The following is a 461373-nucleotide window of genomic DNA, read 5'->3' on the forward strand; positions in this document are numbered from 1 at the left end:
CACGAACGACGACTGTGTAGTTTCCATGTTTGGCTATGCGGGGTGTTACGGTCTGGTTCCTGCCCGTTAATGATCCGGAAGATCGATGGAAGGATTTTGACGGGAGAAAAACCGAGATAGATAAAGCGGCCATCATCGTAAGCGAAATCCGGTGCAATGGACGTTGAACCGGCTGCGACTCGCTTGGTATAGAGCCAGTTACGCGGCGTGGTTGACTGCTCAAATGCCGTTTCTATCTGCTGCTTTTCCTGTGTTTCACGCAGGAGTTTCAGACGCGCTGCGCTGGCTGCCTCTGATCGCCTGCGCTCGACATCCGGATAGCGAAAACGAATAATAAAGGCCTGTGAAGGCGAGTCATTCTCCAGTACGTTCAGTTCCAGACTGTAATCGCGGCTTCGATGTCACGACAAAGAGATTGGTTCTCCACTCGCTCGCCGTTGGCAGAAACACTTTATTGACGTTGTTGCCGTTATCATCGGTTACCGCTGGTGATAGGGTTTGGGCTGATACCGACCCGGTTATCGCTTTTGTGACTTCCCAGCCCTTAGGAAACCCCGCCTGCGCGTCGATGACTTCTTCATCGTCATCAAACAGGAGTGTGGTGAGGTAGCCGGGCGGGTGTTGACGATAGTCGCATTTTGGCTGTTATAGGTGACATTCTGCATTCGGCTGTCATACGTGCTGCTGCGCGGTATCGCCGCGCTCCAGGCTGTGGATGACATCAGAAGGAGACACAAGATCACGGTTGTTTTCAGCATTATTCGCCCTTAGTTCTTTATCGCGTTGATAGCTGGTCACGATGAACCCAGCGGGTTCACTTCTCGCTGGCTGTCTGTGAGTTGTTTGCGGGGGAGATAGCGATAAGTCAGTCGGATATTCCAGACATCTGTTTTAACCGAGTTATCGACAATGCGGCGGATAGTCCGTTTAATGCGTAGAGTCGCCAGATGGTCAGGTGCTGTAGCAGTCGCGGTGAACGTTGGAAATAATGTCAATAGACACGACATATTCCGCTTTATTGAAAATGATATCGGGTGCCTGATTGCTGTTAAAACCGTCGAGATAATCCCGGTTCACGCTGTCGCTATTGAATAACTGCACATCGTCGTAATCGCGCTGGAGAGCAAAATAGTTATAGCCCTCGCGGAGCCTGACATAATGCGCCCGCTAACGCCTGAGCCAGTGCTTTCTCTGCGGAAATACTCTGCTCTTTAATCCGGGTCATATATTCATAACGTCCGGTCTGTTTATCCACCGACCATAATTCGATTTCGGTGGTTTTCAGCGGTAGCAGAATAATCAGTGCGGTGATCGCCATTGCGGCCAGAGCAAACCCTATGGCCGCTATTCGCCACGCCATCTTTTTTTCCCGTTCATCCTTTTCCAGCAGGACAGATTCAAAGGCGCGGGATGACGCAATGATGCTTTCTGTTTCAGACATGCTTTGTCAGCTCCTGAATAATCGCGGGAGAATTAACCGGTTGGGGATCGCCAGATACTGGCGGGAGATCGTGCTGACGCTGTGCGCAGCCCATGAGGACGCATAGCATCAGAAAGATGAGGCTGGATTTCATATTGATTCCTGTGTTTGTCGAAGACAGAAATGCCGTACCGGCGGCGGTTGCCACGGCACGCGGTGGAGAGACTGCGTTAGGAGGAGATTAGCGGTTACGCTGTTGGTTGAAACGCTTCATGCTATCGATAGACGCCGCACGTTTTTGCCATGCGGATAGGGCTTTGCTGGTGCCTGCGGCGATAAGTGAACCTGTTGCAGTAGCGGCGCTGACGCCCGCTTTTGTCGCAAGTCGCGCACCTGTCGCACCGGCTTTCATGACCGGTTTCGCTACGTCAGAAGATGGTTTCGCCAGCCCACGTAGGCCGCCCATAGCGGCACCCTGTAGTGCTGCTTGAACGGCAACGCCACCTAATGCATTCGCGATTTTGGCTGAAAACCAGATAATGACGCCGGAAATAACACCCGCAACGCAGCACTGAACACCCAGTGTGATGATATTGGCGCTATCTGCAAAGTTAACCGCTTTATCTAATAAGCCATTGAGATAATTAATGACAATCCTGATGGATAACGCGGAAAACATAATCGTCAGGATCACCGTGAAGATAATTTTCAGCCAGTTGTTAAACATTGGAATAAGGAATCCATACAGCAGGCAGAAAATAAATAACGGTGCAGTGGTGGTCATTAATACAATGATAATTCCGGCTAACAGGTTAACTGCCGAACCAAATAGCAGAGTGACGATTGCACCTCCCCAGACCAGCAGTTGGGCAATACCGCCGTTGAGTTTTACATAGGTGGAATCATCCTGTTGATAAAGCTTTTGTCCTATCGTTTGCGCTTTCGCCCAGACGGTATCCAGTAACACCCAGACATTGTCATCACCGCTGACGCCGTCAGTTAATCCGTTAATGGAAGAAATGGCTAAATCCAGCCAGCCATCGAGATTTAAAACGAATGTCATGATTAATAACATTCGCCCGACATCCCATATGACATCTTCTACAGGCGTTTGGAGTTTTCCAGCCAGGGTTTGATAACCCCGATACGTGACAAATAACGTGAAGGAACTGACGGCGATAACGCTTACCATATCGCCGTACACGGAGGTTTGTCCCCGTAGTACGGCATGTAAACCGTCAGTGATCGTGTTGTTCATTCCAACAAACATACCACCTGACATAGATGACCCCTTTAATTCAAATCGGGAACCTTGGCATTTCCTGACGGAGTTCAAATCGCGCTTCTCGTGCATTTTTGCAATCTTGGGAGTCATCACCGGATGATTCACACGCTTTATATCGCTGGTTCATTTCATCCGGATGTTCTTTGTACCACTGCGTTGATTTTGGGTTGTCACACCCCGCCAGAAATAATGAGCTTAAAATAATCGGAAAAATGCAAAGTGACGTTTTCATTCTTACCCTCTCAATAATTAAAGTCAGGAATCGGAGCGGCGAGTTGTTGTTCATTGAATGCTTTTTGCCGCTGTAGAGTCAACATCGCGGCACGCTGTTCAGCCTGCTTGACTGACATTTCCCATTGGCTGGTTAATGCATTCAATTGTACGCTTTTGGCTGCCACCGCGTTAGCCAAGTCCTGTGACTCTTTCGAGTCTTTGGCGTTGGCTATGCGGTCGGATAAGTCTGATATATCGTTTAATGTGCTATTAATCTTGTTTTGGACATCGCTGGTATTCTCAATTGAGACTGCCTGATTGAGGACAAGTTGTTTGCAACTTTCAAGATAACGTTGCGATGAACTGGACTGATTACAAATATCAAACGAGTGATATTTGTTATATAGGCGCTGAAGGTCAGAAGAATAATAACCGTTTGAGTTGGTCAGCAGGTCATCCAGTGAAATACTATTTTTACGGAGATGTTCGATATCGTTTTTTAGGTTTTTAGCATCGATGAGAAATCCCTGAATATTTCGTATACCTGTTGCGGTCGCTAATTGCTGCTTATAGGCATCAAGCTCGCTTTTATAATGGGTGACTGTGTCCTGCCATTGCTGGAGTTTCTGTACCCATTGGTTAATCGACTCGGTATTACTGGCGGCATCAAATACCGGGATACCGGCGCTTATCGCTGGTGTAGACATCAATAGCGATAACGCCAGACACATCTTTCTGGTTTGCATGGTGATGACCTCCAAGGTGAATATCAGATAGCGTTGTTAAGGAACGTTTCTTTCCAGTCTTGAGGGGACATGCCTTCCTGATAAATAGCATCAAATATTTTCAGGTTGTCTTCACTGCCGCTCAGGATTTTGGTGATGTTCCCGAGGCCCGATAAATCCATCCTTGCCATGGCGACAAACGGGCGCGTTTCACCAGCACGTAGTGGTGTTTTCAGGACAACCATATAATGCTCGCCGGGATCAAGGCTGCGAACCATGTCGTAAACGCTTTCAGGGACTTTCATTTTCTCCACGTAATCCACATGGTTGGCTTTGGGGTTAGCGAGAAAGATTTGCGTGCTGCACTGCTCAATGATCGCCGGAGCGATGGGATACCTGACGATTTCATCGGGTGACTGGGTGGCGGGGATAAAAATGCCGTTCAGTTTGCGGATCACCTTGAGCATATTGAGGGAGAATTTAGAAAACTCGACATCCGCCAGCCATTTCCAGAACTCATCCATGAACATCACCAGTCGGCGACCATCCAACAAGCTGGTAACGCGGTACAGCAGGTAAAAGGTGATCGGCCCGCGAATGTCGTCATCATCCAGGAATTCCGTGCCGTCGATACCAAAATTATCAATATTGCTGATGTTGAACGTGTCCTCCTCGTTATCGAACACCCAGCCGAATTCACCACCCTGCGCCCACTGTTTTAGTCGTATACGCAGGCCGTTAGTTCGTGCCTCTTTGGTCGGTGGTTCGGGCAACACTTCCAGCAATCGGGTAATACCATAGCGGCGATATTCCGGCGGATAGTCCAGCATGATGGTGTCCACCGCAGTGCTGATACGCTCTTCATCGCGGGGATCGAGTGGCTTACTGTCACGACGGCACAGCATCCGGATCAGCCGCTTGATAAAGCTGATATTCCGCCGGGTAGGCGGAAGTGAGAACGGGTTAAATCCGGTAGGGATACCGGTCCGGATTCGGAAGTAACGACCTCCCATCTGGCGGATCGACATCTCTGCCGCTCTGTCTTTATCAAAGTAAACGGTGGTCAGCCGTTTGATGGTGGCAGAGGCGGAAAATGTTGCCGGATTGCGGTACTTCTGCGTCAACTGTTTCATCATCGTCATCAGCAGGGTCTTTCCTGAACCGGTTTTACCGATGATGGCAGTATTCCCCGGCGTTTTCTCATTGAAGTCATTCCGTCCTGCCTGACTGTCATGCACGTTCAGATAATAACCGCCACCACCGGGAGATTTCAGGATGGCGATAGCCTCACCCCACGGATTGCCATTACGCTTGTGAGGATGAAAGTTATGCAGACTCCCCATATCTGCGTAGTTCTGGCTACTGACCACCACCAGACGCGGTCGCAGCGAGTAGACGCCGGGGAGTTGAGCCAGATAGGCGGCAGGTAACGACAGCGTGGACAGGGATGTCATGATGCCGAGGTCGTTAAAAGGCTGGGCCAGCGCATTGGTCTCCTTTACCACCTGATCGGCGCTGGCGGACGAGACCAGAAGGGAGAAGTGATACTTGCCACAAGACACATGCCCGGACTGGAGCAGATCGCGTAAGACGATTAATTCTTCACGCTGTGAAATGGCGTCATCGTCGGTTGCGTTCAGCCGTTTTTCCGCCAGTCGGATATGATTTTGCGCTTCATCCCGTGCCATACAGGTAAAAGACTGCGTCAGTACATACTCGCTTTCGGCATACAGCAGCGCATCCAGCAGGCCGGTATAGGTTTCCGGTGAATAGTCTTTAATTTCCAGACTGCGGAAGAAGCGGGAACCGCCGACCATTTGACATTCGGCGGTATCGGTAGTGAAGAATACATCCGGCGTGCTGAGTGTGTGATAAAACGGTGTATGCGTTACCGCTACATTCTGCCATTTTCCCGTCATCAGGCGATGGTAGAAAGCCAATTGCGAAGAGTAAACCCGACCTTTCTCCTCATAGAGGCCCAATGGCATTGCCACATAACGCGACAGGGCGGTGTGGATAGCTTCATGGTGCTCCAGCATCCCTTTCAGAGCATCATCCAGCGCCGCTTTCCTTTTTCCGGCGGGCTGCGTCTTCATGATTTTTTTCTCCAGTGTGGAGAATGGGACATAACAGACGGTAAAAAATAGTCGGTGTCGCCAAAGCGGTTTCTCTTTTAGTGGCTGGTAATAGTGTTCAGTAACTTCATCCGAAAAGGGGATGACCGAACTGGCCTCAAAGCCATCCTGATATTGCTCCCGTATGCGGTGAATATAGAAGGTGATCGGTAGCCCTTCATACGAGCGGATCAGGTTGTTAAGGTGGCTTGTCAGCAGTGTCAGATGATGTTCATCCTCACATTCAAACACAGTACCGCCCAATTCCCAGCTAGCGACTAAATCACCGGCGCGATTTCTTATGATGTGAGGGTGAATGTGCGAAGAGTAAGGAATGTATTTATCCAGCGTGATGCGCTTGTTTAATTTCATCTTAGCGGTAAACTCCGAAACATCGACGGCGTCATAGTGGCTTGCCAACATGGCACTGGCACCGAAATGGCGATTGGTGGCAAATCGCCCACGGGTTTTAAAGGCCAGCCACAGCAGTCCGAAATAATGAATATCCGTTCGGGCTTTTGCCTTCATTTCCAGCCAGGCAGGGATTAATAACAAGGCAAGGTAATAGCTGGTGTAAACCGACAGCAGGACGATAGCCCCGCTGACGATCACGAACGGGACGAGAGGGATACCCATAATGGCGGCAGGGCGGGTCAGCGCTTTGTTCAGGGTGGTCATCGGTTCCCCCTAGGATGCCCAATAGGCACCAAAGCCCGATGCACCGACGATCAGGATGGCTCCGATAATGACGTTGCGCATGTCATGCAAACTTTTACCGTCAAACAGCACCTTGTAGCCCACCCACATGGTTGCCAGCGTGATCGTGACGGCGGCCAGCCCGAGCAAACCGGTGGAGGTATTATTCAGCGTATCGTTGGCTTTATTAAATCCGCTCCCGGCTGCCAGCGTTTGGGTCGATATCAACAGGGAAGAAAACGCAGGCCGGTATTTACGTTTTTGCATCGTCATTTCTCCTCATTAATTACAGGTAGGGACACATCGCCGCGAAGGATGGCGTTGGGATAGTGCAAGGAGGTCAAAATCGGTGTGGTTTTATCGGTAAGCTCACCGCGTAGGACGGTGATTGGATAATGAATCTCTGAATTGGATTGGCTGGTGGTACTGTGCTGGAGATCTTCCCGCGTTGACGGGACCACATAGCCAATACGTTGGATATAGCTGGTTTGGTTAAAGGCAGATTCTGGCTGCTGACCCGCATCGAAATTACCGGAATAGTAACAACTGAGTGCTCTTCTCAGCGTACCACCGCGTTGGTAGCAGTCGGTGAGGATGCGCTCAAAAATGGATAGATTGGTGCAGGGGTCTAACAAGTCATGGGCGGTCACGCCGTAATGGCGGAAATTGGTACTGGTGATTTGCATCAGCCCAACCGAATAGCGGCGACCTTTTTCCTTTACCCGGTTGATGATGTTGACGGCAGCTTGCTTGCTGGTGGGCTGATGAGAAATGACACCTACGCTGCCGGGTGTTCTCTCTTTCTTTGGCACAATCTCAGCGACGGCATAAGGATTAAAGCTGGATTCTACTTTTGCCATATCAGACGCGGTGGAGGGGTGAATAGTAGCGGCACACTGCATGACCGCCGCCATAAAAGCAGTGGGTGAAAGCATGGTTGCCTCGGTAACAAGTCTAGCCACATGTAGCCATCAGACTGTCGGTGGCAGGGGAAAGGTGCGTGAAGATTGAGTGTTAATCTTGCTGGGGGGCTTGCGGTATGTCGCTATCGTCTCTCGGTTCCAGGAGCACCAACTTACCGGAGACAGCAATACCGGGTGTCAGTACGATGTTCAATCCAGGTTTGCCGTTATGAGCGAACGCTACGCCGACCTTTGTCCAGTACGTGTTTTTCTCTCCGTTAGAATTGGGCTGGTTTTCCTGCGTGACAAATACGTGATAGGTAGGTTTTCTCATTCTATTTCCTTTAATAAAAAGTCATGGTGAATTAACTCAATTGATCACATCCCGATTCTGCATTCCGGTTTCAACGGGTCAGCGAGAACATTCAGCGGCACCCTGAATTGTGGTTGCGTGACAGCCCGACTCATATTTTGAAAGAGCAATACTCGGCCCGGACGAATAAACGTCCATAAAGCTCACCAGTAGAAGGTGACGCGATTAGCGTGCGATATCAGCGTTAGGATGAGAATGAGAAAATCAAAAAGGGAATGAGAGAGAAAATATTTCGCGTGCTAATTATTTATAATGAATGAGTTTTGTTGGATTTGCTTTGATACTATTATAGTTTATGATTATACCTAATCTGACAGAAAATCTTGTGCTGGAAAAGATATTAAATCGTTATTTAGATAGGATCTTAGAAAGGTGCTGCATATTATGCTAAATAACAACACGCTAGAATAATTTGGCAGTATCGAATTACAAAAGGATATATTGAATGTCATCTAAACCTCAAGAGAATATTATCAATTTAAAAGCAAAGGTTGTAAAAACATTTCAAGATAATATTAATTATTCAAATCCTAATCAAGCCGTGAATCAAGCAGATTCTCTGGATGCTTTATCAAAGGACCTATATGCTGACTCCAAACGTTTCATTTATGAACTATTACAAAATGCTGATGACTCCGCTGTTGATGGCAAATCCGTTAATGTATGGATAAAAATTATAGAAAATAATTTAATTGTTGCGCATTCTGGAAAACCGTTTGATGAAAGAGATATCCAAGGTATTTGTAATATTAATAATGGTACAAAAAAATCTGATATTACAAAAACTGGTTATAAAGGAATAGGCTTTAAATCTGTTTTTGGGCAGTCACAGAAAGTAATTGTCTTTACTAATAATGAGTATTTTAAATTTGATGTCAATTATAAACACAACTGGCAGTGGGAAGAATCCTCACAGGATAAATGGGAAAAAGAAAATGATAGAAAATTTCAATATCCTTGGCAGATTATTCCAATTTATCTTCAGTCAAACGAGATAGAGACAAACATACATGAGTATCTTCGGTCTATTAAAGCTACCGTTGCAACAGTTATTGAGTTAAAAAATGATAAAGACATCATAGATTCTCTTCAAGAACTTTCTCAAAAAACAAATATGTATCTTTTTCTTAAAAACATTTCTAATATTATTTTTGACACAGAACGAAGTGTGAATGTTTCGATAGAAAGGAATGCTAATGGTAAAGTTCACTTAGGGTGTAATAATAATTGTCAATCTACTTGGTTATCAAAAACCTTTGAAATTTCTCTTCCTGAAGATATTAAAAATTCTCTATCTTATGACCAAAATATTCCTGATAAATTTAAGTATATTGAAAAAGTAGATCTTACGTTATCTGCACAAGTAAAAGATGGCTCTATTGTTAAACTACATCGTACAGACAAACTATTATATTCTTATTTGCCAACAGATGAAACAAAATATGACTTCCCAGTTTTAGTGAATACAAGTTTTTTGACTACCGCAAATAGAGAGTCTCTTCATGCCAGTTCAGTATGGAACCAATGGTTGTTTACACAAATTGGCACTAAACTATTTGAGTGGATAGCCGAATTGGTTCAATCAGAATATCAATTTCAAGCGTATAACTTACTTCCAAATAAAATTATTAGCGATACTTTAGGTGAACAATTCAACAAAGCTATGGATATAGCTTTGCAAACAATTTCTTTTGTAACTGTCAAAAATGGAAAGTTAGTAAAAGTAAAAAACGCTATCGTAGATTTCACGTTTTTATCTGATAAGGATTTCGTTGGTGAAGAGCCAATCCAAAAATTATTAACGGCAGAAGATAAACATTTCACTACAAATACAGGGTTTGGAAAAAAACTTAAGGAGTTAGGAGCAACAACTTTTGAATGGAAAAATGTGCCAGACTTACTTTCTTCATTTTTTTTTCAAAGTAATCATTCCTCTAAGAAGAATATTGAGTTAATAAATCATTTCCACTATTTAACTCATCTTGAAAAGTTCACTGATTTGAAGACAGAAGATATGAAAAATATATCTTTTATTCTCGATCATAAAAAGGAATTGTGTGTCCCTCAACAAATATCCTTTCCATCAACCGATGATAAGAAATGGAATGACAAAACAACTACTCTATCGTTTGTACATGAAGATGTACAAATATGGCTTCGTAATAAACCAGATATAAAAAACTGGCTAGAAAATTTAGGAGTAACCGAAAAAACAGATACAACTTATATTGAGCAAATCATTATTCCTAATATTGACACATATATTACGAGTGAAAATGCCATTTCAGCTATACAAGATTTGTTTCGTCTATATGAGAAAGGAGAACTTAAAAGAGATCTAATTGAACGATTGTCAATAATTAGATTGTTAACAAAAAGTGGTAATTTAAAACCAGCAAGTGAATGTCATTTATCTAATTTTTATGACCCTAGATTCGCAATGGAAGAAATTTTAGATTTAGATGTTTTTGTGAATAATTCATATTGTGTGGATGAAGGTAATCGAAGTGGCTGGAAACATTTTTTTAAAATGATGGGGGTAAAAGATGACACGGAAATTATATTTTACCCACAAAAAATAAATAAAAATGATTTCATTAATGCAGGATATCACTCAGCATATTTTTATGCTGATGATAAAAAGTTCAAACCATTCCAACGTATTTTTAGCTCTGATGCATTCAAGAATTTTATAACTATAAGCTACCTTGAGGCTATACAAGGCAATATAAAATTTTCATTTTTATTTTGGCGAGATTTTATATCAAATAATGAGCCATCTATAATTAGTAATCATGCTACTGCATTTTGGGGGCTTTATGGAATGCCAGGACAAATAAGCGGAAGCCCAGTTGTTAACTATATTCCATGGTATGTGAAAAATATTGCTTGCATTCCAGCAACTGATGGTCATTGCTATTCATCCCCCCATATTTTTTTAAATACTCAAGAAATTATAGATATAGGTGCTAATTACTTACCGATATTTCATGGTATAGAGCTTACCCCTGAATGGTGTGCTTTTTTTGAATTTAATATTAAGCTGGAATTAAAAGACTACTTAACTGTTTTAACTAAAATTTCGCAAGATACAGAAAGTGAGGGAGTAGTAAAAAAAGTAAACATCCAAAGAGTTAATCTTATTTATAAGAATATCCTGAATCAATGTCTAAATTGGGGAGGAAGTGAGATTAAAATAGTAAAAATATGGAGTGAGTCAAATAAATTATTAAATACCCACAATAAATTTACCGAATGTTATTCTTTAAAATATTTTATAGATGGTAATGAATCAATCTTTCAAGAGCAGTTTAGTTTTATCAATCTTGACGCTGAAAATCAGCAGCATCCTCATTTGGAAAAACTATTGAACTACTTAGGTATACAATTCTTAAGACAAAGTGATTTTGAGCTAATTCCAATAGATGAATCTAAATGTATTGAATTAGAAGAACATTTAACAAACATTTTTCCTTATTTTAGAATTTGGATTGAGCATGGTGTAAATAATAATATTGAGACATTAAGGGCGCTAGAAGACTTACGGCGAAATATCTATAAATTAAGTATCAATCATGCCACAGAACTAAAAATACAATATTCAGAGATAAATTTTACAAAAGATACAAATGTTCATTTTGATGGAGAAGAGGTGTATGTAACAAATCCTTGGTATTCAAATAGTGTTTTATTAACATTACCTACTCAATTATGTCGATTTTTAGGTTTGCAAGGGCATGATAAAAAATTGGATTTTTTACTTAGGTCTAAAATTGAGGAGATACAAAAATATTTTTCACAAGAAGATATCACTATCCCTGAAGAAATTTTAAGTCAACATGCGCATAAAAATAAAAACTTAATAAATCAAACAATTACCAGTATATCAGGAACCAAATCATCACTAGCAATACATGAAAAAGTATCTTCAGAATATCTCCATATGAGTAAAGCTGATTTAGAAAAATTTAGATATACAAAATCTATTATTTCTCGATCTATGGCAAGTATTCTTAGGTATCTTAGTGCTCATAACGATTATGATTGTACCAACCATTATGAAATTACTGATAGTATCATTGGCGGTATTAAAAAAAATGGGCATGAAATTGCAATAGTTGCTAGACCATCAGATAACAATCAAGTCATACTTTATGATGGATCAGAGTTTGATGTGTTATCACATGCTGATGCGGAGTTTTGGCATGAAGATGGCGAGACTCCACCTAGACAAATACGTATAGGACAATTAATTACACAACTAGATATAAATAGAATACCTATCAGAAAGGTAAATGTCTCTACAAACGATTTGACAGCATCATTGAAAGCTAAGTCTCAAGTTTTAGATTTTGATGTAATTCCATTTGTTCCAGCAAAAATGGCACGGGTAATCGCATCTTTTGCAAATACCGATGGAGGGAAAATCATATTTGGAATTAAAGAAATCACAACAGATTCAGTGGAAATAGTGGGGGTAAATATAAGAATTGATGTGGTAGGAATGGTTCAGAAAGCCATTTCAATGTTGTCACATATCCCAAGGATTAACTATGAGTGGGTGCATTCCGAAGGTAAAAATATATTTTTAATTGAAGTGGAAAAACAAAAAAATCATAATGTTCTATTGAATGATATGAAGTACATTAGAGCTGGGAGTGCGTCTATTTTAGAAAAAGGCGATACTAATAAAATAACCCTAAATCACCCTAATATTTTAAGAACTTTTGCCATCATAATATCTATCGAGAATTATGCCCAAAGAGGTGAAAAAACAATTTCACCAGTGAAATATGCAAATAATGATGCGCTAGCGTTCAAAGAGTTATTAATTAACAATATGAATGTGAAGGAGGAGGATATTTATTCATTCAACGATAGTCAGGCCTTGGGCGCTGATTTAAAGAATGGCTTGAAAGGAATATTTTTCCAACTAACAGAAAATGATCGTTTGGTTTTTTATTATGCAGGGCATGGATTTCATAATGGTATTACAAATTACTTAACTACCTATGATACTTATCCATCAAACTTATTGGACACAACGGTATCTTTACGTGAGGTTTTATTAGACCCTCTGAAGGACACATACTGTAAAAATGCCCTGATATTTATTGATTCTTGTGCAGAACACCTACAAAGAGACAGTCACAGAAACACTGTTTTTAATATGGATGATGAAGAGTTCATGTTAATAGCAAGTGAATTCCCTAGTTATAGTATTTTCCTTTCTTGCCAAACTGGAGAACGCTCATTTTCTTGTGATAAATTAGAACATGGGGTCTGGACATACCATTTAATTAAAGCTTTATCAGAGGAAGTTAAAAAGATAAATAACTGCACATTCATTACTGATAAATTATTACGAGACTATTTATCGAAACATGTCTCTGAATATGTGAGCGAACAGCTCAATCACAGCCAGAATCCAAAAGCTATTTTAGAATCAAGCTATGAAAATGTCATTATTTAGAATTTGAAAGTATGGAATTAATATGATCTGAACTCGTTTTCAATAAAGAGCGTAACGTCCGCTACTCGCCCACAGCGGACGACAGCTTCGTGTCAAAATTGGAGGTTGTTAACTTTGTTCTGTATTCTGTACAAATTTACTGTTGAGCTGGTTTTCATCGGCGTTTTTGTCGATGAGAATCAGCTCAGACGGAAATCACCAACAAGATAAATGCATATGCCACTTTTAATAATGGTAAAATTGAGAGGTTACGATGGTAAGGCTATGTTTTTTGAGTTTTTTTATTCAGTTTTTTCCCTTTTACAATGGGGATTTAATTATTAATTTTTGGTTCTAATGGCTTAAATTACTTTAAATTTTATTATGTCATAATATAAATAAGGAACTAGTGATGACATTAAAAGAAAAATTTGACGTCGATGATTTTGATCCGAAACTTGAAGCATTGGATTTATTGACCAGTTATTCATGTACTATGCAATTTCTTGAACATTTTCAAGATGCTATCTTTAATAAAGAAAAACAGACGTTATCCGTTAAGGACGTTTATATCGAATATCTTTTTTCACTTGGATTGATCAATACTGTAGATGATTTACCCAAGGTACTAACTGGCAGGAAAGATAACCCTAATGAACAACAAGCCATAAGAAATATAAAATATCCGCTTGGGCTTGGAGCCATAGCTGCCTATATGTGTTTAAACTTAGGTGTCGCCAAAGAAATAGTAGCTGATAAAATTCCTAATAAACGTTCATCTAAAATAAAGTCTGCTTGGTTTGTTGACGAGTTTGACATAATTATAGATGAAGGGGACGGAAATCCATCAGTAAGCAGGATAATAACACGTCTTCGAAACTCTATCAGCCATCATAATTTTAAGTTAAGAATACCAGATCACAAACTTAATGAACCGGATTTGAAAGACAAAATTGAAATTTATTTTTATGATACTGACGGAAAGTCTGGCAATGATTTCTATGCAATAGCATCATTTAAGACTGTCGAAAAAATCATTAAAAAAATACATCGTACAGAATACATATTTCATAATTGCCCTGTATTCAGTGAGGATGATTTGAACTCTGAAAATATCGTTAAATACGTCGAAAGTTGTTTCATTCATTTTAGCCGACCTTATTGTAAACAACGTCTTGAATTTAATGGGGTTAGAATGCTTGATCCATTAAAAGCATATGAATTAAAATCAAAATCGGGTTTTTTCGAAATGTCACATTCTGATGTGGTAATGTATAAAGTGTGTTTTTCTCTAAATGGAAAAAACTGTGATGATCTGTATATAGATATTCCTTATTTTAGTGAGGGTAATTCAGAATCATTAACAATTGAAGGTGAATTATGCTCATTGGGCGAATATCCCATGGAATGGATTTTGAATGATATAAGGTCTCCGCTTTGTCGATTAGATAAAAAAATAAGAGATATGATTAAATGTATTATTCATGATCATATATGATATGTAGACATTGAGAGCATGAATGTAGGTGCTCTCGTTTTAGTTTAATGATCTGTCGAGGCTTCCGGCGTTTTGAACTATATTTAGCCAGCAATTATAAGTAATAATGGCAGTAGTTTTCAAGTTAGTCTTTTGCCGCTTAAAATACGAATAGTGACTTATTCGGATAATAAAAAAACGCGCAGAGAAGATAACTTCTCTGCGCGAATGTCATTTTGTTATCATAGCTGACGGCGCTCAAGAATAGTCTGGCATTCCGTACAGGTTGTCACGCCCGGCAGAGTTTCTCTCCGCTTCTCGGGAATAGGTTCACCACACAAACGACAGTAATGTAATGAGGGTGTAGTTGCTGGCTTGAAACGGTTCTGTTCAATCATCTCTTCCAGACGTTGCTCATTAAATTCTTGATCGCGATCGATCTCATCTGGCATGCGATGTCCTCCTGTTCAGTGCTTCTTTCTCACAAAGGGTGATACGGTTCCAGACGGCGGTCAGGGAAAGCCCTTTCTCGCGGGAAGACAATGATTCAGTAACCTGCATGATTGCTTCCAGTGCGTCAGGTGTATCAAGGTTTTCAGTGCGTTTCTTTTGCCATGACAGCCAAATTTCTGCATCAATGGCTTCATCTGGGATAGGTGTTCGGCCATAAGGGATGGTGACACCCAGCAACCGGCGACGAGCGCAGACTTCATTCGAGGTGAGGCCAAAAAAATGATTAAGGAGTGCAATAGATCCTCCCAATCTGACGGCGCGATTTATCTGCTGCTGGCGTTGCGCTTCCTGGTGGGACAGCATCAGGATCTGTTGTAGAACGTCGTGACGGACAGTGATCGACATAAACTGTGCGGATGCCCGGCTGACGATAAACAGTTCGTCGAGGGATAGCTGATTGAGGGCATTCAATTCGTCGAATGTGAATCCTAACGTTTCACAATAACGAAAATTACCTTCCTTGAGTGCGGCAAGGGCGTTTGTTAATACCGCGTAATTCAGTGAGGGGAACATAATGCTATATCTCCCTTCAGCGCGTTAAGCGGTTAGCTAATTTGAAGTTAATCCATTCGTCAATTTCAGATTCAAGCCAAGCCACACTGGCAGGTCCAATCTTTATTGAAGAGGGAAAGGCTCCTTCTTTCATGTACAGGTAGATTTGCGAGCGTTTCAGGCCGGTTTTTACTTCCACTTGTTTCAGACGTAATAACTGATGCGATGTCATAAATACCTCCAGTGCAGAAATGGGATATGCCCGGAGATGACAAAAAAACACAGTGAGGAAAGGAGTGAAAGTTGAAGAGCCCGTATTACGGACACCACAATCCTTAATACGGGTTTTAGATTGAAGCGTGTAATGTCATTTTAATTAGGGGCCTAAACGGACGTCGGTGAACCACGTTCAAGCGCCGTCTTTAACGTATCGCCGCTGAATCGGTCGGTCATGCCTTCGTCTGATGCCCATTGTTCAAAGATGGACAGAAGCTTATAAGGTTGCCTAATTAATGGGCTGATAGCTTCATTGTTTTTACAGGCAAGCCAGAACAGTCTGGATAATGGAGTGGATATACGTGTCGAGGAGGGGGGAGAGGTATCGTTTTTGGCGGGCATATTAATTAATTTCTCAAGTTCGGCATGTTTGATGACAAAACAGGCATCCTTTGGCAAATCATGAATCGGAAAATATTCTCTATGGCTATACTGCTTTGTTTTCTGGTATGGGATTTTTTCAGTAATATGTGATGCGATATTTTTAGGAAGTCTCATGATTTGCTGTTTTATCCTTTCTCGATACCTGATTTTCTCAAATATTTGAAAGTGATCGTCGCCGATATTGACAGTAAGACCATAGTTAACGTGATTTTCTCCGATTACAGGTAGTGGAATACCCAGAGATCCCGCTAACAAACGTTGAACCAGTACATATTCATAGCCGATAAGCGTTGTATCAATCACTTGTTGAGTGGGGTAAGTATATTTCCCCTCGGTGGTGACGATTAAGTTTCTGTTATTGATAAAACAGTTTTTTTCGAGAATGCATAGCTGGTTAATCAAATGATTGCCTATAGGCTTAAGTTTTTCCTTAGCATTTGATGTTTTGATTCTTCGTAAGATGACTGGAGATTGGAAGTAGATCGAAAGGTTGATGTCACCATATAAGGCATGGCGATAAATATCAGCTTCTGTTAACGGTGAGTTTCTTATCTGAGTCGCTATCGCAATAGCTTCTGGTATCGTAATCCAGTTAAATGCATCACTTTTGGTATTGAACATCCTATTTTTCATTATCATGATTCATCTCCTTTATATGAAAATGATATATGCATAGGTGTCTAACATTCCCTTATGCAGCCATGACGTATAGATAGGATTCTAAAAATGAGGAATAGGATTAATGAGAGGTTGTTATTATAACGATGATGTTATTAATCGCTTTTCGCTGGTGGTCACAAAAATGTTCCAACTGGGACGCTATCAGCAGACGGGTCAACTTCCTCATGTCGATTTTTTTTCTGTGTGTTGCTGGTTTTATTCAGAGCAATACGGCCAAAGCTCCGCATCAAAAAGGAATGAAAATATCCTGATTCAGGGCATATCAATTGGTTCGAAGTAACTAACGAACCAATTGATGATGCGGAATGATTGAATCGAGTGGAGACCAGAATGTTATTCCCTGATTGTTGGCGATTAAGCCCAGCAAGTGATCTAATTGTTTTTATGACGAATTTCTCGCGCAATGCGTTGCCCTTGTGAATCGAAATAACGATTCGGCCAGATTTCACTCGCTGGAATGCCCAGTGCGTCGGCGATCAGTCGTTCACCTTTCGGCCAGGGTCGGTTTAGTGCATTTGCAAGCGTTGATGAACTAAGACCCGCCTCACGTGATACGGCTGCTAACGTCGTCTTTCGTTTGCGCAGGGCTGCAATGATATCGGCAGGATGCCAGTCCATTCGTTGTTTCTGTTGTTCAATGTTCATACTTCCTCCTCTTGGATTGAAACTTTACTTCTTCCAGTAAACTATATCTTTATTATGGTGTAAAAAACAATCAAAAATAAAGATAAAATTTATTTAGGAAAGAAATGCTTTAAGAAGGGCTTACCGAGAGAAGCGATAATCAGTCTATGTTGATCAGTACCGTGGATAACACCGTGATTGGTAAGCGATTAAGACTAGCCCGAGTGAATAAGGGATTAAAGCAGACAGAGCTCGGCTGTCTAGCTGGTCTGGATGAGGAAACAGCAAGCTCTCGTGTGAGCCAATATGAAAGAGAAATCAGTGCGCCAGATTTTGGGTTGGTTTCTCGGTTTGCTACAGTGCTGGATGTTCCTGAAGCGTATTTCTATGCTGTCGATGACGATCTCGCCACCTTGATCTTACAGTATCACCGTTTCAAGAAAGCCAACCCAAACTCCACGCTGCTCATCACACCTCAGTAAGGTTGGTGCCCTAATGCATCTGGTGTTCAATTCCTGTGCATTTACCCTTCTAAATTTAATTATTCCTACTCTCAATGAATTAAATCTTTATTTTTGGGTTTAAAATAACCAAAAATAAATTTTAAATTTACTAGGTGAAGAACCACTTTAAGAGAGGCATAGCGGGAACGGCGATAATCGGCTTATGTTAATCTGCGAAGCAGGTAATGCCGTGATTGGTAAACGATTAAGACTGGCGCGAGTGAATGCAGGATTAAAACAGGTCGAGCTCGGTTGTCTCGCTGGGCTGGATGAAGAGACGTCGAGTTCCCGCGTAAGCCAATATGAAAGGGAAGTCAGTTCGCCGGATTTTGGTCTGGTTTGCCGTTTTGCGGCGGTGCTGGATGTGCCGGAAGCCTATTTTTATGCTGTCGATGAAGATCTCGCAACGCTAATCTTGCAGTACCATCGTTATAAGAAAAGTAACCCTAATTCTACGTTGTTGATTACCCCGCAATAGACCCTTCATTCCTGTATCCGGCCTGAGTAATTTCCTGACGTTTCTAGATTTTTTGTGAAATGCTGAGGGAAAAAACTTCTCGCAGTCCGAAAAGCAGATCCTTTGATCAGGATCTGCTCTTAAGGGTGTTATCGATCAGGCAGCTCCAGCTGTCTTATGTTTTTGAGCATAAATGTATGGCGCAACATATCCTTCTCGATTGGTATCCAGATAATCCGACCACCATTGCATCATTGCTTTACGGGCATCGAGATATTCAGCTTTATGGATGTAAGCCGCTCGAACGCTATTGCGTTCCTGATGGCTCATTTGACGTTCAACGGCATCCTGCGACCATAGGCCAGACTCCATTAGCGCACTACAGGCCATAGCTCTGAATCCGTGGCCACAGATTTCATCTTTTGTGTCATAACCCATCAAGCGCAGCGCCTTGTTGACCGTGTTTTCGCACATTGGTTTATACGGATTATGGTCACCGGGGAATATCAGCTCCTGATGCCCGGATATTTCCCGTATCTGTTTCAGAATAGCGATGGACTGACGGGAGAGGGGAACGATATGCGGCGTGCGCATTTTCGCCCCACGCCCAGAGTAGCGGACACCGGGGATGGCTTCGCGGGTGGCTGGAATGGTCCAGATTTTGTTTCTGAAATCGATCTCAGACCAACGGGCAAAGCGCAATTCGCTGGAACGGATGAACAGGTGCAGGGTGAGTGAGACTGCCAAACGGGTTAATTCTCTCCCTTGCTTGTAGTCCTCAATGCTAGTCAACAGCTCTGGCAGTCGTTCCAATGGAAGGGCAGGGTAGTGGCGTTTAACGGGAGGGGCGATTATCCCGTCCAGATTTGCCGCCGGGTTGTGCTCTATCAACTCCTGATGCACGGCATGACGCATGATGTTGCACATATGCTGTCGGGTTCGTGCCGCCACTTCCAGCAAACCTTTTTTCTCAATCCCTTTCAGCAGGTTGATGAAGTGGCGAGTTTTCAGTTCTGTGACTGGCAAGTGTCCAATTATCGGGAAGATATGGTTGTTCATGCTAGCAAGCAGACGGATGGCATGATTTTCTGACCATGTTCGGTTGCTTTTATGCCAGCTCAATGCCACGGTCTTGAAACTCTTTGCAGGAGAACGAGCTGCTTTTTCAGCGGCACGTTGCTGAGCTGGGTTGATATTTTGCGCCAGTAGTTTACGGAGTTCATCACGCTTCTGGCGTGCTTCTGACAGACTGATTAACGGATAAGCGCCCAACGCTATGCGGGTCTCTTTGCCAAAAAAATAGTATCTGAAGTACCAGAGACGCGAACCAGTAGGTTTAACGTGAAGATATAGGCCGTGTGAATCGGATAGTTTTATGGGGGTAACAGGTGGTTTTAAGTTGCGGATTTTTGAGTCGTTAAGGGACATATGCGGGTCACTCCATTATCGAACCGGAAAGACCCCAAATCTGACCACCAAATTCTCCCGATGCGGAGGGTAAACTGAAAATACATCGGGAAGACTTTTCACGCTAACCTATTGAATCTAAATCGTATAAGGATTCGCAAAGAGGCATGAAAACAAGAATTTGGCTCCTCTGACTGGACTCGAACCAGTGACATACGGATTAACAGTCCGCCGTTCTACCGACTGAACTACAGAGGAATCGTGTGAACGGGGCGCATGATATCCGCCACCCGCGGTACTGTCAACGGCAAAATCAGCTTTATCGTCTGACTGTTTAGGCTGTGTACAATTCGCTGTTTTTTTATGGGTTAGTAAATGGATGGCGCGCGGTAATGGGTACTGCTTTGCCAGTTTTTTAGACGGGTGAGCGGATCCTGCCGATAGAACTTTTGGAAGCAGCGGTACAGATCGGGGAAACGCGCGTCGAGAAGTTCGGGGGCGCTGAAGAAGTATTCCGACAGCACCGCAAAGCATTCTGCCGGATCGTGGACGGCGTAGGGATCCATGCTGGCGGCATCTTCGCCCACCAAATCGATTTCTTCCTGCATGGCATCCATCGCGCCGTGCAGATGCTGTTCCCACGCAGCAATCTCACGCAGAGGGATAAGGGGAACGCCCGTCGCTTCGCCGCTGCTGCGGATGTCCAGTTTGTGCGCGACTTCATGAATGATGAGGTTGAAACCGGAGAGGTCGAAGGAATCCTGCACTTCCTGCCAGTTGAGGACAATCGGCCCCTGATCCCAGCTTTGGCCGGATTGCACCATTTTCCCCTTATGCACGAGCCCGATGTCATCCTGCCACTCTTCCTCAACAATAAACGGGCCGGGGTAAATCAGAACTTCATGGAAGCCATCCAGCGCATCCATTCCCAGCGACAGCACCGGCAGGGAAAACAGCAGGGCGATGCGCTGCTGCATAATGTCCGTCAACACCAGCTCCTGCAACGGAATCAGACGCTTTTGCTTCAGAAACTGATCGGCAAGGGCGACCAACTGCTGGCGCTCTTCGTCGCTCAACGGCGCGAGAAGCGGGATGGACATCGCAGCGTGCCAGTGTTCAAGCGTCTGCACCTGAGGTTGAGTGTTTTTCCACGGCCATTTAATCATTGTTATTGCTCGTTCAGTCGTCACTTGAATTTAAAGGCGAGGGCGGGTGCTGTTAACATGCCGTAAAAGTAGGCATCATGGCAACTGCTAAACGGAGAGACGTTGGAGCGGCTGAACGGGCCAGTCTCGAAAACTGGAGTCGGGCAACGCTACCGGGGTGTAAATCCCCCGTCTCTCCACCGCTATTCAAACACTTACCTCGCATTGAGTCTGTGACGCTTTCCACACTTGGCAGTGGCTTAAAGCGGACAGCTCAAATCCCCTTCTTCACAACGTAGCATGCTTTTAAATTCTTCCACGCGCTCGGCGGTTTTCTGCGTCAGGCACTGGGAATACACCATGCCATGCACCGATCCTCCGGTTGTTGGGAAGGTCTGAAACTCACAGTCAGCGTCGCGGTACGCGATCCATTTTCTCTGTGCTGACTTGAGCAACGCCTTGTGTTCTTCAATCACCAGGCGTTTTACGACATCCTGATACAGCCGATTAAGTTCACCATCCACTTTTTTATATTCATTAGCCGCACACTGGCTCATCTCCAACTGTGTGTTGGCGTTGCCACAATCTGCGGCAGTGGCTTGAGTGATAGGCAGTAGCGCAAAAAGAGCAATGGCTCGCTTTTTCATGATTGATCCTTTGTAAGTTGGCACTCTGCATTCAGGTGCACATGTGATGGGGGAACGGCTCTGCAAAGATTACTCTCAATCATCTCGTCCCGTACTGACAAATCCCATGTGCTGAACTACTTTCATAAGGAATCATCACGTTACGGAGGTTGATATGGGATTTTGGCGTATTGTACTGACTATTCTCCTGCCACCGTTGGGCGTGTTACTGGGGAAAGGCATCGGTGGGGCATTTATTCTGAATATTATTCTGACGCTGTTAGGTTATTTTCCTGGGTTGGTGCATGCGTTTTGGGTGCAGACGAAAGATGATGGCATTTAGTGGCTGAAAAGCCTGTTTGACGATGTAGGATGAAATAACGGGGGAGACATAGTGCTCCCCGTTACCTTTCTATTGATGGCGCGCTATTACGCGGCGCTCACTACCTGATTACGCCCTTGCTGTTTTGCCTGATAGAGCGCGATATCGGCGCGGTTAATCAGCGTATTTAGCGTTTCGCCCGCCCTATATTCAGCGACGCCGCAGCTGGCTGTTACCTGAATTATTCCTTCACGGTAGGGAATATGCGTGATCTCAATACTCTGACGTAGGGCCTCTGCGCGCTGCTGTGCGGCGTTGATATCGCAATCGTCGAGCAAAATGACGAACTCTTCTCCTCCCCAACGGCAGGATTGATCGCTGGAACGGGTATTGGCCGATAGGATGGCGGAAATCTCTTTTAAAACCAGATCGCCGACGTTGTGGCCGTACTTGTCATTAATTTTCTTAAAGTGGTCAATATCAATCAGAATAATGGAGAGCGACTTGTGCTGTAAGGCATTTTTCGTCCCAAGACGGCGAAATAAATAATCAAACGCCTGACGGTTCATGAGGCCCGTTAATTTATCGGTCGTCGCCATCTGTTCCAGACGGCGTTGATATCCGCCAATCGTCAACCACAGCAGAAACAGAAAAAGGACGCTGACAAACGTGCTGATGCCCAGATTTTTTAGCAATGTGGTGAACAGCCGTTTTTCACTGGGGTGACTGGTTTGCTCAACCATCAAATACCAGCCGAATTCAGGGATTAAACGGGTGTTGAGGAAAATATGTTCTCCGTTTGACTGATATGCGTAAGCGCCGCCGGGGGAGGTTAAAATCGTGGTCGCGATCCGGTTCAGTCCTTCCTGTTCTTGAATTTTTAGCGAGCGCGCGTAACTTTCTCCATGTAGCGTAATGTTGCCTTCTTTATCAATGAAATAGATTGTCCGATTATAGCGTTGTTCGTATTTTTCAATCAGGTGTTTAACGCGATCAACGGGTATGCCTACGCCGGTAATACCAATGAAATTGTTTTCATAATCCATGACCTTATGGTTGATGAAGATGTCCAGACGCGTGCGCTCTTCAGGATCGACGCGGAGATCGACAACGTAAGGCATGTCATCCGATAGCGCTTTGTGCTGGAAATACCATTGATCGTCAGGGGACGATTCCGAGACGGTTTTCAGGATGCGCTGCTGATCGTAATAGAGCCCGGTTTTATCAGAAATGAAAAAAGAAAATACGGTGTTGAAGCGGCGATCGATCTCTTTCAGATAGCGGAACAGGGCCTGCGGATCGCTTTCGTCTTTTAGTACCCAGTCGCGTAAAAAGGTATCGTGCGCCATTAGCGACGAAATAAAGATCGGTTTTAACAAGTCCTGCTGGATTTCCGAATAAACGTTATCACTGGTCAGCGGCAGGGTATTTTCTTCGATTTCTTCTTCCAGTGATTCTCTAGCCACTTCATAGCTGGTCCAGCTGATAACCAGAAAGGCGGTGAGCAGCATGGAGCCGAGTATTATGATTGCGCGTGTTTTGTCTAGCCAGCGGGCGTTATTGATGAATCCAGTCTGCAAAATAATATCCCCAGAGAGTTATTGCCGAGATAGGTGAATAAGCTTCTGTTTTTACGTAAAAATAGTGCTGCAACGTTTTACTGGAATGACGGTATGGCACAGCGGGTAAAGGAATCGCTGACTTATTGGATTCAGTATAGTGGTTCCTGTGCGGAAGTATTAGCGGCAGATTGCTGGAACGTAATGTTTTGTATTTAATTGTGGGCTTGTTAAAGCTCTCTTGTTGGTTTGATTATCCCTATGGTTAGATTTAATCAAACGATAACGTTGTGTGGATGACCATGAGCCATTATTCAGCAGCGAAGGAATCAGGCCCAACAGCGCTTTTATTGATTAATAAACATGCGCGGAATGGCGATTCCTCAGCACGCTATGTGAAAGAATTGTTACAGCAAAGCCAGATCAGCATCGTCGAACCGGATGAAAAAGAGACGGGTTCATGCAGCGATATTATACGTGCGTATGCGGGTCGGGTGGATTTTGTCATTATCGGCGGTGGCGATGGCACGCTGAATTCTGCCGCACCCGGCCTGGTGGATACTGGCTTGCCGCTGGGCGTGCTGCCATTAGGGACGGCGAATGACTTTGCCCGTACGGTGGGGATCCCCCGAGAGATTCGGCAGGCCGTGCAGGTTATCGCTAGCGGGCAGCGGCGCGCCGTTGATTTGGGTGAGGTCAACGGGCATCTGTTCTTCAACGTTTCCAGTATTGGGTTTTCTGCGGCATTGGCGCGCGGGCTGTCGGCGAAATCCAAAAAGCGTTGGGGAACGTTAGGCTATGCGCTGGCGGCCTTCAAGCTTTTGAAGCAAAGCCGTCCTTTCCGTGTCGAGATTGAGCATGACGGCATCAAAGAGCGGGTGAGAACCGTACAGGTGTCGGTGGGAAACGGGCGTTTCTACGGCGGCGGCATGGCGGTGGCAGACAGTGCCGCGCCTGATGATGGTCGGCTGGATGTGTATAGCCTGGAGGTGTCCCACTGGTGGGAAATGGTGGCGCTGATTCCCTTTATCCGCAAGGGAACGCACGGTCGCTGGCGCAAAGTCCGCGCCTTTTCCGCCAGACAACTGACGTTACATACTTCGAAGCCGCACGACATCAATGCCGATGGCGAGCTGATTGGTAAAACGCCAGCGGTATTCGGGATCAGAGAAAAGGCGATTCAGGTTTTCGCGCCACCGCGTTGATGCCGTAAATAGGGTCGAAAACCAACAGGGACACTATGCGGTGTCCCTGTTGGTTTAGAATGACTCAGCGGATTACTTAAATACGCGGAAACGCTCTTCAAAGGAAATATAGGTTTTCTCACCGGCTGGCTGCTCGATTGAGCCAAATGGCATTTGAGCACGCAGTTTCCAACTGGCTGGCAGATTCCACTGTGCTTTAACATCATCATCGATCAGCGGATTATAGTGCTGGAGGGAGGCACCAATTTTTTCCTGCGCCAGCGTAGACCACACGGCAAACTGAGCAATACCGGTTGAATGTTCAGACCAGACCGGGAAGTTATCGGCATAAAGCGCGAATTTTTCCTGTAGCGCTTCAATCACGGCGGTGTCTTCAAAGAACAGGACGGTACCTGCGCCAGCGGCAAAGGAAGCCAGTTTATTTTCTGTCGGGGCAAAAGCGTCCGCTGGTACAATTTTTTTCAACTGCTGCTTAACAATATCCCACAGTTTGTGATGCTGCTCGCCGAACAGAATCACAACGCGTGAGCTTTGTGAATTAAAAGAGGAGGGGCTTTCATTAACGGCTTCGGTAATGAGGGCGGTAACCTGATCTTCTGATATCGGTAATGTATTGCCGATGGCATAGATTGAACGACGGGCCTTGATTGACTGCAAAAAAGCATTACTCATGGTGTGTTCCTCAGTTTACGTGATGATTCGCCTTGATAATGTGTCACTGATTTTCGCCGTATTCAATGGCTTATCGTGCCGGATGCCAATCTTTCCTTTGTCAGCCCGCTCCGCCGCAGACGTCGCAGTGCGGGTTTTTTGGCAGCATCATTTCGCGAAATTGCAGCGTCATCGCATCGAACATCAGCAGTCGACCTGTCGCTAGCCTGCCGTAACCGGTCAGCAGCTTAATGGCTTCTATCGCCTGCAAACTGCCGATGGTGCCCACCAGCGGCGACATCACGCCGGCCTCGACGCAGGTCAGCGCATTAGCACCGAACAGACGGCTGAGACAATGATAGCAAGGTTCATCGGGTTGATAGGTAAAGACGCTGATTTGGCCTTCCATTCGAATTGCCGCCCCGGAGATCAGCGGCTTCTTGAGCTGAAAGCCAATGCGGTTTAGGCGGTTGCGAATGGCGACATTGTCGGTACAGTCCAGCACGGCATCGTGTTTGCTGACCAGTTCGCTCAACACCTCGTCATCGAGATCGCCATCAACCGTATCGAGCGAAAGATGGGGATTCATATCGGATAACGTCAGACGCGCGGATTCGACCTTCGCCATCCCGATACGGGCATCACGGTGCAGAATTTGACGCTGTAGGTTAGACAGAGAGACGGTGTCAAAATCCAGCAGCGTTAAATGGCCAACGCCTGCCGCGGCCAGATACTGCGCGGCGGCACAGCCTAGCCCACCCAGTCCGACAATCAGCAGGCGTGATGCCTTCAGCTTTTCCTGTCCGTCGAAATCAAAGCCGCGCAGCACAATCTGTCGGTTGTAGCGCAGCATCTCTTCATCGCTCAGTTCCGGCAACATGCTCAGTGCCCCAGCAGTGCGTTGAAGGGCTCGATTTCAACCCATTCGCCAGCGGCGACGCGACCGCGATCTTGCTCCAGTACGATGAAGCAGTTACCGAGGCTGAACGAGCTGAAAACGTGTGACCCCTGATGCCCGGTGGTTCTGACCTCCAGCTCGCCCTGGGCGTTGCGGCTGAAAGTACCGCGCTGAAAATCGGTGCGCCCCGGCGTCTTTTTCAGTGCGCTGGTGGTTTTGACACGAACCCGTGGCGGTAAGCGCCATTGCGTATAGCCAGACAGGCGAGCCAGCAGTGGCTGAACCAGTTGATAGAACGTTAGCGCAGCAGAAACCGGATTCCCCGGCAGGCCGCAGAACCAGGCGTGTTGCAATTTGCCAAAAGCGAAGGGCTTACCGGGTTTGATCGCCAGCTTCCAGAAATGGATATCGCCCAGCTCATCCAGCATTTGTTTGGTGTAATCCGCTTCGCCAACGGAAACGCCGCCGCTGCTAATCACCAGATCGGCAAGCTGGTCAGCCTCATGGAACGCGGCGCGCAGCGCTGCCGGATCGTCGCGGATAATTCCCAGGTCATGAACCTCGCAACCGATCTGTTCCAGCATCAAACGGACGGCGAAACGGTTGGTGTCGTAAATCTGACCGTCTGCCAGCGGTTCGCCAACGGGTTGCAGCTCATCACCGGTTGAAAACACCGCGACTTTCAGGCGGCGCACCACGTCAATTTGCGCAATCCCCAATGACGCCAGCAGCGGCAGCTCCGCGGCGCCTAGCTTGCAGCCTGCAGGTAACACGCTGGCTCCAGCCTGAATATCTTCTCCCGCCAGACGAATATTTTGGCCGGGCTTTACCTCATGCGGAAAGCGGATGCCGTCCTCGCTGACTTCAGTTTGTTCCTGCATGATGACGGCGTCGGCTCCTGCAGGAATCGGCGCGCCAGTCATGATGCGAATGCAGGTTCCAGCAGGCCATTCGCCGCTGAAGGGCGCCCCCGCAAAGGCTTTGCCGGCCAGCGGCAGCATTGTTGAAGCGGACAAATCGGCGCAGCGTACGGCATAGCCATCCATCGCAGAATTGGCGAAAGGTGGGACGTTAATCGGGGAGGCGATGGCATGGGCGGTAATCCGTCCTGCGGCGTCGAACAGGGATACGCACTCTGTCTCGGTAAGGGAAGGGGCCTGAGAAAACATGTTTTCCAGAGCTTGTTCAAGAGTCAGTAAACCTGCGTTAACGCTTTCCATCTTCACTCCACAGCTTGTTTTATCAATACGACTGATTTCATTAATATGATTTATTTCATCAGTAAGAATTGTGTTCCGGCAACGCGCCATTCATAGGCGAAAACCCGTTTCCTATGCCAGTATTAATTATGTCAGAGTTCGTAACTTGGGTGAATGTACGCAGGTCAAGGAATAGGGCTTTTATACCCGTCATACTTCAAGTTGCATGTGCGTTGGCTGCACTCAAATACTCGGCCCGTCGTGGGCCTCGCCCTGAAGGGCCGCTGCAAGCAGCGTTCAAATCTGCTCCCGGCAGATTTGTCACCCGAATCACTTACCTGAGTAAGCTCATCGGGATGCCTTCTCTTGCCGCCTGCCTGAAACTCGAATTATTTAGGGTATAGCGTGTGACTCGTCAGGCATCAAACGGCAAGGACGGGGGCGAAAGCGTCACTTTTTCCCACAAGTCGAACCATTTCGGGCAAAAGTGGGCGGGTTTGCAGGACATATTGCCCCTGATGGCGTTTCTTTATGACAATTAACTTAATGTTATAAAAAGAAATTTTTCACTGTGCCGATTTCAGTTTCCGCTTTACATCATACCTTGTGCTAAATATAGTCGAAAATCGCTGATAATTTGTCCCTGACCGCGTTGCGCTGATTCCAGCCGCATTTATATGGAGATTCGCCGTTCATGTCGCCCACACAGGATCATTATGCCTCGCTGTCTTCCCCGGTTCCGGGGCTGATTTTGCCTGAAAAACGGGTGGTGGAGGTGCGCAACCTGAGCGTCTATTTTGAGCAGCAGGGACAGCGGACAGATGCGGTGCGTAATTTGACGTTCTCTGTCGATCGGGGCGAGACGCTGGCTATCGTCGGAGAATCGGGATCGGGTAAGTCGGTAACGTCGCTGGCGCTGATGCGGCTGGTTGAACATGCGGGCGGCGTGATTCATCAGGGCGATATGCTATTTCGCCGTCGCGATGGGCAGGTGCTGGATCTCCGCGGTGCCCGTCAGCGTGCGATGCGCGCATTGCGTGGGGCGGATCTGGCGATGATTTTCCAGGAGCCGATGACGTCGCTGAATCCGGTTTTTCCCGTCGGCGAACAGATTGCCGAGTCGATTCGTTTACATCAGGGGATGGACAGACGCGCCGCGCGAGCAGAAACCTTGCGTATGCTGGATCTGGTCAGAATACCGGAAGCGCGCAACGTGCTGGATCGCTATCCCCACCAACTGTCTGGCGGCATGCGCCAGCGGGTGATGATTGCGATGGCGCTCTCCTGCAAGCCGTCGCTGCTGATTGCCGATGAACCGACGACCGCGCTGGATGTCACCATTCAGGCGCAAATTCTGCAGCTTATTCGTGTGCTACAGCGTGAAATGGAAATGGCCGTGATTTTCATCACCCATGACATGGGTGTGGTGGCGGAAATGGCTGAGCGCGTACTGGTTATGCACCGTGGGGAAAGCGTCGAAGCGGGGAGCGTTGGGCAGATCTTTACTGCACCGCAGCATCTGTATACTCAGGGGCTGTTGGCGGCGGTACCGGCGTTAGGGTCTATGCGCGGTCAACCGTTCCCGGAAAAATTTCCGCTGCTGGATCAACTCTCGGGGCGTATTGCGGACAACGTATCGCAGGATACCGTTCCCGCGCAGTCAGAACCGATCTTACAGGTTAGCAATCTGGTGACGCGTTTTCCCATTCGAAGTGGTTTATTGAACCGCGTAACCCGACAAGTGCATGCGGTGGAAAACGTCAGCTTCGATCTCTGGCCGGGGGAAACGCTCTCGCTGGTTGGCGAATCGGGGTGCGGCAAATCCACCACCAGCCGTGCGTTGCTCCAGCTAGTTGAAAGCCAGAAGGGCGAAATTACCTTTAACGGTCAACGAATCCATCAGTTGAAAGGGGCTGCGTTACAGCACCTGCGGCGTGATATTCAGCTAATTTTTCAGGATCCCTATGCGTCGCTGGATCCTCGCTTGACGGTCGGTTTCTCGATTATGGAACCGCTGCTGGTGCACAACATTTGCCGTCGGCAGGAAGCGGAAAAGCGCGTTGAGTGGCTGTTGTCGCGCGTAGGGCTGGAGCCAGAATACGCCCGCCGCTATCCGCATGAATTTTCCGGCGGCCAGCGTCAGCGTATTTGCATTGCCAGAGCGCTGGCGCTGAACCCGAAAGTGGTCATTGCGGATGAAGCGGTATCCGCGTTGGACGTGTCGATTCAGGCACAAATCATCAACCTGATGCTGGAACTGCAACGTGAATTCGGCATCGCGTTTTTGTTTATTTCACATGATATGGCGGTGGTTGAGCGTATTAGCCATCGCGTGGCGGTGATGTACATGGGGCAGATTGTCGAGATTGGCTCGCGGCAAGATGTCTTCGAGCGGCCTCGGCACCCTTATACCCGCAAGCTGATGTCGGCAGTACCGGTTGCCGATCCCTCACGCCGCCAGCGTGAGCAGGTGCTGCTGGTTGATGAAATACCTAGCCCGATTCGGGCGCTTGGCGACGAGCCGATCACAGCGCCTCTGGTTCAGGTCGGTGAGCGGCACTTTGTTGCGAACCATCCAATAGCCGGCGCGTATTGACAGGGATTCACAAGGAGAACGTAGCATGAGCGTAATGACGATAAAGCGGCGCTGGTTAGTGGCCGCAGGCGTAACCGCTGCTATGGCAGCTTCACCCGTCTGGGCAGCCAAAGATGCGGTTATCGCCGTGGGTTCCACGTTTACCAGCCTGGACCCGTATGATGCCAACGATTCGCTGTCGCAGACGGTGGCGAAGTCCTTCTATCAGGGGCTCTTTGGCTTCGATAAAGAGATGAAGCTGGTGAACGTCTTGGCGGACAGCTATGACGTGAGCCCCGATGGTCTGACGTATACCGTCAAGCTGCATCCGGGGGTCAAATTTCACGATGGAACGGCGTTCAACGCCGCCGCCGTGAAAGTGAATCTGGATCGCGCCAGTAACCCCGACAATCGCCTGAAGCGATATAACCTGTTCAAGATGATCGAAAAAACCGAGGCGGTTGACGATCTAACGGTGAAAATTACACTGAAGACGCCGTTCTCGGCGTTCGTTAACAATCTGGCGCATCCTGCGGCGGTGATGATCTCGCCGGCAGCGTTAAAGCAGTACGGCAAGGACATTGGTTTCCATCCAGTCGGCACTGGCCCGTACCGTTTTGTGACCTGGAATCAGACCGATTTTGTCAAAGTCGAGAAATTCAACGGCTACTGGAAGGCCGGGCTGCCGAAGCTGGACAGCATTACCTGGCGTCCGGTGGTGGATAACAATACGCGTGCGGCGCTGCTGCAAACTGGTGAAGCGCAGTTCGCTTATCCGATACCGTTCGAGCAGGCCAAGGTGCTGGAGAAAAATGACAAGCTGGCGCTGGTGGCGTCGCCGTCGATTCTGCACCGCTACATCAGTATGAATGTCACGCAGAAGCCGTTCGATAACCCGAAAGTGCGCGAGGCGTTGAATTACGCGATCAACAAAGAGGCGCTAATTAAAGTGGCGTTTTCCGGCTATGCGACGCCAGCCGAAGGGCCACTGCCGAGCAGCATTGATTATTCAGTAAAATATCACCCGTGGCCTTACGATCCGGCCAAAGCGCGCGAGCTGCTAAAAGAAGCGGGCTACCCGAACGGCTTCACCACTACGCTCTGGTCATCGCATAACCACAGTACGGCGCAGAAAGTCTTGCAGTTCACGCAGCAGCAGCTGGCACAGGTCGGCGTGAAAGTGCAGGTGACTGCAATGGATGCAGGACAGCGCGCGGCGGAAGTGGAAGGCAAGGGCGTGAAGGAAACGGGCGTTCGCCTGTTCTACACCGGCTGGTCGGCCTCAACGGGTGAAGCCGACTGGGCACTGTCGCCGCTGTTTGCCACGGCTTCCTGGCCACCCGCGCAGTTCAACACGGCGTTTTACAGCAATCCGCAAGTCGATGCGGATCTGGCGAATGCGCTGAAAACGACGGATCGGACGGAAAAGCAGAAGCTGTACAAAGATGCACAGGACAAAATCTGGGCAGATGCGCCGTGGATTTTCCTGGCGACAGAGCGTCTGGTGTCGGCGAACAGCAAAAAACTGACCGGGTTCTACGTGATGCCGGATACCTTATTCAGTTTTGAGGATGCCGATCTCGCGGAGTAATCCGCCGCAAAAGAATGACCAGGGAGTCGGGTGGCCGTAAGGCTGCCCGCAGTGGTCAACACACGTTCACTGATAGGGAGTCCGGCGCATGTCTGTGGAACACTGTTCATGCTGAATTATTTTATTAAACGACTACTGGGACTGATTCCCACGCTCCTGATTGTGATGGTGCTGGTGTTCCTGTTCGTTCATCTGTTACCCGGCGATCCGGCGCGTTTAGCTGCCGGACGGGAAGCGGATGCTGCCGTTATTGAGATGGTCCGGCAGGATTTGGGGTTGGATAAACCGCTGCCGCACCAGTTCTGGCACTTCTTTACCAATATCCTGCAAGGGGATTTTGGTACGTCGATCGTCTCGAAACGCCCAGTTACCGAAGAGATTGCCATGCGCTTTATGCCGACGTTTTGGCTGACGGTGTGCAGCATGGTGTGGGCCGTAATTTTTGGCATGGCGATTGGTATCGTGTCCGCCGTGTGGCGCAACGGCTGGCCGGATAGAATCGGGATGACGCTGGCCGTCTCCGGTCTCTCTTTCCCTGCGTTTGCGCTCGGCATGCTGTTAATGCAGGTCTTTTCTGTTGAACTGGGGTGGCTGCCAACGGTGGGGGCAGACACCTGGCTGCACTATATTTTGCCCTCGTTGACGCTGGGTGCAGCGGTCGCAGCAGTGATGGCGCGGTTTACCCGAGCGTCGTTTGTTGATGTCTTGCAAGAAGATTATATGCGTACGGCGCGGGCAAAGGGCGTGCGCGAATCGCTGGTGGTGGTGAAACACGGGCTGCGCAATGCGCTGATTCCGGTGGTTACGATGATGGGGCTGCAATTTGGTTTCTTGCTCGGCGGTTCAATCGTCGTCGAGAAGGTCTTCAACTGGCCGGGGCTAGGACGGCTGCTGGTGGATGCGGTGGAGATGCGCGACTATCCGGTGATTCAGGCCGAGGTATTGCTGTTCTCGCTGGAGTTTATTCTGATCAATCTGCTGGTGGATATGCTGTATGCCGCGATTAACCCAGCCATTCGTTATAAATAAGGAAAGGGAATGAGACACTGGCGACGTAACGCTATGCTGGCGACGCTCCCTGTCATTAGGGATAAATCGGTTCGTACGCCGTGGCGTGAATTCTGGCGGCGCTTTCTTCGGCAGCATGTCGCTGTCATTGCAGGCGTGTTTGTGCTACTGCTGATTGCGATCGCGTTTCTGGCACCGTACCTGATGCCCTATGATGCCGAGAACTATTTCGATTATGAGCGCCTGAATGAAGGCCCATCGGCGGCACACTGGCTGGGGGTGGATTCATTAGGACGTGATATTTTCAGTCGGATCCTGATGGGGACGCGTATCTCGCTGGCGGCGGGCATTCTCTCGGTGCTGGTTGGGATGATTATCGGCACGACACTCGGTCTGGTGGCGGGCTACTACGAAGGGTGGGCGGACAGGATCATCATGCGCCTATGCGATGTGCTGTTTGCCTTCCCTGGTATCCTGCTGGCGATTGCCGTTGTGGCGATTATGGGCAGTGGGATGGCGAATGTGATTGTCGCCGTCGCGATTTTCAGCATTCCGGCTTTCGCCCGTCTGGTGCGCGGCAATACGCTCGTGCTAAAGCAGCTTACCTACATTGAATCGGCCCGCAGTATCGGAGCCAGCGACCGGACGATCCTCTTTCGGCATATTTTGCCCGGTTCGGTGTCTTCTATCGTGGTGTTTTTCTCGATGCGCATTGGGATGTCGATCATCACGGCAGCCAGCCTGTCATTTTTAGGGCTGGGCGCGCAGCCGCCGATGCCGGAGTGGGGAGCGATGCTGAACGAAGCGCGGTCGGATATGGTGATTGCCCCGCACGTCGCGATCTTCCCTAGTCTGGCGATCTTTCTGACAGTTCTGGCGTTTAATTTACTGGGTGACGGTTTGCGCGATGCGCTCGACCCGAAATTGAAAAGCTGAATAAAAAGCAGTGATAAAAAAAGCGCGGCAAATGCCGCGCTTTTTAGCAGTCAGACAGTTAGAACGAGGTACGTTTGTAGCTGCGGTACTGCGGTTGCCAGAAGTTATGGTCAATCGCCTTCTGCAACGCATCGGCTGAGGTCACCACGGCTGCGCCCTGCAACTGTGCGGCTTTACCCACATCCAGTGCAATACGCTTGGACACCTGCTGGATATCGGACAGATCCGGCAGCAGCGCGCCTTCACCGTTATTTGCCAGCGGCGAGCAGTCAGCCAGCGCACGGCTAGCGGCCATCAACATACCGTCAGTGATACGTTTGGCACCCGACGCCAGTACACCTAACCCGATACCCGGGAAAATGTAGGAGTTGTTGCACTGGGCGATAGGGAAGATTTTGCCCTGATAGTTAACCGGAGCAAACGGGCTACCGGTTGCGACCAGCGCTGAGCCTTCTGTCCAGCGAATGATATCTTCTGGACGGGCTTCAACGCGGGATGTCGGGTTAGACAGTGGCATCACGATAGGACGCGCGCAGTGCTTGTGCATTTCACGGATGATTTCTTCCGTGAACAGACCCGGCTGGCCGGATACACCGATCAGGATGGTCGGCTTGGCATTGCGTACCACTTCCAGCAGTGAAATTGCATCGCTGTTGCAATCCCAATCAGCCAGCAGTTCACTTTTCTGCACCAGCTTGCTCTGGAAATCGAGCAGGTTCGGCAGTTTGTCCGTCAGCAGACCGAAGCGGTCAACCATGAAGACGCGTGAGCGTGCTTCTTCTTCACTCAGCCCTTCAGACTTCATCTGCGCGACGATTTGCTCAGCAATACCACAGCCTGCGGAGCCCGCACCCAGGAAGGTCACGGTCTGATCGCGTAGCTGAGTACCTGCCGCACGGCTGGCGGCAATCAGGCTGCCAATCGCAACGGCGGCGGTGCCCTGAATGTCATCGTTAAAGCTACAGATCTCATCACGATAGCGGTTCAGCAGCGGTGTCGCATTTTTCTGCGCGAAGTCTTCAAACTGCAGCAGCACGTTAGGCCAGCGGCGTTTAACGGCCTGAATGAATTCGTCAACAAATTCATAGTATTCGTCGTCGGTGATACGCGGGTGGCGCCAGCCCATGTACAGCGGATCGTTCAGGCGCTGCGGGTTGTTGGTGCCGACATCTAGAACGACAGGCAGAGTGTAGGCTGGGCTGATACCGCCACACGCGGTGTACAGCGACAGCTTACCGATTGGAATCCCCATGCCGCCGATACCCTGGTCGCCCAGACCCAGAATACGTTCACCGTCGGTCACAACGATGACTTTTACATTCTGCTTGGTGGCGTTTTGCAGCATATCGTCGATATGCGCGCGGTTAGGGTAGGAGATAAACAGGCCGCGTGCGCGACGATAGATATCGGAGAAGTGTTCACAGGCTTCGCCAACGGTCGGGGTGTAGATGATCGGCATCATCTCACTGAGGTGACCGTCCAGCAGGCGGTAGAACAGCGTCTCGTTGGTGTCCTGAATGTTGCGCAGGTACACGTGTTTTTCAATATCGTGTTTGAATTCCTGATACTGACGCCAGGCGCGTTCTGCCTGTTCTTCGATAGTTTCGACGGCTTCAGGCAGCAGACCATGCAGGTTAAAGTTAGCGCGTTCTTCTTCGGTAAACGCGCTGCCTTTATTCAGCAGGGGAAATTCAAGCAAGATTGGGCCAGCGTAGGGAATATGGAGAGGACGTTTGCTTTCGTATTCTAATTCCATGACTTTTTACTCTCGGATAACAGAAAAAACTCAGGTGTTGTCGATAAAAACTGTTGAGGATCTTAAATTACCCAGAAAATATGTACAGGAATTGTTAATTTAAATAGTTACAGATGGCTTGCATCTTAGTCAAAATGCAGGCTTTATCGATTCACCTCTCGTTTCTCACACTTCCCTTTGCTGAAATTCTGCGCTTATCCGCACCGCTACCCCTCAAGAAAATGATGTTCAACGTCTGTGCAACCCAACTCAGCCAGCATAATTTGCGAAATAGCCCAATGGCTCACAACGGCATCGCGACGCTCAACGATAGCACCACGTTTAATTGTGCACAGGTCTTCGCCTGCGAGATTCACCAGGTTTAACGCGGTTTGCAAAGGTGGCAGGCTTGGGTTGAACGCCGCATTCTCTGCATAGCGTCCGGTATAGATGTTGCCATTTGATGTTTCCAGTGCAATACCGCTGATAGCATTACTGTAGGGGGCATGGCTACGGTTGGCGGCATCCAGAGCCAGACGTGCAAGCACGCCCACATTGTGTAAGGTGGCGCCGTGGTTGACGTCATCCATCAGCAAGGTATCGATGTGCAGATCGACGGGGCCAAAGGAATCTGGCAGATAGTGGCTGAGCATGGCAGGTTGGCGACCCGGCAGTTGAATGCGTAGCGACGCGGCATTACGCAATTCATTCATAAACTGACGACAGTGGCCGCATGGCGTGTAGTTCACGGTCACGGCCCGCAACCCACGTTCATTGCGCATCCAGGCGTGGCTGACAGCGCTTTGTTCTGCATGCACCGTTTGCTGCAACTGAACCGCGCTGAACTCCATGTTGGCACCAAAATAGAAATTGCCACTGAGTCCTTGCGCAATTGCGCCAACCTGAAAATTCGAGATCGGCGCTTGTGCGCAGGCTGCTGCCAGTGGCAATAGCGCAAAGGCCAACGCGTCGGCGTCTAGCTGGCTGGCTTCGCAGACGGCATTCACGTCGTCTGCGGTGAGCATGGCGGCGAAATCGGGTTTATCGATCAAGGGACCGATCGCGGCTTGCAGGCTGGCAGGTAATTGCTGGAAGGCGTTTTCAAATCGTGGATGCATATCGGCGTACTCTTTTTACCCGTCAATGACGTCATGTTAGGTAGCAGAGTAACAATAAATTGTGATCAAAATCTCTTTGTTGAATGAAAGGAATGCAAATTAACTGTTAAATGCGAGATGTATCTCAATTTTATGGCGGGGCGGTGCGAGGCACGCACCATCCCCCGCTAGATTCAGCCAGCGACGTGCAAGAGTAGAGGGAAGATGAGCGGCGCAATTAGCGACGTGATGATCCCGCAGATGACCAGCGCCAGCGAACTGAATGCGCCTTCCTGATAATCAACTTCCGCACAGCGCGCCGTACCGAGTGCGTGTGAGGCGGTGCCCATCGACAGCCCGCGCGCGGCTTTGGTTTTGATACCGATGCGGTTGAACACACTGTGGCCTAAGACTGCGCCGAGAATACCGACAAAAATCACGCAGACGGCGCTGATAGCCGGAATCCCGCCAATCGAGCTGGCGACGGCCATCGCAATTGGGGTGGTGACGGATTTAGGCAGCACCGAGGCGGCGATTTCTGGCGATGCCCCCATCCACAGCGCTACCAGCGTGCCGGAGATAATGGCAGTCAGGCTACCGATGAAGCACACGCTGATGATCGACTTCCAGCGCGCGCGAATTTGGTGCAACTGTTCATAAAGCGGAAACGCCAGCGCGACCACAGCCGGTTGAAGCAGATCGTTAAGGACTTTACTGCCCTGAAAATAGTGCTCGTAGGGAATCTTCAATACCAGCAGCAGCGGAATAATAATCGCCATCGACACCAGCAGCGGGTTCAACAAGGAAATCCGGGTCAGCACGGCCAGTTTACGCGCGGCGAAAAAGACAATCAGAGTGAGGGGCAGCGACCACCACAAATAGCTGAACATTATTTATTATCCTTCGGCGGCGTACGATCGCCAGCCACGGCTCGTTCACGCTGCATTATCTGGGTACTGAAACCCACAACCAACATCACAATAAAGGTACTGATCAGGCAGGAAACTACGATAGGGCCAAACTGTTGGCTGACCAGATCGTAATAACTCATCACGCCGACGCCGATTGGGACGAACAGCAGCGCCATGTGACGAATAAGCAGGTGGCAACCCGGTTTTACCCACTGCGCGGGCAGAATTTGCGAGGCGAGAAGGATGAACAAGACCAGCATACCGATGATACTGCCGGGGATAGTGAACGGAAGTAACGCGGATACCGCATTGCCTGCCAGCAGGCAGAGATAGATCAATGCGAAAGCGCGTAAATACTGCCAGCACACGATGAACGTATTACGCATGGGACATTCCTGATTAGCTGAGGGTGCTATCATAACGCTAATGGAATTTACGTGCCACAGATCACGAATTACGCCAGGCAGGGCGAGTAGGTCTTAAGAATGAGTGGCGCGAGTTCAGGCTGAACATGAAACGAGAAGCGGATAAGATAAATTTGGTTCAACCCCCCGCGTGTATGGATTGGGGGGGGGAACCAGAAGGATATAGACGCGTTATTTTATGTCTACGCCCCACTTGGTGATGTCAATCTGTCCATCACCGCCAAAGATCTCGGTACCGAACTGAACGCTGCTGATATATTTTGTATTACTCATCCATTTCTTGGTTCCCACTAGATAGTTGGTGAAATGGCGAATATTGAGTGATGCGCTGTTGGTATTAGAGGTACGGACAAAGGAAAAGACGTTCCACCCTTTGCCATTACCCGCATTGATCCAACCTTTGAATACATTCCAGCTACTGCCTCCAAGGAAAACGGTTTCAATATAATCACCGGCTGGGCCTGCATTGGTATTATTTAGCCAGATCATTAATTCATCGGTAGGCGTAGAATCCCAATTGGCTTTATCGGTGGTGTGGAACCATATGTCATAAGCGGCATTATACGTGCCGGTAGATTTGATGGAATAAGTGACGTTGCTGGTAATGCCTTTATTACTGGATAATTTTATCGGCAATCCACTATTTTCCGTATAACCCGCCGTCCAGTGCCAGCCGCTCACCAGTGATGGATAGGCTTTAACGCTGTGGCTAGTGCTTGGCCAGTGCCAGTTCCATCCCATGCTGGTTGGGCTATTATAGAAAACAGTTTGCCGCCATCCTTTTACTTCATCTTTTCCCCAGACGTTATTGAATACATAATATTTATTATTTTCAAAATAGAGTTTGTCAGCATCCTTTGAAGAGCTGGCAGCAGAAACTGTTAATGGTGAGAGTAATAAGGCAGATAAGAGTACGGGTAGCAATGTGCGGAAAGTTCGCTGTGATTGGGTATTCGTAATAAGCATAATAAAGCTCCTTTTACTATATGCTTGGGGTATTTCACTCTGAAATCTAGCATGTGCTCAGTCAGTGTACATATCTAATTAAATATAAATCGTGGTGTACTTAACAGTTATTGTTTTTTATGTGCCATCAGCATAATTCAATTCATCACTCATGGATAAAATGAAAATCTTATTCATGGAATAATTATAAGAACGGTAATGAATAGTGATAATACGAAGTAAAATCAAGAGCCGTGGTTTTGAGGCACACAGGATCGTGCGCCTTAGGTTGCCGATTATTTAAATAGCTGTTCGTCACGAATAGCGGCGCAGACGGCGTCGGTCAGCTTACGCAGTTCATCAGGCTGAATGATAAACGGCGGCATCAGATAAATAAGTCGGCCAAAGGGGCGAATCCACACGCCGCACTCGACGAAGAAACGCTGTAGCCGCGCCATATTAACCGGGCGCTGTGTTTCTACCACGCCGATAGCGCCCAGTACGCGAACATTCGCCACCAGCGGCGAATCCGCACAAGGTTGCAGCGCTTCTCGCAGCTGTCGTTCAATCTGTTTGACCTGCTCCTGCCAGCGGTTCTCCGCTAGCAGCGATAAACTGGCATTAGCTGCCGCGCAGGCGAGCGGATTGCCCATAAATGTGGGGCCGTGCATAAAGCAGCCCGCCGCGCCGTTGCTGATGGTTTCCGCAACTGTCCGAGTGGTCAGCGTGGCGGAGAGCGTCATATAACCGCCGGTAAGCGCTTTCCCCAGACACATAATATCGGGTGAAATCCCCGCATGTTCGCAGGCAAACAGTTTGCCGGTGCGGCCAAATCCGGTCGCGATCTCATCGGCAATCAGCAAGATCCCCCATTGATTGCACAGTTCCCGAACCCGACGCAGATAGGCCGGATGATAAAAGCGCATGCCGCCCGCGCCTTGCACGATGGGTTCCAGAATCACGGCTGCGATCTCATGGGCGTGCGCTGACAGCATCGACTGGAGCGGCGCGATATCCGCTTCCTGCCAGTCGTCGGTAAAACCGCCTTCGTTGATCGCGGCGCATGACGGCGCATCGATAAACAGGTGAGTCGGCAGATAGCCCTGATACAGACTGTGCATCGAATTTTGCGGATCGCACACGGACATCGCACCGAAAGTGTCGCCGTGATAGCCATGACGCAGGGTGAGAAAGCGCTGACGGGTTTCACCGCGTGCTTGCCAATATTGCAGCGCCATTTTCATCGCCACTTCAACGGCCACTGAGCCGGAATCCGCCAGAAACACGCATTCCAGCTCATTCGGCGTAATGTCCACCAGTTGGCGGCACAGCGCTACCGCCGCCGGATGGGTGATCCCGCCAAACATCACGTGCGACATCTGGCTAAGCTGAGTCTGCACGGCCTGATTGATCGTCGGATGGTTGTAACCGTGAATCGCTGCCCACCACGATGACATACCATCAATCAGGCGACGTCCGTCATCCAACTGAAGTTCGACGCCGCTGGCTGATACGACCGGATAGCAGGGCAGCGGTTCGGTCATTGAGGTGTAGGGATGCCAAATGTGGCGCTGGTCAAAAGCAATGTCTTCCGGGCTCATGATGATCTTTCGTAAACCAAAATGGATTCTATTTGGTTGACAGTATATCGGGTTAATTTACACTGGCGAAACGTTTTTAGTTTGGAGATGCCGACATGGCTGACCGCATGTACTGGACGCTTGAGCAAGCGCAAGACTTATTTAATAAACCCTTTCTGGAACTGATGTTTGAAGCGCAGCAGATCCACCGTCAGCATTTTGATCCCCGTCAGGTGCAGGTGAGTACATTACTGTCGATCAAAACCGGTTCCTGTCCTGAGGACTGTAAGTATTGTCCGCAAAGCTCCCGCTACCGTACCGGGATTGATACTGAACGCCTGATGCAGGTTGAACAGGTGCTGGAGTCGGCCCGTCAGGCAAAAGCCGCAGGATCGACGCGCTTTTGTATGGGAGCGGCGTGGAAAAACCCGCACGAGCGTGACATGCCGTATCTGGAACAGATGGTGCAAGGCGTGAAAGCGATGGGAATGGAAACCTGCATGACGCTGGGGACGCTGCACAACGATCAGGCCGAGCGTCTGGCCTCTGCCGGATTGGATTTCTATAACCATAACCTCGATACCTCACCAGAATTTTACGGCAGCATCATCACGACCCGCACCTATCAGGAGCGTCTGGATACGCTGGATAAAGTGCGTGGCGCGGGCATTAAAGTCTGCTCGGGTGGCATCGTTGGGTTGGGGGAAACCGTGCGCGACCGCGCCGGGTTGCTGGTGCAACTTGCTAACCTGCCGACGCCGCCGGAAAGCGTGCCGATCAACATGCTGGTGAAAGTGAAAGGTACGCCGCTGGCGGATAACGATGATGTCGATCCGTTTGATTTTATTCGGACTATTGCCGTCGCGCGCATCATGATGCCAGCCTCCTATGTGCGCCTGTCCGCCGGACGCGAGCAGATGAGTGAGCAAACGCAGGCAATGTGTTTTATGGCGGGGGCGAACTCTATTTTCTACGGCTGCAAACTGCTTACCACGCCAAACCCGAAAGAAGACAAAGATCTGGCGCTGTTCCTCAAATTAGGTCTGAATCCGCAGCAGACGGGGACTGAATACGGGGATAACCAACAGCAACAGCGGTTGGCGGAACAGCTGATTAACGCCGATAGCGAGCAATTTTATAATGCTGCGGTATAACCTCCAGCCTGCAAACCGTCGGGCAAGGCGTATTGCATCATGAGCTGGCAGCAACGTATTGACGCCGCGCTGGTACAACGCCAGCGCGATGATGCCTACCGTGTGCGGCGGGTGAATCAAGGCGGTAGCGGGCGCTGGCTGATGCAGGGCGACCGCTGCTACCTGAATTTTTCCAGCAACGACTATCTGGGGCTGAGTCACCACGCGGAGATCGTGCGCGCCTGGCAGCAGGGCGCTGAGCAATACGGTATTGGCAGCGGCGGTTCCGGGCATGTGACGGGATATACCGATGCCCATGCCGCGCTGGAAAATCAGCTTGCCGACTGGCTGGGCTACCCGCGTGCGCTGCTGTTTATTTCTGGCTATGCCGCGAATCAGGCGGTGGTGGCTGCGCTGGCACAGGCGGAAGACCGTATTTTTGCCGATAAACTCAGCCATGCTTCACTGCTGGAAGCGGCTGCACAGTCACCCGCGACGCTGCGTCGTTTTAAACACAATCAGGTCGATAGCCTGCAAGCGCTGCTGGAAAAACCGACGGACGGCCAGACGCTGGTGGTGACCGAAGGCGTTTTCAGCATGGATGGCGATACCGCACCGCTGCCGGAGTTGCAAGCTCAGTGTCGAGCGCACGATGCCTGGCTGATGGTAGACGATGCACACGGGATTGGCGTGCTGGGAGATGAAGGTCGCGGCAGCTGTTGGCAGCAGGGCGTTAAACCCGAACTGCTGATTGTCACGTTTGGCAAGGCGTTCGGGGTGAGCGGCGCGGCGGTACTGTGCGCGGAACCGCTGGCCGAGTATTTCCTGCAATTCGCTCGTCATTTGATTTACAGCACCTCGATGCCTGCCGCACAGGCCTGTGCGCTGAGTACGGCAGTTAAGTGTGTCCAACAGGGCGACGCGCGGCGTGATGCGCTACGACGTAATATCGCCCAGTTTCGCGCGGGTTTTTCTAACTCCACCTATCAACTGATGGATTCACAGAGTGCGATTCAGCCGCTAATTGTCGGTGAGAACGCGCGGGCAATGGCCCTGATGAGTCATTTGCGTGAACAGGGCGTGTGGGTCAGTGCGATGCGTCCGCCGACAGTGCCCGTCGGCAGCGCGCGTCTGCGCATTACGCTAACGGCGGAACATCAGCCGGAAGATATCAGTCGCTTGCTTACGGTATTGCACCATGCTGACAGAAAACTATAACAAGCAGGCGATTGCGCAGGCGTTTGGACGTGCGGCGGGGTGTTACGATCGCTTTGCCGAGCTGCAACGTACCAGCGGAGAACGTCTGTTGGCATTGATGCCGCCGCACAGTGGCCTACAGGTGCTGGATGCAGGGTGCGGAACCGGGCATTTTAGCCGCCACTGGCGTCAGGCTGGTCACTATGTGACCGCGCTGGATTTATCGGTAGACATGCTGGCGTATGCCCGTGAACTGGACGCAGCAGACTGCTATCAGGAAGGGGATATTGAAAACCTGCCGCTGGCGGATGGCTGTGTGGATATCAGCTATAGCAATCTGGCTGTGCAGTGGTGCGACTCGTTACCGCGTGCGCTGGCCGAGCTGTATCGGGTTACGCGGCCGGGGGGCGTGATTGCGTTTGCGACGCTGGCGGACGGCTCCTTAAGCGAACTGTCACAGGCGTGGCAGCGATTGGACGGCACGCAGCGGACGAATCGCTTTCTGCCGCTCTCCGCTATCGACGCGGCCTGTCAGCCTTACCGGCATCATTTAGTTCAAGAACGTGAAGTCTGCTTTTTTCCCGATGTATTGACGTTGATGAAATCGCTGAAGGGGATTGGTGCGACCTGGCTGCACGAAGGGCGTACGCCGGGGCTATTGAGCCGGGCACGTTTGGCGGCATTGTCTGCCCATTATCCGCAAGAACAGGGCGGCTACCCGCTCAGCTATCAACTGGTTTATGGAGTGATTTATCGTGATTGAGCGCTGGTTTGTGACGGGCACGGATACCGAAGTTGGGAAAACGGTCGCGAGTACGGCGCTACTTCAGGCAGCGAATCAGGCTGGATACCGCACCGCAGGCTATAAACCCGTGGCGTCCGGCTGTGAAATGACGGCCGATGGCATTCGCAACAGCGATGCGCTGGCGCTTCAGGCCAATAGCAGCGTTCGACTGGAGTATCAGGCGGTGAACCCGCTGGCGTTTATGGAACCGACGTCACCGCACATTATCAGCGCGGTGGAGCAGCGGCCTATCCATCTCCCTGCGTTGTCCGCAGGGCTGCGGGCATTAGAAACACAGGCGGACTGGCTGCTTGTCGAAGGCGCTGGCGGGTGGTTTACACCGCTGTCGTCGCAGGATACGTTTGCTGACTGGGTGGTACAGGAACAGCTTCCCGTGATTTTGGTGGTCGGCATTAAGCTAGGTTGTATCAACCACGCGATGTTAACGGCTCACGCCATTCAACATGCGGGCCTGCGACTTGGCGGCTGGATTGCTAATGACATCACGCCACCCGGAAAATGGCACCAGCCGTATCTGCAAACGTTGCAACAGTGCCTGCCCGCGCCGATGCTGGGCGAAATTCCTTATGTATCGGATCTTCAGCGGCATGATTTGGGGCAGTACATTGATATTGGGTTATTAGCGGAGTAATCATTTTTGCTAACCTTCGCCTGCGTTTAATCATGCATCGATTTTTGTTGTTTTTACTGACATCTGTTTTATGAGTATAAAACCTACATTTTCATGCCGATTAATAGCTAAAACCTTCTTGAGTTTTCCCCTGACTCCCCGCCATGCCTGAATTGCTGCGATTTAGCCCTCTGCTGTTTTTAGTCTTTTTCCGTCTAATACTTATGCGATAAATCACAGAAAGAGTGTGAAGAAAATCCATATCAGGAGGAATCGCGAATGAAGCGGGTATTTCTCTAACTCAGTGCTGATGCGGGGTTGTGGGAGTTATCCACCATTTCTGTGGATAACTATGTGTATTATGGATAGACAACGTGTCCCAACCGAGAGCTGGCGCGGGTTGTCGCCAGGTTGGCGCTATTCTCCACGGTTTTTCTAATCTATTTATTATCATATGCTTAAGTAAAATCAAGCGTCTTGAACATCAATGAGGCGTAGTTGCATAAATTAACGTCATCGGGCATCCCTGCATGTTACATTTCTACCAAATCTGGGGATAAATGATGATGATTTTATCTGGTAGATTGAATGTGAATGTGCTAGCAAATTCATTTGTTGATTAATCATCCAATCCAGCGATAATTCCCTTGATGCTGTTTTTATATCCAGTATCATTGCGGTGGCGAATTTCGTCATTGGCATTCAAAATAAAGCATCGCGTGTCATACCTGTCTGTGTCGTCGCTGTCAGGGTGATAACGGTACGATGAGGGATGACGATGACACCTCGCTGCCGTGCCTGAAATCGTCAGTCTGTGCCTTTTACCTGCCTCCGAGCATCCATCCACGAACGTCGCATTGCGCGATGGGTAATAACGATAAGTAGCGTGCTTAACGATGAGTAAAGTATTTACACTGAATTCCGACTTTAAACCGGCAGGCGATCAGCCTGAGGCCATTCGTCGTTTAAAAGAGGGCCTGGAAGACGGGTTAGCGCACCAAACGCTGCTCGGGGTAACAGGTTCAGGTAAGACGTTCACGATCGCCAACGTGATTGCCGACCTCAATCGGCCGACGATGATGTTGGCACCGAATAAAACGCTGGCAGCTCAGCTGTATGGCGAAATGAAAGAATTCTTTCCTGATAATGCCGTCGAGTACTTCGTTTCGTACTACGACTATTATCAGCCTGAAGCCTACGTTCCAAGCTCGGATACCTTCATCGAAAAAGACGCGTCGGTTAACGAACATATCGAACAGATGCGTCTTTCCGCGACAAAAGCGCTGCTGGAGCGGCGCGATGTGATCGTCGTGGCCTCGGTATCCGCGATCTACGGCCTGGGCGATCCCGATCTCTATCTGAAAATGATGCTGCATCTGACGCAGGGGATGCTGATTGACCAGCGCGCTATTTTGCGACGTCTGGCGGAATTACAGTATGCCCGCAACGATCAGGCGTTTCAGCGCGGTACGTTCCGCGTGCGTGGTGAGGTGATCGATATCTTCCCTGCAGAATCTGACGAAATCGCGCTGCGGGTTGAACTGTTCGATGAGGAAGTCGAGCGGCTGTCGCTGTTTGACCCGCTGACGGGTCACGTCCTCCAGACGGTGCCGCGCTATACCATCTATCCGAAAACGCACTACGTCACGCCACGTGAGCGTATTTTGCAGGCGATGGAAGACATCAAGGTTGAACTGGCCGACCGTAAAAAGGTGCTGCTGGCCAATGACAAACTGGTGGAAGAGCAGCGGCTGAGTCAGCGCACGCAGTTTGATCTGGAGATGATGAACGAACTGGGTTACTGCTCCGGTATCGAAAACTACTCGCGCTACCTTTCCGGTCGCGGTCCCGGTGAGCCGCCACCGACGCTGTTTGACTATCTGCCTGCGGACGGGCTGCTGGTCATCGATGAATCCCACGTCACCGTTCCTCAGATCGGCGGGATGTATCGCGGCGACCGCGCGCGTAAAGAGACGCTGGTCGAATACGGTTTCCGGCTGCCTTCGGCGCTGGATAACCGACCGATGAAATTTGAAGAATTTGAAGCGCTGGCTCCACAGACGATCTACGTGTCTGCGACGCCGGGTAACTATGAATTGGAAAAATCGGGTGGTGAAGTGATCGATCAGGTGGTGCGTCCCACCGGATTGCTCGATCCCATCATCGAAGTGCGGCCTGTCGCAACACAGGTTGACGATTTGCTTTCCGAAATTCGTCTGCGAGCCGCGATTAACGAACGGGTATTGGTCACCACGCTGACCAAGCGAATGGCGGAAGACCTGACGGAGTATCTGGAAGAACACGGCGAGCGGGTACGTTACCTGCACTCGGATATCGATACTGTCGAGCGTGTGGAAATCATCCGCGATTTACGCCTTGGCGAGTTCGACGTGCTGGTGGGCATCAACCTGCTGCGTGAAGGTCTGGATATGCCTGAAGTGTCGCTGGTGGCGATTCTGGATGCCGATAAAGAGGGCTTCCTGCGCTCTGAACGTTCCCTGATCCAGACGATTGGCCGTGCGGCACGTAACCTGCGCGGCAAAGCTATTCTCTACGGCGACAAGATTACGGCATCAATGGCGAAAGCGATTGGTGAAACGGAGCGTCGCCGCGAGAAGCAGGAAGCCTACAACACCGAGCACGGCATTGTGCCGCAGGGAATCAATAAGAAGATTTCCGATATCCTGCAGTTGGGGCAGCCGACGAACAAAGGCAAAGGGCGTGGCAATCGTAAAGCCGCAGAGCCAGCAGCACGCTATGAACTTATGACGCCGAAGGCGCTGGAACTGAAAATCCGCGAGTTGGAAAGCAAGATGTTGACGCACGCGCAGAACCTTGAATTTGAAGAGGCAGCCGCGCTACGTGATGAAGTACAAGCACTGCGCGCACAATTTATCGCGGTATCTTAACGATGCAAACACTCACTGAGGATCAATGATGGATCAGACTATACCGGGTGTAGAAGTGCTGTTTGTAGCGGGTTTCGGACCGATCGTGAAATCCCTTTCTGCCAGCCATGCGCTCTATGTTGATACGCTGAAGTTGCCGCTGAAGCCCGTTGCGGAAGGGAGTGACTATCTGGTGAGCGATGAGATGGAGGGCGTGAAGCATTTCGCGCTCTGGCCGCTGTCACAGGCTAGCGAGTCCTGTTTCGGACACGAAAGTTGGCCTACGGATCTTCCTGAACCGCAAAGCTGGCTGGAGTTCGAAGTGGCTGACATGGTGGAAGCGACCAGCACGCTGAAAGCGCAAGGATATGTGTTGTTGGTGGAAAACCGTCTTGAGCCTTGGGGACAGCAGGTCACGCGTTTCCTGAGTCCCGAAGGCATTCTGATTGGCGTGACTTATACGCCGTGGCTACGGGATTGACGGGATGTGTAACGTCACCTTTTGCTCTACGAGAAAATGTGTTGGGGAAAACACGACGGTTGCGAATGAAATTTGTGAACCGCTGGTTTTTGCAGCAGAACGAGGTCTTTTTGTCGGATGATTGATCGGGAATTCATCAAAAATAACGCTAAGACATTCATTATTGTGGTGGTAGCGCTGTCCGGTTGGACGCTGTACAACTATCAGCAAAAATTACAGTTTGAAGATTATCGCAATGAACAACTGAATCAGATTCGTGAAAGAGAGCTGGTACTTGTGAAACAAACGTCGGTTGTGGACTTTCGCGAACAGCAGTTGGCCGCACGCGAAGCTGGAGTAAACCAGCAAATTCAACAGCTCACCGAGCGTGAAGGACTGCTCGACCAACGCGCGCAAGGTATCGAACTTTCGGCCAAATCACTGGAGCCTGAACTGAGAATCAACAAAGTGCGTGATGAGCTTTCCGCATTGATGAGTAAATTTTCCGATTTGGGTGTGAATCTCTCATATCTCCCGCCTTGCAATGACGCCGATATGTTGAAGCGTCATTTTCAGGCTAAAGCTATTCTCAATGAGATTGGCAGTCGTGCTCAGGCTGCAAAGATATACGAAGAATACCGTCCTTTCATCAGTATGAATACCCCAACGTTGGGAAGTATAGAACGCTGCCAAAGTCCGACTGCCACGTTAGGTCGTTAGCCCAACAGCTGTAGCGCACGATCGATGGCCTGGCGCAGTAACTCACGGTCGTGATGGTGAGGAACATCTTCTGCGGCCAGCGCCTGCTGCACGACCAGTCGGTCGCCAATCTGGCTGATATCGACTTTTGGACCGACAATCGCAGCATCAACCACGGGTTTCCCTACCTTGTGCTCAATCCAAGATAGCTTCTCCACCAGCGTCAGGCGGGCCGCGGGGTTACTCTGCTCATTGCCCAGATTACCGATGTACACCATGGGGGCGGGCGTGCGGCGGAGCGCCTGTGTCAGATCATCCAGCAGCAACAGCGGCATCAGGCTGGTCAGAAAGCTGCCGGGGCCAATCAAAATCAGGTCAGCCTTTGCGATGGCATCAATCGCCTCGCGTGTGGCCTGCACCGTCGGGTACAGCATCAAATCTTGTGGCAAGGCTGCCAACTGATCGATCTCGACTTCACCATAAACGGGGTTGCCCTGTTCATCAATTGCCATTAAATCGACAGGATGCTCGGACATCGGAATTAAAAAAGCGTCCACTTTGAGCAGGTTGCGAATCAGGTTAATGGCTTCCAGCGGTCGCACGCTCAGGTGGTCGAGCGCTTTTAGCATCAGGTTACCCAGGTTGTGTCCGGCAAGTTCCCCGTTACCGTTAAATCGATACTCAAACATCGCAGATGCCACGCTGGGCGTCGTAATGAGTTGATTCAGGCAGTTGCGGGTATCGCCCCAGGCAATGCCGCCTTCAGAGCGACGGATGCGGCCAGTCGAGCCGCCGTTATCTGTCGTCGTGACAATGCCGGTTAGCCGTGAACCCAGGGAAGAGAGCGAAGACATCACACGACCTAAACCGTGTCCACCTCCGAGTGCGACAACCCTGTCGAGGTCGGCCAACGTGCGATTGCGCATAGAAAACCTTATGAATAAGCCAGAGGAATATGAAAAACGTGTGACAATCGCCGCTAAGGTAGCTGATTTCACCTTAAAACGCGAAAAATCCTCACGCAGGCATGACCTGAGACAATTTCTGCCGCGTATTTTTCCGTATGCTGTACACCATAAGATATTGAAAATTCGCTATATATTTAATTATATACCGATTTTGAGAGTGGTTGACTGGGCTTTTTCGCAGTAGACTGCTTAATGAAATCACGATTCCTGACCGGTTATCTCGCTGCTGTTTAACGGATAACTGAGTGGAATCAAACTCCTAGCCTTGGTGCCTAAGTGATGCGCGTAGTGCGCGTGATACGGTGCCCTGGCCGTGGCCTTCGCGGTCACCAGGGTGCGAGGCAGAAATGCCTGCATCTCCCGAATTTGGAAAGGTGTTTATGGTGAGTCAACTGACTGATGCGTTTGCGCGCAAGTTCTACTATTTGCGTCTGTCTATCACAGACGTCTGCAATTTTCGCTGTACCTACTGTCTGCCAGATGGTTATCAGGCCAATGGCACTAATCCACATCGCTTTTTATCACTCGATGAAATTCGTCGCGTCAGCCGCGCCTTTGCCGAATTAGGGACGGAAAAAGTCCGCCTCACCGGTGGCGAACCGTCTTTGCGCCGTGACTTTGTCGATATCATCGCCGCCATTCGTGAAAACCCCGCGATTCGTACGCTGGCGGTCACGACTAACGGCTATCGCCTTGCGCGGGATGCCGCACAGTGGCGTGACGCGGGGCTAACAGCGCTGAACGTGAGCGTGGACAGTCTGGATGCACGCCAGTTTCATGCGATTACCGGGCAAGACAAATTCCGCCAGGTAATGGACGGCATCGACGCCGCCTTTGACTGCGGTTTTGCCAAAGTCAAAGTTAACACGGTGCTGATGCGTGATGTGAACGCGGGCAGCCTGCAAACCTTTCTCGACTGGATTAAACACCGCCCGATTCAACTACGCTTTATTGAGCTGATGGAAACCGGAGAAGGAGGCGATCTGTTTCGCCGCCACCACGTTTCCGGCGAGGTGATCCGCCAGCAACTACTGCAACAAGGCTGGCAACAACAACAACGTGCACGCAGCGACGGCCCCGCGCAGGTGTTCAGCCATCCTGACTATCAGGGCGAAATCGGGCTGATTATGCCGTATGAGAAAGATTTCTGTCTGAGCTGTAACCGTCTTCGAGTCTCGGCCATAGGCAATCTTCACCTGTGTCTCTTTGGCGAACAGGGTATCCCATTGCGCGATTTACTGGCCGACGATCGTCACCTCGATGATTTGAAAATGCGTATCTCGGGTGGATTATCGACGAAGAAGCAGACCCATTTCCTGCATGAAGGGAATAGCGGCATCACGCAAAACCTGTCATTTATCGGCGGTTAATCCCCGACATCACTGATTCTTAAAGGAGCCTGACATGAGCAAAGTCAGCAGCGAATTTGTTTCTCTCAATCTTGCGGTTCTGACCGTTTCCGAACGCCGTACGGCGGAAGATGACACTTCCGGCGACTATCTGCGCGAAGCGGCGCAGTCTGCGGGGCACCGCATCGTCGACAGCGCCATCGTGAAAGAGAACCTGTACCAGATTCGGGCACGGGTCTCGGCGTGGATTGCCAGCGACGAGGTGCAGGGTATTTTGATTAATGGCGGGACGGGCTTTACCGCAGGGGATGTGGTACCGGAAGCCATTGCCGTCTTGTTCGATCGGGAAATTGAAGGTTTCGGCGAGCTGTTTCGCATGGTGTCGTACGAAGATATTGGTACGGCGACGCTGCAATCCCGTGCGCTTGCCGGTCTGGCTAACCAGACGGTGATTTTCGCCATGCCGGGCTCAACTCGCGCCTGTCGTACCGCATGGGAACGCATCATTCAGGAACAGCTGGATGCGCGCCAGAAGCCGTGCAATTTTTACCCGCACGTGAAAAAATCCTCTTAACGGTAAGCCTTATTCATTATGTCATCATCTAAGCCACAATTGACCCACATTAACGCCGCTGGTGAAGCCGCGATGGTGGATGTGTCCGCCAAAGTTGAAACCGTGCGCGAAGCCCGCGCGGAAGCCTTCGTTGAAATGGCACCGCAGACGCTGGCAATGATTATTGCCGGCAGCCACCACAAGGGCGATGTGTTCGCCACCGCACGCATCGCTGGGATTCAGGCGGCGAAACGCACCTGGGAACTGATTCCGCTTTGTCATCCGCTGCTGCTGAGCAAAGTTGCTGTCGAGCTGGAAGCGCAGCCGGAGCACAATCGGGTTCGCATTGAGTCCGTGTGTCGTCTGACGGGGAAAACCGGCGTAGAGATGGAAGCACTGACGGCGGCCTCCGTCGCTGCGCTGACCATCTATGACATGTGCAAGGCCGTGCAGAAAGACATGGTGATTGGTCCGGTGCGTCTGCTAGCGAAAAGCGGCGGCAAATCGGGCGACTTTACGGCGGAGGGAGCATGATCAAGATTCTGTTTTTTGCACAAGTCCGTGAACTGATCGAGACAGACAGCCTGTCGCTGCCTGCCGAGTATGCCACCGTAGAAGACGTCCGGCAGGCGCTATGCCAACGCGGCGCACGCTGGGCGCTGGCGCTGGAGTCTGGCAAATTGCTGGCTGCGGTGAATCAGTCGCTGGTTGAGCTTACGCACCCGCTACAGGATGGCGATGAAGTGGCGTTTTTCCCACCGGTAACGGGAGGTTGATCGTGGCAGAGACGCGTATTCGGGTCGGTGAAGAGAACTTCAATGTAGGTGATGAATATCAGTGGCTGGCACAGTGTGATGAAGACGGCGCGGTCGTGACGTTCACCGGTAAGGTGCGTAACCACAATCTGGCGAAAGACGTCAGCGCGTTGACGCTGGAACACTATCCCGGCATGACGGAAAAGGCGCTGGCGGAGATTGTCGAACTGGCTCGCGAGCGCTGGGAACTGCCGCGTGTAAGCGTGATTCATCGGGTGGGCGCACTCTATCCGGGCGATGAAATTGTATTCGTTGGCGTCAGTGCCGCTCACCGCAGTGCGGCGTTTGATGCCGCCCAATTTATTATGGATTACCTGAAAACCCGCGCGCCATTCTGGAAGCGAGAAGCGACGCCGGAAGGCGAACGCTGGGTGGAATCACGCGACAGTGATAAGCAGGCCGCGCAGCGCTGGTAGTCCATTTCTGTGTTAGGATAAAAGGATGCGGGGAAGGCGTCTTTCGTGTCGCTTCCTCAAACGGGCGGTTTGCGCCGCGTTAATCAGATAACTTTTATGCAAAGGTAACATCATGGACAGATATCCACGCTCGGGTTCAATCGTTGAACGCTCGCAGTCTGGTCTTCAGGCCTATATGGCACAGGTTTATGGCTGGATGACCTGTGGCCTGCTGCTGACGGCATTTGTTTCCTGGTACGCGGCGAATACGCCCGCCGTACTGAATTTTGTTTTCTCCAGCCAGATCACCTTCTTCGGCCTGATCATCGCCCAACTGGGGCTGGTCTTTGTGATTTCCGGTATGGTACAGCGCCTGAGCGGTGCGGTCGCCACGTCGCTGTTTATGCTCTATTCGGCACTCACAGGTCTGACGCTCTCTAGCATTTTCATTATGTACTCCGGTGAATCCATCGCCAGCACCTTTGTCATTACGGCGGGGATGTTCGGGGCGATGAGCCTGTACGGCTACACCACGAAGCGTGATTTGAGCGGCTTTGGCAGCATGCTGTTTATGGCGCTGATCGGGATTGTGCTGGCCTCGCTGGTGAACCTGTGGCTGAAAAGCGAAGCGCTGATGTGGGCCGTGACCTATATCGGCGTGGTGGTGTTTGTCGGTCTGACCGCGTATGACACCCAGAAGCTGAAGAATATCGGCGAGCAGTTGTCCGTTGATGACAAAGATAGCTTCCGTAAATACTCCATCGTGGGTGCGTTGACCCTGTACCTCGACTTCATCAACCTGTTCCTGATGTTGCTGCGTATTTTTGGTAATCGTCGTTAATTCTTGCTCATTTATCTGGCGCGCTTTTCCGCGCCAGATAGCTTCCTGCCTATCTTTTCCCCTTATCTGCTATTACGCAATATTCCGCCTGAAAATCGCGTAGGCTGCCGAGCCGGTGGTCAGCGTGATGATAAACAGCGGCCATAAACTGCCCCAGATAATGCTGAAATCCGCATCCTTAAGGTAAATCTGTTTGGTGATGTCGGTGAAGTGACGAATCGGGTTAACCCAGGTGAGGTGCTGCAACCAGATCGGCATGTTCTCAACCGGCGACACATAGCCGGAAAGCAGAATCGCGGGCATCAGGAAGACGAACACGCCGATAAACGCCTGCTGCTGCGTTGAGCAGAGTGAGGAAATCAGCAGACCGAAGCCCACCAGCGACAGGCCGTAGATGAGCATCGTGGTGTAAAACAGCAGCAGCGATCCGGCGAAAGGAATATGGAAAATCAGTATGCCTGCCAGCAGCACGATCGTGGCCTGAAACGTGGCGACAATCAGCGCGGGCACGGCTTTGCCAATAAATATCTGGCTGGTGGACAGCGGCGAAACCAGCAGCTGTTCCAGCGTACCCTGTTCCCGTTCGCGGGCCACGGAGAGCGCCGTAACAATCAGCACACCGATAGTGGCGATCATGGCAATCAACGACGGCACGACAAACCATTTGTAGTCCAGATTCGGGTTATACCAGTGACGTACCACCAGCTCGCTGTTGTTTGGATTGGAAGAGCTCTGATTCGCGCCGCTTTGAACCGGCCTGGCCGCCAGCAACTCCAACTGATAATCCCGTACGATGTGCTGTACATCGTTGGCGGCAATCTGTGCGCTATTTGAGCGTCTGCCGTCGAGAATAAGCTGGAGCGACGTGCTGTTCCCGCTGGCGATATCACGCGAGAACTGCGGCGGGAAGCGCAGAATGAGAAGCGCGTGCTGATTATCCAGCGTCGACGCGACGTCCTGCGGGCTATGCAGCATTAGCTCGTGAGAAAAGGATTTCGCTTTGGCAAAGCGCTGCGTCAGTTCTATCGCATGGGGGCCGTTGTCTTCGCTGTAAATCGCAATGGTCGCGTTGGTTACGTCGAGCGTCGCGGCGAAAGGAAACAGGGAAACCTGAAGGATAACGGGCAGCACCAGAATGGAGCGCGTTTGCGGATCGCGCAGCAGCGATTGCAGCTCCTTAATAATCAACGTCCACAGACGATGCAGCATAGTCGCCCCCTAATCCAGCCTGCGCCGGGTTTGCCAGGCCGTCAGGCCAATAAAGACCAGCGCGGAGAGAATGAGAAACAGCAGGTTAGTCATCAGTACCGTACCGATATTCCCCGCGAGAAACAGCGTTTGCAGCGTGCTGACAAAATAGCGCGCCGGGATGATGTACGACACGCCGCGGACAAATTCCGGCATGCTGTCGATTTCAAAAATAAAGCCGGACAGCATGATGGCAGGCAGAAATGCTGCATTCAGCGCCACCATCGCGGCGTTGAACTGGTTGCGGGTGAGGGTAGAGATCAGTAGCCCCATGCCCAGCGTGCTGGCAAGAAACAGGCTGCTAATAACAAACAGCAAAATCAGCGAGCCGCGATAGGGCACCTGCATGATGAATGTTGAGACCAGAATACACAGCGTCATGGCGATCATCCCAAGAAAGTAATAAGGGATGAGTTTGGACAGCAGCAGCTCGGCACGGGTGACCTGCGTAGAAAGCAGCGCCTCCATCGTCCCGCGCTCCCACTCACGGGCAATCACCAGCGAGGTGAGGATCGCGCCAATCACCGTCATGATGATGGTTATCGCGCCGGGAATGATGAAATGCTGACTGATGGCGGCGGGATTAAACCAGTAGCGCGATTGCACCTCGATAAGCTGCTCGAACGTCTCGCCGCGATCTTCCGCCCGCTGCTGTTGCCACAGCAGCCAGATGCCTTCTGCGTATCCCTGCACAAAATTCGCCGTGTTGGGTTCGCTGCCGTCGGTGATTACCTGGATCGGTGCGCGATCGCCCGGCCGCGCCAGCCGTTCAGCAAAGTCGGTGGGGATGACGATCAGGCCGCGAATGCTGCCGGCCTGCATCTGTTGGATCAGGTACTGACGATTATTGCTGATGGTCGGTTCGATAAACGGCGACGCCGCGAAGGTATTCGCCAGATCGCGCGCGTCTTCGCTCTGCTGCTCCATCAGGATACCGACGTGCAGGCGGCTGGAATCCAGATTGATGCCGTAGCCGAAGATAAACAGCAACAGCAGCGGAATGACGAACGCAATCAGCCCGCTACTAGGGTCGCGCAGAATTTGGCGGGTTTCTTTCAGGCACAGCGCCCGCAGGCGACGCGTAGAGAAATGCGTGCTGCCGTGCTGGCTCGTTTTATCCTGCTCTGGCCTATTCTGTTCAACCATGTTCCGCCTCCCCGTCGTACGCCTGAATCAGCGCAATAAACGCCTCCTCCATCGTCGGTGATGGCGCCTGTGCACTGGCCGCCTGCTGCTTCAGTTCGTCCGGCGTGCCGCTGGCGATCAGCTTGCCGCGATACACCAGCCCGATGCGATCGCAATATTCGGCTTCGTCCATGAAGTGTGTGGTGACCATCACCGTGACGCCGCGGTTGACCATACCGTTGATATGTATCCAGAACTCGCGCCGGGTTAGCGGATCGACGCCGGAGGTCGGTTCGTCGAGAAACAGAATGTCGGGTTCATGCATCAGTGCACAGGCCAGCGCCAGCCGTTGTTTGAACCCCAAGGGCAGGGCGTCCGGCGTTTGGCGATAAATGGGGTGGAAATTGAAGGCGTCGGTCATTCCGGCCATTTTATCGCGCTGCGCCTTGCCCTTGAGTCCATAGACGCCGGAGAAAAATCGCAGGTTCTGTTCGACGGTCAGGTTACCGTAGAGCGAGAACTTTTGTGCCATGTAACCCAAATGCTGGCGAGCTTTGCCGGAGCTGGTTTTCAGATCCATGTCGAGCACCAGCGCTTTGCCGTCAGTCGGTACCAGTAGGCCGCACATCATCTTGAACGTGGTCGATTTTCCCGCGCCGTTTGGGCCGAGCAGGCCGAAGATTTCTCCTCGCTTCACCTGAAAGCTAACGTGATCGGTTGCCGAGAAATCACCAAATTTTTTCGTCAGCCCTCGGGCTTCAATCACTGTTTCGCCACCGCTCACGTCAATCTGCGGCATGATGCTTGCCAGCGACGAATCACTGGCCGGGCCACCACCCAGCAGGTCGATAAAGGCATCTTCAAAGCGCGGATCGGTGTCGTGCAGACAATCCGCTTCCAGATGTAAGGCAGAGAGCAACGATGCCCGATCCGCATCGGGTTTTAGCATCAACCGAACGTATTGCCCCTGAATCACCCCATCGCTGACCTGTGGCAGACGCAACGCTTCCTGTAATACGTCCCGATGTCGGCGATCGCCCGTATCAATCAGGATGCAGCGTCCGGCCATGCGTGCGGTCAAATCGCGCGGCGCGCCGCGATACAGCAGTTCGCCTTCGTTCAGCAGCAACACATCCCGACACTGTTCCGCCTCATCAAGATAAGACGTACTCCACAGGATCAACATGCCGTCGTCGGCCAATTCGTGCACCATGTGCCACAGTTCACGGCGAGAGATCGGGTCGACGCCCACGCCCGGTTCATCCAGCAGGAGCACCTTAGGTTGCCCCAGCAATGTACAGGCCAACCCCAGCTTCTGTTTCATGCCACCGGACAGTTTACCCGCCAGCCTGTCGGTAAAGCGGGTCAAATCGGTAAATGACAGCAGGCGCTCGAACGTTTCTCTGCGCACTTCGCCAGTGATACCTCGCAGGTCGGCATACAGCGTCAGGTTTTCCATCACCGTCAGATCTTCATACAGGCCGAATTTTTGCGGCATGTAGCCCAAAATGGCATGCAGTTGACGATCTTCCTGGATGGGATCCAGATTCGCCACGCGCAGTGTTCCGTGACTGGGCGTTAATAATCCGGCCAGCATACGCAGCAGGGTGGTTTTACCCGCGCCGTCGGGGCCAACCAGCCCGGTAACCGCACCACTGTGTATCTCGGCGGTGAGGCTGGCGAGCGCGGGTTTCTCCTGACCAGGAAAGCGTTTTTCCAGCCCGTCCAACGCGATCTGCGCGGGAGAGTTAATCATGGCGAACGGGCTCGTGAGCGCGACTGGCATCCTCAGTGCGAGCATCGTCAAAACGCAGCGTGACCGGCATCCCTTGCCGTAATCCGTCATCGGGATCGTTAACGACAATGCGCAGGCGGTAAACTAAATCGGTGCGGAGATCTTCCGTTTCGACGCTTTTCGGTGTGAATTCGGCACTCGGTGAGACAAAACCGACTTTGCCACGATAGGGCTGATTGGGGCGACCGTCGGTGTAAATCAGCATCTGGCTACCGGGCACGACGCGGCCAAGATCTTTCTCGCTTACGTAGGCGCGTACCCAAACCGGGCGAGTGAGTGAAAGGGTGAAAACGGTACTGCCCGATGCCAGCATACTGCCTTTTTCGGCGGCGCGAGTGAGGATCACGCCGGGAGACGGTGCCAGCAGTTCGGCATCCTGTTTATTCAGTTCCGCCTGAGCCAGTCCGGCTTCGGCCTGTGCCACCGCCGCCTGCGCGGCGGCAATTTCCTGCGGTCGGTTACCGTTTTCGAACTGACTCAGTTTGTCTTTCGCTGCCTGTAGTGTTGCAAGCGCCTGATTACGTGACGTTCTGGCATCGTCGAGCATGTTGGCGGAAATGGCGCGTTTGTCCCACAGCCCCTGCTGACGCTGGTAGAAGCTGTTGGCGTAATCATAGGCCGCCTGACTCTGGACAACCTGAGATCGCACCTGCGCGATCTCTTCCTGTCGGTAGCCTTCTTGCGCCAGTTGAAGCTGTGCCTGCGCGCTGGCGAGGTTCGCCTGTGCCTGATGTTGTGCGTTCAGATAAGGTGCGGCGTCGAGCGTTGCCAGCGGTTGACCTGCCTGCACGGCATCGCCCTCATCAACGTTCAGCTCGGCCACTCTGCCGCCGACGCGGAAGGCCAAATTGACAGTGCGGATATCGACATTGCCGTAGAGCGTTAGCGGTTTTTCCTGCTGTTGTTGGTGGTGATAAAAACCATAACCGGCACCGAGCAGGATAAGAACGAGGGCCGCGAACGCCAGTTTTCTCTTGTTCATCACACATAGTTCCTTGTTTATCAGCGGTAGCGATCCCGCATGCCGTTCAGAGGATGCCTCATCTCTTATTTCTGGAAGCTATTAATCATATGACGGGTTAGAGGTATTTATGGTGATGTAGAGTGATCTAGTTCACAAAAATGCATTGCATTTGGTCGATATTTTCGCCTAATTCTGCTTATATCTGGCCTAACCTTTTTATTTTGTTAAAGAAATGGCAAGAACTCGAAAGAATTGTAATTTATTCTATTGAATGATAATAATTGTTATTAGCAATTACATATGTATTGGTACTGACATAGTGATCTGACAGCACCGATCGCGGCGTACAGAATGAAATACTCTGCGTTCTATGCCTGAACCGATCATAACCCGCCAAGATGTTTCGCGTGAGACGAAGCATTTTGGCGTTTTTTTGTCTGCGTCGGGGGGATGGGGTTTCGGATGAGAGCCTCGTCACAGGCGGTAACTTTTATTGACGGTTGGATACATAACCAAAGGGGAAGGACAGTGAACCAGATGCGCACTTTACTCGCATTGATGCCATGCGTGCTGATTGCTCCGGCGTATGCACAGGATGACACGACTAAAAAGGATGAGGCGAGCGGTGATGAGATGGTGATTACCGCCTCACGCTCGAATATCCAGCAGCAGAAAGCGCCGCAGGTGGTCACGGTGATTACCAAAGAGCAAATCGAGCAGCAGATGCAGGTCACTTCTGACTCGTCACAAATTCTAAGCAACTTGCTGCCTTCGTTCTCCCCCAGCCGTCAAAAAATGAGCGGCAGTGGTGAAACCTTCCGCGGTCGTGCCGCTCTGGTGATGATCGACGGCATTCCTCAGTCCAACCCGTTACGTCCGACCGGGCGTGAGATGCACACGATAGACTACTCGATGGTCGAGCGCATCGAAGTCATCCACGGCGCGAATGCCACCAACGGCATGGGTGCGACGGGGGGAGTGATTAATATCATTACTCGTCGACCGGAAAATGGCTCATTTAATCAGCACGTCAACGTGCAAACCACGATCCCGACGGAAAAGATTCGCGGTGAGACCGCCAGCTATAAAACCACCTATCGGGTCGATGGGCGTGAAGACTATCTCGACTACCTGTTCGCGATTGGCTATGAGAATCAGGGGCTGTATCTGGACGGCAACAATCGGCCTGTCGGTGTAGATAATACCCAGGGCGATACCATGGATTCCCGCGCTTACGACTTATTAGCAAAAGTCGGCTACTGGCTGGATGACTATCAGCGTATTCAACTGAGCGTGAACCGCTATAACATTAAAAATGAGAATAACTATCTGAGCGTGGATGGTATCCGTAGCCAGGGGATCCCGACGACGTCAGTACGGGGTACACCACGGGGTGAAGCACCCCATAACAGCATATGGACGACCGGCTTTACTTACGAAAACCATGATCTTGCAGGAATGAAACTGTCCGCGCTGGTATTTAATCAGCGCTATGAGGCGCTATTCGGCGCAACGAACTCGAATACGTTTCAAGACCCTGCGATAGCGCCCAGAGGGACGCTGTATGAGCAATCTCGATCCGTTGCTAACAAATATGGCACTAAATTGGCGCTGACTAAAGACGACTTGCTGGATGACACGCTGAAAGTTACGGTGGGTTTCGATACGCTGTACGATAAGGGCAAACAGGATCTCTACCTGACCAAACGTACCTATGTGCCTGAGATGGAATACACCAACTATTCACCGTTTATTCAGGCTGAATATCAACTGTTGGATCGTGTCACGCTGCATGCGGGCGTACGCCATGAAATCGCCAAGCTTCAGGTCGGTGACTATCAAACGCTGGCGTCCAACAATAGCGTGATGGTACAAGGCGGTAGCCCTAAATTTAATGAAACGTTGTATAACGCGGGTATCGTCTATGCGGCAACGGATTCGCTGAGTTTGTTTGCCAACTACTCAGAAGGGTTTGGTATGCCGGATGTGGGGCGTGCGCTGCGTTCCATCAGGCGTTCAGGTGTTAGTCTGAAAAACTTTGACGGCTTTAAGCCGATTGTGACAAATAACGTAGAGACGGGGTTCCGTTTTAAGCGGGATAAGTTTGATTTTGAAGCCAGCTATTATGAGTCCAAATCGAAACTGGGCGAAAACGTGACGGAGAGCGGTGGCGTATTTTTGTCCGAACGCCAGCGCACTCAGATTCGCGGTGTTGAAGTGATCGCGGGCTATCAGATCAACGAGCAGCACAAAGTGAATGCTTCCTATGCGCACAGCGAAGGAAAGTTTGACAGTAATAAAGATGGCAAAGTGGATAAAAAATTCAACGGCCTGAATATTGCACCTGATCGTCTGATCACCAGTTGGTCGGCGAATTGGAACGATAAATGGAGTTCGTTCGTGCAGGCGAATTACGCCTTTGGCCGCAGTTTTGACGATGCGGGTATGGCGTTTGATGGTTACCTGTTGATGGATGCTGCCGTGGGGTACAAGCTGCCGTATGGTCGCCTCAATGTGGCGGTGGCGAACCTGCTGGATAAACAGTACATCACCTACTATTCGCAGGCGGGGCTTGTTAATGATACGCGCTATTTCTCCGGGCGCGGACGTACGGTAACACTGGGTTATTCGGTTGATTTCTAAGCTTAACCGATTTAATTTCGTCCTCAATTCAGCAACACGGCAGCGTTTTACGCTGGCCGTGTTGTTGTCTTTTCTGCTGGTGACGTTAGTGCAGGCGGCAGAATCACCGCGTCAGATTCGGCATGCGCTGGGCGTGACCACCGTGGACGGGACGCCGCTGCGTATCGTGACGCTGTTTCAGGGTGCGACGGATTCCGCCGTGGCGCTGGGAATCAAGCCGGTTGGTGTGGTGGAGTCGTGGACGGAGAAGCCGATTTATCGCTACCTCCGCCCCGCCTTGCAGGGCGTAACGCTGGTCGGACTGGAAACGCAGCCCAGTCTGGAAACCATCGCGCTACTCAAGCCCGATCTCATCGTAGCGTCTACGTTTCGGCATGAGAAAATCTACGGCCTGCTGTCGCAGATCGCACCGACGATTGCGCTGGATAAGGTGTCTGAGTTTAAAGAGACCGTTCAAATGATGGGCATAGCGCTGAACAGGGAAGATAAGGCGAACGAGATTTTATCTCACTGGAACCAGCGCGTGGATGCGCTGCGTGACCGTCTGAAAGCCCGATTTGGCACACGCTGGCCGCTCAGCGTCTCTATTCTCGAATTCCGTGAAGATCATATGCGCAGCTATCTGCCTGCCAGCTTTGCCGGATCGGTACTGTCGGAAATCGGTTTTGTCTGGTCGCGACCGGAAAGCTATACGTCAGGCGTGATGCAAAAGCTCACTAGCAAAGAGAGTATTCCGGTGGTGGATGCCGATCTGTTCTTTGTTTTGCTGCGTTCAGACAAACCGGCGGTGGCAAAGAACTATCGCGACTGGCAGGTTCACCCGCTCTGGCAGCGACTGCATGCGCCTCAGCAGCAACAGGTGTATCCGGTGGATAACGTGGCCTGGAGCCTGTCCGGCGGTATTTTGGGTGCGAATCAGATGCTGGACGATATCGAACAACAGTTTGCTGGCAAGACAGAGTCTGCTGATAAAAAAAGCGATATCGCAGAGGAGAGTCATACGCGATGAGACAAGGCATCGTGACAGCAGCGGGTGTCGTATTGCTGCTGCTGAGTATCGTCGCCAGCCTGATGCTGGGGCAAACCACCATTTCGTTGGGAGCCGTGTTCAATTCACTGTTCCATTACGATCCGCAGCAGATCGATCACATACTGGTGCTAACGACACGCCTGTCGCGGACGGTGATTGCCATCGTCGTCGGTGCCAGCCTTGCCGTTGCAGGAGCCTTAATGCAGGCGCTGACGCGTAACCCGCTGGCCTCGCCGGGGATATTCGGTATTAACGCGGGAGCCATGTTTGCCATCGTGCTGCTGTCTTCGGTGTTTACCTTTTCCTCGCAGATCGCGCTGGCATGGACGGCCTATCTGGGTGCTGCTGTGGCTGGCGTCATGGTGTATGTGCTGGGAACGCTGGGTAACGCCCGTTCCAGCCACTTACGCATTGTGCTGGCCGGTGCCGCGATTAGCGCGCTGTTTATTTCGTTTACGCAGGCGCTGCTAGTAATCAATCAAGATGGGCTGGACAGCATGCTGTTCTGGCTGGCCGGTTCGGTGTCTGGCCGCAGCCTGTCGATGCTGTTACCGCTCCTGCCGTACTTTGCTATCGCGCTATTCCTCGCGCTGCTGCTGGCGCGTCACCTGAATATTCTGGTAGCGGGTGACGAGATCGCCAAAGGGCTGGGGCAGCGAACGGCGCTGGTGCGTGCGTTGTCCGGGCTATGTGTCATCGGGCTGGCGGGTGGCGCGGTGGCAATCGCCGGAAATATCGGTTTTGTCGGGCTGATCGTACCGCATATTGTGCGTCGCGTGCTGTCTGCCGATCACCGCTGGCTGTTGCCCGGCTGTGCGATTTTCGGCGCCACGCTGCTGCTGTTGGCTGATGTCGCCTCGCGTCTGCTGATTGTGCCGCAGGAAGTGCCGGTTGGTGCGATGACCGCGCTGCTGGGCGCGCCTTTCTTCATTTATCTGGCGAGAAGGGGGATGCGGCATGGGTAAGGTGTATACCGTGCGCGTAGGAATGGTCTCGCGCCAGATTGATCGCCGCACGTCAGCAGTGGCGCTGTCGCTCCTGCTGATACTGTTAGCCGTCGTGTTCCTGTCGCTGTCGCTGGGTGAGGTAGTGCTATCTCCCGCGCAGGTGATGTTGGCGCTGTTGGGAAAAGCAGACAGCGGTGTGCATTTTATCGTCAATGACCTGCGTTTACCGCGCGCGCTGCTGGCGCTGTTGGTGGGCGGCGCGCTGGCGATATCCGGCCTGATCCTGCAAAGCATTGTGCGCAATCCGCTGGCCTCGCCGGATATTCTTGGGATTACCAGTGGCGCCTCAGCGGCGGCGGTATTCTTCCTCTCGTTTCTGGCGACGGCGATAAGCCAGCGTTGGTTGCCGCTGGCGGCAATGGGCGGGGCGTGGGTGACGGCGATCGCCATTTATCTGCTGGCCTGGAAGCAGGGCGCATCGCCGCTGCGGCTGGTACTGGTTGGCGTTGGGCTGTCCGCCATTATGGGCGCGGCGGTCACGATGATGCTGGTGTTTAGTCCGATAGGCACCACGCTGACGGCTTATGTGTGGCTGACGGGCAGTATTTATGGCGCGCAGTGGCAGCATGTGTCTGAGCTGGCGGGCTGGTTGCTGCTTGGTGCACCGTTTCTGGTGGGGCTGGCGAGACACGTTAACGTGCATGAGTTGGATGATGCGCTGGCCTGCGGCGTTGGGCAATCTGTTGGACGTATCCGACTCGCGCTGCTGACGCTGAGCGTCGCGCTGGCTGGGGCTGCCATTGCCTATGCAGGTGCGATGGCCTTTGTCGGCCTGCTGGCCCCGCATATCGCGAAAAAGTTGGCGAGCCGGTCATTCCCCGGATTGGCGCTGGTGTCGGCACTGACGGGCGGCTTATTGGTGATGGTGGCCGATTTGATTGGCCGCACGGCGTTCTTACCGCTGGATCTGCCTGCCGGTATTTTTATCTCCGTGCTCGGGACGCCTTTCTTTATCTATTTATTGCTTCGGCAACGTTATTGAGATTGCAAGATTATGCCAGAGAATGTGCAGCCAACACACGTCCCCCCACCTGACCGCGAGGCGATTGCCAGCCAGTCGCTGACGCTGAGTTACGAAAAACAGGTCGTGATTGATGCGCTGGATATCACGCTGCCAGCTCAGAAAATTTCGGTGCTGGTGGGCAGTAACGGCTGTGGCAAGAGCACGTTACTGAAGTCGTTTGCCCGCCTGCTGAAACCCACGAGCGGGACGATTATTGTTAACGGGGAGGATATTCATCGGCAATCCACCGTTGAGGTGGCGAAGTCACTGGCGATTCTTCCGCAAACGCCGACCGCGCCGGAAGGCCTGACGGTCTATCAACTGGTGAAGATGGGGCGCTATCCGCATCAGTCATGGTTGAAGCAGTGGTCGGCCACGGATGAAGAAAAAGTGCTTCAGGCGTTGCGCAGCACCGGCGTACTGGCGTTAAAGGATCGCGCAGTGGATTCGCTGTCCGGCGGGCAGCGCCAACGCGTCTGGATCGCGATGACGCTGGCACAGGATACCGATATCGTCCTGCTGGATGAACCGACGACCTATCTCGATCTGGCGCATCAGATGGAGGTGCTGGATTTGCTGCGGGAACTGAACACGCAGCAGCACAAAACCATCGTGATGGTGCTGCATGATCTGAATCTGGCGTGTCGCTATGCCCATCACATGGTGGCCGTACACAACCGGACGGTATTTGCGCAGGGCAACCCGCGTGACATTCTCACGGAAGCCACGGTAAAGAGGGTGTTTAACCTGAACTGTCGCATCATTGACGATCCGTTCTTCGGTACGCCGCTGTGTATTCCGTTTGGACGTGGAGCGGCGGAGACTGCGGCCGATGTCGGCTAATCGCCTGACGGCACCGCAGTGGGCGATGCTCTCCGGCACGCTGCAATTAACGGATGCTGCACAGCGAGCAGGGCAGGAGAGTTGCCCGAGCCGTAGGGTGTTGGATCCTGAGTATTGCCGCTGGCTTCTGGAAACGCTGACGCCGCCGCTGCTGTCGCCATCAATCAAGATTACCGCTTCGCTGCTGGCGAAGCGGATTGGTTTCTTAACCACGGCCGCCAGCCTGTACGCCATGTCGGTGTATAACAAAGGGCTGAACATGACGCTGGATAACAGCGTGCTGGAATTCGGACACGCTCGTCTGTGGACATCGACCATGCCGCTTTACGATCTCACCGTCTCCCATCCGGAATTGGGACAACGAGACGTGTGGCGCGATAGCCTGTTCGACACGCTGTTTGCTCAACACCTGTCGCCGATCCTGCATACGCTATCGACGGTGTCGGGCGCGCCGCTGCGCATTCTGTGGGAAAACGTCGCGGTACGGGTATTTTCATTATACGAACAGCGCATTGAGTGGGACGATCCGGCGGCGGAGTGCTCGCCGGGAATGACGCTGGCACAGCAGGTGCAGCAGGACTTTGATGCTTTGCTGGCTGCGCCCGGCGAACGTTTCGGCTGTGATGGTAATCCGCTGAAACCGTTCTTTCGTGCGAAAACGCGGGTTCCCGTCGCGGGGCGTTCGGTGAGCTTTCGTGACGTGCGCTTTCGCCGCACCTGCTGTTTTTATTACAAGGCATCGCAGCCGCAGGAATACTGCCAAAATTGTCCATTACTGCGCCCCGCTAAAAAAACGTAGGGAACGTTTTTCAACGTCGCTTGCGACGGCCCGTAGGGGGGCGAGCAGGAAGCTCGCCATAAAAAAACGGGCTGACACAGATAAAAATCCTCTCGTAGTTATGCCCTAAATAATTCGAGTTGCAGGCAGGCGGCAAGCGCACGAATCCCCAGGAGCTTACACCAGTAAGTGACTGGGGTGAGTAAGAGAAGCCAACGCACATGCAGCTTGAAGTATGACGGGGATAGAATCTCTGCTACAATCGTCGGCAGTCATGCACCGTAGTTGTGCTCGTTCACCGTGGTTGTTGCGTATGTCGTTGTTACGTGAAGTGTTACGTAAGTTGTTACGTAAATAGTGGCCCAGCAAACCCGTCTTACTGACCCTCTGAAAACTACACCGGCTGCTGTCCGGTCAGAGCGGATCTGGAGTTGTTCTTTTTATGTCATTTGATTCTCTCGGCCTGAGTGCCGATATTCTGCGCGCGATTGACGAGCAGGGTTATCGCGATCCTACTCCTGTTCAGCGTCAGGCGATTCCTGTCGTGCTGGAAGGGCGCGATTTAATGGCCAGCGCACAAACTGGTACGGGTAAAACAGCGGGCTTTACGCTGCCGTTATTACAATTGCTGACCAGCCGTGAAGCTCAGCACAAAGGGAAAGGCCGCCGTCCGGTACGTGCGCTGATCCTGACGCCAACCCGTGAGTTGGCTGCGCAGATTGATGAAAATGTGAAGGCGTATAGCAAGTATCTGAGCCTGCGTTCACTGGTCGTATTTGGTGGGGTGAGCATTAACCCACAGATGATGAAACTGCGTGGTGGCGTAGATATTCTGGTGGCAACGCCGGGGCGTCTGCTCGATCTGGAACATCAGCGTGCCGTTGACCTGTCACAGGTTGAAATTCTGGTGCTGGATGAAGCGGACCGTATGCTGGATATGGGCTTCATTCACGACATTCGCCGAGTGCTGGCGAAGCTGCCTGCTAAACGTCAAAACCTGCTGTTCTCCGCGACCTTCTCTGATGAGATCAAAGCGCTGGCGAACAAGCTGCTGACTAATCCCGCCTCGGTTGAAGTCGTGCGTCGTAATACGCCGTCTGAACTGGTTACACAGCACGTGCATTTTGTTGATAAGCGCCGCAAGCGTGAACTGTTGTCGCAGCTGATTGGTGAAAATAACTGGCAGCAGGTGCTGGTCTTTACCCGCACCAAGCACGGCGCTAACCATCTGGCTGAACTGCTGGAAAAAGACGGCATTACCGCCGCCGCTATCCACGGTAATAAAAGTCAGGGGGCGCGTACGCGTGCACTGGCAAACTTTAAAGACGGCAGCATTCGCGTGCTGGTGGCGACGGATATCGCCGCGCGTGGTCTGGATATCGACCAACTGCCGCACGTGGTGAACTATGAGCTGCCAAACGTGCCGGAAGATTACGTTCACCGTATCGGTCGTACCGGTCGTGCGGAAGCGACGGGCGAAGCGCTGTCGCTGGTCTGTGTGGATGAGCACAAACTGCTGCGCGACATCGAGCGTCTGTTGAAGCGTGAGATTCCACGTATCGCTATCGAAGGCTACGAGCCGGATCCGTCCATCAAGGCCGAACCGATTGTGAATGGTCGTCAGGGCAACCGTGGCGGCGGCGGTGCGCGTAACGCCTCTCCTCGCGCACAGTCTGGTGCACCACGCGGTCAGGGCGAACGCCGTCCGGCCGACGGCAATCGTCAGCCGCGTAAAGCGGGCGGTAATAGCGATAGTCCGTGGGGTTCTGGCGGAAAAGGGAATGGCGGCAAGAGTAGTGGCGAAGGCCAACGCCGCGCGCCGCGTCCGCAAAACCGCAGTAAGCCAGCGGACAAGTAAAATAGAGAGGGAGCCCAGCGGCTCCCTTTTTTTATCGCGTTATTTCGCCGTGGCAGGCTGCGCGGTCGGATGGCGTGGACGATAGAACATCACCGCGTTGCCCGCCAGAATCAGCAGCAGGCCGATAAGCGCGTTGGGCCGCCACTGGTAGTCTTCAAATAGTGTCGAAATCGACAGTGCCACCAGCGGAAAGAGCAGCGTGGTATACGCCGCCTGACTGGCACCGATGCGACCGATCAGGCTGAAGTAGGCACCGAAGCCGATGACTGAACCAAAGATAGCCAGATAGAACAGGGAACCCAGATAGCTGGCGCTGTACTCCGGTGCGAAGCTATACCCCTGAATCAGGCTGAACAACCCCATCCACAGCGCACCATATCCCATGCCCCAGCCGTTGGTCGTCAGTATGTCACGGCCTTGTCGCTGGTGCTGGGCGCTAATCATATTGCCGAGCGAGAAGCAGTAGGTGCCCAGAATGCTCAATCCCACGCCCCACAGCAAATAGGGCTGCGCGTCGATTTGCATCAGGTCATGCCAGAACAGCGCGACGATGCCGATCAGCCCGAGCGGTGTGGCGATCGCCACGTTACGTGTTAACGGCTGGCCGAAGAAAATACGGCTATTAAAGGCGTTAAACAGTACCGCCATCGAAAAAATGATGGATTCCAATCCGCTCGAAATCCAGGCGATGGCGTGGTAAAAACAGAGAAAGTTGACGCCGAATACGCATAGCCCTTGTACCATACACAGCAAGTGAGCGCGTGACGAAAGTGGACGCAGACGGCGCGTCAGGGCCAGAAACGTTAGCAAGATGGCCGATGCCAGCGCAAAGCGCCAGAAAACGGAGATTTCGGCAGCGACCTCGCCGTGTTGCAGGCTAATCGCGATCCAGGTCGTGCCCCAAATCAGGACGACAGAAAAATAGAGTAAGGTATTCATTGAGTGATTCCGCATGAGTGCATAGCGGCAGTATGGCGCGTGCGTTTGTCGCGGGCTTTCAGCACCTTGCGGTGAATAACAGAATCTTGCGGTTAAGTGAAAAACGGAGGCAGTAATGCATCGTTATAAAGCGTTCGATACCATGCTGCATCATAAAACCGAGCTGCGCGACACCGTCGAGCTGACCTCCGGCGTGCGGCTGGCCGCATGGTTTAACCGCCACGATCGCGTCACGATGGAAAACACTGAACACCATACGCTCAGCCTTTATACCGCCGGTGGCTATGAGAGCTATCATAAAACAGCGGATGGCTGGCATAACGGCGGTGGGCCGGATCGTTTCTGCCTGATGCCGAAACAAAGCTCGTCGACCTGGGACATTCGTGGCGACCTCGATTTTGTGCACCTGTATTTTGACGATACGCACTTGCGGCAACTGGCCGAGCAAACCTGGGATCGCAGTCCGGCATCAATCTGCACGGAAGAGCGGATATTTGGTAGCGATCCGTTGATTACCTCGCTGTATCGGCAATTTCTGCTCAGCAATCGCTGGGACGACTCGGCGAACCAGCTTGTGCTGAGTAGCGCCGCAACGCTGTTGATGATTCAAGTGCTGCGTGGCTACACCCAGTTGCAGTGGGAACTGCCGACGGTGCGCGGCGGACTGGCGCCCTCGGTACTGCAGCGCAGCAAGATGCAAATTGAGGCACATCTCGATCAGCCGCTGACGCTACAGACGCTGGCGGCGGAAGCGGGGCTTAGCGAGTTTCACTTTGCACGCATGTTTCGCCAGAGTGTGGGAATGGCACCGCATCAGTATGTGCTGAAACAGCGGCTGGCCCGTGCGGAAGCGCTTGTGCGCCACGGTACGCAGCCGATCACGGACATTGCGCTGGCCTGCGGGTTCAGTTCCGCCAGCCACCTAAGCCACCAATTCAAAAAAGAATATGGTTTGACACCGTCGGCGCTGAGGCTGGCGCAGAAATAGGCCGGAAAAAGTAGGCGGGTAAACAGTCAGTGAGGCGTTATGGATGCGGACGAATGTCCGCCTCACGCTTTTCTGGACGCGATTATTTCGCCGCCAGCAGGCATAAATTTAGCGCCACTTCATACGATTTCACAAATGACGGCACGGGTAAAAACTCAAAGCGCGAATGGAAATTGTGCGCACCGGTAAAGAAGTTCGGCGTCAGCAATCCTTTGGCGGATAGCGCCGCGCCGTCCGTGCCGCCGCGCATTGGCGTTACTTTGGGTTCAATGCCCAGCGTGTCCAGTGCGGCAAACAGCAGGTCGATCGCGCGGCGATCGTCGGTGATGGCGTTGCTGATATTGCTGTAGATATCGGTGAGGGTATAGGTCACGCTGCCAGTCGGGTACTGCGCGGCTATCTTCTCTGCGATTGTGGCAATCTGCTGCTTCCGCTGTTCAAACGTGGCTAAATCAAAATCGCGGATAGACGCTTTGAGCTTCGCTTCATTGGCGTTCGCCGTCAGGTCGTTAAACCAGACATAGCCCTCGCGTCCCTCTGTGTGCTCTGGCGTCTGCTGGCGATCGAACTGGCTGATAAAGTCATGTGCCATGAGCAACGGATTAACCAGCACGCCTTTCGCCGACATCGGGTGCGCGGGCACACCGGTAAAGCGAATTTCTGCGGAAGCCGCATTGAAGTTCTCATACACCACTTCACCCAGCTCGCAGCAGTCGATGGTGTAGGCAAAATCAACATCGAAGCGTTTGAGATCGAGCGCTTTCGCCCCACGCAGCCCAATTTCTTCATCCGGCACGAAGGCTACCACGATATCGCCGTGCGGCGTCGCGTCGGTCAGATTTTCCATCAGCGTCATCACCACGGTAACGGCGGCCTTGTTGTCCGCGCCGAGTACGCTGGTGCCGTCGCTAAAAATAATGTCCTGCCCAACATACGGCAGAATTTCCGGGTGTTCCGCCGTGCGTAGCCAGATGTTCTGTTCGGCATTCAGACACAGATCTTCACCGGTAAAACGCAGCGTTTGCGGGTGAATATGCGGCGACAGGCCGACGTCAACCGTATCGATATGCGTAATAAAACCGATGCGCGGTGCGGACGGACAGTTACCCGGTTTCACGGCCGTCACGGTGGCGTGCTCATCAATCACCACATCCTGTAGGCCCAGCGCTCTCAGCTCATCCGCCAGCAATCGCGCTATCTCATGCTGTTCCGGTGTGCTGGGCAGCGTTGTCGAACTGGCATCGCTTTGGCTGGTGACGGCGAGGTAACGGTAAAAACGCGTGCTGAGCTGGTGAGCCAGACTGTCTGTCATAACGAATCCTTTTTATTCAGTAATAGCTATGATTGTTATCCTAACGTAGAAATTATTTCATTTGAGGGTTTTATTTGTCATTTTATCGTCATGATTTTTATAACGGTGTGGTGGAACACAAATAACAAGCGAGGACTGGAATGAAAAAAGCAGGAATAAAATTGACTCTGGCAGCGTTGACGCTGGCGGTCGCTTCCGCGGCCTCGGCGAATACGCTGGTGTACTGCTCTGAAGGATCGCCGGAAAACTTTAACCCACAGCTTTACACCTCCGGCACCAGCGTGGATGCCAGCGCCGTGCCGATTTATAACCGTCTGGTGGATTTCAAAGTGGGCACCACGGAGCTGGTGCCGAGTCTGGCAGAGCGCTGGGACATCAGCGCCGATGGGCGAGTCTATACCTTCCATTTGCGCAAGGGTGTGAAATTCCAGAGCAATAAATACTTCAAACCTTCGCGTGATTTTACCGCCGACGACGTTATTTTCTCCTTCATGCGGCAAAAAGATCCGCAGCACCCTTACCACAGCGTCTCGAAAGGAACTTATGCCAATTTTGAAAGCTTGTCCTTTGGCTCGTTGATTCAGAGCATTGAGAAAGTGGATGACCACACGGTACGCTTTACGCTCTCTCATGCGGAAGCCCCGTTTCTGGCCGATTTAGCCTGGTATTTCGCGTCTATTCTCTCTGCGGAATATGCCGATGCGATGCTTAAAGCCGGGACGCCGGAGCGCGTGGACATGGAGCCGATTGGCACCGGGCCTTTTGAATTAGCGCAGTATCAGAAAGATTCCCGCATTCTGTTTAAGGCATTTCCAGCCTATTGGGAAGGCAAGGCCAAGCTGGATCGGCTGATTTTCACCATCACACCGGATGCCTCCGTGCGGTACGCCAAACTGGAGAAGAATGAGTGTCAGGTGATGCCGTTCCCTAATCCCGCCGACCTACCGCGTATGAAAGAAAACAAGGACATCGTGCTGATGCAAAAGGCCGGACTGAACACCGGCTTCCTGTCGTTCAATACCCAGAAAGCACCGACGGACAATGTGAAAGTGCGGCAGGCGTTAACGATGGCGATTAACAAGCCGGCGATTATCGAAGCCGTTTTCCAGGGAACCGGAACGGCGGCGAAAAACCTGCTGCCGCCGGGCGTCTGGAGCGCCGACAGTGACCTGAAAGACTATGACTACGATCCTGAAAAGGCGAAGGCGTTACTGAAAGAAGCCGGCTTGGCGGAAGGCACCACTATCGAACTGTGGGCGATGCCGGTACAGCGTCCGTACAATCCGAATGCTCGCCGCATGTCGGAGATGATTCAGGCGGACTGGGCGAAAGTCGGTGTGCAGGCCAAAATTGTCACCTTCGAGTGGGGCGAATACCTGAAAAGGGTGAAAGGCGGTGAGCATCAGGCGGCATTGATGGGTTGGACAACGGCAACGGGCGATCCTGATAACTTCTTCGGGCCGCTCTTTACCTGTACGGCGGCTAACGGTGGCTCCAACTCGGCGAAATGGTGTTATGCGCCGTTTGATAAAATCATTATCGAAGCGCGCGCTTCACAGGATCACGAGCAGCGTATTGCTTTGTACAAGCAGGCGCAGCAGATGATGCACGATCAGGCTCCGGCCGTCATGATTGTGCATTCCACCATATTTGAACCCGTGCGTAAGGAAGTGACCGGGTATGAGGTCGACCCGTTCGGTAAGCATATTTTCTATCAGGTAGACGTGAAGAAGTAAGATGCAGTAAAAATGGCACGCCGCACGGCGTGCCTGACTCTGGCGTAGCGTTATTCGGTTTCATCACCGTAATACAGCTTACCGATGCGGATAATATCGCGCCCCTGTGATTTGCGATGCTTATTGGAATCGCGCAGGGAATAAATGCAGCCGCAATACTCCTGCTGATAGAAACGTTCGCGTTTGCTGATTTCGATCATGCGCGACGAGCCGCCGCCCTTGCGCCAGTTGTAATCCCAGTAGGTGATGCCGGGATATTTCTGCGCAGCGTTCTGTCCGCATTCGGTAATCTGTTGCATGTTTTTCCAGCGTGAAATCCCCAGTGAACTGGAAATAACGCTAAAGCCGTTTTCTGCGGCGTACAGCGCTGTGCGCTCGAAGCGCATATCAAAACACATGGTGCAGCGAATGCCGCGTTCCGGTTCCCATTCCATGCCTTTAGCGCGCTCGAACCAGTTATCCGTATCGTAATCCGCATCGATGAAAGGCACGTTATGCTGTTCGGCGAAACGGATATTTTCCTCTTTGCGGATCAGGTATTCACGCTGGGGGTGGATATTGGGGTTATAAAAGAAAATGGTGTAATCAATGCCAGAAGCGGTGATGGCTTCCATGACTTCACCTGAGCAGGGCGCGCAGCAGGAATGCAGCAGCAGTTTGTCTGCGCTGTTGGGCAGTGAAAGCTGCGGGCGTTTAAATTCTGCGGTTTTGACATTCGACATAAAAAGTAGCCACTTCGTTGTAGTCCGTAAGGACGGTGTCGGTACAAATTCGTCACGAATTATTGATGATATGTTCACAAGAGGCAACCTCATGGACTGCCCAGCGTTATCTTTCCCGTTGCGTTCCCCGTACAATACCCCCTAAGATTGCCTGCTTTTTTTGGCCTGAATGGCTGTGATTAACGATCAAATGGTTACCGAGTAGCGTTATGCGTGTTCTGCTTGCCCCGATGGAAGGGGTTCTCGACTCATTAGTGCGAGAACTGCTGACTGAAGTAAATGATTACGACCTGTGCATCACCGAATTTTTACGCGTGGTGGATCAGTGTCTGCCGGTTAAATCCTTTTATCGCCTTTGCCCGGAGTTACACCATGCCAGCCGCACGCCGTCTGGTACGCTGGTGCGCGTACAGCTGCTGGGACAATATCCGCAGTGGCTGGCGGAAAATGCGGCGCGGGCGGTAGAACTGGGCTCATATGGTGTCGATCTCAACTGCGGTTGCCCGTCGAAGCTGGTGAACGGCAGCGGGGGCGGGGCGACGCTGTTGAAAGATCCCGAGCTGATTTATCAGGGCGCAAAAGCGATGCGTGAGGCGGTGCCTGCGCATTTGCCGGTCACGGTGAAAATCCGACTGGGCTGGGATTCCGGCGCTCGCCAGTTTGAGATTGCTGACGCGGTGCAGCAGGCAGGAGCGACTGAACTGGCCGTGCATGGCCGCACGAAGGAAGATGGTTATAAAGCCGAGTGCATTAACTGGCTGGCAATAGGGGAAATCCGCCAGCGATTGCGGATCCCGGTGATTGCCAATGGCGAAATCTGGGACTGGCAGAGCGCACAGGACTGTATGGCGACGACGGGCTGCGACGCGATGATGATTGGGCGGGGCGCGCTGAATGTGCCGAACCTGAGCCGCGTGATTAAGTATAACGAACCGCGTATGCCGTGGCCGGAGGTCATGCTGCTGCTACAAAAGTATGTGCAGTTGGAAAAGCAGGGCGACACGGGACTGTATCACGTCGCGCGGATCAAACAGTGGCTCGGCTATTTGCGTAAAGAGTACGACGACGCCACCGAGTTATTCAGCGAGATCCGCACGTTGAAGACCTCAGCAGATATTGCCCGTGTGATTGGTGAGCCATAAGTGCTCACCGCTTCCTTACGCGTTATTTCCCTCTCTTCTTTTTCCTCTCTCTATTTTCTGACAATAGCTGTTCAGATTTAACGCACCTCATCACTCTCCTGCTGGCCTGTACTTTACTTTACGAATCGGTTGGCGGTATAACACTCCATCTATCTGGAAGTTTAGACGTCTATAATGAAAGGTCATCATGGAACAACACGCATCAGGCACCGAAGGGCAGTTTAAGCGCACCATGAAAGCTCGCCATTTGGTGATGCTTTCGCTCGGTGGCGTCATCGGCACCGGTCTGTTTTTTAATACGGGCTACATTATTTCCACGACAGGAGCGGCCGGGACGCTATTGGCGTATCTGATCGGCGCGCTGGTGGTGTATCTGGTGATGCTGAGTCTGGGTGAGCTGTCCGTCGCGATGCCGGAAACCGGGGCGTTTCATGTGTATGCGTCCCGCTATCTCAGCCCGGCAACGGGCTATACCGTGGCGTGGCTGTATTGGCTGACGTGGACGGTTGCACTGGGCTCCAGCCTGACCGCTGCCGGTTTTTGCATGCAGTATTGGTTCCCGCAGGTGCCAGTCTGGACCTGGTGTTTGCTGTTTTGTGTGCTGATCTATCTGCTGAATATCGTGTCGTCCCGTTTCTTTGCCGAAGGGGAATTCTGGTTCTCTATCGTTAAAGTCGTCACGATTCTCGCTTTTATCGTGCTCGGCGCTGGCGCGATGTTTGGCTTTATTCCGATGCAGGACGGTTCACCTGCGCCGTTCTTCCAGAACATTACCGCGTCTGGCTGGTTCCCACACGGCGGCCTGCCGATCCTGATGACAATGGTGGCGGTAAACTTCGCCTTCTCCGGTACGGAACTGATCGGCATCGCGGCGGGAGAAACCGAGAATCCGCAGAAGGTCGTGCCGATGGCGATTCGTACTACCGTTGCGCGACTGGTGATCTTCTTTCTGGGCACGGTGCTGGTACTGGCAGCGATCATTCCGATGGAAGAGGCCGGTATCGCGAAAAGCCCGTTTGTGCTGGTGTTTGAAAAGATTGGTATTCCTTACGCCGCCGACATTTTTAATTTCGTGATTTTGACGGCGATCCTGTCTGCCGCTAACTCGGGGCTGTATGCCTCGGGGCGTATGCTGTGGTCGCTGTCCAACGAAGGCACGCTGCCGCGCCGTTTTTCTCGTCTGACGCGTCGTGGCATTCCGCTTTTTGCTATTTCCGTCAGTATGCTAGGCGGGCTGTTGGCGCTGTTTTCCAGCGTGGTCGCGCCGGACACCGTTTATGTGGCGCTGTCCGCGATTTCTGGTTTTGCCGTAGTGGCGGTGTGGCTGAGCATCTGTGCCTCGCACTATATGTTCCGCCGTCACCATGTCCGCTCGGGAAAAACGCTTTCCGATCTGCAATATCGCGCCCCTTGGTTCCCCATCACGCCGATTCTTGGCTTCTTATTGTGCCTGCTGGCCTGCGTTGGGCTGGCGTTTGACCCAAGCCAGCGGATTGCACTGTGGTGTGGAATTCCGTTTGTCGCGCTGTGCTATGGTGCTTATTATTTCACGCAGTCAATGAAGAAACGTAGGTTAACGGGAGCGGAAGACATTGCGTAAAAATACGGTTACCGAAATGCTGGCGACGGCCTCAACGATTGTGTTGGACGGCGCGTTGGCGACCGAACTGGAAGCGCGCGGCTGTGATTTAACGGATCCGCTGTGGTCGGCGAAAGTGCTGGTTGAAAACCCGGCGCTGATTTATCAGGTGCATCTCGATTATTTTAAAGCCGGGGCACAGTGTGCGATTACCGCCAGTTATCAGGCGACGCCGCAAGGGTTTAAGGCGCGCGGGTATAGCGAAACGGAATCACTGGCGCTGATTGCCAAGAGCGTACAGCTGGCGGCGCAGGCGCGGGATGATTACCGTCGCGATAATCCGCAGGCTGGGACGCTACTGGTGGCGGGATCGGTGGGGCCGTACGGTGCCTATCTGGCAGATGGTTCGGAGTATCGCGGTGATTACCAATTGCCGCAGGCCGAGATGATGGCGTTTCATCGGCCGCGTATAGCGGCGCTGCATGAGGCAGGTGCCGATCTGCTGGCCTGCGAGACGCTGCCGTCTTTTGCTGAAATAGAGGCTTTGATTGCGTTACTGGCCGAGTTCCCTCAGGCGCAGGCCTGGTTCTCTTTCACCTTGCGTGACAGCGAGCACCTCAGCGACGGCACGTCATTGCGTACGGTGCTGGCGCGGGTCAACGCCTGTTCGCAGGTGGTCGCTGTGGGTATCAACTGCATCGCGCTGGAAAACGTGACGCCAGCGCTGAAGCATCTGTCCTCGCTGACGGATTTGCCGTTGGTGGTTTATCCCAATTCCGGCGAGCAGTATGATGCGGTAACGAAAACCTGGAGCAGCGCTCACGATGACGCCTGCTCGTTGACCGCGTATTTGCCCGAGTGGCAGGCAGCAGGCGCACGCCTGATTGGCGGCTGTTGCCGCACCACGCCCGCGGATATCGCTGGTATTGCACGCTGCTGTCAGCATGAGGGTCAGCACTAAATAAGAGGATGCCGTGATGGAAAATGATGTGGGTCTGCAACAGGCGTACTCGCTTGCCAGACAACGCGTAGCGCCGGAAGTCCCGGTAACGGTGCTGTACATTGGCGAACAGCAGACGACCATCGTCTGCGGGACGTCATCACAACCGTCGGTAACCCTGCAATTGACCATCGGTTTTGACAAAACGGCGGCGGCGTTTTTCAAGCATCTTCCCCCAACGCCAGACGAGATGGAGTGGGCGATCATGGCGGTAGAGGATGAAGTGACGCGCATTCGCCACGATATTCCCGCGGATTCCGTTCTGTTTTCTTTCGACCCTGCCTTGGTCACTATTGCACAGATTTCGGGAGTAGAAGAAGAGGAAGCAGGCTGGCGGTTGCCGCAAGATGACATGGAACGGACATTTAAACGTCTGGAGCGCGTCATGCAGGGGAGCCCGGCAACCTGGGAGGGGATTCCGCTAGAGAACGCTTTCTCCGCCCGATTGCTGATTTTGCGTGAATTTATGCACCATCACGGCTTCGATTCTGCACTGATTTTGCTATTACCTGCAGTTGCTGCCTGAAGAACTAGCGGTTTTTCCCTTCTCAGCTACTATTAACGGCGGTCAGCGTCCAGCAAGGATTCTGACCGCATTTTTTTCTGGGAAATCGCAAATAGCATTCATCTACAGATATTCGTCGTCAGGAAATTGCGATCGGGATATCTGACGTTGTAAGGTAATAACGCGGCATGATTATCAAGGTCATGCTTTCGCGGTACCAGGATGTGACAGGATGTGGGTGTTAATCAAGGAGGATGAGAGGACGGCCCTTGGGCCATATTATGTTACCTGTATGATCTATTTTGCGGATGACCGAATATTTATTATCTTGAATTTCCGTATGGCAGCGTAATAAAACGCTGTTTCGATATGGCGGGGAGTCAATGTTATTTCAGGGAATCCAGTGAGGGGAAAGAACATGGTTGAACATTTCACAGGGAAATATGAAGTTGAACTTAAATTTCGCATCGACGATATAGCCGTTTTCAGGAATACGCTTTTTAGCCTTCATCCCGAGGCTTTCGTCTTTGAAAATAAAGAACATGATGTTTATTACGATGATGCAGAGAAGCGCCTGCAACAGCAAAATATCAAAATGCTGGTGCGCCGCATGGAGCCATCGGGCATTAAACTTTGGATTGTGAAAGGGCCGGGCATCGATCGCTGTGAAGCGGTTAACGTTGAAGGCTTTGAAAAAACTGACAGCATGTTACAGACGTTGGGGTATCGACCTCTTTTTGAAATTCATAAAATCCGCAGCATCTACTTTTTAAACGCCTTCCATATTACGCTCGATTATATTGAATCACTGGGTTATTTCGTGGAAATATCAGTGATGACCGATGATGAGACCCAGTTGAAAGCACTCAGAGAACGGTGTATAGAGTGTGCGTTACGGCTTCAATTGCCATTGGATAATATTGAAACGAAATCTTATTATCAATTACTGGGTTTTAATTAATTGTTCTTTTCTGGTTATTGAATTGTTGTTTTTATTGTTCTATTTGCACACGGGGAAATGATGACGAAATCTATTTCGGCGGCGCTGGCTACGTTAGTGATGGCGTTCTCGCTGTCCGTTCATGGTAGCGATGTGGGGCACTATAAAGACGGTGCCTACATCGGTAAAGCGCAGGGGAAAGCGGCAGAAGTTGAGGTCACGGTCAGCATTAAAGACGGGAAGATCGCTAATGCGGAAGTGCTGAAGCATGGCGATACCGAAGCGATGATGCTGAGCGCGACGGATCAGATTGTGCCGGAGCTCATTGAGAAGCAGGACATTAACAAAGTGGATGCGGTAACGGGGGCAACGTTATCGAGCCAGGGCGTGATTAATGCGGTGAAACAGGCGCTGGAACAGGCCAAAGTCACGCCGTAGTCACACCGGTTTTTGGTTATCACCGTTGATGACGGCCTGAGTGATTAAGGAATCGTACTGCCGTGGAAAACCTGCTGATTATTCTGCGTCACACGCCTTATTGGGTGTGGATCGTTTTGGGTTATCTGATTTATGCCGGCGTAAAAGCCAGCCAGCCGCGGCAGCAATCGCTGGTACGGATGCTAGTTGTGCCGATGATTTTCATCGCGTGGGGCATCAGCGCGATTTTCCATACGCTGCAGCTCCCGCTTGCGGCCGCGGGCGGATTTCTACTGGCATTAATGATTGGGCTGGGCATCGGCTGGGCGTGGGGGAAGACATCGGGCATTTACTTGCCGGAGTCGCGCCATTTTCAACGCACCGGTTCGTGGTGGCCGTTGGCCTTAATGCTGCTGACGTTTTGTTCTCGCTTCTATTTTTCCGTCCAACTGGCTCGGTTTCCGGCGTTGGCACATGACCCGGCGTTCTGCCTGCTGTCCGGCGCGACGAGTGGGATTACCGCGGGGATATTCAGCGGCGTCAGCTTGCGTTTGTTCAACCACATGCGCAAAATAAGACCGTCTCTGACGTAACACGATAAAAAACAGTAGGTTGCTCAAACCGTCTGTCAACATTTGTCACAAAGCTTTTCTGCTGCATGAGTGCGCAGGGAAGGGCGGTAAATTATAATGCCGCTGCCCATCCCTTTCATTTAACAGAATACTGTTTAAGTTATTGAAGAATGACTAAAAATTTTAAGCTTTCTCTTTTTGGCCTGTTGGTGCTATCAACCCATGCTGTGATGTTGCCTCAGGCTGTGGCGAAAGCGCCGACGTACTCCGCTGGCACTGCGCATCAGGAAATTGCTTCCGGTAGCGCCATGGTGGTGGATCTGCGTGATAACCACATCCTTTATTCCAGCAATCCTGATGTGGTGGTGCCGATTGCTTCGGTGACGAAACTGATGACGGCGCTGGTGGTGCTGGATGCCAATCAACCGCTGGATGAAATTATCTCTGTCGATATCAGTCAGACGAAAGAAATGAAAGGGGTCTACTCACGCGTTCGTCTGAACAGTGAGATCAGCCGCCGCGACATGCTGCTACTGGCGCTGATGTCATCAGAAAACCGCGCGGCGGCCAGTCTGGCGCACCACTATCCGGGCGGCTATCAGGCGTTTATCCGCGCGATGAATGCCAAAGCCCGTGCGTTGGGGATGGCCCACACGCGCTATGTGGAGCCGACCGGGCTGTCCATCAATAATGTCTCGACTGCCCGCGATCTCACCAAGCTCTTGATTGCCAGCAAGCAATATCCGCTGCTGGGACAGCTTAGTACCACACAAGAGAAAACCGCGACGTTCTCCCACCCAGCGTACAGCCAGCCGTTCAGGAACACGAACCATCTGGTCTATAAAGCGGATTGGAGCATTCAGCTCACCAAAACCGGCTTCACGAATCAGGCAGGACACTGTCTGGTGATGCGTACGGTTATTAATCAGCGGCCTGTTGCGCTGGTGGTGTTGGATGCCTTCGGCAAATATACGCACTTTGCGGATGCTAACCGCCTGCGTAAGTGGATTGAAACCGGTAAGGTCAGCGAGGTGCCTGCCGCCGCGTTGAGCTATAAGAAACAAAAATCGCTGGCTTCCCGCCAACCGCAGAGCATGGCGAGTATCGAAACCGAATAATCAGTACTCCCCTTCCTAATGGTTTGGAAGGGGATATCTTTACGGTTGCCGAGCGAGCCACCGCCTGCGACGGGCTGTCACGCTTGAGCGCGAAAATCTTCTATCACTTCACCCGCTTTTTTCACTTCATCATCATGTGCAGCTTCACGCCAGGTTTTCGCTAATGCGTCCTGTAGCCAACGCTGCTGGCGGGATGATGATGCAAACGGAAGATGAGGAATGTGAATTATGCGTATCGTTTAGCATTATTCTTGCAGTTTTTATTAAATGAAACCTCAATAAATGCACTATATTACGCGCTGTGCATTTGAGTGCGTCGGTGCGGCAACCACTATCGGGAAGCCTTATTCGCTTAAGGCAGGAGAAGGTGTTTTTCGCCTTGTCAGAGAAGGGATGTGACCGTCGGAATCTTCAACCTGTCTTGTGCTTCAGCGCCTTATTCTGTTCTGCTCTGACGCCTGGATTGACTGGGTCTTTATAACGAATGAAATGGCTTACTTCACTGACTATAGCAATTGGACTTGCCTGTAATCCGGCGTTTGCGCAGGAGCTGACGTCTGCGCTGACCTCACTATCGCCTTCACATCAGCAACGTGATGCGTTTGTCACGGATCTGCTGAAAAAAATGACGCTGGAAGAGAAGATCGGCCAGCTCCGATTAATCAGCGTTGGGACGGATAACCCCAAAGAAGCCATTCGGGAAATGATCCGAAACGGCCAGGTTGGCGCGATTTTTAATACGGTGACCCGCCCGGACATCCGTGCGATGCAAGATCAGGTGATGCAACTCAGCCGCCTGAAGATTCCCCTGTTTTTTGCCTATGACGTGGTACACGGCCAGCGCACCATTTTCCCTATCGCACTGGGATTGGCCTCCAGTTGGGATATGGACGCGATTGCGAAAAGTGCGCGTGTAGCGGCGTATGAAGCTACGGAAGACGGCCTGAACATGACCTGGGCGCCGATGGTGGATATTACCCGCGATCCGCGCTGGGGTCGTGTGTCGGAAGGCTTCGGTGAAGATACCTGGTTGACCAGCAAAATTGCCGGTGTGGTAGTCAAATCCTTTCAGGGCGATGATGTAACCGCTCGCCACTCGCTGATGACCAGCGTAAAACATTACGCACTCTACGGTGCGGTGGAAGGCGGACGTGACTATAACACCGTGGACATGAGCCCTCAGCGCATGTTCCAGGACTATATGCCGCCTTACAAAGCGGCGATTGATGCGGGCAGCAGCGGCGTGATGGTCGCGCTGAACTCAATCAACGGTACTCCCGCGACCTCTAACAGCTGGTTGCTGAAAGACGTTCTACGCGATCAGTGGAATTTCAAAGGCATCACCATTACCGATCACGGCGCGATTAAAGAGCTGATTAAGCACGGTGTGGCCAGCGATCCGCGTGATGCATCGCGTCTGGCGGTTAAATCCGGTATCGGCATGAGCATGAGCGACGAGTATTTCGTACGCTATCTGCCTGAGCTGGTGAAAAGCGGCGCGGTGAGCGTGCAGGAGATTGACGATGCCTGCCGCCAGGTGCTGAACGTGAAATATGATATGGGGCTGTTTGAAGATCCGTATCGTCACTTGGGGCCAGTCGGTTCCGATCCGGTAGATACGAATGCGGAAAGTCGCTTACACCGTCTGGATGCGCGTGACGTGGCGCGTAAGAGTCTGGTGCTGTTGAAAAACCGCCTGCAAACGCTGCCGTTGAAGAAAGAAGGCACGATTGCCGTTGTGGGGCCATTGGCTGACAGCCAGCGCGATACGATGGGAAGCTGGTCTGCCGCGGGCGTCACGAAACAGACGATTACCGTTTATCAAGGGCTGAAGAATGCCGTCGGCGATAAAGCCACCATTCTCTATGCCAAAGGTGCCAACGTCAGTAATCACAAAGGCATTATCGACTTCCTGAATCAGTATGAAGATGCCGTTCAGGTGGATAAACGTCCGCCGCAGGTGATGATCGATGAAGCTGTAGCGGCAGCGAAGAAGGCGGATGTCGTGGTTGCAGTAGTCGGCGAAGCAGCCGGGATGGCGCATGAAGCGTCCAGCCGTTCGAACATCGAACTGCCGCAAGGTCAGCGCGACCTGATTGCCGCGCTGAAAGCCACGGGTAAGCCGCTGGTTCTGGTGCTGATGAACGGACGCCCTCTGGCTCTGGTGCGTGAAGATCAGCAGGCCGATGCGTTACTGGAAACCTGGTTCAGCGGTACGGAAGGGGGCAATGCGATCGCCGATGTGCTGTTTGGTGACTATAACCCGTCCGGCAAGCTGCCGATGTCCTTCCCACGTTCCGTCGGCCAGATCCCGATTTATTACAATCACCTGCCGTCAGGCCGTCCTTACACGCCGGAAAATCCAGGCAAATATACGTCTCACTACTACGATGAGGCCAACGGGCCGCTCTATCCGTTCGGTTACGGCCTGAGCTACACCACCTTCAGCGTGTCAGACGTACGTTTGTCCAGCCAGACCATGAAGCGTAACGGGACGATCAACGCCAGCGTAACGGTGAAAAACACCGGCAGTCGCGCAGGGGAAACGGTAGTACAGCTGTATCTTCATGATGTAGTGGCTTCTATCAGCCGTCCGCTGAAAGAGCTGCGTGGCTTTGAGAAAGTGATGCTACAGCCGGGAGAATCCCGCACGGTCACCTTCACGCTCGATCAGGACGCGCTGAAGTTCTACAATGCCCGCATGCAGCAGGTGGTGGAACCCGGCAAATTCGACGTGATGATTGGTCTGGATTCACAGCGTGTGAAGAGCGACAGCTTCACCCTGCTATAATGATGTTCAGCTCGCCGCCGAAAACTCCGGCGGCGAGACGGATTGTGATGACCGTAATACAGAATCATTGTCGGAGAATCAGGTCTTGCAGGAGAAGGGTATGCCGTTGACTGAAGTGGTGCTGGTTGATGAAAATGACAGGCCAACGGGCGTAATGGAAAAGCAGGAAGCGCATGTAAAAGGAGCATTACATCGTGCGATTACCGTCTATGTTTTCAACTCTCGCCAGCAGTTGTTGTTGCAGCAGCGTGCAGAGGAGAAATACCACAGCGGCGGTTTATGGAGTAATACCTGCTGTAGCCATCCTGCGCCCGGTGAAGAGACGTTGCAGGCAGCACATCGCCGCTTGTATGAAGAAATGGGGTTACGCTGTGCGCTGACGCCGATGTTCACGCTGACCTATCGTTTGCTGTTGGATAACGGGCTGATTGAGCATGAGCTGGGGCATGTGTATTTTGGCGTGACGGACGACGTCCCGCAGATGAATCCTGATGAAGTGTCGAGCTACGCCTACCAGTCAATAGACGAGGTTGCCCAGCAGATGGCGACGACGCCCGAACAGTTTACGGCCTGGTTCCAACTGACCTTCGCACGTATTCCTAAGTACTGGCAGACGTTTCAGTCTGAACAACCAAATTAAGTAAAGCGATGCTGATTGCCGCGTTTCCGTGCGGCACCGTTCGTGCAGTCGGCGGGCGCTATGGGTCGAAAGCCTCAGCCCGCGTGCTCGATAATAATGTAGCCCACGAGCATCATGCCGGACATGCCACCTAAGGCGAGAAAGGCAAAGAGACTGATAATGCCGATTTTTTGAAGAGTCATCAGGTTATCCTTTTGTTAATTGCCTCGAATTATAATGCCTTCCGCCCATGAAACAAGGCCGAAACGCTCCGCGCTTTTTAAATACACCGCATTAGCGAAATAAAAGCAGCACACCAAAAAACATCAGAATGACGCCGGCTCCGCGCTCAATCGGGTTCAGCCAGCGGGTTAAATGCTGCTGAATCAGCGGGCGAGCGATCAGCGCGGCGATCAACAAATCCCACACCAGCACGACAGAAAACATCCAGCTACCGCTGACGACTTGCTGCGTCGGTGTCACATGTTGCCCAAGAATACTGGTCATCAGGCTGATGTAGAACAGCATGTTTTTGGGGTTCAACAGCGCCGAGCCGAGCCCTAGCAGGATTTGTTTACGGAGCGTCGGGCAGCGATCGGACTGTTGTTCCGCCTGTAGCGATAGCACAGAACGGCTTTTCACTAACTGATAGCCCACCCAGAGCAGATAAGCCGCCCCGGCTAATTCGATGAGTCTAAACAGCGTGGGTGAATGTTGAATGCCTGCCCAGCCGATCGCCGCCAGCAGAATGTAAATGCCGTTGCCCAGCGCAATGCCCAGACAAATTCCCGCACTGCCGCGTAGTCGATAGCGAATGGCATAGGCTGTCAGCAGAAAGAAGTCCGGGCCGGGGCTCAGTAGCGCCACAAAATGCGCCAGCGCCAGAGCAGGAAAGTGGGTGGGGAAGAGCGAATCGGCGGAAAAAAGGGGATTGATAAACATGATATTTCTGACCTCGATAAATAATCGAGGTCAGTCTAGACAAGGTGTTCGGCTATTTATTGTCAAATATTGATCGCGCGTACTGACCCGGCGTCGCAGCAGTGTATTGCACAAACGTTTTGTGGAAATGGCTTTGATCGCAGAAGCCGCTTTGATAGCTGGCATCAACCAGCGGCGTGCCCTGTTTCAGCAGTGATTTAGCATACTCAATACGGGCATTATTCAGGAAGGCCATCGGTGTAATGCCGGTATCGTGACGAAACTGTCGCACGATGGTTTCACGTCGCAGGTTTAACTCCTCCGCCAGCGTTTCCAGCGAGGGTGATTCTTGCAAATTATTTAACAGACGCTCGCGTACGTGTCGCGTCGTAGTTTGCGAAGCGTGATGGGGTAAGGTGGGCAAACAGGACGGCACAGGCTGGCAATATTGTCGCCAAATGGGCTCCAGCATTGCTTTGAGCTGGTTATCTGCCGATGTAATGTCTCCCCGATACAGCAGATCAACCACGTGCTGATAACGTATAAAGAGTGCGGGATCGCGCAGAACAACACGGTTGCAATGCAAGGTCTCCGCCTGATAACCACAGTGAGCCGCGATCTGATCGAGACACCATTCGATATCCAGATAAAGCATGTGATAACTGCGCGTTTTTCCGGGAAGCGGGTTACAGCTGTGCGGTTGTTGAGGATCGATGAAGATCAGATCGCCAACCTGCAAGTGATGCACGTCGTTGCGGTAATGGCAAAGCGTTTCGCCGTGTTCTATCGCGCCAATCGAGAACTGTGCATGGCTGTGTGTTTTATAGGCGTGGCTGCTGTTGCGCGTGCTGCGGCTTTCAACATGCGGGAGTCGTGGCGAAAACCAGTACGATTGGTTAATGGCGTGGACTGAAGACATAATGTACCGCTCGCGATAAAGACCGTGTTTGATAAAAATACGTGTTTGATAAAAATAATGGTTTACCCTAATCGCTGAGCAGACGATTGTCGAGGTCAGAATTGTCGCGAACGTGATATCGGCTGACGTCGCCGGGCGTCTGTGGGACAATGGCAGCCAGATTACACAGATACAGAGTATGCATGACGCTGTCCCCCGCAATAAAATTGCAGATTGGCCAATGGTATAAGGCTCTGCAAGAGCAAATCCCGGATTTTATTTCCCGCGTTCCCCAGCGACAGATGATTGCCGAAGTGGCGAAAACGCTGGCGGGTGATTACCCGCGCCATTTGGCTATTGAAGCGCCAACTGGCGTCGGGAAAACGCTTTCTTACCTGATTCCGGGTATTGCGGTAGGGCGTGCGGAGGACAAAACGCTGGTGGTCAGCACCGCGAATGTGGCGTTGCAGGATCAGATTTACAGCAAAGATTTGCCGCTGTTGCAGAAGTTTATTCCCGAACTGACATTTACCGCTGCATTTGGCCGTCGTCGTTATATTTGCCCACGTAATCTGGCGATGCTGGCAACCGATCCCGATGCGCAGGGGGATTTACCGCTCTTTCTGGATGATGAGCTGATGTCCGCCAGCAAGGAGGAAAAACGTACCTGTGTACGGCTTGAGAAAGCGCTTCAAGGCCATGCCTGGGATGGGCTGCGCGATCATTATCAGGATTCAATTGACGATAGCCTGTGGCAGAAGCTGAGTACGGATAAAGCGAACTGTCTCGCGCATAACTGTCATTACTACCGCGAGTGCCCGTTCTTCACCGCACGGCGTGAGATCGAACAGGCCGATGTTGTCGTCACCAACCATGCGCTGGTGATGGCGGCGATGGAAAGCGAATCGGTGCTGCCTCCTCCTAAAAATCTCCTGCTGGTGCTCGACGAAGGACACCACATTCCCGACGTTGCCCGCGATACGCTGGAGATGTCTGGTGATATTCATCCTGCGTATATGATGGCGCAACTGGAACAGCTGGTACAGCTTATCGGGCAATGTATGGCGCAGTTTGCGCCTAAATCACCGCCACGGCTAGCTAACAGCGAGCGGTTAACCAGCCATTGTGAAGAGATCCGCGAGTGCGTGCTGTCTTTCTCGCAAATGTGCGGGCTGTTCCTTCCGCATGACGGGCAGGAAACCGAGTACCGCTTTGCGATGGGAAAAATGCCGGATGAAATGCGTGAACTCTGCGTGCGATTGTTCAAATTGACCGACACGCTGCGGGCGCTGGCGGAGTATATGCTTAACGATCTCAGCGAGAAAACCGGCAAGCATGACGTGGTAAGGGTCTATCAGGCACTGCTGAAAATGAGCCGCCAGCAGGGCTACCTTGAGTCTATGAGTAAACTGTGGCGGCTGGCGGCGATGGAGAAGTCGTCAAACGCGCCGGTTTCCAAATGGATCACGCGAGAAATGCGTGATAACCAGCCGCATCTTCACCTGCACTGCGCGGGCATTCGCGTCTGCGATCAGCTTGAAAGGCTACTGTGGGGGAAGGTCTCGCACGTTGTGATGACCTCGGCAACGCTACGCTCGCTGAACAGTTTTGCACGGATACAGGAACTTTCTGGCCTGAGCGAGCAGGAAGGGGACACCTTCATCGCGCTGGATTCTCCGTTTAACCACCGCGAGCAGGGGCGTTTGGTAATACCTAAGATGCGTTATGAACCGCTGATGGAATCTGAAGCGCAGCATATTGCTGAAATGGCGCAATTTTTCCGAGCGGAACTAAAACAGGATAAGCATAAAGGGATGCTGATGCTGTTTGCCAGCCAGCGTGCCATGCAACTCTTTCTCACGCAGGTTACCGATTTGCGCCTGATGCTGCTGGTTCAGGGAGACAAGCCGCGCTACAGGTTGGTCGAACTGCATCGTCAGCGGGTACAGGAAGGCCAGACTAGCGTGCTGATTGGTTTGCAGTCGTTTGCGGAAGGATTGGATCTGAAAGGGGAGCTCCTTTCTCAGGTGCATATCCATAAAATCGCGTTTCCGCCTATCGACAGTCCGGTGATTCTGACGGAAGGCGAATGGTTAAAAAGCCTCAAACGGCATCCGTTCATCGTACAAAGTTTGCCCAGCGCCTCGTTTAATCTCATCCAGCAGGTTGGACGCCTTATTCGTAGCCATGACTGCTTTGGTGAAATCGTTATTTACGATCGGCGCCTGTTGACCAAAGGATATGGCGCACAGCTGCTGGCCGCGCTGCCCGTCTTCCCGATTGAACAACGGGACATGCCATAACAAATTCCTCTCTATCCGTCCCCCGAATAAGGGGGTAATTAGTCCCTATTTAGCGCTATATTTTTTTATTCTTATTTGTTAGATTTGTTTCGGAACAGCAAGGATGCCGTTAATACGTGTGACAAAGTATGTGATTACGTAGCGCGGTTTTTATCAACCAGGGACAGGTGTCATGATGAAAATTAACGCAGTGAATAAAACTTCCTTCCTGTTTAAAAACGAATGCCGCTTGGCATGCGTTCCTCTTGCTGTCCACATCAATACCAATAATAAAAACTAGTCACCGTGACCTTATTATTTATCATTTGATAATAACGAAAATAATTCGCGTTCTTTCTTAATTATTTCCTTATAGAGATAATTTTTATTTATATGCGTTTTTTGGATATAAATATTTTTAGTGAGCTTTATTTACCCAGGAGACGATTAGACCGCGGCTATGCGCGGTACATGCAATGCCTCGATTGCATGAAGGGATTTAGGATTCTGATCATCCCGATCAGACTTATGGAGAAGAAAAGATGGCTTTACGAGCTCAAGATAAGGATACCGCAGAATCGGCATTGCATGCAGCGGGAACGGGGTATAGCGATGTGTACGATCTGTATAATTACCATTCACGTGGCGATGGACAGCTTAATGGCAAACCCTCGTTCACAAGCGATCTGGCAGCCAAGGAAATTGTCCGCGACGGCCTGACCTGGAATGGCACGAACGTATTCGGTAAATCCGCTAATCTGACCTATTCGTTCTTACAGAACGTGCGGTCTATCCCTTCTGGCGATCAGGGCTTTGTGAAATTCAGCGCAGCCCAGGAACAACAAGCCAAACTGTCTCTGCAATCGTGGTCAGATGTCGCTAATATCACGTTTACTCAGGTTAGCCCTACCCAAAAAGCCACTATCACGTTCGGTAACTACACCCGTGATTCAAGTGGTCGGATGGACTACGATACTCAGGCTTACGCTTATATGCCGGGTAACCACTCGGCAGCGGGCAGCGCCTGGTTTAACTACAACTCCGACACGGTGCGTAATCCGGCAACGGAATACGGCAAACAGACGCTGACGCATGAAATCGGCCATGCGCTGGGCCTGAATCACCCTGGTGATTATAATGCGGGTGAAGGTAACCCGACCTACCGCGATGTGACCTACGCGGAAGATACGCGCCAGTTCAGTTTGATGAGCTACTGGAGTGAGCAAAACACCGGGGGCGATTTCCAGGGGCATTATGCTGCGGGTCCGCTGATCGATGACATCACGGCGATCCAATATCTGTACGGTGCAAACATGAACACGCGTACGGGTGATACGGTATACGGCTTCAACTCCAATACGGGTCGTGATTTCTATACCACCACCAGCAATAGCCAAAAACTGATTTTCTCCGTTTGGGATGCAGGTGGTAACGATACGTTTGATTTCTCTGGTTACAGGAACGATCAGCGTATCAACCTGAATGAAGGCGGGTTCTCTGATGTTGGCGGCCTGAAAGGTAACGTCTCTATCGCCCACGGCGTCACGATCGAAAATGCGATTGGCGGCTCCGGTAACGATATTATTATCGGCAACGACGCAAATAATATTCTGAACGGTGGTGCAGGCGATGACGTTATTTACGGCGGCGGCGGTGCAGATACGCTGACGGGCGGTGCGGGCAAAGATATTTTTGTCTATGCCAGCGCGAGCGACTCTTCCTATAAGAACGGCTATGACACCATCACGGATTTCCAACGCGGCATCGACAAAATCGATCTGTCAGCGTTGAATCAAAAAGGTGATTTGCAGTTCGTCAACACTTTCACCGGACTCGGTAATGAAGCGTTGCTTAACTGGGATGCAGAGAGCAATACCACCGATCTGTGGCTGAATTTTGCGGGTCAGACCACGCCAGACTTTGTTGTACACATTGTTGGTCAGCCTTCTGCGGCAACCGATTTTATCGTGTGATGTAGCAAGGACGGGGTAAACCCCGTCCTTTTCTGTTATCGACTTGGAGCCACTATGAAAAAGTTAATCATCGCGGCGTTGTTAAGTGCAATAAGCGGAGGATGTATGGCGAGTAGTTTGAAGTTGCCTTCAGCAAGTGAGCTCAGCGGTGTATGGCAATTGCGTGGCGGGGAACAGCAGTGCGAGGTCGTGCTGCACAATACGCCGTTAGTGGATAACACCTGGCGCTTTGAGGGTGATGCACCGTGTTTAAAAGCGCTGCTGCCGGATGTGCCTGCTGGATGGCGGCCGACGCCGGACGGTATCACGCTGACGAAAGAACAGGGCCAGTCCGTGGCGTTCTTTAGCAAGGAAAAAGAGGGCTATACGCTGATATTGCCTGATGGCAGTGCACGTACGTTGCATAAACAGCCCTGACAGGAGAGGCAAACGCAGTGAGTCAACTAGCAAATAAGGAACGTTCGTTGTTGAGTATACTGCGTCCTTTCCGGCGCAGCTTTTGGAGCATTGGGATTTTCAGCGCCATCGTTAATCTACTGATGCTGTCGCCTTCGATTTATATGCTTCAGGTTTACGATCGCGTACTGGCTTCGGGGAATGGCACCACGTTGCTGATGCTCACCCTGCTGATTGCCGGTCTGGGGATATTCATGGCGGCACTCGAATGGGTGCGAAGTCTGGTGGTCGTAAGGCTCGGTACCCGTATCGATTTACAACTGAATCAGCAGGTCTTCAATGCCGCATTTGAGCGCAATCTGGAGGCCGGCGAGGCCAAAGCCGGTCAGGCGCTGAACGATCTCACGCTACTGCGGCAGTTTATTACGGGCAACTCGCTGTTTGCCTTCTTCGATATTCCCTGGTTTCCCTTCTTTTTACTGGTGCTGTTCCTGATCCATCCGGTTCTCGGCTTTCTGGCGCTGGGAGGAACGGTGGTGCTGGTGCTGCTGGCATGGCTGAATCAGTATCTCACCACGTCGCCTTTAGAAGAGGCAAACCATGAAGCGCTACAGGCGACCCATCTTGCGGATACGCAACTGCGTAATGCCGAAGTCATTGAATCGATGGGGATGCTGCCTAATTTGCGCCGCCGTTGGCTGGGGCAACACTACCGTTTTATTACGCTGCAAAATCTGGCAAGTGAGCGAGCCGCGGTTGTTGGGGCCGCATCAAAACATGCGCGTATTTTTCTGCAATCGCTGATGCTCGGCGTGGGGGCCATGTTAGCGATTAAGGGCGAAATCACACCGGGGATGATGATTGCGGGGTCAATTCTTGTCGGGCGCGTGTTGAGCCCTATCGATCAGTTTATCGGTATTTGGAAGCCGCTGAGCAGCGCGCGGCAGGCCTGGTATCGACTCAGCCGTATCATGACGGCTTATCCGCCCAAAGCGAAGGCGATGGCGCTGCCTGCTCCGGTTGGCCAGCTTAGCGTCGAGAATGTGTTATTGCAGACGCCGCAAGGGGCATCGAGATTGCAGGATATCCATTTCTCGCTTCAGGCAGGCGAAACGCTGGCGATTCTGGGCGCATCGGGTTCAGGTAAATCTACGCTGGCACGTCTGCTGGTTGCGACGCAAACACCGACGCGTGGCAAGGTTCGACTGGACGGTGCCGATCTCAGTCAGGTAGATAAAACGGCGTTTGGCCCGGCAATGGGCTATCTGCCACAGGATGTGCAGCTCTTTAAAGGCACGCTGGCGGAGAATATTTCCCGCTTTGGCGAGCATGACGCGGAAAAGATTGTCGCAGCGGCGAAGCTGGCTGGCGTCCACGAAATGATTCTTAGCCAACCGCAGGGATATGACACGCCTCTTGGCGCTGATGGCAACGGGCTGTCGGGCGGGCAACGGCAGCGTATCGCTCTGGCGCGTGCGGTGTATGGCGATCCCTGCCTACTGGTACTCGATGAGCCGAATTCCAGCCTCGATAACGAAGGCGAAATGGCGCTGGCGCAGGCGATCTCACATCTTCAGAAGCGGGGAGCGACGGTGATACTGATTACGCATCGTCCCGCATTAACCACGCTGGCGCATAAAATTCTGGTGCTCAATCAGGGTAAGCAACAGCGCTTTGGGCCAGCGCGCGACATTCTGAACGAATTGCAGCCGCGTCGTGCCGCCAATCAAGCACAAATGACACCTGCCGCCGCTGTCCGGCCGTAACAGGGAATGACGAATACAGGGAAAGATATGTCCGCATCAGAAATAAGTGAAGAGAGTATGAACCAGACGGCGCGGCGCGATGAAAAACGTGCCGTGCGTTTGGGGTGGTTGCTGGTGCTCGCCGGGTTCGGTGGCTTTCTCCTGTGGGCACTGTTTGCACCGCTGGACAAAGGCGTCATGGTAAATGGCAGCGTCGTGATTTCCGGCAACCGCAAGGTTGTGCAGCACAATCAGGGCGGCATCGTCGATAAAATCCAGGTGAAAGACGGCGACAGGGTCGAGGCCGGTCAGATTCTGCTAACGCTGAATGAGGTCGATGCGCGCTCGGCGAGTGAAGGGCTGGATGGTCAGTACTTACAGCTGGTGGCGCGTGAAGGTCGGCTGCTTGCCGAGCAGCAGCGCCTGAGTGACATGGTGATGACGCCTCGCCTGCAACCGCTAGCGGAAAAGCCGGAGATGCACGTAATTACGGCATTGCAGCGTGATTTACTGCGCAGCCGTCAGCAATCACTCAAGCTTGAAGCGGAAGGAATGCGAACCAGCATTGCGGGGATGGAGGCATCGCTCAGCGCTCAGCGTCAGGTGATGTCCAGTAAGCAGAAACAGCGGGAGACGCTGGAACAGCAGCTGCAAGGGCTGCGCTCACTGGCGGCGGAAAACTATGTCCCGCGCAACAAAATGCTGGAGAACGAACGTCTGCTGGCGCAGCTTAACGGCGATATCGCCCAGTTGGCGGGGGATATTAATCGTACTCGTCGTGATATTGAACAACAAACGCTGCTGATCGCCCAGCGCCAGCAGGAATACGACAAGGAAGTGAACAGCGAGCTGGCGGACGTGCGGGCGCTGCTGAGTGATGTGGGTAGCAAGAAGGAAAAGGCCGATTTCAATCTGGCGAATATTCAGATGCGCGCGCCCGTTTCCGGCACGGTGGTCGGGCTGAAAGTGTTTACGGAAGGCGGTGTGATCGCGCCGGGTCAGACGCTTCTGGAGATTGTGCCGGACGATCAACCTGTTTTTGTGGATGCACGTCTGCCCGTTGAACTGGTGGATAAGGTGTGGCCGGGGCTACCCGTTGAGCTTCAGTTCGTCGCGTTTAACCAGAGCACGACACCGCGCGTGGCGGGAACGGTCGAGCTGCTGTCCGCCGACCGCTTGCTGGATGAGCGAGACGGTTCCCCTTATTACAGCCTGCGCGTTCAGGTGGATGAGGCTGGGAAACGTGCGCTGGAAGGGCTGGAAGTCAAGCCCGGTATGCCGGTTCAAGGGTTTGTTCGTACCGGAGAGCGGTCGTTCGTCAATTATCTCTTTAAGCCTTTAATGGATCGCCTGCATCTGGCATTAACGGAAGAATAATCATGCAAAGGATCGCGATAATCGTGCTGTTTGGGCTGCTTTCTTCGGGTGCCAACGCATTAGGGCTCCTTGATGCCTGGGAATTGGCGCTGCGTAACGACGCTCAGTTTCGTGCGGCGGGGTTTGAGCATGCGGCAGGTCAGGAAGAGGAGACGATTGGGCGTGCCAATCTGCTTCCCAATCTCCAGTATGGCTATAACGCGAACCGCAGCCATTCCAAAGTCACCCAAACGGATAGTTTCACGGGTAACACGCTAAAACGTAATTATGACAGCTATACGTCAACGCTATCGCTGCGCCAGCCGCTGCTGGACTATGCGGCCTGGGCGCGTTATCAGCAGGGTGTTGCCCGCACGCTGATGGCCGATCAGCGTTTTCGCGATCGCAGTCAGGATTTGATGGTGCGGTTATATCAAGCCTGGAGCAGCGCGCTGCTGGCGCAGGAAAAGCTGCAATTGCTGGATGCGCAGCAGCGGGCGTATCAGGAACAGCTGACGCTGAATAAACGCCTGCTGCTGGCGGGCGAAGGTACGCTAACGGATGTGCGGGAAACGGAGGCGCGTTTTACGCTGATTGAGGCACAGCGCATTGAGCAGCAGGACAATCTGGATGCCGCGATCACCGATCTGGAAAATATGACGGGGACGGCGCTGGATATCACGACGCTGTCTCCTCTGGCGCTTACTCAACTGCCGTCTGCGGAATCAGGCAAGCAGACACTGGCACAGTGGCGCGATCTTGCCGTGCAGCACAATGCCAAACTGGCGACTCAGCGTGAGGGGTTGGCGGTCAGCCGCTATGAAATCGAACGCAGCCGCGCCGGGCATTTACCTACGCTGTCGCTGGTAGCATCGTCGCGCAATAGCCGTTCGGAAAGTGAATACAACTACAATCAGAAATACGACACGCAGAGCGTCGGTTTGCAACTGAATGTCCCGCTTTACGCGGGTGGTTCTGTCTCCGCATCTATGCGACAGGCGGCAGCGGAATATCAGCAAAGTCAGGCTGAGCTGGACGATCAAACCAAGAAAACGCTGGCGGAATTGAAAAAGTACTACAACCTGTATAACAACGGGTCGGCGAAAATTAAGGCCTGGCAAATGACGGCCTCGTCGGCGCAAGAAGCGGTCAACGCCACGCGGTTGAGTGTTGCAGGCGGAGAACGTATCAATCTGGATATTTTGCTGGCCGAACAGGATTGGTATAACGCTCGACGAGAGCTGGCAGAAGCGAAATACAGCTGGCTTCAGGCATGGCTATTACTGCGCTATACCGCGGGTACGCTAAACGAGAAAGATATTCTGGAACTGGCGGCCTGGTTTCAGCCTGCAACATCGTCATTTGCCAACAACAGGGCCATTAGCCAATAACAAGACCAGCAGACACTAAAACAGATGATAAAAGTCATATACGGATAATCGGCTATGATTTTTATCAGCAGAGAAGTCTACTCACGTGTAACGTGAAGTATGAAGAGTAGAAAGGGGGGGACGAGTAGAAATGGTGCGATTTTGTGTGATATCGCGCCTCAGTAATACTTAAACTCCTTTAAAATCATAAAACCCTCTCATTTTAGATAATGGCCTCCATTCTTATCAGGAGGCTTTATCGTGAAAAAAATCAAAAAACCGCGTCTTACCGGCTGGATTGTGACATCCGCTTTTCTCTTTGCTGTTATCGGGCTGATTTCACCGCAGCAGCTTCCCGTCACCGTCTATAAGCTCTCGCTTATCTCACTCGCTGCGGTATTGGGTTATTGGCTGGATCGCTCGCTGTTTCCTAAAGCGCGCCCCGGTCTGTTCCTCGAACAAGGTGATGAACCTGTCCCGCGTGGGCGTTTCCCGGTTCGGGACGGTCACCACACCGTATTTGCCGCTGCGATGTTACGACGAGCGCTGATTGTGTCAGCCGTTTGCATCGGCGTAGCGATGGGGTTGTGATATGCGACACCTTCTCATCACGCTGCTTGTTAGCCCGATGCTTTTTAGCGCGATGGTCTGCGCCGACACGATCCCTCGTGCCGCGCAGGCGTACCGCAGTGATGTGATCCGCAGTGCACGGCTGGATTGGGGCATGAATGCCCCGATTGCTGACTTTGCGGCGCAGTTGCATCAGGAAAGCGGCTGGAATCCTCGGGCCGTTTCACCCGTCGGTGCGCAGGGGCTGGCGCAGTTTATGCCGACCACCGCCGACTGGTTTAGCGGCATCGTTCCTGAACTTCGTGCTAATCAACCGTTTAATCCCGCCTGGGCGATCCGTGCTCTAACGGGCTACGACCGCTGGCTGTGGACGCGAATCAGCGCCAGCAACGACTGCGAACGCATGGCAATGACCTTATCGTCCTACAACGGCGGGCTTGGTTGGTTACAGCGTGATAAGCAACGCGCGAAGATCGCTGAGAAGGACATACTTCGCTGGTTCGATCATGTGGAAACCGTCAATGCCGGACGCAGTGCCGCCAACTGGCGTGAAAATCGCCATTATCCCGACCGCATTTTGCATCAGTTGGCACCGCGGTATTTGAGCTGGGGGAGGGCGAGCTGTGTGGAATAGTCTGTTTCTCAATAGCCTGAAATCCTTTCTTTCCCCACGGGTGGTCTCCGTCCTGCTTGTCGTGGTGCTGCTACTCGCGGTCTATCTGACAGGTCGTCATCAGGGTTATCAACTGGCGCAGGCACTGGGGGATACCGAGCTGGCGAAACAGCAGGCGGCATTCAACTTGCTACAGCAGCAGCAGGCCGAAACCCAGAACCAGCTACTACGTGCGGCGGCGGAGCAATACCAGCAGCAGGTAGAGCGTGGGAATCAACTCGAACAGCGCTATGTCGCAGCGCGTCAAAAACTGGCGGCGGATAACGCCGCTCTGCAACGGAAAATCGACCATGTTACTCAGCAATACATTGACGAAAAAGGCAAAGTTCAGCCTGTGCAGTGCGTGTTTACTCGTGGCTTCGTGCAGCACTACAACGCCGCTTTCGGTCTGTCCGCCAATGGTGCCTCAGACATTACCACCGCTGCCGGCCGCACTGGCGCAGCGTCCGCTTTCGGCGCAACCGCTGACGCCGAATTACAGCCTTCAGGCGTCTTCCAGCGCGATATTCTCGCCAACATCAGCGACAACGGAGAGCGCTATCAAGCGCTGAGTGCGCAGGTTAACGCGCTGCTGGATTACATCGACGCGCTACAACGGGCAGGGGAGGTAACACGTGAAGATTGAAGTGGAATTCTGGTCGCTGGTCGGCCTGTTGTTGTCGTTTATGAGTTTCCTGTTTGCCGCCGGACGGATTCTGCTCACGCAGATTGAAAAGCGATTGAATGAGCGTTTTGCCGCCCTGGAAAATGCACGCCAGAAGAGCGAGCAAGGCTGGACGCGACTGGAGCGCGAGTTTCTGGAATTTCGTGCTGACTTACCGCTGATCTACGTGCGACGTGAGGATTACATCCGTGGTCAGACGGTCATCGAAGCCAAGCTGGATGCGCTTTATAACAAGCTGGAATTGGTGCAGCAGCGGTATTCGGGAGGCAATCATGGCTGATACGCAGCGTATCCGACAGGAATCAATGCGTTGGCATTTGCTTATCGCATTAAACAAAACGCGGCCTTACACCGCGAATGAAATGTTCCTGCTAGCGCTGATGCAGCGGCTGTATGCCGATGCCTCAGAGCCGGAGCTGCGTCATGCACTGGATTATCTGGCCGATCGCAAGATGGCGGTATTGACCAAAGCGGTGGGCGGCGTCTGGCTGGCGAATCTTACTCGCCTTGGTGTGGATGTCGTGGAATATGCGGTTGACGGTATGGTTGGCATCGCCCGGCCAGAAAAATATTGGGATCGGTAATCCCATTGCATTGGGTTCTCTTCTGTCTTTGCGCCAGCACGATTGTGCTGGCGTTTTTTTATCGAAAGAATTTTTATTTTTCAGCGTATTAGCCGTCTTTTTTCAAATAAATCACTTCGCTGTTTTTTCTAAAACAGATTAAAAGCCGCAGCCAACCATTATCCGGATACTAGCGCCATCAACACGATGTGCCACCAAAACAGTGCGCCATTAATACAGCGGGTGAACGGATATGAATACCAGACCAATTATCGATGCGGTGATAGCCCGCCTCCAGCAGCACTTACCTGCACGGCGGATTGCGTCCTGCCCAGAAAACATTCTGCTCGGCCCCGATCTCCTGACACCTGGCGATGTACTGGTGGGGTATCGCGGTTCCGAATTTTCTGCACCGGAAGATGCGGATTCTCCGGTTCAGACGCAGCGACCACAGCTGATGGTTGCCGTGCTGCTGCCGGCGCTGGATGGCGAAGACGGCGTGCTGGCCACGCTCGATATCGTCCGTCAGGCGCTGGGAGGATATCGACTGCCTGACTGTCATCGCGGTATTCGGCTAGTACGCGATCGCTACGTTGGTTACACCGAAGGACGCTGGCATTACGCCATCGATTGCACCACAGAAACCCTTTTTATCGAAGACCGCGAGCAGACGGATGGTCCGCTGCTTACCACGGTTAATTATGAGGAGAAAGACGCATGAAATACCGCTACACCGGCCCCGCCAGCGGCGTCACGCTGGCAGATGGTCAGGAAATTCTGCTTTGGCCCGCTCAGGTGACTGAACTGCCGGCAGATCATGAGTACGTGAAAACGCTGATCGCGCTGGGCTATTTGCTGCCTGTCGCGGATCAGGTTCTGGCTGATAGCGCAACGGAGGTGACCCTTGGCCGCTAATTATTTACATGGTGTAGAAACAATTGAAGTTGAAACCGGTGCTCGTCCGGTGAAAACCGTCAAATCTGCGGTGATTGGGCTGATTGGTACGGCGCCGCAGGGTGCGGTAAATGACGTTACGCTGTGCCTGTCCGAAAAAGACGCGGCACAGTTTGGCAGCCAGTTCGGCGGCTACACCATCCCGCAGGCGCTGGATGCGATTTACGATCATGGCGCGGGTACGGTTCTGGTTATCAACGTGCTGGATCCGGCGAAACACAAATCGTCTGTGAGCGCAGAAAAAGTCACCTTTGACAAAGCGACCGGTACGGCACAACTGGCGAACCGCGTGGTTGCCAAAGTGGTGCTGACGGCGGCGGAAGGCGGTCAGCCGTTTGTCGAAGGTCAGGACTATACGCTGGATGCACAAACCGGCGTACTGAAAAATCTGGGTAAAAACATCGATGTGACCGCTGTGGTCAGCGCGTCTTACGACTTTGCTGATGTGACGAAAGTGACTGCCGCTGACATCATCGGCAGCATCAACGCCGCGGGCAAACGCACCGGTATGAAGCTGCTGAATGATACCTACAACCTGTACGGCTTCTTTGCCAAGATTCTGATTTCGCCGGTGTTCTGTACGCAAAATAGCGTAACGACCGAGCTGATCGCGCTGGCCGATAAACTGGGCGCGATTGCCTATATCGATGCGCCAATCGGTACCACCTTTGCGCAGGCGCTGAGCGGCCGTGGCCCGGAAGGCACGATCAACTTCAATACCAGCTCTGAACGCGCTCGTCTGTGCTATCCGCATGTAAAAGTGTACGACGCGGAAACCAACAGCGAACGTCTGGAGCCGCTGTCGGCGCGTGCCGCAGGTCTGCGTGCCAAAGTCGATCTGGATAAAGGTTTCTGGTGGTCATCATCCAATCAGGAAATCAAAGGGATCACCGGCGTAGAGCGCCAGCTGTCCGCGATGATTGACGATCCGCAGAGTGAAGTGAACCTGCTGAACGAGCAGGGCATCAGCACCATTTTCAACAGCTACGGCTCCGGCCTGCGCCTGTGGGGCAATCGCACCGCGGCCTGGCCAACCGTGACGCACATGAAGAACTTTGAAAACGTGCGTCGTACTGGCGATGTGATTAACGAATCCATCCGCTATTTCAGCCAGCAGTACATCGACATGCCGATCAATCAGGCGCTGATCGATGCGCTGGTGGAATCCGTCAACGCCTACGGTCGCAAACTGATCGGTGACGGCGCGCTGCTGGGCTTCAAATGCTGGTTCGATGCTGCGCGTAACGAGCAAACCGAGCTGGCGGCAGGACACCTGTTGCTTAACTACAAATTCACTCCGCCGCCGCCGCTTGAGCGTCTGACCTTTGAGACGGAGATCACCTCGGAATACCTGGTAACGCTGGAGGGCACTAACTGATGGCCGGGAAAATTGAAGTAAACCGTATTACCAACGCCAACATTTACATCAACGGTACCAACCTGCTGGGGCGTGCGCAGGAAATCAAACTGCCGGATATCTCCATGATCATGCAGGAGCACAAGGCGCTGGGTATGGTCGGCAAGATCGAACTGCCTGCGGGCTTCGACAAGCTGGAAGGCGAGATCAAGTGGAACTCCTTCTACCGCGAAGCGATGCTGGCGGCGGCGAACCCTTACCAGTCACTGGCGCTACAGTGTCGTTCCAGTGTGGAACGTTATGGCTCTCAAGGCCGTATCGAAGAAGTGCCGCTGGTGACGCACATGACCATCATGTTCAAAAAGAATCCGCTGGGCACGTTCAAGCAGCACGAAAACCCGGATTTTAGCAGCGCGTTCAGTTGCACCTACATCAAGCAGGTGATGAACGGTGAAGACCTGCTGGAACTGGATTACCTGTCCAACATCTTCATGGTTGGCGGTGTGGATCAATTGAACAGCTACCGCGCCAATATCGGCGGTTAATTTATCTTCCAGGCCCGTGAGTGAGGCGGGCGTTTCTATCAATCAATGAGGTGACTATGTCAGCAAAAGTATTTGATATTATCGACTTGGAAAATAATATTCATTTTCAATGCCGCGAAGATGTCTACATTTTGGATGCTGCGGAAGAAGCGGGTTTTGATTTACCGTATTCGAGCCGTGCTGGCGCAGACCCATCATCGGTAGCACGTTTGATTTCTGGCCAAGTCGATCAAAGTGATGGTTCCTATTTAGATGACAACCAGAAAGCGGCCGGCTTCTTTCTGACGGATACCTCTTACCCGCTAAGCAATTGCGTTGTTCGCTTCTTTGCGGAAGATGAGCTGCATCATTAATTATCAATGTTCGCGTTATCGTAATGAAAGGGGCTTCGGCCCCTTTCTTATGCCTGCCGCTTTCGTTTTCTAATTCACTTTAAAATCGTTATTCCTTGCCGCACGCGATACTGCTCCCGACATTTACTAAGGAGCCGTTATGCACACTGAAACCTATTCTCTGCAATTCCCTTACACCACTTCCGCCGGTCAACGCGTGGAGTCCATTTCGCTCAAGCGTCTGAAAGTCAAAGACATCAAAGCGGTGAAAAAAATCAGCGATGACCCAAGCAACTGGGACGACGCGCTGCTGTCGCGTATGACCGGTCTGGTGCCGGAAGACATCGATGAGATGGACGCGCAGGACTACATGGCGCTGCAAAAACGATTTCAGCAGCTACTTGGGTTGGATAACGCAGCCGGCGCTGCTGTGGAAAGCGCAGGCCCTGCTGGCGAGGTGGTTTCACTTTCAGCCGAGTGAGATTGATGCGCTGGAACTGGACGACTTTGAACGCTGGCTGGATGAAGCCAGCGAACAGATAAAACGTGAGAACGGTGAGGAAGACTGATTACTGACAGGATTAATTAGGCCACCATCCACCCAACTCGGTCAGCGACAGGACGCTGGCCGTTTTCCTCCCTCACCACCTGTCTTCTTCTCCCGCTTATCACCCGTACTTTTCCTCGCTTTATCCCCGGTTTGTGATGGGGAAACCTAACTGGAGCGGCGCAAGCCGCCGTCTCCGATCCGCCCCGCAAGGGGTTTTTCTGAATGAGAGTGAACCGTGGATATGCTTTTAAACGGTGTCATGCTGGGCAGGGCGTTTGGCGCCACGCTGGATGACACAAAAAAATCGCTGCAGCCACTTAGCGATAAACTCAAACAAGCTGAGGAGTGGCAGCGTCTGTTTAATCAGTCGCTGGAGCGCTTTGGCAATGTCAGTTTGCGCAGCACACAGGTGACATCCCGACTGAGCCAGTCACTAAGTAAATTGGTAACCAATCAGGAACGGCTGGAGAGTATCCAGTCACGTCAGGAAACGCTACGTAGCCGTCGGGGTGAACTCGCCGAGGATTTTCAGACTAAGCGTGCACAGTTTGATTCTGTCATGAAGCCGATTGTGGCGTCGGTCACACGCTATGCTTCATTTGAGGCGCAGTTGCGTGACATCAGCGTTGCTCATGGGATATCGAGTGAGCAAGAAAAGTTGATGGGGCAGAAACTGCGTCAATCTTCTCAACAGGTGAACCAAACGCCAGATGCATTGCTCGGTAGTGCCGGGCAACTGCTTGCTTACGGTATGTCACCGGATCAGGCAACGGATGTTGCGGCAGTTTTAGGGAAAACGTCAACGGCCTCTGGCGCGGCGCTGTCCGATCTTACTGCACTTTCGGCCACATTAGATGACGTGTTTAACCTGAAAGGTGCTAAGGCGCTGGAGGAATCCTTCTCCCGCATGCTGGCGGGCACGAAACAGGGTTTCTCCATGGCGTCGATGACGCAATACGCGACTGCGCTAGCTCCAGGGTTTACGGCGATGGGGGCGACGGGCAATCAGGCGTTGAGTCAGTTGGTTTCCAGCCTGAGCGCGACAAAAGGCGCGGATACGGAGGCGAACACGGCTGCCCGGTTGGGAAGTTTCATGAATTCGGTGGGACGAACCGACATTGCCGATAGCTACTACAACGCGGGCGTAGATTATAACGCGTCATTAAAAAGCTACATGAAAGGTGGGTATTCACAGTACGACGCTGCGGTTCAGATTAGTAACCGATTCATCGACAGCAAAGGTAGTCAATTCCAGCAGCTATGGGATAAGGCCAGTAAAGCGGGCAACGTAGACGCACAGCAAAGTTTAATGCAGCGCTACGGATTGCAGGAGGTGTTCCGTACGCCAGAAGCTGTCAATCATGCGATGTCGATGAAGCAGAACTGGCAGAGCTATCAAGCGAACCAACAGCGGATGAACAGCCCAGCAGCCACGCAAACGCTGGATCTCGACTTCGCCCGGCAGAATGACACATTGACCGCACGCTGGAACCGAATGACAACGTCAGTGATGAATATTGCACTCAATGTGGGGGAAGCGCTGGTGCCAGTATTGATTTCCTTGAGTGACATACTGATTCCTATTCTGGATCAACTGGTGACCTGGACGGCGGCGAACCCTGAACTGGTTCGTGGGATCGTGATGGCCGTCGCCGGTTTCTTCGCGTTCAGAATGGCATTGAGCGGGGCGAAGCTGGGGATTACCACACTGCTATCGCCTTTACTGAGCGTTTGGGAAGGTATTTTGCAGGTTCAGCGTGGCTGGCAGTTGTTCAATGCGGGATTAAGAACGACCGGAGTGTTGCAAGGTATTGGGGGGATTTTGAGCCGGCTGGTTGGTGGAGTTGGAGCATTCGGACGTATGCTGCTGATGAATCCGATTGGCTTGGCAGTAACGGCAATTGTGGGGGCTGTTTACCTGATTTACCGATATTGGGAACCGATTAGTGCATTCTTTAAAAACCTCTGGTCGCAAGTCAGTCAGGCTTTTAATGCGGGATGGGAAGCACTCAATAATGCGGTATCCGGTGGTGTAGTGGGTATTACAGCGTTACTGCTCGACTGGTCACCATTTGGCGTGCTGTATTCCATCTTCGCTGATACCGTTAGCGAATTGGGTATTCAACTTCCCGGTAGTTTAAGTGAACTCGGTGGCGTGATTATTGATGCATTGGTTAAGGGACTGACTAGCGCTTTCCCCGAGTTAAAAAATGTCCTGAAAACGATCGACGAATTTATCCCTGATAGCGTTAAAGACTTTCTGGGTATTGGTTCGAAAACCGCGTCTATCGAAGCTAACAGCCAATCTGTGGCTGCCGGTGTTATGACCCCGCCAGTTCTGCAACCTACGTCGGTATCTGCGTTGTCGCTAGAACCAACACCGTCTATTGAATCACCTAAGGCTGAGAACACTGCGTCAACCCCGCAACAGCGTGTCGCACTGACACCAACTGTCGGTGGAGCAAAAGGTAAGTTAGTCAGCGCTGCCCCTTCTGAGCGTGTTCAGGTTGCTTTTTCTCCCACCATTTATCTCAACGGCCAGAAGGCAGCGCCAACGCCTGAAATGACGAAGACGCTGACGCTTAGCATGAATGAACTGGAAAATATGTTGAACAAGCTGCTCACTCAGCGTGAGCGCAGGGGGTACGCCTGATGTTTGCGGTATTAGGAAATATTGAATTTAAAGTGACCGCCTACTGGGACGGCTTTAATACGTCATTCGGTGCAGATTATGCCGAGCATGGCCGCATTGAAGGTAAACCCGGTCTGCAATTCATCGGTGCGAAGCTGGACGAGATTACTATTAGTCTGGTGTTTCACAAGCAGTACTGCACGCCGGATGTGGAATTGAAGCGGTTGACTGAGGCGATGCGGGCGCATCAGGCGATGGCGTTAGTCTTCGGCAATGGGGATTATCGCGGCTGGTTTGTGATTACGGCACTGACGTCGACAAGTGAACATACCGACGCGAAGGGCAACGTATTAGCCATGAATGCCTCGCTAACGCTGCGAGAATACATTGGCGATCCGAAAAATCCGCTCAAGCCGCCGGCGATACAGACGCCCGTTCCTAATGTTAGCGCCATCACCCAGGCGGTCCAGAAAGTGAGCAATTTTTCAGCTTCACTACGCACGGCTGTCACGTATGCCAAGAAGGCTCAATCAGCCGTTAAGGCGGTGAAAACCACCGTTCAGATTGTAAAACGGATGAAGAACAATCCCGAAACCGCGCTGTTGCAAATTCCCGGGCTACTAACGCAAGTCGGGAATGTATTGACGCCGTTAAGTGAGGTGGAACCGGCGTTTAAAAAAGCGGCAGAGGCTATTTCTGATGCAGCGGTTCAGGCAGAGAAGATGATGCCTGAAATTACAGCGGTTAATAAAGCGGCGAATGAAATGCTGAAGCAGGTCAAGCAAGTTGCCACCTTGTTGCAGGGCGTCGACAGCAAAAACGTTATCGAGAAGCTGGAAGCCATCAGTAAACATGTGGAGGCCGCGAGCGACACATTTAAAGGCGCTGAACCTGCGCTGAGCAAACTGACGGCGGAAATCGTGAAGAGGGTTGAAGCATATGCACCTTGAACATATCACTACACAGGGCGAACGCTGGGATACCTTGTCCTATCGGTATTACGGCGATCCGCTCGGCTATCCGCGGATTATTGCGGCTAACCCGCATATCCCCATCGTGCCGCTGTTGCCATCGGGTTTGGTGGTGCTGATTCCGATTATTGAACAGGCTGAGGCCAGTAAAGCGGAGGATACCCCACCATGGCTGCGTTAACGGAAGAACTAACTCTGCTCGCTCCTGCGATGTCGGAAGTACTGCAACCGGCGTTCACCCTGTGGTATCAGCAAAAAGACATCACCAATGATATCGCGCCGTATGTTACCAGCGTGACGTATACCGATAGCATCAAGAATGAGTCTGATTCGATTGAGGTCAGGCTCGATGATACCGATGGCCGCTGGATGGATAAATGGTATCCCGGTACGGGCGATACATTATCGCTCAAGCTCGGCTATCTCGGTGAAATGCTGTTTGACTGCGGCACTTTCTCGATTGATGAAATTGAGGTGAACTCACCGCCGAGCGAAGTGATGATTCGCGGCGTTGCGACATCGGTCAATCGTGCGTTGCGAACCAAATCAAACCGCGGTTTTGAAGATACGACGTTAGCCGCCATTGCGACGCGCATAGCGAAAAAACATCAGTTGATGCTGGTAGGGAAGATTCAAATCATCAAGATCGATCGTGTTACGCAATATGCTGAAACCGATGTCGCTTTTCTAAAGCGGCTCGCCAGTGAATATGGCTATGTCGTGAAAGTGGTCAGCGACCAGCTGATTTTTTCCCATCTGGCAACGCTGCGCAATCAGGCGTCTGTTCGGCAAATTAAGCCAACGGACGTCGCGCGTTTTTCACTGAGCGATACGATCAGCCACGTCTATAAAAACGCTAAGACGAAATATCAGAAAGGAAGTGAAAAGAAACTGATGGTTTATGAAGCCAACGGTGGCGCGAACAACGAAATGAAGTCTGCCGGTGCTGAGACCAGTGCGGATACGTTGAAAGTTAACGTGCGCGCGGCGGATGCTTCTGGAGCGAGGATGAAAACGGATGCCGCATTGGATGCGCACAACGAAAAGCAACAAAAGGGGTCGATGACGCTGATGGGCAGCCCGCAGTTGGCGGCGGGGAATAAAGTGGAACTGGTGTCGTTCGGCCAACTTTCTGGCCATTGGTTGATCGAATCGGCTCGCCATGCTCTGGAACGTGGCAGTGGTTATACCACGGAGATTGGGTTGATTCGCGGGCCGATTACGGTGGGCAAGCGGAAATCGGATGGTGGAAAAACACTGGTGACTTACCACCCGGATGGCAGCCAGACAACGCAGAAGGTTAAGAGCAAAAAGGATATAGGCTTATGAGTTTATCTCGTCGAATTGGCACGATAAGCGCGGTGGATGAGGCTCGCGTGATGGTGCGCGTTCGTCTACCAGAGTGCGACAATCTGCGTACGGCCTGGCTGCCGGTATTACAGCGCAATACGCAGAATAATAAGGATTATTGGTTGCCGGATATTGGCGAACAGGTCGAAGTTCTGCTGGACGGAAATGGCGAGGATGGCCTGGTGCTGGGGGCGATTTACTCTGCCGCCGATGTGCCAACGCTGGCAGATAAGTACAAAAGGGCGGTAACGTTCGCTGACGGCGCGCATATTGAATACGATCGCCAAACGCATACGTTAACGATCAACGGCGGTGTGCAGCATATTGCGATTAGCTGCGGTGCTGACGTGGTGGTTAACGCTCAGCGCGTCACTATTAATGCGCCAGAAACGACGGTGACGGGCAAGCTACTGGTGCAAGGGCAACTCACCTACGAGAGCGGGATGTCCGGTTCCGGCGGTGCCAGCCTCAGCGGTGATGTCAGTATCTCCGGCAACGTCAGCGCCAGTGGCAGCGTCATGGATGCTGGCGGCAACTCCAATCACCACTCGCACTAGCACGTTCTCTAAACCGCTTTAATATTTCTTCCTCCCACCGGGGGCGACAATAGCCCCCTATGAAAACTCAATCTGTTTTTTGGCAACCGGCACTGCAACGTTCTGGCGACATCGTCGAAGGAACGGCAGATATCATGCAGGCGATTCACATCATCCTGCGGACACCCTGCGGCAGCGACCCACATCGACCTGACTTTGGTAGCAATCTACATCTGTATCTCGATTATCCGATCGATCGTGCGATCCCGCATGTCGTCAGGGAATCGGTAGACGCGATCAAACGATGGGAACCTCGCTGCCAGCTACTGGCGGTTAAACCTTCTGTGAATGGGGCTCACCTGACGCTGCATGTTAGCTGGAAAACTGCTAACGGCGCGACACAGACCACGGAGTTGTTATGGCGCTGACAGAACCCAATTTTATTGAACGCGATGCGGCGAAGATTACCGCCGAAATGATCGCGAAATATGAAACTGATTCGGGGAAAACACTCTATCCGGCGCAGGCCGAACGCCTGCTGATTAACCTCTTTGCCTACCGGGAAACTTTATTGCGTAGTGCGGTCCAGGAAGCCGCCAAGCAGAACCTGGTTGCGTTTGCTCGTGCACCGATGCTGGATTACCTGGCAGAACTGGTCGGCGTCTACCGTTTGGCGGCGCAGCCGGCACGTGCAGAGCTTCGCTTTACTCCTGAAACACCGTTAGTCAGCGATCTGCTGATTCCTGCGGGCACCCGCGTTAGCGCGTCAGACAGCGTGATTTTCACCACCGACAGCGATGCACTGCTGAGAATGAACGGTAGCGGCGTCACCGTGTTGGCGACCTGTACCGAAAGTGGCGATGTGGGTAATGACTGGCTGCCTGCCCAGATCAGTACGCTGTTGGATGAGATTGGCGACAGCGATTTAAGCGTCATCAATATCACCAAAAGCAGCGGCGGTTCCGCCGAGGAAGATGACGATCGCCTGCGTGAACGTGTTCAGCTGGCACCGGAATCGTTCAGTACGGCGGGATCGAAGCTGGCGTATCGCTTCCATGCGATGCGGGCACACCAAAACATTGTCGATGTGGCGGTGATGTCGCCCGAACCGGGTGAAGTGGTGCTGTATCCGTTGCTCAGCACGGGGTTGCCGGACAGCAGCTTGCTCTCGCTGGTGGAAAGTTTTTGCTCCGACGAACAGGTGCGTCCACTGACGGATTTTGTTTCCGCCAAATCACCCACGCAGGTGGATTACGCCATCAGCGCCAAATTGACGCTGTTTAACGGCGAACAGGCTGGCGTCGTTCAGGCCGCCGCAGAAAAAGCGGTTCAGGCCTGGGTTGAAACCCGTACCGCCACGTTGGGGCGCGACATTGTCCCAAGCCAGATTATCGCCACGTTATCCATCCCCGGTGTGTATCAGGTGGAGCTCGTTTCGCCGTCATTGATGGTGCTTGATGACAGTGAATGGGCGAACTGTACGGGAATCAATGTCAGCGTCGTCGGGGTGTCGAATGGCTGATTCACTACAACTGTTGCCACCGCCATTGGCGGCTGACGCCAGCTTTCGTTCGCTGGCGGAGCTGGCCGACCGCTTTGATGACATCGATCTGAATGCTTTGCTGGTTTATCTGATCGATATCACTGAAGGCAGCGCCTTGCCCTGGTTGGCAGAGCAGTTCTCGTTGTTTGGCGACGGCTGGGAATTAGCGGAGTCGGATGACTCCAAACGTGCGCTGATCAAGGCCGCTATCGATCTGCATCGCAGTAAGGGTACGCCTTGGAGCATTAAAGAGATCATCCGCCGCTTCGGCTTCGGTGACAGTACGCTGATCGAGAACATTGGCCACCTGAGCTACGACGGCGAAGCCACCTACAACAACCTTTATGTGCACGGTGATAAAGCGGCGTGGGCGGTTTATCGCGTACTGCTAAAACAACCGATTACCAACGATCAGGTCAGAATGCTGCGCAATGCCATTGGGATGTTTGCCCCGGCAAGGTGCCACCTGGCCAGTATCGAATATTGGGAAGTGCCTATCCGCTACAACCGGACGGCAATATACGACAGTAACTACAATCATGGGAGCGCTTGAACATGGCGAATTTGTCAGAGAACCCACAATGGGTTGACGGCATTTACCAAATCGAAACGTCAGATCCGGTCGTGGGTGGACCGGACGGTGTTTCAAACCGGCAGGCTAAAGAGTTAGCTAGTCGTACCAGCTATTTGAAAAAAGAGCAGGAAAAAACGGGCAGCGATCTGGCGAAGCACACCGCCGCCGCCGATCCGCATACGCAATATGCACCGAAGGAGAATCCCACCTTTATCGGTACACCGAAAGCGCCAACGCCTGCAACCGACAGCAATAGTCAGCAGATCGCGACGACGGCATTTGTGCGTTCGGTCGGTGCGACGAAATTGGCTAAAGATCAAAACGGGGCAGATATTCAGGATAGAGAACTGTTTAACCGCAATCTGGGTTCATCGCGTGCATACAGTTCTTCTATCTCCATTGGAGGAAGCGCCGGTTTATGGACAACCGCTGAGTTTATTGGCTGGTTAGAAAGTAAGGGTGCCTTTGTTCACGCCTATTGGGTATGTCGTGGTTCGTGGTCATACGTCCACAATAAAATCATCTCTGACACTGAGTGTGGCCAAATACCACTGGCTGGTTCTGTTGTTGAGGTCATGGGGCAAAACGATGCCACGACAATCAGGATAACAACGCCTTCAACAACGCCAACTGGGCTTAGTGACTCAGCGAATGCACAATTCACCTATGTCTATAACGGTATTGATTATTCTCCAGGTTGGAGACGTGATTACAATACGAAGAATAAACCGACGGCGGCTGATGTTGGCGCGTTACCGGTGAATGCAGTGGCTCAGGCAGCGGCAAAACTCGCAACGCCCCGTACCATCAACGGCGTCCCGTTTGATGGCTCGGCCAATATTGCACTGACTCACGCAAACCTCGGTTTAACTGAAACTGTTAATCTTGCTGCTGGGGCGTTGGAAAAAGCCAAGAATGGCACGGATATTCCAGACAAAGTGGCATTTTACAACAACGTGACACTACGTGGCACATTAGTAGATGGTATGACGTTCGCCAACTGTGATAAAGCGGGTGATTATGTTGTTGCGATAAATGATCCCAATACAGTTTCTGACATGCCTGTTTATAAAGGGCAGAAATTATACGGATATGGTGTGCTTCATGTCTTTCAGCACGGTAATTTCGTAGGGCAAGAATATATCAATCATAACGGAGATTGCGCCTGGAGGCAGAAGTGGGATGATGGTATTAATGCGCCTTGGGTTATTGCACTCAGTTCGTCACGCATGCCGACAGCTGCTGATATGGGGGCTATAACAAAAACAGATGCTGATAATCATTATGTTCATCAGGGGTCATCAGGTGTTATCTATCAGGACAGTGATCTTGCATGGGATAGCCCTACTGGTGCGTATTTAAAAGATAATGGTACACATTCATCCCTAATTTGGCATATGGGTTTAAATACCGGCTCTGTATCAGCAGCCCAGTTTTATTTTGACTTTGCTAATGGCGGAATAAAATATCGAAGCTCTCGTGACAATAGTGGTTTTGAAAAACCGTGGGCGCGTATTTATACCGATCAGGATAAACCTACGGCTGCTGAGATTGGGGCATTATCTATCAATGAACTTGTTGGTATCCCTATGCCGTGGCCACAGGCAACAGCACCTTCTGGTTGGCTAAAGTGTAACGGACAAACATTTGATAAAAATATTTACCCACTTTTAGGGCAAACGTATCCGTCTGGGATATTACCCGATCTCCGCGGTGAGTTTATTCGCGGTTATGATGATGGCCGCAGTATTGATCTCGGCCGCCAACTACTTTCGCCTCAGGGCTTTACAGTACAGGGGCACACCCATCCGTCAGGGTCGTATAATCGAGGCAGTGGTACTCTGCTGTATACATCTGTCGGTATGCAGGCAGGGGGCGATAGGGTCTTCTCCGAAACTCGTGAAAACGAGAACGCAGGCACTGAAACTCGCCCCCGTAATATCGCATTTAACTACATCGTGAGAGCAGCATAATGAAAAATTATTCTATTGAAGTTAATTCAGCAAAAATGAATGAATCAGGTCTTAGTGTTCAGACAGGTTGGATTACTATTTATCAGGTTCATCCAGTAAGCCGAGAATATATTGGCGCTAATTATGAATATTTGCCTATTGGAGTAGGTGTGCCTGCTGGTAGTTATATTGACGTTCCAGAACTTCCTCAGGACGGTTTGGCTTTGAGGCGTAGCGCGGATGGAAAGCAGTGGGAGCATGTATCTGACTATCGCGGTCAGACTGTTTATAATACGGAAACCCGTCAACCTCATAAGGTTACGGATATGGGCGAATTGCAAGCCAATCAGACTTTATTGGTGCCGGCCTCTGAATTTGATAAATGGGTGGATGGACAATGGATAACCGATCTGGAAGCTCAACGCCAAGTATTAGTCGCAAATAAAAAAGTGGAACTTAATACCAGATTATCTCAAGCAAGTGAGCGCATTCAGGTACTCAGCGATGCCGTTGAGCTAAACCTGGCAACGGAAGAAGAAAAAAATGAGCTGAAAGCGTGGAAAACTTACCGCTTACAGCTCAGTCGAGTTGATGTTAACTCTCCAGAAGATATTTTTCCTGATATGCCGTCCTTAGCATAATTTAACTAACAGGTTCTTCAGGCCATTCAACGTCGGGGGCTTTTGATGTATCAAGACGCATCAGCAGCACCCGATATTTTTTCCATGCATTTAATGACTTTTTCTCCTCCTCATTTTCAATGCCTAAATCCAAGGCGCATTAATACCATCATCCCACTTCTGCCTCCAGGCGCAATCTCCGTTATGATTGATATATTCTTGCCCTACGAAATTACCGTGCTGAAAGACATGAAGCACACCATATCCGTATAATTTCTGCCCTTTATAAACAGGCATGTCAGAAACTGTATTGGGATCATTTATCGCAACAACATAATCACCCGCTTTATCACAGTTGGCGAAAGTCATACCATCTACACCGTGCCAGCGATGTTAGCGACAGGGGCCACGCGCCTTCAGGTGGCGAATGTCGTCGATGTATCAGAGAAAACCATCTATAAATACTTTCCCACGAGTAAGAGGAACGGTGTTCCTGTCACCGACTCACGTACATCGCGATAGCAATTTCCTTTGCGTCAGAATCACCAGAACCCCACCAAACATGTTATTTTCATTGATAAGTTCTTTACTGTGTCGCCGAAAATGAGAGGCCAGCATGGATTACACCAAAATTATTAAAGAAGTGGGGCGCGGGAAAAATCATGCGCGTGATGTCGATCAGGCAACGGCTTATGAACTTTATAGCGCGATGTTGCGCGGTGACGTGCCGGAGCTGGAGCTCGGTGGGTTGTTGATTGCATTTCGTATCAAAGGTGAATCCGAAGCCGAGATGCTGGGTTTTTATCAGGCGATGAATGAGCATGTGTTGCGCCTGACCCCGCCTGCGGGCTTTCCTATGCCCATCGTGCTTCCCAGTTATAACGGGGCGCGGAAGCAGGCAAACCTGACGCCACTGTTGGCGCTGCTGTTGGCAAAATTGGGTTTTCCGGTTGTGGTTCACGGCGTAAGCGACGATCCGACCCGCGTTACCAGTGCCGAAATTTTGCGTAATCTTGGCGTGACGATTGCGGAGAATGCCGAGCAGGCGCAGCAGGAGCTTGATAACGGCAGCCCGGTTTTTATCCCTGTCTCGACGCTGTGCCCGGCCATCGATCGCCAGTTACAACTGCGCTGGCGGATGGGGGTGCGTAATAGTAGCCACACGCTGGCTAAGGTGGCGACACCGTTTGGTGAAAGCGGCGCGCTGCGCGTTGCCAGCGTTTCCCATCCTGAATATGTTTCCCGCGTGGGGACGTTTTTTAATGACATCAACGGGCGCGCACTTCTGATGCACGGCACGGAAGGGGAGGTTTATGCCAACCCGCAGCGCTGCCCAGAAATTCATTTTATCCATCAGCAAAATACCAAAGTACTGCAGCTTCGGCAGGAGATCAGCGTCGCACCCGATGCATTGCCGATTGCGAAAGATGCTGCAACCACGGCGCGCTGGACGGTACAGTGCTTGACGGGTGAAATTGCCATCCCGCAAGCGATCCGTCTGCAACTGGCGTGCTGTCTGGTTGCTGCCGGCGAAGCGGCGACAATGGAACAGGCTGTCGCCACGATTAAGAAACGCCTTGGCTGATTGGTTTGCCGGAGCGGATTCGGACGCGGTTTACCGCGCCACTTCACGCAGCCAGGCGGCTGCCATTTGAAGAGAGAAGGAATAGTATGCAACAGGTAGCGGACTATTTTAACGCCTTGAATCGCGACTATCTTGCGGTTCATCAGGCGAAAGAAGAACTGTTTTGGCAACTGTATATGGGAACGGGCAACGATGACGTGTCCGAGCGTTTCTCTGCCGCAGAAAGTGCGTATAAGCGTTTTATTTCGCAGCCGCAACGTCTGGCTGAGCTAAGAACCCATCTTGCGACACTGGAAAACAGCCCGCGTGATGAGCAACAGCAGGCACTGTCGCATGGTTTGCAAGGCTGGTATCGGTTTTTCGATTGCAATGTGATAGAAGATCCGCAGGCTCAGGCGCTGATGGATGAGATTATCACCGCCGAAAGTGCGCTATACGCCAAGCGTAAATCCTATGAAATGACGCATCTGGATGCCAAAGGTGAGCGTGTTTCCGCCTCGCTAGGAGAACTGCTGACCAACCAGACGACCAATGATACCGAAGCCTATCGTCAAAGTTCCCAGCAGGCGCTGCGCGATCTCGAACAGTGGCTGTTGCAGAATGGCTTCCCTGAGCTGATTTCACTGCGTAACCGCTTTGCCCGTCAGATGGGCTACCGCAACTATTTTGACTATAAGGTCAACAAGACGGAGCGGATGACGCCGGAGCAGCTTTTTGCCATCCTCGATCCTTTTGAAGAACAGACGCGTGAAGCGAATACTCGCAGCCTGAAAAATCTGGCGGATGAAAAGGGCGAGGAGGCTCTGCAGCCGTGGAATATTCGCTATGCCAGCGCGGGCGATGTGACGCGTCAACTCGATCCCTATTTTCCTTTCTCTGCGTCGCTGGAGCGTTGGATCAACAGCTTTAAGCGTCTGCGTATTGGGTTTAACGGTGCAGAAATGCAGCTCGATTTGCTGGTGCGCAAAGGGAAATACGAGAACGGCTTTATGCATGGCCCGGTGCCGCCGTTTGTGCAGGAAGGAAATTGGGTTCCGGCACGGATTAATTTCACCAGTCTGGCAAAGCCGGATCAAATTGGCAGCGGTGCCAGTGGCATTAATACGCTGTTTCATGAAGGTGGGCACGCCGCGCATTTTGCCAATATTCGGCAGAACGCCCCCTGCTTTTCGCAGGAGTTCCCGCCAACCTCAATGGCGTATGCAGAAACGCAGTCCATGTTCTGCGACAGCCTGTTGGGTGATGCCGACTGGTTAAAACGCTATGCAAAGAATGCGCAGGGAGAGACGATTCCTGATGAGTTAATCCGTGCGGATATCAGCACGCAGCAGCCAATGCGAGCCTTTAGTGAGCGACACATCTTGCTGGTGCCGTATTTTGAGTGGCAACTCTATTCGTGGGACGACGAAGCGCGTACGCCAGAAGCGATGACGAAACTGGCGCGCGACACCGAACAGCGTATTTTGGGCATTAGTGGTAGCCCGCGCCCGACGCTGGCGATCCCTCATCTGCTGTCTATGGAGTCGGCGTGTTCTTATCAGGGATACCTGCTGGCATTGATGGCGGTGGAGCAGACGCGCAGCTATTTCCTGCAACGTGACGGTTACCTGACGGATAACCCGGCTATCGGCCCTGATTTGGCACAACACTATTGGCATCCGGGCAATAGCGTAAGTCATGACGATACGCTGCGTAGCCTAACCGGTGAAGGCTTCAACCCCGCTTATCTGGCGCAGGCCTGTAATCTGACGGTTGATGAAGCCTGGCAACAGGCGGAAGGGATGATGGCGAAGGCGGCGGGTCGTCCTCAGCCTGCTGCGGATTTCGATCTGTCTGCGCGTATTCGCGTGGTCGATGGTAGTCGCGTGCTGGCGGATAATGAACAGAGCGACGAGAAGATGTGCCAAGATTTTGCGGCGTTTATTGAACGAGAATATCCGCGTTCGCAGGCATAACGTTCGCTGACATCGCGAGTAAGAAAAAGGGGGCGAAAGCCCCCTTGTTGATCAAGATACGTGTTGCAGGAATTCACGCAGACGGTCGCTGGGTGGATTCGTAATCAGCGTTTCCGGGTCGCCATCTTCTGCGATGCGGCCTTTATCAATAAAGATCAGACGCGAAGCCACTTTATGAGCAAAGCCCACTTCGTGAGTGACGATGACCATCGTCATGCCTTCTTCGGCCAGATCTTTCATGACGGTCAGCACTTCATGACGCAGTTCCGGATCGAGTGCAGAGGTCGGCTCATCAAACAGCATTAGCTTCGGTTTAACCGCTAACGCGCGGGCGATGGCTACACGCTGCTGCTGACCACCGGAAAGCTCGGAAGGGTAGTGATGCGCGCGTTCTGACAGACCCACTTTCGCCAGCAATTCCAGTGCCAGCTTCTCGGCATCGGCTTTACTTGCGTCGCGAACCCGAATAGGGCCGAACGCGACGTTTTCCAACGCGGTAAGATGCGGGAACAGATAAAACTGCTGGAATACCATCCCGGCTTCCTGACGGATTAAACGCTCGTCAACGCGCGGATCGTTTACTTTAAGGCCATCAACAACCAACTCACCGCTGGTAATGTCTTCCAGCTTGTTGATGCAGCGCAGCAGCGTGGACTTACCCGAACCTGAAGGCCCGATGATGACCACAACTTCACCCTGACCGATGGTGAGATCAATATTGTGTAAGACCTGTGTCTTGCCAAAGTGTTTGGATACGTTTTTAAATTCAATCATATAATCTTAAGTCTTCTTTCCAGACGACGCAGAATAAAGCTGAGTACCAGCGTGATGCACAGGTAAATAATGGCAACCGCAGTCCAGATTTCCAGCGCACGGAAGTTGCCCGCGATGATTTCCTGACCTGAACGCGTGAGTTCAGCCACGCCGATGACAATAAACAGTGACGTATCTTTGATGCTGATAATCCACTGGTTGCCCAGCGGCGGGAGCATGCGGCGCAGGGCGAGTGGGGCAATCACATGGCGTAACGTCGCGCTGCGAGACAGCCCAAGCGCCAGACCCGCTTCACGGAAGCCGTTATGAATCGACAATACCGAGCCACGAGTGATTTCCGCGATGTAAGCACCAGAGTTAATCATAATGGTGACGACGGCAGCGGCAAAAGGGTCGATTCGTACAGATGTGAAAATCATCGGCAAGGCGAAGTAAATAAACATCACCTGCACAACAATCGGGGTGCCGCGAATAATTTCAATAAAAACGAGCGAAATGCGGCTGGAAAACCAGCCGCCGTAGGCGCGGGCAAAACCCGCGACCACGCCAATCACCAGGCCGCCAAGCAGACCCAGAACAGAAATCAACAACGTCATTTTTGCCCCTTCCATCAGGAGGGGCAGAGAAGGCCAAATGGCGCTCCAGTCAAACTGCATGGAATATCTCCAGATTAAATCGGCAATTACTTAGGTTCTACGCCAAACCACTTCTTGTAGATCTCAGCATAAGTGCCGTTTTCACGCAGTGTTTTCAGGGCGCCATTCACTTTTTCACGCAGCTCGTTGCTGCCTTTCGGGAACGCGATGCCGTATTGCTGGGCTTTAATGGAATCACCTACCGCTTTAAACTGGCCGTTGCCTGCGGTTTTGATGAAGTAGAGAATATTTGGCGTATCGTGCAGCACGGCGTCAGCACGGTTGGTGCCCAGTTCCATGTAGGCGTTGTCGATGTTCGGGAACTGGCGCAGATCTTTGGTTTTGATATTGGCTTTCGCGTAATCAACGGAGCCCGTGCCGCTCTTCACCGCAACGACTTTACCCGCTAAATCCTGCTCGCCTTTGATGTCGTTGTTGTCCGCTTTGACCATCACCAGCAGGCCGCTGTTGTAGTAGCCATCAGAGAAATCGATTGCTTTTTTACGCTCTTCAGTAATCGTAATGCCTGCCAGCGCCAGATCGATGTTACGCGTTTGCAGTGCGGGAATAATGCCGCCGAAGTCCATTGGCTTCAGGGTGTACTTCAGGTTGAGCTGTTTAGCGATAGCATCCCAGAGGTCGATGTCAAAACCGACGTACTTGTCGCCTTGTTTGAATTCAAAAGGGACGAAAGCGGTGTCTGTAGCGACAATCAGTTCTTTCTCAGCAGCATAGCTAGATACGCTCATCATCAGCGTCATTGCAGCCAAAGAGGCCTTAAGTAGTGATTTCATCAAACCCTTCCTATTAGCAGTTGTGGGAGCTTTTTGTTTTACAGGCGTTTTAAGCATAGTACATCGTACGAAAGTGAAACCTGAGCCAGTTACCCTGCGTTGTGCTTAACCTGTTGCTTTATATATTGCCCTGCCAGCGGTGAAATTTTCACCTCCGATTCGCTCAGGCAAGGCGCTGCTATGATTAACTGATTTACAGAAGGGAAACAACCGTTGATTAGCGTTATGGCCAATTAATACAGGCAAAAGCTAATTTTTTGAGCGTCTTAACGGATAAAATGCATGGTTTATGCGGGTGATGCCAGAAAAGAGGGCGGTTTGAGTCGGGAGACTGGCAGAAAAAAGGCTGCCTAAGCAGCCTTGAACGCGTACGCGGGATGATAACGCCGATTATTCGATGTTTGATTCGATGAACCACAGGAACTGATCCAGATCGCGTGAAGCGGCGGTTAGAATGTCCGCAGAGGCCTCATCTTCCGTTTTACCAATGGCTTTGCGTACGTTGTTGGCAACAATCGCATAGCGTTCGGCCAGTGCTTTCAGATGATCCTGAACGCTATGGATAGTGGTTGGGTAGCTTTTCAGTGAGGTTTGTTTACCCACGATTTGTACAGTACCCAGCGCGACACCGCCTATCTGCACCACGCGCTCGGCGATGGTATCCTGGTGGTCAATAATCGAGGTGCGGAAGCCATCCAGCATTTCATGAACGGCGATAAAGTTTGCGCCGCGCATGTTCCAGTGCGCCTGTTTGGTAATCAATGACAGGTCGATGAAATCAACAACCAGTTGGTTTAACAGCGTGATTGTCGAGGTCTTAACGCTATCGTCCAAATCATTACGAGTGTAAAGCAGTTCGGACGGTACTGATTTCACGAGTTTAGCGGTAGGCATAATAGTATCCTCTCTTTAATTATTGATAGTCTTGCTGTTCAATGTGGTTAATTATAGCAGTGATAAAAATTAATATTGAAAAGAATTACCTATCAAATGGATAGCTATAGCATAACGATGGTGTGGGTATTTGTAGTCAGGATTTATCTGATATCAATACTTTGGCTGTGATGATGTCAGGGTAATATTTTAATTACTACTGAAACATAATGTCATATATTGATAAATATCATCACTGGTTAGATGAAAATAGTTATTATTCTCCGCTATTTCTTAAATAGAATGGCAGTGTCATTTTCTTCTTAAAATATCGTGTGTACGAGTAAAAGGAGTCGTGGTGAATGAGAGTGAATATTATTGGCACCAGTGGAAGTGGCAAATCTACGCTTGCTCGTCGCTTATCTGAAAAGCTGGCTATTCCGTACGTTGAAATGGATGCATTATTTTGGTTGAAGGACTGGCAAGAACGGGCAGATGCCGATTTTTTTCAACGGCTTGAGAACGCTCTGGAGCCTGAAAGCTGGGTGCTGGATGGCAACTATAATCGAACGCGTGATATCAAATGGCGCGATGTTGATGTCGTGATTTGGGTCGATTACAGCTTTAGCCGTACGCTTTTTCAGGCAGTACGGCGTGCCGCTTTTCGGGCATGGAGTAAAGAGGAGCTCTGGAGCGGCACGGGTAATCAAGAGTCTTTTCTCCGCAGTTTCCTTAGTCGGGATTCAATTATCCTCTGGACAATAAAAACCTATTCAAGAAACCGGAAACGATATTTGGCGGATTTAGCCGATCCTCACTATCATCATATCCGTTTTATTACTTTGCGTTCTCCTCGGGAATGTGAAATTTTTCTGCAACATTTCCCTAAGGAAATACACATTCATTCGGCTTGAGTCGTTACTTTGGCTCCACCTGCAGGCTTTATTGTCAGCGTTGCGCCGATTGACGCGATGATAATAAAGATCAGCGCCATCCACTGTATGAACGATAAATGTTCGCCGAGAAAAAGAATCCCGGAGAGGGCGGCAATAGCGGGTTCCATACTCATCAGCGTGCTGAACGTTCTGGCGGGAAGACGGGTTAATGCCACCATTTCCAGAGAATAAGGAAGCGCGGTGGACAGAATGGCGACGGCAATACCGAGCGGGAGTATAGAGAGCGAAAACAGCGTGCTCTCGGCGTAATACGCACCAATAGGGCAGAAGATCAGCGCGGCAATGCAGGAGCCGATAGCGACAGTTCCCGGCCCGTGATTTGCTCCCGCTTTTTGCCCAAACAGAATATAAAGCGCCCAACAGGCACCTGCACCCACGGCGCAAGCTGCACCCGTTAAGTCAACATTACCGATATTGTGGCCCAGCGGCAACAAGAACCACAGCCCGGCAACGGCCAGAAAGACCCACAGAAAATCAATCGGTCTGCGTGAGGCTAACATAGCAACGGCAAGCGGGCCGGTGAATTCCAGTGCGACAGCAATGCCGAGTGGCACCGTTTGTAATGAGAGGTAGAACAGAAAGTTCATCCCGCCCAGTGTCATGCCATACACCAGCAGTGGCAGGCGGTTACTGCTAAAACGCATACGCCACGGTTTGAATATGAGGCACAGAATGATCGTACCAATTCCCAGACGCAATGCCGTTACGCCAGTGGCTCCAATGAGTGGAAACAGGCTTTTGGCCAGAGCTGCACCGCTTTGGATAGAAAGCATTGAGATAATGATGAGCAACACAGGTAAAAATGATGGCGAGCGATGGGAAAATAAGGTCATTCTTTTGGCCTTAAAACAGGTACAACGTTCCGTTGCTATTATATCCAATTGTAAACAATTTGTCTGGTATGAATTGACTTTTATTGACCTTTATTTACGCATCATTTAATTGGTACGTTTTTGTGCGATACAATGAGCATACAAACTGAGCGGGAAATTCAGAATTATCTGTTTTACTGCTGTGTGGTGAATTTATTTTTAATCTAACTGTCACAATAAAAAACCCAATATAATTAGTATGATATGTCGAGTCTGACAATATTTGTTACATCTAAAGTCTAATTGATAAATATTTATAGGGCGGCAAGTCCCGAACTTCTTTGTTATATTTACTCCGTTAGTTAGTCTTTCATAAAATAAATTCGAGGCTGTAAATATGAAAAAAATCGCGTGTCTTTCCGCTCTGGCTTGTGTATTAGCCGTTGGCGCAGGTTCTGCATTTGCTGGTCAAAGCACTGTAACTGCAGGCTATGCTCAGGGTGATGCTCAGGGCGTACAAAATAAAGTTAAAGGTTTTAACCTGAAATATCGTTATGAGCAAGATAATAACCCACTGGGCGTTATTAGCTCGTTCACCTACCTGGAAAAAAATGGTAGTGATGACGGTTTCTACAACAAAGGCCAGTACATGGGCTTCACTGCGGGTCCTGCTTACCGTCTGAATGACTGGGCAAGCCTGTACGGCGTTGTTGGTTTCAGCCATGGTAAAGTAACAAGCAACAACATCAATGGCCAGGATAACGCAAGCAACGACGATTACGGCTTCACTTACGGTGCAGGTGTTCAGTTCAACCCAATCCAAGACGTTGCTCTGGATGTGGGTTACGAACAAAGCCGTATCCGCAGTGTTGACGTTGGTGTCTGGGCTGTTGGCGTAGGTTACCGCTTCTAATCTAACCCTGTAGGGTTTTTACCCTCAGCGTTGGTGTTAGCTGTGTCGAAAGAATCCGCTCTTTTTAGGGCGGATTTTTTTATGGCTGTTTGTCAAACCTGTGTCGAGTTTCATCAGTCACTTTCCAGTCGGTTGATATCCGAATGCGCTTATCGGCATTGATCAAATTCATGCGGTATTGGTCTGCCATAAGATTTTATCTTGACGTTAAGATTCTTTATGTGAAGATAATGTTCATCAAGTCGTAGTGATTTACTCAAGCTATTGAGGTTATACATGGCAGTGACATCAACGGCCCGCACGCGGGCTTTTCTGTTCTTCACAATTATCCTGTTGGGGTTGAATTTACGTCCTGTTCTGGCGGGGATTGGCCCATTGCTGAATCAGATTCAGGCTGCAACGGGCCTGGATGACAGTATGGCGGGAATGTTAACTACGCTCCCGGTGTTCGCTATGGGGTGGTGTGCGTTATATGGCGGCCAGTTGCAGGCGCGTCTTGGTGAATATCGGGGAATCACGCTGGGCATTGTGGTCATTGCCTTGGCGTGTAGTGCCCGCTGGTGGCTGAATAGCGGTATTGCGCTGCTGGTTAGCGCTGCGCTTGCTGGAATCGGCATTGCCTTGATTCAGGCGCTGGTGCCATCGTTTATCAAGCTCCATTTTGGTCGCCATAGCAGTCTCCTCATGGGTTTTTACACGACGGCGATTATGACCGGTGCGGCGTTTGCGGCTTCATCGGTTTCTCCGCTGGCAAATACGTGGGGCTGGCAAAGTGCGCTGGCCTGCTGGGGAATTGTGGCGCTGGTGGCTGCGGTGGCCTGGCGGTGTATCCCTAAAGCGTATACCGCGAAGCAGGATGCGGTGGCCGTCGTAGCAACGCGCCGAAGCGGAATGGATTGGCTGCTGATGGTGTTCTTCGGCATTGGTACGGGTGCGTATACGCTGGTACTGGCATGGCTGCCGCCGTATTACATTCAATTGGGGTTAGATGCGACGCAAAGTGGTCTGATGCTGGGCGGATTAACGTTGACGGAAGTAATTTCCGGCCTGCTGGTATCAACGTTCATCAATCGTTTTCCCGATCGACGCAAGCTGCTGCTTCCTATCCTGACCGTGATGCTGGTGGGAATGATTGGGTTGATTGTGGCACCGCTGACGTTTACGTATCCCATCATTATCATGTTGGGCGTTGGCATTGGTGCGCTGTTCCCGCTATCGCTGATTGTGGCGTTGGATCAGGTGACCGAATCACATAAAACCGGTTCACTGATGGGCTTTGTGCAGGGCGGTGGCTACATCCTCGCCAGCCTGATGCCTTTGCTGGCCGGTTTCATTCGTCAGCATACGGCGGGTCTGGAACAGGCCTGGATGATCATGACTGTTGGTGTGGTCGTGTTGATTATCATGGCGACCCGTTTTGCTCCGGTGAAGAGCCCGAGTCGCTAAGCGGTTTGTTGTGTTGTCAGCGAGCGGAAACCCGCTCGCTATCATCAATTTGTTGGAGAGCGATAGCGCCATAGCCAGCGTCCGCTCATCAGGCGGCGGTAATAGAAGAACCCGCGTACAATCCAGTCAAAGAACATCCCCATCCACACGCCGATCACGCCAAAACCGAGCATCACGCCAAGGATATATCCCGCGATGACCCGACATCCCCACATGCCTGCCATTGCTACCCACATGGTGTAGCTGGCGTCTTTCGCGCCTTTTAGACCAGCAGGAAGCACCCAGGACGCCGCCCAGATCGGCATAAATAGTGCGTTGAGCCACAGGAGATGTTTTGCCACTTCGATAACTTCCGGCTCATTGGTGTAAAACGACGCCAAAAAGCTGGCACTGGGCACCGACAGGACGGCAAGGACGCACAGCCCGATATTGGACAGCCAGAAGATGTGCTTCAACTGGCGAGTGGACTGCATGATTTGGCCTTTCCCTAGCCGTGTACCAACGATAATGGTGGCAGCCGCACCGAGTGAATTACCGGGAAGGTTGATCAGCGTTGAGATGGAGAAAGCAATAAAGTTTCCGGCGATGACCTCGGTTCCCATATCTGCCACAAAACGCTGGGTAATCAGCTTGCCGATGTTAAACATCACGGATTCAATGCTGGCGGGAATACCGATACTGAGTACTTCATAGAGGATAGACAGGGTAAAAGGCGCAAAGTAAGACTTGAAGGGAATACGCAGCGCACCGTTAAAACCGTGCATCAGCGTAAGAATCACGAATACCGCGCCGATATAGCGCGAAATGGTAATACCAATGCCCGCGCCAACAAAGCCAAGACCATCCCAGGAAAATGCCCCGTAAATCAGCAGGCTACTGATGCCAATATTGAGAATGTTCATCCCAATGTTGATGACCATAGGCAACTTGGTATTGCCCGCGCCCCGCAACGCGCCGCAGCCTACCAACGCGATAGCGACAGCAGGATATCCCCATACCGTCCAGCGAAGGAACGTGAGGGCAAGTGCTTTAACCTGTACGTCGGCCTGTCCTGCGATCAGATCGATAATCGCTGAGCCGGCGAATTCAACCAGTGCGACCAACAGGAACGATGACAGAACCAGTAATGACATTGACTGACGAGCGGCCGATCGTGCCTGCTTTCTGTTGCGCTGTCCCAGACTGAACGCGACAACAACGGCGGTCCCTAATGCGACGGCGGTAAAGAACGCGATGATGACCATATTGAAGCTATCAGCCAGGCCGACGGCTGCCATGGCCTCTTTCCCTAGCCAACTGACCAGGAAGGTGCTGAAAACCCCCATCAACACGACGCAAAGGCCTTCAATAAAGATCGGGAAGGCGAGCGGTGAGATTTCTCTCCAGAAGAGAACGCGGTTGGAGTAACGCTTTTTATACCAGTCGGTATCTTTTAATTTTTTCATGAAACGATCTTGGCGGTATCTCAAGTTTCCCAGTCGGCACGGTAAATAGAGCCACAAGGTGGCTTGCAAATAGCATTATTTTTGCACAGTACTTATGCATACAGTGACTTATCCATACCGTTACTGATCCATTTTGTGCGATCGCGGCAGCATGGCTGTTTTTTAAAATAGCGTTTCTGTTTACAGAGTATCAGCCACTAAATCGATGTCCAGTCTGGATTGCTTTCTCCGCGTGGAAAGTTGTTGCACGTGCCCAGTATTTAATTTAGATTTTACTTAATTAGTTTCATCTAAACTAGTGGTGACACGCAAACAGTCAGCGATATCACCTTCCTTGCTGACTGAATACCTCGTTGAACGATGCATGATGACGGGTTTCAGCGGCTCAAAAAGAGGATTACGATCATGCCAACGCCACTTGCTATCTCACCCGCTCAGGCTCGTAAATTGTTAGATGAAGGTGCGGTGCTCATTGATATTCGCCAGCCGGAAGAATATGCCCGCGAGCATATCGCACAGGCAAGGTTGCACCCACTGAACTCCTCTGCCGGGTATGTCCTTCCTGATGATGGCAAAGAAGGACAGGTTGTGATTTTCCATTGTTTGTCTGGCATGCGCTCGGAACAGAATGCCGACTTGCTGGCGCAGGCGGTTTCACCCGCAACGGTATTTCTTCTGGAAGGGGGAATGACCGCATGGAAAAAGGCAGGATTTCCGACGGAAGTGAATCGTAAGCAACCGATTGAACTCATGCGGCAGGTTCAAATCGCCGCTGGCGTCCTTATTCTGGGAGGTGTATTACTGGGTTACAGCGTAAACAGCGCTTTCTTCCTGCTTTCTGGTTTTGTCGGAGCAGGGTTGCTGTTTGCAGGGATCACGGGTTTTTGTGGCATGGCAAGACTGTTGATGAAAATGCCCTGGAACCGTGGCGCCAAACGCTGATGTGCCGGCGGGATGGCTTGCCGGAAGAGTAAGCGGAGTGTTAACCGATAACGTTAAAAAATAGGGGCAGTAATATGGACATGAAAAGCATTCCGTTTGGTACGACTGACTGGTCGCAAATAGAGCCCACCGAACATCAGGGTGAGACAGGGATCGCCTACTGGCGAACACAGCGCTTTGATAATATTCGGGTTCGTATTGTTGAGTACACGCCAGGCTATCTGGCCGATCATTGGTGCTCAAAAGGGCATATTCTGCTGTGCCTTGAAGGTGAACTTCATACGGAATTAGATGATGGTCGTGTTTTTGTCCTCAAACCGGGAATGAGCTACCAGGTTGCGGATAACGCTGAAGCCCATCGTTCCTACACTGAGATCGGCGCTAAGCTGTTTGTTGTCGATTAATGCCAGGGGGCTACATCTCTCTGCTTCACCGTAGTACGGTCGCCATTTATAGGCGACCGGTTCACATATAACACTTGGCTTGATTACTTCTTCAGGATCTGTCCGACATCGATACGATTTCCATCCGGATCAGCGAAAACAAATGCTCGAATGCCATAATCTTTATCTTGGATGCCTTTAACGATCTTGGCACCAATTTCCTGACAAAGGGTAAATAAGGCATTAGCATCATCCACAAGAAGATGTGCGATAGGATAAGAGGCCGCTTTATGCTGTGGTTGAAGCGTCAAATGTAATTCAGCCTCTTCACGCTTTAATATCATAAAGCCAACTGGCTCCCCGTTTTCAAAAACCTTCTTAAAATTCAGTCCATTGATATAAAACTCTTGAGAAACCAAGATGTTTTTGACGGGTAACACGGTTGCTATACGACCAAATCTGACATCATGCTGCATGATCAACCTCGCGATTGACAATGAATCAAAAGCATAGCGTCAGACGGTGCCGAAGCTAAATGACTGGACGGTGCCAGATGCGTTACTAAGATTTACGGCCTATGTGAAATGGAAACGAATGCGCTGCTATGGCCAGCTCTTATTTATTAATGCTTCGTCATGTATGTAAAATCTGTTTTGGCAATAACCGACAGGCAGACCTAGTCAAAAAATGGGAATCTTAAAAAGTGTGTGGAACTAAAGCGGGCGTGCTTACAGTCCGAACTAACGTAGCGAGTAGCTTTCACCTCTTTCTTTAATAGGATTTTTTCTATCGAGCAGGTTCATTCGTACTTGCGTACTTGCCTCCAATAGAACTGGAATTGCCCGGTCAGAGCAGATAGTTAAGCGGGTTTGCGGAGAAAAATGTGGTAATGTTGAAATAAAAATGGTTAATTATGTATGAATGCTCGGTGCGTTTTTATACTACCCTACGTATTGTTAATATAATTGATAGTTTAGCTCTACCTCTTCTAATGCTTTCTTAAATTCAGAGTTTGATTTTAAATAATTTGATGAATGATAGTCCATGAATTGAGTACATATCATTATCAATCGCAGCAAAGAAAACTCTGTAAAGTTTATTAATGTCATAAAATGAGAGTGTCTATCCGTTGAGTTAAATCCATTATCATCACTTAATTTTTCAGATACAAGCTTTACAATTATATAAAAACTTCTGCTTATGTTAAATATTTGATCTTTTTCATCAAGGTTCTCTAGGAATTTTTTTATCATCATTTCACTATTGATATTAAGAGATCTGTATTTTTCTATTTCATCTTCAATAGTAATGACTGCATCAGTACCTTTCTTTTTGATAACTTCATCGTTTTCTATCATCTCAATTTGGAATAATGAAAAAGAAAGACTTTGTGAATTAATCATGTTGAAAAAATGAGATTCAAATGACTTTATTTTTTCTATTTTTTTTGTTTTTTCTAATTCATCTTTTAATATTTTATTTGAATCTATCTGAGTATTCAATGATCTAATAACTATAATGAAAGATAGGAAGCTTAATATTGGGTTCAATAACCCACCGACATAGTCACCTAGCTGTCCCCAAACAGCAGTATCATTAGAAATAGTATGTTCCAAAATTAAGTAAAAATTAGTAAAGTAAGCCCCAGCGACGGTTGCTGAGGCGATTGCAGCTATTAAGATGTACTTACGCATCATTGTATATGCCAGTTATCATGTATTTTATTATTTTTCCATCTTGAAGCTTAACTGGCTGAGCTTTCAGTTTAAGATAAACCCATGAATCACTTGATAACCCATTATTTTTATCTAGATTCTTAGAGAATATTTTTTTAGCTTCAAGTTTTACTTCTTTATATTTTACTAGAAAACCAAAGGCGATAGTTTCAGATGAACCTTTTATCAATAACCTTCCATTTCCTGTGTTAATGTTTAGACGACTTATGCCAGCGATGATGTCTTCTTGAGATTTACTTTCTTGTGCTTTAAATGTAAGTGCAGTATTTTTATTAAGTTGAGCTAGTTCTATTTGCTCGGTTGAGCTTTTTCTATATCTTATTTTTATACTATGGTCGAATTTAATTGCAATTTCGTGTGCATTTTCTAATGATGAAACTCGTAGTTGTCTTACCAATTCATCTGCTTTTTCACCAAGTCCATCGACTATTTTTTGTGCCTTGTTTGATAAATCTTCTGACTCAAGATATAGAGACTCATTTATAAAGTAAGATATGATTTCTGCAAAAGTAGATTTTCCTATCCTGTTAAATCTTTTCTTTAATACATCATCATAAAAATCAATGCTAAATATCTGTCCGTAGGAACCTTTGAAATTTTTCTTTAAATTTGTCCTAACATTGTCTTTATGAAGAAGTTTTTTAGGTACCTCTTCTTCAAGAACTGTTTCCGCTATAAAACGGGTGGAATCTGATACTCCTTGGAGAGTATCTAATCCTGATTTCATGTCGATAGATAGATCTTGAGAGTTTATAATGACGTCAAAATGAATAGACATGAAAATCCTTAGATAAGAGTCTAATAGAGTATTTATGGGAAAACACGGTATTTATAATATATGATGATAAAATATGAATGTTATCATACGTAATTTAACTGTTTTATCTTCTATGTCAATAGTTAAAAGAGAATAAAACTATCAATAATATTAGCCTGATATTAATTAGTTATATTTTCATTCATAGACAGTGATAAAACCTAGTGCCGCTTTGAGCAGTTTACGAAAAGACTCTGTTTTATCCGGCGTGTTTTCACCGAGCACCGAACCTACCGCCAGCACTGCATGTTCTGCGAGTTTTTTCTGGTTTAGTTTGTTACCCCATTTATAAACACCGCCGCTTTTACCTTCAAGCGGCTTCGATAAACCAGCGATAAGAAGCAATGCGGTATCACGGTTAGCAAATTCGCCCCAATTTTCTGGTAATGGAGTGTCTTTTTTGGGATCGGAAAAGCCATACTAGGGCGAATCATCGGAAAGTAATTGATTAGCCCACGGCCAGATATCAGCGGCAAGAAATGTGGCATCGTAGATCTGTGTATTGCGCTCGAATAGTGTCTACATCAATCTGTGTTGTCCAAGTATTGGACGTATCGCCTCACGCGCTGGTGTTGGACGCCCTGTTCGGTTTGATGATACCGAACTTTACCGCCTGAAAGATGGTTTGCAGATAGCTTTCTATTTCAGATTCTGGTAATAGGGGAAAGTCATCGGTACAATAGGTGATAGAGGTATTATCATCGCTGTTATCGGCCATGACGCTTGCCACCTGATGTGTAGTGACCTCGATCATTCCCCCCATATGTTTAGGTTGATGGCTTGCTCTTGTTCGCGCTGCTGTTGCTGGTGGAATTGAGGGTCGATGCCTTTACTTATCAGCGCCTTTTCCGCTTCACGCCGTTGTCGGGCTTCTACCAAAGAAACCGCAGGGAATGAACCAAAGCTGATTAAGGCACGTTTCTTCGTATCAGGGCGGTAATAATTAAAGTGCCAGATTTTAGAGCCGCTTGATTTCACCAGCAGATACAACCCATCTCCGTCCTGTAGCGTGTATTCCTTCTCGGCAGGTTTGGCGGCTTTGATCTCGGTATTGGTGAGTGGGGTAGTTATACGAGCCATCGTAGTTATACGCTTTTGTAGTTATATGGGGCGGTATAACTAAAATTTCCGGCTGTAAACGGGGTATCCCGATAGATAACAGGCAACAAAAAACCCGCAAACTCAGTGAGAATGCGGGTTTCTGTGGGGCACGAGAGAAGTTGAATTTATAGGTTAACTGATTGTTTATATTGATTTGATTGTGATTCTATTTTTTATCATATAACTAAACGTATAACTAAAACGAAAAGTCATCATGAGAAATAGCCTGCGCATGACTGTAGAGTTTCGTTTGATACTCTGATTTTTAGCGCTATCTGTGCTGTAAATTTAATTTTGCTTTACGACGCTCCAACACCATCATTTTTCGGGTGTGTTGCCATAAAATCCCATCTAGCAACATAAACTCACGCCACTCGGCTGTACCCAAAGAAAGCGATCTGTGCATCAACTCGCCAACACGTTCAGCAAGGAGTAGGTTTCTTACACGTAGCAATTGCAACGGCGTGAATTGCCCATTATCACCAGCCAATGGAAAGAATGCCTGGCGGCTGCGTTCCCCATGTTTCACTGCATTGGTGTTACCAATTGGAGCGCCCGCGCCGATACGTTTCCCGCCCCAGCCAGACGATCTTGATTGTTGGGTGTGTTTTTTGTCGTTTTTCATGGTTGCATGGCGGTTAGTCTGTGGATGTACGTTCGTTAAAGGTTGTCACCATTTTGACGGTAAACGTCTGTGCGTATGAAAGACGCGCAGAATCTGGATCATATTATCTTTCACGCGGTAGGGGATGATGTAGGGATAGTGCGTTAATACCAGCTCACGCGTTCCTGGCACACGGCCTGGCCTTCCCATTGCTGGCTGTTGCGGTAGTAATTCCGTTAATCTTCGGACTTCATCTACGAACTGGCTGGCAGCCTGTGGATCGTCTTGCGCGATATAGAGGTATTCGGCTTCCAAATTGGCCGCAGCTTTACGCAGCCATTTAATTTCCATGTCTTGCCGTTCCTAGCTTTTTAAATAGATTGTTCATCTCATCTGATGAGACAAAATCGCCTGCATCGGCTTCTTTAATGGCCTGCTCAATCTCTGCTATCTGCCAGGCTTCCCGCGCAAGATAATCTTCAATGGCTTGTCCAGCCAGAAAAGAGCGGGTACGCCCTGTAGCTTTAGCCAGTGCATCAAGTTGCGCGGTTGTTTCATCATTTAAGCGAACGGACATGACGCCCATATTCTCACCTCACTACGTTGTGTGTTTTGTATACATTGTAGTGAGCTGGGAAGAGAGAGGCAAGTGGCTACTCAGTGGTAGCCGGAATGTCGTTCTCTGCGCCAGTGTGAATTAATCGCTGATCGTCTGTTAAGAACGAGGATCGGAAGTTAGCAACTCCAACAACTACAGGACTAACATTGAGTTGTCTTACCCAATGGGGTGCAGGTCAGAAAGTCTATGGTAAATTTGGAGTAAAACCTGCCATACAGATTTGGTAGAACAAAAATAGATACTCAGGAGCCTATAGAATGCTAAACAGGCAAGTCAGGCAAATCTATCCTCAACAGGATAAAGATACCCAAACGGTGGTATTTAGTGATTATTCTCACTTTCCGAACATTGTTCTGCTTGGTGATCCTGGTGCTGGAAAAACGCACCTCTTCAAACAGTTTGCGACATTACAAGAGGCAAAATATCTGACAGTACGTCATTTCTTAAGTGGCGTACCGATTGATAATCAGAAAACGTTATTCATCGATGCATTAGATGAGAAGAGGAGTGCCAGTAACAGTAGTGATGTTGTAGATGACATCGTCCGTAGGCTTTTTTCCCAAACGCCACAAAATGTCAGAATTTCTTGTCGCTCTCAGGATTGGTTAGGCGAATCAGACTTGTCAGCATTTTTACCCTATTTTGAGCAGACGGGAGGCTATGTTGTTTTACATTTGCAGTCGCTCTCAAAAGAAGAGCAGACTGTGATTCTACAAGCTAATGGTGTAGAACACCCTAAAGCGTTTCTGGCTGAAGCAGAAAAACATGCCGCCAGCGAATTTCTTTACAACCCACAAAATCTGCTAATGCTGGCTGAAGCAGTTAAAGAAGGAAATTGGCCCCGTACAAGGTCTGAACTTTTCCACTCTGCGACACAGTTCCTTTTAACTGAACATAGCCAAGAGCATACGCGGCTAACTTCAGGAATTTATACCTGCGACGAATTAAAGTATCCTGCTGGATCAATTTGCGCGTTGTGCATATTGAGTGATGTTTCCGGGGTTTCTCTGCTTCCGAACGATATCCGACCAGAATACCCCAGTTACAGAACCATCTCGTTCTTCTCACATGAAATAATTAGAGCGGCGTTATCGAGGCGGGTTTTTTCTGCCGGAGATGAGCTTGAGACTGTTGGGTACAGCCACAGGACAATTGCTGAGTATTTAGCGGCAAAATGGTTAGCCGGGATCGTTGACAAAGGGCTACCCATGGGACGTTTGAGAAGTATGCTGGGATTTGAGGGATATCCGTCTTCAGAATTGAGAGGTTTACACGCATGGCTAGCGGTCTTTTTACCGCAATACGCCCAAGTCTTCATTGAAGCTGATCCTTACGGCGTTCTGACCTATGGCGATGCTGCTTCATTACCGACAGTGGAAAAACAAAATTTACTGGTGGCGTTGTCAAAACTTTCAGAACGTGATCCCTGGTTTAGAAATCACGGTCTCAATTCATATCTGAATGGCTTCGTGACAGTAGAAATGGAAACACTGTTGCGACAGATATTCCGCGATCCTCATTCGTCATTTTCTCTGCGGATGATCGTTTTGGAATCCTTATCGGTAACAACACCGATAGTCGCACTGAGTGATGACTTAATTAATATTGCAAAATCGAAGGATTCCTCGTATGCGGAAAAAGAGGAAGCAATAACGGCATTAATCCATTTTGGAGTGTCTGGTCAGAAATTTTCGGTACGTTTTTTTGCGGAATTAAAAGACAAAAATCACGATAGCATCCGGTTGCGTAACCATATTATTCAGTTGCTCTATCAAGATTACTTTGTACCGCAGGATATAGCACAATTGCTGGTTGATACATTAAATATAACCAACGAACGATTACCGATAGGATCATTATGGCGACTGAATGATATTGTACCGACAGCTGATCTGCTCGCTATCTTTGAGCATCTCGATCGGTACCACACCGCTCACAGTAATGACTGGTATTCTTCAGCTAAAAATCACTCTGAGATTGTGCATTTTCTGGAAGCTGGATTATTGCAGATACTAAGCGAGAAGAGTGGTTACAGCGCATCTCAGATATGGTTGTGCCTAAAAGTGTTCTATAGCTACTCCCATAATCACCACTATCGCAGTTATGACAATGTGCAGAAATCTATCGTTCAGGAGATAAAAAATCGTAGCTGGCAATATGAAGATATTATAGACGCCGCCATTATCTCATTTACACGCTATGATACTCGATACTTGTTCTTACATGAATTTTCTGAAAGCACCTTCCATCTTGTCCCTGATGAGCTTTTGCTGGCTCGTTTTATCCACTATTTATCCCATGCCCAAAGTGATTCAGAAAAAATCGAATGTATTTATCGACTGGCATTTGCAACTCTTTATCGTTGTGACACGCCCCCCCAAGATACGTTTGATTTTCTTTCTGCGTATTGCCATTCAAATGAGCAGTTACTTACTGTGTTTGACACTTCCATCATCTGCGAAATTGACGATTGGCGAATAAAGCAGAACCTCAGCCGAATAGAAAATAAGAAAAAACAGGAAGAGGTTCGTTGTGAAGATAGACTCAATTTTGAGTTATGTCGTCAAGAAATTGTGTCGGGCCAACATTTGGAGTGGCTCAAACATATTTCCTATATTTACTATTCAAAATACAGCGATGTTGATGACAAATTGACGCCAGTGCAGCGCTGTGCAGACATATTAGGTGCCGAAAACGTCACTGATGCGATATCCGGTCTTTTAGCGATTTTAAATCGTTCAGATCTGCCCACAATTGACGAGGTGAATTGTGCTTTGTTGAAGAGGGAGTATTACAAATGGTGGTATGCGGTACTGGCAGGAAGCGATGAGTTATTTAAAAAACATCCTGATGTTAAACAATGGAACGAAGATTTGTTAACATCGCTATTGGCGCTGGATGTGATATTAGCACTTTCCACCAAAGACAATAATGTTGTAAGTGATTATTCATTACCGTGGAAAAGGGATGTGATACTTAACAAAACAGCATTTTTCATCAAAACCTATTACCACATTATCAATTTCTGTATTAATAATCAGTTGCAAGATATCCGTGCACTTAACTATCTGTTAAATGATACCTACATTCCAATCGACTATGCCGTTCCTTTAGTTATGAGACTAGCTAAAGAGCACCCTGATGATGTTCTTCATTTACAAAACCTGATGGGGTGGTTGTTAGCGCATCCTGAGAGTCATGCAGAGTTGTTGCAGTTATCTGAGTTGATGATAGCGCAACCCTCAAAACTTAAAAAGCCAACTTATCAAATTTGGCTGGTATGTGCTTATTTATTCGCTCCAGACAAGTGTCAGGATCGATTTTTATCTGAATCAAAATCCACGGCGGAAATGATAGCGCTTATTCGTCAACTATCTGGTAAGGCGAAAAGAGGCCGTGGGAGTAGTGAGCAGCGTTTATCACTAACACAATTGGAAGCTATCATCACTGTCTCTGCTACTCATTTTCCTAATGCAGATCGAGTTGCAAGTAACGACTCTAACTCAGCAAACAATTGGGAGTATGCTGATTTTATCAAAAGATTGATTGATGACGTTTCTTCTTTTTCCTCATACGATGCCGGTGAAGTATTTGAACGTTTATTATTACTGCCAGAATGTACAAGTTATCGGAATTATCTCTTGCACGCTCAAAGTAACCAGAAGGTGCGGTATCGGGAATCACAGTTTCAACACACTAACTGGAAGCAAGCGTTGAATACGCTGAAAAATCAGACCCCAGCTAATGTAATGGATCTCTATGCGTTATTGTTAGATCATTTGCGGGATATCGCTAACCGAATTACTTATGAAAATACCGATATTTATAAACAGTTCTGGAATGAGAATGGCAATGGTCAAATTTTAGTGCCTAAGCCTGAAGAGAGCTGTCGGAATTTTTTTCTGGAGCTGCTTAGAGCACGACTCCATCCGTTACAAATAACCTGTGAGCCAGAAGGCCACATGGTTTCGGGTAAAAGGGCTGATATCATCATTTCACTTCCAGGAATAAAGATCCCCATTGAGATAAAGCGTGATTATCACCGGGACGTCTGGAGCGCGCTTAACGAGCAGCTGGACCAACTTTATACTACCAATCCCGATGCCGCAGGCTACGGCATCTATCTGGTCTTCTGGTTTGGTGCTTCTCGACCAAACGCTATCCCTCGCCCGGCGAAAGACACGCCACCCCCAGTAAACGCCACTACAATGGAGGACATTCTTAATGAAGCTGTGCCAATGGTTAAGCGAGACCGCCTGTCTGCGATAGTAATTGACGTATCAGGTGAGGCTAATTCGACTGTTGAAACGCAAAAATCATCTAAGTAAGGAAAGTGAATCATGATTACAAAAGAACTTGTAGATGAAAGTCTCAATATTCACCGACTGGTTGACTGTGGTGATTTTGACCTGGCATACCAGCAATCCGTTGTATTCCTGGAAAAACTGGGAAAAATAACGGTCAAGGGTGAAAATTATTTTATAGTGCTGGGGAATGTGGCTGGCGGTCTTGTTGATATTGGGCAAATGAGCAACCATAAAAATGCAGCAGAGCTTGGTTTTAAGCTGATGGATGATAACAAGGAAGCATTAGCACATGTACAAGGAGAGAGCCATTTTTATTATAATTATGGTAATGCCTTATCTAATAAGATAAGTGTCGATAATCCTCACGACCACACATTCCAGTCAATAGAAGAACTTGTTTCGTTAAAAAACATCTACTGGCGAGCCTTTAGATTCTCCTCACAAGAGAGCGAAGAGTTTCAGGCGGAACTGTCCGTTAATCTGGCCAATTCGCTAAGAAGCCAATTTAGGCTGAGTGAGGCACTGAGATATTATGATCTCACTAATCACAAGGGATTAGATATACCACAGTCTTGGGTCAATCGTTCTGCCGCGCTCATTGAGCTAAACCTTGTTTCATCTTCATACTCCATTAAGCAATTGAAGGAGATACGAAAAGGTTATATTAATGCATCTGTTTCCAAAAAAATCCCTCCACAATGGAAATCATTCTATCTTGGACGCATAGCACAAACAAACGATAAAATAGAAAAATGTATATCAGCAGACGGCGAAACGGACGAGCATGATGACATGCTCACGCAACAGGAGTTTGACGCATTGAGTGCATACAGGCAATTCTGCCTAATAAATCATCTGACGCTGTCCGAGCACGGTCTTTATTGCCCCTGTGTGGGGAGTGCCACCGATAATCTTGTCATCTCTTCTTCTGGTGTAACCGGTGATTTTATTATTCCAATGGAGATGGCGTTAAACCGCTTTAAATCGGAATTTTCACTTGCCCGCCATCTCTATTTTGAATACCTTTACCCTCAGGATACGGATGAAATTAAAGAAGAATGCCATTTTCTGGAGTTACATAATGACGAGATCTTAGGCATTGATATTGAGAAGATCAGAACGGCATTTCGTCTGTGTTTTGGTATTCTCGATAAGATTGCGGTATGTATCTGTGAACTTTACAAAGTTTATCCACCTGCAAAGAAGGGTGGGTTACAGAAAAATATCTATTTTCAAAGCTTCTGGCAGTTAGACGTTGATAACAGAAGACAACGGTTTGAAGATATAAAGTCACCTGGACTTTTAGCATTATACAGCATTGCTACTGACCTGAATAAAAATAAAGGTGGCGAATTGGCTTTTTATAAAGAGTGGCGCAATGGTCTAGAGCATAAATTTTTGGTGGTACACAAAAGTGATAAAGCAGAAGATCTTTACCAGTCTTATGAATTGATTAAAGATATTCTTTTTATCAAAGAGGATGAGTTTATTCATCATTTCGGTCAGTTGATTCAGATTACCCGTTCAGCAATATTTTCATTTGCCTTTGTGGTTAGACATGAAGGTGAGAAACAAAAAAAAGAGAATATTCCTTATATTACCAATGAACTACATATGAAAAAGTATTCGTCAGAACCTAAGTAAAAGGCAGCAAGCGAAGCACTATTTAAACCCTGCTGCAAAACTACCCATCCACTATTAGAGAATCTTTGGCACTCCAGCTTCCGCTTTTGGCACATAGCAGGCCGTCGAGTTTAGCCGATCTCTAGTAGTGTTTGACTCGGTCATAGATCGAAACCGTCCCCAATCTACCATTTTAAGCACATTCCCCATACCATATCCCGCCGTGCCGACTGCGCAAAAAACCTTAGCATTTCTATACATGCGTACCGACCAAAAAATTGATTTCAAATTGAATAAAATGAGGCGTGGCGCGGGTTTCAGCGAGGTACAAAGTTCGCACAGCAATGCGCACAACTGCGTACCATATTGCGCATTTTTCCGCACCCGCTCAGTGTCGTTTTGCGCACTTTCTTGCTGGCGATGGTTTAACCCATCATGATTTTTGTGTGCGCAAATTCTTATAGATAAGCAAAAGTGGGTCGGTTCGGTAGGTTCAGTCGGTTCACGTAATCAACTGATTGATAGATAGGGTAATTATTTTCAGAATTGAACCGACCTATGGGTAGGTTCACGCGGTGTGTAAGTCGGTTCATCAAGCCAGCCAGAAAAGGGGCGTTTGATTAGGTCGGTTCAAAATGGCTAAAGTCGGTTCAGGGTCGGTTCACTATTCAAATAAAAATAATGATAAATCAAAGCATTAAAATAATGAACCGACTGAACCTACCGAACCGACCCTATTTTACCTTACGTGTGATTTACTCTTCCTCGTCGTCGAGCGTCATGAGCACTACAAAGCGCGGCTGCTTGCCGTCAATCCGCAGTGATTTACGTGTGATGCCTTTGGCGGGTTTGTCCAGCATTCCAGCATCGGCCAGCACCTGCGCAAACGCTGTGGCATTGGCACCAGCGGCAATTTCGTTATTGAACACAGCGGGGAAGGTGTGAAATACCAGCGTATCGGCTCCTGGCTTTTTCACCCGATAACCTGCCAGATCTTTAATGGGTAAATCGCGTGGATCAGGGTTGGGGTGAGGTAAATAGCGGCTGTAGCCAAACTGGTGCAAAAAGGCGTCAGCCTGTTCTACCCAGGCTTTGGCTTCACGGTTGCCCATGCCAAATTCATTTACCCAAGCATAGAAGCTGTGTTGTAGCGCATCGTGGCATTCTTGCGCTGTCCAGCCGGTAAAAGAGGCTGAGAGCAACAAAGACGCTTCCAGTACGGCAAAACGTGACGCCACGCGTCGCACTTGTTCGCTTGCATCATCGGGCAAGAGTGACAACCAGCGCCGCTCTGTTTCACGATAGGTTGCCAGCGCATTTTCTTTCTGGCTGGCAAGGTGGGCGATCCATGCCCGACCGACCGCGCCATAATGGGCGTTGCTGGCATCGCGGATCGCGTCGGCATGGGCTTTGCCGTCCTGATAGCCATGAAATACCGTCGCTTTGGTGATCGGGACGTTCAGCAAGCGCACCAACTGACCGGCATTCACTCGCCCGCCATCAGCGCGAATATAGCTTTCCAGGTCGATCTCGCCGGTACTGAACGCCATTGCCCGCCAGCGTTTTAGCTCTCGGTTGCCGCCTTCTCTGGCTCCCTGAATCTTACCCACGCCGTTAAACAGCGTATAGGCGGCATCGGCCACGGCTTTACGATTGCTGCCTTGCCCGATTTCATCCAGTGGCATAAAACCGTCATTGTGAGCGGCGGCTTCGTTCACCAGCCCCAGCGCGGTGGAGTACCACGTGAGTTTAAGCGCATTAGGATCGCCATAGACGGAAGAGGCGATATTGCTAGTGGTGGTTTTGCCCGCAGAGGAACCGCCAAACAGGTGGACGCCGAACCCGTCCGCGTTTACTAGCCCGATAAGCGGTGCGGCAAAGGCGCAGGCGATCCCCAGCATCATGGAGGGATTACCCTGTGCCAATGCTGCGACGTTTTCGCGCCAGCTTTGCGCTGTTCCGCTGGTGGCATAACCTTTGGCCGCGCCCGATTTACCGTTGAACAAGACGGGAATGCTCGGCGTACCGATAACGGAACCGTCCGGCATCAGGTAAGCGCCATACTGCCAGCCGGTGGCGATGGCGATTGCCCAGCGACAACCCGAATGACTGCGACACAAGTGATCGGCCAGTATTGCCCGTAACCCGCCTTTGGCCGTGACTGCCAGCCCACCCGCACGTAATCGCGCCCAGCCTTCACGTTCGCCAATATCTCGCATTGGAATGGCTTCGGTGCGGGGTTGGTTCTCACCGCTTGGCGTCCAGCTTAAAACCAGATAACGTTCTGACTCATCCGATCCGATACCCGCTACCGTAATAGGGTCAGACAGCCAGCTCTCACGCTCGATAATGTCGCCGCTGTCATGGTCAGTCTTCGGCTCTACCCAATACAGCCCACCATGACGAATATCTGCGTAAGGTTTTAAGGGGGAAGCGGAAGACGGCTGCTGTTTTTGTCCAGGCTGATAAAGTGAAGCGGCAAAAGCCGATATCGATTCCGCCGCGCCATGTTGCTGGTAGTAATCATTCCAGTCTGCTTTTTCAGTTATCGGCGGGAGTGCCACCCAACCGTTTACCGCCAGTGCCGCTTTTTCAGCAGCGATTTTTCCGGTATTACTACCATCAGGTTTGTTGTCATTGTCCGCAGCAAGGATGATTTTGGCGTTCGGCCAGACAGCACGACAAGACCGCGCAACGTGGATCAGATTCCCACTATCTAATGCGCTGATAGCGACACCTTGCATCAGTAACGATGCCGTAATCGCTGTAGCGTAACCTTCGGCAATGATCACCGTGTCCGCGTGTTCGGGTAGGGTACTAACGGGAATGAATGCGCCTTTCTTGCGGCTACCGGCAATCAGCTTTTTCTCGCCATTAGGCTTGATTAGCTGTGCGCCAGTGGCGGTTCCGTCCATGTTTTGCAGCACCAGCAACAGGGAACCATCATTTAAGAGTAGTGAGGGGCGTTGCAGCCCCTTATTCAGTAGATAGTCAGATTGACCGGATACCGCCTTTGCCACCAGCGAATTTACTCGTTCGGTTATTATACGATGATCCGGCTTTTCACTGGCAGGGGTAATGACGGGCAACGGAAGCGCCAGCACCTTGGCGACCTGTTCCGCTGCTTGTCTCGCGCCACACTTATTCACTTTCATCACCAGATCTAGCCCGGTTCCTGCACCGCAGTGAGAACAAAAATAGGTTCCACGACCTTCTTTATCGTCAAAACGGTAGCGGGTATTCCCGCCACAGTTGGGGCATTCACTTTCCTGCCGATTGGTCGAGATGCCTAATCGCTGCAAAATCCCTTCCCAATGGCCGTTGGCTTTTGCCCGCACGTCTTGAATAAACGTGTTGCTCATGCGGCTTCATCCTCCTGCGCACGATGCAGCGCATCAAGCCGTTCGGCAAGAATGAACATCAGGATCTCTTTTGCCTGCGGCTCCCTTAATTCCACGATGGCATAAGCCAACGCACGGCACTGGTCGATCAGTTCTTCCTGTTCCAGCGGTGTGTTATCAAACATGACGCACCTCCTGGACGGGAAGGCGACCAGCAAAGAACAGAATAAAATCAGGCTCAAAATACTGACGAGCGGATCGCTCATTTGGGGCAACAATGGCTTTACGGTGCGGTTTTTCGTGCGGCGCTGTGCGGTAGACCGCCAGAAAGAGAAAGGTGAAATGAGGGTGAAACGGGGTAGGGGTAGCAACCATAGCGGTGGCCTCTTGTACGGGTTTGAAAACCCCACCACTCCGCTGCTAAACAGGGTGGTGGGACGTAACAGGGTTAGCAGACCGGCGTACAAGAAACCGGCGAGCCCGAAGGCTCCCCCATTACGCCCCACCATAATTTGGGCATAACATGGTTTACGGACGTAAAAAAACCGCATGAAACTAAAGCGGTCGTCCGCTTGTACATTCAGGCTGCTAAACCTGGTCGCCGATTTTGCGGCAACGGTGAAACGATAAGCCAGATGCCCCGCCAGCGTCAATACGTTTTGTCTTGGTTTTGCTAAGCGTTGCGCATTTTCCAGAGTGGTAGAAATAGACTCGCTATTGTGTATAAAAAGGGCTATTCCCTGATTTTGGGCGTAACAATGCCCGTTCCAGCCAGCGCCAGATTTTTGGAACATCATATTTTTTGATTCCGATATGCCGCTATCGCGGCAATAAAAATGGATGTGTCGGCTTATGCGGTTTCGGTTTGCTGGTCACGCTCGGCAATACGTTGCCTTAACCAGTCGCTAACTTCATCCTCGAACCAGCCTACGCGCCGTAAGCCAACCCGAAACCCTTTGGGAAATTCTCCGGCATTGATCATTTCCTGAAAGCTGCTGTCCGAGCTAACGCGCAGAATGGCTTTCACTTCTTTCTTTAACAGGATTTTTCTGTCTAACAGGTTCATACGTGCTTATCTCCAATGAAACCGGCGTTGCCCGGTCAGTGCAGATAGTTAAACGGTTTTGTGGGCTAAAGGGTGGTAGGCAATAAAGAGAGTTGGTAAGAGAGAAAATCAAATGAGGTAAAGCATTATGCGAGTTTGGTAACGGCCACCGTCTAACATGGCCGTTATTCTGTCACTGATGCAAATAAGGGCGTTAGCTAACGGGGATAGTCGCCAGTGCTTCCGCAATTAACTTACGGAAAGACTCTGTTTTATCCGGCGTGTTCTCACCAAGCACCGTACCCACTGCCAGCGCTGCATCTTCTGCGAGTTTTTTCTGGTTTAGTTTGTTACCCCATTTATAAACACCGCCGCTTTTACCTTCAAGCGCCTTCGATAAACCAGCGATAAGAAGCAACGCGGTATCACGGTTAGCGAATTCGCCCCAATTTTCTGGTAATGGCGTGTCTTTTTTGGGATCGGAAAAGCCATACCAGGGTGAATCATCGGAAAGTAATTGATTAGCCCACGGCCAGATATCAGCGGCAAGAAATGTGGCATCGTGGATCTGTGTATTGCGATCGATAGTGTCTACATCAATCTGCGTTGTCCAGACATTGGTCGTGTCCCCCCACGCGCTGGTATAAGACGCTCGGATAGGTTTAATGATACCGAATCTTACTGCTTGAAAGATGGTTTGCAGATAACTTTCTATTTCAGATTCTTGGTAATGGGGAACGGAGTCAGGCAGGTAGTCATCGGTACAATAAGTAATAGAAGTATTATCGCCGCTGTCACCAGCCATAACGCTTGCCACCTGATGTGCAGTGACCTCGATCATTCCCCTCATGTGTTTAGGTATTTTCAGCATAGTCCCTCGGCTGGTATATCAAATAGCACAGCCCCGATGTAAAGGGGCTGGTTAACGGTGTGGGTTTCTTTCGGTTTACACCGGATAAGTGCATTTTAGGAGGGCAACTAACAGGAATCAATAAATAACTGTATATAAATACAGTATTAACTATTGGCGATGCGTAATCCTCTGGCTCCTTCCGATGCCATCACTTTTCCTGTTGCGGCTGTTTCTACAAATTCGCCCCACCAGCACATCAATATCTTGCGTTGTTCCAGGTAGGTAGAGCGGTTATAGGCGCGGCGTACCTCGTTGGTGTCTACGTGGGCGAGGGCGGCTTCGATCACATCTGGCGGGAACCCTTCTTCATTGGCGGCGGTACTGAATATGGCGCGTAGGCCGTGGGATACCAGTACGCCTTTGTAACCCATACGGCGCAATGCGGCGTTAGCGGTTTGGCTGTTCATAGGCTGCTTCGGATCTTTACTGGATGGAAACAGATATTCTCGGTGTCCGCTGATGGGCTTCATGGCGTCCAGAATGGCTAATGCCTGAGGGGACAGGGGAATAATGTGATCACGGCGCATCTTCATACGGCCAGCGGGGATTGTCCAGGTGTTATCCGCAAGATTTATTTCACTCCAGCGGGTTTCAGCGGCTTCGGCAGGGCGGGTAACGGTCAGTAGCTGCCATTCAATCAATAAACGAGTTTGTAGCTCGATGCTGGCGACCGATAGCGTTTTCATCAAGCCAGGTAATGCCTCTGGCCGAATGGTCGGCATATGAGTTTTCACCGGCGTCTGAAATGCTTTGCGGATCTTGGCGGCGGGGTTTGCAGGAATCAGCCCGGAGTTAACCGCATAATCCATTACCTCATTAATTCGCTGGATTACCCGCTTGACGGTTTCCAGCTTGCCGCTGGCCTGTATCGGTTCCAGCGCGGTGATGAAGTGACGAGCGGTAAGCTGGGTGATCGGTAGGGTTCCGATGAACGGGAACATGTATTTTTCCAGCGAGCGCCAGATATCTTTAATGGTGTTCTCGGCTAACGGTTGAGACTTTTTTAATTCGTACCAGTCAGCGGAGACTTTCGCGAACGTGTTTAGGTTGATGGCTTGCTCTTGTTCGCGCTGCTGTTGCTGGTGGAATTGTGGATCGATGCCTTTGCTTATCAGCGCCTTTGCCACTTCACGCCGTTGTCGGGCTTCTGCCAAAGAAACCGCAGGGAATGAACCAAAGCTGATTAATGCACGTTTCTTTGTATCGGGGCGGTAATAGTTAAAACGCCAGATTTTAGAACCGCTCGGTTTCACCAGAAGATACAACCCATCTCCGTCCTGTAGCGTGTATTCCTTCTCGGCAGGTTTGGCGGCTTTGATCTCGGTATTGGTGAGTGGGGTAGTTATACGAGCCATCGTAGTTATACGCTTTTGTAGTTATATGGGACGGTATAACTAAGCGTATAACTAAACTTTCCGGCTGTAAACGGGGGATGCCGGTAGATAACAAGCAACAAAAAACCCGCAAACTCAGTGAGAATGCGGGTTTCTGTGGGGTTTCCGGTAGTAAACGATACTAACCGAATATGTATTTGGTCGGCACGAGAGGATTTGAACCTCCGACCCCCGACACCCCATGACGGTGCGCTACCAGGCTGCGCTACGTGCCGATGCTATGGGCATTTATACTACCTTTTCCTGACCTTATTGCAATAGCCGGATGGAACGACTGCTTTAGATTTAGGCAGTTAGTTGGCAATAAAGCGCCTTTCGTTCGTTAGTACCTGCAAGAGTAGGGCAAGCTGCGGTTTTTCATCATTCAACCGATTTCCCGCCATGTCGTAAGCCCGGTAGTTACCGTTGCTTTCCAAGACGATGAGCTGCTCCTGCGTTGTGATGAGCAGCGTGCCGCCGTTGCCGTTAATCAACCACGGGTAGCGCCGCTGGGCTGAGAACAGGTCTTCACCCTGCGAATAATCATCCGTGCTGTTTTTAACGTGGAGCAGGCGCTGCATCAGCGTGGTCATGACGTCTTTGTTGTCCGTCATTTTCGTAATGGTCTGCGCAGGCGTGTTCGGCCAGTGAACAATGAGTGGTGTTTGCCACTGGGTACGGGCAAAACGTGCCGCGTTGCTGGCATTCGCATTCTGGTTTTGCGCCGTTGTCACGATGACGACGGTGTTATCCAGAATGTTCTTTTCCTGCAAGGTCCGAATGATTTGCCCAATCTGGCGATCAACGTCCTGAATATTCATGCGGCCGTTAGGCTCAGCTCCTTTGCCATCTGCGGTTTTCGGTGCGCTGCTCAGTTCAACGTAAGAGAACCAGGGGGCTGGATTATTATCGCGGCTGAGCCATTCCTGCCATTGCGTGATGATGGCATCGCCGCTTTGCTGCTGCGGTGCAGGTAAGGAAAAATCAGCAAGCAGCGCCTGACGATAAAGTGGGCTGTTGAAGCCGTTCGCCGAAAATAGTCCGAACTGATAACCCTGCTGGCTTAATGCAGTGATCAAGGCAGAAGGTTTGCGCGCGCTCAGAATGCCGTCCATATAGGTCGTCGAGAGGCCGTAAAACAGGTTAAACAAGGCGGCGTCTGGCTGGGAGCCTGAATCGTAATGATCGCTGAAGCGCACGTTTTCTGCGGCGAAGCGCGACAGGTTCGGCATCCGATTTTGTATGGCATCGGGCTGCGTATCGTCGATCATCACCATCAGCAGGTTGTAGCCGCTGCCGCTATCGCGGAAGGTGATGTTACTGAGCGGATACTCCACCGTCATGGCTTCGGGATTACCCTGCTGTGTCAGCCGACGCTGATATTCCTGTGCATCCAGCAGACCATGTTTTTCCAGAAAACGACGTGCCGTCATCGGATAAGACAGCGGCAGATTGGCACGCTGCATGGTAATCGGGCGATAGAAATTCGCATCGGCCCAGATGTACATCAGATGCGACGCGAAGAACGCGGAGATGAAAACGCCCGCCAGCGGTTTGCCAAAATGGCGGCGGTTCAGGCTGCGGAGTTTTTGCCAGCACCAGGTGCCGAACAGCATTTCCGCCATGAAAATCAATGGAATGCCGATAAACATCCACTGCCAGTCGCGGGCAATCTCACCCTGTCCGGGGTTGACGACGAGTTCCCAAACGGTACTGTTGAGGTGCAGGTGAAAGCGTGTAAAGACCTCAACATCCACTAGCAGTATCGTCAGCCCGGCCGTTGCCAGCGCCGCAGACAGGAACCGCAGCAGGCGCTGCGACATCACAATAAACGTGAGCGGGAAGATGACCAGCAGATAGGCGGCGAAGACGATAAAGCTAAAATGTCCAAGCCAGCTAACCAGCGCGTAAAGTCGACCGAACAGGGACGTCGGCCAATCGGCAACAAACAGGTAGCGGCTACCCAGCCCCAAAGTGAGCAAAATGTTGAATAAGGCGAACCAGTGTCCCCAACTGATCATCTGGGAGACTTTTTCGCGGTAGCGCTGACGGTTGGTTACCATACGTTGGTCAAAACTTAGTGAGCTTTATCGGCTTTTTTAATTGAAGCCTGCAGGGCTTCAGCGAAAGAACGCGCCAGAACCTGACGTTGTGCAGGCGCGATGCTGGTGTTAATCAGGTTCGTCACCATGTTACCGAGCACCATCAAAGCAAGATCGGTTGGGGCGTGGTGCTTTTCCAGAACATTGACCATCTCAGAAAGCAGTTGTTCAACGTGTTCGTCACTATAACGGGATGATTGTGGCATAAAATGGCGTATCTCAAGCTGGTAAAGTCGCTTATCTTACCGTATAGGCTTATGCTTTTCTGCACTTTTATCATTAACGTACTTTTATCACTGGCATGCTTTTATCAATAAGTAGTGTAGACGCTTAGCGCGCGTACAGATGCAGAGTGCCAGCTTTAATGTGTTGCGGGCCGTTCGTATCAGTGTTTGAATACGCGCCTTGCCAAAAGGAGAGTTTATCATGAGTCTGGATATCGCCCAGATTGCCCTGCATCAGCTAATTAAACGTGACGAACAAACGCTGGAAATGGTGTTGCGTGATTCCCTGCTGTCGACCAATGCGGCAGTAGAAGAGATGATGGCTGAACTGCATCGCGTCTACAGCGCCAAGAGTAAAGCCTATGGGCTGTTTAATGAGCAAAGCGAGCTGGCGGATGCGCTGCGAGCTTGTCGCAAAGGGGATGAGGACTTTCTGAGTTTCTCACGCGCCGCGACAGGGCGTCTGCGTGATGAGCTGGCGAAGTACCCGTTTGCCGAAGGCGGTATCGTGTTGTTCTGCCAGTATCGTTATCTGGCGGTCGAGTATTTATTGATATCCGTGCTTAATAGCTGCAACAGCATGCGAGTTAATGAACAGCTGGATATCAGCACCACGCACTATCTGGATATCAACCATGCCGATATCGTCGCGCGTATTGATTTGACGGAATGGGAAACCAATCCAGAATCGACACGTTATCTGACGTTCCTTAAAGGCCGCGTTGGGCGCAAAGTCTCTGACTTCTTCATGGATTTTCTGGCCGCGTCAGAAGGGCTGGATACCAAAGCACAAAATCGTGGCCTGCTGAAAGCCGTTGATGAGTATTGTGAAGAAGCGCAATTGGATAAAAACGAGCGCCAGAATTATCGCCAGCAGGTGTATAGCTACTGCAATGAACAGTTGCAGTCCGGTGAGGAAATCGAGCTGGAGTCGCTGTCGCAGGAGCTGCCACCGCTGGGCGAGAAAACCTTTCAGCAGTTTTCAACCGAGCAAGGCTATGAGCTGGAAGAGAGCTTCCCAGCCGATCGTGGAACACTGCGTCAGTTGACCAAATTTGCGGGCAGCGGCGGCGGTATCAGTCTGAATTTTGATGCGCTATTGCTCGGCGAGCGAATTTTCTGGGATCCGGCGACGGATACGTTGACGATTAAAGGTACGCCACCGAACCTGCGCGATCAGTTACAGCGTCGGACAAGCAGCGGTAAGTCGTAGACATCGCACCAGAATACGTTGCCCTTTTTCCTACTTTAGGAAAAAGGGCAACGGCTGATAGCGGGTTGAAACGATAGAGATTAGAAATATTTAAGCCAGCGGATGTCTCTGCGGCGGGCTTTTAAGCGGGCAAACGCGCGAACTGGCGAAAATAACACGGCCATCAGCACCAGAGTGCACACCCACAATTGCCAGACGGCGGAAAAGCCGAACCATTCTCCCTGATTTTTCCCCCAGATCGCGACAGCGGTTAAATACATACCTTTTAAAACATACAGATGCAGTAGGTAGAAAAACATCGGTGCGGCACCGAAGCTCGCCAGTATAACGAGCCAGCGCTTTTGTTGCTGACGCTCGAATACGGCAAGCAGGCAAAGCCCGATGCTAAGCGTCAGGCAGAGAAACAGCAGCGATGGCGGGTATTTCGTGATGTTGAAATAACTCATGAGCGTTTGCGTGATGGTATCACCCTGCTGCCAGGGTTTTTCACCATACAGATTGATGCTACGCAGAACGAAGAACAGCGCTAGCGTGATCCCAGCCAGCGTGAGCAGGACTTTCTGGCGCTGAAGCGGAAATACCTCTTTTCGATATAGTGCCCCAGCGACGTAGCCAAGTGAAATGACGCCAATCCATGGCAATACCGGGTATGAAGTACGCATACGGAATGTGTCGCCGATGTCTATCCAACCGCGATCGTGCAAAATTGCCCAGGGAATAGACCAGATGGAGCCTGCGGAAGCCTGTAGAGAATCCAGCAGGTTATGTCCGCCCACGATAACGATGCCCAGAATGAAAACCAGCCCGGCAGGGAGCCAGATCAGCGCGCTGAGGGCAAGCATACTCATACCGATGGCCCAGATGACCTGTAGATAGATGACCTGCGGCGGGAACTGGAACGTCCACGCGAAGTTGATTAGCGTGAGCTCAAGGAGAATAAGAATTAAGCCGCGCTGGAACAGGAAGAGAGCGGTTTGTCGGCGATCTTGCACTTTTTGATGGTACAGCGCGGCAGAAAGCCCGGTTAAAAAGACAAACACGGGAGCACACAGGTGCGCCAGCGTGCGGTTGATGAATAGCATGGGATCGGTACTGGTTACATCAATCGGATCGGCGAGTTGCAGGTGTAGATAAAAGGTTTCCCGCACATGATCCAGTAGCATAAGTACCATAACCAGACCGCGCAGGGCATCGATAGCGATAAGTCGCTGTGAGATATCACGAGACATGTTCACATTCCTTTGTGAATGAGCAAATTTTTATAAAAAAAACGCCGCATAAGCGGCGTTCTTCTTTTCCGGCGTCCCGGAAAACAACTTCAGCGCAAACTAAACGCGAACGAAGTCGATGTGAGTCAGTTTTGGCTTGTAAACGTGACGTTGTACAGCCTGAACTTTAACTTTAACTTCTTTGCCATCGATAGACAGGATAACTGTTTCACCGTAGAAGCCTTCTTTCACTTCTTGGTTTTTTACTGAGTCGTGATCCAGTTCGATAGATACTGGTGCTTCTGAACCACCGTAAACGATGGCTGGGAATTTACCAGCTGAACGCAGGCGGCGGCTCGCACCCTTACCCTGACCTTGACGTGCTTCTGCTTTGATAGTAATCATTTTCTTCTCTACTTATATAAAGTAATCCTGCTACAGGCGACCCAGCAGCAGGTTGGGTTATTCAGCTTTTGCGAACAAAAGCGGGCTGAATTCTAGCGGAATATGGCTCCGCGGGCAAATGAATCCCAAAATTACTCGTCATACTTCAAGTTTCATGTGCGTTGGCAGCGTTCTGTCACCCGAATCACTTACCTGAGTAAGCTCATCGGGATTCCCTCACTTGCCGCCTGCCTGAAACTCGAATTATTTAGAGTATACATTAGCCGCGGAGCTCGTTGGCGCGACGAAAGCGTCCCTGATAATCAAAGAGCTTTTCGCGTATTTGCCAGAATTTTCCGTGTTTACGGGCGACGACAAAATCAGGTGCGCGTAATAATAGCTGCTGTGCGATGACGTCGGTGGCATTTTGCCAGTTAAACGGTGTTCCCGGCGCGCGTTGGTGAACACGTAAGAACTGTTGCAGGAAAACGTGGCGCTGAGCGGTAGTGTGCAGGCGAAAAAGCTCACTCACTTCGGCATCGTCTTCATCGTGGTAGGTAATTTTTAACCATTCACCTTTTGCGTCCTGCCCCTGCTCGAAACTCATGCCGCTACAGCGTAAAACCAGCGCATCTTTCAGTTTCAACGCCGCTTTCAGCATATCGTCAGGATCGACCAATACCTCGTCACACTGGTGGCAGCGCCGCGCCGCGATATCATTTTCCGCGCCGCAGTGCGGACAGACTTTAAACCGAAACCGGAAATCACACTGCTGGCGTTGGCCACTTTCTGCTATTTCCCAGCCCTGACAGCGGCGGCCATAGTGTTCGATGATGTCGCCGTCCGGGGTTGTTTTCCCCCAGAATAGATTGGCAAAGCCACATTCGGGGCAGAAGATCTGTACCGGCTGGCTGCCAGCATGCGGCTTGCTGTTGCCGACTTCTGGCGTATAGAGATCGTGTGGGTTGCCCGCATAATCCAGAATCAGGCAGTCCGTTTTCCCCGGATACAAACGTAAACCACGCCCGACGATTTGCTGATACAGGCTGACTGATTCTGTTGGCCGAAGGATAGCAATAAGGTCGACATGCGGGGCGTCAAACCCGGTCGTTAGCACCGCCACGTTGACCAGATACCGCAGCGACTGATGTTTAAAAGCGTCAATCAGCGCATCACGCTCGGCCGCTGGGGTATCGGCGCTAACCAGTGCAGCCTGTCCGGCCGGTAGCAAGGCCGTAATTTCTTTGGCATGTTCGACGGTAGACGCAAAAATCATCACGCCGCGCCGCGTTTGCGCATAATCGATGACCTGACTGATGATGTGCGGCGTAATTCGCTGCTGACGTTTGAGTTCGAGGTTCAGGTCGGCTTCGCTGAATAACCCGTTGCTGCGGGCGACGAGCTTACTGAAATCATATTGCACCACTGGCATATCCAGTCGGTCAGGCGGTACCAGAAAGCCATGCTTGATCATATAACGCAGCGGTAGCTCATAGATGCAGTCGCGGAACAAACTGCGCTCGTCGCCACGGATCATGCCGTGATAGTGATACTGATATATCCAGCCTTTACCAAGCCGATAGGGCGTCGCCGTTAAGCCGAGCAGCCGCAGCTGTGAGTTAGTCTTTTGCAGATGTTGGATGATTTGTTGATATTGGCTATTATCGTCGTCGCTAATGCGGTGGCATTCATCAATGATCAGCAGCGAGAAGGCACCATCGAACTGGTCGAGATTACGCGCGACGGACTGCACGCTGCCAAAGACCACCTTTCCCTGACTCTCTCGCTGCTGTAGCCCTGCCGCGAAGATATCCGCTTCCAAATCCAAGGCACGGTATTTGGCATGGTTTTGTGCGACCAGTTCCTTAACGTGCGCAAGCACCAGCACGCGGCCACGAGCAAGCCGCGCCAGTTCAGCGATAACCAGACTTTTCCCCGCACCGGTAGGCAAAACGATGACGGCCGGTTGGGTGTGACGGCGAAAATAGTCGAGTGTGGCGGAAACAGCCTCACGCTGGTAAGGCCGTAGTGTGAACGACATAACTAATGCTGGCAGATTTTACTGGCGCTGGTGGTAAAGCCTGCATCGTGAGGGATAAATTTCCCGCGTTCAGACAGAAACTGTACCAGCATTGAGGCCGTCATATTTTCGGCGGAACAGGTATGAAAACGCGCCTCGTTGCCGAAGCGGGCTTCTATCGTGCTAATCAGCTGTTCGGTGGTAAATGACTCACCGGATGCGAGCATCATTTGCAACACTTCATGACCGTGAATAGATGACATGGGGCTGTCCTTAAAATGTAAAAAATTGCCCTTATTATGCCTGTTGATAATACCTGGCGCGAGGGATAAGCAAGAGGCGTTCAAATTCAAGGTCGGCTAAAAAGAGCAACTTATGGGCCGTGAATTGCAGGACGAGTGAACAAACCCCCGTTATACTACCCCTTCACAATTTAGGGTCTCATGATGTGAGACAGGCAGTTATTTGAGATAGGTAGTGAGCTTTAATGCGATTGGACAAATTTTTATCCCAGCAGTTGGAAATTAGTCGTTCACTGGTGGCGCGCGAGCTCCACGCACAGCGTGTTACCGTTGATGGTGAAGTGGTAAAAAGCGGTGCGTTCAAGTTATCCCCCGAGCATAACGTTGAATTTGATGGTAATCCGTTGAAACAGCAGAACGGTCCACGTTATTTCATGTTGAATAAGCCTCAGGGCTACGTCTGTTCAACGGACGATCCCGATCATCCCACCATTTTGTATTTCATGGATGTCCCGGTGGCGTACAAACTGCACGCGGCGGGGCGTCTGGATATCGATACCACCGGACTGGTGCTGTTAACTGACGATGGACAATGGTCGCATCGCATTACCTCGCCTAAGCACCAGTGTGAAAAAACCTATCTGGTGACGCTGGAACAACCGCTGGCCGAGGACACCGCCGCACAATTTACGGCAGGTGTGCAACTACATAACGAGAAGAACCTCACCAAACCCGCTACGCTTGAGAAGATAACGGATTATGTCGTTCGACTGACGATTAGCGAAGGCCGCTATCATCAGGTCAAAAGGATGTTTGCGGCAGTGGGGAATCGGGTCGTTGAGCTGCATCGCGAACGTATCGGTGGCATCTATCTGGATAGCGAACTGGAACCGGGTGAATACCGGGAGTTAAGTGCTGAGGAGATCGCCAGCGTAAAATAATGCCGCATAGCATGACCTTTTTTCTAATCTGGAGTTATTAGTGCAATTACGCCGCTCTTCTCATTTCGGGCTGATTTTTATTCTCGGCCTGATTTCGATGCTAATGCCGTTAGCTATCGATATGTATTTACCTGCGTTGCCGACCATTGCTAACGAGTTTGGCGTGGGGGATGGGCATGTCCAAATGACGCTCAGTACCTATGTGCTGGGCTTTGCGATTGGCCAGATGTTCTATGGGCCAATGGCGGACAGTTTGGGACGTAAGCCAGTGATTCTCGGCGGTACGCTGGTTTTTGCGTTTGCAGGCGTGGCCTGTGCGCTGGCACAAACGGTAGAGCAGCTGATCTACATGCGTTTTCTGCACGGTGTCTCCGCTGCGGCTGCTGCGGTGGTGATTAATGCCCTGATGCGCGATATGTTCTCGCGGGATGATTTTTCTCGCATGATGTCGTTTGTCGTATTGGTAATGACCGTCGCGCCGCTCATTGCCCCTATTGCCGGTGGCTGGCTGCTGATGTGGTTTAGCTGGCATTCCATTTTCTGGACGATCTCTGGTGCGGCTTTTCTGGCGTCAGCGCTGATTTTCTTTTTTATCAAAGAAACCTTACCGCCCGCTAAGCGGCAGAAATTTCATCTGCGCACCACCATCGGGAATTTTGCCATCCTGTTCCGCCACAAGCGGGTATTCAGCTATATGGTGGCAAGCGGGCTTTCGTTTTGCGGCATGTTCTCCTTCCTGAGCGCCGGGCCGTTTGTGTATATCAATCTGTATGGCGTTTCTCCTCAGAATTTTGGTTACTACTTTGCTCTGAACGTCGTCTTTCTCTTTGTGGTCACGTTGTTTAACAGCCGCAATGTGCGACGGCTGGGCGCGATGGCGATGTTCCGCACGGGGCTGGTCATTCAGTTTGTGATGGGAATATGGCTGGTGGTCGTCTGCCTGTTCGATCTCGGATTCTTACCGCTGGTGTTTGGCGTGGCACTGTTTGTCGGCTGCATTGCGATGGTGGCGTCGAATGCGATGGCGGTGATTCTCGATGATTTCCCGCATATGGCAGGGACGGCCTCGTCGCTAGCGGGCACGTTGCGCTTCGGTCTGGGTGCGATTGTGGGCGTTATCCTATCGCTGGCCTCATTCAACAGCGCCTGGCCGATGGTGTTATCAATGGCACTTTGTTCGATTGGTGCCTTTCTGCTGTATCTGTACGCAACCCGTTCCCCCGCGTCCTGATTTTCCCTTCTTCTCAGATGCAGGAAAGATGTTTCTGCATCTGAGTCTGTTCTCTCTGATTCTTCCTTTTCCTTCTTAAGGCGATACCCAGGCATAGCTTTTTGTTTTGTTAATGTAAAATATTTGACCCAAAAGTGAACAAATGGGCTAAAAAGGGTTGAGATATTAAATGGAAAAGGTTACATATAGCCGGAAAAGAAGAAAGATTCGTGATCAATTTGGCATTAATAGTCCTTGCAATCAGATCTGTTAGCCACTACCGCGATATGAAAAAAGTGTGTTTGTTGTTTTTTTGTTCACTAAAAGTGGCAAAAAATGGTGTGAACACGCTACTATGATAAATATGTTACTATTTTGTGAATTATTATCTGAGGAAAACAGTAGTGGACAGTTTCCAACTTTCGGTAGTTCATCGTTTGCCGCAAAGTTATCGCTGGTTATCGGGTTTTACAGGTATCAATGTTGAACCGATTCCGCTGAGCGGCAGAGAAGAAGAGAATAACCTGATTGGCCTCAAGCTGTTGAGCCATGACGGCGATATTGCATGGAAAATCATGCACCAGTTGCATCAGTCTCTGTCTGAAATTCAGGTTGAATGCGCCGTTCTGGAATGGGAAGGCGAACCGTGCCTGTTTTTGCATCGCAATGATGAAAGCACGGCAATGTGCCGTCTGAAGAATGTTGGTGTCGCTATCGCTGAGTCCGTATCAGCACAATACCCCTTTTAAACCGCAGCGTCAGCAGACTGACGCTGCGGTATTCCCTCATTTATGCTGACTGCGTTTCCGCCGTATAGGATGAAAACTGTAGCAGTTCGCGTGTGTAATGTTCGGCAGGGTGCGCGAATACCTGTTTGCATTCGCCTTGTTCGACCACTTCGCCTTGTCGCAACACAATAACCTGATGGCACAGCGAACGGATAACCTGTAAATCATGGCTGATGAACAGGTAGGCGATTTTGTGCTTTTCCTGTAATGATTTCAGTAGCGCGAGAATTTGCGCCTGCACCGTTCTGTCCAGCGATGATGTGGGTTCATCAAGGATCAGCAGCTCCGGTTGCAGTATCAGGGCGCGAGCGATAGCGATACGCTGGCGCTGACCGCCGGAAAACTCGGAGGGATAGCGGTAGCGGGTCGTCGGATCCAGCCCAACTTCCTGCATCGCCTCAACCACACGCTGGTCGAGTGCCTCTTTGCTCAACTTATGATGGACGGTCAACCCCTCAGCAATAATTTGCTCTACATTCAGTCGCGGGTTCAGTGCGGAGTTCGGATCCTGAAAGACAACCTGAATCCGGTGGCGGAAAGGCAGCATTTGCTTACGGGTTAGCCCTTGCAGAGGCTGGCCGTCAAACCAGATATCGCCGCGTGATTGAATCAGGCGCAGCAGCGCGAGTCCGGTCGTGCTTTTTCCTGAACCGGATTCCCCCACCAGACCCAGACTTTCGCCGCGTCGTAAGGTGAAGTTGATATTGTTCACTACCTGCTTTTCGTCAACGGTACGGCGCAAAAGGCCGCGTTTGATGGGAAACGAAACGTGCAGTTTTTCCACCCGTAAAAGAGGTTCGCCATCATCTGTTACCGGAAGCGGCTCGCCCGACGGCTCGGCATCCAGTAATTGGCGCGTGTAGGGATGCTGCGGTGCGCTGAAAAGCTGCTGACAGCTATTATGTTCCACGGCCTGACCGGCTTTCATGACCGACACGTTATCTGCCAACTGGCGGACAATATTCAGGTTATGGGTGATGAACAGTAAGCTCATCCCCAGTTCCTGCTTCAGCTCGTTCAGCAATTTCAATATTTGTGCCTGAACGGTCACGTCCAATGCCGTTGTGGGTTCATCGGCAATCAGTAAATCCGGCTGTGTCAGCAGCGCCATCGCAATCATGACGCGCTGGCGTTCCCCTCCGGAAAGCTGGTGCGGGAAATCATTCAATCGACTCTTAGCCTGCCGAATGCCCACGCGATCCAGACAGGTGATGACTTCGCTGCGGGCTGCTTCGGTACGCATGCCACGGTGGAGCGAAAGCACTTCAATCAGCTGTTTCTCAATGCTTTGCAGGGGGTTAAGCGACACCATCGGTTCCTGAAAGATCATCGCGATCCGATTGCCGCGTATCTGACGCAGTGTTTTTTCATCAGCATGCAGCAGCGATTGCCCTGCGAAGCGGATATCCCCTTGCGGATAAACCACGGGCGGGGAGGGGAGCAAACGTAAAACCGACAGTGCGGTGACGCTTTTTCCCGAGCCTGATTCACCGACCAGCGCCAGCGTTTCACCCGCGTTCACCGCCAGTGAAAGCTGATCGACAACGCGCTGCTCCTGATCGCCTTTGCGGAAGGCAATGCTGAGATTATCTATCTGCAATAAAGGTGAACTGGACATATTAATGCGCCTTGCTGGGGTCAAAGGCGTCGCGCACCGCTTCGCCGATAAAAATGAGTAAGGAAAGCACGATGGAAAGTACCATAAACACGGTAATGCCCAGCCACGGTGCCTGAAGGTTATTTTTCCCTTCCAGCAATAAAGTGCCTAATGATGGCGAGCCCATCGGCAGACCAAAGCCGAGAAAATCCAGCGATGTCAGCGTGGTAATCGAGCCGCAAAGAATAAAGGGCAGGTAGGTCAGCGTAGCGACCATCGCGTTTGGCAGCATGCAGCGGAACATAATGGCGCGGTCACTGACCCCCATCGCCTGCGCGGCACGAATATAGTCAAAGTTGCGGGTACGCAGAAATTCCGCCCGCACCACGCCAACCAGACTCATCCAGCCGAAAAGGACGGTAATGCCTAATAGCCACCAGAAATCCGGCTGAATCACGCTGGACAGCAAGATAATCAGAAACAGCGTGGGCATGCCGGACCAGACTTCGATAAAGCGTTGCCCCCACAGATCGAGACGCCCACCGTAATAGCCTTGTGTCGCACCGACGGCGATACCAATCACGCTGGACAGGATCGTGAGCGCCAGACCGAACAGCAGTGAGATACGGAAGCCATACAGCACCTGCGCGACCACATCTTTCCCCTGGCTATCCGTGCCCAGCCAGTTCTGCCAATTTGGTGCAGAGGGGAAGGACGCTGTAGTGGCGTAGTTTATCGTGTCGTAACTGTAGTGAATCAGCGGCCAGATGGCCCAACCGTGGCTGTTGATACGTTCGGCGATATAAGGATCGCGGAAATCAGCGGTGGTATCCAACTGGCCGCCGAACGTCCTCTCGCTGTGGTCAATGAGTACCGGCGTATAGAGCTGGCCGTCATATTTCACCAACAGCGGTTTGTCGTTGGCGATCAATTCGGAAAACAGGCTGACAATAAACAGCACCATGAAAATCCACAGCGACCAGTAACCGCGACGATTACTTTTAAAGCGTGCCCAGCGCGCCTGATTAATCGGGCTTAAGCGGCTCATTGGCGTCCCTCAAAATCGATACGCGGATCCACCAGCGTATAGGTTATGTCACTGACGATATTCAGCAATAAGCCGATCAGCGTGAAGATATACAGCGTACCGAACATGACGGGGTAGTCACGTTGCAGCGTGGCGTCATAGCCCAGCAGGCCCAGTCCGTTGAGCGAGAACATCACCTCAATCAGTAGCGAACCGGTGAAAAACATACTGATAAACGTGGCGGGGAAGCCGGCAATCACCAGCAACATGGCATTACGGAATACGTGGCGGTAGAGAATGCTCTTTTCATCCAGCCCTTTAGCGCGCGCGGTAACAACGTACTGCTTACGAATCTCATCCATAAAGGAGTTCTTGGTGAGCATCGTTAGCGTAGCGAAACCGCCAATGACGGAAGCCAGAACCGGTAGGGCGATATGCCACAAGTAGTCGGTAATCTTGCTGTACCACGGCAGGGTATCAAAATTGCTGGAGACCAGCCCTCGAAGCGGGAACCAGTCCAGGTAACTGCCGCCCGCGAACAATACAATCAAAATGATCGCAAACAAAAACGCCGGAATGGCATAGCCGATAATGATTAACGTGCTACTCCAGGTATCGAACGGTGTGCCGTTCTTCACGGCTTTTTTGATGCCAAGAGGAATGGAAATTAGGTAGACGATCAGCGTACTCCACAGCCCCAGAGTAATCGAAACCGGCATGCTCTCCTTAATGAGTTGCATCACCGAAGAACCACGGAACAGGCTGTCGCCGAAGTCAAAGCGTACGTAATCCCACAGCAGTTTAAAATAACGTTCATGGATCGGCTTATCGAAGCCATAACGTTTGGTGATTTCTTCGATGACTTCCGGGTCGAGGCCACGTGAACCGCGATAAGCGTTCTCGATATTCGGTGCGCCGCTGGTGCCCGTGCGCGCCATGCCTGCATCCATTCCGCTATTGGCGGTATAACCGCTGCCGTGACCCATTTCGATTGCTGCGATAGCTTGATCGACTGGGCCGCCGGGAGCAATTTGTACAATGAAGAAATTAATCGTAATAATCGCCCATAAGGTTGGGATGATCAGCAGGAGGCGGCGTAACAGATATGTTCCCATTTCGATTCCTTAACGTCGCTCTGCCGGCAGCGTGGCTGCCTGTTGGGTATCGAACCACCAGCTATCGAAACCAAGCGAATAGGCTGGACGTTTAGCGGGCATGGCAAATTTGTTCCAATAGGCGAAACGGTCATGATTGGAATACCACATCGGAATCATAAACTGATTCCAGGTCAGCACCCTGTCGAGTGCGCGCCCGAGTGACTGTAGCGGCGCTTTTTGTCCTTGGTGCTTAACGATTTCCTCGATAAGCGAATCAATGGCGGGATCGCTGACGCCCGGTCTGTTATAGGTCGAGTCGATATACTGGGTACTCCAATAAATGGGTAAATCATCACTGGGGTAGAGAAATGCTCTGTAAACTGTGGCCGTCATATCGAAATCCCGTTTACGGATACGATTGTTGAACTGCGTACTGTCGATGTTACGTACGTTCATGGTGATGCCCAGTTTTTTCAGGCTCTGCTGAAAAGGCAGGACATATTGCGAGTTGCCGGCGCTTGGCAGCAATAGTTCAAACGTAAACGGCTGCCCGGTTTTGCGATTAACCAGCTTCTGATTTTTTAATTCCCAACCCGCGTCTTCCAGCAGTTTGAGGGCCTTAAGCCAGTTTTGTCGATCATACCCGCTGCCATCGGAAGAGGGCGGTTGGTAGCTGGGGCCAAAGACCTCGGTTGGTACTTTGTCCTTGAGCGGCGTGAGCCAGACCAATTCCTCTGCGTCAGGTTCACCTTTGGCGGCATACTCGGTGTTTTGGAAATAACTGTCAGTACGTTGATAAGCGTTGTAATACAGCGCCTTATTCATCCAGTTGAAGTCAAAGGCCAGTGCTAACGCCTGGCGTACACGACGATCCTGAAACAGCGGTCGTTGAATATTGAATGCCAGCCAGCGCGTATCCTGTGCGGATTGATTGACCTGATCCTGTTTGATGATATAGCCACGTGCAAAGTTGCCGCCTTGATATTGGGCTGCCCAGTTTTTTGGCGATCCTTCCTCGCGCAGGTCGAAAGCGCCAGCTTTAAAGGCTTCCAGTGCGACGCTGTCGTCCAGATAGTAGTCGTAGCGAATTTTATCGAAATTGTACTGGCCTTTATTGACCGGCAGATCGGCACCCCAGTAGTCTTTCACGCGAGAATAGGTGACATATTGTCCGGTACGATAGGCGGTGATGCGGTAAGGCCCACTGGCTGGGGGCGGATACGCTAACGGTTCATTGAATTTATGATTCTTCCAGAACTTCTCCGGCATTATTGGCAGCGTAAGCAAGCTGAACATGCGGTTTTTATCGGATACGGGAAAATCGAAACGCACAGTCAGCGGGGCAACGGCCTTGGCGGTGACATCTTTAAAATAGATGCGGAACTGCGGTACGCCCTGTGTCATAAACATATTGTAGGTGAACGCGACGTCAGCGGCGGTGATCGGTGAACCGTCATGAAAGCGGGCTTTGGGATTCATCTCGATTTCAATCCAGCGAAAATCCGCCGAATGGCGCGTCGTCAGGGCGACCAGCGGATAATAACTGCCGGACTCGTCATCAGACGTCGTGAAGAGCGAATCGTACAGGCGTTCGGTACGTGCCGCCGCTACGCCGCGTAGCGCATAACGATTGAAATTGTCAAAAGTACCCAGTGAGCTGAGGGTGATACTGCCGCCTTTCGGGGCATCTGGGTTAACGTAATCAAAATGGCTGAAGTTTTCGGCATATTTGGGCTCCCCCAAAAGTGCAAAACTGGTGCTGTTTTCAATCGTCTCGGCATGTGCCCCAAAATGGGCCGTGCAAAGCAATACGGCAGCGATAACGCGCTTTAACATCTGACGGTAATCTCCTGCGAGTGGACGTTATCTGGCTAGGCATCGTCTGATGCAGACATACCATACTGTTACGTCAACAATGCCGATTTCCTCGGCATAAAGTTCTTGAAATAATTAACATTCCCATCGGGAAGCTGCGTGTTTTCTTTTTATCATGAAATCAGGTGATAAACCTACCTTAATCACGGCCTGTTAATGTTTCAGGTTGTTGAACACGTCATATTTTGCGCAGTGTGCCGCAGAAGGGGAGGAACTCGGTGATATTCGGGGGAAAAGCAGGCATAAAAAAACGTAGGGAACGTTTTTCAACGTTGCGTAGCAACGGCCCGTAGGGTGATGGACAAGGATGTCCATCATAAAAAAACGCTGCTTATAGTGATAAGCAGCGTTGATGTCGTCTGGTTTCGTTGGCTAACAGCAAAGTTCTTTTACTAAAAAACAATATCACAGCAAGGGAGCGATATGGTTTAGCTGGTTTTTCCTTTGCTCAGGACACGGCGTCCTTCCTGATAACGCTTATTCCAGTAGTCTTCTGTCATTTTAGAAATAATGACACCACTGCTGGTTGACGCGTGGACGAACTGATCGTTGCCGAGATAAATGCCAACGTGGCGACCGGTCGAACCTGCACGGAACAGAACAAGATCGCCAACGCGCAGTTTACTACGCTGAATTTGCTGGCCCATCTCTTGCTGTTCATAGGTTGAACGCGGTAAATCCATACCAAACTGTTCGCGGAACGTGCGCTGAACGAAAGCTGAGCAGTCAATGCCACGGCGACTATCACCGCCTAAACGGTAACGAACACCTTTCCAACTGGCATATTGGTTAAGCAACTTAGACTTGATGTCCACGTTACGAACCAGTGCTTCAAATTCATCCTGAGAGGCTTGCAGTAAAAGACCATCTTTGTCATTAACTGCATGCATATCAGTTTGAGCTTTACTGTTGTATGCACTATTACTTCCACATGCGGAGAGCATCATTGCTACCGCAACGGCAGGCACTGCCCGCCAGATATATCTCAGAATCGGTTGAGACTTGACCATTATTGTTATGTTCCCTTGCTGTCCTTAACGATAAATATCGCTATGTAGTATCCCCATTTCAGTGGGGTATAAATGCCAAACGAAAACGAGACTCAGACTAAATCAGAGTTCCTTCTTAGCCAAACACTCATCGACGAAAGTGTGCCGGAATGCACATTATTTCTATTGTCGCCGGTAGTTCAGTATGCGCTAAAAAGCAAACCTGAACGAGACTACCGCAACAGCAGCAGGATTGCGAGAAGTTTTAACCATTTTATTTATAAGATTTAATGATGTGTTCAGCTAAAAAATGTCGATGTAAAAAATATGAAATCATAGGGATTATACTGTCGATTTTTTAGGCAATAGCCGATTTAACAGGGCAATAGCAGCATCGCTTGCTGGCGTTAATAACCACCAGCTTAGTCCGACCAGAACAACCGACAGAGAACCGACTGCAATATCGGTAAACCAATGTGCACCAATCATGATGCGAGGCAATGAGAAAATCACCATGATGGCCAGACCGATAGCGAAAGCGGTACGGGTAAAATAGCGCAGCATAAAAGCAGCAAAGATCATCAACATCATGCCGTGGTCGCCGGGGAAGCTGTCCGATGAAGCATCTTTGGTCGGAATACCGGTTAAGTCGGAAACGCGGTTGACGTCACTAAAATAGAGCGTTGGGCTGGCGTGTTGCACCGGTAATAAATGTCCTGCCTGGTTCAGCACGACGGCAGTTAACAGCATGATAAAACCGAGGATCAACAAACGGCGACGCTCTGTGGACGTCGCTTTTAGATAAAACGACAGATACAGCAATCCCATCGCAACGAGCGCACAGCCGTCAAAAGCGCGGTTATTGGTAATGGCAACCAGATGTAAAAACGTCGGGCTATCAACCAAGAGACGATTGAAATAGAAAAAGATATGGCTGTCGATCGTGAGCCAAAAACCATGATTTTCCGGTAGATACCAGGATAAAAACAGACCGATGCCCAACACATTGAGCACTAAAATAGAAGAAAAACGGGCAAATGACATAAGGCAAACTATCCAAGCAAAGACGAAAAAATTCCAGTTTAGTCTACGTTAGCTAAACGAGCCTTTAACAACGAGGCTTGTAACGTATTCCATTCTGCGGGTGTTTCATTAATGACTTCGATACGGCTATCAATCGGTGCCGCCGAGCGGGTTTCTATATGCAGATCGTGTCCCTGACGGTTCACGACGAGCGTCCCTTCCTTTATACGCATCACCCCTTTAACCCGACTCACGGGAGAAAGGCGGACCCAGTCCAGCAGGGCAGCGGTATCAAAAGCGGTTTCAGGTGCGAATATCCAGCCACAGGCGTGGTAGCCCTGTCCCTGATTGAGAGAGCGTCGCCAGGGTTGCCCACCCGGTAATTGCAGCGCGGCCAGGCCATTTTTTGGCTGATGCGCATGGTGATGTGCACCATCTGGAAGTTCGCGTATACGTTCTTGCGATGAAGGGGGACGCGGTTGGTCGAGCAACTGCCAGTCAACATTTCCCTGACTAGCCTCGATAATTTGTCGACCATCGCCGCTTGCCTGCTGCCACTGCTGCAAGGCCGCGAGATCGTCGGCGGTATAAGTATCACGCTTGTTAGCGATAATCATATCCGCGGCGGCAAGCTGATCGCGGAAGTTCTCATTTTCCGTGTAACGCGTTTCACTTAACTGGCGAGCATCCAGCAGACATAGCGTCGCCTGTAATGTCAGCCAGGGCTGATAGATATCACTTGTCAGCAAGGAGAGAATTTGTTTCGGGTGGCCGAGCCCCGTAGGTTCGATGAGCAGCCGATGGGGCTTCTTCTGTTGCAGCAGCATATTCAGGCCAACCTGCATCGGCAAGCCGTTTACGCAGCACATGCAGCCGCCGGGAATCTCTTTCAACACCGCACCGCTGTCCGCCAGTAGCGCACCGTCAATACCCACTTCGCCGAATTCATTGACCAGTACCGCCCAGACTTCGTCTTCAGGCTTTTGCGAAAGAAGATGACGAATCGTGGTGGTTTTTCCACTACCGAGAAACCCTGTGATCAAATTGACTTTCGTTAGCATGGCAGGCTCCTATGCGGGGAAGAGTTGACGTGTGCCGGATAGATCATCCGGCGACAAGTATTGTGCGGGAAGCACAAGGTAGAATGTTAGTCTGCGCGACCCATGTAGCGACGTTCTGGAATATGAATACGGATCTTTTCACCCGCGCTCAGATATTCTGGAACGGGGATAACCAGACCGGTGCTCATGGTCGCAGGTTTGTTGCGTGAACTGGCGGAGGCACCTTTAATGCCCGGTGCCGTCTCAACAATTTCCAGATCGACCGTTTGTGGCAGCTCCAGCGCGATGATTTGCCCGTCCCAGCTCAATACCTGAATCCCCGGCATACCGCCTTCAGGGATAAACAGCAGCTCTTCTTCTATTTGATCTTTTTTGAAGAGGTAAGGGGTGTAGTCCTCATCATCCATGAAGACGTACTCGTCGCCGTCAATATAGGAGAAAGTCACCGTGCGGCGCGTCAGCGTTATGGTATCGATAATGTCATCGCCTTTAAAACGCTCTTCCACTTTCAAACCCGTGCGGACATCAGAAAAACGCATTTTGTACAGCGTGCTGGCACCGCGGGCGCTGGGACTCTGGACGTCGATGTCCTTTACCAGCAATAACTTGTCGTTATAGTTAACGACCATTCCGCGTTTAATTTCGTTCGCTCTTGCCATAAAAATTACCTGCTATAAGGAGTGTGATTTTTGTGGCGACACGTTACTCGCGCCGAAGAGTTCAGGCAAGTATAAGATGAAAGGGCTGATATTGGTTTTTTACGACGGGACTGCTATCGTGGTGCTCTCTACTTCTTGTCAGCCCACCGGAGAGCTTGCTGATGGACTGTCGCCCCCATTGCGGTGCCTGTTGTACCGCACCATCGATTTCAACGCCGATGCCGGGTCTGCCGCATGGCAAGCCTGCAAACACACCCTGTATCCATCTCGATGAGGCGATGCGCTGCGGGCTGTTCCATTCTCCACTGCGGCCTGAGGTTTGCGCGGGGCTAAAGCCGCGCGCGGATATGTGTTTCAGCCATCGTGATGAGGCGATGATTTACCTGCTGAAACTGGAGGCCGACACCGCTCCTTAATGTGCAGCGATCAGGCGTCTTTGATGCGCCACATACAATAGATAGAGCCAGCGATCATCAGCAGCGCGAAGAAGAAGACGGCGTGATAGTTCCAGATTTCAGCAACAATCCCTGCCAGTGAACCAGAAATGATCCAGCCAACGCGCGTGGTATTGGTAAATAGCGTGGTTGCCGCTCCTGCCTGTCCGGGCATCAAGTCCTGAAAGTAAAGCATGCCGATCCCTGCCAGAATACCGATGAAAATAGCGTTCAATGCTTGTAACGCCAGCAGTGCTATTTCGCCATCAAGAACCAGCAAGCCGCCGAAGAACAGCAAACCGGAAGCAACCGCAAGCCGCATCAGGAAGCGTTTACCGAAGCGTTTGGCAACATAGCCAGCAATCAGCATCACCGGAATTTCCAGCCCGGCGGCAACGCCCATCATGATACCGGCCAGCTTTTCCGGCAGATGCAGCTCATGCACCAGATACAGCGGCATATTAATCAGGTAAATGCCGTTGCAGGTCCACATCAAGGTACAGGCTATGAATAGCAAGAGCGTGTCCCGGCGGTTGCGGCGCGGTGATTCCAGTGTGGAAGTGGTCTTTTCCACGGCTTTGGGCATGGAAGGCAGAAAGAGTTTGACCAGAATGCCGCACAAGATAAAGACGACCGCAGCGGTCAGGTACATCGTCGTGAAGCCGAATCCCAGTGCTAACGCAAAGGCGATAGGCGGGCCGACAACCCAGGCGAGAGAAATTTGTGCGCGGAGGATGGAGCTGAACATCGCCGCTTCACGCCCGGTTTTATCCGCATGCTCCCGCGCCAGCGCAAAAAGCTGTGGGTTCGCGGTCGAGCCAAAGCTGCTCAGCAACACGCCGATAAAGAGCAGAATAAAGTAGTTACGGTTCCATGCAAACAGCATGCAGGCGAGTGCGCCCAGTAAGCAGCAGACGAAGATCAGCGATTTGCGATCGCCCTGACGATCCGAGCGCGTGGCCAGCATTTGGCTGACGACAATCCCGATAACTGCGCTACCGGTATAAAACATCCCCACCAGGAAAGGACGAGCTTGTACTTCGCTGGAAAGAAAGAGGCTAAGCGTAGGAAGTTGCAGGGCACCGGCCGTTCCGGTCAGGAAGGCAATAACTAGAAATGCTGACGATGTCAGGTCGAGCGGACGTCGCGTTGTGTTTGCAGGAGTGAACATAAATTGATAGCGCTTGGAAAATAGGCAGAGGCTGTCGAGCGCGACATAGTACTCGGGTTTATAATGAAACAGAAATCTTGTTTCATTATTTTTCGTCAGCACAGCTTCAGCCATTGGGTGATTTTTGTTGGCGGGCTGCGCGTCATCCACGTTAAAATGTGCGTGATGTCAAAATTCTGTTACGTCAGCAGCGTAGAAAGCTTGCATAAATGGCGTAATAGAATGAGACTTTTGAAACGTTTCAGCGGAATTTTTTTTGAAACGCCCTAACAATCGACACATTTTTTTCTCATAAAAGCTGAAACGATTCAACTTTCAGCAAGAGAGGAGAGCCATGTTCCAGTTGTCACAGCAAGATATTCATTTGGGCGCAGCGGCCAGTAATAAGCAGGAAGCTATCCAGCTTGTTGCTTCAGCACTGACCGATGCCGGGTGCGTTAACGCAGGGTATGTCGACGGCATGCTACAGCGCGAACAGCAAACATCCACCTATTTGGGAAGCGGCATTGCTATCCCTCACGGCACCACCGATACCCGCGATCTGGTATTGAAGACCGGGGTTCAAGTATTTCAATTTCCTCAGGGTATTTCCTGGGGTGAAGATCAAACCGCCTACGTGGTATTGGGGATTGCAGCCCGTTCTGATGAACACCTTGCGTTGCTGCGTCAGCTGACCCACGTTCTGAGCGACGACCGCGTGGCGGCACGTTTGGCAAGCACAACGTCAGCAGAAGAACTGCGTAGCCTGCTGATGGGCGAGCAGCAACTGGCAGAGTTCCGCTTTGATACCTCGCTGATTGCGCTGGATGTGGCGACCGATAATCTATTGACGCTTCAGGCGCTGAACGCCGGTCGTCTTCAGCAGATCGGTGCAGCAGACGCCAGTTTCGTCAGCACCGCAGTCAGCAGCAAGCCTCTGAATCTGGGGCAAGGTGTGTGGTTCAGCGATAGCGCTGTCGGTAACCTCAGCAGCGCGGCTGCGGTGGCACGTCCGGCTACGCCTTTCAGCGTGGACGGCGAAAACGTGGCTTTACTGGTGACGGTAGCCGCGGCTGACGATCAGGCTTTTGCCCCGATCGATTATCTGAGCAACCTGCTGATTGCGCAAAAAGCGGAACGTCTGCTGACGGCTGACGCACCGACGCTGCTGGCACTCTTGACCAGCGACGTACCGGAAGAAAGCGAAGTGCTGACGGCAGAATTCACCATTCGCAACGAACACGGTTTGCATGCGCGTCCGGGAACGATGCTGGTGAACGTAATCAAGCAATTCAGCAGTGACATTACCGTCACCAATCTGGATGGCACAGGCAAACCGGCAAATGGCCGCAGCCTGATGAAGGTTGTCGCGCTGGGCGTGAAGAAAGGTCACAAACTGCGTTTCACCGCGAGCGGTAGTGATGCAGAACAAGCACTTGCCGCTATTGGCGACGCGATTACGTCTGGTTTGGGCGAGGGGGCAGCATGAGCAGGAGAGTAGCCACAATCACCCTGAATCCAGCTTATGACCTGGTTGGCTATTGCCCGGAAGTTGAGAAAGGCGAAGTCAATCTGGTTCAGACAGCAGGTCTGCACGCCGCAGGCAAAGGTATTAACGTTGCCAAGGTGCTGAAAGATCTCGGGATTGATGTCACGGTAGGTGGCTTTCTGGGTAAAGACAATCAGGATGGTTTTCAGCAATTGTTCAGCGAACTGGGCATTGCCAACCGTTTCCAGGTTGTGCCAGGACGTACGCGTATTAACGTCAAATTAACCGAAAAAGATGGCGACGTAACCGACTTCAACTTTTCCGGTTTTGAAGTGACCCAGCAGGACTGGCAGCGTTTCGTCAATGACTCGCTGAGCTGGCTGGGGCAGTTCGACATGGTCGCGGTGAGCGGCAGTCTGCCTGCTGGCGTCGATCCTGATGCCTTTACCGACTGGATGTCACGTCTGCGTACGCAGTGTCCTTGCATTATTTTCGACAGCAGCCGTGAAGCGCTGGTGGCGGGACTGAAAGCCTCTCCTTGGTTGGTGAAACCAAACCGCCGGGAGCTGGAGATATGGGCTGGGCGTAAATTACCTACGCTGGCTGATGTGGTGGATGCTGCCCACGCGCTGCGTGAGCAGGGTATCGCGCATGTTGTGATCTCACTGGGTGCGGAAGGCGCACTGTGGGTGAATGCATCGGGTGCATGGCTGGCAAAACCACCGGCTTGTGATGTGGTAAGTACGGTAGGTGCGGGCGACTCCATGGTTGGGGGGTTGATTTATGGCTTATTAATGCGTGAGTCCAGTGAGCACACTCTGCGTTTGGCTACGGCGGTTTCAGCGCTGGCTGTCAGCCAAAGCAATGTTGGTATTACCGATCGTCCTCAGTTGGCCGCAATGATGGCGCGTGTCGACCTCAAACCCTTTAACTGATACAGCAGGAGATAAACAATGAAAACGCTGCTGATTTTGGATAAATCACTGGGCCTGGCGAGAAGCCAACTGGTGAAGAACCTACTCGGCGCTGCCGCTGCGAAAGCAGGGGTGACGTTTACAGAACAGGTTAACGACGCTGAACTGGCGATCGTTCTGGGTGCATCCGCTGCGGCGGACAGCGCACTGAATGGCAAGCGAGTTTATGTCGGTGACATCGAACTGGCAGTTTCGCGGCCGGAAGCCTTTTTAGCGAAAGCGCAGGCTGAAGCCACGGTCTATCAGGCCGCAGCGTCAGCGCCTGTTCAGCAGCCCGCTGCTGCCAAGCGTATTGTGGCGATAACGGCGTGCCCGACGGGCGTCGCGCACACGTTTATGGCGGCAGAAGCGATTGAAAGCGAAGCGAAAAAACGCGGCTGGTGGGTCAAAGTGGAAACACGCGGCTCTGTTGGCGCGGGCAACGCGATTACTCCTGAAGAAGTTGAACAGGCCGATCTGGTGATCGTGGCTGCGGACATTGAAGTCGATCTGGCGAAATTCGCTGGTAAGAAGATGTATCGCACGTCGACCGGGCTGGCACTGAAGAAGACGGCGCAGGAGTTAGATAAAGCGCAGGCTGAAGCGAAAGTGTACCAGCCGTCCGGGCAGGCCAGCGCGGCAAGCGCGAGCGAGTCTGGTCAGAAGGGCGGAGCAGGCCCGTATCGTCACCTGTTGACCGGCGTGTCTTACATGCTGCCGATGGTTGTGGCAGGCGGTTTGTGTATCGCACTGTCGTTTGTCTTTGGTATTGAAGCCTTTAAACAGGAAGGTACGCTGGCAGCAGCGCTGATGAAGATCGGCGGCGGTTCTGCCTTTGCGCTGATGGTGCCAGTATTGGCGGGCTATATCGCGTTCTCCATTGCGGATCGTCCGGGCTTAACGCCAGGTCTGGTTGGCGGGATGTTGGCAGTGAGTACAGGAGCAGGCTTCCTCGGTGGGATCATTGCCGGTTTCTTGGCGGGTTATATTGCCAGAGCGATCAACAATAAACTGATTCTGCCGCAAAGTTTGACTGCGCTAAAACCGATCCTGATCATTCCGCTGTTCGCTACGTTGATCACCGGCCTTATCATGATTTACGTCGTTGGCACGCCAGTGGCGAAAATCCTGACTGGCCTGACCGGCTGGCTGCAATCCATGGGCACGGCGAATGCGGTGATTCTGGGCGCGATCCTGGGTGCGATGATGTGTACGGATATGGGGGGACCAGTTAACAAGGTCGCTTACGTCTTCGGTACTACCTTGCTCAGTAGCCAGATTTACGCGCCGATGGCCGCCGTCATGGCAGCCGGTATGGTGCCACCGTTGGCAATGGGTCTGGCAACCGTACTGGCAAGCAAAAAATTCAACCCGAGCGAGCGTGAAGGGGGCAAAGCGGCGTTTGTACTCGGCCTGTGCTTTATCTCCGAAGGGGCGATTCCTTACGCGGCGCGTGACCCGATGCGCGTTCTGCCTTGCTGCATCATCGGTGGAGCACTGACTGGTGCGCTTTCAATGGCGGTGGGCGCTAAGTTGATGGCACCACACGGCGGTCTGTTCGTGCTGTTGATTCCTGGCGCGATTACCCCGGTTATCGGCTACCTGTTAGCGATCATTGCGGGAACCGTCGTCGCTGGCGTGCTGTACGCACTGCTGAAACGCTCTGATGAACAGCTGGCGAAAGTTGCCTAAATTTGATCATCGTCGTGAATAAAAAGTAATGCCATAGCACAAGGATGTGGATGAGATAGCGCCAGTTGGTATTCGCCAACTGGCGCTTTTTTATGGGATAAAAACTAATTAGCGCTGTGCTTCAGACTTGAGCCAGGCGATTTCGTCGGCCCAGATATCGGGGTTGATCGTTTCCAGAATCATCGGAATGCCGTCAAAGCGGGCATCTTTCATGATATAGCTGAAAGCGGTTTTGCCGATATTGCCTTCTCCCAGACTATGGTGTCGGTCAACGCGGCTGGCGAACGTGCTTTTGGCATCATTCAAATGCATACCGCGCAGATAGTGAAATCCAACGATGCGATCGAATTCAGCGAAAGTGGCTTCACAATCGGCTTCTGTCCGCAGATCGTAGCCGCCAGCGAAGGCGTGACAGGTATCAATACAGACGCCGACGCGGCTTTTATCTTCTACGCCATCGATGATGGCCGCCAGATGCTCAAAGCGGAAACCCAAATTACTGCCTTGCCCGGCGGTGTTTTCAATCACCGCGGTGACGCCGTCCGTTTCCGCCAGCGCGATGTTGATGGACTCGGCGATACGTGCCAGACAGTCAGCTTCCTCGATCTGCTTTAGATGGCTGCCGGGATGAAAATTCAGGAGGCTTAGCCCAAGCTGTTGGCAACGGGACATTTCATCAATAAACGCGATGCGTGACTTCTCCAGCGCCTCGGCGTCCGGGTGACCCAGATTAATCAAATAGCTATCGTGGGGCAGAATCTGTGCTGACGTATACGCGTATTGCTCACAGGCGGCTTTAAAACGGTCGATGACCTCGGCGCTGAGCGGTGCAGCCTGCCATTGGCGCTGGTTCTTAGTAAATAATGCGAAAGCCGTCGCCTTTATCTCATGCGCGCGAATCACAGCCTGATCGACCCCGCCAGATGCGCTAACGTGCGCCCCGATGTATTTCATGTTGGTCTCCTTTGGTAACGGAGACATTATGGCATTGTCACGGCTCCGTCGGGCACGTTAATCGGACGTTAACAGGTAAATAATTTATCGTTAGCTGAATAAATGCTCGAAGAACAGATTGATTCCCGCACCGCCAACGACCAGCCAGAGAAACAGAACGAGTGCCAGAAGCAGCGGTTTTGCGCCGGCCTGACGGATGGCGCTGAATCGGGTTGTGAGCCCCAGCGCAACCATCGCCATGGTCAACAGCACATTATCGAGTTGTACCAACTGCGTGACGAGCGCAGGTGAAAGTAGCTGGAAGGAATTGAAGGCCGCGACGGCGATAAATCCCAGAGCAAACCACGGGAACATCAGTGGAATCGCGTCTTCCGCGTCACTTTTTTGCGTCGTTTTTTGCAGGTAAAACCCAAGAATGAGAAGGAAAGGGGCCAGCATCATCACGCGCAGCATCTTGCTGATGACGGCGATGTTTTCCGTCGCACCATCAACGGCATGTCCGGCGGCAACGACCTGAGCGACTTCGTGTATCGTTGAGCCGAAGTACAGACCGACGATCTGTGGCGTGACGTCAATCCAGTGATGTTCGAGATTGAGCTGATAGAGCCACGGATACAAAAACATCGCCGTCGTACCGAAAATCACCACGGTGGAAACGGAGACGGCAATCGCATTACTGGACGCTTTGACAACCGGTGCGGTTGCCATGATCGCCGCCGCACCGCAGATGCTGCTGCCAGCACCGATGAGCATCATGGTTTGATTGTCGAGTTTCAGCCAGCGCTTGCCTATCCAGCAGGCGAGTAAAAACGTCAGCGTGACGACGGTAAGATCGACCGCGACACCGGTAAAGCCAACGGCAGCAACCTGCTGAAAGCTGAGGCGAAAACCATAAAGTATGATGCCCCAGCGGAGTAAATGCTGTTTGGCCCACTGCACGCCCGGATCACACAGCGGATGAAGACGCGGATAAACGCTATTCCCGAGCACGATCCCAATCAGGATCGCCAATGTGAGCGAACCCGGTCCCCAGTGGGCGATTTTCGGAATATTTGCCAGCCAGAGGAGCAAAAAAGTCATTAAACTTACTAACAACAGGCCGGGCAATCGCGCTTTTGCTCCATCAGGCGGGTTATCGTGTGTAATGTCGCAGGAAGAGCCATGGTTGGTTGCCTATTCTGACCGTACCGAAAATTGAGAAGCCAGCTTATAATCCACGAGATTAAAAGAGAAATTGATTATATATTTATAACCTATAAGTATTTCAGATAAAGAGCGCACTATGCATATCACGTTACGTCAACTGGAAGTCTTTGCCGAAGTCCTGAAAAGTGGTTCAACGACACAGGCCTCCGTTGTGCTTGCCCTGTCTCAATCGGCTGTCAGCGCGGCTCTGGCGGATTTAGAAGGGCAGTTGGGTGTTCAGCTTTTCGACCGCGTGGGTAAACGTCTGGTGGTGAATGAGCATGGTCGCCTGCTGTATCCCAAGGCACTTGCACTGCTTGAACAGTCGATGGAAATTGAGCAACTGTTCCGGCGTGATAATGGCGCGCTGCGTGTGTATGCCAGCAGCACCATTGGCAACTATTTATTGCCTGCGATGATTGCCCGCTATCGTCATGATTACCCCGATATTCCGCTGGAACTGCATGTAGGCAATACCAAAGATGTGATCACACGTGTATCTGAATTCAGTGTCGATTTGGGTTTGATCGAAGGGCCTTGCCATCACCCTGATTTGATTACGCAGCCCTGGCTGGAAGATGAGTTGGTGGTGTTTTGCTCTCCCGAACATCCGCTCAGCCGAGGCGCTGTCTCATTAACCGCGCTGGCGGATGCGCACTGGATCCTGCGTGAACGTGGATCTGGCACGCGTGAAGTGCTGGATCACCTGCTGTTAACGCACCTGTCGCATTTTCATCTGGTGATGGAATTAGGGAATTCTGAGGCGATCAAACATGCGGTTCGCCACGGGATCGGCATCAGTTGCCTGTCGCGGCATGTCATTGCCGAGCAACTGGCATCAGGCTCGCTGGTGGAGCTGAAGGTGCCGCTACCTAAACTCACGCGGACGCTGTACCTGGTTCATCACCGACAGAAACATCTTTCAAATGTGCTGCAGCGTTTCCTGAGTTATTGCTGCGAAACGCCATAGCGAAAATATTTTCTGCTGCTAATAATCGGGCGCGAGTTATTAACCTCTCTTATAACTCGACGATCTTAACTATTCAGCACAACGCTATTTGCTACAATCCCGCCTCGATTTTTAGCACGAGCATGCAGGATAACAATGGCTCAGCACGATATTCAACAAACAACACAGGGCACACCGACCCTGCGCCGTGAACTGAAAGCACGGCATTTAACGATGATCGCCATTGGTGGATCGATTGGCACCGGGTTATTTGTCGCGTCTGGTGCGACGGTTTCACAAGCCGGTCCGGGCGGCGCACTTCTGTCTTATGCTCTGATTGGGCTGATGGTTTACTTCCTGATGACCAGCCTGGGCGAACTGGCGGCGTTCATGCCGGTTTCCGGTTCGTTCTCCAGCTACGGTTCCCGCTATGTAGAAGAAGGGTTCGGCTTCGCGCTGGGCTGGAACTACTGGTACAACTGGGCGGTGACCATCGCGGTCGATCTGGTGGCGGCGCAGTTGGTGATGGGATATTGGTTCCCCGATGTCTCCGGCTGGATCTGGAGCGCGTTGTTCCTTGCGCTGATGTTCCTGCTTAACTACATTTCCGTGAAAGGATTTGGCGAGGCGGAATACTGGTTCTCACTGATTAAAGTGGTCACGGTCGTCGTTTTCATTGCTGTTGGCGTGATGATGATTACGGGCATCATGAGCGGCGCGGAAAATGCCGGATTCCATAACTGGGAAATTGGTGATGCGCCGTTTGCTGGTGGTTTCTCTGCCATGATCGGTGTGGCGATGATCGTCGGCTTCTCTTTTCAGGGAACGGAATTGATCGGCGTGGCGGCGGGGGAATCTCAGGAACCAAGCAAAAACATTCCGCGTGCCATCCGTCAGGTTTTCTGGCGCATTCTGTTGTTCTACATCTTCGCAATTCTGATTATCAGCTTAATCATTCCGTATACCGATCCGAACCTGCTGCGTAATGATGTCAAAGACATTACGGTGAGCCCGTTCACGTTGGTGTTTGAGAACGCAGGCCTGCTGTCTGCGGCGGCGGTCATGAACGCGGTTATCCTGACGGCAGTGCTGTCGGCGGGTAACTCCGGGATGTACGCTTCTACGCGTATGCTGTTTACGCTGGCATCGGAAGGTAAAGCACCGCGCATTTTCGCCAGACTGTCAAAAGGCGGCGTGCCGCGTAATGCGCTGTACGCTACCACCGTGGTGGCGGCGCTGTGTTTCCTGTCTTCTTTATATGGTAACCAAACGGTTTACCTGTGGCTGCTGAATACCTCCGGTATGACAGGCTTTATTGCCTGGCTGGGCATCGCGATCAGCCATTACCGTTTCCGTCGTGGCTATGTTATGCAAGGTCACGATCTGAATCGCTTACCTTATTTATCAAGTTTCTTCCCGCTCGGACCGATCTTCGCGTTTGTGCTCTGTCTGATCATTACGCTGGGGCAGAACTATCAGGCGTTTCTGGAAGATAAAATCGACTGGTATGGCGTGACGGCAACGTACATCGGTATTCCGCTGTTCTTGCTGATTTGGTTCGGCTATAAGCTGTATCGTGGCACGCACTTCATCAAGTATCAGGATATGAAATACCCCGATCATAAAGACTAAATCGTAAGAACGCAGTTAACGGGCGACTCCCTGACGGGTGTCGCCTTTTTTATTGGTTTTTTCTGTCCTGCCATTACGCCCCACGTCTTTCTTTACTCTCGCATGTTGATTTAAATCAAATTTATTCACATTGATTTTTTAGGGGTATTTTACATTAACTCGATTTAATGATAGAAAGTGACGATTAATTTATTGTTTATTAATGGATTTATATTAATTTCGATTTATTTTTATTGCTTATGCAAATGATTTTAATTTTCATTTACAATTATTTCCCGATCATTACAATGTGTTCGACAAAAAAACTCACTGTAAATTATTCGCTCTGAGGACACAGACGCATGGCAATAAATATAAGAAAATCGGTGGCACTGGCACTTGCTACAACCGTATCTACACCCGTTATCGCCGCACAGGACGATACGCTGGTTGTAACGGCTTCTGGCTATGAACAAAAAATCACTGAGGCGGCAGCGAGTATTTCCGTTGTCAGTCAGGATGAACTGACGAAGCGTAAATATAACGACCTTGGCGAAGCGCTCAGCGACGTGGAAGGCGTGGATGTGCGTAGTTCAACGGGGAAAACGGGCGGTCTGGACATCAGCATTCGCGGTATGCCAAGTGACTACACGCTGATTCTGGTTGATGGTATTCGCCAGAATGGTTCATCGGATGTCACCCCGAACGGGTTTGGTACGATGAACACCAGCTTTATTCCCCCGTTGGCAGCGATCGAACGTATTGAAGTTATCCGCGGGCCGATGTCAACGCTATATGGCTCTGATGCGATGGGCGGTGTGGTCAATATCATCACCAAAAAAGCGTCGAAAGAGTGGGTTGGGAATATCACGCTGGATCATACCTTCCAGGAAGACAGAGACTATGGTGACGCTTCCAAGTTCTCGATTTATTCCAGCGGTGCGCTGATCGAAGACAAACTGGGACTCGCCCTGCGCGGTAATATTTTACGCCGTGATGCGTCAGAGGTAAGTTCATCCTCGACTGGACAGGAACTCAGTACGCGCGGCCCGAATCCAGTGAAGTCAGATAATTACCTCCTCGGTGGCAAACTATCCTGGCTGTTGGATAGCCGCAATACATTGTGGCTCGATGGTGAAGTATCCAATCAGAAATATGATAACAAACAAGAACAACTCGGTGCGCTGGGAGCGGGTGCCGCAACTCGGGGCGGCGGTTATGAAGATACACTGCGTTATGAGCGTCGCAAGATTACGCTGGGTAGCGATAATCAACTCGATTTTGGTACATGGAATTCAAGCTTGTCCTTCAACCAGACTGAAAATAAAGGACGTTTGATCCCTCGCTCTACGGTACCTGCGGGCTCAGCAACAGCAGGGCAAAAGCGCGAGCTTAAAAACACTAACTACATCCTTGATACGAAACTGGTGAGCCCGCTAGGAGAGAGTCATTTACTGACGTTGGGTGGGCAATACTGGAATGCCGTCATGAAAGACGGGATTGTGCTGGCGAATACGGGCGAAAAATTCGAACAGAATTCGTGGTCACTTTTTGCTGAAGATGAATGGCGTATCGTTGATTCACTCGCGCTAACGACAGGTGCTCGTTATGAACATCATGAAGCATTTGGTGGTCATGTGAGCCCGCGTGCCTATTTAGTGTGGAATGCGCTGGATGAATTAACGATCAAAGGTGGGGTAAGTACAGGCTACAAGACACCGTCATTGGCGCGGTTACATAACGGGATAAGTGGCGTAACGGGGCAAGGTACGCGCAATACGATTGGCAACCCAAATCTGAAGCCAGAAGAAAGCGTGAATACGGAACTGGGTGCGTACTATGAGCATTTTAGCGGTTTCTCTACTAACGCTACGCTGTTTCATAACCGCTTCCGTAATAAGATCGATGATTACGAAATTGATACAGTAACATCTAGCTATCGCAATATCGGTAAAGCTAACACACAAGGTTTGGAACTGGGGTCGACGATCCCGCTATGGTCGGATAACTGGACGCTGAATGTAAATTACACCTTTACTGACAGCGAGCAGAAAGGCGGAGAAAATCCCGGTGCTCGCTTGACCAATACGCCTAAGCACATGGCAAATGCCCGTTTAAACTGGAATGTGAACGAGCAATTGAGCACCTGGCTTAAGGCTGAATATCGGGGTAAAACAGCACGTTTCACCGAAAATTACGATCAGCTCAGCTCTGCAAACAAGGTCGTTCATGACAATCTTGGCTCGGATTTCAAATCGTTTACCGTCGTGAATCTGGGCGGATCGTATAAGATCTCTAAAGATGTAACATTGAACGGGTCAGTTAATAACCTGTTAGATAAAGACTTTACTAAAACCTATGTTTTCCCGGTTGGGACGGGTACCACGACGGCTGGCGATTACTTTACGTCAAGCCAGGTGACGTCTGGCTCCGTACTGCCGGGTCGTAACTACTGGATGTCAGTAAACATTAATTTCTGATAACCCTTCTTCCCCAAAACGGGTTTCAATCCGTTTTGGGGAGCTAACCTGTTACGCTCACAGATTCTTTCATCTACCTTTCCGATTCACGTCGTTTACGCAAATTCTGCCCATTTCTCACCGCACATTTATCCTTTCTATTTTGATTATGGCTTGCTGTTATATTTTTTGTGATATTTCTGAATATCGACGAGAACAATGTCGATGAATGAAATTCATTATATTAGGTATTGTTAATTGCTTTAATGCTGACTACGCTTCACGTTACGGAGTGATGGATTTCCGATGAGGCAGGAAGTGTAACGTCATTAATACGTTCGTTGTCTTGTGTCATACAGAGAATTTAATTCATTATTTTTGTATGAGAATACCTGTCGTGATTGCCGACTGCGGAGCCCTTGATATCTGCAAACGGAAATCAGTGTATGAATAGCAACCAGGGCACGATGATGTTAAAAATTACCTTTTTGGATAAAGGCTCACTGCCTGAAACCATTTTCCTGAAAAAGACGAGTTTTAGGCGTCCACAGTGCCGCCATGAATGGATTGAATATAACTATACCTCGCCCGATCACGTTATCGCCCGAGCAAAAGACACCCACGTTATCATCACGAATAAAGCCCTATTAACGCGAGACACCTTGGCCGCGTTACCCGCGTTGAAGCTGATTGCCGTAACGGCAACGGGTACCGACAATATCGATCTTGTTGCTGCCAAAGAACTGGGTATCACAGTCAAAAATGTACCGGGCTACTCGACGCAAGCTGTATCCGAGCACGTGATTGCCATGATTTTTGCGCTAAAGCACAGCCTGATGGCGTGGTATCGCGATCAACTGGGCGATCGCTGGGCCAGCCAGTCGCAATTTGCTTATTTTGATCATCCGGTCAAGGACATCGCTGGTGCTACGCTGGGCATCATCGGTGCGGGTACGATTGGGCGGGAAGTCGCACGTCTGGCGCAGGCGCTGGGGATGAAGGTGATTTTTGCCGAGCACCGGGGAGCTTCATCTTGTCGCGCTGGGTATCTGCCGTTTGAAGACGTTCTGCGGTTGGCGAATGTGATTTCACTCAACTGCCCGCTCAATGAGAGCACGCAGCATCTGATTAATGCGGAGACGCTCGCACTGTGTAAGCCTACCGCGTTTATTATTAACACCGCCAGAGGCGGGCTGATTGATGAGCACGCGCTGGCAGAGGCCTTGCAGCAGCGCGTCATTGCCGGTGCTGCGCTAGACTGCCTGACGCAGGAACCGCCAGCAAAAGACAATCCATTGATGGTCGCGGCGAAAACCTTGCCTAATCTTCTGATTACTCCGCATATCTCCTGGACATCCGCCTCATCGCTGCAATTACTGATGGAAAAGACGATTGAAAATATTGATGAGTATGCTCAGCAGAATGGATATAAATAACGTGTAGTTTGATTTCGCCGGGTATGAAGGAATATTACCCGGCAGAGGAATGATGATATTCATCAATTTTAATTGATTATCAAAATTGAACGTTTCATCGAATTGAATTTTCCCTGTCGATTATCTCTGTCGTTCTCGCTATATCGACAGGGAATGAAAACAGCGTACGTCGGACCTAAAGTGAGAACGTTATTATTTGTGATTATTCTGAACTACTCTTGATTGTATGAGCGAATATTTATTTCTTAATAATAACGGAAGGAAATAATAGCGCGAGTGCAGCGTTAGGTGTCGGCGGTAAAACGCCGCTTAATGAGGGAAGGCATTGGTGAGCTGTATTATGAATCCGCCCCGAATTCGGATGAATGGGGCGGAAGCGAGAAGGTACTGAAATGAGACGTTACTGAACGCGAGAGAGATTAGCGCTTCTGGATATACGTCATGGCGAGCGCGAGCGCCAGAACCAGACCTTTGATGATATCCATCGCGTAATAAGGCACGGAGAGCATCACCAGTCCATTCTGCAAGACGCCAAGAATAACGGCACCGAGCAGCGTACCCAGTGCGTTCGGCTTGCCGGATCCCGCCAGCGAGAAGCCGATGTAAGCCGCGGCAACGGCATCCATTAAATAGCCGCCCCCGGCATTGACCTGCGAAGAGCCTATGCGCGATGCCAGCAAGATGCCGCCCAGTGCCGCGAGTAGTGAAGAAAACACATACGCCTGTACCCGATAACGCGCTGTGCGAATACCCGCCAGTCGCGCGGCTTCTGGGTTACCGCCGATGGCATACATCCGGCGACCGTGCTTGGTAAGGGACAGATAAAGCTGTACCAGTACCGTTACCACCAGCATGATGACAACAATGACCGGTACCTGACCTAGCGTGGCAAAGAATTCAGGAATGACGCCTTCCGCCATTTCGCCGCTAGGCAGCACCATGTTTTGCGTGATGGAACCGCCATAGCTGTAGGTCATCGCCACGCCCTGAATGACGAACAGACTGGCGAGCGTTGCCAGCATATCGGGAATCTTCAGCACGACGATGAGGAAGGCGTTGAATAGCCCGACCAGCGTACACAGCAGCAGCGTCAGGACAATCGCCCCGGTGGTGCCGAATCCATGCCAGACGAAAAGTGAGATAACCAGCGCATTAGCCAGCGAGGCCGTTGACCCTACGGAAAGGTCAAACCCGCCAACGGACAGCGAAATGGAGACGCCAATGGCTATCACCGTGACAATGGCGATAGAACGCAGAATATTGATGATGTTATACGGGTCGAGAAAGTTCTCCGATGCCAGCCCGAAGAGGGCAATCAGCGCAACAACCGTGATCAGCATGCCCCACTTATAGAGAAACTCGAAAACGTGGTGACGGAAGGGGAGCGCCCCGTTAGATGAAAGTGGGTGACTCACGCGGGAGTTCCTCCAGTTGAATATAAAAGTAGGGTTTCTTCGTCAATCTCAGCGGCATTTAGCTCTGCGACAATGCGGCCATCCCATAACACGCAGATGCGATCGCAGAGTCCGACAAGTTCGGAGAACTCGCCCGACGCATAAATAATGCCTTTACCCTGACGGGCGAGGCCGTCAATCAGGGTGAACAAGTCCTGTTTGGCCTTGATATCTACGCCTTTGGTGGGTTCGTCAAAAATCAAAACCTGTGCTTCACTGCGCAGCCACTTGCCTATAGCCACTTTCTGCTGATTCCCACCCGACAGACGCGCCAGCTTTTGCGCCGGACCGGTGGTGCGAACCGCCAGCCGCTCAACGATCTGTTTTGCCCAGTTCAACGCCTTGCGACGGCTGAACAGTCCCCAGCGGGAAAAGCTATCGGTGGCGGTGATGCTGAGATTCATGGTGACGGATTCATCAATAAAAATGCCTTCTTTGCGCCGCTCTTCAGGAACCAGCGCCAGACCCTGTTCGACGGACCGGTGTGGCGAATGCGGTCGCCAGGGTTTACCACGATATTCTCCCTGCGCGATCTGGCTGGGTTCCGCGCCGAACAGCGCTTTGCATAGCTCGGTTTTCCCCGCACCAGCCAGCCCGGCAATGCCCAGAATTTCCCCTTTGCGCAGCGTGAGAGAAATATTGTGCAACAGCGTTTCGTCGTGCAAGCCGGTGACCTGAAGCAGCGTCTCTGCGGCAGGTGTCATTCGGCGCGGTGGGAAGATATCGTCAAGCCGATGCCCCAGCATTCTCTCTACGATAGCTTCACCGCTGAGTCCCTGCATCGCACCGCTGCTGACAAACTCGCCGTCACGCAGAACGGTCAACGTATCGCAGATTTCGCTCAGCTCATGAATACGGTGGGAAATAAACACGATCCCGATGCCATCGGCCTGTAAACGGCGTACCACCTCGAAGAGGCGCGCGCTTTCGGCCTGATCCAGCGGGGCGGTGGGTTCATCCAGAATCAGAAAGCGACATTCGTGAGATAACGCGCGAGCGAGCAGAATTTGCTGTTTCTCAGCGAGCGAGCAGGTATCCAGCCGTTGGCGAACATTGAGGTGAACGCCAAGCTGATCGAGTAGCGTCTGTGCCTGACGATAGATCTGTGGCCAACTCAGCAGATGTCCGTCCTGCGCCAGCGTATCCAGCATAATGTTTTCCGCCACGGACAGCGTGGGGACCAGCGCGACATCGACTTCCTGCTGCACCAGATGAATGCCGTATCGCTTGGCATCACGCGGGGAATGGACATCGACCTGCTTGCCATTAATCAGAATGTCGCCCTGATAGTGATCGTAAGCGCCCGATAAGATCGTCATTAGCGTGGATTTACCCGCGCCGTTTGCGCCAGTCAGGGCATGAATCGAACCACCTTCCAGTGTGAAATTAACCTGCTTGAGGGCGTGGAAACCAGAAAAGGAGATGGAAATGTTGTGCATTTCCAGTCGGCTTTGGGAGGTAGGAATCATGGTCGGTAACGCTCTTGGCGGTCAAGGTCATGAAATAACGGAAAAGAAAGGTAGCACATATCTCAGAGAATTTAATACAGCTTCAAGTGTTTGAGAGTTATTGGCTATGAACGAAAAGGCATAAATTAAATAAAAAAGTTCTTAAGCTGGCGCAAGCAAGTGAATAAGATGGGTTTATCAATAAGGTAGCGCAGCAGATTCATCTATCAGACAAACATAATATAGACCGTGTTCAAGAGAGGGCGCGGCGAGGAAGATTCAAACATGCACACAACGACAGTCCGCGTACAGGTTGGCCCTGCTAACTATTTCTCTTTCTCTGGCGCTATCGATAAGCTGCTGGAATTTTATCCACCGGACGTGCTGGAAAACGCGCTGTGGATCTACGGCGAGCGGGCGATTGCTGCGGCCCGACCGTATTTACCGGCTGAATTCGATGCGCCATCAGCCCGCCGCGTGCAATTTGGTGCGCATTGTAGCGAAGGGGAAGTCGCAAAACTGGTGGCGCAGGCGGGCGATGAATGTCAGGTCGTTATTGGCGTCGGCGGCGGGGCGGTGCTGGATACCGCGAAGGTCGCCGCGCGTCATATCGGTGTGCCGCTGGTGGCTATCCCGACCATTGCTGCGACCTGTGCGGCCTGGACGCCGTTGTCCGTGTGGTACAACGATGCCGGACAGGCGCTGCGCTTCGAGATTTTCACTGATGCTAACCATCTGGTGCTGGTGGAACCGCGGATTATGCTGGCGGCACCGGTGGAATACTTACTGGCTGGCGTCGGTGATACGCTGGCGAAGTGGTATGAAGCCGTCGTTCTCAGTCCTCAGCCGGAAACGCTGCCGCTTTCTGTTCGGCTAGGCTTACAGGCCGCGCTGGATATCCGCAATGTGTTGCTGCAACAAAGTGCTGCAGCGCTGGAAGCCGTCGAGCGTGGTGAACTGACGCAGGATTTTCTGGATGTTGTGGATGCGATCATTGCCGGTGGCGGCATGGTTGGCGGGTTGGGCGAACGCTATACCCGCGTGGCGGCGGCACATGCGGTGCATAACGGTTTAACGGTGTTGCCACAAACTGAACGCTTCCTGCATGGCACCAAGGTGGCTTATGGCATTCTGGTGCAAAGCGCTTTACTGGGCGATAGCGACACACTGCGCCAGTTGAAGGTAGCGTTTAAGGCGTTCGGTTTGCCGACCACACTTGCCGCACTGGACGTGGATATTCACGATCGCGCCGCGCTTCAGGCGGTTATTGCCCGCACCTTGCAGGTAGGGGAATCCATTCATTATCTGCCGTTGACGCTCAATGAAGACGTCCTGCTGGCGGCGTTTAACACCGTTGAGTCTATTGGGGAATAATCGGGTAGAAAGAGAAGGGCGGAGAGTATTCTCCGCCCTAAGGACTATTATTTATCTTTAAAAACTAGGGGTCTTTATCTTTAAAAATCAAGGCTCTTTATCTTCAAAAACTACTGCGTTTTCTCGTAGGGGAATGAATTTTTGATAAAGCTGGCGTAGTAACGGTACTTCGTCTTGCTTGCCATCAGCTCTTCATAAATCATGCGTGCTACGCCGCTGTAGAGATAGATGCTCCCATTTAGTAATTCGACTTCCAATTGGCTTTTTTCTGCATCATATCCAACTGAAAATAACTCTGTTGATGAAACTCGTTTTCTCTGCAAAATTAATCACTCCCAACGTATCAATGCCGCATCCTGACGGTATACCACCTTTTAGCTATAGCGTGTTATAGCTCGAAATATATCGGGGGTAAACAGCAGCATATCGTTATCAGTGCATGAATAATCAGTAAACGCTCACAGAATGCTTGCTCTGTCGTCCATTGGCCAGCTTTGTTTGTCGCTGTCGCTGAGGGGATATCCCGATTGGATTGTTAATCCTGAGCGAGAGCCCGCTGAAAAGCTGGCTGGCTTTCTATCCGATCAATGTATTGTTTGATATGCGGGTAGTGGCTGAAATCCAAACGCGTTTTCGCCAACACCAGTGGGACGGCCATTTGTATATCGGCACCGCTGAGCGACGCTCCCGCAAACCACTCTTGTTTACTCAAATGCTGTTCGATGAACTGAAGCTGTGTCGTCAGCCGCGGCACAATAAAGGCCTGCTCGATGCTTTGCACAATTTTGCGTGCAATGGGGCGGATGAAAAATGGCATTGGTGCGGATTCTGTTTTCGCCAAGACTAAACGCATTACTAGCAGCGGCATGAGTGAGCCTTCCGCAAAATGCAGCCAGAAGCGGTAATCCAGCAGTGCTTGTCCGCTCTGTGGGCGCAGCCTTCCGTTGCCGTAAGTCTCAATCAGGTATTCTACAATGGCGCCGGATTCGGCAATCGTGAGTTCGCCATCGGTAATCACCGGTGATTTCCCCAACGGGTGAATTTGTTTAAGTGATGCTGGGGCACTAAACGTTTTTGGGTCACGCGCGTAGCGAATGATTTCATAGTCAACGCCCAGCTCTTCCAACAGCCAGGTTACGCGGGTCGAACGGGATTTTTCGAGGTGATGAACGTGTATCATCAAGGTTTCCTTTTTTTCTTTTTTTATCCGTCATGTTGCACGCGGCAGGTGCGCTCATGTCTTTCAGGGGTTATGACGATGGACTCATTACAGGGAGAGAAAACGCGCTCAGGAGATTCCTGAGCGCGGCGCTCAACAAGGTAAGCATAGCACCATTAGTCGAAGCGCTATTCTTCCAATAACTATTCTTCCAATAAATAGCGGGCGTGGAAGCGCAGATGATCTTCGATGAAACTGGCGATGAAGAAATAACTGTGGTCATAGCCAGACTGTGTCCGCAGCGTCAGCGGCCAGTCATACTGGCTTGCCAGTTCTTCCAGTTTCGCCGGTTGCAGCTGATCGGGAAGGAACTGATCGCAATCGCCCTGATCGACCAGCATGGGAAGCTTCTTCTGGCTATTTGCCAGCAAATGGCAGCTGTCATACTGCAACCACTGCGTTTCATCCTCGCCGAGGTAGGCGGTCAGCGCCTTGCGTCCCCAGGGGACCTGACTTGGGTTAACGATCGGGGCGAACGCCGACGCAGACTGGAATTGGTCCGGGTTGCGTAGCGCCAGCATCAGCGCGCCGTGGCCGCCCATCGAATGCCCACTGATGGACTGACGGCGATTCACATTAAAATGTTGCTGGACTAACGCCGGCAATTCACTGCTGATGTAGTCATACATCCGATAGTGTGCCGCCCAGGGAGCCTGCGTGGCATTCACGTAGAATCCCGCCCCCTGACCCAGATCGTATCCCGCGTCGTCTGCTACGCCATCGCCTCGCGGGCTGGTGTCCGGCATAACCAGCACCAGACCCAGCTCGGAGGCAACGCGCTGCGCACCGGCTTTTGTCGTAAAGTTTTCGTCGTTGCAGGTTAACCCAGACAGCCAGTAAAGCACGGGCGGCGGTGTGTCATCCTGTGTCGGTGGCAGATAAATGCTGAACGTCATTGCGGTGTTCAGCGTTTCTGACACATGGCGGTAGCGCTGTTGCCAACCGCCAAACATACGGTGTTCTTCCAGCAGTTCCAGTGATGAGATCATCGCTGTACAGCCTCCTTTATTCTGTTCCTGACAGTATCGTAATTAACCGAAATGAATCACAGAGCGAATCGATTTACCTTCGTGCATTAAATCGAATGCCGTGTTGATCTCGTCCAGCCCCATGGTGTGGGTGATGAAATCATTCAGCGGGAATTCACCTTTCAGGTAACGATCGACAATGCCTGGCAGCTCGCTACGGCCTTTCACGCCACCGAAAGCAGAACCGCGCCATACGCGACCGGTCACCAGTTGGAACGGACGAGTGGCGATTTCTTCACCTGCACCGGCCACGCCGATGATGATGGATTCACCCCAGCCTTTATGACAGCACTCTAGTGCGGAACGCATGACATTGACGTTACCGATACACTCGAAGGAGAAGTCCACGCCGCCATCGGTCAATTCAACGATGACGTCCTGAATCGGTTTATCGTAATCTTTCGGGTTGATCAGATCGGTAGCACCCAGTTTACGTGCCAGATCGAATTTGCTGGTGTTGAGATCGACACCGATGATGCGTCCGGCACCTGCCATTTGCGCACCGATAATCGCCGACAGACCAATGCCGCCGAGGCCGAAAATCGCAACGGTATCGCCCGCTTTCACTTTTGCGGTATTCAGCACGGCACCCATACCTGTAGTGACGCCACAGCCCAGCAGGCAAACTTCTTCCAGTGGTGCTTCTTTATTCACTTTCGCCAGCGAAATTTCAGGCACAACGGTGTGCTCTGCGAAGGTTGAAGTGCCCATGTAATGGAAAATCGGCTGGCCGTTTTTGGAGAAACGGGTTGTGCCGTCCGGCATCAGGCCTTTACCCTGCGTGGAACGAATAGCCTGACACAGGTTGGTTTTACCGGAGCGGCAGAATTTACATTCGCCACATTCTGGGGTGTAAAGCGGAATAACGTGATCGCCAACGGCAACGCTGGTCACGCCTTCCCCGATGGCTTCGACAATCCCGCCGCCTTCATGGCCAAGAATCGCCGGGAACACGCCTTCAGGATCTTTGCCGGACAGCGTGTAGGCATCCGTGTGGCATACGCCGGTTGCGACGATGCGCACCAATACTTCACCTTTCTGCGGTGGCATCAGATCCACTTCTTCAACCGACAGGGGCTGGTTGGGACCCCAGGCGATAGCGGCACGGGTTTTAATCATTTGCATGGTGGAGGCTCCTAATGGCATTCCGTTATGGGTGGTAAATTGAATGACAGGACGTAGCATTGCTCACGGTATCGTCCTGTCTTGAAAATGGCTGCTCAGGGAAATTAATGGGTTCATTCCGACTGAGCGGGTGGTTCAATGATGCTGCCCTGTTCAATAATGAGTTTTTTAAGCGCCTCGACATTCGGGCCGAAGGCGTCGCGTCGCCAGACAAGCCAGGTAGACGCGGCGGCGATGTCGGACGGTAATTCATGCACCTGAACGCGTGTGCCTGCGGGCAGCGATTCAAGAACGGCATACGGGAGCATGGCGAGTCCGGCACCGCTGGCGACACAGGCAAGCATGGCATGGTATGAGTGGATTTCCATGATCGTGCCAGGTACTACGCCATCCTGCTGGAACCAGCTCTCAAGGCGTTTTCTATAGGAACAGCTGGGACGGAAGGCAAACAGCGTATCGTTGCAGGCATCCCGCGCATGGGTGATCGGCGCGTGCGCAGGGTCAGATATCAGCACTAACCGTTCCGTAAAACACGAACACCCATTCAGCTCATCGTAGACGACGGGGCCATCGACTAACGCTGCCGCTAATGTTCCCGCGCGCACGCGCTCAATGATTTCCCCCGATGTACCGGTATTCAGGGACAGCGAAACATTGGGGTAACGCTGATGATAAGCCGCTAATAGCGGAGGCAAACGGGTTGCCGCGGTACTTTCCATCGAACCGAGCGCGAAATTACCGGCAGGTTCCCCCGTGCGCGTCATGCTGATCGCTTCCTCACTAAGCGCCAGAATGCGCTGTGCATAGCATAAGAAATTGTGGCCAATAGGGGACAGGCGCAGGCGCTGCTTCTCACGGATAAACAGATCGGTGCCCAGCTCTTGTTCCAACTGGCGCAGTCGCGTGGTCAGATTTGAGGGTACCCGATGAAGCTGCTCTGCGGCGCGCGCGCGACGGAGCCCGTTTCGGCGACGAGACAGAACATGCGGAGCTGGGTCAAATCCATATCTTTCTCTTTTCGTAATGAACTTGTGAGTGATTATTCATTTTTTGTGAAGTGTAGCGGCAAGTGGTGCATTTCGCAACTGGCTTACGCCACACTGATGCGAACGCAACGTAAACCCAGTGTGGTGAAATGTGCTCTGAATGATAAAAATGACGGACGTAATTATCATCAGGATTAATAGTGGAGAGATGACAAAGAGAAGAAAGCGATAAAATGATCGCGGCCGGAATTAATAGCACCCAATCAACTATTACCCCGAATAGGGCATATTTTCTAATGAATAGGGCAGAATGAAAAAATAAGAATAATCACAGAAAAATAAAACCGTATTTTATCCTGACGCAATATCGGAAGCGCGAAAATAAATAGATAATTAAAATAAACAGTTAAATGTGAAGATAAATTGTTGTATCAGAGCAATAGCCAGAAACTATCGCAATTCTTCATTTTTATCGCATTTGTTGATGTAAAGGCGTAAAGTGCCCGCCTACAGTGCCGATAAAGTTAATGTATAATAGGAATGCTTTATCATTATTGTAAGGAAGTGTGTCTTTTTGTCATTAAAGGAAAATAACTCTAACTAATGAGAGCCTCTGCTCTTCATTAAATGACGTAACACCCGGCGTATTTCCAATTAAAAATGTGCGGCTATCTTGCAGAAAGCGCAGAGGAAAATCGCCAGATAATTTATAGGAGTCTTCTGTGAATTTTTTAAAAAATATCACCATCAGGGCAATGCTTTTAACAATATTGGGTCTGTTTCTGATTGTATGGGGAGGGGCATCTTTCTTTACCACCACCTCATTAAGCAGTATGACCAAACTATTGGAGTCCAGCGAAACTCAGCGTAAAAACGTAGAGATGCTGGTAAAAGGCAATGACCAGTATTTTCGTACGGTTACTCGCCTTTTACGCTCCATGGATTTCCAGCAAACGGGCGAAACGGCGGAAGCAGAAAAAGTATTTACGGCAGCTACTACCGCGTTTAAAAACACGTCAGATCAACTCGCTGCGTTTAAAGCCGCTGGGCATGTCGGCGTCGATAAAGAAACGGCAGACAGTATGATCGCCGCGTGGACCCAGCTATTGGATAACGGGTTGACGCCGATGCTGAATGCCGCGCGTGAGAATCGTCAAGAGGAGTTCCGTCAGCTTTTCCGTAAAACCTACCCGCCGCTGAGCGTGGCGTTTGGCGCGAATATGGATAAATACCAGAGCGCGATTATTTCGTCGTCAGAGCGGTCAATGAACGAGGTCTACGACCTGGTTGGCTGGAGTAACCATATTCTGCTGGGTGCGGCGGTTATTGGGCTGCTCATCCTGCTGTTGACGGACCGCTATCTGGTGAACTATCTGGTCAAGCCATTGAATATGATTAAAAGCTATTTCCAGGTGCTGGCCGCCGGGCAGCTTGGTCACCCACTTGAAGAGTTTGGCCGCAACTGTGCTGGACAGTTGATTCCTTATCTAAAAGAGATGCAGGGTAGTCTGGTTAATACCGTTTCCATCATCCGTGACAGTTCTGCATCGATTCATCAGGGCTCAAGCGAAATCAAAAGCGGTAACAACGATCTGTCCGCACGTACCGAGCAGCAGGCTGCCGCACTGGAGCAGACCGCGGCCAGTATGGAAGAGCTGAGCGCTACGGTGAAACAGAATGCCGACAACGTCCATCAGGCGACCAAGCTGGCGCAGGACGCTTCTGTTGCGGCGAAGAAAGGTGGGGACGTCACGGCTGATGTGATGGCGACGATGGCAAGTATTACGACAAGTTCGAAGAAAATTGCCGACATCACCAGCGTCATTAACGGTATTGCCTTCCAGACCAATATTCTGGCGTTGAACGCGGCGGTAGAAGCTGCCAGAGCTGGTGAACAAGGCCGCGGCTTTGCGGTGGTAGCGGGTGAAGTTCGCAATCTGGCGCAGCGCAGTGCGCAGGCGGCGAAAGAAATTGAAAGCCTGATTACGGAATCGGTTGAACGTATCAACGTGGGTTCGAATCAGGTTACACAAACCGGTGAAGCGATGGATTCCATCATTTCCGCGATTACCCGTGTGAACGATCTGATGGGAGAAATTGCCTCGGCGTCGGATGAGCAGAGCCGTGGTATTACGCAGATTGGTCAGGCTGTTACTGAGATGGATGGCGTCACACAGCAGAACGCCTCTCTGGTACAGGAATCAGCCGCCGCTGCGGCATCACTGGAAGATCAGGCACGTCAGTTAACTGAGGCAGTATCGGTATTCCAGCTGTCGGCCGCTGATGCCCCTCGGCGTTCTCAGCAGCGTTTGGCGGAAGCGCCAGCAGCGCAGAAACCGATGTTATTAGCCGCCGCTGGTGGTAAGAAAGGTAACGCTAACGATAACTGGGAAACCTTCTGATAACCCCACAACACGCGGCGTCAGGGCGCTGACCGCCGCAAAAGTCAGGTGATTTATCGTTAAAAGCACTGGGATATCCTCCCGGTGCTTTTTTGTTTATCACTGACTTTTTTGTTTATCACTGAATAGTTACGACGGAATAGGCGTTTTTTTGTGCAGATGATTCGACCTTGTTACTGCACATGGGTACATTCGCCACGCTTGATAACTTGAATCTATTTCAACAATCATGACATACAATCGCTGGATAATCGTGACTCTCTCAACTAGAGTGTTGACGGCGCTAGGGTCTGATCAGGGCCGTGCGATAGGCATAGTTACACCTGCAGGAGAATAATAATGTCATCACTAAGTAAAGAAGCCGTTATGGTGCACGAAGCGCTACTGGCACGTGGTCTGGAAACGCCGCTGCGTGGGGCGTTGTTGGATCGGGATACGCGTAAGCAACGTATTGCCGAACATATGACGGAAATTATGAATTTGCTGAGCCTCGATCTGAGCGATGACAGCCTGGCTGAAACACCGACGCGTATCGCCAAAATGTACGTTGATGAAATATTCTCCGGTTTGGACTACGCCAACTTCCCCAAAATCACCATCATTGAAAACAAAATGAAGGTCGATGAGATGGTTACCGTACGGGATATCACGCTGACCAGCACCTGTGAACACCATTTCGTGACGATCGATGGGAAAGCGACGGTGGCGTATATTCCGAAAGATGGCGTCATTGGCTTGTCGAAGCTCAACCGAATCGTCCAGTTTTTCTCTCAGCGCCCTCAGGTGCAGGAACGATTAACGCAGCAGATTCTGATTGCGCTACAAACGCTGTTGGGAACCAACAACGTTGCGGTCTCGATTGATGCGGTGCACTACTGCGTGAAGGCGCGCGGCATTCGTGATGCGACCAGTGCCACGACCACAACATCGCTCGGTGGTCTGTTTAAATCCAGCCAAAATACGCGTCAGGAATTCTTACGCGCGGTACGTCACCACAATTAAGCCTTCTTATTGACGATGATGAAGAAAATGCGCTTTGTCATCGTCAAATCAGTAAGCATCTTCGCTTTTTCTCTGTATCTGCATACAATCGCTACTTCGATGATTTGAAAATGTAATTTGTATGCCTTCTCACTCTATACCGTCACCTCATTCGCCACCCTCGCGGATCGTTGCGCTGGATTTTGCCCGCGGCATCGCCATTTTAGGCATTTTACTGCTGAATATTACGGCGTTTGGTTTACCGCATGCGGCCTACCTGAATCCCGCCTGGCAAGGGGAACCCACGCTGTCTGATGTCTTAACCTGGGCGGCGATGGATTTGCTTGCGCAGGCGAAATTTCTGACGCTGTTTTCTCTTCTTTTTGGCGCAGGATTACAACTGCTGCTGTCGCGGGGAAAACGCTGGGTACATGCACGCCTGTTCTGGTTGATGATCATCGGTCTGATTCATGCCATTTTCCTGTGGGATGGCGATATTTTACTCGACTATGCGCTGATTGGACTGGTGTGTTACGGCATGATTCGTCATGCGGAAAGCAGCCGGTTGCTAATGCGGACGGGGGCGGTTCTGTATGTGGTGGGCATTGGCGTACTTTTTGTGTTGAGCCAGATTCTGAGCCTGCAACCGGGACGATTTTGGCTGCCGGGTATGGCCGATGTCGCCTATGAATCTTACTGGCGGGCGTTAGGTGGGCCGGAAGCGTGGGGAAATCGCGTCGATCTGCTAACGGAAAGTCTGTTGTCGCTGGGCGTGCAGTACGGCTGGCTGCTGGCGGGGTCGATGCTATTGGGGGCTGGGTTAATGCGCAGCGGCTGGCTGAAAGGTGAATTCAGCACGGCACACTATCGTAAAGTTGCACTGTGGCTGATTCCGCTGGGTGTGGTGATTAACAGCGTTGGCGTAGTGGGGCAGTGGCTAGTGGACTGGGAATATCGCTGGAGTGGGCTGTTATTGCAGATTCCGCGCGAGCTGAGTTCACCTTTGCAGGCGATAGGGTATCTGGCGCTGTGTTACGGCTTTTGGGCCACACTGTGTCAATCGCGCATAACCTACTGGATTACAGATGTCGGGCGTATGGCGTTAACCAATTATTTGCTGCAAACGCTAATTTGCGTCGCGTTGTTTAATCAGCTTGGCCTGTTTATGGCGTTCAGCCGTCTGCAACTGCTGGCACTGGTTCCCGCTATTTGGATCGTCAATCTGGTGTTCTCTCACTACTGGCTGCGCTATTTTCGTCAGGGGCCGCTTGAATGGTTATGGCGTACGCTCACCAATGCGATAGGAAAAACGGCGTAGAGAAAGACGCTACGGCGCGGCCTGCTCGTGGTGAGGTTCGGATTCAGGCTCGGTTTTTGCCGGTTGCTCCGGTTTAACCTGATGCGCTGGCGCAGGAAGCACCTGTTCCGGCAAGACGGCAGGGTAATCTGGGGCATCCTCTGGGATGGTATGTTCAGCGGGAATCGGCACCTGCGGCCCTAAAAAACGCGGTTCACGTTTCAGGATATACAGATCGAACAGCGCGCCCAAACGAGCACCAAATTCACGAACCCGCACGGTCATCATGTTTTTCGGTGAGGGCACGGCGTAACACTGTGCCTGAATACCCAGGTGCAGCGCGATGAATAGCGCACGCTCACAGTGGAAACGCTGGGTTATGATGGTGAAATCGTTGGTATCAAACACTTTGCGCGTTCTGACGATGGAGTCCAGCGTACGGAACCCCGCATAGTCCAGCACGATGTCCGAAGGTGGAACGCCTGCGGCGATCAAATCGCGACGCATCGTCATCGGTTCATTGTAACTTTGTAGCGCGTTATCACCGCTTAATAGCAGATAGCTGACTTTACCGCTGTTGTAAGCGTTAATCGTCCCTTGCATGCGGAACAGGTAATACTGATTGATTACGCCGGTACGGTAGTATTTCGCGGTACCTAATACGACGCCGACCTGACGTTTCGGCAAGGTCTGCAGCTCATCGTAAATAAACGGCGCGGTTTTCCAGCTGATCCAACGATCGAGGGCAAAAGCAGAGAGCAGCAGCACGCCAATGAGGGCTAACAAACCGAATGTCAGGCGTTTCCACATGCTTATGCCTCAGGTAAGGCGAGTAGACTAATCATGCCCCAAGGCTACTTTACCTGACAGGGGGACGCAAGACGAAGGCGAGGAACGGGCGGTTTATTGATTGAATTTTCAGCGTTCGGGACGAGATGGCATAAAAATAAAACGCCAGCCTTTCGAGCTGAAAAGCTGGCGTGACAAGAGTATTAAACTCGGCTACCCCACAGATCGTACTCGTCTGCGTGTTCGACTTTCACTTTAACGATGTCACCGACTTTCACGCCAGTTTCGCCGTTCAGGTAAACCGCGCCGTCAATCTCAGGGGCATCGGCCATGCTGCGACCAATCGCGCCTTCTTCGTCGATTTCATCGATCAGCACCAGCACTTCACGGCCAATTTTATCCTGCAAACGCTGGGTAGAAATCGCCTGCTGAAGCTGCATGAAGCGGTGGAAACGCTCTTCTTTGATCTCTTCCGGCACCTGATCCGGCAAGGCATTTGCCGATGCGCCTTCGACTGGGCTGAATTTAAAGCAGCCCACGCGGTCAAGCTTGGCTTCTGTCAGGAAGTCGAGCAGCATCTGGAAATCTTCTTCCGTTTCGCCGGGGAAGCCGACAATAAAGGTAGAACGCAGCGTTAAATCCGGGCAGATTTCGCGCCAGCGCTTAATGCGCTCCAGCGTTCTTTCTACTGCGCCAGGGCGTTTCATCAGCTTGAGAATTTTCGGGCTGGCGTGCTGGAGCGGAATGTCCAGATAAGGCAGGATTTTGCCTTCCGCCATTAATGGGATCACATCGTCTACGTGCGGATACGGGTAGACATAGTGCAGGCGCACCCACACGCCGAGCGATGCCAGTTGCTCACACAGGCTGACCATGCTGGTTTTGACCGGTTGCCCGTTCCAAAAGCCAGTACGTTGCTTCACATCTGCGCCGTACGCTGAGGTATCCTGAGAAATCACCAGCAGCTCTTTTACTCCGGCATCGACCAGACGTTTTGCTTCATCCAACACCGAGCCGATTGGACGGCTGTCCAAATCGCCACGCATAGAAGGGATGATGCAGAACGTACAGCGGTGGTTACAGCCTTCTGAAATTTTCAGATAGGCATAATGGCGTGGCGTGAGTTTGACTCCCTGCTCGGGAACTAAACTGGTAAACGGGTTATGCGTCGGTTTAGGGACGTATTGATGTACGTGCGACAGCACCTGCTCATAGCTGTGCGGACCGGTAATTTCCAGAACCTTGGGATGCACTTCGCGTATTTGATTTTCTTTGGCACCCAAACAGCCTGTTACGATAACTTTACCGTTCTCATTCAGCGCTTCGCCGATAGCTTCCAGCGACTCTTGTACGGCGCTGTCAATAAAACCACAGGTATTGACGATCACCAGCTCAGCGTCGTCATAACGTGGGACGACCTGATAACCTTCAGTACGCAGTTCGGTCAGAATCCTCTCGGAGTCGACGAGGTTTTTCGGGCAACCGAGGGAAACAAAGCCGATACGTGGTTGTTGCATATTATTCGCTCACAAAATAAACAGAAAATAAAAACCGGAGGATTCTACACCATAGTTGATTATCCTTATAGTCAGTGGTGTAAAACTCAGCATTTTATCGCTGTGAAGATGACGTTTTTAATGAGCGATTTCTTCAATAAATGTAAACCTTGCCACGTTTTTTTGCACAAACACGGCCTGCCGCCTAAATTTACAGGACTTTTGTTGGATGGAGACAACGCTATGCCTTATCGCCTGATGCCTCGCAATTCTGCTTCATACACCCTGTTACGACGATTTTCTGCTGCGCCACATTGGCTGCTGCTTAGCGCAACGCTTCTGTTTTCCAGCCAGCTCTTAGCGGCGGAACCGAAAGTGACGGAATTGCAGGATAAGCTGGATCACCCGTGGTCATTAGCGTTTTTGCCGGAAGATCAGGGAATTCTGATTACGGAACGCGCCGGGAATTTGCGCTTATGGAAAGCGGGCAGCGCGCTGTCTGCGCCGATAGCCGGCGTACCGAAGGTCTTTGCTAAATCACAGGGCGGATTGCTGGAAGTCGCGCTATCACCGGATTTTGCGCAGAATCGACGCATCTACCTGAGCTTTGCCGAAGAAGGGAGCGAGGGTAAAGCGGGGACCGCTGTCGGCTATGGCAAACTTTCCGAGGATAATAAGCGGTTAGAGAATTTCACGGTCTTCTTCCGTCAGGAACCGAAGCTGTCGACGGGTAACCACTTCGGCGGCAAGCTGGCCTTTGATCGACAAGGGCATCTGTTTATCGCACTGGGCGAAAACAACGAACGCCCGACAGCACAAGATCTGGATAAATTACAGGGCAAAATTGTTCGTCTGACCGCGGAGGGTAAAGTACCGTCCGATAACCCGTTTGTGAACACACCTAACGCACGGCCGGAAATCTGGTCTTACGGACATCGCAACCCGCAGGGATTGGCGATTAATCCGTGGTCTGGCGTGCTGTGGGAAAATGAACATGGCCCGAAAGGCGGCGATGAAATTAACATTCCCAAAGCGGGCGAAAATTACGGCTGGCCGATTGCAACGCATGGCATTAACTATTCTGGGCTGAAGATTCCAGAAGCGAAAGGAAAAGAGATTGCCGGTATGGTGAATCCCGATTTCTATTGGGAGAAGTCACCGGGCATCAGCGGAATGGCCTTCTATAACAGCGATCGTTTCCCGCAGTGGAAAAACTCAGTCTTTATCGGCGCGCTGGCAGAGAAGAACCTGATTCGGTTGACGCTTGATGGCGACAAAGTCGCGTCCCAAGAACGCTTGCTGGGCGACCGCGGTGAACGTATCCGCGACGTAAGACTGGGGCCAGACGGCTACCTCTATCTGCTGACCGATCACGACAATGGCAAATTGCTGAAAGTCGGGCTGGAGTAATAAATCAGGCACCTTACGGTGCCTGCTTGACTTAAGACAGCGGAATCATGACGTGCTTTTGATATGCCGGGCGTTCGGTGAGTTGCTGATACCAGCGTTCCAGATGAGGATGCGACTGTTGTTCAATCGGCATATTCAGCCAGCCGTAAGCAATACAGCCTAGCGGAATATCGCCAATGCCGAATTGATCGCCGGATAGCCAAGGCTGATTAGCCAGCACGGTATCCACAATATCGAACAAACGTTCGCATTCGGCGATGCCTTTCTGTACCAATGCGGTATCGCGTTTTTCCGGTGGCGTACGCACGATATTAATGAACACTGGCCCGAAGGAGAAGGCGAGAGAGGTTGCCCAGTCCATCCATTTTTCGGCACTGGCGCGCTTGCCCGGATCGGCAAGATACAGCGAATCCTGACCGTACTGTGCCGCCAGATAACGTACGATGGTATTCGATTCCCACAGCACCAGATCGTCGTCACGTAAACAGGGGATGAGGCCATTAGGATTCATCGCCAGATAGTCGGCTTCATGGTTAAGACCAAATTGTCCGCCTGCCACAATATGCTGATAAGGCAGCGCAAGTTCTTCCGCACACCACAGGACTTTCTTTACGTTGGTCGAGTTATCACGACCCCAAATCGTTATCATAGTTGCCCCCTTTCTTCGTGAAGCCTGCCCCGGTTATCCGCGACAGTCGATGAGAAATAATGATATGCCTTTTTAGTCTTTATGATTTAACTCGTCATTCTTAATAATGACAGCAAGTTACATTCAGACAGGAAAGTTACACAATGACATTGACGCATTCTGTTCGCGCCGCGCTGGGCATCACACTGCTTGCCGCCGGTATGCAACTGGCGCTGGCCAGCAGCGATCCACAAACGATCACGTTTGGCGTAGCACCCGGGCCGTATGGCGACATGGTGAATCTGGCCATCAAACCTGAGCTGGTGAAAAAAGGCTACAAGGTCGTCGTGCGTGAATTCAGCGATTACGTTCAGCCCAATCTGGCGCTGGCCAACGGCAGCATTGATGCCAACCTCTTCCAGCATACGCTGTATCTGGAAAAATTCGCCGCCGATAAAGGGTTAAAAATTTCCCCACTGATTACCGTACCGACAGCCAGCATGGGCTTCTACTCGAAGAAAATCAAATCGCTGGATGAGCTGAAAAAAGGAGACGTGGTCACGCTCTCTAACGATGCCACTAATCTGGCGCGCGGTCTGCGTTTCCTGCAATCGATAGGGTTGGTTACGATCAAAGCCGATATCGATCCGACCAAAGCATCTGAGAAGGATATTCTTGAAAACCCGCGCGGCTTGGTCTTCAAACCGATGGAAGCTGCGCAGTTACCCCGCACGCTGGATAGCGTGACGGCATCGCTGGTGAACGGTAATTTTGCGCTGGCGTCCGGAATGAAACTGTCATCGGCTATCAAGCTGGAAACGCTGGATGAGAACCTGAAAAATATTATTGCTGTGCGTACCGACGATCTCGATAAGCCATTTGTTAAAGATACCAAAGCGATTGTGGAATCACCGGCGTATGCTGCGGTGATCAACGATCCGGCGTTGATGTATAGCCAGTTCCAGAAACCAGAGTGGATGCAGGCGAAAACGCCAGCGCCCACACAGTAAGTTTTAGGCTACATAGAATATCTTTTGGCCGGTCTATGACCGGCTTTCTTCTTTTCCGCTCAGGCCAGGAGTTTGCGGATAATGATTCAGCTAGAAGGGGTAAGCGTTGACTTCTCACAAGGGAAGCAACCAGAAAACCGCGCGGTAGACAGCGTGACGTTGCACATCCAACGGGGCGAGGTCTACGGGATTGTCGGCACTAGCGGCGCGGGGAAAAGCACGCTGCTGAGGACCATTAATCTCTTGCAGCGACCGACTGCGGGTCGCGTGCTCGTCAATGGCGTGCTCATCAGCGAATTAGCGGGGCAGCCGCTGCGAGAACAGCGCCAGAAGATCGGCATGATCTTTCAGCATTTCAACCTGATGCAGACGCGTACCGTGGCGGAAAACGTGGCGTTCAGCCTGAAAGCCGCTGGGAAATCCAGCGCGGCTATCGCGGCGCGCGTGCCGGAAATCCTGAACGTGGTAGGGCTGGCGGATAAAGCGTCGTCTTATCCGACGCAGCTCAGCGGCGGTCAGAAACAGCGTGTAGGTATCGCCAGAGCCATTGCCAACGAGCCCGAAGTGTTGCTGTGCGATGAGCCAACGTCGGCGCTCGATCTGGAAACCTCAGCCGCTATTCTGGCGCTGTTGAAAGAGATTAACGAGACTCTGGGCATTACTATCGTGCTGATTTCTCATGAGATGAGCGTGATTAAGGCCGTCTGCGATCGCGTGGCGGTAATGACGGGTGGGCGGGTTGTAGAAGAGGGGGATGTTTTCGATATCTTTGCGACGCCACAGCACGCATTTACGCGTCAACTGGTATCCCACACGCTCGATCTTGCATTGCCGCCTCGCTTGTTGGTGGATTTACAGGGCACATTACTGAAGATTCTGTTCGTTGGCGAATCGGCGGAGCAACCCGTGCTGTCGGACGTGGCGACGCGTTTTGGCGTGTCCGTTAACATTCTGCACGGCAAGATCGAATACATTGGTAATCGTGCGCTAGGCATCCTCGTCGCGCTACTAGCTCATCCATCCGACCCCGAAAAAGTGACTGAAGCCGTAGAACATATTCAGGTAAGAACAGCGAACGTGGAGGTGCTACATGGCTGATTTATGGATCGATCTGGTTGCGGCGTTTGGCGAAACGTTCCAGATGGTGGGGATCTCCACGCTGCTCGCCGTGATTGGCGGTTTACCGCTGGGGCTGCTCATTTACGTCACTGACAGGAACCTGTTCTGGCAAAACCGCGCCGTTTATCTGTTTGGCACGGTGCTGGTGAATATTATCCGTTCTATTCCTTTCGTGATTCTGTTGGTCTTGCTGCTACCGCTGACGCAGCTTCTCTTAGGCAATACGATTGGGCCTGTAGCGGCCGCGGTGCCGATGTCGGTCGCCGCGATCGCGTTTTATGCGCGTTTGGTGGATAGCGCGCTGCGTGAAATCGACCCCGGTATCGTGGAAGCGGCCGAAGCATTTGGAGCCAGCCCGATGCGTATTATTGGCACGGTGCTGCTGCCAGAGGCGAAAGCGGGACTATTGCGTGGCCTGACGATCACGCTAGTGAGCCTTATTGGCTATTCGGCGATGGCGGGTATTGTCGGCGGCGGTGGAGTGGGGGATTTGGCGATCCGCTTCGGCTATTACCGCTATGAAACCGAGGTGATGGTGATTACGGTTATTGCGCTGGTTATTCTGGTACAGGTGGTACAGACGTTGGGTGACTGGCTGTCAAAACGTGCTGATAAGCGCGAACGCCGCTAAGGGGATGTCCATCACTGGCACGGGGGAGGCTACGCAGCCACGTCCCTCGTGCTATCCGTTATTTTTCTGGTAGTCCTGCTGTCTGCATTTTCAGACATTCCTTAATTCCCCTAAGTCCTTTTTTTATCTGCGTTTTTTTAGAAGCTTTCATTTCTTTGACTATCTTTACAGAATGAACGGTTTTCATCCCAGAGATGACGCGTTACCTTTATATGTTGCTAAAGTTTTCAAAACATATTGAAAATTAAGAATTTTTAACGACTGATGGATATCGCGGCGAACTCATGAAAACAACTCCTTTTCTGACCAGACTCACGTCTTTCTCTGTAGGTACGGTATTGCTTGTTGGTTTAGTGCCATTCACCTATGCGGAACAGTTGCCAGCGGTACCGCAGATTGATGCTAAAGCCTATATCCTGATCGATCACCACAGCGGTAAAGTGCTGGCGGAAAGCAATGCTGATGAGCGTCTTGACCCTGCCAGCCTGACAAAGATTATGGCGAGCTATGTGATTGGGCAGGCGATCAAATCCGGTAAAATTCGTCCGACGGATGAAGTGACCGTCGGAAAAGATGCCTGGGCAACCGGTAATCCGGCGTTGCGTGGCTCGTCGCTGATGTTCCTTAAGCCGGGCGACCGTATCCCCGTTTCTGAGTTAAATAAAGGCATTGTCATTCAGTCCGGCAATGATGCCAGCATCGCGCTGGCGGATTACGTCGCGGGTAGTCAGGATGCGTTCGTTAGCCTGATGAACAATTATGCGAAGGCACTTAACCTGACCAATACGAATTTTCGGACCGTGCACGGTCTCGATGCGCCAGGGCAGTACAGCACCGCACGTGATATGGCGCTGTTAGGGCAGGCGCTGATTCGCGATGTGCCGGAAGAATACGCGTTGCACAAGGAAAAAGAGTTCACCTTCAATAATATTCGCCAGCCTAACCGCAACCGTCTGCTGTGGAGCACTAACCTGAATGTGGACGGTGTGAAAACCGGCCACACCAGCGGGGCAGGACACAATCTGGTGGCCTCGGCCACCGAAGGCAATATGCGCCTGATTTCCGTGGTGCTGGGCGCGCAAACGGATGCCATTCGCTTCCGTGAAAGTGAGAAACTGCTCACCTGGGGCTTCCGCTTTTTTGAAACGGTAACGCCTATCAAGACGGATGCGCCTTTTACTACGCAGCGGGTCTGGTTTGGTACTGAGAAAGAGGCGCGACTCGGCGTCGCACAGGATGCTGCACTGACCATTCCGAAAGGGCAAATGAAAAACCTGAAGGCCAGTTTTACGCTAAATCAGCCGCAGCTTTCCGCACCACTGACCAAAAATCAGGTTGTCGGCACTATCGACTTCCAACTGGACGGTAAGAGCGTCGGGCAACGCGAACTGGTCGCGATGGATGATATCCCTGAGGCTGGTTTCTTTAGCCGCCTCTGGGATACGGTGATGATGAAGGTGCAGCAGTGGTTCGGTGGGCTATTCAGCTAAGAGTCTATCCCATTAGGGCTATTTTATTTGCCATTTTGAACCTGGGCAGTGCTCAAAATCCTCACGTACTACGTGTACGCTCCGGTTTTTGCGCGCTGTCCGTGTCCAAACTGGCTGCACCAATAACGCCTACTCGGACAGACTCTAATTTCCAGGGTGGATTAACTGAATACTGTTATTGGAAAAATAGCGTAAATAGGCGTCGCTAGGGGCGCTGTCGGAAATGACGGTGTCAAACAGCGTCATCGGGCCAATGCAGGCGCGTTTAATCTGACCGAACTTGCTGCTGTCCGCCACTAGAATGATTCGCTGTGCGGTTGCCATCGCGCGTTGCTTCATGCCCAGTTCGGCAAAGTTAAAGCAGGTGGCTCCCGCGCTCAGTTCGATACCCGCCGCAGAGATAAAGGCTTTGTTCGGACAGACGTTGTCCAGCTCGCTTCGCTGGCTGAGCGGGGTAAAAATCGCGTTATCTGGATGGTATTCCCCGCCGCACAAAATCACTCTGCACGCCTTTTTTTCCTGTAGTGCTAAAAAGGTGTTCAGGGAATAACAAATCGCGGTAAAGGGCAACTCATCAGAAATGGCATCAATGATGAAAGGAATTGTGGTGCCACAGTCGAAAAAAACGGTATCGTTTTCTTCCACCAGATAGGCAGCTGCAGTACCGATAGCCTGCTTCTCTCTTACGTGCTTGGTCTGCTGGTCGGAGACAAAATAGTTCGTGACACCGTTATTCTTCAGGTCGCTAACCACGTAGCCGCCGAGCAGCATGACGCTGGTGGGATCGGCATTCAGATCGCGGCGCACGGTCATCTCGGACACGCCGAGTAGCTGTGCGGCGTCTTTAAGATGGAGTTTATCGGTTTTCTTTAATGCCTGAGCCAGTCTGCCGATGCGTTCGTCGCGCCGCGTTTCCATAAAATTCCCTGCTAGTAAGCTATTTTTGTTGTTAGTAGTTTCCTGCTGCGGCAGCTTCACCTGAAACGATAGCGACGCCTGAACTGGTGCCGATACGCGTGGCGCCTGCTTCAATCATGCGTTGTGCCGTTTGGCGATCGCGAACCGCGCCGGATGCTTTGACACCCATTTCGCTACCGACGGTGTTACGCATCAGTCGAACGTGTTCTTCACGTGCGCCGCCGGTGCTGAAACCAGTAGACGTTTTGACGAACGCGACATCCAACTGACGACACATTTCACACACCAGGACAATCTGTTCGTCGTCAAGCAGACAGGTTTCCAATATTACCTTCAACGGTATAGCGGCGCAAACCTCACGCACGGCCTGAATATCCGCCTGAACGGCGGCAATTTTCCCGCTTTTCAACCAGCCGACATTAATCACCATGTCGATCTCCTGAGCACCGGCATCAATTGCCGCTTTTGCTTCAAAAGCCTTACTGGCAGTCAGGCCTGCTCCGAGAGGAAAACCGATAACAGAGCATACCTGCACGTCCGTGCCTTTCAGCTTTTCGGCGACTAAGGGAACGTAACCTGAATTCACACAAACGGCATAAAAACGGTGTGCTACCGCTTCATCACACAGCGTGATGATTTGCTGTTCGGTGGCATTGGCGGCCAGCAGTGTGTGGTCGATATAGCGTGCGTAGTCAGTCATGGTAAATCCTCGGTGGTATCGATAAAAAATCAGATGGTGCGATTATGACACTCAATGATTGAAATGTCACAAAAATAACAAAAAAATTAATTTATGTTATTTTTATAACAAAAAATGAAGTGAATGTGATAACAGATGCATGAAGAGTAAGAAGATGAGGTGTTTTGGCTAACGTAGAGCGGAAAAGAAAACGCCCATCGTTCTTGAACCTGAAAGGCGGGAACGATGGGCTCCTCAATAAGGGGAATCAAAGAAAAGCAGTGGCACTTATTCAGACTGTAGGGCAAAGAAAAAGTTCTGGCTTTGAGAAAATAATATTGACGATTTTTTACACTTTCTCAGCCAGGCAGTTCAGGCCAGATAACCACGATCAGTGAACCTGCTAAGGTGAGTAGCACGTTAGCGATAGCATAGGTACCTGCATAGCCGAGCGCAGGGATGTTACTGCGTGCTGTATCGCTGATAATTTCCATCGCGGGGGCGCAGGTTCGCGCCCCCATCATGGCACCAAACAGCAGCGCACGGTTCATTTTCAACACATACGCACCAAACAGAAAGCAAATCACCACCGGCAGCAGGCTAACGATCAGCCCTGAAACCAGCATCTGAATACCAACCTCGCCCAGGCTGCTGTTGATGGTGCTACCTGCACTCAGGCCAACGCCAGCCATAAAAACCATCAGACCGAATTCTTTGACCATGTTAAGCGCGCCTTGCGGAATATAGCCGAAGGTCGGATGGTTGGCGCGCAGGAACCCCAGCATGATACCGGCGAACAATAATCCAGCCGCGTTACCGATGCCAAAGGTGAAGTTGCTGAATTGGATGGTGATCAGCCCGACCATCACGCCGATGACGAAAAAGGCGCAGAAGGCCAGTAGGTCTGTGACCTGGCTATGAATAGAAATGAAGCCGATTCTGTCAGCAATGCTTTTTACCCGGCGGGCGTCACCGCTGACCTGCAAGACATCGCCTTTATTCAGCACGACGTTATCGTCAATCGGCATTTCAATTTGGCTACGGACAATACGGTTGAGGAAACAACCGTGATCGGTCAGCTTCAATTGGCTCAGGCGTTTGCCGACGGCATTGTGGTTCTTGACGACAATCTCTTCCGTTACGATGCGCATATCCAGCAAATCGCGGTCGAAAACTTCCTTGCCATCGCGGAAATTGGAGTTCAGGCGAGAATGGGCGTCTGGATAGCCGACCAGCGCGATCTCATCGCCGATTTGCAAGACGGCGTCACCATCCGGGTTAGCCAAAATCCCGTTGCGTCGGATGCGCTCGATGTAACAGCCAGTCTGGCGATAAATCCCCAGCTCACGCAGATTCTTGCCATCTGCCCAGTCAACCAATTCCGGCCCGACGCGATAGGCGCGAATCACTGGCAGGTACACTTTTCTCTGGCTGTCTGGGTCTAATCCACGCTCGCGTGCAATCTGCTGAGCGCTGGTAGGCAAATCCTGATGCTGGAGTTTGGGCAGGTAGCGTGCGCCAAAAATGAGGCTGACCAGCCCGACCAGATACGTCAGCGCATAGCCCAAACTCAGATGATCTTGCTCGATACCGAGCTGATTACCCAAGCTGGCAGTGTTACGCAGCGTGTCGCCCGCACCGACCAGCACCGGCGTTGAAGTCATGGACCCGGCCAGCATCCCTGCCGTCAGGCCAATTCCCCAACCAAAGAATTTGCCTAAGCCTAACGCCAGTAACATAGCACTGCCGACCATCACCAGCGCCAGCATGAAATAATTCTTTCCGTCGCGGAAGAAGATAGAAAAGAAATTTGGCCCAGCTTCCACGCCCACGCAAAAAATAAATAACATAAAGCCGAGGCTCAGCGCTTCGGTATTAATCGAAAAATGCTGTTGGCCGAGTAATAAAGAAACAACTAAAACTCCAATAGAATTACCGAGTTGTACTGGCCCGAGGCGCAATTTCCCCAGGCAGAGTCCTAATGAAAGAACCACGAATAAAAGTAGAATGTAATTCCCATTTAACAAATCAGCGACGTTTATATTCATGGAATGTAACTTGTTGTTTACCAGTAAGTTCTTGATGTTATTCATTATAGCGGCTAGATTTAGCCATGAAATGCATGAATTCCCGTGACGGTATCAATATGCGTCAGCTGAAAGGAATCAGCCTCGTTCAGTATAATTTATCCGATAAAAATTGTTCAGTGTAATTATTGTTTAATTTAATGATTGTGGTGCCGCTGCTGAAGAAATGCGTTGGGTTGTCATCTTTTTCTGTGGACAGCCTGCGTGTCGAATAAATCGTAGCGAAACCGCATGTTTTTCATATCGGGGAATAGATACACCAATCATTTTTACCATGCCGCATATTTTCGGTATCTGGTTGATGCAGGTTGGGAGGCATATTGAGTGAGGGCGATTTATGGCAAGAAATAAAGGCTGGGTTGGTGCGACCTGCTGTTTTTTATTGTTCACCGTCGTGTTTCTGAGTCAAAAGATTGAGGTATCAGAGGTTGCGGTGGGTGATGGGCTGCGCGGTAGCCCAGGAATGTTGCTTTTTCTGCTGCCCGGTATGGTGGCCTGTTTTCTTTCCGCGCGCGGTCGCTTGCGTTACCCGCTGTTTGGCGCGCTCGCGGCAATGCCCGTGTGTTTGCTGATGCTCCACCTGTGGAATACGCCCATGCGCTCTTTCTGGCAGGAGCTGGCCTACGTAATGAGTGCCGTCTTTTGGTGCGTGCTGGGTGCAATGGGCGTGCTGTGTTTGCGTAGCCTTTATCGGCGCTATCTTCGCTGACGGACGCGGTTTCGAACCCATAAAAAAGCGCGGACTGTCGCCGCGCTATTGTTTTGTCAGTTCGATGATCTAGGTGTTCTGTCAGTGTGATGATTATGACTGGAACAGAGCCAGATGCTCTTTAGCATAGGCTTCAAAATCGGTGCAGCCGCCGATGTGTTTTTCATCCAGGAAAATCTGCGGTACGGTTTCAACCGGCTTTCCTACCGTCTTGGACAAATCTTCTTTCGAAATGCCTTCTGCGTGAATGTCTACATAGCGGAAGCTGAAGTCATCACGTTGCTCGGCCAATTTCTCTGCCAGTTCTTTCGCACGTACACAATAAGGGCAAGCGGGGCGCCCGAAAATTACAGCGAACATGTAAACTCCTTTGTAAAATTAGAAAAATGTTCTCATTCTTGAAACGGATAGCGTGACGCCTATTACAGACAAGGTCACTGCTAAAAATGTTACGGTTAATGAGGTTACTGCGAATTGCGCTACTATACCGAAATTTATCAACACTATGCCCGTATTCATTGATGAAAAAAAGTAGTCATTACCTGTTACAACGATTTGCTGAAGCTATTAGGTGGTGGGGTAATGCAGATTCCGCCCGAGCTACGATATAATTTCGTCATACTTCAAGCTGCTTATGAGATGTACTTTACCGACTGAAGGATGCCAGTGTGACACCAACGATTGATTTGCTACAGCGCCACCGTTCTATTCGCGCGTTTACGTCTCAGGCCATAACGGATGAGCAACGCCACGCTATCATTACCGCCGCACAAAGTGCGTCCAGCTCCAGCTTTTTACAATGCAGCTCAATTATCCGTATCACCGACCCTGCGGTGCGTGAAACGCTCGTTCACTATACTGGCGAGCAAGGTTATGTGGCGCAGGCGGCAGAATTTTGGGTCTTTTGTGCCGATTTCCATCGGCATGTGGCGATCTTCCCACAGGCAGAAACCGGGCTGGCTGAGCAATTGCTGATTGGCTGCGTCGATACCGCGCTCATGGCGCAGAATGCACTGATTGCCGCCGAGTCGCTGGGGTTGGGTGGGGTATTTATCGGCGGGATCCGCAACCGCATCGCTGACGTGACGCAGTTGTTGCAACTGCCAACGTTAGTTCTGCCGTTGTTTGGTCTGTGTCTGGGGCATCCAGACGCGGAACCCATGCTGAAACCGCGCATGCCAACCGCGATGATGCTGCATGAAAATGTCTATCAGCCGCTCGACCGCGATGTGCTGGCGCAATACGACCAGCAGATGGTGGAATATTATCTGCAACGTACCGATAGTCGTCGTGAAAGCTGGAGTGAGCACGTGGAACGGACGCTGAAAAAAGAGTTACGTCCATTCATGCTGGACTACTTGCATCAACAAGGATGGGCGATACGTTAGTATCCGTAGGATATTTATGAAGATAGCCATTCTGTCTCGTGATGGGGCGTTATATTCCTGCAAACGTCTGCGTGAAGCGGCTGAGGCGCGCCAACACAGCGTTGAGATTATCGACCCGCTTTCCTGCTACATGAATATCAATTCGGCGGCACCGTCGGTGCATTACCGCGGGCGTCGGCTGGATAAATTTGATGCGGTTATTCCGCGTATCGGCTCACAGATCACATTTTATGGTACGGCGGTATTGCGCCAGTTTGAAATGCTGGGCAGCTACCCGCTGAATAATTCAGTCGCCATTATTCGCGCCCGCGACAAACTGCATTCATTGCAACTGTTGGCTCGTGAGGGAATTGACCTGCCGATTACCGGATTTGCTCATTCGCCGGATGATACTGGTGATTTGATTGCGATGGTGGGCGGTGCGCCACTGGTTGTAAAGCTGGTGGAGGGCACGCAGGGAATCGGGGTGGTATTGGCCGAGACGCGACAGGCCGCGGAAAGCGTGATTGATGCCTTTCGCGGGCTGAATGCACACATTTTGGTGCAGGAATACGTGCATGAAGCGCAGGGTAAAGATATCCGCTGTTTTGTGATCGGCAACCGCGTTGTGGCTGCGATTGAGCGACAGGCGAAAGCGGGGGAGTTCCGTTCAAACCTGCATCGCGGTGGGTCGGCAAATAAAGTGAAAATTACGGCGCAGGAGCGTGCGATTGCTATCAAGGCGACAAAAACGCTGGGGCTGAATATCGCGGGCGTTGATATATTGCGTGCCGATCGGGGGCCGCTGGTGATGGAGGTCAATGCCTCGCCGGGGCTGGAAGGAATTGAAACGACGACCGGACTCGATATTGCTGACATGATGATTGAGTTTATTGAGCAAAATACCCAGAGGCGCTTCGCACTATCGGCAACAATAAGCAAAAGTTAGCTTTCTGAAACAGAGGCCGCGCCGTAAAATACGGCGTTCCTTATTTTGGCGTGTAAGCACCGGACCGCGCCGCTATCCGGTGCGTCATCATGCCGTGGAACGAGGAAAGCGGGCGGCGGGGCGCTTTTATCATGGCATCGTCGCGCAATATTCCGTAAGCTATGTGCCGTTTTTAAGGCTGTTTCTGTTTTAACATCGCTTCTGTGTAAACGGTGTTTTCTTTTCAACAACGCTGTCTGTACGGCGGCAGGTATGAGGCAAACATGATGGATTCACTCATCGTCCCGGATTTGGCTATGCTACGGCGGTGGCTGGATCAACTGAACATTCTGTATTTCGAATGTGATTCCTGTCAGGCGCTCCATCTTCCTCATATGCAAAATTTTGATGGCGTCTTCGATGCGAAAGTTGATCTGGTAGATAACGTGATTCTGTTTTCTGCCCTTGCCGAAGTGAAGCCCAGCGCGTTGATTCCTCTGGTTGGCGACCTGAGCCAAATTAATGCCAGCTCGTTGACCGTTAAAGCATTTATCGATGTTCAGGATGATAATCTGCCGAAACTGATTGTTTGCCAGTCATTCAGCGTGGCCGCTGGCATGACGCTGGAACAATTCAGACATTTCATGCAACAGTCCGAAGAACAAATCTCAATGGTGATCCTTGAGGCTGGTGCTAATAATCTGCTGTTTATCGGTGAGGAAGAAGAGGGCTCTGCTGCCAGAGTCAACACCTCACATCTGCACTGATACGGTTGCTGCCAACGGCAGCAATTGGTTTTACTTATTTTCCTTTCACCGCCATTTATTCTGGTTATTTCGCATTATTGCCAGATATTTCTCTTTGTTTGCCGCTAAACGCCTTCATCACATCGATAAAATGTGAATAAATAATCGTTAAAACCCATTTTTTACGTTCAAGTATGGTGCACACGATGTTGTGGGGTTATGCTTTATTCCTGTAAGACACAGACAGCGAAATCAGGGCTATGTGTGTGTCTGGGCGAATAAAAATCGGTGCATACTCATTCACCGGTTGGCGAGCGCGACAGGACATATTTTGTATCGGAACGATACAGATACTCTTTCATGAATCACCCCCTTGTATGGAGGAAGGAACGGATGTTCACCCAACGTAAAAAATGGCTATCGGGTGTTGTTACCGGCTTGCTGATGGCCGCGTCCGTCACCGCATCTGCGGAAGAGAAAACGCTGCATGTTTATAACTGGTCCGACTATATCGCACCGGACACGTTAGCTAATTTCCAGAAAGAAACCGGTATTAAGGTCGTCTATGACGTGTTTGACTCCAACGAAGTGTTGGAAGGCAAGCTCATGGCGGGCAGCACGGGTTTTGATCTGGTCGTGCCTTCTGCCAGCTTCCTGGAACGCCAGCTCTCTGCGGGAGTTTTTCAGCCATTAGACAAGAGCAAGTTACCGAATTACAAAAATCTGGATCCTGAGCTGATGAAGCTGATTGCGCAGCACGATCCAGAGAATAAATATGCCCTGCCTTACCTGTGGGCGACCACGGGCATCGGCTATAACGTTGAGAAAGTGAAAGCCGCGCTGGGTGCCGATGCACCGGTTGACAGCTGGGATCTGGTTCTGAAGCCGGAGAACCTGGAAAAACTGAAAAGCTGCGGCGTCTCCTTCCTGGATGCACCGGAAGAGATCTTTGCAACCGTGCTGAACTATCAGGGTAAAGATCCGAACAGCACGAAACCGGGTGATTACACCACGTCAGCGACCGACCTGCTGCTGAAACTGCGTCCGAGCATTCGCTACTTCCATTCATCGCAGTACATCAACGACCTGGCAAACGGCGATATCTGCGTCGCAGTAGGTTGGGCGGGCGATATCCTGCAGGCTGGAAACCGTGCGAAGGAAGCGAAGAACGGGGTGAATATCCAGTACAGCATTCCGAAAGAAGGCGCGTTGGCATTCTTTGATGTCCTCGCTATTCCAAAAGATGCTAAAAATCTGGATGAAGCCTATGCGTTTCTGGATTACCTGATGAAGCCGGAAGTGATGGCGGGAATCAGTAACCATGTGTATTACGCGAGCGGTAATCTGGCATCCTTGCCGTTGGTGAACGCAGAGATTCGTAATAACCCGGGCGTTTATCCGCCGGCGGATGTGCGTGCCAAACTGTTTACGCTCAAGGTGCAATCTCCTCAGATTGACCGTACTCGTACGCGTGCATGGACTAAGGTTAAAAGCGGCAAGTAGCCTCTTGGATCTGAATCGTTACCCACGCGCTTGACGGTTGCTGGTTTCGGCAACCTGAGAATGGATGGGTATGAAACGTGGCAAAGAACAGGCGGATAATCCGCCTGTTCGCGCTCTTTATTGTGTCACACAGCTGAATGCAAATAACGCCGAATGGCGGCATCTGCGGTGTGGCTTGTTCTGCTTTTGCCGGAGAGCAATGCGAAGTGAATGACGCGATCCCCCGCCCTCAATCAAAACCTCAAAAAGCAGCCACACCGCTGCTGGAAGTGCGTAACCTGACGAAGTCGTTCGACGGTCAGGCCGCCGTCGATGATGTCAGTCTGACTATTTATAAAGGCGAAATTTTTGCGCTGCTGGGGGCATCCGGCTGTGGGAAATCCACGCTGCTGCGTATGCTGGCCGGTTTTGAACTTCCCACGCAGGGGCAGATTTTTCTGGATGGTCAGGATTTGTCGTTGGTGCCGCCTTACCAGCGTCCCATCAATATGATGTTCCAGTCTTATGCGCTGTTCCCACACATGACGGTGGAAAAGAATATCGCGTTTGGTCTGAAGCAGGACAAACTGCCGCGTGCCGAAATCAAAGCTCGTGTGGAAGAGATGTTGTCGCTGGTGCACATGCAGGAGTTCGCCAATCGTAAACCGCATCAGCTTTCTGGCGGTCAACGCCAGCGTGTTGCGCTGGCTCGTAGTCTGGCGAAGCGCCCTAAACTGCTGTTGCTTGACGAACCGATGGGCGCGCTGGACAAAAAATTGCGCGACCGCATGCAGCTTGAAGTCGTCGATATTCTGGAACGTGTGGGCGTGACCTGCGTGATGGTAACGCACGATCAGGAAGAAGCTATGACGATGGCTGGCCGTATTGCCATTATGAATCGCGGTAAGTTCGTACAAATTGGCGAGCCGGAAGAGATTTATGAGCACCCGAACACGCGTTTCAGCGCGGAGTTCATCGGCTCGGTCAATATGTTTGAAGGGATCTTGCAGGAACGTCAGGACGATGCGCTGATCATCAAAAGCCCCGGACTCGTGCATCCGCTGAAGGTGGATTCGGATGTCTCGGTGGTCGATGGCGTTCCGGTCTACATCGCGTTGCGTCCTGAGAAAATCATGCTGTGCGAAGAGGTGCCGGCTGATGGCTGTAACTTCGCGGTAGGGGAAGTGGTGCATATCGCCTATCTGGGCGACCTGTCGATTTACCACGTCAGGCTGAACAGCGGGCAAATCATCAGCGCACAGTTACAAAATGCCTACCGCTATCGCAAAGGCACGCCGACCTGGGGAGATGAGGTTCGGCTGTGTTGGGATGCCGATAGCTGTGTGGTTCTGACGGTGTAGCGAGGAAGAATGTCATGACTTTATTTCCCGAACATAACACGGCGGAACCACCGGGCAAGGCCAGACTCTGGCTCCGTGTACTGATGGCGCGCTGGCGTCAAAAACACGGACGTAAGCTGGTCATCGCGCTGCCATATCTGTGGCTGCTGCTGCTGTTCATGCTGCCGTTTCTGATCGTGTTCAAAATCAGTCTTGCAGAGATGGCGCGGGCGATCCCGCCTTATACCGATCTGGTCTCGTGGCTGGACGGCAAGCTGGATATTTCCCTGAACCTTGGGAACTACCTGCATTTGTTGGACGATCCGCTGTATTTCGATGCCTATATGCAATCGCTTCAGGTTGCTGCTGTGTCGACGCTGTGCTGCCTGCTTATCGGCTACCCGCTGGCATGGGCAGTGGCGCACAGTAAACCGTCAACGCGTAATATCCTGTTGTTGCTGGTGATTCTGCCATCGTGGACGTCATTCCTGATTCGCGTCTACGCCTGGATGGGGATTCTGAAAAATAACGGTATCCTGAATAATTTCCTGCTGTGGCTAGGTGTGATCGATGAACCGCTGGTTATTCTGCATACCAATTTGGCGGTGTATATCGGCGTTGTGTATTCGTATCTGCCGTTTATGGTGTTGCCAATCTATACCGCGCTGATGCGTCTGGACTATTCGTTAGTGGAAGCATCGTTGGATCTCGGCGCGCGACCGCTGAAAACCTTCTTCAGCGTGATCGTCCCCTTAACGAAAGGTGGCATCATTGCGGGCTCGATGCTGGTCTTTATCCCAGCGGTGGGGGAATACGTGATTCCAGAACTGCTCGGCGGGCCGGATAGCATCATGATTGGCCGTATTCTGTGGCAGGAATTCTTCAATAACCGCGATTGGCCAGTGGCATCTGCCGTTGCCGTCGTCATGCTGTTGCTGTTGATTATGCCGATTATCTGGTTCCACAAACATCAGAGCAAAACGGCGGAGGGTGAAGCGTGAATAATTTACCTGTTGTTCGCTCACCGTGGCGTATTGTGATTTTGGTGCTGTGCTTTACGTTCCTCTATGCGCCGATGCTGATGTTGGTGATCTACTCGTTCAACAGCTCCAAGCTGGTGACCGTATGGGCTGGCTGGTCGGCACGTTGGTACGTCGAGCTGTTCCACAATACGGCGATGATCAGCGCGGTGCTCCTGAGCCTGACGATTGCCGCAGCCTCGGCTACGATGGCTGTGATTCTTGGGACGATCGCTGCCGTAGTCATGGTACGTTTTGGCCGTTTCCGTGGTTCTAATGGTTTTGCCTTTATGCTGACAGCACCGCTGGTTATGCCAGATGTAATTACCGGCCTGTCGCTGCTGTTGCTCTTTGTGGCATTGGGGCATGCCATTGGCTGGCCAGCGGAAAGAGGGATGCTCACCATCTGGCTGGCTCACGTCACGTTCTGTACCGCGTATGTCACCGTGGTGATCAGCGCGCGACTGCGTGAGCTGGACCGTTCGATTGAAGAAGCGGCGATGGATCTGGGCGCGAATCCGCTCAAGGTGTTCTTCATTATCACGGTGCCGATGATTGCTCCTGCGCTGCTTTCCGGCTGGCTGCTGGCGTTTACCCTGTCGCTGGACGATCTGGTTATCGCCAGCTTCGTGGCAGGGCCTGGCTCGACAACGCTGCCAATGCTGGTGTTCTCCAGCGTCAGAATGGGCGTTAATCCACAAATTAACGCATTGGCTTCCCTGATATTGTTAGTCGTTGGTATTATTGGGTTTATCGCCTGGTGGTTTATGGCGAGAGCAGAAAAGCAGCGCTATCGTGATATGCAAAAAGCGAGACGCGGCTGATTCGATCTCTCACCGTAATTTGTTAGCCTAGCGAAGATGACCAGCAACGCCGCCAGAGTATGGGGGCGTTGCTGTTTTGTATGGCAATCAAGTTTTGTATGACTATCAAGTTTTATATTGGCATCAGACATTATAGTGATGCTGTATTTTTGGCGGGTAAATACCGCATGAAGGGAGAGCGTTGAAATTCTGTATATGAAGAAGGAAATGACACAACGCAAAGTTTATGCCCCGGTGCCTGTGATGGTGGCGGGGATTGCGATTATTGCTACCCGCATTTTGGGGATTTTGCTGCTTGTATGGGAGCTCGGGTTCAGCGATTTGAGCGGCTGGATTGGCAGCAATGCGGAAGCCTGGGATTCAACACTGGTGCTACTGCTGTCGCTGGTTGTCGTCGGCGTTGAAATTCGCTGTGGCTTTGCCGTTTTGGCCGGTGCGAACTGGGGACGATGGGGTTATGTTGCCTGTCAGGCCGTCGTGGTGTGTTACCTGTTGCTGGCGTCGCTGAGTGAATTTATGCCAGCGATATTCCATATCTCAGGAGAAAACAACGCTGCCGTGCTGCATCAGATCCTGCTGCAAAAGATCCCAGATCTTCTGGTGATTGTTTTACTGTTTCTACCACGACGCAGTAAGCGTTTTTTTATGCGTCAGAAATAGACATTTCTCTCTTATGAGCCACTCTGGCTGCAGGCGTCGCCCATAAATCGGCAAAAGGTCGCGGGGTGACGCTGTCAGGGTGATATAATCCTCGTATTCCGTATTATTTTAATAGTTAGATTTTTATGCATTGTGCCCGCTACAGCACGGGAACCTGTCGTTCCTGCCAATGGCTGGAAAAAGCCTACCCGCAGCAATTGTCTGATAAGCAGCAACATCTTGAAGGGTTGCTGCAACCGCATGCCGTGCAGTGCTGGTTGCCCGTGCAGCCTTCTGTCCAGTCTGCCTTTCGTAATAAAGCCAAGATGGTGGTGAGCGGCAGCGTGGAACGCCCGCTGCTGGGAATGCTACATCGTGATGGAACGGCGGTGGATCTTTGCGATTGTCCACTTTATCCGTCCACCTTCGCTCCGATTTTCGACGTGCTTAAAGTCTTCATTGCTCGGGCGGGGCTGACGCCTTATAACGTGGCTCGACGCCGTGGGGAGCTGAAATATCTGCTGCTGACGGAAAGTACGCAGCACGGCACATTCATGCTGCGCTTTGTCCTACGCTCGGAAACCAAGCTGCCGCAGTTGCGTGCCGCATTGCCCTGGCTACAGCAGCAGTTGCCACAGCTTGAGGTGATATCCGTCAATATTCAGCCCGTGCATCAGGCGATTATGGAAGGGAAAACGGAGATTATCCTGAGTGACGCTGCCGCGTTGGCTGAACAGTTCAACCAGGTGCCGTTGTATATCCGTCCGCAAAGCTTTTTCCAGACCAACCCGCAGGTGGCAGCCGCGCTGTATGCGACGGCTCGCGATTGGGTAGCAGAGCTGAATATTACCAGTATGTGGGATCTGTTTTGCGGGGTAGGGGGTTTTGGCCTGCACTGTGCGTCATCGGAGATGCGTCTGACGGGGATTGAAATCAGCGCCGAGGCGATAGCCTGCGCGCGTCGCTCTGCGGAACAGTTAGGGTTGAAGCAGGTGGAGTTTCAGGCGCTGGATTCCACGCAGTTCGCGACCGCTAAAGCGGAAATTCCGGATCTGGTATTAGTCAACCCACCACGCCGTGGTATCGGCAGTGAACTGTGCGCCTACCTGAGCCGCATGGCACCGGACTATATTCTCTATTCCAGCTGTAACGCTGAAAGCATGGCGAAAGACATGACAGAGCTGACGAATTACCGAGCGCTGCGCGTGCAGCTATTCGACATGTTCCCGCACACGGCACATTACGAAGTGCTGACGTTATTGAAGCGTGAGGATGGCTAAGGCAAAGTCAGGACATCTGAATACTCTATTTACGGTGTTGCCACAGTTGGCGTAAAAAATTGCGCTGAGGTGGGCGTGGCCGCCGGATGAGCGGCATGGACGCCGCGAAAGTCTGCGCCGCGTAAGGAACGCGTCGCAGACGGTCCGAACAGCGGATACGAACGCCGAAGGTAACGCGCAGCGGCGCAATTCACGCCATCAAAGCCAGTGGTCAAGGCGCTGCGGCGTTTGAGCGCGCCTTGTCGGGCGTGTGATGAAATGACATAGAAATGCGGTAATCAATACGCACGAAATCTTTGAACTATCTGACATGGAAGCGTTCGATAACGCGGTGCATTCACACCGCGCAGATCAAACCTTATTGCGGGAACCACTTGTCGTTGATGGTTTTATAAGTGCCGTCCGCTTTGATGGCGTCCAGCGCTTTATTCAGTTTCTCCAACAGCGCTTTGTCATCGGGGCGAACGGCGATGCCCAGCCCAGTGCCGAAGTATTCCGCGTCAGTCACATGCTCGCCAACCGTTGCCAGTTCAGGGCTCGCCTTGATCCACTCGTTGACGACAGCGGTATCACCGAATACACCATCAATACGGCCATTTTTCAGATCCAGTACCGCGTTCTGGTAGCTGTCATAAGAAACAGTTTGCACTTCCGGGTGCTTATCATGCATGTACTTCTGGTGCGTCGTGCCGTTTTCCATACCAATGCGTTTGCCCTTCATCGCGGCAAAGTCGCTGAATTTCCCTTTTTGCGCGATAACCACGGCGGAGTTGGCATAGTAAGGCTGCGTGAACGCGACCTGCTTGCTGCGCTCTGGCGTGATGTCCATACCGGAAATCACGGCGTCATAGCGACGGAATTTCAGCGCAGGGATCAGGCTGTCAAACGCCTGATTGGTGAATGTACAGGTCGCCTGCATTTGCTTACACAGCGCTTTCGCCAGATCCATATCGAAACCGACGATTTCGTTGCTGGCATCCAGTGACTCAAATGGCGGGTAGGTAGCTGATGATGCAAAACGGATGGTGTCTGCGGCGGTGGCGCTGAAGGCGATTCCTGCCAATAACGTGGCGAGCACTAATTTTTTCATTACCTACTCCTGTCTGTTTTTCTTATAGGATAACTGTGCGGAAGGGTTCCGACGTCATGGCGATTACCATGCCACTGATTGAATTTATATGCAATTAAAATGATTAACAAGTCGATTTATTGCATGTTTTTACGTCAACAACGGCCCGTAAGGAGGGCGGTCAGGGATGGCTTGCCATAAAAAAAGCAGGCTATCAAAGCCTGCTTTCTAAGTGGATACATGCAATAAGCATTAATTGCGGCGTTCGAATGCCAGCGAGCGCCGTTCAACCCAGCGCATCAGTAGTGTCAGTAACCCGTTGACGCACAGGTAGATAATCCCTGCTGCACCAAACACCATCACATCATACGTCCGGCCGTACATCAGCTGGCTGTAGCCCATCACTTCCATCAGGGTGATGGTGTAAGCCAGTGAGGTACTCTTAAACACCAGCACCACTTCATTTGAATAAGAAGACAGCGCACGTTTAAACGCAAATGGCAGCAAAATACGTAATGTCTGCTTCTGATCCATGCCCAACGCGGCACAGGATTGCCACTGCCCGGCGGGAATCGCTTTTACCGCACCATAGAACAGCTGCGTAGTATAAGCCGCGCTATTGAGCGCCAGTGCCACCATTGCACACAGCCACGGTTGTGAAAGCAGGTTCCACAGCCAGGGGATTTGCTGGATAGAAGTAAATTGCCCGGGCCCGTAGTAAATCAGAAAGATTTGCACCAACAGCGGCGTACCGGTAAACAGCGTAATGTAGCCTTTCGCCAACAGCGATATGACCGGCGTTTTGAGCGTCAGCACTACAGTCAGCAGCAGCGATAACACCAGCGCCACGACGATGGAGACCGCCGTTAAGGTCAGGCTGGTATGCAGGCCTTTTACTAGCTCAGGTAAATAAGCGAGCATCAGGAAGGCCTCCGCTCAAAACGCGTGGTGCGCAGTTCAATGCGTTTCAGCACGTACTGACTTAACAGCGTAATAATCAAATAGATCGCCGCCGCGACAACGTACCAGGTGAATGGCTCCTGCGTCCGTGTCGCAATGCTTTTGGTTTGCAGCATCAAATCGTTCACGCTGATCAGCGATACTAACGCGGTATCTTTCAGCAATACCAGCCACTGATTGCCTAATCCCGGCAGGGCGTGACGCCACATCTGCGGCATGATCAGACGGAAAAAGATCGCTGCTTTACTGAGTCCCAGCGCCTGACCCGATTCCCATTGCCCTTGCGGGACGGCTTTCAGCGCGCCGCGCAGCGTTTGGGATGCGTAGGCGGCATACAGCAGCGCCAGCGCAATCACGCCGCACAGGAAGGGGCTGATTTCAAACATGCCGATATCCAGTTTTACCGGAATCTGCACGATGAAGAGATTCAGGGTAAATCCGTCTGCCAGCATCATCAGCAGCTGAGAAGAGCCGAAATAGATGAACAGCACGACCAGAATTTCTGGCAGGCCGCGCAACAGCGTCACGACGGCGGTTCCCGTCCAGCTAACGGCTTTCCAGCGGACAGTTTCCCAAACGGCAAACAGCATCGCCAGCACGAGGCCGAGCACCAGTGCACAAACGGCAAGGCCGACGGTCATCCCGGCGGCGCTTGCAAGAGGTTGAAATTCAATCATTGAGCGTCAGATTACTGCTGGAACCATTTTTTGTAGATGGTCTCGTAAGTGCCATCCTGCTTGATTTTGTTGAGCGCTGTGTCGAATTTTTTCAGCAGCTCATCGTTGTTCTGGCGCACGGCGATGCCCAGACCGACACCGAAGTAACCTTTATCCGTCACTTTCTGACCCACGGTTGCCAGCGCATCGTTCTGCTTCAGCCATTCGTTAACCACAGCGGTGTCACCGAACACGGCATCCAGACGACCATTTTTCAGGTCCAGCACGGCATTCTGGTAGCTGTCGTATGGCACGGTTTTGATATCGCTATGCTTTTCCATCAGGTATTTCTGATGGGTGGTGCCATTCTGTACACCAACGCGTTTGCCTGTCAGCGCGGCGATATCGGCAACTTTCCCTTTCTGAGCAATAAACTGAGCGGAGTTGTCATAGTAAGGCTGGGTGAACGACACCTGCTGCTGACGCTCAGGGGTAATGTCCATTCCCGCGATGACGGCTTCGAAACGGCGGAATTTCAGGCCAGGGATCAGGCTGTCGAAGGCCTGATTGCTAAACGTGCAGGTCGCCTGCATTTCTTTGCACAGCGCATTGGCCAGATCGATATCAAAACCCTGTATCCGGTTATTGGCATCGACAAATTCGAACGGAGGGTAGGAGGCTTCGGTTGCGAAACGGATGGTATCTGCGGCGTTAGCAGAGGCGGCACCAACGGCGAATAAGGCTGCAACAATCAATTTTTTCATTATCATTTTCCTGATAGTAATCAATGTGACAAATAACCAGCGAATTCAGGCGTCTGCGGCTGGGTAAAGTGCGTCGCATCCCCTTGTTCAACGATGCGGCCGTTTTCCATATACACCACACGGCTGGCCGTTTTACGGGCAAATTCAACTTCGTGGGTCACAATCACCTGCGTAATGCCAGTTTCTGCCAATTCACGGATGATATTGACGACCTGAGCGGTAATTTCTGGATCCAGCGCGGCTGTCGGTTCATCAAACAGTAGAACCTGAGGTTCCATCATCAGTGCACGAGCAATCGCGACACGCTGTTGCTGTCCGCCAGAAAGATGAAGAGGGAAGCGATCGGCAAAGTCATTGAGGCGCAGGCGCGTCAGCAGCTTGCCCGCTCGCGCTTTCGCCTCTTCCTTACTCAGCCCCAGCACGCGGCAAGGCGCTTCGATCAGGTTCTGCACTACGGTCAGATGCGGCCACAAATTATATTGCTGGAACACCATCCCAACATTCTGACGCAATTCACGGATCGCGCTGTCGGATGGCGTGCGCTGAAAATCAAACTGATTACCGGCGATAGAAAGCTTGCCAGAACGTGGCATTTCCAACAGATTAAGAACGCGTATCAGCGAGCTCTTTCCCGCACCGCTGGGACCAAGAAGCACCAGCGTTTCACCCGCAGGACAATCGAGGGTGATATCAAATAGCGCCTGGTATGTGCCGTAGAAACAGTTAATGCCGTTTAGTTGAATACTCATGCGTAAGAATTGAATAGACATTGATGCGGCGAATGTTAACGTCGGCAGAATAGTTATGCAATCACCGTGGGTTAAAATTTGCCAATAAGCGATTTGTTGGTTAAATAATAGCACAAAATAGTGACTTACGGCTGAGCACGTGCTTCCTCATCGCGATGCCAGCAGAGCCGCGCCCTATATAGCCAATAGCAGTGAAAGGAGACGACATGCAATTATCCACTACGCCGAATCTGGAAGGCTTCATCATTACTGAATATTGTGGCGTCGTGACCGGCGAAGCCATCCTGGGGGCGAACATCTTCCGTGACTTTTTTGCCAGTATCCGCGATGTCGTCGGCGGCCGTTCCGGTGCCTATGAGAAAGAGCTGCGTAAGGCGCGGCAGATTGCGTTCAAAGAGTTACAGGAGCAAGCCGAAGATTTAGGGGCGAATGCCGTGGTAGGCATCGATCTTGACTATGAAACTGTTGGGAAGGACGGCAGTATGCTGATGGTGACCGTTAGCGGCACCGCAGTAAAGGTTCGCCGCTAGTGGCTTATACTCGTCATACTTTACGTTGCCAGAGACGGTGTGAAAAAGCGGTGGAACAACGATGTTGAAATGGATGGTCTGCATAGCGCTGGGGCTGTTAGCAGGTTGCCAGTCGGCCTCTTCGTTGAAAGAACAGAATAATTATGTGCTGGAGACCGCATTGCAGTCGCGAGCGCAGGAGTCTCGCATCCGCTTTTTAGTGATTCATTATACGGCAGAAGACTTTGCCACCTCGCTGAATATTCTGACGGATGATCACGTCAGCGCGCATTATCTGGTTCCAGCACATCCACCTTTGCAGCACGGTAAGCCACTTGCCTGGCAACTGGTGCCGGAATCTCAGGCTGCCTGGCATGCGGGAGCCAGTAGCTGGCGTGGATTTAGTCGACTGAATAATTCGTCGATTGGCATTGAGATCGAAAACGCGGGCTATCAGCGCACGCTAACCGGCTATACGTGGGAACCGTTTACCGCTTCGCAAATTCAGCTCGTGAACGCGATCGCCCGGGATATCGTTGATCGCTATCAGATTGCGCCGCAGAACGTGGTGGCGCACAGCGATATCGCCCCACAGCGCAAACAAGACCCTGGGCCGCTCTTCCCGTGGAAAGCGCTTGCGCAAGCGGGTGTGGGTGCCTGGCCGGATGCGCAGCGGGTAGCGTTCTATTTGAATGGACGTTTGCCGATGCAGCCAGTGGATGAAGCGGTTCTGCTGGAAAAGTTGGGGCGCTATGGCTACTCGGTGCAGGACACCATGAGCGCGCGTGAGAAGCGGCAGGTGATCGCCGCTTTCCAAATGCATTTCCGCCCCGAGAACTATCAAGGCCAGCCTGATGCGCAGAGTGAAGCGATTGTCGACGCGCTGCTGGAGAAATATGGCAGCCGCTAAACCGTTTCCTTTTCTGCCAGTTTCGCAATACGCGCCGCCATACCACGGAAAATAAAAAGATGAGCAGGCATCATCAGGAACCAGTAGACCAGCCCGTTGAACCCGGAAGGGTGCCAGCGGGCGCGGACGTCCACGGTTCGGTGAGTGCCTTTATCCGTGATAGTAAAGTTGAGTTTCCCCAGCCCCGGTGCTTTCATGCCGAATAGTAGCACCAACTGACGTTGTGGCTTGATCGAGATAACCTTCCAGCCATCAATCTTGTCGCCCACTTCCAGCGTTGGACGCTCGGGGCGTCCATAAGTCACGCCGTTACCGCAGAGATCATCCAGCCGGGCGCGGATGTTCCACAGTGCATTCGCGTAAAAATAGCCTTCCTTCCCGCCGACCTGCTGGATGACCTGCCAGAGCGCCTCACTGGACGCGGGCGTTTCCATCGTATGGCCCGCTTGTTTAGGGTAAAAGCCATAATTCGGCTTCCAGCGCGCGCGCACCTCGGTGTCATCGCCCCAGTCGGCCTGCTGTACGCTCTCCATTTCGCTTTGCAGCGTGAGGCGCACGGCGTCATCAAAGCTCATCAGCGTTTGTGGGATTAATGCCTGTAATTCGCGGCCATCGGCCTGTAAGTCGTGTTTTAGCCCCTGAATTAGGGCGCGGGCGATGGAGGGGGGAACCGAGGTCACCAGATGCAAGAACCAGACAGACACCAGATGCGTCGGCATGGGAACGGGAATCAGCAACCGGCGCTTGCCGCTGATCTGAATGAAACGCTCGAACATGGTCTGGTAGCTGATGTATTCGGGGCCTGCGGCATCCATGATGCGGTTTTCTGTCGCGGGGTGCTGTGCGATGCCGATCAGATACACCAGCAGGTTTTCCAGTGCAATAGGGGATGATTTAGAGCGCACCCAGCGCGGCGGCGTCAGTATCGGCAGGTTATAGACCATATCGCGCATGATTTCGAACGCCGCCGAACCGGTCCCGATAATAATGCCCGCACGCAGCTCTGTGACGGGAATACCGCTGCTGCGTAAAATATCTCCCGTGATCTGGCGTGCCTGCATGTGCGGTGAGGTATCGTTTTTTGCCTGAAGCGACCCCAGATAAATAATCTGTTTTACCTTGCTGGAAGCCAGTGTCAGCAGCAGGTTCATGGCGGTCATCCGTTCTCTTGCGACGAAGTTTGCGCCGTCGCCCATGCTGTGCACCAGATAATAGAGTGTTTCCGCGCCCCACAGGCCATCAGGCAAACTTTCTGGCTTAGCGAGATCAACCTGTTGGCAGTCGACGCCCGGCCAATGCCGTGACGCGAGGGATTCGATATTCCGACCGGCAGCGATAACTCGGTTGCCTTGTTTGCTCAAGCGCTCGGTTAAATGGCGGCCAATGTAGCCAGTTGCGCCCAGAATCAGGATCGGGGCTGAGGGGGATGTCATGTGCCAGTGGCTCCACAGCAAAATATAACCATGGCTTACTATAATCTGGAAAGGACAAATCGGGAAAAGATGAATGGGGAAAGGGCAAAAGCGATGAAAAGTATGGCGTTAATACTCGCCTGAAACCCAGCGTCATTTAACATGACCTACCTGCCCGATAGCCGAGGCTACCAGGCAGAAGGGGGTAAAACGCGGGTATATCAGGCTAGAACGGTGTCGCCTTGCAACTGGCAACTACAGGCCAAAACATAGCCCTGTTCGATCTCGGCTGGTGTTAGCGTCATGGTACTGCTGGTGGTGTAGTTACCGGATAGCACGCGGGTTTTACAGCTCCCGCAAACACCGGCGCGGCAGGCGGCGACAACTGGCACCTTATTGGCTTCCAGTGCGGCCAGCAGACTGATGCCTACCGGAACGCGCAGGTTTTTCAGCGGACGACTGATGGTCAGCGTGAGCTGATCGGCATCTTCATCCAGTGCTTCATCTGCCGGGCGGAACTGTTCTTTGAAGATGCGATTTGAGGCAACGCCAAGCTGCTGACTCAATGTTTCAATCTGGTTCATGTACGGTGCCGGGCCGCAGGTCATCACGGTGCGGCTGGCGATATCCGGCACGTGTTCGACCAGCAGGTCGCCGCTGATACGTCCAGAGAGGAAACCGGGCGCAGCGTCAAACTCTGCCATCAGCGTCAGATGCAACTGCTGCGGATAGCGCTGCACCAGATCCTGCCATTCTTTGGCGAAGATCACCTGCAGCGGATTGCGCACGTTGAAAATAACGTGGATATCGGTTTGCGGTTTGTTTGCCAGCAGCCAACGGCACATCGACATAATCGGCGTGACGCCACAGCCTGCCGCCGCCATCAGGTAGCGATCGCTGATCGCGTTGGCGCAGGTAAACTCGCCCTGTGCATCGGACAGCCACAGATAGTCACCGACTTTCAGCGCTTGGGTCAGCCAGCGGGAACCGACACCGTCATCCAGCCTTCTGACCGTCAAGGTAATAAAACGGCTGAGGCCCGGTGAAGAAGAAATCGTATAAGCCCGTAGCGTCTCCGCGCTGTTGGCAATGCTGACTAATGCATACTGACCCGGCTGATACGGATAAAAATCATGATTAACCAGTGAAATCGTCCAGACATCAGGCGTTTCCTGAGTAATCGAATGTACCTGCATGCGGTTAGAACACAGCGGTGTCGGCCCAATCTGTAGTGCGGGCATGGTCATAATCAATCTCCATAACAAACGGGTACGGTGAAGCGTGTAAAATGGCGGCCCATAAGACAGTGGGCTCAGCGTGAGGCATCAATGCCGACACCTCACGCTGCGTGACGAGGAACGCGCTCCTCCGTCCGCATTGATTCATCAAGCGGCCAGAATGGTGTTCATATCCTGTTCAACGGTGGTAATCGCTCGCATACCGAATTTGTCGTTCAGAATGGCAAGCAGGTTGTCCGTCAGGAAGCCCGGTGCTGTTGGCCCGGTGTAGATATTTTTCACGCCGAGGGACAGCAGGGTGAGCAGGATGACAATCGCTTTCTGTTCAAACCAGGACAGCACCAGACTCAGCGGCAGGTCGTTCACGCCACAGCCCAGTTTCTCCGCCAGCTTAACGGCCAGAATAATGGCCGCGTAGGCATCATTACATTGACCGACATCCAGCAGACGTGGCAGGCCTTCCAGCGTACCGAAGTCCAGTTTGTTGAAACGGTATTTACCACAGGCCAGCGTCATGATCAGGCAATCTTGCGGAACGTTCAGCGTAAAGTCCGTGAAGTAGCTACGTTCTTCACGGCTACCGTCACATCCGCCAACCAGGAAGACGTGACGCAGCTTTTTCTGTGCAACCAAATCGATGACGGTATCCGCGGCGCTCAACAGCGTTTCACGACCAAACCCGACGGTGATCATGTGCTCGATTTCGCTGTATGGGAAACCAGCCAGACCCTGTGCCTGTTCGATAACCGGGCTGAAATCGTCGCCTTCCAGGTGGTTCACGCCCGGCCAGCCTACGATGCTACGCGTCCAGATGCGGTCGCCGTAGTTGCCTACGTTTGGATCGATAATACAGTTGGAGGTCATGACGATTGCGCCAGGGAATTTGGCAAATTCAGTCTGCTGGTTCTGCCAACCGCTGCCGTAGTTACCCGCCAGATGCTTGAATTTTTTCAGCTCTGGGTACCCGTGTGCAGGCAGCATTTCGCCGTGGGTATAAATATTCACGCCGGTGTCTTCGGTTTGCTCCAGCAGCATGCGCAGATCTTTCAGGTCATGACCAGAAATCAGAATCGCCTTACCCGCAATTGGGCGGACGTTAACGGAGGTCGGCTGTGGATGGCCGTAAGCATGGGTCTCGCCATGGTCAAGGATCGCCATAACGTTGAAGTTCATTTTACCGATGCCCATTGCGTTGTTTAGCAGGGTGTCAACATCAGATGGCTGTGTGCCCAGCCATGCCATGAAGGCATGATATTCGGCATAGATCGCGTTGTCATACTGACCGAGAACGTGGGCGTGCTCCATATAAGCTGCCGCACCTTTCAGGCCGTAAAGGTTAAGCATGCGCAAGCCGTGAACGTCGTCACCAACGCTGGCTTTATCGCTATCCAGCGCAAAATCCGCCGCCTGTTGCAGTAAGGTTGGAATATCGTTACCTGCCAGTTGCAGGGCTGCCATTGGGTGATCGACGGTCACGGCGGCATCGTGCAGACGGCAGCGAACAGCCAGAGATTCGCGCAGTGTAATGGCTTCCTGTGCGTAGCCAATAATACGCTGAGAATCGAAGTTAACGTTGGTCAACGTAGAGAAGAAGGCGCGTGGCGCAAAGTTGTCGACATCGTGATCGATGATATCCAACTCGCGGGCTTTCAGCGCCCAGGCAGAAAGCCCTTGCAGCACAGCGACCAGCAGGTCTTGCAGGTCGGAGGTTTCTGCGGTTTTGCCACACATGCCCTGCGCGTAAGAGCAGCCGTTTCCAACAGGGGTACGAATCGTTTGTTCACATTGCACACAAAACATAATGACTTCCTTTTTTTAAGTTGCATTTTAAATGCTTGTTTAAAGCATAGTGTTAGCCGAGGCAGGTAAAAAGGCTTTTTTACTGCAACTTTAGGTAAATTTGATTTAGCGCAAGTTTGGTGATGGGCAATGAAAATCACTCTCAATCACAGCCCATAAACGAGGGGGAAAACGGTGTTCAGTGTGCGCTTATGAAGAAAATAACGCCATTAATATGGGAGCCGCGAGGCTTAATAAGAAACCATGGACAATGGCAGCAGGCACGACATCGATACCCGCGCTGCGCTGCAAGACGGGCAGCGTGAAATCCATCGAGGTTGCCCCGCAAAGTCCTAAGGCGCAGGAGCGATTACGCTGTGCTAGCACGGGAACCAGCATAATCGCCAGTAGCTCACGAGTCAGATCGTTGAAAAATGCGGTGCTGCCGATGACGGGCCCGAAGGAGTCGGTGAGCAGAATGCCTGACAGCGAATACCATCCATAGCCGGATGCCATCGCCAGACCGGTTTTTAGCGGCAGACCCAAAATCCACGCGGCCAGCAGGCCGCCACCGAGCGCACTGATACCGACGATGAGCGCGATGACCAGACCGCGACGATTTAATACGATTTGGCGCAACGTCATGCCGCTGTTACGCAGTTGAACGCCCACCAGAAAGAGCAGGAAGATCAGAGCATATTCGCTGCCTTTACTGGCGTAGGTGAATCCCGGCCATTGCGTTAAGCCCAGCAAAAAACCGCCGAATACCACGCCACAGAGTTTGAACGATTCAAGGATCATTCGCAGTCTGGACGGCGGAGCCGCGTCTTTGTACTTGCTACGCCACGCGCGGCGTTTTTCCCACAGCCACAGGGCAATGCCGTTTGCCGCGACAATACAGCAGGCGAAGACGGCGGTGTAGCGGAAGATCAGTAACAAATTGCTGCTGAGATTTTCCAGAAAGGCCAGGCTTATGCCCATCAAAAACAGAATAACGTACACCATCCAACTCAGCAGTTGGTTAACCCGCTGTAATCCTTTTTTGCCGCGCAGCGGTACCAGATAGCCAATGATGAGCGGTAATAAAATAATTAATAATCCTGAATACATCACAGAATTGATGTCCTTACGCGAGAAAAACGGCGCTAACCCGTATTTTAGGATTGGCAGGGGGCCGTCGTTAAACTATGAGGCTTTTCTTCTTCAGTTCTATCCCGATAGGCATCGACACAGCGGAAAGACAAACCGTGCGTTCGTTGACAACATCGTAGGATTCATCGGCTACACTTGGCGGGAAGAAAAACGATAATCTATTAAAATTAAACAAATTATCGGAGTGAGTAAAGCGCTGTCTGGCAGGATATTCTATACATTGAGCATTTTTGCAGCAGAAACTCGCAGGCAGCGGCTACAGGAGAAAAAGATGCATCTGGAAAGTATTGAAATCCTGGGATTTCGGGGAATCAATCGTCTGTCGCTGACGCTGGACGAGAACAACGTACTGATTGGTGAGAACGCCTGGGGGAAATCAAGCCTGCTGGATGCGCTCTCGCTGCTGCTGGCACCGACGTTGCCTCTTTACCATTTTGATATGCAGGATTTTCACTTCACGCCGGGAGATGAGAATAGTCGGGAAAAGCATCTTCAGGTTATTTTCACGTTTTGCGAGACGGCACCTGGCCATCATTTATCCCCTCGCTACCGTTCGCTTAGCCCCGTGTGGGTGGAGGGCGAAGCGTCGCTATATCGCGTTTTTTATCGGTTAGAAGGTGAGGTGGACGAAAGCCAGTCGGTCTTCACCTGGCGAAGCTTTCTGGACGCTGACGGGCACCCGATACCGCTGGATGATATTGATGAACTGGCCAGAGAAATTATCCGCCTGCATCCGGTGTTGCGGCTGCGTGACGCGCGCTTTATGCGGCGTTTGCGCTCTGGGACGCTGGCTGCGACGTTAGATAACAGCAATGAAAAGTTGGCTCAGCAGTTTGAGCAACTGATGCGTGAGCTGGTGCAAAATCCTCAGAAGCTGACGGATAAAGAGCTGCGTCAGGGGCTGGTGGCGATGCGACAACTATTGGAGCACTATTTTTCCGAGCAGAACGCCACGGGTAATGACCGGCGCCATCATCGGCATGCGCGAACGCACAACGGTAAATCGTGGCGATCGCTGGATAACATCAATCGCCTGATTGCCGACCCCAATAGCCGCAGTCGCCGGATTATCCTGCTGGAATTGTTTTCTACGCTGTTACAGGCGAAAGGGTCGGTGGCGTTGGATCCCCATGCGCGTCCGCTCTTGCTGATTGAAGACCCGGAAACCCGGTTGCACCCGATTATGCTATCCGTCGCCTGGGGGCTTTTGGTGCAGTTGCCGCTTCAAAAGGTCACAACAACGAATTCAGGCGAACTGCTGTCGCTGGTGCCGATGGAGCAGGTGTGCCGCCTGGTGCGGGAATCCTCGCGGGTGGCGACATACCGTATTGGTCGTCAGGGTATGAGCGCTGAAGATAGCCGACGCATTGCGTTTCACATTCGTATGAATCGACCCGCGTCACTCTTTGCCCGCTGCTGGCTGCTGGTGGAAGGGGAAACCGAAGTTTGGATGCTAAATGAACTGGCGCGCCAATGTGGGCATCATTTTGAGGCGGAAGGGGTGAAAGTGATTGAATTTGCCCAGTCCGGGCTCCGGCCATTGCTGAGGTTCGCACGTCGTATGGGGATTGAATGGCATGTCCTGGTCGATGGCGACGATGCGGGGAAAAAATATGCCGCGACGGCGAAAAGCATGTTAACCGTACAGGGCGAGAGCGAGCGCGATCATTTGACCGTCTTGCCCGCATCGGACATGGAACACTACATGTACCGTGAGGGATTCAGCCACGTTTATCACCGCATCGCGCAGTTGCCGGAAAAAGTGCCGCTCTCGATGCATAAAATCATCATCAAGGCTATTCATCGGTCATCCAAGCCAGACCTGGCGATTGAAGTCGCGATGGAAGCCGCAGCGATGGGCAGCGAGGCAATCCCACCGCTTATCCGCAGCATGTTCTCCCGCGTGCTGTGGCTGGCTCGCGGGCGGGCGGATTAGGGGATACAAATAAAAAAATGCCGTTCGATATAACGAACGGCATTTGTCGCATTATAGTCATTTTACGGTTTAGCGTAGCGTGTTCTGAGTAGACGTGTAGGGTATAGCAGGGGTCAGGATGCGGCCTCGGCGACTTGCGGGACGATCAGGCAGGCATGATTGCCTTTCGGCCCTTGATGAACATCAAACCTGACAACCTGTCCGGCTTTCAGAGTCCGGTAGCCATCCATTTGAATGGTTGAGTAGTGAGCGAAGATATCGTCACCGCCCCCTTCTGGACAGATAAAACCAAACCCTTTGGCATTATTGAACCATTTAACAGTACCTGTCTCCATGCATTGACATCCTTCGCAAGAGTATTCTTTTCAGTAAGGTGTGGTTATTTGGTTACTACGAATACGAATTGATTAAAACCCCATCAATTCATCCGTACACTTTAGTGAAATCGATCCCGGCGTCAAGCGATCCACCGCGTGGTGAGGAGGGCAGTTTGTCAAAGTTTGATGCAGATAACGCTATTGATGAACCCACGATCGCGTTGCGTAATCAAGATATCGGTTACAGACCTTGAATTTTGCTTTCCGGGAACCATTTAATCCCTCAGGTGGTAAAATAAAAAGCAGACGTGCTACTGTAAATGTAGAGATACCCGTCATCTTTCAAGTCGCAGGCGCTTACTTCCTGCTTCTCGGATCTATTAGGAATAAACAGACCAATGTCGTGAGTCGCGATATTCGTTACATGATGTGGATAGAGAATGGGAAACAACAGTACGTGGTCACAATCTGAGAACCTGACCGCCGATAAACAGAAAGAAAAATTGCAGCCGCCTTCCATGTATAACGTGGTGTTGAATAACGATGATTACACCCCGATGGAATTTGTTATTGACGTTCTGCAAAAGTTCTTTTCTTATGATATTGAACGTGCCACACAGCTTATGTTAACCGTGCATTATCAGGGTAAAGCGATTTGTGGCGTATTCAGCGCTGAAGTGGCTGAGACCAAGGTCGTACAAGTTAATCGTTATGCCAGAGAAAATGAGCACCCGCTGCTCTGTACGCTGGAAAAAGCCTGAAGTCAGGCGATTTATTGGGAGAGGTGCCTATGCTCAATCAAGAACTGGAACTCAGTCTCAACATGGCTTTCGCCAGAGCGCGTGAGCACCGACACGAGTTTATGACCGTGGAGCACCTGCTGTTGGCTCTGCTCAGTAACCCAGCCGCCCGTGAAGCATTGGAAGCCTGCACGGTAGATTTAGCCGCGCTGCGTCAGGAACTGGAAGCGTTCATTGAGCAAACCACACCAACATTACCGCAGAGTGACGACGAGCGCGAAACTCAGCCCACGCTCAGCTTCCAGCGCGTACTCCAACGCGCCGTTTTCCACGTGCAGTCCTCTGGCCGCAGCGAAGTGTCCGGAGCCAACGTCTTGGTCGCCATTTTTAGCGAACAGGAATCTCAGGCCGCCTACCTGCTGCGCAAACATGACGTCAGTCGTCTGGATGTGGTGAACTTTATTTCCCACGGCACGCGCAAAGAAGAATCCGATCAGGCGCCGAACCCTGAAAGTCCCGTCAATGAAGAACAGGCAGGAGGGGAAGATCGTATGGAAAACTTCACCACCAATCTGAATCAACTGGCTCGCGTTGGCGGCATCGATCCGCTTATTGGCCGGGATAAGGAACTGGAGCGCACGATTCAGGTACTGTGCCGCCGCCGTAAAAATAACCCGCTGCTGGTCGGCGAATCTGGCGTCGGTAAAACCGCGATTGCTGAGGGGCTGGCCTGGCGTATTGTGCAGGGCGATGTGCCTGAAGTGATGGCGGAGTGCACGCTGTACTCGCTGGACATCGGCGCGCTGCTGGCAGGCACCAAATACCGTGGTGACTTTGAAAAACGCTTTAAGGCGCTGCTGAAACAGTTGGAACAGGATAAAAATAGCATTCTGTTCATTGATGAAATCCACACGATTATCGGCGCGGGTGCAGCGTCCGGCGGTCAGGTTGATGCGGCTAATCTGATTAAACCGCTGCTTTCCAGCGGCAAGATTCGCGTTATCGGCTCGACCACCTATCAGGAGTTCAGCAATATCTTTGAAAAGGATCGGGCGCTGGCGCGTCGTTTCCAGAAAATCGATATCACTGAACCTAGCGTGGAAGAAACCATACAAATCATTAATGGCCTGAAGCCTAAATATGAGGCTCACCATGATGTTCGCTATACGTCGAAAGCGGTTCGTGCCGCGGTAGAGCTGGCGGTGAAATACATCAACGATCGCCATCTGCCGGATAAAGCGATTGATGTGATCGACGAAGCGGGCGCGCGCAGCCGTCTGGTGCCGGTCAGCAAACGTAAGAAAACGGTCAACGTGAGTGACATCGAATCGGTTGTCGCCCGCATCGCCCGTATTCCAGAAAAAACCGTCTCCGCCAGCGATCGTGATGTGCTGAAGAACCTCAGCGATCGCTTGAAAATGCTGGTGTTTGGGCAGGACAAGGCAATCGAAGCGCTGTCCGAATCTATCAAGATGAGTCGTGCAGGGTTGGGCCAGGAGCGTAAACCGGTTGGTTCCTTCCTGTTTGCCGGTCCTACCGGTGTGGGTAAGACGGAAGTCACGTTACAGCTGGCCAAAGCGCTGGATATCGAACTGCTGCGCTTTGATATGTCCGAATACATGGAACGCCATACGGTCAGCCGTTTGATTGGCGCGCCTCCGGGCTATGTGGGCTACGATCAGGGCGGTCTGCTAACGGATGCCGTGATTAAGCATCCTCATGCGGTACTGCTGTTGGATGAGATCGAAAAAGCGCATCCTGACGTCTTTAACCTGCTGTTACAGGTGATGGATAACGGTACGCTGACGGACAACAATGGCCGTAAAGCGGATTTCCGTAATGTCATTGTCGTCATGACCACCAACGCAGGCGTGCGGGAAACACAGCGTAAATCCATTGGTATCATCCATCAGGACAACAGCACTGATGCGATGGAAGAGATCAAGAAGGTCTTTACGCCGGAGTTCCGCAACCGTCTGGATGGCATTATCTGGTTCAACCATCTGTCGACTGACGTCATTCAGCAGGTTGTCGATAAGTTTATCGTAGAGCTTCAGGCGCAGCTGGATGCGAAAGGCGTCTCGCTGGAAGTGAGCGATGAAGCACGCGACTGGCTGGCCGAAAAAGGCTACGACAAAGCAATGGGTGCCCGACCAATGGCACGCGTGATGCAGGAAAGCCTTAAGAAACCGCTGGCCAACGAGCTGCTGTTTGGTTCGCTGGTGGACGGTGGCTCTGTTACGGTGGAACTGGATAAAGAGACGCAGCAGCTGACGTACGGCTTCCAGAGCGCACAGAAACGAAAAGCAGAAAGCGTTAATTAATCAATATCGTGTGTTATCTAAGAGGGATGCTGAGGCATCCCTTTTTTATTGGGTCGCAGACTGATCTTGGTGCGCTATTTTGCATTATGGCCCAGTTAAAAACACGATTCTTGGATCTTTTCGGATAGGCCAAGATTTTGCACAATCATGGCTACCGAGCAGCTGCCAGCCCTGTTACGCATTACTCGATATATGGCTGCCTCTCTTCGCCTTAACCCTTTCTCATTTTGGAGTGAACGATGAGCCAACGTCTTGATTACTACAGTAAGTCTCCCGAGGCTGCCAAGAAGTATCTGGAGTTCAATAACATTCTGCACAAGAAACCATTTCTGGCTGAAATAGGCCATCTGGTTACGCTGCGTGCCTCTCAGCTTAACGGCTGTGCATTTTGCGTTGATATGCACGTTAAAGAAGCCAAGATTAATGGGGAGCGCGAACTACGCCTGCATCATGTGGCTGTCTGGCGTGAATCGCCGCTTTTCTCCCCGCGTGAGCGTGCTGCACTTGAGTGGACAGAAGTATTGACTCATCTTCCGCCGCACGGCGTACCGGACGAGGTGTTTACGCGCGTTCGCGAACAGCTGTCAGAAGAAGATCTGGCTGACTTATCTTTCATGATTATCGCGATTAATGGCTGGAATCGTTTGGGCGTCGCGTTTCAGGTTGTTCCCGGTTCTGCAGATAAGCTGTACGGTCTGGAAAAAGCCAATCTGAGCTAATTAACGCCCGTGCTGTTCAAGCTCGGCCAGAATCAACGTGGCAAGCCGTTCTGGTTCTGCCATCGTGGCGCAGTTGGTGAAACTGGCGAGCAGTGCGTTGTCACCGTTTCCTGATACAGCCCAACGTGATAGCGGCTGAACGGCAATCCCTTGAGCCAGCAAGCGGTCGGCAAGTCGTCGATCGCTTATGTTATCCGGCAGGCGTAACACTAAATGCATGCCGCCGGGCTGCGTGTCGATATGTATGCGATCGCCTAAAATACCTTGTAGCACAGCGATGGTAGCGGCGCGACGTTCTGCATAAAGTCGTCGTGTGCGCTGAATGTGCCGGGCAAAATGGCCTTCAGAGATGAAGCTGGTAACGATAGACTGCGTCATGGTTGGCGATGCGGAAGCGAAGAAAATTCGGCTGATGTGTTCAAAGGTGGCAATCTGCGCCTGTGGTACAACCAAATAAGCCAACCGAATCCCCGGAAATAACACCTTGCTGAAGGTGCCCGCATACAGAACCCGCCCATTGCGATCTAGACTGGCGAGCGCGGGAAGTGGGCGGCTGGCGTAGCGATATTCCCCATCATAATCATCCTCTACTATCCAGGCATTCTGCTCGGTTGCCCACTGCAATAGTGCCTGTCGCCGAGGAAGCGACAACGACATCGACAAGGGGCTTTGATGCGCGGGCGTGACAACGGCCATACTGGCATCATTCGCCAGCGCGATACCGCGCTCCACGTTGAGCCCTTCACGATCGACGGTGACCGGAACCGGACATAATCCAGACTGTGATAGCAACTGGCGAGTCGGGGGATAGCCGGGATCTTCAACCCAGACGCGCTGCCCGGATTTCAGCAAGGCCAGAACGGCGAGTTGTAAATTGGTGCGCCAACCTGATGTGATGAATACCTGACTGGCGGTACAGTCAATGCCACGTGCCACTTGCAGATAAGAGGCGATGGCGTTTCTTAGCGCTGGTAAGCCATAAGGTGCGGGGTAATCCCAATCTGGTAACTGCATGCTGCGAAGATAACGTGCGCCCAGTCGAGCCCATAGCTTGCGCGGGAAGGCGTCAAAAGCGGGAACTCCCATTTGAAAAGGCAGCAGTTGCGATGGACGCCACAGTATGTTTTGTTCGTCGTCTGGCGCTGAGGGGGATACCGTCGCATCGGTAACGGAAGTTGGCGCTAAGGGTAAATCGGGATTCACCAGCGTGCCTGCTTGTCCACGTGCCTGCAAATAACCTTCGGCAATCAGCAACGAGTAAGCCTGTTCTATCGTTCCGCGTGCGACGCCAAGTTCTTTCGCTAGCATACGTGCGGAAGGCAGACGGTCACCCGGTGACAATAGGCCTGTGCTGATAGCCCGACGCACGCGTTCGTAAAGCTGGCGATAGAGCGGCGTACTCTCCTGAAAGGAAAGAGGGGAAAAGAGGGAAGAGTCAGGTTTCATATAGGGAATCCATGACAAGCAGGCTGTTGACCTTAAAACGGTTGGCCCAAAAAACTGTTTTTAAAAAACAAAAGCCCTTGCCATGAAGGGAAGGGCTGGGGAGGGAGTCACATCCTCATATATCGCTGTGATCAGCGATGAGCGAACCGGTTAGCGGCTGCGGAAGACAATGCGGCCTTTACTCAGGTCGTACGGGGTTAACTCTACAGTGACTTTGTCACCCGTCAGGATGCGGATATAGTTTTTACGCATTTTACCGGAGATATGAGCGGTAACCACGTGCCCGTTTTCCAATTCAACGCGGAACATGGTGTTGGGCAGCGTATCAAGCACGGTGCCTTGCATTTCAATATTGTCTTCTTTGGCCATCGAATCCTCTAGGTCTAACTACCTTTATTTTTTAACCGCAAGATAATGCCGAAAAACCGACATTATGTAAAGAAGCGTTCACGTTTGGGGCGTTATTTACCCGATTTCTCTGTCAAAATGCCGGTTCGGCGAGCGGTTGTGGTCGCCAACAGCTGTCATCGACATCAAGATCTTGAAACTGAGAAAGCTGTTGCAGGAAGCGATCGCGGGGTATTTCACTCACGCCCAGAGAAGCCGTATGGGCGTTTAACACCTGACAATCGATCAGCTCACCACCATGGCGAATAAAATGCTGTTGAAATGCCAGCAGCGCGTATTTTGACGCATTATCCGTGCGGCTGAACATTGACTCGCCGCAAAATAACCGCCCTTGCTCAATACCATATAGTCCACCAACCAGCACGTCATTCTGCCACACTTCGACAGAGTGCGCTTTTCCTGCCTGATGAAGCTGGCGATAAGCCGAGATAATGCTCGGCGTAATCCAGGTGCCGTCATGGTGCTCATGCGCGCAGGCGTGAATGACATCATCAAAGGCCTGATTCAGCGTGGCATGAAACGTATGGCGCTTCAGAAATTTTTTCATGCTGCGGCTGATATGCAAGTCACCGGGAAACAGGACCGCGCGTGGATTTGGAGACCACCATAAGATCGGCTCACCGGGAGAGAACCAGGGGAAAATGCCCTGTCGGTAAGCGGCTTTTAGGCGGGCAACGGAGAGATCGCCGCCAACGGCCAGCAGGCCGTTGGGGTCATCTAGCGCATGATTCGGATCAGGGAACTGAAGCGATTGAAGCGAAAGTTGGTATAGACGCATGTTTTTCAAACGTTATGTTTCAACAGAGTTTGCCCTAAACGTGTTGGCGGAACTGCCAATAACGACCTTGTTGTGCCATTAAGTCCTGATGGCTCCCCTGTTCGATCACTTTGCCATCATCCAGAATACAGATGCGATCCATCGATTCTAAGCCGTATAGCCGGTGGGTGATGACGATCAGCGTTTTATCGGCACAGTGCTGACGGAGCAGTTGCAGAATACGCTTTTCGGTTTCTGCATCCAACCCTTCAGTCGGTTCATCCAATAGAACGAGCGGTGCGTCGTGCAATAAGGCGCGTGCCAACGCGATACGGCGTTGCTCGCCACCGGACAACTGTCGACCGCCTTCGCCCAGCCAGGCATTCAGCCCTTCGTTTTCCAGCAGTTTTTCTAAGCCAACCTGCTGTAATACCTCAGACAGTTTTTCATCTCGTGCGGCTGGTGCGGCTAGTAGCAGGTTATCACGTAGTGTTGCGCTGAAAATATGCACGCGCTGTGGCACCACGCTCATCATGGCGCGGAGGTTGTCTTCCTGCCAATCGGCAAGGGGATGTCCATTCAGCGTAATTTCTCCGTATTCACAATTCCATGCCCGGGTCAGCAATTGCAATAGCGTCGATTTCCCGCATCCGGTACGCCCCAGCAGCGCCAGATGCTCGCCTGGTTGAATGGAAAGCGTAATATTCTGCAACACGGGCTGCGGCTGGCCAGGATACGTGAAACCGACATGTGAGACATCAAGTGACGCCTCGCGTGGGGTTTCTGGCCCATGCTCTGGGAACGTGACGTCAACGGGCTGGCGAATGATTTGATCGACCCGAGCCGCGGAGGCAATCACTTGCCCCATATGCTGGAAGGCCACCGTGACGGGAGCCAGTGCTTCAAAAGCAGCAAGTGAGGCGAACACGAATAGCGCAATTAACGCACCGGGCTGTGGATTACCGCCAACCCCATCCGCTGCCAGCCACAGAATCAGGGTAACGGTCAGCCCGCTGCATAAAATCATCACCGCCTGAGCCAGACCGGTAAGGTTGGCCTGCTGACGTTGTCGGCGCAGCCAGTTAATTTCCACCAGAGCCAGCTGTTGACGAACGCGACTGAGTGCACCGAAGACGGTGAGTTCCGCCTGACCTTGCAGCCAGGTGGTTAACTGAAGGCGGTATTGAGCACGCAGCGCGGTCAAATCCTGTCCGATGCCGTTTCCCGCCCGATAAAAGACAATCGGCAGGCACAGCAGCAGTACCAGCATGATGGCTCCCAGCGTCAGAGCCAGTGAGGCATCAATGAAACTCAGGCCATAGCAAACGATAAGAATGACGGCAAAAGCGCTGACGATGGGTGAAATCACGCGGAGATAGAGGTGGTCGAGCGTATCTACGTCCGCTACGAGCCGGTTTAGCAGTTCAGCCTGACGAAATTGCGCCAGTCCCCCCGGCGAGAGCGGCAGGATGCGAGAAAAGGTGAAAACACGCAGGCGCAGCAAAACGCGGAAGGTGGCGTCGTGGCTGACGACTCTTTCCCCGTAGCGTCCGGCCGTACGTGCAATCGCTGCGCCCCGAACGCCTGCGGCGGGCAGCATATAGTTAAAGGTGAGCAGCCCGACGATCCCTGCCAGCGCGGAACCAGCCAGAAACCAGCCGGATAGCGCGAGTAGACCAATGCTGGCCAGCAGCGTCGCAATGGCTAATACCACGCCCAGACTCAAATACCAGAAGTGCTGACGATAAAGCGCGAGAAACGGTTTTAATACCTGCATCGTTTTCATCTGAGCCATTACAGCGCCTCCTGTCGTTGTGCCAGCAGCGTCGCGAAGGGACCTGCTTCGGCTCGGAGTGTTTGGTAGTCGCCCTGTTGAACTAACCGACCGCCGTCCATGACCCAGATCGTGTCATACTCGGCGATCTCGGTGAGCTGATGCGTGACCAGCAGCGTGGTCTGCGAACGTGCCGCGTCGTTCAGTGCTGTCATAACCAGCTCCTCGCTATGGGCATCCAGGCTGGCTGACGGTTCATCCAGCAGCAGTAAGTTACAAGGGTGAATAAGCGCACGGGCAACGGCAACGCGCTGTGCCTGGCCGACGGATAAACGTGCTGCACCGTCACCAATCGTCGTTTCCAGCCCCTGCGGGAGTTGCGGTAAAAATTCCTGCACATAGGCGCGTTCAATCGCATACTGCAATTCCAAAGGGCTGGCCTGCGGATTACCCAGCAGAATATTGCTGCGCAGCGTCTGTTCCGGCAAATGGGGATTTTGTCCGACCCAGCTTAACTGCTTACGCCATGATTCAGGCGTCAGCGTGTTCAATGCCTGGCCGTTGACGGTTAATGAACCGCGATAGGGCAGGAAGCCCAGCAGCGCATTAAGCAGCGAACTTTTTCCTGCCCCGCTAAGGCCGACCAGCGCGATACGTTCACCTGCGCGAATATCGAACGTCAACGGTTGGGTCAGCGGTGTGCCATTCGGCGCGAGGACAACCAGATCTTCCGCTCGGATAGCAATGGCGGTATTGCTGCTGAATTCATGTGTGCCAAAGCCGACGGTTTCGCCTTCTTCTGACAAAAAAGTCACCAGCGATTCTGCTGCCCCGATAGCCTGAGCCTTGGCATGATAGAAGGTGCCCAAATCGCGTAAAGGCTGAAAGAATTCCGGTGCCAGAATCAATACGAGAAAGCCGGCGAAGAGCGTCACTCCCATGCCGTAATGACCAAAATCCAACTCCCCGAGATAAGAGAAACCGAAATAAACGGCGACAACGGCGATCGAAATGGAGGCGAAAAACTCCAGTACGCCCGAGGAGAGAAACGCCATGCGTAGCACTTCCATCGTGCGACTACGGAAATCTTCGGAAGCATGACGGATTTGTTCGGTTTCAGCCTTACCACGATGGTACAGACGTAGCGTTTCCATCCCGCGCAGGCGATCGAGGAAGTGTCCACTCAGGCGTGCCAGCGCCAGAAAGTTACGTCGGTTGGCATCCGCCGCGCCCATGCCAACCAGCGCCATAAAAAGCGGGATAAGAGGAGCGGTTAGAAACAAAATCAGGCCAGCAGCCCAGTTGAGTGGGAAAATGGTGATTAAGATAAGCAGCGGGATCAGTGCGGCAAGATACATCTGCGGTAGGTAGCGGGCATAATAATCTTGCATATCATCAATCTGCTCAAGAATCATCGTTGCCCAACTGCCGGCGGGTTTGCCCTGTACCCAGGCAGGGCCAAGCTGTTGCAATCGATCCAGTACCAGCTTACGAATTTGCTGTCGAACGGCTTGTCCGCAAAGAAAACCAACACGCTCGCGTAACACACTGTTGAGTGCGCGCAGAATAAATGTGGCAATCAGCAGCAGGAAAGGGGAGAGCAAAGATTCACGCGTGGCATGCTCGATGATCAAGGCATGAAGCAGCGTAGCTAACAGCCAGGCTTGTGCCACGATTAACGCACCGCTTAGGAACCCAAGCAGTAGTGAAATTCGTAGCCAACGTTGCGCCAGCTTACTCTGTTGTTTCAGCCAGGCGGTCAGTTCTTGCTGTCTGGTTTTTTTCATCAGGCACCAGTTCGTTATATTGCAGAAATGGACTTAACAGAAAATAACTCTCATGTAACTGTTAGTTAACAAAATTATCTTCTATCACGCAGAATGACGCCATGTTACCGCGACAGGGACGCGCTGCAAACGAAAAGGAGAGGGGAAATGGGGGAGACGATCAATTTTGTGTTGCGGAAGGCAAACCAGAAGTAAAGCAAACGGAACGGCTGTCGCCGCTCCGTTATCAGCAGTGTATTACTTGTTGACGGTCAGCCCGTCGAGGTAACGTTCAGCATCCAGTGCCGCCATACAGCCGGTACCCGCGGAGGTAATGGCCTGACGGTAGATGTGATCCATGACGTCACCTGCGGCAAAGACGCCAGGAATGCTGGTTTGTGTCGCGTTGCCATGAATACCGGACTGCACTTTGATATAACCGTTTTCCAGTTCCAACTGACCGCCAAATACGGCCGTGTTCGGACTGTGTCCGATAGCGATAAACACGCCAGCCAGTTCCAGTTCTTCTGCGGCATCGCTCTGCGTATCGCGGATACGGACCCCGGTTACACCCATGTCATCGCCCAGCACTTCGTCCAGCGTACGGTTGGTATGCAGGATGATGTTGCCGTTTTTAACTTTGTCCATCAGGCGGTCGATCAGAATTTTCTCTGAACGGAACGTCTCGCGACGGTGGATCAAATGCACTTCCGCCGCAATGTTAGACAAATACAAAGCTTCTTCTACTGCGGTATTCCCGCCGCCAACTACGGCGACTTTCTGATTACGATAGAAGAACCCGTCACAGGTTGCGCAGGCAGAAACTCCTTTGCCTTTAAACGCGTCTTCAGACGGCAGACCGAGATAACGAGCCGATGCCCCCGTGGCAATGATCAGTGCGTCACAGGTGTACTCGGCGCTATCGCCGAATAAACGGAAGGGACGGTTCTGTAAATCAACACGTTCAATATGATCGAAGATCACTTCGGTATTGAATTTGGTCGCGTGTGCATGCATACGCTCCATTAACAGCGGGCCAGTTAAATCATCGGCATCACCCGGCCAATTTTCTACTTCGGTCGTGGTCGTCAGCTGACCGCCTTTTTCCATACCGGTGATTAATACTGGCTGTAAGTTCGCCCGTGCAGCATAAACAGCGGCAGTGTAGCCAGCCGGGCCTGAACCCAGAATCAATAACTTGTGATGTTTAACAGTACCCATGCTTTCCTCATTTCATGACGGCGGATCATGTTCATATTGAACGGTCTCTACAGCAAACCCGCTTCCTTACTACGAACAGTCTCTACCACGGACAATGCGAACGATTGTAAGGAAATTACAAGAGTAAAAAAAGTATGCAGAAAAGTTGCTGGCTATTTGTTTAATCGTTAAGGACGATGAGGATGACAAATCGCTGAAAAATCAGCCACATTCATAAGTAAAATGATTGAAGTCACCTCGGAGAATGGCTCTGGCTTATCCAATCTGGCAGTTTCTTCTGATTTTCGTTGTTTTGCTTTGACAATCGGCTGTGCATTTGCGAAAACATCTGGGTAAGAGGAAATTTTTTGTATGTGAACAGTTAAAAGCTCGGCTTTTTATTCGTTTTTGCGCAGGTAGTAGGCCTTTGGGCCACGGATATGACGTGATGGTCTTTTCGCGGGTGAGCAATACGTGGGGCGAGAACGAGAAGTTAATGACTGTTGATATACAAAATAGGCAGCGTGTCTTCTTTAAGGGTAGCTCTGATACATGAGGTCTATCGGGGTAAAGCGGGTGCAGGGAAAAGTGAAGAGAGACAATAATAATGGTAGACACTAAAAAACGGCCAGGCAAAGATCTCGATCGTATTGATCGTAACATCCTGAACGAATTGCAAAAAGATGGGCGTATTTCCAATGTCGAGCTGTCCAAACGTGTTGGGCTGTCGCCAACGCCTTGTCTGGAACGTGTACGTCGTCTGGAAAGACAGGGCTTCATTAACGGCTACACAGCGCTGCTAAACCCGCATTATCTGGATGCGTCACTGCTGGTTTTTGTTGAAATAACGCTAAACCGCGGCGCGCCTGATGTATTTGAACAGTTCAATGCTGCGGTGCAGAAGCTGGAAGAAATTCAGGAGTGTCATCTGGTTTCCGGTGATTTTGACTATCTGTTGAAAACGCGTGTGCCAGATATGTCCGCTTATCGTAAGCTCCTGGGTGAAACGCTGCTGCGTTTGCCGGGCGTAAACGACACCCGCACCTACGTGGTGATGGAAGAAGTGAAGCAAAGCAACCGTCTGGTCATTAAGACGCGATAAATGTGTGGGTGCAAAACCCGATAAATTCAGCTACACTCCTGTGAATTTATACAGTCCCAGCGCCGGGTTTTCTCGGCGCTTTGTCATAAACCTTACAGGCCCCTGGAGAGACTCTTGAGCCAGGAATATACAGAAGATAAAGACGTTACTCTGAAAAAGCTCAGTGGAACACGTCGTTTGCTCGAAGCGATTTTAATCGTTGTGGCACTTTTTGCGGTTTATCTTAGTGTCGCACTACTCAGTTTCAGCCCCTCCGACCCCAGTTGGTCACAGACTGCATGGCATGAACCTATTCACAACCTTGGTGGTGTAGCAGGTGCATGGCTGGCGGATACGCTGTTCTTCATTTTTGGTGTGCTGGCCTACGCCATTCCGCCGATCATGTTATCTCTGTGCTGGGCGGCTTTCCGCCAGCGTGATAACAACCAGACTATCGACTACTTTACCTTTTCACTTCGCCTGATTGGGACATTGGCGCTGATCCTGACCTCTTGCGGTTTGGCTGCGTTGAATATTGACGATCTCTACTATTTTGCTTCCGGTGGTGTTTTGGGAAGCCTGTTGAGCAGCTCAATGATCCCGCGTTTCAACAGCATGGGGGCAACGCTGATTCTGCTGTGCGTGTGGGGGGCAGGGTTAACGCTGTTTACCGGCTGGTCATGGTTAACGATCGCTGAAAAAATTGGCGCGGGTGTCTTGGGTTGTTTGACGTTTATGTCAAACCGTTCACGCCGCGACGAGGACTACCGTGAAGAATACGAGCGTGAAGAGGATGAGCGCGATGCGCTTAATCTGCGTCACGATGAGGCGTCGGGTGAGGCCGTAACACAACAGCGTGATGACGATGATGTTCTGTTTTCTGCGCCTTCCGTGGCTGATGCGTTAAACGACACGGCGGCAGACAATAAGGTAGACGTGTCATCACCGTTAGCCGAGAACGCACCGACAGCGACACAGCCGGCTCTCTCTGCTGAAACGCTGGTGGCAGGGGCAACATTGTCCGATGCGGCAGCGTCTGATTCAGCATTACCAGGATCAGCATTCTCTGCTTCATCGGCTGGCATTGTGCCGCCTGTTACTCCGTCTGCGATTGATTCGACGCCGTCGCTAAATCCGCCGCTGTATTCGTTTGAAATCCCTGAAACGCCAGCGACAATGCCAGAGATCGCAAGCTCGCCTGAACGCCATAGTACTGCGTATGCACCTTACGGAAATAGTTACGGAGAGAGTGCCGTACCACCGATTGTCACGGCACCTGTGGTTCAACCGTTTGCTGAACCGCCACAACCGGTACGCGATACGGATTTCGACGCCAATAACACCTTTATGCCAGCGTTCAGTGCCGATGGAGATGATAACCCGCAGATTAAACGCGGCGTAGGGCCTGAATTGCCGCGCCCTAATCCTGTACGTATCCCTACTCGCCGCGAGTTGGCGTCATACGGAATCAAATTGCCGTCGCAGCGGCTGGCTGAAGAGCAAGCAAGGCTGCAGGTGCAGAGCGGTAGCGAAGACGCGGAAGTGGTGAATGACGTGTATCAGGAAGAGACACCGGATGATATCGCCCAGCAGGAAGCCGCATTGCAGCAAGCGTATCAGGATCAGCAGCGTCAGCGTTACGGAGAGGAATACCCGTTACAGGAAGACGATGAAGACGCGCTTCTGCAAGCACAGCTAGCCAGAGATTTCGCGGCACAGCAGCAGTCACGTTATGACGCCAGCACATTGCAGCGCGATGAAGAAATCCCTGCTCCGATAGCACCACCTGCGGTCAGTGCGCCCGTTCAGCCAAATCCTGTCACATCGCATAACGCTTTTTCATTCTCGCCGTTTAGCGCGGAGAGTGAGCGCGAGCCTGAGCCGAATACGTTCAGTGAATCCACCTATTCGCAGCCGTCCTACCGTTCTGAACCCGAGCTTCCGCCTATGCAGGCTGGTGAACATGAGGACGACGAGGATGAGCACAGCCCGTTGACGTTTAGTCAGCCAGCGCAACCAACGTCAGCGCCTGTTGAGGCCGCGAAACAGGAAACGGTGGCAACACCAACGCATCATCCGGCAATGGATGGCTTGATTCACCCGTTCCTGATGCGTAATGAACAACCGCTGCAGAAGCCGACTACGCCGCTGCCAACGTTGGATTTGTTGACTCCACCGCCAGCTAGCGAAGCGCCTGTTGATAATTTTGCACTGGAACAGACGGCGCGCTTGATTGAAGCGCGTCTGGCTGATTTCCGGGTAAAAGCCGATGTGGTCGATCACTCTCCTGGACCGGTGATCACACGGTTTGAATTGGATTTGGCACCGGGTGTTAAAGCGGCACGTATCTCGAATCTGTCGCGCGATTTGGCACGTTCACTGTCAGTTGTCGCGGTGCGTATTGTTGAGGTTATTCCCGGCCGACCTTACGTCGGGCTGGAGTTGCCTAATGCGCATCGCCAGACGGTTTACCTGCGAGAAGTGCTGGATTGCGATCAGTTCCGTGATAATCCATCGCCGTTGTCGATTGTGTTGGGTAAAGATATTGCGGGCGAACCTGTCGTTGCCGATTTAGCGAAAATGCCACACCTGCTGGTTGCTGGTACGACGGGGTCGGGTAAATCGGTCGGCGTCAACGCCATGATTATCAGTATGTTGTATAAAGCCACGCCGGAAGACGTACGCTTTATCATGATCGACCCGAAAATGCTGGAACTCTCGGTGTACGAAGGCATTCCGCATTTGTTGACGGAAGTCGTGACTGACATGAAGGATGCGGCTAATGCGCTGCGCTGGTGTGTCGGTGAAATGGAACGCCGCTACAAGCTGATGTCGGCGCTTGGCGTGCGTAATCTGGCGGGATACAACGAACGGGTGATGACGGCAAATGCGATGGGGCGTCCGATCCCCGATCCATTCTGGAAGCCGGGTGACAGCATGGATATGACGCCGCCAGTGCTGGAAAAACTGCCGTATATTGTTGTTATGGTCGATGAATTTGCTGACCTGATGATGGCGGTGGGTAAGAAAGTTGAAGAACTGATTGCCCGACTGGCGCAAAAAGCGCGTGCTGCGGGGATTCACTTGGTGCTGGCGACGCAGCGTCCTTCGGTTGATGTCATCACCGGATTGATCAAGGCGAACATTCCGACGCGTATCGCGTTTACCGTTTCCAGCAAAATCGACTCACGGACTATCCTCGATCAAGGTGGCGCAGAGTCGCTATTGGGGATGGGGGATATGCTGTATATGGCACCTAACTCTTCGATACCTGTCCGTGTGCATGGCGCTTTTGTGCGTGATGAGGAAGTTCACGCCGTCGTTCAGGACTGGAAAGCGCGCGGTCGCCCTCAATATATCGATAATATTGTCAGCGGTGGCGACGATGCTGAAGGCGGAAGCCTCGGTCTTGATGGCGATGAAGAACTCGATCCGCTGTTCGATCAGGCGGTAGAGTTTGTCGTCGATAAGCGTCGTGCATCCATCTCGGGCGTCCAGCGTCAGTTCCGAATCGGCTATAACCGAGCCGCGCGAATTGTTGAGCAAATGGAGGCGCAGGGTATCGTCAGCTCTCCAGGGCACAACGGTAACCGCGAAGTATTGGCTCCGCCATCAATGGAATAAGCACGCCGTACTGATTGACGTCACTCCACGATAAGGGCTGCGCGAGCAGCCCTTATGCAAAGAAGCGTAAAAGCGGCAATAAGCAGATAATTCACCTATCACCGTCCGAGTGGGTTCAGATAACATAGATCTATAGACAACGTAGCTCGACGAATAATACCGAGCTGTAAAGAACATAGACGCTATTCAACGCGTCTGACCTCGATAGAGGTAGGTTCGTTATATTAAGAAACTCAAAGGATTATGTGTATGAAAAAGTGGTTAGCTATCAGTTGCCTGATTGCAGGTGTTACCTCAACCGCTGTCTATGCGGACGCGGCAAAAGATTTGCAGGGTCGCCTCAATAAAGTAAACAGTTTCCACGCCAATTTTAGCCAGAAAGTCACCAGCGCTGACGGCGCAGCGGTCCAGGAAGGGGAAGGCGAGCTGTGGTTGAAACGTCCGAACCTGTTTAACTGGAAAACCACCTCACCTGACGAAAGTACGCTGATTTCTGACGGCAAAACGCTTTGGTTCTACAATCCGTTTGTTGAGCAAGTCACAGCAACCTGGTTGAAAGATGCGACAGGGAATACGCCGTTCATTCTAATTACGCGTAACGATGCCAGCGACTGGAATAAATACGATGTGCGCCAGAAAGGCGATGATTTTGAGCTTACGCCGAAGTCAGCGAGCGGTAATCTGAAGCAGTTTGCGATTAATGTGACGACAAGCGGCACAATCAAACAGTTTACCGCGACGGAACAAGACGGGCAGCGGAGCACTTATGTGCTGAAAAACCAGCAAAACGGCGCTGTTGATGCCGCGCAATTTACGTTCACACCGCCGAAAGGCGTCACGCTGGACGACCAGCGTCAGTGAGGCCAGAGTGAGCAACCTGTCCCTTGATTTTTCCCATAATGAATTCCAACCGCTGGCCGCGCGTATGCGGCCTGCGACGTTGGCACAATATATCGGCCAACAGCACCTGTTAGGGGCCGGTAAGCCTCTGCCACGAGCCATTGAGGCAGGGCAACTGCACTCAATGATTCTCTGGGGGCCGCCAGGAACGGGAAAAACCACGCTGGCAGAACTGATTGGGCATTACGGGCAGGCTGACGTTGAGCGTATTTCCGCCGTGACGTCCGGCATCAAAGAAATTCGCGAAGCGATTGAGCGTGCCCGACAAAATCGCAATGCAGGGCGTCGTACTATTCTATTTGTCGATGAAGTCCATCGTTTCAACAAAAGTCAGCAGGATGCGTTTCTGCCACATATCGAAGATGGGACGATCACCTTCATTGGTGCGACAACCGAAAACCCCTCTTTCGAACTCAATTCCGCGTTGTTATCTCGCGCCCGCGTCTATTTGCTAAAAGCGCTGACGGCAGAAGATATCGAGCAGGTTTTGCAGCAGGCAATGAGCGACAGCGAGCGAGGATATGGCGGACAGAATATTGTTCTGCCTGCCGAAACCGCGCGAATGGTGGCCGAATTGGTCAACGGCGATGCCAGACGTGCGCTGAATAGTCTGGAAATGATGGCCGACATGGCGGAAATCGACGCGCAGGGCATGCGTGTTCTGACGCCAGCACTCCTCAACGAAATCGCCGGTGAGCGTAGTGCCCGCTTTGATAACAAAGGCGACCGCTATTACGATCTGATTTCGGCGTTGCATAAATCGGTAAGAGGCTCCTCGCCGGACGCGGCGCTTTATTGGTACGCCAGAATCATTACCGCCGGTGGCGACCCGCTGTATGTTGCCCGACGGCTGTTGGCGATTGCATCGGAAGATGTTGGCAACGCCGACCCACGTGCGATGCAGGTGGCTATCTCTGCCTGGGATTGCTTCACTCGTGTCGGCCCCGCAGAAGGGGAGCGCGCTATTGCTCAGGCGATTGTTTATCTGGCCTGTGCCCCGAAAAGTAACGCCGTGTACAGCGCGTTTAAAGCCGCGATGCAGGATGCGCGCGAGAAGCCAGACTATGATGTTCCCGAGCATTTGCGCAATGCGCCTACCCGATTGATGAAAGAAATGGGTCTTGGCGCCGAGTATCGGTACGCACACAATGAACCTAATGCCTATGCCGCTGGCGAGAGCTATTTTCCGCCGGAAATGGCCGATACGCACTATTACGCGCCGACCTCACGCGGCCTTGAGGGCAAAATTGGTGAAAAGCTCGCCTGGCTTGCCACTCAGGATCAAAATAGCCCGACAAAACGCTACCGTTGAACTAAGCGTTGCGGTAAGGTTATTGCGGTATTTTCTGAAACCGGCCGCGTAGCGCGCCGTGTACGACACCATTTCATTTGATAATCATAAGCACAGGATTAGCATGCTCGATCCCAATTTACTGCGCAATGAGCTAGACGCAGTCGCCGAAAAGTTACTGGCTCGCAGAGGCTTTAAGCTGGATGTTGAGACCCTGCGTAAGCAGGAAGAACGTCGTAAAGTATTGCAGGTAGAAACTGAAAACCTGCAGGCAGAGCGTAACTCCCGATCGAAAGAGATTGGTGCAGCGAAAGCACGCGGTGAAGATATCGAGCCTTTGCGTCGTGAAGTTAACACATTAGGCGAAAAACTGGATGCCGCGAAAGCCGAGCTGGATCAGTTGCAGAATGAAATTCGCGATCTGGCGTTAACGATCCCGAATCTGCCGGATGACTCTGTGCCGCTTGGCAAGGACGACACGCAGAACCAGGAAGTGACTCGCTGGGGCGAGCCACGTAAGTACGATTTCCCCGTACGCGATCATGTTGAACTCGGAGAAATGGCTGCCGGGCTGGATTTTGCCGCTGCGGTGAAATTAACCGGTGCGCGTTTTGTCGTGATGAAAGGGCAGATTGCCCGTCTGCATCGTGCGCTTGCCCAGTTCATGCTGGATTTGCATACACAGCAGCATGGCTATCAGGAAGCGTATGTCCCTTATCTGGTCAACCACGCCACGCTATACGGTACAGGCCAACTTCCTAAGTTTGGTGAGGACCTGTTCCATACTACTCCGCTGAGCGAAGAAGCGGAAAGTAGCAGCTATGCGCTGATTCCGACGGCTGAAGTGCCGTTGACCAATCTGGTGCGTGACGAGATTCTTGATGAAGAATCCTTACCGTTGAAAATGACTGCACACACGCCGTGCTTCCGTTCAGAAGCCGGTTCGTATGGTCGCGATACGCGTGGGTTGATTCGTATGCACCAGTTTGACAAGGTTGAACTGGTACAAATCGTCCGCCCTGAAGATTCCATGCAGGCGCTGGAAGAATTGACGACTCACGCTGAAACCGTGCTGCAACTGCTGAAATTACCTTACCGTAAAGTCTTGCTGTGTACGGGTGATATGGGCTTTGGCTCCACCAAAACTTACGATCTGGAAGTTTGGTTGCCGGCGCAGGATACGTACCGTGAAATCTCCTCTTGCTCAAACATGTGGGATTTCCAGGCGCGTCGTATGCAGGCTCGCTGCCGCAGTAAGTCCGATAAGAAGACTCGACTGGTTCATACGCTGAACGGTTCTGGTCTGGCAGTTGGTCGTACACTGGTTGCTGTTCTGGAAAACTACCAGCAGGCTGATGGCCGTATTGAGGTTCCAGAAGTGTTGCGTCCGTATATGGGCGGGCTGGAATTTATTGGCTAATCGCCGATGACTTGAAAAAAAGCGCCTGTTTAAAGGCGCTTTTTTTACGCCTCCTGTTCGGTAATATTTTTTCATCGTAAAAATAGCTTATCTATCTGAAACAACCCGCTCGATTTAAATTTTAAGTTAAAAATGATTTGAAATCAGCGGAATAGCAGTACCCTGCTTTTAAGCGTGACTGCCTTCCTGCGGACGTTGATGAATTCTTTCAATCCATAATTTGGGAAAGGACTTTTAGCTCTTTTTGCCCGGATTGACTTTTATATACGCAGTGGCATGATGCGCTCACTCTTCTCCGGTTGTTTGGTTATCCACTTCGCTATGTCTGCTTATTCCCGCCCAGTGCTGTTATTGCTCTGCGGACTTTTGCTGCTGACGGTTTGTATTGCGGTATTAAATACCCTGGTACCACTGTGGCTGAGTTATCAATCTCTTCCTGTCTGGCAGGTTGGCCTTGTTGGGTCATCCTACTTCGGCGGCAATCTAGTTGGTACGTTATTAGCCGGTAAGTTAATCAAACTTTATGGATTTAACCGTAGCTATTATTTCGCGGCTTTATTATTTGGTATCGCGATCGTTGGCCTCGGTATTTCTGCGGATATCGGTAGCTGGTTGTTCTGGCGTTTCCTTGCCGGAATCGGCTGTGCATTAATCTGGGTCGTGGTTGAAAGCGCTTTACTATGTAGCGGAACCTCGACGCAGAGAGGGCAACTGCTGGCTGCCTATATGATTGCCTATTACCTCGGTAGCGTAGTGGGACAGCTCCTGCTTGGCATATTGCCGAGCGCATTGCTGAACGTGCTGCCGTGGATGGTCGCGTTAGTTATTTTGGCCGTATTGCCGCTACTGTTTACTCGTCTCCCTATGCCGCCAGAGCAGCAAGAAAAGCATGTCAACATGTGGAAAATGCTGACGTACCGCAGTGCCCGTTTAGGCGTACACGGCTGTATTATTTCTGGCGCAATTTTAGGGTCGCTGTATGGTCTGATGCCGCTGTATCTCTCCCATCAGGGAATGAATGATGCGCAAGTTGGATACTGGATGGCGCTGCTGATCAGCTCCGGGATTATCGGGCAATGGCCTGTTGGACGGATGGCCGATCGTTATGGCCGATTGCTGGTTCTGCGGGTATTAGTCTTTGTGGTGATTATTGGCTGCATTGCTATGTTAAGCATTAGCCACTATGCCATGGCTCCATCGCTGTTCCTACTGGGATGTGCAGGGTTTACGCTGTATCCCGTTGCCATGTCTTGGGCATGTGAAAAAGTGCGCCCTGACGAACTGGTCGCGATGAATCAGGCGTTGCTCCTCAGCTATACGCTTGGCAGTCTGTGCGGACCAAGCGTTGCTGCGGTATTGATGCAGAGCTACTCCGATCGATTGCTGTTTGTGCTGATCGCGATTGTTGCCATGATCTACCTGATGATGTTGCTCAGAAAGGCCGATCACCACCCAACGCCATTAGCTGCTGCTTGAGCTAACGACATCGAGGCTGGCCAGCGAACTTTGTCCAGCTTCTACCATGTTATTCCACAGCGCTTCGGCCACTGGGCTAAGGCGCTGCTTCGCGTTTCGCACCAGATAAAATATGCTGGTTAGCATGAGTTTTTCCGGTGAAATTGCTGTGAGCTGCCCATTCTCAACCCATTTGGCGGCATAGTGATCTGGAAGAAAACCGATATGTGTGCCAGCCAGTAAGAGCAGTAAGCTGCCTTCTACGTTCCAGGCGGTATTTTGCAAGCCTTTCTTTGCTACCGGGCCTAACTGTTTACTAATCTCGTGTAATGCATGACCGCCAATGAGCAATCTGTTCGGGTTAAGTGTTCCGTCACGCCATTCTTTTTCTATTCTTGCCGCATTTTCGGATGTGGAATAAAAATAGCTTTTTTCAACAAAAACAGGCTGAAAATAGATGTCTGGTGGGACATCGTCCGGTAAGACGCTCAGAATAATGTCGATATGTCCATTTTTTAAACGTTCCATCAGCGGAGTGTAATCACCGATTTCCAGCTCAACGGCAACGTCAGGGCTTTGGACATACAGTTTTCCAATCGCGTTAGAGATAACTTTAGCAGGGTGAGTAACAGTGTTATCCAAACAGCCAATACGAGCTTCACCAATGAGCTGATGCTTGATCCTTGCTAATCGATTTGCAAAGTCATCCAGCGTAGCAATAACTGATTTGGCTTCCTGATAGACCACTTCGCCTTCCGTTGTGAGAGCAAATCCTCCACGTCCTCGTTCACACAAGACTAACCCGAGCGTATCCTCCAGACGAGACAGATAGTGACTCAACACGGGCTGGCTTAAGCCTGTTGAAGCTTGTGCGTTAGTAATGCCTTGTTTTTCAACAATTTTACAAAAAAGCTTTAACCAGCGAATCTCCAGTTTATCTAAACGCATAGCATGTCCTTCGCATACATTACATATCTGAATGTTAACATCAAAATATATCTGTATTAATCGATATGAAACCCATTTATCTTGTTGTCACGCCACATCACTGATGTGGTCACCACAAAAAATCGTGGTTTTATGCGTCACATCAGGGTCTCTCATAAAGCATAATGGTGTTGTTAGCTTGCTGACGGCACCATTGTTCTATACGCCGTCAGGCAACCTCTATAAAATATCACAACGATACAATAATTATTTGCTGCTTATTTAATGGAGGGGTTATGTCTCAAGGGAATGCTGTACCTGAAAAAGAACAACAGGGGCGGCAAATTTATGATTACGAATACGAACGTGTTCCTGCTGAAGCTAGAAAAAGCTGGTATGTTATCGCTTTAATATGGCTGGCAATGGGAATTGACATTTCGGGCCTATTTCTTGGCGCTTTCTTAAGTGGCGGGTTACCTTTTTCTCAGGCAGTTAGTGCCACGCTTATCGGCTCTGCCTTTTTAGGTGTGTTGGCAGCATTATGTGCTAATGTCGGCTATGGATGCGGATTATCCACAACTCTGCTCAGTATTTCCGTTTTTGGACGTCTTGGTGGAAAAATAATCGGCATTTTCTCTGCTGTATCATTGATTGGCTGGTTTGCTTTTCAACTCGATTTTTTTGGCGTAATGCTGCAAAAAGCATTGCTACATTATGAATTAGAACCCGGACGTTTCCCTATTTTGGTCTTCGGTATGGTACTGATGACCTCTACCGCTATTTGGGGTGTCAGGGCATTAGGCAAACTGAGTATATTCAGCGTGCCATTAATGCTGATATTGATAATTACAGGTTTAGTTTTAGCCGCAAGTAGTCATCCCGAAATACCGATCCCGATAATTAAAACGCCAATTAGTATGGGAAGTGCTATCTCTTACGTTGTTTCTATCTGGATAGTCTCTGCTGTGATGTCACCGGATATTGCCCGCTATGCCAAAACACGCAAAGATGCGCTTCTCGGCGCTGGTTTAGGATTCTTTTTAGGCAATAGCTCAACGATAGTAGTTGCACTCATTCTGACTCATCTGGTTGGTACAGAGGATCTCGTTGAAGTGTTCTTCAGTATCGGTTTGGGTATGTCTGCCATTGTTGTACTTATTTTTGCACAATGGACGACCAATAGTACCAACCTGGTCTCTGCGTCATTGGGGCTATCTGTTGTTATTCGTACGTTATCTCGGCCAGTATTAGTTGTGCTAATGGCTATTGTCGGTTTGCTGTTAGCCTACAACGGTATGATTAATAACTTTACTCAATTCTTGTCACTACTCGGTGTACTGATTTCTCCTATCGCAGGTGTCTACCTCGTCGAATATTATTTTATTAGATCCTCTCGTTTGCAGAAAAATGTATCAGAGGCATCATTCTTGAATGTGGCGGCAGCTATATCTTGGTCACTCGGTAGTATTGTGAGCCTGTTGACCTCACCCGATTTTTTCGATTTATTTACGATAAGCTCGATCTCTGCCCTGGATGGCGTAATTGTAAGTATGGCGATGTATATCGGCATACATAAAATTTTTCCTCAATTGGCAGATTGAACGTGTTACACAGATAACACGAGATCTTGGGTAAGGTATGTCTCGTTATATTAATGCACAAACAATTGATGATATAGCACTAGGGGCCGCTGTTCTCGGTACAGGGGGCGGCGGCGATCCGTATGTAGGTTCTTTAATGGCAAAACACGCATTAAAAAATGCGGATAAGGTACCTATATTCGATTTAGATGAAATTAAAGATGACGATATATTTGTGCCTTGCAGCATGATTGGTGCAACAACGGTTGTTGTAGAAAAGATCATGTCAGCGAGCCAATTCGTGCGGGCATTTGACGCGATGGAAAAGGCGCTTGAGCGACCTATTACGGCGACCTTTCCCATCGAAGTCGGCGGTATCAATTCGCTAATGCCGTTTGTCGTTGCGGCTGCAAAAGGTTTACCTGTTATCGACTGTGATGCGATGGGGAGAGCCTTCCCCGAAGCGCAGATGGTGACCTTTTTTCTCGATGGTTTACCCTCTGCACCAAATACGTTAGCCGATGAAAAGGGAAACACCGTTACCTTAAATCCTATTGACGGTATGTGGTCTGAACGTTTAGCCAGAATGATCTCGGAACAAATGGGAGCCGCTTGCGCGATGTGCGATTACCCCTTACTTGGTAGCCAACTTAAGCGTAGCGCTATCAATGGGACGCTGACGCTGGCACAGGATATCGGGAGAACACTGCGCCAGGCTCACCAGTCAGGCAGCCATCCGGTACAGTCCCTACTGACGGTTTTGAATGGTCATATCGTTGCATCTGGCAAAATTGTTGATGTAGCACGGCGCACAACGGGCGGTTTTGCTCGGGGCAAAGTCGTGCTGGATGGCATGGGGAGCGACAAAGGCGAATCGTTTACGGTGCTTTTCCAGAATGAGCTCCTGCTGGCTTATCGTTCTTCACAGACGGCAGAACCTACGCAGGATAATCTGCTGGCCGTTGTGCCTGATTTAATCTCCATAGTTGATAGTGAAACCGGACGTCCGATCATCACGGAACATTTACGTTATGGGCAGCGAGTTGATGTGATTGCCTATCCGTGCAATGACAAGTGGCGAACACCAAAAGGGATTGACGTTGCGGGGCCGGAGTATTTCGGTTATCCGGTGCAGTATGTACCGATAGAACTGCTTGCGAATCGCTGAGGCTTTCCCGATGTTACATAAAAATGATTACCGACTCGGGATTGATGTCGGCGGCACCAACACGGATGCGGCAATTTTAGATGCGAACCTGCGCTGCGTCGCGACGGCCAAATTTCCTACCAGCCTGGATATCTACAGCGGCATCGAACGGGTGATTGCTGAGGTATTGGCGCAGTCTGGCATCGCTCCGCAGCATATTCGCTATGCGATGTTGGGCACAACCCAATGTACCAATGCGATTGTTGAGCGGAAAGGGCTGGATCGCGTCGGGTTACTGCGCCTGAGCCTGCCAAGTAGCGATAGCGTCCCACCGCTGTGTGGCTGGGATGACGAGTGGCAAAGGGCGTTAGGCGAGCATTTCTACCAGATTCATGGTGGCTATGAATTTGATGGTCGAGAGATTCATCCCGTACTGCGGGATGAAGTGCTCGCGGTTTGTGACAAGATGCGCGGGCATGTCGATAGCGTGGCTATCTGTGGCGTATTTTCTCCCGTAAATAATGAGCAGGAACTGCAGGTTGCACAGTGGGTGAATGCGGCATTACCGGATGTCACCCTGTCGTTATCCCACCGGATAGGCAGCACGGGATTACTGGAAAGGGAAAACGCGACCATCCTGAATGCATCGTTGCAAAGTACCGCGAACCGCTTTGTTAACGGCTTTACGCAAGCGCTAGTTCGGCACGGTATTAAAGCTACGCCGTTCTTCGGGCAAAACGATGGCACATTGATGTCCGAGAGCATGGTGAAGCAATATCCCATTCTGACGATGGCCTGTGGGCCAACGAACTCGATTCGTGGAGCATGCCACCTTTCGGGATTGGATAATGCGCTGATTATCGATGTCGGCGGCACGACGACCGATATTGGCGTCCTGGTGAATGGCTTCCCACGTGAATCGGCAATCGCCGTTGAAGTCGGCGATGTGCGGACGAATTTCAGAATGCCAGACATTATTTCTATCGGCATTGGCGGTGGAACCTGCGTGCGGCAGTCTCAGGATGGAAAACTTACTCTTGGGCCGGATAGTGTCGGTTATCGCCTGCTTGAACAGGGCGTCAGCTTTGGCGGTGAGACGCTAACGCTCAGCGATATCATGCTGCAACTTCATCGTGAACGATGGATGACGGCTCTTCCTCATCCGCTGCCCGAACTGGATAATGCATTTTGCCAGCAGGCTTATCGCCAGATGATTGAGAAAGTGGAAAGTGCTATCGACCGTATTAAGTCGTCAAGCGCGGCCATTCCCGCAGTGCTTGTAGGCGGCGGCAGTATTTTGCTGCCTGACGTTTTATCCGGTGTTAGCCAGGTCATGCGTCCGCATAATTTTGATGCGGCCAATGCGGTGGGTGTGGCGTTAGGGGCTGTGGGCGCACAGATCGAACGTGTGGTTAAAATGCCAGATAACGATCGTGAAAAGGTAAAAAACGAATTGCAGCAGCAAACCATTTTGTTTGCTGAAGAGATGGGCGCTAGGCCTGGCAGCGTTGAAATTATCGATTATCAGGAAATCCCGTTGGCGTATCTACCGGGGAATGCGGTACAGGTGAAAATCAAGGCGGCAGGGAGTTTGGTTTAGCGCAGCGTATGAACACTGCTGTGATATCTACCCGCTAAAATGCAAATAGCGCGCCGTGAGCGCGCTATTTTTCAGAAAACGTCAGGGGTTAGTACATGACCTTGTGACCGTAGCTTTCAAGAATCGATTTAACGCGATCCATCGTATCGGCCTTCGGTGGTTTAACGCCGTCTAATTTGTACTCTTCACCCATTGCAATCCACTTGTGTTTCCCAAGTTCATGGTAGGGGAGAAGCTCAATTTTCTCGATGTTCGTCATATCTTTGGTGAATTCGCCCAGCTTGTGCGCGGACGCATCATCGTCAGACCAGCCGGGTACGACCACATAACGTATCCAGGTACGCTGGTTGCGCTTTGCCAGATAGCGAGCGAAATCCAGAGTACGGTGATTGGATACGCCAACTAAATTCTGGTGTATGTCGTCATTCATTTGCTTCAGGTCGAGCATCACTAAATCGCTGACGTCCAATAGTTCGTCAATGACGGGATCGTAACGACGTACGAACCCATTGGTGTCTAGACAGGTATTGATGCCTTCAGCCTTGCAGGCACGGAACCAGTCGCGCACAAATTCGGCCTGGAGAATAGCCTCGCCGCCGGATGCCGTTACGCCGCCGCCGGATGCATTCATAAAGTGGCGGTAGGTCACGACTTCTTTCATGAGTTCTTCAACCGTCACTTCTTTACCGCCGTGCGTATCCCAGGTATCACGGTTATGGCAATACAGGCAGCGCATCAGGCAGCCCTGAAAGAAGATGATGAAACGGATGCCTGGGCCATCGACAGTGCCACAGGATTCAAAGGAGTGGATGCGACCGATAAGTGACATTGCGAGGTTTTCTCCAAATTTGACCGAACAATAGCGGTCTTTATGAGCGCAGTCATAAGAAAGCAAGTATCGATCTGACAAGAATTCCTGACAGAAAAACACCGTGTGACAGATGCTGCGTCGAATCTGTTTTGCGAGCCATCCACATGATGAGGGCAACATAGCGGGCTGGCAAAACAGGCTAACAACCTGAACGACAAGCGAGAGTGAGAAAAAGGCCCCACTGACGTGGAGCCTTTATTTTACGCCTTTTCAGACAGTCATGGAAATTACATTGACTGGGTGAAAGTACGAGTGATGACGTCTTGTTGCTGTTCTTTCGTCAGTGAGTTGAAACGCACTGCGTAGCCAGATACACGGATAGTCAACTGCGGATATTTCTCCGGATTTTCCATCGCATCAAGCAGCATTTCACGGTTCATGACGTTGACGTTCAGGTGCTGACCGCCTTCGATGCTGGCTTCGTGGTGGAAGTAACCATCCATCAGGCCGGCAAGGTTAGCTTTACGCACGTTGTCATCTTTACCTAACGCGTTAGGTACGATGGAGAAGGTATAAGAAATACCATCTTTCGCGTAAGCAAACGGCAGTTTAGCAACGGAAGTCAGAGAAGCCACTGCGCCTTTCTGGTCACGACCGTGCATTGGGTTCGCACCTGGTCCGAATGGAGCACCTGCACGGCGACCATCTGGTGTGTTACCCGTTTTTTTACCATATACCACGTTAGAGGTGATGGTCAGAACAGACTGTGTTGGTGTTGCACCACGGTAGGTATTCAGTTTCTGAATTTTCTTCATAAAACGTTCAACCAGGTCACAAGCCAGTTCATCTACGCGAGCATCGTTGTTACCGAACTGCGGATATTCGCCTTCGATATCAAAGTCGATAGCCAGACCATCTTCATCACGAACCGGTTTAACTTTGGCGTATTTGATGGCAGACAGGGAGTCAGCAGCAACAGACAGACCTGCGATACCACACGCCATGGTACGGAACACGTCACGATCATGCAGTGCCATCAGCGACGCTTCGTAGCTATATTTGTCATGCATGTAGTGGATGATGTTCAGGGCGGTGACGTATTGTTTCGCCAACCAATCCATGAAGTGATCCATACGATCCATCACTTCGTCGAAGTCCAGAACATCGCCTTTGATTGGTTCTGATTTAGGACCAACCTGCATTTTCAGTTTTTCGTCCACTCCGCCGTTAATCGCGTACAGCATGGTTTTCGCCAGGTTTGCACGAGCACCGAAGAACTGCATTTGTTTGCCAACGATCATTGGGCTTACGCAGCAAGCAATCGCGTAGTCATCGTTGTTAAAGTCCGGACGCATCAGATCGTCATTCTCATATTGCAGAGAAGAGGTATCGATGGAGACTTTAGCCGCATAGTTTTTGAAGCTTTGTGGCAGTTTTTCAGACCACAGAATGGTCATGTTTGGCTCTGGAGACGGCCCCATGGTGTACAGGGTGTTCAGGAAGCGGAAGCTGGTTTTGCTCACCAGTGTACGACCATCCAGACCCATACCAGCCAGAGATTCTGTTGCCCAGATTGGGTCACCAGAGAACAGCTCATCGTACTCAGGTGTACGCAGGAAACGTACCATGCGCAGTTTCATGACCAGATGGTCAATCATTTCCTGAGCTTCTTCCTCAGTGATTTTGCCTGCAGCCAGATCGCGCTCAAGGTAGATATCTAGGAAGGTAGAGACACGTCCGAAGGACATTGCCGCACCATTCTGTGATTTCACCGCAGCCAGGTAGCCAAAGTAAGTCCACTGCACGGCTTCCTGAGCTGTCGCAGCTGGGCCAGAAATGTCACAGCCATATTTGGCGGCCATTTCTTTAATTTGGCTCAGTGCATGATGCTGATCGGCAATTTCTTCACGCAGACGGATGGTTGCTTCCAGATCTTCGCCGTTTTCCAATTTGGATTGCAGAGAAGTGAACTGAGCAAACTTGTCTTTCATCAGGTAGTCGATACCGTACAGCGCAACGCGACGGTAGTCACCGATGATACGGCCACGGCCATAGGCATCTGGCAGACCAGTCAGAACGCCTGATTTACGACAACGCAGGATGTCTGGGGTGTAAACATCGAACACGCCCTGGTTGTGCGTTTTGCGGTATTCGGTGAAGATTTTTTTCAGTTGAGGATCCAGTTCACGACCGTAAACTTTGCATGAACCTTCAACCATTTTGATGCCGCCGAACGGAATTAACGCACGTTTCAGCGGAGCGTCAGTTTGCAGACCAACGATTTTTTCCAGACCTTTGTTGATGTATCCCGCGTCGTGAGACGTGATAGTTGCAGCAACATTGGTATCAAAATCAACAGGTGCGTGAGTACGGTTTTCCTGTTTGATGCCTTCCATGACGCTGTCCCACAGCGCTGAGGTCGCTTTGGTTGCGCCAGCCAGGAAAGACTCATCACCTTCATACGGCGTGTAGTTTTTCTGGATAAAGTCGCGAACGTTGACGTTATCCTGCCATTCACCTTTGCTAAAGCCTTGCCATGCATTGGCCAATTTTTCATTCAGCTCGGTCATTTTACACCTACCTTTGATATGGATTTCTTAAAACCCGACGTTGCGGCCGATTGCACCTTAGTGGTGCTTGTCTCCACCGCGCAAATAAATTACCCAATATGTCAAACCGACCATTACGCCGCCGCCGATAATATTCCCTAGGGTGACGGGAATCAGGTTATCGGTAATGAAGTGGCTAACGGTTAAATGTTCAAACTGAGACGGCACCATGCCAATGGCATTCCAGAATTCCGGGGCCGCAAAATTTTTGATAACGATGCCCATAGGAATCATGAACATGTTGGCGATACTGTGCTCAAAGCCGCTGGAAACGAACATGGCGACAGGCAGAATCATGGCAAACATTTTGTCTGTAAGCGTACGACCGGAATAGCTCATCCACACGGCCAGACAAACCAGCAGATTGGCCAGAATCCCCAGACACAGCGCTTCAACAAACGTGTGTTCAAGTTTGTGTTCAGCTGTTTGCAGGACGTTAAGACCCCACGCACCGTTTGCGACCATATGCTCTCCCGAGAACCAGATAAGTCCAACGAAGAAAAGCGCGCCAATCAGGTTGCCGACATAGACATTTGCCCAGTTACAGGCTAGTTGCTTCCAGGTAATACGTCCACTGGCTTTGGCAATCACGATGAGAACGGTTGAGGTAAACAAGTCTGCACCGCAGACGACCACCAACATAAGGCCAAGGGAGAAACAGATACCACCGATCAATTTCGCGATACCGAAAGGTATCGTCGCGGTTCCAGTGGTGGCAGTAATATAAAAGACGAAAGCGATCGAAATAAACACACCCGCTGTGATCGCTAAATAAAACGTCGTACACGGTTGTTTAGTAGCTTTATAGACTCCGGCGTCTTCAGCAACTTTTGCCATCGCGGCCGGGAGTAATAGAGTAAAGGGGTTGTCAGCTTTCACACTAACTCTCTCTTAAAAATTATCAGCGTTGAGATACTAACAAAGCAGTATACGGTAAAATTTGACGTGGATCATATTGCAAGAAATTAACAGGTCAGCAAGCAGGGTGGGATACGGTGATTTAGTGGTTAATGCATTGAATTTTATAATAAAAAAATATTTTAAATTTTATAAAAAGAGTTGAAGGATATACGTTAAACCTACCGATTTAGCGTTAATAAAGATCACGTTTTGTAGAATTTCAGTACCACCTTGTCGATGTGATTTAATTAAAATTTCACTATTCAGTAACAATGTTCTGATTGTGCATGACGAATAATAAATGTTGCCCTTTGGATAATAAAATAGCCCTTTAAAATAAAGGGCTATTTGTCGGTGACTATTTACACTCGTTGCACTCATCGATATAAGACGCGTGCTGGCTTCATCATTCTGGCATTATTTTGCTTGCCAATAACGACGTTTCGCCTGTTGCAGCTTTTCATAGGCTGCCAGCAGCGACTGGTGTGCAGGTAAAGAAGCAAAGGTGTCATCGACAGCAAACAGACCATAGAAGCACGCTTCGCCAGCAACAGCAGCGCTAGCGGCATCGACGGTCTCACTGCCGTACATTTTGGTAAAGGCATCGTAATATTCTGCCGGATCGCGCTCAGGCTCTTGCGCCAGTAACAGCAGCGTTTGCAGGCAACGGTAGTAGTTGCTGCACTGTGCTGTAAAGACGGAGTCATTGAAATCCTGCGTCCACTCTGTCCAGGTCAGAGCCTGATCCAGATCGCCGCCAGCCAGAGCCAGCATAGCTTTCAATTCGCCAACGCGCAGAGTGAGCCAGCCATTATCTTTGCCAGTGGCAATACCAAGCAGCTCGCGTACGCGGGTGAAGTCATCCAGCCCTTCGTCGTCCAACTGTTGCAACAGAGTCAGATAGTCTTCTTGCTCCCATTTGCTGTCAGGCAGCGCCAGCAGCGTGTCACGTAGGTGAGCGCCCATGCTGTTATTAGCCAATAACAGATCGTCGGCAGGGTAGATGTCGGACATTCCCGGCACAATGATGCGGCAGGCATAAACGGCCAGATGCTCATAGTCAGCAATGTAGACTTCTTTATCTTCCTGCTTGAAGATCGCCATCAACGTAGCGAATTCTTCTTCCGTTGACCCTTTAAAGCTCCAATCGGCAAATTCATAATCCGCTGTTTTCTTGAACGTATCCCAGGAGATCAGACCGCTGGAATCGATAAAGTGGGTTTCCAGATTGGCGTGCTCGGCCACTTCCTCATCATCGAACGTCGGTGGGGTGAACACGTCCAAATCTTTCAGGCCACGACCTTGCAGCAGTTCGGTGACGGTACGCTCCAGCGCCACGCCGAAGTCAGGGTGTGCGCCGAAGGAGGCAAAGCAGGTGCCGTTAGCCGGGTTAAACAGCACCACGCAGATGACCGGATATTTCCCGCCCAGTGAGGCATCGTAAGAGAAAATCGGGAAACCTTCTTTTTCCAGCGTTGCAATCGCTTCGACCACGCCTGGGTAGCGGTTCAGCACCTCTTGCGGAATTTCTGGCAGGCTGATGGATTCGGCAATGATGCGGTTCTTGATGCTGCGTTCAAACACTTCAGACAGTCCCTGAACGCGGGCCTCGTTGGCGGTGTTACCTGCGGACATCCCGTTAGAAACGTACAGGTTACCAATGATGTTCATCGGAATATAGACCGTTTGCTGATCGGACTGACGCGTAAATGGCAGTGCGCAAATGCCTCTGTCGGCATTGCCGGATTGCAGATCGATCAGATCGCTGGCGCTCAGTTCCTGCTCAGGATCGTAAAACTGGTGCAGACGGGCATCCAGAATCCCTTCCGGCAACGCATCATCTTCTGGAATAGGGAACCATTTTTCATTCGGGTAGTGAACGAAATCGCCGTTAGCGATGCTTTTGCCGAGATAGAAGTCAGCAAAGAAATAGTTGGTGGACAGACGTTCGAAATACTCGCCTAACGCAGAGGCCAGCGCCGCTTTCTTACTGGCACCTTTACCGTTAGTGAAGCAGAGTGGGCAATCGCGGTCTCGAATATGGACAGACCAGACGTTTGGCACCGGGTTCAGCCATGACGCTTCTTCGATGTTAAACCCCAGGTCCTGGAGCTGTTGTTGAAAACGGGCGATGGAATCTTCCAGGGCGGCGTCTTTGCCTGGGATAAACGTTTGAGTCATGGTGTTCACTCTTATCGAGATTAGCGGAAGCGGCATGATACGGATTTTTCTGTTCAGACTCTATTTATTCATAACCGATCGGCAACAGTGAAAAAGAACAGACTGCGTAACGTGCCGTTTTGCATAATGAAAGCGCAATAAGCGTTGCAGCCGCGATGGACGAGTGATAAAACCGATAGCAGGGTAAAAGTAGTGTGGTTATGGCGGTCGTTCCGTTATAACTACTATCTTGTAACAGCGGTATTTTTATAACCGTCAGGTTTATAAAAATGGTATTTGTAACAACGGTGATAAAAAGAGCCGCTATTTTTCAGGTGTGGTGAGGGGAAATGACTCAGATTTTTAATTTTAGCGCCGGTCCAGCAATGCTGCCGGTTGAAGTACTGCGTCGTGCTGAACAGGAATTGTGTAATTGGAATGGCCTGGGCACATCGGTTATGGAAATCAGCCACCGCAGTAAAGAGTTTATGCAGGTTGCCGCTGAATCCGAACAGGATCTGCGTGATTTGCTGAAAATCCCCTCTAACTACAAAGTGCTCTTTTGCCACGGCGGTGCTCGTGCGCAGTTCGCCGCAGTGCCGTTAAATCTTCTGGGCGAACGCTCAACGGCCGACTACATCGACGGTGGATATTGGGCGCACAGCGCAATCAATGAAGCAGAAAAATACTGCACGCCTAACGTGATTGACGTGAAAACGCGCGTGGGCGAACTGCGCGGCGTTAAGCCGATGCGTGAATGGAAATTGTCTGATGACGCGGCGTTTGTGCATTACTGCCCGAATGAAACCATCGACGGTATTGCGATCGAAGAAGAGCCGGACTTTGGCGATAAAATTGTGGTCGCCGACTATTCTTCCAGCATCCTGTCTCGCCGTATTGATGTCAGCCGTTACGGCGTGATCTATGCCGGTGCGCAGAAAAATATCGGTCCTGCTGGCCTGACGCTGGTTATCGTACGTGAAGATTTGCTGGGCAAGGCGCGCCGTGAGCTGCCATCGATTCTGGATTACCAGGTTCTGGCGGACAATGACTCCATGTTTAACACGCCGCCAACGTTTGCCTGGTACCTTTCCGGTATGGTTTTCAAATGGCTGAAAGAGTACGGCGGTCTGGCTGAAATGGAAAAACGTAACCAGGAGAAAGCCGACCTATTGTATAGCGCGATTGACGGTAACGATTTCTATCGTAATGACGTCGCGGTAGCGAACCGTTCTCGCATGAATGTGCCATTCCTGCTGGCGGATTCTGCGCTGGATAAAGTCTTCCTGGAAGAATCAGTCGCTGCGGGTCTGCATGCGCTGAAAGGCCATCGCGTAGTAGGCGGCATGCGTGCCTCTATCTACAATGCGATGCCGTTGGAAGGCGTGAAAGCGCTGACGGAATTTATGGCTGACTTCGCTCGTCGCCACGGTTGATTAAGACCGCCCCTCGATACATTTTGATCAGCCCCGGTCCTTCCGGGGTTTTTATGTCCACGTTGAAAGAATAGGCTTTACATGCAGGAATCCCTGACGCTACAACCCATCAAACTGATTAACGGTACCCTTAACCTTCCTGGCTCAAAAAGCGTCTCTAACCGTGCGCTGTTGCTGGCTGCCTTGGCTGAAGGAAAGACCCGGCTGACTAACCTGTTAGACAGTGACGATGTCCGCCATATGCTTACCGCTCTAACGGCATTGGGAGTGGACTACCACCTGTCGTCTGACCGGACGGTGTGTGAGATTACCGGTCTGGGTGGGGCGTTTACGGCATCGCAACCGCTGGAACTATTTTTAGGGAACGCCGGCACCGCGATGCGTCCACTGGCTGCCGCGCTGTGTCTGACCGATGGCGATATTGTGCTGACAGGCGAACCGCGGATGAAAGAGCGCCCAATCGGGCATCTGGTCGATGCGCTGCGTCAGGGCGGGGCGAAAATTGACTATCTGGAGCAGGAAAACTACCCACCGCTTCGTCTGCACGGTGGTTTTCAGGGCGGCGAAATCAGTGTAGATGGCAGCGTATCAAGCCAGTTCCTGACGGCGCTGTTGATGACTGCGCCTCTGGCCGCGCAGGATACGCAAATCAGCATTCAGGGCGATCTGGTTTCCAAACCGTATATCGATATCACGCTGCATATGATGAAAGCGTTTGGTATTGAGGTGCGTAACGAGAATTATCAGCGATTTTTCGTGACGGGTCGCCAGCAGTATCGTTCACCGGGTGATTATCTGGTGGAAGGCGATGCGTCATCGGCTTCTTACTTCCTGGCCGCGGCGGCGATTAAAGGTGGTGTAGTACGTGTGACCGGCGTAGGCCGTAAAAGCGTACAGGGCGACATTCGCTTTGCTGATGTGCTGGAAAAAATGGGTGCAACCGTGCGCTGGGGTGAGGATTATATTGAATGCGAACGCGGTGAACTGCACGCGATCGACATGGATATGAATCACATTCCTGATGCTGCGATGACTATCGCGACGGCGGCGCTTTTTGCTCAAGGTGGTACCACTACGCTGCGTAATATCTACAACTGGCGCGTGAAAGAAACCGATCGTCTGGCGGCAATGGCGATTGAACTGCGTAAAGTTGGCGCGGAAGTGGAAGAGGGTAATGACTACATTCGCATTACGCCGCCGACCAAGCTGAAAGTGGCAGAAATCGGCACGTACAACGATCACCGTATGGCGATGTGTTTCTCGCTGGTCGCGCTATCGGATACGCCAGTTACGATTCTGGATCCGAAATGTACGGCTAAAACTTTCCCTGACTACTTTGAACAGCTGGCACGTCTTAGCGAGCTGGCTTGATTCCTTTCTAAGGCACGGCTTCCGTGCCTTTTTCCACTATCGATTTTCCCCAAGCTACGCTCAGTTTTTCTTCTGAAATTGCGCATCGCGTTCAGAGAATGCCTTATTTTTCCCGCCATTCTGGCATTGGGGTAACCTTTCTTTGTATTGATGCGTATAATGAGGTTCCGTGATGCCATAAAACGGCATAAGCGGAACTTCCCAGTATTAAAGGAGAGAGAAATGACGGTGATGGCACCGGTAATTACGGTTGACGGACCGAGCGGCGCAGGCAAAGGTACTTTGTGTAAGGCATTGGCTGAGGCTTTACAATGGAACCTGCTGGACTCGGGAGCTATCTATCGTGTTTTGGCTCTGGCGGCATTACACCACCATGTGGATATCGGCTCGGAAGACGCGCTGGTTCCGCTAGCCTCTCATCTTGATGTGCGCTTTGTTGCAGAAGACGGGCAACTAAAAGTCATCCTGGAAGGTGAAGACGTTAGCCATGAAATTCGTACTGAAGCGGTAGGCAACACGGCGTCTCAGGCCGCAGCTTTCCCTCGCGTTCGTGAAGCATTATTACGTCGGCAGCGCGCATTTCGCGAGGCTCCGGGGTTGATTGCTGATGGCCGAGATATGGGAACGGTCGTCTTTCCTGATGCTCCAGTGAAGATTTTTTTGGATGCCAGTGCGGAAGAACGTGCACAACGTCGCATGCTACAGTTGCAGGGGAAGGGCTTTAATGTTAACTTTGAACGTCTTTTGTCTGAGATAAAAGAACGGGATGAGCGCGATCGCAGCCGCCCCGTTGCGCCGTTAGTGCCTGCTGCCGATGCGTTGGTGCTGGATTCAACGGAAATGACAATCGATGAAGTGATAGCGCGCGCGTTGGCTTATGCCCGCGAAATTTTAGCGTAATCACAGAAAACTGAATTTTTACCTCGCTGTAAGGATGCACAGCGGGGCATGTTAAACAACCCCATCGAGCAGGATGCCAGATGGACGTTAAATTGAAACCCTTAAGATTATCAAACATGACTGAATCTTTTGCTCAACTCTTTGAAGAATCCCTGAAAGAAATCGAAACCCGTCCTGGTTCCATCGTACGTGGTGTTGTTGTTGCTATTGATAAAGATGTCGTACTGGTTGACGCCGGTCTGAAATCTGAATCTGCCATTCCGGTAGAGCAATTCAAGAACGCACAGGGCGAACTGGAAATTCAGGTTGGTGATGAAGTTGACGTTGCTCTGGACGCTATCGAAGATGGCTTCGGTGAAACGCTGCTTTCTCGCGAAAAAGCTAAACGTCATGAAGCATGGCTGACGCTGGAAAAAGCCTACGAAGAAGCTGCAACTGTTACTGGTATTATCAACGGTAAAGTTAAAGGTGGTTTCACTGTTGAGCTGAACGGCATTCGTGCGTTCCTGCCAGGTTCTCTGGTAGACGTTCGTCCGGTTCGCGATACGCTGCATCTGGAAGGCAAAGAGCTTGAGTTCAAAGTTATCAAGCTGGATCAGAAACGCAACAACGTTGTTGTTTCCCGCCGTGCAGTTATCGAATCTGAAAACAGCGCTGAGCGCGATCAACTGCTGGAAAACCTGCAGGAAGGCATGGAAGTTAAAGGTATCGTTAAGAACCTTACTGACTACGGTGCATTCGTTGATCTGGGCGGCGTTGATGGCCTGCTGCATATCACTGATATGGCTTGGAAACGTGTTAAACACCCAAGCGAAATCGTCAATGTGGGCGACGAAATCACTGTTAAAGTGCTGAAGTTCGACCGCGAGCGTACTCGTGTATCTCTGGGTCTGAAACAGCTGGGCGAAGATCCATGGGTCGCTATCGCTAAGCGTTACCCAGAAAGCACGCGTCTGACTGGCCGCGTGACCAACCTGACTGACTACGGCTGCTTCGTTGAAATCGAAGAAGGCGTTGAAGGTCTGGTACACGTTTCTGAAATGGACTGGACCAACAAAAACATCCACCCATCCAAAGTTGTTAACGTTGGTGATGTAGTGGAAGTGATGGTTCTGGACATCGACGAAGAACGTCGTCGTATCTCTCTGGGCCTGAAACAGTGTAAATCCAACCCATGGCAGCTGTTCGCAGAAACCCACAACAAGGGCGACCGCGTTGAAGGTAAAATCAAGTCTATCACTGACTTTGGTATCTTCATCGGTCTGGACGGCGGCATCGATGGTCTGGTGCACCTGTCCGACATCTCCTGGAACGTGGCTGGCGAAGAAGCCGTTCGCGAATTCAAGAAAGGTGATGAAATCGCCGCTGTTGTTCTGCAGGTTGACGCAGAGCGCGAGCGTATCTCCCTGGGCGTGAAACAACTGGCTGAAGACCCGTTCAATAACTACCTGTCTGTTAACAAGAAAGGTGCTATTGTTACTGGTAAAGTTACAGCAGTTGACGCTAAAGGTGCTACAGTTGAATTAGCAGACGGTGTTGAAGGCTATCTGCGTGCTTCTGACGCTTCACGTGACCGTGTTGAAGATGCAACTCTGGTTCTGAGCGTTGGCGACAGCGTTGAAGCGAAATACACCGGTGTTGATCGTAAAAACCGCGTTGTTAGCCTGTCTGTTCGTGCGAAAGACGAAGCTGACGAGAAAGATGCAATCGCAACTGTTAACAACAAGCCGGAAGAAAACAATTTCTCCAGCGCGATGGCAGAAGCGTTTAAAGCAGCTAAAGGCGAGTAATCACTACGGTGGAATGAGCAACGTAAGTTGCTCATTCTTGTAACGGTAGTCAGTTATCCTGGTTATTGATAACCGCACTTGGAGGAGCTATGACCAAGTCTGAACTTATTGAAAGGCTTGCTGGACAGCAATCTCATATCCCAGCCAAAGTGGTTGAGGATGCAGTGAAAGAAATGCTCGAACAAATGGCTTCTACGCTAGCCGAAGGCGACCGTATTGAAATCCGTGGGTTTGGCAGTTTTTCACTTCACTACCGTGCACCGCGTGTAGGTCGTAATCCGAAAACGGGTGACAAAGTTGAGCTGGAAGGTAAGTACGTCCCTCACTTTAAACCGGGCAAGGAACTCCGCGACCGCGCTAATATTTACGGCTAATCGTTAGTCTTAAATACAAGCCTTATAAAAGCACCCACCTCGGGTGCTTTTTTACATTTATAACCATCATCTTCTCCGCACTTCCGTCGTTATGACGTGGTTATCTGGCATCGGATATATTGATATATTATCCCGCGCTATCAACGACTGAGAACGCGGGAACGGTTTACTTATTGTGACGCGCTTTCAGGCGGTTGATGATGGTCGCCAGATCTAAATCCTGATCCTGCAACAGCACCAACAGGTGGTACATTAAATCTGCTGCTTCGTTGGTCAGTTCTTCGCGATCGTGTACCGTAGCGGCTAATGCAGCTTCCAATCCTTCCTCACCGACTTTCTGCGCAATGCGCTTGGTGCCGCTGGCATACAGACGCGCTGTGTAAGAGCTATCTGGGTCAGCATGTTTACGCTCGGCCAGCAGTTGCTCTAACTGATAGAGGAACGTCCAGTCGCTGGTAGCAGGTGAGAAACAACTGCTGGTGCCCAGATGACAGGTTGGACCGATAGGATTAACCAGAATCAGCAGCGTGTCGTTATCGCAGTCTGGCGTGATAGAGACGACATTGAGGAAATGGCCGGAAGATTCGCCTTTTGTCCACAACCGCTGCTTGGTACGCGAGAAGAACGTAACTTTGCCGCTCTTTTCTGTGGCCTGTAAGGCATCCTGATTCATGTAGCCCAGCATCAACACTTCACCGGAGACGGCATGTTGCACGACAACTGGCAGCATACCGTCCGTTTTTTCCCAATCGAGCTGATTTCGTTGTTCGTCGTTTAGAAAGAACTCTTCGCTTAACACACTCGAATCTCCACACCCTGTTGCTTAAGATATTGTTTCAGTTCGCCAATATTAATAATTTGCTTGTGAAACACCGATGCTGCCAGCGCGCCATCAACGTGGGCGGTTTGGAATGCATCCAGAAAATGTTCCATGGTGCCTGCGCCGCCGGAAGCAATAAGCGGGACATGACAGACATCACGCACCAGATTTAACTGGTGTAAATCGTAGCCGTTGCGCACGCCGTCCTGATTCATCATGTTCAGGACAATCTCACCCGCGCCGCGCTTTTGCACCTCTTCCACCCAATCCAGCGTTTCCCAGGTGGTGACTTTGGTGCGCGCTTCATCGCCGGTGTACTGATTGACATGGTAGCGGCCCGTCGCAGCATCGTGCCAGGTATCAATCCCGACGACGATACACTGCACACCATAACGATCGGCCAGGCGAGTAATCAGCTCAGGGTCGGCCAGTGCCGGTGAGTTGATGGAGATTTTATCCGCGCCGAAAGAGAGGATTTGACCTGCTTCTTCCACGCTTTTAATACCGCCCGCCACGCAGAAAGGAATATCAATCACTTCTGCGACGCGCGATACCCAGCTTTTATCGACTACACGACCATCGGAAGAGGCGGTGATATCATAAAAGACTAACTCATCGGCCCCTTCCTGCGCGTAGCGCTGCGCCAGCGGGACGATGTCGCCGATGATTTCGTGGTTGCGGAACTGTACGCCTTTGACGACCTGGCCGTTACGCACGTCCAGACAGGGAATTATCCGTTTTGCCAGCATGAAATAGCCTCCGCGACGTTGAATTTACCTTCCAGCAGCGCACGACCCACGATCACGCCCTGCACACCGCTGCCGCGTAAATTGGCGATATCCGTCAGATTACCGATGCCGCCGGATGCCTGAAAGGCAATCTGCGGGTAGCGCTGGCTGATTTCACGATAGAGCTCGACGTTGGAACCGCTCAGCGTACCGTCACGGGAAATGTCGGTGCACAGTACATGCTTCAGACCGAACGGCAGATATTGTTCGACGACCTGTTCAAGCGTGGCGTCTGAATTTTCCTGCCAGCCGCTGATGGCGACGAACTTCGTGCCGTTGGCGTCAATACGCACGTCCAGTGCCAGCACCAGCGCTTCTGCACCGTAACGGGTGAACCATTGCTGAACGAGTTCCGGCTGCTTAACCGCGGTGGAGCCGATGACGACACGGCTGGCACCGGCTTTTAATAACGCTTCCACGTCCTGTTCGGTGCGGATACCGCCGCCGATTTGAACCGGTACGCTAACGCCTGCCAACAGCGTGGTTAACAAGGGGATTTGGCGGGCAGAAGGATCTTTTGCACCGGTCAAATCCACCAAATGCAGCACGCCGGCCCCTTGCTGCTGATAATCCTGTAAACGGGGAAGCGGATCGCTGCCGTACTGGCGCTGTTGGCCATAATCACCCTGATGCAGACGGACAACCTGTCCATCAATCAGATCTAAAGCGGGAATAATCATGACGTTCTACATCTCCAGAAAGTTTTTCAGCAACTGCGCGCCCGCAGCACCCGAACGCTCAGGGTGGAACTGCACGCCAAAGAAGTTATCTTTTTCCAGCGCAGCGGTGAAGGCTTCGCCATAGTTGGCTTGTGCAATCGTGTTTTCGCAGACTGGCATGGCATAGCTGTGAACGAAATAGAAATAGGCACCGTCATCGATATCGCGGAACAAACGATGTCCGGCCTTCGGAATGACCTGATTCCAGCCCATATGCGGCAGCGGTAAGCCGTGGTCAACCATCTTTTTCACGGGTGCATCGACAATCCCCAGCGTGGGGATACCGCCGTTTTCGTCGCTGTTTGTGCCCAGCAACTGCATGCCGAGGCAAATACCGAGAACGGGCTGGGTACAGGCCTTGATCAACGCAATCAGGTCGCGCTCTTCCAGTTGATTCATCGCGGCTTGCGCGGTGCCAACACCCGGCAGAAACAGCTTGTCCGCTTGTAGGACAATCTCGGCCTCACGGCTCACAACGGGCGTATATCCCAACCGCTGTACGGCGTAGGTCACCGAAGAGAGGTTAGCGCAGCCAGTATCAAGAATGACGACCTTCATCAGAGCACTCCTTTCGAGCTCGGCAGCGTGTCACCCTCGACGCGAATGGCCTGACGCAGCGTGCGTCCGAAGACTTTGAACAGGCTTTCCACACGGTGATGATCGTTGCGCCCTTTGGTTTTCAGGTGCAGCGTACAGGCCATGGAATAAGACAGTGAGCGGAAGAAGTGTTCGACCATTTCCGTACTCAGATCGCCGACGCGCTGGTAGCTGAATTCCGCTTTGTATTCCAGATGCGGACGGCCTGAAATATCCAGCGCGCAGCGTGCCAGACACTCATCCATCGGTAGGACGAAGCCAAAACGGCCAATGCCGCGTTTGTCGCCCAGCGCTTTGTTCAGGGCTTCGCCCAGTGCCAGACCGGTATCTTCCACCGTGTGATGATCGTCAATGTACAGGTCGCCTTTCACTTCAATATTCATGCGGAACCCGCCGTGGGTGGCGATTTGATCCAGCATGTGATCGAAGAAGCCGACGCCAGTGTTGATTTTGCTGCCGCCTTCCTGATCCAGCCAGACGTTCACATCAATCGCGGTTTCACGCGTGACGCGATTGACGTGTGCATGACGGTCGCGCTTGGTCAGTTGGTTGGTAATGGCTTGCCAGTTCAGTCCACCGCGTTGGTAGAGCAGGCCGGTTATGCCCATATTTTGTGCCAGTTGGATATCGGTCTGGCGATCGCCGATGACGTAGCTATTTGCTACATCCATCAGGCCATTATTCAAATAGGCGGTCACCAGTTCGGTTTTAGGCTTACGACAGGTGCAGTTATCCGCCGGCAGATGCGGGCAAATCAACACTTGCTCAAACCGAATGCCCTGCGATGTCAGAATCTGCATCATCAGGTTATGCGGTGGATCGAAGGTTTCCTGCGGAAAACTATCGGTTCCCAAACCATCCTGATTGGTGATCATCACCAGCGTATAGCCCGCTTTTTGCAGTGCCAGCAGCGAAGGGATGACATCTGGTTCCAGCGCCAGTTTATCCAGACGGTCAACCTGAAAATCCTCAGGCGGTTCAGCAATCAATGTTCCGTCACGGTCGATAAAGAGGTATTTCTGGCCCACGTGAGCTCCTTAAAATTAAGCGTTGATGCCCGGCAATGATTGTAATGCAGCAACAACGCGTTCACATTCGTAGCGGTTGCCGATAGTAATGCGCAAACAGCCTGCGAGGCTCGGTTGCTTGTTTTGGTCACGCAGAATAATGCCCTGATCCCACAGCGTTTTAAATACAGAAGGAGAAGCGGTAAAACGCACCAGCAAATAGTTGCTCTCGCTGGGGAAGATTTCTTCAATGCAGGGAATGTCTTTTAAGGCATCGCTCAGCCAGCGGCGAGCGGAGGTAATTTCCTCAACATTCGCCTTCATTTTGGCGATCCCTTCGTGACTCAGCGCCTGCGCGGCGATATCTGCCACCGGAGTGGACAGCGGATAAGGGGCAATCACCTTCAGCAGAAGCTGAATTACCTCAGGGTTTGCCAGCGTGAAGCCACAGCGCAGTCCAGCGAGTGAAAAGGCTTTGGACAAAGTACGCAGAATCACCAAATGAGGAAACTCAGCCAGCCAGACTGCGGTGGACGCCTGCGGACAGAATTCGATGTAGGCCTCATCGATAACGACCAACGCTTTGCCCTGTGCCATTGTGAGCAACTGACGTAAATCCTCCCGTGCAATCAGGTTGCCGGTCGGGTTGTTCGGGCTGCACACGTAAATGACTTTGGTGCCGTCTAGCTGTGCTTCAATCGCATCAAGATCCAACTGCCAGTCTGATTTACTGGCTACGGTGCGACGTTCGACGCCAAACGTCTCAGCGCTGACGGCGTACATGCCGTAGGTTGGCGGACAGAACAGGATGGCATCTTTCCCCGGTTCGCAGAACGCGCGGATCAGCAGCTCGATACCTTCGTCGGCACCGCGGCTGACCAGAACCTGCTCCGGCGTTACGCCAGCATATTCAGCGTAACGGTTGATCACTGTGACTGGCTGACATTCTGGGTAGCGGTTCAGCGTTTGCAGCGTTAACTGAAATGCTGGTGCTTCAGGATATTCATTAGCATTCAACCAGACATCGCCGTTACCGCCCAGACGACGGGCAGATTGGTAGGGGGTCAACGCACGGACGTTGGCACGTGCCAGTTCTTCAATGCTGCTCATGCTTGCTCCTTCAGTGCTGCAACACGCAGGGTAACGGCGTTCTTGTGGGCGGTCAGCTGTTCGGCCTGTGCCAATATTTCTATGGTCGGTGCCAGTTGCAGTAACCCCTGCGGCGTGAGCTGCTGTACGGTCATTCGTTTCTGGAAATCGGCCAGACCCAGGCTTGAATAAGTTGAGGTATAGCCATAGGTCGGCAGAACGTGATTAGTACCGGAGGCGTAGTCGCCAGCGGATTCCGGCGACCAGTCGCCAAGGAAGACTGAACCCGCGCTGGTGATGCTATCAACCAGTGACTCCGCGTCGCGCGTCTGGATGATCAGGTGCTCTGGGCCATATTGATTGCTGATTTCAACGCACTGCGCTAAATCACGCGCGACGATGACGCGGCTGCTGGCAAGCGCCTGACGCGCGATGTCTGCACGGGACAGCTGCGTGAGCTGCTCTTCAACGGCGTCTGCTACAGCTTTGGCCATTGCTGCGTCTGGCGTGAGCAGAATGACCTGTGAGTCCGGGCCGTGCTCTGCCTGTGATAACAGGTCGGAGGCGACAAACGCAGGCGTCGCGCCGCTGTCTGCGATCACCAGAACTTCGGATGGTCCAGCGGGCATATCAATAGCCGCGCCATCAAGCTGCTGGCTAACCTGACGCTTGGCTTCCGTCACATAGGCGTTGCCGGGGCCAAAAATCTTATCCACTTTCGGCACGCTCTCGGTGCCAAATGCCATCGCAGCAATCGCTTGCGCGCCACCGAGCTGAAAGACTTCTTTAATGCCACAGAGCTGCGCGGCATACAGAATTTCATCGGCAATCGGCGGCGGTGAGCACAGCACGACACGACCACAGCCAGCGATGCGCGAAGGTGTTCCCAACATCAGCACGGTTGACGGCAGCGGGGCAGAGCCCCGGGAATATACAGCCCGACGGTTGCGATAGGGCGAGTGAGCTGCTGGCAACGTACGCCCGGCTGCGTTTCGATATCGACAACCGGCAGTTTTTGCGCGTTGTGGAATGTCTCGATATTACGCACGGCGATCGCCATCGCCTGTTTGACGTCATCGCCCAGACGAGCGGAGGCAGCGGCGATCTCAGCCTCGGTGACGCGAATCGCATTCACCTGAACCTTATCAAACTGCGCGCTGTAGTCACGCAACGCGCTATCACCACGGCTTTTCACGTTTGCCAGAATATCGCCCACGATGGCGGTAATGCGATCTGACGCAGAAATGGCCGGACGAGTGAGTAGCTGACGCTGCTCTTCTGCTGAACAGCGCTGCCAGTCAACGAGCGTGCTGAAGCTGCCAGTGCTGTTGGTGTTATCAGCCATCGTCATCACTCCATCATTTTTTCAATAGGCAGAACCAGAATGGAGCTGGCACCCAAAGATTTCAGCTTTTCCATCGTTTCCCAGAACAGCGTTTCGCTACTGACCATGTGCATGGCAACGCGGCTTTGATCGCCAGCCAGCGGCAGAATGGTGGGGCGTTCGGCGCCAGGCAACAGGGCGATGACTTCTTCCAGACGTTCGCTAGGCGCGTGCAGCATGATGTATTTCGATTCACGCGCCTGAATCACGCCTTGCATACGGGTCAGCAGTTTATCGATCAGCAGCTGTTTCTCTTCTGGCATCTCGCCGTCGCGCTGAATCAGGCAGGCTTTAGAACGGTAAATCACTTCCACTTCGCGCAGGCCGTTGGCTTCGAGCGTGGCACCGGTTGATACCAGATCGCAGATGGCATCGGCCAGACCGGCGCGCGGTGCGACTTCGACGGAACCGTTGAGCAGACAGGATTTGAAATTGACAGATTGTCTGTCGAGATATTGTTTGAGCAGGTGAGGATAAGAAGTGGCGATACGTTTGTTTTGCAGGCATTCAGGACCGGTATAGGCTTCGTCCAGCGGCATCGCCAGCGACAGGCGGCAACCGCCGAAATCCAGACGGCGCAGCGTGAAGTAACGCGGATCTTCGCCCTGTGCACGACGGTTTAACAGCTCTTCTTCAAGCACGTTTTCGCCGATGATGCCCAGATCGACCACACCATCCATGACCAGGCCGGGGATATCGTCATCGCGTACGCGCAGGATATCAATCGGCATATTTTCTGCGAACGCGATCAGGCGCTGTTGCTGTAAGTTGATTTTGATCCCGCAGCGCGCCAGCAGTTCGCGTGAATCGTCGCTCAGGCGGCCTGACTTCTGCATTGCTATCCGTAAACGTGTTTTATCCAGCATGGAAACCTCATTAACCTGTCAAATTTAAATTTTTGGAAATAGAGCGAGCATAAAAAAACGTCGGGAACGTTTTTTAACGTTGCATAGCAACGGCCTGCAAGGTGCGCGCAAGGATAGCGCGCATAAAAAAACCCTCGGAAGATGATCTTCCGAGGGCTCTCTTTGTGTTCTGCGCCACTGGAAGATCTTAACGTCTTCCAGCACCAACTGCCCGAAAGACTAATCAGGATGATGGTGATGATGGTGGTTAAACAGAACGCGTGTCATAAAGTGTCTCTTTGTTGTGTCAGTATTTATTAAATGAATAACGATTTCTGTCGAATAACCTAAACCATGTTCGGGTTGTTGTGCAACATTTTTTTAGCAGATGTGGGAAGTTCGTTTTGGTTGCGTGATGCGTCTGCCTAGTTGCTCGAGATATTGGCCCCAGGATAGACATAAAGCGCTGCTGAAATCGGACAGGCTCTGTAGCGATGGGCATGAAAGCCGTTTACTCTGTAGGCGGTGCGTGATGTTAATTAACAGGCTCCTTGCAGGGGAGAACGGCTGATGAAAAAAGTATCGATTGTTGGATTGGGCTGGCTGGGTATGCCGCTGGCTCTGGCGCTGAATGGGCACGGTTACCGCGTGACAGGGACGAAAACCACTCAGGATGGCGTGGAAGCTGCGCGTATGAGTGGGATTGAGTGCTATCAACTGGCTCTGACGCCGGAATTGGAATGTGACGCTGATGAGCTTAGCGCGCTATTACAGGCTGACGTGCTGATCGTGACATTGCCCGCCAGCCGAACGGCGGAAGGGGGCGAAGGGTATGCACAAGCGGTACAGCAACTGGTGAATATGGCGCGCGTGTTCCATGTCCCGCGTATTATCTTCACCAGTTCAACCTCGGTTTATGGCGATAGCAGCGGCACAGCAAGAGAAAACTCGCCACTACAGCCGACGACGGTCGCAGGGAAAACGCTGGTGTCCCTCGAACAGTGGTTGCAGCATCTACCTGATACTTCGGTGGATATCTTGCGTCTTGCGGGGCTGGTCGGCGGTGAACGCCATCCTGGGCGTTTCCTTGCTGGCAAAGCCAATCTGCCGCGTGGCAATCATGGCGTGAATCTGGTGCATCAGGAAGATGTGCTGGCGGCGATCCTGCTGCTGCTTAAGCTTCCGAACGGTGGGCATATCTATAACCTGTGTGCGCCAGAACATCCTGCCAGACAGGACTTTTACCCTGAACAGGCGCGCAGATTGCACCTGTCTCCGCCGCAGTTTGCTCCTGTAACCGACAGCGATCAGGGGAAGATTGTTGATGGGCAGCGTATCTGCCATGAACTCGGGTTTGAGTATCAATATCCTAACCCTTCAACGATGCCACTGAATGAAGGCTTGTAGCGCTAACCGCAATCCGTGCGGCTTTTTTTGTCGCCATTTTTTGATACCGCTATAGGGTTCCAGATACGCCCGGATATGTGTGAAGTATCCGGGCGTGAGGCGTTAAAACGACGTCCAGTCACTTTCTGACGACGCGGTTTTTTTGTCTGCCGTTGACACACGTTTTGGCAGCGCGTGTCGTGGCGTAGAGGATGACGTACGTGAGCCAGCGCGGTTGTCAGATTGAGACACGCGGAAGTGCTCAAGCAGTTTCTCCAGCAGCACAGCTTGCTCTTCCAGCGAGTTGGCGGAAATGGAGGATTCCATTACCAGCGAGGCGTTCTGCTGCGTCGTGGTGTCCAGTTCACTGATCGCCTGCGCGATTTGCCCAATTCCCCGGCTCTGTTCCTCAGAGGCGGAGGAAATTTCCCCCATGATGTCGTTCACGCGGGAAACGGAATCGACGATTTGCTCCATGGTTTCTCCCGCAACCGCCACCAGATGACTCCCCGCATTGGTACGCTCGACGGACTCTGCGATCAGGGACTCGATGTCTTTGGCTGCCTGAGAACTGCGCTGCGATAAACTGCGCACTTCGCCTGCGACCACGGCAAAACCACGGCCTTGTTCACCAGCACGGGCGGCTTCTACCGCAGCGTTCAGCGCCAGAATGTTGGTCTGGAAAGCAATGCTATTGATGACGGTAGTGATATCGGCGATTTTTTTGGAGCTGGCTGCGATATTGTCCATGGTCGTCACCACCTGTTTCACGACCTCACCGCCTTTCAGCGCATTCTTGGACGCATCGGCAGCGATCTGACTGGCATGCTTGGCGTTGTCGGCGTTGTTTTTCACCGTTGACGTCAATTCTTCCATGCTCGCCGCGGTTTCAACTACGGCTGCCGACTGCTGCTCGGTGCGTGATGACAGATCGCTATTGCCTGTGGCAATTTTGCTTGCCGACTGGCTGACGCTACCGACGCTGTCCCGCACTTCGGAGATAACGTGGCGCAGTTGTTCATTCATCGTCCCCATTGCGTGGGTAAGCCGCCCCAGTTCATCGTGGCGATCGGTCTGAATCGAGGTGGTGAGATCTCCACTGGCAATACGTTCCGCCAGCGACAGGTTATGGATGATGGGTCTGGTGATAATCCGGGTGATGTAGATCGAAATGATGATATCGATGATCACGGCGATGAGACCGATAATCATGGTAATAGTGGCGGAGTGATAGGCCAGTTCATCGTTTTTCGCTTTGATAATGGCCGTCAGCGCGTTGATGTCTGCGCTGCTTTTCGTTCCTGCTCTCATGACCAAATACTCTGCTTTTTTCACGTCGTCGAAAGCGGTGTAATAGTCTGCATTAATCTGTTGATATTGTTTGATGTAATTGCGCAATGCGTCAGCCTGACTTTTCAGGTCGGCAGGTAAAATCGGTAAGGCCTGATAGGCTGATTCCGTTTCCGCATAACGATTATTCAGAGCAGTGACTGTTTTCTCATCTTTTGTTATTTGCAGTTCATAGCTCAGCTTTTGCACTTCACTTAACAAGAATGCCAGTCTGCTCATCGCGTAATAAGCATCGTTATCGGGGAATGAACTGGTGCTATGAATAGTCTGTGCAACAGGTTCCAGCGTGGCTTGTGCATGGAGTTGATTCATTTTTCCCTGAATAGCAACCGCTTTTTGTGTTGCAACAGACATAGCGGATACCGACGTCTGAAAGCCTTCTAAGTTTTCTTTTAAGCTGTTGATGTGGCCTAACTCATCGGCGCTCCAGGCCAGCGTTTTTGCACTGTCTGTTAAGTCTGTCGCGCTTTTAACGAATTTCGCCAGAATATCTTTTGTCTTCTCATCGGGGGCGTAGAAATATTTAACACGATTTATTTTTGCCTGAAATACCTCAATATTGATGCTGTAAATAAGATTGGTTTTCTCATAGATATCTTTAATGTCTTTAAATCTTTTTGTACTCAGCGATGAGGCAACAATAACGAGTAATAAAATAATGCCAAATCCCGCATACAGTTTATGTGCGATTTTTGTGTTACGGATTCGACTAGCAAGATGCTGCATTATAACTCTCCATGTATAACGATTTTAGTAATAATGACTACGGTTTTATTGCTAACTATTATTTCACTGTTAACGACAATGTTTTTCTAAACACGATTTCATTTCTAACTGCTGTTTCATTTCTAACTACTATTTCATTTCTAACTACAATGAGTTATCGGGCTTTCTTATCGCGATGTTAGTGCTGAAGTAGGGGATAATAACATTTTGTGATGGCTATCAATGCGGGCTGTGCAAATGCATAGTGTTTTATGGGAATACGGCCAAAACAACGTAGCTTACTGATTATTTAACGATTTATTTATCGTTGAATTCAGCCCTGACGTCATATCAGGGCTGAAGGATCGAACGTTAGAAGGTGGTCCAGCCTGAATCCTGCGATTGTTTTGATGCAGGCGGCAGGCGTTTCTGCTGTGGCGGCAAACCGGAGAGATTCGCTTTGGGTTTGCGCCCCTCGTGATCGGATAGGCGGAAGTTCGCTACCATACTTTCCAGTATCGCAGACTGTTCTTCCAGCGAGTTAGCGGAGATAGAGGATTCCATTACCAGCGCGGCATTCTGCTGTGTGGTGGTGTCCAGTTCGCTGATGGCACGGGAGATTTGCTCAATGCCGCGGCTTTGTTCATCGGAGGCGGAGGCAATTTCCCCCATGATGTCGTTAACGCGTGAGACAGAGGAGACAATCTGATCCATCGCCGTTCCCGCATTGGCTACCAACTGAGTGCCCACGTTGATACGCGACACCGATTCAGATATCAGGCTGGCGATTTCTTTTGCCGCTTGCGAGGTGCGTTGAGAAAGCGTCCGCACCTCGCTGGCCACCACGGCGAACCCGCGACCTTGCTCACCGGCGCGTGCGGCTTCTACCGCGGCGTTGAGCGCCAGAATATTGGTCTGGAAAGCAATGCTGTTGATAACGGCGGTGATGTCGGCAATCTTCCGTGAACTGTCTGAAATACCTGACATTGTATCCACCACATTCCGTACCACTTCGCCGCCTTTGTGTGCATTTTGCGAGGCTTCAGTACTGATTTGGCTCGCTTGTTTGGCGTTTTCGGCGTTGTTTTTCACGGTCGATGTCAGTTCTTCCATGCTGGCGGCGGTTTCTACGACGGCGGCAGACTGCTGCTCGGTGCGTGAGGAGAGATCGCTGTTACCCGCGGCAATCTTGGCCGCAGAGGTGGATACGCTGTCCACGCTGTCACGCACATCGCTGATCATATGGCGCAGCTTCTCGTTCATTCTTCCCATGGCAGCCGTTAGCTGACCCAGCTCATCATCGCGGTCAGCCACGATTGTTGACGTCAGATCGCCTGCGGCGATTTTTTCCGCCAGAGAAAGGTTGTGAATCACGGGGCGGGTGATTTGGCGGGTAATCAGCAGCGAGATGATAATGCCGATCACGACAGCGATGAGGCCAATGATCATCGTGATGGTAGCGGAACCGTATGCCAGTGCGTCATTCTTTTCTTTGACGATAGTGATAAGCGCTTTAATGGAGGCGCTGCTTTTATCCCCGCCGACCTTCACGCCGTCTTCGGCTTTTTTCAGATCGTTGACGCTCTGGAAGTAGTCAGCGTTGAGCTTTTTATAGCGGGTGACATAGCTTCGCAGTCCCTCTGCGGCAGCCTGTTGTTCAGGTGTCAGTGCCGCAGTGGCGGCCTGGTAGCTGCTGTCAAAGCGACCAAAAGCCTCATCGAGCTTTTTCGCCGCATCGGCATTTTGCTTAAGCTGCAATTCATAGGATAACTGCTTGAGTTCTGAAACCTGCGTTGCCAAATCTTCAGCCTGATATTGCGTTGCGCTATCAGAAGGCTGCTGGCGCAGTTTGGCGTAAAAATCCGTAGTAATGTTTTGCCCGTTGGCGGTGCTGATTTTGTCGCGATTTTCTACCACGCGCTGCGTGGCTTTCCCCATTTCGGTGATCGCGTTCTGGAATTCGGTCAGGTTCTGGCCGAGATCGTTGACGAGGGGCGCGCCTTCTGGACTCCATGAGAGTGTTTTCGCTTCACTGGTTAACTCTGAAGCATGTTTAACGAAGCCCGCCATAGTCTCACGCGACTTCTCTTCATACGAATAAAAATACTTCAGGCGGTTTATTTTGGCCTGAAAGACTTCGATGTTGATGTTGTAAATAAGGTTGGTTTTCTCATAAATATCACGAATTTCTCTGAAGCGACCTGCGCTCAGTAGCGATGCAATGATGACCAGTAGCAGGATCACCCCAAACCCAAGATACAGCTTTTGGGATATTTTAAGATTTCTGATTTTTTTGGCTAAGAACATGACGTCTCTCCGGGATGAATTACTGGTGTCGGGTGTTAATAACGATATGACCCGTAATGCTTATCGGATTTGTAGTGGTTTTTTTTAGTGTGAGTGAAGAAACTAATAATAATTTGTGAGGCTTCTCTCTTATTGTTGGACAACTGCACAGCTGGCGCTGGTTTAATTACCAATCTGCGTTATGTTAACCGTTATAAGAATAAACACAGAAAATTGTGATTGTTTTTTTAACTTTTAAAAAATAGAGAGGGAAATGGCTAATGTAGACATATATTGAAATATAAATAGGATAAAAATAACGAATGGTTAAGTTTGGACTTAATACGGGTGAAGTATACCGATTAGTGAATGACGTTATTACCTTATCTGGCCTTTATCTTAATTTTTATCGTACACCGCCGTCTGGCTGTGCGTCATGTCCTATGACGGCTAACCTCACCGCCATAGGCCTGGGATTGCGAGATCTAGCCGGTGCTTTTTGTGCGATACAGCCGACGTGGGTGACCAATCTTGCCGTAACGCATTTCGATGTCGAGGAACTGGTTTTCAACGCAGAACTCCAGATAGCGGCGCGCTGTCGTTTTGCTGAGCCCGGTTTTTTCGACGATATCATCGACAGAATAGAGTGTCCCGCCGTCATCGTTGGCAAAAATCTGCTTGATCAGCCCTAGTGTGTTCTCTTCAATGCCTTTTGCTGACGAGGAGGTGGCTGTGCCGGATGATTGCAGCTGATAGAGAATATCGACGTTCTGCTGATCGACAATTTTGTAAGTGTGCTGCGTTTTCACGAATTGAATAAATCGCTCCAGCGAAGAGCGTAGCCGTGGGTAGGAGAGCGGTTTGATAATGTAGTCAAAGGCTCCGCAGCGAATCGCCTGAGCGCAGGTATTCATATCGCTGGCGGCGGTAATAAAGATGACGGAACAGTCCATCCCTTTGAGAAGTTGGCTTTCAATCAGCGAAACCCCTTCACCGTCAGGCAAATAGTTATCCAGCAGGATCAGGCGCGGCCTATGTTGCTGAAGGAGCTTTTTGGCTTCAAAAAGCGTAGCGGCAATCCCGACGACACGCAGATTGAAATGTTTCTCAATAAATTCAGCATGAATAGTTGCCAGCTTACTTTCATCTTCAACGATTAAGACATCGAAATGTTCAGTGTGCTGCATGGTGTGAATCCCTGTTAGTCTCTGAATTATAAAATAGTGTGTCCGCTGTACCTCAAGCGGCCTGTGCGTTATTCACTACGCGCCGCTTAAATTATTGGGGGGACATCGGAATAAATAGGGAAAATATGCTGCCATTCGGCTGGTTGGCCGAGACTTCGATCATTCCCTGAGCCTGATTGACGTAGCTGGCTACCAGATGCAGCCCCAGCCCGTGATCGCCCTGTGTTTTGCTGGTCACGCCCATTTCAAACAGGCTATCGGCAATGGCCGGATCGATACCCGTTCCCTGATCGGCGACTTCAATAACCAGCTCTTGTTCGCTGTTATAGATATACACCTCGACAGGATAATGTGGCGCGGTGGTGGCTAATGTGGCTTCCATCGCGTTATCCAGCAAATTACCAATGATGGACATCAGTTCCGTTTCGCTCAGAGTGGGTGGAATATGGGTGAGCTGGCAGCGTGGGTCGAAAACAATCTCAATGCCTTTTTCCCGTGCTGTCGCGTACTTGCCCAGCAGCAGACCGCACAGCGCGGGTGAACAGAAGCGGCGCGAAACAAAATCCAGCACCACCTGCGCGCTTTCCGACTGCGCTTCAATATATTTGATGGCTTCGTCATAGCGTTTTAGGTGCAGTAGCCCAGCCAGCGTCGCTGTCCAGTTCAACTGCTCATGGCGCAAAATGCGCAGACTATTCGCGTAACGCTTCACCTGACTGAGTTGCATGCTAAGCGTATGAATATCGTTTTTACCGCGGAAGCTGATGACCCAACCCTGAAGCTCATCTTCCAGCATGATCCGCACCCGGCTGGCAATCACGGTAGCGTGGTTAAAACGACAGATTTCATCGTGGGTGTCGCTGTTCCACATGGCCTCGCCGGAGAAAAAGGGCACAGGCTTAATGACGGTATCAATCGGCTTGCCGCGCAACAGATAAGACGGTTCGTTCAGTCCGAGGATTTCTTTAGCGGCATGGTTAATGGCAGCAATGCGGTGCTGCTTATCGATGGCGATCACGCCTTCGTAGATCGATTCGAGCAGCGCCTTTTGCTGCCTGACCAGCATACGAATCTCAAGAGGTTCGAGACCAAACATCTGTTTCTTCAGATTACGCGAGAACCACCAGGAAAAGAGAAACAGCGCGACAAACATCGCCAGAATCGCCAGCAGGATATGCGCCAGTTTACTGAACGTCAGGTTATCGATATGGGTTTTCAGATAGCCGACGGAGACAATGCCAACAACCTGAGCATCAGCCACGATCGGTGCTTTGCTGCGTAGAGAAATGCCAATGCCGCCCCGGCGCACGGTGATAGTGCTTTTCCCGGCGAGTACCTCAACATTATCACCGCCCACCATCTGCGTGCCGACAAGACTGGCATCTTCAGAATGAAACAGGTGATGTGCCTGATCATCCCCGATCACGATATAGCTGGCGTCGCTGCGCAGCTTCAACTGCTGAACGAGCGTGCTGATCTGCCTGGTGTCTTTATGCTTAACCGACTCAATCAGGGACGGGATGATGGCGATTTCTCTGGCCTGTACCTGCGCGCGCGTACCCAGCTCGGAATACAGCTGCTTATCGATATCGTGATAATAATAAATACCCGTCATCAGAAGTAACGAAGAGAAGAAGACGATCAAATAGATAAATAATTTGATATGAAAGGAAAGTCTCACTCTCATGATGTGCGGTAACCTGCTGATGAACGAAAAATAGCTGATAAATTTATCACGAATGGTAATAAGAATGGGCTGAGAGGAAAAAACTTGTGAGCAATAACACGTTTAAATATGTTGTTACCAATATGATGAGGGTAATAAATAGATAAAATTAAACGCATCTGTTTTGTTTAATAAACAACTTAATTACGTTTTATCAACATAGTTATTTTTAGGAAATAAAAACCATAAACTCCATAAAAACCGTAAAATTTATTTTGAGCGTAAAATCATCTAAATGCCTGCGTAATAAACGATTTTTGAATATAAACCATAAAAACCATAAACGCCTTTAAAACTCGTTTTTTAATTTGAAGGGAATCACATAATAATAAGTAACCGCCCCCTATCATTCGCGGACAAAATAAAACGGGGACAGAGTTATGAGTACGACTGATGATTCATATATTGTGGTAAATAATGAGGCGGCTGGGAAGGCCTCATTAAAGCAAAAATGGTGGCATGTTCTGGATACCTATAAAGTAGGTATTATCCCTGTGCCACTCTTTTTGCTGGCGGGGGTATTAATCGGCATCGACTGCCTGAGTGGCAAGCTGCCAAGCGACATCGTCGTGATGGTGGCGACACTGGCGTTCTTCGGGTTTGCCTGCGGCGAATTTGGTAAACGTCTGCCGATTATCGGCAAGATGGGGGCGGCGGCAATCTGTGCGACCTTTATCCCCTCGGCGATGGTGCATTATGGCCTGCTGCCGGACGTTGTCGTTGAATCCACGACCAAGTTCTATAAAAGCACCAACATCCTGTATCTCTATATCTGCTGCATCATTGTAGGCAGCATCATGAGTATGAATCGGCAGACGCTGATTCAGGGCTTTCTGCGTATTTTCTTTCCTATGCTGTGCGGTGAAGTCGCCGGCATGCTGGTGGGCATGGGCGTAGGTATTGCGCTCGGCCTGGATCCGTTCCAAATCTTCTTCTTCCTGATTCTGCCGATTATGGCGGGCGGTGTGGGTGAAGGAGCTATCCCATTATCTATCGGCTATGCCACGATTCTGCATATGGATCAGGGCGTTGCGCTGGGGCGCGTCTTGCCTATCGTTATGCTGGGTAGCCTGACCGCCATCATCCTTGCCGGTGTTCTGAATCAGTTGGGTAAACGCTATCCACACCTGACCGGTGAAGGCGAACTGATGCCGAATAAAGACAATAATCTGGGCGGTGGCGCAAGCAGCGCACCGGCTTCTGCCTTTAGCGGCAAAGCAGATGTCACGACGATTGCTTCTGGCGCGCTGCTGGCAATCCTGCTGTATATGGTGGGTATGCTTGGTCACAAAGTCATTGGTCTGCCTGCACCCGTTGGCATGTTGTTCGCGGCGGTGTTGGTGAAGCTGGCTCACGGTGTTTCACCGAAAATGCTGGAAGGTTCTCAGGTCGTTTACAAATTCTTCCAGACCTCTGTGACGTATCCGATTCTGTTTGCCGTTGGCGTGGCGATTACGCCGTGGCAGGAACTGGTGAACGCTTTTACGATTCAAAACCTGCTGGTGATTATTTCTACCGTGGTGACGCTGGTTGCGACCGGTTTCTTTGTGGGTAGAAAAATCGGTATGCACCCGATTGATGTTGCCATTATTTCCTGTTGCCAGAGCGGACAGGGCGGTACCGGTGACGTCGCAATTCTGACGGCAGGTAATCGTATGGTGTTGATGCCATTCGCGCAGATTGCTACGCGTATCGGCGGTGCGATTAACGTGTCGATTTCACTGTTGGTGCTCGCCAACTTTTTAGTCTGATGCCATGCAGAAAATAAGAAGGCGCTGGGCTAAAGAAAGATTGTATTAAAAATAAGTTGAGTTAACGGAATAAAAAACGCCAATGCGCGTGGGTTTATTTTGCACAGGAAATATTATGAAACTTGCAAGCTATCGTTATAACGGTAAGGACAGTTACGGCATTTATACGCCAACGGGATTAATCGATCTCGGCGGTAAAATTGGCCACCGTTACCCCGATCTGAAAACACTGCTGGCGCAGAATGCGTTACATGTGGCACACGAATTCAGTATGAGTACGCCGGATATTCCGGTCGCGGAGGTGACGTTCTTACCGGTTATTACCGCACCAGGGAAAATCCTGTGCGTGGGAATGAATTACGCCGCTAAACGTCAGGAGTTTAATGAAGAGAATCCCGCGCCAACATTATTTGTGCGCTTTGCGGATTCGCAAACCGGACATGCGACGCCGGTAATCAAACCGCATTACTCCAGCGAGTTCGATTATGAAGGCGAGCTGGCGGTCGTTATCGGTAAAGGTGGACAGAATATTTCTCAGGATGTCGCGCTCTCACATGTTGCAGGCTACAGCTGCTACATGGATGGTTCTGCGCGTGACTGGCAGCACAGCTGGTTTACCGCAGGCAAGAACTGGCAGAAAACCGGTGCGTTCGGCCCCTATCTGACCACCACGGATGAAATTCCCGATCCGCATGTGCTGGCAATCCGCACCTATCTGAATGGCCGCATGGTGCAGGACGACAATACCAGCAGCATGATCCACAAAGTCGCTGAACTGATTGAATACATCAGCACCTTCACCGAACTGAGTGCCGGCGACGTGATCATTACCGGTTCACCGGGTGGCGTGGGTAAAAAACGCAATCCACCGCTGTTTATGAACGCGGGTGACTGCATTGAAGTTGAAATCGAAAACATTGGCCATTTGCGTAACACCATCGTGGATGCCGCTGCGCCAGTGAAATCGGTTCCGGCAGCCGCTGAAGCCGTTGCGCACTGAATAGCCGTGTCAGTACCAGGCTGCCGGCGCTAAACCGGCAGCCTGCAATAGATTGCCTAAATAATTCGAGTTGCAGGAAGAACCGTGATGTATGCCAATGATTCCGTCTTTTTTGACACGCTGGATGTGCGCCTTCGGGAGCAAGAGAGGAACGCGGTGCGCCAGTTCCTCGCACACTGCCAGCTCGGCATGGATGACGATATTGACATCGTTGTGGTTGGCAAACGGGGCGGGCGGCTGATTGCCTGCGCAGGGCTGGCCGCCAATACCATAAAGTGCGTTGCGGTCGATCCTGAATTTAGACACCTCAATCTGGGCGTGCAGGTGGTGAATGAAGTGATGCAGCAGGCGGCGCAGCGCGGCCACTTCCACCTGTTTCTCTATACTCGACCGGAAAATGTCGACATCTTTCGCGGATGTGGCTTCTACCCGCTGGTGTGTTATCAGGACAATGCGGTGCTGATGGAAAACACGCCGATTGGCATCCAACAGTATTGCCAGTCTTTGGCGGCCTTTGCGTACCCTGAACCGCTCGCGACGCGGACAGATAAAAAGATCGGCGCGATTGTGATGAACGCGAACCCTTTCACGCTGGGCCACCGCTATCTGGCGGAGCATGCGGCACAGTCGTGTGACTGGCTGCACGTCTTCGTGGTGCGGGAAGACGTGTCCTTTTTCCCGTTCAGCGAGCGTCTGGAGATGGTGCAGCGCGGCGTGGAACACATCCGCAATGTGACGGTACATGCCGGTTCGAACTACATGATCTCTAAGGCGACCTTTCCCGGCTATTTCCTGAAGGAAGAGAAACTCATCACCCGTGCCCATGCGGCGCTGGATTTACTCATTTTCAGGAAATATATCGCGCCGGCGCTCGGTATTACCCAGCGCTTCGTCGGCACCGAACCCTTTTGCCCGGTGACGTATCAGTACAACCAGGACATGCACTACTGGCTGGAGAAAGACCAAACGGTGTCTTCCCCGGCGCTAAGCGTGGTTGAAATTGAACGTAAACGGCAAACCTCAGGACTGGCTATTTCCGCTTCGGAAGTCAGGAAATTACTCAAGCTTCGGCAGTACAGCCGTATTCAGGACATCGTGCCAGCCTCAACCTTTGCGCATTTACAGCACTACTACGAGCCCGAATACGCGTAATTAAAATTAATCAGGATAAGTCTATGAAGATTGTTAAGGAGTCCCTTGCTGGCACCTTTGAATCCAGCGATTTGCTGGTCAAAGTGGCACCGGCTGACGGGAAACTCACCGTGGTCATTAACAGCGAAGTCATGAAACAGTTCGGTCACCAAATCAAACAGGTCGTGAATGATACGCTGAAAGAACTGGGCGTACAGGAAGGGACGATCATTGTGGATGACAAAGGCGCACTGGATTGTGTCATTCGTGCTCGCGTGCAAAGCGCGGTACTGCGCGCCGCAGACGGACAGCAGATTGAATGGGAGAAATTGTAATGAATAAGCTTCGCCGCAGTATGTTGTTCCTCCCGGGTGCGAATGCCGCCATGCTGTCTAATGCGTTTATCTACAAGCCTGACTCCATTATGTTCGATCTGGAAGATGCCGTTTCCCTGCGCGAGAAAGACACCGCGCGCCTGCTGGTTTTCCACGCGCTCCAACACCCGATGTACCGTGATATTGAAACCGTGGTACGCATCAACCAGCTCAGTACGCCGTTTGGCCTGCTGGATCTGGAAGCCGCCGTGCGCGGCGGTGCGGATGTGATTCGTCTGCCGAAAACGGATTCCACTGACGATGTGGATGAGCTGGAGCGCCATCTGGTGCGTATCGAAAAGGCCTGCGGTCGTGAAGTGGGTTCTACGCGCATCATGGCCGCGATCGAGTCTGCGGTCGGCGTCATTAACGCGGTCGCGATTGCGCGTTCTTCCGAACGCATGATCGGGATTGCGCTCGCGGCGTTTGATTACGTGATGGATATGCAAACGGAACGTGGTGACGGCACGGAGCTGTTTTATGCCCGTTGTGCGGTGCTGCACGCGGCTCGCGCTGCCGGTATCGACGCCTTCGACGTGGTCTATCCCAACGTCAATGACGATGCAGGTTTCCTGAAAGAGGTCGATCTGATCCGTAAGCTGGGCTTCAACGGTAAATCCCTGATTAACCCGCGCCAGATTGAGCTATTACACAACGCCTATGCGCCTACGCAGGATGAAGTGGACTATTCCCATCTGGTGATCAAAGCCGCCGAAGAGGGCGAACGTGCTGGTCTGGGCGTTATTTCCCTGAACGGGAAAATGATCGACGGGCCGATTATCGACCACGCCAGAAGAGTGCTGGAACGTGCTCAGGCCTCCGGCGTTCGCAAATAGCCATTGCGTGATTGCACCGCAATTGCCGCTCTCAGGAATCACAGGATTAGACAATGAGTCATTTTATTGAAGCACTGCAAAAGCAGTACCCGGAAAAACGCCATCTGCAACCCTTCGTCAACGCGAATCAACATACGCCGTGGCTGAATGATGTCGCACAAAAACATGAACGCAAGCTGTGTGCCGATCTGGAGGAGGCGATTCGTCACAGCGGACTGAAAGACGGGATGACGATCTCTTTCCACCACCATTTCCGCGAAGGCGATAAAGTCATTAATCGCGTGGTTGACACGCTGGCAAGGATGGGGTTTCGCGATCTGACGTTGGCATCCAGCTCGCTGATGAGCTGTAACGCATCGCTGATCGACCACATTAAAGCGGGCGTAGTCAGCCGGATTTACACCTCGGGGATGCGCGGCAAATTGGCTGACGCCATTTCTCACGGGTTAATGAAAGAACCGGTACAGATTCACTCTCACGGCGGTCGCGTCCATCTGCTGCAAAGTGGTGAGCTGAATATCGACGTCGCTTTCCTGGGCGTCCCGTGCAGCGATGAATTTGGTAACGCCAACGGCACCGCTGGGAAATCCAGCTGTGGTTCGCTGGGCTATGCGATGGTCGATGCGCAGTTTGCCCGCAAAGTGGTGTTGCTGACCGAAGCGCTCGTGCCGTTCCCGAACATGCCGGCCAGTATCGTTCAAGATCAGGTGGACTATATCGTTCAGGTCGATGAAGTGGGCGATCCGGCCAAAATTAGCGTAGGCGCGGCGCGCGTCACCAGCAACCCGCGTGAGCTGCTGATTGCCCGTTCCGCGGCAGACGTGATTGAACATGCCGGTTATTTCAAAAATGGTTTCTCGATCCAGACTGGTTCCGGCGCGGCCTCGACGGCCTGTACGCGTTTCCTCGAAGATAAAATGCGTCAGCAGAACATCGTGGCGCGCTTCGCCCTAGGTGGTATCACGGGCGGTATCGTCGATCTGCACGAAAAAGGGCTGATTGAAAAACTGATCGATACCCAGTGTTTTGATGCCAATGCGGCCGCATCGCTAGCGAAGAACCCAAATCACGTCGAGATCTCCACTAACGTTTACGCCAATCCCAGCTCTAAAGCGGCCTGCTGCGATCAGCTGGATATGGTGATTCTCAGCGCGCTGGAAATTGACACCGACTTTAATGTCAACGTGATCACCGGTTCCGACGGTGTGATGCGCGGTGCGTCCGGCGGACACTGTGACGTCGCGACGGCGGCGAACCTGACTATCGTTGTTGCGCCGCTGATTCGTAGCCGCATCCCAACCGTGGTGCGTCAGGTGACGACGCGCGTTACGCCGGGAGAAAGTATTGACGTACTGGTGACCGATCACGGCATTGCCGTCAACCCCGCGCGGCCTGAAGTTGCTGAACGCCTGAAACAGGCGGGGCTGACGGTGATGACGATTGAGGCACTGTATCAGCGTGCGATTGCGCTGGTGGGTGAACCACGCGCTATCGAGTTTCACGATCGCATCGTCGGCGTTATTCGCTACCGCGATGGCAGTGTGATTGACGTCGTTCGTCAGGTGAAAGAAACCGACGAATAAGCGCTAAACGCATGAGGGAATCGACGATGACAAATGCTGTTTCCATCTCGCTGGAAACCTTACTCGCGGCGAAGGAACGCCGCGCAGTTCGCCAACAAGAATGGCTTGCTCGCCACGGTGCGACGCTGGTGTCGCTGACGCTGGTCACGCCGGGGCCGGTAAAAGATAGTGAAGGCTATCGGCAGGTGATGGCCGAAGCCATCAAGTCATTCGCCTTGCTGTGTCAGACGCGGGGATGGACGGTGCTGGAGCAGCAGATATGCTGGCTGGCAACGGGCGCGGAAGGGCTGTGGGCGATCACCAAAGATGCGTTGTCCGTGAAAGCCGCGACCATTGCGCTGGAAGATAGCCATGAACTGGGGCGGCTATGGGATTTCGACATTTTCAGCCCGGAAGACGGTTCGATTGGCCGGTCGATGCTGGCGCACAGCGGGCGAACGTGCCTATTGTGCGACCAGATGGCACACGCCTGTAGTCGTTCGCGTCGTCATTCGCTGCCTGAGTTGCTTGAGCATATTGAGGAAAAGGTTAATGCCTACTTTACGCCAGCCTGACGGTGTACTGTCGGCTGCGGTATCCCGTTCCGCAGTCGGCGATGATTGGGAGCGCGGCGCGTTACCGGATATCGACCGGCGGGTAACGCACGCGCTGACAATGGAAGTGATGCTGACACCGAAGCCAGGACTGGTAGATCGCGCCAATAACGGATCTCACCGCGATATGGATGTCGCGCTGTTTCAGACCAGCATTCAGGCGATCTCCCCTTGGTTTCGGCATTTTACCGACGCGGGTTATCAGCACGCTAATACACCGCTAGCGCAGTTGCTGTCTCAGGTTCGGCCTATCGGCATCGCCTGTGAACAGGCGATGCTGTCAGCAACGAAAGGTGTGAATACCCATAAAGGTGGGATTTTCGCGTTTGGCCTGCTGTGTACGGCTGCCGGTTGGCTGGCAGGGCGGGGAGAGCGTATAACGCAGCGTAGCCTGTGCGATAGCGTGGCGGCAATGTGTCACGATTTGGTGCGGAATGAGCTGGAGACGTGTTCTGGAGCGGCGACTGCGGGTGAACATCTCTATCAGCGTCATGGCCTGACGGGGGCAAGGGGAGAAGCCGCCAGCGGTTTCAGTACCGTATGCGAGTATGCGCTGCCTGCCTTGCAGCAGGCGATGGCTGCCGGGGTGGATGACGAAACCGCGCTGTTACGGACGCTACTGGTGTTGATGGCTAACAATCCGGACACCAATGTCGTTTCACGCGGCGGTATGGGCGGATTAGCGTTCGTGCAAGATTACGCGCGGAGATTGCTGACGGGGCCGTTGGATCGTCAGGCGCTAAGAGAGATGGACGACGCGCTGATTACCAGAAACCTTAGCCCAGGCGGTAGCGCCGATTTACTGGCCTTAACCTGGCTGCTGTATCACTATCCTGCCGAATAGCACACGAACAGGTGCGATAAAAGGCGCTGGTAGCGATGTGTTTCATTATTTGACCGCGCCTTAACACTTTTCCTCTTGTTCCACTAAAGTTATTGAGAAAATTGCCGATATCGTTTTCACCAACTTCTACCCGTCATACTTCGAGTTACGTACGTGCTGGCTGCTCAAATTCCTTTCCACGAGTTTGTTCTTCGCTTGCCTCCCTGTAACTTGAGTTATTTAGGGTAGGTTTCATGCTGTTTCAGGTACTCCGAGGAATCGTTTTCAATATGCAGCCAGTGCAGTGCATCGTGTTGGCACACATGGAACTTGAAAGATAACGAAGAGGCGTGCATCAATATAAGCCATTGACACATACTCTGTGTAAACAATGGTGGGGATGAAAGCGGTGAATGAAAATTTGAAAGAGCAGTTTGTTAAGCGCAACAAACTGGCCATCTGTGCAACACTGCGCGAGTTAAAGAAGAATGATACGTCTTTGATGGTTCATCATTCTCACGGACAGTTCATCAGTAAAATTCTTGACGTTGTACCCGATAACAACCTGTTTGTCTTCGATTTAGGCGGCATTGAGCGTGAGAATAACCGCGCGCTGTATGCAGGGGCGCTGTCTTTTGTTGCAGAACCTGCCGGTGCAAAAGTTGAATTCAATGCTGAAATTGCGAAAACGGTGACTTACGACGGGCTGCCAGCCTTTAGCGCGCAGATTCCTGAACTGCTTTATCTTATCCAGCGTAGAACCTATTTCCGCATCAATACGCCGCTGTGGCCGCCGTTGACGTGCCGTGGCGAACTGCCGGATGACAGCGTTTTCCTGTTCACCATCAAAGATCTTTCTCTGGGTGGATTGAGCCTCTATACCGACCGTGATACCACAGGGTTGTTGACCGAAGGCGACATCATTAAGAGCGTGGAGATGGATCTGGCTGACCACGGTTTTTTCTGTGTTGATTTGCAGTTCGTCGGTCAGGCAATGGTGAAGATCGTCGATAACAAAGGTGAATTGAAACTGACGCAGCGTTTGAGCTTCAAGTTCCCTTCACTGAATGCGGCGCAGGAACGGGATCTTCAGCAGGTGATTTTTGAGTTGGAAAGATTACAAAACGAAAAGAAAAAGCGATTCCAGGAGTTGTAATTTTTAAGCACAACTTTTTGTTTGGGCTTCACACATAACAGCAACGTTTTTATAACGAGTATTCGCTTATTTATCCTACTTATTACCCATAAGTCATGCGAAAAGCCAACGTACAGGCTTCTCGAAGAAGGGTGGGGATAAATAAATTGTTTCCAACGTTCTCAGAGCCTTGTCAGATGAGATCGAGTGGTGCAGAATACGCGCCTTGCAAATAACCGACGTCTAATAGCGTCGGTTATTTTTTTACATTTATGCTCGTCAACCTTTCAGGTTACAGGGGTATTGGTGTGGTTTCTTACCTTTTCTCTGTGGCTCAGGTTTGCTGGGTATAGGGTCTTCAACCAAAGAGGCCGGGCAACGATCCGGATAGATAATTTTGTGTGTGCCTGTGAGCACAGTGAGGAAAGGAAAGATGGGGCAATTAACACGTTTCGCACCGGTGCCCGCCGGTTTGTGCTGCAATGGTATTGGTTATGGCGCGACGCAGTCGCAAGTTATCTCTGGTGCTGTCACAGCCACCTCTTCTCATCGTGATTCAGGCAAGTCCTGTATCCACTCCCTTATTTTTAGCGCATTCGCAAACAACAGCACCGCTTCTGCCGTGATGAACGGAGGTGTGCACCATGTCGCTTGATTCTCAGTTGCCTAATGCTGGCGTAAAACGTGCTCAGTTAAAAAGAACGCTCACGCTGTGGCCTGTCGTTATGATGGGGCTGGCGTACATGCAGCCGATGACCATTTTTGATACCTTCGGTATCGTGTCTGGCCTGACCGACGGCCATGTGGCAACGGCCTATGCGTTTGCGCTGGTCGCCATTCTGTTCACGGCGCTGAGCTATGGCAAACTGGTAAAACGTTTCCCATCTGCGGGTTCTGCTTATACTTACGCACAAAAAGCGATCAGCCCGCACGTCGGGTTTATGGTCGGCTGGTCGTCACTGCTGGACTATCTGTTCATGCCGATGATCAATATCCTGCTGGCGAAAATCTATCTGGAAGCGATCTTCCCCGGTGTACCGTCCTGGATTTTTGTGGCGGCGCTGGTCGGCTTGATGACGCTATTTAACCTGCGTGGCATCAGTCTGGTTGCTAACCTGAACTCCATTATCGTGGTGGTGCAGGTTGCGATCATGGCGGTATTCCTCGGTCTGGTGATTCACGGTGTTTATCTGGGCGAAGGGGCTGGTACGCTGACCAGTACGCGTCCATTCTGGTCTGAGAACGCCCACGTGGTGCCGATGATTACCGGTGCAACCATTCTCTGTTTCTCGTTCCTGGGTTTTGACGGCATCAGCTCGCTGTCGGAAGAAACGCAGGATGCAGGTCGGGTGATTCCAAAAGCCATCTTCCTGACGGCGCTGATCGGCGGGGTGATCTTTGTTGCCGTGGCGTACTTCCTGCAACTGTATTTCCCGGATATCTCGCGGTTTAAAGAGCCTGATGCGTCTCAGCCGGAAATCATGCTGTATGTTGCGGGTAAATTCTTCCAGTCCGTTATTCTGGTGTTCTCCTGCGTCACTGTACTGGCATCCGGTATGGCGGCACATGCAGGCGTGTCTCGCCTGATGTATGTCATGGGGCGTGATGGCGTATTCCCAGAGCGCTTCTTCGGCTATATCCACCCGAAATGGCGTACGCCGTCTTTGAACGTTCTGCTGGTGGGTGTGATTGCACTGTCTGCGGTGTCGTTCGATCTGGTGACGGCCACTGCGCTGATCAACTTCGGTGCGCTGGTGGCGTTTACGTTCGTGAACCTGTCGGTCATTTCACAGTTCTATATTCGTGAGCGCCGTAACCGTACCGTGAAAGACACCATTAACTTCCTCGTACTGCCCGTGCTGGGCGCGTTGACGGTGGGTGCGCTGTGGGTGAATCTGGAAGCCAGCTCGATGACGCTGGGTCTGGTGTGGGCAACGATTGGATTGCTCTATCTGGCGTTTGTGACGCGTAGTTTCCGTCAGCCAGTACCGCAATGTAGCGAAGAACCGGTTTAAATAAACCGACGACACGCCTAAAAGAAAAAAGCGGAGCCACTGTGCTCCGCTTTTTTATGGCTTTAAGTAGCTATCTTAGCCCACCAGCTCCTGCGCATAGGCGTACAGCGCTTTTAGCTGTGCCATCTTCTCTTTATCGTCTTCGTGCTGTTGATACAGATTGCTGAGTTCTGACAGATAGTCCTGCAAGCGCTCCGGCGTAAAGACCGCACGCCGATGCTGCAACCAACGCTGCTGTTCGCGATCGTCCAGCGTGCCGGGGAAATTGCGGGCGCGATAGCGGAAGAGCAGCGGTTCCAGACGATTATCGGCAAACGTGAGATCCAGCGCGGGCAGGTTCTGCGGAGCGGTCTCCTGAATAATCTTCATCGCCATGCGGTCAGCATAGCCAAAGAAGCCATCATAAAGCCGTAAATCGACATCATCAGATGCGGTAAATGCGGGGGCCTCAGCAAACAGCTCCACCACTTTTTCCCTGACGCTTGCGTTGCTACGCAGCAGCGCCAAATTGTCCAGACAGCGTTGACGATCGATGCCTAATCTTTCCGCATCTTCCGGCCGTAAGGTATTAGCCGGTGCTAAGACTGGACATTTATTGATGTGCACCAGCTTGAGTGGAACGGCACTCTGATCCGCCTCCAGCGCATCCCGGCGGGTGTATAACCGTTCGCGCAAGGCTGCGCTGTCCAGCTCCAGCAGCGGCGTCATATCGCCAGCCAGATCGCACATGATGACCGCATTACGGTTGTCCGGATGCCAGGCGAGTGGAACAACCCAACTGGTGTTGCTTCTCGCCGCGCCAAACATGCCAGACACGTGAACGAGCGGCTTCATTTGCGGGATATCAATCAGCGCGGAAATTTTGTTTTTGTTACGTAGCGGGAACAGATATTCAAACAGTTTAGGCTGCGCCTGCTTGAACAGCTTCGCCATAGCGATGGTGGCATAAACGTCGGACATCGCATCATGCGCCTGTTCGTGCGAAATACCGTTGGCTTTCGTCAGATGCTCAAGGCGGAAACTGGGCAGTCCGTCATCGTTTTCCGGCCACACGATACCTTCTGGTCGCAAGGCATAGCAGGCGCGTAACGCATCCAGCAAATCCCAGCGGGAATTGCCGTTTTGCCAGCTGTAGGCGTAAGGATCGTAGAAGTTGCGATAGAAAATATTGCGGCTGACTTCATCATCAAAACGAATATTGTTGTAGCCCATAATACAGGTGCCGGGCACGCTGAATGCGTCATGGATCTGACGAGCGAACTCCGCCTCATTGACGCCTTTTGCCAGCGCGACCTGTGGCGTAATTCCGGTGATCATCACCGCTTCCGGTTCCGGCAGGTAATCATCCGCCGGACGACAATAAATGACTAGCGGCTCACCGATAATATTGAAGTCCATATCGGTACGGACACCCGCAAACTGCGCAGGGCGATCGCGCGCTGGATGTTTACCGAACGTCTCGTAGTCATGTATGAAAAAAGTGGGTTGTGTTTTCTCGGCCATATATGCAGTTAGCTACGTGTGCGCGCTGAGCCTGAAATCAGGCAAAACAATCTGGAAAACGGCAAGGATACCATTGAATCAACTTTTCTGTGGCGCTTTCCTGATTTGCATCACTTCCCTGACTTACATCAATAGGAGGGTAGACAGAATCGCTAGGCATGACTGTGTCCGTTCGGTTACAATTTTCGTTCTAATGCGAATGATAATTAAATTCCTTATTGTCCCGTAGATCACTCTGCGGGGTGGCATTCGGCAACAAACAGCGAAATGGAGAACACACTTATGCGGTTAAATGTGGTGCGATTGAATGCAGCGTTTGCAGTGAAGGCGACGTTATTGGCATCTATGTTTGTTCTGGCCGGCTGCGATCAGCAGTCATCGTCTTCAGAAGGAAGCCACACGGTCAGCATTGAGCATGCGCAGGGCACCACTCAGGTTCCACAGCCGCCGAAGAAAGTGATTGTGTTTGATCCTGCCTCATTGGATACGCTGGATGCGTTGAAGGTTGAAGGGATTGCCGGTGTACCAAAAAGCAGCACGCCGCTGCCCGCGTTTTTATCAAAATATAACAGCGATACTTACCTGAACGCCGGGACGCTGTTTGAACCTGCCTATGAAGCGCTCAGCAGCGCGAAGCCCGATCTGATTATTGCTGGTGGACGTACGCGCGACGCCTACGACAAGTTGAGCGGTATTGCACCGACGATCTCGATGGACGTGGATGAGCACCAGTTTATGACGAGCTTTACCCAACGCATCGAGCAACTGGGCACCATTTTCGGTAAAGAAGATGATGCGAAGAAACAGATTGATGATTTCAAACAGCAGATCGCCCAAACGCGCGCCAAAACAGAAAATGCAGGCAATGCGCTGGTTCTGATGGTCAGCGGTGGCAAAATGTCTGCCTACGGTCCTAAATCGCGTTTCGGCTTCGTGTTTGATGAATTGGGCTTTAAACCGGCGACCGAGTTCCCTGAGTCTGGGCGTCATGGCAACGTGGTGACCTCAGAATTCTTACTGAGCGTGAACCCGGAATGGCTGTTCATTCTCGATCGTGACAGTGCGATTGGTCGCCCGGGTGGAGAATCGGCCCAGCAGGTGCTGGATAACCCGCTGATTCACAAAACCAACGCCTGGAAAAATAATCGCGTGATCTATCTGGATTCTGCATCGCTGTATATCGCTGGGGGGCTGCAAAGCTATAAAAACCTCGTGAGTACCGTCAGTGACGCGTTAGATAAGCAATAACGGCAGGTTACGGCAGAATCAATGAAGTCTTTTTACTACTCGCTGGGTCTTGTTTTTCTGGCCTGCATGATCGTTGTCAGCCTGTTTGTTGGGGCAGGGCAACTGAATATGCAGGCTGTGTGGAACGACCCAGAAATGCGCGATATTTTCTTTATCAGCCGCGTTCCTCGCACGCTAGCTTTGCTGCTGGCCGGCAGTGCCATGAGTGTGGCTGGTCTCATCATGCAGTTGTTGACGCAAAACCGTTTTGTCGAACCGTCTCTGGCGGGGACTACACAGTCGGCTAGCTTAGGTTTGCTAGTGGTGATGATCGCCGTGCCCGGTGCGACGATTTTCACCAAGATGGTGGTGGCGAGCCTGTTCGCTTTAGCGGGTACTTTCCTGTTCATGATGCTGCTACAGCGAATTGTGCTGAAATCCGCGCTGGTGGTGCCGCTGGTTGGCATTATGCTGGGTGCGGTTATCAGTTCAATCACCACGTTTGGCGCGATGTATTTTGATCTGCTACAGGCGCTGGGCAGTTGGGAATCGGGCGATTTCTCCGGTGTCTTGCAGGGGCGTTACGAACTGCTCTGGTTGGTTGGTGCGTTAACGCTGGTGGCTTGCTGGATCGCTGACCGCTTCACGGTCGCAGGCATGGGGCGCGAGTTCTCCGTCAATGTCGGTCTTAACTATCGGCAGGTGATGATGATGGGGCTGAGCATTATTGCCATCGTCAGCGGCGTAGTGGTCGTGGTAGTCGGTAGCTTGCCGTTTATCGGGCTGATCGTGCCGAACCTGATCAGCATGATGATGGGCGACAATGTGCGCAAAACGATCCCGTGGGTGTGCCTGCTCGGCGGCGGTCTGGTGCTGTGCTGCGATATTATCAGCCGCGTGATTCGCTATCCTTTCGAGATTCCGGTGAGCGTGATTCTTGGCGTCATTGGCGCTGCCGTTTTCCTTCTCTTATTGCTAAGCCAGAAACGCCATGTCAGTCAATGAACGTAATACGGTGCTGACCGGAACCGTCAGCGAAAAACGTGCGGGATTATCGCCGACGCAGCGGTTGACGTGGTTGGCTGTTGCGGCTGCCGTGGTGATCGTGCTGTTTATGACCATCAATCTAGGCAGCAACCTGCGCTACATTTTGACGCACCGCGGATTGATGCTGACGACGATGCTGCTGGTGGCGTTTGCCGCCAGTGCGTCGACGGTGCTGTTTCAAACGGTGACCAATAACCGGGTGCTGACGCCGTCTATTATGGGGTTTGAAGCCCTGTTTATCCTGATTCAGACGTCGCTGGTATTTGTTTTCGGCATTAGCGGCATTCCGGGACTGGGCGTTGAAGGCAAATTCGTTCTTGAGACGTTGCTGCTGATTCTCTTCTCCGCGCTGCTGTACCGCTGGCTGTTTACTGGCAGTCGCAATAACCTGCATTTGGTTTTACTAGTTGGGATTATCTGCGGCACGCTGTTTCGCAGCATGGCGGGTTTAATGCAGCGTCTGCTGACGCCCGGCGAGTTCGCCATCTTACAGGGGCGGATGTTTGCCACCTTCACCCGTACCGTGCCTGAACTGGTGGCGCTGTCGGTTGGAATTACGCTGGTGGTCGCGGCAGTGATCTGGCGTATGCGCTTTCGGTTTGATGTACTGGCGCTGGGGCGTAATAACGCGATTAACCTGGGTATCGACTACAAACGCAGCGTCACGATCATTCTGCTGCTGGTTTCCGTGCTGGTTGCCATTTCAACGGCGCTGGTCGGTCCGCTCACCTTTTTGGGCTTTATGGTCGCGAACCTTGCCTATTTAGTGATTGGTTCCAGCCAGCATCGTTTGTTGCTGCCCGCCGCTTTCCTGCTAGGTGTTATTTCACTGGTTGGCGGACAGCTGGTGCTTGAGCATCTGCTGGATATGTCTGGTGCGCTGTCGGTCGTGATCGAATTTGTGGGTGGATCGCTGTTTATTGTGTTGCTACTGAAAAAGGTTTCCGTGTGATTGAGATCGGCAATGTAACCAAAGCGTATAACAACGTTAAGGTATTAGATAATGTCACCGCGACGGTGCCTCGTGGTGGCGTCACGTCGATTATCGGCCCGAATGGGGCAGGGAAGTCGACATTGTTGTCCATCATCAGTCGCCTGCTGGACGCGGATCGCGGACAGGTAAAGGTCAACGGCATGGACGTGATGACCACGCCAAGCGATAAGCTGGCGACGTGTTTGTCTGTGTTGCGGCAGGAAAACCAGTTCACCAGCCGTTTAACGGTAGCGGAGCTGGTGGGGTTTGGTCGCTATCCGTATACCAAAGGGCGACTGAATGCTGACGATCGTGAACGCATCAGCGCCGCGCTGGCGTTCCTCAATCTGACCGAATTGAAAGATCGCTTTTTAGATGAGCTTTCCGGTGGCCAGCGCCAGCGGGCCTATGTCGCGATGGTGCTGTGTCAGGACACGGAATACGTGTTGTTGGATGAACCGCTGAATAATCTGGATATGAAACACGCGGTGGCGATGATGAAACAGATTCGCCGTGCGGCCGATGAGCTAGGCAAAACCATCGTGCTGGTTATCCACGATATCAACTTCGCTTCCGCCTATTCGGATTACATTATTGCGATGCGCAAAGGGCAGATCATCTACACGGGAAAACCGGAAGACATCATGGTATCCGAGGTGTTGGAAGATATTTTCGATACGGAAGTGGCCATCGAGCAGGTTCATAACCAGCGTATCGCGGTATATTATCGATGACAGATTATCCGCTCAGCGGGGTGTTAGCGCAAAGGGCGTAAGCACTGCTTGAAAGACGCTGGGTATAACCTGTATGGTGAATGCATAAAGAATTTATGTATGACTTAAGGTAAGGGTAAAAGATGGATAAGGACACTAAGCCGTGTTTCCAGGATGTGCTGGAATTCGTGCGCATGTTTCGTCGTAAAAACAAACTTCAGCGTGAAATCGTCGACAACGAAAAGAAAATTCGTGATAACCAGAAGCGCGTTCTGCTGCTGGATAACCTGAGCGAATATCTTAAACCTGGCATGTCCATTGAGGACGTGCAGAATATCATCGCCAACATGCGCGGTGATTATGAAGACCGCGTTGATGACTACATCATCAAAAACGCCGATCTGTCGAAAGAGCGCCGTGAGCTGTCTAAAAAGCTGAAAGCGATGGGCGAAGTTAAGTAACCTGACGCACCGTTTTTACGGTAAACAACGTTACGGTAAATAGCACCTGTAATGTAAAAGGATCGCTTCTGCGGTCCTTTTTCTTTTTAATCGCCTCATTATTCCCCCTTCTTTGCAATCAATTTTTACGTCAATTATGGCCGTATCAAACGCCTGAAAAACTGGAATTCAGCTCGCACGCCGAATGTTATTTTTTGCAATTTAGCCGGTTTCTTGCGAAGCGTTTCCCTACCTGAAGTTTTCGTCCTATTGCATCAGTTTGAGTTACTGCAACATGCCAGGACGAACCACAGGGAAGAGGGAAGGATGTGTCATGGCAAAGGATGATGTCAGTAAAAGGGACGATGTCAGTAAATAGTCTGGCTTGGGCGAGCGTGCTGGGTATTCTGCCGTTGCTTTTCTTAGCGCAGATTCCCGCGCAAATGCTGCTGTGGTGGGGCATTGGGCTATCCACCTGCGTGATGCTAGTCGGATATCGTCATGCGTGGATACGCTGTGTGGCGCTTGTTGTCATGAGTTTTTGCTGGGCATCGTTGAATGCTCAAACTTTACTATTACAAATCGAGCGCGTTACGCAGGGTCAGGTTAACGCTGTCGTGACGATCAGCAGCATACGATTCAATGAGCAGGATGATGATTGGATCACGGTTCGGCTGGAAGAGATCAATCAGCGCCGGATCTTCCCTCCGTTATATGCCCAACTGACCTTATCACCGGCTATGAAAAACTGGTGTGGTGGTCAACGTTGGGCAATCACCGCCAGTTTACGACCTATTCACAGTCGACTAAATGAAGGCGGTTTTGATAGCCAACGCTGGGCGATTGCCAAACGGCAACCGTTGTCGGGTCGTGTGATAACGGCAAAGGTGGTTGATAGCCAGTGTGACTTTCGCCAGCGCACGATTGTACTGGCGGAGAAGCAGGTGCACGGATTAGCGTGGCGTTCTATTTTACTGGCGCTGACGTTTGGTGAGATGAAAACGGTTAGCCCGGAACTCAAGGCGCTACTTCAGAATACCGGGACGATGCACCTGATGGCGATTTCTGGCCTCCATATCGTGCTTGCAGGTCTGGTGGGTTGGGGAATAGCGCGGATGTTACAGTATGGCTTTCCCGTGCAGTGGATTGGCTATCGTTTCCCATTACTGACGAGCGCTGTGGTTGCCTGGGGATATGTCTGGCTGGCAGGAGGAAATCCGCCTGCGGTGCGATCTGCTCTCGCGCTTAGCGTATGGGTGTGCCTAAAAGTATGGAGCGTTAACGGCTCAGCCTGGCAGGTCTGGCTATGGTGTGTCGCGTTGATTCTGGTCAGCGATCCATTGAGCGTACTGTCAGACAGTTTTTGGCTATCTTGCCTTGCTGTCGCATCGCTGATTTTCTGGTTTCAGTGGGCACCGCTTCCTCATCGGTTACAGACTCGACGGCGCTGGTTCTGGTTGCGTTGGATCCACCTGCAAACGGGAATCACGCTGCTGTTGATGCCCTTGCAACTTCATATTTTCCACGGTTTCAGTATCACCTCGCTGCCCGCAAACCTTTGGGCTGTGCCTTTGGTGTCCTTCGTTACTACTCCGCTCATTTTGCTGGCACTGAGCACGATGGCACTTGCACCGCTGAGTGAAATGCTCTGGTGGCTGGCGGATATTTCGCTGCGTGTGGTATTTGCCCCGTTGACCTATTTACAGACGGGGTGGGTATATCTTGATGCATCGCTGCTGCTCGTGAGCGTCGCGGGCTGGGGCGCGGTTGTGATATGGCGCTTTAGCTGGTGGCGCGTCTATCCGATGAGTGTCAGTGCTCTGATTGTGGTTTTGCTGGTTTTTCGCATAAAGACTGATGAGCCGGACTGGCGCGTGGACATGTTGGATGTCGGGCACGGTCTGGCGATTGTGATCGAGCAGCGTGGGAAAGCGGTGTTATACGACACGGGAAACCGCTGGGAAGGGGGCGATATGGCGACGCGAGAAATTCTACCCTACCTGCGATGGCGGGGTGTTGACGTGGAAAACATTATCCTGAGCCATAGCCATATGGATCACATCGGAGGGCTGGAAACGCTACAGGTGGCTTACCCTGAAGCAACGATATATAGCGCGACCAATGCGATACATCATCGTTCTTGCCAACGCGGCGAGCGTTGGCGCTGGCAGGATCTTACGTTTACGGTGCTGTGGCCGTTAGCGCTCGTAGAACGAGCGGAAAATAACGACTCCTGCGTTATTCGCGTTGATGATGGAAAATACAGCGTCTTACTGACGGGCGATCTGGAGTCAGATGCGGAAAAGGCATTGATTAGATTAGATCGCAGTGCCCTGCGTGCGAATTTGTTACAAATCCCTCACCATGGCAGTAAGACATCGTCATCGCCTTCCTTTATTCGTGCGGTTAATGCCGAGTTTGCTATGGCTTCTGCGGCGCGTTATAACCCGTGGCGGTTGCCTTCAGTAAAGATTGTCGAACGATATCGACAATATGGCTACTCATGGCTGGATACCGCGTCATTCGGGCAGTTAAGTGCACGTTTTTTCAGCGATTCATGGCACATTCTGCGGTTCAGGGATCACATATCGCCTCGTTGGTATCATCAGTGGTTTGGCGTAGAGCGGTATAATGAGTAAAATGGTCGGCTATTTCTTCCCGATTCAGGTTTACTACATGCTGAATGATAAAGATCTCTCCACCTGGCAGACCTTTCGTCGCCTATGGCCGATGATCTCTCCTTTTAAGGCAGGGCTTGCTGCTGCTGCCATTGCACTCATCATTAACGCCGCTGGCGATACCTTGATGCTCTCCCTGCTTAAGCCTTTGCTGGATGAAGGGTTTGGCAAAGCGGAACGTTCCGTATTGCTCTGGATGCCGCTGGTCGTCATTGGGTTGATGCTAGTAAGAGGGGCATCAGGCTTTGTCTCCAGCTACTGCGTTTCTTGGGTTTCCGGCAAAGTGGTGATGAATATGCGTCGCCGCCTGTTCTCCCATATTATGGGCATGCCGGTGTCGTTCTTCGATCAGCAGTCAACTGGGACGTTGTTATCCCGAATCACCTACGATTCGGAGCAGGTCGCGGCGTCGTCATCTGGTGCGTTGATTACGGTTGTCAGAGAAGGGGCCTCAATTATTGGCCTGTTTATTCTGATGTTCTACTATAGCTGGCAGTTGTCCATCATTCTGATTGTGATTGCGCCGATCGTATCGATCGCTATGCGCATGGTGTCCAAACGCTTCCGCAATATCAGTAAAAATATGCAGGATACGATGGGGCACGTCACCACCAGCACGGAGCAAATGCTTAAAGGCCACAAAGAAGTGCTGATGTTTGGTGGTCAGGAAGTAGAAACCAAGCGTTTTGATCAGGTCAGCAACCGGATGCGTCAGCAGGGCATGAAAATGGTGTCCGCGTCGTCGATTTCCGATCCTATTATTCAGTTGATTGCTTCGCTGGCGTTGGCCTTTGTGCTGTATGCTGCCAGCTTTCCCAGCGTGATGGAAACGCTAACTGCGGGGACGATCACTGTGGTGTTCTCTTCCATGATCGCACTGATGCGCCCGTTAAAATCACTGACCAACGTTAACGCGCAGTTCCAGCGGGGTATGGCTGCGTGCCAGACGCTGTTTGCAATTCTGGACATGGAACAGGAACGTGACACGGGCAAACGCGAAATCGAACGTGCGAAAGGTGAACTCGAATTCCGTCAGGTAAATTTCGCTTATCCAGGAAGAGAAAATCTGGCGCTGAAGAATATCAATCTGCATATCCCCGTGGGTAAAACAGTCGCGTTGGTTGGCCGGTCTGGTTCCGGTAAATCGACGATTGCCAGTTTGATCACACGTTTTTACGACATTCAATCAGGCGAAATTTTGCTTGATGGTCACGATTTACGTGAGTATCGCCTGTCCTCCTTACGTAATCAGGTCGCGCTGGTTTCTCAAAACGTCCATTTGTTCAACGATACGGTAGCGAACAACATCGCCTATGCCCGCAATGAGCACTATAGCCGTGAGGATATTGAGCGTGCGGCGACAATGGCGTATGCGATGGATTTCATCAATAAGATGGAACACGGTCTGGATACGATCATTGGTGAAAATGGCGTAATGCTTTCCGGCGGACAGCGACAGCGTATCGCGATTGCCCGTGCTCTACTACGTAATAGCCCGATCCTGATATTGGATGAGGCTACGTCGGCGCTGGACACGGAATCTGAACGTGCCATTCAGGCTGCATTAGACGAGCTGCAAAAAGATCGTACCGCGCTGGTGATTGCACATCGCCTTTCCACGATTGAAAAGGCGGATGAGATTCTGGTGGTGGAAGACGGCAGAATCATTGAGCGTGGTAACCATACTGCGTTACTGGCAGCGAACGGTGCCTATGCTCAGTTGCATAGAATGCAGTTTGGCGAATGATTGAGCGCATCTGGTCTGGGCGGTCGCCACTCTATTGGCTGCTGCTGCCGCTTTCATGGCTATACGGACTCATCACGTTTCTGATTCGCCAGAGCTATCGGCTGGGGTGGCAGAAAAGTTGGCGATCTCCCGTGCCTGTCGTGGTTGTGGGGAATTTGACGGCGGGTGGCAATGGGAAAACACCGGTCGTCATTTGGCTCGTCGAACAGCTGCAACGCAGAGGCTATCGTGTCGGCGTGGTATCACGTGGTTACGGTGGGAAAGCTGAACGTTATCCGCTGCTGCTGGATGAATCGGTCACGACGGCGCAGGCTGGCGATGAACCGGTGCTGATTTTTCAACGTACTGGTGCGCCCGTGGCGGTTGCCCCGCGTCGTCGGGATGCCGTGAGCGCATTATTGGCACGGTACACGCTGGATGTGGTGATCACCGACGATGGATTACAGCACTATGCGTTGGAAAGAGATATCGAACTGGTTGTGATTGACGGGATGCGGCGTTTTGGCAATGGATGGTGGCTGCCGGCGGGCCCAATGCGGGAAAGAGAAAGCCGTCTGGCGTCGGTGGATGCCGTTATTGTTAACGGCGGGACGCCGAGAGCAAACGAGATAGGCATGACATTGACGGCGGGTATGGCGGTTAACTTACTTTCTGGTGAGTCGCGCCCGCTGAGCCAGTTGCATGATGTCGTTGCGATGGCAGGTATCGGACATCCTCCGCGTTTTTTTGCTACGTTGCGCGATGCTGGTGTTAGCATTGCACGTGAAGTTGCCTTTGCTGACCATCAATCGTACCAGCCAGAACAGCTCAACCCACTGACTCAGAATGCGACACAGCCGCTGCTGATGACGGAAAAAGATGCCGTAAAATGTAAGACATTTGCTCAGGACAACTGGTGGTATCTGCCCGTCGATGCTGTGTTAGCTGAGCCCTACGGCACGCAATTGCTCGATAAACTGGAAAATGTGCTTAATCGGAATGCGGGCAGCAGAGCATAAATTGGTCTGCTACCACGGTTTCAGATATCCCTCGTGGATATCACCTTATTAGATCGCTGCTGTAGCGAGAAAGAACATGCCGGTCATCGATCGGCCCATAACGTTGGCAAATCTTTCGCAGAATGAAAGCGGTGATGATGGGATAGAAGAGTAAAGCGTTTGCGCCATGGACAAAAACGTCAGGAACGTTTTTGAACGTCGCTAGCGACGGTCCTAAAAGGGTGAATCTCAGGGATGAGATTCATATCCGCGCAATCCGAGCGTACATGGATGTATTTACAGCGTCTTTACGATCTACCCATCATCATCGTCTAGCGGACTTTGTCAGCACCCTCAGCCGGTCATCGATCGGCCAAAGATGGAGGAAGCATGGATCACCGTTTACTTGAGATTGTTGCCTGTCCTGTTTGTAATGGTCGGCTGTACTTTAATAAAGAGAAACTGGAACTGATATGCAAGGTCGATGGGTTGGCCTATCCGGTTCGTGATGGTATCCCTGTGCTGCTGGAAAACGAAGCGCGTAAACTCGGGGCTGATGAGATAACACAATGACCTTTACTGTGATCATTCCTGCGCGTTTTGCGTCAAGCCGACTGCCGGGTAAACCGCTGGCGGACATCAACGGCAAACCGATGGTCGTCCATGTGATGGAGCGGGCGCAGGAATCGGGGGCGCAGCGCGTTATTGTCGCTACCGATCATCCTGACGTCGAGGCGGCCGTGCAGCAAGCTGGTGGCGAAGTGTGCCTGACCCGCGCCGATCATAATTCTGGTACAGAGCGCCTGGCTGAAGTCATCGAACGCTACGGTTTTACCGATGATGACATCATAGTGAACGTTCAGGGCGATGAACCACTCATTCCTTCGGTTATCATTCGTCAGGTGGCGGAAAACCTCGCTGCCAGTAAAGCCGGAATGGCGACACTGGCGGTACCGATTGAAACCAGCGAAGAAGCTTTCAACCCGAATGCGGTAAAAGTCGTTACCGACGCTGAAGGGTACGCGCTCTATTTTTCCCGTGCGACTATTCCCTGGGACAGAGAGCGTTTTGCTCAGTCTAAGGAGATTATTGGCGATCACTTCCTGCGCCATATCGGTATCTATGCTTACCGTGCGGGCTTTGTGCGTCGTTATGTCAGTTGGGCACCGAGCCAGCTGGAGCAAATCGAATTACTGGAGCAACTGCGCGTGCTATGGTACGGCGAGAAGATTCACGTTGCGGTCGCCAAAGCTATTCCTAGCGTCGGCGTGGATACCCCAGAAGATCTGGCCCGTGTGCGGCACGTCATGGCGAATCAGTAAGATCTATCACGCTATGCTGTGATGAATACGTCATGGGGGAATCTATTCTTACCGGAATAGATTTTCTCCATGACGTTTTTTCTTTATGCGACATATTATCTTTTAAATTATTTAGCACTTATTTAGATAACTATTCTTAAAAACTCTCAAATTACGCTGTGCCGCGTTATTTATGCCGATGGCTTATTCCCATTCTGAATTGATTTGTCGCGAGTGGAACTTTTATTTTCATATTTAAATGCTACTATCAATTCGCCATGTTTTCGCATGGCGTTTTTGTTATTTCAACTAAGGATGGTAATGATATGAATGCTAAACGTTATATCGCAAAAATTTTTCTCGGCGGTATGTTAATGGGGGCTGCCGCGGGCAGCAGCGCGGCGGTTTATTACATGGCACCCAACGGCAACGACGCGAATAACGGCAGTAAAAACTCTCCCTGGAAAACAATCGACCGCGCACAGAAAACATTAAATCCTGGCGACCGCCTGTGGATCCGCGGTGGTAAATACGTATTCACCAAGGGGCTGAACGTCTGTGCGACGCGTACTGATGTGGTGAATGCGATCACGCTGAGTAAGAGCGGTACTGAAGGTAAGCGCATTGAGTATTGGGCATCGAGTGGGGAAGTGCCGATTTTTGATTTCAGCCAGATGCAGGATGATTGCCGGGTCAAAGGGTTCAACGTCGTTGCAGACTGGGTTTCCGTAAAAGGACTGGAAATAACCGGTGTCCCACAGCGTAATAACCTTAACCATGAATCCTGGGGCGTATGGATAAGGGGCAGCAATAATATCTTCGAGCAGTTGAATATTCACCATATTATGGGGACGGGGCTGTTCATCCAGCGTGGGGGAAATAACCTGGTATTGAATAGTGACTCTCACCATAATTACGATCCACTGACCTCTAATGGTGCTGGTCAAAGTGGTGATGGTTTTGGTGCGCATATCCCTGCTAACCAACCGGGTAATATTTTCCGCGGTTGCCGGGCGTGGTCAAATTCGGATGATGGCTTCGATTTAATTAATGCTTATTCTCCGGTGCTGATTGAAAATTCCTGGGCCTGGTCGCACGGTTATTTACCGGGGACGACACAGTCACTGGCTGCGGGTAACGGTAACGGTTTTAAAATCGGTGGCTACGGTGGTGTTTATGTGGCGAATGCGGTGAAACATACCGTGCGTAACTCGGTTGCGTTTTTAAATAAAGCAGCGGGTTTTTATGCCAACCACCATCCGGTAGCGAACGATTTCTTTAACAACACTGGCTATAAAAATAACCCGAACTTTAATATCCGCGGCATCGATGCAAACGGAAAAGCGATTGGACTGGGTACGCTGCGCAACAACGTTTCTCACGGTGGTAAAGACCTGTCGTTCTCCGATGGCGCGAACATGCGCTATAACTCGTGGGATCTGAAAATTGCGGTATCAGATTCTGATTTCGAGAGCGTTTCCGTGACCGGATGGGACGCACCGCGTCAGGCTGACGGCAGCTTGCCAGTACTGAAAAGTCTGCGTCTTGCTTCAGGTAGCGCGCTGATCAACAAGGGTGGGGATGTCAAACTGCCTTACAAAGGATCAGCCCCAGACCTGGGGGCCTTTGAACGCGAATAAGGGCAGCGAGTTAACACGCTAGCCTGTCACGCCGATATTCCCTGCTGACGAGTAGGGAATATCGCTGAGGCAACCTCAGCAGGAGTTCTCCCTGCCGCCATTGATCCCCTTTTATTTGATCTGCGTTGAAGTATTTGTCGCCTGCTCGCCGCATCATGGTGAGTGGAGCTATTTAGCTCAACTGAGGTAAAGCCGTTTATGGAACAGTTGAAATCAGAACTCAGTACGGTGTTGGGGGAAAGCCTCAGCCGACTTGAGCGCATAAGCGAGCAGCCGTATGCGGATCTGTATGCCTTGTATGATAAAGAAGGCAACGCCATTCCTTTGTTGGCTAAAAGTTATGTTTGTCAGGGCGTGGCGCAGCAGGAAGCCTACAAACTTTCGATGCTGGCGCGTGAGGGCGACGTGCGTTTGCCAACCGTTTACGGACTGGTACTGACGCAACAGCAGCCCTATCGGGAACTGCTGCTGATTGAGCGTTTACGCGGTGTGTCGGTGGAGGCACCTCCAAGAAACGGCCAGCGCTGGACGCTGCTGATGGATCAAATTGTTGAAAACGTATTGGCCTGGCACCGAATTGATAGTCACGGCTGCGTCGGTTCCGTGGACAGCACGCAGGATAATGACTGGTTCAGTTGGTATCAACAGCGTCTGGAAGTCCTGTGGTCCACGTTGCTCAATGTTAATGCGCCACAGCTCACGCAGCAGGATCGGAGCGTGCTGTATCGTTCGCGCCAGTGCTTAGAAATGCTGTTTGACGATTTTGAGGATGGCTGTGTGTTGGTACACGGTAACCTGTCGCTGCGCAGTATGTTGAAGGACGCGCGTAGCGATCAACTATTGGCAATGATCAATCCGGGAATGATGTTATGGGCACCCAGAGAGTATGAACTCTTCCGGCTTTGTGAATCCGGCATGCCGGAGCAGCTGCTTTATCACTATCTGAAACAGGCACCGGTATCTGAATCCTTTGTCTACCGGCGCTGGCTTTATGTCATTTGGGAAGCCGTATCCCGCTATATCCACACGGGACAGCTAGACCGTCAGCTATTTGATGTCGCTTCCCGAGAGCTTTCTCCCTGGCTGGAGTGAGCCTGCGGCTGTTCCGCGTCGTGCGGTGCTGCCGTGGTTCCCTTCAGTGCCTGCCAGAGACGACCGAGCGTTTCGTACCAAGCTCGCTCGCTGTGCGATAAATAGTAAGCGGACGGGAACACTTTTTCCCACGGGTTGAGCGCGGAGGTGATCGCCATCTGATTTGCTGGCGCGGGAATCGGTGCTAGCCCTTGGGCCTGGAAAAATCGCATGGCGCGAGGCAAATGATTGGCCGAGGTCACCAGCAAGAAAGGGCGTTCGCCAACAATCTTAGCGGTTGCCGCCGCTTCCTCTTCCGTATCCCTTGGCGTATCCAGAATGATAATATCCTGCTGGGGAATGCCCAAACTTTCTGCAACCAGCGCCGCGGTTTTCGCGCTGCTGACAGGGTTACCCTGTGCGGCTCCACCGGTAAAAATCAACTTTGCGCCGGGATTGGCATGGTAAAGGCGAACCCCCTCTGTGACGCGCGGGAGGCTGTTGCTGATGAGATTAGAGCTGGGTGCCCATTCCGCGTTATAGGTATATCCCCCGCCTAACACGACAATATACTCGGCTTTGCTCGCCTGCGGCGTTTGTCGCCAGGTTGGGTAGTGTGATTCCAGTGGTAATAACAATCGGTCGGCAACAGGCTGCAAACTGAGCAGAATAAGCATCAGCCAACTTGCTAGTATTATCGCTTTCCCCGTGCGCTGTCGCTGGGTAAACCAGAGCAGCAACAGGCCAACACCCATAAGAAGCAATAGCAATGGCAGGGGCTGAATAAGGCCACCGACGAACTTTTTGAGTGTGAAAAGCATAAAATTGCATTCCTTTTGAGTGAAAAAACCGCATCCGGGCAGATATCATGCGGTAAGGCCATTTATTCTAAGCCAGCCTGTGCCAAAATGGCAGGCTGGAAAAAATCGCATCGCGCAGACATGTCCTGCACGAGATCCCCGTTTATATGATGCGGAACAATGACTGATGCAGGATCGCAATTTTAACGATATCGCCGAAAAATTTGCTCAGAATATCTATGGCACGACGAAGGGGAGACTTCGGCTGGCGGTATTGTGGCAGGATCTTAGCGATCTTTTGACCCAGTTCCCGGCGCGGCCTTTGCGCATCCTTGATGCGGGGGGCGGTGAAGGGCAGATGGCCTGTCGTCTGGCGGCTTTAGGACATCAGGTATTGTTGTGCGATGTTTCCGGTGAGATGATTCAGCGCGCCAAGAATGCGGCAGCGGCGCAGGGCGTTACCCATAATATGCGTTTTGTGCAGTGTGCCGCACAGGATATCGCGCAATATATGGATAGCCCCGCCGATCTGATATTGTTCCATGCGGTGCTGGAGTGGGTCGCGCAACCGCAGCAGGTACTCAAAATACTGTACGATTGCCTGTCGCCGGGTGGCGCATTGTCCCTGATGTTCTATAACCATCATGGGCTATTGATGCGTAACATGGTGGTGGGTAACTTTGATTATGTTCAGGCCGGGATGCCTAAGGGTAAACGGCGCTCGCTCTCGCCGGATCACCCGCTGAACCCGCAAGACGTGTACGGCTGGCTTGATGAGATGGGGCTGACCATTAGCGGGAAAACCGGCGTGCGCGTGTTTCATGACTACTTGAAAAATAAACAGCAGCAAGTTGAGAAATTTGACGACATTCTGGAAATTGAACAGCGGTATTGTCGGCAAGAGCCTTTTGTGAGTTTGGGCCGTTATATCCATGTCATGGCGCATAAACCCCATTTGAAGGATGCATTATGAGTGATTTTTCCCAGACTGTACCCGAACTGGTCGCCTGGGCACGAAAAAACGATTTCTCCATTTCCCTCCCCACCGAACGCCTGGCGTTTTTGATGGCGATTGCCACGCTTAACGGCGAACGCATGGATGGTGAAATGAGTGAAGGTGAGCTGATTGATGCCTTCCGTCATGTGAGTCAGGGATTTGATCAGACGAACGAAACCATTACCCTTCGCGCCAATAACGCGATTAACGATCTGGTGCGCCAGCGCTTGCTTAACCGCTTTACCAGCGAGCAGGCCGAAGGTAATGCGATTTATCGTCTGACGCCGCTGGGGATTGGCATTACCGATTATTACATCCGGCAGCGTGAGTTCTCGACGCTGCGCCTTTCCATGCAGCTCTCTATCGTGGCGCAAGAGCTCAACCGTGCAGCTGATGCGGCGGAGGAAGACGGTGATGAGTTTCACTGGCACCGCAACGTCTTCGCGCCGCTGAAATACTCCGTTGCAGAAATTTTTGACAGTATCGATCTGTCACAGCGCGTGATGGATGAGCAGCAGCAGGGCGTTAAAGACGATATCGCCGCGCTGTTAAATCAGGACTGGCGAGCAGCGATCAGTAGCTGTGAACAACTGCTGACGGAAACGTCATCGACGCTGCGTGAGTTGCAGGATACGCTGGAAGCCGCAGGCGACAAATTGCAGACGAGCCTGTTGAGCATTCAGGATGCGATTATGAATAATCCGCATAATCTGGAGTTTGTCGACAAGCTGGTGTTTGACCTGCAAAACAAACTCGATCGCATTGTGAGCTGGGGACAGCAGACGATAGATCTGTGGATTGGTTATGACCGCCACGTACATAAGTTTATCCGTACCGCGATTGATATGGATAAAAACCGCGTCTTTGCCCAACGGTTGCGTCAGTCGGTGCAGAGCTATTTCGATAGCCCTTGGGCGCTGACGTTCGCCAACGCGGATCGTCTGCTGGATATGCGTGACGAAGAGCTGACGCTGCGTAGTGAAGAAGTGACCGGTGAACTGCCGCCGGAGCTGGAATACGAAGAGTTTAGTGAAATGCGCGAGCAGCTGATCGCGCTGGTCGAGCAGGCGCTACATAAATATAAAGCGCAACAGATTCCGCTGGATTTGAGTGAAGTGATGCGTGAGTACCTCGCGCAGCATCCTCGCTCGCGGCATTTTGATGTTGCCCGAATCGTGGTCGACCAGGCAGTACGTCTGGGCGTAGCCGAAACAGATTTCACCGGATTGCCTGCATTGTGGCAGGCGATCAATGATTACGGAGCCAAGGTGCAGGCCCATGTCATCGACAAATATTGAACAATTTATGCCAGTGAAGCTGGCAACCGCGCTGTCGAATAACCTCTTTCCTGCGCTGGACAGCCAATTGCGCGCCGGGCGCCATATTGGTATTGAAGAGCTGGAAAACCACGTGTTTTTGATGGATTTTCAGGAGGTGCTGGAAGAGTTCTACAGCCGTTACAACGTGGAATTGATCCGCGCGCCGGAAGGATTCTTCTATCTGCGTCCGCGTTCTACCACGCTGATCCCGCGCTCGGTATTGTCTGAGCTGGATATGATGGTAGGGAAAATTCTCTGCTATCTCTATCTGAGTCCGGAGCGTTTGGCGCACGAAGGCATTTTCAGCCAGCAGGAACTGTATGAAGAGCTACTGAGCCTGGCGGATGAAAGCAAGCTGCTGAAGCTGGTTAACCAGCGTTCTACCGGTTCCGATCTGGATCGCCAAAAATTACAGGAAAAAGTCAGAACCTCACTTAACCGCTTACGTCGGTTAGGTATGATCTACTTTATGGGCAATGACAGCAGCAAATTCAGAATTACTGAATCGGTGTTCCGCTTCGGGGCTGATGTGCGTAGCGGCGATGATGCCCGCGAAGCACAGCTACGCATGATTCGCGATGGTGAAGCGATGCCTGTTGAAGGTAGTTTGTCGCTGAAAGATGACAGCGACGATAACGATCGCACCGATGATACCGCGCCAGAAACGGGCGAGGATGAATAAGTGTTGAGGATGAACAGGAATGATTGAACGCGGTAAATTTCGCTCACTAACGCTGGTCAACTGGAACGGCTTTTTCGCCCGCACCTTCGATCTGGATGAACTGGTTACCACGCTATCCGGCGGTAACGGTGCCGGGAAATCCACTACGATGGCCGCCTTTATTACGGCGCTGATCCCTGACCTGACGCTGTTGCACTTCAGGAACACCACCGAAGCTGGTGCCACCAGCGGCTCGCGCGATAAAGGTCTGCACGGTAAATTGCGCGCCGGCGTCTGCTACTCCACGCTGGATGTCGTTAACTCGCGCCATCAGCGCGTGCTGGTTGGGGTCCGTCTCCAGCAGGTGGCAGGGCGCGACCGTAAAGTCGACATCAAGCCTTTCACCATTCAGGGGTTACCGACGGCGATACAGCCGACGCAAATTCTGACGCAGGTGGTCGGCGATCGTCAGGCGCGTGTGCTCTCATTGCAGGAGCTGAAAGATCGCGTCGAGGAGATGGAAGGCGTTCAGTTCAAGCAGTTTAACTCCATCACCGACTATCACTCGCTGATGTTTGATTTGGGCGTGGTGCCGCGTCGCCTGCGTTCTGCTTCCGATCGCAGTAAGTTCTATCGTCTGATCGAAGCTTCGCTGTACGGCGGTATTTCCAGCGCGATTACTCGCTCGCTGCGTGACTATCTGCTGCCGGAGAACAGCGGCGTGCGGAAAGCGTTTCAGGATATGGAAGCCGCGCTGCGTGAAAACCGCATGACGCTGGAGGCGATTCGCGTTACCCAGTCCGATCGCGATCTGTTTAAGCACTTGATCTCTGAAGCGACCTCCTATGTTGCCGCCGACTACATGCGGCACGCCAATGAGCGTCGTATTCATCTGGATGGGGCGCTGGAACTGCGTCGTGACCTGTTCTCCAGCCGTAAGCAACTGTCGAGTGAGCAATATCGTCATGTAGAAATGGCGCGGGAGCTGGCGGAGCAGAGCGGTGCCGAAGGCGATCTGGAAACGGATTATCAGGCAGCCAGCGACCACCTGAATCTGGTGCAGACAGCGATGCGTCAGCAGGAAAAGATCGAGCGCTATAACGCCGACCTGGAAGAATTGAGCTATCGCCTCGAAGAACAGAATGAGGTGGTGGAAGAAGCGCGGGAGCAGCAGGCGGAAAACGAAGAACGCGCCGATGCTGCCGAGTTGGAAGTGGATGAGCTGAAAAGCCAGCTTGCCGATTATCAGCAGGCACTGGACGTGCAGCAGACGCGCGCCATTCAGTATCAGCAGGCTCAGCAGGCGCTGGAACGCGCCCGCTCGCTGTGCCAGTTACCAGATTTAACGGCAGACAACGCGGATGAGTGGCTGGACAGCTATCAGGCGAAAGAGCAGGAAGCGACAGAAATCCTGCTGATGCTGGAGCAGAAACTGAGCGTGGCCGATGCGGCGCACGGCCAGTTTGAACAAGCCTACCAACTGGTGAGCAAGATTGCCGGTGCGGTGAATCGCAACGAAGCCTGGCAGGTTGCACGCGACCTGTTGCGCGATAGCTCTTCACAACGCTATCAGGCGGAGCGGGTACAGCCGCTGCGGATGCGTCTGTCTGAGTTGGAACAGCGCCTGCGCGAACAGCAGGATGCCGAGCGATTATTACAGGATTTCAACAAACGCAACGGCCAGGATTATCAACCGGAAGAGCTGGAATCACTCCAGCAAGAACTTGATGCCCGCATCGAAACGCTGTCATCGCTGGTGGCAGAAGCGGGTGAGCGTCGCATGGCGCTACGTCAGGAGCTGGAGCAGACTCAACAGCGCATTCAGAAGCTGACGGCGCGTGCGCCAGTCTGGCTGGCTGCACAAGAAATGCTGACGCAGCTGAGCGAGCAGAGCGGCGAAACGTTTGAAGATAGCCGTCAGGTGACGGAATTCATGCAGCAGTTGCTGGAGCGCGAGCGTGAAACCACGGTTGAACGTGACGACATCGCGGCCCGTAAACGGCAGATCGAAACGCAGATTGAGCGACTGAGTCAGCCCGGAGGTTCGGAAGACCCGCGCCTGAACGCGCTGGCGGAACGTTTTGGCGGCGTACTGCTGTCTGAGATTTATGATGACGTGACGTTGGATGATGCGCCGTACTTCTCGGCGCTTTATGGTCCCTCCCGCCATGCCATCGTGGTGTCCGATCTTTCGCTAGTGCGCGATCAGCTTGCTGGTCTGGAAGACTGCCCGGAAGACCTGTATCTGATCGAGGGGGATCCGCAGTCGTTTGATGACAGCGTGTTTGCCGTTGAAGAGCTGGAACGTGCCGTCGTGGTGAAAGTCGCGGAGCGCCAGTGGCGTTATTCGCGCTTCCCGGAAGTGCCATTGTTTGGCCGCGCCGCGCGAGAAATGCGTCTGGAAAGCCTGCGTGATGAGCGCGAAGCGCTGGCGGAACAGTACGCGACGCTGTCATTCGACGTGCAGAAAACGCAGCGTCTGCACCAGTCGTTCAGCCGCTTTATCGGTACGCATCTGGCTGTCGTTTTTGATGAAGATCCCGAAGCGGAAATTCGTACGCTCAGTTCCCGTCGCGGCGAACTGGATCGTGCGATGGCGAGCTTTGATGGCGAAAACCAGCAGCAGCGGCAGCAGTACGATCAGGCGAAAGAAGCCAGCGCACAGCTGAATAAACTGATTCCGCGCATTAGCCTGCTTTGCGATGAGACATTGCAGGATCGCGTGGAAGAGATTCGCGCAGAGCTGGATGAAACCGAAGAGTCTGCCCGTTTTATTCAACAGCATGGTGCAACGCTGGCTAAGCTGGAGCCGTTGGTTTCTGTCCTGCAAAGCGACCCGCAGCAGCATGAGCAGTTGCAGGAAGATTATACGCAGGCGCAGAACGCACAGCGGCAGGCAAAACAGCAGGCGTTTGCGTTGACCGAAGTTGTGCAGCGTCGCGCGCACTTCAGCTATGCCGACTCAGCTGGAATGCTGGGTGAGAATGCTGGCTTGAATGACAAGCTGCGCCATCGTTTGGAACAGGCTGAAGCGGAACGGACAAAAGCGCGTGAACAGCTACGTCAACATCAGGCACAGCTGACGCAGTACAGTCAGGTTCAGGCATCGCTGAAAAGCTCTTACGATGCCAAGCAGGACATGCTGAAGGAACTGACGCAAGAGCTTCAGGATATTGGTGTACGTGCGGATGCTGATGCCGAAGCGCGCGCTCGTCAGCGTCGTGATGAGCTACATGCTGCATTAAGCACCAACCGCTCGCGGCGTAATCAGTTGGAAAAACAGATTACGTTCTGTGAAGCGGAAATGGACAGCTTGCAGAAGAAACTACGCAAGCTGGAACGCGATTACCATCAGATGCGTGAGCAGGTTGTTACGGCGAAAGCGGGCTGGTGTGCAGTCATGCGTTTGGTGAAAGACAATGGCGTCGAGCGTCGCCTGCACCGTCGTGAACTCGCCTATATGGAAGGCGATGAACTGCGTTCCATGTCGGATAAGGCGCTGGGTGCGCTGCGTCTGGCGGTTGCGGACAACGAACATCTGCGCGATGTGCTGCGGCTTTCGGAAGATCCGAAGCGGCCGGAGCGCAAGATCCAGTTCTATATCGCCGTTTACCAGCACCTGCGCGAACGTATCCGTCAGGATATTATCCGCACCGATGATCCGGTAGAAGCGATTGAGCAGATGGAGATCGAGCTTAACCGTCTGACTGAAGAGCTGACGGCGCGTGAGCAGATGCTGGCCATCAGTTCACGCAGCGTGGCAAACATCATTCGTAAAACGATCCAGCGTGAGCAGAACCGCATTCGGATGCTGAACCAGGGGCTGCAAGCGGTCGCATTTGGTCAGGTGAAGAGCGTTCGCCTAAACGTCAACGTGCGCGAAACGCATACTACGTTGCTCAACGTGCTGTCCGAACAGCAGGAAATGCATCAGGATCTGTTTAACAGCAACCGTCTGACCTTCTCGGAAGCGTTGGCAAAACTGTATCAGCGCCTGAATCCTGAAATTGATATGGGACAGCGCACGCCGCAAACCATCGGTGAAGAGCTGCTGGATTACCGAAACTACCTTGAAATGGAAGTTGAAGTTAACCGTGGCGCTGATGGTTGGCTACGGGCGGAAAGTGGGGCGCTGTCGACCGGGGAAGCCATCGGTACCGGGATGTCGATTCTGGTCATGGTAGTGCAGAGCTGGGAAGAAGAGTCTAAGCGCCTGCGTGGCAAAGATATTATTCCATGCCGTCTGCTCTTCCTTGATGAAGCGGCGCGTCTGGATGCCAAGTCGATCGCGACATTGTTCGAGCTCTGCGATCGTCTGGAAATGCAGTTGGTCATCGCGGCACCGGAAAATATCAGCCCCGAGAAGGGAACCACCTATAAGCTGGTGCGTAAAGTCTACCAGAACAACGAGCACGTCCATGTGGTCGGGCTGCGCGGTTTCGGAACGGAAGCGCCAGAGACGCAAGAGCAAGCCTCGTAGCGATAAACCTTGCTGTTATTTTCTTCTATAATCATAAAGCCGCTTTTTTAAGCGGCTTTATTTTTTTCGTAAAGGAAATGTTGAATGCGAATAGCTTCATCAAATACGTAAGATAATAACCAGAAGAAGAAGCAAAAATATTTTTCTCTTTATATACTGACGATAAAACGATGGCAGGCCGTAGAAGGATTTGCGGTTTTATGTTGCAAGGTGGCGTACCGTAATAACGGACGCGATATAAAAATGTCCTATTTCATTCTTTCTCGTTTTCTACAATGGAAACGAAAAAATGAGCTTACGTGAGTATGACCGTATACGAGCGAATTCGGTTTGTTATTTCCATATCCAACGTGGATTGTCGTGAAAGCAGAGTGATTAATGAGTACAGGGGATAAATGGATGTTGTTGTTACATAAACGAAAAATGGTCAGGCTGCTGTTACGCGTGGGTTGTATTTGGGTCGGAAGCCTGTCTCCTTCGTTTTCGGTGCTGGCAGCATCTCCAACGGTGGTATCCGGCTTATCGCAAAGCTCGGGCGTGGTGTCTGTAGAAAATAGCCGTGCAGGGCTTCTGGCTGCGCTGCCGCACGGTATGACGTTACATTATCTCTCTGATTTATCATCGCTTTATGCCCAACATCAGATGCAACCTATGTGGGCAGATAACCGTGCGGTTCAACAGTTTCAACAACAGCTGGCCGAATTGGCGATAGCTGGCGTACAACCACAGTTCACTACGTGGGTAACCTGGCTGACCGATCCACAATTGACCGGATTTGCGCGCGATGCCGTGCTCTCGGATGCGATGCTGGGCTATTTGCAGTTCGTTTCGGGTGTAGAACGTAGCGGTAATGACTGGTTGTACAGCAGCGTACCTTACCGTCTGCAATCGCCGACGCTCAATGTCGTTTCACAATGGCAACAGGCCGTGAAATCCGGCACCAGCGCGGCTTATGTCGTTTCGCTGGCACCACAGCATTCGCAATACGCCAAAATGCATGAAGCGCTGAAGACGATGCTGACGGACAATCGCCCGTGGCCGAGCCTGAATCTGGCGGAGTCTCTGCGCCCGGAACAGCAGAGTCGGGAACTGGCGGTGCTGCGTGAAATTCTGCAACGTACTGGCATGCTGTCTTCAACGGAGAGCATTACGCTGTTTAACGAAAATACCGCCGCGACGACAGTATCGACAGGGCAGGCTCCGTTGGTTGAGGGTGGTGCTATCGACGATCGTTATACTGGTGAACTGGTTGACGCGGTTAAACGCTTCCAGCACTGGCAAGGGCTGGAGGATGATGGCGTTATTGGTAAGCGTACGCGCGATTGGCTCAATGTGTCCCCGCAAATGCGCGCAACGCTGCTGGCGCTGAATATCCAGCGTCTGCGCCTGCTACCGGATAACGTTCACACCGGTATCATGGTGAACATCCCCAATTATTCACTAATCTATTATCAGGATGGTGCTGAACGCTTATCATCACGCGTCATTGTTGGGCAGCCTAAACGCAAAACGCCATTGATGAGCAGCTCGCTGTATAACGTGGTGGTCAATCCGCCGTGGAATGTTCCTACGACGCTGACTCGGCAGGACATCATTCCTAAAGTCGTACGCGACCCCGGTTATCTACAGCGTCATGGCTACACGGTGTTGTCCGGCTGGAGTCAGGATGCTGAAGCGATCGATCCTTCCATGATCGATTGGCCGATGGTTTCAGCAGAGCGCTTCCCCTACCGACTGCGTCAGGCTCCAGGTGCGAATAACTCGCTAGGACGCTATAAATTCAATATGCCGAATTCAGAAGCGATTTATCTGCACGACACGCCTAATCATAATCTGTTCCAGCGCGATATCCGGGCGCTAAGTTCCGGCTGCGTGCGGGTTAATAAGGCATCGGAACTGGCTAGCATGCTATTGCAGGATGCGGGATGGAATAATAGTCGTATTTCTTCCACGCTGGATCAGGGAAATACCACCTTCGTGTCGATGAAACATCGGATTCCGGTCAATCTCTATTACCTGACCGCGTGGGTGGCAGAAGATGGTAGACCGCAGTTCCGAACAGATATTTACAATTATGATGACACCGCTCGTGCCGGGACGAAAGTGCTGTCCAGAGCAGGGCTGTTGCTTCAGTAAGTATTGAAAACACGAGCATTAGCGGTATCGGTATTTTATCGTTTTGCGGGGGATCGATGCGATCTCCCGCAAACCTGTAAGCAAAGCGGGTTGACTCACTTTTCTCTGGCAGTTAAGGTTCAAGGCGGCACGTTTTGTGCCTCCTTTTATACCGTTCTTTAGCCAGGGTACTTGTTCTATGGATCACATTGACAATCATCGCCGTAAGTGGCTTGCACTGGGTGGTGCAGCGTTGGGTATCGCACTGCTTCCCGGTCAGGCATTTGCGACGTTATCTACACCCCGACCACGAATTTTGACGCTGAACAATCTGAATACCGGAGAGCGGCTGAAAACGGAATTCTTTGATGGCAAACGGTATAACAAGTCAGAACTTTCCCGCCTGAATCACTTTTTCCGCGATTATCGCGCCAATAAAGTCAAAACGATTGATCCCCAACTCTTCGATCAGCTCTATCGCTTACAGGTGATGTTGGGTACCAACAAGCCCGTACAGCTGATTTCTGGTTATCGCGCGATAGATACGAATAATGAATTACGTGCGCATAGCAGAGGTGTGGCAAAGCAGAGCTACCACACGAAAGGGCAGGCGATGGATTTTCATATTGAAGGCGTTCAACTCGCTAACATTCGTAAAGCGGCGATGAAAATGCGTGCTGGCGGCGTTGGCTACTACCCACGCAGCGATTTCGTCCACATCGATACCGGCCCCGTCCGCACCTGGTAATCGGCTACCGCAGCACGACACTTTTTTGATTCGGCTCGCTGAGACATCGCGAGCCGCTCAGTTTATTCAACATGGAGTGATATGAAATATCAAATTGTCCCGGTGACGGCATTTAGCCAGAACTGCACGTTGTTATGGTGCGAAAAAACCAATGAAGCGGCGATTGTCGATCCCGGTGGTGATGCAGAAAAAATCAAACGTGCTGTCGCGGATGCAGGGATTTCAGTTAAGCAGGTTTTATTAACGCACGGTCATCTGGATCATGTTGGGGCGGCTGCCGAGTTGGCCGAGCACTATCAGGTCGCAATTATTGGCCCGCAGATTGAAGATGCTTTCTGGCTGGAAGGGTTACCGGCACAGAGCCGGATGTTTGGTCTGGAAGAATGTGCGCCGCTGACGCCATCACGTTGGCTACAGGAAGGCGATGAGGTCAACGTGGGTGAGACGACGCTAGCGGTTTTCCATTGCCCAGGCCATACTCCGGGCCACATTGTTTTCTTTGATGCGGAATCGCGTCTGGCGCAGGTGGGCGATGTGATTTTCAACGGCGGCGTAGGGCGCACTGATTTCCCACAGGGAGATCATCAGGCGTTGATTGCGTCTATCAAAAATAAGTTGCTGCCGCTGGGTGACGATGTGACGTTTATTCCGGGACACGGCCCGATGTCGACCTTAGGGCATGAACGCAAGACCAACCCTTTCCTGCGTGAAGATGCCGCGATTTGGTAGTGTTTTATAGACTTGAAACGCAGAAATAAAAAAGCCGACATTCTATGTCGGCTTTTTTGATCGCGGAAGAATCAGAGTACGGCAACAATCGCTTCGCAGAGCGGAGCCATATTTTCTGGCGTCATTCCTGCAACGTTGATACGGCCGGAATTCACCGCGTAAACACCGAATTCGTCACGCAGACGCAGAACCTGCTCCTTGGTCAAGCCGCTGAATGAGAACATCCCATTCTGGTCGATGATGAAGGAGAAATCCTGCTGCGCGCCTTTTTCCTGCAAAGTATTCACGAACAGCTGACGCATACGCTGAATGCGTTCACGCATCGCCGTCAATTCCTGCTCCCAAATGGCTTTCAGTGCGTCGTTGCCCAAAATGGTCGCAACAACGGTCGCGCCGTGTGACGGTGGGTTGGAGTAGTTTGCGCGAATAGCCGCTTTCACCTGGCTGAATGCTGTGTCTGCCGTTGCGGCATCAGCGGCAACCAGCGTGCAGGCACCGACGCGCTCATTGTACAAACCGAAGTTTTTAGAGTATGAGCTGCATACGATCAGTTCATCGTGTTTTGCAGCGAAGAGACGCAGGCCTTCCGCATCTTCTTCGAGCCCACGGGCGAAGCCCTGATAGGCGAAGTCAAACAGCGGCAGCCAGCCTTTGGCTACTGACAGTTCGGCCAGCTTAGCCCACTGCTCAGCGGTAGGATCGATACCCGTTGGGTTATGGCAACAGCCGTGGAACAGCACTACGTCACCCGCTTGTGCGGCGTTCAGGCTGTTCAGCAGGCCATCAAAATCCAGCGCATGGTTTGCAGCATCGTAGTAGTCATACTGGCACACTTCCAAACCGACAGCAGAGAAAACGTTGTTGTGATTTGGCCAGGTTGGGTTGCTGATCCAAATACGTTTCGCAGACGTTTGATTTGCAATGAAATCAGCGGCTACACGCAATGCACCGGTTCCGCCCGGCGTTTGCGCTGTACGGGCACGTTTGTCGGCAATGATGGCATTTTGCTTGCCAAACAACAGCTCTTGCGTGCACTGACCGAATGCTGGCAGACCGTCAATGCCCAGATAGTTTTTGGTGGTTTCATTTTCCAGCAGATAGTGTTCTGCTTTTTTTACGCTGGTCAGAACCGGAGTTTTACCGGTTTCATCTTTATAGACACCAATACCCAGATTGATTTTATTCGCGCGGTCATCGGCGCGGAAAAGATCGGTCAGCCCGAGAATAGGATCGGCCGGTGCGGCAGAGATATTTTCAAACATTGCCAGAATGTTCCATAACTGAGATGAAATAAGAATTCTCAGAGTACCGTCAGTAAAAGGCTTTGCCAACCGTTGATGTCAAAAAGAAAGGGAAATAACAGGGAGAAGGAGAGAGACGAAATAAAAGACTGGTTAGGCGAGAATAATTGGCGCAGCGTGGCGTAAAGCAGAAACAAAAAATGTGAGGGAGTGTTTTTCAGTATTACTGACGACGGTTGAGAAGGAGGGCTACTTAGCGTGCAATAAAAAAGACAGAGCCGAAGCCCTGTCTTTTCCTGCAATACGAACGAGTAACTCGTTACGTTATGCTGAGGCAACTTAGAACTGGTAAGTCAGGCCAACAGCAACAGTATCGTCATCGTTGATGCCGTATACGTTGGTGTCTTTAATCAGGTTGATTTGGTAGTCAACATAGGTAGACATGTTTTTGTTGAATGCATAAGTAGCACCAACGCTGACATATTTAGTGATGTAATCATTTTTATTGTTTACATCGTCTTTAGCTTTGCCAGAAACATATGCCAGAGATGGGGTCAGGCCGAAATCGAAGTTGTATTGTGCAACAGCTTCAAAGATTTTGGTTTTGTCAGCAAAACCATCAGTCAGAGCAACGCCTGCAGGGCCTGAAGTTTGACCAATATAAGAAAGGTTACGATATTCACCGTAGGTAGCCGCTAAATAGACTGCATTGGCATCATATTTCAGACCAGTTGCCCACGCTTCAGCTTTCTTACCACGACCAGTGGTCGCATTGTTGTTTTGGTTATCAGTACGGTTAACTGCAGCATAAGATGCTACAACACCCAGACCGATATCTGAGTCATAAGAAGAGGAGATACCCCAGCCGTCACCATTTTGCTCGTTAATGTTGCCACGGCTGTTAGTGCTGTCGCTGTTGTTTTTACCTTGGTATTGAACAGCGAAGTTCCAGCCGTCAACCAGACCGAAGAAGTTGCTGTTACGGTAAGTTGCAACGCCAGTAGAACGACCGGTCAGGAAGTTATCGGAGTTGGATTGATCGCCACCAAACTCTGGCAGTACGTCGGTATAAGCGATACCGTCATATGCAATACCCAGGTTACGACCGTAGTCGAAAGAACCAGCATCAGCAAATTTCAAACCAGCAAAAGCATAACGAGTTTTATCAGCGTTGGAAGAACCAGAGCTTTCAGCTCTGTTACCTTGGAACTGATATTCAAAACGGCCAAAACCAGTCAGTTGATCAGCGATCTGAGTTTCACCTTTGAAGCCCAGACGAGCATAGGTTTTGTCGCCATCATTACCGTTGTTATCAGAGAAGTAGTGCAGACCAGTGATTTTACCAGTCAGATCCAGCTTGTTGCCATCTTTGTTATAAACTTCAGCGGCGTTTGCTGCGCCTGCGACTAACAGAGCTGGGATTACTACTGCAAGAATGTTGCGTTTCATCATTATTACCCTCATTGGTGTTATTTAGACACCTGCCACTGCCATAAATAATTCTTTACGGAACTATTCCTGAAAGTTTGGTGTCTTCCTGTGTCTGAACGCAGTTTTCCATTCACTCGCCAGTTAATCCACCCTAAAGATGCTACAAACTTCGTAATCGAGTAACAAATAGAAATAATGTGTGTCTAAATGTAAAATTCAGGGAACTTTGTGAGGCATAACAAAAATTAAAAAAAAAGAGCCGGGAAACCCGACTCTTCTTTTCTACATATTTGTTTTACTTATATTAAATTTTTATTTAGAAACTGGCGTTCCGTGGTGTGCGTGGGAAAGGAATGACATCGCGCACATTTTGTACACCGGTAACATAAGCAATCAATCGTTCAAAACCTAAACCGAAACCGGAATGTGGAATGGTGCCGTAACGACGTAAATCACGATACCACCAGTAGTCTTCTTTATTCAGTCCCATCTCTTCCAGACGGCTATCCAACTGAGCCAAACGCTCTTCACGCTGAGAGCCACCGATGATTTCACCGATTCCCGGTGCCAAAACATCCATTGCGGCAACGGTTTTACCGTCGTCATTCATACGCATATAGAAGGCCTTGATATCTTTCGGGTAGTTTTTAACGACAACCGGTGCTTTGAAGTGTTGCTCTGCCAGATAACGCTCGTGCTCAGAGGAGAGATCCACGCCCCAGTAAACCGGGTTCTCGAACTGCTGTCCGCAATTTAGCAGTATCTCGACGGCATCGGTGTAATCCACCTGTGCGAAATCGGAGCTGACGAATTTTTCCAGTCGAGTGATGGCTTCTTTATCAACGCGCTCAGCAAAGAACGCCATATCATCGGCACGCTCATTCAGGACGGCCTGGAAAACATATTTCAGCAGGTTTTCGGCCAGCGCCGCGACGTCATCCAAAGAGGCGAAAGCGACTTCCGGTTCGATCATCCAAAACTCAGCCAGATGGCGACTGGTGTTAGAGTTTTCCGCACGGAACGTTGGGCCAAAGGTATAGACGTTGGACAGCGCACAGGCGTAGGTTTCGCCATTCAGCTGGCCGGATACGGTCAGGAACGCTTCTTTACCGAAGAAATCTTCGCTGAAATCCACTTTACCTTGTTCGGTACGTGGCAGGTTTTCCAGATCGAGAGTAGAAACGCGGAACATTTCACCCGCGCCTTCGGTATCGGATGCGGTAATCAGCGGGGTAGATACCCAGAAGTAACCGTTCTCGTGGAAGAAGCGGTGAATTGCCTGCGCCAGCGTATGGCGAACGCGGGCAACGGCACCGATCAGATTGGTGCGTGGACGTAAATGCGCCACTTCACGCAGATATTCGATGCTGTGACGCTTTGCCGCCATCGGGTAGGTATCGGGATCGTCAACCCAGCCGACAACATTGACGTTGGTGGCTTGCAGCTCGAAGCTCTGTCCTTCACCCGGAGACGCGACGACGTTACCGGTGATTTCAACGGAGCAACCGGTAGTCAGGCGCAGTACATCATCCTGATAATTGGAGAGATTATTATTAACGACAGCCTGTAATGGATTAAAGCAGGAGCCGTCATAAACGGCGATAAAGGAGATACCGGCTTTAGAATCTCTCCGGGTACGTACCCAGCCGCGCACGGTGACTTCGCTGTCAACGGCGACACGGCCTTGCAGTACATCGACTACAGGCACTACGCTCATAAAATTCTCTCTTTAATTAATCGTGTTTAAGAAAAATATCGTGGTTAAAACGCTAAATGGCCCAATCCGAGCCATTTGCTATGTTACTTGCGATGCAACAGGACACAAGCAGAAATCACCGGAATGGCGCGAAGTTTTCGCTCATGCCGGTGAGTCTGCTGCAAAGTTGGTCAACATCTAAAGGGGAAAGCCTTAACTGGCCTTTTTCACGCGGGGTAAGTCAAACGCTTTGCGTAACTCACACACGAAGTTCTGATCCTGGCAGATGGTTTTCCCTGGGCTATCGGAGAGTTTTGCCACCGGCTTGCCGTTGCATTCCACCAGCTTGATGACGATGTTTAGCGGTTTTACGCCGGGGATATCACACGTCAGGCGCGTACCGATACCAAACACCAGATTCACGCGCTGTCCGAAATGACGATATAGCGACAGCGCTTTATCCAGATTCAGATTATCGGAGAAGACCAGTGTTTTGCTCATCGGATCGATGTTCAGGCGCTGATAATGCGCAATGGCTTTTTCGCCCCAATCGACCGGATCGCCGGAATCGTGACGCAACCCCTGATAGGCTTCGGCAAACGGCAAATCGAAATCACGCAGGAAGGCATCCATCGTGATGCAGTCGGTCAACGCAATACCTAAATGTGTGGGATATTCCCGTAGCCACATTTGTAGCGCGGCGCGCTGGCTGTTTGCCAGCGTCGGACTAATCTGCTGATGCGCCTGAAACCACTCATGTGCCTGCGTGCCGACAGGCGTGATATCCAAACGGCGTGCCAGATCGTAATTGCTGGTGCCGATGAGATAAGGGAAGTCGGCTCGCAGCGTCGTAACAATCGTCTGCTGGACATCACGAGAGAAACGCCGACGTGTGCCGAAATCCATTAACTTGAACCGACTGAGATCTACATCCGCGCTGTTCTGGCGAAAGCTCTCCAGTGAGGCAGACAGTTGGGTGAGTGCCAGCTCAGTCGTGATGTGAGGTGAACGATCGCGATGCACGACTTCACTGATCACGGCCAGCAAGGGAACTTCCCACAAAATCACTTCACGCCATGGCCCGGTGATGCGGATATCCAGTTTGCCCGCATGATTCTTGATCGAAACCTGCTGCGGATTAAAACGGAAGTCCCGCAACCAGTGGAGATAATCTGACTTAAAGAACGGCAGAGAAGAAAGATAGGTGAATTCATCGTCACTCAATGACAAGAAACGCATCAGATTGACCTGATGGGCTATCTCATCAGCGTAAACGCCTAATAACTCATCACCGCGACAGCGAAATTCAGCCGCAACGTCGACATCATAATAGTGATGATACACCGCCTGTTGCATGTGCAGCTTGTAGGCATCGGTATCCAGCAATGAGTGCAGAATCGGGGAAGTGTGCAAAGTCATAATGCGTTACAGCATCCTTGTAAGATGCCTATCCACCATTGGGACAATCAGCAATGTTCGATCAGTATACCTTGATTATCTGTTTATTACATTACGACAACATAGCGAGACGTGCGGGAATGAACCACGGTACGATGATTATCCTCATTATTTTGTCGTGGTAACATTAAGATAACAGGCTTAGACTTGATCTTTGATGTTTATGACGAGGTGGAAACTTTATATGAATCAACAGCCGCAAATAAAATATCGCCATGACTACCGTGCGCCGGATTACACCATTACCGACATTGCACTGGATTTCGATCTCGATGCCGAAAAGACTCACGTAAAAGCCGTTAGTCAGGTGGTGTTGCAGGGGGACGCTGGCGCGCCGTTGAAGCTGGATGGCGAAGGGCTGAAACTGATTAGCCTGAGCGTTGATGGTCAGCCGTGGACACACTACCAGCAGCAGGATGATGGCCTGATTCTGACGCAATTACCTGCGCGTTTCACGCTCAGCATCGAAACGGAAATTAATCCCGCCGCTAATAGCGCGCTGGAAGGGTTATACCTCTCTGGCGACGCGCTCTGTACGCAGTGTGAGGCCGAAGGGTTCCGCCACATTACTTATTATCTCGACCGACCGGATGTATTGGCGAAATTTACGACGCGCATCACTGCGGATAAAGCTCGCTATCCTTATTTACTCTCTAACGGCAATCGTATCGCACAAGGGGAGCTGGAAGGCGGCCGCCACTGGATTGAGTGGCAGGATCCTTTCCCGAAACCCGCTTATCTGTTTGCGCTGGTTGCTGGCGATTTTGATGTCCTTCAGGATCGCTTTACGACACGTTCTGGCCGCGATGTGGCACTGGAGCTGTATGTTGACCGTGGCAACCTCGATCGTGCTGGTTGGGCGATGACCTCGTTGAAGAATTCGATGAAGTGGGACGAAGAGCGCTTCGGTCTGGAATACGATCTCGACATCTATATGATCGTCGCCGTTGATTTCTTCAACATGGGGGCGATGGAAAACAAAGGGCTGAACGTATTCAACTCTAAATACGTGCTGGCCAAGGCGGAAACCGCGACGGATAAAGACTATCTGAATATTGAAGCGGTGATCGGCCATGAATATTTCCACAACTGGACGGGTAACCGCGTCACCTGCCGCGACTGGTTTCAGCTTAGCCTGAAAGAAGGGCTGACGGTGTTCCGCGATCAGGAGTTCAGCTCCGATCTGGGTTCGCGCCCAGTGAACCGTATTGATAACGTGCGTGTGATGCGCGGCGCGCAGTTTGCCGAAGATGCCAGCCCGATGTCGCATCCGATTCGTCCCGATCAGGTGATCGAGATGAATAACTTCTACACGCTGACGGTCTATGAAAAAGGATCGGAAGTGATCCGCATGATGCACACCTTATTAGGTGAAGAAGGCTTCCAGGCCGGTATTCGTCTATATTTTGAGCGTCACGACGGCAGCGCGGCAACCTGTGATGACTTTGTGCTGGCGATGGAAGATGCCTCCGGTGTCGATCTCACGCAGTTCCGCCGCTGGTACAGCCAATCGGGCACGCCGGTGCTGACTGTACGTGATGATTACGATCCGCAGACGCAACAATATCTGCTGAGCGTGAGCCAGATAACCCCAGTCGGTGCCGACAAACAGCCAAAGCTGCCGCTGCATATTCCGTTGGATATCGAACTGTACGATCCGCAAGGGCAGGTCATTCCGCTACAGAAAGACGGCCAACTGTTGGCGTCGGTGCTTAATGTGACCGAATCCGAACAGACGTTCATTTTCGATCAGGTGCCTTGCCGCCCGATTCCTTCTTTATTACGTGAGTTCTCTGCGCCGGTAAAATTGAACTATGCCTGGAGCGATGAACAACTGACGTTCCTGATGCGCCACGCCAGCAATGCGTTCTCACGTTGGGATGCGGCACAGAGCCTGCTGGCCAACTACATTCGTCTGAACGTTTCCCGCTATCAGCAGAAACAGCCGCTTTCCGTGCCGATGCATGTTGTGGATGCTTTCCGTGGCGTGTTGCTGGATGAAAAGCTAGATCCGATGCTGGCTTCTCAGATTCTGACATTGCCGAGCGAAAACGAGATTGCCGAGCTGTTTGACATCATTGATCCGACGGCGATCGCTGCTGTACGCGAAAGCATGACGCGTACGATGGCGAAAGAGATGGCGGATGAATGGCTGGCGGTATACCACGCAAATCACGCGCCGCAATATCGCATCGAACACGCGGATATGGGTAAACGAGCACTACGCAACGTCTGCCTGCATTATCTGGCATTCAACGATGCCGATCAGGCGAATAAACTGGTGCAGGCGCAGTTCCGTCAGGCGGATAACATGACCGATTCGTTGGCGGCGCTGTCGGCGGCGGTTGAGGCTCAGCTGCCGGTGCGTGATGACCTGCTGACGCAGTTTGATAACCGCTGGCATCAGGATGGCTTGGTCATGGATAAATGGTTTGTGCTGCAAGCGACCAGCCCGGCAGCCGATGTGCTGACCCGCGTGCGCGAGCTGCTGCAACACCGTTCATTCAGCCTGAACAATCCTAACCGCTTGCGTTCGCTGGTGGGGGCGTTTGCGGCCTCGAATCCGTCGGCTTTCCATGCGGAAGACGGCAGCGGTTATCGCTTCCTGACGGAGATTCTGGCCGATCTAAACACCCGTAATCCGCAGGTTGCGGCACGGGTGATCGAACCGTTGATCCGTCTGAAACGCTATGATGCTAAACGTCAGGCGCAAATGCGCCAGGCGTTGGAGCAACTGAAGACGTTGGAAAATCTGTCTGGCGATCTGTTCGAGAAGATCAGCAAGGCACTGCAAGATTAATCCTGCCACGCGATTAGCACAGCCACACGCGGTATCCTGCCGCGTGTGGCGATAATTCCCGCATCACGATTCCCAGCTCCCGCAAACGTTTTACTTTCCGCAAAGATGGAATTACCATCACCGACCGTGAATTCACAATCTTAGATTGTGACGATTATTTTTGCGGAATGATAACGGTGGTAGGGGATAGAAGAGTAAAGCGTCCGCGCCAGGGACAAAAGCGTCAGGAACGCTTTTGAACGTCGCTTGCGACGGCCCTGAAAGGGTGAATCTCAGGGATGAGATTCATATCTGCGCGGCTCGAGCTTACAGGGATGTACTTGCAGCGTCTTTACGATCTATCCCTTACCACAGCGTGACGTACGTTATTATCAAGCGCTAATCCACTATTGCTTACTTCCAGCGTAGGCAAGATACCTTTGCGATAGGGATCTCAGGAGACAATATGTTCTATCCCGTTATCAAAAAAGCCCTGTTTCAGCTCGATCCAGAGCGAGCACATGAGCTGACCTTCCAACAATTACGCCGTATTACCAACACGCCTTTTGAATTTCTCGTCCGCCAATCTGTTCCGACTAAACCCGTTACCTGCATGGGATTATCTTTTAAAAACCCACTCGGTCTGGCGGCGGGATTAGATAAAGACGGCGAATGTATTGATGCGTTAGGCGCAATGGGATTTGGTTTTATTGAAGTAGGGACGGTAACGCCGCGTCCACAATCTGGTAATGACAAACCAAGATTATTCCGCGTAGTGGAAGCGGAAGGATTGATCAACCGGATGGGGTTTAATAATAAAGGCGTGGATTATCTGGTCGAGAATGTAAAGAAAACACGTTTTGGCGGTGTATTAGGGATCAACATCGGCAAGAATAAAGATACGCCGGTTGAGCAAGGCAAAGACGATTATTTGATCTGCATGGATAAGGTTTATCCTCACGCAGGCTATATCGCGATCAACATTTCGTCACCCAATACGCCGGGATTACGCAGCCTGCAATATGGTGAAGCGCTGGACGATCTTTTACTGGCGATAAAGAACAAGCAGACAGAATTAAAAGATAAGCATCAGAAATATGTTCCCGTGGCGGTAAAGATCGCGCCGGATCTTTCTGAAGAGGAATTGATCCAAATTGCCGACAGTCTGGTTCGCCATAACATCGACGGCGTGATTGCCACCAATACGACACTCGATAGAAAACTGATTCAGGGATTAAACCACTGCGGGCAAACCGGAGGATTAAGTGGACGTCCGTTGCAGACAAGCAGCACGGAAATTATCCGCCGTTTGTCACAGGAATTAGCGGGACGTTTACCGATTATTGGCGTTGGAGGAATTGATTCTTTGGTCGCGGCACGCGAAAAAATGGCGGCTGGCGCATCGCTGGTACAGATATATTCAGGCTTTATTTTCCACGGCCCACGCCTGATTAAAGATATCGTTACACATATTTAATCCGAAATGCCTTTCATTTTTAGCTGGGGGTTTATTTATCCCCCCGGCTAGTCTATATTTTATCCGTTTGCGTAAATAATCTATCAACTGATGACAGATCTTCTTGCCGCAATGTTTGTGACGATGAACGATTATTGTGATGTGAGAAAACACAATCAGCTATTTCTGATATTTCTACTGTGAAGACGAAGGGTAAATAATATGAAGTTAAAACCTGACGATAACTGGCGCTGGTATTTTGATACCGAACACGACCGCCTGATGTTGGATTTGGCTAATGGCATGTTATTCCGTTCTCGTTTTCCGTCTAAAATGCTAACGCCGGATGCATTCAATGAATGTGCATTCTGTGTCGACGATGCCGCGTTATTTTTTACCTATAACGACAAATGTCAGAAAGCGGCACTGCATCGCGACCTCCAGGGCGAATTAGTTCTTAATGCGCTGGTCGCAAGCCGATTCCTAAAACCGCTTATGCCAAAAAGCTGGCACTTTATTCAACAGCCGGATGCCGTAACGTATTCGCCGCAGGCAGGTGATGTTGTACAAGTACAACTCACTGAAACCCATGAAACGGCCTGTTTTCTGGTGGCGGAAGCCGGGGATAAAGCCTGCCTCTGTCTGCTGGCACAAGAACAGCTGTCATTAAGTGGAAAAACCATGGGGCTGGGTGACGCCATAAAAATCATGCACGACAGACTCATGCCTGCCGTCGTTCAGAATAGGGTTGAGTGGGAAACCACGTTGGGTGAAGGCACGTCGGCGTTTGAGTACGCCAAGGTGGTCTAAACCCTCGGCTATACTCGTCAGACTTCAAACTGCATGTATGCTGGCTTTTCTTCGACTATTGCAGATGCTTTTTTATTGCAAATGAAGGTCACTCTGCGGGATACAGCTACAGGTAAGAACCTCGCCGTTTTCTCTGATGGCACTTTGCTTCAGCGCGGAAACTTCTCCGCTGACTAACGTCAATTTACAGCAACCGCACAGTCCTGCCCGACAAGAATAGGGGATTCGAATACCCTGTTGCTCCAACTGCTCCAGTAAAATCTGCTGATTGTTCCCTTGTAACGATTTTCCCTGATAGTGAAGGGTGACGGCCTGTTCGCTTTTTTCGGGAACGACAAGGCTTTCGACCACCTGACCAGAACCATAAGGACGCGGCGGTTTGGTCGCTAAGACTTCTAGCGTATCGCCCACGCGAATGATGCCCGTATTTCTGGCGACCAGGTTTTGCCCGAAATCAACGTCGCCGTTGTCGGCAGTACGGAAAGATTGCAGCGTTGCCAGCGGTTCTCCTGAGGGGTGCTTTCGGCCACGTTCGATGCTGACGGTGGTGAAAATGCAGCGGCTACAGGGTTTGACGACGTCAAAAATAACCTCGCCAATCCGAATGGTCTTCCAACTGTCTTCGGCAAAGGCTTCCGCGCCTGTCACGACCAGATTGGGGCGAAACTGTTCGATTTTTATACCGGCGGAACAGCGCTGGCGCAGCGCCTGAAATGAAGCATCATTAATTAACAGAAACGGATAGCCATCGGCAAATGCCAGAGGAACATCAGGATAATGCTTAACTCGCCGCGATGGCTCATTGCCCACCCAGCGAAGCTGTACGGCACGTTGGAAATAATGGCTTAACCAGACGTTGATAGCGTCAGGGGCGACGAGCGCCGTAAAGTGCGTTCCCCAGACTTCTGTCGGCTGAGGTGCCTCGGTGAAGTCGGCAAAACGTATTGTGGCTGTTTGACCATCCGGCGCGGCAATAAACAGTCCATCGGGTAACAAGGCGGGAGTAAATAACACCATCTGCGGATACTGGCGGGCAGTAATAAATGTGCCATCCGATTCGGTAATCATGAAGGCACGATCGTTCGCCAAACCGCTGACAGACGCCATCGCGTGGGACAGCTGTAGTCCCCGCATCGATTTTACCGGATGAATATAAAGCCGCGTTACGCCAATCACTGACCTGTTCCTTGCCAAAGTAAAACGGCAACTTTATGACAAGCGTCTCGGATTAGCTATAATGCGCCTCAATTTCTTTTATGAATCTATTTTTTGGTGATAGTGACGACATGAATGCTTTGTTTGCCAGTACGGCGCGGGGATTGGAAGAGTTATTAAAAAGTGAACTCGAATCATTGGGTGCGCAGTCCTGTGCGGTTGTGCAGGGCGGTGTCCATTTTGAGGGTGACAATCGCCTGCTGTACCAGAGCCTGCTGTGGAGCCGTCTGGCATCGCGCATTCTGCTGCCGCTGAATGAATTCAAGGTACACAGCGATCTGGATTTGTATCTGGGCGTGCAGGCGATTGACTGGTCAACGATCTTCAGCATCGATAAAACCTTTGCCGTGCATTTTACCGGTACCAATGAAGATATCCGCAACAGCCAATACGGCGCATTAAAAGTTAAAGATGCGATTGTGGATAGCTTCACGCGCAAAACCGGGCAGCGTCCAGATGTAGCGAAACAGCAGCCGGATATTCGGATTAACGTCTTTTTACAGCGTGATATGGCCAGCGTGTCGCTGGATTTAAGCGGCGATGGGTTACATCAGCGTGGCTACCGCGATCTGGCGGGGCTGGCTCCGCTAAAAGAGAATCTGGCGGCGGCAATTGTTTTACGCTCTGGCTGGAAGAGTGGCACGCCGCTGGTCGATCCGATGTGTGGTTCCGGTACGTTGCTGATCGAAGCCGCTATGATTGCGTCCGATCGAGCACCCGGTTTGCATCGCACACACTGGGGATTTAACGCCTGGTTAAAGCACGATGCCGAACTGTGGCGTGAAGTGACGGCCGAAGCACAGCAGCGCGCTCGTCAGGGGTTACAGGCGACGACCTCGCGCTTCTTCGGGTCGGATAATGACCGTCGAGTGATTGAGATCGCCAAAGCCAATGCGCGTCGTGCAGGCGTTGCCGAACTGATTTCTTTTGACGTGAGGGATGCCGCACAGCTAAAAAATCCACTGCCAGAAGGCCCGAAAGGCACGGTTGTCAGCAACCCGCCTTACGGTGAGCGTCTGGAAAGTGAACCCGCGCTGATCGCCCTGCATAATATGCTGGGTCGTAAGATGAAAAGCGACTTTGGTGGCTGGCAGCTCTCGCTGTTCAGCGCATCGCCGGAGCTGCTGAGCTGTTTGCAACTGCGTGCTGAGCGCCAATTCAAAGCGAAAAACGGCCCGCTGGACTGTGTACAGAAAAATTATCAACTGGCGGAAACGCAGGGTGAATCTGCGGGGCAAATCGCAGAAGACTTTGCCAACCGTCTGCGTAAAAACCTGCGCAAGCTGGAGAAGTGGGCGAAGCAGCAGGGGATTGAGTGCTATCGCCTCTACGATGCCGATCTGCCTGAATATAATGTGGCGGTTGACCGCTACGGCAGTTGGGTCGTCGTACAAGAGTATGCGCCACCGAAAACCATTGATGCGCAAAAAGCCCGCCAGCGCCTGTTTGATGTGATCAACGCGACGCTGAGCGTGCTGGAATTACCGTCGAACCGTCTGGTGCTGAAAACGCGCGAACGTCAGAAAGGGAAAAACCAGTACGAAAAATTGGCGCAGAAAGGCGACTTCCTGCTGATGGAAGAGTTTGGTGCCAAGCTGTGGGTCAACCTGACCGACTACCTCGATACCGGCCTATTCCTCGACCACCGCATCGCCCGAAAAATGCTGGGTGAGATGAGCCGTGGCAAAGATTTCCTCAACCTGTTTGCTTACACCGGTACGGCGAGCGTGCACGCTGGACTGGGCGGCGCACGTTCAACGACCACGGTCGATATGTCACGTACCTATCTGGAATGGGCCGAGAAAAACCTGCGGGTGAATGGCCTGACCGGGCGTCAGCATCGCCTGATTCAGGCGGATTGCCTGTCATGGTTACATAACGCCAATGAACAGTTCGATGTGATCTTCATTGACCCACCGACCTTCTCCAACTCAAAACGTATGGAAGAGTCGTTTGATGTCCAGCGCGATCACCTGGCGCTGATGAAAGATCTCAAACGTCTACTGCGCCGTGGCGGCACCATCATGTTCTCGAATAATAAACGCGGCTTCCAGATGGATACCGCTGGTCTGACCGCGCTGGGGCTGAACGCCAAAGAAATTACCGCGCAGACCCAATCGCAGGATTTTGCCCGTAATCGTCAAATTCATAACTGCTGGCTGCTAACGCATGCCGGTGAGGAAAAGTAACCGATGTCTTTAATCAGTGTTTCAGGTGCGTGGCTGTCGTTCAGTGATGCGCCGCTGTTGGATAACACCGAACTCCATATCGAAGAGAATGAACGCGTTTGTCTGGTTGGTCGCAACGGCGCGGGCAAGTCGACCCTGCTGAAAATTCTGGCCAAAGAGGTCCCGCTGGATGATGGTCGCATCACCTATGAACAGGATCTGATTGTCGCGCGCCTGCAACAGGATCCCCCGCGGGATGTTGCTGGTAGCGTCTTTGATTTTGTTGCTGAAGGGGTCGCCGCACAGGCGGATCACCTGAAAAACTATCACGCCATGCTGCGTCTGGTAGAAAGCGACCCGAGCGAAAAGAACCTGAATCAATTGGCTAAGTTGCAGGACGTTCTGGAGCATCAGGGCTTGTGGCAGTTGGAAAGTCGCATTCACGAGGTGCTGGAACAGCTTGGTCTGTCCGCCGACGCGCCGCTGGCTTCGCTTTCCGGTGGTTGGCTGCGTAAAGCCGCACTCGGCAGAGCGCTGGTGAGTTCGCCGCGTGTGCTGCTGCTGGATGAACCGACTAACCACTTGGATATTGAAACAATTGACTGGCTGGAAACCTTCCTGAAAACGTTCCAGGGCAGCATTATCTTTATCTCGCATGACCGTTCGTTTATTCGCAATATGGCAACCCGCATTGTCGATCTTGACCGCGGCAAGCTGGTTTCCTGGCCGGGTAACTACGACAAATATCTGGAAGGGAAAGAAGAAGCGCTGCGGGTGGAAGATCTGCAAAATGCGGAATTCGATCGCAAATTGGCGCAGGAAGAAGTGTGGATCCGTCAGGGCATCAAAGCTCGTCGTACCCGTAACGAAGGCCGCGTGCGAGCGCTGAAAGCCATGCGTCAGGAACGTGCGCAGCGCCGTGAAGTGATGGGCTCGGCGAAAATGCAGGTTGAAGAAGCTGCCCGCTCCGGCAAGATTGTGTTTGAGCTGGAAGACGTGAACTATCATGTTGACCAGGGTTCTCTGGGTGAAAAGAAAGTGCTGACGCGCAATTTCTCCGCTCAGGTGCAGCGCGGCGACAAGATTGCGCTGGTGGGGCCGAATGGCTGCGGTAAAACTACGCTGCTAAAATTGATGCTGGGTGGATTGGAACCGATCAGCGGTCGTGTGCACTGTGGCACGAAGTTGGAGGTTGCCTATTTCGATCAGCACCGTGCTGAACTCGATCCAGAACGTACGGTGATGGACAACCTGGCGGAAGGCAAACAGGAAGTGATGGTCAACGGTCGCTCGCGCCATGTGTTGGGCTATCTGCAAGACTTTCTGTTCCATCCTAAACGCGCCATGACGCCAGTAAAAGCGCTGTCGGGTGGGGAGCGTAACCGCCTGCTACTGGCGCGTTTGTTCCTCAAACCTAGCAACCTGTTGATTCTTGATGAACCGACCAACGATCTGGACGTGGAAACGCTGGAATTGCTGGAAGAATTAATCGAAAGCTATCAGGGAACGGTTCTTCTGGTCAGCCACGACCGTCAATTCGTCGATAATTCGGTGACCGAATGCTGGATCTTTGAAGGTGACGGCAAGATTTCTCGCTTTGTCGGTGGGTATTACGATGCGCAACAGCAGCGTGCCACCGCCACGCCACTGCGAACGACGGCTGCGCCGGCAGTAACCGCAACAGCGACAGCAGCGAGCACCGCACCGTCCGCTAAACGAAGCGCGGGGAAATTAAGTTATAACCAGCAGCGCGAATTAGATCAGTTGCCGCTGCGTCTTGAGCAACTGGAACAGGAAATTGCGTCGCTGCAAGCGCAGATGAATGACGCGGGTTTCTTTAACCGCCCACGCGAAGAGACGCAGCTGGTCTTAAGCGCTCTGGCGGAAGCGGAAAGCGCGCTGGAAACCTGTTTCGAACGTTGGGAAGAGCTGGAAGCACAGAAAAACGGCTAATACGCGTGGTTGTGTGACACCATCAATACGGGTGCAACATCTCGTATTGATGGTTTTTCGGTCATAAGCTGACGAAGTTTTGAAGGAGAGAATGCGTGTGTTCCCATCACGATCGGCATGACCCAGATCTTCAACAAAAAGAGCGTCATCAACATAAACGCGATCTTCAACATGATCCCGCTCATGAGCATAGCCCTGAGCACGAACATCATCACCATGATGACTATATGCTTTGCCCGCAGTGCGACCTGCTGGTGGAATTACCGGAGCTGTTACACGGCCAGAAAGCGACTTGTCCGCGCTGTAAAACTGCACTAACCAGCCGCCAGACGGAACCGCGTAAACGGCCGGTTGGCTATGCGGTGAGCGCGCTATTTATGCTATTGCTGGCAAACCTCTTCCCCTTCGTTTCTATGCGTGTAGCGGGAATCACCAGCGAAATTACCCTGATACAAATTCCTAAAGTGATGGTGGCGGAAAACTATGCCAGCGTCGCGACGCTGTTTATGCTTTTTGTCCAACTGGTCCCGGCTTTCAGTATGGCGACCCTCATTTTGCTTTGCCTGCATGCCTCGCTGCCGCTGACGTTGAAAAAAAGTCTGGGCAAAATGCTGTTCCACCTCAAAAGCTGGGGGATGGCAGAGATTTTTCTGGCTGGCGTACTGGTCAGTTTTGTCAAACTGATGGCCTATGGTGACATCGGCATCGGCACCAGTTTTATGCCTTTTGTCCTGTTCTGTCTGCTACAGCTGCTGGCCTTTCAAAGCCTCGATCGCCGCTGGCTGTGGAATGACATTGTGCCGCCGCCCGCGCTGCCTGCGCCACCGGTTCTGGGACAAAGCGGGCTATCGCAAGGGCTGCGTTCATGCCCGTGCTGCACCGCCATTCTGCCAGCCAACCAATTAATATGCCCGCGCTGCCACTCACGTGGACATGCCCGTAAGAAGCACAGCTTGCAATGGACACTGGCTCTGCTGATCACCTCTGTGATGCTGTATATCCCCTCGAATCTGATGCCGATCATGGTGACCGAAGCCTTCGGCGATCGTATGGGATCGACGATTATGTCGGGTGTTATTCTGTTGTGGGGGATGGGATCTTACCCTGTCGCGCTGGTGATTTTTGTCGCCAGCGTCATGGTGCCATCGCTAAAAATGCTGGCGCTAGGCTGGCTTTGCTGGCAGGCCAACGGCAAAACCAAAAAAACGGAAGACAGCGAGCGCATGCATGTCATCTATGAGATGGTTGAGTTTGTTGGACGCTGGTCGATGATTGATGTGTTTGTGATTGCCGTCCTATCTGCGATGGTGCGCATTGGTCGTCTGATGAGTATTTATCCCGCCGTTGGGGCGGTACTGTTCGCGGCTGTGGTGATTCTGACCATGTTTGCCGCGATGATGTTTGATCCCCGTTTGTTGTGGGATCGTCGCAATGATGTTCTTCATAAGGAGCCTGCCGTTGGCGAAAGATAATCATGCCGTTGCGGATGTAGAAACGATTAAACGCTGGTCTCCGGTCTGGATTGTGCCGATTGTCACGGTACTGATCGGTGCCTGGATACTGTTTTACCATTTCAGCCATCAGGGGCCGCAAATTACGCTGATTACCAGCAGCGCTGAAGGGATTGAAGCGGGAAAAACTGCCATCAAAAGCCGTAGCGTAGACGTTGGAGTGATAGAGAGCGTCGTGCTGAGTGATGACCTCCATCGTGTGGAAATCAAAGCACGCCTGCATGATGGTATGGATAAACTGCTCAAGGAGGACTCTGCTTTCTGGGTGGTGAAGCCGCAAATTGGTCGCGAAGGCGTTTCCGGTCTGGGGACGCTCTTATCCGGCGCTTACATTGAGCTACAGCCCGGGGCCAGTAAAGAGGGTAAAAGCGAGTTTACGCTGCTGGATGCGCCGCCGCTGGCTTCGCCGGATGCGAAAGGCATTAGGGTAATATTGGACAGTGAGCAATCCGGGCAGTTGAATGCGGGCGATCCGGTCCTGTTCCGCGGCTATCGGGTGGGGTCGGTGGAAACCAGCGAGTTCGATCCGAAAGCACGCAAGATGCGCTATCAGCTGTTTATCTCTGCGCCGTATGACGGTTTGGTCACGACCAACGTCCGTTTTTGGAAAGACAGCGGCGTAGCGTTCGATATGTCGGCGCAGGGCATGCGTGTCGAAATGGGCTCGCTGACGACGTTATTCAGCGGTGGCGTCAGCTTTGATGTCCCTGCTGGGTGGGAACTGGGCGATGCAGCCAAGACAATGGCACAGTACCGACTGTTTGATAGCCAGCGCAGTATTCAGGACTCGCTATACACCGAATATAAAGAGTATTTGCTGTTCTTCAGCGAATCGATCCGTGGTCTACAGGCGGGCGCGCCGGTTGAATTCCGCGGTATTCGACTGGGCACGGTTGCCGAAGCGCCATTTTTCCCAAAAAATATGAAGCAGGATCTGGATGATGATTATCGCATTCCGGTGCTGATTCGTATTGAACCCGATCGGTTCGAGAAGAAGATTGGCGGCTCGTTCGATTTTGAACAGCATCTGCAGCAAGCCCAGTCGCTGGGGCTGCGCGCGTCGATGAAGTCGGCTAACCTTCTGACGGGCGCGCTCTATATCGATCTCGATTTTTATCCAAAAGAGAAAGTGGATAAACAGCTGTTCGTTCTGGACGGCTACCCGGTTCTGCCTACCATTGACGGTGGCCTGTCACAGATTCAGCAGAAGCTGATGGCTGTGCTGGATAAGGTGAATAACCTGCCGCTGAACCCGATGGTCAATGAAGCCACGAAGACGCTGGCGGAAAGTCAGGCGACGCTGCGCGAAATGCAAAAAACGATGGCAGCGCTGAACAAGCTGACGTCCAGCAAAGCGATGCAGGATCTGCCGGAAGATATGCAAAAAACGTTGCTTGAATTGAATCGCAGTATGAAAGGCTTCCAGCCCGGCTCACCGGCGTATAACAAGATGGTGGCGGATATGCAGCGGTTGGATCAGGTGCTGCGGGAGCTACAGCCTGTGCTGCGTACCCTGAACGAGAAAAGTAATGCGTTGGTTTTTGAGGCCTCGGGTAGTCAGGATCCTCAGCCGAAGAGGGCAAAATAATGATGAAAGCATGGACATTGGTTCTGGCTTTGGTATTGAGCGCGTGCAGCAGTAGCAATACGCAGAAAACGTACTATCAGCTACCGACAATCGCGGAGACCAATACGACGCAAACTGCGGTGACTCAGGGGCATCCGCTATGGGTGGAACATGTCAGCGTGGCAGATTATCTCGTCAATGCAGGTTTGGTTTATCAGACTAACGATGTGCAGTATGTCATTGCCAGTAACAACCTGTGGGCCAGCCCGCTGGATCAGCAATTGCAGCAGGCGCTGGTGACAAATCTGGGGCATAAGCTTCCCGGTTGGGTTGTGACCACACAGCCGCAGGGCAGCGAACAGGCAGTGCTGAACGTGGCTGTCACGGGCTTTCACGGTCGTTATGATGGCAATGTTATCGTGCGCGGAGAGTGGATGCTGACCTATCAGGGGAAAGTGGTTAAGCATCCCTTTAACGTAGTGCTGCAACAAACAGAAGATGGCTACGACGCGTTGGTAAGAACGCTGGCGCAAGGCTGGCAGCAAGTTTCCCAGTCGATTGCCCAGCAGGCGGGTACGCTGAAATAACGATGACAGCGACCCGGTATTATCCGGTCACGCTTTGACACAAACAACGTTCTAAGAAATTAGGCCTCTAAAGATGTAATGCTGTGATTGCATTACGTTTTTAGAGGTTTTTTATTGTTTTCAATCAGTTATGTTTTTCGGTTCTTTAACGGGGAAAATTCCTATTTTTGATCACAAATATGACACTGGCGTGAATTTTGCGCCTTGACCTTTGGCGACAGAATCGGTATTGATAGTTTGTGATTGCTTATAAAGTAATCATTGTTTTCTTTCCACCAGATAAATAATGAGGGAAATAAGGCATGAAGAGACAGAAACGCGATCGCCTGGAACGGGCTCATTCACGTGGTTATCAAGCAGGTATTGTCGGTAGACCAAAGGAATTTTGTCCTTATCAATCAATTAATGCCCGGTCTTACTGGTTGGGAGGCTGGCGAAAAGCCATGGAGGACAGGGCTGTTACCGCTTAGCGCGCCTTGTCATTAGAGGGAACGCCTCCGCTTTTGCGGAGGCTTTTGTTTTTAGGGGCCAAGAGTCCTGATTCTGCCTCTCAGTTCCATCGATACCGAGTTCACCGTCGACATACACGATCAATCGATACGTTCAACAGACATATCGGGCTTCGAGTCATGATCCGAGGCTTTGTTATTCCTGCAACGTTATTTACCTATTAATTTCGATTTCGATCATTTTTTCTCTATTTTTTAATCGTTATTGCTCGATATTGCCTCTAAATTGAGCGAATGAGGTGATTTTTCATTATTTATTGTTAAAAAATCTATCATTACTACCTGGATGGTATGGCTCAAGTCGGCAATGTAGTGTAGTTTTTTGTTCGGAATTTTCTGAAAAGCGATTAGAGAGAAGAATATCGTGAAATTACGAACCAGAATTGCGCTGCTATGCGGTACGACCTTGTTAGGGATGTTAATTTTATCTGCGGTGGCGCTGAATACGCTCTATAACACGATGATGAGCGAACGCACTGGCCAGCTTTCTACGCTGGTTCAACTGGCTCACGCTGCGGCACAAAAGGCATATGACCTTGAGAAAAGCGGTCAGCTATCACGTGAGGACGCAGAGAAAGAGGCCAAACGGGCAATTAGCAGTTTCCATCAGGACGATCGCTATTTCTTCGTACGCGGCTATACGAATGATGTGAACTATGTTCACCCTAACCCTAAACGCATTGGCATTGTCGATGCCAATGGTGGTAAAGAGGCGGGAGAGCGCTACCGTGCGTCGCTTAAAGGCAATACGATTGGCACGGTGATCGCGGAAGGGACGCGTCCGGGGCAGCAGAATAAAGTTGAGAAGCTTTATGCCGTCATTAAATTCGAGCCTTGGGACTGGACGATTGGCTATGGTGACTATATTGACGATATCCAACAAACATTCTGGCGCAATGCGCTGATCCTGCTGTCTTTAGGGTTGGTTCTGTTGTTAATCATTTCCGCGTTTGCATGGAATATGTTACGTACGCTGATGCGCCAGCTTGGCGGTGAGCCGCAATATGCGGTGGAGGTTGTGCGTGAAATTGCGGAAGGCAATTTGCGCGTCGATGTTGAAACGAAGCCGGGCGACCAAACCAGTATTCTTTACGCTATCCGTGCGATGCGCGACAACCTGTCGCATCTGGTTAATCAGGTTCGCAGTAGTACCAATTCTATTGCCACAGCCTCGACGCAGATTGCATCGGGTAACGGCGATTTGTCTGCCCGTACCGAATCGCAGGCCAGCGCTCTAGAACAAACGGCCGCGGCAATGGAACAACTGACGGCAACGGTGAAACAGAATGCAGATAACGCGCGCTACGCGAATGAACTTGCGGTGTCAGCATCGGATGTCGCGGTGCGCGGTGGGGATGTTGTCAGCCGGGTCGTGGTGACGATGGACTCCATCAGTACATCATCGCGTAAGATAGTGGATATCATCGGCGTTATTGACAGCATCGCTTTCCAGACGAATATTCTGGCGTTGAATGCTGCGGTAGAAGCAGCTCGGGCCGGTGAACAAGGCCGCGGCTTCGCCGTCGTCGCAAGTGAAGTTCGCACGCTGGCGCAGCGCTCTGCATCCGCCGCTCGGGAAATTAAAGGCTTGATTGATGATTCCGTTGCCAAGGTAGGTGAGGGCACGGATTTCGTGAAGCAGGCTGGTGATACGATGAGTGAAGTCGTTGAAAGCGTACACCGCGTAACGTCCATGATGGGCGAGATCAGCGTGGCGAGTGCAGAGCAGCGTTCCGGTATTGAACAGGTCAATCTCGCGATATCGCAGATGGATCAGAGTACCGAACAGAATGCGGCGTTGGTTGAAGAAGCATTGGCTGCGGCACACTCTCTGAACGAACAGGCACAAGAGCTGTCACGTACCGTTGAACAATTCCGCGTTGATGAATCTGCGGGCAGCTATCTGGCGCTGGGGGCAAGATAGCAGGAACAACAAACGGCAGGGTTCAGATAATAGAATGAATCCTGCCGAGGCATCTCATCCGTTCCAACGATATAAAAAAACGCCCTTAACTTGCGTCAAGGGCAGCTCGGTGTACGTATGTGGGGGATTGACTCGCGGCGTCCTGCCGCTCGCCCTGCGGGCCGCCGTTGGCGGTCCAAAACGCCAATCCTGTCGTTTTGTCGAACCCTGTCAAGGCTTCTCATCCGTTCCAACGATATAAAAGAAAACGCCCTTAACTTGCGTCAAGGGCGTTTTCTTTTATATGGCGGTGAGGAAGGGATTCGAACCCTTGATACGTTTTCACGTATACACACTTTCCAGGCGTGCTCCTTCAGCCTCTCGGACACCTCACCGTGGTCTCGCCGTATCGCATAGCAGCGGACGGCGCTAATGTAGGGAAATTGCCGAACAGCGTCAACAAACTTCTGCATTCAATGCGCGCAATTAGCTAAAGTTAACGCAATTTGTTGCTTTGCTCACCGCTTTTAATTCTCGCCCACGTGTATTCTCCAGCCATGCGCCAAAAACTGATGTTTCAGTTGTGTTAATCATGCGTTGTGATTTCGTTCGCTGGCTGCGGAATAGCCCTGAAAATGGTATGCTGATTTGCAAACGTTGACTCAGGAGAACCTATGTATCCCGTCGATTTACATATGCACACCGTTGCCAGCACACATGCTTACAGTACCCTGCATGATTACATCGTCGAAGCACAGCAGAAGAATATCCGCCTGTTTGCCATTACCGATCATGGCCCGGATATGGCGGATGCACCGCATTACTGGCACTTCATGAATATGCGCGTTTGGCCGCGTCTGGTGGATGGTGTCGGCATCCTGCGCGGTATCGAAGCAAATATTAAAAATATCGAGGGTGATATCGACTGCACCGGACCGATGTTGACTCAGGTGGATGTGATTATCGCAGGCTTTCATGAGCCGGTTTTTCCACCACAGGATAAAGATACACATACTACGGCGATGATCGCGACCATGGCACGTGGCGACGCGCATATCATTAGCCACCCCGGCAACCCGAAATTTCCTGTCGATATCCGCGCGATTGCGGAAGCCGCGGCGAAATACAATGTGGCGCTGGAGCTAAATAATTCCTCTTTCATGCATTCACGCCAAGGCAGTGAGCCAAACTGTCGGGCGATTGCGGAAGCTGTTCGTGACGCGGGTGGATTACTTTCTTTAGGTTCCGATTCCCATATTGCGTTTTCTCTGGGAGACTTTACCCACTGCGAACGTATTTTGCAGGAAGTGAATTTCCCGCAGGATCGGATATTGAACGTAAGCCCTCGCCGCGTGTTGGATTTCCTCGAACAGCGTGGAATGCCTGCTATCGCTGAACTTGCTGATTTGTGACGCTGTCACTTAAAAAGCGTTACTAAAGACAGTGTCACTTAACAATAAATAGGGTTATGAATGAACGAATTTTCTATTGTGTGCCGCCTATTGGGCACGCTGTTTTATCGCCAGCCACAGGATCCTTTGCTGACACCATTATTCACGTTGATTAAAGACGGGAAACTGGCGCAGCACTGGCCACTGGAGCAGGATGCGTTGTTGGAGCGTTTGCAAAAGGGGATGGATTTGCCCGCAATGGCGGCGGATTATCAGGCGCTATTCGATAGTAAAAATGGCTCAGTGTCACCGCTGCGTTCGTCCTATGAAAACGGTGCTGATGACGCGGAAATTCGTACCTTTTTACAACAGCGTGGCATGCCGTTAAATGACGGTGGTGTGGTTGGTCATTTTGGCAGCTTGTTGCTTGCCGCGTCATGGCTGGAAGATCAGGCACAAGAAGACGAAACCGCGGCACAGATTACCCTGTTCGATGAGTATCTTTTACCGTGGAGCGATCGTTTTCTCGGGAAAGTAGAAAGCCACGCCACCACCGCATTTTATCGTACGCTGGCGATAGTGTGCCGCGAAGCGCTGGAAGCGATGCGAGATGAACTGAGTGAAAGCGACGAAGAAGATGAATCAGAAGCGGAAGAATAATACCGTGGTATGAAACCTCGCAGTGTGAAACCTAATGCGCCGATAGCAAACATGACCTGTGCTATCGGCGAGTCAGTATTAGTCAGTAAACAGGATAACGATCTGGCCAGGTTTGATTTCGATGCCTTTTGCCATCTTCTTCGCCATCGACTCCGTCGTGCTCTTATCCGCATTCAATACGTAAGCGGGTTTTTGGTCAAAATAGCTTTTTAGTGATTGATTAAGATACGGGCTCAGCGTTTTCATTACCGCCTGCATTTTTTCCGGCTGTACGGTGTAGTCAACCAGTTCCATATCTTTCAGGTAAATCGCGCCCTGCGTTTTATCAAATACTGGCTGTGCTTTCAGCGTAAGCTTCATGTCGGCAGCCTGATTGCCTAACAGAGATGAAATATCGACCTTCGCGTTGCCCGTCAGCGTCACTTTCCCCGGTTCTGCCCGACCAATCTGGCTGGACAGTTCGGTTAACACAATATGGGCATCCACCACGCCGGGCACGCCCAGCTGTTTCTGATAATCATTGTGTTTTTGCAGGTACTCATTCACTTCTTGCTCACTGAGCGTGTATTGCGTGAGTTTATTACAGCCACTGAGTGTAAAAGCAAGCAGCACTGCGGCCGCTGCCATCCATCCTGATTTTTTCATTATTCTGACCTCTTGATGCTATTTACGCGCACAATTCATTCCTACGGTAGTCTATTCACATGAACGAGTCCTTTATGTGAATAATCAGCACGATTCTGCACGGGCAGCGTGCGCCTGATGCGCAGGGTAAACAATAGGATAGCACTGAAATGGCGGATAATGCCGCCTCAGAACGAAGCGGCGGAGTAAAACTCAACGATTAGATTGCCAGGCTGCTGAGTAGCGTGACCTGAGTCTGTTTCGCCATGTTATCCCGATAATCCGCAACACGGGAAGGAGGCGTAACACCCGCAACGATGGACAACGAGCGAAGCAGCGGGAAGAGGTTGATGTCGTCCGTTGATAACGTGCCGTTACAGGCATTCGGTTGAACAATCAGCGGATCCAGATCCTGTAAATCATTGTTCAATTTCTTAATCAGCCCCTGCGAGTGGTTCAGGTGGTCAGCAAAATTGCCTAGCTGGGCTTCCTTCTTATTGACGAAATATTGTCGGGCGGAAGCGGAGGCAAATTCTTCAAAAGCCGCCTGAGCAAAGCGGGGGATAATGAGACGCGGCGTATACTCGGTGACTTTACGCAGCCAGGCGGCGATGGCCGGATTGGTTGGGCCAGTCAGCAGCGGTTTGCGGTCGTAATTATCGATGTAATGAACGATGTCCATGCTTTCTGGCATGTAGCTGCCATCGTCTTTTTGCAGAATGGGCACCATTTTCTGGCCGATCAGTCTCTCTGGCGTTGCGGCGTCATCGTTCGCCAGTATTTGCAGTTCGACAGGGAGGTTTTTCAGGCCGAAGATCATGCGCGCTTTAACGCAGTAGGGACAGTGATCGTAAATGTAGAGCTTCATACATCGTCTCCTAAATCACAGGTTGTAGACAAAGGCCGCAGGGCGACCAAGCGTGTAACCCATCATCAAACAAGATAAGTCGAGTATGCGAGAAGGCTCGCGACGATAACAATTGTTTGAATGTATTAGGAAAGTATAGGAGGGCTTTACCGACGAGATCAAACTCGTCGGTAAAATTCAGACTAATGACCACCCAGCATCGCGGGCTCAATGCGGCGTTGGTTGAACTGCCAATACAGCGCGGCTAACGTCAGGAACCCGATGGTGCCTAGCATGAACCACGGTAGTTCCGGTTGATTCAGTGCATGTCCGGTATCGAATAACCAGCCGCCGCCGCTGTAACCAATCGCGCCACCGAGTGCCAATCCAAGCCGGCTGAACCCCATATAGCTGCCTCTGGCTCTGGAGTCCGCCAGCGAAGCGCTCAAGGTTTCACGCGCAGGTTCGGCAATAATGGAGCCAATATAAAACAGGCTGATCAGCAGCAGTAGGGTTTGCAATTCCGTCGTCATCCCGATCGGGAACATACTGACGGACATGATGAAAAGCCCAGCCATCAGGCGCTGTTCCAGCCGGAAATGCTTCTCGCTCCAGCGGGCGATAGGGTAAAGCAGTGTCAGCGATAGCACCGCTTCAATGGCGTACATCCATTTCACCGCAGACGGCGTTCCCGCGAGCTCGTTGACCATAATGGGCAGCATCAGCAAAACCTGAACGGCCAACATGTAGTAGCCCGTCAGCGTTAAGACATACATCAAGAAACGGCGGTCACGGATGACACGCGTCAGCCCTTCCCGTATTGGCGTCTTGACCGTTGAGATGCGGTAGGCCGGTAGCAGCCAGGCATTGAGCGCAGCGGCAAGTACAAAAATGACCGCACCCGCCCAGCAGACGATCTCGAAATCATACTGGAGCAGCCAACTGCCGATGAGGGCACCGATAACAGCACCGGCGCTATCCTGCATCATTAACAGGGAGTAGAACCGACCGCGTTCCTGCGGACGAACCAGCTTGATGACCAGCGCGGTACGTGGCGGATCGAATAGCGTGCCGCCAAGGCCGGATAGTGCACAAGACAGCCAGAGCAGCCAGGGTTCATCGGCAATTGCCATGAAGACAAAACCGGAGGCACGTAGCAGCATCCCGGTAATAATCATTGGTTTGGCACCAAAACGATCAGCAATAGCTCCGCCGAAAATACCGAGCCCTTGCTGAATAAACTGGCGCAATCCCAATGCGATACCGACTAATAATGCGGCCCAGCCGAGATCGTCGACAAAGCGAATGGAAATAAGGGGAAAGACAACGAAGAATCCCAAAACCACCAGCATATTATCGAGTAATAAAAAATATTTACCCAAGCTCCGAGCTTGCGACATCAGAGGCATGTTTCACCACAACGAAGAAAGGAGGAAAATAACAGACGTGACTATTTTGTACTCTAATTCGACTTTGGTATAGCCTATTGTTGGATAATATTTTTTTATCGATTTAACGTTATCCTGGTAGCATTTCGGCGAGAAAAAATGCCTTTCCTGACTCAACTGCGCAATAACTCGGCGATGGGGATTTTACGTCTATGAATTTATGTGGTTATAGTAAGGATTATCGGAAATGCCGATATTTTCTGCTTATGCGGAATAGTCACTTTTTCAGCGGCGATGAATTTTACTTATCGATAACATGGAGAGGCAGGGGGAAAAATGTTTGGCTACCGTTCAACGCCGGCAAGAGTGCAATTGACAACTGACAGGCTGGTGGTGCGTCTGGCCCATGAACGCGATGCATGGCGTCTGGCCGAATACTATTCTGAAAACCGTGAATTTCTTAAGCCGTGGGAACCCGTGAGAGATGCGAGCCATTGCTACCCATCAGGCTGGCAGGCGCGGTTGAGCGTGATTAACGATATGCATAAGCAGGGCAGCGCCTATTACTTCCTCCTGTTGGACCCGAATGAAAACGAAGTGTGCGGTGTGGCGAATTTCAGCAACGTGCTGCGGGGATCCTTTCACGCCTGCTATCTGGGCTATTCACTTGGCCAAAAATGGCAGGGGCAGGGGCTGATGTATGAAGCGCTGCAACCGGCAATACGTTATATGCAACGTCAGCAGCATATGCATCGCATCATGGCTAACTATATGCCGCATAACCAGCGCAGTGGGGGGTTACTGACGCGTTTGGGATTTGAACGTGAAGGCTATGCGAAGAATTATCTGCTCATTGATGGCAAATGGCAGGACCATGTATTAACCGCGCTGACCAACGCCGAGTGGAAGTCTCCGCGTTAAGGAAAAATGATGAAATACCAATTGGATGCTCGTGAAGCCCGTGTGATTGGTTGCATGCTGGAAAAGCAGATCACGACGCCGGATCAATACCCGATGTCGTTAAACGGTATCACCACGGCCTGTAATCAGAAAACCAACCGTGAACCTGTGATGGAACTGAGCGATAACGAGGTCCAACAAACGCTGGATTTACTGGTGAAGAAGCACTTCCTGCGCACGCTCAGCGGGTTTGGTAATCGGGTCGTGAAGTATGAACATCGTTTTTGTAATTCTGAGTTTGGTGACCTGAAGCTCTCGCCTGCGGAAGTGGCGCTGGTGACGACGCTGCTTCTGCGCGGTCCACAGACGCCGGGCGAACTGCGTACGCGTGCGGCCCGATTGTATGAATTTTCTGATGTCGGTGAAGCAGAGTCTACCCTTGAACAGCTACAACAGCGTGAGGATGGGCCGTTTGTCGTCCGGCTGGCGCGGGAAGCAGGGAAACGGGAAAGTCGCTATCAGCACCTTTTCAGCGGCGAGGCCAGTCATGTTGCTGTCGAAGCGGACAGTGCAAGTGACAACTCATCGCTGGCCGAACGTGTTGAGGTGTTAGAAAAAGAGGTCGCTGAACTCAAACGTCAGCTTGCCGCGTTGTTAGCGTAATGAATCTGTCTCAGGGAGAAAATCAGTGATGAAGCCTCAGTTTGCGTCTGCGGAAAGGGTTCCAGAGAATAGCGGCTTGACACAGCGTCCGCGTATTGGTGTTGTTGGGCTGGGATCTATCGCGCAGAAAGCCTATTTGCCGATCCTCAGTCAGGCTGAACGCTGGGAGCTGGTTGGCGCGTTTTCTCCTGACCAACAAAAGACGCAGCGAATTTGTCAGGACTATCGGATGACGAGTTTCTCTGCACTGGATGAACTGGCAGCACAGTGCGATGCGGTTTTCGTTCACAGCAGCACCGCCAGCCATTTTTCCGTTGTGAGCCAGCTGCTTAACGCGGGTGTCGATGTCTATGTGGATAAACCGCTGGCAGAGACGTTGGAGCAGGCGGAAGCGCTGGTCGAATTGGCAGAGCAACGACAAAAAATTCTGATGGTCGGTTTTAATCGTCGTTTCGCACCGTGTTATCAGCAGCTAAAACAGCGGCTGGATCAACCGTCATCGCTGCGCATGGACAAACATCGGATTAATGGCGTTGGGCCGCAGGATGTCCGTTTTACCCTGCTGGACGACTATCTGCATGTGGTGGACACTGCGCTCTGGCTAGCGGGCGGCGACGCTCAACTGATTGATGGCGTGTTGCATGCGAATGCGGACGGTCAACTGCTGTATGCTGAGCACCATTTCCTGAGCGGCGGTTGCCAGGTGACGACCAGCATGCATCGTCAGGCGGGAAGCCAGCGCGAATGGGTTCAGGCTGTTACCGAGGGTGGGCTCTATCAGGTAGATGAGATGCGTGAATGGCGTGAAGATCGAGAAGGAATCACGATCCGCCCAGCGGTACCCTCCTGGCAGACCACGCTGGAACAACGCGGATTTGTCGGTGCGGTGCAGCATTTCATCGCGGCCGTTGAACAACGGAAACCAGCGGAAACATCAGGTAACCAGGCGTTGCTGTCCCAGCGTATGATTGAAAAATTGCTGGGAAAAAGCTGAAAAGTTCAGCGGTTATGACAATGCGCGGTAGCTATTACACGTGCAATGCGTAGACTAGTCGCACCTCGCAATCAGGATAACCTCAACGGGTTAATAATCGGTCCTGAACCGTTCAGAACATAATCGGATGAATCTACTTAAATCACTGGCTGCCGTCAGTTCCATGACCATGTTATCGCGCGTTTTAGGCTTTGTGCGCGATGCCATCGTCGCCCGTATTTTTGGTGCCGGTATGGCGACGGACGCCTTCTTTGTGGCGTTCAAACTGCCCAACCTGCTCCGACGAATTTTCGCGGAAGGCGCATTTTCACAGGCTTTTGTGCCGATTCTGGCCGAATATAAAAGCCAGCAGGGCGACGAGGCTACGCGGACGTTCCTCGCTTATGTCTCTGGTATGCTGACGTTGATTCTGGCGTTAGTCACCGTGGCGGGGATGGTCGCCGCACCGTGGGTCATTATGGTGACCGCGCCCGGTTTTGCCGCGACGCCAGAGCGCTTTGAGCTCACTTCGGATCTATTAAGAGTCACGTTTCCCTATATCCTGCTGATCTCGCTGACCTCTATGGTCGGTTCGGTGCTCAATACCTGGAACCGTTTCTCGGTGCCCGCGTTTGCTCCGACATTGCTTAACGTCAGCATGATCGGCTTCTCGCTGTTTGCCGCCCCGTATTTCAATCCACCGGTGATGGCGCTGGCCTGGGCGGTTTTGGTTGGCGGTTTACTGCAACTCGGCTATCAGTTACCGCATCTGAAAAAGATTGGTATGCTGGTTTTGCCGCGCTTGAAGTGGCGTGACCCGAGCGTCTGGCGTGTCATGAAACTTATGGGGCCTGCGGTTCTGGGGGTGTCGGTAAGCCAGATTTCGCTCATCATCAACACCATTTTCGCCTCTTTCCTCAGCGAAGGGGCAGTGTCATGGATGTATTACGCTGACCGTCTGATGGAGTTTCCTTCCGGCGTTCTCGGCGTGGCATTAGGGACGATCTTACTGCCGTCGCTGGCGAAGAGTTTTGCCAGTGGTAATCATGACGAATACTCCCGTCTGATGGATTGGGGACTCCGCCTGTGTTTCCTGTTGGCGCTGCCGAGCGCGGTGGCATTAGGCATTTTGGCTAAGCCTTTAACCGTGTCTCTGTTCCAGTACGGCAAATTTAGTGCCTTTGACGCGCTGATGACCCAGCGGGCGCTGATTGCCTACTCGGTTGGGCTGATGGGATTGATTCTCGTCAAAGTACTCGTGCCCGGTTTTTATTCTCGGCAGGATATCAAGACGCCAGTCAAAATAGCGATAGCCACGTTGATCCTGACGCAAGTTATGAACCTGATCTTTATCGGCCCGCTGCAACATGCGGGGCTGGCGTTGTCTATCGGTCTGGCTTCCTGCCTGAATGCTGGCTTGCTGTATTGGCAACTGCGTAAGCAGGACATTTTCCAGCCGCTGCCGGGTTGGCGGGGGTTTCTGGTTCGCCTGTTGACGGCAGTTATTGTGATGTCGCTGGTTTTACTGGGTATGCTGTGGTGGATGCCCGCGTGGGATGACGGCAATATGACAATGCGAATCCTGCGCTTGTTGCTGGTTGTGGTCGTGGGAGCGGGTTCCTATTTTGCCACGCTGGCGCTATTGGGATTCCGTCCTCGGGACTTCGCCCGCCGTAGCGTTTAACGACACCAAATCGTTATTCGGCTGTCTTTGCCTGTAACGCAAAACGCCATTGGTGGCAGCACCAATGGCGTTTGTGTTTCTAATGAATACGTTTTCAGTCGATGAAGAATTACATCTTCTCGACAGTTTCGATGCCGAGCGTATCCAGACCCAGCTTCAACGTTTTCGCCGTCAGCAGCGCCAGTCTCAGACGGCTTTGACGCACGTCGTCACTTTCGGCATTAAGAATCGGACAGTGCTCGTAGAAACCAGAGAACAGACCCGCCAGATCGTACAGGTAGCTACACATTACATGCGGCGTGCCTTCACGGGCGACGGAGGTGATGGTTTCTTCAAATTGCAGCAGACGCGTGGCAAGCGCAAATTCACGCTCATCGCTCAGCGTAATCGGCTGCGTTAAGCTGTCTTCCTGTATGCCTGCGCGCTTGAAAATAGACGCGACGCGGGTATAGGCATATTGCATGTAAGGCGCGGTATTGCCTTCAAACGCCAGCATGTTGTCCCAATCGAAAACGTAGTCTGTAGTACGGCTCTTCGACAGGTCGGCGTATTTGATCGCGCCGATAGAAACCACTTTCGCCAGCGCAGTTAATTCATCGCTTTCCATCTGTGGGTTTTTCTCTGCGATGAGCTTCAATGCACGATCGTAGGCTTCATCCAACAGATCGGACAGCTTGATCGTTCCGCCTGCACGCGTTTTGAATGGTTTCCCATCTTTGCCCAGCATCATGCCGAACATATGGTGTTCCAGGCTGACAGAATCAGGCACGTAACCGGCTTTACGCACGATGGTCCAGGCCTGCATCAAATGTTGATGTTGGCGGGAATCGATGTAGTAAAGCACGCGATCGGCATTCAGGGTTTCATAACGGTATTTGGCGCAGGCGATGTCCGTTGTGGTGTAGAGGTAGCCGCCATCCTTTTTCTGGATGATGACACCCATCGGTTCGCCTTCCTTATTTTTATATTCATCAAGGAAAACGACCGTTGCACCTTCGCTCTCAACCGCCAGACCTTTTGCTTTCAGGTCGGCAACAATGCCCGGCAGCATACTGTTATACAGGCTTTCACCCATAACATCCTGTTTGGTCAGCGTGACATTGAGGCGTTCATAGTTGATCTGGTTCTGCGTCATAGTGATGTCGACGAGCTTACGCCACATCTGACGGCAATACTCATCACCACCCTGCAATTTCACCACGTAAGCGCGCGCACGTTCGGCGAAATCGGCATCTTCATCGTAGTGTTTCTTCGCTTCGCGATAGAATGCTTCAAGATCGGAGAGATCCATTTCGCTGGCGCTTTCGTTTTGCATTTTTTCAAGGTAGGCGATCAACATGCCGAACTGCGTACCCCAGTCGCCAACGTGGTTCGCACGAATCACGTTGTGGCCTAAAAACGCCAGCGTACGGGCTGACGCATCACCAATAATGGTTGAGCGCAGGTGACCGACGTGCATTTCCTTCGCGACGTTAGGGGCAGAGTAGTCAATCACGATCGTTTGAGGCTCAACGGGGGTTAAACCCAGTTTTGGTGCATTCAGGGCGTTCTCAACCTGGCTCGCAATCCACTGCTTATCGAGAAAAATATTAATAAATCCCGGGCCTGCGATTTCTGTTTTTTCCGCAATGCCCTCCAGCGCCAAAAGTTGGACGACTTTTTCGGCCAATTGTCGCGGCGGCATGCCCAGTTTTTTTGCCACGGCCATGACGCCATTGGCCTGATAATCACCAAACTGTGCTTTTGCCGACTGACGAATCTGAGCTTCGCTGTCTGCTGGCGCGCCCGCGGCGGTTAACGCCTGGCTGACTTTTTCGGAGAGAAGAGCCTGAATATTCACCGGTTTACCTTAAATAAAAAATTAAGCCTTGCTTATACCATATTTGCCTTTCCTCGTCAGCAGACGGGGTGACGCAAAGGGATGTTCAGGCGAAAAAATACCCGGCAAGCGGGAGGTACAAGCGGGAGGTAAAAGAAGGGCGATGATATGAAAAAAATGGATAAGGAGAACACGACAAAAAAAGAAAAAATAGTTTTAGGTAGAATAAAAATAAATCAAATCGCGATCTTAACGTTTTTTTGACCGACTATTTGCACCAATTTTATGTGAGTCTCTGGTTTTAAAATGACGAAAAATAGCATATGCCGCAATAGCGATAAGTGCGATGGATATAATGAGTAAAACCATGATGATATCTCTGCGTTATTATTTGTTTTCTTAATTTATACGTTTTCTTTTCGGCGTTCAATGGGGCGGTTATTATTTAAGATTCCTCCCAACATAGATTGCGAGAAGTATCGCAGGTTACGTCAGGTAAAAAACATTTCCGTTTATTAATCAAACAGCATGGTTACCTTTTCTTTGCATTTAATGCGTTTCATGTAATGAAGGTGTAAATAAATGTACGTGGATAAAAATGGAATTTAATTAGAATGTGTCACGGGTGTGATATTCTCACCACGCAAATGGTGATTGATAATGTGCGATGCCGCGAGGAGTATTACTCGATATGTTACCCGATGATTTGAAGACGGATTTAGCGCGTTTTGAGCAAGTGTTACAGGAATTGGCCGATGTGCTACAGCTGGATTTAGACGCATTTCATGCCGATCATATTTCGTTGCGCTGCCATCAGAATACGACGGCTGAATCATGGAAAGCGGCACTGCTAAAGGTCGGCAGCCTGTTGTCTGAAAACCAAATCAATGGTCGCACAATCTGCTTGTTTATTCTGGACAATGCCATCTCGGTCGGACCCTGGCAGATTACCTGTGTTGAGCTACCGTGGCCGGGGAAAAAGCATTACCCGCATGAAGGTTGGGAGCATGTGGAGCTAGTGCTGCCTGGGGAGGCGGAAACGCTTCATCAGCGTGCGCTAGCCTGCTTGTCTGATGATGCGCTGCGTACGCCGGGCATCAAACTTAAATTCAGTTCTCCACAAGGCGAAAAAGAGCGAATTCCTAATCCGACATTGGCGGTAACCAACGGGAAAGTGACAATAAAGTTTCATCCATTTGATATACGCGATGTTGTCGCAAGCGAAATGTCGACGCTATAAAAATAGCGTATGGCTCGTACGTAGCGTAATCAGAAAGATAACATTGGCTGAAAGGAAAAATGGCATGTCACGTTATTCATGCCATTTTCTTTTACAGTGGAACAGATTAATAAAACTGTGGTTTATGTCATGTTTATTTCGGCAACGTATCGCGTTCATTGTGACTCCTGTCTCCTCACGATATGAATGTGAATGCCATAGTTATTACTTTAATCGGCGTGATGATTCGTCGATTTTTCGATAATTAAGAAAAGTGGTCTGGGAGTTTACATGGAGGAGCAGCGATGACGAAACTGGAAGTATGCTGTTATAGCGTTGATTGCGCGATAACAGCAGCGCAGTCTGGGGCTGACAGGATTGAACTCTGTGCAGGACAGCGAGAAGGTGGGTTAACGCCATCTTATGGTGCACTGCGTGGCGCGCGTGAAAAGGTTGCGATTCCTGTCCACCCGATTGTGCGCCCGCGAGGGGGCGATTTTTGCTACAGCGCGACGGAATTTGCTGCCATCAAATACGACATTGAGCAGATTCGTGAGATGGGTTTTCCCGGTGTTGTTGTCGGTGCACTCAGTGAAGAAGGGCACATTGATTTGCCCAAAATGCGTGAAATTATGGCGGCGGCTCAAGGGATGGCGGTGACCTTTCATCGCGCGTTCGATATGTGTCTGAACCCATACATTGCACTGGAGCAGCTCACTGAGCTTGGCGTCTCGCGCATATTGACCTCTGGGCAGCAGCAGACGGCGGAAAATGGGCTGCGGTTATTACGTGAACTAACACAGGCCAGTCGTGGTCCAATTATTATGGCGGGTTCCGGCGTGCGGTTGACTAACGTGCACAAATTTCAGCAGGCCGGTATCCGGGAACTTCACAGTTCCGCAGGCCAGTGGACATCCTCTCCGATGCGCTATCGCAAAATCGGCGTGTCGATGTGTTCTGATACGGAATTAGATGAGTTTAGCCACTATTGTGTGGATGGTGATGTGGTGGAAGCCATGAAGCGGGCAGTCAGCCCGGATCGTGAAATGCAGTACGTGTCATGACATAAGGCATTTACTGGCGTGGTGGTAGAGAGACGGTGTTGTTCTAAACTCCACATCATCATTCTTCAGTTTTGCCGCGCCGCATACCATTAGGTGTGCATGGCAAGTACCAAGCCCCAGCGTGTTGCTGGGGCTTTTTTTGTCGAGCGTGGTAATTTAGGGCTGGTAGACCCCAGGTTTACGGGCAACCAGAACGGCTCGAACCGGAGCGGGGTAGCCTTCCACTGTTTTCGTCGGATCTTCAGGATCGAGGAATTCAGCCAGTGATTCCGTGATCATCCAGTCTGTCCGACGTTGTTCCTGCGTTGTCGTGGTGCAGATATCCACGACACGAACATCAACAAATCCGCATTTCTCAAGCCATGTGGTCAAGGCCGCAGCAGAAGGGATGAAATACACATTGCGCATTTGTGCATAGCGTTCTCCCGGAACCAGCACCTGATTTTCATCGCCTTCAATAACCAGCGTTTCCAGCACCAGTTCGCCACCAGCCACCAGTTGATTCTTCAATTGCCACAGGTGATCGAGCGGGGAACGGCGGTGGTAGAGCACGCCCATTGAAAATACGGTGTCAAACGCGGCAAGTTCGGGGAGTTGCTCAATACCGAGCGGTAAAACGTGCGCACGCTGATCGTCGCCGAGCAACTTACGTACGGCTTCAAACTGGCATAAGAACAGCTGCATGGGATCGATGCCGACTGCCATCGTGGCACCTTCGCCAACCATTCGCCACAGGTGATAGCCGCTGCCGCAGCCTACATCCAGAATCAGGCGATTCTTCAACGGGCTGATGTGCGGCAGAACGCGCTGCCATTTCCAGTCCGAACGCCATTCCGTGTTGATATCCACGCCGTAAAGCGAAAAAGGGCCTTTACGCCAGGGCATCAGGTTACGCAGCAGCTTTTCAATGCCTTCTCGTTGGCCGACTGAAATATCGGGTTCCATGCGTGCCGTAACGCTGTCATTCAAATCCAGAGAAGTTGGCGTCAGCGACGGAAGATGTTCCAGCGAGTTAAACCAGAGTTTGAACTTGCCGTGCAAGGATTCCTGCTGCCAACTGCTGAGCTGTGAAGGCAGCGTGTTAAGCCAGTGGCTGAGCGGGCCTTTTGCGATTTGCTGATAAAAATTGCCGAAATCGATCACGCCTTTTCCTCTGCTTTCACGGCTAATAACGAACCAAAATTAAAACACTGAAACCAAATTTCGCTGTGCTCAAAACCGGCATCTGCCAGTCGGGCCTTATGGGTGTCTACCGAATCGGTCAGCATGACGTTTTCCAGCATGCTGCGTTTCTGACTGATTTCTAGCTCGCTGTAGCCATTTGCCCGTTTGAAATCGAGATGCATGTTGAACAGCAATTCACCGACGTCTTTGTCCGCGAAATTGAATTTCTCTGAGAGCACGAGCACGCCGCCGGGATTCAAGCCCTGATAAATACGCTTGATGAGCACCTGACGCTGGGAAGGTTCCAGAAACTGAAGGGTAAAGTTCAGCACCACCATAGACGCATTTTCGATATCAATATTCAGAATATCGGCTTCTATAATCTCGACGGGCGTATCGGAACGGAAAGCATCAATGTGGCTGCGGCAGCGTTTCACCATCGCCGGAGAATTGTCTACCGCGATAATTTTGCAACCCGGCACAGAGATATTACGTCGCATAGACAGCGTGGCTGCGCCCAACGAGCACCCTAGATCGTAAACGTGACTATCCGGGCGGACGAAGCGTTCTGCCAGCATGCCAATCATCGAAATGATGTTGGAATAGCCGGGCACGGAACGTTGGATCATATCGGGGAATACGTCGGCAACGCGTTCGTCGAATGTCCAGTCGCCTAAATTGGCAATTGGCACAGAGAAAAGCATATCGCGGTTTGGCATGGCAGAAAGTGCACTGAGAGTAATAAAGAGGCGCGTATTCTAGCAGAATACACGGTAGCCTTCACCTTTCACGTGGTGTAGACGTAGGTGTGGACACGGTTTTTGATTCCCGGACGCATAATGTCTGTGCGCCCGAGAAAGGCGGGGATAGTTTTTGCCTCACGCCATCAATACAGCGTGAAAACCAGATCCCAGGGAAGATAATAGAGGTTTGCTGCAATCATCAGAATGAGCGAGGCATAAGTTGCCGCCATACCTGAACGCCGCCAGCGGAATTCGCGATGCCGAAGGCCGTAGTAGTGAACCAAACGTCCCGCAATCAATAAAATGCCGCAGAAGTGGATCATGATGATAAGGGCACCGTTCATTTCCATCAGCACTAGCAGAATTGCCGCAATCGGAATGTATTCCACTGCATTGCCATGTACCCGGATCGCCGTTTGCAATTCATAAAATCCGCCGTCGCCATACGCCACGCGATACTGCATTCTGAGTTTCACAACATCAATAGACAGCTTTATCAACAAGATTGCGCCAAGCACGATATAGAGCGCACTTACCATTTTTTACTCCGTGACCTAACCGAAAACGGCTTGCAGAATAATAGCTTTACCTAACGCAACTGTCGCCTGGAAAGGCTGATTTTTTTAGCGGAAATGGATTACGTTGCGAAATTGCTTATAACCAAACGAACTAACTCATGGGGATATTGAGTGGTTCAAAAGAGCGTCGCCTGCTGTGGCCAATCCGGCTGGGGCGGCAAGGTCGGATCGATCTCGGCGAGTAATGGCCAAAGCTGCTGCGCCAGCGGTGGGGCATCACCGATATCTGGTGTATGGATAAAGAAGAAGGGATTTGCCTCACGCCATTGCGGCAACTTGTTACGCCATGACTCAAACCAGCGAAGATTTTCTTCCTGCTTTTCACTGCCGATAAAGCGAATCAGCGGCTGCGTGGCGGTCAGTACGGCATGTACCGGCACGCGAGGTTTCTTCCGCTGGGCTTCACGCATAGCCGCACTGTCTGGCGCGGCGTGGTGAACCGGGCGGCTGTCGAGAATCACGCGGTTGATACCGCGCTGCTGTAGCCCCTGATTCAGCGCGCGCTCTTCATCGCCTTTGGCAAAAAACAGCGGGTGACGGACTTCCACGCCGTAACTAAATCCCTGTGGCAAGGCATCAAGAAAACGCCATAAAACGGGCAACTGTGTGGGGCCGAAGGCGGCGGGAAGCTGTAGCCAGAGCTGTCCGATACGGTGGGCAATCGGCTCAAGGCATTGATAAAAAAGCCCGACATCGCTGTCACAATTCTGCAAGGCAGTTTTATGACTGATCGTTGAGGGAAACTTGAAGCAAAAGCGGAAGTCATCATGTGTCATATCACGCCAGCGCTCGACAACCTCGCGTGAAGGTAACGCATAAAAAGTCGTATTACCTTCAACACAGGTAAAATAGCGGCTGTAGTCGGCAAGATCGTTTAATCCCAACCGACTCCAGGCGGGATGCTGCCATTGCGGTAATCCGATATACATCATCGCACCATAACGTCATTGAATCTCAAGCAGAATGACAACGATTATCGCGTAATTGTCAGGACATCGCGAGTGAACCGAGAGAAATCGTTTATAAAATCTCGTCCGCCCACTGCGTTGCTTCCATGATCATCGTAAAGAAGTTTTCCTCATCGATACCCAACTGGGTTAACAGTTGCTCAAGTTCTTCCCATTCTTGCTGTTCGTATTTAGTGATTAACGTCAGATAAACCGCGAGTTCACCGGTATGATCCAATAAGCTCTGGTTAATTTTTTCCGAGAGGGCAATTTGCGAAAGCAGCAACGGCATGGGTGAATCTAATACGGCATCGAGCAGGGACAATAATCCGCACAGAAACGCCTCGGTGGAATCGTCCTTCACATTAAAAGAGGCATGTAATAATTCAAAGAATCTGGCACGAATTAAGCTGGTGCGATAAAGCTCGCTGGGTTTATTTTCATTACTGTTGGTAATGCTAATTAACGAAACAAAACGTTTAAGCTCGCGTTGTCCAAGCAGCATCGCCATGGAGCGGAAAGACATCGACGTTGCCGTGATGCCAAAGCGGGTGTTGTATTTGATATTGGTGATGTGGCGCATCAATTTATAATAAAGCGACAGATCGGCACAGACTAATTCTTCGATCGTGGCATAGTTGATCTCAGGTTTATTGACCTCTCTCAGCAGTCTGACGGTATTGCTGGAGTTACTGACCAATTTTTTCGATTTGATCATTTCAGGACGACTGAAAAAATAGCCCTGAAACAGAGAGATACCCAGCTTCTTACTTTGCAGGTACTGCTCATGCGTCTCTACCTTCTCGGCCAGATAGATTAACTTGCGCTGCGTGGTTCTTTTGATGAAATTTTCGATGTCACCAAAGGTCGACAGCGTTAAATCGAATTTGATGATATCAATGTAAGGCAAAAACCGATCCCATTCTGAAGCCATCGAAAAATCATCGAGCGCAATTTTGAAGCCCTTTCTTTTTAGCTTTTTTACGGCAGCAAAGAGATCATTATTGGGGATCGAATTTTCAAGGATCTCAATAACAACCTTTTCCTGTGGCAATACTTCAGCCTGGCCATTGATCAGCATCTGATGGGGAAAATTAATGTAGTAAGGCTGTTCGACCACGGACCTTGTCAACGGATTGGTTAAGAACTGATCGGATATAAGCTGTGCGGTTGCGAATTCAGGACTCACGTCAGGAAATCTATTGGTGATGTCCATGCGAAAAAGTAGCTCGTAAGCAACGGTTTGGAGGTGTTGATTTAAAATGGGTTGACGGGCAACAAATGAATACATAGTTGTTCTCCATGTAAACCATACGCCTTTGCCAGCAATGGGAAAGCGCTTTTTATTAAAATTTTTATAAAAATCAGCAGTTACTTGGTAATTTTAGCAGGTTTTACTAAAAGGGAAGGTCGGTTTCCGTAAATCCTCACGCGATGTGGGTCGGCGAGTGCTGCGTCTTTTGGCCGATGATTGGGCTTCCTTAGATGTTCAGTTTTGCAACAACTCTATGCGGATTAGTGAACATTCCGTTAACCGGAAAGGAAATTTCGTAAAAAGAGTAGGCGACAGCGTCGCAGAGCGTTACCTTCATGCTTATCGTTCGGGCGAATATCCTTTATAATAGCCGCCTTTTTTCATCGGACAGTAACCCAGAAAAACCATGCCGTGCAGCGAAAATGTCACTGTTTTTGCACTGTGAGATCTACCGTGAAAAGTAATCTACCGTGAGAACGTGTGAGCTGGCGGATGAGTAAAAGGACATCGTGATGCGTACTAATTATTGCGGGCAGTTGAATTCGTCCCATGTGGGCCAGGAAGTGACATTGTGCGGTTGGGTTAACCGCCGCCGCGATCTGGGTGGTTTGATTTTTATTGATATGCGTGACCGCGAAGGGCTGGTTCAGGTGTTTTTTGACCCGGATCGTCAGGACGCATTTAAACTGGCATCCGAGTTGCGTAACGAGTTCTGCATCCAACTTACCGGTGTCGTACGTGCCCGTCCAGAAAGCCAAATCAACAAAGATATGGCAACGGGTGAAGTCGAGATTTTTGCCACTGCACTGACGATCGTTAACCGTTCTGAAGCGCTGCCGTTGGACTCCAACCAAACCAATACCGAAGAAGCGCGTCTCAAATTCCGCTATCTGGATTTGCGCCGTCCTGAAATGGCGCAGCGCCTGAAAACGCGTGCCCGTATCACCAGTTTTGTGCGTCGTTTTATGGACGACCACGGCTTTCTGGACATCGAAACCCCGATGTTGACGAAAGCGACGCCGGAAGGTGCGCGTGACTATCTGGTGCCAAGCCGCGTACATAAAGGCAAGTTTTATGCGCTGCCGCAGTCCCCACAGCTGTTCAAACAGCTGCTGATGATGTCCGGTTTCGACCGCTACTATCAGATCGTCAAATGCTTCCGCGACGAAGACCTGCGTGCCGACAGGCAGCCAGAATTTACCCAGATCGATGTGGAAACTTCTTTCATGACCGCGCCACAGGTGCGTGAAGTGATGGAGAAGCTGGTGCGTGAACTGTGGCAGGACGTGAAAGGCGTCGATCTGGGCGATTTCCCGATCATGACGTTCGCAGAAGCCATGCGCCGTTTCGGTTCCGACAAACCCGATTTGCGTAACCCGCTGGAACTGGTCGACGTTGCCGATCTGGTTAAAGACATTGAATTCAAAGTCTTCTCCGGCCCGGCAAACGATGCTAAAGGCCGCGTTGCCGCTATCCGCGTACCGGGCGGCGCACAGCTGAGCCGTAAGCAGATTGATGAATACGGCAAGTTTATTGAAATCTACGGCGCGAAAGGTCTGGCTTACATCAAGGTCAACGAGCGTGCCAAGGGGCTGGAAGGTGTTCAAAGCCCGGTAGCCAAATTCCTGAGTGAAGACGTTCTGTCTGCTGTGTTGGATCGTACTGCGGCACAAGATGGCGACATCCTGTTCTTTGGTGCGGACAGCGCGAAAGTGGTGACCGATGCGCTGGGCGCACTGCGTCTCAAGCTGGGTCGCGATCTGAGCTTGACGAAAGACAATAGCTGGGAACCGCTGTGGGTTGTCGATTTCCCAATGTTTGAAGAAGATGGCGAAGGCGGTCTTGCTGCGATGCACCATCCGTTTACCGCACCGCGTGACATGTTGCCTTCTGAACTGGCTGCCAACCCGGTTTCGGCAATCGCCAACGCGTATGACATGGTCATTAACGGTTATGAAGTGGGCGGCGGTTCCGTGCGTATTCACAGTGGTGAGATGCAGCAAACCGTGTTCAGCATTCTGGGCATTACCGAACAAGAGCAGCGTGAGAAATTTGGCTTCCTGCTGGACGCATTGAAATACGGTACACCGCCGCATGCAGGTCTGGCGTTTGGCCTTGACCGTCTGGTGATGTTGCTGACGGGTACCGATAACATTCGTGACGTTATCGCTTTCCCGAAAACGACGGCAGCAGCGTGTCTGATGACGGAAGCGCCGAGCTTCGCCAACCCGGCTTCGCTGGAAGAGCTTGCCATTGCGGTTGTTGTGAAAGGGAAAGCGGCTCAGGATGGAAAATCCGAGAACGAATAAGATGGTATACAAGCGACCCGTTTCGGTTCTGGTGGTGATCTATGCCCGTGACACCGGGCGGGTGCTGATGTTGCAGCGGCGTGACGATCCTGAATTCTGGCAGTCGGTAACCGGCAGCATAGAAGAAGGGGAAAGCGCGCCGTATGCCGCACAGCGTGAAGTCAAAGAAGAAGTTAACATCGATATATCCGCGGAAGCGTTATCACTCTTTGACTGTCAGCGCTGTATTGAGTTTGAGCTATTTGCTCATTTGAGACGTCGCTATGCGCCGGGGGTTACGCACAATACCGAACACTGGTTTTGTCTGGCGTTACCTGCTGAGCGCGAGGTGCAATTATCCGAGCATCTTGCTTACCAGTGGCTGGATGTGCCCCACGCGGCACAGTTGACCAAGTCCTGGAGCAACCGGCAGGCGATTGAGGAATTTGTTATTTATCCGGCCTGAACAGGCTTTTTTCGGAGATTTTTATGGCAGGTCATAGTAAGTGGGCTAACACAAAGCATCGTAAAGCAGCACAGGACGCCAAACGCGGTAAAATCTTTACCAAGATTATCCGCGAACTGGTTACCGCAGCCCGTCTGGGCGGTGGCGATCCGGGTTCTAACCCACGTCTGCGCGCCGCGATCGATAAAGCTCTGTCCAACAACATGACGCGCGATACGCTGAACCGCGCGATTGCCCGTGGCGTCGGCGGTGACGATGATGCCAACATGGAAACCATCATTTATGAAGGCTACGGCCCGGGCGGCACGGCCGTCATGGTGGAATGCCTGAGTGACAACCGTAACCGTACCGTTTCCGAAGTGCGTCACGCGTTTACAAAAACCGGCGGCAACCTGGGTACCGATGGCTCCGTTTCGTACCTTTTCACCAAGAAAGGCGTTATTTCTTACGCGCCGGGTCTGGATGAAGATGCGGTAATGGATGCGGCGCTGGAAGCCGGTGCCGATGATGTCGTGACGTATGACGACGGTGCGATTGACGTCTTCACGCCGTGGGAAACGTTCGGTGATGTGAAGGACGCGTTAGATGCAGCTGGCCTGAAAGCGGAGTCGGCTGAAGTGTCGATGATTCCGTCTACCAAGGCGGATATGGATGCAGAAACGGCACCGAAGCTGATGCGTCTGATCGATATGCTGGAAGACTGCGACGATGTACAGGAGGTTTACCACAACGGTGAGATCTCCGATGAGGTGGCTGAACTGCTGTAATGGCAGATCGGTAATGCAACGTAGCAACAGCTATCCACACGGGCGAATCGGCGGAGCGGCACGATGACAGTCGTAGCACTATGACAATAATAGTAGGCATTGACCCCGGTTCGCGCGTGACGGGTTATGGCATTATCCGTCAGCAGGGTCGTCATCTGACGTATCTTGGCAGCGGTTGTATCCGTACCGTGGTGGATGACATGCCCACGCGGCTTAAACTGATTTACGCAGGTGTCAGTGAAATCATTACGCAATTTCGCCCAGACTGTATGGCGATTGAGCAGGTTTTCATGGCGAAAAACCCAGATTCAGCCTTGAAGCTGGGGCAGGCGCGCGGTGTGGCTATCGTCGCGGGTGTGAATCAGGATCTGCCCGTGTTTGAGTACGCGGCGCGGTTGGTGAAGCAAACCGTGGTAGGAACGGGCGCGGCGGATAAAAAGCAGGTGCAGCATATGGTTCGCTCGCTGCTGAAACTGTCGGCCAGTCCGCAGGCGGATGCCGCCGACGCGCTGGCGATTGCCATTACTCACTGCCACTTTAGCCAAAACCTGCTGCGAACCGCGGCGGTGAAAGTGAACCCGCTGGCAGGAAGACTGCGCTGAAACAGGAGGCTGGATATTCATCCAGCCTTTTTTATGTTATATACTCGTCATACTTCAAGCCATTCTTTCCCTACGTAAAAGGAAGCGCAACGTGATAGGTCGTCTCAGAGGCATTATTCTGGAAAAACAGCCGCCGCAGGTGCTGATAGAAGCTAACGGCGTGGGTTACGAAGTCCATATGCCGATGACGTGCTTTTACGAACTCCCTGAACTCAATCAGGAAGCGATCATCTTTACCCATTTTGTTGTCCGCGAAGATGCACAGCTGCTGTTCGGTTTTAATGATAAGCAGGAGAGGGCGCTGTTTCGTGAACTGATCAAAGTGAATGGCGTCGGGCCGAAGCTGGCGCTGGCGATCCTCTCCGGGATGTCTGCGACGCAATTTGTCAGCGCGGTTGAGCGCGAAGAAATCGGCGCGTTGATTAAACTGCCGGGCGTCGGTAAGAAAACGGCTGAAAGGCTGGTCGTTGAAATGAAAGATCGCTTCAAAGGCTTGAGCGGCGATCTGTTCAATCCGGTCAGCGATATTCCGCTGGCCTCACCCGCTGCCGCAGACAGTCGTGTTAGCGATCCAGAAACAGAAGCCGCAGCGGCACTGGTTGCACTGGGCTATAAACCACAGGAAGCTAGCCGCATGATTTCCAAGATTGCGCGTCCCGATGCTGACTGTGAAACCCTGATCAGGGACGCACTGCGCGCGGCGCTGTGAGGTACTAATGATAGAAGCCGATCGTTTAATTTCCGCTGACGCCGTCCCAGAAGAAGAATTTATCGACCGTGCGATCCGCCCTAAATTGCTCAACGAGTATGTGGGGCAGCCGCAGGTACGTGAGCAGATGGAAATTTTTATTCAGGCTGCCCGTAAACGCGGAGATGCGCTGGATCATCTGCTCATTTTTGGTCCTCCCGGTCTGGGGAAAACGACGCTGGCGAATATTGTCGCTAATGAAATGGGCGTAAATATGCGCACGACGTCGGGCCCGGTGCTGGAAAAAGCCGGCGACCTCGCCGCGCTGTTGACTAACCTCGAACCGCATGATGTGCTGTTCATCGATGAAATCCACCGCCTGTCGCCCGTTGTGGAAGAAGTGCTGTATCCGGCGATGGAAGACTATCAGTTGGATATCATGATCGGCGAAGGACCGGCTGCCCGTTCGATCAAACTCGATTTGCCGCCATTCACGCTGGTTGGCGCAACAACGCGTGCTGGCTCGTTAACCTCGCCGCTACGCGATCGTTTCGGCATTGTGCAACGTTTGGAGTTTTATAAAGTTGAGGATTTGCAGTATATCGTCAGCCGCAGCGCACAGTGTTTAGGGCTGGATCTGACATCCGAGGGCGCGCTTGAAGTGGCGCGGCGCGCGCGGGGGACGCCGCGTATTGCCAACCGACTATTGCGACGGGTGCGCGACTTCTCCGAAGTTAAATCGGAAGGGGCGATTACCGGTGATGTGGCGACGCAGGCGCTGGATATGTTGGCGGTGGATAGCGAAGGCTTTGACTACATGGACCGTAAGCTGCTGTTGGCGATCATCGATAAATTCATGGGCGGCCCCGTTGGGCTGGACAATTTAGCGGCAGCGATTGGCGAAGAGCGTGAAACCATTGAAGACGTGCTGGAGCCGTTTCTGATTCAGCAAGGGTTCATTCAGCGTACCCCGCGCGGTCGAATGGCGACGCAGCATGCCTATCGTCATTTTGGCTTAACGCGTGAAGATTTAAGTTAACGAGTGAAAAAACGTATCGCTTAAGAAATGCTACTCAGGGAGACCACGCGGTCTCCCTGACGTTATGTGATTAGAACCAGGCTTCCCACATTGCCCCAACGTTGAACGAATCGAGCTGCGTGTTGACGCCGGTCGTTGTCCGCGCGGTGTGCTTGTTATCCACTTCCCCGCCGGTGACATAGAAGCGCAGCATTGGTCTGAACTCCGGTCCCATGGCGATCGAGACATTCTGGGAAAGCGTCAGCTTCCACCCTTTGTTATCACCCCCCTGACCGTAATCTACATGCTGATAGCCCGCTTCAAGCCAGGTGGAATGCACATCATTCCAGAAATACATCGGACGAACGATGGCATTGTAGTTACGACGATCGTCCTGACTGGCTGAGTCATTCGAGTAGTCGTGGTAGGCCAGCAGGTATTCGACCTGCGTTTGCTGTGTGAATTTGTATTTGCCTTCAAAGCTGGCATAGAAGGTTTTCAGGTTCTCCGTTTTGTTGTAAACGCTGTTATCCGCATTGTTTGAATAGCGAGTGATAAACTGATTGAGGCTATTTTTCCCTGTGTGGCTCAGAACCGCGCCGCCTTGCCAGGCTTTCAGACGCGCATCGTTATCTACTGCTTTCGAGTCAAACCCGTAGTTTGCGTACAGCGCGAGATCCAACGGCCCCAGCTTGATGCCATGCACTTTGGACGTCAGCGCGTAATTACCTTTATCGCCCGTGCCGGAACTGCCAGTACAGCTGATGCGTGAAGGGTTCGCATTATTCGTGATCACTTCGGGGTTACAGGATTCTACGGCCGCGACGGCCGCGACATCAAATTGAATACCGCCGAGATCAAGGTTCTTTATCCCTGCGCCCTGACCGTCATGGTTCATCCAGAAATAGTCGTTAATACCTTGCTGTGGGCGTTGGTGGAAATCACGTCCGGCCCAGAGATAGGCGTTTGGCTGAGAAGCAAAAAGGTTGGTGACGCCCGCATAGGCTTTTTTCAGGTTAACTTCGTCGCCCCAGTGGTCGATCATCACGACGACATCCCAGATTGCGCCGTTGTCACTCTTGAAGGCCTTGGAAAGCTGGAATTCACCGCCATTGCCTTCGTTGCCCAGACGACCCAGCGCGGAGGCACCGTTATAGGAACCGTCAACCGCAACATATTTCTGGTCACCGCTCTGGAATTGCGCCCCATAACGCGCATAGCCTGTGAAGTTGATGCCATAAGGTATCGCCATGTCAGGTGTCTTGGGTGCGTCCGGCGTGGTCAGCGGGTCGACCTGCTTGCTGGCAATCGCATCTAATTTGGCCTGACGCTCGGCCAGCGCTTTTTCTACGGCCTGAGCAACGATACGATCTAATTGCTCTTGAGTAATAACGTCTTGTGCAAATGCGGAACCGGAGCAAAGGGCAGCCAGCACCGCCAGCGTAACGGGCAGTTTTTTGGAATTTGTCATAGTCATCTCAATTCGGTAAGTTATTTTCAGACAATAACCATCCCGCTCTGATTGACGTGAATAATGGTACGGCGCTCAGAACAAGGTGATTGTTATTTTTTACAGGTACAGTTTAATTAAATAACTGACGTAATCGACCCTCCCTATAAGGGTATTAAAATGAACTATTGTCTCTGGTAAAGATGAATAATTTCTTCAGATAATTCGCGAGCGAGTAATGATGTCATTAAATGGTCCTGAGCATGCACCATAATTAACGTCATCGGCTGTCTGGCTTCTCCTGCATCCTGCTCAATCAGCTGGGTCTGCATCTGGTGGGCTTTACGCGCATAACCATCGGCTTCCTTCAGCAGATTTTTGGCTTCATCAATGTTGCCTTTGCGCGCGGCGTGTAGCGCCTCAAAACACAGGCTGCGCGATTGTCCAGCATTGACGATAATTTCCATTACTGCATCTTCTAATGTAATCATCATATGACCTATTTTTATGTGAACGAATATTCGCAGCATGTATTTTCTATGCCGCGCTCTTGAATGTCGTTTAGGTCGGTGAATGTGAATAATAAAAACATCCGACCCTGAACGCTTTATTTTCTATTTAATATCTATTGCTGTTTTTATTAACCCCATTAATTACTGCTCACTGTTTTCGTCAGTGACAGGTCGCCCTGTATTTTTTGTTCCTCGGTTTTCATTAATGTGCGTTCATAAGCCCGCAGGAACGGCAAATACATCAGCGCGGAAAACACCATGCACAGCAGGCACATAATTAGCGGGCTGAAACTCCAGTTTGCAGCCCACGATGCACCAATGGGAGCCGGTGTTGTCCACGGCGTCAACGACACTACCTGCGCCAGCCATCCCATCTTGGTTGCAGTGTAAGCCAGCACGGCGTTAACCATCGGTACGAAGACAAAGGGGAGGAACAGCATTGGATTCATGATGATGGGCGCGCCGAACATGATCGGCTCGTTGATGTTAAAGAAGCTGGGTACGACGCCCATTCTGCCGATGGTGCGCAAGTGCGTAACCTTGCTGCGTAACAGCAGAAATGCCAGCGGTAGCGTCGAACCGACGCCGCCAATCAACAGATAGTGATCCCAAAATCCCTGTAAATAGATATGTGGCAAGACTTCACCGGCTGCCAGCGCAGCCTGATTCACGGCCAGATTGGTCATCCAGAATGGATTCATGATGCCTGTGACAATCAGCGAACCGTGAATCCCCGAAAACCAGAAAAGCTGACACAGCAGCACGGACAGAAGGATGGCAGGCAGCGAGTCTGAGGCGGACACCAGCGGTGCCAGCAGGTGCATAATCGCTTCGGGAATGATCATGCCTGTTTGCGCTGCAATGAAGAGATTGAGCGGATGCAGCGTTGCGACGATCACTAACACGGGAATGAGGATTTCAAACGAGCGAGCGACCCCCGTCGGGACTTCTTTCGGTAAGCGAATAGTAATGTTGTGCTTTTTCAGCGCCGCATAAACTTGGGTGGCATAGATAGACGTCAGTAAGGCGGTGAAGATCCCTTGTCCTGACAGATACTCGGTGGAAAGCTTGTCATCGGCGTAAGGCGCGGCGACAAGCAGGAAAGCCATAAACGCCAGCAGGCCGGACATGACGGAATCGAGATTAAGCTGTCGCCCCAAACTGGCACCCACACCCACGGAGATGAAAAAGGTCATGAGCCCCATACTCAGCTCGAAAGGCAGCATCAGCTGTGCGCGATAGGTGATAGAAAAATCGAGCCAGGTACGGGCGAATCCGACAGTAGTATCGGCGGAAAAGGGAGGGAAAATAAACACCAGCATAAATGAGCCGATGATCATAAAAGGTAGCGCGGCGGTAAAGCCATCGCGGATAGCGATCACATACTTTTGTTGCCCTAAACGCCCAGCCAGCGGGGTAATCGATTGTTCGATAGCGGCAATCATTGATTGATATACGGAACTCATGTGAACACCTTTTTCGTGTATCGCCATAGCAGCGACAGATCGTCACCCAGTATGTTATCGCCACGTTGTACGCCGTAACCCATTGTTTCTAGATATCTTACGGAAATGTCGCGTGTGGCAGTCTTTTATAAACGTGAGCCTATACCTGTTATCTTTCTTCCGCTGCGGACCGCATTTTCCGCCACGCACAATGTAAAAAGTTATTGCTAATATGATTGGATATCATATGGAAACCGTTTTCCATGCAAAGAAAAGAGAAGTGTGATGACCGTCAAGATGTGATGATTTCTGGCGGTATTAATTAGATTTACGTCACATCTTATTGGTAGAAATACGCATTGGATGTTAAACGGATAATCGGTTTCCATGCTGGATAGAAACGGTTATACTGCGAGGCAACGCAATGCGCGGTTGGTATTCAGGGTTTTGAGTCAGATTTAGCGTTTTCCAGGGGCAAATGATGTCTACAATCAACGATGTATCGCGTTTAGCTGGGGTGTCTAAAGCCACAGTCTCCCGTGTGTTGAGTGGTTCACGCGGCGTAAAGGAAGCAAGCCGCCTTGCGGTGTTAAAAGCGGTTGATGAGCTTAAATATCGGCCGAATGTCATCGCCCAATCGCTGTTAAGTCAATCAACCGGATGTATTGGCGTCATTTGCGCTCAGGACAACATCAACCAGACGACCGGCTACCTTTATGCGCTGGAAAAGCACTTTAGCCGACATCAAAAGCATCTCTTGCTGCGCTTTGCCAGCAGCAGGGCTGAAGTGATGAGCGTGCTTGATGAGCTGACCAGCGGCCTGTGTGATGACATTTTAATCATCGGTGCGCGTTTTCCACTGAATCTGGCCGATAAGAACATTATTCTGATCGATTGTATGGAAACGGATACCACGAATAGCCTGCAATTCGATCACGCTTTCGCCACGGAAACCGCATGTAATTACCTAATTCGACAGGGAAGACGGCAAATTGCGCTGATCAATCCCGCCGCCAGCAGTTCAGCGGAGCAGGTGCTTTTGGGGTATAAGCGGGCGCTGGAAAATAACTTCTTACCGTTCAACCGCAACCTGATCTTTATGGATGCATCTTCATCGTCGTCGGTGGCACTACAAGTGTTGCTCAATAACAGCACGACGCTGAATTTCAATGCGCTTCTGGTGGCGGATGAGCTGGAAGCCAAACGGGTTATTACGCAGCTTCAAGCGTTTAACAAATCCGTGCCAAAAGACATCATGGTATTCAGCCTGGCGGGGTCTCTCGATATTCCGGGCATTCCGGCGATACCGGCCATTGAATATTCGATGGATGCGGTGGCGGCCAGAATCGTGTCCTGGCTCAATGAGAAAACGCAGGACGTGCTGGGATCGTATGTTTTGCGGGGTGATTTAATCATTCCAGATATGGCTAACCGGAAATAAACGCTGTCCGTGCGGTCTTCAAAAGCCCTTCTGAATCACGTATTCGGAAGGGCTTTTTGTTATTGATTATCTAGGCGGGTTGTCGCTTAATCAGGCTGACAATAAACAGCAGCGATGCGCACAGCACCACAGACGGCCCAGCGGGCGTATTGTAGCCAGCTGAAAAGGCCAAACCGCCCGTTACGGCAATCATTCCCACAATAATCGCGATGCTTGCCATTTGTTCCGGTGTCCGTGCGAAGCGTCTGGCGCTTGCCGCAGGAATAATCAGCAGTGACGTAATGATCAGCGCCCCAACAAATTTCATGGCGATACCAATTGTTAACGCGGTGGTCAGCATCAAGAGCAGCTTGGTGCGCTGTAGCTTCACGCCATCCACGTGCGCCAACTCTGGGCTGATCGTCATAGAAAGTAATGCGCGCCACTGCCAGCACATAATGGCCACCACAACGATGACGCCAGAGGCGATCACCCACAGATCCTCTGTTGTGACAGAGAGCAAATCGCCAAACAGATAAGCCATCAAGTCCACGCGCACGTTATTCATCAGGCTGACGACCACCAATCCAAGCGACAGAGCGCTGTGTGCCATGATGCCGAGTAACGTATCGATAGCAAGATAGGGGCGTCGCTCCAGCCAAACAAGCCCCAACGCCAGAATGAGCGTCACGGCAATAACGGCAGCGAACAGGTTGATGTTCAGCAGCAGGCCGAAGGCGACGCCGAGTAAAGACGCGTGCGCCAGCGTGTCACCGAAGTAAGACATCCGTCGCCAGACGACGAATGAACCGAGCGGGCCTGCCGCAATCGCCAGTAAAATCCCCGCCAGCCAACCGGGAAACAGCAGTTCTATCATGCGTCGTTTCCACCTTGTCTTTTCAAAATGATACGTCCTTGCAGATCGTGACGATGATTGTGATGGTGGCGGTAAATCGCCAATTGCTCCGCGCCGCGGTGGCCGAACATCGCTAAAAATTCGGGATGAAGCGAAACGACCTCAGGCGTGCCGGAGCAGCAAACATGTTGATTAAGGCACAGGACTTCATCGGTTTTCGCCATCACCAAATGCAGATCGTGTGACACCATCAGTACGCCGCAGTGAAATTCCTGCCGCAATTGGTTAATGAGATCGTACAGCGCAAGTTGCCCATTGACGTCGACCCCCTGCGTCGGCTCATCCAGTACCAACAGTTGGGGCTGGTTGAGCAGCGCGCGTGCCAACAGCACACGTTGGGTTTCGCCACCGGAAAGTTTCTGCATCGGCTGTTCCAGCAGATGTGCAGCCTGAACTCGCTTAAGCGCCGGTAAAATATCCTGCTTTTTCACGCCGGGGCGCAGCTGCATAAAACGGCTGACGGTCAAGGGCAAGGTGGTATCCAGATGCAGCTTCTGCGGAACGTAGCCGATACGCAAAGCGGGATCCCGTACCAATGAGCCGGAGGTGGGGGACAGTAGACCCAATACCACGCGCACCAGCGTCGATTTCCCTGCGCCATTCGGCCCGAGCAGCGTCAGAATTCGTCCTGCCTGCAAGGTAAGAGAGATATCTGACAGAACCTTTCGGCTGCCAAATGTAACTGAAATATTATTAAGTGATACCAGTGTGGACATAGAATTCGGTTTGCATAACCCATGTAACGTTATAATATAACAAACAACACCATAAAAATCGATGGGATCGACTTTCATGCAGCAATCTATTCAGCAAAAAAAATGGTTAAAAAGTGTGTTTGTTGCCAGCGCGCTACTCGCAAGCGGGATGTCAATCAGCGCGGCATCCGCTGCGGTCATTACGTCAATTCGTCCTTTGGGATTCATTGCGTCGGCTATTGCCGATGGCGTGACGCCAACTGAGGTTTTGTTACCTGATGGTGCGTCGCCTCACGATTATGCCTTGCGCCCGTCTGATGTCCAGCGTTTACAGTCCGCAGAATTGGTGATTTGGGTGGGGCCGGAAATGGAAGCCTTTCTCGGAAAGCCGTTAGCGAAAGTTTCGCCTGAAAAGCAGATTACGCTTTCTGCGCTGCCAGCGATTAAATCTGAGCTGGAAAAAGAAGCCGGACACGATCATGAGGATGACCATGAACAGGCGCATGATGACCATGGAAAGGGGCACGATCATAGCCATGCCGCCCATGATGACGGCGACGATGGCCACCATCATGGTGAGTACAATATGCACATTTGGCTGTCGCCGGAGATGACAAAACAGGCGGCAATTGCCATTCATGCAAAATTATTGGAACTTATGCCTCAGAATAAGGACAAACTAGACGCGAATCTGCTTTATTTCACGGATAAAATCGGGCAAGCAGATGAAAAAATTGTTAAGATGCTAGCGCCTGTGCAGGGTAAAGGGTATTTCGTGTTCCATGATGCCTATGGTTATTTTGAGAAACACTATGGGTTAAGCCCCCTGGGTCACTTCACGGTGAACCCCGAAATCCAACCCGGAGCACAGCGTTTACATCAAATACGAACACAGTTGGTTGAGCACAAAGCCGTATGCGTTTTTGCTGAACCACAATTCAGGCCAGCCGTTATTAATGCTGTTGCCAAGGGAACTGACGTGCGCTCGGGTGTACTCGATCCATTGGGAAGCAATATTGCACTGGGTAGAGATAGCTATGCCGATTTCTTGTTGCAGCTATCGAACCAGTATGTGAGCTGTCTGGAGGAAAAATCATGAGGATACGAATAAGTGCAGCAGATAGTCCGAACTATCGCTCTGGCGTATAACAGCTTACCTCGGCCCCATCGCGTCATGCTGGGGTCGCTTACCGTTGTAACATTGGCCGTTGCCGTTTGGCGGCCTTTTGTTTATCCCCACGTCGATGATGCCCCTGTCATTGTGAAAGATATCGATCTGGAAACCAGCCAACTACGTACGCTGACGCCTGAAGCCAGTGAACCGATAGACCAACCCTCGCCGGATGACGAAATTCCACAAGATGAGCTGGATGATAAGGTTGCCGATGAAGGCGGCGTACATGAGTACGTGGTCTCTACGGGCGATACCTTAAGCAGCATCTTGACGCAGTACGGCATTGATATCGCGGATGTCACCCAGCTCGCCGAGCAGAATAAAGATTTGCGGAACCTGAAGATCGGTCAGCAAATTTCATGGGTTTTGGCAGAAAACGGTGACCTGCAAAGTTTGACCTGGCAGATGTCCCGCCGTGAAACACGCATTTATGAGCGCGTGGGTAACGATTTTAAAGAGCGCATTGAGACGCTGAAAGGCGAGTGGCGCAATAGCGTTCTGAATGGCCGAGTCAGTGGTAGCTTCGTTAGCAGTGCAAAAAACGCCGGTTTGACCAGCACAGAAGTACGGGACGTGATCAAAGCGCTGCAATGGCAGCTGGATTTCCGTAAATTACGCAAAGACGACACCTTCTCTGTATTGATGTCCCGCGAAATGCTCGATGGTAAAAGTGAGCAGAGCGAACTGGTCGGCGTCCGTCTGAATACCGGTGGCAAAGATTATTACGCGATTCGTGCAGAAGACGGTAAATTCTACGATCGTGAAGGTTCCGGTTTGACGCGTGGCTTTATGCGTTTCCCAACCATGAAACAATTCCGTATTTCCTCCAACTTTAATCCACGTCGTCTGAACCCGGTAACAGGGCGCGTCGCACCGCATAAAGGTGTCGATTTTGCCATGCCGGTCGGTTCACCGGTTCTTGCCGTGGGGGATGGGGAAGTCGTGATTGCGAAACGCAGCGGTGCAGCAGGAAACTATGTTGCCATCCGTCATGGTCGTCAGTACACCACGCGCTACATGCATATGCATCGTATCCTGGTGAAACCGGGACAGAAAGTGAAACGTGGCGATCGCATCGGGTTATCCGGTAACACGGGTCGTTCTACCGGCCCGCACCTGCATTACGAATTCTGGATCAACCAGCAGGCAGTAAACCCGTTAACGGCTAAACTGCCACGCTCTGAAGGGCTGGCGGGTAAAGAGCGTCGTGATTATCTGGCGCAGGTGAAAGAGGTCGTACCGCAGCTTAAGTTTGATTAATTCTACTGACTGCATGTTATGCCGGTGGCTTGCTGCCGGCATTTTCATTTATAGAACATTTGATAAAACACAGATTCCTGATTTTTTATTATCGAGCAAACGTGTTTTTGCGTAACTGTCGTCGGTGTTGCTAAACGCCGAGCGGCAATTATGATTATGTTTATTGATTGATCTGAAGAGTTTAGGCATGGAAAAAGAAAAAAAATCGAACGCTGAATTTGTTCCTCAGTTTCAACGCGCCTTTTTTCATCCGCGCTATTGGGGCGTTTGGTTAGGCGTTGGTGTGATGGCGCTTGCTGCCTATGTTCCCGCGCGATTAAGAAATCCGGTACTGGGTGGATTGGGGCGTTTTGTTGGGAGAATATCCAAAGGCGCACGCCGCCGTGCCCGCATTAATCTGCTGTATTGCATGCCGGAATTAACGGAAGCACAGCGCGAAGCTATCATCGATGACATGTTTGCGACGGCTCCTCAGTCGATGATCATGATGGTGGAAGTGGGAATTCGTAATCCGAAGAAAATCGAAAAATACGTTCGCTGGCATGGCGAAGACATCCTGGAACGTATTAAAGAACAAGAAAAGAACGTGATTTTTCTGGTTCCGCACGGTTGGGGTGTTGATATCCCTGCGATGCTGCTGACCTCACGCGGCCAACGTATGGCGGCCATGTTCCACAACCAGAAGAATGCGCTGGTGGACTACTGGTGGAATCGGTTACGTCGTCGTTTTGGTGGCCGCATCCATGCTCGTAATGATGGTATTAAACCGTTTATCAGCTCCGTGCGCTCTGGGTGTTGGGGCTATTATCTGCCCGATCAGGATCACGGCGCGGAGCACAGCGAATTCGTTGATTTCTTTGCGACCTATAAGGCAACGCTGCCTGCCGTCGGACGATTGATGAAAGTGTGCCGCGCTGACATCGTGCCGTTGTTCCCGGTATATAACGCTAAAGACGGTTGCCTCGATGTGTTTATTCGCCCGCCGATGGACGACTTGGCGGACGCGGATGATACATACATTGCACGGCGTATGAACGAAGAAGTGGAAATTCTGGTCAAACCGAATCCTGAGCAGTACACCTGGATTCTGAAACTGCTGAAAACCCGCAAGCCGGGTGAAATTGAACCGTACTGCCGGGATGATTTATACCGCGACTAGTTTATACAGTTGATAACAGCAGGCTGATAGGCCGCAGAGATAAAAAAGCCGGACGAGAAATCGTCCGGCTTTTTGCTATCACACTTTTTGGGTCTAACGCTTCGCGCTATCACAACCGTCCGCTAACTCAGCCGCGGACGGTTGTGACAATGATTATTCCACGCGCAGGATGCGGATCGTGTTGGTGGTGCCCACGGTCCCCATGATGTCACCCTGTGTGACGATGACCAGATCCCCAGACATCAGGAACCCTTTATCGCGCAGCAGGATCACTGCATCATTGGCGGCAGCAACGCCGTCCGTGTAGCTGTCGAAATGCACGGGCGTAACGCCACGATACAGCGCGGTCAGGTTCAGCGTGTGCTCATGACGAGACATCGCGAAAATCGGCAGACCGGAACTGATACGGGACATCATTAGGGCGGTACGACCCGATTCCGTCATGGCGATCAGCGCCGTCACCCCTTTCAGGTGGTTGGCGGCGTACATGGAAGACATCGCGATGGATTCTTCGGTGTTATCAAACTGTACGTCAAGACGGTGCTTGGAGACATTGATGCTTGGGATCTTCTCTGCGCCTAAACACACTTTCGCCATGGCCGCGACGGTTTCAGCCGGATATTGGCCCGCAGCGGTTTCCGCCGACAGCATCACGGCATCGGTGCCATCCAACACGGCGTTAGCGACGTCCATCACCTCTGCACGCGTTGGCATCGGGTTGGTGATCATCGATTCCATCATCTGCGTAGCGGTAATGACCGCACGGTTCAACTGACGGGCGCGACGGATCAGCTTCTTCTGAATCCCCACCAGCTCTGGGTCGCCGATTTCAACGCCCAGATCGCCCCTCGCCACCATTACCACGTCGGAAGCCAGAATAATGTCATCCATTGCGGCATCTGAGCAGACAGCTTCAGCGCGTTCAACTTTTGATACGATCTTGGCGTGACAACCCGCATCACGCGCGAGGCGACGTGCGTAATTGAGATCTTCACCGGTACGAGGGAAAGAGACGGCCAGATAGTCGACGCCAATTTTTGCGGCAGTAATAATGTCGGCTTTATCTTTTTCCGTCAGGGCTTCGGCAGACAGACCGCCGCCGAGTTTGTTGATGCCTTTATTGTTGGACAGCGGACCGCCAACGGTGACTTCGGTATACACTTTCAGGCCTTCGACCTGAAGGACTTTCAACTGTACTCGGCCATCATCCAGTAACAGGATATCGCCAGGTACCACGTCGCCCGGCAAGCCTTTGTAATCGATCCCGACTTTTTCTTTATCGCCTTCGCCTTTCGCTAAGTTGGCATCCAGCAAGAATTTGTCGCCGATATTCAGGAAAATTTTACCTTCTTTGAAGGTAGAAACACGAATTTTTGGCCCCTGTAGATCGCCAAGAATGGCAACATGGCGGCCTAATTTAGCCGCAATTTCACGAACTTTGTTGGCACGTAATAGATGGTCTTCTGCTGTGCCGTGAGAAAAATTCATGCGTACTACGTTCGCGCCCGCACTGATAATCTTTTCGAGATTATTATCACGGTCGGTAGCGGGCCCCAGGGTGGTGACAATTTTGGTTCTTCTGAGCCGTCTGGACATGTATAACTCCGTTCACTTGTGAAGCTGCAGTGTTGCGATTAAGCGTCGAATAACGGTGCAAAATGTCACTTTACAACAAAACTATTTCACCTGCGTTATCCGAACATCGTGTTGAGTCTGATTATCATACTGTACAGGTAATCCCTGCCATCTTTCCATGCCTGTAGTCTGTGACCATATCAAGATGAAGGGGTAGATGATACCGCTCATTTTTCATAGATATAACTCAAAAACAAAGCACAATGTAAAACTTATCTATCACCTGAAGGGATTAATCAATCGCTCGTCTTTATCAAAGCGAGATTCACGCAGGGCCTCTTTGACCCGTTTCAGGTTATCACGAAATTTTTCCCCGCGGCGCAGCGTGAACCCCGTCGCCAGAACGTCGATCAATGTTAACTGAGCGATGCGGGACACCATCGGCATGTAGACATCGGTATCTTCGGGCACATCAAGTCGCAAGGCCAACGACGCTTCACGCGCCAGCGGCGTACCGTCCGAGGTGATGGCGATAACGGTCGCGTCGTTCTCGCGTGCCAGCTGTGCCATTTCGACCAGACTTTTGGTTCTGCCCGTGTGGGAGATCAATACCACGACGTCGCCGTCGCTGGAATTCATACAGCTCATACGCTGCATAACGATGTCATCAAAATAAACGACGGGGATATTGAAGCGGAAAAATTTGTTCATCGCATCATGTGCGACAGCGGCGGAAGCGCCCAGGCCAAAGAAAGAGATTTTCTTCGCCTGTGTCAGCAAATCCACGGCGCGGTTGACGGCGGTGACATCCAGACTGGATTTTACCTGCTCCAGGCCAGCCATGGCGGATTCAAAAATTTTACTGGTATAGGCATCAACGCTGTCATCTTCTTCAACGTTACGGTTCACATACGGTGTACCGTTTGCCAGACTTTGCGCCAGATGTAGTTTAAAATCGGGGAAACCTTTAGTTTCAAGGCGGCGACAGAAACGATTAACCGTTGGCTCGCTGACATCGGCCATTTTGGCTAGGGTCGCGATGCTGGAGTGAATGGCTGTTTGTGGCGTGCTCAGTATCACTTCAGCCACTTTTCTTTCTGATTTGCTCAAGAGTTCCAGATGGCTCTGGATTTTTTCCAGCATATTCATACGACAAGGGCCATGTAAGTTTTTTCCAATTTCAACTAAAGGTACACTGGCATGCATTACGTGAAAAAATGTAAGTCGTGAAAATATACTACGACCCTGTAGTGGTTGGCAGAGGGCAACAGGCTAAGTTGGGTCCTTTTTTTGCCAGAACATGACATGTGTCTAACTTTCAGAAAAGTAATCGACTGTCAGAAACGACGAAAAATTTCGTTTTAGGGCGAATGCATAAGTGATTTCAGCCACTGCCCAGACCGATTCATGCATGATTTTCAGTCAATCCCGACCATTATTTGGCATTTTTATGATGGGTTTACTGGCTGTAGTCAAAAAGAGTACATTATCGCTGTAATAAAATTACAGCATCCTGCAACGAGGAGATGAACATGGCGGTAACTTCAACAGCCCAAGCGTGCGATCTGGTTATTTTCGGAGCTAAGGGCGATCTGGCACGCCGTAAATTGCTGCCTTCCCTTTACCAGTTGGAAAAAGCAGGTCACATCCATGCGGACACCCGAATTATCGGGGTGGGCCGTGCGGATTGGGATAAAGCGGAGTATACCCGCGTCGTGCGCGAAGCGCTTGACACCTTTATGAAAGAAGCCATCGACGAAAAGTTGTGGGAAACGCTAAGCAGTCGTCTGGATTTCTGCAATCTTGATGTGGAAGATACCAAAGCCTTCAACAAGCTGGGCAAGATGCTTGACCAGAAAAATCGTACCACCATCAACTATTTTGCCATGCCGCCGAGTACATTCGGTGCGATCTGCAAAGGGTTGGGAACCGCAGGGCTTAATAAAGAGCCCGCGCGCGTGGTAATGGAAAAACCGCTGGGTACCGATCTGACGTCTTCTCGCGTCATTAACGATCAGGTCGCGGAATTCTTTAACGAGTGTCAGGTTTACCGCATCGACCACTATCTGGGTAAAGAGACCGTTCTGAACCTGCTGGCGCTGCGTTTTGCCAACTCTCTGTTCTCCTCAAACTGGGACAACCGGACGATCGACCATGTGCAGATCACGGTAGCTGAGGAAGTCGGGATTGAAGGGCGCTGGGGGTATTTCGATAAAGCCGGCCAGATGCGCGATATGATCCAGAACCACCTATTACAGATTCTGACGATGATTGCGATGTCGCCGCCGTCTGATTTGACGACCGACCGCATCCGTGATGAAAAAGTGAAAGTGCTGCGTTCACTGCGTCGTATCGATCGCTCCAACGTGCATGAAACCACCGTTCGCGGCCAATACACGTCTGGTTTTGTTCAGGGACATAAAGTGCCGGGCTATCTGGAAGAAGAGGGCGCGAACAAAAGCAGCAGCACGGAAACCTTCGTCTCGATTCGCGTTGATATCGATGACTGGCGCTGGTCTGGTGTGCCGTTTTACCTGCGTACCGGTAAACGCCTGCCGACCAAATGTTCAGAAGTGGTGGTGTACTTTAAGAACCCTGCGCTGAACCTGTTCCATGATTCCTACCAACAACTGCCGCAGAACAAGCTGATCATTCGCTTGCAGCCGGATGAAGGTGTGGAAATCCAGATTCTGAACAAAATTCCGGGGTTAGAGCATAAGCACCGCCTGCAAACGGTGAAGCTGGATCTGAGCTTCTCGGAAACCTTTAATCAGCAGCATTTGGCCGATGCTTACGAGCGTCTGCTGCTGGAAACAATGCGTGGGATTCAGGCGCTGTTTGTCCGTCGTGATGAAGTTGAAGAAGCCTGGAAATGGGTGGACTCCATCATGGATGCGTGGGCAATGGACAACGATGCACCGAAGCCGTATCAGGCAGGAAGCTGGGGGCCGGTGGCATCCGTGGCGATGATTACCCGCGATGGCCGTTCCTGGAATGAGTTTGAGTAATTTTTTGGTAATACGTCAGTAATGGGGGGCTGGCCGAGAACGGTCGGCCTTCCACAGTTTTTAATGTATGGCTCACGGTGCGGTCGGACATCTGTGGCGACGCAGATCCCTGTGGCAGGGGCGCGCTATATAATTAATGATGCCTTCGGGCATGACTGGAGATAATTTTTGATGAAAAACTGGAAAACGAGCGCGGAACAGATTTTGACAACGGGTCCCGTTGTTCCTGTGATTGTGGTCAACAAACTGGAACACGCGGTGCCGATGGCAAAAGCGTTAGTCGCGGGCGGCGTTCGCGTTCTGGAACTGACATTGCGTACCGACTGTGCCATCGAAGCGATTCGCGCGATTGCCAAAGAAGTACCGGAAGCTATCGTGGGTGCGGGTACGGTAACAAACCCTGAGCAACTGGCTGCGGTGGTTGAGGCGGGGGCGCAGTTTGCCATCAGCCCAGGCCTGACCGAGCCGCTGCTGAAAGCCGCAACGGAAGGCAACATCCCATTGATCCCGGGTATCAGCACCGTATCTGAACTGATGCTGGGTATGGATTACGGCCTGCGTGAGTTCAAATTCTTCCCAGCGGAAGCTAACGGCGGCGTGAAAGCGCTTCAGGCGATCGCAGGTCCGTTTGCTCAGATTCGTTTCTGCCCAACGGGTGGCATTACGCCGAATAACTACCGCGACTATCTGGCGCTGAAAAGCGTGCTATGCGTGGGTGGTTCATGGCTGGTGCCAAACGACGCGCTGGAAAGCGGTGATTACGCACGTATTACTGAACTGGCGCGTGAAGCCGTTGCGGGTGCAAAAGCTTAAGTTTGCTCGTGACTGAATGACGAAGGCCACTCACTGCGAGTGGCCTTTTTTATGACGGACATCCTTGTCCGTCACCCTCCGGGCCGTCGCAAGCGACGTTGAAAAACGTTCCCTACGTTTTTTTATGGCGGACATCCTTGTCCGTCACCCTCCGGGCCGTCGCAAGCGACGTTGAAAAACGTTCCCTACGTTTTTTTATGGCGGACATTCTTGTCCGTCACCCTCCGGGCCGTCGCAAGCGACGTTGAAAAATGTTCCCTACGTTTTTTTATGACGGACATCCTTGCCCGTCATTCTGCGATTAATGAATGTATCAGCCGCTAAATTTTACGCCCGCTGCAACGCGCTTGGCGATGGCTACCGCATCATCCGTGGTTTCCGCACTGGCTAACGCGACACCCATACGGCGCTTGCCGCTGATGTCCGGTTTACCAAACAGGCGAATTTGCGTATGAGGCAGCAGTGCGCTTTCCAGCCCCTGATAACGCACGTTGTTGCTATCCAGTTCCGGTAAAATCACGGCGGAAGCCGAGGCGCCATACTGACGAACTGCGCCAATGGGCAGCCCCAGGAAAGCACGTACGTGCAGCGCAAACTCGGACAGATCCTGAGAAATCATCGTCACCATGCCGGTATCGTGCGGGCGAGGGGAGACTTCACTGAAAATAACCTCATCGCCGCAGACGAACAGCTCCACGCCGAACAGGCCATAGCCGCCGAGTGCTTTCACCACATCGCTGGCCATTTTCTGCGCGCGTTCCTGCGCCAGTGCGCTCATCTGCTGTGGCTGCCAGGATTCACGATAGTCGCCGTCTTCCTGTCGATGACCGATCGGCGCACAAAAATGAATGCCGTCAACTGCATGGATCGTCAGTAAGGTGATCTCAAAATCAAAATTAACCAGTCCTTCCACGATGACGCGTCCGCCACCTGCTCGTCCACCCTGCTGGGCATAGTGCCACGCCTGATCTAATTGCTCAGCAGAGCGAATCAGGCTTTGCCCTTTGCCAGAGGAACTCATGACCGGCTTAACAATACAGGGATAGCCAATCGTCTCTACCGCCTGACGAAAGTTCTCTTCGCTGTCGGCAAAACGGTAGGTGGAAGTGGGAACGCCGAGCGTTTCAGCAGCCAGACGACGGATACCTTCGCGATTCATCGTCAGGCGCGTCGCTTCCGCACAAGGAACAACATGGTGACCCTGCTTTTCCAGCGTCACCAGCATGTCGGTTGCGATGGCTTCGATTTCTGGCACGATGTAATCAGGACGTTCGGCTTCAACCAACGCTTTTAATGCATCGCCATCCAACATATTGATGACGTGGCTGCGATGCGCAACCTGCATAGCGGGGGCATCGGCATAGCGATCGACCGCAATCACTTCGATTCCCAGGCGCTGACACTCAATCGCCACTTCTTTGCCTAATTCACCGGAGCCAAGCAGCATCACTCGTGTGGCATCCGCACGCAGGGCGGTTCCAATTGTTAACATAACCTTATACCTGATCGGGTTGTGAAAAATGGCCGCAGTATAAACGAAAACGTTTGCGTGCGCATTAATGAGGGCAGGCAGTGGAATGCGATGCGCAAAAGCGCACCAAGAGATAAGGCCGTGGCTTGGCATTGCCGGGCAATCGTGCCACTCTTCTTGCAAAGCGAAAATTTTATGTCAAGACAACGAGATCCGACGCCATGAAGACACCGCAAGCTGAAAAAAGACCCCATGCACTAAGTACACATGGCGATACGCGTATCGACAATTATTACTGGCTGCGTGATGACCAGCGTACCGATCCACAGGTGTTGGATTATCTGAAGCAGGAAAACGCCTATAGCGAAGCCGTCATGGCACCTCATGAAGCACGCAAGCGGGCACTGTATGACGAAATGGTTAAACGCATTCCGTCGACGGATATGTCTGTGCCGTATGTCAGAAAGGGTTATCGCTACCAAAGCCGCTATGAGCAGGGGAAAGAGTACGCCATCTATCTGCGCCAGCCTGAGCAGGCAACAGACGTGTGGGAAACGCTGCTGGATGGGAATCAACGTGCGGAAGGGCATGAATTTTACAGTCTCGGCACGCTTGAGGTTAGCCCTGACAACACGCTGCTGGCGCTTTCGGAGGACTTTTTATCCCGTCGGCAGTACACGCTTCGTTTTCGCGATCTGAACAGCGGTGAGTGGTTACCGGATGTGATCGAAAATGTGACCGCTGGAGCGGAATGGTCGGCAGATTCGACGGTTCTGTATTACGTGCGCAAACATGAGCAAACGCTGTTGCCATATCAGGTCTATCGCCACCGTCTGGGAAGCGATCCGGCGTTGGATGAGCTGGTCTATGAAGAGAAAGACGACACCTATTATGTCAGCCTGAGTAAAACGACATCAGAGCACTACATCACCATTTATCTCAGTAGCACGACGACGAGCGAGGTGTTGTTGCTTGACGCGACGCGCCCGGATGCGTTGCCGCAGGTAGGCATTCCACGTCGAAAAGATCATGAATATGGCATCGATCACTATCAGGATAAGTTTTATCTGCGCTCCAATCGGGAAGGGAAAAATTTTGGACTCTACCGTTCGGATAGGCCCGATGAGCAAACGCTGGAAACGCTGATTGCACCACATGCACACCGCGTACTGGAAGGTTTTGAACTGTTCCGTGACTGGCTGGTGGTTGAAGAACGGGAGCGCGGTTTGACACGCTTGCGCCAGATTCACTGGCAGACGCAGGAAGAAAAAGCGATCGCCTTTAATGATGCGAGCTATGTGACGTGGTTATCGTACAACCCTACGCCAGAAACGGCATTGATGCGGTATGGCTATTCATCAATGACAACGCCCAGCACGCTGTATGAATTGAATCTGGACACAGGCGAGCAGCAGTTACTTAAACAAGCCGAAGTGAAAGATTTCTCACCGGACAATTACCAGAGCGAGCGCTTGTGGATCACGGTTCGAGATGGCGTCGACGTTCCCGTTTCCCTCGTTTATCATCGCGATCATTTCAGCCCAGGCAAGAACCCGATACTGGTCTACGGCTATGGCGCTTATAGCCATAGCATGGATCCGGATTTTAGCGTTAGCCGTCTGAGTCTGCTGGACAGAGGGTTTGTCTTTGCCTTAACACACATTCGCGGTGGCGGTGAGCTAGGTCAGCAGTGGTACGACGATGGTCGCCTGCTCAATAAAATGCATTCCTTCACCGATTTCATCGATGTGTCTCAGGCATTGATAGAAAAAGGTTATGGCGACAGAAACAACATGTTTGCCATGGGGGGCAGTGCGGGCGGGCTATTGATGGGCGCGGTAGTGAACATGGCTCCCGATCTATTTAAGGGCGTTGTTGCTCAGGTTCCCTTCGTTGATGTGCTGACGACAATGCTGGATGAGTCTATCCCGTTGACAACCGGCGAGTATGACGAGTGGGGCGATCCGAATGAACAAATCTATTATGACTACATCAAGCAATATAGCCCCTATGACGGTATTACCGCGCAACGCTATCCGCATTTGCTGGTGACTACCGGATTACACGACTCTCAGGTTCAGTATTGGGAACCTGCAAAGTGGGTGGCGAAATTACGGGAAGTTAAAACGGACGATCGTCTGGTGCTGCTATACACCGATATGGATGCCGGGCACGGTGGAAAATCCGGTCGTTTTAAACGTTATGATGATATTGCATTGGAATATGCTTTCCTGCTGATGGTGCTTGAAATGGTTGAGGAAGCGCACGAATAACGCGTTGGTTATGAGGGTAAACCCGTTTTCGGGTTTACCCGATCGGCATGGCACATTACTTAGGTCATATCACGACTCAGGTAATATCAGCCTGCGGTTTCTTTGCCCTTTTATCGGCCCGTTTTTCAGCGGCCGTTTTCAGGGGCTTCTTCTTACTGTTCTTTTTGCTATCCAGACCTTTACTCATATCTTGCCTCGCGTGATAAAAGGGTAGGTTGCCACTCCATTAACCTCTTGTGCGGGCCGATATGCAAGCAGAAAATCGTTTTTGCTGTGTACGAATGTAACTCGTGGAAAGGGATGTTTTCCACGGGAAGGTCGTCGTAGATTGGAATGAAGGGAATAAGCCTACTTAGACTTCGGTTCGTAGGGTAAGCGAGAGAACTGCAGTGAGCGCTGGCGATAAAACATCACGCGTTCGCGAAAATAGTCACGCAAGTACTCGGGTTGCTCTCTCTCAACGACCTCGGGAATGACCGGCATATTGTAACGTTCTTTGAAGGCCACGCCTGACGCCGCCAAGTCTACGTTAACTTTATCCATCTCTTCTTTGGACAATTCTGCCAGATTGTATCCCATACCGTTTTCTCCTGCTTATTGGCCACAGACTGATGCGTGTCACGGTAAAGTAGTGACAGGAAAATGGCAAGCGTTCACCTTATCATGTGGATGTTTATTATTCTCATTACGAAATGGGAATCATTTTTAATACAAACGTGCCATACATCATATCACTCGTGGCTGTTATTTTTGATAATAACAATGATTCGCAATAATATATTTACGCTAAGACTTAAGTGATAATAAATATCAATAACATAAATGTTAACCTGTTGTTTAAATGGTGTTTTTTGTTAATTGAATATCAATGTTAATAAAGTGTTTTTTATTTTATTTTTTCAGGCATAATGCCCTGAATAATTTCACCTGCCGGGAAAATAGGGAGTTAACATGTTAAAAAAAGAAATGATTCAGAAGCTGAATGAGCAACTTAATCTGGAGTTTTATTCCGCGAATTTGTATCTGCAAATGAGCGCATGGTGCGGTGACAAAGGTTTTGAAGGCGCATCCAGTTTCCTGAAGACGCATTCTCAGGAAGAAATGCAGCACATGCAGCGCCTGTTTGACTATCTGGACGACACCGGAAGCCTGCCTGTATTAGGCGCGATTGCTGCACCGCCGATTGATTTTGATTCACTGGCTGATGTCTTCAAGCTGACCTATGAACACGAACAGCTGATCACTGCAAAAATTAATGAGCTGGCGCATGAGGCGATGGCGCTGCAGGATTACTCTACATTCAACTTCCTGCAATGGTACGTTGCTGAGCAGCACGAAGAAGAGAAATTGTTCCGTTCTATTCTGGACAAATTGGCGTTAGTCAAAGCCAGCGAAGGCGGCCTGTTCTTCATCGATCAGGACCTGAAAAAAATGTCTGCGGCGGCACCGTCAACCTAATGACAAACGACGCTTCTGTCGGCCAATAAGTAGTTGAATGACGCGGGATAATATTCTCCTTATCCCGCCTTTTCCCTTCCCGAACGCCCTTTCTGCCAGTACCAAATTACCGATATTATTCCCGAACTCCGTACTCGACTTCACCTTCCTCTGTCGCTATGATCGCATCAGTCGTGATATACAACATTCTGTTTTATAAGGGTTGAGGCTGTCTTTCTCTGATTCGGATAAGGCTGCAAAACTCACACATCATTGTTTGAATACGCCATGTCGGGAATACCATGATGAAGAAATTTTTGCTATCCATCGTGCTTACTTCACTTTCTGTGAATGCCTTTGCTGCCGCTAAACTGGCAAATATCAGCCGGTTTGAATACGGCGATCGCTGGGCTTTCACGCGTGAGGAAGTTCAACTGATTTGCCGCCCTGGCAATGCGCTGTACGCCTTACATACCGGGACGCTGATGCAATATCCGCTAAACGATGTTGCCATTGCGCAAATGAAATCCGGGCAGGTGAGCGCGCAACCGATAGATGCGATCTGGCTGGACGATCCTAAGCATCCTGGACAGAAAAAAAGCCTTCAGCCATTTATCGAGCGTGCAGAGCAGTTATGTAAGCCAGACGCTAAACCATGAAGTGATTGATTTGCTTATTAATGTTAAATAATTACTTCTTTATGGTTAAGGTAAAGTGTGAAATCTGTTCCATTTGTGATGATTGCGAATAGGTTAAAGCTGGAAAACGCGAGGGAGTTGGCTAAGCTTAAGTCTACAAGGCTAGTACAGCTTGTATAAATGCCAACTTTTAGCGCACGGCTCTCCCAAGAGCCATTTCCCTAGACTGAATACAGGAATCGTGTTCAGTCTTTTTTTTGATGTATCGGTTGACGATTTTTGTCAATTAAGATGTCGGTACGAGGCGAGTTTCGTCTCTGCGTACCTTTTAAAGGCTTTTAAAATAAATGCTTGCTAAAGGTTTTCATACGTGCGTTAATAGCTCGTCGGTTTGATTCGCAGACCTAAAAAGCAGTTTAGTAAAGCAGTTCTCATTTCCAAGTGTTATCCATAGATATCCCTTCTTTTGAGCCTCCTTATCGTTGCTAATTAAATTCTGTGCACAGGCCCTATTTGCCGGAAGGCACTATACAAATTAAGGTAATATTTATGTCTAATAAAATGACTGGTTTAGTAAAATGGTTTGACGCTGGTAAAGGTTTTGGTTTCATTACTCCTGACAATGGCAGCAAAGATGTATTCGTACATTTCTCTGCTATTCAGAGCAACGATTTCAAAACGCTGGACGAAGGCCAAAAGGTTGAGTTCACCATCGAAAACGGCCAGAAAGGCCCAGCAGCTGGCAACGTTGTCGCGCTGTAATTGAATTAATGTTTCTCTTGCGATAGCGATGATGGTGTAAACCGGAGCAGCCAAGAAAAGCAATAAAAAAACCCTAGCGTAAAGCTGGGGTTTTTTGTTTTTATATCTCATCACCGCTTACTGAATTTTATCTTCAGCACTCAGCAGCCTATATTATTTTATTCCTCATCATCCGTAAGCGTTCAGTTTCATTAACTACGGTATAGCGAAAGGACATAATTTCTTTACCTTCATTATAAAATGCCTTTTATCACAATCTAATCGACAGGTTCATATTCCGTTTATAGCCGTTATCGACTAAGTTTATAGAACACGACGTAATGGGAGGAAACAATGACTGAGAAAAATACGGGCACCAAACACAAGGATGAAAATGACCATCCGGCAAAAGATGCACCAAAAGATCAGGGGGAGATTCCGCGCAAACGTGATGACAGCAAGGATGATGTCGATGATCCGTTTGATGCGAATAAGGCTTAATAGGTTGGCGACGGGCTTCTGTCGCCAATATGCAGCGAAAAGTTAGTGCGCTTTAGGCGCGACGGTGGCCGATGCATCGGGGGTGAAATAATCGCTCTCATCCACAATTGGAATATAAATCCGAACCCATTCAGTCCCTTCAACCATCTCCCAGCTATGTCCTTCTCCCTGAGTGTCGGCGGCAATCAAGACGGTTCCAGGAGAAAGCAGAAAAGTGGAACCATCGCTAACTCGAAATTTCAACGTGCCTTTCAGCGTGATGACATATTGCTTGCGCGGTGCCGGGTGGACATTCTTCTCCCAGTCTTCAGTAGAATTACTGAGCCAAAATTTCTGTGCGGTGATTTTTTCCAGAGCTGGCACGCGGCCTGTTACGAAGGCCGAGTGATTGTCGGGTGTATTGATCAGTTTGATAGCGGGTATCCGTGCTTCCTCCGCGTGAGATGAGGGAAGCACTGCGGAATAAGCCGTAACGGAAACCAACAATCCGGCAAGCGCCAGAATAAAACGCGATGTCTTTTTCATTTAAATAAAATCCATATTATCTATGTCCGATGAGCAGGCAAAACCCTATATATGTCAGCCGTCTCTGCGTACGTCTTACAACGTCGGGGATGGTACTGCTGGGGGAAATCCTTCACCAGATGGTTAAAGCAATCGCACTGATTGGCATATTGCTTGATTTGTTTATATTTTATTCACTCCAGTTCCGCAGTAGGATGAAACCGGTGAAGCGTAAATCAGTAGATGAAGGGAATAGATATGCAGATTTCAGCCAGCCGTCTGATGGCGACGACACAAAGCGTATTGCAAAAAGCAGGATGTGAAGAAAACGAAGCTCGAACTGTCACCGAACACCTTGTGGCCGCGAATCTAAAAGGGCATGACAGCCACGGCGTGGGGATGTTGCCACATTATGTGGCGTTCATCGAGAAAGGCATCATGCACCCGAATACACCAGCGCGTTTAGTGCGTGACGGTGGGGCGGTGCTGCAATTTACTGGCGATCGCGGTTTTGGCCAGCGTACGGGTAAAGAAGCGATGCAGGCGGCTATTGAGCGAGTGAAAACGACGGGCGTGTGTTTAATGACGCTATCGTCTACCTGTCATTTGGGACGTATCGGCACCTATGGAGAAATGGCAGCGGACGCTGGGCTCGTGTCGATACACTTCGTCAACGTTAACGATCTCGACCCGATTGTGGCTCCCTGGTGTGGCAGCGAAGCTCGTTTCGGGACGAACCCTATCTGCATTGCATTCCCGCCAACGGAGCATAACGCGGCCTTTGTTCTGGATTTCGCCACCAGCGTGGTTGCGCTGGGGAAAACCCGTGTCGCGTATCTGGCGGGCAAAACGTTTGATGAAGAGGTCATGCTGGATTGTCACGGTGTTTCCACGAACGATCCGAAAGTCATGTGGGAAGGCGAAAAGCACGGTGCCTTGAAACCCATTGCGAAGCATAAAGGCGGCGGGTTGATTTTAGCGGCTGAAATGCTGGCAGGGCTGTTATCTGGTGGAGGAACCATTCAACCGGAGAACGCGCGTCAGGGGGCGATAGTGAATAACATGACGACGATTGTTATCGATCCCGCCAGTATGGTGTCTATGGCGTGGTTGCAGAAAGAATATGATGCGATGCTGGACTACGTTCGCTCTTCAACAGCTCCCGATCCGGCACAGCCTATTTTAATCGCTGGTGAACCGGAGCGTATTTCGCAGGCACAGCGTCGTGCAGACGGTATTGACTTGTCCGATCAGGAGTGGCAGAAAATCGTGGAAGCAGGGATCGCTTTGGGGATGAATCCAGCCGAGTTCACGTTAATAGCATAATATTATTCAGGAGAAGACAATAATCGGGAGACGAAACGGATGCGGGGATGGGGAATAGTTGTGATGATACTCGGGGCGCTGGTGGCTCTGGCTCCCTGGATCCAACGTCAACTCCCGCCTGGCTACGATCCTTTTTCTCCGCTGTCCGTTGATGACCCACCCACGTTTATAACTCGGCTGAAAATGAAGTCTGTCGCCAGCGATCCTGAGGCTTGTCTGGCGGTATTAAAGCAGGCGCAGGAAAACGGGCGGCTACGATTCTCCGAGGCCAATGATATCAGTGGGCAATGTCCGGTAGTGTCGCCCGTCCGGATACAAAGTTTTGGTGCGGTCACACTCAGTTCCAGTTTTCTTGCCAGTTGCCCGCTGGCGCTGAGTAGCACCATGTTTGTGGCACAGGTCGCGGTGCCGCAGGCGCAGTCACTTGGCACGTCGCTGACGCGTATCGATCATATGGGTAGCTACGCCTGTCGCAATATCTACCATCGACCGGAAGGGCGTTTGAGTGAGCATGCAACGGCGGACGCGTGGGATATTGCCGCGTTTCGTCTCTCTGACGGTCGGCAGGTTAGCGTCCTGAATCAGTGGTCGGCAACGGACGAACGCGGCAGCTATTTGCGTACCACGTTCAGGGAAAGCTGTCGCTTTTTCGGTAATTCGCTGGGGCCGGAATATAACGCCGCACATGCTAATCACTTTCACTTTGGCATGCGAGGTTTTGGCGTGTGTCGATGAAAATACTCAGGTGAGAAAACTAGAAATCAGCGTATTCCTGAGCGGGGATCCAGAAGCCGTCAATATAGTCTTCGATGGGGAAGCAGCCCGCGCGGCGTAGGCGCTGTTCGTCCATCGCTTGCAGACACTGCGCTTCGGTGTTGTAGGCCCCGACGACCACATCGTCACAGCCATGCCCGAGATAACAAACAAATATCACTAATGCAAACATGCCGTTCTCCAGACATTACCGATTTTCTCTATCTGTCAGGATAATTGTAGATGAAAATCAGTGAGGAAAGGCAGAACGGGCGGTTCATCAGGTGGTTTTATCGCCACCTGATGCAGAAACCGCATTTATTCTTTAGAAAGAGGCTGAGCGGAGGTCGCGCCATCCCGCACCAAATCGCGCGGCAGATTGTTTTTTATCCGGCTACTGATACGTTTGGCCAGGCCGACAGGCGTGTTCTGGTAGGTTAAAATGAGCTCATCCGCAGCAGGAAGCGGTTCTGGATAGCTGTCTTTCCCCTGAAACCACTCACAGGCGATGCGATCGGTCAGCGCGTAGGCATTCTTCGCGTTCGGATCGGCCAGCGCAACAATGGCTTCATGTTGCCAGCGGAAACCTTTAGGGAAGCGTTCAGCGAGTTTAATGCCAATTCGTGAGAATTTGATATTGCCAAAAGCAGACGTCAGCGCCGCAGGGAAGAGCCAGATCTCGCTATCACGCTGCCACAGCTGAAGTAACGTCTCATCCCAGTGAATACCCTGTTTGCTTGCCGCCTGTTTGAGTACTGCAGAATCTTTGGGCGGCATCGGAGAGAACGGGAATTTACCCACTTTATAGCCAGGCCGTGGCAGCGGCGGTATGCTGGCGGTTTTCCGCAAACGGGCAACAAAGAAGCCTTCGCTGTCATAAATCTGTGGGAAGACGTGCAGGAAGCCTTCTTCGGTTGTCGCGTGTTCGGCGTCGGTGAAGAGAGCGTGTAACGATTCAAATTCGCACGCATCAGGAAACTGTGTCTGTAACCAATGGCAAACCTGCTGATTTTCCTGCCTATTTAGCGTACAGGTGGAGTAAATCATCACGCCGCCAGGCTTCAGTGCATGGAACGCGCTCAGAATCAGATCACGCTGTGTGGCCGCAATATCGGTAATGCTCTCCTGCGACCAGTGGCTCATCGCAGCAGGATCCTTACGCACCACGCCTTCACCCGAGCACGGGGCATCCAGCAGAATCGCATCAAAATACTCCGGCAGCGCCGCGCCGAAAACTCGCCCGTCGAAGTGTGTAATCGCGGTATTGCTGACGCCGCAGCGGCTGATGTTGGCATGCAACACTTTTACCCGGCTGGCTGAATACTCATTGGCGACGATAGCCCCTTCGTTATTCAATCTGGCCGCGATCTGCGTTGTTTTAGAACCCGGAGCGGCCGCGACGTCCAAAACCGTATCCAGCGCATCGTTGCGATGGAACAGGGCGCTGACGGGCAGCATCGAACTGGCTTCCTGAATATAAAACAGCCCGCTCAGGTGCTCCAGCGTATTGCCTAGCCGCGTGTTCTCTTCTTCCGCATTCAGCAGCCAGAAACCTTCCTGACACCAGGGAATCGGCTCAAGCTGCCAGCCATAAGGCTGTACAAGCTCAAGAAAGGCATCGACGCTGATTTTTAACGTATTCACGCGGATGCTCCGACGCAGCGGACGCTGGCAGGCGGCAATAAAATCCTCCATCGAAAGGGATGAAGGCATGATGTCCCGCATAGTGTCGAGAAATTCAGCAGGCAGGCTGGCTGGGGTAAATTTTGCCACGGCGTGGTTCCGTACAGGTTATTCAGTAAAACGAGGGGAAGAAGCGGCGAAGTGTAGCACGGATCTTTCATACATCATGTGAAAACGACGAGACGGCGCGTGAAAACGGCAGGGCGACGATAGGGTCGCCCTGTCCGGTGATGAGTTTAATTATTGGGAGTTGGAATCGCCGTTCCCCATTGTCGCCACTCTTTGGGCTCTTCGTTCCTCAGCAGGAAATGCTTTCCTTCCTGTGCTTTGGGGGCGAGTGGCGTACTGGGTGGCGTGGCAAACGCGATACCGCCGCGAATGAACTGCTGGAAGGTTCCACTCTTGATGACGCCGCCCGTCAGGCCGAATTCCAGGTTGTAACCCGAAGCCAGCCAGAAGACAGAATTGTCGCGCACCAGATGCTGATAACGTTTGCTGATGCGCAGCGACACGGCGATACGGTCGGAAAGCGTGCCCAGCGATAGCCCGGTTACCGTACCGACTTCAATGCCGCGGAACAGCACCGGCGTACCAACCTGCAACGCGCCGGCTTCCGGTGCATCAACGCTGATATTCAAGCCGTCCTGATAGCGAGAATCAGAGATGGTGGCCTGCTGCAGCTCAAAACTCCGCGTTACGCTGCCGTTACCCGGTTCGACGTTAATATAAGGCTGGAATAGCGTCTCCAGATGATTCACTCCGGCAGCGGAAATTTCTGGCGTGACGACGGAAAAACGCGTCCCGGAACGGGCGAAATTACGCACGTATTCAGGGTAGAGGACAGCCTGCACCAGCACTTCATTACGCTGCTCGGACAGTTTCAGCGAATCCAACTGGCCGATATCGATTCCCAGATAGCGGATCGGCATGCCCGGCGCGAGTTTGCTGGCATCGTAGGTGCGTAGAATGATGCGGCTCCCCACGGCGCGTGCCGATGTTTCGTTGTTATACAGAACGCGTTTGCCACCTTTAATTTCCGGTGCGCCCTCCAGATTATCAAAACTGATCGCCCCTTTAAGCGCCCGGTTCAGCGGAGAAGCCTGCACGGTCAGGCCCGACGTATTCAACTGCACCCGGGCCCCGCCTTCTGCCCAAAACACGCTGTTTTCCGTCAGTAGCTTGCGGTGTTCGGGACGAATATAAACGTCAACCTCGAAGGTATCCGCTTTCGGCCGCACCCGCATGATTTCGCCTACCTGGAATTTACGGTACAGCACGATGGAGCCATCCTGAATATCCGGCAGGCTGTCAGTCACTAAGGTGAGAGTCGGGGAAGGCGTGGCACCGCGAATGCCTTCTTCGGCTTTTTCGAGATCGCTGAACAGCGGGTAACGCGTCTGAACGTCGCCTTTGCTGCCCGGTAAAACCTGAATACCACCGCTGACCCACTCTTGTGCGCTGGCACCCAGCACCTGAATCCCATCCAGCCCCATCTTCACATTCACTCGGCTGTTCACGATGAATTTGCTGTCGCGATGTAATAGCTGGCGATATCGCGGCTCGATCACCAAAAGGAAGCTGACACCTTGTTCGTCCAGCGTACGTTTGACGACCTGACCGACCTGCACGCCGTGCAGCAGCACGGGTTGGCCGCTATCAATGCCATAACTTTGTGCTGCCGTGAGCTGAATAGAAAGCGCGCCGGGCTGAGTGAGCTGCTGTTGTCCGCTATCCAGTACGTCAAAGTGCTGGCGCGGTTCGCCTTCACCGGGGATGAGCGTCAGCGTTGGGCCGCTCAGCAGACGTGAAACATTCAGGTCGCTGAGTGAAAGCTGGGGCTTACTGAGTTCGATACGCGTGCCTTCCCGCATCAGAGAAACCACGGAAGGATCGATGATGAGCTCTCCGCTGACTTTGCCGTTGTCTGGGTTCAACATGATTTTATTTAGCGTGCCGACTTCCAATCCCTGATACATCAGCGGGGTGCGCCCTTCGGATAGGCTGTCGCCGGAAGGCAAATCCAGCGTGATTTTCACACCACGCTGGCTTTGTGCCAGATCGGGATAGAGGCGGTAGGATTGTTCGGCTCCCGCATTCTCGCTCTCCTCCGGTGAATCGAACGCGATCGCGCCGTTAACCAGCGCCGCCAGATTCTCCATCTCAATTTTTGCGCCGCTGACGCTAATGTCCGCATTAAAGCCAGACACATTCCAGAAACGGCTATTTTTCTTCACCAGATGGGTAAAGCGGCGTTCAACCAGCACGTCAATCATCACACCGTGGCTATCCTGGGAAACGGTGTAATCGTAGACTTTCCCCACCGGGATTTTTCGGTAGTAAACCAGCGAACCGGTATTCAGTGAGCCGAGATCGTCGGCATGGAGATGAATCAGCAGTTCCCCGGTATTCACGCGGTATTTAGGCTGTGTATCCAGCGCGGAAAAGTGTTCTTGCGGATCGCCGGAGCCGGGCATCATACCGATGTAGTTACCCCCCACCAGCGCATCCAGCCCTGACACCCCAGCGAGAGAGGCTTTCGGGGTAACCAGCCAGAACTGCGTGCCGCTGCGCAACGCTTCCTTCATATCGCTTTTGATACTTGCTTCGACCTGAATGGTACGCAGGTCTTCACTCAGCTTGATATTTTGCACGGTACCGACTTCGACCCCCTGGTAGCGCACGGGCGTACGCCCAGCGACAATACCATCAGCGGAGACAAAATCGATGGTGACCGTTGCGCCGCGCTCCTGCTGATTGGTGTGAATCAGCCAGCCAGCAATCATCAGCGCAATCAGCGGCAGCAGCCAAAATGGCGACAGGCGACGCTTGTTCTTCACGGTAGCTTCAGTTGGTGTCCCAGGCGTATTATCTTGCATTATTATTCCACATCAGTGTTATCCCACATCAGTCGGCTATCCAGCCATTCAACGGCAAGGATAGTGAGAATCACCGCTGCGCCAAAGTAAAAGGCAGCAGGCCCCATGGTGAAAGCGAGTAATTGATCGCGGTTGACGAGCGACATCGTCAGAGCAATCACAAATAAATCGAGCATGGACCAGCGACCGATCCAACGGATAACGCGCAGCATCTTCATGCGCATCATTATGTTGCCTTCCGAACGAAGATGGATACTCACCAGCAGTCCGAACAGCACAATAACCTTAGTAAACGGCACCAGAATACTGGCAATAAAGACCACCAGCGCAATCGGAACATTGCCTGACGCCAGCGAAAGAATACCGGAAAAAATCGTGTCCTCCGTACGCGCACCGTTGACATAAATAATTGATATGGGCAACAGGTTAGCGGGGATCAGTAAAATTATAGAAGCAATGAGCGCAGCCCAGGATTTTTGCAGGCTTTGCCGCTGGCGCAAGCGAAGCGGAATATGGCACCGGGGGCAACGACCCCGGTTGTCGGGTGAACTGGTGAAGTGGCAGGAAAGGCAGATTCGATAGCGATCCGGCGCAATCAACGGCCTCATGCGCGGATAAAACCGCTGCCAAAGCTGGTCGGTATTTAAGTGAATCAGCGTCAACAGGCTTAAGGTCATCAGTGCCAGAAAGGCGACCAGTCCGATTCCCGCCTGAACATCCGCAAATTCACGGACTTTGATTGCGGCAACGGCCATGCCGACCAGATAGATATCCAGCATCATCCATTCTTTTAGCCGTTGCAACATGAGCAGGATGGGCCGCAGATTCATCCCGATTCGGGGAGCAAAGAACAGATATAACAGAGAAAAAACCAGCGTGAGCGGGGCGCCAACGGTACAGAAGGCGACCATACTTGCCGTGAGCGGGTGCCCTTGACGAGTGATTTGCCAAATGCCTTCAAACAGGCTGGCATTGATGGTGACGCCCAACAGCCGAATACTGATCAACGGTTCAGTGAAGGCGAACGGCATCAGTACCAGCATGGCGACAGCCATCGCAGCAAGACGAGAAATGTTCCAATCTCGGCCTGAGCTGACTTTGGCATCGCAGCGTGGACAATTCGCCGTCTGAGTTCGTTTCAACTGCGGTAGCGCAAAAAAGGCATCGCATTCAGGGCAGCGGTGATAGCGATCGATCGCAGATACGGTACTTTTCGATCCCTCGGTTAACGGTGGCCGGGGAGACGGAAACGGCGCAGGGCTGGTTATACTCTGTATTTTCATCTTTCCTGCGATCCGATAGAAGGTGGTAAGTCCCGTTATATTCACGATAGATAACGTATTCACAGCTATTCAGTGTAACTGAAGGCTCACTGAATGATAAATTCATAATAAGGCTCTGATCTCTGCCCGATATTATTTTACAGGTGGAAATAGCATGATATGCACGACAGCGGTACAGTAAAGTAGATGATTCTTCGCGCGAAGGCGCTAATCTTATGGCATTCTGTAACCGATGCTAATGCAGTCTGTATGGAAACGGTTCGCACTGTTTTGAAAAGACAACGATATACTTTATGAATAAGCAAGTATGAATAAACAAGAATTTTATCAGGATCTCATTCGCGACATGTCATCGCTCATCGCGGATGAAAACCGTTTTATTACGATTTTATCAAACAGCAGTGCGCTGCTGTTTGAGCGTTTGGATGGGGTTAACTGGGCAGGGTTTTACCTGTTGGATAACGACACGCTTTTCCTGGGACCGTTTCAGGGCAAGGTTGCTTGTGTGCGTATTCCGGTTGGCAAAGGTGTATGCGGTGCGGCGATAGCTGAAAATCGCATTCAGCGCGTGGATGATGTCCACGCGTTCCCTGGTCATATCGCCTGTGATGCCGCGAGTAATGCTGAAATTGTGCTACCGCTTGTCGTTAACGGGCAACCGATTGGCGTTCTGGATATTGACAGTACCCTTTATCAGCGTTTTGACGCAGATGATGAAGAAGGGCTGAAGGCCGTGGTGAGCGTACTTTGTGCTCAACTGGAAGCGAGCGATGTGATGACATTCATCAATTCTCTCACGTTGAGACAAGGTTAACGTGGCAATTGCCGATGGCGTCATTATAATGACGCCTGTTCATGCCTGCGCCGGTTGGCAAACCCGTTGTAATCAGGAAATTTCATGGAAAATCAACCTAAGTTGAACAGTAGTAAAGAAGTCATTGCCTTTTTGGCAGAGCGGTTCCCGCTTTGTTTCACCACCGAAGGTGAAACTCGTCCGTTAAAGATCGGTATTTTTCAGGATCTTGTTGAGCGTGTGCCGGAGTCCGATAACGTCAGTAAGACGCAATTACGCTCTGCGCTGCGTCTCTATACCTCAAGCTGGCGGTATCTGTACGGTGTAAAATTGGGTGCCCAACGTGTGGATCTGGATGGTAATCCATGCGGTGAGTTGGAACAGCAGCATGTCGATCATGCTCGTCAGCAATTGGAAGAAGCGAAAGCGCGAGTTCAGGCTCAGCGTGCTGAGCAACAGGCGAAAAAACGTGAAGCAGCCGGAGAATCGGCAGAAGCAGCGCGTACCCCTCGTCCCGCTCAGAAACGTGCGCCGCGCCGCGATGCTTCAAACAATGCATCTCGAAACAATGCGTCTCAAAACAATGCATCTCGAAACAACGCACCGCGTAATCCACGTCAGCCTTCTTCCGGCCAATCGCAGTCCTCTTCTCAGCAATCCGCGAATGCTCAGTCTCGTCAGGCAAAGCCTGCCAGCAATGAGCGTCAACGGGTCGCGGTTACAGATGTTTCCAAACTGCAAATCGGTCAGGAAATCAAAGTCAGAGCCGGCAAAGACGCCATGGATGCCACCGTGCTTGAAATTGCCAAAGGCGAAGTCAGAGTACAATTGGCTTCTGGACTGGCAATGATTGTACGCGCAGAACACTTGCAGTTCTGATACGGAGGCCAACCTGGGCATGAACAACTTAGTCAAAATAACCGCCATCGCAGGTTTACTGCTGGCGGGCTCCAGTTTTGCAAATGAAAACATTACGCGTGTTGAACAGATTCCTCAGCTACATCAGGAGCCTCAGCACGCGACCGTTAGCGACAGGGTGGCCTCACGTTTCCTGCGTTCGCACTATCGCCAGTTTATGCTGGATGCGCAGTTCTCTGAGAAAATTTTTAACCGCTACCTCAATATGCTGGACTACAGCCACAACGTGCTGTTGGCCTCTGATGTGGCACAATTTTCCGGGCAAAAAGCCCAGTTGGGCGACGCGCTGAAATCCGGCCAACTGGATGTTCCGTACGCGTTGTACAATCTGGCGCAGAAGCGTCGGTTTGAACGTTTTCAATATGCACTGTCGCTGCTGGATAAACCGGTCGATCTGACGGGCAATGAGACGTTTGAGCTCGATCGCAGCAAAGCCCCTTGGCCGCAGAACGTGGGTGAACTTAACCGCCTGTGGGATGCCAAGGTAAAATATGACTGGCTCAGCCTGAAGCTGACCGGCAAAGATGATAAAGACATCAAAGAGACGCTGACTAAGCGTTATCAGTTTGCGATTCGCCGTCTGGCGCAAAGCAACAGCGAAGATGTTTTCCAACTCGTCATGAACGCCTTTGCGCGTGAAATTGACCCGCATACCAGCTACCTGTCACCGCGTAACACTGAGCAATTCAATACCGAAATGAGCCTGTCGCTCGAAGGGATTGGTGCGGTGTTACAGATGGATGACGACTACACCATGATTAATTCTATGGTGCCCGGTGGTCCGGCAGCGAAAAGCAAAAACATTACCGTCGGTGACCGCGTGGTTGGCGTAGGCCAAAGTGGTAAGCCAATGGTGGATGTTATCGGTTGGCGTCTGGATGATGTCGTTGCGCTGATTAAAGGGCCGAAAGGCAGTAAGGTGCGTCTGGAGATTCTTCCTGCTGGCAAAGGGACGAAAACCCGCATTGTCACGCTGACGCGTGAACGCATTCGCCTTGAAGACCGCGCGGTCAAAATGTCCGTCAAGACGGTCGGCAAGGATAAAGTCGGCGTGCTGGACATCCCCGGTTTCTATGTCGGCCTGACGGATGACGTGAAAGTTCAGCTCCAGAAGCTGGAAAAACAGAACGTCAGCAGCATTGTGATTGACTTACGTACTAACGGCGGCGGTGCGCTGACGGAAGCGGTAGGGCTTTCCGGTCTGTTTATCCCAGGCGGCCCTGTGGTTCAGGTGCGCGATAATAACGGCAAAGTGCGTGAAGACAGCGACACTGACGGCATTGTGTATTACAAAGGCCCGCTGGTGGTGTTGGTAGACCGTTTCAGTGCTTCTGCTTCCGAGATCTTCGCGGCGGCAATGCAGGATTATGGCCGTGCCTTGATCGTGGGTGAACCGACATTTGGTAAAGGCACCGTGCAGCAGTATCGCTCTCTGAATCGGATTTACGATCAGATGCTGCGTCCTGACTGGCCAGCGCTGGGTTCTGTGCAATATACGATTCAGAAGTTCTATCGTATTGACGGCGGCAGTACACAGATGAAAGGCGTGACGCCTGACGTGATGATGCCAACCGGCACGGAAACGGTAGATACCGGTGAGAAGTTTGAAGATAACGCGCTACCGTGGGACAGCATCAAAGCGGCGAACTACACGAAGAGCGGCGATCTGAAGGCACTGATTAGCAAACTGAATGAACATCATCAGGAGCGTATCGCCAAAGATCCTGAGTTCCAGTATGTCGCGCAAGATATTGCCCGCTACAACGCGCTGAAGGATAAGCGCAACATCGTGTCGCTCAATCTTGCCCAGCGTGAGAAAGAGAATGACGATGATGAAGCGATGCGTCTGAAGCGGATTAACGATCGACTGGCGAGAGAAGGTAAAAAACCGCTCAAATCGTTGGAAGATCTGCCGAAGGACTATCAGGCACCCGATCCTTATCTGGATGAAACGGTGAAAATCGCTAACGATTTGGCACAGGAACAGAAAGAATAAATAGTAATTCGCTAAAATCGTTCCGATAATTAAACGCCCTGTCTGGTTTATCCAACAGGGCGTTTTTTTAACTTTCGTTGAGCGTTTTGGGATGAAAGCGCGGAGCTGTAGATGACGATTAACGAATCTTGGTTGGCGAACAGCCAAAACGGGTTTTAAACCGTTCGGAAAAACGCGCTGAGGATTTATACCCGCAGGCTTCGGCCAGACGCTGCATACTCCATGATGTCGTCTGTACCAGCATCATCGCGTGTTGCATGCGCGTCTCCAGCAACAATACTTCAAAGCGTGTCTGCTCGGCGGATAACCTCCGTCGCAGCGTAGCCTCGCTCATCGCCAGCAGGCGACCCGCAGACTGTGCGGTCCAGTGTCGTTCTGGCTCTTCACTGATAAGCGCACGCAGCTGTGCCGTAACGCCGGGCTGTGGAGGTGCACCAAAACGATATCCCCGTTCCGACAGCGCCAGCAGCATATCCATTAGCCGCAGTTCTAGACGCGATTCATTAAGTGCGTTGCCCGTAATCCCCTCAACCAGATACTGCAATGTGTGGGTGAGATCGTCATCCAACGCGAGGGTAGTGAAGGGACGCGGATGATGTGCAGGAGCCAATTGCTCAGGGTAGCGGTGATAAAACCGCGCCAGAAGCGTGGATGAAAACGTCAGAAAGATCGACCGGAAAGCGGGGTCATGGCCGCCGGGCGTTTTCGTCAGATCGGCGCTTGCGTCAGGCGTAATCAGACAAAGCTGAGACGGCGTGTCGACAACCGACGTTTCGTTCTGTTCAAGAAGGGTTAATCGGCCAGAGAGAACCAGCAGAAGTGTGGCCTCATAAAAATGGAAACGCGTTGTCTGCTGTGCCGTGCGTAAGTGAGGCTGAGCTAGCGCACACAGGCCATACCGCTGTAGCGGCTGGCCTGACGGCAATGTCCAATCCGCCTCTGTACTAAGAGACGGAGAAGCAGGGCGTAAAGCGGTCACGCCCATGGCCGGTTATTCTTATAACGAGTCATGATCATAACGTATGAGTATCACAACAATTTATTATCAAAATAATGCGGGATTCAGCGTATACAGCCCGGTAAGTGTCGCTTTTGCCAATACTGGCGCGTTAGCCAGCGCGGCGCGGACATTCGCTCCGTTAAGTTCACCTTCTATCGTTAAAGCAGGCGTCGCGAGAGCGTAAAGTGTGAAGATGTAATGATGGACGATCGCATCGTTCCACGGTGGGCAAGGACCATCATAGCCATAGTAGGTGCCTTTCATCTGTTCGTCCGTGGCGAACCAGCCCGTGTAATCATTGATACCGTGCCGGAGTCCGGTCGGTGCATTCGGACCTGCTTTCCCACGCGGTGTGATGCCAGTGGAATGCGAAGCGGCAGGAATTTCATTGATGCTGGCTGGAATGTCCAGCAATAACCAATGGTAGAAATCGACGCGCGGCAGAGCGGCGCTAACCTCGCGGCCTTCCTGATTCACATCGTCACCGCGGCTGGGCACATCTGGGTCGTGGCAGACCAACACGAAAGACTGTGTCCCTTCGGGCGCGCCGTTCCAGGCAAGGTGGGGGTTGTGGTTAGAAGACAGCGTAATGTGGCTCGTTGCGTCCGGTACGGCAAAGGCAAATTCGCCTGGGATAGTGTCGCCGTCCTGAAAACTGTGGCTGGAGAGTTGCAGCATGGTGGTGTTCCTATCGTGATTCCGGTGGGTGTGGAATCATTATAGAAGAAGCGGAGCGTAATTATTTTCCTAATGCCGTCAGGATAATGCTTTTAGCTGTCAATTTGATAGGTTGTGATGTTATGGCCTGCCAAGTGATGTAAAAACGGCTTCCCATAAGAGAAGCCGTCGTGGCGTAGTCGATGTGCATCGCGATATCTCGCGATTAACGACCCGCTTTTAGTTGCTGGAAGTAGGTTTCATACAGCGTGCTGGCGCTGCCAACGTCGTTCTGCCATTCGCCTTTCGCGATGGTTTCATCATCCGGGTACAACGTTTTGTCCCCTGACACTTCCGGCGGCAGTAACTTTTTCGCCGCCAGGTTAGGCGTCGGATAACCGATCGTTTCCGCGACCTGTGCCGCGACTTCCGGGCGCAGCAGGAAGTCGATCAGCTTCATCGCACCGTCAACGTTTTTGGCATTGGCCGGAATCGCCAGACTGTCCATCCAGAAGATGCCGCCTTCTTTGGGCCAAATGACATCCAGCGGAGTACCGGCCTGACGCGCCACGTAGGCAGAACCATTCCACACCATACCCAGATTGACTTCACCTTCGATGAACGGGTTGCCGGGGTTGTCTGAGTTGAACGTCAGCACGTTCGGCATCAGAGCTTGCAGCTCTTTATAGGCTGCTTCAATCTCTTTGGGATCGGTGGTATTTGCGGAGTAACCCAGTTTACGCAGGGCGATTTGGAACACCTCACGCGCGTCATCGGTCAGCAGCAGGCTGTTCTTGTACTTTGTATCCCACAGATCGGCCCAACTGGTGACGCTGGCGGGGTCAATCATTTCATGATTAATACCAATCGCCGTGGCACCCCAGATATAGGGAATGGAGTAGTCATTGTTCGGATCGAAGGATTTGTGCAACAGATTCGGATCGAGGTTGTGGAAGTTGCTGAGCTTGCTGGTATCAATCTTTTGCAACATGCCTTCTTTGCTCATCTTGGAGATGAAATACGTTGAAGGCACGACCAAATCGTAAGCGCTATCCTTATAGGTCTTCAGCTTGGCGTACATACTCTCGTTGGATTCATAGGTGGAGTAAATCACCTTGATGCCCGTTTCTTTCGTGAACTGTTCCAAGAGGCCCGGCGGCACGTATTCGGTCCAGTTATAGAAATAGAGTGTTTTGCCATCGTCGGCGTTGGCGGTGCTGATGCCAAACGCCATCGCGCAGGCTGCCAGTAGGTGTGGCCACTTTTTCATTATGTTTACCTCCTTACGAGTCCCAAAGGAAATACCCGCCTGGAATAGGTTCTTACAGGCAGATATGAAAATAACAGTATTCATCGTGCTTGCCGCTACCTTACTTTCCGGTGCGGTCGCGTAAAATCAGCTGGCTACTGAGCACCAGCACCAGCGACAGAATGAGCAAAATCGTTGCCAGCGCGTTGACTTCCGGGGATACGCCGACTTTCACCATCGAGTAAATCTTCAACGGCAGAATCTCATACGCGGGCCCGGTGACAAATGAGGACACCACCACGTCATCCATCGACAGCGTAAAACTGAGCAGCCAACTGGCAGCGACTGCCGGCATAGCCAGCGGCAGAATGATTTTGCGTAGAATAATCACTTCGCTGGCACCTAAATCACGCGCGGCTTCCAACATCCGCACGTCAAAGCCTTTCAGGCGCGAATAGACGGTCACTACCACAAACGGCAGGCAGAACGTGATATGGGAAAACAGCAGCGACCAGAATCCGAGCGAGATGCCCAGCAGCATAAAGAGCACTAGCAGCGAAATTGCCATCACGATATCCGGCGACATCATCACCACGAACAGCATGCCTCCGACAAAAGGCTTGCCGCGAAAGCGGTAGCGATACAGTGCCACCGCCGTCAGAGATCCAATCAGCGTGGCGAACGTCGCAGAGAAAACGGCCATCGTCAGTGAGTGCTGTGCCGCCTGAAGCAGGCTGTCGTTGTTGATCAGCAGCCGATACCAGTCCAGCGTAAATCCCTGCCAGTTGATGCCGAAACGTGCCTGATTAAACGAGTTCACGATCAGAATAATGATCGGGATGTACAGGTAAGCGTAAATGATGAACATGAATCCACCGCGGATTAAGCGTCCGGTCATTCCAGCTCTCCCTTTTTATTCAGCAGGCGGGCTGTGCGGTAGTAGATAAACAGCAGCACGCCCATGACCAGCGTCAGGCAGATGCTGGTGGCCGCACCAAACGGCCAGTCGCGGATATTAAGGAACTGGCTTTTAATGACGTTACCGATCAGCAAATTCTTGGCTCCGCCCATCAGATCGGCAACGAAGAACAAGCCCATGGCAGGCAGCAGCACCAGCAGGCAGCCAGCAATAATCCCCGGCATGGTCAGCGGGGTCACCACGCGAATGAAGGTTTGCCATTTATTGGCTCCCAGATCGCGGGCGGCCTCAAGGTAGGATTTATCGAGCTTCTCAATACTGGAGTAGAGCGGTAGCACCATGAACGGCAGCAGGATATAAATCAGGCCGAGAATCACCGCTTCGGAGGTGTACATAATCCGCAGCGGCGTATCGATAAAGCCCGTCCAGAGCAGAAATTCATTCAGATGACCGCGTGTACTCAGAAAGATTTTCAGCCCGTAAATGCGGATCAGCGAGTTGGTCCAAAACGGCACAATCAGCAGAAATAGCATCAGTGGCTGAATTTTTTTCGGTAAGCGCGCCAGAATAAAGGCAAACGGATAGCCCAGCAGCAGACAGCAAAGCGTGGCGATAACCGCCATGTTCAGCGAATGCAGTAACACAGACGCGTAAAGCGGATCGGCCAGTCGCGTATAGTTTTCCAGCGTAAAGACCAGACTGACGAAATGGGTGTCATCGCGTGTCAGAAAACTGGTTCCGATGATCATCAGGTTGGGCAGGAAAACAAACAGCACCAGCCAGGCAACGATGAGTGTGATAATGATGTTTTGAAAGCGTTTACGCGACTTCTTCATCGTGCAGGACTACCTCCCAACTTTCCACCCAGGTGACGTCTACTTTCTGGTTGAGTGAATGGTCGAAGTCGGGATCGTCTTCGTTAAAGAACTCGCTGACCATGACCATCTTGCCGTTTTCCAGTTCAATGTTGGATTCCAGCGTCATGCCTTTATAGTTGCGCTCGCGCACGTAGCCCACCATGCCTTCCGTCTGCATGCCGTCGCCCAGCTCTTCGACGCGTAAATCTTCCGGCCGCAGCAGTACGTTGAGGTGTTGGCCGACAGTGACCGGAAAGCTGACGGTGATAACGCATTCGTGGCCTTCGACCTGAGCACGCACCCGCTGTTCGTCCAACTGCTCCAGCACTACGGCATCAAAGATATTGATTTCACCGATAAAGCTGGCGACAAACAGATTTTTCGGCTCTTCGTAGATTTCACGCGGCGTACCGTCTTGCTCGATGCGTCCATCACGCATCACGACGATGCGATCAGACATGGTCAGTGCTTCTTCCTGATCGTGCGTGACGAAAATAAAGGTGATACCTAGCTTACGCTGTAGTGCCTTAAGTTCGTTCTGCATCTGCTTACGCAGCTTATAATCGAGCGCGGACAGGGATTCATCCAGCAACAGAACTTTCGGCTGATTGACGACGGCGCGGGCGATGGCTACGCGCTGCTGCTGGCCGCCGGAAAGCTGGTGCGGGCGACGCTGTGCCAGCTCCTCTAGCTGCACCATTTTCAGCGCGTCAATCACGCGTGGCGCAATCTCCGCGGCAGGCGTTTTCTGCATGCGCAGGCCGAATGCCACGTTCTCAAACACGCTGAGGTGAGGAAACAGGGCGTAACTTTGAAATACGGTATTAACGTGCCGTTGCTCGGCGGGCTGGTGGGTAATGTCCTGCTTTTCCAGCATGACGTTGCCGCTATCGACCGTTTCCAGGCCGGCAATCAGACGTAGTACGGTGGTCTTGCCGCAGCCGGATGGCCCGAGGATCGTCAGAAACTCACCGTTATTAATGGTGAGATTAAAATGTGAAATGATGTCTTTGCCATCAAAGCCTTTATGGACGTTGAGCAATTCAACGACCGGCACAGTCAGGGAGTTTTCTTTCATTAAGGTCTAGCTCTATGTCCTGATTTGGCCGATTAACGGTATGTCCGTTGCGATCGTACCAAGGGTTATCACCTTTCAGCCAGCGTGCGCAGTTAAGGGCGGCATTTTACGGGAAACGTTGCCTGACGCCAACTTGTGTGACCCACTTACTGCCGATTGATGGCGATTAAGCTAATGAATGAGGGAGTATGTTTCCTGATTGTTACCTGATTTGGGCATTCTTCGTGACGTGGTCACCGCTTTTTGGCCTGAATTCTGGTCTGCCGATTTGTTAAATCGGAAAAAAACTGACCTGACGCAATATTTACCGTGGTAGCCCTATCCATAATGCCTTTCAGGGTTCAGGGGGTATAAATAAGATGGATAAATTACTCGACAGATTTTTGAATTACGTTTCGTTTGATACACAGTCTAAATCCGGCGTTCGGCAGGTGCCGAGCACCGACGGTCAGTTGAAACTGGCGCGTGCGTTGCAGCAGGAACTGCTCGAACTGGGGTTTGAGCAAATCACGCTGAGTAAGCAGGGCTGCCTGATGGCGACGCTCCCTGCAAACGTTGCCTGGCCCGTTCCGGCCATCGGTTTTGTTTCACATATGGATACGTCACCGGACTTTAGCGGCAAGAATGTTAATCCGCAGATTCTGGAAAACTACCGCGGCGGCGATATTGCCTTGGGCGTGGGGGATGAAGTGCTGTCACCCGTGATGTTCCCGGTATTACACCAATTACTTGGGCACACGCTGATTACCACAGACGGCAAAACGCTGCTGGGGGCGGATGATAAAGCGGGGATCGCGGAAATTATTACCGCGCTGGTGCGTCTAAAGACAAGCCAGTTACCGCACGGCGATATTCGTATTGCCTTTACGCCGGATGAAGAAATTGGCAAGGGCGCGCAATTTTTTGATGTCAAAGCGTTTAACGCGCAGTGGGCCTATACCGTGGACGGCGGTGGTGTCGGCGAGTTGGAGTATGAGAATTTTAATGCCGCCTCGGTTCACGTGAAAATCGTGGGCAACAATGTGCATCCCGGCAGCGCCAAAGGCGTGATGGTGAATGCACTGACATTGGCTTCTCGCTATCACCAGCAGGTGCCAGAGAGTCAATCGCCGGAGCAGACGGACGGCTATCAGGGGTTCTATCATCTTCACACAATGAAAGGCTCTGTGGAGCGCGCAGACTTGCATTACATCGTCCGGGATTTTGACCGCAACGGTTTTGAACAGCGTAAACAGACGATGCTGGATATTGCGGAAAAGGTCGGCGCGGGGCTTCACCCGGATTGCTACATTGAAGTCACGATTACCGATACCTATTACAACATGCGTGAGCAGGTTGAGCAGCATCCGCACATTATTGCGTTGGCACAGCAGGCGATGCGGGATTGCGACATCGAGCCGAATATGAAGCCGATTCGCGGCGGCACCGACGGCGCACACCTGTCATTTCAAGGGCTACCGTGCCCGAATCTGTTTACCGGCGGCTACAACTATCATGGCAAACATGAATTTGTCACGCTGGAAGGCATGGAAAAGGCGGTGTCTGTAATTATGCGCATTGCCGAGTTGACGGCGCTGCACGCGAAGCCGTAAGCGTTGCCATTTTGCAGAGATAAAGAAGGCGGGACATTCCCGCCTTCTCTTTGACTAACCCGTATTCAAGATGGGTCTTAATCCGCGAAGTACCAGTAACCGCTGTTAATCAGAACGGTAAGCTGTGCGAGGAAAGAGGGATCTTCCAGCGCGTCGCCCAGTAGTTCTGCACCAATAGCAGGATGCTCAGCCAGCGCAAACAACGCCGCCTTGTGCGTACTGTTCACTTTTTCCCCGTTAACGAAGCAGCTATCGCCAACGCAGAGGACCCGCAGGCCGCCTAAACGACGCAGCGGTTCACCCTGTTGCAGATATTCATACACTTCGCCTGCCTGATAAGGTGGCTCCGGCGGTGAGAGATCGAGCTCGTGACGGGACTGGGAGATGAATTCACCAAACCAGTTCTGGAAATGCTCCGGCTGCTGCACCAGCTCCAGCATCATTTTTTGCAGCGCATCCAGCTCTTGCGGCAGTACGCTGGCGATATGATCGCGGGGTGGAACATCAGGGTCGCTGTAGCGATAGCTGCCGAGTTCGCGGGAAAGCACATAATCCGCAAAGCCGCTGACCAGCTCGCGAGCATTCGGCGCTCGGAAACCCACCGAGTAGTTCAGCGAGTTTTCCAGCGAATAGCCTTCGTGCGGGAAACCCGGTGGGATATAGATAATATCGCCCGGTTCCAGCTCCTCATCAATAATGGCGTCAAACGGATCGACCTGAAGCAGGTCAGGATGCGGACAGTGCTGCTTCATCGGTATTTTTTCACCGATGCGCCAGCGGCGACGCCCCGTTCCCTGAATAATGAAAACATCATACTGATCCAGATGTGGCCCTACGCCACCGCCGGGAACGGAAAATGAAATCATCAAATCATCGGTGCGCCAGTCCGGCAGTTGTCGGAAGGGCTGCATCAAGGCAGAAGAGGGTTCATGCCAGTGATCGACGGCCTGCACCAACAGCGACCAGTTACTTTCCCCCAGATGATCGTAGCTCTCGAAAGGACCGTGGCTTACCTGCCAGCGTCCGTTCTGATGGCTGACCAGACGGCTATCTACCTCGTTTTCTAACGCCAGACCAGCGAGTTCGTCGGGTGATATCGGGTCGATAAAATGCGTGAAACCGCCTTTAATCAGGAGCGGACGTTTTTGCCAGTAGTTCGCTAAAAAATCCTGCCAGTCGAGATTGAGCTGATAGTCCATACTGTTTTCCAGAAACTTGTTTTTTTGAGGAAATGACTGTTCTTGAAGATATGATTTTCCGTGAAATAATCAGTATTTTAAAACAATCAGTATTTTGGCGATAAGTATAGCGGAAGCATCGCGCGCTGTACTGTCTTTCACCCCTCATTCTGGCTCAGGTTCTGGCGGGAGAAAATAGCTTCGACTCGGGCACCGCCCAGTGCGCTGTCGCTGATGAGGATCTCACCCTGGTACTGTTCGATAATTTCGACCGCAACGGCAAGGCCGATACCTTGTCCGGGACGCATACGGTCGGCGCGCTGCCCACGCAGGAAAATCATTTCGCGCTTGCTTTCGTGGATGCCGGGGCCATCGTCATCAACAATCAGATGTAACTTGTGATCGGAGTATTGCACGCTAATTTCGACAAATTCCAGACAGTACTTACAGGCGTTATCAAGAATATTGCCCAGCACTTCCATGAAATCATTTTTCTCACCGACGAAGGTCAGCTCGGGCGGAATATCGAGCGTCAACACCACGCCCTTGCGCTGATACACCTTATTTAACGCGGAACACAAGCCATCTAACAGTGCCGGAACCGAGTGTACTTCACGTATCAGCAGATTATGTTCAGAGCGCACGCTGGCCCGATGCAGGTAATAGCCAATCTGCTGCGAGATGCGGCTGATCTGCGACAGCATAATAGGCTCAGCCTGATCGATAGTGATTTCTTTGCCGGTTCGCAATGCACGTAACGTGGTCTGTAAAACCGCCAGCGGTGTTTTCAAGCTGTGGGTGAGGTCAGTCAGCGTTGTGCGGTACTTATGGTAGCGCTGACGTTCGTTATTCAGCAGGATATTCAGGTTTTTCACCAGACTAAACAACTCGCGCGGCGGATTTTCATCCAACTGATCGCGTGTGCCTTTTTCCAGCTCGGCGATCTGTTTTACCAGATGCTGAATAGGGCGCAGGCTCCAGTGAGCGCCTAGCCAAAGCAGGGGAAGCACCAGCAGAAGGTTGGCGATCAACACATAGCTGAACCATTCCCACACCACGTCTTCCTGCTGGAGTTCCTGCGGGATGCGGTCAACCACGACAATGGTGATGGAAGGGAGATGTTCGGTCTTGGGGTAAACGTTCACGGCGATGGAGTGCGTTAACGCATTGCTGTGCGCCCCGTTCAGCGCCCGCAAGCTGCTCAGCAGCAAGGTGTTGCCCGTTAATACCGCGCTGCTGGTATCGGTGTCGGTATCCAGCTCGTGATAGGCCGTCTTGCTTAACCATTCCGGATTGATTAGCGCTTCCAGCTCGGGAACGTGTTTTTCGCGCCAGAGCATGTTGCCATGTTCGTCGTATATCAACACCAGCGTGGGGAAATTGATATCAACGTCGGGTGGCGTGACGATATTCAGCTGGTTATCGCGCCACTGCGCAAGGCTGTAGTAGAGGTTACTTTCGCCGCGCAGCAAACGGAATGAGGTTTTATCAAAGTTGACGCTGTAACCGATAATGGCGACGACGCCATAGGCGAGCGACAGCGCCAGTACGATGGCCGCTGTCGCGAGTAGAAAACGAATACGAAGCGAGAAGGGCAGCTTCTTATCGCTCATGCTGAGCCTGAAGGGGGATCAATATCAAAGCGATATCCTTGTCCGCGTACGGTGGTGATCACATCCGGCGCTTCTGCCTGCTGAATTTTCTTGCGTAGCCGCCCCATCAATACGTCGATGGTGTGGCTTTCCCGCAGTTCTGCATCGGGGTACAGCTGCAACATCAGCGACTCTTTGCTGACGACCTTGCCTTTGTTACGAATCAACGTTTCGATAATCGTGTATTCAAACGCGGTGAGCTTGATCGGGCTGCTGTGGATCATCATTTCGCGGCGCGATAAATCGATCTCAAAAGGCGGCAGGCTGATGACTTGCGAGGCCAGTCCGCTGTTGCGCCGCATCAGTGCCTGCAAGCGCGCCACGACTTCTTCCATATGGAACGGCTTCGTCACGTAATCGTCTGCACCGGCTTCCAGCACCGCAACTTTGTCCTGCCAGCCTTCACGGGCGGTCAGCACCAGAATCGGGAGCTTGACCTGATGGGTGCGCCAGCGACGGATCATACTCATGCCGTCTTCATCAGGTAGCCCGAGGTCGACAATGGCGATATCCGGCATATTTTCATGCAGAAAATAATCCGCTTCTTTGGCGTCAGACGCCGCGTCAACCTGATGCCCCATTTCGTTCATCTGAACGGTTAAATGGTGGCGCAATAATACATTATCTTCAACGACCAGAATCCGCATCGCTATATCCTCTGTCGAATAGATAGAATGATATTTATCAAAATACCTTTATGCACCCTATCTTTCACGTATGTCGCTCCCGCGTATCAACATTATACGCAGAGAACGTTATTTATTTTATTTGTTAAATTATCCACAGGGAGAATAAACCGGGTATAAACAGGCTGGAAATGGTTGGTGTTATGGAAAACTGGCGGGCAGGGTGCCCGCCAGAGAGAGGTCACGTTCGGGTTTGAGAACGGTTATTTCAGGTCATCGACCATTGCGATAGCACGGCCGATATAGTTGGCTGGTGTCATCGCCTTCAGGCGCGTTTTTTCCGCTTCTGGCAACGCCAGACCATCGATAAATTCCTGAATACCTGCAGCATCAACGCGTTTGCCACGCGTCAGCTCTTTCAGCTTCTCGTACGGCTTTTCAATGCCGTAGCGACGCATCACGGTTTGGATGGGCTCTGCCAATACTTCCCAGTTGTGATCCAGTTCGTCAGCTAGACGATCGCGGTTCACTTCCAGTTTGCTGATGCCTTTCATCGTGGCCTGATACGCAATCAGCGCATAGCCCACGCCGACGCCCAGATTACGCAGCACGGTAGAGTCAGTGAGGTCACGCTGCCAACGGGAAACCGGCAGCTTGCTAGCCAGATGCCCCAGAACGGCATTCGCCAGACCCAGATTGCCTTCCGAGTTTTCGAAGTCAATTGGGTTAACTTTATGCGGCATGGTGGAGGAACCGATTTCGCCAGCAATGGTTTTCTGCTTGAAGTGATTCAGGGCAATATAGCCCCAAATATCACGGTCAAAGTCGATCAAAATCGTGTTGAAACGCGCGATGCAGTCAAACAGCTCAGCGATGTAATCGTGCGGTTCGATCTGCGTGGTGTACGGGTTCCAGTTGATACCCAGCGAGGTAACAAAACTTTCGCTGAACTGGTGCCAATCCACTTCCGGGTAGGCTGCCAGATGGGCGTTATAGTTACCGACGGCACCATTAATCTTGCCCAGAATCTCAACCTGTTGCAGCTGGCGATATTGGCGGTCCATACGGTAAGCCACGTTAGCGAACTCTTTGCCGATAGTGGACGGCGTAGCGGGCTGACCGTGTGTCCGGGAAAGCAGCGGGATATCGCGGTATTCTTGTGCCAGCGTTTTCAGCGCATCAATGATTTGACGCCAGTGCGGCAGGATGACATCGCGGCGAGCGGTATCCAGCATCAGCGCATGAGACAGGTTGTTGATGTCTTCTGAAGTACAGGCGAAGTGGATGAATTCGTTGACGGCGTGCAGCGCCGGAATAGCGGCAACTTTCTCTTTCAGGAAGTACTCAACGGCCTTCACGTCGTGGTTGGTCGTACGCTCGATGGTTTTAATGCGGGCCGCATCTTCTTCACTGAATTCGGCGACAATTTTATCAAGGAAAGCGTTTGCGTCAGCGTCAAATGCAGGAACTTCCTGGATCTCTGCACAGGCTGCCAGTTTTTGCAGCCAACGTACTTCAACCTGCACACGGAATTTCAGCAAACCGAATTCGCTGAAAATGGTGCGCAACGTGCTGACTTTATCGCCGTAGCGTCCATCAATAGGGGAAACGGCGGTCAGTGAGGATAATTCCATCGCAAGCAACTCCTGAGATTAATTTCAATAAAAACGATTAATTTCGATAAGGACAAGTAGTTTTAACAACAATCAATTTCATGACGCTGGCGTTAATCACACCAGCATCGCGCATCGCGGCAAGAATACCATCAATCGGCTGGGCAACGCGCCAATATCTGTTTTGCTTCTTTAACCAACTTGCCGCGTGAAAGCATCAGCTGTAGGCGTCCGCCGCCAATTTGTTGCCAGAGCACCGCAGAACGGATTCCGGCCAACAGCGCAGCGCGTACTTTAGCCTGCACCTGGCTGTTTTTCAGCACTTCCGGTGAACCGGTAACCTGAATACGTGGCCCCAGTGTACTGATGACATCCACATAAATCGCCGCCAGCGCGCTCACAATCGTTTCGGAGAGCAGGTCAAAATGCTCCAGTTGGCGTTCCAACTGCCCGATGCGCTTGCCCAATTCGTCAAGTGCGGCAGACTTCGCATTCAGTTTACGTTCTAACGCAATCAGGCTGAAAGCGTAGCGTGAGAGTTCCGCGCCCGCGCCTTTGTTGCTACTGGTATTCAGAATTCCTAACAGCGTTTCCAGCCCAACTTTCAGGTTCTGCTCGTCATTGCCATAAACGGCCAGCGTGGACGCCGGATTGAGATTCAAAACGCTGTTCAGCGAGGTATGCAGCACATCATTATTACAGCTACCGGTATGGGCCAACTGCTGGACTGCATGCGCCGATTGGCAAATGCCCGCTAGCGCCAGCGTAATTTCATAATAGTTCTTAGCCACGGTTACTCCTGTAAGCGTTCTTCAATGATACCGCCGCCAAGGCAAACGTCGTCCAGATAAAAGACGGCGGATTGGCCCGGAGTCACGGCTGCGACAGGCTCATCAAAACGCACGGTAATGCGATCGTCGCCCAGTGGCGTGACGGTGCAGGGGATATCCGCCTGACGATAACGGGTTTTCACCGTACACCGTAATTCAGCGGTGAGCGGCTGACGATCGACCCAGTGTAGCTGCTGTGCGATTAAACCGTACGACATCAGGCGAGGGTGTTCGTGACCCTGCGCGACATACAGAATATTGTTGGCGACATCTTTATCCACCACGTACCAAGGGTCTTCGCCGCCGTCTTTGACGCCGCCAATACCCAGACCTTTGCGTTGCCCCAGCGTGTGGTACATCAGCCCTTGATGCTGTCCCATCGGTTTGTTGTCGTCGACGGACAGAATCGGACCCGGCTGTGCGGGCAGGTAGCGCGCCAGAAAATCGGTAAATTTACGCTCACCGATGAAGCAAATACCGGTCGAGTCTTTTTTCTTCGCGGTGGCCAGTTCTAGCTCTTCGGCAATTTTACGTACCTGTGGTTTTTCCAGTTCGCCGACCGGGAACAGGCTCTGTGCGATCTGTTCGTGGCTCAGCGTATAAAGAAAATAGCTCTGGTCTTTGTTGCCGTCCATGCCGCGCAGCAAACGGCTTTTACCGTCAACGTCGTGACGACGGACGTAGTGGCCTGTCGCGATGTAGTCTGCCCCGAGATCCTCGGCGGCGAATTCCAGGAAGGCTTTGAATTTGATTTCTTTATTGCACAGGATATCGGGGTTGGGGGTACGGCCCGCTTTGTATTCTTCAAGGAAGAGTTCAAACACGTTGTCCCAATATTCAGCGGCAAAGTTGACGGTATGTAATTCGATACCTAGCTTGTCGCAAACGGCCTGCGCATCGGCAAGATCGGTGGCCGCAGAGCAATACTCTGTGTCGTCATCCTCTTCCCAGTTCTTCATGAACAGGCCTTCAACATGATAGCCCTGTTGCTGTAACAGGTAAGCGGAAACGGAGGAGTCAACACCGCCGGACATACCGACAATCACTTTTTTCTGGCTGTTATCTGACATGGAAGTCTCACGAACTGAAATTTACTGACGCATTGATGCGAAAAACAAGCGGCATATTTTAGCATGTTGAGCCGAGGGCTGCATCGCTATTCCTGCCGCGTAGTCGTCAGGCCATTCACGGCAGGGTTATAAACAGACCTCTGTCTAAAAAGGCCAGTTGAACGCGCCTAGTACGGATAACGGATAGCGTTCTGGCTGCTGATAGCAGCGAATACTTTCGGCCACCAGCGGTGAACGAAGATGGCGCGAATGCAGAATTTCCTCGGCGGTCAGCCAGCGGCAGCATTCGATATCGCTGTCGTGCGGCTGGGTGTCGACCCGCGCAGGCAGATCGAGCGCGAAGCAAAAGCGTAAAAACGGCGTGTTGTCGGGGGCGATCCATTGGTGCAGACGCAAGAAACTCTGCGGTGTGGCCTGAATGCCCGTTTCTTCCCACAGCTCACGGCTTGCAGCCTGAATCAGCGTCTCGTCGGCTTCCAGATGGCCCGCGGGCTGGTTCCACAATAATTTATCGTTAATTAACTCTTCGACGACCAGAAAATGGTTTTCGGCCTGTACCACACAGGCGACTGTCACATGAGGTTTAAACATCCATTATCTCCTTCCATTCTCCGGGTAACAGGTTTTCTACGGTCTGATTGGCCATGCCGTATCGAATCAGACGCAATGTAGGATACCCGATATTTGCCGTCATACGACGGACTTGCCGATTACGGCCTTCATGTAGCGTGATTTTTAACCAGCAATCGGGAATGCTTTTACGCTCGCGTATGGGCGGATTACGCGGCCACAGCCAGCTGGGTTCCGGTACGATCTCCGCACCGGCGGGCAGCGTTTTGCCGTCATTCAGATCTAAACCCGTACGAAAGCGCGTCAATGCGGCGGCGTCAGGAATGCCTTCGACCTGAACGTAGTAAATTTTGGCCGTTTTTTGCGTCGGTTGGGTCAGTCGAGCCTGAAGTTTTCCGTCATTGGTGAGAATCATCAGGCCTTCGCTGTCGCGATCCAGACGCCCGGCGGCATAAATACCGCTAATCGGAATATAATCTTTCAGCGTGCGGCGTCCGGCTTCATCAGTGAATTGCGGCAAGACATCGAAGGGTTTATTGAACAAAACGATGCGGCGCGGCGCGTTGTCAGGCTGCCTCTTTCTCGCCGGCTGTGAGCTGAATCGTTTAACTTTGTGATTTTTAACAGAGAATTTATTCATCATCTTTATAGTCGCGGATAACAAAAGCATTATACTCAAATGGTTTGCGATTGGCGCGGGCTAAATATTCAAGTAGTATTGACACGCATCTTACAAGTCATTAACAAAATTGCGCTCGAAGGAGAGGTTAATGGAAAGCAAAGTAGTTGTACCGACAGAAGGTCAGAAAATCACGGTTGACGCTCAAGGCAAACTGGTTGTTCCAAACAATCCGGTCATTCCGTTTATCGAAGGCGACGGCATCGGTATCGATGTCACGCCAGCCATGATCAACGTCGTTGACGCCGCCGTGAAGAAAGCCTATCAGGGCAAGCGCGCGATTTCTTGGATGGAAATCTATACGGGTGAAAAATCCACGCAGGTCTACGGTAAAGATGTTTGGCTGCCGGAAGAAACACTGGATTTGATCCGTGAATACCGTGTGGCGATTAAGGGCCCGCTGACAACGCCAGTCGGTGGCGGTATTCGTTCTCTGAACGTTGCACTGCGCCAACAGTTGGATCTGTATGTTTGCCTGCGTCCGGTACGCTACTACGAAGGTACACCTAGCCCGGTTAAACAGCCTGAGCTGACCGACATGGTGATCTTCCGCGAAAACGCCGAAGACATCTATGCAGGTATCGAGTGGAAAGCGGGTTCTGCTGAAGCAGACAAAGTGATCAAATTCCTGCGTGAAGAAATGGGCGTTAACAAAATCCGTTTCCCTGAGCAGTGTGGTATCGGCATCAAGCCGTGTTCTGAAGAAGGCACCAAACGTCTGGTTCGCGCTGCTATCGAATACGCGATCACCAACGACCGTGACTCCGTCACGCTGGTGCACAAAGGCAACATCATGAAATTCACCGAAGGCGCGTTCAAAGACTGGGGATACCAGTTGGCGCGTGAAGAGTTCGGCGGTGAACTGATCGATGGCGGCCCATGGGTGAAAATCAAGAACCCGAACACTGGCAAAGAGATCGTGGTAAAAGACGTGATCGCCGATGCGTTCCTGCAACAAATCCTGCTGCGTCCTGCTGAATACGATGTAATCGCCTGTATGAACCTGAACGGTGACTACATTTCTGATGCCCTGGCTGCACAGGTTGGCGGTATCGGTATTGCTCCGGGTGCGAACATCGGTGACGAATGTGCACTGTTTGAAGCCACGCACGGCACGGCGCCGAAATATGCGGGTCAGGACAAAGTGAACCCAGGTTCCGTGATTCTGTCTGCTGAAATGATGCTGCGTCACCTGCAATGGTTCGAAGCGGCTGACCTGATTGTTAAGGGTGTTGAAGGCGCGATCAAGAACAAGACCGTGACTTACGATTTCGAACGTCTGATGGAAGGCGCTAAGCTGCGTAAATGTAGCGAGTTTGCGCAAGACATCATCGACAATATGTAATCTGCTATTCAGTGCAGATGAAAATCAGGGGCCAATTCGGCCCCTTTTTCTTTATGGATGACCAATGCTTTGTGAACCGGGGATGAGCCGGAAATACATGTATTCGGGAATCGGGCTGTGCCAGCCGCCGATGTACATCGCAAAGCCGATCATGCCGAAAAGAATGCCGAGCACCAGTACCGTCATCGCAATACCGGACAATGCAGTTTGTCGCCATAGCGGTTTGGTTGCTTCGCTGCTTTTTTCCTGTGAACCCGAGGGTTTCGTCAGTGAGAAATAAAGCGTTGATGATACTGGGCAGGATTCGACGCAGGTCATACAGGCCGTGCATTCTGCCGTTCTCACCTGAATCAGCTTATCTACTGGGATGTTAGACGGGCAGGCCTTGGCGCACTTGCCGCAATCGATACAGCTGGTGGCATTGCGACGAATCTTGAAGGGCGACAGCAGCGAAAATACCCCCAAGAGTGCGCCGTAGGGACAAAGGTAGCGGCACCAAAAATGGCGGACGAACAGGCTGACAAACGTAAAAAGAAAAACGCAGACTAACGTTATGGTGCCGATATTGCGGAAGAAGCCGAGCATTTTGACGTCGGCGATCAAACCGTAGGGCGACATCAGAAACATATAAATGCCCTGTGCTGGCATTGATAAGGCGATATAGAGGAAAAAGCCTAATAGCAGATATTTCAGGCTACGCAGTGGAATATCCAGCCACTTAGGAAGAATGAAATGGCGGCCAAATATTTTTTTCCCTACAGCACCGACCCACTCGGAAATTGTGCCGATAGGGCACAGCCAGGAGCAGAACGATTTCTTCAGTAACAGGCTGGTGAGAATAAATGCGATAAGTAATAGCATTGACGCAAGGTGGATAGGGGGAAAACTACCCGTTTCCCACGTGAATTTAACGTTCATCAATCCGGCAATTGGCAGCCAACCTTCTATGCCGCCTGGTCTCGACATATAAAGACTCGTGCCGCCAGTTTCAAAGTAGCGTACCCAAAAATAGAAGGTGATGCCGATATAAACGTTGATCGCCAATAGCAGAATTTGCGTTGCTCTGCGCCAGATCAGGGCGTTGCGCCAGTCATTCCAGGGAAGTTTACCGCCAGTGGTTCCGGGGCGGCGTTGCCACCGCTTTCTTGCTTTCTCACTCATTGCTCTCAATTGCCCCCATTTATTTTTTTTCACTCGGTGCTTTCAATACACCGAAGGGATCGTGGGGCAACGTTATCACGCTCGGAATGGTTAAAAATTGATTTGTGCATTATAAATGCGTGTTTGTGGTTTTTTTAGCTGATTGATTTGAATAAGAAGAGAGGTAAGAGTGCGGAAGGGCGGTTTTTTTCTAAGAGCAAACAAAATGAGAGATATAAAAAAGAATGGATACGCAAACGTACCCATTCTATTAATTACCATACGGTATTATCTTTGAATATATCTGTCATGCCTCAAACTGCGTGTGTGGTCCTGCGCCAGCGTATAGGAATACCTTGCTACATTTGCACAATTCTCATGACTTAGGTTATTTTTTATTAAAATAAAAAATTATAGTTGTTATTAAATGTTCTTTTTTATTGTTTTATTTTAATTATCACCTGGGTTTTTAATTCATGGCTTTTTGCATTATGCCTGAGTGTGCTGTTTTGCCTGTAGCTCCTCTTTTCGCATCGTTCTGACAATTTTATAAATCCATTGCAGCGAGACATTATATTTTTTAGCCAGAGCGCTGTGATTGCGCCCGTCAAACTCTTCATAGATTTGAAGATCGCGTTGAGACGCGCGCCAGGATATTCCCATCGGGAAATAAACGTTTTGTCCGCCCCATACGGTCATCATATGTTTGGCAACGGCATTGCCGACCAGTTCGGCGGTTTGTGGATCTAACTCCGTAACGGTTTTGACCGTATCGGCAACGTGTTGAGAAAGCTCGACCAGAAGCTCAGGACCTTTACTGCGAAATTGTGGCTCAGTCATAAATCACCCTATTGTTATGTGTGTTGTTGCTGACGTGAAAACTGGGTTGTTACTTTTGCAGAGACTTCCCTGCTGCTATGTGTCTATTTAAAACTATAGTTGTTTTCATGTCAACATCTTTAGTTTTAATTTAAGTTGTTTTTGGTTGTAAAAAGAAATGACAGCTGGAGGGGGTACACGAAAAAGAGGCCCGATGAGGCACAAAAAAATCCCGCCACAGGGCGGGAAAGGAACAACATAGACAGGATGAATAACACAACATCAACAAGGGTTGGTGAAACAATAGCACGGGGATTGTATAAAACTGTTACGCTAAGGTAAGGTTACTTGGGCGGGGGTAAACGTTTTTTAGCGCTGAAACGTTTGTTGATAAAGCGGTTATTAACAACCCTTTTATAGGCAACATATTGGTTGATAAAACAAACCGGTGTCCGTATCGATCCACCGGCTTTGATGAGCAGAAAAGAGAGCGCTATGGCGCGGGATACCGCCAGTATCGGGCTATAGCAGCACCGAATACCAGAACACACGGCCAATGATCTCGACGTCGGATTCGTAGGCTTCTTCGTCAGTCTCGCGATTGAAGCTATGGATGACAAGAAGACCGCCCGGCTTGCGGTAAAGTTGTTTGATGCGTTTTAATTTGTCGTTGCCGCCGCCTTCCTGAGCGATGGCGTAGAGTTTTCCATCAATGATGCGCTTGTTGTTAGTATCAACCGCAACGGTGGTTCCATCGGGAATGATGGGTTCCATACTGTCGCCCGCTGCCGGGAAACAAAGAACGCCTGAACCGTCCGTATTTGCACCCACCTTACGCAGCGTCGCTTTGGAGAAACGGAGCTTAAAGCCGTTGTAATCCTCACTTTGAATGCGTCCGTCGCCGCAAGCAAACTCAATATCCTTTAAAAAAGGCACTTCCACCTCGTCCTCTGATAGTTCTGTTGTGCTGTCCCAAGCTGATACGGTGCCCCATTCGGATTTTGGCGGAATGCTGGGTTCCTGGAGTGAGCGAGTGACTTCGCTGCTACGCATTGGGCCTTCGCCGTTTGCCAGCCATTCAGGGCGAACATGTAGTGAATTGGAAAGCTCAACAATCTTGGTTGTCTGCGACGCTTTCCCCACCTCGATCTTCTGTATGGCGGCCTGAGATACGCCAATCATGTCGCCAAGTGCTTTTTGGCTAAGCCCTTGTGCAGTTCTGGCGGTTTTTAATCGTTCTGCAAGTGTCGTTTTCATCCGTTCAATGTACAACCTAGGTTGTCATTTATCAAGCAGGTATTAATCTTGTTTAAAAAAAACCACCGCCGTTCGTCATTGGTACGTGTAATAATTGCGTATAAATACAACTTAAAATACGATTTAAGTTGTTTTGCTGTGATGCTAATCCGATGTGGCTGGATGAGATAACGTCGGCATCCCTAAGCGCTATCGCTTGATTATCAAAAATCCTAATAAGTGTCAGGTAGTCATAGTATCGTCTTATTCCACCCCCTGATTTGCTTTAAACGTGTGAGTCACTTGATCTAAATCACAATCTTGCCGTATGCGTTTTGCTTTTATGGAAATCCCGCTGTGGGAAATATAACCAATAAATTCGTTTCATTAAGCATACGCATGACTGCGTGTCGCGGAGGATGTATGTCTGTAATTCGCACGTGTTTAAGTCTGTTTGGTGGTGATACGGTCATTGTTCGGTGTACAAATACATTTGAAGTGCAAATGAGCAGTAGTGAACAGGAAACCATGACTGAAGCGAATAGCACTACGCAGGATTCTATTTGCCGTCATGCGGAAGGCGAAGTGTATTTAACGGTGCCTTATACCGGGATTTGGGATGTCGTGATCCGAGCAAAAAATGATACACCTGAGCATTCAATAACCTATTTCCCCGCCTGATGACACTCTGGTTGGTTATATTCTGTTAATAACTTGATAATATGTTGTCGTTATCCGGTCATGAGTTCTTGAATATACCAACCTTTCCCTTCCTTTTCTCTCTCATCGCGTAACGTTGTGAGTGCGTCGGTATCTTTCTATTTCGCTTTTCATCTATTATCTTAATTGATGCTTCCACTTGTTATTATTAATGATTCGCAGGGGTGATAGAGTCTGGATCTTTTGCCATACTCATACTCAGCCACCATGCATCTTAACTCTTGGCAAGATAGGGGATTTTGTTTGCTAACGTTGGCTTGCTGTTCTTATCGTGCTCATTGCTGCAACATTTTGGGTTTATAGCTAAATTTTTGTCTAATCTGAACATTAATACGATGGGAGGGGGGAACCCATGAGTCGTGCCCCAATAAGCAAAGATGAAGACAAACGTCTTGCTGCTCTTCGTGAGTATGGAATTAAGAACGTATTATTCGACCCAGGCCTGAGTAACCTGATTAGTCTGGCCGCTAACATCTTTAGTGTGCCTATTGTGTTGGTGTCGTTGGTAGAGACTGAACGCCAACTGTTTGCCGCCAGCGTGGGGGTTCCTTTTTGCGAAACGCCACGCGATATCTCCTTTTGTGCGCATACGATCCTAAAGAAAAAGATCATGGTCGTGCACGATGCCCTTAAGGATGCGCGTTTTAAAAATAATCCGCTGGTTGTGGGCGTTCCCTACATTCGTTTTTATGCCGGCATTCCATTAATGACGCCGTCCGGGCATGCCATCGGCACCTTGTGCATTATCGATTTGAAACCCAGAACGACATTCACCAAACGTGATGAGCATAACTTGCATGATCTGGCTTCATTAGTCATGGACAAGCTGGAAATGCGACGTCTGGAGCTGGCGCGTAAAGCCAGTCAGGTGCGTTTTGAGAATATTGCCAATACCTCGCCCGATACCATTTTGTGCGTTAATGAGAAGGGGGTGATCACCTTCTGGAATACCGCAGCGGAACACATGCTGGAATATACTGACGAGGAAATTATTGGCCGCAGTATTAATACCATCGTGCCCGATGCCTTTGTCGTGCAGCTCAATCATCTGGTCACCGATCGCGATTCGCTGATGAAAGGCGTGACGCTGGAACTGAACGTGCAAGCCAAAAGCGGTAGCATGGTTCCTGTCGAATTGTCGGTTTCGATGTGGGAAGACAACGACAATGTTAGCTATGGCGCGATATTGCGTGACATTACAGAACGGCGACGCAATGAAGAGCGGCTGTTCTTACTCGCGCATCTGGATCCACTAACCGGATTGGCAAACCGCACGCTGCTGACATCCAATCTGGAAACTGCACTAAAGAATGAACCTGCGGTTTGTATCATGATGGTCGATCTGGACGGGTTTAAGGATGTGAATGACAGTCTGGGGCATTCCAGCGGCGATAATATTCTGGTGCATGTCGCCAAAAAAATAAAAGCTACAGTTCGCTCTGGTGATGTTGTCGCGCGAATGGGCGGGGATGAATTTGCGCTACTGTTTCCCGGCCTGAGTGACAAAAAGGTCGCGGGAAAAATTGCTGAGCAAATCATCCATGAAATTTCCCAGGCGATGGTTATTGACGATCATCAAATCAACATTAGTGCCAGTATCGGTGCGGTCCTGTACCCAGAATACGGACTGACCGTGCAGGACCTGTTGACCAGCGCGGATCTCGCGCTGTATCAGGCGAAATCTGAAGGCCGAAACTGCTACCGCTTTTTTACGCGCGAGCTGCTTGAGGTCTTTCAGGCTAAGCATGCCTTCCAGTTAGAATTTGTGCGCGCTTACGAGCAGCATGAATTTGAGATGTTCTACCAGCCACAGGTCAAACTGGCGACGAATGAGATTGTTGGTGCCGAGGCGCTGCTGCGCTGGCGTCATCCGGAAAGAGGGTTGCTTAGCCCCGCGGCATTTCTTACCGCACTGGAAAATGGCCCGTGGGCAGAACGCGTCGGGGATTGGATCGTCGAAACAGCATGCAGACAGGCGGCGGAATGGAGCCAGGCGAGCGACAGATATTTTCGTATCAGCATTAATCTTTTCAGCGCACAGTTTCGTACCGGTATGTTGGCGCAAAAGATTATGGATATTCTTGCGCGTACCGGGTTACAGCCCAGTTCGCTGGAGCTGGAAATCACGGAAAATATCATCCTGCGTTACGATGAAAGTATGCTGCAGCCGTTAAATACGCTGCGTGAAGCGGGAATCGGTATTGCCTTTGATGATTATGGCACGGGCTATGCGTCGCTCAGTATGCTTAAAAACTACCCGGTGACTCGGCTGAAAATCGATCAAACTTTTGTTCGAACCATGTGCGAGTCTCCGCCGGATGCGGCGATTGTTCGAGCGATCCTGTATCTCGGGAAAAGTTTCGGTCTGGGTGTGATTGCTGAGGGTGTGGAAACATTAGAGCAGAGTGAGCGTCTGCGGGGTAAAGGGTGTGAGGAAGCGCAGGGATATCTGTTTGGACATCCAATGCCTGCCGAGGAATTCACCCAGTTACTGAAACTGAATAAGCCAATAGACGTTTAAGCAAGATAGACGAACCGCGGTTTCACCTTCCTGCCTTACCAGAAAGCCAGCGTCCGCTGGCTTTCATATTTTGCGCTCGCCGCGCGGTTCACAGACTAAAAAGTGGAATCCGGATCACATTTTTTCTATAGTGCTGGCTCGTAACCCAGTACCGGATGTCCCGTGCACGAAATATTTGAGATGCTCCTTGCGGTCTTCGACCGCGCCGCGCTGATGCTGATTTGTCTGTTTTTCCTGACAAGAACGCGTCAGTTCCGGCAATTACTGCAAAAAGAGCAACACTCGCCAGGAGAGCGGGTGATGGTGACGGCCATCTTTTCGCTGTTTGCGCTGTTTGGTACGTATTCCGGCATTAATGTTGAAGGGTCGCTCGTCAACGTACGCGTGATTGCCGTGATGTCTGGCGGTATTCTCTTCGGTCCTTGGGTAGGCATTGCGACCGGTATCATTGCGGGAGTGCATCGTTACCTCATTGATATCGATGGCATCACCTCCGTTCCTTGCCTGATTACCAGTATCATCGCGGGTATTACTTCCGGCTACATCAATAAGAAAGTCAAAAAAGAACAGCAGTGGAGCATCGGGATTCTGGGCGGCATGTTGTGTGAGTCGTTAACCATGTTGCTGGTTGTGGCATGGGCGACGCCGATTGAATTAGGGCTGGATATTGTTTCAAAAATTGCGGTACCAATGATTCTTGGTTCCGTCTGTATTGGCCTGATCGTCCTGCTAGTGCAAAGCGTAGCGAATGAAAAAGAGGTCATTGCCGCCAGGCAGGCCAAACTCGCGCTGGATATTGCACACAAGACACTGCCGTATTTCCGCAATATCAACAGCGATTCACTGACGGCCATCTGTAGGATTATTCGGACTGAAATTAATGCAGATGCGGTGGCAATAACGAACACGCAGCACATTCAGGCGTATGTGGGAATTGGGGAAGAAAAGTATAATATCGGCCACGACATTATCAGCCCAATGACGCAGCAGGCGATTCATGACGGGAAAATCATCATTAAAAATAATGATGAACAGCACCTGACGCCAGAAATCCATTCGATGATCGTCATCCCGCTGTGGGAACACGGGCAGGTAACCGGCACGCTGAAAATCTATTATCGCCATGCGCATAAAATTACCTATTCATTACGCGTGATGGCCGTCGGTTTATCGCAAATCATGTCAACGCAAATTGAAGTGTCCCGCACAGAGCAACTGCGTGATATGGCAAATAAAGCAGAGCTGAGAGCGCTGCAAAGTAAGATCAATCCGCACTTTCTTTTTAATGCGCTGAATGCGATTTCCTCATCTATTCGTATTAATCCCGATACCGCGCGCCAACTGGTGATCAATCTGTCTCGCTATTTGCGCTATAACCTCGAACTGAACGACGATGCACTGATCGATATAAAGAAAGAGCTGTACCAAATTCAGGATTATATCGCGATTGAGCAGGCGCGGTTCGGTGCCAAGTTAACGGTGATTTACGATATCGACGACGATTTAGCGTACAAAATCCCCAGCTTATTAATTCAGCCGCTGGTAGAAAACGCGATTGTGCACGGTATTCAGCCTTGCAGGGGCAAAGGAACCGTGGTGCTGTCCGTCAAGGAGCAGGGCGATAAGCTGTTGGTCGCGGTAAAAGATACGGGTAATGGCATTAGTCAGGAAACGATGGATCGCGTTGCGCGTAACGAATTGCCAGGGAATAGAATTGGTCTGTTGAATGTCCATCATCGGGTCCGCTTGCTCTATGGCGATGGGCTGCATATTCGCCGCCTGGAACCGGGAACCGAAATTTATTTCTACATTCCACGAGAAGATAAAATCCCGTCGGCATTGCCGGATACCGCTCAGGTGCCGCAGCCGGGATATTCTGCTGCTGAACAAACAGGAGGCAACCCATGAAAGCCATTATTGTTGAAGATGAGTTCCTCGCGCAGCAAGAGCTGAGTTACCTCATCAAACAGCACAGTGATATTACGATTGAGGCGACATTCGATGACGGGCTGGATGTACTGAAATATCTGCAACATAACGACGTCGATGCGATCTTTTTGGATATCAATATCCCCTCGTTAGATGGCGTCTGGCTGGCGCAAAATATCAGCAAATTCGCGCATAAGCCTTACATTATTTTTATTACGGCGTACAAAGAACATGCGGTTGAGGCGTTTGAAGTCGAAGCCTTCGATTACATTCTCAAGCCGTATCATGAATCGCGCATTGTTACGATGTTGCGTAAGCTGGAAACGACCTGGCAACAGCGACAAATGGCGCCTGCTGTTGAAACGGGCGTGCCTTCTGGTGCCCCGAGAAGTGCGCAGCACACCATTAACCTGATGAAAGACGAACGGATTATCGTCACGGATATTAACAATATCTACTATGCGGCTGCGCAGGAAAAGGTCACGCTGGTTTATACCCGGCGTGAGGAATTCATCATGCCGATGAATATTACGGAGTTTTGCAGTCGCTTGCCGGAAGAGTACTTCTTCCGTTGCCATCGCTCTTACTGCGTTAACCTGACGAAAATCCGTGAAATTGTGCCGTGGTTTAACAATACCTATATTCTGCGATTGAACGATCTGGATTTTGAAGTCCCGGTAAGCCGAAGCAAGATAAAGGCGTTCAGGTCATTGATGCGTCTTTAACGGCATTTCGTTCCGCGTTTCTGGCATCTCATTCCCCATTCGATCAACCACTGTCAGCCCGCTTGTATACTGGCCTCAGCCCATAAGCTGACAGTGTTTTGATGGATTTTATCTTCTCCACATCAGCTTATATTTTTTAGCGTACCGAGTGAATCGGACCAATTTGATGTAGGGGAAAGCCCATGAATACCAAACCTGTTAACCGGGGATTGATCGTCCTCGGTACCATTATCACCCAAATGGGACTCGGCACGATTTACACCTGGAGTTTATTCAACCAGCCGCTGGTGGACAAATTTGGCTGGACGCTGAGCTCCGTCGCGACGACGTTTTCCATTACCAGTTTCTGTCTGGCCTTTGCCACGCTGTTTGCTGGTAAATTTCAGGAGCGTATTGGTCTGCGCCGCTTAACGATGATCGCCGGTATCGCACTGGGTGCGGGTCTGATGGCGAGTGCAGTAAGCCCGTCGCTAACGCTGATTTATCTGCTGATGGGTGTGGTTGTCGGTTTTGCTGACGGCACGGCATACATCACGACGCTGTCCAATCTGATCAAATGGTTCCCTAACCGGAAAGGGCTGATTGCGGGCATTTCTGTTGGTGCCTTTGGTACCGGAAGTCTGCTGTTCAAATACGTAAACAGCTTTTTGATTGCGGAAGTCGGTGTGTCAGAAGCCTTTTTCTACTGGGGCATTATCGTCATGGCGATGATTTTGGTTGGTAGTTCACTGCTGAAAGAACCCGCTGCGGTGCCGGTTCAACAGGCTGCGGTTCAGGGGCAGGCGCGTGATTTCTCGCTGGCTGAAATGTTGGCGACCAAAGAATCGTATTTGCTGTTTATTATCTTCTTCACCGCGTGCATGAGCGGCCTGTATTTGATTGGCATTGTGAAAGATATCGGCGTGCAAATGGCCGGAATGGATATGGCAATGGCGGCCAATGCCGTGTCTGCGATTGCGATTTTTAATACCGTCGGACGTATTGTGCTTGGCGCACTTTCCGATAATGTCGGACGCATGCGGGTGATCAGTTTTACCCTGTTCGTGACGATCCTGGCGGTGTCAGTAATGACATTCCTGCCGCTTAATCCGCTTCTGTTCTTTACCTGTGTCAGCGCTATTGCCTTCTGTTTTGGTGGCAATATCACGGTGTTCCCGGCGATTGTTGGCGACTTCTTCGGCCTGAAAAATCACAGCAAAAACTACGGCGTGATTTATCAGGGATTCGGTATCGGTGCATTGTCTGGCTCGTTTATTGCCGCTCAGCTTGGAGGCTTTCAGGCTACCTTTATGGCCATCATCATTATGTCTGTCGTTTCGCTGCTGATCACCCTGTGGGTTAAACCACCGAAACATCAGCCGATTGCTGCTTCAATGCGTACGGATATGGCGCACGCACAGAGCTAATTGAATACCGTGGCGGGCAGTCGAAGGGCTGTCCGCCACAACGCTTTCTGACATAAGGCTTTTTTGCCACACGATTTCCCCTCGCTTACCTGCTGAAATATCGCGATACAGTTCATCACTTCCCCGGTCATCTACGTGTCACAGGCGAACCCTAGCGTCGTTATCAGCACGCCTTTTTCCTAAAAACAAATCGTACCGGAGAAAACATCATGATGATTCGGTTTAGGTTCACGTCTGTTTCTTTGATGCTGTTAAGTATGGTTTTGCTCATTCCGTTGTCTGCCCAGGCGGCGGTTGAGCTGACGTTTTGGCATAGCATGGACAGCAACCTGAACACGGAATTAATACGGCTGGTTAACCGGTTTAACGAATCTCAGACGGTGTACCACGTTGAACCTATCTACAAGGGCAGCTATGAACAGACGCTGGCCGCTGGCATTGCCGCTTATCGCACGGGTAACGCGCCGGATATTTTGCAGGTTTATGATGTCGGTACACCGAATATGATGCACAGCGGGGCGATTATCCCTGTGTTCGATCTGTTCAATCAGGTTGGTATCGATAATGACGAAAAAGCCTTCTTGCCTGCGGTGGGGCTGTTTTACAGCGATAGCCAGACCGGACACCTGATTTCCCAACCGTTTAACAGTTCCACCCCCGTTCTCTACTACAACAAAGATGCGTTTAGTAAAGCGGGGCTCGATCCTGATAAGCCGCCACGCACCTGGAATGAGCTGGCGTACGACGCGATGCGGCTGCGCGAGAGTGGAATGCCATGCGGTTATACGAATGCAGGGCAGCAGGGCTGGATATTACTGGAAGCCTTTAGCGTCTGGAACGGATTGCCGATTGCGACGAAAAACAATGGCTTCGATGGTGTCGATGCGCATCTGTTGGTGAATGGTCCGTTGCAGGTCGCCCACATCACCCAGCTTGCGGAGATGATGAAGAAGAAGGCGTTCAGCTATTTCGGCCGCAATGATGAAGGTACCACACGCTTTTATAACGGTGATTGCGGCATATTGACCACCTCATCGGGTGGGCTACGCAAGATTCAGAACTATGCCAAATTTCACTACGGTGTAGGCATGTTGCCTTACAGCGAAGAAGCGAAAGGCGCGCCGCAGAATACGTTCATCGGAGGGGCAAGCCTTTGGGTCATGAAAGGGAAAGCAGCATCGCATTATCAAGGGATCGCTGAATTCCTGCATTTCCTCGCGCTGCCGGAAAATGCCGCCGAATGGCATCAGATGACGGGCTATCTACCGGTGACACAACCCGCTTACGAACTCACGCGCGATCAGGGATTTTATGCCCGATACCCCGGCAGCGATATTGCGTTGAAACAACTCACTAATAAACCGCCACTGCCTTATACGCGCGGGTTCCGCTTGGGCAACATGCCACAAATTCGCACCATCATGGATGAAGAACTGGAAAAGGTCTGGGCAGAGCAAGAAACGCCGCAGCAGGCGCTGGACAATGTGGTTTCGCGGGGCGATCTCCTGTTACAGCATTTCGCGCAGTCGGTTTCCCGTCATTCGTGATATTCCCCGTTTATTTGGAGCTTTCGACTGATGACAAAGCACAATAAAGGTATGACTCAGAGTGTCATCGCGGCGCAAAATGCGACAGTTCTGGCCGTCGCACATCGCGGCGTTTGGGCATCGGCACCGGAAAATTCGCTGGCAGCGCTACACGAGGCGATTCGTCTGGGCGTTGATATCGTGGAGATTGATACGCAATTGACGGCTGATAGCCACGTTGTCGTGATTCATGATGATACGCTCGATCGCACGAGCGATATGAGCGGCTGCATTGGTAAGATGACGCTGGCGGAGATTCGTCAGGCTCGTCTACGCGGGAGTAATGGTGGTTCTGCATGGCCATTGAGTAACGAAAAAGTCCCGTTGCTGTATGAAGTTCTCGAAGAGGCACGAGGACGTATTGTCATCAATGTGGATGTCAAACATGAACACGAATTTGGTGTGATCGCCCGCGATATTCGTGATAAAGGCCTGAGTGCTGGCGTGATCATGAAAAGCCCGGTTGATCTTGCCTCTGCCCGTTTTCCCATTGCCTCGCCGTCGCGGGATACCCAGGTGCCTTATATGCCGATGATCCACCTAAAACGGGGGAAAACCGTCGATATTTTGCGACAGATTGATGATATTGGCGTCGGTATTGTGGAGGCCAATTTTGATCATATTGATGCGGTGACCGAAGCCTATGCCGAGTTTCAACGGCTTGGAGTACGGATTTGGGTGAACACGCTGGATTGCTCGCATTCGCTCGACTATAGCGACACGCGAGCCTTAGCCGAACCTGACGCCGTATGGGGCACATTAATTCGTGCGGGAGTGGGGGCGATTCAGGTGGATCACGCTGCCGAATTTATCGAGTTTCGGTCAACGTTGTCGCGCTGACATATCAGGATTGACAGCAGGCAGGATGCCGCTTTCCTTTTGAAAAGTGTAAAGTTATGTGGATTTAGTAACTGAAAAGTTAAGAATGCTTGAAAATGCCACGGCAACCCATACGATGTATGAGTGCAAACTTTATCTTTCTGCAAGAGGAAATCAGACCTTTATGATGCGTATTGCGCTTTTCCTGATCACCAACCTGGCGGTGATGTTGGTTTTCGGGCTGGTACTCAGCCTGACGGGAATTCAGTCCAGCAGTGTCCAGGGCTTAATGATTATGGCTGGGCTGTTTGGCTTTGGCGGTGCGTTTGTTTCACTGCTGATGTCTAAATGGATGGCGTTACGGTCCGTTGGCGGTGAAGTCATTGAACAACCACGTAACGAAACTGAACGTTGGCTGATAGAAACGGTTCGTTCACAGTCACAGCAGGCTGGGATCGCGATGCCACAGGTGGCAATCTACCACGCACCTGACATCAATGCGTTCGCGACGGGAGCCCGTCGTGATGCTTCGCTGGTGGCCGTGAGTACTGGTTTACTGCAAAACATGAGCCGTGACGAAGCGGAAGCCGTTATCGCGCATGAGATTAGCCACATCGCGAATGGCGACATGGTGACCATGACGTTGGTTCAGGGGATCGTAAACACCTTCGTTATCTTTATCTCTCGTCTCATCGCGCAAGTCGTTTCCGGTTTCCTGTCCGGCAACCGTGACGAAGGTGAAAGCAGTAACGGTAACCCGTTGGTTTACTTTGCTGTCGCTACCGTGCTGGAATTGGTGTTTGGTATTCTTGCCAGCATCATCACCATGTGGTTCTCACGCTACCGTGAATTCCATGCGGATGCCGGTTCAGCCAAGCTGGTGGGGCGTGAGAAAATGATCGCTGCACTGCAACGCCTGAAGACCAGCTATGAGCCGCAGGAAGAGAGCAGCATGATGGCTTTCTGCATTAACGGAAAATCAAAATCCTTCAGCGAACTGTTCATGTCACACCCGCCGTTGGATAAGCGTATCGAAGCGCTGCGCTCCGGCGAATACCTGAAGTAATTTACGATATTATCTTCTACCGTTATCTTCCCAAAGGCCCATTCGGGCCTTTGTTATTTCTGCGTTTATTGCTTCATCGCTCTTACGTTTTCTCCGCTCGAATGTTTTCATTAGATCTGAAACTGGTGGTGAAAATATGAAGAATGTTTTATAAAATAAAACCACGATCACGGAAAAATGAAACATTGTTTCTATAATGCCGATATAACAGGCGTCTCGCGTGAGATTGGTGGCCTGATTTTTGAACAACTGGTGTCGGGATGACCGATTTATCGGGCGATCGAAATGTCAGGTTATCGAAGAGTATGCGCGTGTGGCGTCAGATTCTTCATGATAAGTTCTAAGGATTTACGGATGGCCAAAGGTAACAAGATCCCCCTAACGTTTCATACCTACCAGGATTCAGCAACCGGCACCGAAGTTGTGCGCTTAACCCCGCCCGATGTTATCTGCCATCGCAACTATTTCTACCAGAAGTGTTTCTTCAATGACGGCAGCAAGCTGCTGTTTGGTGCTGCATTTGATGGCCCGTGGAATTACTATCTGCTGGATTTAAAAGAGCAGAGCGCCACGCAGCTGACGGAAGGCAAAGGTGACAACACCTTCGGTGGCTTCCTGTCTCCGAATGACGATGCGCTGTATTACGTTAAAAATACGCGTAATCTGATGCGTGTCGATCTGGCTACACTGGAAGAGAAAACGATTTATCAGGTGCCTGACGATTGGGTCGGCTACGGTACCTGGGTTGCCAACTCCGATTGCACCAAAATGGTCGGTATTGAGATCAAAAAAGAAGACTGGAAGCCACTGACCGATTGGAAAAAATTCCAGGAATTCTATTTCACCAATCCTTGCTGTCGTCTGATTCGCGTCGATTTGATAACGGGCGAAGCGGAGACTATCCTTCAGGAAAATCAGTGGCTGGGTCACCCAATCTACCGTCCGGGTGATGACAACACCGTGGCTTTCTGCCATGAAGGTCCACATGACCTGGTTGATGCGCGTATGTGGTTCATCAATGAAGATGGCACCAATATGCGTAAAGTGAAAGAGCATGCGGAAGGCGAAAGCTGCACCCACGAATTCTGGGTTCCAGATGGCTCAGCGATGATTTACGTCTCTTACCTTAAAGACGATACCAATCGCTACATCCGCAGCATCGATCCGGTTACGCTGGAAGATCGCCAACTGCGCGTCATGCCGCCGTGTTCTCACCTGATGAGTAACTATGATGGTACGCTTCTGGTGGGTGATGGTTCCGATGCGCCGGTCGACGTGCAGGACGATGGCGGTTACAAAATTGAGAACGATCCGTTCCTGTATGTTTTCAATCTGAAAACAGGCAAAGAACATCGCATTGCACAGCACAATACATCCTGGGACGTGTTGGAAGGCGACCGTCAGGTTACTCACCCACATCCTTCCTTTACGCCGGATAATAAACAAGTTCTGTTTACTTCTGACGTAGATGGAAAGCCTGCGCTGTATCTGGCGAAGGTCCCTGATTCAGTCTGGCACTAATAATACTAATAAATCCGCGTCACATTTTATGGCGCGGATTATTTTAAAATATTTTCTTACATATTATTTTATTAAGTCTCTGACGCGGTTATTTCTCAAACTTAACTTGATTATCGTTATTGCTCCATTGCCATAATCAAAGCGTTCCCTTTATACTAAAACCATTGTTCTATTTTTTTTAAAACAAAAAAACCTGAGTAGGGTAACCACAAAAATGGCTATTGCAGATTTAGATAAACAACCCGATTCCGTGTCGTCCGTTTTAAAGGTTTTTGGTATTTTACAGGCATTAGGTGAAGAGAGAGAAATTGGTATTACCGAGCTTTCTCAGCGAGTCATGATGTCCAAGAGTACCGTTTACCGCTTCTTGCAGACGATGAAATCCCTGGGCTATGTTGCGCAGGAAGGTGAATCAGAGAAATATTCGCTGACGCTCAAGTTGTTTGAACTTGGGGCTAAAGCATTGCAGAACGTAGATTTAATCCGCAGTGCGGATATACAGATGCGTGAGTTGTCTGCACTAACGCGGGAAACGATCCACCTTGGCGCGTTGGATGAAGACGGCATCGTTTATATCCACAAGATTGATTCGATGTATAACCTGCGTATGTATTCACGTATTGGCCGCCGCAACCCGCTGCACAGTACCGCAATTGGTAAAGTGCTGTTGGCATGGCGCGATCGCAGCGAAGTGGAAGAGGTTTTATCGACCGTCGAATTTACTCGCAGTACGCCACACACGCTGTGCTCTGCTGAAGCGCTTCTCGACCAATTGGATGTCGTGCGTGAGCAAGGCTACGGAGAAGACAACGAAGAGCAAGAAGAAGGGCTGCGTTGTATCGCCGTGCCAGTATTCGATCGCTTTGGCGTGGTGATTGCGGGCCTCAGTATTTCTTTCCCAACGATTCGTTTTTCAGAAGAAAACAAACACGAATATGTCGCTACGCTGCACACCGCAGCCAGAAATATCTCTGAGCAAATGGGCTACCACGATTACCCTTTCTGATATTCGCTATCAATGCCTGAGCCTGTCCTTGCCGACAGGCTTTTTTATGGTGAGCCATCCCTTGTTGCCACCCTGCGGGCCGTCGCAAGCGACGTTGAAAAACGTTCCCCACATTTTTTATTTTTGCACCAATACGATAGCGATGCGCATCAACACGATGTGAATAACGGATAGGGTTGGGTATCGAACTTGGCTATGCCACGGTGGTAAGATAGCCACAGGTACCTGTCATAAGTGGTTATAAGTGGAGTCGTTGTGAACATATTAGAAGTGGTTTTTGTCTTGCTGATTGTGCTGCTGGCCGCGCTGGTCTGGTTTTTTGTTAATCGGGCGAGTGTCAGAGCGAATGAGCAAGTGAAATTGCTGCAGGAAATCGTAGAGCAGCAACGCCAGCAGTTAGCGTTATTGAAAAAATTGCTGCCCCAGAATGCAGAAAAAAGTGAGCCTGAGGCGCTTGCCGCTGAGCGCGATCGTGATGATGTTGAGTTAACGTTTAAAAGTGTCATCCCGGAACGTTAATGGTTCAATCACTGTGTAACGCGTAAAACACCTATCCCTTTGCCTGCTTACGTCATCCTTCATCCTGATGGCGTAAGCAGGCATTGTTATAAATAAAGAAGGCTTTACAGGAAGCACAAAAACAACATGGCAAATGCTCAAAACAACATATCAAACGATCAACAGGAATTGGTTCTAAAACGAGGGTTAAAGAATCGACATATTCAACTGATTGCGCTGGGTGGCGCGATTGGTACCGGATTGTTTTTAGGGATATCGCAGACTATCCAAATGGCAGGGCCGTCCGTTTTATTGGGCTATGCGATTGCTGGGATGATTGCGTTTCTGATTATGCGGCAGTTGGGTGAGATGGTGGTGGAAGAGCCGGTAGCGGGTTCGTTTAGCCATTTTGCCTATAAGTACTGGGGCGATTTTGCGGGCTTTCTGGCTGGCTGGAACTACTGGGCGATGTTTATTCTGGTAGGGATGGCTGAACTGACGGCCGTGGGGATTTATATTCAATACTGGTGGCCTGAAACGCCAACCTGGCTGTCCGCCGCGATATTCTTTGTGCTGATCAACCTTATCAATCTGGTTAATGTGCGGATGTTTGGGGAAACGGAATTCTGGTTTGCCCTGATCAAAGTGCTTGCCATCGTTGGGATGATTGTCTTCGGCAGTTGGTTGCTGCTAAGTGGTAATGGCGGTGAAACGGCAACGGTGCGTAACTTATGGATCCATGGCGGATTCATGCCGAATGGCGCAAGCGGATTGATCATGGCGATGGCGGTGATCATGTTTTCATTCGGCGGTCTGGAATTGGTGGGTATTACCGCTGCCGAAGCGGCCGATCCGAAGCGTTCTATTCCGCAGGCGACCAATCAGGTGGTTTATCGCATCCTGATTTTCTATATCGGTGCGCTGTCTATTTTGTTATCGCTTTATCCGTGGGGAAAGGTTGTCGATGGCGGGAGTCCATTTGTCCTGATTTTCCATGCGCTGAATAGCAACATAGTGGCAAACATACTTAATATCGTCGTGCTAACGGCCGCGTTATCGGTGTATAACAGCGGCGTGTACTGCAATAGCCGGATGCTTTACGGTTTGGCAAAACAGGGAAATGCGCCGAAATCTCTCGCGAAGGTCAACGCGCGTGGTGTTCCCGTTCGTTCTATCGTGCTGTCAGCCTTAGCCACATCGTTCGGTGTGGCGATCAACTACCTGATGCCAGGCAAAGCCTTTGAACTGTTGATGGCGCTGGTGGTGTCGACGCTGGTGATTAACTGGATCATGATCTGCTTTGCGCACCTGCGCTTCCGTCAGGCGATGATAGAGAAGGGCATTGTTCCTGCGTTCAAAGCCTTCTGGTATCCGTGGGGTAACTACCTGTGCCTGGCGTTTCTGGCGGGGATTCTGGTGATTATGCTGCTGTCGCCAGGAATTCGCATTTCGGTCATCTTAATTCCGTTCTGGATTGCCGTTATTTGGCTTGGCTTCCGATTATCCCGCAAAAATAATGCAGCGATGAAGTCGGTGCAGACACTGTAAGCCCCATAGCCTGTTCATCACGATGCAAAGATGAACAGGCCACCATCCGGCTTTAACACACCACTTATAAGGTGTATTATTGCCCCGACGTTATCCATGTCACGCTAATGCGCACCTTTAGTGTTCGCATCATGTGTATATATTTCACAGAGTAAAGAGAAATAGCATGGTTAACACTTTTGATTTTCAATTGATATACGATTTTTTGCATGTGAGCTTTCGTGTGGCTCACCACTGTAAATAAGGGAATTATAATGCCAGTTATCACCCTTCCTGATGGAAGTCAGCGTCATTACGACCACGCCGTTTCTCCCCTCGATGTTGCACTTGATATTGGTCCCGGTCTGGCAAAAGCCTGTATCGCAGGACGTGTCAATGGCGAGCTGGTTGATGCCAGCGATAAGATCGATACCGATGCGCAGTTAGCCATCATCACCGCTAAAGATGAAGCCGGTCTGGAAATTATTCGCCACTCCTGTGCGCACCTATTGGGCCATGCAGTTAAGCAACTGTGGCCAGATACCAAAATGGCGATTGGTCCTGTTATTGATAACGGTTTTTACTATGACGTTGATATCGACCGTACCCTGACTCAGGAAGATATTGAGCTGCTCGAAAAACGTATGCATGAGCTTGCTGACACTGACTATGATGTCATTAAGAAAAAAGTCAGTTGGCAAGAAGCGCGCGATGCGTTCGCTGCACGCGGTGAGACCTACAAAATGGCGATTCTGGATGAGAACATCAGTCGTGATGATCGTCCGGGTCTGTATCACCATGAAGAATACATCGATATGTGCCGTGGTCCGCACGTACCGAATATGCGTTTCTGCCACCATTTCAAATTGCAGAAAACGTCCGGCGCTTACTGGCGTGGCGACAGCAAAAACAAAATGCTGCAACGTATCTACGGCACCGCATGGGCAGATAAAAAGCAACTGGCTTCTTATTTGCAACGTCTTGAAGAAGCGTCTAAGCGCGACCACCGTAAGATCGGCAAACAGCTTGATCTGTACCATATGCAGGAAGAAGCGCCAGGTATGGTGTTCTGGCACAACGACGGCTGGACGATCTTCCGCGAGCTGGAAGCGTTTGTGCGCATGAAACTCAAGTCGTACCAGTATCAGGAAGTAAAAGGTCCATTCATGATGGACCGCGTGATGTGGGAAAAAACCGGTCACTGGGAAAACTATAAAGAAGCGATGTTCACGACGTCATCAGAAAACCGTGAATACTGCATCAAGCCAATGAACTGCCCAGGCCACGTACAGATTTTCAATCAGGGATTGAAATCATACCGCGATCTGCCGCTGCGTATGGCTGAGTTCGGTAGCTGTCATCGTAATGAACCGTCAGGCTCTCTGCATGGCTTAATGCGTGTGCGCGGCTTCACTCAGGACGATGCGCACATCTTCTGTACGGAAGAGCAGGTTCGTGATGAAGTGAACAGCTGCATCAAGATGGTGTATGACATGTACAGCACCTTCGGTTTTGAAAAAATCGTGGTGAAACTGTCTACGCGTCCTGAAAAACGCATTGGTAGCGATGAGATGTGGGATCGCGCTGAAGCCGATTTGGCGGCCGCGTTGACTGAAAATAATATCGAATTCGCCTATCAGCCGGGTGAAGGGGCGTTCTACGGCCCAAAAATTGAATTTACTCTGCATGACTGTTTGGATCGTGCGTGGCAGTGTGGTACGGTGCAACTCGACTTTTCATTACCGGGCCGTCTGAACGCGTCTTACGTTGGCGAAAGCAACGAGCGTCAGGTGCCGGTTATGATTCACCGGGCTATTTTGGGATCAATGGAGCGTTTCATCGGTATTCTGACCGAAGAATTCGCTGGTTTCTTCCCGACCTGGTTAGCCCCGGTTCAAGCGGTGATTATAAATATCACTGATAGCCAGTCTGATTATGTCAATGAATTGACCCGAAAACTGCAAGAAGCGGGCATTCGTGTAAAAGCAGACTTGAGAAATGAGAAGATAGGCTTTAAAATCCGCGAACACACTTTACGCCGTGTTCCCTATATGCTGGTTTGTGGCGACAAAGAGGTCGAGGCAGGAAAAGTTGCTGTCCGTACTCGTCGTGGTAAAGACCTTGGGAGCATGGATGTCAGTGAAGTCATCAGTAAGCTGCAGCAAGAGATTCGCAGCCGTAGTCTTCATCAATTGGAGGTATAGGTATTAAAGGCGGAAAACGAGTTCAACCGGCGCGTCCTAATCGCATCAACAGAGAGATTCGCGCACATGAGGTACGCCTATCAGGCGTCGAAGGCGAACAGCTGGGCATCGTAAGTCTAAATGAAGCATTAGAAAAAGCCGAAGAAGCAGGTGTTGATTTAGTTGAAATCAGTCCGAACGCCGAGCCGCCGGTTTGCCGAATTATGGATTACGGCAAGTTCCTTTATGAGAAGAGTAAGGCCACAAAGGAACAGAAGAAAAAACAAAAAGTTATTCAGGTCAAGGAAATTAAATTCCGACCTGGTACCGATGATGGCGACTATCAGGTCAAACTACGCAACCTGATTCGCTTTCTTGAAGATGGTGACAAAGCTAAAATCACACTGCGTTTCCGCGGTCGTGAAATGGCGCACCAACAGATTGGTATCGAAGTGCTTAACCGCGTTCGTGACGATCTGAGTGAACTGGCAGTGGTCGAATCCTTCCCGTCGAAGATCGAAGGCCGTCAGATGATCATGGTGCTAGCACCGAAGAAGAAACAGTAAGGCATTCAAGTAGCAAGACCGTACAACCTCTGTGTTGTACGGCTTTGTTCGCCTTATCTGATTCGTTTTATTAACAATGCGAAGTGGAAATAACAATGCCAAAGATTAAAACAGTACGTGGCGCCGCTAAACGCTTTAAAAAAACCGCAAGCGGTGGTTTTAAGCGTAAGCATGCTAACCTGCGTCATATTCTGACCAAAAAGTCAACTAAGCGTAAACGTCACCTGCGTCCAAAAGGTCTGGTCTCCAAAGGGGATCTGGGTCTTGTTATCGCATGTCTGCCGTACGCATAAGTAACCTTTTTTTAATTCAGAATAAGACTTTAGGAGAGAGCATATGGCTCGCGTAAAACGTGGTGTAGTTGCCCGTGCACGTCACAAGAAAATATTGAAACAAGCGAAAGGTTACTACGGTGCCCGTTCGCGTGTTTATCGTGTTGCCTTCCAGGCAGTAATCAAAGCTGGCCAATACGCTTACCGCGACCGTCGTCAACGTAAACGTCAATTCCGTCAGCTGTGGATTGCACGTATCAATGCGGCAGCTCGTCAAAACGGTTTGTCTTACAGCAAATTCATCAACGGCCTGAAAAAAGCTTCTGTTGAAATTGACCGTAAGATTCTGGCTGATATCGCAGTATTCGATAAGTTAGCGTTCAGCGCGCTGGTCGAAAAAGCGAAAGCAGCACTGGCGTAAGTCAGTTGAGAGAGGGAGCTTTGGCTCCCTCTTTTCGTCGGGCTCTACACTTTCCGTTTTTATTATTTATAAGACAAAGGTAACGCAAGTATGAACGCTGCTATTTTCCGTTTCTTTTTTTACTTTAGCACCTGAATTCAGGGGGCTTTGCGCGTAAGAAAAGAAACGAAAAGTAGCGCTTAAGCCTCCCCATAGGGAGGCTTTTTTGTTTACAATAATCGGTTTTTACTCTTGTTTTTAGTAACATTTATCGTTTTGAGTAAAACGACATTCTTCAATCATGACCGTTGGCCACATAGGCAGAAAAAGAGGAACACAATGCCACATCTCGCAGAGCTGGTTGCCAAAGCCAGAACAGCTATAGAAGAGGCTCAGGATGTTACCGCACTGGAAAATGTGCGTGTCGAATATCTGGGCAAAAAAGGTCACTTAACCCTTCAGATGACCTCGCTGCGCGAGTTGCCGGCTGAAGAGCGCCCTGCGGCTGGTGCTGTCATTAACCAGGCTAAGCAAGACGTTCAGGACGCGCTGAATGCCCGTAAGCACATGTTGGAATCCGCTGAGTTAAATGCGCGTCTGGCGCAAGAAACCATCGATGTTTCCTTGCCGGGCCGCACCATTGAAAATGGCGGCTTGCATCCGGTGACCCGTACCATCGATCGCATCGAAACTTTCTTCGGCGAGCTGGGTTTTTCTGTGGTAACCGGGCCAGAAATCGAAGACGATTATCACAACTTTGATGCGCTGAATATTCCAGGGCACCACCCTGCGCGTGCTGACCACGACACGTTCTGGTTTGATGCTACACGCCTGCTGCGTACACAGACATCTGGCGTTCAGATTCGTACCATGGAAAAGCAGCAACCGCCCATCCGTATCATCGCGCCGGGTCGCGTTTATCGTAACGATTACGATCAGACTCACACGCCGATGTTCCATCAGATGGAAGGGTTGATCGTCGATAAAGACATCAGCTTCACCAACCTGAAAGGCACGTTGCATGATTTCCTGCGTAATTTCTTTGAGGAAGATTTGCAGGTTCGCTTCCGTCCGTCTTATTTCCCGTTTACCGAACCGTCTGCTGAAGTGGATGTGATGGGTAAAAACGGCAAATGGCTGGAAGTCCTGGGCTGCGGCATGGTGCACCCGAATGTCCTGCGTAATGTCGGTATCGACCCAGAAGTGTATTCCGGCTTCGCGTTCGGTATGGGCATGGAGCGCCTGACGATGCTGCGTTATGGCGTGACCGATCTGCGTGCGTTCTTCGAAAACGATCTGCGTTTCCTCAAACAGTTTAAGTAAGGCGGGTATACATCATGAAATTCAGTGAACTCTGGTTACGCGAGTGGGTAAACCCGGCGGTTGACAGTGAAACGCTATCTGAACAGATCACGATGGCAGGGCTGGAAGTGGATGGCGTTGAGCCTGTTGCTGGCGCATTCCACGGCGTGGTTGTCGGTGAAGTGGTTGAATGTGGGCAGCACCCGAACGCAGACAAACTGCGTGTGACGAAAGTTAATGTCGGCGGCGAGCGCCTGCTGGACATCGTCTGTGGCGCGCCGAACTGCCGTCAGGGCCTGAAAGTGGCGGTGGCGATGGTCGGTGCCGTATTACCGGGCGATTTCAAAATTAAAGCCGCCAAGCTGCGTGGTGAACCGTCTGAAGGCATGTTGTGCTCATTTTCCGAGTTAGGTATTTCGGACGATCACGATGGCATCATTGAACTGCCAGCAGACGCGCCGATTGGCACGGATATTCGTGAGTACCTGAAGCTGGATGACAACGCGATTGAAATCAGCGTGACCCCAAACCGTGCTGATTGCTTAGGCATTATCGGTGTGGCGCGTGATGTGGCCGTATTGAATCAGCTGGCGTTGAATGAACCGACTATTGAGCCCGTTGCTGCGACGATTCAGGATACCTTCCCGATTCAGGTCGATGCGCCGCAGGCATGCCCGCGTTACTTAGGCCGTGTGGTGAAAGGCATCAACGTTAAGGCGGCAACGCCACTGTGGATGCGCGAAAAGCTGCGCCGTTGCGGTATTCGTTCTATCGATCCGGTTGTTGATGTGACGAACTACGTTCTGCTGGAACTCGGTCAACCAATGCATGCGTTCGATCTCGACCGTCTCAACGGCGGCATTATCGTGCGTATGGCGACAGAAGGCGAAACGCTGACGCTGCTGGATGGTAACGAAGCGAAGCTGAATGCGGATACGCTGGTTATCGCTGACCAGCAGAGTGCGCTGGCGATGGGCGGTATCTTTGGCGGCGAGCATTCTGGCGTCAATGAAGAAACGCAAAACGTTCTGCTGGAATGCGCTTACTTCAATCCGCTGTCGATTACCGGACGCGCACGTCGTCACGGTTTGCACACCGATGCGTCTCACCGCTACGAGCGTGGCGTCGATCCGGCGTTACAGCACAAAGCCATTGAGCGCGCGACTCGTCTGCTGATCGACATCTGCGGTGGTGAAGCGGGCCCAGTAGTTGATGTGACTAGCGAGGCAGATTTGCCAACTCGCGCAACGATTACGCTGCGCCGTGAGAAACTGGATCGTCTGATTGGCCATGTGATTGCCGATGAGCAGGTGAGCGATATTCTGCAGCGTCTGGGCTGTAACGTTGCGAAAACCGATGCAGGTTGGCAGGCGACGGCACCGAGCTGGCGTTTCGACATGGAAATTGAAGAAGATCTGGTTGAAGAAGTCGCGCGTATTTACGGCTACAACAACATTCCGAATATTCCGACTCAGGCTCCGTTGATTATGACCTCGCATCGCGAAGCGTCACTGTCATTGAAGCGTGTGAAGACATTATTAGTCGACCACGGCTTCCAGGAAGCAATTACTTACAGTTTTGTTGACCCGAAAATTCAGGGATTAATCCACCCTAATGAAGCGTCGCTGAGCCTGCCGAGCCCGATTTCCGCAGAGATGTCGGTGATGCGTTTATCGCTGTGGAGCGGCTTGCTGAGCGCGGCGGTGTATAACCAAAACCGTCAACAAAGCCGTCTGCGCCTGTTTGAAAGCGGCCTCCGTTTTGTGCCGGACACCAGTGCGGACCTGGGTATTCGTCAGGATCTGATGCTGGCGGGTGTGATTACTGGCACGCGTTATGAAGAGCATTGGGATCTGGCGCGTCAGGCCGTTGACTTCTATGATTTAAAAGGCGATTTGGAAGCGGTACTGGCATTGACGGGCAAGTTGTCTGAGGTTGAGTTCAAGGCCGAAAATAATCCGGCATTGCATCCAGGACAAAGTGCTGCTATTTATCTGTGCGGAGAACGCATTGGATTTATTGGCGTTATTCACCCAGAACTGGAGCGCAAGTTGGATCTTAACGGGCGCACCGTGGTGTTCGAATTGTTGTGGGATAAGGTCGCAGACCGCGTATTGCCGGAGGCGAACGAGGTTTCCCGCTTCCCGGCGAACCGTCGCGATATCGCCGTTGTGGTCGCTGAAAATGTCCCTGCGGGCGATATTTTGGCCGAGTGTAAGAAAGTTGGCGCAAATCAGTTAGTTGGCGTAAACTTATTCGACGTGTACCGAGGGAAGGGCGTAGCGGAAGGTTATAAGAGTCTGGCTATCAGTCTGACCCTGCAAGATACCACGCGTACACTGGCAGAAGAGGAAATTGCCGCTACCGTTGCAGAATGCGTAGCAGCATTAAAACAGCGATTCCAAGCATCCTTGAGGGATTGAACCTATGGCGCTTACTAAAGCTGAAATGTCAGAATACCTGTTTGAGAAGCTCGGGCTGAGCAAACGGGATGCCAAAGAGCTAGTCGAGCTGTTTTTTGAAGAAGTTCGTCGCGCTTTGGAAAATGGCGAGCAGGTCAAGTTGTCAGGTTTTGGCAATTTTGATTTGCGAGACAAGAACCAACGTCCGGGGCGTAACCCAAAAACTGGCGAAGATATTCCGATTACGGCGCGCCGTGTGGTCACGTTCCGTCCGGGGCAAAAGCTAAAAAGCAGGGTAGAGAACGCCTCTCCCAAAGAGTAACAGAGTCACCCAAAAAGGCCGCGCAAGCGGCCTTTTCCTATCTTATTCGCCTCATATTGCCTATTTCAAGGTCGATTCGGTATCTGCTGGTGCCGTATGCTGCGAGGCTAAACGCGTTGCTCGTCCATTTGGTGTTTTTGGCGATGTCTCTTTTTTCGGATAGTCCGGCACTGGCCGATGATCGTCAATTAAATGACGTATTGCCAGAATAGGGTGGCGCAACAACATCCGCGGCCCCGACCAGCGCATAATCGCTTTGATCGCCTCACGTCGGGCGGGTTGATAGCAGTGAATGGGGCAATGCTTACACGCGGGTTTATCTTCACCGAATTGACAGCGTTCCAGACGCTTGATGGCGTAGCTGAATAAGTCTTTATGCTGCGCGTTATCGCCAGTTTCAGGATGGTGCTTTTCATACAGTTCGATCATCAATCCGACGGTACGGATCTCCCGCTGTCGGTATTTTCCCAGGGGTTTTCTCGCCATGTGCGTCATGTCCTGATGAAATCATAATAGATGTATTTTAAATGCAATTTATTGCGAGAGGAACCACTGAAGTCACATCTATGAAGGAATGCAGAGGAAAAAGGCGAGGAGAACCTCGCCGAGGAAGGTCGTAATCAGGCCTGGCCGAACTGTGCCTGATGTAATTTGGCATAGATGCCACTTTGCTCCAGCAGCACCTGATGGCTGCCTTGCTCAATAATGCTGCCGTTATCTACCACCACAATGCGTCCCGCGTTCTGTATGGTTGCCAGCCTGTGGGCGATGATCAACGTGGTACGTCCTGCGGAAAGTTCGCTGAGCGATTGCTGTATCGCCTGCTCTGTCGCGGTATCCAACGCAGATGTCGCTTCGTCCAGAATCAGGATTGGCGGGTTTTTCAGGAAGATGCGCGCGATAGATAAACGCTGTTTTTGCCCACCCGATAATTTAACGCCACGCTCGCCGACCACGGTATCCAGCCCGTCAGGCAGGTTCTCGATCAGCTCATCTAACCGCGCACGTCGTGCGGCGTCCATGATTTCGTCATCGCTTGCATCAAGTTTACCGTAGGCAATGTTTTCCCGAATGGTACCGCCGAACAGGAAAACATCCTGCTGTACGATGCCGATTTGGCTGCGTAGCGATGCCTGCGTCATCTGGCGGATATCCATGCCGTCAATGGTGATGGCACCGCTGGTTAAATCGTAGAAGCGGGGAAGCAGGGAACAGAGGGTGGTTTTGCCCGCACCGGAGGGGCCAACAAACGCGACGGTTTCCCCTGCGCGAATCGACAGGTCAATATTGCGCAAAATCGGACGGTCGGCAGAATACCCAAAGCTCACCTGATTGAACCGGATATCGCCTGTCAACGGACCGGCATTATGCGCATCGGGAGCGTCGGCAATCTCGGGAACGGTATCGATCAGCTGAGTAAAGCGTTTGAATCCCGCAATTCCTTTGGGATAGCTCTCCAGCACCGAGGTAATTTTGGCGACCGGACGGAAGAACACTTCAATCAGCAGTAGGAAGCCGATAAAACCACCGTAGCTGAGTTCGCCCTGAATCACGTACCAAATACCGGCCAGCATCACGATAAGCTGTATCAGGCGCGTGCTGAGGTAGCTGAGTGTCATACTGGCGGTCATGATGCGATAGGCCTGCAATTTGGTACGGCGGTAGTTTTCGTTATCGTTAGAGAACAGTTTCTTCTCATGCGCTTCATTGGCAAACGCTTTAACGACGCGGATACCCCCAACGCTCTCTTCAATTCGAGCGTTGAAGTTGCCAACCTGACCGAATAGCTGACGCCACGTCTCCGTCATGCGGGCGCCATAGCGGCTGACGAGATACGTCATGAAAGGCACGATAATAATCGTCAGCAGCGCCAGATTCAGATGAACCGTCGCCATCAGGATGAACGCACCAATAAACGTCATGATCGCGAGGAAGAGGTCTTCCGGGCCGTGGTGGGCAATCTCCCCGACTTCTTCCAAATCTTTGGTGACGTGGGTGATGATATGGCCGGTCTTCATATTGTCGTAGTAACGGAACGGCAAATTTTGCAGATGCTCAAAGGCCTGCCGCCGCATATCGGTTTCAATACCCACGCCCAGCGCATGTCCCCAATAGTTGACGATGGCCATCAGCGCGGTATTCAGCAGGTATACCGCTAATAGCGCCACTGACGCCAACAGGATCAGCGACCAGTCCTGAGCGGGTAATAGTTTGTCGATGAACGCTTTAATCGCCATCGGAAACCCTAATTCAAGCAGGCCAGCGATAATGGCACAGCCGAAGTCGAGGACGAACAACCCTTTGTAAGGGGAATAGTAGGAAAAGAAACGCCTTAACATGTGTGACTATTTTTTAGGTAACGAAATGTGGGGATGACTATAGCAGGTTAGCGTGAAGAATGTGACCGTGAGCCGATTAGGTTTCTTATTGGCTGGGAAGTCAGATGAAAACCATGGGGATGGTTGTGGATCAGCTCGTAGGTGTACGTGTCGCATACCAGCAGAGCAGCGAACCTGCTGTGACCATGACGACGCCTTGCCAGAATGATATAGCGGGCGTGATATTGAGCCAGAGCGCGGCTAATAGGGTGGAAAGCACGGGCGTGAAATAAGAGGCGGTTGCCAGCAACGTCAGGTTGCCATGCTGAATACCGATATTCCAGACGGAATAGGCTAATGCGGTCGATGTGCCCATAAAGAGCAGTTGCAGAGAACTTGGTAAGGTTAATGAAATCGCACCTTCGGCACTGAAGGCATACTGAACCCAGAGTACGAGTGAGGCGATGAAAAAGAACAGCGAGACGCCGCTTTTACCTTGCCCGTACCGCCTGGTGATATTGCAGTAGAGCGCCCAGGTCAGAGCCGCAGAAAACGCCAGGCTGTAGGCCAGCGGGTTAGCCAGAATGTTGTTCCACAGTAACTCTGGTGTCCAATCGCTTTCTCCTTTCATAATCCACACGATGCCGCCTAGCGAGAGCGCAAGGCCGGGCCAGAGCAGGAAACGACTTTTCTGCTGATTGATAAAAAGAGAAAAGAACACGGTCAAACTGGGCCACAAATAGTTAATCATCCCTATTTCTATCGCCTGCATGCGGCTATCCGCTAGCCCGATGGACAGCGACAGAAATATCTCGTAGCAGACAAACATCGCGCCGCCTGCGAACAAATAGACTCTGGGCAGCGTCTTAATGCGGGGAAAACCGTAAAAGGCCAATAGACATAGCGTGCTGGTGGAGTAAATCATCGCCGCACCGCCGATGGGGCCGAGTGCTTCTGTCAGGCTACGGATAAGCCCGACGGATGTGCTCCATAAAACGATCGCCAGTAAGCCCGTGAGCGTGGCGCGCTGTGGCGTCATATTCATACCTGGTTATGAGGTCTGTGCCAAAGAAATCAAACCGGATGCTGTTACCTGCATCCGGTAGTGCTCATTACGATGGTTTACCGCCAGAAGTCGTCAAAAACGGTAATCGGCGGACGACGCTTGTGTTCGGTTTTGCGATACCAGTTTTCGATAATGGCTGCATCGTTGGCCTCGATCTGCTTGCCTTCCAGATAGTCGTCGATTTTTTCATAGGTCACACCCAGCGCGACTTCGTCGGGGAGAGACGGACGGTCTTCTTCCAGATCGGCGGTAGGGGCTTTGGTATAAAGATGAGAAGGGCAGCCAAGTTCGCGCAGCAGCGCTTTACCCTGACGCTTATTCAACCGGAAAATCGGGTTGATATCGGTACCGCCATCACCGTATTTGGTGAAAAAGCCCGTTACCGCCTCAGCTGCATGATCGGTGCCGACGACAAGCCCGGCATTCATGCCCGCGATGCTGTACTGCGCTTTCATGCGCTCTCTGGCTTTTTCGTTACCTTTTACAAAATCGGAAAGCTCCACGCCAATGGCACGTAAGGTGGCTTCACTGGCTTCAATCGCCGGCTTGATGTTGACGGTTAATACGCGGTCTGGTTGGATAAAAGCGATGGCGTCCTGACAGTCGGCTTCATCCGCCTGTACGCCGTAAGGCAGTCGAACGGCGATGAACTGATAGCGAGAATTTCCGGTCTCATTACGTAATTCCGTGATAGCCGTCTGGCACAGTTTGCCGGTCAGCGTAGAGTCCTGACCACCGCTGATGCCCAAAACTAACGACGTAACGAACGGGTGAGCATTCAGATAATTCTTTAAAAAATCAACGCTAACACGTATTTCCTGTGCTGGATCGATGCTGCTTTTCACTCCCAACGCAGTGATAATGTCGTTTTGTAATGACATGCCATCCCCTCCTGAACTTATTGATACTGCAAAAGAATTATTACGATTGCCTGAGTGTAAAACGAATTGGCGTGAAGAAAAAGAACAAGCTGTCAGGTAGTCATTTTCCCTATAGATAACCGGTTTTTGACTATTGGCCAATATGTTACATCCCTGCGTTATTATTTGAAAAAGTGGTCGCCGCCGACTAGCCTTAGTGTGACGTATAATAATGAGGTGATGAGATGAAGAATAACAGATTACTGGTATGTATTGCGGCAGCAGGTGCTGTCATGTTGGCGGGATGTACGGCTTATAACAAGGCAGAAAGTTATGTTAATGAGCCTGTGGTGAAAGATGTGAAAGTGGGAATGATGAAGCAGCAGGTTCATCAACTCGCAGGTAGCGGAGTGGAAAAACGTCTGGTGAATGCTAAAGGCACCTGTAGCGACTATCTGCTGAAAAACCGCGATGGTACTGCGCAGAACTATTTCGTCAGCTACGACGAAACGGGCCATGTTCTCAATAAAGGTTTCCAGAGCTGCCAGGCTTACGATACTAACCCGCAGCGCTAAGCAACCTGATGGCACGATATCGTTATTAGAAAAGTGTCATAAAAAAACGCCGACAGCATCAGCCGTCGGCGTTTTCTTTTGTGCAGCAAATGCGGCTTAGCGGTGCGTCAACTCAGCGTCATCCTGTGCGTTGAAAACCGTTTTGTCCGTCTGCTTCATCAACTGGCTGGTGACGGTACCGGCCGTCATGGATCCGCTGACGTTAAGTGCCGTACGGCCCATATCGATCAGCGGCTCAATGGAGATGAGCAGCGCGACAAGTGTTACCGGTAGTCCCATCGCAGGCAGAACGATTAACGCGGCAAAGGTGGCACCGCCGCCCACACCGGCTACGCCAGCAGAACTGATGGTGACGATACCGACCAGCGTCGCGATCCAGACAGGATCCAACGGGTTGATGCCAACTGTTGGCGCGACCATCACGGCCAGCATCGCTGGATAAAGCCCCGCACAGCCGTTCTGACCGATTGTCGTGCCGAAAGAGGCGGCAAAGCTGGCGATAGATTGCGGCACGCCAATACGGCGCGTTTGCGCTTCAATGCTGAGTGGTATTGTCGCCGCGCTGGAACGGCTGGTAAATGCGAACGTCAATACTGGCCAGACTTTGCGATAAAAACGAGCCGGATTGATGCCTGTGAACGACAGGATCAGCGCATGGACGCCGAACATAATCATCAGTCCCAGATAGGACGCGACAACGAAGCTACCCAGCTTGAGGATGTCTTGCAGGTTAGAACTGGCGACCATCTTGGTCATCAGCGCCATGACGCCGTAAGGGGTCAGCTTCATCACCAGACGAACGAGTTTCATCACCCAGGATTGCAGTGTGTCAATGGCGGTTAAAACGCGTTCGCCTTTGACCGCGTCATCTTTTAGCAACTGTAACGCCGCAACGCCAAGGAACGCAGCGAAGACGACGACGCTGATGATAGACGTCGGGTTCGCACCGGTCAGCTCAGCAAACGGGTTTTTAGGAATGAATGACAGGATAAGCTGAGGTACGTTAAGGTCAGCGACTTTACCAGCATAGTTGCTTTCAATCGCCGTTAATCGCGCGGTTTCTTGCGCACCTTGCACTAGCCCGGTCGCCGTCAGGCCAAACAGGTTAGTCACAAAAACACCGACCAACGCGGAAATCAGCGTAGTGATCAACAGGGTCGAAAGCGTCAATACGCTGATTTTCCCTAATGACGAGGCATTATGCAGCTTGGCAACGGAATTGAGGATGGAGATAAAGACCAGCGGCATGACGATCATCTGTAACAGCTGCACGTAGCCATTACCCACAATGTTAAACCATGATATGGACTGCTTAACAACCGGGTTGTCGCCACCATAAATCAGATGCAGTGCCAGACCAAATAGCACCCCGACAACCAAACCCAGCAAGACTTTCTTTGCCAGACTCCAGGATGGGTTACGGCTGGCGTAACCTAATCCGAGCAGTAATACGACAAATAGCAGAATATTTATGAGTAGCGGAAAATTCATCCGGCTTTGCTCCCTATCAGTGAGTCGCGTCACGCTGCCCACTATCTCGCGCAGTAATTGAGATCGGCGGAGGTAGCGTGATTTTTTGCGATGAAAAATAACAAACGCGCACAGGATAGCAGGTCTTTTGCCATCATGTTACAGGGATATGTCTGACGGTAGGTAACGCTGTTACTTCACGTATTGAAAGAGGTAGGTTTGCGCAGACTGTAAAAAGCGAAATGACTGCTCATAGGTGCAGCAATCCAGATTTTTTTGTGGCTGATACAGTGAAAAGCCGATACAGGCAAGACACAGAAAGCGTTCCAACTGATTGCCTTTTTGGCTGTTTAAAATCGGCAAGCGGAAACGCCAGCGACAGGGCCAGAGCAGGGGAACGCCAGAGGGCGTCAGCATATCCGCGAGAATGTGGCTCAGATAACCGACGATCATGGCATGGTAGGCATCGGTCGGAATCGGCCAGTCTGGCGGCAGGTGCGTCTGAATAAAGAAAATACCGGCGGCGATGGCAAGAAAGCTGTGCGTAAATCCGCGATGACCAAAGAGGCGGGCAATGGGCGAAGAAAGCCACTTCAGGCGCTGCCCGAGGACGGATTTAGGGTGATCGATATCGGGCAGCAGCGCGGTAAGGAGTGCTCCGGGGATAATGTGCCACCAGTCTCCGGTAGCCAGCGCAGGCGATAGCTCAACTTTCTTAGCCAGAATTGCGCAGGCAACAGAAAACAGCAGGTGTCCTTCCGCAGTCATGAAACTTCTCAAATAAAACTGTTATTTTATACAGTATAAGAGATTATCCCTGTCTGCGGAAGCCGTGACGGCGTAACGATTTATTTCGACGGTTCGTTGCTTACCGGTAAGATTCGCAGCCAATTGTCTAGCAACTGAGGCCAGGCAGCCGCTGGAAGTCCTTTGGTGCCGCGCAGGCCAAAACCGTGTTTCCCTTTCTCAAAGAGATGCATTTCGACGGGGATCTGTTTTTCCCGCAGCGCGCTGAACATCACAAGACTGTTATCAACCGACACTGACGGATCGTCAACGGCATGCACCAGAAACGTGGGTGGCGTCTGATCGGTAACCTGTTTCTCTGGAGAGTAACGCAGCACCTGCGCTTCCGTTGGCTGCTCGCCGATTAACTGCTTACGCGAACCTGCGTGCGCAATATTCGCCTGCATCGAAATGACGGGGTACATCAGCACCATGAAATCAGGTCGTGCGCTTACGCTGTCAATGGCATCCGTCGCGGGATAAACAGACTGTGAGAAGCGGGTTCCCAGGCTGGCAGCAACATGACCACCCGCGGAGAATCCCATAATACCAATACGCTGTGGGTTAATGTGCCACTTCTCGGCGTTGGCTCTCAGGGTTCTGATGGCACGTTGTGCATCGGCTAACGGGGCGTCAGCGCCTTCTTTATGGCCTTCACCGGGCATACGGTAGGTCATAACGAAAAGTGTGTATCCCTGCTGATTAAAGAAAGGGGCCAGATCGCTGCCTTCCTTATCCAACACGACACGTTGGTAAGAACCGCCGGGCGTAATGAGTAACGCCATACCATTGGGCTTCTCTGCCGGATAAACGGTAATTTCAGGGCTGCGAATCCCGGTTGCTGCCCGATCGGGAAGAGAGGGATCTTTGCTCCGCTCGACCACTTGCGGCTGTACCGTTGAAGAAGAGGCTCCCGGCGCTTCACCGTGTGGCCAGACAGTAAAAACAGGTTGGGCGTAACTTAATCCATTTACAGACATCATAATGGCCCCGACAAGCAGAGAACGAACAATCATGATAGATCACCTGACAAAGGGAAGGAGGGGGGAATTGTTGGGCGACGATAAAAAAATAGGGTAGCCATCACATCGGAGAAAAAATGACCACCCTGAACCGCAAATCTTAATAAAGAAATAACATTCATACACGAAGAGGGTAAATCAGACACAGCAATTTCAACAGCTAAAACGCATTTAACGACACCACATGTAACAACGAAACGTACCTAACTTTTTAATCTACTACGGACATCATAATAAAGGGACGTTAATGATAAAACTTAGTGAATCAATTAACACTAACATCCCTTTTGCCAACTAATAATGCTTATTTAAATAACAAGCCCGTTATTAGAAGCTGTATTGCACACCAACACGGTAACGAGTTTGGCGATTATCGGTAGTACCAGACTCTGCAACGTTACCTACTGCCATGTAAGGTTTCCAGTTTTTGTCCAATTTATAAGACAATTTTACATCATGGTCGAAATTGTATGTTTCATTGTCGTATTGGTATGCACCAGCTTTATTTGCTTTTTTGTAGTCCAGTTCGTAATCAACTTGGAAATCTTTCAGGAATTTATAGCTGACAACGGCTGTTAAATTATAACCATTTTCTTGGTTGTTTTTTGATGCGTTTGGAACATCACCGCTATTACGTTTGTAGTAAGGGCGATAACGTAAAGAAGTAGAAAGATCGTCAGTGATGTTCACTTTACCACGCAGGTAAGGACGATAGTTGTTAGAGGTAGAGCTTGAATCTAAAGAGAAACCTGGTTCTAAAGAAAAGGTTTTGTTGAAGCTATAAACATAGCTGGCAACCACTTCAGTACCGTTGCTGACGGTTTCATTAAATGGTTTATTTGGCGTGTTGTCTGCACTGGATTGACGCCATTTTGCTTCAACAGATAACCCAAAGCCATTGGCAAAACGATGTGACATTGACAAACGATCGCGGTGATCATTTTTCGCAGTATCTTTCATTTCATGACGGTAATCGATTGTCACAGCCATTGCATTCACACTAATTAATGACGTAACTGCCAGAGCTAATAATTTAAATTTCATTGTTATATTCCCTATTGGTTAGGATATCTCTAATAAAAAACACGCATTATGCTTTTTAGGACAAGTTCTATTTTATTTATTATTAAACTACGTTCTGTGATCGAGATCGTCTTGGGTAACAAAAAGTAAAATGGGGTTTCAAATTGTGAGGGAGATCGAATTGAATATCGCGGTTGTTTTAATTTAAATGAAAAATCCCTGCCGTCAGTGCGGCAGGGGTGAATTACAGTCTAAAACGGGTGCAACATTATTTCATTGCGCGTTTCAGAATACGCTCAGATTGACGCTGGAAGTATTTCGCAGCATCTTCCACAGATTTCTGACCGTAATCGATAGACTGGATGGTATCACCAAACAGAGAAACGATTTGCGGGTCATCGAAATAAGGGGAAACAGCAACTTCATGCGGCAGAGACAGAGCCAGTTTCAACCCGGCAACGGCTGGTGCATCATCTTTGATCACGCCATCAGCAGTCAGCTGAGCCACAGCGGCTTTACTCAACGGTACACCACGTTCCAGACCCAGAGCCTGAGCACCTTCTTTGCTGTTCAGCAGGAAGTTGATCAACTGAGCAGACTCTTTAGGATGCTTGGTTGACTTACCGATAGACAGCATCTGTGCTGGTTTGAAGAACAAGCCGGCATCTTTTGCACCTGGCAGCATTGGGTAGCTACCCAATTCCAGTTTTGCTGGTGGTTGCAGGTTGTCAGAGTACTTAGTGATAGTGGAGTTCCACATATAAGTACCAGACCACTCGCCGTTGATCCATGGCTTCATTTCATACATGTTGCTCTTACCGAAAGATGCATAGTATTTCGCATCAGGCATGACATGGCTGTCGATCAACTTCTTATACATACCAAAGAATTCAGCCCATTGCGCATCGCTATAGGCGAATTTTTGACTTTTTACATCAATCGCAGGAATGTTGTACTTCTGAACCATATAAGAGTTCAGCAGTGCCAGAGAATCCTGGTGTTCCAATACGATAGGGTAGTATTGGTCGCCCAGTTTTTCTTTGAACACTTTACCGGCGTTCAGCAGCTCATCCCACGTTTTCGGATATTCCAGACCGGCTTTTTTCCAGCTTTCGGTGTTGAAATAGAAGACGCGAGCCGTAACGGAAATTGGAATACCGTTCAGTTTCCCTTCGACCGTGGTGTTTTGCAGTTCTTTTGACTCGAACTGGGTCAGATCCAGAGAATCTTTAACCTTGTTCAGATCGTAAAAACCCGTGCCGTTCTTAGAGAAAATCGGCAGCCAGTTCCAGTTAGTCTGCATCACATCTGGCTCGGTGTTACCGGCAATCTGTGTTGTCAGACGAGACAGGTGACCATCCCAGCCAGTATATTCCGCTTTCACGGTGATGTTCGGGTGCTGCTTATGGAACTCTTCAATGGCTTTGAGCGTCTGCTGGTGACGGCTGTTGCCGCCCCACCAGGACATTCTCAATTCAACATTATCAGCGGCTAAAGAAGGCATTGCCACTAATGACGCCAGAGATGAAGCTATTAACGTGTGTAGGATCGCTTTTTTCATCGGTTACTACTCCTGTTAAAGAGAGATATTTTTTTCTGTTTTTGCATCAAAAATATGGCATTTTTCCATGTCGAACTGGAAATATACCGGACGATGCAGTCCCTTCTCGATAATCAGCCGACCTTCGTCATAAGGAATGCGGCTGGTTAATTCAAAGCCATCGACTTTAATGTACATAAAGAATTCGTGACCCATGTTTTCTACGCGAACCAACTCACCCTGTGAGTGGCTGCCTTCAAATGGCGTATCTGACACGGAAACATAGTCTGGGCGAACACCGAAGAAAACGTCTTGTCCGATATAGCTGCGGACTTTGTCTTGTTTTGCCGCATTTAACACCAGCGCGTTATTCCCAACCACAACGCCAATCTGACCGTCTTTCTCGACCAGTTTGCACGGTTTAATGTTCATTTCTGGTGAGCCAATGAAGCCAGCAACGAACATGTTGACAGGGAAGTGGTACAGGTTATCCGGCGTATCGACCTGCATGATGTGACCGAGTTTCATCACGCAAATACGGTCACCCATGGTCATTGCTTCAGTCTGATCGTGGGTAACATATACGCTTGTCGCCGCTTTACCGCTTTTCTTCAACTGCTTATGCAGGTCAGAAATACGGATACGCATGGATGCACGCAGTTTGGCATCCAGGTTTGACAACGGTTCGTCAAACAGGAACACATCTGGTTTTTTTACGATGGCGCGGCCTACGGCTACACGCTGTGCCTGACCACCAGACAGCTGGCGCGGCAGACGATCCAGCAGATCTTCCAGCTCCAGAATTTTGGCCGCTTCGGCGACCTGCGCTTCAATTTGATCTTTAGGCATTTTGCTCAGCTTCAGACCAAACGCCAGATTCTCTTTTACCGTCATGTGAGGGTAGAGGGCGTAGTTCTGGAACACCATGGCAATCCCGCGATCTTTCGGCGCCAGATTGTTAACAACGCGCTCACCGATACGTACTTCACCGCCGCTGATGGTTTCCAGACCCGCCAGCATACGCAGCGTAGTGGATTTCGCACAGCCAGACGGGCCGACGATAACCATGAATTCACCGTCTTTAATCGTCAGGTCGATGCCGTGAACGGCTTTGAAACCGTTGGAGTATACTTTTTCCAGTTTATTGAAAATAACTTCAGCCATGATAAATCCTCTATTAACCTTTAATTCCGCTGCTGGTCACGCCTTGTACGAAGTAGCGCTGTGCCAGGAAGAAAACAATAATGGATGGCAGAATGGAGATGCTGGACATGGCCAGGATTTCATTCCACGGAGCGCCTTCAGTAACGTCGATAGACATTTTCAGCGCCAGCGCAATTGGATATTTATCCACGCTATAGACATAAATCAGCGGACCGATGAAGTCGTTCATTGACCACATGAACTGGAACAGCGCAACAGAGATGATGGCTGGTTTCAGAATCGGCACGACCACATACCACAGCACCTGGAAGGAGTTACAGCCATCGATCTGAGCGGCTTCTTCCATATCACGTGGTACACCACGCAGGAACTGGATCAGCATGAACACAAAGAACCCTTGTGTTGCAAACGCCAGCGGCAAGTACAGTGGCAGGTAGCTGTTCAGCATGCCCATTTCGCGGAACATGAGGTACTGCGGAATTAACAGTACGGTGCTTGGCAACAGCATGGTGGTGATCAGTGTCGCGAACCAGAAGCCCTTCCACGGAATGTCAAAGCGAGCGAAGCCATAAGCCACTATCACCGAGGAAATAACGGTCAGAACCACTTTCGGAATCACGTACTGGAAAGTGTTAATCATATAGTGACCGAAATTGTATTCCGTACCGGTTTTCCAACCGTTAACGAAACCATCCCAGGTGGCGTGAGCAGGCCACAGACCCAACGTGGTGAAAATCTCATGGTTCGGTTTGAACGACGCTGAGAACATCCACGCCAGTGGGTAAAGCATCAGTAAACCAACGAACAGCAGTATCACGTAACGGATGGCGGCACTGAGTTTTTCTTTACGCAGCGTGCGGCGTACTTCTGCAGCAGCAACTTCTTGTGCTGTAGTCAGGTTTGAATGCATGTCAGCCATTTTTTCCTCCTTTATCAGCGGAGTAGAACACCCAGTATTTCGACGACTTAAAGGAGATAGACGCAAATACCGCAACAACCAGGAACAGAACCCATGCCAAGGCAGCACCGTAACCCATATCGAAATACTTGAACGCCGTATCATAGATATAGAGCGAGAACAGGTAGGTGTAGTGCGTTGGACCGCCGCCAGTAATGACGTAAGGTGCCGTAAACTCCTGGAATGCCTGAGTGGTCTGCATGATAAAGTTAAAGAAGATAACTGGCGTAATCAGCGGTACCGTTACTTTCAGGAACATTTGCCATTTGGATGCACCGTCGATCATTGCCGCTTCATACTGAGATTGCGGAACGTTCTGCAATGCAGCCAGGAAGATAACCATCGCGGAACCGAACTGCCATACGCGCAACAGCGTGACTGACATCAGTGCCAGAGACGGTTCGCCCAGCCAGTTGATGGCATCAAAGCCAAACACGCCGAGGAAGCTGTTTAACAAGCCATCGATGGCGAACAGTGCACGCCACAGAACGGCAATGGCCACGCTGCTGCCCAGAATAGAAGGCACATAGTAAGCAGTACGGAAGAAACCGATACCACGTAATTTGAAATTAAGTACAAACGCAATTAACAGTGCGAAGATTAATTTCAATGGAATGGTCAGAAATACATAGGCAAAGGTGACGCCCATGGATTTCCAAAAGAGATCGTCCTCTATGAACATACGGTGATAGTTTTCTAACCCCGTAAATTCAGGCGGATTTATCAAGTCATACTCAGTAAAACTGAGGATAAATGACGAAACAAAGGGGAAAGCGGTAAAAACTATCAGCCCTATAATATAGGGGGAGATATAGGCTAACCCCAGCATTCTGTTTTCATTCATAATGCTTACCTATTGATTAATTGTGAACCATTAAAAAAACATAAAATTAAGCTGTTAATAACTCTGGATAAATTAATTCCACGTCATAAACAATTCTATTTTCCCCGTTAACGTGAAAATCACCGTGAACATATCCACCTTGTGTCAGGTACGGCGGGATATCGTTTAATTTGTTGCGACAAGCGGCAACGAAAGTCAGTAAAGCCAGCGGATAGGTATCATCCAGACGAACATAACGATGCTGTGCGGAGCGAACGAACAAACCACGATGGAAGTGTTGTTCAAACAGAACGCCAGCCAACTGCGCGGCGTAATGTGCCCAGGATTCTGATTGTTTGTGATCGGCCAGTTCAATGACGGTCAACAAGAGTAACGGGCTGGCGATGTGCTGAATGTCTTCTTTATTCAGCCGCGTCAGCATGGTGTTAACCAGTGCGTACAGGTCCTCATCGCCACTCAGGCGATAGGCACGAACCAGCGGTAATAAATAATCACCTTCCAATGCAAACGGCTTTAATTCCGTACCCGCTTTACCATAATAGCCATCGCGTTTAAAACGGTAGCCTGTCATGTCCTGGCCGTTGTTCCACATTGGGCGCAGTGTATTGCTGGTGACATCGTAGGCGTACTGATAGTAGTTTTTTAACCCTGAAATAACCCAGTCCAGCATTTCTGCATCAGGCTGCGTGCGGAGAATATCCAGCATTGCCAGTGGGTTATCAATCAGCAGTGGGCGCATGTCACGGAACAGCACATTGGCTTCACGCGCGATTTCACCGAACTCTGGGCCAAACTGACGTTGAGCGCGATCGCCAAACCAGGACTGTGTCTGATTGTCGTCTTCCGGCACCGGCTGGCGCTGCTGTGGTGAGCTGAACTGATACACCGGCATACCGGTTTCTGGGTTGCGGGCCAAAACGTATTGGCGATAAAGATGCTTACCCCAGGCCGCGGCGTGGCTATCGCCCGTGTATTCTGCGTATTTGAACGCGGCATAAATCAGGTCTGTGCCAGCATTAACAAAAGTTAGCCCTTTCGTTAATGGCAGAACAGGCCACTGTGCCGGATCGACGACATCACGGCGTGCATGCAGGAACACGTTTGGATCGCGTTTTTTGCTGTAATCACCATGACGACCCAGATCCAGTGAATCCCAGTCTTCAACGTGCGCGTTCCAGAAACCCTGAAAGAAATTCAGCGTCTTTTCCGCATTAACACGGTGCAACAACGCGTAATAGGGAAGGTGGTGCTTTAATTCATGCACCTGAGCTTTGGATTCTGGCCCTTCGCCTGCCAGCGTATCCAGGTTAATAAAGCGGTGACCGCCCCAGAAGAACAGCCCACTATTATCATCAACGAAATGATCCAGGAAATATTCGCTTTGGGCGATAGCGTACTGCTGGTAACTCTCATTACCCGTAACGACGCTCATGGCACACAGCGTTCTTAGCCAATTTTGCTGGCTGGCAAAATTAGAAATAGGTGCGCTATGTCCGTCTGGGAATTGCCACATCGCAGGTGCATAATTTTCCACATCAAAACCGTCAGCCAATAATAACGTCGGCTGACTTTGGCTGCGGCCTTTATCCTGAACGCAGGCAATGTGGCTATCGAGTGCTGCAACCCATTCGTCGAGTTGCGATTTCCTGCTGGTGTATAAGCTTTCAAAAATACTCATGGAGTACCTTCTTATGGAACCGTGTGAACAGTTCCTTATAAATAGAAACACTGTTTTGATTGATTATATTGCGCTATTAACCTTGTCGTCATGCACGCAATATCGAAAGTGTGATCAAAGTCGGAACGTTGTTTTGATTTTTTTTAAGAAAGGATTTTGGCAGGAAAAAGAATCATTAAAAGCGAAATAACAACTTGAAAAACAAATAAAAAGCACAACCGGAATTGTGCTTTTTATCGTAGGTTGGCGAAATGCCGCTAAGAAAAATTGCGCTTAGCGAGCCAGCCAGCCACCATCAACGGCAATCGTGTAACCATTGATGTAGTCAGATGCGCTGGATGCCAGGAAGACGGACGGGCCCATCAGATCCTGTGGCAAACCCCAACGGCCAGCTGGGATACGATCCAGAATTTCTTTGCTGCGTTCTTCATCGGCGCGCAGTTGCTGGGTATTGTTGGTAGCCATGTATCCCGGTGCAATTGCGTTGACGTTGATACCGTGTTTTGCCCACTCGTTAGCCAGCAAACGAGTTACGCCCATAACGGCGCTTTTTGATGCGGTATAAGACGGTACGCGGATACCACCCTGGAAGGACAGCATAGAAGCGATATTGATGATCTTACCGCCTTTACCTTGTTTGATGAACTGGCGAGCAACGGTCTGAGACATAAAGAAAACGCTCTTAATGTTCAGGTTCATCACGTCGTCCCAGTTTTTCTCGCTGAAATCGATCGCATCTTCACGACGGATGATACCGGCGTTGTTGACCAGAATGTCAACGTGGCCAAATTCAGCAACAGCTTTCTCTACCAGCTCTGCATGACCAGAAACATTGCTCATGTCGGCGGTCAGGCTGAGGAAACGACGTCCCAGTGCAGTGACTTTTTCGATAGTGTCTTTCGGTTCAACGATGTTGACGCCGACGATATCACAACCTGCCTGTGCCAGACCGATAGCCATGCCTTGACCCAAACCCGTATCACAACCCGTGATCAGAGCAACTTTACCTTGCAAATCAAAAGAATTTAAAATCATATCTGTAATCTCTCTATAAGCGACAAAATACTTAGTCGTTAGCTGTTACTGTAGGGAACACCGGTAATTCCGGTTGAAAGCGATTAACGTAACTCGCTAACCTTGACGTGATCCATGTCACCGAAAACGTGATTCTCGCCAACCATGCCCCAGATAAAGGTGTAGCGTCTGGTGCCAACACCGGAATGCATCAAGCAGATCGGTGAAACCACCGCCCGCTCGTTTTTTATTACGCTATGACGGGTTTCCTGCTGCTCACCCATCATGTGGAAAACTGCCGTTTCATTACTTACTGTTTCTGGTGAAAGCGCCGGGCGAAACAGATGATGTCGCGTGGCAGTGACAACGTCACCTGTTCCTCAACCTGCCCGGTTCTTTCTTGTTATGCGGGATGATAGTTTGGATGGGATGTGAATTCAATAAAAATGAAATAATGTTTTATTTATTTCTTGAGGGCCGTCATGGTTTTGCTTATTTTATGTTTCTTCTGGTACTGATGTGGCTAAAATGTCGCAATCCATAATCATACCCTCGTTGTCGTGCACGGTTTGTTGACGCAATAGAAGGGATGGGCAATAAAAGCGTTAGAGGAGAGATGACGATGAGAAGATACTTTATTGATGATGAAACGCCGTGGGAAGAGCTGGGCGGTGGCATTAAACGTAAAATCATGACCTGGAGCGATGAGCTGATGATGGTTTACGTGCACTTTGATAAAGGTGCGATTGGTACGCCGCACTTCCATGAGATTCACGATCAGATTGCTTATGTTGCTGCTGGCAGCTTTGAAGTCGTGATCGAAGGTGAGAAACGTATCCTGAAAACCGGCGACGCCTATCTGGCAGTGAAAAACGAGATGCATGGCGTGGTCTCGCTGGAAGACGGCAGCGTCCTGATCGATGCTTTCTCGCCAAAGCGAGCGGATTTCCTGTAATGCTTCAAAGCGTGGTCAGCCAATAGACTGATCACGCTTTCGTCATATCCCGCGATGCCTGCTTTTCTATTCTTCTGCTTCTTTATTCCTAATCCCTAGACTAAGTGTTCACTAGTCAACTGATTCAGGGAATCCAGCTTATAATCGGCTAGCGCCCAGCGTGCGTCATCGCGAAACTCAGCCTGTGGAATAACGATTGAACGCATACGTGCCGCTTTGGTTGCGATCATGCCGTTCACCGAATCCTCCAACGTCACACACTGTGTCGGAGGAACGCCGAGTCCGTTTGCCGCATTCAAATACACTTCTGGATGAGGCTTGCTATACGGCAGTGTCTCGGCTGACATTAAGACATCAAAGTAGTGCTCCAGATTAAACATTTGCAGCACCTGCTGCTGCATGCGGAGCGGCGAAGCGGAAGCTAGCCCGATTTTGAGATTCTGTTCACGACACAGTTGCAGTGCATGTTCGACGCCGGGCAGGAGGGGACGCTGTTCGGCAACGAGTTCAATCGCACGATCGATAATACGGCGGACAACCTCGTCTCGGGCTGGTGTTGCCCAGGGAGAACGTTGATACCAGAGTTCGACCACCATATCGATGCGTAAACCCAAAGTATCTTTCATGGATTCTCGTAGTGAAATATCGATGCCAAGCGAGGCGATAACCTCCAGTTCGGCTTTGTCCCACAACGGTTCTGAATCAATCAGCAGCCCATCCATATCGAAAATCGCCGCGCGTATAGAAGAATCAAAGGACATACCACTGGCTCCGTCAGCAAAGGAAAAGAAAATTTACTGGTAAACTATACCTTAAATAAGTTGAGTTGCAGGGCACGATGCGAGCATTTTGAACAACGTGAAGTACTGAGCATCAGGGATAGCCCTTGGAAGGACTGAATTACAGCCGATGTTCACGTAGCGTGATGTCTGACGGAGTAAATCGCTCTTGTGGCCGATTAGGCGGTGTGGGAGATAAAGTGTTGACTGCGCGTAAAGTTACAGTAGGCTACCCGTCGTACTAAAACGATACATTACCGATGTTGCGTCGCTAAGAAGGGGTTCTCATGACGTATCAACAGGCTGGCCGTATTGCCGTCGTTAAACGCATTGCCGGATGGATCCTTTTTATTCCCGCGCTGCTTTCAACCTTCGTCTCGCTGGCTAATTATCTTTACGCTTATACCCAGAAAAAACAGGGTATTGATGCTGTTCTTTTGGATTTTGTGCACCTGATGGTCGATATGGTGCGCTTTAATACGCCTTTCCTGAACATTTTTTGGTACAACTCGCCAGTACCGGATTTTACGCGTTTTTTCAGTGGGGCGACGCTGATGTTTTGGCTGATCTACATCCTGATTTTTGTTGGTCTGGCTTTGCAGGTGTCGGGTGCCCGGATGTCGCGTCAGGCGAAGGCCATTAAGGAAGGTATTGAAGATCAACTGATTCTGGAAAAGATGAAAGGTGATGGCGGGAATACGCGTGAGACGCTGGAATCACGTGTTGTTGTTCCTGGTCACACGATTTTTGTGCAATTCTTTCCGCTTTATATCCTGCCGGTGATTGTCGCGGGTATTGGCTATCTGGTGTTACGTTTATTAGGATTGCCCGTCTGATTGACGGTCTGGCGCAATGATTGCGCCAGACGCCGTATTCTTCTTACCTTTAGAACAAACACCTCATTGTAGTGCAATTGTCCCGCCTTAGATCAAAAGCTGCCGTTCAATGAGCTGTTGCGCTTCAACAATATGCTTGCCGCCAAAAAGGTTGGCGCGGTTAAGCAGATAATAAATCTGATAAATGGGCTGGCGATCGATAAAGCCTTTATCCAGCGGCCACACGCTCTGATAACCGTCATAAATCTGTGGGGGTAGGGCCGGATAGCGTGGCAGCATTGCTAAATCACATTCTCTGTCTCCCCAATAGCAGGCCGGATCGAACAGATAAGCGCCATCCTGACTATTCGCACAGTTGTCTGGCCATAGGTCACCGTGCAGGAGCGACGGCTGAGGCTGATGTCCTGCCAGACGTTCCTCAACGCGTGCGATCAGCGTTTCAATGTGACCAAAATGCATCCCTTTTTCCGCCGCCAACTGCAACTGCCAGCCAATACGCTGTTCGGCAAAAAAGGTCGCCCAGCGCCGCTGCCAGCTGTTTGGCTGAGGCGTTGTTGAGAGGTCGTTATCGAAATCCAGCCCAAATTGTGGCTGGTCGCTCCATTGATGCAGGCGTGCTAGCTGTTCACCCAGGCACCAGGCGCTGTGCGCATCCAACGGTTTGACGGGAAGATATTGCAGAAGCAGGAAACTGTTATCGCGTGAGCTAC

The 461373-nt window shown here is 51.1% G+C and carries 408 protein-coding genes, 4 tRNA genes, 8 pseudogenes, 1 riboswitch and 2 other annotated features (1 of these 423 only partly in view); of the genes and pseudogenes, 227 read left to right on the forward strand and 193 right to left on the reverse strand.

Translation table 11 applies throughout. The features are described 5' to 3' along the window. The 10 genes and pseudogenes from H4F65_RS22090 to H4F65_RS00050 all read right to left on the reverse strand — a co-directional run. Positions 1-594 (reverse strand): annotated as a pseudogene (locus H4F65_RS22090) (TrbG/VirB9 family P-type conjugative transfer protein); the annotation flags it as partial. A 171-nt stretch (positions 595-765) separates the two neighbouring features. Beyond that, positions 766-1441 (reverse strand): annotated as a pseudogene (locus H4F65_RS00010) (VirB8 family type IV secretion system protein); the annotation flags it as partial. After that, entirely contained in the window at positions 1434-1574 is a 141-nt protein-coding gene (locus H4F65_RS00015) for a hypothetical protein (RefSeq protein ID WP_010286996.1), read from the reverse strand. The gene H4F65_RS00015 and the pseudogene H4F65_RS00010, both read right to left, overlap by 8 nt. Positions 1575-1661: 87 nt before the next feature. After that, complete coding sequence (locus tag H4F65_RS00020; RefSeq protein ID WP_010286997.1) at positions 1662-2702, reverse strand: TrbL/VirB6 family protein; 1041 nt, start codon at positions 2700-2702, stop codon at positions 1662-1664. A gap of 16 nt (positions 2703-2718) precedes the next feature. Beyond that, a complete protein-coding gene (locus H4F65_RS00025) occupies positions 2719-2937 on the reverse strand; it encodes an EexN family lipoprotein (RefSeq protein WP_240350767.1) in 219 nt (72 codons plus the stop codon). Positions 2938-2947: 10 nt separating this feature from the next. After that, positions 2948-3664, reverse strand: coding sequence for a TrbJ/VirB5 family protein (locus H4F65_RS00030; RefSeq protein ID WP_010287000.1), 717 nt, complete (start codon positions 3662-3664; stop codon positions 2948-2950). A gap of 23 nt (positions 3665-3687) precedes the next feature. Further along, positions 3688-6435 (reverse strand): VirB4 family type IV secretion/conjugal transfer ATPase, encoded by a 2748-nt coding sequence (locus H4F65_RS00035; RefSeq protein ID WP_159398228.1) that lies wholly within the window; start codon positions 6433-6435, stop codon positions 3688-3690. A 9-nt stretch (positions 6436-6444) separates the two neighbouring features. Continuing rightward, positions 6445-6726 carry a TrbC/VirB2 family protein gene (locus H4F65_RS00040; protein WP_010287596.1) on the reverse strand — a complete coding sequence of 94 codons (282 nt, stop codon included), beginning with the start codon at positions 6724-6726 and terminating at the stop codon, positions 6445-6447. Then, on the reverse strand, positions 6723-7388 hold the full coding sequence (locus H4F65_RS00045) for a lytic transglycosylase domain-containing protein (protein ID WP_010287598.1): 666 nt from the start codon (positions 7386-7388) through the stop codon (positions 6723-6725). Before H4F65_RS00045 ends, H4F65_RS00040 begins: the two co-directional genes overlap by 4 nt. A gap of 79 nt (positions 7389-7467) precedes the next feature. Continuing rightward, positions 7468-7689, reverse strand: coding sequence for a hypothetical protein (locus H4F65_RS00050; RefSeq protein WP_010287603.1), 222 nt, complete (start codon positions 7687-7689; stop codon positions 7468-7470). Between the two features lie 484 nt (positions 7690-8173). Here H4F65_RS00050 and H4F65_RS00055 point away from each other — a divergent pair, with 484 nt between their 5' ends. Then, the gene (locus H4F65_RS00055) at positions 8174-13201 is read left to right on the forward strand and encodes a sacsin N-terminal ATP-binding-like domain-containing protein (protein WP_010286975.1); all 5028 of its coding nucleotides are present in this window, start codon (positions 8174-8176) and stop codon (positions 13199-13201) included. A 391-nt stretch (positions 13202-13592) separates the two neighbouring features. Next, positions 13593-14678: a hypothetical protein gene (locus H4F65_RS00060; protein ID WP_010286976.1), complete on the forward strand. Its 1086-nt coding sequence runs from the start codon at positions 13593-13595 to the stop codon at positions 14676-14678. 221 nt (positions 14679-14899) lie between these two features. Here H4F65_RS00060 and H4F65_RS00065 read toward each other — a convergent pair whose 3' ends face one another. The 5 genes from H4F65_RS00065 to H4F65_RS00085 form a co-directional block, all read right to left on the reverse strand. After that, positions 14900-15109 carry a TraR/DksA family transcriptional regulator gene (locus H4F65_RS00065; protein ID WP_039320771.1) on the reverse strand — a complete coding sequence of 70 codons (210 nt, stop codon included), beginning with the start codon at positions 15107-15109 and terminating at the stop codon, positions 14900-14902. Then, on the reverse strand, positions 15099-15683 hold the full coding sequence (locus H4F65_RS00070; protein ID WP_094431318.1) for a DUF2857 domain-containing protein: 585 nt from the start codon (positions 15681-15683) through the stop codon (positions 15099-15101). The genes H4F65_RS00065 and H4F65_RS00070 overlap by 11 nt, the downstream gene beginning before the upstream one ends. A gap of 16 nt (positions 15684-15699) precedes the next feature. Further along, on the reverse strand, positions 15700-15894 hold the full coding sequence (locus tag H4F65_RS00075; protein ID WP_039320955.1) for an AlpA family transcriptional regulator: 195 nt from the start codon (positions 15892-15894) through the stop codon (positions 15700-15702). A gap of 152 nt (positions 15895-16046) precedes the next feature. Then, positions 16047-16961, reverse strand: coding sequence for a hypothetical protein (locus H4F65_RS00080; protein ID WP_159398229.1), 915 nt, complete (start codon positions 16959-16961; stop codon positions 16047-16049). A 414-nt stretch (positions 16962-17375) separates the two neighbouring features. Further along, the gene (locus tag H4F65_RS00085) at positions 17376-17648 is read right to left on the reverse strand and encodes a helix-turn-helix domain-containing protein (protein WP_010287774.1); all 273 of its coding nucleotides are present in this window, start codon (positions 17646-17648) and stop codon (positions 17376-17378) included. Positions 17649-17794: 146 nt separating this feature from the next. Here H4F65_RS00085 and H4F65_RS00090 point away from each other — a divergent pair, with 146 nt between their 5' ends. Continuing rightward, positions 17795-18109, forward strand: a complete 315-nt coding sequence (locus tag H4F65_RS00090; protein WP_039320636.1) for a helix-turn-helix domain-containing protein — start codon at positions 17795-17797, stop codon at positions 18107-18109. A gap of 184 nt (positions 18110-18293) precedes the next feature. Further along, complete coding sequence (locus H4F65_RS00095; protein ID WP_025918867.1) at positions 18294-18608, forward strand: helix-turn-helix domain-containing protein; 315 nt, start codon at positions 18294-18296, stop codon at positions 18606-18608. A 135-nt stretch (positions 18609-18743) separates the two neighbouring features. Here H4F65_RS00095 and H4F65_RS00100 read toward each other — a convergent pair whose 3' ends face one another. The 3 genes from H4F65_RS00100 to mtfA form a co-directional block, all read right to left on the reverse strand. Beyond that, positions 18744-20015, reverse strand: a complete 1272-nt coding sequence (locus H4F65_RS00100) for a tyrosine-type recombinase/integrase (protein ID WP_039320638.1) — start codon at positions 20013-20015, stop codon at positions 18744-18746. Between the two features lie 161 nt (positions 20016-20176). Then, positions 20177-20252: transfer RNA gene (locus H4F65_RS00105), tRNA-Asn, on the reverse strand. A 110-nt stretch (positions 20253-20362) separates the two neighbouring features. Continuing rightward, positions 20363-21160 (reverse strand): DgsA anti-repressor MtfA, encoded by a 798-nt coding sequence (gene mtfA, locus H4F65_RS00110; RefSeq protein WP_010280851.1) that lies wholly within the window; start codon positions 21158-21160, stop codon positions 20363-20365. Between the two features lie 93 nt (positions 21161-21253). Between mtfA and H4F65_RS00115 the strand changes: the two genes are divergently transcribed. Then, a tRNA-Ser gene (locus H4F65_RS00115) sits at positions 21254-21339 on the forward strand. Between the two features lie 60 nt (positions 21340-21399). On the opposite strand, the gene H4F65_RS00120 is transcribed toward H4F65_RS00115, so the two are convergent. Then, on the reverse strand, positions 21400-21786 hold the full coding sequence (locus H4F65_RS00120) for a lysozyme inhibitor LprI family protein (RefSeq protein ID WP_010280853.1): 387 nt from the start codon (positions 21784-21786) through the stop codon (positions 21400-21402). A gap of 154 nt (positions 21787-21940) precedes the next feature. Here H4F65_RS00120 and H4F65_RS00125 point away from each other — a divergent pair, with 154 nt between their 5' ends. Further along, positions 21941-22108, forward strand: a complete 168-nt coding sequence (locus tag H4F65_RS00125; protein WP_010280855.1) for a YqaE/Pmp3 family membrane protein — start codon at positions 21941-21943, stop codon at positions 22106-22108. A gap of 86 nt (positions 22109-22194) precedes the next feature. Here the strand turns inward: H4F65_RS00125 and H4F65_RS00130 are convergent, their stop codons facing one another. After that, positions 22195-23667 carry a sensor domain-containing diguanylate cyclase gene (locus tag H4F65_RS00130; RefSeq protein WP_010280859.1) on the reverse strand — a complete coding sequence of 491 codons (1473 nt, stop codon included), beginning with the start codon at positions 23665-23667 and terminating at the stop codon, positions 22195-22197. A gap of 275 nt (positions 23668-23942) precedes the next feature. Here H4F65_RS00130 and H4F65_RS00135 point away from each other — a divergent pair, with 275 nt between their 5' ends. Then, the gene (locus H4F65_RS00135) at positions 23943-24851 is read left to right on the forward strand and encodes a lipid kinase (RefSeq protein ID WP_039316060.1); all 909 of its coding nucleotides are present in this window, start codon (positions 23943-23945) and stop codon (positions 24849-24851) included. A gap of 72 nt (positions 24852-24923) precedes the next feature. Here H4F65_RS00135 and H4F65_RS00140 read toward each other — a convergent pair whose 3' ends face one another. The 3 genes from H4F65_RS00140 to moeA form a co-directional block, all read right to left on the reverse strand. Beyond that, positions 24924-25523 carry a nitroreductase family protein gene (locus H4F65_RS00140; protein WP_010280865.1) on the reverse strand — a complete coding sequence of 200 codons (600 nt, stop codon included), beginning with the start codon at positions 25521-25523 and terminating at the stop codon, positions 24924-24926. 100 nt (positions 25524-25623) lie between these two features. Continuing rightward, positions 25624-26382, reverse strand: coding sequence for a molybdopterin-synthase adenylyltransferase MoeB (moeB, locus tag H4F65_RS00145; protein ID WP_039320642.1), 759 nt, complete (start codon positions 26380-26382; stop codon positions 25624-25626). Between the two features lie 2 nt (positions 26383-26384). Further along, on the reverse strand, positions 26385-27620 hold the full coding sequence (gene moeA / locus H4F65_RS00150) for a molybdopterin molybdotransferase MoeA (RefSeq protein ID WP_010280871.1): 1236 nt from the start codon (positions 27618-27620) through the stop codon (positions 26385-26387). A 673-nt stretch (positions 27621-28293) separates the two neighbouring features. Here moeA and H4F65_RS00155 point away from each other — a divergent pair. The 4 genes from H4F65_RS00155 (at position 28294) to gsiD (ending at position 33709) form a co-directional block, all read left to right on the forward strand. Then, on the forward strand, positions 28294-30195 hold the full coding sequence (locus H4F65_RS00155) for a dipeptide ABC transporter ATP-binding protein (protein WP_010280874.1): 1902 nt from the start codon (positions 28294-28296) through the stop codon (positions 30193-30195). A 25-nt stretch (positions 30196-30220) separates the two neighbouring features. Further along, positions 30221-31765 carry a glutathione ABC transporter substrate-binding protein GsiB gene (gene gsiB / locus H4F65_RS00160; RefSeq protein ID WP_010280876.1) on the forward strand — a complete coding sequence of 515 codons (1545 nt, stop codon included), beginning with the start codon at positions 30221-30223 and terminating at the stop codon, positions 31763-31765. Between the two features lie 108 nt (positions 31766-31873). Continuing rightward, entirely contained in the window at positions 31874-32794 is a 921-nt protein-coding gene (gsiC, locus tag H4F65_RS00165; RefSeq protein ID WP_010280879.1) for a glutathione ABC transporter permease GsiC, read from the forward strand. Between the two features lie 9 nt (positions 32795-32803). Then, positions 32804-33709 carry a glutathione ABC transporter permease GsiD gene (gene gsiD, locus H4F65_RS00170; RefSeq protein WP_010280881.1) on the forward strand — a complete coding sequence of 302 codons (906 nt, stop codon included), beginning with the start codon at positions 32804-32806 and terminating at the stop codon, positions 33707-33709. Between the two features lie 58 nt (positions 33710-33767). Here gsiD and H4F65_RS00175 read toward each other — a convergent pair whose 3' ends face one another. The 6 genes from H4F65_RS00175 to bioA form a co-directional block, all read right to left on the reverse strand. Then, entirely contained in the window at positions 33768-35465 is a 1698-nt protein-coding gene (locus H4F65_RS00175) for an NAD-dependent malic enzyme (protein ID WP_010280883.1), read from the reverse strand. Positions 35466-35671: 206 nt separating this feature from the next. Beyond that, positions 35672-36562, reverse strand: a complete 891-nt coding sequence (gene cdd, locus H4F65_RS00180; RefSeq protein WP_010280885.1) for a cytidine deaminase — start codon at positions 36560-36562, stop codon at positions 35672-35674. A gap of 173 nt (positions 36563-36735) precedes the next feature. Beyond that, positions 36736-37431, reverse strand: coding sequence for a CidB/LrgB family autolysis modulator (locus H4F65_RS00185; protein WP_010280886.1), 696 nt, complete (start codon positions 37429-37431; stop codon positions 36736-36738). Further along, the gene (locus H4F65_RS00190; protein ID WP_010280890.1) at positions 37431-37838 is read right to left on the reverse strand and encodes a CidA/LrgA family protein; all 408 of its coding nucleotides are present in this window, start codon (positions 37836-37838) and stop codon (positions 37431-37433) included. Before H4F65_RS00190 ends, H4F65_RS00185 begins: the two co-directional genes overlap by 1 nt. A gap of 210 nt (positions 37839-38048) precedes the next feature. After that, on the reverse strand, positions 38049-38843 hold the full coding sequence (locus tag H4F65_RS00195) for a GH12 family glycosyl hydrolase domain-containing protein (protein ID WP_010280892.1): 795 nt from the start codon (positions 38841-38843) through the stop codon (positions 38049-38051). A 275-nt stretch (positions 38844-39118) separates the two neighbouring features. After that, positions 39119-40423 (reverse strand): adenosylmethionine--8-amino-7-oxononanoate transaminase, encoded by a 1305-nt coding sequence (gene bioA / locus H4F65_RS00200; RefSeq protein ID WP_039320647.1) that lies wholly within the window; start codon positions 40421-40423, stop codon positions 39119-39121. Between the two features lie 95 nt (positions 40424-40518). Between bioA and bioB the strand changes: the two genes are divergently transcribed. The 7 genes from bioB (at position 40519) to H4F65_RS00235 (ending at position 48215) form a co-directional block, all read left to right on the forward strand. Further along, positions 40519-41556, forward strand: a complete 1038-nt coding sequence (gene bioB, locus H4F65_RS00205; RefSeq protein WP_010280900.1) for a biotin synthase BioB — start codon at positions 40519-40521, stop codon at positions 41554-41556. Positions 41557-41595: 39 nt separating this feature from the next. Next, complete coding sequence (bioF, locus tag H4F65_RS00210; RefSeq protein ID WP_010280904.1) at positions 41596-42753, forward strand: 8-amino-7-oxononanoate synthase; 1158 nt, start codon at positions 41596-41598, stop codon at positions 42751-42753. Then, the gene (bioC, locus tag H4F65_RS00215; protein ID WP_039320679.1) at positions 42734-43495 is read left to right on the forward strand and encodes a malonyl-ACP O-methyltransferase BioC; all 762 of its coding nucleotides are present in this window, start codon (positions 42734-42736) and stop codon (positions 43493-43495) included. Before bioF ends, bioC begins: the two co-directional genes overlap by 20 nt. Further along, entirely contained in the window at positions 43488-44168 is a 681-nt protein-coding gene (gene bioD / locus H4F65_RS00220) for a dethiobiotin synthase (protein ID WP_010280908.1), read from the forward strand. Before bioC ends, bioD begins: the two co-directional genes overlap by 8 nt. Before the next feature lie 875 nt (positions 44169-45043). Continuing rightward, positions 45044-47056: an excinuclease ABC subunit UvrB gene (uvrB, locus tag H4F65_RS00225; protein WP_010280912.1), complete on the forward strand. Its 2013-nt coding sequence runs from the start codon at positions 45044-45046 to the stop codon at positions 47054-47056. A 28-nt stretch (positions 47057-47084) separates the two neighbouring features. Beyond that, the gene (locus H4F65_RS00230; RefSeq protein WP_010280916.1) at positions 47085-47516 is read left to right on the forward strand and encodes a VOC family protein; all 432 of its coding nucleotides are present in this window, start codon (positions 47085-47087) and stop codon (positions 47514-47516) included. Positions 47517-47633: 117 nt separating this feature from the next. Next, complete coding sequence (locus tag H4F65_RS00235) at positions 47634-48215, forward strand: hypothetical protein (protein WP_010280919.1); 582 nt, start codon at positions 47634-47636, stop codon at positions 48213-48215. Here the strand turns inward: H4F65_RS00235 and yvcK are convergent. Then, complete coding sequence (yvcK, locus tag H4F65_RS00240) at positions 48212-49120, reverse strand: uridine diphosphate-N-acetylglucosamine-binding protein YvcK (RefSeq protein ID WP_010280920.1); 909 nt, start codon at positions 49118-49120, stop codon at positions 48212-48214. The two genes, H4F65_RS00235 and yvcK, sit on opposite strands and share 4 nt — an antisense overlap. 286 nt (positions 49121-49406) lie before the next feature. Further along, positions 49407-49555: riboswitch (molybdenum cofactor riboswitch) on the forward strand. Between yvcK and moaA the strand changes: the two genes are divergently transcribed. The 6 genes from moaA (at position 49543) to H4F65_RS00270 (ending at position 53115) form a co-directional block, all read left to right on the forward strand. After that, positions 49543-50532, forward strand: coding sequence for a GTP 3',8-cyclase MoaA (gene moaA / locus H4F65_RS00245; protein WP_039316534.1), 990 nt, complete (start codon positions 49543-49545; stop codon positions 50530-50532). It overlaps the preceding riboswitch by 13 nt. A gap of 34 nt (positions 50533-50566) precedes the next feature. Further along, the gene (gene moaB, locus H4F65_RS00250) at positions 50567-51085 is read left to right on the forward strand and encodes a molybdenum cofactor biosynthesis protein B (RefSeq protein ID WP_010280923.1); all 519 of its coding nucleotides are present in this window, start codon (positions 50567-50569) and stop codon (positions 51083-51085) included. 18 nt (positions 51086-51103) lie between these two features. Continuing rightward, positions 51104-51598, forward strand: a complete 495-nt coding sequence (gene moaC, locus H4F65_RS00255; protein WP_010280924.1) for a cyclic pyranopterin monophosphate synthase MoaC — start codon at positions 51104-51106, stop codon at positions 51596-51598. After that, positions 51595-51840 carry a molybdopterin synthase sulfur carrier subunit gene (gene moaD / locus H4F65_RS00260; protein ID WP_010280925.1) on the forward strand — a complete coding sequence of 82 codons (246 nt, stop codon included), beginning with the start codon at positions 51595-51597 and terminating at the stop codon, positions 51838-51840. The genes moaC and moaD overlap by 4 nt, the downstream gene beginning before the upstream one ends. Before the next feature lie 2 nt (positions 51841-51842). Continuing rightward, entirely contained in the window at positions 51843-52295 is a 453-nt protein-coding gene (gene moaE, locus H4F65_RS00265) for a molybdopterin synthase catalytic subunit MoaE (RefSeq protein ID WP_010280927.1), read from the forward strand. A 112-nt stretch (positions 52296-52407) separates the two neighbouring features. Continuing rightward, the gene (locus H4F65_RS00270) at positions 52408-53115 is read left to right on the forward strand and encodes a Bax inhibitor-1/YccA family protein (protein ID WP_010280929.1); all 708 of its coding nucleotides are present in this window, start codon (positions 52408-52410) and stop codon (positions 53113-53115) included. A gap of 72 nt (positions 53116-53187) precedes the next feature. On the opposite strand, the gene H4F65_RS00275 is transcribed toward H4F65_RS00270, so the two are convergent. Genes H4F65_RS00275 through hlyD form a run of 4 tightly spaced genes read right to left on the reverse strand, consistent with a single transcriptional unit; the run spans position 53188 to position 58265 of the window. Continuing rightward, complete coding sequence (locus tag H4F65_RS00275; protein WP_010280931.1) at positions 53188-54324, reverse strand: ABC transporter permease; 1137 nt, start codon at positions 54322-54324, stop codon at positions 53188-53190. A gap of 9 nt (positions 54325-54333) precedes the next feature. After that, positions 54334-55509 (reverse strand): ABC transporter permease, encoded by a 1176-nt coding sequence (locus H4F65_RS00280; RefSeq protein WP_010280932.1) that lies wholly within the window; start codon positions 55507-55509, stop codon positions 54334-54336. Next, positions 55502-57244 carry an ATP-binding cassette domain-containing protein gene (locus tag H4F65_RS00285; protein WP_010280934.1) on the reverse strand — a complete coding sequence of 581 codons (1743 nt, stop codon included), beginning with the start codon at positions 57242-57244 and terminating at the stop codon, positions 55502-55504. The genes H4F65_RS00280 and H4F65_RS00285 overlap by 8 nt, the downstream gene beginning before the upstream one ends. After that, positions 57237-58265, reverse strand: a complete 1029-nt coding sequence (gene hlyD / locus H4F65_RS00290) for a secretion protein HlyD (RefSeq protein WP_010280937.1) — start codon at positions 58263-58265, stop codon at positions 57237-57239. Before hlyD ends, H4F65_RS00285 begins: the two co-directional genes overlap by 8 nt. Positions 58266-58784: 519 nt before the next feature. On the opposite strand from hlyD, the gene H4F65_RS00295 reads away from it, so the two are divergent. The 7 genes from H4F65_RS00295 (at position 58785) to rhlE (ending at position 67409) form a co-directional block, all read left to right on the forward strand. Then, entirely contained in the window at positions 58785-60890 is a 2106-nt protein-coding gene (locus tag H4F65_RS00295) for a TonB-dependent receptor (protein ID WP_010280940.1), read from the forward strand. Next, positions 60880-61899 carry an ABC transporter substrate-binding protein gene (locus H4F65_RS00300; RefSeq protein ID WP_010280942.1) on the forward strand — a complete coding sequence of 340 codons (1020 nt, stop codon included), beginning with the start codon at positions 60880-60882 and terminating at the stop codon, positions 61897-61899. The genes H4F65_RS00295 and H4F65_RS00300 overlap by 11 nt, the downstream gene beginning before the upstream one ends. Further along, entirely contained in the window at positions 61896-62885 is a 990-nt protein-coding gene (locus H4F65_RS00305; RefSeq protein WP_010280943.1) for a FecCD family ABC transporter permease, read from the forward strand. The genes H4F65_RS00300 and H4F65_RS00305 overlap by 4 nt, the downstream gene beginning before the upstream one ends. After that, positions 62878-63909, forward strand: coding sequence for a FecCD family ABC transporter permease (locus H4F65_RS00310; protein WP_010280945.1), 1032 nt, complete (start codon positions 62878-62880; stop codon positions 63907-63909). The genes H4F65_RS00305 and H4F65_RS00310 overlap by 8 nt, the downstream gene beginning before the upstream one ends. A gap of 12 nt (positions 63910-63921) precedes the next feature. After that, positions 63922-64773 carry an ABC transporter ATP-binding protein gene (locus H4F65_RS00315; RefSeq protein WP_010280947.1) on the forward strand — a complete coding sequence of 284 codons (852 nt, stop codon included), beginning with the start codon at positions 63922-63924 and terminating at the stop codon, positions 64771-64773. Next, complete coding sequence (locus H4F65_RS00320; RefSeq protein WP_010280949.1) at positions 64763-65572, forward strand: IucA/IucC family C-terminal-domain containing protein; 810 nt, start codon at positions 64763-64765, stop codon at positions 65570-65572. The genes H4F65_RS00315 and H4F65_RS00320 overlap by 11 nt, the downstream gene beginning before the upstream one ends. Positions 65573-65993: 421 nt before the next feature. Next, entirely contained in the window at positions 65994-67409 is a 1416-nt protein-coding gene (gene rhlE, locus H4F65_RS00325) for an ATP-dependent RNA helicase RhlE (RefSeq protein ID WP_010280951.1), read from the forward strand. Positions 67410-67448: 39 nt separating this feature from the next. Here rhlE and H4F65_RS00330 read toward each other — a convergent pair whose 3' ends face one another. Beyond that, positions 67449-68348 carry a DMT family transporter gene (locus tag H4F65_RS00330; protein WP_010280953.1) on the reverse strand — a complete coding sequence of 300 codons (900 nt, stop codon included), beginning with the start codon at positions 68346-68348 and terminating at the stop codon, positions 67449-67451. Positions 68349-68463: 115 nt separating this feature from the next. On the opposite strand from H4F65_RS00330, the gene H4F65_RS00335 reads away from it, so the two are divergent. Next, a complete protein-coding gene (locus H4F65_RS00335; protein WP_010280955.1) occupies positions 68464-69336 on the forward strand; it encodes a helix-turn-helix domain-containing protein in 873 nt (290 codons plus the stop codon). 82 nt (positions 69337-69418) lie between these two features. On the opposite strand, the gene pepT (H4F65_RS00340) is transcribed toward H4F65_RS00335, so the two are convergent. Then, on the reverse strand, positions 69419-70648 hold the full coding sequence (gene pepT / locus H4F65_RS00340; RefSeq protein WP_010280958.1) for a peptidase T: 1230 nt from the start codon (positions 70646-70648) through the stop codon (positions 69419-69421). Positions 70649-70788: 140 nt separating this feature from the next. Between pepT (H4F65_RS00340) and H4F65_RS00345 the strand changes: the two genes are divergently transcribed. Continuing rightward, positions 70789-72384, forward strand: a complete 1596-nt coding sequence (locus H4F65_RS00345; protein WP_010280961.1) for an ABC transporter substrate-binding protein — start codon at positions 70789-70791, stop codon at positions 72382-72384. 50 nt (positions 72385-72434) lie between these two features. Here H4F65_RS00345 and H4F65_RS00350 read toward each other — a convergent pair whose 3' ends face one another. Next, a complete protein-coding gene (locus H4F65_RS00350; protein WP_014914935.1) occupies positions 72435-73106 on the reverse strand; it encodes an epoxyqueuosine reductase QueH in 672 nt (223 codons plus the stop codon). Positions 73107-73315: 209 nt separating this feature from the next. Between H4F65_RS00350 and dusC the strand changes: the two genes are divergently transcribed. From dusC to idi, 10 genes are all read left to right on the forward strand, one after another. Next, complete coding sequence (dusC, locus tag H4F65_RS00355) at positions 73316-74248, forward strand: tRNA dihydrouridine(16) synthase DusC (RefSeq protein ID WP_010280967.1); 933 nt, start codon at positions 73316-73318, stop codon at positions 74246-74248. A 187-nt stretch (positions 74249-74435) separates the two neighbouring features. Then, positions 74436-75848 carry an S-methylmethionine permease gene (gene mmuP / locus H4F65_RS00360; protein ID WP_010280969.1) on the forward strand — a complete coding sequence of 471 codons (1413 nt, stop codon included), beginning with the start codon at positions 74436-74438 and terminating at the stop codon, positions 75846-75848. Further along, entirely contained in the window at positions 75841-76788 is a 948-nt protein-coding gene (mmuM, locus tag H4F65_RS00365; protein WP_010280974.1) for a homocysteine S-methyltransferase, read from the forward strand. The genes mmuP and mmuM overlap by 8 nt, the downstream gene beginning before the upstream one ends. Positions 76789-76804: 16 nt before the next feature. After that, positions 76805-77353 carry a hypothetical protein gene (locus tag H4F65_RS00370; RefSeq protein WP_010280977.1) on the forward strand — a complete coding sequence of 183 codons (549 nt, stop codon included), beginning with the start codon at positions 76805-76807 and terminating at the stop codon, positions 77351-77353. A gap of 397 nt (positions 77354-77750) precedes the next feature. Further along, entirely contained in the window at positions 77751-78293 is a 543-nt protein-coding gene (gene cyaB, locus H4F65_RS00375) for a class IV adenylate cyclase (protein ID WP_010280982.1), read from the forward strand. A 60-nt stretch (positions 78294-78353) separates the two neighbouring features. Then, positions 78354-78710, forward strand: coding sequence for an FMN-binding protein (locus H4F65_RS00380; protein ID WP_010280984.1), 357 nt, complete (start codon positions 78354-78356; stop codon positions 78708-78710). Positions 78711-78772: 62 nt separating this feature from the next. Beyond that, positions 78773-79282 (forward strand): DUF6622 family protein, encoded by a 510-nt coding sequence (locus H4F65_RS00385; RefSeq protein WP_010280986.1) that lies wholly within the window; start codon positions 78773-78775, stop codon positions 79280-79282. Positions 79283-79431: 149 nt separating this feature from the next. After that, a complete protein-coding gene (pbpG, locus tag H4F65_RS00390) occupies positions 79432-80379 on the forward strand; it encodes a D-alanyl-D-alanine endopeptidase (RefSeq protein WP_010280988.1) in 948 nt (315 codons plus the stop codon). Between the two features lie 484 nt (positions 80380-80863). Then, on the forward strand, positions 80864-83170 hold the full coding sequence (bglX, locus tag H4F65_RS00395; RefSeq protein WP_010280991.1) for a beta-glucosidase BglX: 2307 nt from the start codon (positions 80864-80866) through the stop codon (positions 83168-83170). Between the two features lie 100 nt (positions 83171-83270). Next, positions 83271-83810, forward strand: coding sequence for an isopentenyl-diphosphate Delta-isomerase (idi, locus tag H4F65_RS00400; RefSeq protein WP_010280994.1), 540 nt, complete (start codon positions 83271-83273; stop codon positions 83808-83810). A 74-nt stretch (positions 83811-83884) separates the two neighbouring features. Here the strand turns inward: idi and H4F65_RS22210 are convergent, their stop codons facing one another. The 3 genes from H4F65_RS22210 to H4F65_RS00410 form a co-directional block, all read right to left on the reverse strand. Beyond that, on the reverse strand, positions 83885-83992 hold the full coding sequence (locus H4F65_RS22210) for a membrane protein (RefSeq protein ID WP_010280997.1): 108 nt from the start codon (positions 83990-83992) through the stop codon (positions 83885-83887). Positions 83993-84083: 91 nt separating this feature from the next. Continuing rightward, a complete protein-coding gene (locus H4F65_RS00405) occupies positions 84084-84731 on the reverse strand; it encodes a LysE family translocator (protein WP_010281000.1) in 648 nt (215 codons plus the stop codon). A gap of 52 nt (positions 84732-84783) precedes the next feature. Then, positions 84784-85629: a helix-turn-helix domain-containing protein gene (locus H4F65_RS00410; protein ID WP_010281002.1), complete on the reverse strand. Its 846-nt coding sequence runs from the start codon at positions 85627-85629 to the stop codon at positions 84784-84786. A gap of 182 nt (positions 85630-85811) precedes the next feature. Here H4F65_RS00410 and dinG point away from each other — a divergent pair, with 182 nt between their 5' ends. The 27 genes from dinG (at position 85812) to H4F65_RS00550 (ending at position 111137) form a co-directional block, all read left to right on the forward strand. Further along, positions 85812-87911 carry an ATP-dependent DNA helicase DinG gene (gene dinG / locus H4F65_RS00415; protein ID WP_010281007.1) on the forward strand — a complete coding sequence of 700 codons (2100 nt, stop codon included), beginning with the start codon at positions 85812-85814 and terminating at the stop codon, positions 87909-87911. 521 nt (positions 87912-88432) lie between these two features. Further along, the gene (locus H4F65_RS00420; protein ID WP_010281010.1) at positions 88433-89863 is read left to right on the forward strand and encodes a serralysin family metalloprotease; all 1431 of its coding nucleotides are present in this window, start codon (positions 88433-88435) and stop codon (positions 89861-89863) included. Between the two features lie 105 nt (positions 89864-89968). Further along, entirely contained in the window at positions 89969-90280 is a 312-nt protein-coding gene (locus tag H4F65_RS00425) for a protease inhibitor Inh/omp19 family protein (RefSeq protein ID WP_010281012.1), read from the forward strand. A gap of 17 nt (positions 90281-90297) precedes the next feature. Continuing rightward, entirely contained in the window at positions 90298-92025 is a 1728-nt protein-coding gene (locus H4F65_RS00430; RefSeq protein WP_039320664.1) for a type I secretion system permease/ATPase, read from the forward strand. 27 nt (positions 92026-92052) lie between these two features. Continuing rightward, entirely contained in the window at positions 92053-93381 is a 1329-nt protein-coding gene (locus tag H4F65_RS00435; RefSeq protein WP_039320667.1) for an HlyD family type I secretion periplasmic adaptor subunit, read from the forward strand. A gap of 2 nt (positions 93382-93383) precedes the next feature. Then, on the forward strand, positions 93384-94751 hold the full coding sequence (locus H4F65_RS00440; protein WP_010281022.1) for a TolC family outer membrane protein: 1368 nt from the start codon (positions 93384-93386) through the stop codon (positions 94749-94751). Positions 94752-94991: 240 nt separating this feature from the next. Further along, on the forward strand, positions 94992-95321 hold the full coding sequence (locus H4F65_RS00445; protein WP_010281025.1) for a putative holin: 330 nt from the start codon (positions 94992-94994) through the stop codon (positions 95319-95321). 1 nt (position 95322) lies between these two features. Further along, positions 95323-95934 carry a transglycosylase SLT domain-containing protein gene (locus H4F65_RS00450; RefSeq protein WP_010281026.1) on the forward strand — a complete coding sequence of 204 codons (612 nt, stop codon included), beginning with the start codon at positions 95323-95325 and terminating at the stop codon, positions 95932-95934. Beyond that, on the forward strand, positions 95924-96598 hold the full coding sequence (locus tag H4F65_RS00455) for a hypothetical protein (RefSeq protein WP_010281031.1): 675 nt from the start codon (positions 95924-95926) through the stop codon (positions 96596-96598). The genes H4F65_RS00450 and H4F65_RS00455 overlap by 11 nt, the downstream gene beginning before the upstream one ends. Next, the gene (locus H4F65_RS00460; protein ID WP_010281034.1) at positions 96588-96917 is read left to right on the forward strand and encodes a hypothetical protein; all 330 of its coding nucleotides are present in this window, start codon (positions 96588-96590) and stop codon (positions 96915-96917) included. The genes H4F65_RS00455 and H4F65_RS00460 overlap by 11 nt, the downstream gene beginning before the upstream one ends. After that, on the forward strand, positions 96910-97221 hold the full coding sequence (locus tag H4F65_RS00465) for a hypothetical protein (protein WP_010281036.1): 312 nt from the start codon (positions 96910-96912) through the stop codon (positions 97219-97221). Before H4F65_RS00460 ends, H4F65_RS00465 begins: the two co-directional genes overlap by 8 nt. A 232-nt stretch (positions 97222-97453) precedes the next feature. Continuing rightward, positions 97454-97921, forward strand: coding sequence for a Gp37 family protein (locus H4F65_RS00470; protein ID WP_010281037.1), 468 nt, complete (start codon positions 97454-97456; stop codon positions 97919-97921). Then, a complete protein-coding gene (locus tag H4F65_RS00475; protein WP_010281040.1) occupies positions 97918-98115 on the forward strand; it encodes a hypothetical protein in 198 nt (65 codons plus the stop codon). Before H4F65_RS00470 ends, H4F65_RS00475 begins: the two co-directional genes overlap by 4 nt. After that, positions 98105-99532 (forward strand): phage tail sheath subtilisin-like domain-containing protein, encoded by a 1428-nt coding sequence (locus tag H4F65_RS00480; RefSeq protein ID WP_010281043.1) that lies wholly within the window; start codon positions 98105-98107, stop codon positions 99530-99532. The genes H4F65_RS00475 and H4F65_RS00480 overlap by 11 nt, the downstream gene beginning before the upstream one ends. Beyond that, entirely contained in the window at positions 99532-100056 is a 525-nt protein-coding gene (locus tag H4F65_RS00485; protein WP_010281046.1) for a phage major tail tube protein, read from the forward strand. Before H4F65_RS00480 ends, H4F65_RS00485 begins: the two co-directional genes overlap by 1 nt. A gap of 56 nt (positions 100057-100112) precedes the next feature. Beyond that, positions 100113-100409 carry a 2Fe-2S iron-sulfur cluster-binding protein gene (locus tag H4F65_RS00490; protein WP_010281047.1) on the forward strand — a complete coding sequence of 99 codons (297 nt, stop codon included), beginning with the start codon at positions 100113-100115 and terminating at the stop codon, positions 100407-100409. Positions 100410-100548: 139 nt separating this feature from the next. Further along, complete coding sequence (locus tag H4F65_RS00495; RefSeq protein ID WP_039287185.1) at positions 100549-100869, forward strand: phage tail assembly protein; 321 nt, start codon at positions 100549-100551, stop codon at positions 100867-100869. A gap of 310 nt (positions 100870-101179) precedes the next feature. Then, on the forward strand, positions 101180-103591 hold the full coding sequence (locus H4F65_RS00505) for a phage tail tape measure protein (RefSeq protein ID WP_010286888.1): 2412 nt from the start codon (positions 101180-101182) through the stop codon (positions 103589-103591). Continuing rightward, positions 103591-104520 carry a phage tail protein gene (locus tag H4F65_RS00510; RefSeq protein ID WP_010286890.1) on the forward strand — a complete coding sequence of 310 codons (930 nt, stop codon included), beginning with the start codon at positions 103591-103593 and terminating at the stop codon, positions 104518-104520. The genes H4F65_RS00505 and H4F65_RS00510 overlap by 1 nt, the downstream gene beginning before the upstream one ends. Continuing rightward, a complete protein-coding gene (locus H4F65_RS00515) occupies positions 104510-104722 on the forward strand; it encodes a tail protein X (protein WP_010286893.1) in 213 nt (70 codons plus the stop codon). The genes H4F65_RS00510 and H4F65_RS00515 overlap by 11 nt, the downstream gene beginning before the upstream one ends. Then, positions 104710-105870, forward strand: coding sequence for a phage late control D family protein (locus H4F65_RS00520; protein ID WP_010286896.1), 1161 nt, complete (start codon positions 104710-104712; stop codon positions 105868-105870). The genes H4F65_RS00515 and H4F65_RS00520 overlap by 13 nt, the downstream gene beginning before the upstream one ends. Beyond that, positions 105867-106448 (forward strand): phage baseplate assembly protein V, encoded by a 582-nt coding sequence (locus H4F65_RS00525; RefSeq protein WP_010286899.1) that lies wholly within the window; start codon positions 105867-105869, stop codon positions 106446-106448. Before H4F65_RS00520 ends, H4F65_RS00525 begins: the two co-directional genes overlap by 4 nt. 59 nt (positions 106449-106507) lie before the next feature. Further along, positions 106508-106855, forward strand: a complete 348-nt coding sequence (locus H4F65_RS00530) for a GPW/gp25 family protein (protein WP_010286901.1) — start codon at positions 106508-106510, stop codon at positions 106853-106855. Further along, positions 106846-107949, forward strand: a complete 1104-nt coding sequence (locus H4F65_RS00535; RefSeq protein WP_010286902.1) for a baseplate assembly protein — start codon at positions 106846-106848, stop codon at positions 107947-107949. The genes H4F65_RS00530 and H4F65_RS00535 overlap by 10 nt, the downstream gene beginning before the upstream one ends. Continuing rightward, the gene (locus H4F65_RS00540) at positions 107942-108523 is read left to right on the forward strand and encodes a phage tail protein I (protein ID WP_010286906.1); all 582 of its coding nucleotides are present in this window, start codon (positions 107942-107944) and stop codon (positions 108521-108523) included. The genes H4F65_RS00535 and H4F65_RS00540 overlap by 8 nt, the downstream gene beginning before the upstream one ends. A gap of 2 nt (positions 108524-108525) precedes the next feature. Beyond that, positions 108526-110517 (forward strand): phage tail protein, encoded by a 1992-nt coding sequence (locus tag H4F65_RS00545; protein ID WP_057295754.1) that lies wholly within the window; start codon positions 108526-108528, stop codon positions 110515-110517. Next, positions 110517-111137, forward strand: coding sequence for a tail fiber assembly protein (locus H4F65_RS00550; RefSeq protein WP_010287676.1), 621 nt, complete (start codon positions 110517-110519; stop codon positions 111135-111137). Before H4F65_RS00545 ends, H4F65_RS00550 begins: the two co-directional genes overlap by 1 nt. Before the next feature lies 1 nt (position 111138). On the opposite strand, the pseudogene H4F65_RS00555 reads toward H4F65_RS00550, so the two are convergent. Together H4F65_RS00555 and H4F65_RS00560 are read right to left on the reverse strand one after the other, a co-directional pair. Beyond that, a pseudogene (locus H4F65_RS00555) lies at positions 111139-111273 on the reverse strand (tail fiber assembly protein); the annotation flags it as partial. Next, positions 111261-111485, reverse strand: coding sequence for a hypothetical protein (locus H4F65_RS00560; protein WP_048257140.1), 225 nt, complete (start codon positions 111483-111485; stop codon positions 111261-111263). The pseudogene H4F65_RS00555 and the gene H4F65_RS00560, both read right to left, overlap by 13 nt. A gap of 21 nt (positions 111486-111506) precedes the next feature. Here H4F65_RS00560 and H4F65_RS00565 point away from each other — a divergent pair, with 21 nt between their 5' ends. From H4F65_RS00565 to H4F65_RS00575, 3 genes are all read left to right on the forward strand, one after another. Next, a complete protein-coding gene (locus tag H4F65_RS00565) occupies positions 111507-111638 on the forward strand; it encodes a hypothetical protein (protein WP_110918865.1) in 132 nt (43 codons plus the stop codon). 94 nt (positions 111639-111732) lie between these two features. After that, positions 111733-112701, forward strand: coding sequence for a DNA-binding protein YbiB (gene ybiB / locus H4F65_RS00570; protein WP_010286324.1), 969 nt, complete (start codon positions 111733-111735; stop codon positions 112699-112701). Between the two features lie 86 nt (positions 112702-112787). Then, complete coding sequence (locus H4F65_RS00575) at positions 112788-114656, forward strand: M3 family metallopeptidase (RefSeq protein WP_010286323.1); 1869 nt, start codon at positions 112788-112790, stop codon at positions 114654-114656. A gap of 51 nt (positions 114657-114707) precedes the next feature. Here H4F65_RS00575 and glnQ read toward each other — a convergent pair whose 3' ends face one another. From glnQ to dps, 4 genes are all read right to left on the reverse strand, one after another. Continuing rightward, positions 114708-115430, reverse strand: coding sequence for a glutamine ABC transporter ATP-binding protein GlnQ (gene glnQ, locus H4F65_RS00580; RefSeq protein ID WP_010286320.1), 723 nt, complete (start codon positions 115428-115430; stop codon positions 114708-114710). Next, complete coding sequence (glnP, locus tag H4F65_RS00585) at positions 115427-116086, reverse strand: glutamine ABC transporter permease GlnP (protein WP_005972676.1); 660 nt, start codon at positions 116084-116086, stop codon at positions 115427-115429. The genes glnQ and glnP overlap by 4 nt, the downstream gene beginning before the upstream one ends. Before the next feature lie 26 nt (positions 116087-116112). Further along, positions 116113-116859, reverse strand: coding sequence for a glutamine ABC transporter substrate-binding protein GlnH (glnH, locus tag H4F65_RS00590; protein WP_010286303.1), 747 nt, complete (start codon positions 116857-116859; stop codon positions 116113-116115). A 390-nt stretch (positions 116860-117249) separates the two neighbouring features. Then, entirely contained in the window at positions 117250-117753 is a 504-nt protein-coding gene (dps, locus tag H4F65_RS00595; RefSeq protein WP_010286302.1) for a DNA starvation/stationary phase protection protein Dps, read from the reverse strand. Positions 117754-118094: 341 nt separating this feature from the next. Here dps and H4F65_RS00600 point away from each other — a divergent pair, with 341 nt between their 5' ends. Next, positions 118095-118646, forward strand: coding sequence for a P-loop NTPase family protein (locus H4F65_RS00600; RefSeq protein WP_010286299.1), 552 nt, complete (start codon positions 118095-118097; stop codon positions 118644-118646). Here the strand turns inward: H4F65_RS00600 and rhtA are convergent. Next, entirely contained in the window at positions 118634-119521 is an 888-nt protein-coding gene (rhtA, locus tag H4F65_RS00605) for a threonine/homoserine exporter RhtA (RefSeq protein WP_010286296.1), read from the reverse strand. The genes H4F65_RS00600 and rhtA overlap by 13 nt on opposite strands. A 376-nt stretch (positions 119522-119897) precedes the next feature. On the opposite strand from rhtA, the gene ompX reads away from it, so the two are divergent. Both ompX and H4F65_RS00615 read left to right on the forward strand, forming a co-directional pair. After that, positions 119898-120413 carry an outer membrane protein OmpX gene (ompX, locus tag H4F65_RS00610; protein WP_010286294.1) on the forward strand — a complete coding sequence of 172 codons (516 nt, stop codon included), beginning with the start codon at positions 119898-119900 and terminating at the stop codon, positions 120411-120413. 276 nt (positions 120414-120689) lie between these two features. Continuing rightward, positions 120690-121859: an MFS transporter gene (locus H4F65_RS00615; protein ID WP_010286292.1), complete on the forward strand. Its 1170-nt coding sequence runs from the start codon at positions 120690-120692 to the stop codon at positions 121857-121859. Between the two features lie 44 nt (positions 121860-121903). On the opposite strand, the gene H4F65_RS00620 is transcribed toward H4F65_RS00615, so the two are convergent. Next, complete coding sequence (locus H4F65_RS00620) at positions 121904-123304, reverse strand: EmmdR/YeeO family multidrug/toxin efflux MATE transporter (protein ID WP_010286290.1); 1401 nt, start codon at positions 123302-123304, stop codon at positions 121904-121906. A gap of 405 nt (positions 123305-123709) precedes the next feature. Here H4F65_RS00620 and H4F65_RS00625 point away from each other — a divergent pair, with 405 nt between their 5' ends. Both H4F65_RS00625 and H4F65_RS00630 read left to right on the forward strand, forming a co-directional pair. Further along, a complete protein-coding gene (locus H4F65_RS00625; RefSeq protein WP_010286288.1) occupies positions 123710-124246 on the forward strand; it encodes a rhodanese family protein in 537 nt (178 codons plus the stop codon). 74 nt (positions 124247-124320) lie between these two features. After that, positions 124321-124650 (forward strand): DHCW motif cupin fold protein, encoded by a 330-nt coding sequence (locus tag H4F65_RS00630; protein WP_010286286.1) that lies wholly within the window; start codon positions 124321-124323, stop codon positions 124648-124650. An 83-nt stretch (positions 124651-124733) separates the two neighbouring features. Here the strand turns inward: H4F65_RS00630 and H4F65_RS00635 are convergent, their stop codons facing one another. The 9 genes and pseudogenes from H4F65_RS00635 to relB form a co-directional block, all read right to left on the reverse strand. Further along, complete coding sequence (locus H4F65_RS00635) at positions 124734-125105, reverse strand: VOC family protein (protein ID WP_010286282.1); 372 nt, start codon at positions 125103-125105, stop codon at positions 124734-124736. Positions 125106-125585: 480 nt separating this feature from the next. Further along, on the reverse strand, positions 125586-126326 hold the full coding sequence (locus H4F65_RS00640; RefSeq protein ID WP_010286279.1) for a hypothetical protein: 741 nt from the start codon (positions 126324-126326) through the stop codon (positions 125586-125588). Beyond that, entirely contained in the window at positions 126316-127143 is an 828-nt protein-coding gene (locus tag H4F65_RS00645; protein ID WP_010286278.1) for a hypothetical protein, read from the reverse strand. Before H4F65_RS00645 ends, H4F65_RS00640 begins: the two co-directional genes overlap by 11 nt. A 177-nt stretch (positions 127144-127320) precedes the next feature. Next, positions 127321-127527 (reverse strand): hypothetical protein, encoded by a 207-nt coding sequence (locus H4F65_RS21780; protein ID WP_010286275.1) that lies wholly within the window; start codon positions 127525-127527, stop codon positions 127321-127323. 214 nt (positions 127528-127741) lie between these two features. Next, on the reverse strand, positions 127742-127936 hold the full coding sequence (locus H4F65_RS21785) for a hypothetical protein (RefSeq protein WP_010286273.1): 195 nt from the start codon (positions 127934-127936) through the stop codon (positions 127742-127744). Then, positions 127936-128262: pseudogene (locus tag H4F65_RS00655) on the reverse strand (integrase arm-type DNA-binding domain-containing protein); the annotation flags it as partial. The gene H4F65_RS21785 and the pseudogene H4F65_RS00655, both read right to left, overlap by 1 nt. Before the next feature lie 292 nt (positions 128263-128554). Further along, positions 128555-128908: a hypothetical protein gene (locus H4F65_RS00660; protein ID WP_010286549.1), complete on the reverse strand. Its 354-nt coding sequence runs from the start codon at positions 128906-128908 to the stop codon at positions 128555-128557. 45 nt (positions 128909-128953) lie between these two features. After that, the gene (locus H4F65_RS00665; protein ID WP_010286547.1) at positions 128954-129238 is read right to left on the reverse strand and encodes a type II toxin-antitoxin system RelE/ParE family toxin; all 285 of its coding nucleotides are present in this window, start codon (positions 129236-129238) and stop codon (positions 128954-128956) included. After that, positions 129228-129473, reverse strand: a complete 246-nt coding sequence (gene relB / locus H4F65_RS00670; RefSeq protein ID WP_010286544.1) for a type II toxin-antitoxin system RelB family antitoxin — start codon at positions 129471-129473, stop codon at positions 129228-129230. Before relB ends, H4F65_RS00665 begins: the two co-directional genes overlap by 11 nt. A gap of 290 nt (positions 129474-129763) precedes the next feature. Between relB and H4F65_RS00675 the strand changes: the two genes are divergently transcribed. Together H4F65_RS00675 and H4F65_RS00680 are read left to right on the forward strand one after the other, a co-directional pair. Then, on the forward strand, positions 129764-133834 hold the full coding sequence (locus H4F65_RS00675) for an NACHT domain-containing protein (RefSeq protein ID WP_010286543.1): 4071 nt from the start codon (positions 129764-129766) through the stop codon (positions 133832-133834). Between the two features lie 12 nt (positions 133835-133846). Next, complete coding sequence (locus H4F65_RS00680) at positions 133847-135457, forward strand: LA2681 family HEPN domain-containing protein (RefSeq protein WP_010286542.1); 1611 nt, start codon at positions 133847-133849, stop codon at positions 135455-135457. Positions 135458-136191: 734 nt separating this feature from the next. On the opposite strand, the gene H4F65_RS00685 is transcribed toward H4F65_RS00680, so the two are convergent. The 8 genes from H4F65_RS00685 to H4F65_RS00720 all read right to left on the reverse strand — a co-directional run bounded on the left by H4F65_RS00685 (position 136192) and on the right by H4F65_RS00720 (position 144416). Continuing rightward, positions 136192-138798, reverse strand: coding sequence for a TOPRIM and DUF927 domain-containing protein (locus H4F65_RS00685; RefSeq protein ID WP_010286539.1), 2607 nt, complete (start codon positions 138796-138798; stop codon positions 136192-136194). Further along, entirely contained in the window at positions 138795-139574 is a 780-nt protein-coding gene (locus H4F65_RS22095; RefSeq protein ID WP_423143367.1) for a hypothetical protein, read from the reverse strand. The genes H4F65_RS00685 and H4F65_RS22095 overlap by 4 nt, the downstream gene beginning before the upstream one ends. A gap of 53 nt (positions 139575-139627) precedes the next feature. After that, positions 139628-139843, reverse strand: coding sequence for a helix-turn-helix transcriptional regulator (locus H4F65_RS00695; RefSeq protein WP_010286533.1), 216 nt, complete (start codon positions 139841-139843; stop codon positions 139628-139630). Between the two features lie 193 nt (positions 139844-140036). Beyond that, complete coding sequence (locus H4F65_RS00700) at positions 140037-140693, reverse strand: hypothetical protein (RefSeq protein WP_100068807.1); 657 nt, start codon at positions 140691-140693, stop codon at positions 140037-140039. A 146-nt stretch (positions 140694-140839) separates the two neighbouring features. Next, the gene (locus H4F65_RS00705; protein ID WP_039320751.1) at positions 140840-142090 is read right to left on the reverse strand and encodes an integrase domain-containing protein; all 1251 of its coding nucleotides are present in this window, start codon (positions 142088-142090) and stop codon (positions 140840-140842) included. A 177-nt stretch (positions 142091-142267) separates the two neighbouring features. Next, a tRNA-Pro gene (locus tag H4F65_RS00710) sits at positions 142268-142344 on the reverse strand. Positions 142345-142422: 78 nt separating this feature from the next. Beyond that, positions 142423-144171: an LPS biosynthesis-modulating metalloenzyme YejM gene (gene yejM, locus H4F65_RS00715; protein WP_010277421.1), complete on the reverse strand. Its 1749-nt coding sequence runs from the start codon at positions 144169-144171 to the stop codon at positions 142423-142425. Between the two features lie 14 nt (positions 144172-144185). Further along, on the reverse strand, positions 144186-144416 hold the full coding sequence (locus tag H4F65_RS00720; RefSeq protein ID WP_005967239.1) for a YejL family protein: 231 nt from the start codon (positions 144414-144416) through the stop codon (positions 144186-144188). 220 nt (positions 144417-144636) lie between these two features. Here H4F65_RS00720 and yejK point away from each other — a divergent pair, with 220 nt between their 5' ends. Beyond that, complete coding sequence (yejK, locus tag H4F65_RS00725) at positions 144637-145647, forward strand: nucleoid-associated protein YejK (RefSeq protein ID WP_010277415.1); 1011 nt, start codon at positions 144637-144639, stop codon at positions 145645-145647. An 80-nt stretch (positions 145648-145727) separates the two neighbouring features. Here yejK and H4F65_RS00730 read toward each other — a convergent pair whose 3' ends face one another. The 4 genes from H4F65_RS00730 to H4F65_RS00745 all read right to left on the reverse strand — a co-directional run bounded on the left by H4F65_RS00730 (position 145728) and on the right by H4F65_RS00745 (position 149522). Then, a complete protein-coding gene (locus H4F65_RS00730) occupies positions 145728-146876 on the reverse strand; it encodes an acetyltransferase domain-containing protein (protein WP_010277414.1) in 1149 nt (382 codons plus the stop codon). A 99-nt stretch (positions 146877-146975) separates the two neighbouring features. Beyond that, the gene (rplY, locus tag H4F65_RS00735) at positions 146976-147260 is read right to left on the reverse strand and encodes a 50S ribosomal protein L25 (protein ID WP_010277411.1); all 285 of its coding nucleotides are present in this window, start codon (positions 147258-147260) and stop codon (positions 146976-146978) included. A 259-nt stretch (positions 147261-147519) separates the two neighbouring features. Next, complete coding sequence (radD, locus tag H4F65_RS00740; RefSeq protein WP_010277409.1) at positions 147520-149280, reverse strand: DNA repair helicase RadD; 1761 nt, start codon at positions 149278-149280, stop codon at positions 147520-147522. Between the two features lie 2 nt (positions 149281-149282). Continuing rightward, complete coding sequence (locus H4F65_RS00745) at positions 149283-149522, reverse strand: YecH family metal-binding protein (protein WP_010277407.1); 240 nt, start codon at positions 149520-149522, stop codon at positions 149283-149285. Between the two features lie 224 nt (positions 149523-149746). Between H4F65_RS00745 and rsuA the strand changes: the two genes are divergently transcribed. The 3 genes from rsuA to H4F65_RS00760 all read left to right on the forward strand — a co-directional run bounded on the left by rsuA (position 149747) and on the right by H4F65_RS00760 (position 152401). Continuing rightward, complete coding sequence (gene rsuA, locus H4F65_RS00750; protein WP_010277405.1) at positions 149747-150442, forward strand: 16S rRNA pseudouridine(516) synthase RsuA; 696 nt, start codon at positions 149747-149749, stop codon at positions 150440-150442. 40 nt (positions 150443-150482) lie between these two features. Then, positions 150483-151673: a Bcr/CflA family multidrug efflux MFS transporter gene (locus tag H4F65_RS00755; RefSeq protein WP_010277401.1), complete on the forward strand. Its 1191-nt coding sequence runs from the start codon at positions 150483-150485 to the stop codon at positions 151671-151673. A gap of 383 nt (positions 151674-152056) precedes the next feature. After that, positions 152057-152401 carry a YejG family protein gene (locus H4F65_RS00760; RefSeq protein WP_010277398.1) on the forward strand — a complete coding sequence of 115 codons (345 nt, stop codon included), beginning with the start codon at positions 152057-152059 and terminating at the stop codon, positions 152399-152401. Between the two features lie 40 nt (positions 152402-152441). On the opposite strand, the gene yejF is transcribed toward H4F65_RS00760, so the two are convergent. The 8 genes from yejF to yeiP form a co-directional block, all read right to left on the reverse strand. Next, a complete protein-coding gene (gene yejF, locus H4F65_RS00765) occupies positions 152442-154058 on the reverse strand; it encodes a microcin C ABC transporter ATP-binding protein YejF (protein WP_010277395.1) in 1617 nt (538 codons plus the stop codon). A gap of 1 nt (position 154059) precedes the next feature. Next, entirely contained in the window at positions 154060-155085 is a 1026-nt protein-coding gene (locus H4F65_RS00770) for an ABC transporter permease (RefSeq protein ID WP_010277391.1), read from the reverse strand. Further along, positions 155082-156179 (reverse strand): microcin C ABC transporter permease YejB, encoded by a 1098-nt coding sequence (locus H4F65_RS00775; protein ID WP_010277389.1) that lies wholly within the window; start codon positions 156177-156179, stop codon positions 155082-155084. Before H4F65_RS00775 ends, H4F65_RS00770 begins: the two co-directional genes overlap by 4 nt. A 9-nt stretch (positions 156180-156188) precedes the next feature. Next, complete coding sequence (locus H4F65_RS00780) at positions 156189-157997, reverse strand: extracellular solute-binding protein (protein WP_010277387.1); 1809 nt, start codon at positions 157995-157997, stop codon at positions 156189-156191. Positions 157998-158464: 467 nt separating this feature from the next. Then, positions 158465-159046, reverse strand: a complete 582-nt coding sequence (gene mepS, locus H4F65_RS00785) for a bifunctional murein DD-endopeptidase/murein LD-carboxypeptidase (RefSeq protein ID WP_010277383.1) — start codon at positions 159044-159046, stop codon at positions 158465-158467. 321 nt (positions 159047-159367) lie between these two features. Further along, entirely contained in the window at positions 159368-160069 is a 702-nt protein-coding gene (locus tag H4F65_RS00790) for a phosphatase PAP2 family protein (RefSeq protein WP_010277381.1), read from the reverse strand. Between the two features lie 38 nt (positions 160070-160107). Beyond that, complete coding sequence (locus tag H4F65_RS00795) at positions 160108-161109, reverse strand: CobW family GTP-binding protein (RefSeq protein WP_010277379.1); 1002 nt, start codon at positions 161107-161109, stop codon at positions 160108-160110. Between the two features lie 86 nt (positions 161110-161195). Continuing rightward, entirely contained in the window at positions 161196-161768 is a 573-nt protein-coding gene (gene yeiP / locus H4F65_RS00800; protein WP_010277377.1) for an elongation factor P-like protein YeiP, read from the reverse strand. Between the two features lie 161 nt (positions 161769-161929). Here yeiP and H4F65_RS00805 point away from each other — a divergent pair, with 161 nt between their 5' ends. Then, on the forward strand, positions 161930-162184 hold the full coding sequence (locus H4F65_RS00805) for a YkgJ family cysteine cluster protein (RefSeq protein WP_010277375.1): 255 nt from the start codon (positions 161930-161932) through the stop codon (positions 162182-162184). A 10-nt stretch (positions 162185-162194) separates the two neighbouring features. Here H4F65_RS00805 and setB read toward each other — a convergent pair whose 3' ends face one another. Continuing rightward, positions 162195-163373 (reverse strand): sugar efflux transporter SetB, encoded by a 1179-nt coding sequence (gene setB / locus H4F65_RS00810; RefSeq protein ID WP_039319710.1) that lies wholly within the window; start codon positions 163371-163373, stop codon positions 162195-162197. A gap of 334 nt (positions 163374-163707) precedes the next feature. Here setB and fruB point away from each other — a divergent pair, with 334 nt between their 5' ends. From fruB to fruA, 3 genes are read left to right on the forward strand one after another with little or no spacing between them, the layout of a single operon-like run. Further along, positions 163708-164841: a fused PTS fructose transporter subunit IIA/HPr protein gene (gene fruB / locus H4F65_RS00815; protein ID WP_010277371.1), complete on the forward strand. Its 1134-nt coding sequence runs from the start codon at positions 163708-163710 to the stop codon at positions 164839-164841. Beyond that, positions 164838-165776: a 1-phosphofructokinase gene (fruK, locus tag H4F65_RS00820; protein ID WP_005967280.1), complete on the forward strand. Its 939-nt coding sequence runs from the start codon at positions 164838-164840 to the stop codon at positions 165774-165776. The genes fruB and fruK overlap by 4 nt, the downstream gene beginning before the upstream one ends. An 18-nt stretch (positions 165777-165794) precedes the next feature. Next, complete coding sequence (gene fruA / locus H4F65_RS00825) at positions 165795-167486, forward strand: PTS fructose transporter subunit IIBC (protein WP_010277363.1); 1692 nt, start codon at positions 165795-165797, stop codon at positions 167484-167486. 108 nt (positions 167487-167594) lie between these two features. On the opposite strand, the gene nfo is transcribed toward fruA, so the two are convergent. Continuing rightward, entirely contained in the window at positions 167595-168440 is an 846-nt protein-coding gene (gene nfo, locus H4F65_RS00830) for a deoxyribonuclease IV (protein ID WP_010277359.1), read from the reverse strand. A 90-nt stretch (positions 168441-168530) separates the two neighbouring features. Then, positions 168531-169520 carry a YeiH family protein gene (locus tag H4F65_RS00835; RefSeq protein WP_010277356.1) on the reverse strand — a complete coding sequence of 330 codons (990 nt, stop codon included), beginning with the start codon at positions 169518-169520 and terminating at the stop codon, positions 168531-168533. A 202-nt stretch (positions 169521-169722) separates the two neighbouring features. Between H4F65_RS00835 and yieE the strand changes: the two genes are divergently transcribed. The 4 genes from yieE to H4F65_RS00855 all read left to right on the forward strand — a co-directional run bounded on the left by yieE (position 169723) and on the right by H4F65_RS00855 (position 176080). Beyond that, positions 169723-170595: a DNA-binding transcriptional regulator YeiE gene (gene yieE / locus H4F65_RS00840; RefSeq protein WP_010277355.1), complete on the forward strand. Its 873-nt coding sequence runs from the start codon at positions 169723-169725 to the stop codon at positions 170593-170595. A 135-nt stretch (positions 170596-170730) separates the two neighbouring features. Then, positions 170731-172206: an amino acid permease gene (locus H4F65_RS00845; RefSeq protein WP_010277352.1), complete on the forward strand. Its 1476-nt coding sequence runs from the start codon at positions 170731-170733 to the stop codon at positions 172204-172206. Between the two features lie 341 nt (positions 172207-172547). Next, a complete protein-coding gene (locus H4F65_RS00850; RefSeq protein WP_039319655.1) occupies positions 172548-174665 on the forward strand; it encodes a TonB-dependent receptor in 2118 nt (705 codons plus the stop codon). Between the two features lie 425 nt (positions 174666-175090). Continuing rightward, a complete protein-coding gene (locus H4F65_RS00855) occupies positions 175091-176080 on the forward strand; it encodes a 2-hydroxyacid dehydrogenase (protein WP_010277347.1) in 990 nt (329 codons plus the stop codon). Between the two features lie 419 nt (positions 176081-176499). Here the strand turns inward: H4F65_RS00855 and H4F65_RS00860 are convergent, their stop codons facing one another. Beyond that, positions 176500-177420, reverse strand: coding sequence for an ABC transporter permease (locus tag H4F65_RS00860; RefSeq protein WP_225582883.1), 921 nt, complete (start codon positions 177418-177420; stop codon positions 176500-176502). 71 nt (positions 177421-177491) lie between these two features. Next, positions 177492-179003 carry a sugar ABC transporter ATP-binding protein gene (locus H4F65_RS00865; RefSeq protein WP_010277343.1) on the reverse strand — a complete coding sequence of 504 codons (1512 nt, stop codon included), beginning with the start codon at positions 179001-179003 and terminating at the stop codon, positions 177492-177494. Positions 179004-179267: 264 nt separating this feature from the next. Here H4F65_RS00865 and H4F65_RS00870 point away from each other — a divergent pair, with 264 nt between their 5' ends. Then, the gene (locus H4F65_RS00870) at positions 179268-180356 is read left to right on the forward strand and encodes an oxidoreductase (RefSeq protein ID WP_010277340.1); all 1089 of its coding nucleotides are present in this window, start codon (positions 179268-179270) and stop codon (positions 180354-180356) included. Between the two features lie 110 nt (positions 180357-180466). On the opposite strand, the gene H4F65_RS00875 is transcribed toward H4F65_RS00870, so the two are convergent. From H4F65_RS00875 to ptrR, 5 genes and pseudogenes are all read right to left on the reverse strand, one after another. Then, positions 180467-180679: a KTSC domain-containing protein gene (locus H4F65_RS00875; protein ID WP_039275478.1), complete on the reverse strand. Its 213-nt coding sequence runs from the start codon at positions 180677-180679 to the stop codon at positions 180467-180469. A gap of 212 nt (positions 180680-180891) precedes the next feature. After that, the gene (locus H4F65_RS00880) at positions 180892-181536 is read right to left on the reverse strand and encodes a glutathione S-transferase family protein (RefSeq protein WP_010277338.1); all 645 of its coding nucleotides are present in this window, start codon (positions 181534-181536) and stop codon (positions 180892-180894) included. A 182-nt stretch (positions 181537-181718) separates the two neighbouring features. Then, complete coding sequence (fghA, locus tag H4F65_RS00885; RefSeq protein ID WP_010277336.1) at positions 181719-182564, reverse strand: S-formylglutathione hydrolase; 846 nt, start codon at positions 182562-182564, stop codon at positions 181719-181721. Positions 182565-182606: 42 nt separating this feature from the next. Continuing rightward, positions 182607-183728: an S-(hydroxymethyl)glutathione dehydrogenase/class III alcohol dehydrogenase gene (locus H4F65_RS00890; protein ID WP_010277335.1), complete on the reverse strand. Its 1122-nt coding sequence runs from the start codon at positions 183726-183728 to the stop codon at positions 182607-182609. 113 nt (positions 183729-183841) lie between these two features. Then, positions 183842-184734: pseudogene (gene ptrR, locus H4F65_RS00895) on the reverse strand (putrescine utilization regulator PtrR). A gap of 702 nt (positions 184735-185436) precedes the next feature. On the opposite strand from ptrR, the gene H4F65_RS00900 reads away from it, so the two are divergent. From H4F65_RS00900 to yeiB, 3 genes are all read left to right on the forward strand, one after another. After that, on the forward strand, positions 185437-187116 hold the full coding sequence (locus H4F65_RS00900) for a methyl-accepting chemotaxis protein (protein ID WP_039319652.1): 1680 nt from the start codon (positions 185437-185439) through the stop codon (positions 187114-187116). Positions 187117-187455: 339 nt separating this feature from the next. Further along, the gene (gene folE / locus H4F65_RS00905; RefSeq protein WP_010277330.1) at positions 187456-188118 is read left to right on the forward strand and encodes a GTP cyclohydrolase I FolE; all 663 of its coding nucleotides are present in this window, start codon (positions 187456-187458) and stop codon (positions 188116-188118) included. A 121-nt stretch (positions 188119-188239) separates the two neighbouring features. After that, a complete protein-coding gene (gene yeiB, locus H4F65_RS00910; RefSeq protein WP_010277328.1) occupies positions 188240-189415 on the forward strand; it encodes a DUF418 domain-containing protein YeiB in 1176 nt (391 codons plus the stop codon). A gap of 9 nt (positions 189416-189424) precedes the next feature. On the opposite strand, the gene sanA is transcribed toward yeiB, so the two are convergent. Next, a complete protein-coding gene (sanA, locus tag H4F65_RS00915; RefSeq protein ID WP_010277326.1) occupies positions 189425-190204 on the reverse strand; it encodes an outer membrane permeability protein SanA in 780 nt (259 codons plus the stop codon). 182 nt (positions 190205-190386) lie between these two features. After that, a complete protein-coding gene (rimO, locus tag H4F65_RS00920; protein WP_010277324.1) occupies positions 190387-191700 on the reverse strand; it encodes a 30S ribosomal protein S12 methylthiotransferase RimO in 1314 nt (437 codons plus the stop codon). Positions 191701-191922: 222 nt separating this feature from the next. On the opposite strand from rimO, the gene H4F65_RS00925 reads away from it, so the two are divergent. Next, positions 191923-193089 carry a PQQ-dependent sugar dehydrogenase gene (locus H4F65_RS00925; protein WP_010277322.1) on the forward strand — a complete coding sequence of 389 codons (1167 nt, stop codon included), beginning with the start codon at positions 191923-191925 and terminating at the stop codon, positions 193087-193089. A 31-nt stretch (positions 193090-193120) separates the two neighbouring features. Here H4F65_RS00925 and H4F65_RS00930 read toward each other — a convergent pair whose 3' ends face one another. Continuing rightward, the gene (locus H4F65_RS00930) at positions 193121-193738 is read right to left on the reverse strand and encodes a glutathione S-transferase family protein (RefSeq protein ID WP_010277320.1); all 618 of its coding nucleotides are present in this window, start codon (positions 193736-193738) and stop codon (positions 193121-193123) included. 143 nt (positions 193739-193881) lie between these two features. Between H4F65_RS00930 and H4F65_RS00935 the strand changes: the two genes are divergently transcribed. The 4 genes from H4F65_RS00935 (at position 193882) to H4F65_RS00950 (ending at position 197967) form a co-directional block, all read left to right on the forward strand. Then, a complete protein-coding gene (locus H4F65_RS00935; RefSeq protein WP_010277319.1) occupies positions 193882-194727 on the forward strand; it encodes a MetQ/NlpA family ABC transporter substrate-binding protein in 846 nt (281 codons plus the stop codon). An 81-nt stretch (positions 194728-194808) separates the two neighbouring features. Next, positions 194809-195825, forward strand: a complete 1017-nt coding sequence (locus H4F65_RS00940; protein WP_010277317.1) for a methionine ABC transporter ATP-binding protein — start codon at positions 194809-194811, stop codon at positions 195823-195825. Then, entirely contained in the window at positions 195818-196477 is a 660-nt protein-coding gene (locus tag H4F65_RS00945) for a methionine ABC transporter permease (protein ID WP_010277316.1), read from the forward strand. Before H4F65_RS00940 ends, H4F65_RS00945 begins: the two co-directional genes overlap by 8 nt. A gap of 284 nt (positions 196478-196761) precedes the next feature. After that, a complete protein-coding gene (locus H4F65_RS00950; protein ID WP_010277311.1) occupies positions 196762-197967 on the forward strand; it encodes a serine hydrolase in 1206 nt (401 codons plus the stop codon). A gap of 144 nt (positions 197968-198111) precedes the next feature. Here the strand turns inward: H4F65_RS00950 and deoR are convergent, their stop codons facing one another. The 3 genes from deoR to H4F65_RS00965 all read right to left on the reverse strand — a co-directional run bounded on the left by deoR (position 198112) and on the right by H4F65_RS00965 (position 201612). Beyond that, positions 198112-198885, reverse strand: a complete 774-nt coding sequence (gene deoR, locus H4F65_RS00955; protein WP_010277309.1) for a DNA-binding transcriptional repressor DeoR — start codon at positions 198883-198885, stop codon at positions 198112-198114. A 31-nt stretch (positions 198886-198916) separates the two neighbouring features. Then, positions 198917-199585, reverse strand: a complete 669-nt coding sequence (gene deoC, locus H4F65_RS00960; protein WP_010277306.1) for a deoxyribose-phosphate aldolase — start codon at positions 199583-199585, stop codon at positions 198917-198919. Between the two features lie 338 nt (positions 199586-199923). Beyond that, complete coding sequence (locus tag H4F65_RS00965; RefSeq protein WP_010277302.1) at positions 199924-201612, reverse strand: aspartate:alanine antiporter; 1689 nt, start codon at positions 201610-201612, stop codon at positions 199924-199926. Between the two features lie 376 nt (positions 201613-201988). Between H4F65_RS00965 and H4F65_RS00970 the strand changes: the two genes are divergently transcribed. Next, positions 201989-202360 carry an inner membrane protein YbjM gene (locus H4F65_RS00970; RefSeq protein WP_010277300.1) on the forward strand — a complete coding sequence of 124 codons (372 nt, stop codon included), beginning with the start codon at positions 201989-201991 and terminating at the stop codon, positions 202358-202360. Positions 202361-202453: 93 nt separating this feature from the next. Here the strand turns inward: H4F65_RS00970 and H4F65_RS00975 are convergent, their stop codons facing one another. Beyond that, complete coding sequence (locus H4F65_RS00975) at positions 202454-202720, reverse strand: GrxA family glutaredoxin (protein ID WP_010277298.1); 267 nt, start codon at positions 202718-202720, stop codon at positions 202454-202456. Between the two features lie 308 nt (positions 202721-203028). Here H4F65_RS00975 and nfsA point away from each other — a divergent pair, with 308 nt between their 5' ends. The 9 genes from nfsA to rlmC all read left to right on the forward strand — a co-directional run bounded on the left by nfsA (position 203029) and on the right by rlmC (position 211985). Continuing rightward, positions 203029-203748 carry an oxygen-insensitive NADPH nitroreductase gene (gene nfsA / locus H4F65_RS00980; RefSeq protein WP_010277295.1) on the forward strand — a complete coding sequence of 240 codons (720 nt, stop codon included), beginning with the start codon at positions 203029-203031 and terminating at the stop codon, positions 203746-203748. Positions 203749-203764: 16 nt separating this feature from the next. Next, entirely contained in the window at positions 203765-204676 is a 912-nt protein-coding gene (gene rimK, locus H4F65_RS00985) for a 30S ribosomal protein S6--L-glutamate ligase (RefSeq protein WP_010277293.1), read from the forward strand. 266 nt (positions 204677-204942) lie between these two features. Continuing rightward, positions 204943-205422 carry a type III secretion system chaperone family protein gene (locus H4F65_RS00990; RefSeq protein ID WP_010277290.1) on the forward strand — a complete coding sequence of 160 codons (480 nt, stop codon included), beginning with the start codon at positions 204943-204945 and terminating at the stop codon, positions 205420-205422. Between the two features lie 372 nt (positions 205423-205794). Continuing rightward, on the forward strand, positions 205795-206904 hold the full coding sequence (gene potF / locus H4F65_RS00995; protein ID WP_010277286.1) for a spermidine/putrescine ABC transporter substrate-binding protein PotF: 1110 nt from the start codon (positions 205795-205797) through the stop codon (positions 206902-206904). A 206-nt stretch (positions 206905-207110) separates the two neighbouring features. Continuing rightward, entirely contained in the window at positions 207111-208244 is a 1134-nt protein-coding gene (gene potG / locus H4F65_RS01000) for a putrescine ABC transporter ATP-binding subunit PotG (RefSeq protein WP_010277283.1), read from the forward strand. A 14-nt stretch (positions 208245-208258) separates the two neighbouring features. Continuing rightward, positions 208259-209224, forward strand: coding sequence for a putrescine ABC transporter permease PotH (gene potH / locus H4F65_RS01005; protein ID WP_010277280.1), 966 nt, complete (start codon positions 208259-208261; stop codon positions 209222-209224). Next, complete coding sequence (potI, locus tag H4F65_RS01010; RefSeq protein WP_010277277.1) at positions 209221-210066, forward strand: putrescine ABC transporter permease PotI; 846 nt, start codon at positions 209221-209223, stop codon at positions 210064-210066. Before potH ends, potI begins: the two co-directional genes overlap by 4 nt. A gap of 207 nt (positions 210067-210273) precedes the next feature. After that, a complete protein-coding gene (locus H4F65_RS01015; protein ID WP_039315680.1) occupies positions 210274-210726 on the forward strand; it encodes a YbjO family protein in 453 nt (150 codons plus the stop codon). Positions 210727-210851: 125 nt separating this feature from the next. Further along, entirely contained in the window at positions 210852-211985 is a 1134-nt protein-coding gene (gene rlmC, locus H4F65_RS01020) for a 23S rRNA (uracil(747)-C(5))-methyltransferase RlmC (protein ID WP_010277272.1), read from the forward strand. Between the two features lie 358 nt (positions 211986-212343). Here the strand turns inward: rlmC and artJ (H4F65_RS01025) are convergent, their stop codons facing one another. The 5 genes from artJ (H4F65_RS01025) to artP all read right to left on the reverse strand — a co-directional run bounded on the left by artJ (H4F65_RS01025) (position 212344) and on the right by artP (position 216183). Continuing rightward, positions 212344-213075, reverse strand: a complete 732-nt coding sequence (gene artJ, locus H4F65_RS01025) for an arginine ABC transporter substrate-binding protein (RefSeq protein WP_010277268.1) — start codon at positions 213073-213075, stop codon at positions 212344-212346. A gap of 231 nt (positions 213076-213306) precedes the next feature. After that, the gene (gene artM, locus H4F65_RS01030) at positions 213307-213975 is read right to left on the reverse strand and encodes an arginine ABC transporter permease ArtM (RefSeq protein ID WP_010277266.1); all 669 of its coding nucleotides are present in this window, start codon (positions 213973-213975) and stop codon (positions 213307-213309) included. Further along, positions 213975-214691, reverse strand: coding sequence for an arginine ABC transporter permease ArtQ (gene artQ, locus H4F65_RS01035; protein ID WP_010277263.1), 717 nt, complete (start codon positions 214689-214691; stop codon positions 213975-213977). The genes artM and artQ overlap by 1 nt, the downstream gene beginning before the upstream one ends. A gap of 11 nt (positions 214692-214702) precedes the next feature. After that, a complete protein-coding gene (artJ, locus tag H4F65_RS01040; protein WP_010277261.1) occupies positions 214703-215434 on the reverse strand; it encodes an arginine ABC transporter substrate-binding protein in 732 nt (243 codons plus the stop codon). A gap of 20 nt (positions 215435-215454) precedes the next feature. After that, complete coding sequence (gene artP / locus H4F65_RS01045; RefSeq protein ID WP_010277260.1) at positions 215455-216183, reverse strand: arginine ABC transporter ATP-binding protein ArtP; 729 nt, start codon at positions 216181-216183, stop codon at positions 215455-215457. 206 nt (positions 216184-216389) lie between these two features. Here artP and H4F65_RS01050 point away from each other — a divergent pair, with 206 nt between their 5' ends. Continuing rightward, on the forward strand, positions 216390-216713 hold the full coding sequence (locus H4F65_RS01050) for a heavy metal-binding domain-containing protein (protein ID WP_010277258.1): 324 nt from the start codon (positions 216390-216392) through the stop codon (positions 216711-216713). A gap of 61 nt (positions 216714-216774) precedes the next feature. Then, positions 216775-217602, forward strand: coding sequence for an N-acetylmuramoyl-L-alanine amidase (locus H4F65_RS01055; protein WP_010277256.1), 828 nt, complete (start codon positions 216775-216777; stop codon positions 217600-217602). Here the strand turns inward: H4F65_RS01055 and H4F65_RS01060 are convergent. The 4 genes from H4F65_RS01060 to H4F65_RS01075 all read right to left on the reverse strand — a co-directional run bounded on the left by H4F65_RS01060 (position 217599) and on the right by H4F65_RS01075 (position 223141). Further along, positions 217599-219035: a DUF2867 domain-containing protein gene (locus H4F65_RS01060; RefSeq protein WP_010277253.1), complete on the reverse strand. Its 1437-nt coding sequence runs from the start codon at positions 219033-219035 to the stop codon at positions 217599-217601. The genes H4F65_RS01055 and H4F65_RS01060 overlap by 4 nt on opposite strands. Before the next feature lie 200 nt (positions 219036-219235). Next, positions 219236-220261, reverse strand: coding sequence for an NADH oxidoreductase (gene hcr, locus H4F65_RS01065; RefSeq protein ID WP_010277250.1), 1026 nt, complete (start codon positions 220259-220261; stop codon positions 219236-219238). A gap of 138 nt (positions 220262-220399) precedes the next feature. Beyond that, positions 220400-222052 (reverse strand): hydroxylamine reductase, encoded by a 1653-nt coding sequence (gene hcp, locus H4F65_RS01070; RefSeq protein WP_010277249.1) that lies wholly within the window; start codon positions 222050-222052, stop codon positions 220400-220402. A 189-nt stretch (positions 222053-222241) separates the two neighbouring features. After that, on the reverse strand, positions 222242-223141 hold the full coding sequence (locus H4F65_RS01075) for a LysO family transporter (protein WP_010277246.1): 900 nt from the start codon (positions 223139-223141) through the stop codon (positions 222242-222244). Between the two features lie 313 nt (positions 223142-223454). Here H4F65_RS01075 and H4F65_RS01080 point away from each other — a divergent pair, with 313 nt between their 5' ends. Next, positions 223455-225119: an ATP-dependent endonuclease gene (locus H4F65_RS01080; protein ID WP_010277243.1), complete on the forward strand. Its 1665-nt coding sequence runs from the start codon at positions 223455-223457 to the stop codon at positions 225117-225119. 113 nt (positions 225120-225232) lie between these two features. Here the strand turns inward: H4F65_RS01080 and cspD are convergent, their stop codons facing one another. After that, complete coding sequence (gene cspD, locus H4F65_RS01085) at positions 225233-225454, reverse strand: cold shock-like protein CspD (RefSeq protein ID WP_010277240.1); 222 nt, start codon at positions 225452-225454, stop codon at positions 225233-225235. A gap of 422 nt (positions 225455-225876) precedes the next feature. Here cspD and clpS point away from each other — a divergent pair, with 422 nt between their 5' ends. The 3 genes from clpS (at position 225877) to H4F65_RS01100 (ending at position 229219) form a co-directional block, all read left to right on the forward strand. Beyond that, the gene (gene clpS, locus H4F65_RS01090; RefSeq protein ID WP_005967385.1) at positions 225877-226197 is read left to right on the forward strand and encodes an ATP-dependent Clp protease adapter ClpS; all 321 of its coding nucleotides are present in this window, start codon (positions 225877-225879) and stop codon (positions 226195-226197) included. A 29-nt stretch (positions 226198-226226) separates the two neighbouring features. Then, positions 226227-228500: an ATP-dependent Clp protease ATP-binding subunit ClpA gene (gene clpA / locus H4F65_RS01095; protein WP_010277232.1), complete on the forward strand. Its 2274-nt coding sequence runs from the start codon at positions 226227-226229 to the stop codon at positions 228498-228500. Between the two features lie 239 nt (positions 228501-228739). Beyond that, on the forward strand, positions 228740-229219 hold the full coding sequence (locus H4F65_RS01100; RefSeq protein ID WP_010277229.1) for a carboxymuconolactone decarboxylase family protein: 480 nt from the start codon (positions 228740-228742) through the stop codon (positions 229217-229219). On the opposite strand, the gene pdxR is transcribed toward H4F65_RS01100, so the two are convergent. From pdxR to trxB, 6 genes are all read right to left on the reverse strand, one after another. Then, positions 229220-230665, reverse strand: coding sequence for a MocR-like pyridoxine biosynthesis transcription factor PdxR (gene pdxR, locus H4F65_RS01105; protein ID WP_010277227.1), 1446 nt, complete (start codon positions 230663-230665; stop codon positions 229220-229222). A gap of 150 nt (positions 230666-230815) precedes the next feature. Then, complete coding sequence (gene infA, locus H4F65_RS01110; protein WP_002211347.1) at positions 230816-231034, reverse strand: translation initiation factor IF-1; 219 nt, start codon at positions 231032-231034, stop codon at positions 230816-230818. A 112-nt stretch (positions 231035-231146) separates the two neighbouring features. Continuing rightward, positions 231147-231851 carry a leucyl/phenylalanyl-tRNA--protein transferase gene (aat, locus tag H4F65_RS01115; protein WP_010277223.1) on the reverse strand — a complete coding sequence of 235 codons (705 nt, stop codon included), beginning with the start codon at positions 231849-231851 and terminating at the stop codon, positions 231147-231149. A 34-nt stretch (positions 231852-231885) separates the two neighbouring features. Then, positions 231886-233625 (reverse strand): heme ABC transporter ATP-binding protein/permease CydC, encoded by a 1740-nt coding sequence (gene cydC / locus H4F65_RS01120; RefSeq protein WP_039319643.1) that lies wholly within the window; start codon positions 233623-233625, stop codon positions 231886-231888. Beyond that, on the reverse strand, positions 233625-235391 hold the full coding sequence (gene cydD / locus H4F65_RS01125; protein ID WP_010277217.1) for a heme ABC transporter permease/ATP-binding protein CydD: 1767 nt from the start codon (positions 235389-235391) through the stop codon (positions 233625-233627). Before cydD ends, cydC begins: the two co-directional genes overlap by 1 nt. 237 nt (positions 235392-235628) lie before the next feature. Further along, positions 235629-236591, reverse strand: coding sequence for a thioredoxin-disulfide reductase (gene trxB / locus H4F65_RS01130; protein WP_010277214.1), 963 nt, complete (start codon positions 236589-236591; stop codon positions 235629-235631). A gap of 586 nt (positions 236592-237177) precedes the next feature. On the opposite strand from trxB, the gene lrp reads away from it, so the two are divergent. From lrp to H4F65_RS01160, 6 genes are all read left to right on the forward strand, one after another. After that, on the forward strand, positions 237178-237672 hold the full coding sequence (lrp, locus tag H4F65_RS01135) for a leucine-responsive transcriptional regulator Lrp (protein ID WP_010277211.1): 495 nt from the start codon (positions 237178-237180) through the stop codon (positions 237670-237672). Positions 237673-237786: 114 nt separating this feature from the next. Further along, the gene (locus tag H4F65_RS01140) at positions 237787-241275 is read left to right on the forward strand and encodes a DNA translocase FtsK 4TM domain-containing protein (RefSeq protein WP_010277206.1); all 3489 of its coding nucleotides are present in this window, start codon (positions 237787-237789) and stop codon (positions 241273-241275) included. A 249-nt stretch (positions 241276-241524) separates the two neighbouring features. Then, complete coding sequence (gene lolA, locus H4F65_RS01145; protein WP_010277204.1) at positions 241525-242136, forward strand: outer membrane lipoprotein periplasmic chaperone LolA; 612 nt, start codon at positions 241525-241527, stop codon at positions 242134-242136. A gap of 7 nt (positions 242137-242143) precedes the next feature. Further along, positions 242144-243487 carry a replication-associated recombination protein A gene (locus H4F65_RS01150; RefSeq protein ID WP_010277202.1) on the forward strand — a complete coding sequence of 448 codons (1344 nt, stop codon included), beginning with the start codon at positions 242144-242146 and terminating at the stop codon, positions 243485-243487. A 103-nt stretch (positions 243488-243590) separates the two neighbouring features. Further along, complete coding sequence (serS, locus tag H4F65_RS01155) at positions 243591-244886, forward strand: serine--tRNA ligase (RefSeq protein ID WP_010277199.1); 1296 nt, start codon at positions 243591-243593, stop codon at positions 244884-244886. Between the two features lie 321 nt (positions 244887-245207). Then, positions 245208-246362 carry an MFS transporter gene (locus H4F65_RS01160; protein WP_010277194.1) on the forward strand — a complete coding sequence of 385 codons (1155 nt, stop codon included), beginning with the start codon at positions 245208-245210 and terminating at the stop codon, positions 246360-246362. Here H4F65_RS01160 and H4F65_RS01165 read toward each other — a convergent pair. Then, entirely contained in the window at positions 246348-247289 is a 942-nt protein-coding gene (locus tag H4F65_RS01165) for a LysR family transcriptional regulator (protein WP_010277191.1), read from the reverse strand. The genes H4F65_RS01160 and H4F65_RS01165 overlap by 15 nt on opposite strands. A 275-nt stretch (positions 247290-247564) precedes the next feature. Between H4F65_RS01165 and H4F65_RS01170 the strand changes: the two genes are divergently transcribed. Genes H4F65_RS01170 through H4F65_RS01180 form a run of 3 tightly spaced genes read left to right on the forward strand, consistent with a single transcriptional unit; the run spans position 247565 to position 251595 of the window. Then, entirely contained in the window at positions 247565-248869 is a 1305-nt protein-coding gene (locus H4F65_RS01170; protein ID WP_010277188.1) for a cytosine permease, read from the forward strand. A gap of 37 nt (positions 248870-248906) precedes the next feature. After that, positions 248907-250016 carry a DUF917 domain-containing protein gene (locus H4F65_RS01175; protein WP_010277186.1) on the forward strand — a complete coding sequence of 370 codons (1110 nt, stop codon included), beginning with the start codon at positions 248907-248909 and terminating at the stop codon, positions 250014-250016. Between the two features lie 10 nt (positions 250017-250026). Beyond that, positions 250027-251595, forward strand: a complete 1569-nt coding sequence (locus tag H4F65_RS01180; protein ID WP_010277184.1) for a hydantoinase/oxoprolinase family protein — start codon at positions 250027-250029, stop codon at positions 251593-251595. Positions 251596-251683: 88 nt separating this feature from the next. Here H4F65_RS01180 and pflA read toward each other — a convergent pair whose 3' ends face one another. From pflA to ycaO, 4 genes are all read right to left on the reverse strand, one after another. After that, positions 251684-252424 (reverse strand): pyruvate formate lyase 1-activating protein, encoded by a 741-nt coding sequence (gene pflA / locus H4F65_RS01185; RefSeq protein WP_010277183.1) that lies wholly within the window; start codon positions 252422-252424, stop codon positions 251684-251686. A gap of 269 nt (positions 252425-252693) precedes the next feature. Next, positions 252694-254976 carry a formate C-acetyltransferase gene (gene pflB / locus H4F65_RS01190; RefSeq protein WP_010277181.1) on the reverse strand — a complete coding sequence of 761 codons (2283 nt, stop codon included), beginning with the start codon at positions 254974-254976 and terminating at the stop codon, positions 252694-252696. A gap of 57 nt (positions 254977-255033) precedes the next feature. After that, entirely contained in the window at positions 255034-255894 is an 861-nt protein-coding gene (focA, locus tag H4F65_RS01195; protein ID WP_010277178.1) for a formate transporter FocA, read from the reverse strand. Between the two features lie 438 nt (positions 255895-256332). Further along, positions 256333-258096, reverse strand: a complete 1764-nt coding sequence (ycaO, locus tag H4F65_RS01200; protein WP_010277176.1) for a 30S ribosomal protein S12 methylthiotransferase accessory factor YcaO — start codon at positions 258094-258096, stop codon at positions 256333-256335. A gap of 329 nt (positions 258097-258425) precedes the next feature. On the opposite strand from ycaO, the gene serC reads away from it, so the two are divergent. The 5 genes from serC to ihfB all read left to right on the forward strand — a co-directional run bounded on the left by serC (position 258426) and on the right by ihfB (position 263946). Then, complete coding sequence (gene serC / locus H4F65_RS01205; protein ID WP_010277174.1) at positions 258426-259511, forward strand: 3-phosphoserine/phosphohydroxythreonine transaminase; 1086 nt, start codon at positions 258426-258428, stop codon at positions 259509-259511. Positions 259512-259592: 81 nt separating this feature from the next. Further along, a complete protein-coding gene (aroA, locus tag H4F65_RS01210) occupies positions 259593-260882 on the forward strand; it encodes a 3-phosphoshikimate 1-carboxyvinyltransferase (RefSeq protein ID WP_010277172.1) in 1290 nt (429 codons plus the stop codon). A gap of 222 nt (positions 260883-261104) precedes the next feature. Beyond that, positions 261105-261782 carry a (d)CMP kinase gene (gene cmk / locus H4F65_RS01215; RefSeq protein ID WP_010277170.1) on the forward strand — a complete coding sequence of 226 codons (678 nt, stop codon included), beginning with the start codon at positions 261105-261107 and terminating at the stop codon, positions 261780-261782. A gap of 116 nt (positions 261783-261898) precedes the next feature. Then, entirely contained in the window at positions 261899-263572 is a 1674-nt protein-coding gene (gene rpsA / locus H4F65_RS01220; protein ID WP_010277167.1) for a 30S ribosomal protein S1, read from the forward strand. An 89-nt stretch (positions 263573-263661) separates the two neighbouring features. Further along, positions 263662-263946 carry an integration host factor subunit beta gene (gene ihfB / locus H4F65_RS01225; protein ID WP_005967571.1) on the forward strand — a complete coding sequence of 95 codons (285 nt, stop codon included), beginning with the start codon at positions 263662-263664 and terminating at the stop codon, positions 263944-263946. A 166-nt stretch (positions 263947-264112) separates the two neighbouring features. Here ihfB and hisIE read toward each other — a convergent pair whose 3' ends face one another. The 9 genes and pseudogenes from hisIE to hisL all read right to left on the reverse strand — a co-directional run bounded on the left by hisIE (position 264113) and on the right by hisL (position 271483). Beyond that, positions 264113-264745, reverse strand: a complete 633-nt coding sequence (gene hisIE, locus H4F65_RS01230; protein ID WP_010277161.1) for a bifunctional phosphoribosyl-AMP cyclohydrolase/phosphoribosyl-ATP diphosphatase HisIE — start codon at positions 264743-264745, stop codon at positions 264113-264115. Beyond that, positions 264739-265515, reverse strand: coding sequence for an imidazole glycerol phosphate synthase subunit HisF (gene hisF / locus H4F65_RS01235; RefSeq protein WP_010277156.1), 777 nt, complete (start codon positions 265513-265515; stop codon positions 264739-264741). Before hisF ends, hisIE begins: the two co-directional genes overlap by 7 nt. After that, complete coding sequence (gene hisA, locus H4F65_RS01240; RefSeq protein ID WP_005967577.1) at positions 265497-266234, reverse strand: 1-(5-phosphoribosyl)-5-[(5-phosphoribosylamino)methylideneamino]imidazole-4-carboxamide isomerase; 738 nt, start codon at positions 266232-266234, stop codon at positions 265497-265499. Before hisA ends, hisF begins: the two co-directional genes overlap by 19 nt. A gap of 6 nt (positions 266235-266240) precedes the next feature. Continuing rightward, the gene (gene hisH, locus H4F65_RS01245) at positions 266241-266831 is read right to left on the reverse strand and encodes an imidazole glycerol phosphate synthase subunit HisH (protein ID WP_010277150.1); all 591 of its coding nucleotides are present in this window, start codon (positions 266829-266831) and stop codon (positions 266241-266243) included. After that, positions 266831-267898, reverse strand: coding sequence for a bifunctional histidinol-phosphatase/imidazoleglycerol-phosphate dehydratase HisB (hisB, locus tag H4F65_RS01250; RefSeq protein WP_010277147.1), 1068 nt, complete (start codon positions 267896-267898; stop codon positions 266831-266833). The genes hisH and hisB overlap by 1 nt, the downstream gene beginning before the upstream one ends. Positions 267899-267913: 15 nt before the next feature. Then, positions 267914-268987, reverse strand: coding sequence for a histidinol-phosphate transaminase (gene hisC / locus H4F65_RS01255; RefSeq protein WP_010277144.1), 1074 nt, complete (start codon positions 268985-268987; stop codon positions 267914-267916). Then, positions 268984-270311 (reverse strand): annotated as a pseudogene (gene hisD, locus H4F65_RS01260) (histidinol dehydrogenase). The gene hisC and the pseudogene hisD overlap by 4 nt, the downstream one beginning before the upstream one ends. A 5-nt stretch (positions 270312-270316) precedes the next feature. Next, entirely contained in the window at positions 270317-271216 is a 900-nt protein-coding gene (hisG, locus tag H4F65_RS01265; protein WP_010277135.1) for an ATP phosphoribosyltransferase, read from the reverse strand. A gap of 122 nt (positions 271217-271338) precedes the next feature. Then, positions 271339-271460 (reverse strand) — a sequence feature (His leader region). Further along, positions 271436-271483, reverse strand: coding sequence for a his operon leader peptide (gene hisL / locus H4F65_RS01270; protein ID WP_106389040.1), 48 nt, complete (start codon positions 271481-271483; stop codon positions 271436-271438). (Overlaps the previous feature by 25 nt.) A gap of 282 nt (positions 271484-271765) precedes the next feature. On the opposite strand from hisL, the gene H4F65_RS01275 reads away from it, so the two are divergent. Then, the gene (locus H4F65_RS01275; protein ID WP_010277132.1) at positions 271766-272602 is read left to right on the forward strand and encodes an SDR family oxidoreductase; all 837 of its coding nucleotides are present in this window, start codon (positions 271766-271768) and stop codon (positions 272600-272602) included. A gap of 102 nt (positions 272603-272704) precedes the next feature. Here the strand turns inward: H4F65_RS01275 and H4F65_RS01280 are convergent, their stop codons facing one another. The 4 genes from H4F65_RS01280 to H4F65_RS01295 form a co-directional block, all read right to left on the reverse strand. Further along, positions 272705-274657, reverse strand: coding sequence for a methyl-accepting chemotaxis protein (locus H4F65_RS01280; protein ID WP_010277130.1), 1953 nt, complete (start codon positions 274655-274657; stop codon positions 272705-272707). A 351-nt stretch (positions 274658-275008) separates the two neighbouring features. After that, the gene (locus tag H4F65_RS01285) at positions 275009-276943 is read right to left on the reverse strand and encodes a methyl-accepting chemotaxis protein (protein WP_010277127.1); all 1935 of its coding nucleotides are present in this window, start codon (positions 276941-276943) and stop codon (positions 275009-275011) included. Positions 276944-277407: 464 nt separating this feature from the next. Next, the gene (locus H4F65_RS01290; RefSeq protein ID WP_010277125.1) at positions 277408-278109 is read right to left on the reverse strand and encodes a response regulator; all 702 of its coding nucleotides are present in this window, start codon (positions 278107-278109) and stop codon (positions 277408-277410) included. 91 nt (positions 278110-278200) lie between these two features. Next, the gene (locus H4F65_RS01295) at positions 278201-279796 is read right to left on the reverse strand and encodes an ATP-binding protein (protein WP_010277122.1); all 1596 of its coding nucleotides are present in this window, start codon (positions 279794-279796) and stop codon (positions 278201-278203) included. A 419-nt stretch (positions 279797-280215) separates the two neighbouring features. Here H4F65_RS01295 and H4F65_RS01300 point away from each other — a divergent pair, with 419 nt between their 5' ends. The 11 genes from H4F65_RS01300 (at position 280216) to H4F65_RS01345 (ending at position 291076) form a co-directional block, all read left to right on the forward strand. Beyond that, the gene (locus H4F65_RS01300) at positions 280216-281586 is read left to right on the forward strand and encodes a 2-hydroxycarboxylate transporter family protein (protein ID WP_010277120.1); all 1371 of its coding nucleotides are present in this window, start codon (positions 280216-280218) and stop codon (positions 281584-281586) included. A 115-nt stretch (positions 281587-281701) separates the two neighbouring features. After that, positions 281702-282586, forward strand: coding sequence for a fumarylacetoacetate hydrolase family protein (locus tag H4F65_RS01305; protein ID WP_010277118.1), 885 nt, complete (start codon positions 281702-281704; stop codon positions 282584-282586). An 87-nt stretch (positions 282587-282673) separates the two neighbouring features. Next, complete coding sequence (gene citC / locus H4F65_RS01310) at positions 282674-283738, forward strand: [citrate (pro-3S)-lyase] ligase (protein WP_010277117.1); 1065 nt, start codon at positions 282674-282676, stop codon at positions 283736-283738. 23 nt (positions 283739-283761) lie between these two features. Next, a complete protein-coding gene (citD, locus tag H4F65_RS01315; RefSeq protein WP_010277114.1) occupies positions 283762-284052 on the forward strand; it encodes a citrate lyase acyl carrier protein in 291 nt (96 codons plus the stop codon). After that, positions 284052-284927, forward strand: a complete 876-nt coding sequence (citE, locus tag H4F65_RS01320; protein ID WP_010277112.1) for a citrate (pro-3S)-lyase subunit beta — start codon at positions 284052-284054, stop codon at positions 284925-284927. The genes citD and citE overlap by 1 nt, the downstream gene beginning before the upstream one ends. A gap of 53 nt (positions 284928-284980) precedes the next feature. Next, positions 284981-286510 carry a citrate lyase subunit alpha gene (gene citF / locus H4F65_RS01325; RefSeq protein WP_010277111.1) on the forward strand — a complete coding sequence of 510 codons (1530 nt, stop codon included), beginning with the start codon at positions 284981-284983 and terminating at the stop codon, positions 286508-286510. Positions 286511-286536: 26 nt separating this feature from the next. Next, entirely contained in the window at positions 286537-287064 is a 528-nt protein-coding gene (gene citX / locus H4F65_RS01330) for a citrate lyase holo-[acyl-carrier protein] synthase (RefSeq protein WP_010277109.1), read from the forward strand. Next, positions 287042-287947 carry a triphosphoribosyl-dephospho-CoA synthase CitG gene (citG, locus tag H4F65_RS01335; protein ID WP_010277108.1) on the forward strand — a complete coding sequence of 302 codons (906 nt, stop codon included), beginning with the start codon at positions 287042-287044 and terminating at the stop codon, positions 287945-287947. Before citX ends, citG begins: the two co-directional genes overlap by 23 nt. Positions 287948-288326: 379 nt before the next feature. Further along, entirely contained in the window at positions 288327-289082 is a 756-nt protein-coding gene (locus H4F65_RS01340) for a flagellar brake protein (RefSeq protein WP_010277101.1), read from the forward strand. A 412-nt stretch (positions 289083-289494) separates the two neighbouring features. Then, entirely contained in the window at positions 289495-289716 is a 222-nt protein-coding gene (locus tag H4F65_RS22100) for a hypothetical protein (protein WP_010277098.1), read from the forward strand. Next, positions 289706-291076, forward strand: a complete 1371-nt coding sequence (locus H4F65_RS01345) for an APC family permease (protein WP_010277095.1) — start codon at positions 289706-289708, stop codon at positions 291074-291076. Before H4F65_RS22100 ends, H4F65_RS01345 begins: the two co-directional genes overlap by 11 nt. Positions 291077-291151: 75 nt before the next feature. Here H4F65_RS01345 and sbcB read toward each other — a convergent pair whose 3' ends face one another. Continuing rightward, positions 291152-292579 carry an exodeoxyribonuclease I gene (gene sbcB, locus H4F65_RS01350; RefSeq protein WP_010277092.1) on the reverse strand — a complete coding sequence of 476 codons (1428 nt, stop codon included), beginning with the start codon at positions 292577-292579 and terminating at the stop codon, positions 291152-291154. A 303-nt stretch (positions 292580-292882) separates the two neighbouring features. On the opposite strand from sbcB, the gene H4F65_RS01355 reads away from it, so the two are divergent. The 12 genes from H4F65_RS01355 to H4F65_RS01410 all read left to right on the forward strand — a co-directional run bounded on the left by H4F65_RS01355 (position 292883) and on the right by H4F65_RS01410 (position 306414). Next, on the forward strand, positions 292883-293827 hold the full coding sequence (locus tag H4F65_RS01355; protein WP_373368441.1) for a siderophore ABC transporter substrate-binding protein: 945 nt from the start codon (positions 292883-292885) through the stop codon (positions 293825-293827). A 21-nt stretch (positions 293828-293848) separates the two neighbouring features. Further along, positions 293849-294811 carry an ABC transporter permease gene (locus tag H4F65_RS01360; protein WP_010277087.1) on the forward strand — a complete coding sequence of 321 codons (963 nt, stop codon included), beginning with the start codon at positions 293849-293851 and terminating at the stop codon, positions 294809-294811. Beyond that, complete coding sequence (locus H4F65_RS01365) at positions 294798-295805, forward strand: iron chelate uptake ABC transporter family permease subunit (RefSeq protein WP_010277084.1); 1008 nt, start codon at positions 294798-294800, stop codon at positions 295803-295805. The genes H4F65_RS01360 and H4F65_RS01365 overlap by 14 nt, the downstream gene beginning before the upstream one ends. Beyond that, on the forward strand, positions 295802-296560 hold the full coding sequence (locus H4F65_RS01370) for an iron ABC transporter ATP-binding protein (protein WP_010277081.1): 759 nt from the start codon (positions 295802-295804) through the stop codon (positions 296558-296560). Before H4F65_RS01365 ends, H4F65_RS01370 begins: the two co-directional genes overlap by 4 nt. Positions 296561-296682: 122 nt before the next feature. After that, positions 296683-297000, forward strand: a complete 318-nt coding sequence (gene tmaR / locus H4F65_RS01375) for a PTS system regulator TmaR (protein WP_005967626.1) — start codon at positions 296683-296685, stop codon at positions 296998-297000. A 344-nt stretch (positions 297001-297344) separates the two neighbouring features. After that, on the forward strand, positions 297345-299618 hold the full coding sequence (locus H4F65_RS01380) for a ComEC family protein (RefSeq protein ID WP_010277071.1): 2274 nt from the start codon (positions 297345-297347) through the stop codon (positions 299616-299618). A 37-nt stretch (positions 299619-299655) separates the two neighbouring features. Further along, the gene (gene msbA, locus H4F65_RS01385) at positions 299656-301404 is read left to right on the forward strand and encodes a lipid A ABC transporter ATP-binding protein/permease MsbA (protein WP_010277067.1); all 1749 of its coding nucleotides are present in this window, start codon (positions 299656-299658) and stop codon (positions 301402-301404) included. Beyond that, on the forward strand, positions 301401-302402 hold the full coding sequence (lpxK, locus tag H4F65_RS01390) for a tetraacyldisaccharide 4'-kinase (RefSeq protein WP_010277065.1): 1002 nt from the start codon (positions 301401-301403) through the stop codon (positions 302400-302402). The genes msbA and lpxK overlap by 4 nt, the downstream gene beginning before the upstream one ends. A gap of 369 nt (positions 302403-302771) precedes the next feature. Further along, complete coding sequence (locus H4F65_RS01395; protein ID WP_005967647.1) at positions 302772-302954, forward strand: Trm112 family protein; 183 nt, start codon at positions 302772-302774, stop codon at positions 302952-302954. Then, the gene (gene kdsB / locus H4F65_RS01400; protein ID WP_010277058.1) at positions 302951-303703 is read left to right on the forward strand and encodes a 3-deoxy-manno-octulosonate cytidylyltransferase; all 753 of its coding nucleotides are present in this window, start codon (positions 302951-302953) and stop codon (positions 303701-303703) included. Before H4F65_RS01395 ends, kdsB begins: the two co-directional genes overlap by 4 nt. 305 nt (positions 303704-304008) lie before the next feature. After that, a complete protein-coding gene (gene pelN / locus H4F65_RS01405) occupies positions 304009-305322 on the forward strand; it encodes a pectate lyase PelN (RefSeq protein WP_010277056.1) in 1314 nt (437 codons plus the stop codon). Between the two features lie 198 nt (positions 305323-305520). After that, positions 305521-306414, forward strand: a complete 894-nt coding sequence (locus tag H4F65_RS01410) for a YcbJ family phosphotransferase (RefSeq protein WP_010277054.1) — start codon at positions 305521-305523, stop codon at positions 306412-306414. Here the strand turns inward: H4F65_RS01410 and elyC are convergent. Next, positions 306366-307214, reverse strand: a complete 849-nt coding sequence (gene elyC / locus H4F65_RS01415) for an envelope biogenesis factor ElyC (RefSeq protein ID WP_010277051.1) — start codon at positions 307212-307214, stop codon at positions 306366-306368. The two genes, H4F65_RS01410 and elyC, sit on opposite strands and share 49 nt — an antisense overlap. Before the next feature lie 166 nt (positions 307215-307380). Between elyC and cmoM the strand changes: the two genes are divergently transcribed. The 7 genes from cmoM to H4F65_RS01450 all read left to right on the forward strand — a co-directional run bounded on the left by cmoM (position 307381) and on the right by H4F65_RS01450 (position 318242). Further along, a complete protein-coding gene (gene cmoM, locus H4F65_RS01420; RefSeq protein WP_010277049.1) occupies positions 307381-308166 on the forward strand; it encodes a tRNA uridine 5-oxyacetic acid(34) methyltransferase CmoM in 786 nt (261 codons plus the stop codon). Next, positions 308163-309488, forward strand: a complete 1326-nt coding sequence (gene mukF, locus H4F65_RS01425; RefSeq protein WP_010277046.1) for a chromosome partition protein MukF — start codon at positions 308163-308165, stop codon at positions 309486-309488. The genes cmoM and mukF overlap by 4 nt, the downstream gene beginning before the upstream one ends. Then, positions 309469-310191 (forward strand): chromosome partition protein MukE, encoded by a 723-nt coding sequence (mukE, locus tag H4F65_RS01430; RefSeq protein ID WP_010277044.1) that lies wholly within the window; start codon positions 309469-309471, stop codon positions 310189-310191. The genes mukF and mukE overlap by 20 nt, the downstream gene beginning before the upstream one ends. Positions 310192-310210: 19 nt before the next feature. Beyond that, positions 310211-314650, forward strand: a complete 4440-nt coding sequence (gene mukB / locus H4F65_RS01435; protein ID WP_010277040.1) for a chromosome partition protein MukB — start codon at positions 310211-310213, stop codon at positions 314648-314650. Between the two features lie 399 nt (positions 314651-315049). Then, positions 315050-316786 (forward strand): L,D-transpeptidase, encoded by a 1737-nt coding sequence (gene ldtD, locus H4F65_RS01440; RefSeq protein ID WP_010277037.1) that lies wholly within the window; start codon positions 315050-315052, stop codon positions 316784-316786. Between the two features lie 178 nt (positions 316787-316964). Further along, a complete protein-coding gene (mepK, locus tag H4F65_RS01445; RefSeq protein ID WP_010277035.1) occupies positions 316965-317513 on the forward strand; it encodes a peptidoglycan L,D-endopeptidase MepK in 549 nt (182 codons plus the stop codon). A gap of 81 nt (positions 317514-317594) precedes the next feature. Then, positions 317595-318242: an MBL fold metallo-hydrolase gene (locus H4F65_RS01450; RefSeq protein WP_010277032.1), complete on the forward strand. Its 648-nt coding sequence runs from the start codon at positions 317595-317597 to the stop codon at positions 318240-318242. A gap of 71 nt (positions 318243-318313) precedes the next feature. Here H4F65_RS01450 and H4F65_RS01455 read toward each other — a convergent pair whose 3' ends face one another. The 4 genes from H4F65_RS01455 to pncB form a co-directional block, all read right to left on the reverse strand. Next, positions 318314-319504, reverse strand: a complete 1191-nt coding sequence (locus H4F65_RS01455) for an amino acid aminotransferase (RefSeq protein ID WP_010277029.1) — start codon at positions 319502-319504, stop codon at positions 318314-318316. Positions 319505-319822: 318 nt separating this feature from the next. Beyond that, on the reverse strand, positions 319823-320935 hold the full coding sequence (locus H4F65_RS01460; RefSeq protein WP_010277027.1) for a porin: 1113 nt from the start codon (positions 320933-320935) through the stop codon (positions 319823-319825). A 295-nt stretch (positions 320936-321230) separates the two neighbouring features. Then, positions 321231-322631 (reverse strand): asparagine--tRNA ligase, encoded by a 1401-nt coding sequence (asnS, locus tag H4F65_RS01465; RefSeq protein WP_010277024.1) that lies wholly within the window; start codon positions 322629-322631, stop codon positions 321231-321233. Between the two features lie 192 nt (positions 322632-322823). Then, the gene (pncB, locus tag H4F65_RS01470; RefSeq protein WP_010277021.1) at positions 322824-324029 is read right to left on the reverse strand and encodes a nicotinate phosphoribosyltransferase; all 1206 of its coding nucleotides are present in this window, start codon (positions 324027-324029) and stop codon (positions 322824-322826) included. Between the two features lie 223 nt (positions 324030-324252). Between pncB and pepN the strand changes: the two genes are divergently transcribed. From pepN to H4F65_RS01485, 3 genes are all read left to right on the forward strand, one after another. Beyond that, on the forward strand, positions 324253-326868 hold the full coding sequence (pepN, locus tag H4F65_RS01475) for an aminopeptidase N (protein ID WP_010277018.1): 2616 nt from the start codon (positions 324253-324255) through the stop codon (positions 326866-326868). A gap of 445 nt (positions 326869-327313) precedes the next feature. Continuing rightward, a complete protein-coding gene (gene pyrD, locus H4F65_RS01480; RefSeq protein WP_010277017.1) occupies positions 327314-328324 on the forward strand; it encodes a quinone-dependent dihydroorotate dehydrogenase in 1011 nt (336 codons plus the stop codon). 201 nt (positions 328325-328525) lie between these two features. Then, complete coding sequence (locus H4F65_RS01485) at positions 328526-329113, forward strand: cell division protein ZapC (RefSeq protein ID WP_010277014.1); 588 nt, start codon at positions 328526-328528, stop codon at positions 329111-329113. Positions 329114-329185: 72 nt separating this feature from the next. Here the strand turns inward: H4F65_RS01485 and H4F65_RS01490 are convergent, their stop codons facing one another. Beyond that, positions 329186-330289, reverse strand: a complete 1104-nt coding sequence (locus tag H4F65_RS01490) for a YcbX family protein (RefSeq protein WP_010277012.1) — start codon at positions 330287-330289, stop codon at positions 329186-329188. A 110-nt stretch (positions 330290-330399) separates the two neighbouring features. Here H4F65_RS01490 and rlmKL point away from each other — a divergent pair, with 110 nt between their 5' ends. The 7 genes from rlmKL (at position 330400) to H4F65_RS01525 (ending at position 340547) form a co-directional block, all read left to right on the forward strand. Further along, positions 330400-332517, forward strand: coding sequence for a bifunctional 23S rRNA (guanine(2069)-N(7))-methyltransferase RlmK/23S rRNA (guanine(2445)-N(2))-methyltransferase RlmL (gene rlmKL, locus H4F65_RS01495; RefSeq protein ID WP_010277009.1), 2118 nt, complete (start codon positions 330400-330402; stop codon positions 332515-332517). 3 nt (positions 332518-332520) lie between these two features. Beyond that, entirely contained in the window at positions 332521-334449 is a 1929-nt protein-coding gene (locus tag H4F65_RS01500; RefSeq protein WP_010277005.1) for an ABC transporter ATP-binding protein, read from the forward strand. 95 nt (positions 334450-334544) lie between these two features. Beyond that, complete coding sequence (gene pqiA, locus H4F65_RS01505; RefSeq protein WP_072014201.1) at positions 334545-335921, forward strand: membrane integrity-associated transporter subunit PqiA; 1377 nt, start codon at positions 334545-334547, stop codon at positions 335919-335921. Continuing rightward, positions 335881-337548: an intermembrane transport protein PqiB gene (pqiB, locus tag H4F65_RS01510; RefSeq protein ID WP_373370738.1), complete on the forward strand. Its 1668-nt coding sequence runs from the start codon at positions 335881-335883 to the stop codon at positions 337546-337548. Before pqiA ends, pqiB begins: the two co-directional genes overlap by 41 nt. Continuing rightward, positions 337548-338114 (forward strand): membrane integrity-associated transporter subunit PqiC, encoded by a 567-nt coding sequence (pqiC, locus tag H4F65_RS01515; RefSeq protein ID WP_010276995.1) that lies wholly within the window; start codon positions 337548-337550, stop codon positions 338112-338114. Before pqiB ends, pqiC begins: the two co-directional genes overlap by 1 nt. A 302-nt stretch (positions 338115-338416) precedes the next feature. After that, the gene (rmf, locus tag H4F65_RS01520; protein ID WP_010276992.1) at positions 338417-338584 is read left to right on the forward strand and encodes a ribosome modulation factor; all 168 of its coding nucleotides are present in this window, start codon (positions 338417-338419) and stop codon (positions 338582-338584) included. Positions 338585-338987: 403 nt separating this feature from the next. After that, positions 338988-340547, forward strand: coding sequence for a methyl-accepting chemotaxis protein (locus H4F65_RS01525; RefSeq protein WP_010276989.1), 1560 nt, complete (start codon positions 338988-338990; stop codon positions 340545-340547). Between the two features lie 284 nt (positions 340548-340831). Here the strand turns inward: H4F65_RS01525 and H4F65_RS01530 are convergent. Further along, positions 340832-340921, reverse strand: a tRNA-Ser gene (locus H4F65_RS01530). Positions 340922-341200: 279 nt separating this feature from the next. Here H4F65_RS01530 and H4F65_RS01535 point away from each other — a divergent pair. Together H4F65_RS01535 and H4F65_RS01540 are read left to right on the forward strand one after the other, a co-directional pair. After that, complete coding sequence (locus H4F65_RS01535) at positions 341201-341938, forward strand: phosphatase (RefSeq protein ID WP_010275960.1); 738 nt, start codon at positions 341201-341203, stop codon at positions 341936-341938. Between the two features lie 60 nt (positions 341939-341998). Further along, entirely contained in the window at positions 341999-342577 is a 579-nt protein-coding gene (locus tag H4F65_RS01540; RefSeq protein WP_010275958.1) for a TorD/DmsD family molecular chaperone, read from the forward strand. A gap of 78 nt (positions 342578-342655) precedes the next feature. Here H4F65_RS01540 and H4F65_RS01545 read toward each other — a convergent pair whose 3' ends face one another. The 3 genes from H4F65_RS01545 to mdtH all read right to left on the reverse strand — a co-directional run bounded on the left by H4F65_RS01545 (position 342656) and on the right by mdtH (position 345457). After that, positions 342656-343222 carry a lipoprotein gene (locus tag H4F65_RS01545; RefSeq protein WP_039319625.1) on the reverse strand — a complete coding sequence of 189 codons (567 nt, stop codon included), beginning with the start codon at positions 343220-343222 and terminating at the stop codon, positions 342656-342658. A 199-nt stretch (positions 343223-343421) separates the two neighbouring features. Beyond that, positions 343422-344069 (reverse strand): glutaredoxin 2, encoded by a 648-nt coding sequence (gene grxB, locus H4F65_RS01550; protein ID WP_010275953.1) that lies wholly within the window; start codon positions 344067-344069, stop codon positions 343422-343424. Positions 344070-344251: 182 nt separating this feature from the next. After that, positions 344252-345457, reverse strand: a complete 1206-nt coding sequence (gene mdtH, locus H4F65_RS01555) for a multidrug efflux MFS transporter MdtH (RefSeq protein WP_010275951.1) — start codon at positions 345455-345457, stop codon at positions 344252-344254. 315 nt (positions 345458-345772) lie between these two features. Here mdtH and rimJ point away from each other — a divergent pair, with 315 nt between their 5' ends. The 4 genes from rimJ to murJ all read left to right on the forward strand — a co-directional run bounded on the left by rimJ (position 345773) and on the right by murJ (position 349656). After that, entirely contained in the window at positions 345773-346357 is a 585-nt protein-coding gene (gene rimJ / locus H4F65_RS01560; RefSeq protein WP_010275949.1) for a ribosomal protein S5-alanine N-acetyltransferase, read from the forward strand. A gap of 9 nt (positions 346358-346366) precedes the next feature. Next, the gene (locus tag H4F65_RS01565) at positions 346367-346999 is read left to right on the forward strand and encodes a YceH family protein (protein ID WP_010275947.1); all 633 of its coding nucleotides are present in this window, start codon (positions 346367-346369) and stop codon (positions 346997-346999) included. A 28-nt stretch (positions 347000-347027) separates the two neighbouring features. Continuing rightward, positions 347028-347993, forward strand: a complete 966-nt coding sequence (locus H4F65_RS01570) for a Gfo/Idh/MocA family protein (RefSeq protein WP_010275945.1) — start codon at positions 347028-347030, stop codon at positions 347991-347993. A 127-nt stretch (positions 347994-348120) separates the two neighbouring features. Next, positions 348121-349656: a murein biosynthesis integral membrane protein MurJ gene (gene murJ, locus H4F65_RS01575; RefSeq protein WP_010275943.1), complete on the forward strand. Its 1536-nt coding sequence runs from the start codon at positions 348121-348123 to the stop codon at positions 349654-349656. 109 nt (positions 349657-349765) lie between these two features. Here the strand turns inward: murJ and argS are convergent, their stop codons facing one another. After that, positions 349766-351496 (reverse strand): arginine--tRNA ligase, encoded by a 1731-nt coding sequence (gene argS / locus H4F65_RS01580; RefSeq protein ID WP_010275939.1) that lies wholly within the window; start codon positions 351494-351496, stop codon positions 349766-349768. Positions 351497-352166: 670 nt separating this feature from the next. Here argS and H4F65_RS01585 point away from each other — a divergent pair. Continuing rightward, positions 352167-352715 carry a VOC family protein gene (locus tag H4F65_RS01585; RefSeq protein WP_010275932.1) on the forward strand — a complete coding sequence of 183 codons (549 nt, stop codon included), beginning with the start codon at positions 352167-352169 and terminating at the stop codon, positions 352713-352715. 284 nt (positions 352716-352999) lie between these two features. Then, a complete protein-coding gene (cutC, locus tag H4F65_RS01590; RefSeq protein WP_010275927.1) occupies positions 353000-353758 on the forward strand; it encodes a copper homeostasis protein CutC in 759 nt (252 codons plus the stop codon). Positions 353759-353914: 156 nt separating this feature from the next. On the opposite strand, the gene cmoB is transcribed toward cutC, so the two are convergent. The 5 genes from cmoB to H4F65_RS01615 all read right to left on the reverse strand — a co-directional run bounded on the left by cmoB (position 353915) and on the right by H4F65_RS01615 (position 358481). Beyond that, the gene (gene cmoB / locus H4F65_RS01595) at positions 353915-354901 is read right to left on the reverse strand and encodes a tRNA 5-methoxyuridine(34)/uridine 5-oxyacetic acid(34) synthase CmoB (RefSeq protein WP_010275923.1); all 987 of its coding nucleotides are present in this window, start codon (positions 354899-354901) and stop codon (positions 353915-353917) included. Continuing rightward, the gene (gene cmoA, locus H4F65_RS01600; RefSeq protein WP_010275919.1) at positions 354898-355641 is read right to left on the reverse strand and encodes a carboxy-S-adenosyl-L-methionine synthase CmoA; all 744 of its coding nucleotides are present in this window, start codon (positions 355639-355641) and stop codon (positions 354898-354900) included. The genes cmoB and cmoA overlap by 4 nt, the downstream gene beginning before the upstream one ends. Before the next feature lie 167 nt (positions 355642-355808). Next, positions 355809-356204 carry an MAPEG family protein gene (locus H4F65_RS01605; protein WP_010275916.1) on the reverse strand — a complete coding sequence of 132 codons (396 nt, stop codon included), beginning with the start codon at positions 356202-356204 and terminating at the stop codon, positions 355809-355811. A gap of 155 nt (positions 356205-356359) precedes the next feature. Next, positions 356360-357172: a DUF72 domain-containing protein gene (locus H4F65_RS01610; RefSeq protein WP_010275912.1), complete on the reverse strand. Its 813-nt coding sequence runs from the start codon at positions 357170-357172 to the stop codon at positions 356360-356362. A 91-nt stretch (positions 357173-357263) separates the two neighbouring features. Then, positions 357264-358481 (reverse strand): EAL and HDOD domain-containing protein, encoded by a 1218-nt coding sequence (locus H4F65_RS01615; protein WP_010275909.1) that lies wholly within the window; start codon positions 358479-358481, stop codon positions 357264-357266. Between the two features lie 476 nt (positions 358482-358957). Between H4F65_RS01615 and aspS the strand changes: the two genes are divergently transcribed. From aspS to ruvB, 6 genes are all read left to right on the forward strand, one after another. After that, positions 358958-360754, forward strand: coding sequence for an aspartate--tRNA ligase (gene aspS, locus H4F65_RS01620; RefSeq protein WP_010275907.1), 1797 nt, complete (start codon positions 358958-358960; stop codon positions 360752-360754). 1 nt (position 360755) lies between these two features. Beyond that, complete coding sequence (gene nudB, locus H4F65_RS01625; protein WP_010275904.1) at positions 360756-361199, forward strand: dihydroneopterin triphosphate diphosphatase; 444 nt, start codon at positions 360756-360758, stop codon at positions 361197-361199. 23 nt (positions 361200-361222) lie between these two features. Continuing rightward, a complete protein-coding gene (locus H4F65_RS01630; protein WP_010275900.1) occupies positions 361223-361966 on the forward strand; it encodes a YebC/PmpR family DNA-binding transcriptional regulator in 744 nt (247 codons plus the stop codon). Positions 361967-362046: 80 nt separating this feature from the next. Then, entirely contained in the window at positions 362047-362568 is a 522-nt protein-coding gene (gene ruvC / locus H4F65_RS01635) for a crossover junction endodeoxyribonuclease RuvC (RefSeq protein WP_010275896.1), read from the forward strand. Positions 362569-362659: 91 nt separating this feature from the next. After that, the gene (gene ruvA, locus H4F65_RS01640) at positions 362660-363277 is read left to right on the forward strand and encodes a Holliday junction branch migration protein RuvA (protein WP_010275892.1); all 618 of its coding nucleotides are present in this window, start codon (positions 362660-362662) and stop codon (positions 363275-363277) included. A 7-nt stretch (positions 363278-363284) separates the two neighbouring features. Beyond that, complete coding sequence (gene ruvB, locus H4F65_RS01645; protein ID WP_010275890.1) at positions 363285-364295, forward strand: Holliday junction branch migration DNA helicase RuvB; 1011 nt, start codon at positions 363285-363287, stop codon at positions 364293-364295. Between the two features lie 70 nt (positions 364296-364365). Here ruvB and H4F65_RS01650 read toward each other — a convergent pair whose 3' ends face one another. From H4F65_RS01650 to H4F65_RS01660, 3 genes are all read right to left on the reverse strand, one after another. Further along, positions 364366-365745, reverse strand: coding sequence for a carbohydrate porin (locus tag H4F65_RS01650; RefSeq protein WP_010275885.1), 1380 nt, complete (start codon positions 365743-365745; stop codon positions 364366-364368). Positions 365746-365909: 164 nt separating this feature from the next. Then, positions 365910-366215 carry a PTS lactose/cellobiose transporter subunit IIA gene (locus tag H4F65_RS01655; protein ID WP_141209932.1) on the reverse strand — a complete coding sequence of 102 codons (306 nt, stop codon included), beginning with the start codon at positions 366213-366215 and terminating at the stop codon, positions 365910-365912. A gap of 158 nt (positions 366216-366373) precedes the next feature. Continuing rightward, entirely contained in the window at positions 366374-367702 is a 1329-nt protein-coding gene (locus tag H4F65_RS01660) for a PTS cellobiose transporter subunit IIC (protein WP_010275877.1), read from the reverse strand. 460 nt (positions 367703-368162) lie between these two features. Between H4F65_RS01660 and H4F65_RS01665 the strand changes: the two genes are divergently transcribed. Continuing rightward, positions 368163-369122 (forward strand): LacI family DNA-binding transcriptional regulator, encoded by a 960-nt coding sequence (locus H4F65_RS01665; RefSeq protein WP_010275876.1) that lies wholly within the window; start codon positions 368163-368165, stop codon positions 369120-369122. Between the two features lie 70 nt (positions 369123-369192). Here the strand turns inward: H4F65_RS01665 and znuB are convergent, their stop codons facing one another. Both znuB and znuC read right to left on the reverse strand, forming a co-directional pair. Beyond that, positions 369193-369978, reverse strand: coding sequence for a zinc ABC transporter permease subunit ZnuB (gene znuB / locus H4F65_RS01670; protein ID WP_010275874.1), 786 nt, complete (start codon positions 369976-369978; stop codon positions 369193-369195). Continuing rightward, complete coding sequence (gene znuC, locus H4F65_RS01675) at positions 369975-370733, reverse strand: zinc ABC transporter ATP-binding protein ZnuC (protein WP_010275871.1); 759 nt, start codon at positions 370731-370733, stop codon at positions 369975-369977. Before znuC ends, znuB begins: the two co-directional genes overlap by 4 nt. A 76-nt stretch (positions 370734-370809) precedes the next feature. Here znuC and znuA point away from each other — a divergent pair, with 76 nt between their 5' ends. The 3 genes from znuA to lpxM all read left to right on the forward strand — a co-directional run bounded on the left by znuA (position 370810) and on the right by lpxM (position 374305). Then, complete coding sequence (gene znuA, locus H4F65_RS01680) at positions 370810-371811, forward strand: zinc ABC transporter substrate-binding protein ZnuA (protein ID WP_010275869.1); 1002 nt, start codon at positions 370810-370812, stop codon at positions 371809-371811. A 12-nt stretch (positions 371812-371823) separates the two neighbouring features. Next, on the forward strand, positions 371824-373146 hold the full coding sequence (gene mepM, locus H4F65_RS01685) for a murein DD-endopeptidase MepM (RefSeq protein WP_010275867.1): 1323 nt from the start codon (positions 371824-371826) through the stop codon (positions 373144-373146). 187 nt (positions 373147-373333) lie between these two features. Continuing rightward, positions 373334-374305: a lauroyl-Kdo(2)-lipid IV(A) myristoyltransferase gene (gene lpxM / locus H4F65_RS01690; RefSeq protein WP_010275864.1), complete on the forward strand. Its 972-nt coding sequence runs from the start codon at positions 373334-373336 to the stop codon at positions 374303-374305. Positions 374306-374458: 153 nt separating this feature from the next. Here the strand turns inward: lpxM and pyk are convergent, their stop codons facing one another. Both pyk and H4F65_RS01700 read right to left on the reverse strand, forming a co-directional pair. After that, positions 374459-375901 carry a pyruvate kinase gene (gene pyk, locus H4F65_RS01695; protein ID WP_010275861.1) on the reverse strand — a complete coding sequence of 481 codons (1443 nt, stop codon included), beginning with the start codon at positions 375899-375901 and terminating at the stop codon, positions 374459-374461. A 258-nt stretch (positions 375902-376159) separates the two neighbouring features. Further along, positions 376160-377029: a MurR/RpiR family transcriptional regulator gene (locus H4F65_RS01700; RefSeq protein ID WP_010275858.1), complete on the reverse strand. Its 870-nt coding sequence runs from the start codon at positions 377027-377029 to the stop codon at positions 376160-376162. 383 nt (positions 377030-377412) lie between these two features. On the opposite strand from H4F65_RS01700, the gene zwf reads away from it, so the two are divergent. Beyond that, the gene (gene zwf / locus H4F65_RS01705; protein ID WP_010275855.1) at positions 377413-378888 is read left to right on the forward strand and encodes a glucose-6-phosphate dehydrogenase; all 1476 of its coding nucleotides are present in this window, start codon (positions 377413-377415) and stop codon (positions 378886-378888) included. Between the two features lie 171 nt (positions 378889-379059). After that, positions 379060-379701 carry a bifunctional 4-hydroxy-2-oxoglutarate aldolase/2-dehydro-3-deoxy-phosphogluconate aldolase gene (locus H4F65_RS01710; protein ID WP_010275853.1) on the forward strand — a complete coding sequence of 214 codons (642 nt, stop codon included), beginning with the start codon at positions 379060-379062 and terminating at the stop codon, positions 379699-379701. A 313-nt stretch (positions 379702-380014) separates the two neighbouring features. Here the strand turns inward: H4F65_RS01710 and purT are convergent, their stop codons facing one another. Further along, on the reverse strand, positions 380015-381193 hold the full coding sequence (gene purT, locus H4F65_RS01715; RefSeq protein WP_010275850.1) for a formate-dependent phosphoribosylglycinamide formyltransferase: 1179 nt from the start codon (positions 381191-381193) through the stop codon (positions 380015-380017). A gap of 200 nt (positions 381194-381393) precedes the next feature. Here purT and H4F65_RS01720 point away from each other — a divergent pair, with 200 nt between their 5' ends. Next, positions 381394-383445, forward strand: a complete 2052-nt coding sequence (locus H4F65_RS01720; protein WP_010275847.1) for a S9 family peptidase — start codon at positions 381394-381396, stop codon at positions 383443-383445. A gap of 348 nt (positions 383446-383793) precedes the next feature. Here H4F65_RS01720 and H4F65_RS01725 read toward each other — a convergent pair whose 3' ends face one another. Beyond that, entirely contained in the window at positions 383794-384024 is a 231-nt protein-coding gene (locus tag H4F65_RS01725; RefSeq protein ID WP_010275841.1) for a DNA polymerase III subunit theta, read from the reverse strand. A gap of 372 nt (positions 384025-384396) precedes the next feature. Here H4F65_RS01725 and ftnA point away from each other — a divergent pair, with 372 nt between their 5' ends. The 4 genes from ftnA to H4F65_RS01745 all read left to right on the forward strand — a co-directional run bounded on the left by ftnA (position 384397) and on the right by H4F65_RS01745 (position 386762). Then, positions 384397-384903: a non-heme ferritin gene (ftnA, locus tag H4F65_RS01730; protein ID WP_010275837.1), complete on the forward strand. Its 507-nt coding sequence runs from the start codon at positions 384397-384399 to the stop codon at positions 384901-384903. A gap of 281 nt (positions 384904-385184) precedes the next feature. After that, the gene (locus tag H4F65_RS01735; protein WP_080718583.1) at positions 385185-385541 is read left to right on the forward strand and encodes a YebY family protein; all 357 of its coding nucleotides are present in this window, start codon (positions 385185-385187) and stop codon (positions 385539-385541) included. Positions 385542-386069: 528 nt separating this feature from the next. After that, positions 386070-386282 (forward strand): cold shock protein CspG, encoded by a 213-nt coding sequence (gene cspG, locus H4F65_RS01740; protein WP_010275831.1) that lies wholly within the window; start codon positions 386070-386072, stop codon positions 386280-386282. Positions 386283-386615: 333 nt separating this feature from the next. Continuing rightward, positions 386616-386762 carry a hypothetical protein gene (locus tag H4F65_RS01745; RefSeq protein WP_010275828.1) on the forward strand — a complete coding sequence of 49 codons (147 nt, stop codon included), beginning with the start codon at positions 386616-386618 and terminating at the stop codon, positions 386760-386762. A 42-nt stretch (positions 386763-386804) separates the two neighbouring features. Here the strand turns inward: H4F65_RS01745 and H4F65_RS01750 are convergent, their stop codons facing one another. After that, positions 386805-387287, reverse strand: a complete 483-nt coding sequence (locus tag H4F65_RS01750) for a cupin domain-containing protein (RefSeq protein ID WP_010275825.1) — start codon at positions 387285-387287, stop codon at positions 386805-386807. Between the two features lie 237 nt (positions 387288-387524). Here H4F65_RS01750 and H4F65_RS01755 point away from each other — a divergent pair, with 237 nt between their 5' ends. Both H4F65_RS01755 and H4F65_RS01760 read left to right on the forward strand, forming a co-directional pair. After that, positions 387525-388592 (forward strand): malate/lactate/ureidoglycolate dehydrogenase, encoded by a 1068-nt coding sequence (locus tag H4F65_RS01755; RefSeq protein WP_010275823.1) that lies wholly within the window; start codon positions 387525-387527, stop codon positions 388590-388592. 39 nt (positions 388593-388631) lie between these two features. Beyond that, on the forward strand, positions 388632-389327 hold the full coding sequence (locus H4F65_RS01760; RefSeq protein WP_039319613.1) for an extensin-like domain-containing protein: 696 nt from the start codon (positions 388632-388634) through the stop codon (positions 389325-389327). Positions 389328-389346: 19 nt separating this feature from the next. On the opposite strand, the gene H4F65_RS01765 is transcribed toward H4F65_RS01760, so the two are convergent. The 4 genes from H4F65_RS01765 to yebS all read right to left on the reverse strand — a co-directional run bounded on the left by H4F65_RS01765 (position 389347) and on the right by yebS (position 395187). Then, positions 389347-389538, reverse strand: coding sequence for a YdfD/YebW family protein (locus tag H4F65_RS01765; RefSeq protein WP_010275816.1), 192 nt, complete (start codon positions 389536-389538; stop codon positions 389347-389349). A 125-nt stretch (positions 389539-389663) separates the two neighbouring features. Beyond that, positions 389664-391118 carry a 16S rRNA (cytosine(1407)-C(5))-methyltransferase RsmF gene (gene rsmF, locus H4F65_RS01770; RefSeq protein WP_010275810.1) on the reverse strand — a complete coding sequence of 485 codons (1455 nt, stop codon included), beginning with the start codon at positions 391116-391118 and terminating at the stop codon, positions 389664-389666. Between the two features lie 146 nt (positions 391119-391264). Beyond that, positions 391265-393904 (reverse strand): PqiB family protein, encoded by a 2640-nt coding sequence (locus H4F65_RS01775; protein WP_010275807.1) that lies wholly within the window; start codon positions 393902-393904, stop codon positions 391265-391267. Between the two features lie 2 nt (positions 393905-393906). Then, positions 393907-395187, reverse strand: coding sequence for a membrane integrity lipid transport subunit YebS (gene yebS / locus H4F65_RS01780; RefSeq protein WP_010275803.1), 1281 nt, complete (start codon positions 395185-395187; stop codon positions 393907-393909). A gap of 307 nt (positions 395188-395494) precedes the next feature. Here yebS and H4F65_RS01785 point away from each other — a divergent pair, with 307 nt between their 5' ends. The 3 genes from H4F65_RS01785 (at position 395495) to prc (ending at position 398894) form a co-directional block, all read left to right on the forward strand. After that, a complete protein-coding gene (locus tag H4F65_RS01785; protein WP_010275800.1) occupies positions 395495-396001 on the forward strand; it encodes a GAF domain-containing protein in 507 nt (168 codons plus the stop codon). A gap of 84 nt (positions 396002-396085) precedes the next feature. Continuing rightward, entirely contained in the window at positions 396086-396859 is a 774-nt protein-coding gene (gene proQ / locus H4F65_RS01790; protein WP_010275797.1) for an RNA chaperone ProQ, read from the forward strand. Positions 396860-396878: 19 nt separating this feature from the next. Then, positions 396879-398894: a carboxy terminal-processing peptidase gene (gene prc, locus H4F65_RS01795; RefSeq protein WP_010275794.1), complete on the forward strand. Its 2016-nt coding sequence runs from the start codon at positions 396879-396881 to the stop codon at positions 398892-398894. A 118-nt stretch (positions 398895-399012) separates the two neighbouring features. Here the strand turns inward: prc and H4F65_RS01800 are convergent, their stop codons facing one another. The 6 genes from H4F65_RS01800 to potA all read right to left on the reverse strand — a co-directional run bounded on the left by H4F65_RS01800 (position 399013) and on the right by potA (position 404654). Further along, entirely contained in the window at positions 399013-399879 is an 867-nt protein-coding gene (locus H4F65_RS01800; RefSeq protein WP_010275791.1) for a helix-turn-helix transcriptional regulator, read from the reverse strand. Positions 399880-399939: 60 nt separating this feature from the next. Next, positions 399940-400572: a YbhB/YbcL family Raf kinase inhibitor-like protein gene (locus H4F65_RS01805; RefSeq protein WP_010275788.1), complete on the reverse strand. Its 633-nt coding sequence runs from the start codon at positions 400570-400572 to the stop codon at positions 399940-399942. Positions 400573-400777: 205 nt separating this feature from the next. After that, positions 400778-401821 carry a spermidine/putrescine ABC transporter substrate-binding protein PotD gene (potD, locus tag H4F65_RS01810; RefSeq protein ID WP_010275785.1) on the reverse strand — a complete coding sequence of 348 codons (1044 nt, stop codon included), beginning with the start codon at positions 401819-401821 and terminating at the stop codon, positions 400778-400780. 100 nt (positions 401822-401921) lie between these two features. Next, entirely contained in the window at positions 401922-402698 is a 777-nt protein-coding gene (gene potC, locus H4F65_RS01815) for a spermidine/putrescine ABC transporter permease PotC (RefSeq protein ID WP_010275782.1), read from the reverse strand. After that, positions 402695-403555: a spermidine/putrescine ABC transporter permease PotB gene (gene potB, locus H4F65_RS01820; RefSeq protein ID WP_010275778.1), complete on the reverse strand. Its 861-nt coding sequence runs from the start codon at positions 403553-403555 to the stop codon at positions 402695-402697. The genes potC and potB overlap by 4 nt, the downstream gene beginning before the upstream one ends. Continuing rightward, positions 403539-404654 carry a spermidine/putrescine ABC transporter ATP-binding protein PotA gene (potA, locus tag H4F65_RS01825; protein WP_010275774.1) on the reverse strand — a complete coding sequence of 372 codons (1116 nt, stop codon included), beginning with the start codon at positions 404652-404654 and terminating at the stop codon, positions 403539-403541. The genes potB and potA overlap by 17 nt, the downstream gene beginning before the upstream one ends. A gap of 359 nt (positions 404655-405013) precedes the next feature. Between potA and pepT (H4F65_RS01830) the strand changes: the two genes are divergently transcribed. Further along, the gene (gene pepT / locus H4F65_RS01830) at positions 405014-406246 is read left to right on the forward strand and encodes a peptidase T (RefSeq protein ID WP_010275770.1); all 1233 of its coding nucleotides are present in this window, start codon (positions 405014-405016) and stop codon (positions 406244-406246) included. Between the two features lie 77 nt (positions 406247-406323). Here the strand turns inward: pepT (H4F65_RS01830) and H4F65_RS01835 are convergent, their stop codons facing one another. The 8 genes from H4F65_RS01835 to rluE all read right to left on the reverse strand — a co-directional run bounded on the left by H4F65_RS01835 (position 406324) and on the right by rluE (position 414425). Then, the gene (locus tag H4F65_RS01835) at positions 406324-407445 is read right to left on the reverse strand and encodes a ribosomal protein uL16 3-hydroxylase (protein WP_010275766.1); all 1122 of its coding nucleotides are present in this window, start codon (positions 407443-407445) and stop codon (positions 406324-406326) included. 137 nt (positions 407446-407582) lie between these two features. Continuing rightward, positions 407583-409037, reverse strand: a complete 1455-nt coding sequence (gene phoQ / locus H4F65_RS01840; protein WP_010275763.1) for a two-component system sensor histidine kinase PhoQ — start codon at positions 409035-409037, stop codon at positions 407583-407585. Then, positions 409034-409723 (reverse strand): two-component system response regulator PhoP, encoded by a 690-nt coding sequence (phoP, locus tag H4F65_RS01845; protein WP_010275760.1) that lies wholly within the window; start codon positions 409721-409723, stop codon positions 409034-409036. The genes phoQ and phoP overlap by 4 nt, the downstream gene beginning before the upstream one ends. A gap of 242 nt (positions 409724-409965) precedes the next feature. Beyond that, a complete protein-coding gene (gene purB / locus H4F65_RS01850; protein WP_010275755.1) occupies positions 409966-411336 on the reverse strand; it encodes an adenylosuccinate lyase in 1371 nt (456 codons plus the stop codon). A 131-nt stretch (positions 411337-411467) separates the two neighbouring features. Next, the gene (gene hflD, locus H4F65_RS01855; RefSeq protein ID WP_010275752.1) at positions 411468-412106 is read right to left on the reverse strand and encodes a high frequency lysogenization protein HflD; all 639 of its coding nucleotides are present in this window, start codon (positions 412104-412106) and stop codon (positions 411468-411470) included. A 2-nt stretch (positions 412107-412108) separates the two neighbouring features. After that, positions 412109-413215 (reverse strand): tRNA 2-thiouridine(34) synthase MnmA, encoded by a 1107-nt coding sequence (gene mnmA, locus H4F65_RS01860; RefSeq protein ID WP_010275749.1) that lies wholly within the window; start codon positions 413213-413215, stop codon positions 412109-412111. A 144-nt stretch (positions 413216-413359) separates the two neighbouring features. Further along, complete coding sequence (locus H4F65_RS01865) at positions 413360-413806, reverse strand: NUDIX hydrolase (RefSeq protein WP_010275746.1); 447 nt, start codon at positions 413804-413806, stop codon at positions 413360-413362. Next, entirely contained in the window at positions 413799-414425 is a 627-nt protein-coding gene (gene rluE, locus H4F65_RS01870) for a 23S rRNA pseudouridine(2457) synthase RluE (protein WP_010275743.1), read from the reverse strand. The genes H4F65_RS01865 and rluE overlap by 8 nt, the downstream gene beginning before the upstream one ends. A gap of 130 nt (positions 414426-414555) precedes the next feature. On the opposite strand from rluE, the gene icd reads away from it, so the two are divergent. Further along, positions 414556-415809 carry an NADP-dependent isocitrate dehydrogenase gene (gene icd / locus H4F65_RS01875; protein WP_010275741.1) on the forward strand — a complete coding sequence of 418 codons (1254 nt, stop codon included), beginning with the start codon at positions 414556-414558 and terminating at the stop codon, positions 415807-415809. Between the two features lie 51 nt (positions 415810-415860). Here the strand turns inward: icd and H4F65_RS01880 are convergent, their stop codons facing one another. The 3 genes from H4F65_RS01880 to H4F65_RS01890 form a co-directional block, all read right to left on the reverse strand. Next, complete coding sequence (locus tag H4F65_RS01880; RefSeq protein ID WP_039319602.1) at positions 415861-416970, reverse strand: 4Fe-4S binding protein; 1110 nt, start codon at positions 416968-416970, stop codon at positions 415861-415863. 468 nt (positions 416971-417438) lie between these two features. Beyond that, positions 417439-417789: a Mor transcription activator family protein gene (locus tag H4F65_RS01885; RefSeq protein WP_010275738.1), complete on the reverse strand. Its 351-nt coding sequence runs from the start codon at positions 417787-417789 to the stop codon at positions 417439-417441. Positions 417790-418290: 501 nt separating this feature from the next. After that, on the reverse strand, positions 418291-419025 hold the full coding sequence (locus tag H4F65_RS01890) for an XRE family transcriptional regulator (protein ID WP_010275736.1): 735 nt from the start codon (positions 419023-419025) through the stop codon (positions 418291-418293). A 483-nt stretch (positions 419026-419508) separates the two neighbouring features. Here H4F65_RS01890 and H4F65_RS01895 point away from each other — a divergent pair, with 483 nt between their 5' ends. From H4F65_RS01895 to ihfA, 20 genes are all read left to right on the forward strand, one after another. Further along, entirely contained in the window at positions 419509-419685 is a 177-nt protein-coding gene (locus H4F65_RS01895; RefSeq protein WP_226313270.1) for a hypothetical protein, read from the forward strand. 391 nt (positions 419686-420076) lie between these two features. Next, entirely contained in the window at positions 420077-422245 is a 2169-nt protein-coding gene (locus H4F65_RS01900) for a sensor domain-containing phosphodiesterase (protein ID WP_010275731.1), read from the forward strand. Positions 422246-422407: 162 nt separating this feature from the next. Further along, positions 422408-424153: a sensor histidine kinase gene (locus H4F65_RS01905; protein WP_039319600.1), complete on the forward strand. Its 1746-nt coding sequence runs from the start codon at positions 422408-422410 to the stop codon at positions 424151-424153. Then, the gene (locus tag H4F65_RS01910; RefSeq protein WP_010275727.1) at positions 424150-424899 is read left to right on the forward strand and encodes a LytR/AlgR family response regulator transcription factor; all 750 of its coding nucleotides are present in this window, start codon (positions 424150-424152) and stop codon (positions 424897-424899) included. The genes H4F65_RS01905 and H4F65_RS01910 overlap by 4 nt, the downstream gene beginning before the upstream one ends. 182 nt (positions 424900-425081) lie before the next feature. After that, positions 425082-426305: an L-lactate MFS transporter gene (locus H4F65_RS01915; RefSeq protein WP_010275725.1), complete on the forward strand. Its 1224-nt coding sequence runs from the start codon at positions 425082-425084 to the stop codon at positions 426303-426305. A gap of 212 nt (positions 426306-426517) precedes the next feature. Then, positions 426518-427852 carry a sn-glycerol-3-phosphate ABC transporter substrate-binding protein UgpB gene (gene ugpB, locus H4F65_RS01920; protein ID WP_338155000.1) on the forward strand — a complete coding sequence of 445 codons (1335 nt, stop codon included), beginning with the start codon at positions 426518-426520 and terminating at the stop codon, positions 427850-427852. A 30-nt stretch (positions 427853-427882) separates the two neighbouring features. After that, positions 427883-428731: a glycerophosphodiester phosphodiesterase family protein gene (locus H4F65_RS01925; protein ID WP_010275719.1), complete on the forward strand. Its 849-nt coding sequence runs from the start codon at positions 427883-427885 to the stop codon at positions 428729-428731. Between the two features lie 163 nt (positions 428732-428894). Then, entirely contained in the window at positions 428895-429776 is an 882-nt protein-coding gene (gene htpX / locus H4F65_RS01930; protein ID WP_010275716.1) for a protease HtpX, read from the forward strand. A 354-nt stretch (positions 429777-430130) separates the two neighbouring features. Further along, a complete protein-coding gene (ogl, locus tag H4F65_RS01935; RefSeq protein WP_010275714.1) occupies positions 430131-431297 on the forward strand; it encodes an oligogalacturonate lyase in 1167 nt (388 codons plus the stop codon). A 214-nt stretch (positions 431298-431511) separates the two neighbouring features. Continuing rightward, positions 431512-432303 carry a DNA-binding transcriptional regulator KdgR gene (gene kdgR, locus H4F65_RS01940; RefSeq protein ID WP_010275712.1) on the forward strand — a complete coding sequence of 264 codons (792 nt, stop codon included), beginning with the start codon at positions 431512-431514 and terminating at the stop codon, positions 432301-432303. Positions 432304-432558: 255 nt separating this feature from the next. Beyond that, entirely contained in the window at positions 432559-432822 is a 264-nt protein-coding gene (locus tag H4F65_RS01945; RefSeq protein WP_010275709.1) for a YebO family protein, read from the forward strand. 126 nt (positions 432823-432948) lie between these two features. Continuing rightward, positions 432949-434349 carry an amino acid permease gene (locus H4F65_RS01950; RefSeq protein WP_010275706.1) on the forward strand — a complete coding sequence of 467 codons (1401 nt, stop codon included), beginning with the start codon at positions 432949-432951 and terminating at the stop codon, positions 434347-434349. 254 nt (positions 434350-434603) lie between these two features. After that, on the forward strand, positions 434604-436532 hold the full coding sequence (gene thrS / locus H4F65_RS01955) for a threonine--tRNA ligase (protein ID WP_010275703.1): 1929 nt from the start codon (positions 434604-434606) through the stop codon (positions 436530-436532). Between the two features lie 2 nt (positions 436533-436534). Continuing rightward, positions 436535-437077, forward strand: a complete 543-nt coding sequence (infC, locus tag H4F65_RS01960; protein WP_071822580.1) for a translation initiation factor IF-3 — start codon at positions 436535-436537, stop codon at positions 437075-437077. 95 nt (positions 437078-437172) lie between these two features. Next, positions 437173-437370: a 50S ribosomal protein L35 gene (rpmI, locus tag H4F65_RS01965; RefSeq protein WP_010275699.1), complete on the forward strand. Its 198-nt coding sequence runs from the start codon at positions 437173-437175 to the stop codon at positions 437368-437370. A 43-nt stretch (positions 437371-437413) separates the two neighbouring features. Next, a complete protein-coding gene (gene rplT / locus H4F65_RS01970; protein ID WP_005968887.1) occupies positions 437414-437770 on the forward strand; it encodes a 50S ribosomal protein L20 in 357 nt (118 codons plus the stop codon). Positions 437771-437855: 85 nt separating this feature from the next. Continuing rightward, positions 437856-437980, forward strand: a sequence feature (Phe leader region). After that, entirely contained in the window at positions 437861-437905 is a 45-nt protein-coding gene (pheM, locus tag H4F65_RS01975) for a pheST operon leader peptide PheM (RefSeq protein WP_001386830.1), read from the forward strand. Its footprint overlaps the feature before it by 45 nt. Before the next feature lie 108 nt (positions 437981-438088). Continuing rightward, complete coding sequence (gene pheS, locus H4F65_RS01980) at positions 438089-439072, forward strand: phenylalanine--tRNA ligase subunit alpha (protein ID WP_010275686.1); 984 nt, start codon at positions 438089-438091, stop codon at positions 439070-439072. Positions 439073-439086: 14 nt separating this feature from the next. Beyond that, positions 439087-441474 carry a phenylalanine--tRNA ligase subunit beta gene (gene pheT / locus H4F65_RS01985; protein ID WP_010275683.1) on the forward strand — a complete coding sequence of 796 codons (2388 nt, stop codon included), beginning with the start codon at positions 439087-439089 and terminating at the stop codon, positions 441472-441474. 4 nt (positions 441475-441478) lie between these two features. Beyond that, entirely contained in the window at positions 441479-441775 is a 297-nt protein-coding gene (gene ihfA / locus H4F65_RS01990; RefSeq protein ID WP_009112984.1) for an integration host factor subunit alpha, read from the forward strand. 60 nt (positions 441776-441835) lie between these two features. On the opposite strand, the gene H4F65_RS01995 is transcribed toward ihfA, so the two are convergent. The 4 genes from H4F65_RS01995 to nadE form a co-directional block, all read right to left on the reverse strand. Next, positions 441836-442261 carry a nitrous oxide-stimulated promoter family protein gene (locus H4F65_RS01995; protein WP_039319594.1) on the reverse strand — a complete coding sequence of 142 codons (426 nt, stop codon included), beginning with the start codon at positions 442259-442261 and terminating at the stop codon, positions 441836-441838. A 134-nt stretch (positions 442262-442395) separates the two neighbouring features. Continuing rightward, positions 442396-444114, reverse strand: a complete 1719-nt coding sequence (locus H4F65_RS02000) for an ABC transporter ATP-binding protein (protein WP_010275653.1) — start codon at positions 444112-444114, stop codon at positions 442396-442398. Between the two features lie 130 nt (positions 444115-444244). After that, complete coding sequence (gene yddG, locus H4F65_RS02005; protein ID WP_010275649.1) at positions 444245-445132, reverse strand: aromatic amino acid DMT transporter YddG; 888 nt, start codon at positions 445130-445132, stop codon at positions 444245-444247. 83 nt (positions 445133-445215) lie between these two features. Next, positions 445216-446040 (reverse strand): ammonia-dependent NAD(+) synthetase, encoded by an 825-nt coding sequence (gene nadE / locus H4F65_RS02010; protein WP_010275646.1) that lies wholly within the window; start codon positions 446038-446040, stop codon positions 445216-445218. Between the two features lie 224 nt (positions 446041-446264). Here nadE and osmE point away from each other — a divergent pair, with 224 nt between their 5' ends. Next, on the forward strand, positions 446265-446594 hold the full coding sequence (gene osmE, locus H4F65_RS02015; protein WP_010275642.1) for an osmotically-inducible lipoprotein OsmE: 330 nt from the start codon (positions 446265-446267) through the stop codon (positions 446592-446594). A gap of 96 nt (positions 446595-446690) precedes the next feature. On the opposite strand, the gene H4F65_RS02020 is transcribed toward osmE, so the two are convergent. The 11 genes and pseudogenes from H4F65_RS02020 to H4F65_RS02070 form a co-directional block, all read right to left on the reverse strand. After that, complete coding sequence (locus tag H4F65_RS02020) at positions 446691-448085, reverse strand: L-cystine transporter (RefSeq protein ID WP_010275639.1); 1395 nt, start codon at positions 448083-448085, stop codon at positions 446691-446693. 240 nt (positions 448086-448325) lie between these two features. Continuing rightward, positions 448326-448832, reverse strand: a pseudogene (locus tag H4F65_RS02025) (metal-dependent hydrolase); the annotation flags it as partial. 80 nt (positions 448833-448912) lie between these two features. Next, entirely contained in the window at positions 448913-449866 is a 954-nt protein-coding gene (paeX, locus tag H4F65_RS02030) for a pectin acetylesterase PaeX (protein ID WP_010275631.1), read from the reverse strand. 333 nt (positions 449867-450199) lie between these two features. Further along, positions 450200-450916: an oligogalacturonate-specific porin KdgM family protein gene (locus H4F65_RS02035; RefSeq protein WP_010275628.1), complete on the reverse strand. Its 717-nt coding sequence runs from the start codon at positions 450914-450916 to the stop codon at positions 450200-450202. Positions 450917-451163: 247 nt separating this feature from the next. Further along, positions 451164-452456 (reverse strand): ABC transporter substrate-binding protein, encoded by a 1293-nt coding sequence (locus H4F65_RS02040; RefSeq protein WP_010275624.1) that lies wholly within the window; start codon positions 452454-452456, stop codon positions 451164-451166. A 15-nt stretch (positions 452457-452471) separates the two neighbouring features. After that, positions 452472-453599 carry an ABC transporter ATP-binding protein gene (locus H4F65_RS02045; RefSeq protein WP_010275619.1) on the reverse strand — a complete coding sequence of 376 codons (1128 nt, stop codon included), beginning with the start codon at positions 453597-453599 and terminating at the stop codon, positions 452472-452474. 13 nt (positions 453600-453612) lie between these two features. Next, positions 453613-454518, reverse strand: a complete 906-nt coding sequence (locus H4F65_RS02050; protein WP_010275614.1) for a carbohydrate ABC transporter permease — start codon at positions 454516-454518, stop codon at positions 453613-453615. Next, positions 454511-455401 carry a carbohydrate ABC transporter permease gene (locus tag H4F65_RS02055; RefSeq protein WP_010275610.1) on the reverse strand — a complete coding sequence of 297 codons (891 nt, stop codon included), beginning with the start codon at positions 455399-455401 and terminating at the stop codon, positions 454511-454513. Before H4F65_RS02055 ends, H4F65_RS02050 begins: the two co-directional genes overlap by 8 nt. 46 nt (positions 455402-455447) lie before the next feature. After that, entirely contained in the window at positions 455448-457079 is a 1632-nt protein-coding gene (gene pelW / locus H4F65_RS02060) for a pectate disaccharide-lyase PelW (RefSeq protein WP_010275607.1), read from the reverse strand. 273 nt (positions 457080-457352) lie between these two features. Then, positions 457353-458114: a 2-dehydro-3-deoxy-D-gluconate 5-dehydrogenase KduD gene (gene kduD, locus H4F65_RS02065; protein ID WP_010275603.1), complete on the reverse strand. Its 762-nt coding sequence runs from the start codon at positions 458112-458114 to the stop codon at positions 457353-457355. 83 nt (positions 458115-458197) lie between these two features. After that, positions 458198-458407 (reverse strand): annotated as a pseudogene (locus H4F65_RS02070) (5-dehydro-4-deoxy-D-glucuronate isomerase); the annotation flags it as partial. A 308-nt stretch (positions 458408-458715) separates the two neighbouring features. Between H4F65_RS02070 and H4F65_RS02075 the strand changes: the two are divergent. Continuing rightward, positions 458716-459048 (forward strand): cupin domain-containing protein, encoded by a 333-nt coding sequence (locus H4F65_RS02075; RefSeq protein WP_010275594.1) that lies wholly within the window; start codon positions 458716-458718, stop codon positions 459046-459048. A 95-nt stretch (positions 459049-459143) separates the two neighbouring features. Here the strand turns inward: H4F65_RS02075 and hxpB are convergent, their stop codons facing one another. Then, on the reverse strand, positions 459144-459809 hold the full coding sequence (gene hxpB, locus H4F65_RS02080) for a hexitol phosphatase HxpB (RefSeq protein ID WP_010275589.1): 666 nt from the start codon (positions 459807-459809) through the stop codon (positions 459144-459146). Positions 459810-460114: 305 nt separating this feature from the next. On the opposite strand from hxpB, the gene H4F65_RS02085 reads away from it, so the two are divergent. Continuing rightward, complete coding sequence (locus tag H4F65_RS02085; RefSeq protein WP_010275583.1) at positions 460115-460663, forward strand: YniB family protein; 549 nt, start codon at positions 460115-460117, stop codon at positions 460661-460663. An 87-nt stretch (positions 460664-460750) separates the two neighbouring features. Here H4F65_RS02085 and H4F65_RS02090 read toward each other — a convergent pair whose 3' ends face one another. Further along, positions 460751-461373, reverse strand: the 3' portion of a protein-coding gene (locus H4F65_RS02090; protein WP_010275577.1) for a fructosamine kinase family protein. The gene runs 238 nt beyond the window's last position; only the last 623 of its 861 coding nucleotides appear in the window; its start codon lies off the right edge, out of view — the gene reads right to left on this strand; its stop codon occupies positions 460751-460753.

Source organism: Pectobacterium brasiliense, from assembly GCF_016950255.1.
Taxonomy (GTDB): domain Bacteria; phylum Pseudomonadota; class Gammaproteobacteria; order Enterobacterales; family Enterobacteriaceae; genus Pectobacterium; species Pectobacterium brasiliense.

Coding starts and splice junctions, on each gene's coding strand:
- H4F65_RS01100 (WP_010277229.1), top strand. CDS start 228,740: ATGAGCCAACGTCTTGATTACTACAGTAAGTCTCCCGAGGCTGCCAAG.
- H4F65_RS00660 (WP_010286549.1), bottom strand. CDS start 128,908: ATGAAAAACGACAAAAAACACACCCAACAATCAAGATCGTCTGGCTGG.
- ftnA (WP_010275837.1), top strand. CDS start 384,397: ATGTTAAAAAAAGAAATGATTCAGAAGCTGAATGAGCAACTTAATCTG.
- pepN (WP_010277018.1), top strand. CDS start 324,253: ATGAATCAACAGCCGCAAATAAAATATCGCCATGACTACCGTGCGCCG.
- H4F65_RS00495 (WP_039287185.1), top strand. CDS start 100,549: ATGCACACTGAAACCTATTCTCTGCAATTCCCTTACACCACTTCCGCC.
- relB (WP_010286544.1), bottom strand. CDS start 129,473: ATGGGCGTCATGTCCGTTCGCTTAAATGATGAAACAACCGCGCAACTT.
- deoC (WP_010277306.1), bottom strand. CDS start 199,585: ATGACTGACTACGCACGCTATATCGACCACACACTGCTGGCCGCCAAT.
- nfo (WP_010277359.1), bottom strand. CDS start 168,440: ATGAAATACATCGGGGCGCACGTTAGCGCATCTGGCGGGGTCGATCAG.
- gsiB (WP_010280876.1), top strand. CDS start 30,221: ATGAGCGTAATGACGATAAAGCGGCGCTGGTTAGTGGCCGCAGGCGTA.
- H4F65_RS00515 (WP_010286893.1), top strand. CDS start 104,510: ATGCACCTTGAACATATCACTACACAGGGCGAACGCTGGGATACCTTG.
- H4F65_RS00935 (WP_010277319.1), top strand. CDS start 193,882: ATGACATTGACGCATTCTGTTCGCGCCGCGCTGGGCATCACACTGCTT.
- H4F65_RS01015 (WP_039315680.1), top strand. CDS start 210,274: ATGACACAACGCAAAGTTTATGCCCCGGTGCCTGTGATGGTGGCGGGG.
- H4F65_RS01275 (WP_010277132.1), top strand. CDS start 271,766: ATGAAAAAAGTATCGATTGTTGGATTGGGCTGGCTGGGTATGCCGCTG.
- H4F65_RS00410 (WP_010281002.1), bottom strand. CDS start 85,629: ATGTCTTCAGTCCACGCCATTAACCAATCGTACTGGTTTTCGCCACGA.
- H4F65_RS01925 (WP_010275719.1), top strand. CDS start 427,883: ATGACAAAGCACAATAAAGGTATGACTCAGAGTGTCATCGCGGCGCAA.
- fruK (WP_005967280.1), top strand. CDS start 164,838: ATGAGCAGGAGAGTAGCCACAATCACCCTGAATCCAGCTTATGACCTG.
- H4F65_RS01075 (WP_010277246.1), bottom strand. CDS start 223,141: ATGTATTCAGGATTATTAATTATTTTATTACCGCTCATCATTGGCTAT.
- citG (WP_010277108.1), top strand. CDS start 287,042: ATGCCTACTTTACGCCAGCCTGACGGTGTACTGTCGGCTGCGGTATCC.
- yddG (WP_010275649.1), bottom strand. CDS start 445,132: ATGACGCCACAGCGCGCCACGCTCACGGGCTTACTGGCGATCGTTTTA.
- moaD (WP_010280925.1), top strand. CDS start 51,595: ATGATCAAGATTCTGTTTTTTGCACAAGTCCGTGAACTGATCGAGACA.
- clpS (WP_005967385.1), top strand. CDS start 225,877: ATGGGAAACAACAGTACGTGGTCACAATCTGAGAACCTGACCGCCGAT.
- fghA (WP_010277336.1), bottom strand. CDS start 182,564: ATGATCTCATCACTGGAACTGCTGGAAGAACACCGTATGTTTGGCGGT.
- dinG (WP_010281007.1), top strand. CDS start 85,812: ATGACGCTGTCCCCCGCAATAAAATTGCAGATTGGCCAATGGTATAAG.
- H4F65_RS00945 (WP_010277316.1), top strand. CDS start 195,818: ATGGCTGATTTATGGATCGATCTGGTTGCGGCGTTTGGCGAAACGTTC.
- H4F65_RS00405 (WP_010281000.1), bottom strand. CDS start 84,731: ATGTTTATCAATCCCCTTTTTTCCGCCGATTCGCTCTTCCCCACCCAC.
- yvcK (WP_010280920.1), bottom strand. CDS start 49,120: ATGCGCAATCGCACGTTGGCCGACCTCGACAGGGTTGTCGCACTCGGA.
- pheS (WP_010275686.1), top strand. CDS start 438,089: ATGCCACATCTCGCAGAGCTGGTTGCCAAAGCCAGAACAGCTATAGAA.
- ompX (WP_010286294.1), top strand. CDS start 119,898: ATGAAAAAAATCGCGTGTCTTTCCGCTCTGGCTTGTGTATTAGCCGTT.
- gsiC (WP_010280879.1), top strand. CDS start 31,874: ATGCTGAATTATTTTATTAAACGACTACTGGGACTGATTCCCACGCTC.
- serS (WP_010277199.1), top strand. CDS start 243,591: ATGCTCGATCCCAATTTACTGCGCAATGAGCTAGACGCAGTCGCCGAA.
- yeiP (WP_010277377.1), bottom strand. CDS start 161,768: ATGGCAAGAGCGAACGAAATTAAACGCGGAATGGTCGTTAACTATAAC.
- H4F65_RS01395 (WP_005967647.1), top strand. CDS start 302,772: ATGGATCACCGTTTACTTGAGATTGTTGCCTGTCCTGTTTGTAATGGT.
- moaA (WP_039316534.1), top strand. CDS start 49,543: ATGGTGAGTCAACTGACTGATGCGTTTGCGCGCAAGTTCTACTATTTG.
- H4F65_RS00520 (WP_010286896.1), top strand. CDS start 104,710: ATGGCTGCGTTAACGGAAGAACTAACTCTGCTCGCTCCTGCGATGTCG.
- H4F65_RS00125 (WP_010280855.1), top strand. CDS start 21,941: ATGGGATTTTGGCGTATTGTACTGACTATTCTCCTGCCACCGTTGGGC.
- H4F65_RS01545 (WP_039319625.1), bottom strand. CDS start 343,222: ATGAAAAAATCAGGATGGATGGCAGCGGCCGCAGTGCTGCTTGCTTTT.
- H4F65_RS00615 (WP_010286292.1), top strand. CDS start 120,690: ATGGCAGTGACATCAACGGCCCGCACGCGGGCTTTTCTGTTCTTCACA.
- hcp (WP_010277249.1), bottom strand. CDS start 222,052: ATGTTTTGTGTGCAATGTGAACAAACGATTCGTACCCCTGTTGGAAAC.
- H4F65_RS00665 (WP_010286547.1), bottom strand. CDS start 129,238: ATGGAAATTAAATGGCTGCGTAAAGCTGCGGCCAATTTGGAAGCCGAA.
- htpX (WP_010275716.1), top strand. CDS start 428,895: ATGATGCGTATTGCGCTTTTCCTGATCACCAACCTGGCGGTGATGTTG.
- pflA (WP_010277183.1), bottom strand. CDS start 252,424: ATGTCACTTATCGGTCGCATCCACTCCTTTGAATCCTGTGGCACTGTC.
- H4F65_RS01885 (WP_010275738.1), bottom strand. CDS start 417,789: ATGACTGAGCCACAATTTCGCAGTAAAGGTCCTGAGCTTCTGGTCGAG.
- paeX (WP_010275631.1), bottom strand. CDS start 449,866: ATGATTGTTCGTTCTCTGCTTGTCGGGGCCATTATGATGTCTGTAAAT.
- H4F65_RS00380 (WP_010280984.1), top strand. CDS start 78,354: ATGACGAAATCTATTTCGGCGGCGCTGGCTACGTTAGTGATGGCGTTC.
- radD (WP_010277409.1), bottom strand. CDS start 149,280: ATGTCGTTCACACTACGGCCTTACCAGCGTGAGGCTGTTTCCGCCACA.
- gsiD (WP_010280881.1), top strand. CDS start 32,804: ATGAGACACTGGCGACGTAACGCTATGCTGGCGACGCTCCCTGTCATT.
- hisA (WP_005967577.1), bottom strand. CDS start 266,234: ATGATTATTCCCGCTTTAGATCTGATTGATGGACAGGTTGTCCGTCTG.
- rhtA (WP_010286296.1), bottom strand. CDS start 119,521: ATGACCTTATTTTCCCATCGCTCGCCATCATTTTTACCTGTGTTGCTC.
- clpA (WP_010277232.1), top strand. CDS start 226,227: ATGCTCAATCAAGAACTGGAACTCAGTCTCAACATGGCTTTCGCCAGA.
- pelW (WP_010275607.1), bottom strand. CDS start 457,079: ATGAGTATTTTTGAAAGCTTATACACCAGCAGGAAATCGCAACTCGAC.
- asnS (WP_010277024.1), bottom strand. CDS start 322,631: ATGAGCGTAGTGCCTGTAGTCGATGTACTGCAAGGCCGTGTCGCCGTT.
- elyC (WP_010277051.1), bottom strand. CDS start 307,214: ATGCTTTTCACACTCAAAAAGTTCGTCGGTGGCCTTATTCAGCCCCTG.
- potA (WP_010275774.1), bottom strand. CDS start 404,654: ATGAAAGAAAACTCCCTGACTGTGCCGGTCGTTGAATTGCTCAACGTC.
- H4F65_RS00795 (WP_010277379.1), bottom strand. CDS start 161,109: ATGCTAACGAAAGTCAATTTGATCACAGGGTTTCTCGGTAGTGGAAAA.
- H4F65_RS00530 (WP_010286901.1), top strand. CDS start 106,508: ATGAAAACTCAATCTGTTTTTTGGCAACCGGCACTGCAACGTTCTGGC.
- H4F65_RS00850 (WP_039319655.1), top strand. CDS start 172,548: ATGGCAATAAATATAAGAAAATCGGTGGCACTGGCACTTGCTACAACC.
- H4F65_RS00930 (WP_010277320.1), bottom strand. CDS start 193,738: ATGATAACGATTTGGGGTCGTGATAACTCGACCAACGTAAAGAAAGTC.
- H4F65_RS01665 (WP_010275876.1), top strand. CDS start 368,163: ATGTCTACAATCAACGATGTATCGCGTTTAGCTGGGGTGTCTAAAGCC.
- H4F65_RS01630 (WP_010275900.1), top strand. CDS start 361,223: ATGGCAGGTCATAGTAAGTGGGCTAACACAAAGCATCGTAAAGCAGCA.
- H4F65_RS00020 (WP_010286997.1), bottom strand. CDS start 2,702: ATGTCAGGTGGTATGTTTGTTGGAATGAACAACACGATCACTGACGGT.
- H4F65_RS01745 (WP_010275828.1), top strand. CDS start 386,616: ATGACTGAGAAAAATACGGGCACCAAACACAAGGATGAAAATGACCAT.
- H4F65_RS00090 (WP_039320636.1), top strand. CDS start 17,795: ATGTTGATCAGTACCGTGGATAACACCGTGATTGGTAAGCGATTAAGA.
- purT (WP_010275850.1), bottom strand. CDS start 381,193: ATGTTAACAATTGGAACCGCCCTGCGTGCGGATGCCACACGAGTGATG.
- H4F65_RS00440 (WP_010281022.1), top strand. CDS start 93,384: ATGCAAAGGATCGCGATAATCGTGCTGTTTGGGCTGCTTTCTTCGGGT.
- H4F65_RS00730 (WP_010277414.1), bottom strand. CDS start 146,876: ATGTCTCGTGATATCTCACAGCGACTTATCGCTATCGATGCCCTGCGC.
- H4F65_RS00940 (WP_010277317.1), top strand. CDS start 194,809: ATGATTCAGCTAGAAGGGGTAAGCGTTGACTTCTCACAAGGGAAGCAA.
- H4F65_RS00675 (WP_010286543.1), top strand. CDS start 129,764: ATGCTAAACAGGCAAGTCAGGCAAATCTATCCTCAACAGGATAAAGAT.
- H4F65_RS00990 (WP_010277290.1), top strand. CDS start 204,943: ATGGATTCACTCATCGTCCCGGATTTGGCTATGCTACGGCGGTGGCTG.
- mukE (WP_010277044.1), top strand. CDS start 309,469: ATGTCATCGACAAATATTGAACAATTTATGCCAGTGAAGCTGGCAACC.
- H4F65_RS02075 (WP_010275594.1), top strand. CDS start 458,716: ATGAGAAGATACTTTATTGATGATGAAACGCCGTGGGAAGAGCTGGGC.
- H4F65_RS00645 (WP_010286278.1), bottom strand. CDS start 127,143: ATGTCTATTCATTTTGACGTCATTATAAACTCTCAAGATCTATCTATC.
- phoP (WP_010275760.1), bottom strand. CDS start 409,723: ATGCGGATTCTGGTCGTTGAAGATAATGTATTATTGCGCCACCATTTA.
- H4F65_RS00040 (WP_010287596.1), bottom strand. CDS start 6,726: ATGACGATGCAAAAACGTAAATACCGGCCTGCGTTTTCTTCCCTGTTG.
- H4F65_RS01485 (WP_010277014.1), top strand. CDS start 328,526: ATGAAGTTAAAACCTGACGATAACTGGCGCTGGTATTTTGATACCGAA.
- H4F65_RS01895 (WP_226313270.1), top strand. CDS start 419,509: ATGAGCAGTAGTGAACAGGAAACCATGACTGAAGCGAATAGCACTACG.
- H4F65_RS00745 (WP_010277407.1), bottom strand. CDS start 149,522: ATGTCATCTATTCACGGTCATGAAGTGTTGCAAATGATGCTCGCATCC.
- H4F65_RS00775 (WP_010277389.1), bottom strand. CDS start 156,179: ATGGGAACATATCTGTTACGCCGCCTCCTGCTGATCATCCCAACCTTA.
- mepK (WP_010277035.1), top strand. CDS start 316,965: ATGGATCACATTGACAATCATCGCCGTAAGTGGCTTGCACTGGGTGGT.
- H4F65_RS00635 (WP_010286282.1), bottom strand. CDS start 125,105: ATGCAGCATGATGTCAGATTTGGTCGTATAGCAACCGTGTTACCCGTC.
- H4F65_RS00805 (WP_010277375.1), top strand. CDS start 161,930: ATGGACTGTCGCCCCCATTGCGGTGCCTGTTGTACCGCACCATCGATT.
- H4F65_RS00345 (WP_010280961.1), top strand. CDS start 70,789: ATGAAAAAAGCAGGAATAAAATTGACTCTGGCAGCGTTGACGCTGGCG.
- H4F65_RS00175 (WP_010280883.1), bottom strand. CDS start 35,465: ATGGAATTAGAATACGAAAGCAAACGTCCTCTCCATATTCCCTACGCT.
- H4F65_RS01345 (WP_010277095.1), top strand. CDS start 289,706: ATGTCGCTTGATTCTCAGTTGCCTAATGCTGGCGTAAAACGTGCTCAG.
- setB (WP_039319710.1), bottom strand. CDS start 163,373: ATGTTCACTCCTGCAAACACAACGCGACGTCCGCTCGACCTGACATCG.
- H4F65_RS00035 (WP_159398228.1), bottom strand. CDS start 6,435: ATGACCACCCTGAACAAAGCGCTGACCCGCCCTGCCGCCATTATGGGT.
- H4F65_RS00685 (WP_010286539.1), bottom strand. CDS start 138,798: ATGAGCAACACGTTTATTCAAGACGTGCGGGCAAAAGCCAACGGCCAT.
- H4F65_RS00060 (WP_010286976.1), top strand. CDS start 13,593: ATGACATTAAAAGAAAAATTTGACGTCGATGATTTTGATCCGAAACTT.
- ihfA (WP_009112984.1), top strand. CDS start 441,479: ATGGCGCTTACTAAAGCTGAAATGTCAGAATACCTGTTTGAGAAGCTC.
- citD (WP_010277114.1), top strand. CDS start 283,762: ATGAAGATTGTTAAGGAGTCCCTTGCTGGCACCTTTGAATCCAGCGAT.
- H4F65_RS00305 (WP_010280943.1), top strand. CDS start 61,896: ATGAGACAAGGCATCGTGACAGCAGCGGGTGTCGTATTGCTGCTGCTG.
- H4F65_RS00095 (WP_025918867.1), top strand. CDS start 18,294: ATGTTAATCTGCGAAGCAGGTAATGCCGTGATTGGTAAACGATTAAGA.
- H4F65_RS01710 (WP_010275853.1), top strand. CDS start 379,060: ATGAAAAACTGGAAAACGAGCGCGGAACAGATTTTGACAACGGGTCCC.
- hisC (WP_010277144.1), bottom strand. CDS start 268,987: ATGAGCAGCATTGAAGAACTGGCACGTGCCAACGTCCGTGCGTTGACC.
- moeA (WP_010280871.1), bottom strand. CDS start 27,620: ATGGAAAGCGTTAACGCAGGTTTACTGACTCTTGAACAAGCTCTGGAA.
- moaB (WP_010280923.1), top strand. CDS start 50,567: ATGAGCAAAGTCAGCAGCGAATTTGTTTCTCTCAATCTTGCGGTTCTG.
- H4F65_RS00185 (WP_010280886.1), bottom strand. CDS start 37,431: ATGTTCAGCTATTTGTGGTGGTCGCTGCCCCTCACTCTGATTGTCTTT.
- H4F65_RS01660 (WP_010275877.1), bottom strand. CDS start 367,702: ATGAGTTCCGTATATCAATCAATGATTGCCGCTATCGAACAATCGATT.
- H4F65_RS00890 (WP_010277335.1), bottom strand. CDS start 183,728: ATGCAAATGATTAAAACCCGTGCCGCTATCGCCTGGGGTCCCAACCAG.
- H4F65_RS02040 (WP_010275624.1), bottom strand. CDS start 452,456: ATGAAAAAAGCGATCCTACACACGTTAATAGCTTCATCTCTGGCGTCA.
- H4F65_RS00195 (WP_010280892.1), bottom strand. CDS start 38,843: ATGCTTATTACGAATACCCAATCACAGCGAACTTTCCGCACATTGCTA.
- potD (WP_010275785.1), bottom strand. CDS start 401,821: ATGAAAAAGTGGCCACACCTACTGGCAGCCTGCGCGATGGCGTTTGGC.
- H4F65_RS01460 (WP_010277027.1), bottom strand. CDS start 320,935: ATGATGAAACGCAACATTCTTGCAGTAGTAATCCCAGCTCTGTTAGTC.
- grxB (WP_010275953.1), bottom strand. CDS start 344,069: ATGAAGCTCTACATTTACGATCACTGTCCCTACTGCGTTAAAGCGCGC.
- rpmI (WP_010275699.1), top strand. CDS start 437,173: ATGCCAAAGATTAAAACAGTACGTGGCGCCGCTAAACGCTTTAAAAAA.
- H4F65_RS00545 (WP_057295754.1), top strand. CDS start 108,526: ATGGCGAATTTGTCAGAGAACCCACAATGGGTTGACGGCATTTACCAA.
- H4F65_RS00280 (WP_010280932.1), bottom strand. CDS start 55,509: ATGGTTGAACAGAATAGGCCAGAGCAGGATAAAACGAGCCAGCACGGC.
- H4F65_RS00770 (WP_010277391.1), bottom strand. CDS start 155,085: ATGAGCCGCTTAAGCCCGATTAATCAGGCGCGCTGGGCACGCTTTAAA.
- artQ (WP_010277263.1), bottom strand. CDS start 214,691: ATGATTGAATTTCAACCTCTTGCAAGCGCCGCCGGGATGACCGTCGGC.
- aat (WP_010277223.1), bottom strand. CDS start 231,851: ATGCGTCTATACCAACTTTCGCTTCAATCGCTTCAGTTCCCTGATCCG.
- potB (WP_010275778.1), bottom strand. CDS start 403,555: ATGAAGAAGTCGCGTAAACGCTTTCAAAACATCATTATCACACTCATC.
- H4F65_RS01160 (WP_010277194.1), top strand. CDS start 245,208: ATGTCTGCTTATTCCCGCCCAGTGCTGTTATTGCTCTGCGGACTTTTG.
- cspD (WP_010277240.1), bottom strand. CDS start 225,454: ATGGAGACAGGTACTGTTAAATGGTTCAATAATGCCAAAGGGTTTGGT.
- H4F65_RS01050 (WP_010277258.1), top strand. CDS start 216,390: ATGCAATTATCCACTACGCCGAATCTGGAAGGCTTCATCATTACTGAA.
- H4F65_RS01915 (WP_010275725.1), top strand. CDS start 425,082: ATGAATACCAAACCTGTTAACCGGGGATTGATCGTCCTCGGTACCATT.
- znuB (WP_010275874.1), bottom strand. CDS start 369,978: ATGATAGAACTGCTGTTTCCCGGTTGGCTGGCGGGGATTTTACTGGCG.
- H4F65_RS00600 (WP_010286299.1), top strand. CDS start 118,095: ATGAGAGTGAATATTATTGGCACCAGTGGAAGTGGCAAATCTACGCTT.
- H4F65_RS01410 (WP_010277054.1), top strand. CDS start 305,521: ATGGAACAGTTGAAATCAGAACTCAGTACGGTGTTGGGGGAAAGCCTC.
- H4F65_RS00695 (WP_010286533.1), bottom strand. CDS start 139,843: ATGAACCTGTTAGACAGAAAAATCCTGTTAAAGAAAGAAGTGAAAGCC.
- H4F65_RS00525 (WP_010286899.1), top strand. CDS start 105,867: ATGAGTTTATCTCGTCGAATTGGCACGATAAGCGCGGTGGATGAGGCT.
- hisH (WP_010277150.1), bottom strand. CDS start 266,831: ATGAAGGTCGTCATTCTTGATACTGGCTGCGCTAACCTCTCTTCGGTG.
- H4F65_RS00640 (WP_010286279.1), bottom strand. CDS start 126,326: ATGATGCGTAAGTACATCTTAATAGCTGCAATCGCCTCAGCAACCGTC.
- hcr (WP_010277250.1), bottom strand. CDS start 220,261: ATGACCATGCCCGCACTACAGATTGGGCCGACACCGCTGTGTTCTAAC.
- H4F65_RS00320 (WP_010280949.1), top strand. CDS start 64,763: ATGTCGGCTAATCGCCTGACGGCACCGCAGTGGGCGATGCTCTCCGGC.
- cmoM (WP_010277049.1), top strand. CDS start 307,381: ATGCAGGATCGCAATTTTAACGATATCGCCGAAAAATTTGCTCAGAAT.
- H4F65_RS00620 (WP_010286290.1), bottom strand. CDS start 123,304: ATGAAAAAATTAAAAGATACCGACTGGTATAAAAAGCGTTACTCCAAC.
- H4F65_RS02085 (WP_010275583.1), top strand. CDS start 460,115: ATGACGTATCAACAGGCTGGCCGTATTGCCGTCGTTAAACGCATTGCC.
- H4F65_RS00285 (WP_010280934.1), bottom strand. CDS start 57,244: ATGATTAACTCTCCCGCGCAGATCGCGTTGGACGGGCTGGAAAAACGC.
- artJ (WP_010277261.1), bottom strand. CDS start 215,434: ATGAAAAAATTGATTGTTGCAGCCTTATTCGCCGTTGGTGCCGCCTCT.
- idi (WP_010280994.1), top strand. CDS start 83,271: ATGCCGTTGACTGAAGTGGTGCTGGTTGATGAAAATGACAGGCCAACG.
- H4F65_RS01500 (WP_010277005.1), top strand. CDS start 332,521: ATGTCTTTAATCAGTGTTTCAGGTGCGTGGCTGTCGTTCAGTGATGCG.
- H4F65_RS00565 (WP_110918865.1), top strand. CDS start 111,507: ATGTTAGCGACAGGGGCCACGCGCCTTCAGGTGGCGAATGTCGTCGAT.
- rpsA (WP_010277167.1), top strand. CDS start 261,899: ATGACTGAATCTTTTGCTCAACTCTTTGAAGAATCCCTGAAAGAAATC.
- H4F65_RS00560 (WP_048257140.1), bottom strand. CDS start 111,485: ATGACTTTCGCCAACTGTGATAAAGCGGGTGATTATGTTGTTGCGATA.
- kduD (WP_010275603.1), bottom strand. CDS start 458,114: ATGATTTTAAATTCTTTTGATTTGCAAGGTAAAGTTGCTCTGATCACG.
- H4F65_RS00490 (WP_010281047.1), top strand. CDS start 100,113: ATGTCAGCAAAAGTATTTGATATTATCGACTTGGAAAATAATATTCAT.
- H4F65_RS01785 (WP_010275800.1), top strand. CDS start 395,495: ATGAATAAACAAGAATTTTATCAGGATCTCATTCGCGACATGTCATCG.
- H4F65_RS00700 (WP_100068807.1), bottom strand. CDS start 140,693: ATGCTGAAAATACCTAAACACATGAGGGGAATGATCGAGGTCACTGCA.
- H4F65_RS00120 (WP_010280853.1), bottom strand. CDS start 21,786: ATGAAAAAGCGAGCCATTGCTCTTTTTGCGCTACTGCCTATCACTCAA.
- H4F65_RS01540 (WP_010275958.1), top strand. CDS start 341,999: ATGAACGAATTTTCTATTGTGTGCCGCCTATTGGGCACGCTGTTTTAT.
- bglX (WP_010280991.1), top strand. CDS start 80,864: ATGAAATGGCTTACTTCACTGACTATAGCAATTGGACTTGCCTGTAAT.
- H4F65_RS00100 (WP_039320638.1), bottom strand. CDS start 20,015: ATGTCCCTTAACGACTCAAAAATCCGCAACTTAAAACCACCTGTTACC.
- H4F65_RS00370 (WP_010280977.1), top strand. CDS start 76,805: ATGGAAAATGATGTGGGTCTGCAACAGGCGTACTCGCTTGCCAGACAA.
- pelN (WP_010277056.1), top strand. CDS start 304,009: ATGAATGCTAAACGTTATATCGCAAAAATTTTTCTCGGCGGTATGTTA.
- icd (WP_010275741.1), top strand. CDS start 414,556: ATGGAAAGCAAAGTAGTTGTACCGACAGAAGGTCAGAAAATCACGGTT.
- H4F65_RS01295 (WP_010277122.1), bottom strand. CDS start 279,796: ATGAGAGTGAGACTTTCCTTTCATATCAAATTATTTATCTATTTGATC.
- nudB (WP_010275904.1), top strand. CDS start 360,756: ATGGTATACAAGCGACCCGTTTCGGTTCTGGTGGTGATCTATGCCCGT.
- citC (WP_010277117.1), top strand. CDS start 282,674: ATGTATGCCAATGATTCCGTCTTTTTTGACACGCTGGATGTGCGCCTT.
- H4F65_RS00485 (WP_010281046.1), top strand. CDS start 99,532: ATGGCCGGGAAAATTGAAGTAAACCGTATTACCAACGCCAACATTTAC.
- moaC (WP_010280924.1), top strand. CDS start 51,104: ATGTCATCATCTAAGCCACAATTGACCCACATTAACGCCGCTGGTGAA.
- H4F65_RS00055 (WP_010286975.1), top strand. CDS start 8,174: ATGTCATCTAAACCTCAAGAGAATATTATCAATTTAAAAGCAAAGGTT.
- H4F65_RS01755 (WP_010275823.1), top strand. CDS start 387,525: ATGCAGATTTCAGCCAGCCGTCTGATGGCGACGACACAAAGCGTATTG.
- H4F65_RS00835 (WP_010277356.1), bottom strand. CDS start 169,520: ATGACTTTTTTGCTCCTCTGGCTGGCAAATATTCCGAAAATCGCCCAC.
- H4F65_RS00465 (WP_010281036.1), top strand. CDS start 96,910: ATGGCTGATACGCAGCGTATCCGACAGGAATCAATGCGTTGGCATTTG.
- H4F65_RS02000 (WP_010275653.1), bottom strand. CDS start 444,114: ATGTTAAGGCGTTTCTTTTCCTACTATTCCCCTTACAAAGGGTTGTTC.
- H4F65_RS01280 (WP_010277130.1), bottom strand. CDS start 274,657: ATGCAGCATCTTGCTAGTCGAATCCGTAACACAAAAATCGCACATAAA.
- citE (WP_010277112.1), top strand. CDS start 284,052: ATGAATAAGCTTCGCCGCAGTATGTTGTTCCTCCCGGGTGCGAATGCC.
- H4F65_RS00510 (WP_010286890.1), top strand. CDS start 103,591: ATGTTTGCGGTATTAGGAAATATTGAATTTAAAGTGACCGCCTACTGG.
- pqiC (WP_010276995.1), top strand. CDS start 337,548: ATGATGAAAGCATGGACATTGGTTCTGGCTTTGGTATTGAGCGCGTGC.
- uvrB (WP_010280912.1), top strand. CDS start 45,044: ATGAGTAAAGTATTTACACTGAATTCCGACTTTAAACCGGCAGGCGAT.
- lpxK (WP_010277065.1), top strand. CDS start 301,401: ATGATTGAGCGCATCTGGTCTGGGCGGTCGCCACTCTATTGGCTGCTG.
- H4F65_RS00780 (WP_010277387.1), bottom strand. CDS start 157,997: ATGTTAAAGCGCGTTATCGCTGCCGTATTGCTTTGCACGGCCCATTTT.
- bioF (WP_010280904.1), top strand. CDS start 41,596: ATGAGCTGGCAGCAACGTATTGACGCCGCGCTGGTACAACGCCAGCGC.
- mukF (WP_010277046.1), top strand. CDS start 308,163: ATGAGTGATTTTTCCCAGACTGTACCCGAACTGGTCGCCTGGGCACGA.
- ihfB (WP_005967571.1), top strand. CDS start 263,662: ATGACCAAGTCTGAACTTATTGAAAGGCTTGCTGGACAGCAATCTCAT.
- H4F65_RS00625 (WP_010286288.1), top strand. CDS start 123,710: ATGCCAACGCCACTTGCTATCTCACCCGCTCAGGCTCGTAAATTGTTA.
- aspS (WP_010275907.1), top strand. CDS start 358,958: ATGCGTACTAATTATTGCGGGCAGTTGAATTCGTCCCATGTGGGCCAG.
- H4F65_RS00350 (WP_014914935.1), bottom strand. CDS start 73,106: ATGTCGAATGTCAAAACCGCAGAATTTAAACGCCCGCAGCTTTCACTG.
- znuA (WP_010275869.1), top strand. CDS start 370,810: ATGCAGCAATCTATTCAGCAAAAAAAATGGTTAAAAAGTGTGTTTGTT.
- H4F65_RS00860 (WP_225582883.1), bottom strand. CDS start 177,420: ATGCTGATCACGGTTGTTGCGCTGATTGCCCTCTTCGGGCTGGCATCG.
- H4F65_RS00630 (WP_010286286.1), top strand. CDS start 124,321: ATGGACATGAAAAGCATTCCGTTTGGTACGACTGACTGGTCGCAAATA.
- trxB (WP_010277214.1), bottom strand. CDS start 236,591: ATGGGTACTGTTAAACATCACAAGTTATTGATTCTGGGTTCAGGCCCG.
- folE (WP_010277330.1), top strand. CDS start 187,456: ATGTCATCACTAAGTAAAGAAGCCGTTATGGTGCACGAAGCGCTACTG.
- H4F65_RS01180 (WP_010277184.1), top strand. CDS start 250,027: ATGTTACATAAAAATGATTACCGACTCGGGATTGATGTCGGCGGCACC.
- murJ (WP_010275943.1), top strand. CDS start 348,121: ATGAATCTACTTAAATCACTGGCTGCCGTCAGTTCCATGACCATGTTA.
- pheT (WP_010275683.1), top strand. CDS start 439,087: ATGAAATTCAGTGAACTCTGGTTACGCGAGTGGGTAAACCCGGCGGTT.
- glnQ (WP_010286320.1), bottom strand. CDS start 115,430: ATGATTGAATTTAAAAACGTATCCAAACACTTTGGCAAGACACAGGTC.
- H4F65_RS01080 (WP_010277243.1), top strand. CDS start 223,455: ATGCATCTGGAAAGTATTGAAATCCTGGGATTTCGGGGAATCAATCGT.
- bioB (WP_010280900.1), top strand. CDS start 40,519: ATGGCTGACCGCATGTACTGGACGCTTGAGCAAGCGCAAGACTTATTT.
- H4F65_RS01900 (WP_010275731.1), top strand. CDS start 420,077: ATGAGTCGTGCCCCAATAAGCAAAGATGAAGACAAACGTCTTGCTGCT.
- H4F65_RS01380 (WP_010277071.1), top strand. CDS start 297,345: ATGTCAGTAAATAGTCTGGCTTGGGCGAGCGTGCTGGGTATTCTGCCG.
- ycaO (WP_010277176.1), bottom strand. CDS start 258,096: ATGACTCAAACGTTTATCCCAGGCAAAGACGCCGCCCTGGAAGATTCC.
- H4F65_RS00050 (WP_010287603.1), bottom strand. CDS start 7,689: ATGAGAAAACCTACCTATCACGTATTTGTCACGCAGGAAAACCAGCCC.
- H4F65_RS00270 (WP_010280929.1), top strand. CDS start 52,408: ATGGACAGATATCCACGCTCGGGTTCAATCGTTGAACGCTCGCAGTCT.
- glnH (WP_010286303.1), bottom strand. CDS start 116,859: ATGAAATCACTACTTAAGGCCTCTTTGGCTGCAATGACGCTGATGATG.
- artM (WP_010277266.1), bottom strand. CDS start 213,975: ATGCTCGCTTATTTACCTGAGCTAGTAAAAGGCCTGCATACCAGCCTG.
- H4F65_RS00135 (WP_039316060.1), top strand. CDS start 23,943: ATGACCATGAGCCATTATTCAGCAGCGAAGGAATCAGGCCCAACAGCG.
- artJ (WP_010277268.1), bottom strand. CDS start 213,075: ATGAAAAAATTAGTGCTCGCCACGTTATTGGCAGGAATCGCCTTCAGC.
- infA (WP_002211347.1), bottom strand. CDS start 231,034: ATGGCCAAAGAAGACAATATTGAAATGCAAGGCACCGTGCTTGATACG.
- H4F65_RS00535 (WP_010286902.1), top strand. CDS start 106,846: ATGGCGCTGACAGAACCCAATTTTATTGAACGCGATGCGGCGAAGATT.
- pbpG (WP_010280988.1), top strand. CDS start 79,432: ATGACTAAAAATTTTAAGCTTTCTCTTTTTGGCCTGTTGGTGCTATCA.
- H4F65_RS00330 (WP_010280953.1), bottom strand. CDS start 68,348: ATGAATACCTTACTCTATTTTTCTGTCGTCCTGATTTGGGGCACGACC.
- hisG (WP_010277135.1), bottom strand. CDS start 271,216: ATGCTGGATAAAACACGTTTACGGATAGCAATGCAGAAGTCAGGCCGC.
- aroA (WP_010277172.1), top strand. CDS start 259,593: ATGCAGGAATCCCTGACGCTACAACCCATCAAACTGATTAACGGTACC.
- H4F65_RS02020 (WP_010275639.1), bottom strand. CDS start 448,085: ATGAATTTTCCGCTACTCATAAATATTCTGCTATTTGTCGTATTACTG.
- H4F65_RS01300 (WP_010277120.1), top strand. CDS start 280,216: ATGAGTACGACTGATGATTCATATATTGTGGTAAATAATGAGGCGGCT.
- cmk (WP_010277170.1), top strand. CDS start 261,105: ATGACGGTGATGGCACCGGTAATTACGGTTGACGGACCGAGCGGCGCA.
- rimO (WP_010277324.1), bottom strand. CDS start 191,700: ATGCAACAACCACGTATCGGCTTTGTTTCCCTCGGTTGCCCGAAAAAC.
- H4F65_RS01365 (WP_010277084.1), top strand. CDS start 294,798: ATGTCAGTCAATGAACGTAATACGGTGCTGACCGGAACCGTCAGCGAA.
- pdxR (WP_010277227.1), bottom strand. CDS start 230,665: ATGAAACCTGACTCTTCCCTCTTTTCCCCTCTTTCCTTTCAGGAGAGT.
- H4F65_RS00335 (WP_010280955.1), top strand. CDS start 68,464: ATGCATCGTTATAAAGCGTTCGATACCATGCTGCATCATAAAACCGAG.
- H4F65_RS00140 (WP_010280865.1), bottom strand. CDS start 25,523: ATGAGTAATGCTTTTTTGCAGTCAATCAAGGCCCGTCGTTCAATCTAT.
- pyrD (WP_010277017.1), top strand. CDS start 327,314: ATGTTCTATCCCGTTATCAAAAAAGCCCTGTTTCAGCTCGATCCAGAG.
- H4F65_RS01700 (WP_010275858.1), bottom strand. CDS start 377,029: ATGAATATGCTGGAAAAAATCCAGAGCCATCTGGAACTCTTGAGCAAA.
- cspG (WP_010275831.1), top strand. CDS start 386,070: ATGTCTAATAAAATGACTGGTTTAGTAAAATGGTTTGACGCTGGTAAA.
- ogl (WP_010275714.1), top strand. CDS start 430,131: ATGGCCAAAGGTAACAAGATCCCCCTAACGTTTCATACCTACCAGGAT.
- H4F65_RS01835 (WP_010275766.1), bottom strand. CDS start 407,445: ATGGACTATCAGCTCAATCTCGACTGGCAGGATTTTTTAGCGAACTAC.
- H4F65_RS00065 (WP_039320771.1), bottom strand. CDS start 15,109: ATGCCAGATGAGATCGATCGCGATCAAGAATTTAATGAGCAACGTCTG.
- H4F65_RS00295 (WP_010280940.1), top strand. CDS start 58,785: ATGCGCACTTTACTCGCATTGATGCCATGCGTGCTGATTGCTCCGGCG.
- yieE (WP_010277355.1), top strand. CDS start 169,723: ATGCATATCACGTTACGTCAACTGGAAGTCTTTGCCGAAGTCCTGAAA.
- H4F65_RS00030 (WP_010287000.1), bottom strand. CDS start 3,664: ATGCAAACCAGAAAGATGTGTCTGGCGTTATCGCTATTGATGTCTACA.
- deoR (WP_010277309.1), bottom strand. CDS start 198,885: ATGGAAACGCGGCGCGACGAACGCATCGGCAGACTGGCTCAGGCATTA.
- H4F65_RS00865 (WP_010277343.1), bottom strand. CDS start 179,003: ATGATTCCTACCTCCCAAAGCCGACTGGAAATGCACAACATTTCCATC.
- H4F65_RS01775 (WP_010275807.1), bottom strand. CDS start 393,904: ATGCAAGATAATACGCCTGGGACACCAACTGAAGCTACCGTGAAGAAC.
- H4F65_RS00475 (WP_010281040.1), top strand. CDS start 97,918: ATGAAATACCGCTACACCGGCCCCGCCAGCGGCGTCACGCTGGCAGAT.
- sanA (WP_010277326.1), bottom strand. CDS start 190,204: ATGTGGAAACGCCTGACATTCGGTTTGTTAGCCCTCATTGGCGTGCTG.
- mmuP (WP_010280969.1), top strand. CDS start 74,436: ATGGAACAACACGCATCAGGCACCGAAGGGCAGTTTAAGCGCACCATG.
- kdgR (WP_010275712.1), top strand. CDS start 431,512: ATGGCTATTGCAGATTTAGATAAACAACCCGATTCCGTGTCGTCCGTT.
- rimK (WP_010277293.1), top strand. CDS start 203,765: ATGAAGATAGCCATTCTGTCTCGTGATGGGGCGTTATATTCCTGCAAA.
- rlmC (WP_010277272.1), top strand. CDS start 210,852: ATGCATTGTGCCCGCTACAGCACGGGAACCTGTCGTTCCTGCCAATGG.
- fruA (WP_010277363.1), top strand. CDS start 165,795: ATGAAAACGCTGCTGATTTTGGATAAATCACTGGGCCTGGCGAGAAGC.
- rimJ (WP_010275949.1), top strand. CDS start 345,773: ATGTTTGGCTACCGTTCAACGCCGGCAAGAGTGCAATTGACAACTGAC.
- H4F65_RS01565 (WP_010275947.1), top strand. CDS start 346,367: ATGAAATACCAATTGGATGCTCGTGAAGCCCGTGTGATTGGTTGCATG.
- H4F65_RS01535 (WP_010275960.1), top strand. CDS start 341,201: ATGTATCCCGTCGATTTACATATGCACACCGTTGCCAGCACACATGCT.
- artP (WP_010277260.1), bottom strand. CDS start 216,183: ATGAGTATTCAACTAAACGGCATTAACTGTTTCTACGGCACATACCAG.
- lrp (WP_010277211.1), top strand. CDS start 237,178: ATGGTAGACACTAAAAAACGGCCAGGCAAAGATCTCGATCGTATTGAT.
- H4F65_RS02055 (WP_010275610.1), bottom strand. CDS start 455,401: ATGAATGAAAACAGAATGCTGGGGTTAGCCTATATCTCCCCCTATATT.
- pncB (WP_010277021.1), bottom strand. CDS start 324,029: ATGACTTTGCACACTTCCCCGATTCTGCACTCATTGCTGGATACCGAT.
- yebS (WP_010275803.1), bottom strand. CDS start 395,187: ATGAAAATACAGAGTATAACCAGCCCTGCGCCGTTTCCGTCTCCCCGG.
- H4F65_RS00190 (WP_010280890.1), bottom strand. CDS start 37,838: ATGCGTAATACGTTCATCGTGTGCTGGCAGTATTTACGCGCTTTCGCA.
- H4F65_RS22100 (WP_010277098.1), top strand. CDS start 289,495: ATGGGGCAATTAACACGTTTCGCACCGGTGCCCGCCGGTTTGTGCTGC.
- H4F65_RS00155 (WP_010280874.1), top strand. CDS start 28,294: ATGTCGCCCACACAGGATCATTATGCCTCGCTGTCTTCCCCGGTTCCG.
- H4F65_RS00540 (WP_010286906.1), top strand. CDS start 107,942: ATGGCTGATTCACTACAACTGTTGCCACCGCCATTGGCGGCTGACGCC.
- lpxM (WP_010275864.1), top strand. CDS start 373,334: ATGGAAAAAGAAAAAAAATCGAACGCTGAATTTGTTCCTCAGTTTCAA.
- lolA (WP_010277204.1), top strand. CDS start 241,525: ATGAAAAAGTGGTTAGCTATCAGTTGCCTGATTGCAGGTGTTACCTCA.
- pepT (WP_010280958.1), bottom strand. CDS start 70,648: ATGACAGACAGTCTGGCTCACCAGCTCAGCACGCGTTTTTACCGTTAC.
- H4F65_RS00975 (WP_010277298.1), bottom strand. CDS start 202,720: ATGTTCGCTGTAATTTTCGGGCGCCCCGCTTGCCCTTATTGTGTACGT.
- tmaR (WP_005967626.1), top strand. CDS start 296,683: ATGGATAAGGACACTAAGCCGTGTTTCCAGGATGTGCTGGAATTCGTG.
- rlmKL (WP_010277009.1), top strand. CDS start 330,400: ATGAATGCTTTGTTTGCCAGTACGGCGCGGGGATTGGAAGAGTTATTA.
- H4F65_RS01055 (WP_010277256.1), top strand. CDS start 216,775: ATGTTGAAATGGATGGTCTGCATAGCGCTGGGGCTGTTAGCAGGTTGC.
- rsuA (WP_010277405.1), top strand. CDS start 149,747: ATGCGATTGGACAAATTTTTATCCCAGCAGTTGGAAATTAGTCGTTCA.
- rplY (WP_010277411.1), bottom strand. CDS start 147,260: ATGATTACTATCAAAGCAGAAGCACGTCAAGGTCAGGGTAAGGGTGCG.
- mepS (WP_010277383.1), bottom strand. CDS start 159,046: ATGGTCAAGTCTCAACCGATTCTGAGATATATCTGGCGGGCAGTGCCT.
- bioC (WP_039320679.1), top strand. CDS start 42,734: ATGCTGACAGAAAACTATAACAAGCAGGCGATTGCGCAGGCGTTTGGA.
- phoQ (WP_010275763.1), bottom strand. CDS start 409,037: ATGAGCGATAAGAAGCTGCCCTTCTCGCTTCGTATTCGTTTTCTACTC.
- H4F65_RS01950 (WP_010275706.1), top strand. CDS start 432,949: ATGGCAAATGCTCAAAACAACATATCAAACGATCAACAGGAATTGGTT.
- prc (WP_010275794.1), top strand. CDS start 396,879: ATGAACAACTTAGTCAAAATAACCGCCATCGCAGGTTTACTGCTGGCG.
- H4F65_RS01650 (WP_010275885.1), bottom strand. CDS start 365,745: ATGACAAATTCCAAAAAACTGCCCGTTACGCTGGCGGTGCTGGCTGCC.
- H4F65_RS00450 (WP_010281026.1), top strand. CDS start 95,323: ATGCGACACCTTCTCATCACGCTGCTTGTTAGCCCGATGCTTTTTAGC.
- H4F65_RS01760 (WP_039319613.1), top strand. CDS start 388,632: ATGCGGGGATGGGGAATAGTTGTGATGATACTCGGGGCGCTGGTGGCT.
- kdsB (WP_010277058.1), top strand. CDS start 302,951: ATGACCTTTACTGTGATCATTCCTGCGCGTTTTGCGTCAAGCCGACTG.
- potF (WP_010277286.1), top strand. CDS start 205,795: ATGTTCACCCAACGTAAAAAATGGCTATCGGGTGTTGTTACCGGCTTG.
- rplT (WP_005968887.1), top strand. CDS start 437,414: ATGGCTCGCGTAAAACGTGGTGTAGTTGCCCGTGCACGTCACAAGAAA.
- H4F65_RS00970 (WP_010277300.1), top strand. CDS start 201,989: ATGGCAAGAAATAAAGGCTGGGTTGGTGCGACCTGCTGTTTTTTATTG.
- H4F65_RS01995 (WP_039319594.1), bottom strand. CDS start 442,261: ATGGCGAGAAAACCCCTGGGAAAATACCGACAGCGGGAGATCCGTACC.
- H4F65_RS01290 (WP_010277125.1), bottom strand. CDS start 278,109: ATGCAGCACACTGAACATTTCGATGTCTTAATCGTTGAAGATGAAAGT.
- H4F65_RS00790 (WP_010277381.1), bottom strand. CDS start 160,069: ATGTCATTTGCCCGTTTTTCTTCTATTTTAGTGCTCAATGTGTTGGGC.
- H4F65_RS01455 (WP_010277029.1), bottom strand. CDS start 319,504: ATGTTTGAAAATATCTCTGCCGCACCGGCCGATCCTATTCTCGGGCTG.
- mdtH (WP_010275951.1), bottom strand. CDS start 345,457: ATGCCTCTGATGTCGCAAGCTCGGAGCTTGGGTAAATATTTTTTATTA.
- H4F65_RS01865 (WP_010275746.1), bottom strand. CDS start 413,806: ATGTTTAAACCTCATGTGACAGTCGCCTGTGTGGTACAGGCCGAAAAC.
- H4F65_RS01910 (WP_010275727.1), top strand. CDS start 424,150: ATGAAAGCCATTATTGTTGAAGATGAGTTCCTCGCGCAGCAAGAGCTG.
- H4F65_RS00705 (WP_039320751.1), bottom strand. CDS start 142,090: ATGGCTCGTATAACTACCCCACTCACCAATACCGAGATCAAAGCCGCC.
- rhlE (WP_010280951.1), top strand. CDS start 65,994: ATGTCATTTGATTCTCTCGGCCTGAGTGCCGATATTCTGCGCGCGATT.
- H4F65_RS02035 (WP_010275628.1), bottom strand. CDS start 450,916: ATGAAATTTAAATTATTAGCTCTGGCAGTTACGTCATTAATTAGTGTG.
- H4F65_RS00425 (WP_010281012.1), top strand. CDS start 89,969: ATGGCGAGTAGTTTGAAGTTGCCTTCAGCAAGTGAGCTCAGCGGTGTA.
- zwf (WP_010275855.1), top strand. CDS start 377,413: ATGGCGGTAACTTCAACAGCCCAAGCGTGCGATCTGGTTATTTTCGGA.
- H4F65_RS00420 (WP_010281010.1), top strand. CDS start 88,433: ATGGCTTTACGAGCTCAAGATAAGGATACCGCAGAATCGGCATTGCAT.
- H4F65_RS00880 (WP_010277338.1), bottom strand. CDS start 181,536: ATGATACACGTTCATCACCTCGAAAAATCCCGTTCGACCCGCGTAACC.
- H4F65_RS01615 (WP_010275909.1), bottom strand. CDS start 358,481: ATGTATTCATTTGTTGCCCGTCAACCCATTTTAAATCAACACCTCCAA.
- pyk (WP_010275861.1), bottom strand. CDS start 375,901: ATGTCCAGACGGCTCAGAAGAACCAAAATTGTCACCACCCTGGGGCCC.
- H4F65_RS22210 (WP_010280997.1), bottom strand. CDS start 83,992: ATGACTCTTCAAAAAATCGGCATTATCAGTCTCTTTGCCTTTCTCGCC.
- ruvC (WP_010275896.1), top strand. CDS start 362,047: ATGACAATAATAGTAGGCATTGACCCCGGTTCGCGCGTGACGGGTTAT.
- H4F65_RS00045 (WP_010287598.1), bottom strand. CDS start 7,388: ATGCTTTCACCCACTGCTTTTATGGCGGCGGTCATGCAGTGTGCCGCT.
- H4F65_RS01725 (WP_010275841.1), bottom strand. CDS start 384,024: ATGGGATACAATCTGGCAGAATTGTCCAAAGAAGAGATGGATAAAGTT.
- dps (WP_010286302.1), bottom strand. CDS start 117,753: ATGCCTACCGCTAAACTCGTGAAATCAGTACCGTCCGAACTGCTTTAC.
- purB (WP_010275755.1), bottom strand. CDS start 411,336: ATGGAATTATCCTCACTGACCGCCGTTTCCCCTATTGATGGACGCTAC.
- thrS (WP_010275703.1), top strand. CDS start 434,604: ATGCCAGTTATCACCCTTCCTGATGGAAGTCAGCGTCATTACGACCAC.
- H4F65_RS00965 (WP_010277302.1), bottom strand. CDS start 201,612: ATGAATATAAACGTCGCTGATTTGTTAAATGGGAATTACATTCTACTT.
- H4F65_RS01610 (WP_010275912.1), bottom strand. CDS start 357,172: ATGTATATCGGATTACCGCAATGGCAGCATCCCGCCTGGAGTCGGTTG.
- ruvB (WP_010275890.1), top strand. CDS start 363,285: ATGATAGAAGCCGATCGTTTAATTTCCGCTGACGCCGTCCCAGAAGAA.
- H4F65_RS01720 (WP_010275847.1), top strand. CDS start 381,394: ATGAAGACACCGCAAGCTGAAAAAAGACCCCATGCACTAAGTACACAT.
- H4F65_RS01805 (WP_010275788.1), bottom strand. CDS start 400,572: ATGCTGCAACTCTCCAGCCACAGTTTTCAGGACGGCGACACTATCCCA.
- H4F65_RS22095 (WP_423143367.1), bottom strand. CDS start 139,574: ATGATGTTCCAAAAATCTGGCGCTGGCTGGAACGGGCATTGTTACGCC.
- H4F65_RS00075 (WP_039320955.1), bottom strand. CDS start 15,894: ATGACATCGCATCAGTTATTACGTCTGAAACAAGTGGAAGTAAAAACC.
- H4F65_RS01165 (WP_010277191.1), bottom strand. CDS start 247,289: ATGCGTTTAGATAAACTGGAGATTCGCTGGTTAAAGCTTTTTTGTAAA.
- msbA (WP_010277067.1), top strand. CDS start 299,656: ATGCTGAATGATAAAGATCTCTCCACCTGGCAGACCTTTCGTCGCCTA.
- osmE (WP_010275642.1), top strand. CDS start 446,265: ATGAAGAATAACAGATTACTGGTATGTATTGCGGCAGCAGGTGCTGTC.
- H4F65_RS00435 (WP_039320667.1), top strand. CDS start 92,053: ATGTCCGCATCAGAAATAAGTGAAGAGAGTATGAACCAGACGGCGCGG.
- rmf (WP_010276992.1), top strand. CDS start 338,417: ATGAAGAGACAGAAACGCGATCGCCTGGAACGGGCTCATTCACGTGGT.
- mnmA (WP_010275749.1), bottom strand. CDS start 413,215: ATGTCAGATAACAGCCAGAAAAAAGTGATTGTCGGTATGTCCGGCGGT.
- dusC (WP_010280967.1), top strand. CDS start 73,316: ATGCGTGTTCTGCTTGCCCCGATGGAAGGGGTTCTCGACTCATTAGTG.
- H4F65_RS02045 (WP_010275619.1), bottom strand. CDS start 453,599: ATGGCTGAAGTTATTTTCAATAAACTGGAAAAAGTATACTCCAACGGT.
- H4F65_RS00230 (WP_010280916.1), top strand. CDS start 47,085: ATGGATCAGACTATACCGGGTGTAGAAGTGCTGTTTGTAGCGGGTTTC.
- cdd (WP_010280885.1), bottom strand. CDS start 36,562: ATGCATCCACGATTTGAAAACGCCTTCCAGCAATTACCTGCCAGCCTG.
- H4F65_RS00310 (WP_010280945.1), top strand. CDS start 62,878: ATGGGTAAGGTGTATACCGTGCGCGTAGGAATGGTCTCGCGCCAGATT.
- cmoA (WP_010275919.1), bottom strand. CDS start 355,641: ATGCCAAACCGCGATATGCTTTTCTCTGTGCCAATTGCCAATTTAGGC.
- H4F65_RS01880 (WP_039319602.1), bottom strand. CDS start 416,970: ATGAGTGAGAAAGCAAGAAAGCGGTGGCAACGCCGCCCCGGAACCACT.
- H4F65_RS01170 (WP_010277188.1), top strand. CDS start 247,565: ATGTCTCAAGGGAATGCTGTACCTGAAAAAGAACAACAGGGGCGGCAA.
- citF (WP_010277111.1), top strand. CDS start 284,981: ATGAGTCATTTTATTGAAGCACTGCAAAAGCAGTACCCGGAAAAACGC.
- nadE (WP_010275646.1), bottom strand. CDS start 446,040: ATGTCATTACAAAACGACATTATCACTGCGTTGGGAGTGAAAAGCAGC.
- H4F65_RS01340 (WP_010277101.1), top strand. CDS start 288,327: ATGAAAGCGGTGAATGAAAATTTGAAAGAGCAGTTTGTTAAGCGCAAC.
- cyaB (WP_010280982.1), top strand. CDS start 77,751: ATGGTTGAACATTTCACAGGGAAATATGAAGTTGAACTTAAATTTCGC.
- ugpB (WP_338155000.1), top strand. CDS start 426,518: ATGATTCGGTTTAGGTTCACGTCTGTTTCTTTGATGCTGTTAAGTATG.
- hxpB (WP_010275589.1), bottom strand. CDS start 459,809: ATGTCCTTTGATTCTTCTATACGCGCGGCGATTTTCGATATGGATGGG.
- H4F65_RS00845 (WP_010277352.1), top strand. CDS start 170,731: ATGGCTCAGCACGATATTCAACAAACAACACAGGGCACACCGACCCTG.
- sbcB (WP_010277092.1), bottom strand. CDS start 292,579: ATGGCCGAGAAAACACAACCCACTTTTTTCATACATGACTACGAGACG.
- H4F65_RS00720 (WP_005967239.1), bottom strand. CDS start 144,416: ATGCCACAATCATCCCGTTATAGTGACGAACACGTTGAACAACTGCTT.
- citX (WP_010277109.1), top strand. CDS start 286,537: ATGACAAATGCTGTTTCCATCTCGCTGGAAACCTTACTCGCGGCGAAG.
- H4F65_RS00070 (WP_094431318.1), bottom strand. CDS start 15,683: ATGTTCCCCTCACTGAATTACGCGGTATTAACAAACGCCCTTGCCGCA.
- H4F65_RS01750 (WP_010275825.1), bottom strand. CDS start 387,287: ATGAAAAAGACATCGCGTTTTATTCTGGCGCTTGCCGGATTGTTGGTT.
- yeiB (WP_010277328.1), top strand. CDS start 188,240: ATGCCTTCTCACTCTATACCGTCACCTCATTCGCCACCCTCGCGGATC.
- potC (WP_010275782.1), bottom strand. CDS start 402,698: ATGACCGGACGCTTAATCCGCGGTGGATTCATGTTCATCATTTACGCT.
- H4F65_RS01605 (WP_010275916.1), bottom strand. CDS start 356,204: ATGGTAAGTGCGCTCTATATCGTGCTTGGCGCAATCTTGTTGATAAAG.
- proQ (WP_010275797.1), top strand. CDS start 396,086: ATGGAAAATCAACCTAAGTTGAACAGTAGTAAAGAAGTCATTGCCTTT.
- H4F65_RS00275 (WP_010280931.1), bottom strand. CDS start 54,324: ATGCTGCATCGTCTGTGGACGTTGATTATTAAGGAGCTGCAATCGCTG.
- rluE (WP_010275743.1), bottom strand. CDS start 414,425: ATGAATAAATTCTCTGTTAAAAATCACAAAGTTAAACGATTCAGCTCA.
- H4F65_RS00235 (WP_010280919.1), top strand. CDS start 47,634: ATGATTGATCGGGAATTCATCAAAAATAACGCTAAGACATTCATTATT.
- H4F65_RS00015 (WP_010286996.1), bottom strand. CDS start 1,574: ATGAAATCCAGCCTCATCTTTCTGATGCTATGCGTCCTCATGGGCTGC.
- cutC (WP_010275927.1), top strand. CDS start 353,000: ATGACGAAACTGGAAGTATGCTGTTATAGCGTTGATTGCGCGATAACA.
- pepT (WP_010275770.1), top strand. CDS start 405,014: ATGGATAAATTACTCGACAGATTTTTGAATTACGTTTCGTTTGATACA.
- H4F65_RS00925 (WP_010277322.1), top strand. CDS start 191,923: ATGCCTTATCGCCTGATGCCTCGCAATTCTGCTTCATACACCCTGTTA.
- H4F65_RS01655 (WP_141209932.1), bottom strand. CDS start 366,215: ATGATTACATTAGAAGATGCAGTAATGGAAATTATCGTCAATGCTGGA.
- cydD (WP_010277217.1), bottom strand. CDS start 235,391: ATGAAAAAAACCAGACAGCAAGAACTGACCGCCTGGCTGAAACAACAG.
- H4F65_RS01800 (WP_010275791.1), bottom strand. CDS start 399,879: ATGGGCGTGACCGCTTTACGCCCTGCTTCTCCGTCTCTTAGTACAGAG.
- H4F65_RS00950 (WP_010277311.1), top strand. CDS start 196,762: ATGAAAACAACTCCTTTTCTGACCAGACTCACGTCTTTCTCTGTAGGT.
- cydC (WP_039319643.1), bottom strand. CDS start 233,625: ATGGCTCAGATGAAAACGATGCAGGTATTAAAACCGTTTCTCGCGCTT.
- yejK (WP_010277415.1), top strand. CDS start 144,637: ATGAGTCTGGATATCGCCCAGATTGCCCTGCATCAGCTAATTAAACGT.
- moeB (WP_039320642.1), bottom strand. CDS start 26,382: ATGTTGCCGGAACTGAGCGATGAAGAGATGCTGCGCTACAACCGACAG.
- pflB (WP_010277181.1), bottom strand. CDS start 254,976: ATGACCGAGCTGAATGAAAAATTGGCCAATGCATGGCAAGGCTTTAGC.
- H4F65_RS01570 (WP_010275945.1), top strand. CDS start 347,028: ATGAAGCCTCAGTTTGCGTCTGCGGAAAGGGTTCCAGAGAATAGCGGC.
- H4F65_RS00550 (WP_010287676.1), top strand. CDS start 110,517: ATGAAAAATTATTCTATTGAAGTTAATTCAGCAAAAATGAATGAATCA.
- H4F65_RS01175 (WP_010277186.1), top strand. CDS start 248,907: ATGTCTCGTTATATTAATGCACAAACAATTGATGATATAGCACTAGGG.
- H4F65_RS00870 (WP_010277340.1), top strand. CDS start 179,268: ATGCACACAACGACAGTCCGCGTACAGGTTGGCCCTGCTAACTATTTC.
- H4F65_RS01765 (WP_010275816.1), bottom strand. CDS start 389,538: ATGTTTGCATTAGTGATATTTGTTTGTTATCTCGGGCATGGCTGTGAC.
- H4F65_RS00855 (WP_010277347.1), top strand. CDS start 175,091: ATGAATAGCAACCAGGGCACGATGATGTTAAAAATTACCTTTTTGGAT.
- H4F65_RS01360 (WP_010277087.1), top strand. CDS start 293,849: ATGAAGTCTTTTTACTACTCGCTGGGTCTTGTTTTTCTGGCCTGCATG.
- hlyD (WP_010280937.1), bottom strand. CDS start 58,265: ATGAACAAGAGAAAACTGGCGTTCGCGGCCCTCGTTCTTATCCTGCTC.
- H4F65_RS00575 (WP_010286323.1), top strand. CDS start 112,788: ATGCAACAGGTAGCGGACTATTTTAACGCCTTGAATCGCGACTATCTT.
- H4F65_RS01285 (WP_010277127.1), bottom strand. CDS start 276,943: ATGTTCTTAGCCAAAAAAATCAGAAATCTTAAAATATCCCAAAAGCTG.
- mtfA (WP_010280851.1), bottom strand. CDS start 21,160: ATGATTAAATGGCCGTGGAAAAACACTCAACCTCAGGTGCAGACGCTT.
- ldtD (WP_010277037.1), top strand. CDS start 315,050: ATGTTGTTGTTACATAAACGAAAAATGGTCAGGCTGCTGTTACGCGTG.
- H4F65_RS01060 (WP_010277253.1), bottom strand. CDS start 219,035: ATGACATCCCCCTCAGCCCCGATCCTGATTCTGGGCGCAACTGGCTAC.
- fruB (WP_010277371.1), top strand. CDS start 163,708: ATGTTCCAGTTGTCACAGCAAGATATTCATTTGGGCGCAGCGGCCAGT.
- mukB (WP_010277040.1), top strand. CDS start 310,211: ATGATTGAACGCGGTAAATTTCGCTCACTAACGCTGGTCAACTGGAAC.
- H4F65_RS00025 (WP_240350767.1), bottom strand. CDS start 2,937: ATGAAAACGTCACTTTGCATTTTTCCGATTATTTTAAGCTCATTATTT.
- znuC (WP_010275871.1), bottom strand. CDS start 370,733: ATGTCCACACTGGTATCACTTAATAATATTTCAGTTACATTTGGCAGC.
- yejM (WP_010277421.1), bottom strand. CDS start 144,171: ATGGTAACCAACCGTCAGCGCTACCGCGAAAAAGTCTCCCAGATGATC.
- bioA (WP_039320647.1), bottom strand. CDS start 40,423: ATGAGCCCGGAAGACATTGCTTTTGACCAGCGCCACATTTGGCATCCC.
- potH (WP_010277280.1), top strand. CDS start 208,259: ATGACTTTATTTCCCGAACATAACACGGCGGAACCACCGGGCAAGGCC.
- hisF (WP_010277156.1), bottom strand. CDS start 265,515: ATGCTGGCAAAACGGATAATTCCCTGTCTGGACGTGCGTAACGGCCAG.
- pqiB (WP_373370738.1), top strand. CDS start 335,881: ATGATGTTCTTCATAAGGAGCCTGCCGTTGGCGAAAGATAATCATGCC.
- H4F65_RS00680 (WP_010286542.1), top strand. CDS start 133,847: ATGATTACAAAAGAACTTGTAGATGAAAGTCTCAATATTCACCGACTG.
- serC (WP_010277174.1), top strand. CDS start 258,426: ATGACTCAGATTTTTAATTTTAGCGCCGGTCCAGCAATGCTGCCGGTT.
- H4F65_RS01735 (WP_080718583.1), top strand. CDS start 385,185: ATGATGAAGAAATTTTTGCTATCCATCGTGCTTACTTCACTTTCTGTG.
- H4F65_RS01305 (WP_010277118.1), top strand. CDS start 281,702: ATGAAACTTGCAAGCTATCGTTATAACGGTAAGGACAGTTACGGCATT.
- H4F65_RS21785 (WP_010286273.1), bottom strand. CDS start 127,936: ATGATCGAGGTCACTACACATCAGGTGGCAAGCGTCATGGCCGATAAC.
- glnP (WP_005972676.1), bottom strand. CDS start 116,086: ATGCAGTTTGACTGGAGCGCCATTTGGCCTTCTCTGCCCCTCCTGATG.
- H4F65_RS01585 (WP_010275932.1), top strand. CDS start 352,167: ATGTTACCCGATGATTTGAAGACGGATTTAGCGCGTTTTGAGCAAGTG.
- ybiB (WP_010286324.1), top strand. CDS start 111,733: ATGGATTACACCAAAATTATTAAAGAAGTGGGGCGCGGGAAAAATCAT.
- H4F65_RS00470 (WP_010281037.1), top strand. CDS start 97,454: ATGAATACCAGACCAATTATCGATGCGGTGATAGCCCGCCTCCAGCAG.
- H4F65_RS01890 (WP_010275736.1), bottom strand. CDS start 419,025: ATGAAAACGACACTTGCAGAACGATTAAAAACCGCCAGAACTGCACAA.
- H4F65_RS01450 (WP_010277032.1), top strand. CDS start 317,595: ATGAAATATCAAATTGTCCCGGTGACGGCATTTAGCCAGAACTGCACG.
- yejF (WP_010277395.1), bottom strand. CDS start 154,058: ATGTCCAGTTCACCTTTATTGCAGATAGATAATCTCAGCATTGCCTTC.
- H4F65_RS02050 (WP_010275614.1), bottom strand. CDS start 454,518: ATGGCTGACATGCATTCAAACCTGACTACAGCACAAGAAGTTGCTGCT.
- H4F65_RS00080 (WP_159398229.1), bottom strand. CDS start 16,961: ATGATAATGAAAAATAGGATGTTCAATACCAAAAGTGATGCATTTAAC.
- H4F65_RS00315 (WP_010280947.1), top strand. CDS start 63,922: ATGCCAGAGAATGTGCAGCCAACACACGTCCCCCCACCTGACCGCGAG.
- H4F65_RS00505 (WP_010286888.1), top strand. CDS start 101,180: ATGCTTTTAAACGGTGTCATGCTGGGCAGGGCGTTTGGCGCCACGCTG.
- H4F65_RS00085 (WP_010287774.1), bottom strand. CDS start 17,648: ATGAACATTGAACAACAGAAACAACGAATGGACTGGCATCCTGCCGAT.